Raw genomic sequence first — 351,739 nt, forward strand, 5'->3', positions numbered from 1 at the left:
GGTCGTCGAGCTGCGCTGGATGGCGAACGAGACCATGGGCGGCCGGTGGGAGACGCCGACGGCGAAGGACGAGACGATCATGACGGTCGGTTGGTCGTGAACGCGGGCCGCCAGGGCGGCGACTCCCGCCGGAAAACCGGAGAACGCGCTGGTGACCTCGTCGGGATCGGAAGTGAATCCCTCCAGCGGAGTCATCGCGTCCCCCTCGTCCGCGCGATGTCGAGCACCGTCCGGCCCCACCGCTCCAGCCAGCGGGCCAGCGAGTCGTCCGTCGTGTACGTGGAGTCGAGCTGGTAGAGGCCCTGTGCGGGGCAGATCGCACCGAGTTCGACGAGCACCGGTTTGAGGGTGAGCTCGGGGGCGAGCGCGTGCGCGGGCCCCGCACCGAGCATGAGGGGCAGCGCCACCTGTCCGGCGAGTCCCGTCGCCGTGGGGAACTGGTCGAGGAAGACCTTGAGCAGACCGGTGTAGGTGCCCTTGTACGTGGGTGAGGCCGCGATCACGACGTCCGCGGACCGCACCCGCTCGACGGCCGCGGCGACGCCCGGATCGCCCCAGCCGAGCAGGCCGGCCCCGAGCGAGCCGACTTCGAGGACCTCGCAGTCCAGTCCGAGGGCCTCGGCGAGGCGTTCGGCGGCATCGCGGGTGCGCGAGGCGGCCTTCGGATTTCCGACGACGGCGACAGCCTTCATCAGGCGACTCCTGTGGGTAGCCGGGGGCCGGCGGCGGCTGCCGCGCGGGAGGTGGCCCCGGGGTGGTCGACTCGGAGGAGCAGGGAGGCGAGGAAGCAGACCAGCCCGACGGCGGCCAGTCCGCCGAGGGCTGCGGTATAGCCGAATCCGCTCAGCAGCACGGCACAGACCGCACTGCCCAGCACCGCGCCGAGTTGCTTCACGGCATTGAAGGTTCCCGACGCCGCCCCGACCAGGTCCGGCGCGACCGAGGTCACCGCCGCGATCGACAGGGGCGACCAGACGAACGAGTTGGCCACTCCGTACACGGCGAAGGCGGCGGTCAGCGCGGCGATCGGCGCGTCCGTGGCGACGAGCACCGCCGACGCCCCGATGGACAGCACGAGTGCGGACGACCCGACGACGGCGACGGCACGCGCACCGGCTCCGTTGTTCAGCCGGGCCGAGACCGGGGCGCCGAGCACGCACACCACACCCATCGGTACGAGGGTGAGCGCCGCTGCGCCGGGAGCGAGTCCGCGTTCCCGCTGGAGGTAGAGCATCAGCGGGATCATCGCCGAGCCGGAGCAGAAGGCCGCGGCGGCTCCGCCCCAGGCCGCGGTGACGAACCCGCGGCTGCGCAGCAGGTCGATCGGCACGAGCGCCCGCGTCCCGTGGCCGCGCTGCCACCGCACGACGGCGGCGACGAGCAGCGCGCCGCCGACGGCCAGCAGCCAGCGGGGGACGCCCCACACGTCGGCGCTCGTGGCGTCCGTGCCCTGCACGCCGAGGACGAGCGCGCCGAGGCCGGTCGCGTTCGCGCAGATCGCCCAGATCGGGATGGCCGCCCGTTGGCGGGGGAGGACGGGTACGAAGACGGCCACGGCGATCATCACGGCGACACCGACCGGGACGTTGACCCAGAACACCGCGGGCCAGCCGCCGATGCCGACGAGCAGCCCGCCGAGCAGTGGTCCGGCGGCCACCGCGGCGCCGCCGGCCGCACCCCAGACGCCGAGCGCGACGGCGAGCCGCGGTGGCCGGAACAGGGCCTTGATGATGGTCAGGCACTGCGGTGTCATCAGCGCGGCACCGAGGCCCTGCGCCAGGCGCCAGCCGATGAGCGCCTCGACGGTGGTGGCCAGTGCGCACAGCAGCGACCCGAGCGTGAAGGTCGCGAGCCCGATCAGGTGGACGCGTCGGTGACCGTAGCGGTCCCCGAGCCGGCCCGCGATGATCAGGGGGACGGCGTAGGCGATGAGGTAACCGCTGTTGACCCAGAGGGCGAGGGTCTCGCTGGTGTGCAGGCCGGTGACCAGCGCGGGCAGGGCGACCGAGGTGACGGTGCTGTCCAGCAGCAGCATGAAGAACCCCGCGCACAGGCTGGTGAGGGCGAGCCAGTGGCGGCGCTCGCTTCCCGCGCTCATCTCACCTCACCAGGTTCTCGCGCAGCGTGGCACCGGGGTAGAGAGGCGCGAGCGCGCCGCGCCGGCGCAGCTCGGGCAGCAGCAGTTCGCTGATCTCGGCGAGGCCGGAGGGCATGGCCGACGGGCAGGAGAACATGTACCCGCCGAGCGATCCGGTCGCGGCGAAGTTCTCCTCCAACGCGTCGGCGACGGAGGAGGCGTCACCGACCAGACTGTGGTCGAGGCCCGTCGCACGACTGCGGCCGTGCGCGAAGAACTCGTCCCGGCTCATGGTGTGATCGTCCCCGAACTCCGCGATCAGCGAACCGACGAGACCCGCGGGGCTCGCGTTGGCCGCCACCAACTCGTCCCGCAACTCGGCCAGTCGGAACGAACTCGGCAGCGTCGACAGGTCGTATCCCATGTTGTGCGACAGATAGGTGGCGACGGCCTCCTCGTGCCAGAACTCGTGCACCGCGTCACGGCGCGCCCGCGCCTCGGCCGCCGTACGGCCGACGACGACCTGGGTAGCCCACAGGATGCCCACACGCGCCGGATCGCGTCCCTCCGCCAGCAGCGCCTCGTCGAGCAGCTTGCGGTGGCGCTGCTGGGAGGTGAGATTGCCCCCGAAGCCGAAGATGAGATCGGCGAACCGGGCCGAAGCGGCAATGCCGCGCGGCGAGTTGCCCGCCTGGACGATGAGCGGATGGTGCTGCGGACTGGGCACCGAGGCGAGCGGGCCCCGCACGGTGAAGAAGCGCCCCTCGTGATCGATCGGGTGCACCTTCGCGGGATCGGCGAAGCGGCCCGTGGCCCGATCGCGCACGATGGCGTCGGGCGCCACGGAGTCCCACAGCGCACGGCACACCGCGATGAACTCCTCCATCCGCTCGTAGCGCAGGTCATGGTCCATCAGCTCACCGAAACCGTAGTTCGCCGCGTCCGCGCCACGCGTCGAGGCGACCACGTTGAAGGCGATGCGCCCGCCCGACACATGGTCGAGCGAGTTCAACATTCGGGCGACGTAGAACGGGTGCATGAAGGTCGAGGAGTACGTCAGCCCGAAGCCGATCCGCTCGGTCACGGTGGACATCGCGGCGATGACGGGCGCCATGTCGTGCCGCGGCCACTGGATGCCCCACTCCACGGCCGGTTCGATACTGCCGCGCCAGGTACTGGGTATCCCGCTGCCGTCGCCGAAGAACAGCAGGTCGACACCGGCGCGTTCGGCCGTGCGGGCCAGCTCCATGTACATGCGTACGTCCGGGAAATCCAGTCCGACCCATGACCCCGGCCGGGCCCACGCACCCTCGGTGTGGGTGAAGGAGAGGTCGTAGCCGATGTGCATGCCGGTCATCGCGCGGCCTTCTTCCACAGTTCGACGACCTCGTCGGCGTCGCTGAGCACGGCCACGTTGAGTCCCAGCTGGAACAGCGCGGCGGCGTTGACGTGGTGGTCGTAGGCGGCCGTCGTGTCCTGCGGTACGACGACGGGCCAGTCCAGTTGGGCCGCGTCCTGCGCGGTCGCGTACACGCAGCACTCGCTCGTCAGGCCCACGACGGTGAGCCAGTCGAAGCCGGCCGCGCGCAGCTGCGCGTCGAGATCGGTGCCGAGGAAGCCGCTGTACCCGCGCTTGACGACACGCAACTCGCCCTTGATGGGCTGCATTTGGTACCACTCGGCGCCGGGCGTCCCGATGCGGCACGGCTCGTCCGGGCTCATGGGCGCGTCGAAGTCACCCTCGCGCAGCCAGTTGCTGGACCGCCACGGCCGCGCCGGATCGCTGCCCAACTCGACCCAGACGACCGGCACTTCAGCCGTCCGTGCGGCATCGACGAGGTCGCCGATACGGGTGACCGTGCGATCGAGATTCGCCAGCGTGGCATCGGTGAGACCGTACGCTCCCAACCGCTCCGGATCGGCGAAGTCCCGCTGTACGTCGACCACGACGAGCGCCGGCCTGCTCCCGGGCCGCGCGAGCCGGGCGAGTTGTCTGTCCCGCAGATCGGACATCAGGCCGCCACCTCGTCGCGGGCCCGCAGTGCGGGCAGCACGGTGTCGCCGAACAGCAGCATGTCCTCGTCGTACTCCGGGAAGATCAGCATGAGTCCGTCCAGGTCGGCCTCCCGCACGATGTACTCGATGTGCTCGGTGACCGTACGGGCCGAACCCGCCACGTACGGCGTCTGGAAGGCCGCCTCCCCGTCGGCGCCGTCGGCCCACGCGCGGGCCTGGTCCTCGGGCACGCCCCAGGTGTGCCGCATATGGGCGAGCGCCTCGCGGTCGACGCCCACGCCCCACTCCTTCACCTTCTTGACGGCCAGCTCGTCGGTGTCGTCCTGGACGACGGTGAGCATCGAATACGTCTTGCACACACGCCCGTTGGCCCTGGCGCGCGCATGGACGTCCGCGGACAGCGACCGCATGTCGTCGAGGCTGTCGGCGGCGAGGAAGGCGCCGTCGGCGTACCGGGCCTGGAACCGGCGCGCGTCCTCGGACCGCCCCGCGCTGATGACGGTCGGCCGGGTCGCCGGATGCGGACGGGACTCGCAGTCGACGAGGTCGAAGTACGGGGTGCGCAGCGTGACCGAGTCCTCGGTCCACAGCCGCGTGACCGCCTCCGTCCACAGCTCCGTCATCCGATAGCGGTCCTCGTGGCTCAACTCCGGGTCCCAGTCCCCGAATTGCTCGAATTCACCCGCGTAAGAGCCGTTCACGATGTTCATCCCGGCACGACCGCCGGAAATGTCCTGGAGGGTGGTGAGCATCTTCGCCGCGACGGCGGGATTGTGGATGTTGGCGTGCAGGGTCGCCCAGATCTTGACCCGACTGGTCGCCTCGGCGAGCGCCGACATCATCGTCATCGACTCCAGCGAGCGGCCCCAGTGGTCCGTACTCCCGCCGAAACCACGCCACTTGGCCATCGACATCACGAAGTCGAGCCCGATGCTCTCCGCGTGCAGGGCGGCACGCTTGTTGTACGCGTAGGTCGCCTCGGGATGCGGCGCGGTGGTGGACAGCATCCAGCCGCCGTTCCCGATGGGAAGGAAGATTCCGTACTCTTTCGCGGGCACGTTGGGGCCTTTCCACGGCTCTTTCAGGGTCTTTTCCACGGCTCTACGGCCATGGCTCTACGGCTCTACGGCGCGGGCCAGACGAGCTTGTCGTCGGCGTAGATGTCCTTGACGAAGGAGGTGTCGAACCACCCCTTGGCCTTGGCGCCGGTCACGCTGCTCGGCACGATCTTGAACTGATGCAGCATGTCGACGAGTTGGGCCACGTTGTCGGTGTCGATGCCGCCCAGCGGCTGTCCGGGCGTCGGGTTGTCCTTGACGACCTGCGTCTCGGTCTTCCAGATGGTCGCGTTGAGCTTCTTGTCGTAGGTCGGGCCGGACAACTTGGCCGCGTAGCCGACGCATTCACTGATGTGCGCCTCGTCGGCGGAGCAGTACTCGTACGCGTGCAGGGCGGCCCGCAACACGTCCTCGACGGCGTGCGGATGCGCCTTGGCGAACGCCGGGTTCACCGCCATCGCGCCGATCGAGCTCGGGATGTCGTAGTCCACCGGCTTCCACACGGTGACGTCCTTGCCGGCCGCCTTGAGCTGGTTGGGCTCGTTGGAGATGAACCCGGTGAGCGCTTCGAGACCGCCCTGCTTGCGGGGCAGTACGGAGGGGTCGTAGCCCTCCTTGACCAGCTTGAGCGAGTCCCACTTGACCCCGGCCTTGACCATCATCGCCTCGACGGTGGCGGGCACGTAGCCCTTGTGCCCGACGACCTTGCCGTCGAGCTGGGTCAGGTCGGTGATGTCCTTGTTGGTCATCAGGATGTCGAGCCCGGCGTTCGAGTAGGACGAGATGCCCTTGATGTCGATCCCGTTGGCCTGCGCCTGGATCAGGTCCTGCTCGGAGATGGCGGACACGGTCGCCTGCCCGCTGGCCAGCAACTTGGTGTTCTGCGCGGTGTCCCCGGTACCGGGCTTGAGGTCGACGGTGAGGCAGAGGTCCTTGAAATAGCCGAGCTTGGCAGCGGCGACATATTCGAGAATCGAGGCGGACGACTGGAACTGGTACCCGGACAGATACGTGATCTTCCCTGCGGCCTTGTTCTCGGCGCAGCGCTTGGCGGAAATGGCGGAACCGGCCGAGCCGGCGGAGGCGCTGTCGTCGGAACCGGAGGACGAGCCACATCCGGCGGCTCCGAGCGCCAATACTGCGGCGACGACGGCTGATCTGGTGAGGCGATGGTGGCGCATGGGTGACTCCAAACTGGCGTTGATGCCGGGGAGTTGTGGGATGTGAGATGTGGGACCGGTGAATGCCGGTGCGGTTCGCGCCCCGAAAGGGGCTCGGGGAACTGCGCGACCAGCCCCCACCGGGCCCGCAGATTGACAACGGCCTGCCGGCGCAGCTATTGGGTGCTGTCGTGCCAATGCAATACGCGGCGCTCGATGACGGTCACGACGAGCAGAAGCAACACGCCCATCAGCGCGAGGACGAAGATCGAGGCGTAGACAACCGGCAGTTGATTCATCGACGAGGCCACGCTGATGGCGGTACCAAGACCGCTCGTAGACCCAGAGGCGGACATCTCCGCCACCACCGCACCGATGATCGACAGTGGAAAGACGATCCGCAGCGCGGCGAAGAGAAACGGCAGCGCGTTCGGCACGCGCACGTGCCACAACAACTCGACGCGACTGGCATCCATCGTCCGATAGACCTGCAACACCTGCTGCGGCACGGACCGCAGCCCCGTCGCGGTATTGATGAGGATCGGGAAGAAACAGATCAGCCCGGTGATGATCAGTTTGGGCATGGGCCCGAAGCCGAACGCCACGACCAGAGCCGGTGCGATCGCCACCAGCGGGGTGACGTTGAGGACGACCGCGATCGGCATCACCGCGCGCCGCACGAGCGGCAGTTCACTGGTCAGCACCGCAAGGACGAACGCGGCGACGAACCCTATCCCCAGTCCTGCCGTCGCCTCACCGAGAGTGACGAGCGCGTTGTGGACGTAGTAGTCGAGGTCGTCGGAGAGCGAGCTGCCGACGTCGGACAGCGGCGGCAGCAGATACGGCAGCTTCTCGGCGCCCCACCGCCAGAGCCCGGCGAGGATCGCCAGCATCACGACGAGGGGCAGCCATACGGCCGGACGGATCCACGCGACGCGGGACCTGGGGTGCTTGAGGCTGAAGCGGGACGGTTCGGCGGGCGGCGGTGTCTCGACCGCCGGGGCGGTGGTGCGTTCGTCGGCTACGGTCATGTCCCTCACGCCCCCACTCACGCGGCTTCGCTGTGCCAGGCGCGCCGCAGCCGCTCTCTCACCAGGTCCTCGTACTCGTGGAACCGCCGTTCCCCGAAGAGCCGTTCACCGCGCGGCCGGGGCAGGTCGACGTCGATGCTCTCGACGATGCGGCCGGGGTTCGGCGCCATCACGACGACGGTGTCGGAGAGCCGTACGGCCTCGGACACGGAGTGGGTGACGAACAGGACCGTCGTCCGCAACTCCTCCCACAGGTCGAGGAGTTGGTCTTGAAGGCTCTCGCGGGTGAACTCGTCGAGCGCCGAGAAGGGTTCGTCCATGACGAGCACGTCGGGTTGCAGGCCGAACGCCCTTACGATCGCGGCGCGTTGGCGCATGCCGCCGGACAGCTGGGCCGGGAGCTTGTGCAGGGCGTCACCGAGACCGGCCTTGACGAGAAGTTCCTTCATGTCGGGAACGGCCGCCGTCCGGCGCTCGGCGAAGTCCGCGATGCGTTCACGCCGCTTCCCGGCGCCCCGGTTGATCTTCTGCGGCAGCGTGACGTTCCGCAGGACGGACAGCCACGGCAGCAACGCGGGGCTCTGCGGCACGAGTCCGATCATCTTGGCCGCGCACGCCTCCGCCGGTGACACACCGTGCACCGACACCTCACCGCGGTCCGGCTGTTCAAGCCCGGAGACGAGACGCAACAGCGTCGACTTACCGCAGCCGCTGGGGCCGATGAGGCTGACGAAACGGCCGGACGGCACCGTCAGATGAACGTTGTCGAGGGCCGTGGTCGAGGCCGACCCGAAACCGTAGACCCGTCGCACCGACCGCAGTTCGAGTGCTGGCGTACCAGTCACCTTCACGCTCCCATCCATGTCGCGGGCACAAGTGCCCGATCCTGGAAGTCGGAGAGCGTGCGTAGCGAGTGCGACTGACTGCCACGCGGAAATCCGCTTAGGTGCCCCCGACCGTAGGAAGATTGTGTTTCGGGATACCGCAGTTGACTGTTACGGGCGTTTTACGTCTGGCTTCGAAGGAGGCCGCAGCGGGGCGACCGAGGTGCCGTCGAACACGTAGATCTCGATCCCGAGGTCCGCCGCGGCCCGCGCCACCCAGCCGCCGAGCGCTTGCACGATCAAGTCGGTGACCAGGAGCACCGTGCGCTCGGCGCTCGGTACGGAGTCCCGCAGCCAGAGCAGCTTGAACATGTCCGCCATGACCTTGTTGCGATAGGCGGGTTTGTACGCGCCCTGGTTGCAGACCAGTTGGACGAGTACGCGGCCCGTCGCATCGATCCCCTCCACCTCGACGCGGCTGCCGTCGGGGAGCATGAGCGGTTTCGGACGCAGCACGAAACCGAGCCCGTCGCCGAGGGCGAGCAGCATGCGGCGCTCGATGGACCCCTCGGTGAACCGGCTCCACTCGGTGGGGGAGTCGAGTACTTTCAGGCGCACGCCCCGGAGTCTAGGAATGGGCCGTTTCCTGGGTGTTTCGTGGTGCCGGTGTGTTTGTGGGTGAGCTTTCATCGGGCGGTTCGCGGTCAGTTGGGCTGCTCGGGCCGGAGCAGGCCGTGTGCCAGCAGCCGCGTCATCGCCTCGACCGCCGCGTCGCCCTCCTCCTCGCTCTCGGCGGGCGCCGCGAGTTGGCAGAAGCGCTCGATCATGGCCACCACCGCGAGTGCGGTCAGCCGCGTGTCCCGATCCGGGGCGGCGAGATCGCGTGCCTCGGCCACGTGCGCGGTCCAGATGTCGACGTGCCGCGCCCGCATCCCCTCCCAGTGCGCGGCGAACTCCGCGCTGACCAGCGACGCCTCGTAGATGCCGGTCATCTCCGCCCGGTGGGCGCAGTAGGTGTCCCAGTAGGCGCGCACGTGCCCGCGAACGTCCTCGACCCCGTCGAGCGCGTGCGGCCCTCCGGCCTGCTCGGTCACTCGCTCGCGCAGGGCGACGGCGAAGTCGTCGACGACCGAGCGCAGCAGGTCGTCCTTGTCGGTGAAGTACCGGTAGAAGACCCCGGCCGACTTTCCCGCCTCCGCGGTGATGTCGGCGATCTTCGTCGACAGATAGCCCTGGCGCGCTATCACCCGCAGGGCGGCGGCCTTGAGCTCGGCCGCGGAGCGCTCGCCCTTGGACGTCACGGGTGCGGGCATCGGCCCTCCGACATTCTGGAGAACGGCTATAAATGTGAATTCAGGTTCATTTATAGCGCCATCGAGGCCCGTCGTCTCGGCGCCCGCCTCCCAGACAGGCGCCCTCGATGCCCGCCTCCCGGACGGGCGCCCTCAGCGCATCGACCTCACCGGCCCCCTACCGCGCCCCCGTCAGCACCTCCGCCGCCGCCACCCCGGAGGCAGCCGTGGCTCCATGGGTGAAGATCTGTACCGCTCCGCTGAGGGCCGTACCCGGCAGGCCCATCTCCACGACGATCGCGTCGGGGCGCGCCGCGATGAGGTCGGCTAGGGCGTCGGCCATCCAGGTGTGCCGGGCGACGTCCCGCACCACGACGACGAGGGGACGGCCCGTGGCGGGCTCCAGCGCGCACGTCCGAAGGGTGGCCGGCCGCAGTTCCTGACGCTGCACGCGGACGGTGGTCGTGCCGGGCAGCCGCTCGCTCAGGGGGACGGCCACGCCCCACGGGGTTTCCTTGCCGATGGCCAGGTTCGTGGTGGGGGCGAGTTCCACGACGTGCGGGGCGGCGGAGAGCGGCAGGGCTCCGTTGATCGCTCCGGTCAGCCGGATGGCGCGGCGGGCCGCTGCGAAGCCGATGTCCCCGCCGGTCGTGCTGCCGCTGTCGGCGTGGGCCAGACCGGCCGACCAGGCGGCGAACTCCCGGACCCGCGCGGCGGCTTGCTCCAGTCGCTCCCGGGTGAGCTCCCCGCCGTCCACGGCGTCGACGAGGGCGCCGGCGAGCCGGCCGACCATGGACTCCTCGGCATTCTCGCCACCGACACAGACGGCGTCGGCACCGGCGGCGACCGCGCGTACCGTCGCGCCTTCGATCCCGAACTGGTCGGCGACGGCGCCCATTTCGATGGCGTCGGTGACGATCAGGCCGTCGAAACCGAGCTCGTCGCGGAGCAGGCCGTCCAGTATGCGCGGGCTGAGCGTGGCGGGCAGGTCGGCGTCGTACGCGGGGACGAGGAGGTGACCGCTCATCACCGCGCGTACGCCCGCGTCCAGGGCGGCCCGGAACGGCGGCAGGGCCTGGGCGGCGATCTCGTCGCGGTCGGCGCCGTAGACGGGCAGGCCGTGGTGGGAGTCGATGGCCACGTCGCCGTGACCCGGGAAGTGCTTGGCGCAGGCGGCGACTCCGCCCGACTGGAGGCCCCGGATCCAGGCGGCGGTGTGCCGGGAGACGACCTTGGGGTCGGCCCCGAAGGACCTGACCCCGATGATCGGGTTGTCCGGGTTGGAGTTGACGTCCGCGCTGGGCGCGTAGTCGAGACTCACGCCGACGGCGCGCAGTTGGCGGCCCAGGTCGGCGGCGACGGACGCGGTCAGCTCGGTGTCGTCGACGGTGCCCAGTGCGAGGTTGCCGGGACGGGTGGACCCGGTGGCGGACTCGATCCGGGTGACGTCTCCGGCCTCCTCGTCGATCGCGATGATCAACTCGGGGTTCTCCGCGCGTAGTTGCCCGGTCAGCCGGGCGACCTGGTCCAGCGAGACGATGTTGCGGGAGAAGAGCACGACGGACGCCAGCCCGTCCCTGATCTCGCGCAGCACCCAGTCCGGAGCCTCGGTACCCACGAACCCCGGTTGCAGGACGGACAGCGCCAGCCGTCGCAACTCCGTACTGTGCTTGCTGGAGATCATCGAGGGTGCTCGCCTTCCGGCCGGGGTTCGCGCCGCTCCATCCCCCTGCCGACAGGTGAGGGGCGGCACGACAGAACCGACTTGGTACAGACCAATGAGTCTCCGTTCAGCCGAACCGCTCGTCAAGAGGCAAGTTGCGCCGCGCGCCAGGTGTTGCGCCGCTGCGTTCCATGCGGGCGGCGACCGCCTCATTTCACCGTCAAGTGGACGCTGATGCCGGTGGTTTGATGACGACACGCGGACAACGGCCATGTTTGACACGGCGAGTTGGTCTAGTCCAAATTAGGGGCACGCGAGTTCGAAGTGTGGCTGGTGCGGCGCGTGGTGCAGCAACCCTGTAGGCCGCCCGCCCTCCTTCGGTCCGTGCGGCAGCGCTGTTCGCCAGGCGCCGTCGCTCGGCACCGGTGCGCGTCCGGATGCGAGGTGTGCAGACCGCCATACGCCCGCATTCCTGTGCCGCGGCCGACGCCTCGCACAAGCGGTGGCCTCCGGCCGGTGGCCACCGGTAAGAGATCGAGGTCTGGAACACTGCATGCCCACGCCTGACCGTTATCTCCACCGTGCCGCTTCGCCCGTCCCCTACTTCAGTCCGGACGGCGAGATCTACCTCGCGCAGACTCCCTTGCGCGACCTGAAGAAGACCGTTCCCCTGCGCGTGCTGTCCGAGGCGGACTTCGCCTCCTGGCAGAACTACGGCTACGTCGTCGTGAAGCAGGCGATACCCGCGTCCGCCGCCCGTCAACTCGTCGACTTCGCCTGGGACTTCCAGGGGCTCGACCCCGAACGCCCGGACACCTGGTACGAGGAGCGCGAGTACCGCTCGGACCTCGACCGTGACCTGCACATCTACGGGTTCGTCGAGGCGTACCACCACCAGCTCGTCTGGGACAGCCGCATGACCCAGCGGGTCTACGACGCGTTCGTGGACGTGTGGGACTGCGAGGAGCTCTGGGTCACCCTGGACCGCCTCAACCTGAACCCGCCCAACGTCAAGAACCGCTCCCGGGCCCTGATTCCGAGCACCGACGAGGGCTTCGACATCGAGCTCCACTGGGACGTCGACACCACGCTCGGTGTCCCGCCGCAGCGGGTCCAGGGGATCATCGCCCTGAACGACACCACCGCGGAACTCGGCGGCTTCCAGTGCTGCCCCGAGCTGTTCCACCGCTTCGACCGCTGGAAGGCACTCCAGCCCGATGGCCGCGACCCGATCCGCCCGCGGATCGACCGCGCCGAGTACCCGGTGGTGCGGCCCGAGTTGGAGGCCGGCGACCTGCTGATCTTCAACGGCATGCTGGCCCACGGAGTGGCCCCCAACACCTCGAAGAACGGCGTACGGGCGGCCCAGTACCTGTCGATGATGCCGGCCCTTGAGACCCACCAGACGCTGCGGCGTTCCCGCGTCGACTCCTGGCGCACGCTCAGCACCCCGGAGTGGAACGGGACGCTGCTGGGCGACGCCAGGCAGCACGAGTCGCTGCGGTACGGCAGGGCCACCCTCGACGATCTGGGCGCCAAGCTGCTGGGCCTCGCGTCCTGGAGCGGCGTGGATCTGGACGACTCGGTCGGAGAAGCCGCATGCGCCGAATATGTCTGACCCTGCCCACCAACCGGCTCTGCTCGGCGACGATCGAGGCCATCGCTGACGAAGCCGCGTACGCCGTCGAGCACTTCGACACCGAAGTGCACCTGCTGATCCTGGACTCCTGCGACGCGCCCGCCCACGCGGAACACGCCGAGACGGTGCGCCGCCTCCCGCACGATCCGCGGATCGTCGTCCACCACCTCGACGAGACACGCCAACGCGCCTTCCTCCAGCAGACGATCGGCCGGACCGCGGCCACCAAGCCCGACCTCCTGCTGGAGCTGATGCTCCCCGAGAAACTGTCCTACGGCGCCTGCACCAACCGGGCGTTCCTGATCGCCGCCGCGCTCGGCTGCGAGTCCGTGCACCGCAGGGACTCCGACAGCCGGTACCAGACCCTGAACGGCGAGACCCTCTTCCCCGTCCATCACGAACTCACCTCGCTCGGCCGACGGGCGGCCGACACCGCCCCCGACGTCACCGAGAACATGCTGGGCGAGCGGCACGCCGACAAGACGGTGTCGATGGTGGGCAGTTCCTTCGTCGGTGAACTCTCCGTCGACATCGGCGAGATCCTCGACATCGACCCCGACGTCTATCACGACATGGTCAGCCTGTGGGCGCCCATGGACTGGTCCGGCGAACAGAAGAAGCAGCTGGTCGAGGAGTCCTTCCGGGGCGCCGGCACCGACCCGTTCGTCCGCGACCACTCGACACTCGCCCTGGTCGACCCGATGCGCGTCGACATGTGCAACATCAGCTTCCACGGAGTGCACGAAAGGGTGCCGCTGCCACCGGCGACCGACACGATCGGCAGCGACTACTTCCTCATCCACCTGGTCCACGACGCCGCCCTGCCCGGTGTGCTGCACAACCGGCACATCGTCAACTTCTACACGGGCGAACGCCGGACCGACGCTGGCTTCACTGCGTACCAGCTGCGCTTTGTCAAATTCCTGCTGTCGATGCTCTACTTCAACGTCATCTACGACCGAATGGCCCAGGCGGGCCCGGAGTTGGTCGACGAGCAGGGGCAGGTACGCGCGGCCCCGGTCGCCCGACTGGCCAGGGAGAGCGCACTGCGCGACCGCGCCGAGAACGTCCAGCGCCTGGACGCCCTCGACGTCGCCTACCGCAAACTCGGCGGCAGATACGCGGAGTTCGCCGATCTCCTCGCGGCACGCCGCGAACGCCTCCTCGACGAGGCGCGCGGTGACATCGAGGACTTCGCCCTCCTGACCGAGTCATGGGAAGCGCTCGTACAGGCTGCCCGCGACACCCCGGTACAGACGCCGACGGAGTGGCCGGCGTGAGCGCGACCCCGATACCCGAGTCCGCCGCATTGCGGGCCGCGCTGGCGGCGGCCCCCGAGGACCGGATCGTCTTCGACCTCGGCGGAATCGAGGAACGCTACGAGACACTCCGCCGCGAACTGCCCGATGTGCTCGTCCGGTTCGCCCTCAAGGCCTGCCCGGTCGACGAGGTGATCGCGTGCCTGGCCCACCTGGGCGCCGGAGCCGACGGGGCCAGCCCGCGCGAACTGGAACAGGCGCTGCGGGCGGGCGTGCCGGTCGACCGCGTGCACTACGGCAACACCGTCAAGTCCGACCGGGACATCGCCGAAGCCCACCGCCTCGGCGTCGACACCTTCGCGACCGACAGCGTCGAGGACGTGGCGGCGATCGCCGAACACGCCCCCGGGGCAAGGGTGTTCTGCCGTCTCGCGACCACCGGTGAAGGCGCGTTGTGGGGCCTGACCGGCAAGTTCGGCTGCTCGCCCGCCGACGCGGTGCGCGTGCTGGAGACGGCGCGCGAGTCGGGCCTGACGCCGGCGGGCCTGTCCGTCCACGTGGGCTCGCAGCAGATGACGGCGGACGCCTGGCACAGCGCCCTCGAAGACCTGGCCGACCTCCTCGCCGTCCTGGGCCGACGCGGGATCACCCTGGACCACGTCAACCTCGGCGGCGGCCTCCCGGCGCTCGGCTACCTCGACCGGTACGGCACACCACTGGACCCGCCGATCGACAAGATCTTCGCCGTGATCCGCGAGGGAATGCGCCACCTCAAGGAAGTCCACGGCGCGCACCTCCGCTTCGTCATGGAGCCGGGCCGCCATCTCGTCGCCGACCACGGAGCCATCCGGGCCCGGGTGACCCGGCTCGCCGAGCGGCGCGGACCGGACGGCGAACCCCAGTACTGGCTCTACCTCAGCTGCGGGAAGTTCAACGGCCTGTACGAGATGGACGCCGTGCAGTACCGGCTGCACTTCCCCACGCACCCCGACCCCACCCACGTGCCCGCCGTCGTCGCGGGCCCCACCTGCGACAGCGACGACGCCTACCCGAGCGACCAAGGACTCGTCCGCGTACCCAAGGACCTGGCGTCGGGGGACCCGGTCTGGGTGCTGTCCAGCGGTGCCTACGCCATCAGTTACATGACCCAGGGCTTCAACGGGTTCGACCCGCTGCCGTACACCGTGACGAACGAGAGGCGCCCATGAGCGACCTCGTACGCATACGCCCCATCGCAGACACCGACTGGGACGCCATCGTGGAGATGGAGGCCCGCGCCTACGACGAACTCGGCCTGACGGAAGGGCCCGAGGTGCTGCGCTCCCGAGCCGACGCCTCACCCGACCTGTGCTTCGTGCTGGACGTCGGCGCCCGTCCGGCCGGTTACCTGCTGGCGCTGCCCTACCCGGCCTTCCACTATCCCGACCTGGACCACACCGAACCGACGACGGCCCCGGCGGCCTCATCGCCGGACAACGTCCACCTGCACGACATCGTTATCACCGAGGGCCTACGGGGCAGGGGACTGGCGCAGCGCCTCCTGCATCACCTCGCCTCGACGGTCCGCTCGCGAGGCTACGAGCGGATCTCGCTGGTCGCCGTCGGCTGCAGCCGGAAGTTCTGGTCGGCGCGCGGATTCACCGCGCACCCCCGTGTCCGTCCCAGCGGTTACGGCACCGGGGCCGTCTACATGTCCAAGGCGGTGCCGGCCGACCGCGCCGCAACGCCCGAGCCGGCCGACGTCCCGCCGCGCGGTCCGTTCGCCCCGACGAAGCGAGCTGATGCGCGTGTTCCGTGTCCATGACCCCTTCGTGCGCAGCCAGTTGGCCATCGCCGCACTGTTCTGCTCCCTCGGCTTCCAGTACGCCACCTGGGCCTCGCGGATCCCCGCCATCAAGGCGGATCTCGGACTGACCCCGGCCGAGGTGGGCGTGCTGCTGATGGCGGCCGGAGTCGGCGCGGTGGCGTCCTTCCCGCTGGTCCCGGTGCTCATGAAGCGGCTGGGTTCGGCGCAGTTGGCGCTGCTGTCGACCGTCTGCCTGACCGTCGTACTCCTGGGCCTGGCCGCGGCGCCCAACTACCCGGTCGCCCTGCTGGTCATGGGCGTCGACGGCGTCTTCGTGGGATGCCTGAACGTCGCCATGAACGCGCAGGGCGCCGCCCTGGAGGCACGGCACGAACGCAACACCATGGCCCGACTGCACGCGACGTTCAGCGGCGGCTCCCTGCTCGCGGCGCTGCTCGCCTCCGTCATGAACGCCGTCACCTCGTCGGTCGGCCTGCACTTCGGCGTCGCGGCCGTGCTCCTCGTCCTGCTCGCCGCCGCCGCTCGCCCCGGCCTGCTCACCGACGACGCGCCGGCGGCCGAGGAGAAGGGGAAGAAGAGCCGCAGCAAGTGGACTCTGCCGTCCGGGATGGTGGTGTGGATGTGCGTCGCCATGGCGTTCGGCACCGTCACCGAGGGCGCCATGAACGACTGGTCCGCCCTCTACCTGAAGGAAGTGGCCAAGGCGTCCGCGGAGTTGGCGCCCCTGGGCATCGCCGTGGTCTCCGGCATGATGGTCCTCGCCCGCCTCTTCGCGGACGGCTGGCGCAGCCGCTGGGGCGACGGCCGGATCGTCCTGCTCGGCAGCGCGCTGGCCGCCGCCGGCCTCGCCTTCGCCCTGGTGAGCGGGGGAGTGGTGCCCGCCCTCATCGGCTTCGCCTGCGTCGGCCTGGGCGTCGCGGCCGTGACCCCGTGCATCTACGTGGCCGCCGCGAAACAGGGCTCGGAGGCACTGGCCCTCGTCGCCGCCATGGGCACCACGGGCCTGCTCGCCGGACCGCCGTTCATCGGCTTCGTGGCGAACGCCAGCAGCCTGGTCGGGGGCCTGGCGGTCGTCGCCGCCGCCTCCGTCGTGGTGGCCCTGTGCAGCACGCAGATCCGCTGGACACCCGTGGTGGCCGAGCGGTCCCTGGCCGGGCAGTAATGCACCACTGGACCCCCGCGCCGACACCGGCCCCGCACCGAAGCCACCGGTGCGGGGCCGGTCGCGTCGCGCCGGTGACGTAGAGAACACTGTGGCTCTGCCGTGTTTGAGTCCGGCTGAGACGTGTACGCGCAGAGTATGGCCCACTCACACACAGAGACCGAACGAAAGTACCTGGCCCCGCCGACCGGTGACACCTCGTGGCTGACGGCGCTGAGCGGTGTGGGCGGCATCGCGTCGGTGAGCGAGGAGGGCACCGACGAACTGGACGCCGTGTACTACGACACCGTGGACCTGCGCCTGGTCGACGCGTCGGCCACGCTGCGGCGCAGGACGGGCGGCTCGGACGCCGGCTGGCACCTCAAACTGCCCCTGTCCGGGGACAGCCGGGAGGAGATCGGTGCTCCACTGTCCGACACGGTTCCCGACGCCCTGCGCGACCTGTTCCTCTCCCGTACCCGAGGGGCGGAACCGACGCCGGTCGTGCGCATCCGCTCCACACGCATCAATCGGCACCTCGCCGATTCCGACGGTATGGTCCTGGCGGAGCTGAGCGTCGACAAGGTCCGCGCTGAGTCGCTGCTCGCCAAGTCCACGGCCACACAGGTCGCCTGGACCGAGATGGAGGTCGAACTCGCCGAGGACACCGACCCCTCGCTGCTGGACGTCGTCGACAAGACACTGCGCAAGGCGGGAATAGTGCCCGCCGACAACCCGTCCAAGCTGGCGAGGGCCCTGGAGGAGACGGAGATCGACGCGCCCCGCCTGGCGGACGCGCGTGCCGAGACCGTCGCTCCCGGGCGCGCCGGCGAACAGATCCTCACGTATGTCGAGGAACAGGTGCGCACCTTGGTGAGGCTCGATCCCTCGGTACGCCGTGACGTTCCCGACTCGGTGCACAAGATGCGGGTCACCTGCCGGCGTCTCCGCAGCGTCCTGCGCTCCTACCGGTCGGTGCTGGATCGCAAGGTCACCGACCCGATCCGTGAGGAACTCAAGTGGCTGGCCGGTGAATTGGGTGCCGAGCGCGACCAGGAGGTCCTCATGGAGCGGCTCGGCTCGCGCGTCGACGCCCTGCCTGCGGAGTTGGTCCTGGGTCCCGTGGAGGCCCGGCTGCGGGCATGGAACGTAGCGAACACCGCGGCGGCGCGTGAACGCACCCTCGAAGCCCTGCGCTCGCCGCGCTACTTGGCGCTGCTGGACTCGCTGGCCGCGCTCACCCGGAAGCCTCCGCTGCGCGGCAAGGCCGGCCGCAAGCCGGAGAGGGTGATGGGGAAGGGGATTCTCAAGGAGTACGAGCGGCTGTCCGACGAGGTGGCGCACGCGCTGGAGCTGTCGCCCGGCGCGGAGCGGGACACCGCCCTGCATCAGGCCCGCAAGGCGGCCAAGAAGACGCGGTACGCGACGGAACCGGCGCGGGCCTCGCTCGGCAAGCACGCCAAGCGGCTGGGTAAGCGTGTGAAGGTCGTACAGAAGGTGCTCGGTGACCATCAGGACAGTGTCGTGGCGCGGGAGGCGCTGCGGCAGTTGGCCGTGGCGGCACACGCGGCGGCTGAACCCGGGTTCACCTGGGGGCTGTTGTACGGCCAGGAGCAGGCCGTGGGTGCGGCGCGTGAACGGGAACTGCCGGAGGCTTGGGCGGTCGCGTCGAAGCCTGGGTTGCGGAAGGCGCTCACTCGCTGAGAACCCGAGGGTTTTGCTCAGCGGTGCGGGTCGCTTCGCGCAGGGCGCGTACCGCGGGCAGGTCGCGGTTGGCCGGGAGCCAGGCGAGGAACGACACCGAGTTGCCCAGTTCGGGAACGTCCACGTAGACGAGGCCCGGACGTGGGTAGAGGCGTCGTGCCGCTGCCGGCAGGAAGGTGATGGCACGGGCCTGCAGCACCGCGAGCACCATGGCCTCGGTGTCGCGGACGACCGGTCCGAAGCGCACCGGCGTACCGTCCGGGCGCGGATTGATCGTGAGGTGGTCCCACCACTGCCGTGGTACCTCGCGGGGCATGTCGACCACCGCACGGTCGGCGAGCTGGGCGAGGGTCAACTTCTCCTCGCCTGCCAGGGGATCGTCCGCCGGCAGACACACCACCCTTGGTTCGACGGCCAGTTGGTGGGACTGGAACCCCGATGGCAGCGGCCCGCGCAGGAAGGCCGCGTCGACCTCGCCGTTGGCCAACGCGTCGAACTGCTGGATGAAGTTGAGGTTGTGCACCTCGACTTCGAGATGCGGGTGCTGCTCCCGCAGGCGCGAGAGGACCGCCGCGGCGTACGGCATCGCGGCCTCGGCACCGAGTGAACCGACGCGGAGAGTCCCCCTGACCGCACGGGCGTGCGCGTCCGACACCTGCACCAGCCGTGCCACCGCCTCGACAACTGCCTTGGCCTCCACGGCGATTGCCTGCCCGGCGGGAGTCAGTCGGACGGTCCCGCTGCCGCGCTCGACCAGGGGAACCCCGAGGCGCTCCTCCAGCGCGCGAATCTGCTGACTGAGCGCGGGCTGGGAGATGAACACCCGCGCCGCCGCCCGCCCGAAGTGCAGTTCCTCCGCCACGGCAAGGAGCAGCCGCAACTGGTGAACGCTCGGTTCTCGCATCACTCGGCGCCTTCCCCCAGGGGCCATGGAGACAACGTTATCGAACCATTGATCTTCTCCTCGGTTCCACCTCTACCCCGGCACACGATCTCCAGGCCAGCATGGCAAGCGAGGGCGGCAGGGGATCAGCGGCAGTGGATCAACAGGCCGACCGGGGACCCCGCCGCGGGGGAGCGGGGACCACACCTGACGAGGACGGAGCTTCACAGATGCACACCGCTGAGGGGAACGGCTTGCCCGAGTCCGGGTCCGGGGCCGGTTCAGATGTCCGGTGGATGCTGGCCTTCGACGCGTCGTGCCCGGCGTGCCGTGCCGTGTCCTCGATCGTGTTCAACGCCTGCGACGGACGCCTTGAGGTGGTCGCGCTCGGTCGTAGCGACGTGCGCGCCTGGTGTGCGACGGCGCTGGGACCCGACGCTCCCTTGGCGCCGACCCTGCTGAAGGTCTCCGGCACGGGCGGCGACACCGCCGTCGACGGTGAGTCCGTCCGGGCCTGGACAGGCCCGTCGATGACGCTTCAGTTGATGCGCCGGCTGGGCCCCCGGGCCGCGGTCCGCGTCCTGCAGGCGCTGGGCGACGCGCGCGAGGAGAACCGCGCAGCGACCGGTACGGGCTCCAGTCGCGCGCAGTTCCTGCGGGTCACCGGCGGGCTCGCGGTGGCCACGACCATCCTGTTCAAGGGCGGTACGCCCGCCTTCGCGGCCGGCAAGGACGCCGAGGCCGCCGATGCGTGGGTGGCGGCCCACGCCGGACGCCTGCCCACCGCCTACGCCGACGTGACCGCCCTGCCGCTGGCCCACCGCCGTGCCGTACACGCGGCACTGCCGCCGGCCGCCCGCAGCCGCCTCTGGGTCGAACACATCGACCGCTTCCGGGCCGCGCAGGCCCACCTGACCTCTCGCCAGAGCACGATCCTCGAACGGGCCCGCAAAGCCGCCTCGGACACGGCCACCTTCCAACGCCCCGCGGCCGCACGCCCCCGGCAGAGCGACCTGATCGAGTCCGCGAGCGCGGCCTTCGGCCCGGAGGGCGCCGCCCAACTGCTGGCCACACTCGGACCGTCGGAGACCCTGGCCGAGGACTGCGGATGCAGCACCTTCTCGGACGCGTGCATCTTCAGTGACTGCATCGGAGGCGGCTGCACGATCACCGACGGCGGGTGCGGCGAGTTCTGGATCTGGGACTGCGACGGGATCTGCCGCTGACCGGCCGAGCCGTGAGCACTATTGGCGCCGTCAATAGTGCGATAGCGGACAACTCTTGGTGCCTGCGAACCATCGGCGTTAGAAATCATTACTGAAGCACAGTGATGATTTCTGGAGGTACGCCGCCATGAGCGACAGCACGTCGACACCGTTGCAGGCTCTGGGTATTTGCTTCGAGGAATACGAGTATCCCTACCCCGTCCGGTTCCTGCAGCTCAGCAATGATCTGCAGCAGGTCTCGATGGCGTACATGGATATCCCCCCGAGCGGGCAGCCGAACGGGAACACGGTCGTGCTGTTTCACGGCAAGGCGTTCGGCAGTTACTACTTCCGCAATGTCATCGAGGAGCTGACCGCGGCCGGGTACCGGGTGGTCGCGCCCGACCAGATCGGCTGGGGCAAGTCGCCCAAGCCCGATATCCACTACAGCTTCCAGCTGCTGGCCGCCAACACCGCCGCTCTGCTGGACCACCTGGGCATCGGGAAGGTCGCGGTCCTGGGCCATTCGACCGGCGGGATGACCGTGGTGCGGTTCACGCGGATGAACCCCGATCGGGTCACGCACCTGGTCCTGGAGGATCCGCTCGGCCTGGCCGACTACCGGACCGGCATCCCGCCGCAGTCCGAGGAGACGCTGTACCGGCACGAACTGAACTGGACCGACCTGGCCACCATCCGCGGCTATGTCGAGGGCTACTTCGTCCAACCGGACCCCAAGGTGTGGGAGCCGCTGGCGGACGTCCTGGTGCGGGTGACCCTGAGCGCGGACTACCCGCGGTGGGCCCGTGCCGCGGCACTCACCTTCCAGATGATCTACCAGCAGCCGGTCCGCCACGAATACCACCAGATCGCACCTCCGACGCTGCTGGTCGTGGGAGCCGACGACCACACCGTCCCGCTCGGCCAGTACGCGAAGCCGGCCGATGCCGCACGCCTCGGTGACTTCGTGGCGCTGTCCGCCGCGGCCGCGAAGGACATTCCCCGCGCCAAGCGGGTGGTCATCCCCGACTGCGGACATATCCCGCACAAAGAACTTCGTCATGTCGGACAAGCAGCACGACACCGTCAACCGTGACATCGAAATACGGGATCTCTACAACTCGGAAGACGTGTTCAGCCTCGCCCCGTACTACCTGGACGCGTACCGGTCCCGGCTCAACGCCAACCTGGCCTTCTGCGACGCCCTGGACGGCAAGACCGCCTGGCCCCCGAACGATCAGGGCGAACACCCGCTGACCGAACTCCTGCTGGCCGACTTCCAAGTGGTCGACATCTCGAATCCGTTCGCCGAGGACAGCTACCTCGAGATCGAGCGCGCCCTGCTCGCCGGCCGGGCCCACACGACCTGCGGCGGCCGGCCGCCGAACGACGACATCGTGGACAAGTTCTTCACGCTCATGGTCGGCGGGGCCGACGGGCCGCGTATCAGCGACGGCGTGGACCACGCGACCCGACCGGCCGGCCGCAGCTTCCCCTACCTGGCCGGCCCGAACCCGACTCCGCCGTATCTGACACCGCCGTCCGCGCAGCCGCCGGTCCCGGCGGACCGGACCGCGTCATGATCCGGCGTATGGACGAGGACCGAGAACCGTCCACCACCAGCGGGACCATCGCCGTGGTGAATCTGCACGCGCAGATCGAGGGTCTGGCGGTACGAGTCCCGGGGACGGCGCCAGGGGCGGCTACGGCGGAACGGTCCACCCTCATCGACCTGCTCACCCTGCGCGGCCATGTCCTGGGCCGCATCGCCGATTACGAACGCGCTGCGGACCTGGCCGAGCAGCTTGTGCGCGGCACGCGGGACATCGGCAGACAGGACAACGCCCCGCAGAGCAATGCCATGCGTGGCAGCGCCACACAAGACAACTCCCCGCAGGGCAACGCCCCGCACAACAACACCACGCCGGACGAAGGTACGGCCCTGCTCGCCCGGGCCAGGACGCGAGCGACCTTCCACCGCTTCGCCGAGGCGCTGGCCGACCTCGACGACGCGGAGCGGAGTGGCCTGGACCGCGCCGTGTTGGCGGCGGAGCGGGCGGTGATCCTCCAGGCGCTCGGATGCCACGCACAGGCCGAGCAACTCCATTGCGCGGCGGCGAAGGGCCGGCCCGACTTCTCAACGCTGGGCGGGCTGGCCGTCCTTCACGCCGAGCGCGGCGAAGTGGCCGAAGCGGAGCGCCTGTTCACCGAGGCGCGCCGCCGATACCGAGGCACCTCACCCTTCCCCCTCGCCTCCCTCGACTATCGGCGCGGCCTGATGTGGTTCCGCGCAGGCAACCTGACGGCGGCCCGCATCTGGTTCGACGCCGGCCGGCGCCGGGTGCCCGCCTACGCACCCGCGCTGGGCCATCTCGCCGAGATCGACGCGGCCCTGGGCGACCACCGGGCCGCCATCGACCGCCTCCGTCCGCTGGCGTCCGTCAGCGACGACCCCGCTTACGCGGCCAGTCTCGCCTGTGCCCTCAGCGCCGCTGGCCGGCACCGGGAAGCGGAGTATTGGCGCGCGAGCGCAGCAGCACGCTACGAGGACCTGACGCTGCGTCATCCGGACGCCTACGCCGACCACGCGGCCGACTTCCGACGCCGGACCACCGTCTCCCACCCGACCTCGCTGTCCGCCCAGCCTGCCGGTTCGCGTCCCACCTGATCCAGGCGGGCGACGCCAGGGTGCGCGGCCCGGTCCGCTGGACACGCGGTGGTCAGTTCCAGCCGACGACCTTGAAGTCCTTGTTCACGAAGACGTGGTGCGGCCAGTTGACACTGATGTTGTGGACCTCGTACTCGCCGTCGTTCAGCTCCACCACGCGGTCGTTGACGCCGCCGGGGACGACGGCCTGCGCGGCCTTCACCGCCTTGTCGGCCGCCGTTCCGCTGATGATCGTCCCCTCACCCTCGGTGTAGTCAGGGATGCGACCGACCGACTTGTCCGGCGACGGCGTGCCCTGCTGGAACGGAATCACCCCGGCCGCCTCGGCGGCCGCCGCTCCGCCGTCGCCGTGGGGCTGCACGGTGACCTGCGTCGCCTCGATGGTCGCGCTGTCGACCGTGCCCAGCACGAGGACGCTCTCGTCCACCTTCACGGCCTTTTCCGTGGCGTGCTTGGTCCCCTTCTCGTACTTGGTCGTGGAGGTCTCGTTGACGGTCACCTTCACACCGGTCGCGGTCGTCAGCGTGAAGCCCGACGTGGACGTGGTCGCGACGATGCCGGTCGTACCACCCGCGGCCGGCCCTGCCGCGGGACCGTCGGTGGGCGTGGCGCTCGGAGTGGCTGCGGTCGGCAGAGCCGACGCGACGGACGTACCGGCGAATCCGATCACCGCCAATGCCACCCCGGCGGCGATCGCCATGCCCTTCTTCTTCGACAGAAACCACTTGGCATGCGACCGGCGTGCTCGCAGGGGCGTGGCTGCCGGCGTCGATTCGCTCGCGGACGCGTCTGTCGGGTCGTAGTCGTTCATTGTTGAACTCCTCGCGTTATGACGACGCGAAGATCCTGTTCCCCGTGTCTACGAGGCAGCTGTGACCGGAGTGAAGACTTCCTGACAAAGCACGGCGCCCTCTGATGGTGACCCTACGATCGCAGGTCGGAGACGGACAGGAATCGTCCTGGAGCGAGCCGCAGATGCCGGTCTGCGCGCCGCGTCGGCTGGTGGACGAGTTCGCGCGGTTTCTCAACGAACCCGGCGCCGCGGACGCGCGGAGCCGGTGACGGACGAACCGGTGCCGGTGCAGCTGCCGGTGCAGCTGCTCGGCTACGTCGTCACGTAGGCGGCGCGGACACACCAGGTGTCTCGATGTCGAGGGACGCGGCGCGGAGGGCGGCGGCCACGCGGTTGACCGCCTCGGACGGTGGACGGGGGAGGCGGGCCAGGAGGAGGCGGCGTTGTTCCTGGGGGCCGCCGTGGACGGGGAGGACGCGTACCCCCGGTGGTGCGGCGGCTGCGAGGACTGCGGGGACCGTGGTCAGTCCGCAGCCGGCGGCTACGAGGTGGAGCTTGGCGAGCCAGTCGCGGGCGGTGTGGGCGATCTCGGGGCGCTCGTCCAGACCGGGCCAGACGCCCATCAGGCGGTCCTCGCCGGAGGAGGTGCTGGTGATCCAGCGCTGTCCGCGCAGGTCGGCCACGTCGATGAAGTCGCCGCGGGCGAGCGGGTGGGTGGCGGGGACTGCTAGGTGGAGCGCGCGTTCGGTGAGTGTCTGGAGGGCGAGTGGGGGCGACTCGGCGTCCGGTGGGCGGAAGGGCGGGACCGAGGCCAGGAGGGCCAGGTCCAGGCTGCCGGCCCGCAGGGCGCGTACCAGTGCAGGGGTGGTGCCCTCGCGGCTGACGACGTGCAGGCCGGGGTCCGTACGGCGCAGGGACGCCAGCGCGGCGGGCAGCAGGACGGCGCCCGCGCTGGGGAACCAGCCCAGCCGGACCGTCCCGGCCTCACCGGGCAGGCCGGACAGCTCGCGCGCCGTAGCGTCGATCTCGTCGAGCACGACCGTCGCGCGGCGCATGACCACGCGACCGGCCGCGGTCAGCCGTACTCCGTCGCGCCGCCGTTCCAGCAGCTCCGCCCCCGCCACCCGTTCGATCGCGGCGATCTGCCGGGACACGGCCGACTGCGTGTAGCCCAGCGACGCGGCGGCCGCGGTGAAGGTTCCCTGTTCGGCGACGGCGCGGAAGACGCGCAGCGCGGTCAGTGACACATCCGTGAAGTCCATGACGATTACGCATACCAGGCTTGCGCAACTCTCGTTGGACTCATGGCCGTCGCGTTTCTAGCGTGGCCGTATGACCACTTCGCGCATCGCCCTCGTCACAGGCGCCAACCAAGGACTCGGCCGTGCCCTCGTCGACGGACTGGCGGCCCGTATGGGCCCGGACGACCTCGTCCTGCTCACCGGCCGCAGCCCCGAGCGCGTCCTGGACGCCGCCCGGGAGGTGGCTCAACTGCCCGACACCCGCAGCCGCGTCGAGGGCAGGGTCCTCGACGTCGCCGACCCCGAGGCAATCGCCCACTTCGCCGACGAACTCCGCGCCCGGCACGGCGGGGTCGACATCGTGATCTCCAACGCCGTGGCCCGACTGCTGCCCGAGGACTCGCAGTCCGCGCGGGCCGACGAGGTCATCGACGTCTCCAACACCGCCACCCACGCGATCCTGCGCTCCTTCGGGCCGATCCTGCGCCCGGCCGGCCGCCTCCTCGTGGTCGCCAGCAGCCTGGGCACCCTTGGCCACCTCGACCCGCGCCTGCACCACCTCTTCGACGGAGCGAACCTCGAACAGGTCGAGTACGCCGTCGAGTCCTGGCGCAGCGCCATCCACCACAAGACCGCCGAAGAGGCGGGCTGGCCGCGCTGGTTGAACGTGCCCTCCAAGGTGGCCCAGGTCGCCGCCGTCCGCGCGGTCGCCGCCGAACGCCGCGAACACGACCTCGCCACCGGCACGTTGATCGCCTCCGTGTGCCCCGGCATGGTCGACACCGCCACCTCACGCCCCTGGTTCAGCGACTTCAGCGGCGCCCAGTCCCCGGCCAAGGCCGCCCGCGCCGTACTCGACCTGGTCTTCGCCGACGGCGTCGATCCCGCCCTCTACGGCGAGTTGGTCCGCTTCGGCAAGGCGGTGCCCTGGCACGACGGCACGCCCTTGACCGAACAGGACGCGATGATCACACCGTGAAGTGACGGCCGGCATCCGCGCTTCAGCAGTTCGTCAGCACAACGACCCCCGCCCGTCGGCGGTGGCCGGACACACGCAGCAACGGTAGACGGCTGCGAGTTCCCTTCGCGACGGTTACGCGTTCCGGTCGTAGCCGTCGCCGAGGGCCGAGTCGATGGCGTGCAGGTGGTGTTCGACCGGGCCGTAGGAGATGAGGCCGCTGCCGGCCCCGGCCGACTCCGTTGCGGCTGGGGTGAGTTCGTCTCTCGCCCTGCGCAGGATCCGCTCGTGTCCGACCGCGCAGGCGGCCCGGGCGAGGACGCACCACATCGCCTCCTGGAGCAGGTCGTGCGGTGGCCGGGGAGCCTCGTCCAGTGCCTGGCGTGCCTGTTCGGTGGCGCCGGCGCCGGCCAACAGGAGGGGGCGGAGCCAGGGTTGGTAGGGGCCGGCGTCGAGTTCGGGGAGGTCGCCGGGGCGGGGCAGGCCGTTTTCGCGCATGAACGGGACGAGGGCGACCAGGGCCGCGGCTCCGTGGACGAGACCGGGCATGCCACTGTCCGCGGTCGCTGCCAGAACGTGCGTGTACAGGGGGCGGGCCGTCGGCCAGCCGTCGGTCTCGCAGGTACGCAGGGCGCGGAACCAGGAGGTGAACACCACTGCCAGCGGCCGTTCGTGACGGTGCGCCAGTCGGTCGATCGCCTCGGCCTCCGCGTCCGCCGCGGTGAGTTCTCCCAGTGCCGCGAGCGCCTGGAGGCGTACGAGGCGCCCGAGGACCTCGTGGCTGGGCAGGCCGTGGTCGACGGCCAGGTCGGTCATCTCACGGCCGAGCGCCTCGCGGCCGGTTGCCCCGCCGCAGTGGCCGAAGGACTGCATGAAGGCGCCGTTGAGAGCGAACGCGAGCAGTGCGGGGTCGCCCAGCCGGCGGGCCAGGCGGACGGCTTCCTCGGCGGCGCGCTCGGCTCGCAGCCGCCACGGCTCGACTGAGGGAGGCTCGACGGCAGACGGCTCGGACGCTCGCGGGATCGGCCCGTCGGCGGCGGCGTCCCCGCGCGACTCGACCGCGACGACCGACAGCAGCCGGGCCCGCAGCGCGGGGGACTCGCCGGGAGCGAGCGCGGCGGCGGCGCGGGCGGCGGCCCGGGACAGCTCACCCGCGTCGTCGGAATCGTCGGCGCGCGTCCACACGGCCGGCACGTCGTAGGAGCCGATGATCCGGGCCGCCAACTCGGCATCGCCGGTCGCCTCGGCCGCCGCGACCACGTCCCGCCGGTGCTCGCGCGCCTCCTCCAGACCGTCGGCGCCGGTCACCGCGAGGTCGCGCAGCAGCGCGGCCGTGGCGTGCAACCGCGCCCGCGACCTGGCCGGTACAGCCCGCTCCCACGCGGCCGCCGCCCGCCCCCAGACCCCGTCGACGGCGCCGGAAGCCTCCGCCGACCCCGAGCTGCCCTTGAGGAGCCGGGCCTCGGCCCGCGTCAGTGCGGGACCGGGATCGATGCCGAGTCTCTCGGCAAGGGTGTGCCGGGCGCGCCGCACTGCCTCCAACGCGTCGCCGCGCCGCCCGGAGCGCTCCAGGGCGGTGGCCAGCAGCACCCAGCCGTCCTCCCGCCAGGGGTGCGCGACCACGTGGGCCTCCAGATCTACGACCGCTTCGCGGGCGGCGCCGGTCGCCAGCAAGGCGTCAGCGCGCCGCTCGACCGCGTGCAGCCGCAGTGCCTCCAGCCGGGCCTGCTCGGCGGCTGCCCACCCGACGCCGGGGAAGTCGGCCAGCACCGGGCCCCGCCACAGCGCGAGCGCCTCGTCCCACAACGCCACCGCCGCGCGCGGCGCCGCGGCGGCGGCCCGGGCCACCGTGTCCTCGAACCGCCACGCGTCCACCACGTCCCGGCCGGCGTGCAGCACATAGCCGGGACCGTCAGTCACCAGCAGACGGGACGCCTGCCGCGGAGCGCGTTCCGGCTCCAGGGCGCGGCGGAGTGCGGCGACGAAGGTACGCACCGCACCGACGGCTCCGGCCGGAGCGTCTCCGTCTTCCCACAGGTCCGCCACCAGCCGGCCGACCGGTACGACACGGTTGCGCGCGATCAGCAGCCTGCCCAGCACCTCCCGGTGCCGTGGCGCACCGAGCGCGACCGGAACGCCGTCCGCGTCCCAGGCGGCCACCGGCCCCAGCAGTCCGAACCGCACACCCACCGCACGCCCTCCTGCAGTCCGCGCCCGTTTCGGCGTGCCGCTCGTCCACTCATCGATCACTGATCCGGGGCCCGCACTCTGGACCGCGTCCCCGGTCGTGCCGGACCGCCGGCCCGCCACGACCACCCTGCCACGAGCGCCAGGAGCTGCTGTGACACCCCTGAGCATCCCCGGTTTCGACGTCCACCGCGTCCCGGTCGACGACGGCATCGCCCTGCACGCCGCGGTCGGCGGCACCGGCAGTCCGGTCGTGCTGCTGCACGGCTTTCCGCAGACCCACCTCATGTGGCGGCACGTCGCCGCCGACCTGGCCGCCGACCACACGGTCATCTGCCCGGACCTGCGCGGATACGGCGCCAGCGACAAGCCCGCCGAGACCGGACCCGACGTCTACTCCAAGCGCACGATGGCCCGGGACGTCGTACGGCTGGCGGCGCGGCTCGGGCACGACCGGTTCGTCCTGGCGGGCCATGATCGCGGCGCTCTCGTCGCGTTCCGCGCCGCCCTGGACCACCCGCAGGCCGTGTCCCGCGCGATCCTCCTGGACGTCCTGCCGACGCTGGACATGTGGGACGCCCTGCACGGCGCCTCCGCCGCCGTCGGTTTCCACCTCTATCTGATGGCCCAGGCCCCCGGCCTGCCCGAGCAGCTGATCCAGGTCTCAGCCGACGCCTTCTTCGGCCACTTCCTCGACACCTGGGCCAACGACCCGACCGCGGTGCCCGCCGACGTCCGCCGCCACTACCTCGACGCGTGCGCAGCGGCCGTACCGTCGATCGTCGCCGACTACCGTGCCTCCGCGGGCATCGACGTGGACCACGACACCGCCGATCGAGCGGCCGGCAACCAACTCACCATGCCCGTCACCGTCCTTCAGCAGGACTGGGGCGCCGCCCTGGGATACGACGCGGAGGGACTGTGGCGAGCCTGGGCACCGGACCTGCACCACCGCACCGTTTCCTGCGGGCACTTCATGGCGGAGGAGGACCCGAAGCTGATCGCCGCGGAGATCAGGGCGTTGGCTGACCGCTGATGGTCGGCGGAGATCAAGGCGCCGGCCGACCGCTGACGGTCGACGGGCCCGGTGCCTGCGATCAGTTCGTTTCCACCCCGTGCAGCACCTCCAGTGCCGTCACCGCCACATGCAACTGGGTGCGTTCGGCGCCGGCTTCAAGGTCGGCGCCCAGGAGCCGTTCGATGGTGTGCAGGCGCTGGTAGAAGGCCTGCCTGGAGAGTCCCACGCGTTTGGCCGCGATCGACTTGTTGCCGGCGGCGTCGAGGTATTCGCGCAGGGCGGTGAGGAGGTCGCTGCCGTGCCGTGCGTCGTGCTGGACGAGGCGCCCGAGCCGTTGCTCGACGTACTTCTGGACCCGGACGTCGTCGCGCAGGGAGTAGAGGAGTTCGGGCAGGCCCACGTCGGAGGCGACGTGGAAGGGGCGGCTGCGGGAGGCGGGGCCGATCGCGTCGGCGACCTCCTCGGCCTCGCGGAACGACCGCGTGACCTGGCTGAGTTCGGTGACACCGGGGCCGACGGCGATGACGGCGTCCTCCCCGAACGTGGCCCGCAGATCGCGGGCGATGCGTTCCACGACGGGCTGCCACGCACTCGCGCGGGCCAACGCCATGAGCAGTCCGGTGCGTCGCCCGGAGAGGTCTCCCACGAGGGCTTTGACGCCGGAGGTGTGCAGTTCCTTGGCGAGGTGGTCGGCCACTGTCGTGTCCTCGACCTGTGCCTCCGCGTGGTCGACGACGACCGGGAGGAGACGGTGGCCGGTCGTGGGGAGGCCGAGCGCTTCGGCCCGCAGCCGGGCCTCGGTGCGGCTGCGATAGCGCCAGTGCAACAGATCGAGCAGGACGGAGCTGTGCGCACGCCGGTCCCATTCCGGGGAGCCGGTGAGCCGGGCCAGGGTGAGGGCGGTTGCGGCCTGCTCCAGGATCATCGTGTGCTCCGGACCGAAGGGCGGCCCGGCCGCGAGGGGCAGCATGATCAGCCGTCCCCAACGGCTGCTCCGTTCCTCGACGGGGGCCACGAGCCACCCCTCGGGCCCGCTGACCGCCGCTCGGCCGGGCGTCTCGGCGGTACGGGAACGACGCGACCAGGCGTCCAGGACCTGCCCGTCCGCGCGCCCGGCCACGGCCCAGACCACGGCGTGATGGATCAGGTTCTCCAGCACGACCGGGCACCCCGTGAGGTCCGCCGCGGTCTGCACGAACTCCTCCGGTTCAGCGCCGCGCAGGGTGAGCGACGTGAACAGCTCATGCACGTGCTGGGCGCGCCGCAGCAGCTCGCCCTGCGCGTCCAGGATCAGGGCGTGCACGGTCTGGGTCACCTCGATGAACCGCACCCCGCGCGCCAACATGATCAGCGGTAGATCGCGTTCCCGACACGCGGCGACGAGGTCCGGGGGCGCCTGCTGATATCGGCGTCCCAGTTCCACGACCAGCCCCGCGACCCCGACGTCCGCCAACTGGTCGACGTAACCTCGCAGTTGTGTCGGATCCGACGGGTGCGGCATGCCCGTGGTGAGGACCAGTTCCCCGCCTTCCAGGAACGAGGCGGGATCGAGGAGTTCGGTGACGTGGACCCACCGGACCGTGCGCCCCAACTGGCCCTCGCCGGCCGCCACCCGAGGCAGACCCGCCGCGATGACGGGGAGTCGCAGTACGTCAGCGACCGTGAGGAACGGCATGGGCGCGGGTTCCTCCGGAGGCGTGGCAGTGTGGTTCCGGACCACTCTGGGGGGTGGGGCGAGGGCTGTGCAAGTTCCTCAGAGGGGTGTGCGCCTGTTCGCCGGGGGGCCTGTTGCGTTGGCGGGTGCGGGTTCGTTGTGGTTGATCGCGCCCGCGCGGCGGAGCCGCTTACTGACACAGTCCCGCACCCCTGCAGGGTCAGGGCCGACGTGCGATGCGATCCGCGACCGTGGCTATCGGGGACGTTCGCGTGCGTCCGCCCGCCTCATGGCTGTCCGCCAGCCGATAGGCAACGTAGAGGCCTCGCACGCCAAGCCAGCGCAGTGGCTCCGGCTCCCAGGTACCGGGCCGATGCCCGGTCCACGGCAGCCGGGTCAGCCGAGATTCACGCCCCAACACGAGATCCGTGAGCGTACGAGCGGCAAGGTTTGTCGAGGTCACCCCATGCCCCACATAACCCCCGGCCCAGCCAAGCCCGGTCGCACGGTCCAACCCGACCGTCGCCGACCAGTCACGCGGCACCGCAAGCACCCCACACCAGGCATGGTCGACGCGAGCCCCGCCGGTCTGCGGCAGCAGCTTGTACAGTGTTTCCGCCAGCTCACCGATCGTCCGGTCGGCCACCCGCCCGTCGGAGTCGGTCCGCGAACCGAACCGATACGGCACCCCCCGCCCCCCGATCGCGATCCGATCGTCCGGCGTGCGCTGGGCGTACAGATGGCCGTGCGCGGTGTCGCCGAGGGTCTCGCGCCCGGCCCAGCCGATCTCCTCCCAGACACCCCCGGCCAGCGGCTCGGTCACGATCATCGAGCTGTTCATCGGCAGCCAGGCCCGCCGCAGCCCCTTCAGCGACGCGGTGAACCCCTCCGTGGCCCGCAGGACGACCGGCGCGGACACAGTGCCGTGCGCGGTGACGGCCCGCCCCGGTTCGACGACGGTGACGGGGGACTTCTCGTACAGAGTCACACCGAGCCGTACGACCGTCTCGGCGAGCCCACGCACCAGGGCCGCCGGCTGCAGCCGGGCGCAGTGCGGCGTCCAGGCCGCCGCCGTCATCCCCTCGATGCGGATACGTTCCGCGGCCTCCTCCGGCGTCAGCATCACCGCGTCCGTGACGCCCCACTCGTGGTCGGCCTCGGTCTTGTGCCGCAGCCGGGTGGCCTGGGCCGGGGTCCGGGCCACGCGCAGGGTGCCGCCCTTGACGATGTCGGCGTCGATGCCCTCCCGTTCCGCGACCGTGATGATCTCGTCGACGGCCTCGTTCATCGCGCGCTGGTAGTCGAGCACCGCGTCCCGGCCGTACTGCTTGGCCAGCCGGTAACGCGCCCCGGGCACCAGTCCCGACGCCCAGCCGCCGTTGCGCCCGGACGCGCCGAAACCGGCGAACTCGGCCTCCAGGACGGTGATCCGCAGCGTCGGGTCCGCGAGTTTCAGGTAGTACGCGGTCCACAGACCGGTGAGGCCAGCTCCCACGATGCACACATCGGCATCGCGGTCGCCTGGCAACGCCGGGCGAGGGGTGGGGAGTTCGGTGAACCAGTGGGAGATCCGGCCGTTGACCGGGCCGGGCCGGCCGAGCGTGGTCGCGCTCACGGGATTGTTCCTTTCGAAGCGGCGGGCGTGTGCGGGTGCCGTGAGGGTCAGACGCCGAGCAGGCCGGGCAGCTCGGACAGGTCCTTGATCTCCTCGTACGGCTGGAACGCGGTCGAGCCGGGGAAGCCGTACCGGTTCACCCAGATCCGCCGCATGCCCGGGTACCGCTTGGTCGGCATGATGTCGTACTCCCAGCCCTGGGCGGTGTGGATGATGTCCGCCGGGCCGCGCCCGGTCGCCTTCATCAGGTACTCGAAGGCCTGCGGCAGCGGCTTGTACGCCCCGGCCTGCTCGGCGGTCAGCACGTAGTCCCACTCGACGCCCAACTCGTCGACGGCGTACGAGATGAGGTCGTCCTCGCTGTTGGAGAGGATGGCGATGTCGTACTCGCTCTTCAACCGGCGCAGCGCGTCCGGGACTTCACGGAACGGCTTGAACTTCTTGATGGCCTCGATCAGCGCCTCGCCGTCCTCGTCCCGGTACTCCAGGCCGTGCAGCAGCATGACGTTGCGCAGAGTGCTGCGGACGATCTCGCGGTAGGGGCGGTACGCGTCGACGACGCCCTGGAAGCGCATCACGTACGCGTCGTGGTGGAACTGGTCGGCGTCGACGCCGAGTTCGGCGAGCCGGTCCTTGACGATCTCGTGCGTGGCGGTGCGGGTGTCGAAGTTGATGAGGGTGCGGTAGCAGTCGAAGCTGACGACCTTGCGCATGGGGTGAACTCCTTTATGGCGGAGGGGCGTTCAACGACTTGGCGACTTCAGGAGCGGCTGCCGGCCTCGGCCACGCCCAGGTCCTTGAGGCTCAGGTCCTTTGTCTCGGGGGCGAGGAAGTACGACACGACGAGCCCCGCCAGAGTGATCACGACCGCGATGCCGAGCGTGCCGCGCACGCCCAGGTCGTCGGCGGCGATGGGGAGCAGGAACGTGGAAGTGGCCGACCCGACCCGGCTCATCGCGGTCGCGATGCCGACTCCCGTGGCCCGCAGATCGGTCGGGAACAGCTCGCTCGGGTAGACGAACTGCAGCCCGCTGCCCGCCGCTTCGAAGAACTGAAACGCGGCGAACAGGGTCACCACCAGGAACGCCCAGTGCAACGGCAGCACCGCCAGCGCGAGCAGCGAGACGGTGATGCAGGCGAAGGTGCTGATCAGCAGCGGGCGGCGGCCGATCCGGTTGACGACCAGGAGGCCGAGGGCGATACCGGCTACGGCGAGGGTGGTGATGAGCGCACTGGCGCCGTACGTGCTCTCCACGCCGAAGGCCGACAGCATCTGCGGCTGGAAGGACCGGACCGCGAACGCGGGCGCGACCTGACAGATCCAGAAGACGGAACAGAAGACGACCGGGACCGTGTAGCCGCGTTTGAAGATCTCGACGAGGTTGCCGAGACCGGATCCGCCGCGCTGTTCGCGACGGGGTTCGGTGAGGAGTTCGTCGGCGTCGATGCCGGGGCCGAGGTGTTTGCTTACGACGGCCCGCGCCTCGTCGATCCGGCCGCGCGAGGCGAGCCAGCGCGGGGACTCGGGAATGCCGGCCCGGAAGACGAGGAAGACGAGCGCCGGAACCGCGCCGGAGACCAGCATCCAGCGCCAGGCGTCGTCGCCGAGACCGGTCAGCGCCCAGCCCACCCAGTAGCTCATGCCGTATCCGATCCACCAGGCCAGCACGAGGCCGGACAGGGCCGGGCCGCGTAGTCGGCGGGGGACCAGCTCAGTGGTGAGGGCGGAGGCGATGGGGTAGTCGGCACCGATCGCGACGCCGATGAGCAGCCGCAGCACCACGAGCTGCCAGGCCTCGGTGACGAAGAACTGCAGCGCCGAGAAGACGACAAACGCGGCCAGGTTGAGGACGTACATCAGATGTCGGCCGACCCGGTCGGTGATCGGGCCGAAGACGACACCGCCGATGAACACGCCGATCAGGACGGACGCGGCGACCAGGCCGGTCCACAGGGTGTCGAGGGCGAGTGCCGGGGTGATGAGGCCGAGGGCGACGCCCATCACTCCGAGCAGATAGCCGTCGCAGAACGGGCCGCCCATGGCGACCGCCATGATCCGGCGGTGGAAGGAACTGACGGGCGCGTCGTCGAGCGACGAGCCACTTTTGGCGGTGGAGGACGAGGTCACGGACATGCTTGAGGCTCCTGGGGACGCGGGGCGGAGGAGATCGTGCGTCAAGCATTCGAATGCGTACGCCGCTGTACGCCGGAGAGACCGACAGGTCACCGAGGGGGGAGCGAGGCGGTGAGGCGGTCCGGGGTTGGCCAACACCCTGGTTCAGCGCACAACCACCGTCAATGAACACCGTGTCCGCTTCGCCACCGCTGGGTGGACAGTCTGTTCCGCGACCGGGTTCCGGTTGACAGACCGTCCACACCGGGCGCGCGGGGGGAACACGTTGGCCGTTGACCTTCCCGCCGCACCGCCCACAGAGTGACAGGTGTCCCCCGCACCTTCTCACGCCGTGGGAGAACCGCCGTATGAGCCACCTGTCAGAGCACCTGCGCCAGGCCACACCGGTCGTCGCCGAACGCGGCGAGGGAGTCCACCTCTTCGGCACCGACGGCCGCCGCTATCTGGATTTCACCGCGGGCATCGGCGTCACCAGCACCGGCCACTGCCACCCCAAGGTGGTCGCCGCCGCGCAGGAGCAGGTGGCCACACTGATCCACGGCCAGTACACGACGGTCATGCACCGGCCGTTGCAGCGTCTCGTCGAGCGACTCGGCCAGGTCCTGCCCGAGGGCCTCGACAGCCTCTTCTTCGCCAACTCCGGCAGCGAGGCCGTCGAAGCAGCGCTGCGGCTCGCCCGCCAGGCCACCGGCCGCCCCAATGTCGTCGTCTGCCAGGGCGGTTTCCACGGCCGTACGGTCGCCGCCGCGTCGATGACGACATCCGGTACGAAGGTGCGCACCGGGTTCGGCCCGCTGATGGGCGGGGTCGTCATCACGCCGTTCCCGCACGCGTTCCACTACGGGTGGGACGAGGAGACGGCGACCCGGTTCGCGCTGCGCGAGTTCGACCAACTTCTCCAGACCGTCTCCGACCCGGACGACACCGCCGCGATCTTCATCGAGCCGGTCCTCGGCGAAGGCGGCTACGTCCCCGCCAACTCCGCCTTCCTGCAAGGCCTTCGGGAACGCGCCGACCGCCACGGCATCCTGCTCGTCCTCGACGAGATCCAGACCGGCGTCGGCCGCACCGGCCGCTTCTGGGGTCACGACCACTTCGACGTCCGCCCCGACATCCTCATCACGGCCAAGGGCCTGGCCAGCGGCTTCCCGCTGTCCGGCATCGCCGCCTCCGAAGAGCTGATGCGGAAGGCACGGCCCGGCTCACAGGGTGGCACGTACGGCGGGAACGCGGTCGCCTGCGCGGCGGCCGTCGCCACGCTCGACGTCGTCGAGGAGGAGAACCTGGTCGACAACGCCGCCGCGATGGGCGCCCGACTGCGCGCGGGCCTCGACGAGGTCGCCGCGAAGAACCCCGCGATCGGCGACGTACGCGGTCTCGGTCTGATGCTGGCGAGCGAGTTCGTGACGGAGACGGGCGAGCCCGACCCCGGGGCGGCAACTCGGGTGATGGGGGCGGCCGTTGAGGAGGGGCTGCTCCTGCTGCCCTGTGGCCCGTGGGGCAACGTCGTCCGCATGATCCCGCCGCTGATCGTCGACGCGGGCGCGATCGACGAGGGCCTGCGCGCCTGGTCGGCCGCGGTCGCGGCGGGCACGGCCGGATGACCGACGCCCGTTCCCTGGTCGACCTGCTGGCCCGGACCGCTCCGGGCCTGGAGGTCGACACGGGGGAGGGGCGGCGCGCGCAGTACGCGTACGACGCGTCCAACTACCGGGTGCCGCCCCTCGCCGTCGCCTTCCCACGCTCCGTCGAGGATGTGGCAGCGCTCGTACGGGCCTGCCGTGACCTGAGCATCCCGCTCACCGCGCGCGGGGCGGGCACCAGCATGGCCGGCAACGCGATCGGCCCCGGCGTGGTCCTCGACTTCTCCCGCCACCTCAACAAAGTCATCGCTGTCGACCCCGACACCCGCACCGCCGTCGTCGAACCCGGCGTGGTCCTCGACGACCTCCAGCGCGCGGCCGCACCGCATGGCCTGTTCTTCGGCCCCGACCCGTCGTCCCACAGCCGCTGCACCCTCGGCGGCATGATCGGGAACGACGCGTGCGGCAACCATTCGGTGCGCTACGGGCGGACGGTCGAGCATGTCGAGGAGCTGGAGATCGTGACGGCCACGGGGGTGCGTGCGGTGGCCGGTGTCGGGGGACTGCGCGCCGTCGAGAGCGAGAACGCGGCCGAAATCGCCACCTTGGACGCCGAGTTGACCCGGCTCGTCGACGACAACCTCGCCGCCCTCCGTACCGAACTCGGTCGCATCCCCCGCCAGGTCTCCGGCTATCAGCTCCACCACCTCCTCCCGGAGCACGGCCGACACACCGCCCGCGCCCTGGTCGGCACCGAGGGCACCTGCGCGGTCGTCACCCGCGCGACCGTACGACTGCACCCCAAGCCGGCGGCCACCACGCTGCTCGCGCTCGGCTATCGGGACGTCGTGGACGCCGCCCTGGACGTCCCGGCGATCCTGCGCCACCGGCCCACCGCGGTCGAGGGCATGGACGAGGCCATCGTCGCGACCCTGCGCCACCGACGCGGCCCGGGGGCCGTCACCGGTCTGCCCGAGGGCGCCGCCTGGCTGTACGTCGAACTCGACGGCACCGACCAGACCAACGCTGACGCACGAGCCGCAGACGTCCTCACCGAACTCCGCGCCGGGGAGCGGATGGTGGCGGGCCGCGTCATCGACGACCCCGCCGAACGCCGTTCCCTGTGGCGCGTACGCGAGGACGGCGCCGGACTCGCCGCCCGCCTCGTCGACGGCGGCACGTCCTGGCCGGGCTGGGAGGACGCGGCCGTCGATCCGCACCAACTCGCCGACTACCTGCGGGACTTCCGTACCCTCCTCGCCAAGCACGACTTCACCGGCGTGCTGTACGGACACTTCGGCGCGGGCTGCGTCCACGTCCGCATCGACTTCGCCCCCGCGACGCCGGAGGGGGCAGCGGCCATGCGCGCCTTCTTGGAGGAAGCCGCCGCGCTGGTCGTCTCGCACGGCGGCACCCTGTCCGGCGAACACGGTGACGGCCGCGCCCGCAGCGAACTCCTCGCCACCATGTACAGCCCGCGCATGCGAGCCGCGTTCGCCTCCTACAAGCGGTTGTACGACCCCGACGGCGTCCTCAATCCGGGAGTGATCGTCGATCCGGCGGGCGTCGACGCCGGCCTCGCGCTGTATGCAATCAACTCCCGTGCGCCGGAGGGTGGTTTCACCTTCCCCGACGACCCGGGCGGCCTCGCCGAAGCGGCGAGCCGCTGCATCGGCGTGGGGCGTTGCCGCAGCGACTCGGGCGGAGCCATGTGCCCGAGCTACCGCGCCACCCACGACGAGCGCGACTCCACGCGGGGCCGCGCCCGGCTGTTGCAGGAGATGCTGCGCGACGGCCCCGGCACCGTCATCACCGGCGGCAGCCGCTCGACGGAGGTACGGGATGCCCTCGACCTGTGCCTTTCCTGCAAGGCCTGTGCCGCCGACTGCCCGGTGGGAGTCGACATGGCGACGTACAAGTCGGAGTTCCTGCACCGGCATTACCGGCGTCGGCTGCGCCCGCTCAGTCACTACAGCCTGGGCTGGCTGCCCTGGTGGGCGGTGCTGGCCCGCTGGTTCGCGCGTCCCGCGAATGCTCTGCTCGGCGGACCGCTGGGCCGGCTGGTCGCACGGCTCGGCGGAGTGACCACCGAGCGCGCCCTGCCGAGCTTCGCCCCGCGCCGAGCCCTGCGCGCGCACCTGCCCCCGCCGCCGGAAACCCCGGCCGCCGTCCTGCTCGTCGACTCCTTCACTCGAGCCTTCCGCCCCGACGTCGCCGGAGCCGCCGCCCGCGTCCTGGCCGACGCCGGTGTCCCCGTGACCGCGCGCGAGGGGCTGTGCTGCGGGCTCACCTGGGTCAGCACCGGCCAACTCGGCATCGCCCGGCGCGTGATGACCCGTACCGTCGAACGGCTCGACGCCGAGGGCGAGTTGCCCATCGTCGTGCCCGAACCGAGCTGCGCAGCCGCCCTCCGCCACGACGCACCCGCCCTCCTCGGCACGGACACCGCCCGCCGGGTCGCCGCCCGCATCCGCACCTTCTCCGGCGCGCTGACCGAACTCGCCGACCCCGACTGGAAACCCGTGGCCGTCCCCGACCGCGTGACGCTCCAGACGCACTGCCACGAGTACGCCGTCTTCGGCGAGACCACACAGAGCACGCTGCTGCGCCGCCTCGGCGTCGGACAGGTCGACGAGGCGAACGGCTGCTGCGGCCTGGCCGGCAACTTCGGCTTCGAGGCGGAGCACTACGACACCTCGATGGCTGTCGGTGCCCTCTCCCTGGCCCCGAAGCTCGCCGCACTCGACACGACCGCCACTGTCCTTGCAGACGGCTTCAGTTGCCGCACTCAGGCGGCCCATCTGACCGGCCCCGACGGCCCGCAGGTCCGGCACCTGGCCCAACTGCTCGACCCGAACCCGTCCGGAGGTACCCGCTGATGACCACCACCACGTCCACGTCTGTCGTCGAGACCGTTCCCAAGCAGCTGTTCATCGGTGGGAGTTGGCAGGACGCGGCCGACGGCGGCCACTTCGCCGTGGACGACCCGGCGAGCGGCGAGCGGCTGTGCGAGGTCGCCGATGCCTCACCGGCCGACGGGCGACGCGCCCTCGATGCGGCGGAGGCGGCGCAGGAGACGTGGGCGGCGACCGCACCCCGCGCCCGCAGTGAAATCCTGCGCCGCGCTTACGAGATCATCCTCGAACGGCGCGAGGAACTCGCCCTGTTGATGACCCTGGAGATGGGCAAGCCCCTCGCGGAGGCGCGCGGGGAGGTCGGTTACGCGGCGGAGTTCTTCCGCTGGTTCTCCGAGGAGGCGGTACGGATCGAGGGTGGGTTCACGCGGACCCCGGACGGAGCCAACCGCGTCCTGGTCATGCGTCAGCCGGTGGGCCCCTGCCTCCTGATCACCCCGTGGAACTTCCCGCTCGCGATGGGCACCCGCAAGATCGGACCCGCGATAGCGGCGGGCTGCACCATGGTCCTCAAGCCCGCCCCGCAGACCCCGCTGTCCAGCCTGGCCCTCGCCGGGATCCTCACCGAGGCGGGACTGCCGGAGGGCGTGCTCAACGTCGTGACCACGACGGACGCCGCCGGGGTGATCGAGCCCCTGCTGCGCGGCGGGGGCGTGCGCAAGCTGTCCTTCACCGGTTCAACTCAGGTCGGACGGCTGCTCCTTGCCCAGTGCGCCGACACCGTCGTACGCACCTCCATGGAGCTGGGCGGCAACGCGCCCTTCATCGTCTTCGAGGACGCCGACCTCGATCGGGCCGTCGAGGGCGCCATGGTCGCGAAGATGCGGAACATGGGCGAGGCGTGCACCGCCGCCAACCGCTTCTTCGTGCATCGCGAGGTCGCGGACGCGTTCGCCGCGCGGCTCGCCGAGCGCATGACCGCGCTCACCGTCGGTCCGGGCACCCAACCCGGCTCGCAGGTGGGCCCGTTGATCGACGCCGCCGGACGCGCCAAGGCCGACGGCCTCGTCCAGGACGCGGTGACGCGCGGCGCCAAAGTACTGACCGGCGGCGAAGTCCCGGACGGGCCGGGCCACTTCTACCCGCCGACGGTCGTCACCGAGGTCCGCCCCGGCTCGGAACTGATGCGGGCGGAGATCTTCGGCCCGGTCGCCGCGATCCTCACCTTCGACACCGAGGACGAGGTCGTACGCGCCGCCAACGACACCGAATGGGGCCTGGTCGGCTACCTGTTCACCCGAGACATCGACCGCGCCCTGCGCGTGGGGGAGGGGCTGGAGACCGGCATGGTCGGCATCAACACCGGTCTGGTCTCCAACCCCGCCGCGCCCTTCGGCGGCGTCAAGCAGTCGGGGCTTGGCCGCGAGGGCGGACGGGTCGGCATCGACGAGTTCCTGGAGTACAAGTACCTCGCCATTCCCGTGGTCCCCGTGGCGGACGGCCGTGGCTGACCGGCTTGTCGTCCTGCACCAGGGCATCCTGCCGCCGAACGCCGAGCACATCGAAGCTCTCGCGGACACGGTGTACGCCACCGAGGAGGAACTGCCGCTCCTCCTGCCGGGCGCGGACATCCTCCTGTGCTGGCACTCCATCACCCCGGCGGTCGCGGAGAGTTGGCCCGAGGACCCGACCCTGGCCCCCGCCTGGGTCCACGTGGCCGCCGCCGGAGTGGACTCGCTGCTCTTCCCGGCGCTGGTCGACAACGCCGACGTGGTGCTGACCAACTCGCGGGGCGTCTACGACCAGGCCATCGCCGAATACGTACTCGGCCTGATCCTCGCCCTGGCCAAGGACTTCCCCGGCACCTGGGAGCACCAGCGGCGCCGTGAGTGGCGGCCCCGCGACAGCGAACGCATCGGCGGCCGCACGGCACTGGTGTGGGGAACGGGGCCCATCGGCCGCGCCGTCGCACGCATGCTGCGCGCCGTCGGCATGCGGGTGTGCGGCGCCGGGCGCACCGCACGCGCCGACGACCCGGACTTCGGGACGGTGCACGAGGGCGCGAGCCTCCGGCCTGCGCTGGCCGACGCGGACTACGTGATCCTCGCGGCCCCGCTCACCCCGGCCACCCGCTGCATGGTCGACGCCTCCATCCTCGCCGCGATGAAACCCGGAGCCCGGCTGGTCAACGTCGGCCGGGGTGGCCTCGTAGACGAAGAGCCGCTCGTCAAGCACCTCGCGGACGGCCGCCTGGCCGGAGCGGCCCTGGACGTCTTCGCTCAGGAACCGCTGCCCGCCGCGTCACCGCTGTGGGACATGCCCGGCGTGATCGTCTCCCCGCACACGGCGGGCGAAGTGACCGGCTGGCGCGCCGACTTGGCGGACCTGTTCCTGGAGAACCTCGGGCGCAGGGTGGAGGGGCGGCCGTTGCGGAACGTGGTGGACAAGGAGAAGGGGTACGTCAGGGACGGGACCGCGTTGGAGTCGTGCTGAGTCAGGCTGCCGGCGATTTGCACCCGGGTTCACAACGGACGGGAGCGTCGATCACGTCCGTCGTCCGCCGTCCCTACACCTGGTCCCCTGAGGCCCCGATGCCGTGGGCGAACGCCGTCGTCCAGGCTTCCACGGCCCGGCGTCTCGCCCGCATCGTGGGGCGAGGACGTCGAACATGTGCGGTACGCCGGGCACGAGGTGGAGTTCGACGGAGTTTCCGGCCGCGCTCAGCCGGGAGGCGAACTCCAGGGCTTCGTCCCGGGCCGGATCGACGGCGCTGACCATGATGTAAGTCGGCGGCAGATCCCGCAGGTCCTTCGCGCGGGCCGGTACGGCATAACCGGCTTCCGGATCGTTCTCCTGGAGGTAGAGCTCCCAACCGGCCGCCGCGCCCTGGCGGTTGAAGAGCTTGGGGTCGGTGACGGCTCGGGCCGAATCGGTCTCCAGGCGGTCGTCGAGGACCGGGTATCCGAGGTACAGGTACCTGATCTGCGGCCCCTTTCGGGCACGGGCGGCGAGAGCCACAGCCGCCGCGAGGGCGGCACCGGGCGGAGTGCCCGCCAAGTGCCACGCGTGATGTGTCGAAACCGAGGTCCTCCGCCTCGTCGACCACCCAGCGCAGGGCGGCGTAGCAGTCGTCGAACGCGGCGGGGTACGGATTCTCCGGGGCGAGCCGGTAGTCCGGGGCGACGATGGCGATACCCAGCTCCGCGGTCAGCCGTCGGCACGTGGCGTCCTCGGCGTTGGGGCCGCCGATCACGAACCCGCCTCCGTGGATCCAGACCGCCACCGGCAGGGGAGCGGCGCTCGTGGTCGCGGGGGTGTAGAGCCGCAGCCCCAGGGTGTGCCCGTCCACCGGAATCGAGCGGTCCTCGACGTTCACCTCGTCGTCCGACTTGCCGTCGCCGCTGGCCGCGCTGAGGGCGGTGCGGGCCCCCTGTATGTCGGCGAAGACGTTCGTTTCCGGCGCCATCGACGCCGCAGGACCCGAAACCCAGCGCGCGATCGCCCAGTTGGCCGCCCGGCGCGCGTGTGAGGTCGCCGGCCTCGCCGACCTCGACTGGGTCGCGTCGGCCCTGACCGCGGTGGCCCGGCAGGACCCGCTACCGCCGCCCTTGGACGACTCGGCCCGCATGTGGCAGATATTGGCCAACGATCCGCGTGTCCCGCGCCGGACGGTCGCGACGGCCGTCCCACCTCAGCGGCCGGCTTTCCGCCCGCCGGACACCCCCGGAGTTGTGCCCGCACCACAACCACAACGGGCGCCCCGGCGTGACAGGGTGACGGGACCTCTCGCGGCCAGAGCGCACGTGGCTCAGGCCAAGCCGACGGGACCCGCAGCGTATGCCGTACAGATCACCCTCGGTCCTCCAGACCCTGCGGCGCGGATGTCGCAACCCCACATGGCGCTCCCCGCCGTGACCGGCGCCGCCGAAGCGGATCTGCTCCAGGCCGCCCTCGACGCCGTCTTCGCGGCGGTCGCCGCCTATGGAGAGGACTACCCCACGCTTCTTGAGGAGGTGTGGTCCGTGTGCGGGGGGCGTACATAGACGAGGGCTCGGCACACTGTCAGGCCCGGGGCCGGACTGGACGTCACGCGGTGTTGGGCCGATGGCATCGATAGTGTGCGGCCATGCGCGCGCCCGTCCCGGATCCCCCTCAGCCCCCACTCCCTGCCCTGCGCAGAGCCCGAGACCTAGGCCTAGTGGTTGGGGATGGACCCACTGGCGAGCACAACGCCCTCACGGACGTTCCCGGGATCCGCGTCGGGCACACCACGCTGATCCGTCCGTCCCGGGTACACAGCGGCGTGACCGCGATCGTGCCGGACGGAGTGGGGCCGGGCCGTCCGTTGCCGGCCGGGGTGTTCGCGGGCAACGGCTACGGGAAGCTGATCGGTGCCACGCAGATCGCCGAGCTAGGCGCGCTGGAGACGCCGGTGCTGCTCACCTCGACCTTGTCCGCGTTCCGGGTGGCGGACGCTCTGGTGGGCTGGATTCTGGAGCGGCCCGAGGGTGCGGGCGTACGGAGTGTGAATCCGGTGGTGGGGGAGTGCAACGACGGGTTGTTGTCCGACATCAGGTCGCGTCCGGTCCGTGAGGAGCATGTCCGTGCCGCGCTCGAGTCCGCGTCGGGCGGTCCGGTGGCCGAGGGGTGTGTCGGTGGGGGCACCGGACTGACGGCCCTCGGGTTCAAGGCCGGCATCGGTACGTCGTCGCGGCGCGCGCTGTTGGCGGGCCTGGACGTGATGCTCGGGGTTGTGGTGCAGGCCAACTTCGGCGGCACGTTGAGGGTACGGGGCCGTACGGTCACTCCCGCCGATGTCGGTGTCCCGGCGGGGGAGGCCGGTCCGGAGTTGGGGTCGTGCATGGTCGTGGTCGCGACCGACGCGCCGCTGGACGCACGGCAGTTGACCCGACTCGCGCGCCGCGCGGTTTACGGACTGGCCAGGGTCGGCGCCGGGTACGGCCACGGCAGCGGCGACTACGGACTCGCTCTGGGAACCCGGCCCCTGGGCACGCCCGCAGGGCCCGCCGTGGTGCCCGACGACAGGCTCGACCCGCTCTTCACCGCCGTACTCGACGCGGTGGAGGAGGCAGTGCTCAACTCGCTGCTGATGGCCACCACGACCACGGGCCCGGACGGCCACACGCGTCACCCGTTGCCTGCGGCACCGCTCCTGGCCCTGCTCGGCTGAATCGTTCCGCAGTCACCTCACGCCCGGGTCCTTGCCCGCGGAGTTGCCGGTATCCCTCCCGTCGGGGCAACTGCCTATGCCTGACGGGCATGATCCCTGTCCTGCGGGGCGATTCGGGCGGAAGCGGGTTGCCCGATTCCGGTACGCACGATCAAGTGTGGTCTGCGCGGTGTGACGGAGGGCGAGACAGTCGCCCCTCATGTTCGCGTGCCGTGCCCGGCGCATCAGGGCGCGAATTCCTGGCCGCACTCCACGAGCGCAGTGACAGACCGGGCCACCAGCCCTGCCGCAACTCCCCTCACCCGGGGGCCACTTGCCCACTCCCATGGCACAGAAACCGCGTACCAAATGACCAGCACTGGACAGGCAGCCGACGGCCTCGGCGCACCGGCGTCAGCCGGGGCCCGATCGACCTCGGGCGGCGGTACGAACGCGTGAAATCCAGACTTGATCCGCTGACCGTGGCGGCGATGGCGGTCACCGTCGTCTCGATCTCGGCCACCGCGCCCCTGACCGCCGCGGCCACCGCCTCACCGCTCGCCATGGCCTTCTGGCGCAACTGCCTCGGCTTCGCCGTACTGGGACCGTTCCTGCTGCTCCTGCGCCGCCGCGAGGTGGTCCGCGTCGTGCGCGGCGAACGAGGCGTTCTGCGCCGCGAGCAGTGGCGGCCGCTCGTCTTCGGCTTCCTCGCGGCCACCGCGCTGGCCCTGCACTTCGCGGCCTTCATGACGAGCACCCGACTGACCTCGGTCGCCATGTCCACCGCGCTGGTCGCCACCCAGCCCGTCTGGCAGGCGCTCATCGCCGCCGGTCAGGGCGTCCGGGCCTCCCGCAGGACGTGGACGGGGCTCACGCTCGCAGTGGTCGGAGCGGCCGCGGCGGCCGGTCTCGACATCCGATCCGGCGGTACCGCACTGGTGGGTGACCTGCTCGCCCTGGCGGGGGCCCTTGCCCAGGCCGGGTACACCGCCCTCAGTGAACGGTCGCGCGCGGATGTGAGTACACCGCTGTACTCGACGTTCACCTCGCTGGTCTGCGGTCTGGAACTCCTCCTCGTCTGCTGGTTCGCCGACATCTCGCTGACCGGCTTCGACAGGGCGACCCACCTGTCCCTGCTCGGGTTGCTGATCCTCCCGCAGATCCTGGGGCTGGGCTCGCTGAACTTCGTCCTCGGCAGGGCCTCAGCGACGACGATGAGCGTCCTCCTCCTGCTGGAGACACCCGTCGCCGCACTCGCCGCATGGTGGTTCATGGGCCAGAACATCAACCCCGCGACCGTGCCAGGACTTCTGCTGATCATCGTCGGTGTCACGGTCGTGGTGACCAGCGGCAGCGGGGAACATGCCACAGACCCGTTGGACGCATACGACGTGGGGATACCGCCGTACCCGGCCCACACCCCTTACATCGCCCAACTGCCCTCGGTGCCCCAGCAGGTGACGTCTCGTCATCGATCCTTCCGGGACCCGAGAGTGGCGTGGGCGAGTCACAGCGGAGACGAGAGTCCGACGGTCACGCTCACCTACCACGGTGCGGGGGCCTTCGACACCCTGTACATGCGCAGACCGACGCCACCGGACGAGAGACCGAGCATCGACGGTCCCACGCTGATGCTGACGAACCGCGGCCGGCGGAAGTGAGGTTGGGACGAGGCTCGGTGACGGGCGAGGCCGTACTCGACTCTACGAACTCGCACGCTCTTCCTCGTGCGGCACGGCGTATCCAGGTACAGAGGGCCAGCGCACGGTGAGTACCACTGACTCCTCCTCCGCGACCCAGGAGTGATCCACTCCCCGGCCCCAGACGACATAGTCACCCTGTTCTTCCAGCAGCACGCTACGACCGGGGAACTCCATCCGGAAGCGACCTGTGACGAGAACCAGGAGAGCGGTACGCACCTCGCCCTTCACCCACTGCGCTCGCTGGTCACCACGTGGGTGGACGCCCCATTTGACCTCCACCGCCTGGCTGTGACGAGGATCGCCGTGCTCCTTGAAATGCCCGAGCAGCCAACCCTGGTCCAGCGCGGCGTCCTTACCCGCATTGCCCACGTACACGCCGTCATCCATGCGCCGGAACGCTAGCAGTCGGCCACCGTGTCGGTCGCAGCGTGATCAGCGCTTTCGAACCAGGTCATCGAGCAGCCGGTTCGCGGCCACCGCCGCTCCGTCGGTGCGGAGCTTGGCGCCCAGAGCCTTTGCCCGTGCCCGGGTCTCAGGTGAAAGGGCGGTTTTGAACGCGACGTTCAGGGATTCGGTGGTCAGAGTCGGAGCATCGAGTGCCGCACCGATGTCCAGGTCCGCCACCCGGCCGGCCCAGTACGGGTTGTCCGCCAGCTGGAGAGGTACGACCACTTGCGGCGCTCCCGCGCGGGCGGCCGTCAGTGTGGTGCCCGCGCCGCCGTGGTGCACCACGGCGGCCACCCTGCCGAACAGCCGCTGGTGGTTGACCTCGCCGATGGCGAAGCAGTCGTCCCGGCCGTCGACCAGGTCCAGGTCCGCCCAGCCGCGGGAGACGAGTACGCGGTGACCCTGTGCGCGGATCGCCTCGACGGCCCTGCGGGCGATGTCCGGTGCCGGGCGCATGCTGCCGAAGCCCACGTAGACCGGCGGCGTGCCCGCGTCGAGGAACGTCAACAACTCGGCCGGGAGCGGGCGTTCGTCCGGCAGACCCCATGCACCCGTCTGGATCACGTCGAGGCCCGGGGTCTCCCGCCACGCTCCCAGGACCGGGTCCGCCGCCAGCCACGGCTGGTCGGTGTAGACGTGGTCGCGGACGTTGTCCACCGGCCGCAGACCGATCGCTGCCCGGTGACCGTTGAGCGGCTCGGCGAACTGCGCGTTCACGTTCTCGGCGTCCAGGTCCCACAGCGTCAGGTTGTCCGTCGCGTCCGGCTCCGGCCAACCCGGCCGCGGCGGCGGCGCGTGGTACGGCGACGGGAGGTTGACCGCCGAATAGCTCGCGTACACGTAGTGGATGCCCGCGGCCTCGGCCACCGACCGCGCGGCGATCTGCGCCAGGCCGGCCGCCACCAGCGCGTCACATCCGTCGGCCGCCCCGGGGAAGACGTCGAACTGCGTGTCGACCATCTCGGTCCGGTACCGCGACAGTTCCGCCGCCGACGGCAGAGTCGCCCCGCGCATCAGCTCCCGCACCGGAGGCCCGACCGGCACCAGTTGCATGCCGAGACCTGCCAGCCGCTGCGCGAACTCCTCGTCCGGCGGGGCGCACATCCGCACCTCGACGCCGAGCTCCTGAAGTCGCACCGCCAGTGCCACCAGCGGTTCGACATCGCCACGCGTCCCGTACGTGGATAGCAGCACCCGCATTCGGAGTCCTCTTTCGTTCTGTCTTCACAAACGTTTTGGTCCGTGCCCGCCCAGGCTTCGAGTGGTCCTCATCGACGGCGACGCGGCGGCCGTGGCGGGTGCGCGGCAGCAGCATACGTGGCGTGGTTCTGGGCGTGGATGCACAAGTCGGCTCCGTCGGACCGGAGTTGGAGGCTGCCGGCACCGATCGAGGCCCTCTCGCGTGGAGCCGTCCTCGGTGGCTACGGTGAGCGCTGGTTATCGATCGTCGACACAAGCTGAGGGCCACTCCATGCAGAGTTCGTCCGTGCCCATCCCTGATGTTTCGATCATCTTGCCCTGCGCCGGTTTCGGAACACGCTTCAGGGCGCCCTACTCGAAGGAACTGCACTGTCTGGCTCCTGGGGTCACGGTGCTGGACCGCAGTCTGGAAGCCGTAGTCGAACTGGCCAAAAGCGGACTCAACGTGCGCCTGGTCGTCGTATTCGGGACGCATAAACTGGACACGGTGAGTTATCTCGTGCGCTATGCCGAGATCTTTCAAATGGTCTTTGTCTACCAAGATCAGTCGTTTGAACCGGATCTCGACGGTGCGATCCGAATTGCCCTGCCGATGACTCAGGGGCCGGTGGCGCTTGTCCTGCCCGACATCGTTGTCTCCGGCGCGGGGAGCGCCGGCAGCCTTCTCGCCGCGGTGCGCGATGTGGGGGTGTCGGGTTGGAGCGTTGTGGCCGCCGAAGAGCGGGATCCCGACACGCTGCGGCAGATGGGCGCGCTGGCCGTGGTCGAGGAGGACGGCGTCGCGAGAGTCTCGGCGGCCGCCGACAAGCCTGCGGATCCGTCGGGCTTCAACGCGTTCTGGGGCATGGTGGCGGTCACCGAGGAGGAGGCGCACCGGTTGCCCGACGTGGTGAGCAAAGGGGCGGACAGCCCGCTGGCCGGTGCGGTCGCCCTCATGGTGGAGCGAGTCGTCAACTACAACACCGCCGCGGGCTGACAGGGCTTCTTTGCCCGTGCCGTCCTAAATGCCCGTTTCGTGGAACTCTCTTTTGGCGGAGCGCTTCCGTGGGGTGTTCCGGAATGTCAAGTGTTGACATGCCCAGAGCTCATGATCGATGATTTTGACTGTCTCGCGGGGGTTGGAACGAATTCTGAGTGAGCAAGAAAATGGTGTGACCAGATAATTGGCCGGAGGTTTCGGGAATCGAATTATCGAATCACCGGCCGCTTACCGCCGCCTTGCCCCATGGACTCGCCTCGCGGCGAAGGCGCATACCCGTCCAGGCCGCCGGCCCCGCGCTCCGCCCCTACGCGCCCACCGGTGGGCGGCCCCTTTCCAGACCGTCGCCAGACCGGTGATCCCCCTTTGTCGCGGCCGATGTCACCCAGTCCCACACCCACGGGAAGACCAGGTACTGCCGGTGCAGAACACCCCCCACCCTGTCCCCGCTGTTCCTACTCCACGCGCGTCCGCCGACACGGCCGCGGACGGTACCGAGCGGGCGACCCGTGTCCGGCCCGCCTCCTTCGCCCAGCAGCGACTGTGGTTCCTGGCTCAACTGCCCGGCGCGAACGCCGCCTACAACGAGACGGTCGACTTCTCCCTGACCGGCCCGCTCGACCATGACCTGCTGTCGCGTGCCTTCGACGCACTGACGGTCCGTCACGAAGTGCTGCGGACGCGGCTGGTGGCCGGGGAAGGGGAGGTACGTCAGCACATCGACCCACCGGGTGCGAGGTTCGCCCTGACCTTCGAGGACCTCACCGACACCACGGACCCCGACCTGCATGTGGCCGCCTTCCAACTCGAAGAGGAGCAACGGCCGTTCGACCTGGAGGCCGGTCCACTCGGGCGAGGCCGCCTTCTCACCGTGGGGCCCGAGCGCCACGTACTCCTGCTGACGTTCCATCACAGCATCTACGACGGTGTCTCGATGAACGTGATGATGGACGAACTCGGGGAGTTCTACCGGGCGTTCTCCGTCGACGCCCCGGACCCGCTGCCGGCGCCCGCGGTGCAGTTCGCCGATCACGCGGGCATCCAGCTCCGAGCCGTCCTCGACGGCGGGCTCGGCGCCCAGGAGGACTACTGGCGGCGCGCGCTGCAGGACGCACCGCCCGTCCTGGAACTGCCCACCGACCATCCACGACCGGCGGAACAGCAATACGAGGGCGGGCGGGCCGAGTTCGGCCTGGACGCCGAGGTCACCGCCGGGCTCCGGGGCCTGGCCAGACGGCACGGCGCCACCCCCTTCGTAGCCGTACTGACCGGCTGGGCCATTCTGCTGTCGCGCCTGTCCGGCCAGGACGACATCGTTGTCGGCAGCCCGTTCGCGAACCGGCGCGGGTCGGGAGCCGCCGGTGTCATCGGCTTCCTCGTCAACTCCCTCCCGTTGCGCATCGATCTGTCCGGTTCCCTCACCGTGTCCGAGGCCCTCGCCCGTACCCGCGCCGTCGTGCGCGGGGCACTCGCTCACCAGGACCTGCCCTTCGAGCGCATCGTCGAACTGGTCAACCCGCCGCGCAGCGCCTCCCGCACACCGCTGTTCCAGAACATGCTGGCCTGGGTGCCCGAACGGCGGGACATTCTGCACCTGCCCGGAGTCGAGGCCCAGCCGCTGCCGATCGCCCACGCCCCGGCCAAGTTCGACCTCGCCGTCTCGGCGACCGAGTCCGACGGCCGTATCACCGGGTACCTGGACTACGCGACGGCCCTCCTCGACCACAGCACCGCCGAGCGGTGGGCCGGCCATCTGCGGCACCTGCTCACCGACATGGCCCGCAACCCCGAACGGGACATCCGAGCCCTGGAGTTGATGGAACCTCAGGAACGCCGACGGGTACTGCTCGACGGTGACGCCACCCAGCCCGCCGACGCCGACGTCCGGTCCGACCCGGGCGGCGTCACTCTCCGGCCCGATCCGACGGAGGCCGCCCTGCGCGCGGCGTCCGGACTCGTCGAACTCTTCGAGACCCAGGCCCGCGAGCGCCCCGCGCACACCGCGGTCGTCGACCGGGACCGCTCGCTGGACTACGCCGCCCTCGACCGGCGCGCCAACCACCTCGCGCACGCCCTGGTCGCCCGGTCCGTCCGCCCCGGCGACGTCGTGGGCCTCCACGCGAAGCGCTCCTGCGACCTGGCCGTCGGCATCCTGGGCATCCTCAAGGCGGGTGCCGCCTATCTCCCGCTCGACCCGGGCCAGCCCCTGGAACGCCTCGCGGGCATGATCGAGGACGCCGCCTGCCCCCTCGTGCTCAGCGACCACGACAGCGCGGAGCGCGGCGGGGAATGGCTCGACCTGAGTGCCGTAGAAGCCGAGGGCGTAAGCCAGTTGGGCCCGCCGACGGGCGTCGGCCACGCGCCCGACCGAGTGGCCTACGTGATCTTCACCTCCGGATCCACGGGACGGCCCAAGGGCGTGGCGGTGGAGCACCGCAGTGTCCTCAACCTCTTCGCCACCTGGCACGCCCGCATGGGCACGGCCCCCGGCGAGGTCGGCTCCGCCTGGTCCAGCATCGGATTCGACGCTTCGATCCACGAGCTGCTGCTGCCCCTGACGACCGGCGGCGCGCTGCACATCGTCCCCGAGGAGCTGCGTGGCGACCCCGAAGCCCTGTTGGCGTGGATGCGCGAGCACGCGGTGACCCAGGCGTTCCTGCCGCCCGCCTACGTCAAGTGGATCGACGAGGACCCCGCCATGCGACTGCGCGGGCTGCAACTGCGCAAGCTGCTGACGGGAGTCGAGTCGCTCACCGAAGCCGCACTGCACCGCATGACACAGCAACTCCCCGGCCTGCGGGTCTGCTTCGGCTACGGACCCACCGAAGCGACCCTGTACAGCACCGCCTACTACGATCCCCGCCCGCTGGAGCGCCCCTGCCCCATCGGCCGCCCGCTGCCCGGCACCCGTATGTACGTGCTCGACAGTCGTATGGAGCCCGTCCCGCCCGGAGTGGTGGGGGAGGTCTACCTCGGCGGCGCGTCCCTGGCCCGCGGATATCTGGGCCGCCCCGACCTCACCAAGGAACGCTTCCTGCCCGATCCGTTCGTGCCCGGCGAACGGATCTACCGCACCGGAGACCTCGCCCGACGGCTGCCGGACGGCGAGGCCCACTACCTGGGGCGCGGCGACGACCAGGTCAAACTCCGAGGATTCCGGATCGAACCCGCGGAGGTTGAAGCCGCGCTCATGGCCCTGCCCGGCGTCCGCGAAGCCGCGGTCGTCGTCGACCGCGACGCTGCGGGCCAACCCCGTCTGGTCGCCGGCATCGGGCGCGGCACGGCACCGGCCCGCACCGCCCACGACTGGCGCACGGCCCTCGCCCGCCGACTGCCCGACTACATGATCCCCGCCGTCATCCTCGACCTCGAAGCTCTCCCGCTCAACCGCAGCGGCAAGCTCGACCGCCCTGAACTACTGCGCCTGGCACAGGAGTCGACCTCCAACCAGGTCAACACGGCCAGTCCGCGCGACCATGTCGAACACGGCCTGTACCGGATCTGGCAGCGGATCCTTCTCCACCCCGACATCGGCGTCAGCGACAACTTCTTCGAGATCGGCGGCACTTCGCTGTCGGCCATCAAAATGGCCCACGCCGTCACCGAGACGTTCGGCAGCCGGCTCCCCGTGGCCGAGGTGATGACGCGGCCCACCATCGAAGCGCTGGCCGAGCTGCTGCGCGAGGACGGTGCCTCCCGATCCCCGGGCAGCCTCATCGAGTTCCGTGCCGGCACGGGCCCGCGCGTGGTCTGCGTCCACCCCGCCGGAGGCACCGCCTTCTGCTACCTGCCCCTGGCCGCGCTGCTGCCCGAACAGGTCGGGCTGTACGGCATCCAGTCGCCCGGAGTGAACCCCGACGAGGACCTCCTGCCGAGCGTGGAGGCCATGGCCGAGGCCTATCTCAGGATGCTCGAACTCCCGGGCGGGGGACCGCTGGACGAGGAGCCACTGGTTCTGACCGGCCTGTCCTACGGCGGTCTCGTCGCCCACGAGATGGGACGCATCCTTGCCCGCGCCGGACACCGTGCCGTCAGCGTCGTCCTCCTCGACACCCAGGCCACCGACGACCCGTCCGCCCGCGAGGAGATCGACGCCGTCGACGAGGCCGAGTTCCGCGACAAACTCGTGCGGTTCAACGGGATGTATCCCGGCATCGACGACGCCCAGGTCGACCGCTACTTCCACCTCTACAACCACAACCGGCTCACCGCCCGCGAACACCTCCCGGCGACTTCCCCGACGCGCCTGGTCCTCGCCCAGGGCGTGCCGGACGGCGCCGACACCCCCTTCCACGCAGAGGTCCGCGAGTTCTGGCGGCGCCGCGCGGAAGGCGACTACCGAGTCGAGACGATGGAGTGCGACCACTGGGAGATCTTGGAGGGCGTCGGCGCGGCCCAGGTCGGTGCGCTGCTCAGTGCCGAACTGGCCTACCACGCCGCTCAGTTGGCGCTGCCGATACGGGAGGCGTGATGGGCCTCCGACCCGCCGGCGGCGACTCGCCGTCGGGGCGCCGAACCGGCACCCCGGCCGCCGCGAGATCCACCTCCCTCGCCGACGCGGTACTCGACCAGGCCCGCCGCACCCCCTCCTCCGTAGCCGTCGAGGACGGCAACCGGATCCTCGACTACACGGAACTCGAAGAGGCCAGCGGCCGAGTGGCAGCGCGGCTGCGCGCGGGCGGAGTGCGTCCCGGACACGCGGTCGCCGTGCGCCTGCCCCGCTCGTGGCAACTGGTCTGCGTCATGCTAGGCATCCGCCGTGCCGGAGCCTCCGTCGTACCCCTCGACCGACTCAGCCCGCCCGACCGACAGCGGCACATCCTCGACGACTCGGGAGCCGTCGCCGTCGTCCACGACGGCGGGTACGAGCCGCAACTGGGCCCGCATGTCGTCGCGTTGGACGCCCGCCTGCTCCTGAGCGTCGACGAGCCGGCCGACGCGCCCGGTCTGTCCGCAGTGCCGTCAGAGCGTCCCGGCGACCCCGCCACGGGCTTCGTCTTCTACACCTCGGGCAGCACAGGACGCCCCAAGGGCGTCGAGGTCACCGACGAAGGAGTACTGCGGCTGGCCCGACCCGGCTACATCGAGATACGGCCCGGCGCCCGCTACGCCTGCCTGTCCAACCCCGCCTTCGACGCGCTCAGTTTCGAGGTATGGGTACCGCTCCTCACCGGCGGCGTCTGCGTCGTACTCGACGACGCCCAGGTACACAGCCCGCACCAACTGGCCGGAGTGCTCAGCGAGCGGCGCGTCGACACCCTGTTCATCACGGTGGCCCTGTTCAACGCGGTCGTCGAGCAGGTGCCGGACTGCTTCGCCACCACCGAACAGGTACTCGTCGGCGGTGAACAACTCAACGCACGGATCATCCGCCGCTGGTACGCGGCCAATCCCACCTCCCGCACTGTCCTCCACAACGTGTACGGGCCGACGGAAGCGACCACCTTCGCCCTCTGCCACCCGATCCCACGGGACTTCAACGGCGACACGATCCCCATCGGCACCGCGCTGCCCGGCACCGGCCTGCTGCTGCGCACCGAGGACGGCCGCACCGCAGAGCCCGAAGAGGTCGCCGAACTGCTGCTTTCCGGACCAGCGTTGGCTCGCGGCTACCGCAACCTCCCGGAGTTGACCGCCCGCAGCTTCGTCCTACTGCCGAACGCGGGGGATGGGGAAGGGCGTTGGTATCGGACCGGCGACCTCGTACGCCAGGACGCCGAAGGCCGCGTGGCCTACGTCGGTCGGGCGGATCGCCAGGTCAAGGTGCGCGGCTTCCGTATCGAACCGGGCGAGGTGGAGCGGCAGATCCTGGGGCAGCCCGCCGTCCGCCAGGCCTACGTGTGCACCCGCCGCGACGAGGCGGGCAGGGGTGAACTGCTCGCCTTCCTGGTCCCGGGTGACGATGCCCTGGGCGTTGACCTCTCCTACGAGGCCTACGACCGCCACCTCGCCGCCACCCTGCCGGCGTACATGCGCCCTCACCACACCTACCTCGTCGCGGAACTACCGTTGAACGCCAACGGCAAGGTCGACCAAACCGCCCTCCTGCGCGGCACCGGGGCCCCGTGGCGCGGCACGCAGGAGGGTGACGCACCTGTCAGCGCCGAGCAGCGGCGGGTGTTGGAGATCGCCGAGGACATCCTCGCCGTCAACGGCCTGCGTCCCGGCGACCGTTGGGCGGCCAGTGGCGGCGACTCGCTGAAGGCGTTGCGCTTCCGCTTCGAGATCCTCACCCGTTTCGCCGTCGACCTGCCTCAAGATCTGGTCCTGACGGCCGACTTCGCCGCCCTCGCGGACGCCGTCCACGCACCGGACACAGCTGCGGGAGAACACCCACCCGTCCCCGTCCCCGCCGGCGAACCGAGCGCACCGGCCACCAGTGAACAGGAACGCCTCTGGCTCCTGCACCAGCGGGAGCCGGAAGACCGTTCCTACGACGTACCGCTCGCCTTCCGCGTCCAGGGTCGCGTCGACACCGTGGCCCTGCACCGCGCGGTGCGCACCCTGGTGGAACGGCACGTGGCCCTGCGCACCCGGCTGGTCCCCACTCCGCACGGTCTGATCCAGCAGACCGCCGATCTCTACGACCCGTGGGAACGCCTCGAAGCCCGCCCCGAGGCGGACTGGCAGGACACCGCCGACCGGTTCTTCGCCCACCGCTTCGACCTCGCGGACGCCCGGATGTTGCGGGCCGCCTGGGTGGAAGGGGCCGACGGCGGACTGCTCCTGCTGCATTTGCACCACGTCTCCGTGGACGGCTGGTCACTCAACCTCCTCCTCCGCGACCTCACGGACGCCTACATCGCCGGTGGCGCCCAACGGTCCTCCGCCCCCACGCCCTTGGACTTCGCCCGCTGGCAGCGCACCTGGCACACGAGCGCCGCCTACGAGGACCGTCGCGCGCGGCTGCGCTCGCACTACGGCCATGACGGCGAACCGTCACCCGCCCTGCCGGCCCCCGACGCGGCGGGCGTGCCGCAGGCCCGGTTGCTGCGCACCTCCCTCGACCTGGTCCGCCGCAGTGCGCTGGACCGTCGTGCCGCCCAACTGGGCCTGACGAGGTTCCAGTTACTGGTGTCCGCGTTCGCCGCGAGCGTGTACGGGGTGACCGGGCAGAGCCGTCCGCTGGTGGCCACGCCGGTGGCGAACCGGCCCCGCCCCGAATTCGCGGAAACGGTCGGCATGTTCGCCAACACCGTGCTCCTGGACCTGCCGATGGAGCCGCAGCGATCGCTGGACGCTCAGCTTTCGGCTCACTCCGATGCCGTTCGCGCCGTGCTGCAGGACCAAGAGGTCGCCCTCGCCGACGTCCTGGCGGACCGCGCCTTCCGCGAGCGAACCCCCTTGTTCGACTTCCTGTTCGTCCTGGAGAACACCGACTTCTCGGCGCTGCGCCTGGACGGCTGCGAGGTGCGGCCTCTGTGGCCTGAGCCGCTGGGTGCCAAGTGCGCCCTCACGCTGTCGGTGGTGGAGCGCGAGGGCGGGTTCGACTGTCTGTGGGAGTACCGCGACGACATCGGCCCCGAACGCGCCCGTGCCGCGGCCCGCCTCTTCCGCCAGACCCTGGACCACCTGACCGGTGACACCGACATCACCCTGCACGAACTGGTCGCCGACTACCGCCGTACTCTGCCCGACCACGGCCAAGGTCCCACGCGGGCACCGGACTTCACCACCGTCGCCGACGGCTTCGCCCGGCAGGTGGCGAGCACCCCGCACGCCCCGGCCGTCACCAACAGTGAGTCGACCCTCACCTACGCCGAACTCGACGCCCAGGCAGCCGAGTTGGCCGCCACCCTGCGTACCCGACTCCGCCTCCCGGCCGATCCCACCGCCCCGGCGGCCGTGGCGCTCTATCTCCAGCCCTCCGTCGAGCACATCGTGGCGCTCCTGGCGGCCGCCCGCCTCAACCTCACCGTCGTCCCCCTCGACCCCGCCTACCCGCCGTCCCTCCTGCGGCATGTGCTCGACCAGGCCGACCCCCTGTGTGTGCTCGTGTCACCCGAGGACGAAGAGGTCCTCGCCGCGATCGCGCCCCCGTCCCTGCCACGGCACACCGTCGTCCTCGCCGCTGCCCCCACGGCCGCACCGCCCGAACTGCCCGCCCACCAGGGCCTGCGCCCGCTCTACATCCTGTTCACGTCCGGCTCGACCGGCACCCCCAAGGGGGTCCAGGTCCCCGACCGGACCCTGTGCAACCTGCTGACCTGGCAGCACACCGACGGCGGCCTGCGCGGGCCCGCCGTCACGCAGCAGTTCTCCATGCTGTCCTTCGACGTCTCCTTCCAGGAGGTCTTCACCACCCTGTGCTCCGGTGGCCTGCTGCGCTTGGTGCGCCCCGCCTGGCGACACGATGTCCCGTCCCTGCTGCGAGAGTTGGAGACCGGGGGAGCGGAGCGGATCTTTCTGCCGTACGTCGCCCTGCAGCTGCTCGCCGAACACGGGGTGCGCACCGGGCGGTTCCCGTCCCGCCTGCGCGAAGTCATCACGGCGGGCGAGCAGTTGGTGTGCACGGACACGATCCGCCGCTGGTTCGCCGGGCTGCCAAACGCCCGCCTGTTCAACCACTACGGTCCCACCGAGACCCACGTCGCCAGCGGCCTGTGCCTCGACGGCGACCCCGCCGCCTGGCCGCTGCGCCCGGCGATCGGACGCCCGGTGGCGAACGCTGTCCTGCGCGTCGTCGACGAAGGCGGCCACCCCGTCCCGCCGGGCGTCACCGGCAAGTTGCTCATCGGCGGCGTCATGGCCAACCGCTGCTACCTCGGCGCGGACGCCCCGCACCCCGACCGCTTCAGCGACGACCCCGACCTGGGGCTCTTCTACCGCACCGGCGACCTGGCCCGCTTCGACGCACACGGCCTGCTGCACTACGCGGGCCGCGACGACGCCCAGGTCAAACTAGGCGGACACCGGCTGGAGTTGGAACAGGTCGAGGCCGCGCTGCTCCAGTACCCCGGTGTGAGCAACGCGGTCGCGGTCGTGGCGGACGGTCGGCTGGTGGCGTGCCTGCAGTGTCGCGGCGACGACCCCGACATCGCGGATCTCGCCGACCATCTGGCCGGGCTGCTGCCGACCTACGTGCGCGTCGGCCGCTTCCGTCGCCTGGCAGAACTGTCGCGCACTCCGAGCGGCAAGCTGGATCGGCAGGCGGCGCTCACCGCTCCTGGCCGCGAGCTGCGCCCGGCCGGTGCCACCGCATCGGCCCTGTCGCCGCTCGAGGGACGGCTGGCCGAGCTGTTCGAGACGGTGACCGGCAAGGCCATCACCGTGGAGCAGCGGTTCTTCGACGGCGGCGCGACGAGTCTGGATCTGATGCGCTTCCAGCTCCGGTGCGCGGGCGAGGACGATCTAGCCTTCACTGTGCCGGAGTTGTTCGAGCACGTCAGCCTCCGCGCCTTGGCGCGCCTCCTGGACCGACGGGGCGCGAGCACCTCGGTGTCGGCGGGGACCGGCCCAGTCGCCGTACCCGCAACGGACCGCGCCGCACCGAAGGAGCCGTCGCACCCGGCGGGGGATCGGGCCGAGGAACTCATCGCCGTCATCGGGATGGCCGTACGGCTCCCGGGAGCCCACGACCTGGCCGCCTTCTGGGACCTGGTGGTCTCCGGCCGCCGAGGCATCGAGCACTTCCCGACGACCGACGGCCGGGTCGGTGCCCGCAGCCAGCTCGCGGGGCTGCTCGACTTCGACCCGGGCCGCTTCACGATCAGCCCGCACGAGGCCCGGCTGATGGACCCCCAGCAGCGTCAGCTCCTCATGAACTGTGTCGAGGCACTCGCCCACGCCGGTATCGGCGCTCCGGCCGCCCACCGGGTCGGACTCGTGGCCGCGTGCGGGGAGAACACCTACTTCCAACGCATGCTGCGCGAGGCCGACCCGGCCGAACTGCCCGACACCTTCCGGCTGGCGCTGCACCACGAGAAGGACTTCCTGGCCACCAAGGCCGCCTACCACCTCGGTCTGACCGGCCCCGCCTTCACCGTGCAGTCGGCGTGCTCCAGTTCGCTCCTCGGTGTGCACATCGCCGCCGGGATGCTCCGTCAGGGCGACGCGGACGTGATACTCGTCGGCGGCGTCCTGGTCGACCCCGACCTGACCGACGGCTACACCTACCGACCGCAGCACATCTTCTCGCCGGACGGCCACTGCCGGCCCTTCAGCGCGGACGCCGCCGGCACCGTCGGAGCCAGTGGCACCGGCGTGGTCGTCCTCAAGCCCCTCGCCGCCGCCCGCCGGGACGGGGACACCGTCTATGCCGTCATCACCGGCTCCGGCATCAACAACGACGGCTCGGACAAGCTCAGTTACAGCGCGCCCGCCCTGGCCGGGCAACGCGCCGCGATCCGCACCGCCCTGCACCGCAGCGGCCGTACCGGCGCCGACCTCGGCTATGTGGAGGCGCACGGCACCGGCACCCGTCTCGGGGATCCGGTGGAGACGGCCGCTCTGCGGCAGGCGTACGGCTTGGCCGACGATGCGCGCGTGGCGCTGTCTTCCGTGAAGAGCCAGATCGGGCATCTCGGCGCCGCCGCAGGTGTCGTCGGCATGGTGCGGGCCGTGCTCGCCGTGCACCACGGGATCGTGCCACCCACGGCGGACTTCGACCGTTTGAACCCGGAGATCGAGGACGGGCCGTTCCGGGTACCGGTGGCCGCTGAACCCTGGCCGCAGGGGGTGCCGCGAGTGGCTGCCGTCAGCAGTTTTGGCATCGGTGGGACCAACGCCCATCTGCTGCTTGAGCAGCCGGACACTGGGTCGACCGGCCCCACCGCGCAGACCGCCCGCACCACGCCGACCGGACACACCAAGCCGACCGACTCGACCGCGCTCACCGCGCCCGTGCCGTGCCTGCTCCTGTCCGGCGGTTCCGAGGCCGCCGTACGCGCGGATGGCCGTCGTATCGCCGACTACCTGAGCGCACACCCCGAGGCCTATCCGCAGGTACTGCGCCACCTCCAGGCCGGACGCCCCGCACTCGCCCACCGGGCGGCGGCGGTCTGCCCCGACGCCGCGTCGGCCGTGGCCTGGCTGCGCTCGCTCACCTCGACAGCGCCGCCGTCCTCGTCAACTCGACTGACAGAAGCGGGAGATGACCCGCAGGCGCTCGCCGAGGCCTGGACGGCCGGACACACCCTCGTCTGGTCCGAGGGCCCCGCCGGCCCGCCGTGGGACTTCCCGCCACCCGCTTTCGAGACGGCTGAGTACGACTTCCCCCGCGCCGCCCGTGCGGTCACGCCCGCGTCGCCGCAACGGCTGCCCTCCACCGAGTGGTTGCACCAGCCCCAGTGGACGCGCCTGCGTCGAGCCCGCAACCGCACCCACGCCCGTTCCCAAGAACCGCGCCGCACCGCCGTGTTGGTCACCGCACCGGACACGGCCCCCGACACGTGGCGGTTCCTGGAGCGGCACTACGCCCGCGTGGTCCGAGTCCGGGTACGGGCCACCAGCGCCCCCAGCACCCTCACCCGCCTCGACGACGACCACTACGAGGCCGATCCCACCAACTCCGCACACCTCGCAGCGCTGTTGGCCCGCGTAACCGAACGAGGCGAACCCGGCGTCGACTGGCTGCACGCGCTGCCGTTGGCCCTGGACGGCAGCGTCGATGAACGCTCACTGGAGACCGCTCAGTGGGCGTGCCTCGACACGGTCGCCGCCCTCAGCAGGACCCTGCCGGACCTGCCGGACGCGCAACGGCCACGCGTATGGCTTCTGTCCCACCAGGCACAGCCGGTCACCGGCGCCGTCCGAAGGCCCGAAGCGGGACTGTTCGCCGCAGCGACCGAGACCCCGCGCCAGGAACTCGGCGTAACCATGCGCTGGTTGGACCTCCCCGGACCCGATCCGGCCGACTGGGCGGACCACCTGCCCGACCTGCTCCTCGACGACACCCTCACCGGACCGACGGTCGCCCTGCGCGCCGGCTTCTGGTGGCACCGCACCCTCCACCCGGTCCCCGCACCTGCATCAGAACCCGAGCCCACAACCTCGCCCGTCGCCCCCGGAACCCACCTCATCCTCGGCGGAACCGGCGGCATCGGCACCACCTTGGCCGTACGCCTCCTCCAACACCCCGGCACCCGAGTGGTCCTGCTCGCCCGCGGAGACAGCACACCGCCAACTCTGCGGGTACACGCGGACCGCGTCACCGTCGTCCCTGCTGACCTCACAACTGAGAACTCCCACACGCTTGCCGCGCGCCTCGCCCCGCACCTCGACGACCTCACCGGCATAGTGCACGCCGCGGGAACAGCAGCCGGCGGACTCCTGGCCCGACGCGACCCCACCACCGCCCGCCGCGCCACGGCGGCCAAACTGCGCGGCGCCCTCCTCGTCGAGCGGCTGATCGCCGAGCACCACCCCCAGTACGCGGCGTACTGCTCGTCGATGGCGTCCGTGTACGGCGGTGTCGGCCAGTTCGACTACGCGGCGGCCAACGCCTGTCTGGATGCGTTCGCCCAGTACTCACCTTCCGGCGTGGGCGACGCGGACGCGACCGTCCGGATGAGCATCGGCTGGGACGCCTGGCGGGAGGTCGGCATGGCACAACACGCGCTGGGCGCCGACGCCCGCCACCAGCAGCATCTGGCGGTCGCACTCACCCCCGAGGACGGCGCGGCGATCTTCGAACAGGCGCTGCACCTGCAACTGCCCCACCTGATGGTCAACACCACGCCCCTGCCTGAAGCCCGTTTCTTCTACGAACCGGCACAGACACCGGAACAGGTACAGGCACCCGGACCGGTGTCGGTACAGGCATCCGCCCCGCAGCACCCGAATCTGTCCCCGCCCCACAGCGACCTCGCCACCGCCACCCCACCCGGCGGCGCCGCCACCGCCCTCGCCGAGGTACTGCGCGACCTGCTCGGCGTGGACGCCATCGACCCCGCCGCACCGTTGTACGACCTCGGCGCCGACTCGCTGACCCTGCTGGAAGTCATCGAGGAGGCCAAACGCCGCTACGGCGCCGACATCGAGCTGTCCCGGCTCAGTCACCGCGTCAGCCTCGCCGAGATCCTCGACCACCTCGACGCCGCCACCCGCTCGACCTCTTCCGCAGAGACCTCGCTGGGCACAGCACTGGGCGCCGAGGTGGACGTCGAGGTCTGGCAGCGCGGCACAGGCCGGGACGTGCTCTGCCTCGTCCATCCGGTCGGCGGCGACATCCAGGCCTATCGCCCTCTGGTGTCGGCCCTCCCGCACGAACTGACCGTCTGCCTCATCGCCGACCCGGCCCTGCGCGACCCACACCTCCCCGCCCGGTCGATCACCGACCGCGCCGCGCACTACCTGGCAGCCGTACGAACCGCGTTCCCGGCCTCTGACCTCCAACTCCGTCTGGCGGGTTGGTCGTTCGGGGCGTGGACGGCCCTGTCGATGGCGGCCCTCGCGGAGACGGCCGGCCGGCCCGTCCACGCCCTGTACCTCCTCGACCCGCCGCCACCCGGTGCCGGGGAACGGCTCGCCGCCTACGACGAGCAGCAGGTGGACGCCGTCTTCGCCCGCGAACTGAGCGGCAACGGCGGCAACGGTGCCGACCGCCTGACCGAGTCGGGTCGCGCCTACGCCGAACGCCTCGCGCGCTGCTGTCGTACCAACCTCGCGGCCATGGCCGAGCACCGATTGCCGCGGCTCACCAGGACGTCCACCACCGTCTGGCTCGCCGAGCGCCCGGTCGATGACGTGACGCCCCTGGCCCCGGAGCCGACCCCGCCCGAGGCGTGGGACGCCCATCTGCCCAGCCCGGTGCGCGTTCACCGCGTCGACGCGACGCACTACGAACTCGTAGCCCCGCCGCATGTCCATGAGATCGCCGCCGCCCTCACGGACGACCTCGCCGACACCCCGCCGCACACACACGACTCCGTCCGGCGACGCGTCCCCTCGCCCCACTCCGCGTAACGCGTAAGCCGCGCACTCCCGCCCAGTCCAACCCCGCCCCGCCGATCCACGGAGGACCCTCATGGAGGACTACGCACTGCAGGCCGTCGAGCGGTTGACCACCAGGCCGGCCGAGCCGTACGACACCCTCTCCGTCGCTCCCGTCTCCCCGCTCCTGGGTGCGGAGGTCTCGGGACTCGACCTGTCGCAGGAGCTGACACCGCAACAGGAGAAGGAACTCAAGCACGCGTTCCAGACCCACCATGTCCTGGTCTTCCGCGACCAGGACATCGACCCTGAGCAGCACAAGAAGTTCGCGAGCGTCTTCGGTGAACTGCATCCCGTCGCGCTCCCGGTCGAGGGATCCGACCCGTACATCCTGGAGATCAAGGCGACCAAGGAATCGAAGGACGTCGCCGGCAACGGCTGGCACGCCGACGGCACCGCCGACGTCGAGCCGTCCCTCGGGTCGATGCTCTACCTGACCACGGTCCCCGGAGGCGGGGGCGGTGACACCTTGTTCGCCAACATGCATCTCGCCTACGAGTTGCTCTCGCCGTCGATGAGGGAGTTCCTGGACGGGCTGACCGCGCTCCACGACGGGGCCCTGCCCTGGGTCGCCGCCGGACTGACACCGCCGCCCGAGTACGACGTGCCGCGCACCGAACACCCGGTCGTGGTGCGGCATCCGGAGACCGACCGGAAGCTGCTGTTCGTCAACGCCCCCTACACCTCGCACATCACGCAACTGTCCCGCGCCGAGAGCGACGCGCTGCTCGGCATGTTGTACGCGCACATCGCCGGTACGCCGCTGCTGCACTGCCGGGTCCACTGGCAGCCGCGCACGCTGGTGTGCTGGGACAACCGCAGCGTGCAGCACCACGCGGTGTGGGACTACTTCCCGCACACCCGCCACGGCCGACGCGTCGCCGTCAACGGCACCCGCCTGTACGCCTGAGCCGACTGAGCGTCCGGGCCCGTCGCGGGTGGTGACCCGTGGTTGCCTTCGTCCCGGCCGCGCCCGGCGCCCGGGCGTACGGCACCATGGTGATCCGGCGATCACTTCGGGGCCGTACGCCCCTTCGCCGCCGCCCACTTCGTCCCGGGAGGAGCACCGTGACTCACCGGCACCGGGGTGATGCTGCTGAGCGCACTCACCCTGCTGCGCTGGAAGCTGTACGGCATGGAGGGCATCGACCCCACGCTCTCCGACCACTGGCCCACCCCGCCCCTGGTCTTCGTGCCCGGTCCGTCGGACGGGCCGGTGCTGGTCTCCGTCGTCTACCGCGTCGCGCCGGACGACCGCGGCGCGTTCCTCGACGCCATGGACGACGTCGCCCGCTCCCGGCGCCGGACCGGCGCCCTCACCTGGGGCCTGTTCCAGGACGGCAACGAACCCGGCCGCTTCATCGAGAACTACCTCGTCGGCTCCTGGGGCGAGCACCTGGCCCAGCACCACAGCCGCCTCACCGCCACCGACCGCCGCTTCGAGGACCGCGCCCGCGCCCTGCTCCTGCCCGGCACCAGTCCCGAAGTGACCCACGCCTTCGACGCGTCCGTCGGGCCGACCGTCCCCAAGCCGGAGGGCGCTGCCTCCTGACCCGCCGATGGTCGGCCTGGCGGGCGGCGGGCAGACGTCGCTCGGACCGGGGCGGTGTCAGACCGGACCCCTAGAGTTCCGTGGCATGACTTCGAACAACGATGCTGTCGCCGTCCAACTCCACGAACTGCGTGGGCTGTTGGACACCGCCTCGCCCGACCGGGCCCGCAAGGCAATCCGGGAGCTGGTGGTGATCCCCGACGACGGCGCGGCATTGGAACTGGCCGCCCGGTTCGGCCGGATCGCGGGATTCCCGTCGGAGCTGTTGCTGCGCCTGTGGCCCCAGGCCGCCGACCCCGACGGCTTCTGCGCGGCCCTGCTGGCGCCGGCCCTCACCCGCGAGGGCCGCAGCGAACTGCGGCTGCGGCGCGTGTCCTCGCTGCCGGGCTTACGCCACCTGACCATGCTCCGCAAGCTCCACATCGACAAGTGCAAGGAGATCACCGACCTCACGGAGGTGGGCGCGCTCACCGGCCTGACCGACCTCGACCTGAACGGCTGCGCCGGCGTCGAGGACCTCACCCCGCTCGGCGGTCTGGCCGAGCTGACCCGGCTCAACCTGCACCGGTGCCGGGCCGTCGCGGACACCACCGCCCTGCTGACGCTGGGGCGGCTGCGTGAGCTGGACCTGAGCATGACCAAGGTCTACTCCACCGCCGGATTCGGCGCGGCCTTTCCCCGGCTGGAGCGCCTGACGCTGCGCGGCTGCCGGGCCTTCAAGGACGCGGGCCAGTTGTCCGGACTGGCCCGGCTCACCGGCCTCGACCTCGGGTGGACCGGTATCCGTGATCTGAGGGGCCTGCGCGGTGTTCCCGCGCTCACCGAGCTGGACCTGCGCAGTTGCGGACAGCTGCGCAGCCTGACCGGCATCGACTCCGTGCAGAACCTCACCGAGCTGACCCTTGCGGACTGCCCCCGTCTGGAGACCGTCGACGGGCTCGGCGCGCACCCCCACCTGACGACGTTCAAGGTCACCGGCAGCCCCGCCCTGTGCGACCTGCGCGGGGTGTCCGCGCTGACGAACCTGAGCCGACTGATCGTGACCGACAACGGAAAGCTCACGTCACTGACGGGTGTTGGACCCCTGCGGTACCTGGAGTTCGTCTTCGTCGCCGCCTGCCCGGCCCTGGCGGACTTCTCCGAACTCACGCGCCTTCCGTCCCTGGCCCGCCTCAGCGTCCGCGGCGCCCAGCTGCTCCGTGACCTCTCGCCCTTCGCGGCGCTGTCCGGGCTGCGGGACCTAACCGTCATGGAGTGCGACGGTCTGCTCGACCTCACCGGCCTCGGCGTTCACCCCCAGTTGACCGACTGGGCGATCCGGTCCTGCCCCAACCTGCGCACCATCGGGCACCTCGACGGACTGCCGGCACTGCGCAAGCTGGAGGTCTCGGGCTGCCACTCCCTCGCCGACCTCGATCATCTCGGCGACCTGCCCTCACTCACCAGACTGTCGGTGCTGGACTGTCCCGCGCTCACGGACGTCAGCGGCCTGGCCGGTGCCGCCGGTCTCGACAAGGTCGGCTTCTACCGCGTGGCCGGCCTGACCTCGCTGCGCGCCCTGGAGGCGTGCCCCGTACTGCGGGAGCTGGACGTCGTCGGCTGTCCGCTCGTCGACGACATCCCCGTCGGTTCGCTCGGCACGCTCTCCGTGCAGGGCGTGGACTGGACGGACCTGTCCCACCTGGCCGGCCACAAGCCGCTCCGCGTCCTGGACATCCGGAGCATGCCCGAGCTGGTGGACATCAGCGCCCTGTCCGGCCTGCCCGACCTCACCGAGGTCCGCTTCGGCCCCAGCCACCACCTCAAGGACGCCCGTCCCCTGCTCGACATACCGTCCCTGGAGCGGGTCACGATGACGTCCCGCATGCGCATGGACGAGTACTACGGCAACCCCGACCCCGTCATGGTCGAACTGGAGGCACGGGGAGTGACCGTGAGCCGGAGCTAGGCGGGCACGCAGGTCGTCCGGTCCCCGTGGCCAGCTGGTCCCACAGCGCGTCCGGCGATGCCTTCCGCCCAGGCGCTCGCACGCCAGGCACCAAGTAGGTACCATCGAGTCATGCCCTCACTGAACGTGTCCTTCACCGACGAGGAACTCGAAGGCGTGCGCGCGGCCGCGGCGGCCGAAGGCAAGAGCCTCAAGCAGTACCTCCACGACCTCGGCGTCCGCGAGATGCAGCGCAGGCAGTTCGTCGCGGGCGCCGGCGTGTGGGCCGACCGGCTGCGTGAGGAGTTCGACGACGCCTTCCCGGACGAGGTGCCGCCCACCGAGCGCGCCGACGGAGCCGCTGCCGCCTGATGCTCCTGAACATCGACGTCTCCTGGCTCCTCGACGTCCAGGAGTCCGCCCTCGGTCACGAGGACATGTCCGTCACGGACTACTCCGCGCTGGTGGCGGCCATCGCCCGGCACCGGACCAAGCTCCCCACCCTCGAAGCCGCCGACCCGGACGCCGCCTGGCGCGCCGCCGCCCTCATGCACACGATCGTGCGCCTGGAGCCGCTCCCGCATCGCAACAGCCTGTACGCCGCGTTCGTCGCGGCCCAGTACATGGCTCAGTCCGGCGAAGGCATCGACCCGCCCTACGGTGCCCTGTCCGAACTGGTGCGGAAGATCCGCGACACACGGGTTCGCGTCCCCGCGGTCGCGGACCAACTGCGTTCCTGGAAGGTCTGACGGCATATTCCCCCGGCCCGTTCCGGTCACCGGAACGAGCCGTGACAGCCGCCTTCGCGCGGAGCAGCCTGATGGGCCAACAGGGCGCGCACCGGGCGAACGCAGGTCTGCACGCCGGGCGAACGCCGGTACACATCGGGGGATGCAGCCGTATGGACCGTATGGATGGTGTGGACGTCGCAGTGCACGGAGGGGCGCCCGGGGGACAGGGGATCCGGGTGGTGGTGATCTCACCGGTCCGGATCTATCTCCAGGGCCTGGCCCACCTGTTGGCCACCGAGGACGGATTACAGCTGGTGGGGACGGCGCCCGGGGTGGGGCCCGCGCAGTCGCTGCTGGCCGGGGCCGAAGTCGACGTCGTCCTGCTCGACACGACGGGGGACATGGCCGGCGAGGCGGGCCTCGACGCGCTGTACCGGCTGGGGGAGATCAGCGCGGTGCCGTGTGTGGTGCTCGGCATCTCCGACCGGGCCGCCGATGTGGTGGCGTACGCGGAGGCGGGCATCGCCGGATACGTCACCAACGAGAGCTGCTTCACGGATCTGGTCGACACGCTGCGGTCCGCGACCCGGGGCGAGTTCAGCTGTCAGGCCGGTATCGCCGCGGGACTCGTCGGGCGGTTGGCCGCGCTGGCCAGGGTCCACCGGGGGGTGCGGGCGCCCAAGCTCACCTCCCGCGAACTGCAGATCGTGGCGCTGATCGAGTCCGGGTACGCCAACAAGGAGATCGCGCGGCTGCTGCACATCCAGCTGACCACCGTGAAGAACCACGTGCACAACGTCCTGGAGAAGCTGGGCGTGGGCAGCAGGAGCGAAGTCGCCGCGGCGGTGCGCGGGTTCCGGATGTCCTTGCCCGCACCGGCCGTGGTCGCAGGGACCGGATCCCGCACCGGTCCCTATCCGGATCCCGTGGGTTCATTCGCTCGCGAAAGGGTGCCCGCACAATCGCCCTGATGCCCCCTCTGCGTGGAGGTGCCAGGTGCTCGAGCGTTCCGCGAAAGGCGCACAGGGACAGGACCGGTCCCCGCAGGGCAGGACTCCGGCTCCTGCGTCGCGGACGCCGGCGACCTCCCCGCCCGGGCACATCCTGCGCAGCCTCGGGAACAGGGCCCTCGCGGAAGGCGAGGACCCGTTCGCGTCCACCGTGGCACCGGCGCACCAAGTGGCCGCGGCTTTTCACCGGCAGGGGCCCGCGGCGGCTGCGGCCGCAGTTCGCGCGGCCCGTGCCGGTGGCAGCCCGCTGCCCGGCGAGATCGCGTCCCGGGCGAGTGCGCACTTCGGTCTGTCCCTCGGTCATGTACGGCTGCACGACGACGCCTTCGCGCATGACGCGGCGGCGGGAGTGCGGGCCAACGCGTTCACGGTGGGCGACCATGTCTTCTTCGGCGCGGGCAAGTTGGAGACCGGCACGTCCGCCGGGCGGTTCCGGATGCTGCACGAGATCGCCCACACCTTGCAGCAACGCCGGCCGGGCGGGGCAGGCGCCGAGACCGAGGCTCTGGAACGGGACGCGGACCGGGTCACGACAGCCGGAGCGTCGGCGGTGCCGGGCATGCTCGGCACCGGCCATGTGCTGTTGCGCGAACCGACGTATCCCCGTCGGGCGACCTCGACCCAGATGCTGCGGGAGGCCGACCGGGTCCTCGGGCAGGCCCGGAACGAGGAGGCCGCCGAGCCGACGCTGCGCATGTGGTCGCGGGTCTCGTCGAACTTCGAACCCGACGTGACCTGCGGTGTGCTCGCCCGCCGGGTGTGGACCTCGGTCTTCCTGCGGCACTTCACAGAGGCCGAGCAGTGGCCAGGTGTGGAGAGCGCCCACCCGCGCTACCTCTACTCCCGCGACTACGGCTGGATCGACGGGCAGCACTTCTTCGCCTTCATCGACTTCGCCGAGGGCCAGGTCAGGGCCGCGGGCAGCCGGCAGGGCGGCCTGGACCGGGCGACCGCGCAGGGCGCGCAGATCGAACGCAGCCAGCAGGGAGTGAAGGACAAGGTCCTGCTCGGTGAGCCGCCGGCCACGGGCGTGACCCGGCTGATGCAGGTCCGCGGCCCGAACACAGGGCTCTTCGTCCTGCCACGCGCCGCCGCCGGAACCGCCACCCAGCTCGGCGCCAACCTCCTGGCGTGGCAGACCCTCACCGGTGCCCAGTCCGAACTCTTCGACCAGCTCGACCCGGTGCAGCGCTCGAAGTTCTGGACCGACAGCGCCAAGTCCGCCTGGAGTTACGAGGACATCGTGTCCAACCAGCTCGGCACCCGGTTCTTCCTGGAGCAGGGCGCGGCGATCAACTCCCTGCCCGCCGCCGCCCGCCCGGCCGAGTTCACCGCGCGTCTGGCCGCCTTCTTCCAGGCCATAAAGGTCGTCGACGACCAGGCCGTCCTGGACAGTGTCGCGCGCAACCTGCCCGGCCAGGAGCGCTACAAGCCTCCCACGACGGACGAGGCGAAGGCGCGGCAACTGCACCCCGAACTGTTCGCCGTACCCCGGTGAACCGGTGAAGGACCGGAATGTCGGCGAAGGCCCGGACACCGCCGGCAAAGGACCGGACACCTCCGCAAAGGACCGGACACCTCCGCAAAGGATCCGGATCCCGTGTCAGTCCCTTTGTGGACCCGGGGGATTCATGCCACCGGCCGCGCACTTCACCAGAGTTGTCCTTACCGGAAGCGGTGCACACCGATGGACCCGATTCGAGTTCTCGTCGCGGACATGGTCGCTCTTGACCGCGACATCGTGGCGCGCATCGCCGCACAACCGCAGGACATGACGATCGTGGGCAGCGCCCGCGGTGCGGCCGAGGCCGCCACCGCACTCGACGCCCGCGGGGCCGACGTCCTGGTGACGTCCGCGTCCGGCACCGGATCGCTGGGCGCCTGCCTGGCGTTGATGTGGGCCCACCCGCGCCTCGCCGTCGTGGTCGTGGACCCGGCGGACCCACTCGGTCTGGTCCGGGTCTGCCGACTCGCCGAACAGGTGCGAGGGGCGGGGGCTCCGTGGTCGGAGTACCTGCTGGACGCGATCCGCTCGGCGGCGGACGCGGCGCGAGAGGACTGAGGGGCGCTGTTCGACGGTGGCCCCGGGAGGAGGAGCACATGACCGTACGGATCAGGAGCCTGCTCACGTCGGGCCCGATCATGGTCTCGCTGAACAGCGGACGCACCGTCCGGCTGTCGCCCGGGCGGTGGTCGGCGGAGCTGCGCGACGCCGAGCTGGCGGACAACGCCAAGGTGGACAGGCTGAGCCGGCGCGGCGACATCGAGCTGGAGCAGAGCGGCGAGGAGCCCGAGGCCTCGGCCGCCCAAGAGGCCCCCGCCGCGCAGGAGGACACCGGCGCCGCGAAGGGCCCGCGCGCCCGGAAACGTACCGACTCCGCCGGATGACCGCGCGCACCCCAGGCTTCGATTCGTAGAGGAGACGATCATGCCGACCCTGAGTTATCCGGGTGTCTATGTCCAGGAGGTGTCCGGCGGAGTGAGGCCGCTGGACACGGCCAGCACGTCGACCGCCGCGTTCGTCGGACTGAGCGAGATGGGTCCGGACACCGGCGCGGGACTGGTCACCAACTGGACCGACTTCCAGCGCGTCTACGGCTCGTTCATCACGGACAGTTACCTCGCCCACGGCGTGTTCCAGTACTTCAGCAACGGTGGCCGCCAGTGCTACGTCGTGCGGGTCACCCGCCCCGACGCCACGGTCGCCCGTGTCACCGTCCACAACCGGGCGGGTGTGCCGGCGGCGGGACTCACCTTCTCGGCGAAGAACAAGGGCGAGTGGGGCAACACGCTGCTCCTCCAGATCGAGGACGGCACCCTGGACCCCGGCAACCTGTTCAAGCTGACGGTCCGCCGGCAGACCGATCCCACCTTTGTGCCGGACAGCCCGCAGGACCTGCCCGCGCTCGAAGTCTTCGACAACCTCAGCATCGACTCCGCCTCGCCCGCCTATGTCGTCGACGTCGTCGGGCAGGCCTCCGGGCTGATCGACGTCGAGGTGCGGCAGGACAACAACGGCACCCAACAGGGCCTCCACCGGGGCGGTTTGGGCCCGACCTTGCCGCTGGACACCGACCTCGCCTTCCAGATCTCCCTGGACGGCGACGGCTTCCAGCCTGTCACGCTGGCCGCGGGAGCGAGCACGGCCACCGCGCTCAGCGACATCGCCACCGCGATAGAGAACGCGGTCCACCCTCTGAAGAAGAGGAAGGCGTCCACCGACCCCGCGGTATTCACCGGCTTCTCCTGCACCACGGAGACGGTGGGGTCGAAGTCCCGGCTAGTGCTGAAGTCCGGTACGAACGCGGCTACTTCCTCCGTGCGTATCCAGCCCGCGGCGGCGCACGACGCCACCGCGCTGCTCAAGATCGGGGCCGCCGCGGGCGGACGGTCCGAGGACGGCATCGCGCTACGACGCCCGGCCGCCGTCCAGTTGTTGCAGATCGGCGACTCGGGGATCGCCGCGCCCGTCACGGAGGTCACCCGGGGATCCGACGGCGACGCGGACATCACCGAGACGTCGTTCAGCGACGCCTTCCCCCGGCTGGACCACGTCACCGACTTCAGCCTGCTGGCCGTACCGGGGGAGAGCAGCCCCGCGATGGCGGACCTGGGGATGGCCTACTGTGCCAACCGGCCGCTTCAGGACGTCTTCTACATCGCCGAGACCGGCCGGGACGACGACACCGTCGCCGACGCGACGACGTTCCGCAACAAGCTGACCACGTCGAACTCCTACGGGGCGCTGTACTTCCCGTGGGTCAAGTCCCTCAATCCCGCGGGCGGTTCGGCGGATCCGGTCCTCCTGCCCCCCTCCGGCGCTGTCGCCGGTCTCTACGCCCGCATCGACGCCTCGCGTGGTGTGTGGAAGGCGCCGGCCGGTACCGAGGCCGGGCTGAACGGGGTCGTCGGCCTGGGCGCGGAGCTGAGCGACGTCGATCACGGCAACCTCAACCCCAGGGGCGTCGACGTCATCCGGCGCTTCCCGGGAGTCGGCGTGGTGGCCTTCGGCGCCCGCACCATCGCCGCGGACCCGCAATGGCGATACGTGCCGGTGCGCCGGACCGCGATCATGCTGCGGGTCAGCATCTACAACGGCATCCAGTGGGCCGTGTTCGAACCCAACGACGAGCCGTTGTGGTCGCAACTGAGGCTGTCCATCGGCTCCTTCATGACGACCCTGTTCCGGCAGGGGGCGTTCCAGGGCGCCACGCCCTCGCAGGCCTTCTTCGTCAAGTGCGACGCGGAGACGACCACACAGGCAGACATCGACGCCGGGGTGGTCAACGTCCTCGTGGGCTTCGCACCCCTGAAGCCGGCCGAGTTCGTCGTCGTGAAGATCAGCCAGCAGGCGGGCCTGGCGTCCGGGTAACGGCGGACGAACTACAAAAGGAGCAGGGCCGATGCCCAAGTTCACTGTCAACAGCACCCGGTTCGACCCCTACCTGGGATTCAGGTTCAAGATCAAGATCGACGGCCAGTACGTGGCCGGCCTCAACAAGTGCAGCCCCCTGAAGCGGACCACGGAGGTCACCTCCTGGTACGAGGGCGGCGACGCGAGCGGGCCCCACCGGATACCGGGGAAGACCCAGCACGCCGAGATCACGCTGGAGGCCGGTGTCACCCACGACACCACCTTCGAGGACTGGGCGAACAAGGTGAACAACTTCCAGGGCGACGCCGCGATGTCCCTGGCCACCTTCCGCAAGGACATCGCGATCGAGGTCTACAACCTCGGGGGCCAGAAGGTCCTCGCCTACAACGTCTACCGCTGCTGGGTCTCCGAGTACCAGGCGCTGCCCGAGCTGGACGCGGGTGGCAACGCGGTGATGATCAGCACGATCAAGCTCGAGAACGAAGGCTGGGCCCGCGACACCTCGGTGTCCGAGCTCAAGGAGACGTGAGAGGTTCCCGATGGGCGTGCTTCCGGGCGGCTACTGGGATTCCGCCGGACGACTGCACCGAGAGTTCGAACTGGCGACCCTGACCGGTCGCGAGGAGGAGCTGCTGGCCGGCGCCCGCTCACCGCACACGGCGGCGTTCGTCACCGAGGTGCTCAGCCGCTGTCTGGCCCGCCTCGGCGACATCAGCCCCGTACCGCCGGAGGTGACCCGCCAACTGTTGGTCGCGGACCGCCAGTTCCTCCTCCTGCAACTGCGCAGGGCCACCTTCGGCGACCGGGTCGGGGCGAGCCTGATCTGCCCCTGGCCGGAGTGCGGTCAGCGGGTCTCGATCGAGTTCTCCGTCGACAGCGTGCCGGTCGAGGAGGCCCGGGACCGGGCCCCGACGCACTCGATGACCACCTCCGACGGCACCGAGGTCACCTTCCGACTGCCCACGGGCGCCGACCAGGAGGAACTCTCGGACCACCTGGTGGTCAACGAGGCGGAGACGCTCACCGGGCTGCTGGCCCGCTGCGTCCTGCGGATCGCTCCGCACGACGACCCACCGGACCGGGAGGCGGTGGCCGTGCTCCCGGCGGCCACCAGGGCCGAGATCGAGGAAGGCATGCGGCAACGGGCCCCCTCGGTCGAACAGACCCTGGAGGCCGAGTGCGCCGAATGCGGCCGGACCTTCCTCGCCCCCTTCGACGTCCACCGCTTCTTCTTCGGCGAACTGCGCACCGACGCCACCGCGCTGTACCAGGAAGTCCACTACCTGGCCTATCACTACCACTGGAGCGAGACCGAGATCATGGCCATGACCCGCGACAGACGGCACACGTACATCGACGTGCTCGCCGACGCGATCGAGGTGCTCAACAGTGGCACGTGACGGTTACGCGTACGCGGTACTGGCCGACGGTGCCCGCCCCTACCTCCACCGCGCCGGCGTCCGCGCGCTGCTCGGCGTGGCCGAGGAGACGGGCGTACGGGTGAGCTTCGCGCGGGCTGCGACGAGGCGCTTCTTCCGCTACGTCCATGAGTATCAGGGCGATACGGCAGCCCCCTCGGGGTGGGACGAGGTGCTGGCGCAGGCGGGCAGCGGGGAGCAGGGGTGGCGGGGCCCGGCGACTGACCGGGCGGGTCAACTGGTCACTGAAGCGCGCGCATTGCATGGCGCTGAAGTGGGTGCACTGCATGGTGTTGAAGGGGACGCACCGCATACCGCGTCCCGCGGGGTGCCTCCTCACCGGCCGGTCGCCGGTGCATCGGTAACCGAGGGCTCGAATGGGGCCAAGTCCTTTTTCGTTCCGGAGAGTTCGGTCGAGGCTGAGTCCGGACCAGTACCCGACGGCTATGGCCATGCGGTGCTGGCCGATGGCGCTCAGCCCTACCTCCACCGCGCCGGTGTGCGTGCCCTGCTTGGCGTGGCCGAGGAGACGGGCGTACGGGTGCGGTTCGCGACGGCCGTGCCTGGTCGGTCCTTTGGCTACGTCCATGAGCAGCAGGGCGATTCGGCGGCCCCGACGGGCTGGGACGAGGTCCTGGCGCAGACCGGGACCACGCTCAACGCCCCCAGCCCGTGGGTGAGTTCGGTCGATGCGGTGATCGACCCAGCGCTAGGAGTCAAGGCGTCAGCGGAAGCCGATGTCGTGGAGTGGTCCACGGGCCATGGGTCCGCTCGGAAAGCATCCGCTGGAACGGCTGGGGCGGCTCAGCCCCGCGTGCCGGAACCGACCGGGACGGCCATACCCAGTCCGCCGGTCGTCACCGAGATGGTCGTCCCCGACGGCCGACGGCGGTCGGGTACTTCCGATGTGCGGTCTCGGGTGGTGGCATCCGAGACTCGGCATAACGAGTCGGCGCCAGCGCCGGTACCGGAGAGGCACGCGACGACGGCCGGGGTTCCTCCGGAAGTGGTGGCGGTAACGCCACCTGCCGCGCCGGCCAGGCCCCATCGGACGGTAGTGCGGATGCCGGACCGCGCCGCGATGACGCCGAGCTCTACAACTCAGTCGGCTACTGAAGTCCCCGTGCCAGCGCCGGACCTGGTCCGGATCGCCCCGTCGAGGGAACTGCGGAGCGAGGCGACGCGCGATCTTCGCAACGAGCCGTCGACCGCAACCCGACCCGTGCCCCAGCCCACTCCCGCAGCCCCCGTTCCGTCCCGCCAGTTGCCCACCCGCCGCCCGGTTCTCCGCTCTGAACCGACCGACGCCTCACCCGAGTTGGATCCGATCGCCTCCTCGCCCAGCTCCCCTCGCCGACACACCACCCCGCCCTACCGCAGGACCGCACCGCTACCCTCCGCTGCCCCCACACCCCCCCAGCGCCAGTCCGCCGACCTCACCCCCACACCGATCACGCCTCACGACCCGGCCCCAGCCCCCGCCAGGATCCCCGCCCAGCCGCAAGTGGTCGTCGTCCGCGCCCCCGCCGCGTCTCCGGGCGAGGCCGCCTTCTGGGAGCGTCGGCATCTCGGTCGGCTCCTGAACGGGGTCGTGCGATGAGTGCCTCCACCGCGCTCGGCATGGTCAGCGCGTCGTTGCGGAACCTCCTGGTCGGCGAGATGCGCCTCAGTCCCGCGCCCGACGTGACGATCCTCGCGCCGGACGAGCAGAGCAGCACGCGCCGGATCAACCTGTTCCTCTACAAGCTGGCCGAGAACCCGTTCCTGAAGAACCAGGACTTCACCGTCCAGCCGGGCAGCCCCAACCAGCTCGTGCCGGCGCCTCTGTCGCTCACGATGTCGTACCTGCTGACCCCTTATGCGCCTAACGACCCGCAGGAAGGCAACGCCGCAGCGCACCAGCTGCTGGGCGAGGCGATGCGGGTGTTCTACGAGAACGCCGTCGTCCCACCGGTCTATCTGGACCCGGGGCTCGCCGATGCCCGCGAGCGGCTGCAGATCGCCGGCAACACCCTCGATCCGGAGGAGCTGAGCCGGATCTGGAGCACGTTCTCGCAGCCGTTCCGCCTGTCCGTGCTCTACCAGGTGTCCACCGTGCAGCTCGACCGGTTGCCGGCCGCCCGGCAGCCGCTGGCCAAGCGGGTGCGGCAGGTGGGCGTCGACGTCGGGGCGCCGCTCGACCCGCCCGCGGTCACCGCCATGACCCCGGTCGCGGGGCCCGCCGGCACCACGCTCACCTTCACCGGCGTCCACCTCGCCCGCTGGCGGGGCCGGGTGCAGATAGGCGACCGATCGGTGCTGCCGGGACAGCAGTTGACCGGCGACACCTTCACCGCCGCAGTTCCGGACGATCTGCTGCCCGGTCTCTACGAGGTGCGGGTGGACGTCGCCAGCCTCCACCGGCGCACCTTCCTCTTCGAGGTGACCCCATGACGGCCTACCAGGACACCTTCGAGCACCTCAGGGACGAACTTCGCCGCCTCGACCTGCTGATCGCGCTGCGGCTGGAGACGGCCGCCCTGCAGAACGAGGCGTTTCCGCACTCCCAGGTGGACCGGACCGTGTACATCACCCGGCAGGAGGTCGACCGGCTGCTCGCCGACGGTTTCGACACCGGCATCAACTCCGGCACGGCGGCCAACCTGGTCGCGCTGAAGCTGCTCTCCGCCGAGATCGAGGACCGGGTCCAGGACAGCGCACGCGGCGGTGTCGAGCCACCCCTGGTCGCCCTCGGCCGGCTCTTCGGACTGTCGCCGACGGAGCTGGGTGCCGTGCTCGTCTGCCTCGCGCCCGAACTGCGCCGCAAGTACGACCGGTTGTACGCCTACCTCCAGGACGACATCACGCGCCGCAGGCCCAGCGTCGACCTGGTCCTGGAACTGCTGTGCACGAGCGAGCGGGAGCGCTGGATCGCGAGCAGCGTCTTCCTGGCCGACGCGCCCCTGATGCGCTACGGGATTCTGCGGACTGTCGACGACCCGCAGAGTCCTTCCGGCTCGTCCGGGCTGGCCCGGTTCCTGGTGCTGGATCCGCGGATCCGCCAGTACCTGCTGGGTTCCGGCGAGCCCGACACCCGGCTGGTCGGTCACCTCGGCGTGCACGAACCTTCCGATCCGATCGAGCACGAGGCCGACCCCGAACTCGCCGACCGACTGCTGCGGTTGACCGCACACCACCTGGGCCCCGGTCGGCCGCCCCTGGTCTGCCACCTGTACGGCCCGGACGACGACGGCCAACTCGACCTGCTCCGGTTCACGAGCGGCCGCCTGGGCCTCCCGTTGGTCAGCGCCGATGCCAGGACACTGGTCGGCCCCGACGGCGCGGCCCTCCTGCGACTGACCTTCCGTGAGGGCCTGTTGCGGGGTGCGGGTGTCCATCTCGGCCACGTGGACGTCCTGTTGGGCGAGGAGAACAGGACGTTGCTCGCGGCTCTCTCCGACACCGTCGCCGACTTCGGGCTGCCGGTCTTCCTCACCGGTTCCTCGCCCTGGACGGCGGGGACGACGGAACTGCCCGTGCACTCCATCGACGTACCCCTGCCGGACCTGCCCCGCAGCACCGCGCTCTGGCGCGACATCCTGGGCACCCACACCGAGCAAGGCGCTGACTGGGCGGCCGAGTTGGCCGGGCGGTACCGGCTGCCGGCCGCGCGGATCCGTGCCGCCGTCCGGCTGGCCGACAACCGGCGGCTGATGGAGCCCGTGCCCCGGCAGTTGAGCCTGGCCGACCTGACCGCGGCCTGCCGCAGCGAGTCGCAGCACACGCTCGGCTTGGCGGCCACCAAGGTACGCACCCGCTGCGGCTGGGACGACCTGGTGCTGCCGGCCGACCGTGTCACGCAGCTCCGGGAGATCTGCGACCAGGTGCGCCATCGCCAACTGGTGCTCCACACCTGGGGGTTCGGCGCCCGCCTCGGCCACGGAACGGGGCTGAGCGTGTTGTTCAGCGGGCCGCCCGGCACGGGCAAGACGATGGCCGCCGAGGTGCTCGCGCATGAACTCGACGTCGACCTGTACAAGATCGACCTGTCCGGGGTGGTCAGCAAGTACATCGGTGAGACGGAGAAGAACCTCGCGCGGATCTTCGCCGAGGCGAGCTCCGGCAACGCCATCCTCTTCTTCGACGAGGCCGACGCGCTGTTCGGCAAGCGCACCGAGGTCTCGGACGCACACGACCGGTACGCCAACATCGAGACGAGCTATCTGCTCCAGCGGATCGAGGAGTACGAGGGCGTCGTCGTCCTCGCCACGAACCTGCGGCAGAACATCGACGAGGCCTTCACCCGACGGATCCGCTTCGTCGTGGAGTTCCCCTTTCCCGAGGCGGACGACCGGCGTCGGATCTGGCAGACGCTGTTCCCGCCCGGGGCACCGCTGTCGGCGGACGTCGATCTGGCCCGGCTGGCCCGGGAGTTCGCCGTGACCGGCGCGAACATCAAGAACATCGTGCTCCAGGCGGCGTTCCTGGCCGCGGCCGACGGGACGGACATCGGGCGGCCGCACATCCTGCGGGGGACCCGCAGGGAGTTCGAGAAGATCGGCAAGCTCTGGGCGGAGACGGGCTGATGCCGGACAACACACGGTGCGGCGGACCGGCCGCACCGGTCGAGGCGGGGGAGTCATGACCGACGGTTTTCCGAACAAGCCCAGGATCCTGCGGGGCGCCTTCGTGGAGTTCGGGCTGAGCGTGCCACCACTGACGGTGGTGTTCCAGTTCAACCCCGTACAGCTGACCCGCAACCACGCGCTGACCTTCTCGTTCCCCGGAGTGCCCGGCCCGACCCCGGCCGGTGACGCGCAGGCCGCCGCACCCCAGCGCACCCTGCGGCAGTGCCGGGGCGAGTTCTCCGACCTGCTGGAACTGCAGCGGCAGCAACTGGTGAACGTGCAGGACCAGACCATCGCGTTCGATCTGCGGCTGGACGCCACCGACAGGCTCGACGACCGCGACTCCGTGACCGAGCAGTTCGGCATAGGCCCGCAGATCTCGACGCTCGAACTGATGGTGTACCCGAAGGAGGAGAGCCTGCTCGGCCGGGCCGGGGACGCCCTGTTGGGGAAGTCAGCGGGCTTCAGCTTCGCCAGGAGTCCCAACCCGCCGATGATCCTCTTCATCTTCGGCCGCAAGCGGGTGCTCCCGGTGAACATCAACGCGATGAACATCACCGAGACGGAGTTCAGCGCCGATCTCAACCCGGTGCGGGCCACGGTGTCGGTGAACCTGACCGTCATCGAGGGCAACAGCGTGCCGTATCTGTACTCCAAGGCCATGGTCGAGGCGATGTCGGCGCTCAACGTCGCCAACAGCGCCGACGCCGCCAACGTCGTGGTCCCGGGGTGAGGCGGCATGTTCGACAAGCTCTCCCGGTATCTCCAGGTGCCGGACATCGCGGTGGTCGACGCCCGCGGCAGGGTCGTGGCAGCCAAGGACGTCCGGCCGTTGCCCGAGGTGACCGGCACCTTCACCCACACCGTCGACAGCGGCGACCGGCTGGACCAACTGGCCTTCGCCTACTACCGACAGCCGCTCCAGTACTGGCACATCTGCGACGCCAACCCGGCGTTCCTGTCGCCCCTCGACCTGCTGGACGGCGGACCGTTGGCGACCCACCGCTTCCCCCTCGGCGTACGCCAGGGCACACCGCCCTGGGCCGCCCTGATCCGCGAACTGTCCACGACGGTGGGCGTGGACGAGGTGACCGTGGTCGACGACGTGACCGCCGTACCGCAGCCGGGTGGCGGAGTGGTGGAGCAGGTCGACCGGGCGGTCCTGGTGACGTACGCGCGGGCCGGTGTCGATGCCCAGACGTTGTCCGAGGTGATCAGGTCGACCGGATTCACCGTCGGGCTCCCGGTGGAGCAGGGGCGGCTCGGCCGGCCGGTCGTCGTTCCTCCGCAGGTGAGTTGAGGGGGCGGGCCATGCAGAACGACCACCTGCTGATCGAGATCGACGGCGCCGAGGCCTCCGACCTCAAGTGCGACCTGATCGGCCTCGACATCGAACTCGACGAGGAACTGGCCGGCATGTTCCGGATGACCCTGGCGCTGCGGCTGCGGGCCGACGGCTCGTGGACCCACCTGGACGACGGACGCTTCGCCCTGTGGCGGAAGGTCGCCGTGACCGCCGGGCTCAAGGACGACGCCCGGAAGCTGCTGACCGCCTACATCACGCACGTACGACCGGAGTTCGGCCCCGGCATGGAGCAGTGCCGGCTGGAGGTGTGGGGGATGGACGGCAGCGTGCTGATGGACCGGACGGACGTGCTGAAGGCCTGGCCGAACATGAAGGACAGCGACATCGCGGCCCTGGTCTTCCAGAAGGCGAAACTCACCCCCCAGGTCGCCGACACGACGGTCGTGCACAACGAGGAGATCTCCACGATCGTCCAGCGCGAGACCGACATCCGGTTCCTCAAACGGCTGGCCCTGCGCAACGGATACGAGTGCTTCGTGGACGGCGGCACCGGCTACTTCCGGCCGCCCGACCTCGGCGGGACCGTACAGGCCCCGCTCAACATCCACGCCGGCGCCCGGACGAACGTCAACAAGTTCAGCCTGGAGGTCAACGCGCTCGCCCCGGCGGACGTGACCATGAGCGCGCTCGACCACGCCACCGGCGGCCCGCTGGAAGCCGTATCGCGCCCTGGTCACGAACCGGCCCTCGGCGCCCGCCGCCCGGCGGACGCGCTGCCCGGAGGCATGAGGCCGGGTCAGGTACGGGTCGCCCGGGCCGTGGCCACCGGCGGCCACGAGATGGAGTCGATCTGCCAGGCCCTGCACGACCGGGGCGAGTGGTTCGTCAGCGGTGAGGGCGAGGTGGCGGCCAACCAGTACGGCGCCGTGCTCCTGCCGCGGCGCACGGTCGTCGTCAACGGCGTCGGAGCGACCCACAGCGGCACCTACTACGTCACCCATGTCACCCACCGCTTCCGGGAGAACAGCTACAACCAGCACTTCCGGGTGAAGCGCAACGCCCTGACGGCGGCCCGCGCCGGCGTGGGCCTGCCGGGGGGTGTGCGATGACGCTGGAACTGGAACGGGTCGTCGCCGACCTCGCGGACAAGGTCGAGTGCCGCTTCTACGGCAAGTACCGGGGCATCGTGCGCGACAACGAGGACCCGTCCCGGCTCGGCCGGCTCAAGGTCAGCGTGCCCAGTGTGCTGGGCCCGGACGTCGTCACCGGCTGGGCCACCCCGTGCGTTCCCTTCGGCGGCGCGGCCGACCAGGGATTCCTCTTCGTCCCCGAGCTCACCGCCGGGGTGTGGGTGGAGTTCGAGGAGGGCGACCTGGAGTTCCCGATCTGGGTCGGCGCCTACTGGACGGCACCGGACGCGGTCAGCCAGCTGCCCAAGCCGCAGGAGAACGACGGCACGGAGCAGTCCGAGGTCCAGAACCCGCCCACCCGGAAGATCATCAAGACGCGCAAGGGGCACACCCTCCAGTTCGAGGACCGCGACGGAGCGGAGTCCGTCCTCGTCCGGGAGGGCGTCAAGGGCCACCTGATCACCCTGACCCAGGACGGCATCAGGATCACCGACGCCACCGGCAACGCGATCGAGATGACGGACAGCGCGATGACACTCCACGCCGCTGTGCCGTTCACGATCGACGCCCCGGGCCAGCCCGTGCAGATCGTCTGCGACACCGTCGACTTCAAGAAGGGCTGAGCCATGGGACAACTCCTCGTCGTCAAGGGCGATCCGGTACAGGGCACGGACCAGCACAACGTCAAGGGCACGGGGCCCAACCCGGCCGCGCCGCCTCCCACCGCCACGTATGTAGGCATCGGCGACTACGCCTACAAGGGCTCGGTCACCGAAGCACTCAGCACGTTCGTCACGATCGCCGGTACGCCCGTGGCCCTGGTGACCAGCCACAGCGGGCTCGATCCCGGCGAGGACGCGCCGGGCGGCGGACACGTCGGCTCGGCGGGCGGCAACTTCGTGGCCGGCCCGGGCACCGTCGCCCTCATCCCGACCGTGGACGACACCCTGCAGATCACAGACAAGCCCCTGGGCACCGGCGTCCCGAACAGCGCGGCGGGCAACGCCCTGCTCACGGTCGGCGGGGTCCGGGTGCTGCTGGACGGCGACGCCATCGACACCTGCAGCGGCCTCGGCAAGGCGGCCGACTCGACGGTCACCGCGCACGGCCAGGACTTCGTGACGTGTTCCGGGTGAGGGAGGAAGCACATGGCGACGGGATTCGGATTCCCGTTCGGCGTCGACGTCTCGGGGGCGATCCGCCCCGAAGGGGACGACGCCGAACTGCGCGGCAAGGTGGTCCAGGTGCTGTTCACCGCACCGGGGGAGCGGGTGAACCAACCCGAGTTCGGCTGTGGGCTGTTCAACCTCGTCTTCGATCCCACGAACACGATCATGGCCGCCGCCGTGGAGTTCTCCGTCAGCTCGGCGCTCACCCGCTGGCTGGGGGACCTCCTGGTGGTCGGCGGAGTGGACGTCCGCTCCGACGACGAGGCACTGACCGTGGAAGTGGCCTACGTACGACGCAAGGACCTGGCTCCCCAGGCACTCCGCGTCCACTTCAGGTAAAGGCGACGTGATGGTGGAAATAGCGCAGGTGAACGGCCAGCCGGTCATCGACTACATGGCCCGCGACTACGAGAGCCTGCTTCAGGCCATGCGCGACGAGATCCCGCGCAAGCTCTCCCAGTGGACGGACTTCACCAACGAGGCCGACTTCGGGAACGTGCTGCTGCAACTGTTCGCGCACATCGGCGACATTCTCAGCTACTACCAGGACCGGGTGGCCAACGAGAGCTTCCTGGGCACCGCGCAGACCCGCCGCAGCGTCATCGACCATCTGCGGCTGATCGGCTACGAGTTGGGCGCCGCGGCACCCGCCGCCGCCTCCCTGGCGGTGTCCGTGCCGGGCTCGGTCAGTGAGGTCGTCACGATCGCCAAGGGCGACGCGTTCGCCACCAGGAGCCAGAAGGACCGGCCCAGCACGCGGTTCGAGTACGCCGGCGACTCACCCCTGACCATCGACTTCGGCGCGCTCACGGCCGACGCGACGACCGGCCGCAAAACCTTCACCGGCCTGCCCGTGCAGGAGGGCCGGCTGATCGAGGACGAGGTGATCGGCACCTCCGACGGAACCCACAACCAACGGTTCCCCCTGGCTCACCCCAACGTCCTGCTCGACCGGCTCGCCGCCTCGCAACCCACAGGCCAGGACGTCCTGTTGCTGACGACACTGTCCGGGACCGTGGACGCCTGGACCCGGCGCGAGAGCCTCGCGTTCAGCCAGTCCGGTCAGCACGACTACGTCATCGAGGTCGACGAGAACGACCGGGCCACCGTCGTCTTCGGCGACGCCACCTTCGGCTCGGTGCCCAGCCAGGGTGCGCAGATCACCGCGACCTACCGCGTCGGCGGCGGCTCGGCCGGCAACGTGCCCGCCGGAGCGGTGACCACCATCGCCGACGCCCCCCAACTCGCCCTGCTCGGCGCCCAGATCACCAACCCGCTGCCGGCCACCGGCGGCGCGGAACGCGAGGACATCACCCACGCCGTACGGCAGGCACCGGCGGTCTTCCGCTCCCTGCGACGCGCGGTGACGGCCCCCGACTTCGAGGCACTGGCCCTCAGCCACAAGGGAGTTGGGAAGGTACGTGCCGCCGCCACCGGCTGGAACGAGGTGACCCTCTACGTCGCCCCCGAGGGCGGCGGCAAGGTCAGCGACGTCCTGGCGGCAGGCCTCACCGCCTACTTCGAGGACAAACGGATGCTCAGCCAGATCGTCGAGATCGCCGACGTGGACTACGTCCCCATCTTCGTCACGGCCGAGATCGCCGTGCAGAGCTTCTACGTACCCGCCGACGTCGTCGCCGCGGTGCGCCGGGCGGCGGCCGACCTGCTCGCCTTCGACCGGGTCGACTTCAACCAGAGCGTGTACCTGAGCCGCTTCTACGAGGACAGCCAGAGCGTGCCCGGCGTGGTCTTCGTCAACATCACCGAGTTCCGGCGCGGTGACCGGCCGACCCCCGACGTAGAACCGCACGGCACGATCACCCTCGGTCCCAACGAGGTACCGGTCGTGCCCACCGACGCCGACTACGTGTCCGGCCTGAAGGTCGTCCTCATCGGCCAGGCGGGGAGCTGAGCATGCGACTGCTCGCCATCACCGCCACCGGCCACTCCGACGGCAACCGCATCGACCTGACCTGGGCCTACCCGAAGAACGTGACCCCTCCCAACATCCGCGTGGTGCGCCGCGAAGGCACCCACCCGGCGGATCCCGACGACGGCATCACCATCGCGCAGGGGGCCGGTCTGGTCACCGCGACCGACACAGGCCTGCGCGGCGAACACGTCTATTACTACGCGCTGTTCCCCTTCACCGGGGACCCACCGATCTACGACTCCGACCCGCACAACGTGGCCACCGCGACGGCCACCACGCCCTACGGTTTCGCCGACCGGCTGTACGGCATGCTGCCGGCCCTCTACCGGCGCTACGACGCCGACCGGCCCCCGGCACGCAGAGGCGATGGGCCGCCTCTCGACACCGCCCCCGGCCAACTGCGCGGGTTCCTGGACCTGCCCGGCGCCGAACTGGACCGGCTCTACAGCCTGGGCCGCGCCGCGCTGTCGCTGGCCGACCTGGAGCGGGTCGACGGCGGGCTGCTGCCGCTGCTGGCCCAGTGGATCGGCTGGCGCACCGACCACAGTCTGCCGGTCGACTCGCAGCGCAACGAGATCCGCTACGCGCCCCGGCTGTACCGGGGCACGGGCAGCGTCCCCGCGCTGGACGCGACGGTGGCCAGGGTCACCCGCTGGCCCAACCGCACCAAGGAGTTCGTCCACAACGTCGCGCGCAGCAACCGGCCGGAACGGCTCAACCTGTGGTCCACGCTGCGGGACCCGGCGGGAGACTGGAGCACACCGGCCCTCGCGTCGGTCGACTTCGCCCACGACGGCCGGCCGGCCGCGGTCGAGGAGGCCGACGGCTCGACGCTGTTCCTCTACCACACACGCCGTCAGCACGGCTGGGACATCTGGTCCAAGCGGTTCGCCGACGGGGCCTGGGAGCCGAGCCGACCGGTCACCGACGGGCCCGCCACCGACAAGAACCCGGCCGCGGCCCGCCAGGGCGACAAACTGTGGCTGTTCTGGCAGACCTACGATCCCGCGCAGGCACCGCGGGACCGGCACTGGCGGATCACCTTCACCGTCCGCACCCCCACCGCCGACGGCCCGAAGTGGACCGTGCCTGCCGTGTTCGGCGACCCGTCGATCGAGCGACGGATGCCGGCCGCGGTGGCCGACGACACCGGCGGTGTGTGGCTGTTCTGGCTGGAACGGGTGTCCGGGGTCTGGCAGTTGCGCTACAACCGGCACGACGGCACCGACTGGCAACTGACCACCCCCGCCGCCTTCCCACTGGCCGGCGGGCAGGATCCCCGGGTCGAGGACGACCTGTGCGTGGTCTTCCACCCCACCGAAACCGCCCAACGGCTCTGGCTGTTCTGGGCACGGCACGAACCGGCCGGTCCGGCGGGCCAGAGCCGCTGGAGCGTCTTCTACCGGATCAAGCAGGGGCTCAACCCGGCCGCGGCGGACTGGTCGCAGGTCCGGCCGCTGCCCAGGACGACCGAGGACTTCCACGACCGGCAGCCCGCACCCCTGGTCGCGCCGGACGGCACCGTCGAGGTGTTCTGGTCGACGACTCGGGACGGCGGGTGGTCGATCTTCCGCGCCGGCCTGACGCCCAGCAACCTCGCGTGGGAGGCACCCGAGCAGGTGGTCGGCGCCCCGTACGCGCGCCGCGGTCCGCTCGCCGTGCACACCGGCCAAGGCACCCTGCTCGCGTACCGCTCCAACGAGGGCATCGCGTACGCGAGCGAGGAGTTCGGCGCCACCAGCACCCTCGACAACCGGTACGCGGGAACCACCACGGCGGACACCCGGGACACCGCGAAACGGATGGCACGGGGAACCTTCGAGGACTTCCAGACCTATACGTACGACACCGGGTCCCGCGGCAAGCGCACCGACGCCGACCGGATCTCCCGGGACACGGTCGGCCTGTTCCTCGCCCCGGACACCACCGATCCCGCACGGATCGACGCCGTGGTCACCCGACTCGCGGGCGCGCTCGCGGACTTCATGCCGGTGACCACACGCCCGGTCTTCATCACGCCACCGCCCAGCGGCCCCAGCCGCACGTCCCGGGGAGGGGGTCACCATGGGTGACTTTTCCCGCAGCACCTTCGACCGAGTCAAGCACTACGTGGGCATACGGCTCCAACAGGGCGTACCCCTGGTGGACGCCGACTGGAACGAACTGGAGGACATCCGGCGGTTCGAGGTCGAGGCCTTCCTCAAGTGGTTTGTCGGCGACGGCGTACCGGCCGGCAACGACGGCTTCCGGATCGTGGCCGCCGCGGGCGGCGGAGTCGGCACGATCCGGCTCACCCCGGCGGCGACCGGCACGGTCGGCTCCTCGGTGAGCGTGGACGTGACCGCCTCGACGGTCGCCACGGCACTGGGCTTCACCCAGGTCAACCGACAGGCGGCCCGCGGCCTGGCCCCCGCGCGGCTGACCGGAGACGCCGTCCAACCGTTCGCACTCACCGCCGGGATGACCCTGGTGGTCTCGGCGAACGGGGCGCCGCCCCAGACCGTGACGTTCACGGCGAGCGGCTTCGCCGACCTCGGCGCCGCCACCGCCGCCGAGGTGGCCGCGGTGATCAACGCCGCCGCGAACCGTGTGGTCGCCTCGGCCGGCACGGGCAACGACTTCTTCGTCGCCGGTGGCGACGGCACCCCGGAAGGCGCGGGGCGCTGCCTCGCCGACGGCCGCGACGCCGTCCACGAGGGCCGGCTCGCCTACAGCTCCCAACCGCTGTACGCCAACACCGCGTTGGCCGCGGCCTGGGGTGTGCCCGTCGTCCAGGAACTCGCCGCCCCCACGTCGGGCACCCGCTCGGACCTGGTCTACCTCGACGTGTGGGACCGCGAGGTCACCTCGGCCGAGGACGACACCCTGCTCGACCCCCTGGTCGGCGTCGAGACCTGCGTACGGGTACGGCGGGAGTGGGCGGTACGGGTGCGGCCGGGCGCCACCCAGCCGCCGGTGCCCAACGACACCGACTACGTCAGTGGGCACTCCTACCTTCAACTGGCCCGGATCGGCAGGCAGTCAGGCGTCGCCTCCATCCGGCCGCCGGCGCTGATCGACCTGCGCCCGCGCAACCTCCAGGTGCCGCCGAGCACCCTGGTCGACGATGTGCTGGGCAGCGTCGGCGGCGACTCCTCGATCTCCGCCGCCTATCGCAAGGGACAGCGGCGCCCCCGGGCGAGCCTGCGCGACGCCATCAACGCGCTGCTGGCCGGCCAACTCCCGCCCAGTCCGGAGATATCGGTGTCCCCGTCGGACAAGTTGGATGTGCTGAACAGGGCCAGCGTGGTCGACGCGGCCGGCGGACTGGTCGCCGTATGGCAGGCCGAGCGCTCCGGCAGCAAGCAGATCCTCGCCGCCCGGCTGGACCCCGCCCGCCCCGACCTCGGTTTCGCCCTCGCGCCCGCCCTCACCACGGGTGGCCAGAACATCGAGCCCGCGGCGGTGGCGCTGCCCGGCGGTGACCTTTTGGTGGCGTATCAGAACGGGTCGCTGGACGGGCCCAACACAGACGTACTCATGAAACGCGGTCCGCTGGCCACCCTCGGCGCCGCGACCCCGCAGAACGTGGCCGCCACCGGGAACCAGGTGGCGGACCAGAGGGTGCGGGCCGTGCTCGCCGGGGACCAGGTGGTGTTCTTCACCCACCAGAGCAGCACCACTCTCAAGCAGTGGTACTACCGGCGCTACCGGCACACCGACAACGTCTTCCTGGACCCCGCACCGGTGGCGCTGTCGGAGACCGGACTGACCCAGCGGGACCTGCACGCGGCCTCGGCCGACGGCAAGGTGTGGGTGGCCTACCCCGACGGGACCAAAATCCAGATCCTGCGCTTCAATCCCGTCCCGGCTGGCACCAACCCGCAGGGCCCGCCCGTCATCGACCTCCGGATGGACTTCCCTGCCCCGGGCCAGCGGAACGTGTTCGTCCTGGCGCTCAGCGGCAACGAGGTCCTCGTCTTCTACGAGGACGACACCGGGCTGATCGTCGTCTCCGGCAACAACGGGACGTGGACCTCCACCCGGGTGCCCGACTCCGACACCGATGACGCCCAGCCCGCCGCGGTACGGGACGCGGACGGCACGGTGTACCTGGTCAGCAACCGGCCGGCGGCCGGCGGCTCGGAACTGCTGCTGCGCCGCCGGGACGTGATCGGCGGCAACTGGATCGCCGCCCAACGGCTCGTCGCCTCCACCCAGGCCCAACTCAACTTCAGTCCGCATCCCGTCCTCGTGCCCGACCTGGGCTTGTGGCTGCTCTGGGTCAAAACCCTGGGCCTGGACTCGGACGTCTACGCCAAGCAGATCATCACCGCCATCTAGGGGGAATCCCGCATGTCATCACCCACCGTCAAGCCGGTCGAGGCGCGTCGGCCGATCTACAACGTCACCGACTCCTCGGCGTTCGTCACCGTCTTCCAGGCGCGCATCAACGCACGGGAGACGGAAAGCGTCCTCACACTGAGCCACCCGGTCGGCCTGACCGGGCTGTCCGTTTCTCTGATCCACATCGACTCCGCTCCCGCGAGCGGACGCAGCGCACCCGTGCCGCTCCCGGTCGGCGGAAATGTCTCCCACTACTCCGTCACCACCTCCGAACCCGACGTCAGGGACGGTGTCGTCACCTACTCCGTGATCGTCACAGACGCGGGGCACGGATCCGGGCCCGAGGAACGCTGGGAACTGCGGGCTTCGGCGGACGGCCCGGCGAACTGGATCATCAGCATGGCCACCGACGACATGGAAGTGAACTGGCTGGCCGTCTGCCCGGTGGCCGAACTGACCGTCCCGGCCGAAGCGCTGGAGCTGAAGGAGGTCGAACTCAACGCGCACGGCGCTGTGAGCGGCAACACCTTCGCCGGAACCGTCCCGGACGCACTGGCCTTCACCCCTCAGTACGACTGGGCGTACACCGGCGCCGCCCCGATCCTGGACATCACCACCGACACCACGACCCCGGGCCCGATTCTGCGAGTCGACACCCCGGGTGTCTATGAGCCCGTCCCGCTGGCCTTCACCGTCACCACCAAGCTCAACGACGCGGCGGGCCTGTACGCGGGCTTCCTGCACAACAAGAGCGCCCCCGCGACGATGACCGTCCACCAGCGGGTGCAGGACATGGTGCTCGTCCTCGACCGCTCCGGCAGCATGGCCCTGGAGAACCGCTTCGAGAACGCCAAGACCGCGTGCCGGGTGCTGGTACACCTCTTCAACGGGCTGCGTGAAGGCCTCAGCACCCCAGAACGCGTGGACCGGGTGGCCATCATCGCCTTCGAGGACGAGATCGCCGGCTTCCGGGGCGGGGCTCCCTCCAGCCGCATCGAAACCCTGCTCCCACTGACGCCGTTGTCCGAGGCGGTCGATGCCATCGACGACCCGAAGTTCGACTTCGGCGTCCCCGGCACCAACACCCCGATCGGCGACGGTCTCATCGCCGCCATCGACCTCGTGGCGGCGGCTGGACCGATCGTCGACCAGCGTTTCAACTTCATCCTGGTCAGCGACGGCGAGGAGAACTCCGGAATCACGGCACTGGTGCCCTCCTCCGCGGTGAACGGGGCGATCTCCTTCCGGGACGCCGTCAACTCCCGGCAGGAGCGACGGGATGTGCTCGACACCGCCCGCTGCCGGCTGTCCACCATCGCGCTCGGCCCAACCGCCAACCAGAGTGTGCTGAGCCAGCTCGCGATCTTCGGCGCGGGCAACTTCGCTCTCGTCAACGACCCGAGCGATCTCGCCGACTCCTTCGGCGGGATGCTGGCCAACGCGCAGACCGTCAACCTGCCGACCAAGCAGGACGCTCCGACGACCGGCGTCCCGGATCCCGACTCGGACCCCGACCACCCGCTGCCCGCCGTCTACCTGTCCACCGAGCCGGACGCCGACCGACTGGTCCTCGCCGTGACCCCGAAGGCCGGCGACACCGTCTTCACCGGCACCATCCAACTGGCCCGCTGGGACGGCACGTCGTACCGCCCCGAGACCGCTCCCATCCGGGCCACCTCCTCGGACCGGGCGACATCGGTGGCCAAGCTCCCCCCCCTCGCCCACGGAGCGCCCATCCACTGGCGGGTCATCCACGGCACCGGACCCACGGACGCCGAACCCCTCGCCCTCGGCCAGGTCCTCGCCTACGTGGACCTGCACCTGCTGGCCGACATTCAGCTCGACCAGGACAGGTACCTCACCGGGGACAGGATGAACCTGACCGTGCGGATCCGGCAGGACGACCGGCCGATCATCGGCGCGCGGGTCAAGGCCGTACTCGACGCACCCGCCGTCGGTCTCGGCGAGCAGCTCACCGCCCTCGGCGCCGCGCCCACGGACCCCGCTCAGGACGAGCACGACGAGCCGACCTGGATGGAAGGACGCATCGGCACCCTGCTGTCCCGCAAGAAGTGGCACCACCTGCCGCGCACCAAGCCGACCGGCGGCCTGTTCGTGGACGGCACCGAAGAGCTCTTCGACCCGGACGGCAACGGCAACTACACCAACACCTTCGCCAAGGTCTTCAAGGAGGGCACCTACAGCTGGCACCTGTCCGTGGCCGGGCAGGACGTCAACGGCAACGCGTTCACCCGGGAGTTGAACACCTCCACCTTCGCCGGGATCAAGGTCGACCGGAAGGCCACCACGATCAAGGTGACCCGGCTGCACAACGACCCGAGCGGCCTGCTCGCGGCGCTGGTGGTGATCACCCCGCAGGACGCCCGCGGCGAGGATCTCGGCCCCGGCAAGGACGACTCGGTCATCTGGGCGCTGCGCGAAGGCACCTTCCAGCACGTCCTGCAGAACCAGCCGGCGCCGGTGCAGACCGACGGCACCTACCGGCGCGTGATCCTCTACACGAACCGTCAGTCACCGTCGCTCGTGGTCGAGGCCGCCAGGGTCGTGCTGCCGACGATCGACGTCCGACGGCGGTTGCAGGGCTTCAACGACTGACCACTCACAGGGCACGACCAGGGACGGAGGCCGACGGTGTTCGAGCAGCAGACAGCACACACGCCCGCGCACGACCGGGTGGGCGCCCCCACCCGTCGGCCTCCGGCCCCGGCCCATCCCTCCGGCGACATGCTGCGGCGCGCGATCGGCAACAGCGCGCTGGCGGCCGGCAGCGGCACGGGCGCGCCGCACCCGGTCGCGGAAACAGAGGCCGTACGCGCCCTGGACGGGCCTGGAACACCGCTCGGCGCCGGCCCAAAGGCCGCTGCCGAGCGGGCCGTCGGCCACGATCCCGGCGACGTCCGGGTGCACACCGGACCACGGATCCGGACGGCCGCCCGGGCCGCGGGCGCCGCCGGATTCACCTTCGGCCGCGACATCGGCGTCGCGACCGGTCCGGGCCAGGAGATCCCGCAACAACTGCTCATCCACGAGGCCGTGCACGCGGCCCAGCAGAGCGCCGGCGGCACCGCGGGCGCCGACGAGGCGGAACGGCAGGCCGTCACGGTCGGCCACGGCGGCGCCTCGACGGGAGCCTTGGCCGGCACGGCGGCCCCCTACGTCGCATGGGCCCCGGAGGACTGGCTGACCACCACACCGGACGTCCGCCGCTACGGCCTCTCCGACCTCCTTGACGAAGCACGGGCCGTCGACGAATGGCTGCGCCGGCAGATCGCGACGACCCCCGAATTCGACCGAATAAAGGAGGCCGAGGCCGCCATACAGGCCGAACTCGCCCGCCGCGCCCCGGCGTTGACCCCGACCGGCCCCCGAACCCGCCCCGCGGCCCCCCGCACCGGACGCCGCTCGACCCCCGCGCGTGCCCCGGAAGTCCTCCCGGAGACCGAGATACCGCACGTGCTGCGCGACCGCGTCAGTATGCCGCTGACCGACCCGGCCGAGGTCCGCGCCGAGGCCGACCGCATCGCGGCCTGGCTGCTGCGGCCGGACGTCAGCCGCGCCGACCGCGCCACCCTCCGCCAGGAACTGGCCCTGCTCGCCCCGGCCGTTGCCGCTGACCTCGACCGCGCGGGCGTGGAACGCCAACAGGCCCGCCTAGCCCGGGCGTTGGCGCCGACCGGCACTCAGGACCGGGCCGGCGTCCTCGCCAACCTGCGGATCGTGGAGTCGATCAGGCCCTACGCCGACGCACCGGGTTCGGCGTACGTCATCCACGACGGCGAACTGCTCGTCTTCCCTCTGGAGACCGCGCAGCGCGTGCGAGCCCAGGTGCTGGGCTCGCTGACGGATGCCGCCCGACGGGCTCAAGGGATCGTCGACTCCACCGAGTTCCGCATGAACGAGCACCTGCGCCTGAACTATCAGGAGCAGCCGGTGGTCGGCTTTCTGGTCAGTGTGGTCAGCCGGGAGGAGCCCGTCGAGGTGCAGACGCGGATGCTGGGCCCGCTGGCAGAGTCCAACATGGCGCTGGCCCGCTATCGGGCGGCGGCGCGACGGGGCTCCCTCGTCGACATGGCGGACGCCGTCCTCAGTGCAGTCGAATCCGCGGACAAGGCCCAGGAGATCGTGCTCGACGGCATCGACCGCGCCGTGGCGGCGGCCGGCTCGATCGTGCACGGTCTGGAGATCACCCGCAATCTGGCCTTCACCATCGCCCTGTCCGTGGGCGCGATCCTCGCCGCCCCGGTGGTCGCGGCCGGAGTAGCCGGACTGGGCGCGACCGGGCTCACCGCGACCGCACTCACGGCCGTCGGCACCGGAACCGTCGTCGGTGGCGAGGGACTGCTCCTTGGCTTCACCGGAGGCGCCGGCGGTGAACTGGCCGCCGGACACGGTGTACGAGCGGCCCTCGACACCGGCGTGGACGAAGGACTCCGCGTCGGCGCGCAGGGCGTGTCGATCGGCGTGGGCGGTGGCGTGAGCCCCGGCCTGGCCCGTGCGCTCGGCGTCGGCGCCCGGGGAGTGTCCCGGCTCGGATCGTTCGGGCGCGCCGCGCTCGCACAGGGCGGTGGGAACGCCCTCGGAGGGGTGACCGGCGCCCTGCTCAACCCGCCCGAAGGCACCGGCCGCGGGGACGCGGCCCTCCGGGCCGGCCTGACCGGCTTCGGCCTGGGCGCGCTCGGCGGTGTCGCGGGGACCTATGCGCAGGGCCTGCCCTCTGCCACCGTGCGGTTCGGCGTGGGTGTCGGACTGCCCAGCCTCGTCGACGGCGGGGCGACCTACCTGCAGACCGGCGACCTGGCCCAGTCACTGACGGCAGCCGGCACCGGCCTGGCGGTCAGCGCTCTGACAACCGGCCGCTCCAGCGGTATCAGCGGGAGTGCCGAGCAACGGGCCTTCCGCGCCGGGCAGTCCGTACGACGCGGCCTGGGCGCCCCCGGCCGACTGCTGCGACCGTATGTGGCAGGCGCGCTGATCGGCCTCGCCGAGCCGGTACCCGCGCTGCGCCTGGAAGAGACACCGACGTCGATCACGCAGTCCGGGAGCGAGCGACCCGACGTCGCCTCGGCGGCCCCGCCCCCGACGCGGGCGCCCGCCGAGCAGCCTCAGCGTCAGGTGACGCCGACACGGGTGATCTCGCGGGGCGCGTTCCCCGTCAATCCCGCCCGGCAGGTGGTCGATCCGTTCTCCGGTGAGGTGCTCGGCCAGCAGTCCGCGTCGGCACAGACAGCCCGCTCGGTGATCACAGGCCCGCGTGCGGACGAGGCCGAAGTGGCCACCTGGCGACAGGCGTTGGACCGCGGCGAGATCGGAATTCAGGCCCCGCTGGGCGCGAACGTCTCCGGCCCCGACTTCATCACCGCCGAAATCGACTCCTCGGGTCAGATCACCATCTACGTCAGCGACACCAAGCTCTCCACGACGGGCCGCTTCCCGACCCCCGCCACCGCCATTCCCACCACGTGGGGAGCCGAGGTCCGCGCCGCCATCGCCCCGGGCCGTTTCGACGTCGGGGATCCCGTCCTCGAAGCGGCCATCCGGCAGGCCTTCGCGGCCGGACGGGTGCAGATCCGGCAGGTCAACGCGGACTACAGCCCGAACGGAGGCGGCAGGGTCACCGGTTTCTAGATCCGGGAGGCTTCACGCCGGTGCCGGGCGCGGCTGCTGCGGGCTCCGGGCCGGTTCGGAAACGGGTGGTCGAGTGGTGACGTCGGTGGGGGCGAGGCCGGGTTGTCGCAGGAGGCGGGCACGGAGTGGATCCGTGTCCGGGAGGCCGAGTTCGGTGGTGATGGTCAGGGCCTGGGTCCATGCGGTGCGGGCGGCGTGCGGGCGGGCGATGGTGTGGAGGATGTCGCCCAGGCAGACGAGACCGGCGGCCTCGCTGTGGCGGGCGCCGGTCTGGTGGAAGAGGTCGAGGGCCTGCCGGTAGCGGTCGACGGCCTCGGTGTGCTGGCCGAGGTGGTGGTGGATGTAGCCGAGGCTGTCCTGGATGTGGGCCTGCCCGTTGAGGTCGCCGGTCTCCTCGGCCAGGGCGAGGGCCTGGCGGCAGTGGGTGAGGGCTTGGTGGTGGTCGCCGAGTTGGGCGAGGATCCAGCCGATGTGGTTCAGCGCGGCGGACTGCCCGGCCCGGTCGTCGGCGGCCCGGTGGTGCGCGAGGCTGTCGTGCGCGTGGCCCAGCGCCTGCTGGTGGCGGCTCTGGGCGTCGTACATCCGGGACAGGTGTTGGTGGATGCGGGCCTGCCCGGCGTGGCTGCCGACCTCGCCGAACAGGTCCAGCGCGCGCAGGTAGTGGGCGCGGGCTTCGGCGGGGCGTTCCAGCCGGTCCTGGGCGAGTCCCAGGCCGCGGTGGGCCTCGGCCTGTCCGGCCTGGTCGCCCTGGTGGCGGGCGGTGTCCAGGGCCTTGGTGTGGACGACGGTCAGCGCCCGCCAGTACCCGTGCCGGTCGAGATAGGTCGTGAGCGCTGAGGCGAGCCGCCAGGTGTGGACGGGGAAGCCGGCGGCGGGCGCCTGTTCCACAGCGGCGACGAGCACCGGCGCCTCGGCGCTGAACCAGGCCTGCGCCTGCCGGTGGTCGGCCAACTCCTCGGGTGCGGCGCCCGGTTCGGCCGGTGGCAGCGGGGTCGGGTTGGGCCGGGGAGTCAGCAGGGCGTCGGCCCGATGGGCCGTGTGCAGGTAGTGGTCGAACATGCGGTGCGACGCGGCACGCCGGGTGTCGTCGCTGTCGTGCGCGGCGACCAGCTCGGCCGCGTAGGCGCGCAGCAGGTCGTGGAAGCCGTACCGGCCGAGGGGGTGTTCGGTGAGGAGGTGACCGCGGACCAGTTCGGCCAGCAGGACACGGGCGCGGGGTGCCGCTACGCCGGCCAGGGCGGCGATGGCCGGGAGCGCGGCGTCGGGTCCGAGGTGCAGTCCCAGTAATCGGAAGAGCCGGCCGGCCTCGGGGCTGAGCGCGTGGTAGGACCAGGAGAACACCGCCCGCACCTGGCTGGTCGCCTCCCCGCCGTCCAGCGCGTCCAGGCGTCCGTCGGCCCGGCGCAGTTCCTCGGCGAGTGCCGCGAGCGGGAGTTCGGGCTGTGCGGCGGCGCGGGCGGCGACGATCGCGAGCGCGAGCGGCAGGCCCGCGCACCGGCCGACGATCTCCCGTACAGCGTCGGGATCGGCGGACACCCGGTCCGCGCCCAGTCTGCGGATCAGCAACTCCCGGGCCTCACCGGGAGCGAGCAGGCCGATGGTCAGCAGATGGGCGCCCTCGGCCGCGGCCAGTCCGGTCAGCGACTTCCGGCTGGTGATCAGCGCCAGACAGCCGGGCGACCCGGGCAGCAGCGGACGCACCTGTTCGGCATCGCGGGCGTTGTCCAGCACCACCAGCATCCGCCGGCCGGCCAGAAGGCTGCGGTACAGCCCGGCCTGCGCCTCCAGACCGATCGGGATCCGGGCCGGCGGCACCCCCAGGGCGTCCAAGAAGCCGCGTACCGCCTCCGCCGGGCTCATCACCGAGCCGCCGGGGGCGAATCCGTGCAGGTTCACATACAACTGGCCGTCGGGAAAGGCCTGTTGGGCCCGGCGTGCCCAGTGCACGGCGAGTGCGGTCTTGCCCACGCCTGCGGTGCCCGACACCGCCGAGATCACCACCGCCGACGGTTGCTCGGTCACCGAGGTGAGGATCTCCTCCAGTCTGGCGAGTTCCTCGTCGCGTCCGCTGAATCCCCGTACTCCCATGGGCAGTTGTACGGGCACCTCGCCCGGCCGAGGAGTTGTCGCCGGTGACGGCCGCACCGGGGCAGAGGTGGGGAGAGCAGTCCGGAGTGGGGTTCGGGGGGCCGGCCATGCGGTGGGCTCGGACAGGCCTCCCCGAAGGATCTCCTGGTGTGTCTTCTGTAGTTCCGTACCCGGGTCGGCGCCCAGTTCCTCGGCGAGCCGCTGTCGGACGACGGCGTAGCAGTCCAGTGCCTCCGCGCCGCGTCCGGCGGCGTGCAGTGCTCGCATCAGGGCTTCGGTCAGGGGCTCCACCAGCGGGTACTCGCCCAGGAGTTCGGTCAGCGGGCCGATTACGGCGACGGGGTCGCCGACGCGCGACTCCATGTGCGCCCACCCGACGACGGCGTCCACGCGCTGCCGTCGCCATGCCTCGCGGACCTGCGCCGCCCACTGTCCGCCGAGCCCGGCCAGCGGCTCCCCGTGCCACAGTCCCAGCGCCTCGCGCAGCAGCGTCGTACGCGCCTCGTCCGTCCGTCCCGTTTCCCGGGCCCGGCCGACGGACTGCCGGAAAAGGTGGATGTCCACCTGGTCAGGGCGGGCCTCCAGGAGGTAGCCGCCGGAGCGGCGCACCAGACGTAACCGCGTATGTCCCGAGTCGCCGGTCTCCTCGCACAGTCGGCGGATCCGGGCGATGTGTGCGTGCAGCGCGCGCCGAGCCCCGTCCGGTGGCTCGGCGCCCCAGACCCGTTTGATCAGGACGTCGGTCGCGACGGGCCGGCCGGCGTCCACCGCCAACGCCGCCAGTACGGCCCTGCGTTGCGGTGGCCCGACCTCCACGGTCCGGCCGTCCACCGAGAGTTCCACGGGACCGAGAAGGCGCAGCTCCACCACGATGTCCACGCTCCCCGCGCATATTTTCTTCACTCCGCGCGCACACTCTCACGCTGGGCGACAACCTATCGACAACGTTCCGAGCCACACTCGAACTTCAGTCTGATGGGGCGGAGAGTCTCCACGCACGGCGGCGCACCGGGGGCGGGAGCGGCGTCGTGGGGAGCCGGTCAGGCGGTATCTGGGGGAGAGCGATTTGAACGAACATCGGGGAGCGACGGGGACGCGGACGGCACAAGCACCGGCTCGGCTGCCGGTCCGCCCGTACGAGCCGGAGGCCGCGCGGGTCGCGCAGCATGCGCCGCCTCCGCTGTCCGTGTCGGACGGCGGTGGGCGGAGTGTACTGGAGGGCGCCTTCGGGTTGTTGGGCGCGGTGGAGCGGGCCGGAGAGGCCGGACTGACCAGGCTCGCGGCGGAGTGCGGGCTGCCCAAGACGACCGCGTACCGCCTCCTTGAACAGATGGTCGAACTGGGGGCGGTTGAGCGGAGCCGCAGGGGCTATCGCGTGGGTCCGCGGCTCTTCCGGCTCGGGCAGGGGTGGCAACCGCATCCCGGGCTGCGGACCGCCGCACGGGCGCCGGCCCGCCGGCTGGCGCGCATCACGGGCGCGACGGTGGGGATCAACGTCCTGCGGGAGGGCCAGACCCTGGTCCTGGACTGGACGGTCGGCGAAACACCGGCGGCGCTGGGTCCATTGCTCGACAGGGTGGCCTGGCCGTGGTTCACGGCTGCGGGCAAGGTGCTGGTCGCCGCCGCCCATCCTCGGCTTCCGCCGGGTCCGGTGCCCGCCTCCTGGCGACAGGAGTGCGAGGAGATCCGGACCCGCGGAGTCGCGTTCGACCGCGAGGAGTTGATGGCCGGAGTCTGCTGCCTGGCCGTGCCGCTGCACGGCCCGAGTGGTGTGCACCTGGCGTCCTTGAGCGTCGTGACCGATCCGGCACACAGCCTGGAGCGGCTTGTCGGTGTCGCCGAGCAGACGGCGAGAATGATCAGCGCGGCGCTGCGCGGTCGTTGAGCCGGTCCGTCGATCCCGGCGGACCGTATCTGTGCGGGCAGGCTCATCCGGTCCCTCGTCCGGGGGGCCCGGCGAGCAGCAGGTGCTCCATGCTCTCGTAGCGTCCGCGTTCGCGTCGGATGGCCTTGCGCCCGGAGAGCATGGTGCCCAGCCAGCCGGACAGGAAGCCGACGGGGACCGAGACAAGTGCCGTGGTGGTCAAGGGGAACCAGTTGAAGTCGGCGTTCGGGAAGGCCGCGAGCGGGGACCCCGAGACCAGGTTGGTGCCGGTCATCAGGACCAGGACGCTGAGGGTGCCGCCGATGAGCGTGCACAGCAGGCCGGCGCGGGTGAAGCGGCGCCAGAAAAGGCTGTAGGTGAGCGCGGGGGCGATCGCCGAGGCGCCCAGACAGAACGACAGGATGGCCAGCGGCTGCAGACTGCGGTGCTGGGCCAGCGCCGCCAGCAGGATCACCGGGACCCCGACGACCAGGGCGGACCACCGGGCCAGGGCCATCTCGCGCCGCGGTGTCATGGTGGGGCGCTTGGCGGCGATGACGTCGTGGGCCAGTGAGTTGGCGCAGGCGAGCGTCATGCTGGCGACGGACGCGAGCAGGGTGAGGAAGATCGCCGTGGTGACGGTGGCGAAGACCAGAGCCTCCGTTCGCGAGAGGTGTTCGCCGAAGGCGGCCCGCGCGCCGAGGAGATAGGCGGTGTTGCCCCGCGGGTCCCCCGCGACGACGCCCGCCTTGCCGATGAGGGCCATCGCTCCGACGGCGACGACGGTGAGCACCAGGACGAACAGCGCGACGGACGAGACCGCCCAGGACATCGCCCGCCGCACCTGACGGGTGCTGCCGGCGGTGTACATCCGCATGGTGACGTGCGGCAGACAGGCGCCGCCCAGCACGATGGCGACCTGCGTACTGACCATGTCCAGGGCGGGATGGGGTCCGCCCGCGAACTGCATGCCCCAGCGCAGATAGTGCGGTCCGGTACCGCTGCCCCGCGCCGCCGCCTGGAACAGCGCCTGCGGGTTCCAGCCGAACGTGTAGAGGATCAACACCGCGACCACGAGCCCGGAGCCGAGCAGCATCACCGTCTTGAGGATCTGGATGAGCGCGGTGCCTCGCATCCCGCCGAGCGCCGCGTAACTGATCATCAGCGTGCCGGCCCCGATGACACAGCCGGTCTTCATACCGCTGTCGGAGAATCCGAGGACGTACGCCAACAGCTGTCCCACACCCGCGAGTTGGACGACCATCATCGGCGCCAGCGCGACGATCGTGACCAGACACGCGGCCATGCGCACCGACCGCCCCGGCAGCCGGCGGACCAGCACGTCACCCATGGTGAACCGGCCCGTGTTGTGCAGGGGTTCGGCCAGCAGGAACATCAGCAGCACCAACGACAGCAGGGCACTGGTGGCCAGTACGACACCGTCGTATCCGCATAACGCGATGACCCCGCCGATGGTGAGGACGGTGGCGGCGGAGATGTAATCACCCGCGATGGCAAGGCCGTTGCGCAACGGCGAGAGAGACCGGTATCCGGTGTAGTACTCGGCCAGGTCGTCCTCACCGCCGGGACCGGTCAGCACGCAGCACAGGAGCGTGAGGGTCACCACGCTGCAGAACGCCACCAGGGACCAGGACTGCGCGGCGCCGCTGAAGACGGTCACGGCTGCGGCTCCTGGCGCGCGTCCGAGGAGTGTGCGTGGCGTCGCACCCGGCGGGCCAGCGGATCGACGTAGCGCCGCGCGGTGAACTCGTAGAGGACCACCGCCAGCCAGGTGACGGGGAGTTGGAGCAGCGCGAGGACGAGTCCTGTGGGCAGGCCGCCCGGTGCGGGGCGGGTCATCAGCTCGGGGACTTCGACGGTGAGGGCCAGGAAGAGGGCGAAGTAGCCGAGGGCGGCGAAGGCGGCGACGCGTCGCTGCCAGCGGCAGGCGCGGCGCAGGAGGCGCAGATTGCGGTGCGGTCCGGTGTACGAGCGAGGGCGGGCGGCGCCCGGGGGTAACTGCCTGTCGGCCGCCCAGCCGGGGATCCGCGGGGCCGAGGTGTGGGAGGGAATCCGTCCGTGCCGTTGCCGGACGCGGGGTAAGTCCGTGCTGTCGTAGGACATCTCGGAATCTCCTAGCGAGCATGGCCCGAGGAAGGCGGACCGCGAGATACGGGGGGAGCGGTTCGGTCTTCGCACGCTATGCGGGCGTACGTCAGTGCGACAGGGATTCCGCTGAACTCCCTGATGGGGACGCTTCGGCGCTCTGACCTCGGATGTTGTACATGGTGGGGCTGTTACGCAGGGGCCTGGTGGGTCGTGTGAGGTGCGGCCGGCGAGTCACTCGCGATCGGGGACGATGCCCTGAGCGTGCCCATCGCCTAGTGCGGCGAATCGTGCGCGGTGTGGGGCGAACCGGCGATCGCGGCGAGGCGCAGCTTGGTCTCGTCGGGGCTGCCGGGGGCGGCCGTCATGATCACGATCTTGAGGTCGGAGTCGTCGTCCGACAGGACGTCGCAGTCCACGGTGACAGGGCCCACCGAGGGGTGGTGGATGGTCTTGTGGTCCTCGCGGTGGGGTGCCACCGACCCGGTCGCCCACAGGTCGGCGAACCGTCGGTTGCCCGCGCTCAGGGCGCGGACCAGCTCTGCCAGCCGGGCGTCCCGCGGGAAGCGGCCGGTGGCGCGGCGCAGGTCGGACACGACGGCGGCGTCGGTGGCGGCGCTGTCGGTCTCGGTCACCGGCCAGAGCGCGAGGCGAGCGGGACCCGCGTCCACCGGGAAGCGGTCGCGGGCGAAGTTGCGCCCCTGCCGCGGCGAGGACGCCGGGTCGCCCAGCAGCGCGGCCCAGCTGCGGTTCCACCAGATCAGCTGCCAGTCGGCCGCGAACACGGCGACCGCGACGTCGCCGAGCCGGCTGAGCACACGGTGGACACCGGGAGTGATGTGGTCGCGGATCGCGCCGTCCGCCGGCGGGGCGAGACGGGCCAGCCGGTACAGATGATCCCGCTCGGCGACGGACAACTGCAGAGCGCGCGCCAAGGACTCCACCACCGACGCCGAGGGCGTGGTGGCCCGCCCCTGCTCCAGGCGTACGACGTAGTCGACCGACACCCCGGCCAGCTCGGCGAGCTCCTCGCGACGCAGCCCGGCCGCGCGGCGCGACCGTCCCACCGGCAGCGCGGCGGCCGACGGGGGCAGCCGGTCCCGCCATGTACGGATCATCGACCCTAGCCCGGCCCCGGGAGTCGTCACCATGACACCCATCCTCCCGCACCGCGCCCGTCCGGCGAGCCGGCGAGGGTGGTACTGCCGCTCCTACCGATGAGGCGTCCCTGGCCCGGCGACGTGGGCAGGCGAACAATCGAACTCATGACGATCATCTTCATCACCGGAGCGAACAAGGGGCTCGGCCGCGAGACCGCCCGCCGTCTCGTCGACCTCGGCCACACCGTGGTTCTCGGAGCCCGCGACCCCGAACAGGGCACGGAGGCCGCCGCCGCACTCGGCGCACGCCACGTCCCCATCGACGTGACCGACGACGCGTCCGTGACCGCCGCGGCCGCGAATGTCGCGGCGCACGAGGGCTCGATCGACGTCCTGATCAACAACGCCGGCATCCACGGCCCCGCCGGCGATCCCACCACCCTCACCGGCGCCGACGCGCTCGGCGTCCTCGACGTCAACGTCGCCGGTGTGGTCCGGACGACCACCGCGTTCCTGCCGCTGCTGCGCCGGTCGTCGGACCCGGCCATCATCAACGTCAGCAGCGGAATGGGCTCGCTCGCCTACACCCACGACCCCGCACGCGCCGAGTCCGCTGTCGTCGCGCCCCTCTACACCGCCTCGAAGGCGGCCCTGACGATGCTGACGACCCAGTACGCGAAAGCCCTCCCGGACATCCGCGTCAACGCCGCCGACCCCGGCTACACGGCGACCGACCTCAACGGCCACAGCGGCCCCCAGACCGTCACCGAGGGCACGGACGCGATCGTCGGCCTGGCGACGGAGAAGCCGGGCGCCGGTTCTGGGCGCTTCGTGGATCGGACCGGTGAGATCGCCTGGTCGTGAACGCGGCGGGCGCGGGTGACATGACGTGGCGTCATCGCCGTCAGGCCTGGGCCGCCGCTTCCGAGGCCGGAGCGTCGTCGTGGTGCCGGCCCAGCGGAATGACCAGGGGCGTCCCGCTGACCGGATCCGTGATGACCCGGCTGCGCAACGCGAAGACGTGCTCGACGTTCTTCTCGGTCACCACCTCCTCCGGCGTGCCCTCGGCGACGATCCGGCCCGCCTTCATGGCGATGACGTGATCGGCGTAGCGGCAGGCCTGGTTGAGGTCGTGCAGGACCATCACCACGGTGCGGCCCTCGCGCCGGTTGAGGTCCGTGATCAGGTCGAGTATGTCGATCTGGTGGGCCAGGTCCAGATAGGTGGTCGGTTCGTCGAGCAGCAGTACCGGCGTGCCCTGGGCCACGGCCATCGCGATCCACGCCCGTTGGCGCTGGCCGCCGGAGAGCTCGTCGACCGGCCGGTCCGCGAGGTTGGTCAGAGCGGTCGCCGCGAGCGCCCCGTGCACAGCCCGCTGGTCGGCTTCGGACCATTGGCGCCACCACGTCTGGTGCGGTGAACGGCCCCGGCTGACCAGGTCCATGACGGTCAACCCCTCGGGTGCCACCGGGGTTTGGGGCAGGATGCCCACCTTGCGGGCCAGCTCACGGGTCGGGATCGAGCGCAGCGCGACGCCGTCGAGTTCCACCACGTCCCTGTGGGGCGCGAGTAGACCCGCGAGGGCACGCAACAAGGTCGACTTGCCGCAGGCGTTGGCCCCGACGATGGCCGTGACCCGCCCGGTCGGCACGGTCAGGTGCAGATCCTCGACGACGATCCGGCCGTCGTACGCCAAGTGCAGCTCCCTGGCCCGCAGTTCGGGACCGGGTGCGGCGGTACCGTCGGCGGAGCCGGGGCCCTGGCCGGATACGGAGGTACCGTCGTCCTCGGAGGCGGCACCCTGGTCGGGTGCCGGGGCGCGGGAGTGGGTGGATGCCATGCGATCAGCCTCCTGAGCCCGCACGGTTGACGCGGATGAGCAACCAGAGCAGGACGGGTGCGCCGAGGGCGCCGGTGACGATTCCGACCGGCAGTTCGGTCCCGGGGATCGCCTCGCGGGCGAGGAGATCGGCGCCCAGGACGGCGAACGCGCCGGTGAGACCGGAGACCAGGAGCGGCGGCGACGCGGTCCCTGCGAGCCGCTGGGCGATCTGGGGCGCGGCCAGCGCCACGAAGGCGACCGGTCCGGCCGCTGCCGTACCGAAGGCGACGAGCCCAACTCCGGCCAGCAGCCGGGTGAGCCGCACCTTCTGGACCGGGGTGCCGAGTCCGGCCGCCACGTCGTCGCCGAGCTGCAGCGTGCGCATCCAACGCCCCATGCCCACCGTGACCGGCAGCAGCACGGCCAACGCCACGGCCAGCGTGGTGACTTGGTGCCAGGTGCGGCCGTTGAGGTCGCCCACCAGCCAGCCGACGGCCGCCTGCGCCTGGAACTGGTTGCCGCAATGGGTGTGGGGCGGGCGTGATCACACGAGATCCGCCCGTACTCTCCCGTCTCGCCGGTCAGGACGTTGCGGTACGGATGCGCGAGAGCAGAGTCCTCAGTTGATCGCGATCCTCCGGGCCAAGTGCGGACATCGCCTCCGCGAGGGCCAGTCGGTCCACCTCTTCCGCCTCCCTGTGGCACTGCTCACCCTTGTCGGTGAGGCGCAGCAGGAAGGCGCGGCGGTCGGTCGGGTGGCGTTCTCGTTCCACCAGGCCGTCGCGTTCCAGGCTGTCGACGATGGCGGTGGCGGTGCGGGCCGCGACGCCGGTCATCTCGCTCAAGTCCCGCATCCGCAGAGGATGTTCGGCCCGGGCGAGCATGCGCATGGCGCGCAGGCGGGCGACCGAGGCGCCACCGATCCGCAGTCGGGACTCCACGAACTGGCGCAGCTGGTGGGTCGTCTCGTAGAGCTCGTCCACCAGGACGTCGCTACTGCCGTGCACTGCCATGTCGCTCCCCGTTCGCCGAAAAACCAATTCTATGAGCATCCACATAGTGAGTATGCTCAGCATGTGCTGCTGTACCGACGTCCCCGACTGTCCTTCTTCTCCTTCCGCCCCGGTCAACGCCTCGTCGTGCCGATCATGTGCGTCAGCGTGACGTTCATCGCGATCGCCGACGGAGCGATCACCACGGTGGCGCTTCCCTCGATCGCCCGTCAGTTCCACTTGACGACGGCCGCGCTGGACGGGGTGGTCGTCGTCTACCCGGTCTGCCTGGCCATGGCCATTCCCGCCTCCGCCTGGCTGGTCGAGCGATGCGGCGCCAAGCGGGTCCTGCTCACCGCCCTGGTCGCCTTCCTCGGCTCGTCTTTGCTGTGCGGTGCGGCCGCCGACCTCACCCAACTCGTCGCCTTCCGCGCGGCCCAGGGACTGTCCGCCGGAGTGCTGTTCCCGGCCTCAGCCGCCCTGCTCTTCGCGACCTTCGACTCCGGCGAACAGGTGCGGATCTCCCGCTACATGATCGTCCCCCAGCAGATCGCCCCGGCCGCCGCGCCGATCCTCGGCGGCCTGCTGGTGGACAACCTCTCCTGGCGCTGGGTCTTCTACGTCAACCTGCCCGTCGGCCTGCCGGCCGTACTCTTCGGCGTGCTGTTCCTGGCCCGCCACCAGGGCCACAGGGCCGGCCGTTTCGACCTGACCGGCCTGCTGCTGAGCGCCGCCGCCCTCGGATCCCTGATGTTCGGCATCTGCGAGGGCCCCAACCGCGGCTGGTCCTCCGCCGCCGTGCTGACGACCCTCGTCCTGGGCGCCGCCCTGCTCGCCGCCGCCGTCGCGTTCGAACTGCGCACGACCGAACCGCTCCTGAAGCTGCGCCTCTTCGCGGACCGGCTCTTCCGGGACACCAACCTGATCAACCTCGTGGGCCTGGTGCCGATCCTCGGAGCGATGTACCTGGGCCCGCTCTTCCTCCAGCAGGCGCAGGGCCGCAGCGCCCTGGAGTCCGGCACGAGCACCTTCCCCGAGGCCTTCGGCGTCCTGCTGACCGTCCAGGTGGCGGGTGTCCTCTACACGCGGGTCGGCCCCCGGATCATCGTGGGCTGCGGCCTGGCCGGCGTGAGCGGGGTCCTGCTGCTCTTCGCCACCTGCGACCAGGACACCGGTCTGTGGACGTTCCGCGTCTACATGTTCCTGCTCGGCATCGCCATGGGCGGGGTCTTCATGCCGACCACGGTGGCCTCGCTCGCGACCATCGCCCGGCAGGATCTGGCCCAGGCCTCGATGCTCAACACCGTCGTACGCCAGACCGGCGGAGCCCTCGCGCCGGCGGTCGTGACCACGGCCCTGGTCCTCAGCACCCCCGCGGCGGCGGCCGCGACCCCGCCCGTCGCCGCCTACCAACACGCCTATCTGGTCCTGGCGGCGATCGCCGCGGTGACATCGGCCTTCGCGTTCACCCTCCGGGACGCCCCGGCCCGCGCCGCGGCAGGCGGCGGCACCAAGGCCTCGAACCGAACGCCCGCTCGCGCACGAAGCGGCAAGGAGAGCGTGCACTGACACTGCTGATCACCGACCCGGTCCTGTGGCCGCCGACGGGACGGCGGCCACAGGACCGGGTGTCGGGACGAATGCATTCCGCCCAATGATCAGGGCTGGGCGGTCAGTTGGAAGCTCTGTGCGGTGGAGCCGTCGCACGTCCGCTGGGTGAGCTGGACGCTGTTGGTGGCGGCAGTGGAGGCGGTCAGGCACTTTCCGCTGTGGCGCGCGGCGAAGTGGTAGTTGCCACTGGCCTCCTTCACCGGCTGCCACTGCTGGTTGGTGCCGCTGGAGTAGGACCACAGCTGCAGGGGCGCGTTGTCGGCTGTGGAGCGCTCGGCGACATCGATGACCTGCTGCGGATTGCTGCGGGAGTTGATACGCACGTATCCACCGTCGGTGGCCACGAACTGGAACTGCTGGGCCGCGGTGGCGTTGCAGGCGTACTGCTGGATGGCGGTCCCGTTGGCCGTGGCGGCGGCGCGGGCGTCGACACAGGTGCTGTTACCGCCGTTGCGCACGCTGTACCAGGAGGTCGAGGGTATGCCGTCCCCGGGCGGCTGGGTGGGCGTCGATCCGCCCAGCCACTTCAGCCCGTCCAGGAGGAACTTGTTCTGCGTCGCGCTGGCGAACGTCGACGACAGCGTGGTGTTGGTGTCGTAGTTCATCGCGTTGTGGCCGAAGTTGGCGTACAGCATCTTGTAGTTCGTGTTCGTCCACAGGATCGGGTAATACCCGCTGTACCAGGTCTGGTTGGGGTCGGTGCCAAGCGGGAAACTGCTCGGGTCGATGGAGGCCAGGATCTTGATGGCGGGGTTCTGGCGCAGGTCGTTGGACCAGCTGTACCACTCGCTGACGGACGAGGTGAAGGTCGCGGGCAGGTTCACCGTCGAGGGGTGCGTACGGTTCTCCACCTTCAGAACGGCCGTGGTCGGCCCCCAGGTGTTGGAGCGGAAGTTGCCGCTGCCAAGGAACGTGTTGTGGTACCACGGCCAACCCGCCGCGTTGGTGGTGAAGGCCGACACGTGGAAGCCCATCCACGCGCCGCCGTTGCGCATGTAGTTCTCGAAGCCGGTGCGCTGGGCGGCCGTCTGTGGCAGGTCGTCGAGGAACAGGACGACCTGGTAGCTGTTGACGCCGCCGTTGGCGAGGAGGTCCCAGTTGTTGCTGGACGTGTAGGTGAAGCCGTTCACGGCCGCCTGCTGGGGGAACCAGGTGTTGGCCTCGTGGACGAAGCTGATGTGGGCGGCGTCCCAAGTCCCGTTGTAGAGCGCGAGTACACGGAACGGCTCCGCCGCCGGTGCGGCCTGCGCGGGCGGCTGTGCCATCACGCTCGTGAACGCCGTGAGCAGGAATGCCAGCCACAGTGCGACGCGTGCGGTGCCGGATCTCACCTGTTGCATCCGATGTTCCCTTCATGAACGGCCCGGAGGCGGGGGGTGTGCCGCCGCTCGGCGGCATCAGGGCGTGAACGAAGGGGTTCACATATATGAGAGCTGGATGTGTCTGTAGAGGTCGCTGGGCCGTGAACCTAAAGGTCTGAACCAGACACGTCAAGAGGTGGCACCGGGAAACCCCCTTATACGTCAAGGGAGTTCAGCACTTGAAGCCGGATGGTCGAGAGGTCCGGATACGCCGAACGCCAAGTACCCGAGGGGCGCGGGCACTTGGCGTGGGCGATCGGCGAGGGACGGTCAGCGCTTCTGCAGGGCGGCGGTGATCTTGGCGATCATGTCGCTCTGGGCGGCGTTGGGGTGCGTGCCTTCCGGGGTGACGGGTGGGATGTGAAGGGGTGAGGGTTGTTGGGGGTCCCCGAGAGTCAGGTCGCGCCCGGATCCTCAAGGTGGGCGCCGACGGCCGTGCGGGGCAGGGCCAGGCACAGCAACGCGCAGACCAACAGGGCGCCGACGGCCCACGGACCGGCGTGGCTGATCCCGTCGGTCAGGTCGGTGGAGATGTTCGAGAAGAAGACGTTGCCGATGACCGCGACTCCCAGCGCGCCGCCGAACTGCTGGGCGGTGGAGAAGACCCCCGAGGCGCCGCCGGCGATCCGCTCGGGCACGGCGGACAGCACGACGTTCGCAAGTGGGACGACCAGGAACCCAAGGCCCGCGCCGGCGACCAACAGGCCGGGCACCAGCGGCCAGGCGCCGGTGTGAGCGGAGGCGGCCTGCTCAATGGCGTACTGGACCCAGAAGAACCCGCCCGCCAGGACCAGCCCACCCACCAGCAGCACGACTCGCCCGAACTTCACCACCAGGCCGTCCGCCATCGGTGCGGTGATGAAGGTGCCGCCGCTGAACGCGACCATCAACACCCCTGCCTGGGCGGGGGAGTAGCCCTGCCCGGACTGCAGCCAGATGGTGAAGGTCAGCATGAAGCCCGACATCGCGCCGTAGAACAGCATCTGGATCAGCAGACCCGCGCTGAACGCCCGGTTTCGGAACAGGCTCGTCGGCAGCACCGGACCGGGCGTACGCCGTACCGACTGCACGACGCTCAGCAGCACCAGTCCCGCCACTCCGCCGGCCAGGCAGAACCAGCCCCACAGCGGCCAGCCGTTGGTGCGGCCCTCGACCAGCGGGAGCACGACGGCCACGAGCGACGCGGCCAGCACCAGGTTGCCCACCACATTGATCCGTCCCGGCGCGCGCTCGCGGGAGCCGGGTATCCACAGCGCGCCGAGCACCAGCACGAGGGCCGCGAGAGGGAGGTTGACCGCGAAGATGGTGCGCCAGCCCCAGCCGAAGAGGTTCCAGTCCGTCAGTACGCCGCCCAGCAGTACGCCGGTCGCCACCGCGATCCCGGCGATCGCCCCGTAGATCGCGAACACCTTGCCGCGCTCGGCCCCGGTGAACATCGTCCGCAGTGATCCGAGAACCTGCGGCATGATGACCGCCGCCGCCACCCCCTGCACCGCGCGCGCCGCGATGAGTTGACCCGGATCGGTGGCCACCGCACTGGCCAGACTCGCCACGGCGAAGCCCGCGACGCCGGTCAGGAACAGCACCTTGCGCCCGTACCGGTCGCCCAGGTGCCCGGAGATGATCAGGGTCGCGGCGAAGCCCAGGAGATAGGCCGACACCGTCCACTCCAGCTGCGCTGGATCGGCGTGCAGGCCGCGCCCGATGGACGGCAGCGCAGTGTTGACGATCGAGCCGTCGATCATGTCCAGCAATGCCGCGAGGATCATGACGATCGCCGCCGCCCACCGCTTCGGATCAGGCCGTTCACCGGCGGCGGGGGCGGAGGCCGCCCGGACTGTACTGTGCGACATTGGTGATCCCCTGATCGCTTGACCATAATGTAACTTGAAGCTCGTGTATCTCGACTATCGAGCTATCTATAGCCTGGAGGGAGACGTCTCGATTGTCAAACGAAATGGAACGCGTACTCGCTGACCTGGGCAAAGTCATCCAGGACTACCAGTCCGCGGTCGACGACTACGACCGCGAGACCGCCCGCCTCCTCGGCGTGAACGAAACCGATCTGCGCTGCCTGGAGCTACTGCTCGCCGCCGGCGAGCTCTCTCCGCGTGAACTCAGCACCCGCCTGGGTCTGACCACCGGCAGCGTGACCGCCATGCTCGACCGCCTGGAGAACCTCGACCTGCTCAACCGCACCCCGCACCCGGTGGACCGCCGCAAGACCGTGGTGCGAGTGACCCCCGAGGGCGCCCGGCGCTGCTACGAGCTCATCGCCCCGCACATCGAGGACGGCGTGAAGGAGGTCAGCGCGAAGTACGGCGTCGAGCAGTTGCAGTTGGTCATGGACTTCCTGCGCACGACTACGACCATCCAGACCCGCCACACCGAGCGTCTGCGTGCCTTGCCCGCCCCCAAGTCGGAACGCGGGCGCCGGGGCAAGTAGCGCTCCGCGTGGAGGCGCTGTTCGTCGCTCAAACTGTGTACGGCGCCCATGTGTTGGCGTGCGGAGGCCTCCATAGCGGATCGCGCTCGACGCCGGCCTGTGACGCCGTTCCCGTCAGACGCATCTCGGCAGGCGGAACCCTGGCCGCCTGCTCCTCCAGGCCATCCATCCAACGGCCGACCTCTGTCACCGATAACCCCCACGTACCCAGGTAACAGCGGTGCGTCCGAAGGTCGAGCAGCGCCGCCGAATGTCGTGCGGGCGCGATCGGGTTACGGAGATGTTGCGCGAAGTCTTGACGCGTCCCGCCGCGTTGCGTAGATATGACTGCGCAGTCATGACAGCGCAGTCATGCATCGGACTGGGACTAGGATTCGACTGCCGGAAATCGGGAGACGCCATGGCACCAGGGGCAGGGCGCGGCGCGGGAGCCGCGCCGCGCAGTGTGGATGTGGCGCGCCTGGCGGGCGTGTCGCAGAAGACGGTGTCCCGGGTGATGAACGACGAGCCGTACGTCTCGGAGGACGTACGCCGTCGGGTCCTGGCGGCGGCCGATGAACTCGGCTACCGCTCGAACAACGCGGCCCGCGCCCTGGCCTCCGGACGCACCCGCTCAATCGGAGTCGTGACGCTCGGCACCGCCCTGTACGGTCCGGCCTCGCTGCTCATGGGAGTCGAGCGTGCGGTGCGGGACACCGGCTACGCCCTCCGCGTGGTCAACACCATGGAGGGGGAGACGGCAGGCATCGCCGGGGCCGTGGGCTCGCTCCTGGACCAGGGCGTGGACGGCATCGTCATCTCCGAGCCGATCGACGAGCCGGGCGGCGCGGTTCTCTCCGCCCGGCTCGACGTACCGATCCTCGTCCTGGGCGCACCCCCGCCCTTCGCCGCACCCCACGTCGTGACGGCCGGCATCGTCTCCGATCAGATGGCGCGAGCGGCCACCGAGCACCTGCTGGAACTGGGCCACACCACCGTCCACCACCTGGCAGGCCCCCAGCGTTGGTACTCGGCCCGGGACCGCCTCGAAGGCTGGCGCGCGGCGCTCGCCGCACACGACCGGGCAGAGCCGCCGGTCGTGCAGGGCGACTGGTCGGCCGCCTCCGGCTACGCGGCCGGCCGCGAACTGGCCGCAGACCCCGGCGTGACCGCAGTGTTCGCCGCCAACGACGACATGGCCATCGGCCTGATGCGTGCGCTGGCGGAAGCCGGCCGACGCGTGCCGGAGGACGTCAGCGTGGTCGGCTTCGACGACACCCCCGTCGCCGCGTACGTGACTCCGCCGTTGACCACGGTGCGTCAACCGTTCGACGCGATGGCGCAGGACGGCCTGAAACTCCTCGTGCACGCCATCGAGAGCCCGCAGGCGGACCCGCTGCCGATGACCGACCCACCGGTCGAACTCGTCGTCCGCGCGTCGTCGGCGCCGCCGCTCCGCTAGTTGCTCCGCTGGGTCTGCGGTTCTTCGTCCGCGGGCCGGTGGGGGCTGGTCGCGCAGTTCCCCGCGCCCCTAATGGGCGCCTAACTCACCGGAACTTTCCGGTCTCGCCCTTTCAGCACGCCGTCGCCCGGTGTGCCGGTCCCTCACACCCATCCGCGGGAGTTCACCATGTCCGGACCCTTCTCCAACTCCTCCTCGTCCCTGAGTCGTCGGGGCTTCCTCGCCGCCACCGGCGCGGTGTCGCTGGCCGCCACACTGACCGCCTGCGGCGGCGACGGCGACGGTACGAGCGGCTCGTCGAGCAAGCCGGTCAGCCAGGCCGACATCGACAAGGCCATGAAGACCCCGACCCAACTGACGTTCTGGACCTGGGTGCCGAACATCGACAAGGAGGTCGCCCTCTTCGAGAAGAAGTACCCGGCCGTCAAGGTGAAGGTCGTCAACGCCGGTCAGGGCACGCCCCAGTACACCAAGCTGCGGACCGCGCTGAAGGCGAACAGCGGTGCCCCGGACATGGTGCAGATGGAGTTCCAGGCGATTCCGACGTTCACCATCACCGACAGCCTGCTCGACCTCCGTCCCTACGGCGCCTCCGCGCTCAAGTCGACCTTCGTGGACTGGACGTGGGGCCAGGTCAGCGGCAGCGGCGGCGAGGTCTGGGCGATACCGCAGGACACCGGCCCGATGGGCATGCTGTACCGCAAGGACATCTTCGACCAGCACGGAATCCAAGTCCCCACCACCTGGGACGAGTTCGCAGCCGCCGCCCGCAAGCTGCACAAGGCCGACCCGGACGTCTACCTCACCAACCTCGCCGCCAACCAAGTCGCAGCCTGGCACGGCCTGTTGTGGCAGGCGGGCGCCAAGCCGTACGTCACCTCCGGCAAGAGCGACATCACCGTCAGCGTCGACGACGCGGTCTCCAAGAAGCTCGGCGAGTACTGGGGCACCCTCGCCAAGGACGGCGTGATCGGCGTGGAGCCGGACTTCACCGACGCCTGGTACGCGGCGCTCAACAAGGGCAAGTACGCGACCTGGCTCACCGGAGCCTGGGGCCCGGCCTTCCTCTCCGGTTCGGCGAAGGCCACCTCCGGCAAGTGGCGCGCGGCCCCGCTCCCGCAGTGGGACGCGGCCAAGCCCAGCTCGGGCAACTGGGGCGGCTCGACCACCGCGGTCATCCGCTCCACCAAGAACCCCATCCAGGCAGCGGTGTTCGCCCAGTTCCTCAACAGCGACCCCACCAGCGCCAAGATGTTCGCCACCGAGCAGTTCTTCTTCCCGGCGACCAAGACCCTGCTCGGCGAGGCGAGTTTCCTCGGTGACGCGCCCGCCTTCTACGGCGGCCAGAAGGTCAACCAGGTCTTCGCCGACATCAGCGCCCAGGTCGACCCCGCCTTCCAGTGGCCGCCGTTCCTCGACCGGGTCGCCACGGACTGGACCGAGACCGTCGGCAAGTCCCTTGCCGACAAGACGGACACAGTCCGCGCGCTGGGCTCCTGGCAGTCGCGCATCACCACATTCGCGAAGAGCCAGGGCTTCACGGTCAAGGGAGCCTGACCATGGCCGCCACCACAACGGCCGCCCGCACAGCGCCCTCCCGTACGAAGTCCCCACCCCGCCGACGCCACGGCAGGGCAGGAGTCCTGTTCATCGCCCCGTTCATGGCGCTGTTCCTGCTCCTCTTCCTAGCCCCGCTCGGCTACGCCGCCTACCTGAGCCTCTTCCAGGAACGCCTCATCGGAGGCTCGACGTTCGTGGGCCTGGACAACTACGTCACCGCCCTCAAGGACCCACTCCTCCTCAAGGGCATAGGCCGCGTAGCCCTGTTCTTCGTCATCCAGGTCCCCGTGATGCTGCTGCTGGCCCTGGCGTTCGCGCTCGCACTGGACAGCGGCCTGCTGCGGCTGGCCGGGGTGATCCGCCTAGGCATCTTCGTCCCGTACGCCGTCCCCAGCGTGATCGCCACCCTCATGTGGGGCTACCTCTACGGCCCCGACTTCGGCCCCTTCGCCCAGATCAGCCACGACCTCCACCTGCCGGCCCCGCACTTCCTCTCCGACAGCTGGATGCTCGGCAGCCTCGCGAACATCGTCACCTGGGAGTTCGTCGGCTACAACATGATCATCCTGTACGCCGCCCTGCGCACCATCCCCGCCGAGCTGTACGAGGCGGCCGCCATGGACGGCGCCGGCGCCTGGCGCATCGCCTGGTCCATCAAACTCCCCGCACTGCGCCCGGCGTTGACCCTCACCCTGCTCTTCTCGGTGATCGGCAGCTTCCAACTCTTCAACGAACCCAACCTGTTGATGAAGGTCGCCCCGGACGTCATCGACAGCTCCTACACCGCCAACCTCTACGCCTACTCCGTCGCCTTCATCAGCCAGCAGACCAACTACGCGGCCACGGTGTCCTTCATCCTCGGGCTGGTCATCGTGATCGTGTCGTACGCCTTCCTGCTCACGGCGAACCGCAGGAGGACCGCATGACCACCGTGACCCCCGCGGTCCCGACCGCCTCGAAGACGCGGGGACTCCCCGCCGAGGCCCGGACACGCCGACGCCCGTCGTCGACCCACCGCCGCAGCACCCCGCTCACGATCGCCATGCTGGCCGTCCTGGCGTACTTCCTGCTCCCGCTGTGCTGGCTGCTGATCGCCTCCACCAAGAGCACCCAGGACCTGTTCAACAGCTTCGGCCTGTGGTTCTCGCACGCGCCGCAACTGCTGTCGAACATCAAGGCCACCTTCACCCAGGACGACGGCGTGTTCGGCCGCTGGCTGCTCAACACGGTCCTGTACGCCGGGGTGAGCGCACTCGGCGCGGCGTTGCTCGCGGCGGCGGCCGGCTACGGCTTCGCCAAGTACCGCTTCCGCGGCCATGGCGCGGCCTTCAACCTGGTGCTCGGCGCCATCATGATCCCGACCACCGCCCTGGCGATCCCCACCTATCTGCTGTTCGCCAAGGCAGGCCTGGTCAACACCCCTTGGGCGGTGATCCTGCCGTCCCTCATCAGTCCGTTCGGCCTCTACCTCATGCGCATCTATGCCGAGGACGCCGTCCCCGACAGCCTCATCGAGGCCGCCCGCATGGACGGCGCCGGAGAGTTCCGGATCTTCTGCACGATCGGGCTACGGCTGCTCGCCCCCGGCCTGGTGACGGTCATCCTCTTCACGCTCGTCGCCACCTGGAACAACTACTTCCTGCCGCTGATCATGCTCAACGACCCGGATCTGTACCCGATCACGGTCGGGCTCTCCTCCTGGGCCGCCCAGGCGCAGAACGGCGGCGCCGGAGCCAGCAGCGACATGCTCGCCCTCGTCGTGACCGGCTCCCTGATCTCGATCGTCCCGCTCGTCCTGGCCTTCCTGCTGCTCCAGCGGTACTGGCAGAGCGGCCTGGCCACCGGCGGCGTCAAGCAGTAGCCGGCAGCTCCCTCCCGGTACCCCCCAACACCCCCTGCACTCCGGAGGTTTGTCCATGGCGGATCTGCCCGCCCGCGTTCTGTTCGGCGCTGCCTACTACCACGAGTACCAGCCCGCCTACGGCCCGGACGTACGGCCCGACGAGCAGCTCAAGACCGACCTCGACCTGATGGCAGAGGCGCACTTCACCGTCATCCGGGTCGGCGAGTCGGTCTGGTCGACCTGGGAACCCGAGAACGGCCGCTTCGAACTCGACTGGCTGCAACCGGTGTTGGACGGCGCCCACGAACGCGGCATCTCCGTCATCCTCGGCACCCCCACCTACGCGGTACCGCCGTGGCTGGCCCGCCACTACCCGGAGATCACCGGAGAACGGCGCACCGGCGAGCGCATCGGCTGGGGCGCCCGGCAGGAAGTCGACTTCACCCACCCCGCGTTCCGCTTCCACGCCGAGCGGATCATCCGGAAGATCGTCGCCCGGTACGCCGACCACCCGGCGGTCATCGGTTTCCAGGTCGACAACGAACCGGGCCTGGAGCTGTTCCACAACCGAGGCGTCTTCCAACGCTTCACCGACCACCTACGCGCCAAGTACGGGGACGTCGAGACCCTCAACCGCGAGTGGGGCCTGGTCTATTGGTCCCACCGCCTCTCCACATGGGCCGACCTGTGGACCCCCGACGGCAACGCACAGCCCCAATACGACGTCGCCTGGCGGGAGTTCCAGTCCCGCCAGTGCACCGAGTTCATCGGCTGGCAGGCCGACATCGTCCGCGAGTACGCCCGCCCCGAGCACTTCGTCACCACCTGCATCTCCTACAAGCGGCCGGCGGTCGAGGACGACGAGCTCACCGACCGACTCGACATCGCCACCGGCAACCCGTACTACGACATGCAGGACGGCCTGCTCCTGCCCGACCCCACCCCGGACACCCACGAACAGAAGTGGAAGACCACCGGCGTCTGGTCGCTCCACCAGACCGCCGACTGGATGTTCTCCTCCCGACAGGAGCCGTTCCTGGTCACCGAGACCAACGCCAACTCCATCGGCATGGCCTGGGACAACCGCCCCGCCTACGACGGCCAGTGGCGCCAGGCCGCCTGGGCTCTCGTCGGCCGCGGTGCCCGCATGATCGAGTACTGGCAGTGGCAGACCCTGCGCTTCGGCGCGGAGACCTACTGGGGCGGAGTCCTCCCGCACAGCGGCCGACCGGGCCGCACCTACGCCGAACTGGCCCGGCTGGGGGAGGAGTTCGAGACCGCGGGCCCACTCGTCGCGGGCCTTGAGCCGGACGCCGACATCACGATCGTCTACTCCACCCCGAGCAAGTGGCTGATGCAGAAACACCCGCCCCTCGCGACCCCGGACGGCGAACCGGACCCCGCCGCCTACCACCGCATCCTCGATCCCTTCTACCGCGGCGCCTTCGACGCCGGACGCCAGGTCCGCGTCGTCCACGCCCGCCAACTGCACGACCCGCGCGGCGAACGGGCTGGCCTGACCCCCGAGGAGGCGGCACACCGCCACCCCGTCCTCGTCGTCCCCGCCCTGTACCTCGCCGACGACACCACGCTCGACTGGTTCGCCGCCTACGCTCACGCCGGCGGCCACCTGGTCCTCGGTCCGCGCACCGGCTACGCCGACCACGAGGCACGAGCCCGGCACGAATCGGCTCCCGCCCGTCTCACCGGCGCCGCGGGAGTGTCGTACGACGAATTCAGCAACCTCACCCACGCCGTCCCCGTCCGACCCGTCCCCGACAGCCCCCTCCCCCTGCCGGAGACCGCGACGGCGACGCACTGGGCGGACGGCCTGACCGTCACCGACGCCGAGGTCCTCGCGGCGTACGAGCACCCGCACTTCGGCCGTTGGCCCGCCGTGACCACTCGCCGTCATGGGGAGGGCCGGGTCACGTACGTCGGCACCGTCCCTGGCCGCGACCTCGCTCGTGCCCTGGCCGAGTGGCTGGCGCCCGTGGCCCGCAGCGGATGGGGGAATCCGCCGACGTCGGTCACGGTGACGACCGGCACCTCGCCCGACGGCCGCCGGGTGCACATCGTCCACAACTGGAGCTGGGAGCCCGCCCGTTCGGCGGCGCCGGTCGATCTCGTCGACGCGCTGAACGGCACGTCCCTCCCCACGGGTTCGGTGCTGGAGCTCGGCCCGTGGGACGTACGCGTACTCGTTTCTCCGACGGACTCGAAGGAGTAGCGGTGCAAGGAGTGGCTGTGCAGAGATGCAGAGCGGTGAAGGTGCTGGGTACGTTCGCCGGGGCAGCCGCGATGCTGGCGATACCGATGGCCACCAGTGCGCAGGCGTACAACCCGACAGGCGGAATCCTCTACCAACTCGGCAGTGAACCGTGTCTGAAGGGCCGGGGTAACTGCGCCGTCTACCCGAAGTCCGCGCAACTGCCCGGCGGACGCCTGGTCGCGTCGTTCGAGAGGTCCACCGTCGTACCGGCGACCGGCAGCGCCGACGGACAGACGCTCCCGGTGTACAAGAGCGACGACCACGGGACGAGCTGGCAGCCGCTGTCGGAGGTCAAGGCTCCTGCCTACCTGTCCAGCGATCCCAAGTACGCGAAGTACACGAGCAATTGGACCAACCCCTACCTCTACACGCTTCCGCAGGACGTCGGAAGACTGAAGCGGGGCACCCTGCTCCTCGCCAGTGTCGTGTCGGGCGACGACCAGTACTACCAGGAGCACAAGGCGGCCGACCCCAACTGGACGCCCTCCAACGACGGCGACCGCAGCGACCTCGCCATCGCCCTGTACTCCAGCACCGACAAGGGCAGGTCGTGGAAGGTCGTCAACGTCATCGCGACCGGCGGCTGGCAGGGCGGCAGCGCGGGCGCGATCGGCCAGAACGTCGCCACGGCCAACACCGACAGACAGGTGGATCCCCTCTGGGAGCCCTACCTGATGGTCCACAAGGGCAAGTTGGTCTGCTACTACTCCGACGAGAACGACTACACAGGCTTCAACGCGACCACCGGCGTCCCGACCCTGGACCCCGCGAACGACACCGCCACCGACTCGCACGGCCAGATCCTCGCCCACAAGACCTGGGACGGCCGCAGTACGCGCTGGAGCGGACCCGTCGTCGACGTCGCGGGACTGACCCAGAACATGGGCGGCGGCAAGACCGAGATCGGCGGCGGACGCCCGGGCATGACGAACGTGGTGCGGACCACGGACGGCAAGTGGCTCCTGACGTACGAGTATTGGGGCGGCGGAACCAACACCCGGTACGTGCTCGCCGACAACCCGCTCGAGTTCTACCGGGGTTCGGCGACAGGGGGTGCCATCACGTCGCTGCCGGTCGACACCGGCTCCCATGCGCTCGCGACGGGCGGCAGTCCGGTCGTCATCAGGCTGCCCGGCGGAAGCCTGGTCTACAACGCGGCGGGCAGCGGCAACGTCTGGGTCAACAAGAGCGGCCGCAGCGACGGAGTCTGGAAGGAGAACCAGACGACCTCGCGGGCCGGCTACAGCCGCAACCTGCAGTACGTCGACGGCACCGGCCGCATCGCGATCCTCAACAACCAGGGCACCTCGACGATCGCTTACGCCGAGGTCGACCTCGGCCGATCGGAAGGCGCCTACTACCGGTTGGTGAACCGGCAGACCGGCCAGGTGATCGGCACCGGCGGCAAGACGAACGACGCGAACATCGGCAACGGGGACGTTCCTGACGTCGTCCTGGAGGACCGCGGCTCCGCTGCGAACCCGGACACCCAGTACTGGCACACGGTGAACGAACCGAACGGCGGCGTAACGCTGTTGAACAAGTCGGGCGGCCGTGCGGCGGCGATCTGGACGGGCAACGCCACGGTCGGCCAGTGGATCGGCCAGTGGGTCGACAACAGTGCCACCGGCAGCTGGAACCTGGTCAAGACCGGCCACGGGTTCTACAAGTTGCAGTCGGTCAAGAACACGAGCCTGTACCTGACGGGCGCGTCCGACGGGTCGCCACTGACCTTGCAGAACGCGGCGACGGACGGCTCACAGGAGTGGAGGCTCGTCCCGTAGCCGCCGTCCTTCGAGGCACTGTGGTGGCATGCGGGTTCGCTCGCTAGGCTGCCGCGCAGAATCGGGATCGTCAACGCGCCGGTGGCTGGGTAGCGCGTCTTTCAGACGTGCTCATTGGAGACACCAATGGCGTATCGGTCCCTTCTGCGTGTCCCTGATGCGGGATTCTTCCCGTTGGGATTCCTGGCCCGGCTTCCCTACGCGACCTCGTCCCTCGCAACACTCATCCTTGTCCGGGCCGCCTCCGGCAGTTACGCCTTCGCCGGCCTTGCCGCGGCGACCCAGGGCATCGCCATCGCGGTCGGCGGTCCGGTCGTCGGGGCGCTGTCCGACCGCCACGGTCACCGGTCCATCGGGGCGGTCATGGCAGTCGCCAACATCGTTGCCCTGACCGGCCTCGTCGTGGCAAGCCACACCGACCGCGCGAGCATGCTCGTAGCAGCGGCCCTGGCCGGTCTCACCCAACCACAGGTCGGACCCATGGTGCGAGTGCACTGGTCACGCCTGCTGCACGCGCGCGACCAGCAGGTACTCATGCCCACCGCGCTGTCGTACGAGGCGACCGCCGACGAGACAAGTTTCATCGTCGGACCTGCGATCGTCGGGTTGCTCACCCCGATCGGACCGACGGCGCCGACTGTGGCAGCGATGGTCCTGCTGGCTGTGGCCACCCTGCCTTTCGCGCTGTCCCTCAGCCAACGGGCCGGCATGCGGCAGCCGACACCGAAGACGTCGAGAACTCCCTTGCCACGACGCCCACTTGCCGCCATGTTCCTTGCCATGGCGGCGATGGGTGCCGTGTTCGGCGCAGTCCAGACCGGCGTCACTGCCTTTGCCGACGGTAGTGGGCGACCCGGCACCGCCGGGCTCCTCTACGCGACCTTCGGCATCGGCAGCGCTCTGGCAGGCGCTGCCTGCGCCTGGCTCCCTCCGCGATTCACACTGCGCCACCGGTACATGACCTTCGCGGCCACCCTGCTGCTGGGCGGGCTGACCCTTGTCGTCGGGGACAGGCTGCACGCCGTTCCGGCCGCCGTGGCCATCGCCGGCGTCACCGTGGCGCCCTACATGATCAGTCTCTATGCCCTCACCGAACGACTCGCGCCGCCTGACCGGGCGAATGTCACGATGACGATCGTGTGCGGGGGAGGACCTCTCGGTACTGCGGCAGGGCAGGCGCTGGCCGGGTTCCTCGCCGACAGCCATGGAAGCGCCGGAGCGTTCTTGGTGGCACCGATCGCGGCAACAGCGGCACTCCTGCTGGCACTGGCAGTGCTCTTCGCGGATCGACGACTGCCTAGTGCTTGGAGTCCGGTTTCCACTCCTGGATGAGGAGCCCGAGGAGTACCTCGTCCAGGAATTCGCCCATCACCCAGGCCGCGGAGCGCAGTACACCCTCGCGGACGAAGCCGTGGTGTTCGGCGGCGCGCAGCATCGCGGCGTTGTCCGAGAGCGTCTCGATCTGCAGTCGCTGCAGGCCGCGTACGACGAAGCCGTAGTGGCACAGCGCCGCGACCACGTCGGTGCCGTAGCCCTTGCCGCGGGAGGAGGGCAGCAGGCCGAGCCCGATGTGCGCGGACCGGTTGTGGTTGTCGATGCCCCACAGTGACGCGGTGCCGACCAGAGTGCCGCCGTCCAGTTCGATCACGGAGAACTGGACGTGCCGTTCCTCCGTGTCATCGACCACGAACTGCGAGTCCTTCGAGCCGGGCGTGATCGGCCGCCACGGCCGGCTCTGGGACCGCGAGGAGGTGACCACGTCGTCGTGGAGCTCGGCCTGCAGGATCGGGATGTCGTCCTCGTGCCGAGCCCTGAGCCCGACTTTTTCGCCCTTCAGCATGCACGCTTCCTATCCGACCGGATCGGCCGCAGGCAAACCAATAAGCGCCCGTCGCGGTGTCAAGTGCGAAAGCGGGGGAACTCGGCACGTATGAGCGTTTCAGGAGGCGGAGCGTGAAAATGATCCATGCGGCCGATATCCGCGAGTGGCGCAACCACAATGTCGTCGACCTCAAAGGGCACAAGATCGGTGTGCTCGAATCGATCTACGTGGACACCGCCACCGACGAGTCGGCCATGGCCACGGTCCGTATCGGGCTCCCCACTCGTCAGCGGTTGGCCTTCGTTCCGGTCGACGAGGCGATTCTCGGGCCCGACTACGTAAAGGTCCCTTATGCCAAGGCGTTGGTGAAGAAGGCGCCCTCGGTCGGCATGGACGACATCCTGCCCGCCGAAGCAGAGGAAGCGATCTTCCACCACTACGACATGACCTACCGGACCGGCGCGGACGGCGAGCGGCAACTCGCGCGCCGCTGACTCCTGCTCAGTCCGATACCCGGTCCGACCACTCAGTCCGAAGGTGGTGTTCTGCCATGGTTGTTTTCCTGCTGCTCGTCCTGATCGCCGTCGTGCTGGGAATCGTCGGGGTCGCCGCGGATGGGTTGGGCTACCTGCTGGTGATCGGCGTCGCGGTTCTTGTGGCCGCGCTCGTCCTGACCGCAGTTCGCTGGTCCCGGCGCTCCGGTCGCCGCCCCATTCGATAGCGGCGGCGGTCAGGAGGGCTTGCCCAGAGACCAGCCCGATACGTCCGTCAGCCGGCCGCGCCACAGGGGCATGACTACCGGATCGCTCCCGGTGACGCCGGTGGCATCGCGCAGATGGATCCACTGAGGCAGCCGTTGCGGGGTGTCGTGGCCCTGCTTGTCGACGACGGCCTGGTCCACCTGTTGCGGAAAGTGTTCCAGCACCTCAGCGCCCGGGCCGTCGAGGCCGCGCAGACTGCGGGCCCACTCGGCCGTCCACGCCTCGTGGGAGATCAGATCGCCGTAGAGGAAGCCGCCTCCGACGACCAGCGTCAGCGGCAGAGTCGCCTGGGCGTCCTGGCCGATCAGCCGTATCAGCATCTGCAGTTGGAGATCCGGGACGGGCTCGGTCACGACCGGCGCGGACGGCTGGTGGAGGGCGTCGTGCTCTGTGCTCATGTCCGGTCGTCCTTCTGAGGCTGTGCGGGTGGGCCCGGGTGCGGCTACGGGGAACTCACGTGTCCAGGAGGCCGGTGCGGAGTTTGGTGAGGGTGCGGGTCAGTAGGCGGGAGATGTGCATCTGGGACAGGTGCAGCTCGCGGCCGATGTCCGCCTGGGTCATCTCCTGGCCGAAGCGCATCTCGATGATGGTCCGCTCGCGGTCGTCGAGCTTCTGGAGCAGCGGGGCGAGCGTGTGCAGGTCCTCGAACAGGTCCATCGCCGGGTCGACGTCGCCGATGGTGTCCGCGTACTTCGGTCCCTCGCCGCCTTCCTCGTCGCCGCCCGGGGTGTCGATGGAGCCGGCGACGTAGCCGTTGGCGGCGAGGAGGCCCTCGATCACCTCGTCCTCGGTGAGTTCGAGGTGATCTGCGAGTTCCTTCACCGTCGGCGGGCGGTTCAGAGCGGTGGCGAGAGTCTCCTGGCTCTTGGCGAGGTTGACGCGCAATTCCTGCAGACGCCGCGGGACGTGGACGGCCCAGGTGGTGTCGCGGAAGAACCGCTTGATCTCGCCGACGATGTAAGGAATCGCGAACGACGTGAACTCGACCTCACGCGACAGGTCGAACCGGTCGATGGCCTTGATCAGACCGATCGTCCCGACCTGGATGACGTCCTCCATATCACCGCTGCCCCGGTTGCGGAAACGGCGGGCCGCGAAGGCCACCAGGGACAGGTTCATCTCGATCAGGGTGTTGCGCGCGTACTGATACTCGCGGGTGCCCTCCTCCAGGACCTGCAACCGGTCCAGGAACAGCCGGGACAGTGCGCGTGCGTCCTTGGGGGCGACCTTGCCGCCGTCCTCGATCCAGGGCAACTCGTCCGAGGCTTCGGACGTTCCCGTCGTGCAGGCGGTTGCTTCGCGGGCGTTCACGGAGGAGGTCACTGTGCCGCCTTAGCTGGAAAGCAGGGTAGGCGTCTCTTGCCCGCTGTGGCCGCAAGCATGTCCATGCGGACCCCACCACTTCTGCGACCGCGACGAGGGGGCCGTGCTCGCCGCGCCGACTCAGGGGTTCGCAGCCGCGGAACGGGGGTGGCAACCGGTCGTCCGTGGCCCGCAGCGCATTGCCGTTCGCTCATCGTGGGCGCGCTGAATTCCCCGCTATCTCACAAGTATTCACTGCCCCCTCGCTGCGGATTCCGAGGCGTGAAGGGGGGAGTGCAGGGCACATGAGTGTGCGGAGGTTGATAACTATGGTTCCCGTACTTCTCGTTCTGCTTCTCGCGCTAATTCTTTTCGGTGCTGGTTTCGCTCTCAAGGCTTTGTGGTGGATAGCCATCGTCGTCTTGGTGGTCTGGTTGTTGGGTTTCGTGGTCCGACCCGCCGGGCACGGCGGCCGCAAGGGCCGTTGGTACCGCTGGTAAACAACATTCGAGCGAAGGGCCCCGTCGAATGTTTTTCGACGGGGCCCTTCGGCATGTGCCATGGCTACTGGTGCGCTGTGTAGACGGTCGCGGTCATCGGCGCCGTCACCGGGCCGCTGCCGAGGCGGTCCGTCATCTTCTGCGTGACGGCGGCCTGGAGGGCCTGCGCATCTTCGCGGTCTTGCACGGCGGCGCTCACCGGCGTGCCGGTGAGGAACCCGGTGGCAACGGAGGCTGCCGAATCCGCGACGCCTTCCAGCGTGACCTCCTCGGCGGCGGCCAGGGTCAGTCCGGCGGCCGCGAGGTCCGCGGCGACCACGGCCGGATCGGAGTAGCCATGGGGCACATCCCTCAGGAACGGGGGCACCGCGTCGGGCATGGACTGTTCCAGGGCGGTCTGGAAGGCGGCCCCGAACCCGTGCGAGGCCAGCGGACCCCAACTGTTGAACAAGAACCGCCCCTGCGGTGCCAGGACCCGGCGCACCTCGGCGTAGGCGGCGGGCCTGTCGGGGAAGAACATCACCCCGAACTGGCACACAACGAGGTCGAAGCTGCCGTCCTCGAAGGGCAACTCCTGGGCATCCGCCTGCCGCCAGTCCGCGCGCGGTTCCCGGGCCGATCCTGCGGTGACCATCGCTTCGTTGAGGTCGGTCGCCACCACCGAGGCCGTGGGCACCGCGGTGAGCACGGCCGAGGTCAACGCCCCGGTTCCGGCGGCGAGCTCCAGGACCGTGCGGGGCCGCAGCGCTGCCGCCCTGGCGGCCAGGTCGGCGGCGAAGGGCTGGAAGAAGACCGGTACCAGGTGGCGTTCGTAGGCCTCGGGCATGGACCGTGTCCACCGCCGGTTCGCATCGTCTGTGCTCACCTGGCAGACACTAGCCCCGGGGGGAGGCCCGACGGCGGATCGCCGCAGCCACCGCGGCTGCGTGCCGGCGTTGCTGCCCAGCCACTCGGGCAGGGCAGGGAGGAGCACAGCCGGGGAGGTCCACGAATGGCTTCCCTCAGCGATCACCCCACCGGCTCGGGCTCGGGTGAGGACGACGGCACGCCGGCCCATCGATGCAGGGCGGCTTCGAGGCCGGTGACAGCGGCGGCGGTGTCGGTGGTGTCGGAGGCCCAGGCGACAACCCCGTCCGGGCGTACCAACACCCCGGTCGGCGCCGCGTGTTCGTCGATCACGCTGCGCACCCGACCGGCCCAGGCTCCGGCGAGGCGGGCGAACGCGCCGTCCTGACTGCGGTCGAGCAGCAGGAACCCGCCGCCGTGACCGTGGTCGACCAGACGGGACCCGTCCGTCAGCCACAGGTCGGGGACGAACCGCCCGACCAGTGGATGGTCGCCGGGCAGGTCGATGCGCTGGTCGACTCCGGCGATCTTCTTGACCGCGTACGTCGTGCCGTCCCGAGTGCCCAGCAGCTCGGCGACGACCTCCCGGAGAGCGGCCGACTTGGCGTCCCCGCGCAGCACGCCGATCTGGGCCCGCGTCCAGTCCAGCACCCACGCACCGAGAGGACGACGTTCGGCGTCGTAGGTGTCGAGCAGCCCTTCGGGCGCCCACCCGGCGACCACGGCACCGAGCTTCCAACCGAGGTTCATCGCGTCACCGAACCCGAGATTGAGCCCCTGGCCGCCGAACGGCGAGTGCACGTGCGCGGAGTCACCGGCCAGCAGCACCCTCCCCGACCAATAGGTGGCGGCCTGGCGGGCGTTGTCGGTCCAACGGGTCGCGGTGCCACGCAGCGCGGTCAGCGTGACGTCGGTGCCCGAGACCCGACGCAGAGTGGACTGCAGTTCCTCAAGGGTCACCGGCGCCGAGCGATCGGCGGGAGCGCCGCCGAACTCCACGGTGACCACTCGCCCGGGCTGCGGCCCGCAGCGATACGCCCCCCGGGTCGACCACGCCCATCCGCTCGCGAGTTTGTCGGGATCGGCGATGTCGACGAGCGCCAGGTGCCCGGCGAGTTCGGGGTCGGTGCCGGGAAAGTCGATGCCCGCGAGACGGCGTACGGTGCTGCGCCCACCGTCGCACCCGACCAGCCACCCGGTGCGCACCGCGCCGGCGGTGGTGCCGACGAGCACGCCGTCACCGGTGTCTTCGAGCGCGGTGACCTCCACCCCGCGACGCACGCTTACGCCGAGTCGCGCGAGGTGCTCGGTCAGCAGAGCCTCCAGCTCACGCTGCGGCACCATCCGCGCTCCGTCGGCCGCGGTGTGCGCGGCGAGATCGGGATCCGACCAGTCCACGAGGTCGGCGTCGAGGACGATCCCCGCGAAGTGCCCGGTGAACCGCGAGTCGGGTGCTCGCCGGCCCTCACCAGGCGTATGTCCCTCACCGGGTTTCCGCTTGTGGGCCATGCGGGCGAACGCCCCAACCCGCTCAAGCAGCTCCCGCTGCACCTCTTCGGCGGCGGGCAGCAGGCCGCGGCGGTCGAGTGCCTCGGCCGTCGGCACGTTGATCGATCCCGCCTTCATCGCCTCGCTCGGCTCGGCGAGTCGCTCGAGTACCTGCACCGTCGCCCCGGAGAGCGCCAGCTCGACGGCGAGCACGAGGCCCACCGGCCCGGCGCCGACCACGGTCACGTCCATGTCCTGGTTCATATCCATGTTCATGTTCACGAACACTGTTCTAGTTACGAACACTGTTCGTGTCAAGTTATAGTGGTCGGGTGAATCCGAGAGAGCGACGCGCGGCACGCCACCAGCCGCCGAACCCCGAGGCCGAGACCGCCCCCCGGCCGCGGCGCCGCAAGGCCCCGATCACCGTGGAACAGGTCGTCGACACCGCGCTGGCCGTCATCGCCGCAGAGGGCTACGAGGCGCTGACCATGCGCCGACTGGCCGGCGCCCTCGACACCGGACCCGCCTCGCTCTACGCCCACGTGGTCAACAAGGCCGACCTCGACGAGCTGCTCATCGGCCGGCTGTGTGCCGCGCTCGTACTGCCCAGGCCCGATGCCGAGAGCGCCCCCGCAGCTTGGCGGGAGCAGATCCGCAGCGTGTGCACACAGATGCGCGACCAGTACCTGAAGTACCCCGGGATCTCCCGCGCCGCGTTCGCCATGGCGCCCACCAACCTCGAGATCCTGCGCGTCAGCGAGGGAATGCTGGCGATCCTGCTCGCCGCCGGCGTCGCCCCGCAGGCCGCCGCCTGGGCCATCGACGCCCTCTTGCTGTACGTGGCCGCCTACTGCCTGGAGACATCGATCGCGCGCCAGCGATCAGCAGATGACGACGTCGCCTGGGTCGTCGACCGCGACGAACTCCTGCGCCGGCTCACCGCCCTGCCTGCCGAGACCTTCCCCCACACCACGAGCCACGCCGCCGAACTCACCGCCGGCGAAGGCCACGACCGCTTCGACTTCACCCTCGCCCTGATGATCGACGGCCTCGCACACCGCCAGTAGCTGTCGTGCTCCCCCTCAGCGCACGAACTCGATCTCGGGGTATCGCGGGGACGCCCCGGACAACAGGTGATCGTCCCGGTCGCGCAGGTGGAGGTCGAAGAAGGCCCTCAGGTAGGCGCGTTCGGCGGCGACAGCCCGGTCGGCGTTGATCGTTCCGATGGCGGTGGTCAAGGCGGCGACCACTTCCGGCGGCAACGGGAGCGCCTTTTCCAGCCGTTGGGCCAGCGGGGACAGGTCCGTGTAGGTCTGGTGTCCGGAGCGGCGTAGTCGCAGGCCGAGACGCCAGCCACGCAGGTGCGACCAGAACTCCGCCCAGGACGGGTCGTTGTGGCGTCCGTGGGTGGCATTGCTCATCAGCAGGAAGGGACGGTCCAGACCGGTGGCCGCGACGGTCCCGTTGATGCTGCCGTCCAGGTCGACACCGGCGAGGATGCGCCGATCCTGCGCCATCGTCTCCGCGGCCGTGTCACCGCCGAGCGAGTGCCCGAACATGCCGACCCTGGACAGATCGAGGGAGCCTCGTAGGCTGTGGGGCAACCGGCGGTGCTCGCTGTCGGGGTTTCGCCCGGCGTTCAACAGCGCCAGTTCGTTCAAGACGAACCTGGTGTCGTCCTGCCGGACGCGCAACGCCGTCCCGATGTCGTCATCGGTCGGCTCGGCCGGTTGGCGGCTCAACTCCAGTCGGCCGCCGGGGAACTCCACGATCGTGGCTTCGTAGGTGTGGTCGATGGTGACGACCACATATCCGTGACTGGCCAGATCCTCGACCAGCGCGGTACACGTCTCGCGCAGCGCGCCGTACCCCGGAGAGAAGAGCACCACAGGATGGCCGTGCGGGCGTGCCTCCATGGGGGCACCCTGCCGGGCATGAGTCACAGGGAAGTCGACGTCGTCCAGCGGCGTCCGAAGTTCTCGGCCGACCTGTTGCCTGTACAGTTCCGTCGCCATCGGCGGGAGCCAGGGTGCGTGCCGGTAGCCGCGGGTGTGCGACGTCGGGTACCACATGCTGATCATCAGTTCGCGTGGCACAGACGGCGAAGTCCACGGGTCCCGACGCGCATGGTCGATGAGATGCAGCGAGATGGTACCGAGCCGCCGGGGACCGGTCGGAACCGGCAAAGTGAGCCGCACCCGTCCCCTCCGAGCCCCCACAGCCGTCGCCCCGGTCCTGCTTGCTGAACCGGCTCCGGGCATACGGCCGTTCGCCTGGACCACCCCCGCGTTGGTGAGCAGAAGTCCCGCCGCCCCAGCAGCAGCGAGCACCGAGCGGCGCGACATCTCCCTCACTCGATACCCCATCTGCACTCGACGGCTGGATGATCGTCCACCGAGGCTGGCATCCCGACAGCACCAGCGACAGGCCGCGAGCACGATCTCGGGGTAAGCCCAGGGACGTCCCCGACACGGACTCAGGGGTGAACGACCGCGCCGCCACCTTCCAGTCGCGGGCCGGGATCAGCATGAGGAACATCGATATCCGGTAGGGAAGTTGTAGCGTGAGCCACGGCAATGAGCGACTGCTGCGACGCCGGTGTCAGCGCGTCGACGGGGGTACGAATGGAGCTGTCCGGTCTCACACTGGCGGGCCGTTACCAGTTGAAGGAACTGCTCGGCCGCGGCGGCATGGGCGAGGTCTGGCTGGGGTGTGACGCCTCGGTGCTGCGACGCGATGTGGCCGTCAAGGTGATGCCGTCCACCGCGGGCGCGGCGGCCGAACCTTGGCCAGCGGTGGACAGGACGGGGTGATCCGTCTGTGGAACGTGCAGGTCCCGTAGAGGTTGTCGTCTCCGGTCTGTGGCGTCAGTTGTCCCAGTTGCCGTTGCTGAACGCGACTGTCGTAGATGTAGGTGCGAGGTTCCGCCCAGAGACTCTGAGGGGGTTGCTGTGGCCGAGGTCAATCAGATGGATCTTGTCGTGCTGGCTGACGATGAGGGGAACAGCGTCATAGTCAAGGTCCTTGGCCAGCACCCGGACGTGCCGGACGGTCTGGCAGCTGCGATTGTCATCGACACACCCTTCGTCAGCGGGAGTGTCGACTTGTCCCTGTGGCGGTCGCGACTGGAGGAGTGGGGTCATGCGCTGGACCGTCTCGAAGTCGGCGAGGACATCGCATGGTTGAAAGTACAGAGAGGGCCCTCTCTGACCATCCAGCTCTCAGGGAAGCGGGACTGTCCGGACGTGATCGTGGAGGACGACATGATCTCCATGGTCACGGTGCGGGTGCCCATCGCTTTGCCGGATGGCTGGATCGCAAGTCAGCGAGAACGCCTTCGAGATCTGGTAGGTGCGTGGGAGCAGTAGGCGTGGCGGCGCGAGCCGCCCCAGGATGTCGGCGCGGATCTTCCAGCGGACGTACAGGCGGCGGAGAGGAGAGCGATGCCGGACTCGGGATTCCCGCCGGCAGAAGCGCGTGGTCGAGGTGCCAGCTGGTATCGCGGCGACTGCCACATCCACTCCGTGTACTCGGACGGTGAGCTCACTCCTGCGCAGTTGGCAGCCGACGCTCGGACAGTGGGTCTCGACTTCATCGCCACCACGGAGCACAACTCTGCGGATGGGCACAGTGCCTGGGGGCGCCATGCGGCAGGTGACTTCTTGATCCTCCTGGGTGAGGAGGTGACCACCAAGACCGGGCACTGGCTCGCTCTCGGCATCGACCCGGGTCAGGTGATCGACTGGGACTATCGAGTGGGGGACGAGCTCATAGGCCGATACCTGGACCAGGTCCGCGCATCCGGTGGACTGTGCGTGGTCGCGCACCCGCACGCGCCCTATCCCTCAGGCAGCTTCATGTACTCCTACCAGGGCCTCGATGTGGTCGAGGTATGGAACGGGCTGTGGGCGTCGGACCGGCCGTGGAACGCCGACAACGAGGCCGCCCTCGCCGAGTGGGGCCGAAGCCTGGCGGAGGGGGTGCACGCGGGGCACTGGCGGCCGGCCATGGGCAACAGCGACACCCACCTTGAGGGTCAGATAGGCAGCCCGCACACGGTGGTGTTCGCCGAAGGGCTGAGCAAGCCGGCAATCCTTGCCGCAATTCGAGCGGGCCGCAGTTGGATCGCCGAGTCGACTGCCGTCGATCTGTCATTCACGGCCATAGCCGCTGGGCACAACGCGGGGATTGGCGAACAACTGGCAACCCACGGGGAACCCGTGATGGTGCGCGCGCACATACGTGGTGTCCCATCGGCGACCGTCAGTTTCCACACCGACCGGGGCAGAGTCCACCGCGAATCGCTGCCAGACACTGGCGTGGGCACCAGTGAGTGGCATACGACCCCGGAAGACTCGGCCTTCGTTCGGATCGAGGTACGCCATCCGCATGGCCGTATGGCGGCTCTCACCAACCCGATACTTCTGACGTGATCTCCAGATTGCCTCAGGACGGTTTACGGCGGAACCGTAGGCACCCGGGGTGGCGGTGGCGCCGGTCGGGAGCACTCAGAAACGACTGCTAAAGGCCCGCCACCCCGCCGCCAACCACACCCGAGATCCTCATCCCGCCGCTATACGAAGCCTGATCGTGCGCGACTCAGGGCGCAGTGCGAACTCGGGCCACACATCCGGGCCGCAGGCTCGCGAGCCAAGCCCGTGCTGGGCCGCGTCGATGATCAGGTGACTGGTCGTCGACTCGGGCCGCTCGAAGGGGTGTTGGGCCTGCGCGATTTCCTGCGGCGTGTGACGACTGAGTGTGAAGCCGGGGCGCCGCCCATGCGTGTCGGGGATCGCAGAGAAGCGTAGCACCTCGCTCTCGCCACTCGCCAGCGTCAGCCCGCGCAACTCGGAGCGGTGCCCGGTCTCCTGTGGTCGGGCGTAGTCGACCGAGAGGTCGCGGACGCTGGAGGAGAAGCGACCCGTACGTGCCGCGCGGAGACTGTCCGGGTAGGACTCCAGCGGACCCAGGCCGAACCATGTGGCACCGTCGACCGCAGCCGTCCCATCGGGCAGCTCGAAGCGAACCCCGATCCGGGGCCACACCGTACTCCAGCCGCTCGACGGCTGGACCTCCACGCGCAGTTCCAACTCGCCTGCTTCGAGCGACCAGTTGGTCTCCACCGTCACCGACAGGGCGGAGTTCGCGGCGGAGACCTTGTCGACGGTGCGCAGCGCGTCCGCGGTGTGCTCCGCGGAAACACGCCGCGTGGTCAGCCGGTCGAGGCCGTCGGCGCGCCACAGATCGGCGTTGGACACCCCGGCGATGCTGGCGTCGCTGCCCTCGACCCCGTCGGACGGGCTCTCGTCGTTGTCGGTCGGCGCACGGAACAGCTCCAACCGCGGGCCGGTCACGGCACGACCGGCGAGGCGCGCGAGGGACCCGTCGATGAACTCGGCGATTCCGAGCGAAAGCGTTCCACTGCCCGGCTGCCAGTCCGTCCGTGGCCGGACGGCAGGGACGGGACGTCGTATCGAGCAGTCCAGTTGGGCAGTCGCGACCACATGGCCCGCCGGCGCCCAAGCAGTGTCCGCGGCCAGCACCGCGTCGATCGTGAGCCATGTTTCCGCGTCCGGGGACACAGCGATCCGTGGCATCGCAAACCGTCCCGCCTCGCCCGCCGTGACGACAGGCACCTCCAACTCGCCTGATTCCACAGGTGTTCCGTCGTGCTCGACGCGCCAACGGAAGTGCAGGTCCGACGTATCGGCCGAGTGGCGAAGGTTCGTGACCGCGACCGTGTCGCCGTCGAAGGTGAAGCGGACCGGCTGTACGACCGCCTTGTATTCGTGGAGGCTCGGCGTGGGGACGTCGTTGCTGAGCAGCATGCCGTCCATCACGAAGTTGCCGTCGTGGACGACCTCGCCGAAGTCACCGCCGTAGGCGTAGTACGGCGTTCCGTCGGGGGTCGTTGTCAGGATGCCGTGGTCGCGCCACTCCCAGACGAAGCCGCCGTGCAGCCGCGGGTATTGGTGTACGAGTGCCTCGTACTGGTCGAACGCACCGGGCCCGTTGCCCATCGCGTGCGCGTACTCGCACAGCAGGAACGGCTTGGTGCGCTGCCGGGCTCCCTGTGAGGGGGTGCAGCCGAGCAGCGGGGTGCCTGAACCGTCGGTGCCGATCTGCTCGGTCTCCGTCACGGTCGCGTACATGCGGGAGTAGATGTCGGTGTACTCGCCGGTGTAGTCGCCTTCGTAGTGCACGGGGCGTTCGGCGTCGCGGGCGTGGACCCAGGCCGACATCGCGGCGAGGTTGCCGCCGGTGCCGGCCTCGTTGCCGAGCGACCAGATCACGATGCTGGGATGGTTCTTGTCGCGCTCGACGGTGCGCTCGATGCGTTCGAGGTAGGCCCCGCGCCAGGTCGGGTCGTCGCTCGGGTTGCCGACCCAGCCGCCCTTCTCGAAGCCGTGTGTCTCCAGGTCGCATTCGAGGACGACCCAGAAGCCGAGTTCGTCGGCGAGGTCGAGCAGGCGTGGGTGCGGCGGGTAGTGGCTGGTGCGGACGGCGTTCACGTTGAACCGCTTCATCCGGGCCAGGTCCTCGCGGGCGTGCTCCTCGTCGAAGACACGGCCGCGTTCGGGATGGGCCTCGTGGCGGTTGACCCCGTGGAACACGACCCGGCGACCGTTGACCAGGAACTGGTCCCCGCGGATCTCCACCGTGCGGAAACCCACCCGCAGGGCGATGCTCTCCGCCGCCGTGGACACGGTCGCGTCGTACAGGCGGGGCTCCTCGGCCGACCACGGTTCCACGTCGGCGATGTCGACGGGGGTCACGTCGGCCGGCGTCGCCCAGACCTGCTCGACGCCGAGCTCGGGGATGCGCAGCGTGACCGGGAACGCCGACGCGTCGGCGATGACCTCCGCATCGACCCGTCCGCGCCCGTTGTCGAAGCCGGTCCGCAGCCAGACGTCCTCTATGCCCCCGGCCGGCCGGGCGAGCAGGGTGACATCGCGGAAGATGCCCGGCAGCCACCACTGGTCCTGGTCCTCGACATAACTGGCCGCCGACCACTGGTGCACGCGCACGGCGACGACGTTGTCGCCCGGGCGCACGGCGCTCGTCACGTCGAATTCGTGGGCCAGTCGGCTGCCACTGGCGCTGCCGATCTCTACGCCGTTCACCCACACCCTGAACAGCGACTCGACCCCGTCGAACCGCAGCACGACCCGCTCGGCGTCCGACCAGCCGGCGGGGACGTCGAAATGGCGGCGGTAGTCGCCGGTGGGGTTCTCGTCCGGGACGTGGGGCGGGTCGATCGGGAACGGGAACTGGATGTTCGTATAGATAGGACGGCCGTAGGCACCGTCGCTCTCAAGTACCCAGTGGGAGGGCACGGGGAGGTGGTCCCAGCCGTGGTCGGCGAAGTCGTCGGCCGCGAAGTCCTCGGCCGCCGTCGCCGTGGGGGACAGACGGAAGCGCCAGGGCCCGTTGAGTGAAAGCGAGGGGGCGTCGGAGTGCAGCCACGAGCGCGCCGGGCGCAGTGCGCCACGCGCCGGTGCGGTGTCCGAAACATGGGGGGAGAGCTCGGGGAGCAAGAGGTCACGACTCTTTCTTCGTAGCAAAAGGGGACCGGACGTTGCTGGCTGAAGCGAGGGCATCGCGTGCGGCCATGGCGGTCTACCGGAGCACGATGGTGCGGATCTCCCATGGACCGAGGGCGAGTTCGAGCTCGTCCGTGGCCCGTGTGTGGGAGATCGGTCGGCCGAGCAGATCGACGGTGCTGACCTCGGTGAAGGCGCCCGACACGCGGACGGTCGACGCGGTGTCGGTCATCGCGGTCAACCGCACCTCCGTACCGGACCCGTGCTCGTCGTCGGTGACGCGCCGGATGCTGGAGACGAGGACGTCTTTGCCGTCGACCCGTACGCCGGTCTCGTCGGGGGGCAGTTGGCCTCCGGCGGTTCCGGTTCCGCGGGTGACGAGGACGTCGTTGCGGAACTCCTCGGCGAGAGCGACCGCGTTCGCGCCCTGCCAGCCGGTCGCCGAGGGGACGACGGCGAAACGGTTCTCGGTGCGCATGCCGAGGTCCTGCGCACCGGGTGCGGGGATCTCGCTCGCCGCCGGTTCGTCGCGGAGGGGGTGGATGTTGACGCTGATCGAGCCGATCGCGCGCAGCAGGGTGACGGCGAGTTCGGCGCCGTCGTCGACGAGTTCGTACTCGCTGGAGTGGTCGAGCAGGACGTTGGCCGGCCCGGCCGACACGAACGAACTGGCCGGGAAGGTCGGGAGCGGATACTCGCCCCATCCGCCCTCGGCGGTCAGCCCGCGCTCGGTGACGGCGAACTGCCCTGCGGACGCGGACGAGTTCACCGGTTCGGGCAGCGGCACATGGAAGCGCAGCCGGTGGTCGGCGGACTGGTTGAGGAAGGACGTGGAGAGCCGCACGAACGGCTCGCCCGCGCGTACTTCCACGTCAGTCTCCACCGGTGTGGGCACGGTCCGCTCGTCGCGCAGATCGCGGTCGCAGGAGAGGGCGGCGGGCCAGTCGTAGACGCGGGTCACGCGCAGCCGCGAACGCAGGGGGCCGGTTTCGAGGAGGTCGACGGTGACCTCCTTCGGCTCGGCGACGAGGACGTCGTGCGCCGGGGGAGCGTAGCTGTAGCTGTCGCCGCGGTCCCCGCCGTCGACGAGACGGCCGACGCCGCGCAGCACGGTGCCGTCGGACCCGGCCAGGTCGAGGGTGCCGTCGGCGGCGACCGTGACCTCGACCAGTCCGTTCGCGAGCTTCAGGTCGGTCGCCGTGGCAGGCGCGTACGGCAGCAGTGCGCCGGAGGCGTCGGTGCTCGGCGCGACCCGGAAGCCGGTCAGGCCGGAGGCGGGGACGCCCACCGGGACGAGCGCGGTGGCCCGCGCCTCCTCCAGCGTCAACACCCGCCACTCACCCGGATGTTCGGCGGCCGCAGCGGCGACCTCGCGGCGCAGGATCAGCAGGTCGAACGGTCCGCTGGTCGGTACCTCGGCGAGGTGGAAGACGAGTGAGTTCGGGGTGAGTTCGTAGTGGTCGATCAGCCGGCCGAACAGCTCGCGGCGGTGGATCCGGCGCAGTACGCGTTCGAGCTGCGAGGCGTCCATGCGCTCGTCGCTGAGGACGGTCGGGGCCTCGAAGACCAACTGCACGGGATACGTCGATCCGTCGGCGCCGGTCGCGATCAGCGCGGTGCCCTCCGGCGGGGCCACGACATCCACCTCGACCAGCGCCGAACGCGCGAACGGCAGCGGATTGGCGACCAGGTAGCCGTCGTTCGGCACCAGGGCGGCGGGCTCGGCGAGGGCCGCGTCCCTAACGGCGCGGGCCGTCTGCGCGGCTTCGGCGAGCCGTGCCGCGACCTGGTCGCAGGTCTCGTCGGTGCCGGAGCCGACCACCGAGTCATGGGCGGTCGACTCGATGATCTTGTGCCAGGCGAGCGAGAGGAACGGCGAGTCGTCGCGCCCGGACCACAGGGCGTTCATGCGCTCGGCGTGGTCGATGGTGCGCTCGGCGGCGGCCATCCGCTGCTTCAGTCCGAGCCGCACGGACAGCACGCCGGGGAGGATGTTGCCCCGCACATGGCTGCGCAGTTCACCGGTGACGGGGGCGGTCACCTCGTCGCGCACGTGCTTGCGGATGTATTCGTCGAGCGTCGCGACCGTGATGGGCAGCCCCTCGTCGGACGCGATCCGCAGCCACGACGCCAACCGCGGGTCGGGCGCGTTGTGGTCGGTGCCGGCCATGGCCAACACCGGGTCGGCGCCCCAGCGGTCGGCGGTCATCTCGGCGTACTCGCCGAGCGCGCGTCCGATCTGGTCGGGCACCAGCAGGACGTCGAGGCCGTTGTCGTAGCCGTCGAAGAGGAACTCGGTGCGCACCTCGGAGCCGTCGGGGGCGCGCCAGCGGAAGGCATGACCGTCGACGGTGCCGGGCACACCGCGCCAGAGTGCGGCGTGCTCGATCCCGGCACGCGCCAGGATCTGCGGCATCTGCGCGACATGGCCGAACATGTCCGGCAGATAGCCGATGGGCATCGCACCACCGAGGCGCTCCGCCGCCGCCCAGCCCATCTGAAGATTGCGCACGATGGTCTCGCCCGAGCAGAGGAACTCGTCGAGCAGGATCAGCCACGGCCCGATGGCGAGCCGGCCCTCGCCGACCAGGGCCGCGACCCGGTCGCGGTTCTCCGGCCGCATCTCCAGGTAGTCCTCGACCGCGGCCATCTGCCCGTCGACGGTGAACCGGAAATCAGGGTTCGACTCGGCTGTCTCCAGCACGGTGTCGAGCGCGGAGACGAGCCGGTGCCGGAAGACCTGGAAGGGCTCGTACCATTCCCGGTCCCAGTGGAAGTGGGGCACGAATACGGCGGAGTTGGGCATGGCGTGACGGACCTTCCGTACTGGTGGGGGGAGTTGGGACGGGTGGGTCACCTGAGCGAGCCGGCGGCGAGACCGGTGCGCCAGAACCTCTGAAGAAGGATGAACACGATGATGACGGGCACGATCGACACCAACGAACCGGTGATCACGGACTCCTGGAGGAGCGGGGCGCGTGCGGTCTGCCCGTTCCACTCGTACAGACCGAGCGTGATCGGGAAGAGGGACTCCTTCTGGAGCATCACCATCGGCAGGAAGAAGTTGTTCCAGATGGCCACGAACTGGAACAGGAAGATCGTCACCAGCGCCGGTGTCATCATCTTGAAGGCCACCGAGAAGAACGTGCGGAACTCGCCCGCGCCGTCCAGCCGCGCCGACTCGATCAACTCCTGCGGCACGGCGGCGTTCGCGAAGATACGCGCGAGATAGACACCGAAGGGGCTGACGATGCTCGGCAGGAACACCGCGAGGTAGGTGTTGACGATGCCGGTCGCCGAGAACAGCAGGAACAGCGGCAGGGCCAGCGCGGTGGTGGGCACCAGGACGCCGCCGAGGATGACGGAGAACAGGAACTCCCGGCCGCGGAACTGGAACTTGGCCAGCGCGTACCCGCACAGTGCCGAGATCAGCGTGCCCACGGCGGCGCCCAGCACCGCGTAGATGACGGTGTTGAAGACCCACCGGCCGAAGACGCCGTCGCTGCGGGTGAACAGGACGCGCAGGTTGTCGAACAGGTTGAAGTGCGAGAACGCCAGGCCGTTGGTGGAGGCGAGTTCGCCCTGCGGCTTGGTCGCCGCGACGATGAGGAAGTAGATCGGCAGCAGGAAGTAGATGGCCAGCAGGAACATCAGGGCCATGACGGCCGTACGGCTGACACGGCTCTCGCGGATCGTCGATGGATTGCTCACAGCCCCGCCTTCTTCGAGGTCAGTCGCATGAACCCGAAGCTCAAGACGAAGGTGATGACGGCGATGACCACCGAAATGGCCGCGGCCTGCTGGTAGTTGTTCCCGGACGCCACCGCGTACGCGAGCATGTTCGGGGTGAACGTGCTGGAGATGTTCGAGGAGATCTGGCGCAGCACGGCCGGCTCGGCGTACAGCTGGAGCGTGCCGATGATGGAGAACACGGTGGTCAGGACGATCGACGGGGCGATGATCGGTACCTTGATCCGCCATGCGATCGCCCAGTTGCTGGCACCGTCGAGCTTCGCGGCCTCGTAGAGCTCCTGCGGGATCGACTGCAGTGCCGAGAACATGATCAGCATGTTGTAGCCGGTCCACAGCCACGTGGAGATGTTCGCCGTCGACCACAGAATGGCACCCGGGCCGAGGAAGTCGGGCTTCAGACCGATGTCGCCGAGCAGGTCGACGATGGGGCTGAGCTGCGGCGAGTACAGATACGACCACATGATCGCGGCGATCACACCGGGCACCGCGTACGGCATGAACGCGGTGATCCGGAAGAACGCCTTGAGCTTCAGCAGGGGAGTGTCCAGCAGCAGGGCCATCGTCAGCGCCACGAACAGCATGACGGGCACCTGCACGATGCCGAACAGCGCGATACGGCCGATGCTCGACCAGAACTCGGTGTTCTGGAACACCTGCCCGTACTGCTCGAAACCGCCGAAGGTCGTGTACGAGGTCCCGTACTGGCCACCGCTGCGGCGCACGACGCGGAAGCTCTGCCACAGCGCGTAGCCGACGGGGACCAGGTAGAAGAGCAGGAACGGGAGGAAGAAGGGGGTCACGAACGCGATGACGGTACCGGCGCGGGGGCCGCCGCCGTTGAGACGACGGCGGCGGTCCCCGGGGGGCGTCACCGCGCGAGTGGCGCGGGTTGCGGTGTCGGTCATGCTGAGGTCACTTGCCCGCCGTAGCCGGGATCGCCTGGTCCTTCATCGACTTCAGCGCGGTGGCCTGGGCCTTCGCGAGCGCGTCGGTCAGAGTGCCGTCACCGGCCGCCGCCTTGGCCATCGCGTCCTGCAGCGCCAGGTTCACCGTCTTCTGCGTGGGACCCCAGGCGAAGCTCGTGTCGATCTTGTTGGACGAGTCGGCGAAGACGTCGAAGATCTTCTCGTTGTTGTAGTACGGCACACCCTGGGACAGCGCGGGAAGCTTCAGGCCGGCGTTGGCCGCCGGGTAGAGACCGCCCAGCTTGTTCTCCAGGGCCAGGGCCTCCGGGTCGCTGTTGAGCCAGGTGTTGAACTTGACCGACTCGTACAGGTGCTTGCTGCCCTTCATGAACGCGACGGTCGAACCGCCCCAGTCACCGGACGCGCCATCGGTGCCCCACGTCGGCATCGGCACGATCGACCACTTGCCGGCCTGCTTGGGCAGGTTGTCGCGGAACATGCTGTAGCCCCAGGCGGCGCCGACGTAACTGGCGATCTGGTCCTTCTGGTACGCCGCGTACATCTGCGTCGACCCGTTGGCGAGGTCGGTGCGCACGAGCTTGTCGGAGATCAGCTTCTGCCAGTACTCCGCGACCTGCTTGCTCTGGTCCGACTCGACGTTGACCTGCCACTTGTTGTCGGCGTAGCTGTACATCTCGGCCTTGTTCTGCCAGAGCAGACCGTTGAACCACTCGGCGTTGTTCGGGTCGAAGAACGTCATCGTCAGGCTGGAGTCCGCCTTGTGCAGCTTCGCCGCGGCGGCCTCGTACTCGTCCCAGGTCTTGGGGACCGCGACGTCGTACTTCTTGAAGATGTCGCTGCGCACGAACAGGGCCATCGGTCCGGTGTCCTGCGGCATGGCGAACACACCGGTGCCGCCGAAGCTGGCCTGCGACCAGGTCCACGGCACGAACTTCGACTTGGCCGCGGTGGCCTCCTTGCAGGCCGAGGCGTCCACGAAGGCGTTCTGCGTGCGCAGGTTGGGCAACTCGTCGTAGCCGACCTGCGAGAGGTCAGGGGCCTTGCCGGCCTTGAGGGCGTTGCCGAGGGTGCCGTACTGGTCGTTGGAGATGTTCTTCGTCTCGACCTGGATGTTCGGGTTCTTCTTGTTCCACAGGTCGACGACCTTGTCCATGCCCGGAACGGTGTTCCAGTACTGGAGGGTGACCTTGCCCTTCGCGGGCTCACAGGGGGCCGCGGACGTCTTGTCGGACGAGTCGTCGGACGACGAGCAGCCGGCGAGAAGGGCGATGCTTGCGGCCGCGGCGACTACGGCGAGGCGGGTGCGCGTGATTGTGGTGCTCATATCTTCCGTTCCAGAGAACGACTAGCGACGGTGCTAGGCGGGTCGACGTTGACACCTCAGGCGGATGCCTTCTGGTTGGAATCCTGTTGGAATCAGGGACCGTGAGCGGTAACGTGAGCGCTCACGGGAGCGGTAACGGGAGCGGTAACGATGCAGTTGTTCTGAAGTGATTGGGAGTGTGCGCTTCGGTGCCACCGAGTGTCAAGACTCTCGAGTGACATGGGCGTCCGTACACACGGTCGCACCACAACTTCGGCCCGGGGCATACTCGGTGCCCTTGCCGAGGCGCGCGCATCGGCAATAAGTGGAGGTGAGTGATGGCGTCGTCGGGGAGCGGACCCCGCAGGGTCACGATCGACGATGTGGCCCGGAGCGCCGGAGTCTCCCGGCAGACCGTGTCACGGGCGCTCAACGACAAGGACGAGATCGGCGTCTCCACCAAACAGCGCGTCCTGGATGCCGCCCTCGCGCTGGGATACCGACCGAGCCGCTTCGCCCGGGGCCTCGTCCGCCAGGACACGATCAGCGTCGGACTGGTGATCCCCGACCTGCTCAACCCGTTCTTCACCGAGGTCGCCGCCGCCGCGCTGGACGCGGCGCGGGCGCGCGAGTGGCACGTCGTCGTCTACGACACCGGCGACCGCGTCGAGGAGGAGCGCGGCACCCTCGAAGTGATCGCCTCGCAGGTGGATGCCGTGGTCGGCTACCTGAGCCTGCCGGAGGACGAGATCGACAAGCTGACCCGCGGGCTCCCCGTCGTGCTCATCGACCGGGAACACCGCACCGAACGGTTCAGCTCGATCCGGATCGAAGGCGAGGAAGGCGTCCACGCCGCGATCAGGCATCTCGTCGAGGCCGGCCACCGACGCATCGGCATGCTCGATCACGCGGAGCGGTCCAAGCCGAGCATCCGCCACCACTGGTTCGACGCCGCCATGTCTGCCTGCGGACTGGACGCCGGAGCGGTGAGCCGCGCGGACCAGAGCGTCGAGGGCGGGGAAGCCGCCCTGAGGGAACTCCTCGCCGCCCATCCCGACGTGACCGCCGTGTTCACCTTCAACGACATCATCGCCATCGGCGCCCTGCGCGCCGCTCGCCGCCTAGGCCGGGAAGTCCCCCGGGACCTCGCCGTGATCGGTTTCGACGGCCTCCGCCTCGGCTCACTCGTCGAACCGCCGCTCACGACCGTCGCCCTGGACACGCGGGGGCTCGGCGCGCTGGCCGTCGAACAGGCGGCGCGGCTGCTGACCCGGAGTGAGCCGCTGAGCAGTGACGAGCTGGCGGTGGGGGCGGAGTTGCGGCTGCGCGAGTCGGCGTAGCCGGCGGGGGAGACCGCCGGCCGCCACGATCGACCGTTCGTCGAGGATGCGGGCATACGGTTCGACCCCGCGCCACACGTGGACGCCGTTCCAGTGGGAGAGGCTCTCGTTCGGGATGATCTGCGCCGTTCTCAAGCCTCGGTGTTTCTGCGACTGCGGCGGTCGGCTCCCAGACGGGCGTAGTAGTCGATGAGGCCGGGGTCGTCGATCGCGGCGGGATTGACGACGTCCTCGGCGGGGGCGCCCTGGAGGAGGCGCTTGACGGGTACTTCGAGCTTCTTGCCGGTCCGGGTGTGCGGGACGGCGGGGACTTCGAGGATCTCGTCGGGAACGTGACGGGGCGAGGCACCGGCCCGGATCGCTTCCTTGATCTTCGCGCGGAGGGCGTCGTCCAGGGACACCCCGGCCGCGGGGACGACGAACAGGGGCATCCAGTAGCCGCCGTCGGGTTCCTCGGCGCCGATGACCAGGGCCTCGGTGATCTCGGGGAGTCGCTCGACGACGTCGTGGGTGTCGGCGCTGCCGAGGCGGACGCCGTTGCGGTTGAGGGTGGAGTCGGAGCGGCCGTGCACGATCACGGAGCCGTGACCCGTGACGGTGATCCAGTCACCGTGCCGCCACACGCCGGGATACGCCGAGAAGTACGCGTCGTGATAGCGCTCGCCGTCGGGGTCGTTCCAGAAGGACAGTGGCATCGACGGCATGGGGCGGGTGACGACCAACTCGCCGACCTGGTCGACGACCGGGCTGCCCTCGGAGTCGTACGCGGCCAGTGCCACACCCAGATGCGGGGCCGAGAGCTCCCCCGCCCAGACGGGGGTCGTGGGTGCGCTGCCGGCGAAGCCGGAGACGATGTCGGTGCCGCCGCTGATGGAGGCGAGCAGGGCGTGAGTGCCGACGTGGTCGCGGACCCAGGGGTAGGCGGAGGCGGGCAGGGCGGAACCGGTACAGCCGACCACGCGGATCGCCGACAGGTCGTGCACGGACGGGTCGATGCCGAACTTGGCCATCCCCAGCAGGTATTGAGGACTCGTGCCGAAGACGGTGACGCGGTGCCGGGCCGCCAGTGCCCAGAGGGTGTCGGGGCGGGTGAGCGGGGCGGGGCTGCCGTCGTAGGTGCAGGTCGTGGCGCCGGTCAGGAGGGTGGAGGCGACGAGGTTCCACATCATCCAGTGGGTGGTGGTGTACCACAGGAGGCGGTCGCCGGGGTCGAGGTCGGAGTGCAGGCCGAGGGTCTTGAGGTGTTCGAGCAGGACTCCGCCGTGGCCGTGGACGATGCCCTTGGGCAGGCCGGTGGTGCCGGAGGAGAAGACCACCCACAGGGGGTGGTCGAACGGCACCGGCGTGCAGGCGAGTTGCTCCGTGCGAGTGGCGGCGTCCTCCCACGGGACGACCAGCGACGGGTAGTCGCGCACGGGCCACGGCAGGCCCACGTGGTCGACCAGCAGGGTGGCCTTCAACGTCGGCAGTGCGGTGGCGAGTTCGAGGACGGCGTCGCGGCGGTCATGGGCGGTTCCGTTGAAGAGGTAGCCGTCCGCGGCGATCAGGACGGTGGGTTCGAGCTGCGCGAAGCGGTCGGCGGCGGCCTGGGGTGCGTAGTCCTGCCCGCACACCGACCACACGGCCCCGAGCGAGGCGGCGGCGAGGAACGCGACGATCGCGTGCGGGGTGTTGGGCAGATAGCCGACGACCCGGTCGCCCTCTCCGACGCCCAGGTCGCGCAGGGTGGCGGCGACGGAGGCGACCTGGCCGCGCAGGTGCTTCCCGGTCACCTCGTAGCCGACGCCGGTCTCGTCGAGGGCGAGGATCGCCGTGTCGGCGTCCGTGAGGTTGCGCAGGGTGTGGTGGGCGTAGTTGAGGGTGGCGCCGGTGAACCAGCGGGCGCCCGGCATCCGTTCCTCCGCCAGCACCTGCTCGTACGGCGTGTCCGCGTCGATGTCGAAGTACTCCCACACCGCACTCCAGAAGCCTTCCAGGTCGGTGACCGACCAGTGGTGCAGGGCGGCGTAGTCGGCACCGGCCGCCACACCCCGGTGCCGGGCGGCCCAGCGGGCGAAGTCCACGATGCGGCTGCCCGCGGCGGCCTCCGGGGTGGGAGTGAAGAAGGGGTCCGGGTACGGCGTGTTCATCGAGTGGTGCTCCTCAAGAGGCGTGTCTCGGTGGACCGTTGGGAAGGCGGGGTGCTTCGGGTGGTGTGCAGCAGGGACGCCCAGCCCGCGGTGTCCGTGAAGGTGTCGCCGCCGGCCGGGACGACGTCCATCACGACGCGGTCCGGCCGCAACAGCACGGCGCTCGCCCGTCCCTCACGCAGCCAGGCGGCGAGACGGTTGTCGTCGCCGAGGCCGGCCACGGGAACGGTCCGGGCGCCGAGACCGTCTGTGACCGCCAGCAGCGAGGGCGGGAGCGGCAGGGCGGTCAGCACGGCGAAGGAGTCACCGAGGAGTTCGTCGAGGCGGGCGTGCCGTCCGTCGATGTTCACGAGCGGCTGCGGGCAGAAGCCGCCCACGAGACCGTGCCGGCCGAGGCGGACGCGGCGTCGTACGAGTGGCCCGGCGGTCAGTGCCGGGCTGAAGTCGCGGGCGGCGGCCGAGGTCAGGCCGGGGATGCGCACAGCCGCGCCCAGGACGCCGCGGCGGAGGGCGGCGGCACGGTCCTGGCCTCCGGTCATGGCCCAGCCCATCGCGACCGCGAGCCGGATCAGGTGGCGGGCGTGCGGTTTGCGTTCACTCTCGTAGGTGTCCAACAGCCGTTCATCGGCGCCCTGTTGCAGGACCCGGGCCAGCTTCCAGGTCAGGTTGTAGGCGTCGCGCAGGCCTGCGCACAGTCCCTGTCCGACGAACGGCGGGGTGAGGTGGGCCGCGTCACCGAGGAGGAAGACGCGCCCGTGGCGCCAGCGGTCGGCGATACGGGCCCGGAAGGTGTACTGGGCCTGCCGCACCACCTCGAAGTCGGCGCCGTCCGCGAGGTCCACCCATGGGGCGAGCAGCTCCCGCAGCCGCTCGTGATCCGGTTCCGAGCCGTCGCGCAGCCGGAACTCCCAGCGGTAACGGTCCTCGCCGATGCGCATGAACGTCGCCGGCTGCTGCGGGTCACAGATCTGTTCGACGCCTTCCCAGCAGCGGACCGGGAGGCTGGTGCGTACGTCGACGACCGTCCAGCGTTCCTCGAAGTGGAGGTTCTCCCAGGTGGAGCCGATGGCGTCGCGGGTGATGCTGTTGGCGCCGTCGCAGCCCAGGACGGTGTCCGCCCGTAGCAGGTGTTCGCCCTCGTCGTCGCGGTAACTCACGCGGACCGGACCGTCGCCGTCCTGGGCGATGCCGAGGACTTCCACCCCGTCGCGCAGTTCGGCCTCGGGGGTGTCGGTCAGGGCGTCGCGCAGTACGCGCTCCAGTGCGGGCTGGTCGAACATGCTGGTCTGCGGGAAGCCGTGCTCTCCCTGGGCGGCGCGCGGGAACTCGGCCATCACCCGGTGCCGGGCGTCCAGCAGCCGCAGTCCCCGTGCGGGGCGGGCGATCGCGGTGAACTCCTCCTGGACCCCGGCTGCTTGGAGGATCCTGATCACCTCGTCGTCGATGGCGACGGCGCGTGGCAGGGGATAGACCTCCCGGTGGCGTTCGAGGACGACGGTACGGATGCCGCGTCGGGCGAGCAGGAGGGCGGCGGTCACGCCCACGGGCCCCGCCCCGACGATCACCACGGGCAGGTGTCCGGGCCCGGGTGCGCTGTCCGGTGGCTCGGCGGCTTGGTCGACAGTCATGTGCGGCTCACTTCGTGTCTGGGTGGGCGTCGGTCAGTTCGCGTCGGTCACCTCGGTGCGCTGTTCTCCGAGGTCGATGCGTCCGTCCGGGGTGGCGATGGTCGCGGTGATCAGGTCTCCGTGATGCAGGTAGTGCGGGTTGCGGGCCTGGGTCTTGAAGAACGCCTTCCACTTCACGGCGGGCGGCAGCAGTGCGCCGATCTTCTCGACCGCCTTGGGCGGGGCCTTGAGGGCCGTGCCACCGGGGGTGCCGGTCAGCAGCAGGTCGCCGGGGTCGAGGGTCTGGAACCGGGCCAGCAGTGTGAGGGCCTGTGCCGGTCGCACGATCATGTCGCTGAGGGTGCGGTCCTGGCGGAGGTCGCCGTTCACGCTCAACTTCAGCCGCAGATCCAGGAGATGGGCGAAGTCCTCCGACTCCAGCAGGGAGAGGTAGGGCCCGGCGGGCGTGAACGTGGGGTACGACTTGCTCTCGTAGAACTGCGTCTTGGTCAGCTGCACGTCACGGGCGCTGACGTCGTTGGTGACGACGAGCCCAGCGACGTACGACGGCAGGTCCCGCTCCTCGACGACGGTGCCGATGGGCAGCGGTGCGCCCATGACCAGGCCGAGTTCGACCTCGTAGTCGAGGAACTTCACGTGGGAGGGCCGGACGACGGCGTCGTGCGGGCCGCTGACCGAGCTGGACGCCTTGCGGAAGAAGGCGGGCGGGATGTCGCCGGTGAAGCCCGAATCGCGGGCGTGGCTGCGGTAGTTGACCATCTGGGCGACCACGCGGCAGGGAGTGGTGATGGGGGAGAGGGCCACCATGTCGGCCACCGGGGTGCCCGCCTCGTCGCTGTCGGCGGCTTCCCGGACGGCGGCGCGGTCGGCCAGCAGCTCGGCGGTGGTGAGGGCCTTGGTGTCGATGCGGACGGCGCGCGCGTCGCGCACCACCCACCAGCCGTCGGCGGTACGCAGGACGTTGGTGCTCATGTCGGTGCCTTTGTCGAGGAGTCGGGGGTCAGGAGTTGGCGGCCTTGAGGAGGCCCAGGAGGCGTGCCGGGTCCATCTCGTTGTCGCCGCGCAGGGCCTGGATCACGTCGCGGACCCGCGCGGGGGAGGGGCTCGCGCCGAGGAAGTCGCGGGTGGCCGGCGGGCCCCACTGGGCGAGCCCGCTGGTGGACATGGACGCCCAGCCGGGTTCCAGGTCGCGGGAGAAGAGGTCGCCGTCGGCGAAGTGCTCCAGCAAGAGGCGGTCGGGATCGCGCCAGTAGTCGAAGAGCTGGCTGCCCAGGATGTGCCGGCCGATGCCCCAACTGCGCTTGTAGCCGCGTTCGTTGAGGTACTCGCCGCCGGCGGCGATCGAGTCCAGGTCGGTCACCTGGTAGGCGGAGTGGACATAGCCGTTGCCGGGGCCGAGGTGCATCGCGAGGGTGTGGTGGTCGACGGCCAGGCCGCCTCGGTCGCAGCGGAGGAACGCCATCGTCGGACCGCGGTCGCGCTGCCCGTCGAGGAACAGGAAGTCGGACACGATCATGCCGAGTGTGTCCAGGTACCAGTCCAGGGCGCGGCCGAACACCCGTGTCTCCAGCACCACATGGCCCAGGCGCTGGATACGGGACGGCTCCCGGGGCGGGCGCTGCGCGGTGTTCCTGCGGCGGTGGTCCGTGCCGAAGTTGAGCGGCAGCGGCTGCTGCTCGGGCAGTGCCGGCAGCTCCTCGCGGCAGTGCACCACGCGCACGGGGAAGCCCGAGGGGTCCAGGAGGTTCACGGCCCTGCCGCCGCCCGGGACGTCGGCGTCGCGTACGTCCGTCCCCGTGGCGCGGGCCAGCCGGTCCAGGTCGGGCCGCTCGGCCGCGCGGAACGCCGGGCCGATGAAGCTGCTGGTGCGCCCCTTGCGGATCACGATGCACGGTGAGCCGGCGAAGGTGCCGCGCAGCCACAGCTCGCCAGCCGTGCGGGCGGCGATCCCGAAGCCGAAATCGCGGGCGAAGACCTCGGCCCGGTCCAGGTCGGGCTTCTGGAACTCCAGCCAGGCGAGGTCGGCCACCTTGATCACGGGGCTCCGGGATCGCCCGGGGTGCTCGCCGCGCAGCGCCCCCTGTTCGCTGTGGAGGTCCTGGTGGGCCGTCCTGAGATCGCTGGTGCCGACCGCGTTGACGCGGGTTTCGGACATGGTGTCCTCCAAGCAACATCGCTGTAATGAGGAAATCATCAACTTTGACACTTGGTTCGTCAATAGCCGGACGGGGCAAGGTGATGAAATCATCAGAGATGCGCCGGCCAGTGAGCCGACCGGTGAACTGACCAGTTCATCAGAACTGTGACGATGCGCGGACCGTTGCTAAACTCGCGCGTATGCCGACGTCAGCCGCACCCCGCAACCGATTCGAACGGCGTCGTGCCGAGACCCGTCAGGCCCTCGTTCGCGCGGCCCGGCAGATCCTGGCCGAGACGGGGGACACCAGTGCGAGCATCCAGGTGATCGCGGAGCGCGCGGACGTCGGCTTCGGCTCCTTCTACAACCACTTCGAGTCGAAAACGGAACTGTTCGACGCGGCGGTGAGCGACGCCCTCGAAGAACTCGGCCAGACCTTCGACGAGCATCTGCAGGGCATCGACGACCCGGCGGAGCTCGTCGCGGCGGGCTTCCGTCTCAGCGCCCGCCTGGCCGACTCCCGACCCGAGATGATGCAGATCCTGCGCCACCGCGGCCTGGGCCACGTCCACGCCGGCTCGGGCCTGGCCCCACGCGCCCTGCGTGATCTGGAGGTCGGCATCGCCTCCGGCCGTTTCACCATCACCGACCCGACGGCCGCGGTGACCGTCCTCGGCGGCTCCCTGCTGGCGCTGCTGGAACTGCGGTTCGCCCGCCCGGATCTCGACGGTGACGAGGCGGCCTCGAACCTGGCCGAACTGCTGCTGCGCATGCTGGGCCTGCCGCCGGACGATGCCCGCGACGTCGCCCGCTGCCCGCTGCCGGACCTCGGCTGACGACGGCTTGACGCCCTGACCATGGCTGCCGTCCGCGAACAGCTCCGCCGCAACTCGCGCTCCGACCGGACCCGCATCCTCGCCGCCACCCGGCAGGAGCCCAGTCGGGTTGTCCCACGGTCGTAGGGCAGTCCGAGCACGCCTTCGTCCGTCCACCGCACGGCAGGCAATCGGCGAGATTGCCCGTTCGGGCGGGAGTGGGTGCACTGCCTCGATCGGCCGCGCCTGCGACGATCACGAATGCGATGATGCGCCCATGGCACAGACACCGCAGGACTCCTCAGTCACCGCGGACGGCATGACCGCCGCGCAGGCCGTCGACCGGATCGAAGCCGCGGCGCACCCGCGTCCGCATGATCGCCGTCTGCACGCCCGCGGAGCCGTCTACGACGCACGCTTCGTGCCCAGCGGACAGATCACGAAGTGGACGACAGCCGCCTGTCTGACCGCCGAGTCCGAGGCGGTCATCCGGTTCTCCAACGGCTCGGGCCGCTTCGACGCCGACGACCGCGCACGCGGCGTACGCGGCATGGCCGTGAAGTTCCTCGATGCCGACAAGAGCGTCATGGACCTGGTGGCCGCGAACTTCCGGGTCTTCCCCAGCCACAACCCCGAAGGATTCATCGACCTCGTCGAAGCGCTGGGCAAGGCGGGAGCAGAGGGCGGATTCGCCGACCGCGCCAAGGGCAAACTGGCCGCGGCCGGCAAGTTCGCCACCGTCCTGGCCCAACACCCGGAGAGCCGCGGGGCGTTGAAGTCCTTCGCCGGCCAGCAGGCACCGGCCAGCTTCGCCACCACCCGCTACGACGGCCTGCACGCCTTCGTCCTGGTGGACGAGTCGGGCGAGCGCCGGCCCTTCCGCTACCGCCTCGTGCCCCAACTGGGCGAAGTCGAAATCGATCCCGCGTACGCCGAGACACTCGCCCCGAACTTCCTCATCGGCGACCTCGACTCCCGACTCGAAACCGGACCCGTCACCTTCACCCTCGTGTACCAGTTCGCGGAACCGGGCGATCCCACCCACGATCCCTCGCAGGCATGGCCCGAGCACCGGCCGCTGATTCCGGCCGGACATCTGCACGTGACGGCCCGCTCGCCACGGGAAGACCACTGGCAGCGGCAGGTGTTCGACCCCACCCGTCTCGCCCCGGGCGTGGAACCGTCCGACGACGCCATGTTGGCCTTCCGTCGCCACGCCTACTCCGTCTCAGCAGAACGCCGACTCGCTCCCTGACCCCTCCAACAGGGCGACACCAACAGGGCGGCCGGCGTGGTGTGCGGCTGTCCCGATCAGCTCATGGGGACCGTCGTAGCACGTGCCTTGAGCGCGTCGAGCAAGGCACGCGATGCGTGGTTGGACGGTACGCCGGGCGCGGTGTAGGCGCCGATGTATCGCTTCGCCGTGGGCGTCAGGACCAGTGCGCGGGTGTCGGGGCGGTCCACGACGGCGAGGGTGGGGATGAACGCGATGCCGACGCCTGCCGCGACGAGTGCCTGCATGAAGGGGAAGTCACCGGCCCGGCACGCCACTTTGGGCCGCAGTCCGTGCGCCGAGGCGAGCGCGTCGAGTGCGTTGCCAGGAAGGTCCCACATCTGGATCCACGGCTCGTCGGCGACGTCGTCGAGCCGTGCGGTCGAGCGCCGGGCGAGGGCATGGCCGACGGGCACGACGAGGCGCAACTCGTCCCGCAGGAGCGGGTGGTACGCGTACCGGTGTGCGATGTCGGCCCAGCTCGGGGGCGGTTGTTCGGTGTGGAAGTGGTAGACGAGGGCCATGTCGGCGCTGCCGTCGTCGAGCGCGGCCAGTGCCTGCTGCGGTTCGGACTCGATCACGGTCGTGTCGACATGCCGGTCCTCGCGGTCGTTGAGCGCGGCCAGTGCGGGTGCGAGCAGGAGCATGCCCGCACTGGCGAAGGTGGCGACGGTCAGTGACGGCGGTCCCTGCTCCCGCAGCCGGGCGAGTGCGCGTTCGGCGCGGTGGAGTTCGCCGTGGATGGTGTCCGCTGTACGGAGCAGGGCTTGCCCGGCCGCGGTGAGCGTGACGCCCCGGGTGCTGCGCTCGAAGAGACCGGCCTGAGCGGCACGTTCGAGGGCCGCCATCTGCTGCGAGACCGCCGAGGGCGTCAGACGCAGGGCCTGGGCCGCCTGCGCGAAGCTTCCCCGGTGGGCGACCTCGCGGAACACGGCCAGCCGCTGCGCCTCGATCATCAGCCCACCTTACGTCGGGGTTAGCAGTACCCTACTTCTGCTTACGGCCTGAGGCTGTCAGCCTGGCTGAATGATGTTGAGTGCGCGAGAGCGCTCCGGGGCCGCTCTGGCTCTCGGTGCGGTGTGTCTGGTCGGCGGCTCGGTCGCCGCGGCCGGTCGGCTGCACGACTTCCCGCTGATCGGCGGTCAGGCCGTGCGCTACGGGTTGGCGACGGTCCTCCTGCTCGTCTGGGCGCGCATCCGCAAGCACACCTTCGCCCGCCCGAGCCCGACCCAGATGGTGTGGATCGTTCTTCTGGCTGTCATGGGAATGGCGGGGTACGGCGTCGTCCTCGTGTACGCCACGTCGTTGACGGCACCGGGCAACGTGGGCGTCGCCGTCGGCGCCGCGCCGCTGTTCATCGTCCTGGTCCGGTCGCTGCTGTCGCGGTCACGCCCGTCGCGAGGGCTGATGGGCGGGGCGCTGTGCGTGGGGGTGGGCTGTGCCGTCGCTCAGGTGTCGGCCGGTTCCGGGGTGGAGTGGGACGTGCGGGGATTCGGGTGGTCGTGCCTCGCCGTTGTCGGAGTCGCCTCGGTCACGTTGCTCGGCGCTTCGCCCGTTGGGCAGCTGGGAGCGCTGACCGTGACGACGTATGCGTGCGGACTTGCGTCGGTGATGCTGTTCGTCGTCGCCTGGATAGGGAAGACGGCCACGGGGTCCCCCGTACTTCGCGCTCCCACGGCTGTGGAGTCGTGGGCCTTGGCCTTCCTCGCCCTCGGCGTGACCGCTGTCGTCTTCCTGCTCTGGTATGGCGCTGTCGAACGGCTCGGTGCCGGCCGGGCGGGCCTGTTCAACGGCCTCATCCCCTTTGCTTCCCTGCTGGCTCTCTTCGTGACCGGAGCGGGCGGTGCCGCCATGAGCCAGATCGCCGGAGCTGCCTTGGTCCTCCTCGGTGTCGTCGTCGGGCTCCTGGCGGACAGGCGCGTCAACGAGCCGTCGGGAAACGGGAGTTGCCCCGACCGTAGAGTCACTGACGGTTGGTCAGGCGCCACCCCTGAGCGCGTTGGTAGTCGTGCCACAGGGAGGCGTAACGTCCGTCGGCGGCGAGAAGGTCGGTGTGCCGGCCCTGCTCGATGATCTGGCCGGTGTCGAGGACGGCGATGTGGTCGGCCGTGGCGATGGTGGACAGGCGGTGAGCGATCACCAACAGCGTTCTCCCGGCGCCCAGTTCACGCAGGGCTTCGTGGACCGCGTTCTCGTTCTCGGCGTCCAGAGCCGAGGTCGCCTCGTCGAGCAGCACGATCGGGGTGTCCTTCAGCAGGGTGCGGGCGATGGCGACCCGTTGACGCTCGCCACCGGAGAGCAGCGAGCCGCCCTCGCCGACGCGGCTGGCGAGGCCGTCGGGCAGCCGGTCGGCGATGATGTCGACCCGGGCCCGGCGGGCCGCGTCGCGGACCTCGGCGCCGGTGGCGTCGGGGCGTCCCAGGCGGATGTTCTCCTCGATGGTGGCGTCGAGCAGGTGCACGTCCTGGAAGACCAGGGACACCATGTTCATCAGGTCGTTCCCGGCCAGCTCGCGCACATCCACACCGCCGATCCGCGCAGCGCCCGCGTCGGTGTCGGCGAAGCGGGCGATGAGTTTGGTGACGGTGGTCTTGCCCGCGCCCGAGGGTCCGACGAGGGCGGTGGTGGATCCGGCGGGGACGGTCAGGTCGAGGCCGTCGAGGACGGGGGTGTCGGAGCCGTCGTAGCGGAAGCGCACACTGTCGAGTTCGATGGACGCTTCGAGGCCGACGGTGGGGTGCGGGTGGGTGGGTTCGGGCAGGGGCGGGGTGCTGAGCAGGATGTCGATGCGGTTGACGGCCGCGCGGGTGGCGCGCAGGGCGGACGCGGCCGAGGCGATCACGGCGAGGGGCTGCAGGAAGTGCACGCCGAGCACCAGCAGGGCGGTGATGCGTGCGGGGGTGATCTCGTTGCCGGTGGCCAGCAGCAGGCCGACCACGAGGACGGCGGTGAAGGCGAGTTGGATGGCGAGCTGCCCCAGGTGCAGGCCCGGCAGGGCGCCCATCACCTCGCGGCGGGCCGCCCGGTGCTGGCTCTGGAGGGCCTCGTCGAGCTGCCGATGGCCGCTGGTGGCACGGCCGTTGGCGCGCAGCACGGGCTGGGCGCCGGCGAACTCCACGAGCTGGGCGCTGGCTTCGGCGGCGGCCTTGTCGTGCTCGGCCTCGGTGCGGTCGGTGAGGCGCCTGGCCAGGGCGAACACCAGCAGCACGACAGGGACGGTGACCAGCACGGCGACGGCGATGCGCCAGTCGTAGCAGAGCAGGAAGACGGCGATGGTGGCGGGTGTGAGGACGGCGCCGAGCAGAGTCTGGGCGAGGTGGACGACGCCGGTGACGGTGTTGACGCCCTGGCCGAGCAGGCGTTCCAGCTGGGCGGTGCGGGTCGCGTCGAACCAGCCCAGCGGCAGCCGGACGACGTGGGCGCCGATCCGCTCGTACAGGGCGCGGCGCCAGGCGGAGGAGAGCTGCAGGGCGCGCAGTTCCTTGTCGTAGTGGGCGTACCAGCCGACGGCGACGGCGCCCGCGAGCGGCAGCAGCCACCAACCGGCGTCGCCGGTGCGGCCGGTGAGCAGAGCGGTCAGCAGCGGTACGAGCAGACCGAAGGCGGCGCCCTCGCTGATCGCGTAGAGGGCGGTGGCCAGCAGGAAGCGGATCAGCAGCGGGCGCCCGGCGCCGCCTACGATCCGCAGAAGCGCAGTGATCATGCGGTGCTGCTTCCGTGTTGGGCGCGCCACATGCGCGCGTACTGTCCGTCGGCGGCGAGCAGGTCCTCGTGCCGCCCGCGCTCGGCGATCCGGCCGTCGTCCAGGACCAGGATCTGATCGGCCGCTGCGATGGTCCGCAACCGGTGCGCGATGACCAACAGGGTGCGCCCGCCTGCGAGTTCGGCGAGGGCGTCCTGCACGGCGGCCTCGGACTCGGGGTCCGCGAACGCGGTCGCCTCGTCGAGGACCACGATCGGCGTGCCGGCGAGCAGGGTGCGCGCGATGCTGACGCGCTGGGCCTCGCCGCCGGACAGTCGCGCGTCCTCGCCGACGACCGAGTCGTAGCCGCGGGGGAGTGCGGTGATCCGGTCGTGGACGGCGGCGGCTTTCGCCGCCGCGTGTACGGTCTCGTCGCTCGCGTCGGGCTGGGAGAGCGCGATGTTGTCGCGGACGGAGCGGCGCAGCAGGACGACGTCCTGGAAGAGGAAGCCGATGTTGCGGTACAGCTCGTCCCGGTCCAACTCCCGTATGTCGGTGCCGTCGAGGCGGATCGCGCCGCCGGTGACGTCGTAGAAACGTGCGAGGAGCATGCCGAGCGTGGACTTGCCCGCGCCGGACGGCCCGACCAGGGCGGTGACCGTGCCGGGGGCGAAGGCGGCGTCCAGTCCGTGGAGCACCTCGCGGTCGCGGCCGGCGGCGGGGTAGCCGAAGCGGACGCCGTCCAACTCCAGGACCGGGGGAGTGCCCTGCGTGCGGGGTGGCAGGGCGGCGGGGTGGAGTGTGACCTCCTGGGCGGGTTCGTGCAGCAGGCCGGTGATGCGGTGTGCGGCGGCCCGTGCGGTACGGCGCAGGCCGCGCGCCGAGTAGATGGGGGTGATCTGCTCGAACAGACCCAGGCCGAGCAGTGTGAAGGCCAGGATGTCGACCGGATCCGTCCAGCCGAGCGCGACCAGCCCCACCCCGCAGCCGGTGATGAGCAGCAGGATGGTCGCCGGGGCGACGGTGGCCCGGGTGAGGCTGCGCTGGCGTATGAACAGGCGCTGTGCCTCGTCGTTGACGTCCGCGTAGGCGGCTGCGGCCTCGCTGAAGCGGCGTGGCGTCTCGCCGCCGCCGAACGCCTTGGCGACGCTGATCCCGCGCACCAACTCGATGGAGGCGGCGGTGAGTTCGAGCTGTGCGGCGGCGATGCGCTGCACCGGCTCGGCGGAGCGGGCGGCCATTCTCATCCGTACGCTCTGCGCCCCCGCGATCACCGCGAAGGTGAGCAGGGCGAGGCGCCAGTCGGCCCACAGCAGGTAGACGCCGATGACGGCGGGCCCGGCCACGGCGGCGGCGAGGTCACCTCGGGCGTGCGCGACGGCGTGGTGCAGCGAGCCGACGTCGTCCTGGACGGTCGTCTTCACCTTCGCCGAGACGCCACCGGCGAACCAGCCCAGCGGCAGTACCGCGAGGTGGGCGGCGAGTCGTTGGCGCAGGCTGAGGGCGAGGTCGGCCTCGGCGAGATGGCTGAGGGTCCCGGCGAACAGATAGAGCAGCAGCCGTACGGCGAGCAGGGCCACGGCGGTCCAGGCGATGGCCCACAGGTGGTCGTCGTGGCCGTCGAGGAGGCGCCGGCCGATATCCACGACGGCGACCATGGGCGCGACGGACAGCGCCGCGGCGAGCGCCTGCAGAGCGGCGGCGACAGTGACCCGGCCGGCGACCGGGGCCTGCAACTCGGCGAGATCGCGGGCGTCTTCGTCTTTTCCGGTACGTGGTTCAGGCATTGCGCTCCGCCGCCTCGGCAAGCTTGGGTACGACCGCGTCGAGGCCGTACGGGAGGCTCAGCACCGACGGGAAGCCGAGGGCGATCGCGGTGGGCATGTCGAGACCGATGTAGGACTTGCGCCGAACGGCCTTCAGCTCCTTGAAGAGCGGCTGTGCCTCGAACTCCTCGCGCCCCTGGGGGGTGTCGAAGGCGAGAATGACCACGTCGGCGTCGAGGAGATCGAGCCGTTCCCTCGCGATCGCGGCGCGGCCGGCGATGGCGCTGTCCGGTAGCGAGGTGACCTTCGGGGAGAGCTTCATGCCCAACTGACTGAAGAACTGTGCGCCGGCGTCGTCGGCGCTCTTGATGGTGAACACGTCGCCGCCGACCACCGGCCCGAACGTGAAGGTCTTGCCGCGGAGTTCGGGGTGCTGCTCGCGAACGTCGGCGATCTTCTTACGCACGTCCGCGACCAGGGAGTCGGCCTTCTCCCGCTTCCCGAGAACGTCGCCCGTAGGCTGCGCCATCTCGTCCCAGCCGTCCTGTCCGACGCCCTTGCGGTAGCTGAGGGTGGGCGCGAGGCGCTGGAACTTCGGGTAGTGGTCGTGGAGTTGGTAGTCGTCGCTGGCGAGGATGAGGTCGGGCCTGGCGGCGGCGATGGTCTCGAACGGCAGCGCGAGAGCGAGGTCGGTGTCTCGAAGGTAGCCGCAGGCGGCGAAACGCTTGGGCGGCGAAGTGACCTTGGCAGCGCCCTCCTTGCCGCTCACGGTGGCGGGGAAGCCGCCGGCCGCGGCCTGCGCCGTCGTGTCGGGGTCACCGCTCTTCTCGACACCACCGCCCGTGCCGTCATCACCTGACGAGCAGCCACTGAGCACCGGAGTGGCACCCACCGCGCCCAACAGAAAACCGCGCCGCCCCGGCGAGGGGCCGTCGGCGGTGGAACGTATGCGTGTGGTCACGGGGTTGGGCCTCTCCGGCGTGTGGTGGTGGGCACAGGGCGAAGCGAGGTGGGGTGACGCGTGCGTACGTGATGCCTGTACGTTCCAGCAGTGTAAGTAAGGTAAGGCTAACCAGGTAACCCGGGCTCGTCAGCCTCGTGGAGGGCCTCTTCGTCTTCGACCGGTTCCCGGGCGCGACGGCTGGGGAGCCAGATCAATCGATAGATCAACCGATAGATCCGTCAGATCGGTCAATATTCACCAATCCATCGGGGCGACCGTTCCGAATCCTCCAGCGTCAGGGAAGTTGGCATGGAGGACGGACGGTATGACACCTATCTCAAGGAGCGGTGCGGGGCGCAGGGGCCTCGCGACCCTCATGGCGGGTGCGCTGGCCGCCGGGGGACTCGCAGCCGCCGGTGTGGCCACGCTGGAACCGGGGGCGGCCTCCGCCTCCAGTCACCGGGAGGCCCCGCTGATCTCGGGACAACCCCGGTACGACAACACGGACGTGTACGCCTTCGTGAGTCCGGACAGTCCGAAGACGACGACGATCATCGCGAACTGGATCCCGTTCGAGGATCCAGCGGGCGGCCCGAACTTCTACACGTTCGCGGACGACGCCCAGTACGACATCCACATCGACAACAACGGTGACGCGCAGGGCGAACTGCTGCTGCGCTACACCTTCAAGACGCACACGAAGAACAAGAAGACGTTCCTGTACAACACGGGCCCGGTCACCAGCCTGGACGACCCGGACCTGAACGTCACGCAGACCTACGACATCGAGCTGCTCAAGCTGCACAACCAGAACGTCGTGTCGAAGACGAAGCTCGCCGACGACATACCGGTGGCTCCCTCGAACGTCGGCAAGGCCTCGATGCCGGACTACGGCACGCTGCGCTCGCAGGCCGTCCGTCAACTGTCCGACGGCGCCCGGACGTTCGCAGGCCAGGCGGACGACCCGTTCTTCCTGGACCTGCGCGTCTTCGACCTGCTGTACGGCGGCAACCTCTCCGAGGTCGGCAACAACACCCTCAAGGGCTACAACGTCAACTCGGTCGCGCTGCAACTGCCCACCGACATGATCACCGAGTCGAAGCAGCAGCCGGTCGTCGGCATCTGGTCGACCACCCAGCGAAAGAACGCCCAAGGCTCCTACGAGCAGGTCTCACGGCTGGGCAACCCGCTGGTCAACGAGGTCGTCAACCCACTGAAGGACAAGGACAAGTTCAACGCGGACTCGCCGTGGAACGACGGCCAGTTCCTGAAGAACGTGACCAATCCCGAACTCCCGAAGCTCATGGAGGCCATCTACAAGATCAAGGCGCCCGCACAACCGCGCAACGACCTCGTCGACGTCTTCCTCAAGGGCGTCAAGGGCCTCAACCAGCCGCCGAACGTGCGACCCGCGGAGATGCTGCGCCTGAACACCTCGATCAAGCCGGCCGCCGACCCGAAACGACTCGGCGTACTCGACGGCGACAACGCGGGCTTCCCGAACGGCCGCCGCCTCACCGACGACGTCGTGGACATCTCGCTCCAGGTCGTCGAGGGTGAACTGGTCGGTGCCAAGAACGACTTGGGCGACGCGGTCGACGTCGACGACCAGAAGCTCGGCGACTCCTTCCCCTACCTGGCCGAGCCCGTCGCCGGTTCACGAGGCCCGCTCGCGAAGGGCACGACCGGTGGCAATGATGTCCGCAACCAGCTGGGCGACACCCTCCAATCGGCCGGCTCCGCCGACGGCACGCGCAACACCGGCCTGATCGCCGCATCGGCGGCCTCCGGCGCGGCGGGGATCCTGCTGATCGGCCTGGGCCTGGCGTGGTGGCGCCGACGCATGCAGCGGCCGAACTGAGCGGCACGCCACGAACGACGCGACCCGCATCTGGCCAGCTGTGAATGAGCTGCGCCGGAGCGCATCGGACACGTGTCGCGAGCGGTGAGAGGCAATGACAGAGGGCGGGGGGCAGCGAGACGGTCTCCCGCCCTCTGCTGCCGGGCCCCGACGGCGGGGAAGACGGCCCAGCGTCGACAGCATCTCGGGGTCGGCCGACAGTGTCCGAGTAAAGCCGTTGAACTGCCCGTCCTGCTTTAGGCATGATCCACTCCGTGGATACCTACCTGGAGACCGAGCGCCTGACCCTGCGTCGCTTCACTGCCGACGACGCGGACTTGCTGATCGAACTGGACAGCGACGCCGCGGTGATGCGCTATCTGAGCGGGGGCCAGCCGACCGCCCCGGAGATTGTCCGCGAGCGCCACCTGCCGAACATCATCGCCGGCTACGAGAGGTGGCGCGGCGATCTTGGGCTGTTCGCCGCGCACGAGAAGGACGGCGGCGCGTTCATCGGCTGGTTCTGCCTGCGTCCCGAGCCGCAGGGCCCGCTGGACGAGGCCGAACTCGGCTACCGACTGCGGCAGGCGGCTTGGGGCAAGGGTTATGCCACCGAAGGCTCGCGAGCTTTGCTGGCCAAGGCGTTCACAGGGCTCGGTGTACGCATGGTCTGGGCCGAGACGATGACCGTGAACCACGGTTCGCGCAACATCATGGAGAAGCTCGCCATGACACTCGCGGACACCATCCCCACACCCCCCGACATGGAGATCGTCGAGGGCTCCGAGCACGGGGGTGTGCGGTACGAGATCACCAAGGAACAGTGGGAGCAGCAGTAGCAGTCGGAGTGCGCGGGCGGTTCACGACCGGCAGTCTTTCGACGAGCGGCCGGGCCCGTCGGGTGCCGGGTCTGCGCCGCGAAGAGGTCGCCCGTCTGGCCGACGTGAGCACCGACTACTACACCCGCCTGGAACAGGGGCGGCATCCCCGTGTCTCCGAGAGCGTGCTGGACGGCGTGGCCCGCGCGCTGCGCTTGGGCCCGGCCGAGCGTGACCACCACTTTGACCTCGCGCGCCCTCGTGCCACACACCCTTCGCGGGATCGCCCGCGACCCGAGCGGGTACGGCCGGAAGTGCATCAGACGCTGGAGGTACTGGGGAGCGTCTCACTGGCCTTCATCGTCAAGCACCGGCTGGACGTGCTGATCTCGAACCACCTCGCCCGGGCCCTCATCACGGATTTCGACGCGCTGGCGACCCGGGAGCGCAACTTCGCGCGCTTCGTACTCTTCTCTCCCGCCGCGAAGGAGCTGTACGGCGACCGGGAGGCGATCACGCCGATCATCGTGGCCAACCTCCGCCGGTCCTCGGGGCGCCATCCCGACGACACCCGCCTCAACGAACTCATCGGCGAAGCCTGCGTCAAGGTGACGGAGTTCAACGGCTGGTGGGCGGGTCACCACCTTGGCGACTGCAGCTACGGAGCCCAGCGGTTCCACCATGCCGTGGTCGGCGACCTGACCCTGCATCACGAGGCGCTGAATCTCGCGACCGACCCGGACCAGACCATCTGCCTCTACACCGCCGAATCCGGCTCCTCCTCCGCCCAGACCCTGGCTCTTCTCGCCAGTTGGAGTGCGCCGCACGTCTCGGCGGGCACCCGCTCGTCCGACTCCTCGGGGCGACGCGTCATGGCCGATCCAGGCGCCGGCCGAACCACGTCTCAGGAGTGACAACGACGCGGCGATGCGGGTCCGAGCGGACTCGCATCGCCTGGTTGTGTGGGGGCGGATGGGTCGGGTGGCGCTACTTCGTGGCGAGGAAGAGGTAGTCGGCGGTGTAGGGGACGCGGGCGGTGGGGTGTGTGGCCGGGTTGCAGGTGCCGGCCGGGGCGACGCCGCCGACGGTGTTGAGTCGCAGGACCGACGTGGTCTTGGACAGGAGTCCCTCACTCTTGCCGGTCTGCTGCGCGCGAAGCAGGAGTGCTGGGATGTTGCCCGCGCCGTTGTCGAACTTGTTGACGACGGTGCCGGTCACCGAGGAGCCGTCCGGTGCGATCCACTGCGGGGGGCCGGCGGGGCCGTGCTTGGCGAAGCTGTGCTGGATGTCGCCCTGGAGGGTGGCGTCGACGTTGTCCTGGGTGAAGGCGTAGGAGCCGTCGTCCTGCTTGGTGCAGGCGTAGATCTGGGCCCCCTTGACCACGCCGGCCAGGGCCGAGTGCCGGATGGCGTCGGGCAGTGAGACGGCGCCCGGCAGTGCGGTGGCCTGTCCGCGGACCGCGCCGCCGGGGAATTCGCCGGTGTGCAGGTTGAAGTAGAACTGGTCGGGGTGGGCCTTGATGCTGTGCAGCAGGTCGGCATCCGTGACCTTGACGCTGCCGAACACGAACGGCGTGCCGCCCTTGAGCTTCTCCATGAAGAACGGGATCTTCACGTCACCGTTGGTGCCCCGCGCACCCTGGTGGAGGTGGGCCATGGTCGGGGTCCCGGTACCGGTCCACGCGAACGCGAAGGACACCTCGTCGCCCTGGATACGCATGAGGGCCACCGCGCTGCCGTCCTTGTCACCCACCGCCGGCTTGCCCTTGACGGGCACCTCGTTGTCACCGGTGAGGATCGAGGTGAAGTACGTCGCCCCCGGCGCGTTCTCGGAGTACCGGCCGATGGCACCCGCCGCCTGCGTGGCGCCCCCGTGCTGCGTCGCCCCCGCCGCCTGATGCGAGACGTTGGCGTTGGCCGCACCGTCCTCGCCATTGCAGGCGGTCAGGAGCAGAGTGCCGGTGATCGCGGTCGCGGCGATGGTCCCGAATCGCTTGAACTTCATGGATCTTTCTCCCCGTGATAGCCGATCCGCGGCTGGCCCGCGGTCGTTCCTCCTCCATCACGGGCCCCCTGGGGCGATTCCTCAGCAGATGACACTCCTGAGACATCCCTGAGAAGAGACGGGATCACTGCGGACACGATCTTGACATTGCGACGCGCACTGCCCGGTGCGTCCTGTTCGTCGGTCCGAGCGGCGGGTGTCCCGAGTGTCCGCTGGTAAAATGGGTGAAAGCTTCGACGCGGCCGGGGCCCGTACCAAGGGGTACGGGCCCCGGCGCGTTGTAGGGCATCAGACCGAGGAAGGTTCTCCATGAACGCGCAGCCGCCCGTCGCTTCCTTCGCCACACTCGGGCTGCCGCTCGAACTGGTCGAGAAGATGACCGGCCTCGGAGTGACGGAGCCTTTCCCGATCCAGGCGGCGACTCTCCCCGACGCGCTCGCCGGCCGGGACGTGCTCGGCCGGGCGCGGACCGGTTCCGGCAAGACGCTGGCGTTCGGGCTCGCGCTGCTCGTGCGGACCGCGGGTCTACGGGCGGAGTCGAAGCGGCCGCTCGCCCTGGTCCTGGTGCCGACCCGGGAGCTCGCACAGCAGGTCAGCGACGCGCTGGCACCATATGCCCAGACGATGGGTGTGCGGCTGGCGACGGTGGTCGGCGGGCTGTCGATCAACCGGCAGCAGGCGTTGCTGCGCACCGGCGCCGAGGTGGTCATCGCGACGCCGGGGCGGCTGACCGATCTGGTGTCGCGCCGGGACTGCCACCTGAACCACGTGCGGATCACGGTGCTGGACGAGGCGGACCAGATGTGCGACCTGGGGTTCCTGCCGCAGGTCTCGGAACTCCTGGACCAGGTCCCCTCCGACGGGCAGCGGCTGCTGTTCTCGGCCACCCTCGACCGCGACGTCGACCGGCTGGTCCAGGACTACCTTCACGACCCTGTTGTGGCGTCGGTCGACCGGGTGGCGGGCTCGGTCACGACGATGGAACACCATGTCCTGAACATCCACGCCGCCGACAAGTACGCGACGGCGACCGAGATCGCCGCGCGGGACGGCCGGGTACTGATGTTCCTGGACACCAAGGCCGGCGTGGACCAGTTCACCCGTCACCTGCGAGCCAGCGGCGTACGGGCATCCGCCCTGCACAGCGGGAAGTCGCAGCCCCAACGCACGCACACGCTCGGCCAGTTCAAGGACGGTGAGGTCACCGTGCTGGTGGCCACCAACGTCGCCGCGCGGGGCATCCACATCGACGCCCTCGACCTCGTGGTCAATGTCGACCCGCCGGCCGACGGCAAGGAATACCTGCACCGAGCAGGGCGTACGGCGCGAGCCGGGGAGTCCGGCAAGGTGGTCACGCTGGTCGCCCCCAACCAGCGGCGCGACGTGAACCGGATGATGTCCGACGCCGGTATCCGGCCGACCGTCACACAGGTCCGCTCCGGTGAGGAGAAGCTGACCGCCATCACGGGAGCCAAACGTCCGCCGACCGGGACGAAGACCAGCGGGGGCAACGCCCCCTTCCGCGGTATGGGCACCCGTCCGGGCAGGCCCGCCAAGGAGTCCCGCAAAGCCGCCGAGGCCCGCAAGACCGCGGAAGCCCGCGCGGCGGCCCGGGTGCGCAAGAGCCGCTGACCCCCAGGCTGCCGGGGGCGCGGGAGCTGGCAAGCGTCGGACTCTGATCTGAGCCTTCAGCGACGTCGAGGCGTCGCTGAGCCTGCCGACTCTGGCGCCGCCCCGCCCGCCAACTCCCGCTCCGACGAGGCCACCTGCCCGTCAGGCGTAGTAGTGGATTGCGCCGCGCCTCACCGCCCCCTTCCACAAGGTCATGAAGGCGCGGGATCGCAGGGCGTCTGCACGGAGCACTTCTCGGCGCCGCCCACCGCGTGTCGAGGTGCGGCGATGTGCGGAAAGCCGTACGCGTGGAGAAGTTCCGCATCTGGTTCGCGTGGGTGTCTGGCGGCATGATCATGCTGATCATCGCCAACGGCACCAAGGACATAGAGGTCCTCGGCGTCATCACCGAGGTGCTGTTCTTCGTCGGCGGAATTCTCTGCAGCATCACCGCGGTGCGCATGACGAACGCCCTCAACCGCAAGGCCGAGGCAGCTCGCAAGGAAGTCCTCGGCGACCTGTAGCCAGAGTGCTGACCTGGTGCGTCGGCGGCGAACTGATTGCGCGCAACGTCCTGGTCAGTCGGATGTGCCCGCGCAATTCTCCGCAATCTCCCTGCGAGGGCTCGCCCATCGGTCCCATTCTGGGCGCTCAACCACTTGCACGAGAGGGAGACCGGCCATGGCCCTACAGCTCCGCCTGCTTGGCACGACAAGCGACAAGGGCAAGTGCCCCACCTTGTACGAGGACGTTGCCACCGGGGACATCGTCGTGCAGGGCTACACCGTCACCGACGGGGAGGACGTTGCCCAGCTGCAGAATGTCCTCGACGGCGAGTCATTCGTACGCGTCCCGCGCGAACTGCTCACCCGCTTCGCCCCCAAGGAGTAGATCGCGTGCCGGAGTTCATCGACGACAGCACCTTCGGCACGTACTTCGAGACCTTCGAGCGCACGGCATGGCGTCTGGAGACCCGCCGCGGGTATGCCTCCGACCGCCAGAGCGTGCACTGGGCACGCTGGAAGGCCGGCGAGGACGTCAGCCGAGACCCGACCAGTGCGTGGCGGGAGAACATCCAGCGCCAGACGGCAGCGGGGAAGAAGATCGAGCGCATCCGCCTCGTCGACGACCCTCCGACCGAGGGACAGCTGTTCCTCCTCGCACGGGCCCCGAGCAACGAGGCTGTGGGCGAGGACATGCGCAACATGTGGCGCGCGGATGCCGAACACCTCGGACTGCCGGCGCTCGACTTCTGGCTCTTCGACGACCATCGCGCCCTGGTGCTCCACTTCGACGAAGCTGACGAATACCTCGGCGCCGAGCTCGTCGAAGAGCCCACGCGTATCGCGGAGCTGGGCCAGCTCCGCGATGCCGCTTGGCCGCATGCGATCCGGCGCAGAGACTTCGCGGCGCAGGTAGCTTCGAGTGTGTGAGCACCGACTACCAGCAGGCCCGTGAAGCACTCGGTGCGCGGCTGCGTGAGCTGCGCACCGAGGCAGGCCTGAACGGCAAGGAGTTCGCCGAACGGATCGGCTGGCAGCGCTCTAAGGTCAGCAGGCTGGAGAACGGAAAGCAGACCGCGAGCGACACAGACGTCGAAGCGTGGGTTGACGCCGCCGAGCAGCCGGACGAGGCCGATGAGTTGAGGCGCCGCCTGCGCAGCCTTGAGACAGCGCACCGGAGTTGGCGACGGCAGCTGTCCGCCGGCCACCGCGTGGTGCAGGAGGGCCATCTCGTCCAGGAGCAGCAGGCGCAGACCGTCCACATCTTTGAGGTCGGCATCATCCCGGGCATCTTCCAGACCGCCGACTACGCGCGCGGCGTCCTCACCGACGTGTCCAACCGCCTCGGCACGTCCCGCGACATCGAGGAGGGCGTACGGGCCCGCATGAAGCGGCAGGCAGCCGTGTACGAGCCCGGGCACCACTTCAACGTGCTGATCTGGGAGGCAGCCCTGCACGTCGTACGGTGCGCCCCGGAAGCCATGGCCGCACAGCTCAGCAAGCTCGGCGGGTTCATCGGCCTCGACACCGTCACCCTCGGCATCATCCCGCTCGGGGCCCGCACGCCGTTCTCCCCGAAGCACGGGTTCTGGATCATCGACGAGCGGTTGGTCGTCGCCGACACGTGGAACGCGGAGCTGTCCCTCGACTCGCAGGACGACGTCGCGGTCTACCGCAACATCTGGGAGCTGATGCGGGAGTCCGCGGTCTATGATCACCAGGCGCACGGGCTGATCGCCCGCGCACGGGCGTCTCACACCCTCTCGTGAGCAATCCGCGGCAACCGTGGTGACTGTGTGCGCAATCCTGCGCAATCGTCACGTCCCCACGCAATCCGTCGCCCTACGGTCCTGCTCATGGCTCTACCGACGCGGCTCACCGCGACGTACGAGGCCGGGAACGCGTGGCTCGCCGACAGCTCCGCGCACCCGGAACTCACCCGCGGCCTCTGGGACGCTGACGCCCTCGCCCCCATCCCCTCCGGCGACGTATGGCTTGTCGCCGAATCCCGCCTCGTCACGGGGATGCCGGCCTTACAGCGCATCTATGCCGACCAGCGCGGGCCAGTCCTGGCCGATGGGGATCTGGACCGGGCGTGGTGGCTGGTGCCGTTGGAGGCCGCTGAGGAACTGGCCGACGTACGAGAACTCAAGGTGCATCCTGCGGGCTGGTCCCTGCTGTGCCCGGCCATGAACTCGTACGTCAACGGCCGCTTCTGGCTCAACCGCCCCGACGGTTCCGGCCTGCTTACCGATCCCGCCGGGCTCGCCGCCGCGTTCGGCCCCGGCGGGTACAGGCGCCCTGCGGAGGCCTTCGGATGAGAACGGACATGGAACCGGCCCCGGCTCTCGGGCTCCCGCTGCACGAACCTCAACCCCCTGCGGGCTGCGACGTGTGTGCGTCGCTGGTCCGGCAACGGGCCACGGCGGCTGCGGCTGGGGATCTCTCGCAGGTCTCGGACTGCAACGTCGAGATCCGCGCGCACACCGATCCGCACCAGCGGAGGCAATCGTGAGCCGCCCGGGGTGGGCGTTCGTCAACGCGGGCAGCGGTCCCGGGCATCTCCAACGCGTACCCAGCAACGCCCAGTTCACGCGAGTGCAGCGCGCGTACCGGGCGTACATCGACCACTCCAGGGACTGCCCGAACTGCGCGTTCGACACCACATCGTGCGACGTAGCTGAGGAACTGTGGAGGACCTACGTCGCCGCGAACTCCTGAACGCCCAGGTCGTTACTCGAACCCCCGCCCGGCCGCCCGGACGGCCCACTGCAACCCTGCCGTGCCGGTGTGGGACACCCCCAACTGGGCGCCCACACCTCGGTTATAACAAGGGCCACTGACATCGACGTGGCGGGTCTCAGTCGCAGGTCAGTGTCGGTGTCGCCCAGTCTCCGTGGTCGTTGCCGTTCCCGTCGCCGGCGTCACCGACCTTGAGGTCGACCACCTGGGCGCCGCTGACGTCGACGTCGATCGGCACGGCCGCCTGTTTGCCGCGGATCGTCGGAGTGGTCACCAAGGTCTTGCCGTCGGCGATCACGGAGAACGTCACCGTTCCCGCACCACTCGTCTCGTCGTCGACCCCGACGTCCGCCGTCAACCTTGAGCATTTTCCGGCGAGATAGAGCTCGACGTCGCTGAGCGAGTTGGTGCCCAGGCCCTTGGCGTGGCCGACACCGGCGATGGTGATCGGGCGGCCGTCCCCGGCCGCCTGTTCGCCGACGCTGCTGTCACGCTCCACCGGGCCCCACCCGTTGGTGGAGGAGAGGAACGTCAGGTCGCTCACGGCGTTTTCCCCTGCCGGCGGAGCCGGTGGGATTCCGCCGACGATGCGTTCGTCGCCGCCGGTGGCCTGCCGTCCGTTCTGCCGGTAGTGCACCGTGGTGGTGAGTGGCGATGCGGACGGCAGTGTCCCGGATGGTGGCTGGACCTTCCATGTGAAGGTGGCGGTTGTGCCGGGTTGCACGCGCTTGACCGACGTGGGGCTCGTGGCACTCACGCTCCAGCCGTCCGGCGCGGAGAGTGAGGCCGTCAGCCGGGTGACGGACGGCCGGTTCTTCGGAACCTCCACCGTCGTGCGGGCCGTGAACGCCTGTTCCGGCTGGGCGGTGTCCGGCACGTCCAGGGTGACATCCGCTCCTGGACGCTTCGGCATCGCGTACGTCCGAGGGTCGTAGCGGGGGCTGTCGTTCTGCGCGACGCGCAGGGAGGAGGCGTAGCTGCCGTAGTCGGTGAGCGAGACCTTGCCGAGTCCGCCCGTGCTGCCGTCGAGGTTCCAGACGGCGATGGCGATGCTGTTGTGCCCGTTCGGGTTCAGGATGCCGTTGGGGACCGGGAAGGTGTGCTGCGGGCCGAGGTAGTTGACGTAGTTGCCGACCTGCCAGCCGTTCACGAAGATCGTGGCACGGTACTTGCGTGACGGGTCGTCGGTGAACGTCAGCCCGAGCGAGGTGTCCTGGCCGTGTGGCAGGGCCAGTTCGGCGTCGGTGCGGTACCAGGAGACCCCGGGACGGGTGTCGGTCGTCGGCAGGGACACCCGGTTCCAGTTGCCGTCCGGGTAGCCGGGCAGGGACCAGCCGGCCCGCTCGCCGTACAGGCCGCCAGTCGAGAGCGGGCCGCGCACGGTGTCCTGCAGGTCCTCGCCGCCTCGCACGCCCTGCAGCCGCCAGGTGACGGAGGTCAGCGGCGCCCCGACGAGGGAGGCGCTGGTCAGGCCGCGCGCGGTCTTGTTGCCGTTGGTCGAGTTGTAGTCCTCCTCGTGCCCCATGTTCACGGTGAGCACGGAAATGACGTTGTCGCCCTTGGGCTTCACCGCACCGGCCGGGAAGGCGAAGTCGCCGCCGCCTGTGGTGGAGCTGCCCAGGAAGGTGCCGTTGAGCCAGGCGGAGAAAGCCTGCGCATTGCCGCCGGAGTCCGAGACCAGGTGGATGCCGGTCTCCTTGCCGGTGGTGCGGAAGCGGCCGCGGTACCAGGTGTTGCCGGTGTGGAAGCCGTAGTCGTCCGCGTAGAGCACCGGCAGCGAGTTGACACCGGAGACGCTGTTGGTAGTCGTCTTGTCGGCGACCTGCCAGGTGGTGTCGTCGAAACCGGGGGCTGCTTCGGGAGACTCCTCGGCGTGCTTCCAGTTCGTCAGCGTCGGCAGGTGGACCGGGGCCGCCACCGGGATCTTCGCGGTGAGGCTCCCCGGGTCGGTCGCGTGGGTGGCCAACGTCCCGCCGTTCCAGGTGACATGGGCCGCCGAGGAGAACACCTCGATGTTCTGGTCGTCCGCGTTGTCGCCGGTGAGTGCCACGGTGTGGCCGCCGTCCTTGTCGGTCGCCGTCCGCAGCAGATGGGTGCCGCGCACGAGTACCGGGCCGGACGCGGTGTCCTGACGCCAGAAGGTCTTCGCCGTGGCCTTGTCGCCCACGAGCAGCAGCAACGGGCGCTTTCCGCCGCCGCTGATGCTGATGCGGACGAGGCCCTTGTGCGTGTAGTTGAGCCGCAGGTCGCCGGTGGCCGCGTCCCAGGTGGTCGTGACCGTGCCGCCGGTGGCGGTCACGGTGGGCTTGGCGGCGTAGCGAAGGACGGTCTCGCCGTCGCTGCCCGGGTCGCCGTAGAGCACGGCGAGGTCCCGGTTGCCGATCGTCGCGCCGGTCATGATCTCCGAGGTCGAGTACTGCAACTGCGCGTCCCCGAGCCGGTAGTTCGCCACGATCACGTGCGAGTCGCGTCCGTCGAGCGTGATCGCGGTGCCAGGTTGCTGCGGCACGACCGGGTAGGTCGGCTCCGCGGCGGAGGCCGTCGGCACGTCGATGGCGTCGATGGCCACGTAGTTGTCCGTGGACCCCGAGTTGTGGTTCCCGTTGACGACGATCTTCAGCGTGTGCGCGCCGGGTGCCAGACCGGTTTTCTGGAAGATCACCGCCTGGCTCTCGCTGCCGGAGTCGTCGACCGTCGCCGTCTTGGTGCCGTCGAGGTAGACGTCGGCGTAGCCGTGGTTGTTCGTCTTCGAGCCGATCCAGCGGATCGCGGTGCCGTCGAAGGGGACGGTGAGCGAGTCGCCGGCCGTGTTGGAGAACGACTCGGTGTGCTTGTAGTCGCCGGCGGTGTAGCTCTGGTCGGCCACGTGCGACCACGAACCGGTGTACTGCAGCGCGGAGTCGGGGTCGTCCCAGGTGTAGGTGGTGTCCGCGGACGGCTGGGCGTTGAAGTCCAGCGAGATGTGGGTCTTGTCGACGGCCGTGGACGTGGAGTTCCCGTGCCGCAGAACGTGGAACTGCGTCTTGGTGTCGGGGTTCATCCGGGCGGTGTCGATGACCGCGGAGTTGTCCGGCGGGGTGGTTCTGATCGCCTCGGTCTTGGTCAGCGGGGTGAGGGACTGCGTGAAGTACCCGATGAGTTTGTCCTCGTCGTACTTCGGATCCAATTGCCGCGTCTCGCGGATCGCGGCCCCGTAGTCGTACGACGTGTAGTTCTGCGGCATGCCCAGCCAGCCCCAGTTGGTGCCGCCGTAGGTCATGTAGAAGCTCTGTGCGGTCGCGCCGACGGCGATGTTCTGCTTGTAGAACACGTTGGCGAACTGGTCGTTGATCAGCTGGGCGCACTTGTCGTAGCCCGGTCCGCCCCAGGGGTCGAAGGCGCCGCCCTGGAACTCCGGTGAGTACAGCGGCTTGCCGGCCGGGTGGTCGTAGCTGATGTCGGGGACGCCGTTCCACTTCGAGGGGTTGGAGCAGTCGAAGCCCTGTGGGTAGGAGTCCGGGCCGTCGACGTCCAGGGCGCCCGTACCGGAGTTGAAGGTGCCGTTGTTGTTGCCGGTCAGCGGCACCGTGATGCCGTCGGCGCGCGCCTTGTCCTCCAGGTGCTGCATGTAGGAGCGGCCCGCGGCCGAGCCGTTGTAGTACTCGTTCTCGACCTGGTAGGCGATGACCGAGCCGGTGCCGTTGGTCAGTTGGTGGCGGGCGATGATCCGGTCGATCTGCGTCAGCCACTCGTCGGCGTACTTCAGGAACCGCGGGTCGTCGCTGCGGTTGTCTTCCGCCTTGGTGGTCAGCCAGCCGGGCAGGCCGCCGCTGTCGACCTCCGCGTTGATGTACGGCGCCGGGCGCGCGATGACGTAGAGGCCGGCCTCCTGGGCCATGTCGAGCAGCTTGTCGACGTCACGCACCCCGCTGAAGTCGTACACCCCCGGCTTGGGCGAGTGGTATCCCCAATCGAAGTACAGCGAGGTGGAGTTGAACCCGGCGGCCTTCATCTTCTGGAAGATGTCGCGCCACAGATCCTGACTCGGGAGCCGGAAGTAGTGGAACTCGCCGGACCACAGATAGGTGCGCTTGCCGTCGACGAGGAACGAGTAGCCGTCGAGAGTCACCGTGTGCGCCCGCGCACCGGCGGCTGGTGCGGCGGTGGGTTGCTGTTCGCCGACGTCCCTGGCGGCGGCGGGCGCGGTCATGCCCGCGGTCATACCCATGGCCAGGGCGATGGCCGCGGCCGCGGCCGCGGCAAGGACTGCCCTCCACCACCGGCGACCAGGTCTCGCAGGTTCCGATCCGATCCCATGACTCCGCACTGCGGCCTCCATAGTGCCTGGGCGATCAGCATCGAACAGACTCAGGCAAAGTCGAACATTAAAGGGGCACAGGGCTCAACACAATGGGGCGGGAGAATACGGTTGGGGCCGCAGGCGCGGTGCTCACTGACCACCCGTCCCGGGATAGGACGAGGACGGACAGCCTCTCCGGGCAGGTGGTCGCGTCTTCGCCGACCTCGACCCGGGTCGTACGGCCCGCACGCAGCAGGGCGCGGGCCTGTGCTGTCACCACGCCTTTCCAGTCCTCGCGGGCCGCCGCCCCGTCGTACGCGCTGCCGTCGGTGACGCTGAGAGTGCGGCCGAGGAGTTCCTCGGGGCCGTCCATGACCTGGGCCACGGCTACGGGCCTGCCGGACGCCATCTCGTCGAAGGCCGCGCTGAGGTGGGGCTGGTCGGTGGGGTCGATCCGCTGCACCCGGACGTCGAGTTCACCGCCGCAGGTCAGGCCGACGGCGAAGGCACCGTCGTCGGAGTATCCGAAGCGCGCCCGGGTCGGGGGCTCGTCCGACTTGAGTACCTGTCGGCACAGTTCGTAGACAGCGCCCTCCACGCAGCCTCCGGACACACTGCCGACCACGTTGCCGTCGGCGTCCACGGCGAGGGCGGTGCCGATGGGCAGCGGTGCGCTGCCGCTGACCTGGACGACCGTGGCGAGGGCGAGGGGGCGGTCCGCGCGGCACCAGGTGTGCAGCGTGTCCGCGAGGTTCAGCATGGGCGGGATCTCCCGAGGGGACAGCCTGGGCAGCGATGCGGTGCAACGCTGCCCAGGGCTCGGCTTGCAGCAGGGACTCGGCGGTGATGGGCAGGTCACGCACCCGTCGTCCTGTGGCGTGAAAGACGGCGTTGGCGATGGCGGGCGCCACACCGACCAGGACGACCTCACCGAGGCCCTTCACGCCGATGGGGTCGGCCTCGATGTCCCGGCCGTCGATGTAGAGCGCCTTCAGGGGTGTGACAGGGCCCCTCACGTTCTGTCCCTACTGATCACAGACTTGTCACAGATGACCTGGCAGACTGAGGTCATGGCACGTGAGCAGCGGGGCGTCAGCGGCGGCACGGAACTGGGGCGCTTCCTGCGCGCCCACCGCACCCGGGTGACACCGGAGGAGGCTGGTCTGCCGCTCAGGCCTGGTCTGCGCCGCACCCCGGGACTGCGCCGCGAGGAGCTGGCCACCCTGGCCGGGGTCAGCATCGACTACTACACGCGTCTTGAACGTGGCAAGGAGACCAACCCCAGCGCGTCCGTCGTCGACGCCCTCGCCCGAGTCCTCAAGCTGGACACGGCGGAGCATGGTCACCTCCGTGACCTCGTCGCCTGCGGGGTGCGCAGGGCAGTGGCGGAGCCGGTGGGCGAGCTCGGCCGCTCCGTGCGCCCCGGGGTGGAGCTGCTGCTGGACAACCTGCGCCCCTGCCCCGCCTATGTGGTCAGCCGCACGATGGACATCATCGCCTGCAACCCGAGCGGGCTGAGGCTGTTCGCAGGCATGGGTGACTGGCCCGCCGACAAGCGCAACGTGGTGCGCTACGTCTTCCTCCACCCGCAGGCCCGCACTCTCTTCGACGACTGGGACGAGCAGATCCGGGCATGCGTGGGGCGCCTGCGCGCCCTGGCCGGTACCGAGCCGGACGCCCCCGATCTCGCGGAACTCGTCAGTGAACTCCACTCCAAGAGCCCGGAGTTCACCGACCTCTGGGATCGCTACGACGTGCGCTGGCACACCCATGGCAGCAAGACCTTCCGGCACCCCGAGGTCGGTGACGTCACCCCCGGCTACCAGTCGATGCAGATCGAGGGCACCGTGGGCCAGCGGTTCATCGCCTACTACGCCGAACCCGGCACCCCCGACCATGACAAGCTGGTCCTCCTCGATATGACGAGCCCCAAGGACATCTCGGTGAGGAGTCCGTTCAGCGGTTGAACGTGTCCAGCCGGATGATCTCCGGGTCGGGCCCGCTGCGCAGGCTGGTGTCGAGAGCGTCGATGGCGGCGACCTCCTCCGGCGTCAGCGAGAAGTCGAAGACGTCGAAGTTCTCCTCGATGCGGTGCGCTTTCACCGACTTGGGGATGGCGCACAGGCTGTGCTCGATGTGCCAGCGCAGGACGACCTGCGCGGCCGTCTTCCCGTACTGGTCGGCGAGCATGGTGACAACTGGTTCCTCCAGGACACTACGGCCGCCGTTCGGGGCCTGCGTCCGGTAGCGGTTGATCCCGCCGAGCGGGGACCAGGACTGGGTGATGACGCCGAGTTCGCCGTGCAGTTCCCGCAGTTCACGCTGGATGAAATACGGGTGCAGCTCCACCTGGTTGACCGCCGGGACGACGTCGGTGCGGTCCAGCAGGGTGCGCAGCAGGCCGGGAGTGTGGTTGCAGACGCCGATCGCCCCCACCCGGCCGTCGGCCAGCAGCCGCTCGGCTGCCTTGTACGCGGCCACCCACGGCTCCGGCTCCAGCGGGACAGGCTGGTGCAGCAGGTATAGGTCGAGGTGGTCCAGGCCGAGTTTGGCGAGGCTGGTGTCGAAGGCACGCAGGGCGGAGTCGTAGCCGTAGTCGGTCAGCCAGAGCTTGGTGGTGACGAAGATGTCGTCGCGGTCGACGCCGGAGCGGCGGATGCCCTCGCCGACCTCCTTCTCGTTGCCGTAGGCGGCGGCCGTGTCGATCAGGCGGTAGCCGTCCTTGAGGGCGGTCTCGACCGCCGGGACGGTCTCCTCCGGGGGGCTCTGGAAGACGCCGAGGCCGAGGGTGGGCATCTCCACGCCGTTGTTCAGCTTCAGCAGCGGTGCGGGTGAGGTCATGGGCCGAGCTTTCTGTGTCGTCGGTATCTGGGTCCGCTACGCGAGCGGTTCGAGCCGCATCGTGGTGGAGTTCGCCTCGGGGCTGGTGATGGCCTTGATGATGTGGTCGGCGTAACTGCCGTACTTGCCGCGGTAGGCGGCGTCGACCCGGTCGTTGAGGGACGGGTCGACGTCGACGAAGCTGACGTTCTTCTCCACGCCACCGGCTCGGATCCTGCCCTCCTGCCGGGCGCGTGTGCCGCGGTACCAGTCGGAGCCGGGACCGTTGACGGAACGCACGTAGATGTCGGCGCCGTCGCGGACGACCCAGATCGTGCGCCAGCCGCCGAGCGTGCCGCTCTTACGGAGAGACGCGATACGCAGCTCTTCGGCGCCCCCGACACGGTCGAGCTCGTCGTTCGTCCAGGTGGTCATGGGTGAGTTCCTCCGTGTGCCGGTGCTTTGGAGAAGGAGTCGAGCCGGACAGCTTCAGCGGTGCGGCTCCGGGCATGGGTGATGTCCTTGGGCGGGCGTGTGGGTGGGAGCGGTCAGGGCTGGATGAGGACCTTCAGTGCGGTCCGGTCTGCCATGGCGCGATAGCCGTCGGGTACACCGTCGAAGCCGACGGTCTGGTCGAAGACCCGGCCGGGCTGGACCGTGCCGTCGAGGATGTCGGGGAGAAGTTCCTCGATGTAGGCGCGGGCCGGGGCGGCGCCGCCGGTGACGGTGATGTTGCCCATCATCGACTCGAACCCGAGCGGGATCTCGGTGTACTGGGCGACACCGAGTCGGCTGATCACACCGCCGTCGCGGACGATGCTCAGTGCCGTGTCCATGGCCTGTGCGGCGCCGACGGCCTCCACCACCGCGTGCGTGCCGTCGCCACCCGTCAGTTCCCGGACCCTCTCGATGCCCGCCTCACCGCGCTCGGCGACGACGTCCGTGGCGCCGAAGTCCCGGCCCAGGTCGGTACGGTCCGTGTGTCGGCCCATGAGGATGATCTGCTCGGCGCCGAGACGCCTGGCCGCGAGCACCGCGCACAGACCCACCGCGCCGTCACCGATCACCGTCACCGACTTGCCAGGTGCGACCTTGGACGTCACCACGCCGTGGTGGCCGGTGCAGTACACGTCGGACAGGGTCAGCAGGGACGGCAGCAGAGCGGAGTCCTCCGCCACCGGCAGTTTCACCAGAGTGCCCTGCGCCTGGGGCACACGGACGGCCTCGCCCTGGCCGCCGTCCACACCGTTCGCGCCCCACTGGCCGCCGTGACGACAAGAGGTCTGCAACCCCTCTGCGCAGAAGTCGCAGGTGTTGTCCGCCCAGACGAAGGGCGCGACTACCAGGTCACCGGAGTTCAGCCCGGACACCTCCGAACCTAGGTCCTCGACCACGCCGAGGAACTCGTGGCCCATGCGCCGGCCCTGCGCGGAGACCGGCATCGAGCCGTAGGGCCAGAGGTCGCTGCCGCAGACGCAGGAGCGGACGACGCGTACGACGGCGTCGCCGGCGTTCTGGATCTTGGGGTCGGGGACGTTCTCCACACGGACGTCGCCGGCGCCGTACATGAGTGCTGCGCGCATGAGATCTTCCTCTTCCGATGGTGAGTTGACGGTGCGTCAGGAATTGGGTTCAGAAATAGCGGCCGCCGGTCGGGACGGGCAACGCGTCCAGCTCGGCGAGGTCGGCCGAGGTCAGCTCGACGTCCGCCGCCCCGGCGTTGTCGTGCAGGTACTTGGGGGTCTTGGTGCCGGGAATGGGGATGACGTGCTCACCTTGGGCCAGCACCCAGGCCAGCGCGACCTGCGCCGGGGTCGCGCCGATCCGCCCGGCAATCTGCTTGACCTTGTCGGCGAGGGCGAGGTTCTGTCGCAGCGCGTCCTGCTGGAAACGGGCCAGGCCCCGGCGGAAGTCGTCCTGGGGCAGTTCGTCGAAGGAGGTGAACCGGCCGGTGAGGAAGCCCTTGCCGAGGGGCGAGTAAGGGACGAAGGCGATGCCCTGTTCCTGGCAGTGGGGGAGCACCTCCCGCGTCCAGTCCCGTGTCCAGAGGGACAGCTCCGACTGGACCGCCGTGATCGGGTGGACGGACTGGGCCCGCTCGATCTGCTCGACGGTCACCTCGGACAGGCCGATGTGCCGCGCCTTGCCCGCCGACACCGCCTCAGCCAGCGCGCCGACGCTTTCCTCGATCGGCACCTCGGGATCGACGCGGTGCAGGTAGTAGAGGTCGACGTGGTCGGTGTCGAGGCGGCGCAGGCTTTCGTCGACCGAGCGGCGGATGTGGTCGGGACTGCCGTTCGGCATCGGGCGCGGGGAAGCGTCCGAGCCGTGGTGGACCATGCCGACCTTGGTGGCCAGCACCGCCCGGTCACGGTGACCCCGGAGCGCCCGGCCGATGAGCTGCTCGTTCGTGTACGGCCCGTACACGTCAGCGGTGTCGAGGAACGTCATCCCTAGGTCGAGTGCCTGGTGGATCACCGCGACGGACGCGTCCTCGTCCCGCTGGGTGCTCATGTCGTAGCCGTACGACATGCCCATGCAGCCCAGGCCGACGACACCGACCTCGGGGCCTTTGCTGCCGAGAGCCGTGGTGCGCATGTGTCCTCCTTCGGTTCGGTGTTCAGCGGGTGCTGCTGCGCGGCTGTGTGTACTCGGCGTCGTCGACCTTCTCCAGCCACGTCGTCTCGGGGCTGCCGTCGCCGCGGCCCTCCCACAGGGCGAGGTGCTCCATGAAGGCGTCGGGCGTGGCACCGTGCCAGTGCTCCTCGCCCGGCGGGGTGTGGACGGTGTCGCCCGGGTGGGCCTCGATGACCGTGCCGTCGCGGCCGCCGATCAGGGCGATGCCGGAGACTATGTGGAGTGTCTGGCCGAGGGCGTGGGAGTGCCAGTCGGTGCGGGCGCAGGGCGAGAAACGGACCAGGTTGAGACGGGCCCGGGACGGCTCCTGACCGGCGTACACGACGTCGAACCAGACGTCTCCGGTGAACCAGTCGCCGGGTGCCTTGGTGGTGGGCTGCTTTTTGAGGATTTCCACGTTGCCGTTCCTTGCTGGGGTCGGTCGGTCAGATCCGGGAGCCTGGGCTTCGACGATGTCCTTGAGCTGGGCGATCGCGCTCATGACGTTGGGCCATCCGGCGTAGAGCGTGAGATGGGTGATGGTTTCGACCGGCTCGTCCTTGCTCAAGCCGTCGCGCGGTGCCGCGCGCGGATGGAAGCCGAGCCGGTCGGCGCGGTACGTAGCGGTCGGTGGGGTGACCGTGATCAGGTCGTGGTCGCGCGGGGACGGGCCCGAGCGCTCCCACCCGCCCGGGGAGCAGGACGTCGTCGGTCAGTTCGCCGAATTTCGGCGCGCAGTCGCCGAGCAGCTTCCGGGCGGGAGTCGACTCCACCGCCATGGGTGGTGCTCGTGTGGAGCGCGTTGACGGGCATGGCGTCCATACCGATCTGTCTGACGTCCAGTTCGCTGCCGAGCTTGATGTGCTTCATCGGGTGCTCCGTGTGTCGGGTGCCCGCCGGGTTCGTCTCGCCGGGGCCGGAGATCGCAGGCGCGAGAAATTGATCTTCAGCTTCTTCCAGGGTGGGGGTTCCGGGCGGCCGGTGGCAGGCCGTGTTGTGCCGGGGAGCGGTGTTCCCGGGTGTGACAGGGCCCCCCACCTGCCTCCCGCGCAGGTCACGGGCCACGCAGACTGGACGGTATGACGAGTGAGCAGCACAGCGGCACCGAGTTGGGACGCTTTCTGCGTGCCCGCCGGGCCCGGGTGACGCCTGAGGACGTCGGGCTGGTGGGTGGGACCGGAGTGCGGCGTACGCCTGGGCTGCGCCGTGAGGAGCTGGCCACTCTGTCCGGTATCAGCATCGACTACTACACCCGCCTGGAGCGGGGGAGGGAGACCCGTCCGAGCCCGTCCGTCGTGGACGCGCTGGCCCGTGCCATGCAACTGGGGGAGGAGGAACACGAGCACCTGCGCAGCCTCGTCGCCCTGGCCGCGCGGTCCGCGCCGCAACCTTCCCCTGGGGGAGGCCCCCAGACCGCGCCCAGCCGCACGGTGCGGCCCGGAGCGAAGCTCCTGTTGGAGAACCTGCGTCCCTACCCGGCATATGTGGTCGGCCGCAGCAGCGACATCCTGGCCGCCAACCCCTCGGGCCTTCGGCTGCTGGCCGGGATCGAGGAATGGCCCGCCAAGCAGCGCAACATCGCACGCTACGTCTTCCTGCACCCCGCTGCCCGTGACCTGTTCGTCGACTGGAACATCGCGGTACGAGGTTGTGTCGCCCGGTTGCGTGCCCTGGCCGGCACCGATCCCGACGCCCCCGACCTTGCGCAGCTGGTGGGTGAACTCCTGCTCAAGAGCCCGGACTTCGCTCGCATGTGGGAGCGGTACGACGTGAAAAGCCGTACGCAGGGCCGCAAGACGTTCTGCCACCCTGAGGTGGGCGACCTCACCCTCGGCTACCAATCCCTCGTTCTGGAGGGCACCCCCGGCCACCGGCTCGTCGCGTACTACGCCGAACCCGCCACTCCGGAGCACGATGCCGTCGCCCTGCTGGACATGCTCGCTCACGAGCCTGTCACCGCTACGACGCCGCCCCACGCCGGGACGGACGCGGCGGCGTCCCCGTCGGCCTGAGAGCGGCCCTCTTCGCTGATCGGGCGCGGATCCCAGGTGGCCGGCGTCTGCGGGGCACTTGGTGGTCCGGGGCGGGTCATCCTGGCCGCGACGCGGCAGATGCGCAGGCAGGTCACAGCGGTGAAGCCGGGCAGCACGTAGGACGGCAGACAAAGCGGTGTGCCGCTGCGGCGCGGCAATTGTGCACCGCCTGGGGTGTCAGGGTGCGGACCAGCCGTTCGCCCGGCTCCCGGACGGTGAGCCAGGATCCGGGCGGATCTGCGGCCTCGGCTCGTTACGGCGTCGACAGCTCGCCGGCGCGCAGTGCCGCGGTCACGCCGCCGTCCATCAGGAGGTCGGCTCCGGTGATGAAGCCGGCCTCGCGGCCGAGTAGGAAGGCGGCGGCAGCGGCGACCTCCTCGGAGGCGCCGAACCGCTTGGCGGCCGAAACCTCGCGTACCTTGTCGAACCACTCGCGGCGTGGGCCGGAGAGCTCGTCGAGGGCCAACGGGGTGATGATCACGCCGGGGCTGACGGCGTTGACGCGGGCTCCGCGCTTGCCCCACGCGGCGGCGGCGGTCTGCACACGCAGTGAGTTGGCCCGCTTGGACATGGCGTAGGCGTGGACGGACGAGCCGAGCTGGTCGGGCTGCAGGAACGGCAGCGCGAGCAGCTGTGAGGTCTCGGTGGTCGCGAGCGCGTGCTCGATCTCGGGCGCGTAGGGGCTCTCCCGGTGTCCGGCCATGCTGGCGACCACGATGCCGGCCCCGCCGGGCGCGATCACACGGGCGAAGGCGTCCAGGACATACGCCGTGCCGAGCAGATCGACGTGCAGCAGCCGTTCGACGGTCGCCTGGGTGGGGGAGACGCCGGCGGCCTGGATCACCTGGGTGACCGCGCCCATCTCGGCGGCCGTGGCGGCCAGCGCCTCGACCTGGGCCGGATCGGAGATGTCGGTGGTCTGGACGGCCACCTCGTAGCCCTCGCCGCGCAGCTGGTCGGCGGCGGCCTCCGAGGCCTTTTCGTCGTGGGCGGCCAGCAGCAGGGTGCGGCCGGTGCCGACCCGGCGGGCGATGGCCAGGCCGATGCTGCCGGGGCCGATGACGACGACGATTTCCTTGGGGGCCCTGTTTTCTTTGCTCATGTCTCAGGCTCCTTCATTCCGTGTTCTCGGGTGGTCGGATGTCCTGGGCGTGGCCGACGGGCCGGTCACCTGCTCGCTGCCGACGCACCGCTCGGCGTCGCGCTCGAGCTGCGTCCGATCCAGGCCTGACGATCTTCCCGACTGCTGCAGGAGATGTGGTGGTCCGGTCAGGACGCCGCTTCGGCAAACAGGGCGGAGAAGTTGATCTTCCCCTGCTGCAGTTTCGCGTCGCGGGACTTGGCGAACCCACCATCGGTGATGTACAGCCGATGTCCTCGCACCACGGTGGCGGTCGGCGAGGCGAGCCCGTCGGCGCTGGTCAGCACGGTCTTCTTGGCGCCGTTCGGATAGACGACGGTGATCTCGTTGGGGCTGTTCAGCGCGGCGAACACCACGTCGGACCGGCCGCTCAGGAAGGTGAAGTCGTCGATGCCCACGACGTCGCTGGTCACGACATGGACGGGGCCGGCCGAACCGGCGGCGGTGACCGGCACCCGCAGCAGGGTCCCCTTGCTGAGATTGGAGACCCACACAGCGCCGTTGTGGGAACGGAGCCTGTTCGCGCCCAGCGGCAGTGGGGATTCCGCCGGCGCGAGTGAGGCGTGGGTCAGCCAGCGAGCCGCCGTTCCACCCGAGACCGGAACGGTCCAGACAGCGCCCTTGAAGCTCTCGGCGACGTACAGCGTGCGTCCGGCCTGGTCGATGGCCAGGCCGTTGGGGAGTTCACCGGCGGGCAGGGCGGCGATACGCCGGGGGCTTCCGCCCAGAGGCAGTTTCCACACGCCGGACCGGGCAGCGTCGGTGGAGGACACGTTGTGGTAGACGCTGCCGTCGAGGCCGCGCGTGTTGCCGGTGATCATGTCACCCGGCTGCCCGGCGACGAGCACCGCACGGTGCCCGGACACGTCGACCCGCACGAGCGCCGGACGCCTGCCCGCCGAACCGCCCAGCATCGAGACGGTCAGCGAGCCGTCCGGGTTGAGGGTGACGTTCTCCGGCGCGTCGCCGACGGCGAAGTCGAACGAGGCGACGGTCTTCACATGGGTGACGACCGGCTTCGGCTGTGCCTGTCCCGACGCGGCGGACGCGTACGGCGCCGAGACGAGGACGGCTGACGTCGCGACAACGGCTGCCACGAGTCGGAACTGTTTCTGCAGGGGGATTCGTCCGTGGTTCATCGCATTCTCTTCATGTTGCGGCCGTGCCCTCACCCAGCCCTGGGCAGTCCTCGGTGGGGTCGGACAGTGATGTTGACGAGACCGAGCGAGCACAGGCGAAGTGCCCGGTGCCCTCGGTCCGAGGCGTCACGCGTGGCCGCTGGGCCCAATGCCAAGCTAGGGGTTTCGCCTGGTGGGTGACAGGCCGGGCTGTGCCGGGGAGCGGTGTTCCTGGCTGCGACACGGCCCCCCACTCGCCGCGCATGCGGGCCAGGGCCCCGGGTGGCATACGCGCAGGTCAAGGAGTGCTGAACGCCGAGATGCCAGGGCTGATCTGCTGGCGATGTCCCGAGCGGACACAATCATGTCTCGTGTTCGGCGCTGGTTCGACGGCCCTCGATGTCCGGTTCAACGGCCTCGGCAAAAAGGTGTCCTGCCCATGGCTGACTCGATGCCGCCGAGGATGAGCTTCTGGTACTGCTCGGCGCCGGGGAAGGAGCCGTCGGTGGTGAAGTCCTTGGCGTCGTGGCCGAGGGTGGTGAGCCAGGCTCGGCCGCCGTCGTAGTACTGGCACCAGGCCACCGGGTGGACCTTGCCGTGTCCGGGGTGGCCCATGCTGCCGGTGACCCCTTTGGCGAGGGTGGACTCGTCGACGGTGGCGAGGAGGCGGACCTTGGACGGGGCGGGGACGAGGTTGTACCACTCGTCGGTGAAGTCCCAGCGGGCCGGGAGATCCGCGGTGGAGGAGTCGTGGCGGTCCTGGGTGACGACGGTGCCGGCTTGTTCGGGGCCGTGGTCGTAGTAGTTGGCGCCGCCCAACAGGCCTTCGTACCAGGGCCAGTTGTATTCCGTACCGAACGCGTTGTGGATGCCGACGAAGCCTCCGCCGCCTCGGATGTACTGGCGTAGTGACGTCTGTGCGGCGTCGTCGAGGGTATCGCGGCTGGTGGAGTAGAAGATGACCGCGTTGTACCTGAACAGCTGTGCTGAGCTGGCGAGTTGGGTGACGTCCTCGGTCCAGTCGACGGTGAAGCCGTTGTCCTGGCCCAGCTTGACGACCGCGTTCTGTACGACGTTGGCGGCGGTGAGCGCCGGGTCCGGACCGGTGCCGAGCGCGGGGCCGAGGTTGGCGTGCCGGGGGCCGGCGGTGCGGGTGTAGAGCAACACCTTGTAGCCGTCGGTGGCCGGGGAGAAGTTGCCCCAGTCGTGATAGCACTTGGGGCTGGTGCCGCGGCAGACGCCGTAGTCGGGGTCGCCGAGTTCCTGAGCGCTGGTGGGCCGTGACTGGGCGGAGGCCTGGTATCGGCCGCCGAAGAAGGCGGCCAGGGCGACGAGAACGATCGCCAGTGCAATGGACAGCGGGGTGCGGGTTCTTGCCGTCATGACACTCCGCCCTCTCGCTGGACGACGACCTTGCCGGTGGACTGCGGGTAGGCCGGGTCGTTGTAGAAGTACTCGCCGGCCTTGGCGAAGGTGTAGGCGTACGACTGGCCCGGCATCAGCAGGCCGGTGTCGAACTCGGCGTCGAAGAACGCCGCCGCTCCGTGTGCCTGTTTGTTGTCGGCGGGGTTGGTGAAGGTGACCTCGGCACCGACGGGGACGGTGAGGTACTGAGGCGCCATGGCGTTCTGGGCGACCGTGTTCTCGCTGGCGCCGGGGGAGTTGGTGCCGGCGTTCCAGATGCGGCCGAGCGTGACAGTGTTGTGTGCCGTCGCGCCGGTCACGGCGGCGGTGCGGATCTGGTTGCGGCGAGAGGGCGGGGTGGGGGCGGGGGCCGGCGCGACCTTGCCGCCGAGCTTGAACGCCCACAGATGGTCGCCCTTGGGGATGTCGGGGAAGGGCAGCCCGTTGCCCCCGGCGAGCACGGCAACGTACTGCTCGCCGTCGATCTCGTACGAGACGGGGATGGTGTTCACCCCGGCGCCGCACTGCCAGGTCCACAGCGTCTCGCCGCTGGTGTCGTCCATCGCTTCGAGGACGCCGTCCGGGCGGCCCTGGAAGAGGAGCCTGCCCGCGGTGGTGAGGATGCCGTTGCCGTGGGCGAGGGACCAGTCGCCTTCCTTGCGCCAGGCGACCGTGTTGGTGCGCGGATCCATGGCGACCAGGCCGCCGCCGAACAACTCACCCAGCGGGCGTGCGGTGTTGACCCGGCCGCCGTGCGTGTTGGAGTAGGAGGAATTGACCAGGCCGTAGCCGATGTAGACGTATCCGGTCCGCGGGCTGAAGGACGGGAATCCCCAGTCCCCGCCGCCGCCCGCGCCCGGGAAGATGATCGTGGCCCGGTCCCAGAAGACCGAGTAGAGGCCGCCGACCGGGTAGAACGGCACCGGGCGGGTCGTCTTGTCGAGGCGCGGGAACGGGTCCGTGAACGGCTCGCCGCCGGGGAACGGCTGCGTGGGCGAGGTCTTGTGCTCGGCCTGCTGGGGGACCGCGCGCTCCTCCATGCCATGGACGGCCTCGCCGGTGCGGCGGTCGAGGATGTAGAACCAGCAGGTCTTGGAGCCGTAGACGACGACCTTGCGCCGCTTGCCGTCGATGAGGAGGTCGGCGAGGACCGGTGCCATGACGTTGTCGGCGTCCCAGATGTCGTGGTGGACGGACTGGAAGTGCCAGCGCCGCTTGCCGGTCTTGGCGTCGATCGCGACGATCGAGTTGGCGAAGAGGTTGTCGCCGCCGCGCGAGGAGCCGTCCGTACGGGGATACGGATTGCCGAACGTCCAGTACACGAGGCCGAGTTCGGGATCCACGGCCGGGTGGATCCAGGGGACCGCGCCGCCGGTCTTCCAGGAGTCGCCCGCCCAGGTGTCGTGTCCGAACTCGCCGGGCCCGGGCGGGCCCCAGAAGGTCCATACGACGTCACCGGTCTTCGCGTCGAGCGCGTAGCCCCGGCCGCGTGCGCCGGCCGTCGAGCCCTCGGTGCCGACGTAGATCAGGCCGTCGAAGTGGACGACCGCGCCCGCGAGTCCGCCGCTGTTGCCGCCGCACTGGCCGCTGTCGTTGCTGCAGCCGTCGTCGCCGCCGTTGTCCTCCACGATGAGTGGCTTCTGCCAGACGATCGCGCCGGTCCTCCGGTCGAGGGCGTAGACGATGTTGGCGCCCGAGATGGTGAAGACCTTGCCCTCGGCCACGGCGACGCCGCGCATGTTGGTGGTCTCGGTGCCGAGGTTCGTCTTCCAAATGACCTCGCCCGTACGGCCGTTGACGGCGAAGACGTTCTGCTGGGTGGTCTCGACGTACAGCACGCCGTCCTGGACGACGATCGTGCACTGCTGGTAGGCGGAGGTCGAGCCGCCCTCCAGGTTGACGTGCCAGGCACCGCCGAGCTTCTTGACGTTCTTCGGGGTGAGGTCGCGGAGCGTGGAGTGGTTCTGGTTGCCGTAATTGCCGCCCACCTTGGGCCAGTTGATGCCCGTGGTGCCGAGCGCGGCGGACTGCGGTGGTACGGGGAGTGCCAGTCGGGGGGAGTCGGGGGAGGCCTCGGCCGTGGAGGTCAGGGCGGAGACCGTGGCCGCGCTGCCCGCCGCGGCCGTCAGGAGAAAGGAGCGTCTTTCCATCGTTGAGTTCCCTCGATTCGATCAAGGTCCACTAGATGGTTCGTTTGATCCGCAGAATGGGTTCGCGGGATGGAGCGTCACGTTAGGGACGGCGGGCGTGCGTGACAAGACATGCGGCAGGAGGTTTTCGTGGAGCGAGAGTCAACCAGTGGCTAGGCGCGTGGAGTTGGTACCACCAGGTGGACCGGGATCATGGAGGGCGGCATGGGGCTCTTGTTGCGCCGACCCTGCCCGGTCTCCTCCCAGGCGTGCGCGAGGATGCCGACGCTGCGGCTGAGCACGAAGAGGCCTCGGGCCAGGGGTGCGGCGAAGCCCAGCTCGGCGTAGATGACGGCGGTGGCACCGTCGATGTTCATGGGTACGGGCTTCTTTCCCTCGCGCCCGAGATTGAGGTGTGTCTCGACGGCGCGGGCCGCCCGTAGATGGGCGCCCGTGACGAGCCCGTCCGTCACGGCACGGTCCACGAGGGTGAGCAGGGGGTCGCGGCGCGGGTCGCGGGGGTGGAAGCGGTGGCCGAAACCGGGCAGATAGCGCGACCGAGCCTGCCACTCGCCGATGACCTTGGCCACGGCCAGCTCGAACTCGCCTCCCTGGTCGTGCTGTCGGGCGATCTCATCGAGCAGCTCCACGCACTGCTGCCCGGCACCACCGTGCACGTCGCCGAGCATGTTTACGCCGGTGGCCACCGCGCTGTTGAGGCCGACCCCGCAGGTGGCGGCCATCCGGGCGGCGGCGATCGAGGGCGCCTGTGGACCGTGGTCGACGCCTGCCACCAGGGCCGCTTCCAGCAGCTTTGCCTGTTCGGGGCGAGGGAGTTCACCGCGGAGCAGCAGCCAGATGGTCTCGACGAAGGTCGTGGTGCCGATCAGGTCCTGGACGGGATGCTCGCGCAGTTCGATGATGCCGGGTTCGATCCGGCTGACGGCGGTGGCCCACCACTGGGCGACCAGGCCGTCCTGCGGCCCGGGGGTCATGAGGCGGGGGCTTCGGCGGCCGCACGGCCGTGTGCCCGCCAGCGGGTGATGAGCGTGGTGCGTTCCTCGCCGTGCTGGTCGAGCAGCGGAGGTGGGGAGGTCGGAGGGAGGGGCTCGCCGTCCATGAGGACGCCGTTGCCGCTGACCCGCAGGGTGCGGCCCGAACCGTCCGGGTAGGGCAGGTCGGTGAAGAAGCCGCGGCGGGCGAGCTGCTTGAGCTCCACGGCCTCGGGAACCGTCAGCACCCGGGCCGCCGGGACACCGGCCGAGGACAGGATCTCCTCCCACTCCAGGGCGGTCTTTTGGCGCAGTGCCGTGTTGAGTTCGGTGTTGAGCTCGGCGCGGTGTCGCTTGCGTGCCTCTCGCTCGGCGAACCGCGGATCGTCGACCAGTGCCGGCAGTCCGGCGAGTCGGCAGAGCGTGACGAACTGCTCCTGCCGGTTGGCCGCGATGTTCAGGCCACCGTCCGCGGTCTCGAAGGTTCCCGAAGGCGCGGCGGTGGCGTTCTGGTCGCCCATCGGCTCCGGATCCACCCCGCTGACAAGGTAGTTGGAGACGGCCCAGCCCATCGCGGAGAGGGAGACCTCCAGCATGGAGACGTCCAGTCGTACCCCCCGCCCGGTCCTCTCCCGACCGAGCAGCGCCGCGCTGATCGCGAGGGCTGCGCCGAGTCCGCCGAGCGAGTCGCAGACCGGGAAGCCCACCCGGAGGGGCGCGGTGTCCGTGGTACCGGTGATGCTCATCATCCCGGACAGGCCCTGGATGATCTGGTCGTAGGCAGGGGCGGTGCTCATCGGCCCGGACTGTCCGAAGCCGGTGATCGCACAGCTCACCAGACGTGGGTTGAGGTCACCGAGCCGGGTGGCGCCGTACCCCATCCGGGCCAGCACCCCGGCCCGGAAGTTGTCCAGGAGGACATCGGCGCCACGCACCAGGTCCTCGAAGTCGGCCCGGTCGGCAGGGTCCTTGAGATCCAGGGCGAGGGATTTCTTGCCGGCGTTCTGGGCGAGGAAGGAGGCGCCGATACCGGCCCGGTTGAGTTCCGGGTCGGGGCCGAGGCTGCGGGCCAGATCGCCCTTGCCCGGCTGTTCGACCTTGACGACCTCGGCGCCGAGCAGCATGAGGTGGTAACTGCAGTACGGTCCTGCGAGCACGTTGGTGAGATCGAGTACGCGGATTCCTGAGAGCGGTCGTTCGGCCATGCACCGGCTCCTTCTGAGGTTTCTGCGATGGATTCACTTGGGGTCTATTTCGTCGGACTGAGCGGATGGTCGAACCCCTGCTCCGACATCTGCCGGGAGACGGCGGCGAGCGCGTCGGCGAACCGCTGCACGACGGCCTCGGGGAAACGGTGGCTGGGGCCGCTGAGCGACAGCGCGGCGACCACGGCCCCGGTGCGACCGACGACCGGCACGGCCACGGCCGTCAGCCCCTCGTCGCGCTCACCGCGGCTGACAGCGAAGCCGCGCTCCGCCGCCATGTCCGCCCACACCCGCAACTGCCGGGCGTGCCCCTCGCCGTGCGGTGAGTCCAGGGCGATGCGCTGCAGCAGGCTGTCCGGCGCCGTACGCAGCAGGATCTTCGACGAGGCGCCCGCCCACAGCGGGAGTTCGTCGCCGACCCGCACCACATGGCGCAGCGGCTGGGGGCTCTCCTGCTGCGCGACGCAGACACGAGCCAGACCGCGCAGCATGAAGAGGTTGACCGTCTCCTGCTGTTCCTCGGCCAGCTCCCGCATCAACTTGCGGGTCTCGCGGGGCAGTTCCCAACTGGTGTGGGCCAGGTGGGCCCAGCGCCACAGGCCGGGGCCCGCGGTGTAGCCGGCCGGGGTGTCCCAGAGCAGACCGCACTGTTCGAGGGTCTGCACCAGGCGGACCGCCGTGGTCTTCGCCAGGCCGGTGGCGTCGACGATCTCCCTCAGCGTGACCGTCGGCCGATCCTCGGTGAGCAGCCCCAGGATGTCCAGGGCCCTGCGCACACTGCGCACCCCGGTCGCCTCGGCCGCCTGCTCCTGTTCGGTCCCGTCCACGCGACTTCTCCCTCCGTGCCGGGCCGCCCCCACGGACCGCCCCCGGAAACTTCCCCGAACTGTCCTCTTGCCACCGCGAGTTGGCGCCCGTACGTTACACGCCGACCCACAGAGCAGTCCACCGGTACCACTGAGCGGTTTTCTCGGAGGTCTCATGCTGGATTCACTCCTCAAGGCCGGCGCGGACGCGACGGTGGTCGAGGCGCCCCCGTACATCGCGGGCCAGTGGGGCGGCGACGGTCCCGCCGCCACCCGAACGGGCCCGTATCTGCGCCGAGTTGTCAGTCGTACGACCCACGCGACCGGGGAGGAGGTGTCCCGCGCCCTCGCCTACGCCCGCTCCTCGGCTCGTTCCGTGGCCCGGCTCGCCCCCGCCATCCGCGCCGACATCCTCGACCGGGCCTCGCGCGCCGCCTCGGCCCACCGTGAGGAGTTGGCCCGGCTGCTCGCCCTGGAGCTGGGAAAGCCGGTCAAGGACGGGCGCGGGGAGATCGACCGAGTGGCGGACACCTTCGCGGTGTGTGCGTCCGAGGCCCGGCACATCGGCGGCGAGAACCTGCCCGTCGCGGGCTGGGCACGGGGTATTGGCAACACCGCCCTCACCTACCGTGCACCCGCCGGAGTGGCTCTGGCGATCACGCCGTTCAATGCCCCCGCCAACTTGCTCGCCCACAAGCTCGGCGCCTCATTCGCCGCGGGCAACACCACCATCGTCAAGGCGCCGCCCCAGGCCCCGGCCGCCACCGCCGCGATCGTGGCACTGCTCCTGGATTCCGGACTGCCGCCGCAGGGAGTGCAGTTGCTGCACGGCGGCGCCGAGGTCGGCGCGTTGTTGTGCGCGGCCGACGAGGTCGCCGTCATCAGCTTCACCGGCAGCCCGGAGACCGGCCGGGCCGTGGCGCGTGCCGCCGGGGCCAAGCGCCTGGTGCTCGAACTCGGTGGGAACGCCGCCACGATCGTCTGCGAGGACGCCGACATCGCGCAGGCCGCCAAGGAGTGTGCCCGCACCGGATACAGCAACTCCGGCCAGAGCTGCATCTCCGTCCAGCGCGTCTACGTCCACCGCTCTCGCTACGAGACCTTCCTCGATGCTTTCACCGCCGCCGTCGACACCCTCAAGGTCGGCGACCCGCTGGACCCGGCCACTGATGTGGGCTCGATGGTCGACGAGAATGCCGCCGAACGCGTGGTGAGCTGGTCCGCCGAGGCCGCCGCCGCCGGCGCCCGCGTGCTGCGCGGCGGCACCCGCAACGGCGCCACCGCCGCGCCCACCATCGTCGCCGGACCCCCCGAATCCGCCTCGGTCGTCGTCCACGAGGTCTTCGGAGCGCTGGTCGCGGTGCTGCCGTACGACGACTTCGACGCGGTCATCGACGCCTGCAACGCCAGCCGGTACGGCCTTCAGGCGGGCCTGTTCACCCGCGACATGGGCCGCATCATCACTGCCTGGCGCGAGTTGCAGACCGGCGCGCTGATCGCGGGCGGCAGCTCCAACTACCGCCTCGACCATGTCCCCTTCGGCGGGGTCAAGGACTCCGGCTTCGGACGGGAGACCCCCCGGTCGATGATCGACGACTACACGGTCGTCAAGACCCTCATGCTCCGCGGTCTGTCCGTCTGGGGCGACGCGACCACCGTGGACGAAGGGACCGGCGCATGACTGTCACCGCCGCCGAAGCCCTGGTCGGCCAACTGGAGTCGTACGGAGTCGAGTTCGTCTTCGGCACCTGCGGCCACACCAACATCGCCCTGCTCGACGCGCTAGGCCCCAGCTCGATCGAGTTCGTGATCGCTCGCCACGAACAGGCCGCCGCCCACGCCGCCGACGGCTACGCCCGTGCCTCCGGGAAACCCGGCGTACTGCTCACCCATGTCGGCCCCGGCATGATGAACGCGGTCACCGGCGTCGCCACCGCCGCCCTCGACTCGATCCCGCTGGTCGTCATCTCCGGCGACATCCCCTCCTACTACCACGGCCGTCACCCGCACCAGGAGGTCAACCTCCACGCGGACGCCGACCAGACCGCGATCTACCGTCCGTTCACCAAGCGCGCCTGGCACGTGCACCGGGTCCAGGACCTGGCCCGCACCACGGAACGGGCGTTGTGGACCGCGACCTCGGGGCGACCGGGTGCCGTGCTCATCAACGTACCGATGGACCTGTGGAGTCGGCAGGTCGAGCAGTACGCGGGGGAGTACCCCCTGCCCAAGAGCTCCGCGCTCCCCGCTCTCGACCGTGCCACCGCCGAGCGCATCGCAAGGACGCTGCTGAACGCCGAACGCCCCCTGATCTACTTCGGCGGCGGACTGCGCGAACCCGCCGCCCGCCAGGCCCTGTCGGACCTCGCCGAGCACCTCGACATCCCGCTCGCCCACTCCCTGATGGGCAAGGGCGTCCTGCCCGACAGTCATCCGCTGCTGCTCGGCATGCCCGGCTTCTGGGGCCTGGAGACGACGCACGCATACACCAAGGGCGCCGATGTGGTCCTCGCCCTGGCGACCCGGTTCGCGGAGACCGACGCCAGCTCCTGGGATCCGGCGTACACGTGGACCTTCGGTGACAAGCACAGTCCGCCCAGTCGCCTCCTCCAGATCGACATCGACCCCGCCGAGATCGGACGCAACTACCCCGTCGAGATCGGCGCCGTCGCCGACGTGGGTGACGCGGTACGGGCCATCGGGGACGCTGTACAGGCAGCCAGGCCCGAGCGTCTGTCGAGGCAGGGTCTGCGCGCGACCATCGCCACCGCCCGCCGGACCGTCTTCGACACCGCACGCGAGGACGGACGCAGCGACGACTTCCCGCTGCGTCCGCAACGCATCCTCGCCGACCTGCGCGACGCGCTTCCCGACGACGCGGTGCTCGTCACCGATGTCGGCTGGAACAAGAACGGCGTCGCCCAGTGCTACGAACTCCCCGAAGGAGGACGGTTCATCACCCCGGGCGGAGCCTCGACCATGGGCTTCGGACCGGCCGCCGCGGTCGGGGTGCAGATCGCCCAGCCGGACCGTGTGGTGGTCGCGCTGATCGGCGACGGCGGCATGAGCGCGCAGCTGCCCGCCGTGCCGATGGCCGTCGAACAGGGGCTGCCCGTCGTCTTCGTGGTGATGAACAACCGGGCCCACGGCACCATCGCCGACCTGCAGACCGCGTCGTTCGGACGGTCCTACGGCTGTGAGTTCACAGACGCCGAAGGTCAGCCCTACAGCCCGGACTTCGCGGCACTCGGCCGGTCCTGCGGCGCCGACGGATACCCCGTCGCCGCCCCCGCCGATCTCTCCAAGGCGCTCGCCGACGCGATCGCGCGGCGCCGGCCCGCCGTCATCGACGTGCCGATGGTCAACGAACCCGTGCCGACGCCGGGTCACTGGAACATCAAGGACATCTACCGCGGGTCCTTCACCGACTGAACTGCCCTTCTCCCAGGACGAGGTGACCTCCATGAGCCGCATCCCACGACCACCCACCACGACTCGCGCCACCGTCTGCACCGCGGTCGTACTGACCGTGGCCCTCGCCGCGTGCAGCGCGCCCGGCGACTCCAGCAGTGACAGCAAGGCATCCTCGGGCCCCATCAAGATCGCCGTCGTCGACGCGCAGAGCGGGCAGCTCAGTTCGCTCGGCGACTGGGAGTACAAGGGGGCCAAGCTCGCCGTCGACGAGTGGAACAAGAAGGGCGGCATCGACGGCCGCAAGATCCAGCTGAAGCTCTTCGACGACCAGGGCGACCCGACGGCCGGCACCAACATCGCCCGCAAGCTGGCCAGTGAGAAGTACGTCGCCATGCTCGGTACGGCGGAGAGCGCGGTGACCATCGCCATGGCGCCGGTGCTCCAGCAGGCGAAGATCCCCAACATCACCTCCGGTCAGTCCGACGGCCTGGTCGCGCTGAAGAGCCCGTACCTCTTCCTCAACGGGCCGACCAGTACCACCTACGACTCGACGCTCGCCCAGTACCTGATCAAGGACAAGGGCTACAAGAAGATCGCGATGATCACGAACAACGGATCCTTCGGGACGGGCGAGCACGACGCCTTCCTCAAGGCCGCCAAGGGGCTCGGCGTTTCGCCGTCGACCGATCAGGTGGTCACCACCGACCAGAAGGACTTCAGCGCCGCGCTCACGAAGATCCGCTCCAAGAAGCCCCAGGTCGTCTTCATCGGCTCGGAGGAGGTCGAGGCCGGTCTGATCGTCAAACAGGCCCGGGACCTTGGCATCACGGCCCCCTTCGCGGGCGCCGCGCCGCAGGGCACACCCGTCTTCATCGACACCGCGGGCAAGGCCGCCGTCGAGGGCACCATCGTCAGCTCGCCCTATCTGAGCAACGACGCGAGTGACGCTTCGAAGAAGTTCGCCGCCGCGTACAAGGCCGCGTACGGCAAGGACGCCGAACTGCACGGAGCCAAGGCCTACGACGGGGCGAACATTCTCCTGACCGCGCTCAAGACCAGCAAGGCCGCCACCGGTCAGGACCTCGCCGACGCCATCCGCGCCACCGCGTACAAGGGCCTGCTCGGCGACTTCGCCTACGACGACACAGGTGTCGGCATCACCAAGACCACCATCGGTGTCATCAGCGACGGCAAGCTCGTCGCGCAGCAGTAGTCATCGGGCATCCGGCAACTGGCAACTGGCAACGGGAGTACGCCGTGCAAGAGACACTGCAGACGCTCGTCGGGGGCTTGAGCCTGGGGGCGGTCTACGCCCTGGTCGCCATGGGGTTCTCCCTGGTCTACCGCACCATGGGCCTGGTCAACTTCGCGCACGCCGACATCGCCATGATCGGCGCCTACGCGGCCTCCACCTTCTATCTGACGTCCAAACTGCCCTTCGCCGTCGCCATGCTCGTGGCGATCGTCGTCACCGGCGCCATCGGTCTGGTCATCGAGCGGGTCCTGCGCCCGCTGGAGAACAAGGACTTCGACCTGATGCTCATCGGCACCATCGGCTTCGGCATCGTCCTCCAGGCCGTCGCCATCCTGATCTGGGGCACCACCGGACGGGCAGTCCCCTCGCCGGTCCGGGCCGCCCCACTCGACCTGTTCGGGGTGCGCGTGCGGACGTACGACCTCTTGGTCATGGGCGTCGCCGCGCTGGCCGTGATCGGTCTCGCCTGGTTCCTGGCACGCACCAAGCGCGGCGCGGCCATGCAGGCCGTCGCCATGGACCACGAGGCGGCCACCGCCGTCGGCATCGACGTCGGCCGCAGCAACGCCCTCGCCTTCTCCATCGGCGCGGGCCTCGCAGCCCTGGCCGGCGGCCTCGTCGGCCCGATGCTGTACGTCGACGCCTCACTCGGTGGCGCCCTCGGCATCAAGGGCTTCGCCGCCGCGATGCTCGGGGGCTTCGGGTCCATCCCCGGAGCCGTCGTCGGCGGCCTCGCGATCGGCGTCCTCGACTCCTACGCGGCGGGCCACTTCCAGGGCTACTCCGTGCTCGTGACCTTCCTGGTCTTCACCGTCGCCATCATGATCCGGCCGACGGGCGTCTTCGGCGAGAGGACGGTGAGCCGCGCGTGAAGTTGCGAATCGGCTCGCTCGGCGCCCTGGCCGTGGCCCTCTGGATCCTGCCGTACGGCCTGGGCAGTTACTCCATCCATGTCGTCAACATCGCCGTCATCTACGCCCTGTTGGCCATCGGCATGGGTCTCGCGATGGGCGTCTCGGGCCAGATCAACCTCGCCCAGGTCGCCTTCTTCGGCGTCGGCGCGTACACCCTCGCGATCCTCACCACCCACTCCGGATACGGATTCTGGGCGGCGGCCGTACTCGCGCTGCTCGCGACGACGGCCACGGGCCTGCTCGTCGGCATTCCCGCTCTGCGCATGCAGTCCCACTACCTGGGCATCGTCACCCTAGGCCTGGCACTCGGCTTCATCAACTGGATCACCAACGCCTCGATCTCCGGAGGCGCCGACGGCATCTCCGGCATCCCGCTGCCGACCCTCCCGGGCATCGACCTCTCCAGCGAATACCTCTACTACTACCTGGAGTTGGTGGTCTGCGCCCTCGGCCTCGGCTTCGGCCTGTTCGTCGTCCGCACGTCACTGGGCCGACGCCTGCGCGCGATGCGCGACGACTCCCTGGCGGCCGGCGCGATGGGCGCCGAGATCCCGCTCCTGCGCATGACCGCCTTCGTCCTCGCCGGCCTGTACGGAGGCCTGGCCGGCGTCCTCTACGCGGGCCTCATCCGCTACGTCGCCCCTGAGACATTCTCCATCGCCAACATGTTCATCCTGCTCGCCATGGTGATCATCGGCGGCCGGCGCTCCCTGGTGGGCTGTGTGGTCGGCGCGGTCGGGCTGACCCTCATCCGCGAGTGGCTGTCCGACTTCTCGACGTACGCACAGCTGGGATACGGCGTGGTGGTCGTCCTGATGGTCGTCTTCGCGCCCACCGGACTCGCCGGAATCCCGTCCCGGGCACTGGAGTTCGTACGCCGGAGGGGCGGTCGCGCTGTCAACCGGGCGGAATTGCGCCCCTTCCAGCCGTACGAGCCGGTCACCGCGCTCGAATCCTCGTCCTTGGACGAGCCGCTGCTCGAAATCCGATCCGTCACCAAGGACTTCCGTGGCCTGCGCGCCCTGGACGATGTCTCCCTCACGGTCGCCGCGGGCGAGATCCGCGGCATCGTCGGCCCGAACGGTTCGGGCAAGACCACCCTGTTCAACGTCATCAGCGGCTTCTACAGGGCGAGTTCGGGGAAGGTGCGGTTCGCCGGCCGTGACACGACCACCACCCGCCCGTACACCCTCTCCCTGCTGGGCCTGGCCCGTACGTTCCAGAACCTGCGCCTGTTCCGACAGCTGACGGTGCGTGAGAACATCCTGGTCGCCCTGGACCGAACCCGTACGCACACGGTCTGGCAGTACGCGCTGTGGCAGCCCGGCGTGATACGCCGTGAGCGACGGCTACGCCGGCAGGCCCAGAAACTCCTGGAACGCTTCGGGCTCACCGACTTCGCGGACGCCGCGCCCGGCTCACTCCCGTACGGCATCCAGCGCCGCATCGAGATCGCCCGAGCCATGGCCACGCAGCCGCGGCTGTTGCTGCTCGACGAACCGGCGGCCGGACTGAACGGCGAAGAGGTGCAGCAACTCGCCGACATCGTGCGCTCCATCCGCGACAGGGGCACCACCGTCGTTCTGATCGAGCACAACATGGGCCTGGTCATGTCGCTGTGCGAGCGCGTCACGGTGCTCTCCAGCGGCGGAGTCATCGCGGAGGGCACGCCGGCCGAAGTGGTCGCGGCACCCGCGGTGATCGAGGCGTATCTGGGTGATTCCGCAATGGCGGACGTCCCACTTCCGGGCCCCGGCCCGAACCCGGACCCCGGCCCGAACCCGGGCTCCGACCCTGATCCAACTTCGGCGCCCGCTTCGAAGGAGGCAACCCGGTGAGGAAGATCCCCGCTCCCCGTACCGAAACAGCCGCCACGCTCACCGTCGAGGACCTGTCCGTGCACTACGGCGGAGTGTGCGCGGTCCGCTCGATCGGTTTCAGCGTGGAGCCGGGCGCCTCGGTCGGCATCATCGGCGCCAACGGCGCGGGCAAGACCTCCACACTCAAGGTACTGATGGGCCTGGTCCCGCGCAGCGGCGGACGCGTCACGCTCGGCGAGCGAGACCTGACCCGGGTCAGGGCCCGCGACATGGTGCGGCACGGCATCGGCTACGTACCGGAGGGCCGGCACGTCTTCCCCGGCCTGTCCGTGGAGAAGAACCTGCTGCTCGGCGCCTACGCGCGCCGCTGGGACGACGAGACCCGGGCCACACTGGAAGAAGTGCACCAACTCTTCCCGATGCTGCGGGAGATGAGCGGACGACTGGCCGGAGCCCTCTCCGGAGGACAGCAGCAGATGCTCGCGATCGGCCGCGCCCTGATGGCCAGACCGCGCCTTCTCCTCCTCGACGAACCGTCGATGGGACTGTCACCCAAACTCGTCGGCTTCATCCTCGACACCCTGCAACGACTGCGGGAGGAAGGCCTGAGCCTGCTCCTGGTCGAGCAGAACGCCAAGCTCACCTTCGGCGCGACCAGTCACTGCCTCGTCATGGAGAACGGGACCGTCGCCATGACGGGAACCTCCGAGGAACTCAGCCAGGACACCCGGGTCCGCCAGATCTACCTGGGGCTGTGAGCGGCGCGCGCGGCGATGACCCAGGACTCGTACCTCATCGGCCTGATCGGCTCCGGCACAGGCACCTCGTTCAGCCCCATGCTCCACGAACGGGAGGCAGATCGGCACGGCCTGCGCTACCTCTACCGTCTGATCGATCTCGACCGCATCGGTATCGGGTGTCTTGACGAACTCACTCCACAGGCCGAGGCGGTCGGTGCCGTCAACACCGTCGTGTCGGGATGTGAGGTGTCGGTGGCGGGAGGTGTATTCCGGCCGGACCACTGTATCCGCTAACATAGAACAATTAGATAGATGAATAGCCTAGTGCTGTCGAGGAGTGGCCGTGGACTTCGGGCTGACCGACGAGCAGGACCTGTTGCGCGCGACGGCACGGCAGTTCGTCGCTGACGTGTGCCCGGCCGAGAAGGCCAAGCAGTGGGACGAGGAGGGCGTAGTGCCGCCCGAGCTGTTCCGGGGCATGGCCGATCTGGGGTGGTTCTCCCTCCCGTTCAGTGAGGAGGAGGGTGGCGACGGCGGCAGCCCGCTCGAACTCATCCTGATCGCGGAGGAGTTGGGGCGGGCCAGCTTCGACGTCGCCATGTGCTACATCGGCGTGCTCATCCCGGGGATCACTGTGTTCCGGTGGGGCAACGAGGCGCAGCGTGCCTTCATCCGTGAGCAGGTGATGACGGGGCGCCACCGCCTCGCCGTCGGCCTCAGCGAACCGGACAGCGGGTCCGACGCCGCCGCCCTGCGCACCACCGCCGAGGACCACGGCGACGGGTTCCTCGTGCGCGGCCAGAAGGCGTGGTGCACCGGCGGCGGTCTGCCCGACACGACCATCGCGACCTATGTGCGGACCGGACCCCGCGAGCCCAAGCACGGCGGCATCAGCCTGCTGCTCGTCGACCCGGCGACGGACGGCGTCGAGGTGCGGCGGACGCCGACGCTGGCCCGGCACATCCTCGGCACCAACGAGGTCTTCTTCAACGACGCCCTGGTCCCGAAGGAGAATCTCGTCGGCCCGCGCGACGAGGGCTGGAAGGTCATGCTCTCCAACATCGAACTGGAGAAGGTGATCATCACCGGCGGATATCTGGGCGCCGCGCAGGCCACGCTGGACGAGATGCTGGAGTACTCCCGCACCCGGCACGCCTTCGGCCGTCCGGTCGGGAACTTCCAGGCCCTCGCCCACGCCATGGCCGACCTGCAGACCGAGATCGACTCCGCTCGGCTGCTCGCGTACCGCGCGGCCTGGCTGCTGGCCCAGGGCAAGCCGTGCACCCGGGAGGGCTCGATGGCCAAGCTGAAGGGGTCGGAGACGTATGTGGCGGCCGCCCGGCTGGGGATGCAGGTGTGTGCCGGGCACGGTTTCTCGACCGAGAGCGTGATGAGCTTCCGCTACCGGGAGTCGATCGTGGCCACGATCTCCGGGGGAACCAGCCAGATCCAACGCAACGGGATCGCCCGCAGCATGGGGCTGCGGTCCTACTGACTCTCGCCTTCGCCCTTGGTCTCCTGGTCGGCCAGCCATGCCTCGTGCCGTGCGAAGTGGCTCTGGTCGCGGGTCACCCAGATCCCGGAGACTCGGGCCAGTACGGCACGTGTCGGCAGCAGGACCATCTCGCCCGCGATGTACCAGCGCCGGCCCTCCCGCCGCTCGACCCAGGCCCGGACCTCCAGTGGCCGTTCCACCGGTACCGGTTTCACGAAGCTGACGCTGAGTTCCGCCGTGACACTCAACACCCGGTGCAGCAGCGGGAGATGACCGAGGCAGTCGTCCAGCACGGCCGCCGTCCAGCCGCCGTGCGCGACATTGGGCCCGCCCTCCTGGTCGCGAGGGCAGGCGAGTTCGAACACCGCTACGCCGTCCTCGTCGAGCCGTTCGCCCTCGACACCCAGACGGCACGAACCTGCGACGCGGCACGCGCCGCACAGCGCCACGCCGCCGGGGGTGCGGGGCGGCTCCTGGAAGTCCGCGCCCGCCCAGTGCCCCGCCGACGTCGTGGCCCCACCAGTCGTTCTCGTCACGCTGCTTCTCCTCAGGTCAGACATCGGCAAGCAGCGGGCGCAGCTTCCCGGCGATCAGCTGTATCTGACGGGCGACCATCTCCTCGGGCATCCCGGCCAGTGAGGCCCACAGGAACACCCCTTCGACCGGCAACCCCGCCACGTACGCCTTGATGGCCTCGGCGGTGTCCTGCGGGGTGCCGTAGAGGAACTGACCGACACCTGTCGCCTGCAGCCCCGTCTTCCGCCACTTCTCGGGATCGATGGGGCGGGGGGCGGGCTGGTCGGTTCCCTCGACCATGTACCGGCGATAGCTGTCCCACTGGTATGTCAGGTGTTTGCGCACCATCGGCCAGTCGCCGTCGGGGTCCTCGGTGACGAACGTGGTGAACGAGCCCTGCATCCGGGCCGCCGACATGTCGTAGCCGCTCTCGGCCAGCCCGTCCCGGTACGGCGTCAGCAGCGCCGGGTTGAGGGACAGCAGCCCCGTGCCCAGCCGTCCGGCCCGGCGTGCACCCTGCGGGCCCTGGTAGCCGAGCCAGATCGGCAGCGGGTCCTGGACCGGGCCGGGGGTGACCAGGGATTCGGACCACAGACCGCGGATTTCCCGCACCCGCTGGTCCGTCGTGGAGTAGCGCTTGGCGAGATCGGCGCCGTACAGCCGGTACTCGGGCACGCGGTAGCCGGTGCCGAGCCCGAGATCCAGGCGGCCGTCGCTGATGATGTCGACGATCGCGGCCTGTTCGGCGATCTCGGGGGCCGCGTGCAGGGGTGCGGGGATGACCGCGGTGCCAAGGCGGACCCGGCGGGTGCGGGCCGCGGCCGCGGCGGCCATGGTGAGCGGCTGCGGGAGGTATCCGTCCTCGAAGCCGTGGTGTTCGGAGAACCAGACCGAGTCGAGGCCGAGCCGGTCCGCCTCCTCGCACATCTCCAGGGCGAATCCGTAGACGCGGGACCAACTCTTTTGCCAGGGCGGGGGATTGCGCATGTCGAAGTAGATGCCGACCTTCATGAGGGGCCACCTCTCCTTGTGTCGTTGGCCAGTTGGATCGTCGCGCGGGCGACGGCCACCCCGCTCCCCGGCGGTAGCAGCCGTACCGGACGCAGATCCATGGACTCGATCTCGGGCAGGTCCTCGACCATCGCGGAGATCCGCAGGACCGTCTCCTCAAGGGCCGTCAGATCCACACCCCGGCCGCCCACCCGACCGTCCAGCAGTGGAGCCGCCCGCAGTGAGCGGATCATCTCCCGGGCGTCGCGGTCGCTGAGCGGGGTGATCCGGTGGGCGACGTCGGCCATGAGGTCGGCGTAGTCCCCGGTGAGACCGAACGCGATCACCGGGCCGAAGACCGGGTCCGCGCGGACGGAGAGGAACGCGTCCGGGCCCTGGGAGCCCGTGTCGCGTACGGAGATGCCGTACGAGTGCAGCAACTCGGCAGCGGTCTGCGCCGGCACGGTTGCGGGAGCGCACCCGGCGACCAGCGAGCGGGCTCGGTCCGCGTCGATCCCCGGGAGGTCCGGTATGACACCCGCGGGGGTGCTGCGCCACGCCTGGTACGCGGCCGCGTGACCGAGCGAGACGGCCGCGGACTCGGGGAACGCGTAGGTCGGTACCACGAGTTCGCCCCGGTGCAGGAGATCGGCGACGCCCGCACCGCCCAGGAAACTCGCCACCACCGGCTTCTCGGGCGCGGCCTCGGCCGCGTCGAGGATCGCCGCCGCCACCTCGTCGGGCTTGTCCGCCAGCGGGGGCATGAAGAGGACCACGGCGGCGTCGATGCCGTCCTCGGCCAGTACGGCGTCCAGCGCCTGCCGGTAGTGCGCGGCGGTGGCCGTGGGCGTGAGGTCGATCGGGTTGGTGACGTCCGCGCGGGGCGAGAGGACCGTACCGAGGGTGTGCTGTATGTGCTCACCGAGTACGGGCACCCGCAGTCCGCTCGCCTCGCACGCTCCGACGGTCAGCGCGGCGGGCCCGCCCGCGTTGGTGATCACCGCGACCCGGTTGCCCGGTGGGGACGGCTGATGCGCGAGCAGGAGCGCGACGTCGAAGAGTTCCTGGAGGCTGCGGGTACGGATGACGCCGGATTGGGCGAAGAGCGAACCGACCGCCGAGTCCGCATGCCCCGGGTGCACCGCTACGATCGGCTTGCGCGGTGCGACCCGGCGCGCGATGCGGGCGAACCTGCGCGGATTGCCGAAGGTCTCGACGTGCAGCAGGACCACCGAGGTCTCGGGGTCCTCCTCCCACCACTGGAGCAGGTCGTTGGTGGAGACGTCCACGGCGTGGCCCACCGACACGAAGCCGGAGAAGCCGAGCCGCAGCCGCCGGGCGAAGTCGAGCACCGCGAGCCCGAGCGGCCCGGACTGACTGGACATCGCCACCCGGCCCGGCGTCGGCAGCGCGGGGGAGAAGGTCGCGGCCAGCCGGGCAGCAGGCGTCGTGTTGACCACGCCCATGCAGTTCGGGCCCACCAGCCGCATCCCGGAGGCCCGGGCGAAGCGGGCCAGCTCCAGCTCGGTCGCCCGACCGGCCGCCCCGGTCTCCCCGAAGCCGGTGGAGACGACGACCACCGCTTTGACCCCGGCCTCGGCACATTCCCGTACGACGTCGGGCACCGCCTCGGCCCGCACCGCGACCAGTGCCAGATCCGGCACCTCGGGAAGCTCTCGCACGCTCGGATACGCCCGGGTCCCGGCGATCCGCTCGGCCCGCGGATTGACCGGGAACACGCTGCCGCGGAAACCGCCCCGCAGCAGGTTGGCCACGATCTCGTGGCCGATCGTCAGCGGGCTCCGATTCGCGCCGATCACCGCTACCGAGCGAGGTTCGAGCAGCGGTCGCAGGGAACGTCGTACGGCCGTGTGCTCACGGCGCTCGGCCCGGGCGACGGCCTGGGCCTGCGGGTCGACGGCGATCTCGAAGTGGACGATCTGGCCGGGCGGCCCGGACTCCACCCGGTAGCCGGAGCCGAGGAACACGTTGATCATGCGGGCGTTGTCGGCGAGGACGTCGGCCTCCAGGACCCGGATGCCCCGGGCGCGGGCGGCAGCGGCGATGTGCTCCAGGAGCAGCCTGCCGAACCCCTCGCTCTGGTGGTCGTCGCGGATGGTGAAGGTGACCTCCGCGTGCTCCGGTTCCTCGGGATCGCGGACGTAGCGCACCAGGCCCGCGATCTCGTCGCCGGCCAGGGCGACGAGCGCCAGTTCGTTGAGGTAGTCCACGTGGGCGCCGCGCCGGATGACGTCGTCGCGGGCGCGGACCACCGGGCCGAGCGAGCGATAGGCCAGGGTCGCCCGGGACAGGCCGCCGACGAACGCGACCAGGCGGTCGGCGTCCTCCGGCCGGACGGGCCGGACGAAGGTCGACCGCCCGGTCCTGACGAGTCCGGGCTGTTCCAGGTCCTCGGGGTAGGGGGGAGTGGTCACAGGTGTCCCGCCCGACATCCTCGCGTCGTCGGCGCCGCTCAGACGGCCGCCTCCTGGGGAGTCTGCTCGGGCAGACGGAACAGTTCGTCGAAGGTGCCGCGGGTGACGCGCTCGCGGATGTCCGCGGGCACGCCGTCGAACAGCTCGTGCAGCGTGGACTGGGTGTGGCCGTACGTGCCCTCCAGGTGGGGGTAGTCGTCGCCCCACATGACGTTGCGGTAGCCGGTCGACTCGACGATCTCCACCGAGCTCTTGTCGTGCTGGAAGGAGGCGTACACCTGCTGCCTGATGATCTCGCTGGGCAGGCGGCTGAGCTTGGGCCGGACGAACATGCCGTGCTGTCGGTAGGCCTCGTCCATCCGGTCGCCGATGGCCGGCACCCATCCCGCGCCGCCCTCCGCGATGAGGATCTTCAGGTCGGGGTGCCGGTCCAGGGCACCGCCCGCGACCATGTGGGACACGACGCGCATGCCGGGGTAGGTCGTCTCCATGTAGTTGACGACCGCGCCGCCGGGCCCGCGGAAGACGACGTTCTCGCCGCCCGTGCCGATGTGGAAGCCCAGCGTCAGTCCGGCCCGCTCGGCCGCCGTCCAGAGCGGCTCCCAGCGGTCGAGGGCGTACTCCTCGCCCGGCCGTGTCTGGCACGGCAGGAAGACCGACTGGAATCCCATCTCCGCCACACGCTCGACCTCGGCGACCGCGTCCTCGACGTCGGCGGTCGACACGCAGGCGGGAGTGATGATGCGCTTCTGCTTCCCGAGGACCTCGGAGTGCGCCCAGTCGTTCCAGGCCCGAACGGTCTCCCGGGCGAGCTCCCGGTCGGTGATCGACACCAGCCAGAACCCCATGGAGGGGAAGGCCAGCTGGCCCCAGACGCCCTCCTGGTCCAGGTCTTTTAGCCGGACGTGGAGGTCCCGGGCCCCCGGCGGCCGCATGGCGTCCATGAAGTCGTTGAGCTGGCGGTCGATGCGCTCGCCGTCGATGTACAGCACCTCGTACTTGTCGCCGCGCTCACTGCGGGGTGCCCGGTCGGCGAGGCGTGGCGGCAGCGCCTGTGTCCACAGGTCGTCGGGTTCCATCACGTGGGAGTCCCCCGAGTTGACCCAGATCTTCGTCATGGCGCTCCTTCGGGTCAATGGATGCAATCAGTTAGCGATTTTAGTGGTATCGGTCGCCGGGTGGAAGGCCGGGAGGGGGTGGAGATCAGCTTCGACGCCGCTCGATCTCCTCCACCAGCTGCGGGAGCACCTGGAAGAGATCTCCTACGACGCCGTAATCGGCGAGTTCGAAGATGGGGGCGTCCTTGTCCTTGTTGACGGCGACGATGGTCTTGGCGGTCTGCATGCCCGCGCGGTGTTGGATCGCCCCGGAGATCCCGGCGGCGAGGTAGAGCTGCGGGGAGACCTGGGTGCCGGTCTGGCCGACCTGGTGGCTGTGCGGGTACCAGCCCGCGTCGACCGCGGCGCGGGACGCCCCGACAGCCGCGCCCAGGACGTCGGCGACGCGCTCGATCACGGCGAAGTTCTCGGCGCCGTTCACACCGCGGCCGCCGGAGACGACGATGTCGGCCTCGGTCAGCTCGGGGCGGTCGCCGCGCTCACGGGGTGTGCGGGACAGGACCTTCACGGTGGTGGCGGCCGGGCCGAAGGCGACGTCCCACTTCTCGACCTCGGGTGTGACGGGGGCCGGTTCCGGGGCGGTTGCGTTCGGCTTCACCGTGATCACCGGTATGCCCTGGGTGATGTGTGCCGTGACCTGGTACGTCGCCGCGAACACGGACTGCTCGGTGACCGGGCGGCCGTCCTCGCCCGCCGTGATGTCGACGGCGTCCGTGATCAGCCCGGACTCCAGGCGGAGCGCGACCCGTGCGGCGGTCTCCTTGCCGTCCGGGCCGGACGGCAGCAGGATCGCCGCCGGGCCGGCGCTCTCGGCGATCTGGGCGAGGGCGTCGACGGCCGGAGTGACGAGGAAGTCCTCGACCTCGGGTGCGTCCACGACGTACACCTTGTGTGCGCCGTACCGGCCGAGGGTCTCGGCCGCGGCGCCCGCGCCCGGCCCGAGGAAGACGGCCGACGGCTCGCCCAAGCGGCGGGCCAGGGTGAGCAGTTCGAGGGTCGGCTTGCGGACGGTGCCGTCCAGGTGATCGACGAGTACGAGGATCTCGGCCACGGTGCTGCGCTCCTTGGGTCGGTCAGACGAACTTCTTGGCGGTGAGGAACGCGGCCAGGCCGGCGTCGCCCGTGCCGTCGGCGGCGACGATCTCTCCCTTGGTGCGCGGCGGACGCCTGGCCGCGGTGTCGACGGCGGATCGCGCACCGGTCCGGCCGACCCGCTCGGTGTCGATGCCGAGATCGGCGAGGTCGAGGGTCTCCAGCGGCTTCTTCTTCGCGGCCATGATCCCCTTGAAGGAGGGGTAACGGGCGTCACCGGAACGGTCGGTCACCGACACCACGGCCGGCAGCGCGCCCTGGACCCGCACGGTCGCGGAATCGCTCTCTCGGCGGCCGGTCACCGTGCCGTCCTCGACCGTCAGTTCTTCGAGGTGGGTGACGGCGGGGACCCCGAGCCGTTCGGCCAGCAGCGCCGGTACGACGCTCATGGTGCCGTCCGTGGAGGCCATCCCGCACAGGACGAGGTCGAAGCCGTGCCGCTCGATCGCCCCGGCCAGGACGAGTGAGGTGCCGAACGCGTCGCTGCCCTCGATGTCCTGGTCGCTCACGTGGATCGCCGAGTCGCCGCCCATCGCGAGCGCCTTGCGCAGGGCGTCCTTCGCGTCGTCGGGGCCGACGGTGAGGTAGGTGATCTCGGCCTCGACGCCCGACTCGACGATCCGCAGGGCCTGTTCGACGGCGTACTCGTCGAGTTCGGACAGCAGCGAGTCGACCGACCCGCGGTCGTTGGTGCCGTCCTCGGTGAAGGTGCGGTCCGCCGTGGCGTCGGGCACGTGCTTCACGCAGACAACGATCTTCACATCGCCCTCCCGAGGGTCTAATGAGTGCTAATAGTTAACTATATTGATCGAGCGAGCGCGAGAGGTCATCGGGAATCCGTCGAATTGGTTGACTGATTGCGCTGATAGCTGGAAGATCTGGGCAGCTGAGCCGCGAGGAGGCGCCATGGTCGGTGACAGGGACACCGGGGACAGGTACTTCGAGCCACAGGTGGAGACCATGTCCCGCGACCTGCTGCGGGCACGGCAGGAAGAGCGGGTGGTCGAACTCGTCGAGTACGCCTACGGCAACTCCGCCTTCTACCGCGCGCTCTGGGACGAGCACGGGGTGCACCCGCGCGACATCCGCTCCCTGGACGACTTCCGGGCACGTATCCCGTTCATCACCAAGGACATGGTGCGCGCCCACCGGGCCCGCACCGGCGATCCCTTCGGCGGGCTGCTCTGCGTCCCGACCGAGGAGCTGACCTCCGTCTCCTCCAGTTCGGGCACCACCGGCGATCCGGAGTTCTTCGCCGAGATCTGGGAGGGCGCGCCGCCCCTGGTCACCGCGCAGGTGCGTGACCTGTGGGAACTCGGCCTCAGGCCCGGGGACCGGGTGCTGAGCCCGCCCGGCACCTTCCGCAACCTCATGGACCCCGGCTACCAGGCGCTCGGCGCGGTCGTCATCGAGGTGGACACCTGGCTCGGGAAGATGGACGAGGTCGTCGAGGCCCTGCGCACCTACCGCCCGGCCTACCTGCAGATGATGTATCCGCAGATGGTGGAGCTGGAGCACCTGGCCGGCAAGACGGATCTCAAGGAGGCGTTCTCCTCCCTCAAGGGCGCCTCCTGCGCCGGGCAGCCCCTCAGCCGGAAGATGCGCGAGCGGATCCGCGAGGACTGGGGCATCGACGTCTACGAGTACACCAGCGCCGCCGACACCGGCACCGCCTGGGAGTGCCGCGAACACGACGGCTTCCACCTCTGGGAGGACACCGTCTTCGCGGAGTGCGTCGAGGTCGACCAGCACGGCTGGCGCGACGCGGCAAAGGGCGACCTCGGCGAACTCGTCGCCACCGACCTCGACAACCGGGCCGCACCGCTGATCCGTTACCGCAGCGAGGATCTCGTCCGCCTGTCCCGGGACCGCTGCGGTTGCGGGCGCACCCACGCCCGGATGTGGGTGGCCGGCAGGCGCGGCGACGAAACCCTGGTCCAGGGGCGCTCCGTGGTCCTGCGGGACATCTGGCAGGCGGTCGAGGACCAGCCCGAGACCGTGGCGGGCGTCTTCCAGATCGTCCGGAACGGGCGCGAGGTCGACGAACTGCGGCTGCGCGTCGGCTACGACCCCCGTCTCACCGACGACGTCGACGCCCTGGCCGGACGCCTGGGCGAGGCCGTGCGCGAGCGGACCGGCGTCAAGCCGGTGCTCGACATGCGCACCGAGGAGGACCTGTTGAAAACCATGACCAGCGTCGCCAAGTTCCCCCGGGTGGTGAAGAGTTGATGTCCCGCGCCGACACCCTGGCCCGGGCCCGGACCCTCGACCGGCCCGAACTCGCCTACCTCGTACGCTTCCCCACCTCCGACGGCATCCGGGACATGGAACTGACCTGGGCGGAGCTCGCCCGCGACACCGACTGGGTCACCGCCCGGCTGCGGGACCACGGCCTGGCCGCCGGGCAGCGGGCCCTGCTGACCACCTCCGGCTTCGAGGGCTTCTGGGGCCACGCGGTGATCGGCGCCCTGCGCACGCTGAAGGTGACGTACGGCATCGCCGAGGCGATGGGCTGGGACCATCGCCGGACCGCGGTCTTCCACCGCGAACTCGACCCGCACGCGGTCATCGGCCTGTCGGCGGAGACCCTGGAGGGGCTGGCCGGCGCGGCCGACATCGCTGAGATGTTCCGGTCGACACCCGTCGTGCTGGCCCGGCCCGCCGCCGTACCGGTACTGCGTGGGGTGGGCGTGTCCGCCGCCCTGATCACGGCCGTCGGACCGGCCCTCGCACTTGAGTGCCCCGAGCGAGGTGGCGCGCACGTCAACGCCGCCGAGTGGCGGGTCGGCGTGCGGGAGGGGCAGCTGTCCGTGGCGGCGGGGGAGGGGCGTACCTCGCTGCTTCCCGAGACCCCGCTCGGCATCGCCGGGCGGGTGATCACCGGCCGCTGCGCCTGTGGCAGCGAGGACCCGCGGGTCCTGTTCGCCGAGGCCGACCAGTCAACGTCATCGAGGAGTTGAGGATGTCCGAAGGAGTGGCAGACGGCCGGGTCGTGGTCGTCACCGGCGCCGGCAACGGGATCGGCCGGGCGCACGCCCTGGCGTTCGCCGCGCACGGGGCGAAGGTCGTGGTCAACGACCTGGGCGGAGCGCGTGACGGAGCGGGCGCCTCGGCCGGGCCCGCCCAGACCGTGGTCGACGAGATCGTCGCGGCCGGCGGAGAGGCGGTGGCCAACACGGACGACATCTCCGCCTGGGACGGCGCCGGCCGGCTCGTCCGACAGGCCGTGGACACCTACGGCGGCCTGGACGTCCTGGTCAACAACGCAGGCATTCTGCGGGACCGGATGATCGTGTCGATGACCGAGCGGGACTGGGACGGTGTGATCGCCGTCCACCTCAAGGGCAGCTTCGCCACCCTGCACCACGCCGCCGCGTACTGGCGCGAGCGTGCCAAGTCCGGTCACGGCAACGACGCCCGGGTGATCAACACGACCTCCCCGTCCGGCATCTTCGGCAACCCCGGCCAGTCGAACTACGGCTCGGCCAAGGCCGGCATCGCGAGCCTCACCGTGATCGCCGCTGCCGAACTCGCCCGCTACGGCGTGACGGTGAACGCCATCGCCCCCACCGCGCTCACCCGGCTGACCGAGGACATCGAGATGATGAAACGGGCCGCCGAGGCCCAGGACCTCACCCCCGAAGCCATCTCGCCGCTCGTGGTGTGGCTCGGCTCGGCCGCCTCGCGCGAGGTCACCGGCCGGGTCTTCGGCGTCGTCGGCAACCGCATCACGGTCCTGGAGGGCTGGGTCAACGGCCCCGGCGCGAGCGCGGAGTCGCGTTGGACACCGGAGGAGCTGACCTCGGTCGTCCCGAACCTGGTCGCCAAGGCGGCGCCGAACGCCGACGCACTCGGCAACCGGAACGGGGCGTGAGATGACGACTACTCAAAAACCCGTCGCAGAAGGCCTGTTCACCTGGCCGCCCGACGGGAGCGCGCCTCTCCGGCTCATCGGCTCCGAATGCGTGGCCTGCGCCCTGGTGAGCTTCCCCGCCGCCCAGGACTGCGTCCGGTGCGCGAGCGCGGAATCAAAGGAACGGCTGCTGGCGGAGCGCGGGACGCTCTGGACGTACACCACCCAGAACTTCCGGCCGCCGTCCCCGCCGTACGACGGTCCCGAGGCCTTCGAGCCGTACGCCGTCGGATACATCGAACTCCCCGGCGAGCTGCTGGTGGAAGCCCGCCTCACCGAACAGGATCCGGAGAAGCTCAGGATCGGGCAGGAAATGCGGCTGACGCTCGTGCCCTACACCGTGCAGGACGACGGCACCGAGGTCGTGACGTTCGCGTTCGCCCCGGCCGAGGAGGAGACACCGTGACCGAGGCCGTCATCATCGGCGTGGGGCTTCACCCCTTCGGCCGGTTCCCCGGGAAGCCGGCACTGGACATGGGCGCGGACGCGGTACGCCTCGCGCTTGCCGACGCGGGCGTCAACTGGCCGCAGATCCAGGGCGGTTACATCGGCAGCTACGAGGTCGCCAACCCCGACGCCATCGTCGCCCGGCTCGGCCTGACCGGCGTACCCCTGCGCGGGGTGTTCAACGGCTGTGCCACGGCCGGTACGGCGGTGGCGCTGGCCGCCCGTTCCATCGAGACCGGCGAGCACGATCTGGCCATCGCGATCGGCCTGGACAAGCATCCGCGCGGAGCCTTCGCAGCCGACCCGTCCGTCGCGGGCATCCCCTCCTGGTACGGGCAGACCGGCCTCTTCCTCACCACGCACTTCTTCGGCATGAAGATCAACCGCTACATGCACGACCACGGCATCTCGCACGAGACCCTGGCGCGGGTGGCGGCCAAGAACTTCGGCAACGCGGCCCGGAACGAGAAGGCCTGGCGCCGTACTCCGCTGTCCGTGGCGGAGATCCTCGCCTCGCCGGTTCTCAACCACCCCCTCCGCCAGTACATGTACTGCGGCCCGGACGAGGGCGCCGCGGCCCTCGTGCTGTGCCGGGCCGACCAGGCCCACAAGTACACCGGGAAGCCCGTACGGATCCGGTCCACCGCCCTGCGAAGCCGCCGGCTCGGCGCCTTCGAGGTGCAGAGCCCGTCCTTCCCGGTCGGGGAGATCGTGGCGAGCCCGACCGTGGACGCCTCGCGGGAGGCGTACGAACGCGCGGGCATCGGACCCGAGGACGTCGACGTCGCCCAACTCCAGGACACCGACGCCGGGTCGGAGGTCATCCACATGGCCGAGAACGGCCTCTGCAAGGACGGCGAGCAGGAACGCCTCATCGCCGAGGGCGCCACCGAGATCGGCGGCAGGCTCCCGGTCAACACCGACGGCGGACTGCTCGGCAACGGCGAACCGATCGGCGCGTCCGGACTGCGCCAGATCCACGAGATCGTCCTCCAACTGCGCGGCACGGCGAAAGACCGGCAGATCCCCGGCACGCCACGCGTCGGCTACACCCACCTGTACGGCGCGCCCGGCGTGTCGGCGGTCACCATCCTGAGCACCTGAGGGCAGAGCGGACATGGCAGACGACATACAGGACTTCGCGGCCGAGGCACGCGCCTTCCTCGACGCCCACGCGGCCAAGGCCCCCGACCCCACCGCCGTGACCTGGGGCGAGGGCGACGACTCGATGGCGTACTTCAGCAGCCTCCCGCCCGAGGCGGAACGGGAGCATGTGCAGCGGGCGCGAGACTGGCAGCGCATCCGCCACGAGAACGGCTTCGGCTGGATCACCGGCCCGACGGAGTACGGCGGCCGGGGCCTGACCCCCGTCCACGACCTGGTCTACGACGCCGTCGAGTCCGAGTACGACGTCGCCGACACCGGCGTGCTCAGCGTGATCGGCCTCGGCATGATCGGACCGACGATCCTCGCCCACGCCCAACCGACCGTCAAGGAGCGGTGGTTGCCCGCGATGTACCGCGGGGACGCCGTCGCCTGCCAGCTGTTCAGCGAACCCGGCGCGGGATCCGACCTGGCGAGCGTGGCCACCCGGGCGGTCCGGGAGGGCGACGAGTGGGTGCTGAACGGCCAGAAGGTGTGGACCTCGGTCGCCCAGCACAGCCAGATCGGGCTCGCGCTCACCCGCACGAACCCGGACGCGCCCAAGCACCGAGGGATCACGGCCTTCCTGGTCCCGATGGACGCCCCCGGCGTCGAGGTCAGACCGCTGCGGCAGATGACCGGCGGCGCGGACTTCAACGAGGTCTTCCTCACCGACGTCCGCATCCCCGACGACCACCGGCTCGGCGACGTTGACGGCGGCTGGACCGTCGCCCTGACCACCCTGATGAACGAGCGCGCGACCGTCGGCAGCGAAGGCGCGGGACCGGTGGCCGCCGCGCTGTCCCCGGACCACCTCTCGGCCCTGATGCGCGCCACCTGGACCTGGGACGACCGCGCCCTGCGCGCCCGGCTCGCGGAACTCCTCGTGGAGGCCCTCGCCACCCGGCACCTCAACACCCGCGCCCTGCGCACGCTCCGCGCCGGGGGCACACCGGGCCCCGAGATGTCCGTCTCGAAGCTGATGTACGGCCAGAACCTCACCCACGCCGCGCACTTCGTGTCCGACGTCCTCGGACCCCGGATCATCGCCGACACCGGGCAGTGGGGCACCTACGCCTGGTCCGAACTGCTCCTCGCCACCCCGGCGTTGCGCATCCTCGGCGGCACCGAGGAGATCATGAAGAACATCCTCGCGGAACGCGTCCTCGGACTGCCCAAGGAGGTGCGGTCATGACCGCCGACGAGACCGGACTGCGGGAACTGCGGTCATCCGTACGGGAGTTCCTGGAGGTCAAGTCGCCCGAGGAAGCCGTGCGCAAGCTCATGGAGAGTGAGCCCCGCTTCGACCCGGCGGTGTGGGCACAGGCGGCCGAGCAACTGCGGCTGCCCAGCCTGGCGATCCCGGAGGAGTACGGCGGCGACGGCTTCGGTCTGGTCGAACTCGGCGTCGTGCTGGAGGAGATGGGCCGTGCCCTGCTGTGCGCACCCTTCTTCGCGACGGTCGTGCTCGCCGCCCAGGCACTGTTGGCCTCCGGCGACCGGGAGGCCTGCGCACGTCACCTCCCCGGCATCGCGGCCGGCGGGACCACGGCCGCCCTCGCCGTGGCCGAGGACAGCGGGTCCTGGGATCCCGCCCTGATCTCCGCGCGCGCCGTGCCGGACGGGGACGGCGCCTGGCGGCTGAGCGGCCGCAAGTGCTTCGTCATCGACGGCACGACCGCCGATCTGCTCCTTGTCGTCGCCCGCACCGTCGCCGGCCCCTCGCTCTTCGCAGTGAACCGGGACGCCACGGGCCTGGCGGCCGAACCCATGGAGACACTCGACGCCACCCGGGCGATGGCCCGGCTGACGTTCGACGCGGTGTCCGCGATGCTCGTCGGCGCGGACGGGGCGGGCGGGCGGACCATGGCCAAGGTTGTGGACGTCGCGTCGGTCGGGCTCGCCGCCGAACAGTCGGGCGGGGCGCGCAGATGCCTGGAGACGAGTGCCGAGTACGCCCGCACCCGGCACCAGTTCGGCCGGCCGATCGGCTCCTTCCAGGCGGTCAAGCACAAGTGTGCGGACATGCTCGTCCAGGTGGAACTGGCCGAGGCCGCGTCCCGGGAGGCGGCGCGACTGGCCGACGAGGGCTCCGCGGAGTTCCCCGTCGCCGCGGCCGTGGCGCACGCGTGCTGCTCACGGGCGTACATGTTCGCGGCCATGGAGAACATCCAGGTCCACGGCGGCATCGGCTTCACCTGGGAGCACCCGGCGCATCTGTACTTCCGGCGCGCCAAGTCCTCGCAGCTGCTGTTCGGCGGGCCTGCGGTGTACCAGGAGCGACTGCTGGACCGGCTCGGGATCTGAGGAGACCACGACGACGAAGGCCCCGGGGCGCCCCGGGGCCTTCGTCGTCGGTGCCGGTCAGCCGCGGGCCGCCTCGCCCAGCAGCGCTTTCGCGATGATGACCTGCTGGATCTGACTGGTGCCCTCGTAGATGCGGAACAGGCGGGCGTCGCGGTAGAAGCGTTCGACGGCGACTCCGCGCATATAGCCCGCCCCGCCGTGGACCTGGACCGCGCGGTCCGCGACCCGCCACACCATCTCGCTGGCGAAGTACTTCGTGCAGGACGGGCCGATCTTCGTGTCCGTACCGGCGTCGAACGCCCGGGCGGCCTCCAGGACCGTGGCGCGGCCGGCGTAGTAGTCGGTCATGGAGTCGGCGATCAGGCCCTGCACGAGCTGGAAGGAGCCGATGAGCTTGCCCGACTGGCGGCGGGTGCGGGCGTACTCGACCGACTCGTCGACCAGGCGCTCGGCCATGCCCACGCACAGGGACGAGATGTGCACCCGGCCGTGCGCGATGCAGCCCATCGCCGTGGCGAAGCCCCGGTTGAGACCGGCGTCGCCGCCGACGAGGGCGGACGCCGGTACGCGGACGTCGTCGAAGTACACGTCCGCGGTCCAGGCGCCGAACTGGCCCATCTTGTGGTCCTTGGGAGCCACGGTCAGGCCCGGGGTGCCCGCCGGGACCAGGAAGGTGGAGATACCGCGGGTGCGCGGGGCGTCGGGGTCCGTGCGGGCGAAGACCATGAAGACGTCGGCGAGCGGGGCGTTGGTGATGTACCGCTTGGCACCGTTGATCACCCAGTCGTCGCCGTCGAGGTGCGCCCTCGTGGTCAGGGTCGAGGGATCGGAACCCGCGTCCGCCTCGGTGAGCGCGAACGACGCCAGGACGTCGCCCGAGGCGATCCTCGGCAGCCAGTCCGCCTTCTGCTCCTCGGTGCCGCCGACCATCAGGACGTGCCCGGCGATGCCGTTGTTCGTCCCGAACATCGAGCGCAGGGACGGAGTGGTGTACCCCAGCTCGAACATCAACTGGGCCTCCTCGTACATCGACAGCCCCAGCCCGCCGTACTCCTCGGGCAGCGCGAAGCCGAACAGGCCCATCTTCTTGGCCGCCTCGCGGATCTCCGCGGGCATCTCGTCCTTCTCGTCGATCTCCGCCTCCAGCGGTACGACGCGCTCGCGCACGAAGCGCCGGACCTCGGACAGCACCGCGCTGAAGTCAGCCGCGTCCATGTCGACTCCCTTGTTGCCCCAATTGGCCCTAGTCAGCTGTTTCTGCCTCGTCCGGCTTCGGCTTCCGCTCGGGCCGGTAGCACACGGCCAGCAGCGCGGCGGCGCTCGCCGTTCCGACCCCCAGGGCCAGCAACGCGGGCCCCGCGCCCGTGCGTTGGCGGCGCAGCACCCCGTCCAGCGAGTACCTGCCGGGGCCCAGTGCCGCCAGGGCGACGGCCGCGCCGCCCACGACACCGACGTACTCCCAGCCACCCTTGAAGACGAAGAAGCCCTTGCCCCGATGGTCGGTCCGGGCCGCCACGGTCATCAGACCGACGGCTGCCGCCGCCGGGAGGGGGTTGGCCGCGCCCAGCGCGATGCCCACGCCTGCCGCCATCTCGGTCCCGGCCGCCATGCGCGCGTGCACCTCCGCGGGCCGCAGTCCGAGCGCCTCGAACCAGCCCGTCGTGCCCTTGAGCCCGCCCGGCCCGGCGACCTTGTTCCAGCCGTGCGCGAAGAGCATCGGGCCGAGCGTCGCCCGCAGGGCGAGCGCGGCGATGTCATGGCCCCGTGCCCTCACTGGCCGACTCCGGTGGCCCGTCCCGCGGGGGCGACACCGTACAACTGCGGTACGGCGTCCACGAGTTCGTCGTAGGTGAGGGCCTGTCCCGACTCGCTGGGGTGGACGCCGGCGACGGTCCAGCCCTGGAGCCGGTTCAGCCGGTTGCCCTCGATGCGCAGGACCTGGCCGGTCAGCCAGGCCGCGCTGTCGGAGGCCAGGTAGACGACGACGCCCGAGGCGTTGGCGGGGTCGCGCGGGTCGAAGCCGTCGATGGCGCGCAGTGATTCACCGACGGACAGGCCATCCGTCATCCGCGTGGCCGCGATCGGCGAGATGGCGTTCGCGGTGACGCCGTACTTGCGCATCTCCAGGGCGGTGAGGACGGTGAGCCCGGCGATTCCGGCCTTCGCGGCACCGTAGTTGGACTGCCCCTGGTTGCCGAACAGGCCGGTCCCGGACGTCGTGTTGATGACGCGGCCGGTGACGCGCTCGCCCCGCTTCGACGCCTCGCGCCAGTACGCGCACGCATGCCGGGTGAGTGCGAAGGTGCCCTTGAGGTGGACCGCGATCACGGCGTCGAACTCGGCCTCGGTCATCGAGAACAGCATGCGGTCGCGCACGATCCCCGCGTTGTTCACGACGATGTCGAGGCGCCCGAACTCGGCGGCCGTGTCCGCGACCATGGTCTCGGTCGCCGTCCAGTCGGTCACCGATGCATGGTTGGCGACCGCCTGCCCGCCGAGCTTGGTGATCTCGGCGACGACCTCGTCGGCGGGGGAGTCGCCGGTGTTCTCCCCGTGCACGCCGGAGCCGAGATCGTTCACCACCACGGTCGCGCCGGCCTCGGCGAGCGCCAGGCAGTGCGCCCGGCCCAGCCCCCGGCCTCCGCCGGTCACGATGGCGACCTTGTCGTCGAGGATGCCCACCTTCTACCTCCCGGATATGTCGAGTTCGCGGAGTACTTCGTCGGTGTGTTCGCCGAGCGTCGGCGCGCCGCCGCGCGGTTTGTCGTCGACACCCCAGAAGGCGACCGGCGTGGCCACCGTGCGCAGCGGCGGTGCCTCGCCCATGCCGGGCTGTTCGACGAACGCCCCGACCGCCTCGGCCTGCGGATCGGCCGACACCTCGGCCAGGGTCTGCACCGGCGCCCACCACACGCCCTCGGCGTCGAACCGCTCCGCCCACTCGTCCAGCGGCCGACTCGCGAACTCCTCGTCGAACACGGCGATCAACTCGCGTACGTGTGCACGCCGCTCCTTGCCGGTCGCGAACCGCTCGTCCGTCTCCAGGTCCTCGCGACCGAGCGCCTTGACGACCCCGGGCCAGTGCCGGTTGCCTTCCAGGCCGACCAGCCAGAACCAGCGGTCGTCGGCGGCCCGGTAGCTGTTGTAGAGCGGGGACTCGTGTTCGGTCCGGTGACGGGTACGGCCGCGCCTGCCGAAGAAGTTCTGCAGGGCGAGGTCGTTTCCGTTGGCGTAGGTGCCGGACCGCAGCAGCGAGACGTCCACCACCCCGCCCTCGCCGGTGCGTTCGCGGCGCAGCAGCGCGGCGAGTACGCCCGCCACCAGGTTCGCCGCAGCCGTACGGTCTCCGAGGCCTGGCCGGATGCCGGGCGGCGGCTCACCCGCCGGGTTGAGCATGGCGGCGATGCCGGGCCGCGCCCAGAAGGCGGAGACGTCGTAGCCGGCACGGTCGCGCTCCGCTCCCGTCCAGCCGTACCCGGTCAACGTGCCGACGACCAGGCGGGGATGGCGGGCACGCAGCTCGTCCGGGGCCAGACCCAGCCGCTCCAGCGCGCCGGGGCGGAGGTTGGTGACGAAGACGTCGGCGCGCTCCAGCAGCCGTTCCAGTACGCCCTTGCCCTCCTCCGAGCGCAGGTCGAGGACGATCCCGCGCTTGCCGCGGTTGTCGGTCTCGAACGGGGGCGCGCTGTCGATGTCCTGGCCGACGTGCCGGAGCGTGTAGCGGTTGGGGTCACCGGTCGGCGCCTCCACCTTCACCACGTCCGCGCCCCAGTCCGCGAGCATGGTGGCCGCGGCCGGTGCCGCCACCCACATGCCCAGCTCGACGACCGAAATGCCCTCCAGTGGCCGCACGGCCCACCTCCCTGTGTCGGTACGCGCGCTACTTGCCACGGAAGTCGCCGGGGCGGCGCTCCCGGAAGGCCTTGAGCCCCTCGGCCCGGTCCTCGGTGGAGAACAGCACCGAGACGGTCTCCCGCTCGTACGAGATCGCCGTTTCCAGGTCCATCCCGAGGCCGTGGTCGACCAGCCGCTTGCCCGCCGCGAGTGCCAGCGGGGCCCCGGCCGTCAGCGTGGCGGCGAGCGCCTCGGCAACGGGCAACGCCTCACCGGGCTCGGCCAGTTGATTGACCAGCCCGAGCGAGTGCGCCCGCTCGGCGTCGATCGGTTCGCCGGTGAGGATCATCTGTTTGGCGATCGCGGCGGGGACCAGGCGCGGCAGCCGCTGTGTGCCGCCCGCGCCCGGCAGCACGCCGAGCTTCATCTCGGGCAGGCCCAGCCGGGCACCGCGCTCCGCCACCCGCAGGTCACAGGCGAGCGCAAGTTCAAGACCGCCGCCGAAGGCGAACCCGTGGACGGCCGCGACCGAGGGCTTGGGGAAGTCCTCGAGCAGCGCGTAGGCGTCGGTCAGCCTCCCCACGAAGGAGCGGAACTGCCCAGGTGCCGTGAACGACTCGATCTCACCGATGTCGGCCCCGGCCGAGAAGGCCCGGCCTGCCCCGGTCACGACCAGGGCGCGTATGTCGTCGTTGTCGCGCAGGTCGTTCAGCGCCCGGGTGAGCCGGTCCACGGTCCCGGAGCCGATCGCGTTGAGCTGCCTCGGCCGGTCGAGGGTCAACACGGCGATCCGGTCCCGGAGTTCGACACGCAGCACGGTGCTCACCTCAGACCATCGTGAGTCCGCCGCTGACCGAGAGCGTCTGCCCGGTCATGTAGGCGGCGTCGTCGGACGCGAGGAAGGCCACCACACCGGCGATGTCGGCGGGCTGGGCGACGCGGCGCAGCGGTATCGCCCGCACGGTCGCGTCGTACATCTTCTGGCTGTACTCGGCGACCTGCCCGAGCAGTGCGGTGTCGGTCGGCCCCGGGCAGACGCTGTTCACGGTGATGCCGTGCCGCGCCATCTCGCGGGCCAGGGCCTTGCCGAAGGCGATGACACCGCCCTTCGTCGCGGAGTACACGACCTCGCCGGACGAGCCGACCCGGCCGGCGTCCGAGGCGATGAGGACGACCCGGCCGCCGCCGTGCTCGATCATCGAGTCGAGGACGGCCCGGGTCATGGTGATGGTGCCCCGCAGATTGACGGCGATGATGCGGTCCCAGGATTCCTCGGTGCTGTCCACGAAACGGCCGATCACATCGACGGCCGCGTTGTTGACCAGGACGTCGACCGGGCCGAGTTCGGCGGTCACGCGCTCCACGGCGGCACGTACGGCCGCGCTGTCGGAGATGTCCGCGCCGACTCCCGTGGTCCGCACGCCATACCGATCCGCGAGCAGGCCCGCGACCTTGCCGGCCGCCTCCGCGTCCAGGTCGCAGACGGCGACCGTGGCTCCGTGGGCGGCGAGGCGGTCCGCGATCGCCTCGCCGATGCCGCGGCCCGCTCCGGTGACGAGCGCCACCTTGTCCCGTACGATCACGCGCCCTCCCTCGCCCGGCTTCCGATACAGCGCTATCGTATAACTACTTCAGCTAAATAAGCGAGATGCCTGAGCGGAGTCGAGCATGCGCCGTACGATCTTCACCGAGGAGCACGACCTGTTCCGGGACACCGCCCGCTCCTACTACCTGCGGGAATGCGCCCCGTACGCCGAGCAGTGGGAGCGGGACGGGCAGGTGAGCCGGGCCGCATGGACGGCCGCGGGCAAGGCCGGTCTCATCGGCTGGCAGTTCCCGGAGGAGTACGGCGGCCAGGGGATCTGGGACTTCCGCTACAACGCCATCATGGCGGAGGAGATGGCGGCCACCAGCTCGGTCGGCATCGGGCTCGGGCTGCAGAACGACGTCATCCCGCCCTACTTGACCCACCTCACCACCCCTGAGCAGAAGGCCCGTTGGCTGCCCGGAGTCACCAGCGGCGAGACGATCTGCGCGCTCGCGCTGTCCGAGCCGGCCGCCGGGTCCGACCTCAAGGCCATCCGCACCACCGCCCGTCGGGACGGCGACGAGTGGGTCGTCGACGGGTCCAAGACGTTCATCACCAACGGCATCCTGGCCGACCTGGTCATCGTCGCCTGCAAGACCGACCCGGACGCCGGGCACAAGGGCATCAGCCTGATCGTCGTCGAGCGCGGTGCGGAGGGCTTCGAGCGCGGGCGCAAGCTCGACAAGGTCGGGATGAAGGCGCAGGACACCGCCGAGCTCTTCTTCCACGAGGTCCGCGTCCCCGCCGAGAACCTCATCGGACAGGAGAACCGCGGTTTCTACCACATGATGGGCAACCTCCCGACCGAGCGCCTCGCCATCGCCGTCTCCTCGCTGGCGGCCGCCGAGCGGGCGTACGAGCTGGCGCTGGACTACGCCAAGACCCGTACGGCGTTCGGGCAGCCGATCGGAGAGTTCCAGGCGAACCGGTTCGCCCTCGCCGACATCAAGGCAAAGCTGGGCGCTGCCCGGGTCTATGTGGACGGCTGCATCATGGCCCTGTTCCAGGGCGAGTTGACGGCCGAGGAGGCCGCGGCGGCCAAGTACTGGACCTCGGAGACCGGCTGGCAGGTCATCGACCGCTGTATGCAGCTGTTCGGCGGCTACGGCTACGTCAACGAGTACGAGATCGCCCGGATCTGGCGCGACAGCCGGGTGCAGCGGGTGTTCGGCGGAACCTCGGAGATCATGCAGGAGATCATCGGGCGGTCGCTGGGGCTCTGAGGGTGGGTTCCACTCATTGACTACCTTGGATAAATAGGTTAGCTATTTAACCTGGATGGGTGCACGGCACCGGACGGGTTCAGGGAGGCATCCGTGGTCACGGTCGATGTGAAGCTGCACCAGGACAGGGCGGAGCGCGACCTGCCGCGGCCCCGACTGGTCATCGGCGGCAAGGACGTCACCGACACGAGTGGCGGTTTCTACGAGCACCGCAACCCGGCGACCGGCCTCGTCCAGGCGCGCGTCCCGCTCGCGGGCCCGACCGAGGTGGACCGGGCTGTGGCCGCCGCCCGCCAGGCCTTCGAGGTGTGGGGCACCATGCGCCCCGCGGAGCGCCGCCGACTGCTCACCCGTTTCGCGCAACTCCTCCGCGACCACATCCCCGACTTCGCGGCGATCTGCCCACTGGAGAACGGCGTCTGCATCGGCGGCTGGGCGGAGAGTGTCGGACCGCATGTCGCCGAATGGACCGAGTACTACGCCGGCTGGGCCGACAAGATCGAGGGCATGGTCGGTGCGGCCTACAGCCCGCACGAGAACGTCGAGTACACCATCGCCGAGCCCTACGGCGTCATCGGCCACATCATCACCTGGAACTCGCCCGCCCTGTCCCTGGCGATGAAAGTCCCGCCCTCGCTGGCCGCCGGCAACACCGTGGTCATCAAACCGGCCGAGTCCACGCCGTTCTCCGCGCTGCTCTTCGCCGACCTGGCCCGCGAGGCGGGCATCCCCGAGGGGGTCGTCAACGTCGTCACCGGACTCGGCGACGCGGGATCGGCCCTCGTCACGCACCCCGGCGTCGACAAGATCTCCTTCACCGGCGGCCCCGCCACCGCGCGCCGCATCATGGCCGACGCCGCGCCGAGCCTCAAACCCGTCGTGTTCGAGCTCGGCGGCAAGTCCGCCAACCTGCTCTTCGCCGACACCGACCTCGACACCGTGGTGCCGTACTGCGCGGCCTTCGCCATGAGCAACACCGGCCAGGGCTGCGCACTGCCCACCCGGCTGCTGGTCGAGCGGCCGATCTACGACGAGGTCGTCGCGCGGGTCTGCGGTGTCGTGGCCCACCTCGCCGTCGGAGATCCGCTCGACCCCACGACGTACATCGGGCCGCTCATCAACGAAGCCGCACGCGATCGTGTCCAAGGCCTGATCGACAAGGCGGTCGAAGGTGGTGCGGGACGACTCGTGTTCGGCGGCGAACGCATCGACGCCGAAGGCTACTTCGTCTCCCCGACCGTCTTCGCCGACGTCGACAACCGCAGCGACCTCGCCCAGCAGGAGGTCTTCGGCCCGGTCCTGGCCATCACCCCCTTCGACACCGAGGACGAGGCCGTCGCTCTCGCCAACGACACCCAGTACGGCCTGTCCGCCTACATCCAGTCCCGTGACATCGGACGCGTCAACCGTCTGGTGCCACGTCTGAAAGCCGGGACGGTCTACGTCAACCCCGGTCCGAATCCGATCACTTCGCCCGCCACGCCGTTCGGCGGCGTCGGGATGAGCGGGTTCGGCCGGGAGGGCGGCAAGGCCGGTCTGGACGAGTTCGTCAGTGTCAAAGGTGTCGGCATCAGCCGCGTCTGACTCCCACCTTCCGAAAGCCTTTGGAGCCAAGAGCATGCATTCCGTCCGCCGCCTGACGTTCGGCGACATCATCCGTGAGCACCGAAGGTCCTTCCCCGACGGCGTCGCCCTCGTCGACGCCGAAGTCCGGCTGACCTGGCCGCAGTTGGACGAGCGCACCAACCGCCTGGCCCAGGCCCTCACGGTCGCCGGGGTCGGTCCCGGCGACCGGATCCTGTGGCTGGGGCAGAACTCCTTCCGTATCTGGGAACTGCTCGGCGCCGCCGCGAAGATCGGCGCCATGGTGTGTCCCGGCTACTGGCGCTGGGCCGCCCCCGAAATGGCGTTCGCGGTCGAGGACTTCGACCCCCGGGTGGTGATCTGGCAGGACGAGGAGATCGGCGACACGGTGGGCAAGGCGCGGGCCGAACTGGGCAGCGACCACCGGGCGTTGTGGCTGCGGCACGACACGGAGGGCCCCGGCTCCTATGAGTCCTTCCTGGCCTCTGGCGCGGCCGAGGACCCGGCCGTCGACGTCGACCCGGACTCCCCGCTGCTGGTCATCTACACCGCGGCGATCTCCGGACGTCAGTCCGGCTCGATGCTCTCGCACCGCAATCTCCTCGCCATGGGCGCGAGCGCCGCCTGGATGGGGGACATCGGCACCGAGACGGCCTTCCTCGGCGCCGGACCGATGTTCCATATCGGCAACTACCAGTTCTGGGGCGTCCCGGCCTTCGTGCACGGTGGCAAGAACGTCGTCGTCCGCCGGGTCGTCGCCGAGGAACTGCTCCCGCTGCTGGCGGAGGAGCGGTGCACGCACGCGTACCTGATGCCGCCGACGATCGCCCAACTCGTCGTCCTCAACAGGGAGGCGGGCCACGACCTCTCCCACCTGCGGGCCAGTGTCGCCGCCCCGCTGTGGCAGGGTACGGTCCCCACCGACCGGAGCCGCTTCACCCGCAACGGCGGCGGCGAGGGCCGCGGCTACGGCCAGACCGAGGTGACCGGCTTCGCCGTGACGGGCGCCTACGGAGGTACGGGCACCGGCAACGCGGGACGGCCCGGTCCCTTCACCGCCGTACGCATCCTCGACGGCACAGGCGAGGAGCGGGCGGTCGGCGAGGCGGGCGAGATCTGTGTCCGCGGCGACCTCGTGCACCTCGGCTACTGGAACCGGCCCGAGATCAACGAGGAACGCTTCCGTTTCGGCTGGTGGCACACCACCGACCTCGGCCGGCGCGAGCCCGACGGCACGATCAGCTTCCTCGGCACCACGACCCGCATGCTCAAGTCGGCGGCCGAGAACATCTTCCCGGCCGAGGTGGAGAACTGCATCGAGTCGCACCCGGCCGTCAAGGAGGCCGCCGTGATCGGCGTGCCCAACGAGCGCTGGGCGCAGGACGTCAAAGCGGTCGTCGTGCTGCACCAGGACGCCGAGGCGCTCACGGCGGCGGACGTCATCGAGCACTGCCGGGCGCGGATCGCCTCGTACAAGAAGCCCAAGACGGTGGAGTTCGTCGAGGCGCTGCCGCGCACCAAGGACTTCGGCAAGGACTACGAGGCGCTCGACGAGCGCTTCGGCGGTGGCGGCTACCCCGGCGGAGACACGCTCGGCGCGGGGCGGTGACCTCGTGAACGAACGTCAACCCGTCGTCGTCGGCGTGCACGCCACCGAGCAGGCCCTGTCTCTCCCGCACCGCGACGCGATGGGCCTCGCTCTCGAAGCGGTGCGCGGCGCGATCGAGGACGCCGGGCTGACCCCGGCGGACGTCGACGGCGCCCAGGTCGACTGGCCCGGCCCGGGTGGCGTTCCCGGCGAGGGCAGCTCCTGGGCCCGGATGCTAGGCCGGGACCTGCGCTGGACCAGTGACTCGATGCTCGACAACGCCGGCTCGCGGGGCCTGCTGAAGGCGGCCTCAGCCGTACGGGCGGGGTTCGCCGACACCGTGGTGGTCGGCGGCTGCAAACTGGTCTCGCGCGGTGCCGGTCCCGTCGGCGCAGGGGTCCCGCTGGAGTTCGCCGACGTCTGGGGCAGCTACGTCGTCGCCCAGTTCGCGCTGGTGGCGGCGCGGCACATGCACCAGTACGGGACGACCTCCCGTCAGCTCGCGGAGGTCGCCGCCACCATCCGCAACAACGGCACCACCAACCCGGAGGCGATGATGTACGGCCGAGGGCCGTACACCGCCGACGACGTGCTCGGCTCCCGCATGGTGGCCGCACCGTTCCACCTGCTGGACTGCTGCATCGTCGGCGAGGGCGGCGCCGCCCTCGTGGTGACCACCGCCGAACGGGCCCGGGACCTGCCCCACCCGCCCGTCGCCGTACTCGGCGGCGGCATGGAGTACCACCAGGCTGCGTACGCCAACCCCGCGCTGTACCGGGAGGTCGGGCAACTCGGCCGGGATGCGGCCGGCCGCGCCTACGCCATGGCCGGTGTGGGCCCCCACGATGTGGACGTCTTCTCCCTCTACGACCCCAACTCCTTCGAGATCATCCGGCAGTTGGAGGCGCTCGGGCTGTGCGGCGAGGGCGAGGGCGGACCTTTGGCGGCCAGCGGTGCCATCGCCGTCGGCGGCAAGCATCCCGTCAATCCCGACGGCGGCTGCCTGGCGTACGCGTGGAACGGAACCCAGCAGATGACACTCAAAGTCGTCGAGGCCGTACGGCAGTTGCGCGGCACGGCCGTCCACCAGGTCGAGGGCGCGGAGCTGGCGGTCGTCGGCAACGCCGGCTCCGGCGCGCAGCACTACGAGATGAGCGTGCTGGGGAGGAGGCGATGAGCCGCCCCGTACCCGTGCCCACCGCGCTGTCCCGGCCGTTCTGGGACGCGGCCAGGCGCGGTGACCTGGTCGTCCCGCACTGCCCGGGCTGCGGGCTGCGCTTCTTCGTGCCCGAACCCGCCTGCCCCGGCTGCATGTCGGCGGACTGGCAGTACGTGCCCAGCGCCGGCCGGGGCACCGTCTACTCGGTGACCGTGGTGCACCGCGCACCCGGCCCCGGCTTCGGCACACCCTTCGCGCTGGCTGCGATCGACCTGGACGAGGGCGGCACACTGCTGTCCCACGTCGATGCGGGCGACCCGGACAGCGTGGTCATCGGGATGCGGGTGCGCGTGGACTTCCGACCTCTCACCGACGAGATCACCCTGCCGTACTTCGTACCGGTCCCCTGTGACTGAAGGAGATGGATGCCGTGACGAACACGCCGGTACGGGTCCCCAAGATGGCCGAGCTGGTGGCGGCACAGCTGCGCCGCAAGATCGTGCGCGGGGAACTGGCCGAGGGGGACGCGCTGCCTGCCGAGACGGCCCTGATGGCGGAGTTCGCCGTCTCCCGGCCGACGCTGCGCGAGGCGTTCCGGGTACTGGAGTCGGAGTCGCTGATCAGCGTGCGCCGGGGCGCCCGGGGCGGGGCGCGGGTGCAGGTCCCGGAGGGCACGGTCGCCGCCCGCTACGCAGGGGTGGTCCTCGAGTACCGCGGTACGACCCTCAAGGACGTCTACGACGCCCGTACGGTCATCGAGGCGCCGTGCGCCGGTCTGCTGGCCCAGCGCCGCACGGACCAGGACCTGGAGCGGCTGCGGGCCTCCGTCGCCGAGGCCGAGGGACTCATGGACGACCCCTCGGCCTTCATCCGCGCCCACATGGAGTTCCACGCCCTCGTCGTCGAACTCGCCGGCAACGAGACGCTGAGCGTCCTCAACGGCATGGTCCGGCACATCATCGACCAGGCGAACTGGTCGCATGTCGACCTCGACGCCGGCAGCCCCGAGAACATCCGGGCAAACCGCCGGGGCTTCCGGGCCCACGGCGCCCTCGTCGATCTGGTGGCTGGGCGCCGCACCGAGGCCGCGGAGGAGTTGTGGCGCCTCCACCTCCAGGAGGCCGAGGACTACCTGCTGCAGAGCAGGTCCATGACGACGGTCCTGGACCTGCTCGCCTGACGCACCGTCAACTGCCGTGCAGTTCCTGCACGATCGGCTCCCACACCTCGGCGTCGATCTCGTACGCGGTGTAGAAGGACACCCGGTCGACCAGAGCTCCGTACCGGCGGCTGATCTCGCCCGCCACCCGCTGCGGCTCCGCGACGACCGCGAAGGTGTGCAGGACCTCGTCGTCGACGAGCCCGCCCATCGCCTCCCACCTGTCCTCGCGGGACGACTTCGACAGCGCGTTCAGCTCGTCGCCGAGTTCGCCCCAGCCGTGCAGTTCCAGGACACCGCGATAGGCGGGTGTGCTGCCGTAGAAGGCGATCTGGCGGCGGGTGCCGTCGATCGCGCGGGCCAGCTCCTCCTCGGTGCGGCCGGTCGCGGTGAGCAGCAGATGGGAGACGGAGAAGTCGCCGCGCGTGCGCCCGGACCGCTCCAGGCCCGCCTCGACGGTGGGCAGGGTCACCTCCCGCAGGTACCGCTCGGTGGTGAAGCCATGCGCCAGGAGTCCGTCGGCGACCTCGCCCGCCACCCGGGTCATCGCCTCCCCGACCGCGGCCACGAAGACCTTCGGGGCGCCGCCGGGAGCGGGCGGGGGAGAGAAGAAGGGGGGCATGAGCGTGTGCGTGTAGAAGTCGCCGCGGAAGTCGAGCGTCTCGCCCTCGTTCCAGGCGGCCCAGATGGCGCGCAGCGCGCTCACGTACTCCCGCATACGGGCGGCGGGGCGGCTCCACGGCATGGCGAAGCGCCGCTCGATGTGCGGTTTGATCTGGCTGCCGAGGCCGAGCGAGAAGCGTCCGCCGGCGTAGGCCTGCAAGTCGTGTGCGGTGTAGGCGAGTTGCATGGGGGAGCGGGCGAACGCGACCGCGATCGCCGTACCGACCTCCAGCCGGTCGGTGTGCTCGGCCGCGAGCAGCAGCGGCAGGAACGGGTCGTGCTTGGACTCCGAGGCCCACAGGCCGTCATAGCCCGCCTTCTCGTGGTGGCGAGCCTCCTCCACGACCTCCGTAGTGCCCCATACGCTGAGCTTGCCGTCGACCTTCATGCCGTTCCCTCCGCTGTGACCGCGTCCAGTCCGATGTGCCGCGCGAGCAGTTCGCGGTGGTACGCCGGGTCCCCGAACAGGAGTTGTGACGTCTTGGCCCGCTTCAGAAACAGGTGGGCCGGGTGCTCCCACGTGAAGCCGATGCCTCCGTGGACCTGAATGTTCTGTTCCGTCGCCTGCAGACAGGCGTCCGAGCAGAACGCCTTGGCCAGACTCGCCACCGTGGGCAGCTTCGGATCGTCGCCCTCGGCGGCGAGCAGCGCGAAGTGCGCGGCGGCGCGTGCCGACTCCACTTCGAGGAGGACATCGGCGAGAAGGTGCTTCACGGCCTGGAAGGAGCCGATGGGCCGCCCGAACTGGTGCCGGACCTTGGCGTACTCCACTGCCATGTCCAGCGCGCGGGAGGCCACTCCCACCTGCTCGGCGGCGAGCGTCACCAGGGCCCGGTCGAGCACCTGCGAGACGAGATCCCAGCCGTCTGCGTGCGTACGCAGCCTGGTTGCCGATACGTCGTCGTAGTCGAGGCGGGCCTGCCGGCGGGTCGGGTCCATCGTGGGGAGGGGAGTGCGGGTCAGTCCGGCCGCGTCGCCGTCCACCCAGAAGACGCCGATGCCGTCGTCGGTGCGGGCGACGGTGAGGACGACGTCGGCGGTGGCACCGTCCAGGACGAACATCTTGTGTCCGGTCAGCAGCCAACGCCCGTCTGATGCACGGGCGTTGAGTTGGATCCCCGTCGCGTCCCAGCGGGCGGAGTCCTCGGTCAGGGCCAGCGTCCCGACCAGTTCGCCCGAGGCGAGTCCGGGCAGCAGGGACTTGCGGGCGTCCTCGTCGTCGCAGCGCAGCAGCGTGGTCGTCGCCAGCACGGCCGAGGAGAGGAAGGGTGCGCACAGCAGCGCCCGGCCCATCTCCTCCATGACCGCACCCACTTCGACCGGCCCGCACCCGGCACCGCCGTACTCCTCGGGGACGGCCAGTCCCTGAAGGCCGAGTTCCGTCCCCATCCGGCGCCACAGCGCCCGGTCGAAGCCCTCCGGCGTCTCCATCAATCGCCGCGTCTCGGTCTCGGGCGAGGTGGCCGCGAGGAACGCCCGTACGGTGCGCCGCAGTTCCTCCTGCTCGTTACTGAACGCGAAGTCCATGCCGTTCAGCCCTCCGCGCCGGCTCGACGACGACCGCGCGAGGTGATGATCTTCTCCACCGCGGCGATGTGGTCCGGGTCGTGCATGCTGTCCCGTTCGGCGAGCAGCGCAGGCTCCAGTACGGCGGCCATGGCCTGCTCCAGATGCAGGTTCACCGCCCGCTTGGTGCCGCGCAGCGCCTGCGTGGGCAGGGCGGCCAGCCGTCCGGCCAGGTCCATGGCCTCGTCCAGGAGCTTGTCCTTCGGTACGACACGGTTGGCGACGCCGAGCCGGACCGCCTCCTCGGCGCTCATCCGGTCGCCCAGGAAGAGCAGTTCCTTCGCCCGGGTCAGGCCGACGAGGAGGGGCAGGACCAGAGCGCCGCCGTCGCCCGCGACGAGGCCGACCTGGACATGCGGGTCGGCCACGTAGGCGTCGTCCGCGATCAGTACCAGGTCGCTCAGCAGGGCCAGGCTGCAACCGAGGCCCACGGCGGGCCCGTTGACCGCAGCGATCACCGGCAGCGGGCAGCGGACCAGGCCGGTGATGATCCGCCGGGCCTCGTCGACGTTCTGTTGCCGGAAGGCGGGGTCGCGCTGGACCCGGGTCATGATGTCGAAGTTGCCGCCCGCGCTGAACGCCCTTCCCCGCCCGGTGAGCACCACCACCCGTGCCTCCGGGTCGTCGGCGACCGTGTCCCAGACCGACGCGAGGCCGGAGTGCAGTTCCTCGCTCATCGCGTTGAGCTGGTCCGGCCGGTTCAGCTCGATCAGCCGGACCGGCCCGAGCGCCGTCACCACCAGATCCGTCATCTCCACCGCCACCATCCACGAACAGGTCAGTAGAGTTGAATGCTATAACTAATTGAGCTTTATGAGAACCAGGTCGCGGAGTGACGAGCCCGACGGAGGACGCGCATGCCGGAGCAGGAGTACGAGACCGTGCGGGCCGAGGTGGTGGAGAGGATCCTCACCGTCACCCTCAACCGCCCCGAGAAGCTGAACGCCTTCAACCCCCAGATGATGGGCGACCTCCTCGACGTCCTGGACGCGGCCGACGCCGACGACGACGTACGGGTGATCGTGGTGACCGGAGCCGGGCGCGGTTTCTGCGCGGGCGCCGACGTCAGCTCCGGCGGGTCGTCCTTCGACCACCGAAGGGCAGGCGCCGGGCACCGGGACACCGGCGGCCGGGTCGCGCTGCGGATCTTCTCCAGCGCCAAGCCGGTCATCGCGGCGGTCAACGGCCCCGCGGCCGGTGTCGGGGCCGGCATGACGCTGCCCATGGACATCCGGCTGGCCTCGACCTCGGCGAAGTTCGGCTTCGTGTTCGCGCGTCGAGGCATCGTGCCGGAGTCCGCGGCGAGCTGGTTCCTGCCGCGGGCCGTGGGTATGCAACGGGCCATGGAATGGGTGGCGACCGGCCGCGTCTTCGGCCCCGACGAGGCACTGTCCGCCGGGCTGGTGCGCTCCGTCCACCCGCCGGAGGAGCTGCTGCCGGCGGCGTACGAACTCGCCCGGGAGATTGCGGAGAACACCTCGGCGATCTCGGTCGCCCTCTCCCGCCAGATGATGTGGCGGATGCTCGGCGAGCCCCACCCGATGACCGCCCACCGGCTCGACTCGCGGATCATGAGCCAGATCGGCGGCGGCCCGGACCCCGTGGAGGGTGTCGAGTCGTTCCTGGCCAAGCGGCCGCCCGAGTTCCCGGGCCGGGTCAGCAAGGACATGCCGGCCCTCTACCCCTGGTGGCAGGAGGAGGAGTTCCGGCCCTTCGGGGAGTAGAGGTCACTGGAACAGGGGGAACCGATGGCAACGTTCGACTACATCGTGGTGGGCGCCGGTTCGGCGGGATGTGTCCTCGCCGACCGCCTCTCCGCCGATGCCGGGACGTCCGTGCTGCTGATCGAGGCGGGCGGCAGGGACAGCACACCGCTGATCAGGATGCCCAAGGGCTTCGGCAAACTGCTGGGTGATCCTCGATTCGCCTGGCACTACCCGGTCGAACCGGTGGGGCCGAGCGGCCGGGTCGAACACTGGGTCCGGGGCCGGACGCTCGGCGGCTCCAGCTCGGTCAACGGAATGGTCTACAACCGCGGTGACCGCGCCGACTACGACGAGCTGGAGCGGCTCGGCAACCCCGGCTGGGGCTGGGACACCATGCTGCCGGCCTTCCGGCGGATCGAGGACAACGCGCTCGGCGCCTCCGAACTCCGGGGCAGCGGCGGGCCGTTGCACATCTCGACCGCGCCGAGGGCGGAGCCGCTCTGCGAACAGGCCATCGCCGCCGGCGCCGGACTCGGCTGGCACCGTGTGGACGACCTCAACGCGAGCGACGACGAACGCATCGGCTACGCCATGGCCACTCTCAAGAACGGCACGCGGTTCAGCGCCGCCCGCGCCTTCCTGCACCCGGCCGAGCGGCGGCCGAACCTGACCGTGTCGGTGGACACCCTCGTGACGAGAGTCCTGACGAAGAACGGCAGAGCGGTCGGCGTACACGCCCGCAGCAAGGGCCGGGAGGCCGACTTCCACGCCCGGCGCGAGGTGATCCTCTCCGCCGGCAGCGTTGCGACGCCCAAGATCCTCCAGCTCTCCGGCGTCGGCCCGGCCGAGACGCTCAGGGCGGCCGGCGTCGACGTCCTGGTCGACAGCCCGCACGTCGGCGGCAGGCTGCGCGAACACCGCTGCTTCGTCGTCCAGTACCGGCTCAGGGACAACCTCGGCTACAACAAGGCGTTGAGCACCCCGCTGCGACAGGCCTTGTCGGGGGCCAGATATCTGGCAACCCGCCGCGGACCGCTTGCCGCTCCCGCCTTCGACGTCATCGCCTTCCTCAAGACCCGCCCCGAACTCGCCCGCCGGGACGCGCAGTTGCTCATCGCTCCGGTCTCCCTCCTGCCGGATGTCCCCGGCAAGGAGACCGGTGTGGAGCGCGAGCCCGGTGTGATGGGTCTCGGCTATGTCCTGCGCCCCACTGCCGAGGGCGGTCTCCACATCACCTCTGCCGACCCGGAAGCACCCCTCGCGATCACGCCGAACTACTACGGTTCCGAGCACGACCGCCGCGTCGGCACCACCCTCTTCCGCCGCATGCGCGAGCTCTTCGGGGCCGAGCCGATCGCCGACCGGATCATGGCCGAAACGTTGCCAGGCCCAGCGGTCCGTGACGACCAGGAGATCATCGACGCGGGCCTCGACCACGGACGCTGCGGCTACCACGCCGTCGGGACCTGCGCGATGGGCCCGGCCGAGGACGACGTAGTGGACGCCCGACTGCGCGTGCGTGGCATCGCCGGCCTGCGGATAGTCGACTGCTCGGTCCTGCCGACCATGGTCTCCGGCAACCTCAACGGGCCGATCATGGCCATGGCCTGGCGGGCCGCCGACCTCGTCCTGGACAAGGCCTGACCGCAGCGCGACACTTTGACGGACCCATGAGATCTGTCCGAAACATTGTCGTCGTTTCCCTGAAGTGTTAGCGTCCGGACGGCGGGCATTCAGTTGAATGCGTTAGCTATTCCGCCCGGGACGGTGACCATGAGCGATGGTTTCCTGCATGAGTCTTTCCACGGTGTCGACTGGGGAGTCGCCACCGCGGACGCCATCGCGGCCCCACCGCCGCCGCCGCCGGAACGCGCGGGGCACTTCCGGCAGTGGACCGACGACATCCGGCAACTGGTCGGCGTCACACCCGACACGCACCGGACGGTCGCCGGATGGCCACTCCTCCAGCCCGACGGCCCCGACAGCTGGGACCGCACTGCCCTGGACCGCTGCGACCGCGAACTCGACTCCCTGCTCGAACTCGGCCTGCGCCCCTGTCTCACCCTGTTCGACCGGTCGCTGCCGCCCTGGCTGGAGGGCCGCGGGGGCTGGCTCGAGCGCGACACCGCCGAGCACTTCGCCGCCTACGCCGCCGAGCTGGGCCGCCGCTACGGCGACCGCGTGACCCGCTGGATCACCTCCACCGACCTGGCAGGGCCCACCCTCGCCGACCACGTGGCCGGGATGTACACGCCGGGCCGGGGCATCGGCCGCGCCGGCCTGCCCGCCGTCCACCACATCCTGCTCGCCAACGGACTCGCGACCCGTGCTCTGCGGGCCGCGGGCGCCGGCGGCCGGATCGGGACCACGGTCACCCTCGTCGGCGGTTACGCGGCCACCGAGGACCCCTTCGACCGGCTCGCCCTGGACCGCCTGCTGAGCTGGACCAACCGCCTCTTCCTCGACCCTCTGCTGCTCGGCGAGCACATGGTGACCGAGGACGACGTCTCACCGATCGAGGACACCGGCTGTGTGCGCCCCGGTGACCTGGACGTCATCGCCACCCCGCAGGACCTGCTCGGCCTGTCCTGGCACACCCCTTTCCGCGTCACCGCACCGGAGAACCTCGCCCGCGCACTGCCGGCCGACAAGTGCCAGAGCAGGCTCAACGAGGTCAACCGCCTCCTCGTCGGCCTGGGCTTCGCGATCGTCCCCTTCGACGAGGTGGAGACGACGGCGTACGGCTGGCCGATCCTCCCCGAGGGCCTGGCCGACGCCGTCGCCGACCTCCACGACCTCTACGGGGACCTGCTGCCGCCGCTGTCCGTCGTCGACAACGGCATGGGCGACCTGGACCTCGTCGACGAGACCGGCCACAGCGACGACGACCGACGCCGGTCCCTGCTGCGCGCCAGACTGTCCTGGCTGGGCCGGGTGATCGAGCGCGGCGTGGACGTCTGCGGCTACGAGTACTGGTCGGTGCTCGACAACCTGGAGGCGAAGTTCCGCTACACCCGCCTCTACGCGATGGCCGTCCCCGACCACGAGCCCCCACCGCGCCCACCGATGCCCTCGGACTGGCTGCAGGCAGGAGCGTTCGCAGGGACCGCGGCACCGGGTCCCGCGGCCGGGCTGACCCTGGTGCCGAACGGTCCTCCGGGTCAGCGGGTCTGAGCCCCGTAGTCCCTGCCCCGGATCAGCCGCACCGGAGTGTAGACGAGCACGTCCTCGTCCCGCTGGTTGCGGACGGTGATGCGGCTGGTCACCACGCCCCGGCCGGGCTTGCTGGACGGCCGGCAGCCGGTGGTCTCCACGACGGCGTACAGTGTGTTGCCGACGTAGACCGGTCCCTGCACGGTCAGTTCCATGTGCAGGAAGGCCAGGCCCGTGCCGTGCAGCACGTTCGTCTGCAGGACGAGTCCTTCGGCGATGCAGTACGTCAGTGCGCCCGGGACCAGCCGGCCGGTGTAGCCGCCGTCGGCCGCGTGCGAGGCGTCCCAGAAGAGCGGCTCGTTGAAGCCGCCCCAGGTGACGAAGTTGACCAGATCGGTCTCGGTGACGGTGCGGCGGGCGGTGCGGAAGACCTGCCCGACCGGCATGTCCTCGTAGGTCAACCCCCGTACCAGCGGGGGGATTTCGGCGCTGGTGTGCTCTGCCGTCATCGCGGGCTCCTCATGCGTACGCGGTTCACAGTTCGATCGGGTGCTTGCCGCCCACGCCCTCGAAGTCCGGGGCACGCTTCTCGCGGTGGGCGGCGAGTCCCTCGACGACCTCGTGGCCGCCGAAACCCAGGAACTCCAGACCGAGCGAGGCCTCGAAGATCGGCTGGGCCGTGCGGTACCAGTGGTTGAGGGACCGTTTGGTCCAGCTGAGGGCGCTGGCGGGCCCGGCGGCCAGCAGGGTCGCGACCCGCAGACCCTCGGCGTGAACCTCCTCGTCGTCCACGCACTTCGACACCAGGCCGATCCGCTCGGCCTCCTCGCCGGTGAGCGCCTCGCAGGTCAGCAGGTAGTACTTGGCCTTGGCCATACCGCACAGCAGCGGCCAGCAGATGGCCGCGTGGTCACCGGCCGCCACCCCGAGCCGGGTGTGCCCGTCGACGATCTTCGCCCTGCGTCCGGCGATCGAGATGTCCGCCAGCATGCCGATGACCAGCCCCGCACCGACCGCCGGACCGTGGATCGCGGAGACCACGGGCTTCGAGCAGTTGATCACCCCGTAGACCATGTCCCGCGCCTCCCGCATCACCCGGGCGCGCACGGCGTAGTCCTCGGTCATGGCCTCGATGGAGTCGAAGGTCCCGCCGGCCGAGAAGGCCTTGCCGGCCCCCTGGACCAGCACCGCGCGGGTCTGCTCGTCCCGGTCGACGACCGGCCAGACGTCGGCCAGCTCACCGTGCATCCGCGGATCCACGGCGTTGAGGTTCGGTGCGTCGAGCACGATGCGGAGCACGCCGGGCGCGGGCCGTTCGACGGTCAGGCTCGTGAACGGGGCGTAGGGATCGGTCACGTCGCGCTCCTGGTGTATTCAGTGCGGATACTATAATTATCTAACTGTATCGAAGGGCGGGCGGCAAGCGGCCGGTACACGCGCCGCACCGAGGACGGGAAGCTCGGCATGGATCTCACCTTCAGCGAGGAACAGGACGAACTGCGCAAGGTCGTACGGTCGTTCCTCACCCGGCACTCCACCGAGGCCGACGTGCGCCGCCTGGCCGCCGACCCCCGCGGGCACGACCCGGGGGTGTGGCGACGGATGGCCGCGGAAATCGGACTGCAAGGACTCGCCGTACCGGAGGAGTACGGCGGCTCCGGCTTCGGCTACGTCGACCTCGGTGTCGTCTTCGAGGAGGCTGGCCGCGCCCTGCTGTGCGCCCCGTATTTCGCCACCGTCGCCCTGGCCGCCGAAGCGCTGCTGCGCTGCGACGACGAGGCCGCCCGTGCCGATCTGCTCCCGGGCGTCGCATCCGGCGAGACGGTGGCCACGCTCGCGCTCACCGAGGACAGCGGCCGCTGGGACGAACCGGGCATCCGGCTCACCGCCCGCAAAAGAGCGGGCGGTTGGCGGCTCGCGGGCGTGAAGACCTATGTCCCCGACGGACACCTCGCCGACCTGCTTCTGGTCGCCGCCCGCACCCCGGCCGGCATCAGCCTCTTCGCGGTCGCGGCCGCCGACGCCCCGGGTCTCACCCGCACGCCCCTCCCGACCCTCGACCAGACCCGCAAACAGTCGCGCATCGTCTTCACGGACACGCCTGCCCGCCTGCTGGGCACCGACGGCACGGCCTGGCCCGCACTCGCACGCACCCTCGCCACGGCCTCCGTCCTCCTGGCCGCCGAACAGGTCGGGGGAGCCGCTGCCGCCCTGGACGCGTCGGTCGCGTACGCCAAGATCCGCGAGCAGTACGGCCGCCCCATCGGCTCGTTCCAGGGAATCAAGCACAAGTGCGCCGACATGCTCGTCGAGATCGAGTCCGCCCGCTCGGCCGCGTACGGCGGGCTGTGGGCCCTGGACGCCGGCGACGAGACGGCCATCGCCGTGGCGGCCGCCCTCGCCCAGGCCTTCTGCTCGGAGGCCTTCACCAAGGTCGCCGGCGACACCATCCAGGTCCACGGCGGCATCGGCTTCACCTGGGAGCACCCCGCGCACCTCTACCTCAAGCGGGCCAAGAGCTCCGAGGTGCTGCTCGGCACACCGGCGTACCACCGGGAGCTGCTCGCCGCCCGGCTCGGCATCTGACCAACGGCACATCGGCAAAGGAGCTGGCATGGAGCTCGACTTCGGGCCCGCCGTACGCGACTTCCGCGACGAACTGCGGGACTGGTTCGCGGACCACCTCGTGGGGGAGTTCGCCGAGCACCGGGGCGTGGGCGGCCCCACCGACGGCGCGGCCTGGGACGTACGCCTCGCCTGGGACCGGGAGCTGTCGGCCGGGAACTGGCTGGGTGTGGGCTGGCCGAAGGAGTACGGCGGACGCGGACTCGGACTGATCGAGGAGATCGTCTTCGAGTACGAGTACGCCCGCGCCGACGCTCCCTACCGCGCCACCGTCAACGCCCTCGACCTGCTCGGCCCGATGCTCCTCGCGATGGGCGACGAGGCCCAGAAGAAGCGCTTCCTGCCGCCGGTCCTCGCTGTCGAGGAACTGTGGGGACAGGGCTTCAGCGAGCCTGGCGCGGGCTCCGACCTGGCATCCGTCCGCACCCGGGCCGAGCGCGACGGCGACGTGTGGGTGGTCAACGGGCAGAAGGTGTGGACCTCGTTCGGCATCCACGCCGACTGGCTCTACGTCCTCACCCGCACCGACCCCGACTCCCGGCGCCACCAAGGCCTGACGCTGCTCCTCGTCCCGACCGACCAGCCGGGCGTGGAGATCCGGCCCATCCGCAACCTCGCCGGCCAGGACGAGTTCGCCGAGGTCTTCCTCTCCGACGCGCGCACCGGCGCCGACCTGGCCGTCGGCGAGGTCGGTCAGGGCTGGCGCACCGCGATGGCCACACTCGGCATCGAACGCGGGACCACCCTGCTGCCTCAGCAGCTCACCTTCGAGCGGGAGGCCGGGGCGCTGATCGACCTGGCCCGCACGCGCGGCGCCCTCGACGACCCCATGCTGCGCCGCCGGATCGTGGACGCCTGGATCTCCGTACGCATCATGCGCACCACCAACCTGCGGACCATCGCCGAACTGACCGCGGGCCGCACACCGGGCGCCCAGGCCACCACGGCGAAGCTGTACGCCTCGACACGACACCAGCAACTCGGCCACCTGGCCATGGAGTTGGCCGGACCCGCCGGACAGATCGTCGGGGAGGGCTACGACCTGGACACCCGCCAGCGCTCGTTCCTGCTCTCCCTCGCGGAGACGATCTACGGCGGTTCGAGCGAGATCCAGCGCAACATCATCGGGGAGCAGATCCTCGGTCTGCCCAAGGAGCCGCGGCCGTGACCTCGATCGAGGACCGCCTCGACCGCATCGAGTCGCATCAGGCCATCCAGCAACTGCCCATCCGCTACGCCCTGGCCGTGGATTCCCGCGATCTCGACGCCTGGGTCGGCTGCTTCCGCCCCGACGTGGACATGGGGCGGCACGGCCGGGGACGGCAGGTCCTGCGGCAGCACATCGAGCCCCTCGTGCGCGGCTTCCACCGGTCGGTGCACCAGATCTGCGGCCACCGCGTCGAGTTCACCGGCCGCGACACCGCGACCGGCGCGGTCTACTGCCGCGCCGAGCACGAGGTGGGGGACCGGTGGATCGTGATGGCGATCTGCTACTTCGACGACTACGCGCGCGTGGACGGCGGCTGGTACTTCTCCCGGCGCCGCGAACAGCACTGGTACGCGGCCGACGTGACCGACCGCCCTCAGGCGGTCGGATTCAACGGCTGGGAGGGCGCCGGTCAGCCACTGCTGCCTGACGCCTTCCCCTCCTGGTCATCCTTCTGGAAGGAGACGTGGTGACTCCGCTCCCCCACCTGAAGGAGGAGGGCTTCCAACCCGAGGGTTGTGGTCCAGCCCGAACCGATCCCTTGCGGAACGAGGGAAAAGCACCACAGGCCAGGGAAGCGATTCCCCCCATCGGCTGCAGCTGATGGTCCCCTTGTCAGGAGAGGCAATGGAACAACGCGCACGGCTGGTCGGGAAGGTCGGGCTGGTAACCGGCGGGGGCCAGGGCGTTGGACGCGGCATCGCGCTCGCGTTGGCCGCCGAAGGCGCCGCCGTGGTCGTCACCGGTCGGACCGAGGACAAACTGAAGCACACGGCAGGGGTGATCTCCGAGCGCGGCGGTCGGGTACACCTTGTGGTCGGGGACGTGGGGGAGCGGGACGACGTCGACCGGATGGTGGCCGAGACGGTGCGGCGGTTCGGCGGCCTCGACGTGCTCGTCAACAACGCCCAGTCGTCGGTGCAGCGACGGCTGGAGAAGACGTCGTACGACGATGTCGAACTCACCTACCGCAGCGGGCCGTTGGCCGTCTTCCACGCGATGCAGGCCGCCCTGCCCCACCTGAGGGAGAGCCGCGGCAGTGTCGTCAACCTCGGCTCCTCGGCCGCGGTGCAGGGTGAGGCGACCTTCGCGGCGTACGCCATGGCCAAGGAGGCGATCCGCGGCCTGAGCCGGGTCGCCGCACGGGAGTGGGGGCCGTACGGGATCCGTGTGAACGTCGTCTGTCCGGCAGCGCTCAGCCCGGCGGCGGAGGACTATCTGGCCGCGCATCCGCGCAAGGCGGAGGAACTGGCGCGGGAGATCCCGCTCGGCCGGCTCGGCGCCCCGGAGGCGGACATCGGCCGGGCGGTGGCCGCGCTGGTGAGCGACGACATGGCCTATCTGACGGGCGCGACGCTCATGTTGGAGGGCGGCCGGACCCTGATCGGGTGACGTCGCTACACGACGCCCCGCGCGCGCAGTCCGTCGAGCTGATCCTCCGTCACTCCGGCCAGCCTGCCCAGGACTTCGGCCGTGTGCTCGCCCAGCGCGGGCGGCGGGGCGTAACTCCCGACCGGGGTGGCCGAGAGCCGGATGGGGTTGGCGAGTAGCGGCAGGCGGCCCGACTCCGGGTCCTCGGTCTCGGCCAGCATCTCCCGGTGCCGGATCTGGGGGTCGGCGAAGACTTCGGGCATCTCGTTGAACGGGCCTGCCGGTACGTCGTGTTGGTCGAGCAGGGCCAGCCACTCGTCACGGGTCCGGGTCCGCATGATGTCTTCGAGCACCGGCAGGATCTCCTCTCGGTGGGTGATCCGGGCGGAGGTCGTGGCGAACCGCGGATCCTGGAGCAGGTCGGTGCGGTCGGCCGCCGCGCAGAACGCGGCGAACTGCTTGTCGTTCCCGGCGACGAGGAAGAGCGGTTTGTCCGCGCACTGGAAGGCCTGGGAGGGGATTCCGCCGTAGCCGCCGTTGCCGCGCCGCCGCGGAACCTCGCCGGAGACCAGGTAGTTCATCGCGAAGTGCGACAGCGAGGCCAGTCCGCAGTCCAGCAGGGAGAGGTCGACGAACTGGCCCTCGCCGGTGGCGTCCCGGTGCCGCAGCGCCGCCAGGACGGCCGTGGCGGCGTACAGGCCGGTGAGGATGTCGACCATGCTGACGCCGACCTTCATCGGCTCGTCGGGGTGGCCGGAGACGCTCATCATGCCGGACATGGCCTGGAAGATGCCGTCGTAACCGGGGCGCCGGGCGTACGGACCGGTCTGGCCGAAGCCGGTGACCGACAGGTAGACCAGGCGCGGGTTGAGCGCCAGCAGGCTCGTGTGGTCGAGGCCGTACTTCGCCAGCGTTCCGGCGCGGAAGTTCTCGACCAGGACGTCCGAGCGGGCCGCGAGGGCGCGGATCAGCTCCTGTCCCTCGGTGGTCGCGTGGTTGACGGTGACGGACCGCTTGTTGCGGTTGCAGGAGAGGTAGAAGGCGGCGGCGTCCGTCCCGGGGGCGAAGGGCGGGCCGTAGGTCCGTGAGTCGTCGCCGGTGCCGGGCCGCTCGACCTTGATGACCTCGGCGCCGAGGTCGCCCAGCATCTGGGTGGCCAGAGGTGCCGCGAGTATGCGGGACAGGTCGAGGACGCGGATCCCGGCCAGGGCGGTCGACGGCATCGAGGTCTCCCTCTGTTCACAGACAGCGAATGAGTTATATAAATAATACATCTGGCGCCCCGACTGTTCCCTGTGTGATTGCTCAACTATCCAATTCATGTAACTATATGGATCGGCTGACCGGCCGAGACCGGAGGGCGTGCGGATGACCGTCGCGGCGAGAACCCTCACCGACCAGGAACAGCGTGAACGCCGCGAGTGGTTCCGGGTCCGCTGGGAGCGCGGCGTCGCGTTCAACCGCCTCTGTCGTCTGCGCATGGTCCGCTGGGACCCCGACGGCGTCGAGGTCGTCCTTCCCTACGCCGAGCAGCTCACCGCCCACGAAGGCGTCTTCCACGGTGGAGTGCTCTCCGCGCTCATCGACACCGCGGGCGCGGGTGCTGTGATCGCCGGGCACGACTTCCAGAAGGGCAGCCGGCTCAGCACCGTCTCGATGTCGGTGCAGTACCTCGCACCCGCCCGGGGCCAGGAGGCCGTCGCCTACGCGCGCTGCGTCCGACGGGGCCGCAGGCTGCACTTCGCCGACGTCGACGTGATGACCGACGGGGTCGTCTGCGCCCGGGGGCAGGTCGTGGTGACCATCTCGGGGGAGCGCCCGGGCGTCGGCGAACCCATCCGATCCAGCGACCCCATCGAACCGCTGACCGAGGAGTGACGCGATGCCGGACGAACCCGACCGGGACCTGGTGCTGTACGAGGTCGACGAGGACGGCGTCGCCACCGTCAGCCTCAACCGGCCCGAGCGCAAGAACGCGTGGAGCATCCCCATGGAGCGCCGCTTCTTCGCCCTCCTGGACGAGGCCGCCGCCGACCCCGCCGTCCGCGTCGTGATCGTCACCGGCGCCGGCCGGGCGTTCTGCCCGGGCATGGACGTCCAGCGGCTGGAGCAGAACGCGCAGCCGGGCCAGTCCCTCAACCTCCAGGCCCGCGTGCCCATGTACAGCAGGCGGAACATGCCCAAGCCGCTCATCGCGGCCGTCAACGGCGCCTGCGCGGGCATCGGACTGGTCCAGGCGCTGATCTGCGACGTACGCTTCGCCGCCCGTGGCGCACGCTTCACCACCGCCTTCACCCGCCGCGGGCTCGCCGGCGAGTACAACCTCCCCTACGTGCTGCCGCGCGTCGTCGGACTGGAGAACGCCCTCGACCTCCTCCTGTCCGGCCGGGTCTTCGACGCCGACGAGGCGAAGGAACTCGGCCTCGTCAGTCGTGTCGTGGAGCCGGAAGACCTGCTCGGCGCGGCCCGCGCCTACGCCCGCGACATCGCCCGCAACTGTTCACCGCGCGCCATGGCCGTCGTACGCCACCAGGTGTACGGCGACCTCGACCGGCCCTTCACCGACGCGCTCGCCCGCTCCTACTCCGCCATGGAGTTCTTCGCGGGCTCGCCGGACTTCCGCGAAGGGGTCGCCAGCTTCGTGGAGAAACGGGAGCCCAAGTTCGAGGCACTGCCCCCGGACTTCGACCCGGACGAGGCCACCCGCGACGCGTTCCTGCCGTACTGACCGAGGAGAAGGAAGATGACAGGGCAGCCGTTCCCCGTCGAGGCCGGGCACATCCTGATGTTCGCCCGGGCCATCGGAGACGAGAACCCGGCGTATCTCGGCGAGAGCGCGCTCGCGCCGCCCACCTTCACCATGGCGAGCGCCCACCACGACCCGGACTACCGGCTGCGGCCCAAGCCGGGCGAGGACTGGTTCGGGTCCGGCGCAGGGCCCGGTGCGATGCCCGAGGGCGGTGGCGGCCTGCACGCCGAGCAGCACTTCGAGTACCACCGGCCGGTGAGCGCCGGGGAAACCCTGTACGCCACCACCGTCGCCGGACACAACTGGGAGAAGCAGGGCCGCACCGGCCGGCTGCTGTTCAGCGAGCGCATCACCGAGTACCGGGACGCCGACGGCGAACCGGTCGTCAGCGCCCGCACCGTGGCCGTCGTGCCCGAAGGCCCCGCAACCCGGAAGGACGCCCGATGACCCTGAGCGTCGACGACGTGAAGGTCGGCGAGACCCGCGAGAGCGTGCTGATCGACGACCTCAAGCGCACGCGGATCGTCCAATACGCGGGCGCGTCCGGCGACTTCAACCCGCTGCACACCGACGAGAGGTTCGCCACCGAGGTCGCGGGCTACCCCGGCGTCTTCGCCCACGGGATGCTCACGATGGGCATGACGGGACGGGTCCTGACCGACTGGGTCGGCATCGAGTCGCTGCTGACCTTCGGTGTGCGCTTCAAGGCCCAGGTGTGGCCCGGTGACACCCTGACCGCCACGGCGACCGTCGAGTCGGTCGAGGACACGCAGGCCGGTCCGGTGGCCCACCTCTCCCTGCGTACCGTCACCCAGGACGGCGCCGAGGTGGTCACCGGCACCGCGACGGCCCGCCTGGAGCCCTGAACAGGTGGGCGGCGAGCAGGAGTTCACCTGGACGGCGACGGTGGCCGCCGCCTACGACAACTCCCGTCCCGCCGTCCGGTTCGGGGACCTCACCTGGACCGGACGCGAACTCCTCGACCGGGCGGCCGGCGCCGCCGACTGGCTGGACACCCTCGGCCTCGACCCCGACGCCCCGGTACCCGCCCTGGCCGCCACCTCGGCCGACGCCCTCGCGCTGGTGATCGGCGGCGCCGGGTCCGGCCACCCGCTCGCCCCGCTCGGCGTCCGCATGACGCCGTACGAGATCGCAGCCGTGGTCGAGACGTCCGGGGCCCAACTGCTTGTCGCGCAACCCGAGTTCGCCGAGCTGGGTGAACAGGTCGCCCAACTGTCCGGCCGCCGCGCCGTCGTCGTCCCCGAACTGCGCCCGAGCGTAAGGACGTTGACCGCCGAGCCGGACGACCTCGCCGCTGTCCTGCACACCTCGGGCACAACAGGCCTCCCCAAACCCGTCCGCATGACCCAGCGCCGCCTGGCCGCCCGCGCACGCGTCAACGGCCGCCTCTGCGCACTCGATCCGGACAGTTTCTACGGTGGCAGCGCCCCCTTCCACCACATCGCAGGCCTCGGCAACATCGCCGTCGCCCTCGCCGCCGGGGCACTGATCACCGGGCTGCCCCGCTTCACCGTCGAGGGCTGGGCCCTGCTGCGCGAACTCGGCACCACCCACACCAGCATGGTCCCGGCGATGCTGGAGACCCTGCTCGCGGCCGGCCAGGCACACCACGAAACGCTGCGCACCCTCCAGTACGGCGGCGCGCCCGTCCGCCCCGGCACCCTGCGGCGGACATACGAGGCGATGCCCGGCGTCCGCATGCTCAACATGTTCGGCCAGACCGAGGGCTCACCCATCAGCGTGCTCACCCCCGACGACCACCGGGAGGCGGTCGCCGGACGCACCGAACTGCTGCGGTCCGTGGGACGGCCCGCCCCCGGGGTCGAGTTGCGGGTGGGGGAGGCCGGAGCGGACGGCATCGGCGAGATCCACGCCCGCGCCGACCACTTCTTCCGGATCGACGCCGAAGGCTGGCTGCACAGCGGTGACTTGGGCCGAGTGGCGCCGGACGGCTACCTCTATCTCTACGGCCGCGGCACCGACATGATCATCCGGGGCGGCGAGAACGTCCACCCGCTGGAGGTCGAGACCGTCCTGGCCGCGCACCCCGGCGTCGCGGACGTGGCGGTGACGGGCGCACCCGACGAACGGCTCGGCCAGACCGTCGTCGCCTTCGTCGTACCGGCCGACCCCGACGCGCCACCGGAACCGGCGTCACTCAGGTCGCACGTCCGCGCCCGGCTGTCCGGATTCAAGGTCCCCGTCCGCTGGTGGTTCGTGGCCGACCTGCCGCGCAACGCCAACGGCAAGGTCGTACGGCGTCGGCTGCGCGAGCCCGGCCAAGGAGAAGCCCATGACTGACCACTCCGTCGTCGACCCGGAGAGAGTGGGCGTGGACCCGCACCGGCTGGACGTCCTGCTGCGCCGCATCCGCCTGGAGGTCGAGCACGGACCCCTGCCGTCCGCGCAGGTCGCCGTCGCCCGCGGCGGTCGCCTGGTGGCGTTCGAGACCTGGGGGGACGCCGGCCCGCACACCCGATACGTCCTGCAGTCCGTCGGCCGGTCGATCGTCGCTGGCGTCGTGTGGAAGCTGCTCGGCGAGGGACTTCTGCACCTGGACGAGCAAGTCGCCTCGATCATCCCGGAGTTCGCGCCGAACGGGAAGGAGACGGTGACCGTCGAGCAGGTGCTCACGCACACCGCCGGCTTCCCCTTCGCGCCGCTCGGGTATCCGAAGATGCTGGACCGCGAGCAGCGGCTCGCCGCTTTCGGGCGCTGGCGGCTCGACACCCCGCCGGGCAGCCGCTTCCAGTTCCACCTCACCGCCGCGGCCTGGCTGATCGCCGAGTTCGTCGAGCGGCGTACGGGACTGCCGTTCGCCGACTACCTCCATGAGCGGATCGCCCGCCCGCTGGGTCTCTCCTCGATCGAACTCGGCGTACCGGTCGAGCGGCAACCCGGCACCCTCGCCCCGATGACCGCAACCGACCGCACCGACGACACCCAGGAACCCGACCCCTGGGGACCGTGGTACCTCTCCGACCCCCGCGTCCTGGCGGCCGGCGAGCCCAGCCACGCCCTGGTCGCCACCGCCGCCGATGTCGCCCTGTACTTCCAGGCACTGGAGCACTCGGGTCTGTGGAAGCCGGAAGCGGTGGCGGACGGCACCCGGATCCGGTTGACCCAGCTCCCGCACGGGGAGCAGATCTACGGGGGCGGCGGCAACCGGCGGACCAGCATGGGCCTGTTCGTCACCGTGGCGGGGCCGGACGCGGGCAGCGGGCTGCCCTCCACCGGCTCTTCGTCGCTCTTCGGCAGCGCGGGAGCCGCGTATCAACTCGGCTTCATGGACCCGGAGTCGGGCCTGTCCTTCGCCTGCCTGAGCAACGGCTATCCGCTCGCCGGCTACGACCACTCCCGGCGCGGCACTGCGCTGCTCACCAACATCGCGAATCTGGCGGCGGACCTGGTCCGATGACCGGGTCCGCCGCCAGGCGGAGGTGTTCGACGCTCAGCGGCTGATCAGCTGCTGAGCGTTGTTGTACATGATGTCGTCCTGCACCGACTCGTCGAGCTCCGTGAGGAGCTTGCGGTAGTCGGCCGGATTGGCGATGCCCTCCGCGTGCGGGAAGTCCGAGCCCATCACGATCGACTCGTGGTAGCCGAGGCGCTTGACCAGGCTCGGGATGTCGTCCTCCGGGTAGGGCACCACACGGATGTGCTTGCGGAACACCTGGCTGGGGCGCTCCGCCAACTGGCCGCCGATCCAGGGGCCGTTGCGGCCCATGCCGCGGCTCTTGTCCATGTGCCGGACGAAATGGGGCACCCACTCGGCGCCGAACTCGGAGACCAGGACGTTGATGTCGGGGAAGCGCTCGAAGAGGTTGTCGAAGATCAGCGCGGAGAGCGTCTCCTCGATGGGGCGCTGGCCGTAGGTGTTCATCCACTGCCACGCGGACATCCGGAAGTGGATCGGGCTCGCGTCGTGGCCCCAGGCCGGGGCGACGTTCGAGTTGTAGTAGAACTCGCTGATGTGGTAACAGACGCTGGCCTTGGCCTCGTTCACCAGTTTCCAGAACGGGTCGAAGTACGGGTCGCCCGGCGAGCGCCCGTACTGCGGCCCGGTCGGCAGCATGATGAACCGGGCGCCCCGCTCCAGGACGTACTCCAGTTCCCTGACCGCGCTGTCCAGGTCGCGCAGGGACAACAGTGCGGGGGAGTAGATGCGGTCCTGGTGGTTGAAGCCCCACACCTCGTTCATATAGCGGTTGAACGAGTGGTAGTTGGCGTAGAGCGGCTCGACGCCCTGCACGTACTCCTCGGCGACCAGTGCCCAGCCGCCCGGGTAGATAATCGTCTGGTCCAGGCCCTGCTCGTCCATGACGCGCAGCCGGGCCTCGCGGTTCTGGTACGACTCGTGCATCGGCTCGAACTGGTACGTCTCGTCGGGGTTGCCCGAGGCCATCGCCTTGAGCATCTCCTTGAGTGAGCCGGGCCGGTACACCTGCCCGAACTCCGGCTCCAGGCAGACCACGATCCGGTCCCCGGCGAGGATGACCTCGCGGCCGTCCGGGAGTGTCACCGGGGCCACTGCCTGGCCGAGGAACTCCTTCGGGAGGTAGCGGGTGAAGGAGTCCCGTTCCTCGTACATGTGCTGGTCGCAGTCGAAGATGCGCTTGCGCTGTTCGGCCATGGCCGTCGCCTCCGGACCCCAGATCTATTCAGTACGCCTCCTATAATTATCTAACTGTTTCGGAGGCGCAAGGGGTGAGGGTGAGAACGGCTCGACGATGCTCGATCCGCCCGGTCAGTCGATGAGTTCGAGCACCGTCTTGGGGCCGGCCCCGTTCACCACGTCGTCGGCGCCGCTGATGTGGCGCTGCCACAGCTTCTCCGCCTCGTCGGCCTTGCCGGACTCGATCAGCCCGACCAGGCGCACATGGGCCCGGTGCCCCTTCAGGGCCTGCGCCTTCTGGGTCGCCGCGTCGGTGGCGGCCGCAGTGTAGGAGGCGTTGGCCCGGTCGATGATGTTGCGCAGCATGCCGCACAGGAGGATCAGCGTCTGGTTGCCGGTCAGCTCGACCAGCAGGGCGTGGAAGGTGTCCTGGGCTTCGACCAGGCCCAGCGGGTCGTCCAGCACGGCCTTCTCGGCCGCCACCGCGTCCCGCAGCCGCTTGATGTCGTCCGCCGTGTGCTTGGCGGCCAGTTGGCGCACGCACGGCGGCTCGATGACGGCCGCGGCGCGGTAGACGTCGCCCAGGGTGGCACCGCGGTATTCGAGGATCAGGCCGGCGAAGCGGGCCGCGACATCGGAGTCCGGCGCGCTCACCCGGGCGCCGCCGTGCGCGCCGCGCCGCACCGTGATCAGCGACTCCGACTCCAGGACGCGGAACGCCTCGCGCAGCGTCGGCCGGGAGATGCCGAACTGCTCCATCAGCCCCGACTCCGGCGGCAGGGCGTCGCCGGGCTTCAGCTCGCCCCGCACGATCTGGCGGCGCAGCTCCGCGGCGACCAGCTCGGCGGTCTTCGGGACACGCACCTGACGTCCGACGCGGCCACGCGCGGGGACGGGCACGGTTGGCGTTTCTGCGCGGGCTGCCTCGGCCACGGCGGGCTCCTCCGTCATATAGCAAAATGAATCGTCTTAGTGCACCGAGGGTACCAGGTCAAGGGTTGGATGATCTTCCCTCGGGAGGACCTGATCTGGCGTCCGGGCTGTAGTTGGGTATATAGATGATTCATATAGCTATAAAGCCAACGGGCTCTGGGAGTGACCTCGATGACCGAGCATGCGCCTCCGGTGATCCTCACCGACCTCACCGACGACGGGGTCATGCTGCTCACCCTGAACCGGCCCGAGCGGCACAACGCCTGGACCCTGGAGATGGAACTGCTCTACAACGAGCTGTTCGACCGCGCAGAGGCGGATCCGGCGGTACGGGCCGTCATCCTCACCGGCGCGGGACGCAGCTTCTGCCCGGGCATGGACATGAGCGTGCTGGACGGGGCGTCCTCGGGTGCGCGCCCCTGGCCGACCGACCAGTTGCCGCCGCGCACCCGGCCCATGTCGTTCCCCAAGCCCCTGGTGGCGGCCGTCAACGGCGCCTGCGCCGGCATCGGCTTCAATCAGGCGCTGATGTGCGATGTACGGTTCGCCGTGCCGGGCGCCAAGTTCGCCGCCGCGTTCAGCGCGCGTGGCCTGGTGGCCGAGGACGGTGTCTCGTGGCTCCTGCCCCGGATCGTCGGCTACGGGAACGCGAGCGACCTGCTGCTGTCCTCACGCCGGATCACCGGAGCGGAGGCGCGGACGATGGGCCTGGTCAACCGGCTGGTCGAGCCGGAGGAACTGCTCCCGGCGGCGCTCGCGTACGCCACGGAACTGGCCCGCTCGGCCAGCCCGTACGCGATGTCCCTCATCAAACGGCAGCTCGCCGTCGACCAGTCGAGCAGCTTCACCGAGAGCCGCGACACCGCCGCCGCGCTGCTGGCCACGGCGAAACGCGCCCCCGACTACCGCGAGGGCGTGCGCAGCTTCATCGAACGCCGACAGCCGGAGTTCGCCGGGCTGGGAGAGAACGTGGCGGAGCCGGCGGAGGCCTCGTCGTGAGCCGCGCCGAACTCCCGCTGCACCGCCGCACCATCACCGTCACCGCCCACCAGGAGCCCGGCGGCGAGGAGATCTCGGTCGAGGCGGAGCTGCGGGACGAGCGGCCGTGGGCCGAGCCGGCGGTCGCCGACATCCACCGGATGGTGCTGGCGGTGCGGGTCCGCCTCGCGGACATGACCATCGTGGCCGCCGATGCCGACATGCTGACCTTTCCGCATGCCGAGTGCCCGTTCATCACCCCGGTCTTCGACAGCCTGATCGGTCTCGGCGTCACCGCCGGGTACAACCGGGCGATCCAGGAGCGGTTCCGCGGTGTCCTGGGCTGCTCCCACCTCTACGAACTGGCCCGGGTGCTCGGCCCGGCCGTGGTGCAGGCGGCCATGTCGGCCAACGCGCGCCGCCGTGACGCGGGTGAGCCCGCGAACGGACCACGCGCCACGGCCGGGGTGCTGAACAGCTGTCACATCTGGGCGCCGGACGGTGTGGGCCTGCGCAAGCTCGACGCGGGCTGGCGCCCCGGGACCGGCCCCCGCCCGGTTCCCGGACTCGACGCCTTCGAGCGGCCTACGGGTTCGTGAGCCTCGGCTCGCGCGGCAGCCCCAGCACCTTCTCCGCGAGGATGTTCCGCTGCACCTGCGAGGTGCCCGCGTAGATCGTCCCGGAGCGGGCGATCAGATACGTCGTCGACCAGGACGCCGAGGAGTTCGCGGCGCCGGGGTCGTCGGTGCGGTAGGTGCGCAACGGCGGCCGGCCAACCGGCACTTGGCCGTGCAGGCCCATGATGTCCATCGCCAGATCGGTGACCTTCGTGTGGTACTCGCTCCAGAACAGCTTGGCGATCGACGACTCGGGACCCGGCTCCGCACCCTTGAGCCAGCCGGTGAGGATCCGGTAGCCGAGATAGCGCATGATCTCGACCTTGGACCAGCACCAAGCGATCCGCTGGCGAATGACCGGATCCTGGTCCCTGCCGTACAGGCGGGCGAGCTCCACCAGGCGTTCCACCTCGGCCCGGAAGAGGATCGGGTTGGTGGCCGCCTCCTCCCCGCGCTCCACGCCCAGCAGGCTCTGGGCGACGGTCCAGCCGTTGTCGACGCCGCCCACGACGAGGTCGGCGCGGGTGCGGGCGCCGTTGAAGAAGACCTCGTTGAAATGGAGTTGGCCGCTCATCATGCGGAACGGGCGGACCTCGACGCCGGGTTGGTCCAGCGGGACGAGGAGGAAGGAGATGCCGCGGTGCTTGGAGGCGTCGCGGTTCGTGCGGGCCAGGACGAAGATCCAGTCGCTGTGATGGGCGCCGGACGTCCACACTTTCTGGCCGTCGATCACCCACTCCTCGCCCTCGCGGACGGCACGCGTCGTCAACGCGGCCAGGTCCGAGCCCGCGTCGGGCTCCGAGTAGCCCTGGCACCAGGTGTCCTCGCCGCTGAGGATGCGCGGCAGGAAGTGGCTGCGCTGCTCGTCCGTACCCCAGCGCAGCAGCGTGTTCGCCAGCATCTTCACGCCGAAGGTGTCCTGCGGCAGCCCGAACGGCACACCGGCCAGGGCCAGTTCCTCCATCAGGACCACCTGGTGGAGCTTGGACAGGCCCCGCCCGCCGTACTGCTCGGGCCAGGTGAGGGAGAGGTAGCGGTGCTCGGCGAGCAGGCGCCGCCAGTCCCGGGCGAAGGCCCAGGCGGCCTCCTCGTCGAGGGCGCCGATGCCCTTCCAGTCCGGCGGCAGCGCCTCGGCGAGAAACCCTTTGACCTCGGTGCGGAACGTCTCGGTCTCCGCGGGATAGCTGATGTCCACCGGTGTGCTCTCCTCGCCCGGCCTCGCTCGCCCAGCCGATCGCTGTATTGATTGTTTCAGCATAATAGGTTATCTATTTGAGAGGAATAGCGTCGAGCCAGGGCGGGCTGACATGGGACTGCTGGACGGCCGCAACGCGGTGATCACCGGCGGCGCGCAGGGTATCGGCTTCGAGATCGCCGGAGTGCTCGGCGCCGCGGGCGCGTCCGTCGTCCTCGGCGACATCAACGAGGACGCCGCGGCGGAAGCCGCCGAGCGCCTCGCCAAGAACGGCGTGGCCGCTGCCTCGCTGCGTTGCGACGTCACCGACGAGGACGAGGTCGCAACGCTGGTCGCCCACTGCGCCGACACCTTCGGCCCGGTCGGCGTCATGGTCAACAACGCCGGGATCACCCGGGACGCGACCCTGCGCAAGATGGCCGTGTCCGACTTCCGCGCGGTCATCGACGTCCACCTGACCGGCGCCTGGAACGGCACCCGGCATGCCGCCGAGGCGATGCGCGCGCACGGACACGGCGGCAGCATCGTCAACATCTCCTCCATCGCCGGCAAGGTCGGCAACTTCGGTCAGACGAACTACAGCGCCGCCAAGGCCGGACTCGTCGGCCTCACCAAGGCCTCCGCCAAGGAACTCGCCAAGGCGGGCATCCGCGTCAACGCCGTACAGCCCGGTCTGATCCGCACCGCCATGACCGAGGCGATGCCGCCGGCCGCCTGGGACGCCAAGCTCGCCGAGATCCCGCTGGGCCGCGCGGGCGAGCCCGCCGAGGTCGCCCAGGCCGTTCTCTTCCTCGCCTCCGACATGGCGAGCTACGTCACCGGAGCCGTCCTCGAGGTGACCGGCGGCCGGTACATGTGACCCCTGATGAAAGGCATGGCTGATGCCCGCCCTCCTGCGTGACGCGGTGATCTGCGAACCCGTGCGTACCCCCGTCGGCGGCTACGGAGGCGTCTTCCGCGACGTGCCCGCGACCGAACTCGCCGCAGCGGTCGTCCGCGCCGTACTGGACCGCACCGGCATCCCGCCCGGCGCTGTCGACGACGTCCTGCTGGGCCAGTGCTACCCCAACGGCGAGGCACCGGCCATCGGCCGCGTCGCCGCCCTGGACGCCGGTCTGCCGGTGGAGGTGCCCGGACTGCAGATCGACCGCCGCTGCGGCTCCGGACTGCAGGCGATCATCACGGCGGCGATGCAGGTGCAGACCGGCGCGAGCGACCTCGTGCTGGCCGGCGGCGTCGAGTCCATGAGCCAGGCCGAGTTCTACACCACCGGCGTCCGCTTCGGCGTGCGCGGCGCGGGCACCAGCCTGCACGACCGGCTGGCCCGCGGCCGGGTCACGTCCGGGGGCGTCAACCACCCGGTCCCCGGCGGCATGTTGGAGACCGCCGAGAACCTGCGGCGCGAGTACGACATCCCCCGCGAGGAACAGGACCGACTGGCCCTGCGCTCCCACGAGAAGGCGGTCGCCGCCCAGCGGGAGGGCCGGTTCACCGACGAGATCGTGCCCGTCACCGTACGGACGAGGAAGGGCGAGACGGTCGTCGATGCCGACGAACACCCGCGCCCCGACTCGACGTTGGAGAAACTCGCGAGTCTGCGACCCGTGCTCGGCCGGCAGGACCCGCAGGCGACCGTCACCGCGGGCAACGCCAGCGGACAGAACGACGGCGCCGCCCTCTGCGTCGTCACCCACCCCGAGCGCGCCGCCTCACTCGGCCTGCGCCCACTGGGCCGCCTGGTCTCCTGGGCCGTCGTGGGCGTGCCGCCGGAGACGATGGGCATCGGCCCCGTGCCCGCGACCGCCCGCGCCCTGGAACGGGCGGGACTGAAGCTCGCCGATATCGACCTGATCGAACTCAACGAGGCCTTCGCCGCCCAGGTCCTTGCCTGCACCCGCGAATGGGCCCTGACCGAGGCCGATTTCGAGCGGTTCAACGTCAACGGCTCCGGTATCTCGCTGGGTCACCCCGTCGGTGCCACCGGCGGCCGCATCCTCGCCACCCTGCTGCGCGAACTCGACCGCCGCCAGGCCCGGTTCGGCCTGGAGACCATGTGCCTCGGCGGCGGCCAGGGCCTGGCCGCCGTCTTCGAACGGACGCACGCAATCGACGCCAATGGAGGACGCTGATGGCCGGACTGATCGCATACGGCGCCTACGTGCCGTACCACCGCCTCGCCCGGGCCGCCATCGCCGCCACCCTCGGGACGGCCGCGTCCCGGGGCACGCGCGCGGTGGCGGGCTATGACGAGGACACCACTTCGATGGCCGTCGAGGCGGCCCGGGGTGCCCTGGCCCGGGACGGACTGCGCGCCCGCATCGGCCAGCTCTTCCTCGCCACCGCCGCACCCGCCTACCTCGACAAGACCAACGCGACCGCCGTCCACGCCGCGCTCGGCCTCGACCCGCACGTCCTCGCCGCCGACATGGCGGGCTCCGTCCGCTCCGGCCTCGGCGCGCTGGTCACCGCCGCCCGCTCCCCGGTGCCGACCCTCGCGGTCCTGTCCGACCTGCGCACCGGCCTGCCGGGCGGCAGCGACGAGACGGCGGGCGGCGACGGCGCGGCGGCGTTCGCGTTCGGTGGCCACCGCAACGGGGCTCCCGTGATCGCGGAGCTGCTCGCCCACGACACGGTCAGCGACGAGATCCTCGACCGCTGGCGGCTGCCCGGCGCGCCCGCTTCCCGCGTCTGGGAGGAGCGTTTCGCCGAGGAGATCTACGTGTCCCTCGCGGACAAGGCGCTGAGCGCCGCCCTCGACCAGGCGGGCCTGGACCGTGGCGCCATCGACCACTTCATCGTCTCCGGCCTGCACGCGCGCGCGTGCGCGTCGGTGCGTCGTACCGCAGGTGTACGGCCCGAGGCGGCGACCGCGGACCTCACCGCGGAGATCGGCAACGCCGGCACGGCTCAGCCAGGCTTGCTCCTCGCCGACGTCCTCGACCGCGCCGCACCCGGCCGGATCATCGCGCTCGTCGTGCTCGGCGACGGCGCCGGAGTCCTGCTGCTGCGCACCACCGACGCCCTTCCCGCGCACCGCGGCGCCCGCCCCGTCGCCGCACAGATCGCCGCGGGGAGCGCCCCCATCCCGTACGCCGCCTATCTCTCCTGGCGCGGCCTCCTCGACCGTGAACCGCCCCGCCGGCCCGACCCGGAGCCGCCCTACGCGCCGCCCGCGCACCGCCGCAACAGCTGGAAGTACGGCTTCGTCGCCTCCCGTTGCGAGAAGTGCGGGACCCGGCATCTGCCGCCGGACCGGGTCTGCGTGTCCTGCCGGAGCGTCGACGCCATGACCGACGAGCCGATGGAGCACGTACCCGGCACGGTCGCCACCTTCACCGTGGACCGGCTGGCCCACACACCGAGCCCGCCGATGCTCGTCGTGGTCGTCGACTACGACGGCGGCGGCAGGTTCCGATGCCAGCTGACCGACGCGACCGAGGCGGACGCCGCCATCGGCGCCCGGGTCGAGATGACCTTCCGGCGCACGGTCACCGCCGCCGGCGTCCACAACTACTTCTGGAAGGCCCGGCCGGTGCGCACGGGCGAGACCGAGGGGACACACGGATGAGCTCGCACGGAATCCGGGACCGGGTCGCGATCGTCGGCATGGGCTGCACGCCCTTCGGCGAGCACTGGACCCGCTCGGCGGACGACCTGCTGGTCGACGCCGTCGGCGAGGCGGTCACCTCGGCCGGCATCACGCTCGACGACATCGACGCGTTCTGGCTCGGCACCCAGGCGTCCGGAGTCTCCGGACTGACCCTCAGCCGCCCGCTGCACCTGCCGTACAAGCCGGTCACCCGCCTGGAGAACATGTGCGCGACCGGCTCCGAGGCGCTGCGCAACGCCTGTTACGCGGTCGCCTCCGGCGCTTACGACGTGGTGATGGCGGTCGGCGTGGAGAAGCTCAAGGACTCCGGCATGTCCGGGCTCTCGGGCACCACGATGCCGGGCGCGGGCGATGACAGCCGGGGCGAGATCACGGCCCCGGCGAACTTCTCCCTGCTCGCCCCGGCCTACGCCGCCAAGTACGGCCTGGCGGAAGAGGAGTTGAAGGACGTCATCACCCGCATCGCCTGGAAGAACCACATGAACGGTGCCCGCAACCCCCGCGCCCAGTTCCGTAAGGAGGTGCCGCTGGAGCGCATCCGGTCGGCGCCGATCATCGCGGGCATGCTCGGCGTGTTCGACTGCTCGGGGGTCTCCGACGGTTCGGCGGCGGCGATTGTCGTACGCGCCGAGGACGCCTACAAGTACACCGACAAGCCGATCTTCGTGAAGGCGCTGTCCTTCGTCGCCGGCCCCGCGGACGGTCTCCTCGACCCGGAGTACGACTTCACCACCTTCCCCGAGGTCGTCGTCTCGGCCCAGGAGGCCTACCGGCAGGCGGGCATCACCGACCCCCGCGCCGAACTCGCGCTCGCCGAGGTCCACGACTGCTTCACTCCAACGGAGTTGGTGCTCATGGAGGACCTGGGCTTCTCCGAGCGAGGACAGGCCTGGAAGGACGTCACCAGCGGCGCCTTCGACCTCGACGGCTCGCTGCCGGTCAACCCGGACGGAGGCCTGAAGGCCTTCGGCCACCCCATCGGCGCCTCCGGCCTGCGCATGATGTTCGAGGCCTGGCTCCAACTGCGCGGCGAGGCACCGCCCGATCGGACGGTCGGGTCCGTGGCGGAGGGCCGCTCGCTCGCCCTGACCCACAACCTCGGCGGCGGCCCCGGCGAGTGCGTCTCCTTCGTCTCCGTCGTCGGCAGCGAACTCACCGACTGAGAAAGGTGGTTGGGTCATGGGACGACTCGACGACAAGATTGCGATCGTGACCGGAGCCGCGTCCGGCATCGGCGCCGCCACCGCCCGCCGCCTGGCGGCCGAGGGCGCCCACACGGTCGTAGCCGATCTGAACCTCGACGGCGCCAAGGGGATCACGGAGGAGATCCGGGCGGCCGGAGGGTCCGCCACGGCGGTCCCGGTCGACCTGGGCGACATCGACTCCGTACGGGCCATGGTGGCCGCGGCAGTTGACACCTACGGCGGCCTCGATGTCCTGCACAACAACGCGGCGGCCACCCATCTGGCCGCCCGCCAGGACCTCGCCGTCCTGGAGGCCGACCCGGCGGTCTGGGACGACACGATGCGGATCAACCTGCGCGGGACCATGGTCGCCATCCAGGCCGCCGTCCCGCACATGATCGCCCGCGGCGCCGGCTCGATCATCAACACCTCGTCCGGAGCCGGTCTCGCGGGCGACCTGCGCAATCCCGCGTACGGCGCCTCGAAGGCCGCCCTCATCAACCTCACGCAGTACGTCGCCACCCAGTACGGCAAGCAGGGCGTGCGCTGCAACGCCATCGCCCCGGGGTTCATCGTCACACCGGCGAGCGCCGGTTCGGCGCACGGGACGATCCGGGAGGAGATGCTGCGGCATCACCTCACCCCGCGCCTCGGCCGTCCCGAGGACGTCGCCTCGGCGGTCGTCTTCCTCGCCTCCGACGAGTCCGCCTTCATCACCGGGCACACTCTGCGCGTGGACGGCGGACTGCTGGCCCACCAGCCGTACGTCGCCGATCTGCGGGACGCGTGACGCGGTCGCCGCAGACGCCCGGACTCCGGAGCACGTCTGCGGCGACGGTCCGTCGGCTTCAGGACAGCGTCTCCGGTTCCAGATCGCCCAGGTAGGCCGCCCGGACCGCCGGATCGCGGCGCACCTCGTCCGGGGTGCCGGCGCAGATCCGGCGGCCGAAGTCGAGGACGACGACCTGGTCGCAGACGCTCATCACCATGTCGACGTCGTGCTCGACGAGCAGCACACCCATGCCCCAGTCCTCGGCGAGCCGTCGCACCAGGTGGGCCAACTCTCGTGTCTCGTCGTCGGACAGCCCCGCCGCCGGTTCGTCCAGGAGCAGCACGGACGGCGAGGTCGCCACCGCGCGCGCGATCGCCAGCAGCCGTCGCTCGCCGTACGACAGGTCGCCCACCGGCCGGTCCAGACTGTCTTGCAGTCCGAACTCCCGTACGGCGACGAGTACTTGGGCGGGCAGTGGGCGACTGCCGGGACGGATCAGGTCGGTGAGCCAGGCCCACGGCCCGGGCCGATCGCAGGCGGCGTAGAGGTTGTCCAGCACCGTCATGTCCTCGAACAGCTCAAGGGACTGGAAGGACCGGCTCAGTCCCGCCCCGGCGCGCCGGGGCACCGGGACCCGGGTCACGTCCCGCTCGCCGAGGCGGACGCTGCCGGACGCGGCTCGGGTGAAGCCGGTGACGGCGTCGATGGCGGAGGTCTTGCCGGCGCCGTTGGGGCCGATGAGACCAACGACCTGGCCCGGTTCGACGTCCAGCGAGAGCCCGTCGACGGCGACGACACCGCCGTAGCGGACGGTCAGATCCCGCACGTGCAGGGGGAGCGGCGCGGCGCGTGGCACGTCCGGGAGGGGTGCCGAATTCTCCTCGGGCGCGGTCGTGTCGGGCTTCGGGGACAGCCTGCGCCGGAGGCCCGCTGCCTGCTTTCCGAGTTCCTTCCCGATGCCGTCCTGGTTGCCTACCAGGGTCAGCACCAGGATGATCCCGCCGATCAGCGGCATCCACTCGCTCAGCCCGGGCACCACCAGGTCCCCGAACCGGGCGCCGACCGTACCGGCGGCGAACGTGGCGCCGAACAGCGGGCCGACGAGGAAGCCGACACCGCCGATGACGGCGAGCCCGAGCGCGGTGACCGAGTCGAAACTCGCGAAGTCGGAGAACACCACCGACGTCGAGCGGAAGCCGGTCAGTACTCCGGCGAGCGCGGCGATGGCCGCGGACAGGCCGAAGGCGTAGAGCTTCGTCGCGCGGACGTCGATACCCAGGGCGGCGGCGGCCCGTTCATTGGCCCGTACGGCGATGAGCCGGCGGCCGGTGCGACTGCGCCTGACGTTGGCGACCACGATCGTGGCGGCGGCGAACAGGACCAGGACCACGGCGGCGTACCGCTGCGGATGGTCGACCCCGGAGATGCTGATGCCGAAGAGCGTCTGCTTGCCCACCGCGATGCCGTCGCTGCCGGGAGTCGTCGACAGGTCGGTGTTCTGGAAGACCATCGCCTCCAGGGTGGTGCCGAGCCCGAGCGTGATGATCGCGAGGTTGACCCCGCGGGTGCGCACGGCCGGCAGCGCGAACAGCAGGCCGATCGGTACGGTGCCCAACACGCCCGCCAGCAGCGCGAGTTCGAACGGCCATCCCCAGTCCGCCGCGGCGTGCCCGGCGATGAAGGCGCCGGTCCCGGCGAGGGCGTACGCCGCGAGGGACACCTGTCCCGCGTAGCCGGTGACCACGATGATCGACAGGATGATGAGAGAGAGCACGAGGGTGCTGGTGATCGCGTCGGCCCACAGCGGGGTGGACAGGCTCACCAGGACCAGCCCGATCACGACGGCCAGTGCGAGGGGGACAGGACGCACCCTGCCGGTGCCCAGCGCCGGGAGGCGGTCGAGGAACGTGCCGCGCAGCGGCAGCGCCCGGCCGCGTGCGACCAGCACCAGCGCGATGAAGAGGAACGGCACCGACGAGGCGAGGCCGGTGACGCCGGAGCCGAAACGCGTCAGTTCGGACTGCGCGACCCCGATGACCAGACCGCCCGCCAGGGTGACGGGGAACGACGAGAACCTGCCGACCAGGGCGGCGGCCAGCGCGCTCAGCAGCAGCGTGGTCAGCCCGGTCACCGACAGACCGATCACCGGCACGATCAGGATGGCCGTGAGCCCGGCGAGCGCGGAGCCCAGTGCCCAGTTGCCGGCGGCGATCAGGTCCGGGGACCAGCCGAGCGCGGCGGCGGCGCCCTCGTTCTCGGCGACCGCCGTGGTGCCCAGGCCGAACAGGGTGCGCCGGTACAGGAGATGGAGGACCGCGGTCACGGCGATCGCGATGCCTAGCAGCCAGACGCGGTCCTCGGAGACCGTCGCGCCGGCGATCGTCAGCAGCCGGGTGGGCAGCTTGCCCGGCACCAGTTGCAGGCTGTCGCCGTAGCGCTTCACGGCGATCGCGGTGAGCACGATGAACACTGCGAGGGTGCCGACCAGCCGGGCCAGGGTGGACGCCCTGCGCAGCGGACGGATCACCAACAGGTGGGTGAGCACGCCCAGTGCCGCCGAGGTGAGCACGCCGCACACGGTGGCGGGCCAGTACGGCACACCGTGGTTGACGGCGAGCTCCCACTGGACGTAGGCGCCGGCCATCCCGATCGCGCCATGCGCGAAGTTCAGGACGCCGGAGCCCCGGTAGACCAGCACGATGCCGTGCGCGGTGAGCGCGTAGAGGGCGCCGAGCCCCAGGCCGAGCAGTGCGAATCGAAGGATGTCATCCATCCGAGGAACCTCCCAGGGCCTACCTCTTCGGTCTCCAGGAGTAGCGAACGGTGGGCGGCTCGGCAAGACAGACAGCGTATTTATTTAAATAATTGTGCCGAGAGTACTTCACTAACCAATGGATGACCTCCATGCTGTCGGCATCTCGACGTCGCCCATTTCGGGCGCGAGCCCCGCGGGAGGGACCATGAACGACCCACGCCCACGCAGAACTGCCGCAGCGAGCGCCCTCGCGGTGACCGGAGCCCTGCTCGCCGCAGGATGCGGGGGAGGAGCGTCGGCCGACAGCTCGGCCGAGACCTCGTCGCTGAAGGGCACCCCGGTCAAGGTGATGGTCTGGGCGCCGGAGAACACCCAGGGCAGCGCCCAGCCCGGGATCCGGCTCACCGCCCAGGCATACCAGAAGTGGATCAACGCCAACGGCGGGATCAAGGGCGGCCCGCTGAAAGTGACCTTCTGCAACGAGAAGAGCGACCCCGACGAGGCCGAGAAGTGCGCCCAGGAGGCCGTCGCCGACAAGGTGTCCGCGGTCGTCGGCTCCTACAGCCTCGCCGGTGACCGCTACATGCCCGTCCTGCAGAAGGCCGGCATCCCCTACATCGGCGGGACCGGCGTCTCCGCGGCGGAGTTCTCCAACCCGCTGTCCTTCCCGGTCAACGGCGGCACCCCGGTGGTCTTCGCCGCCCACGGCCGCCAACTGGTGCAGCAGGGCTGCAAGAAGATCACCGGCGTACGGTACGACGTGGCCGCCGCGGCCGTCGTCTCGCAGTTCCTCACCCTGGGTGTGACCTCCGCCGGAGGAGCGGCGCCCAAGGACCTCAAGGTGCCGCTCACCGCCACCGACCTCGCTCCGCAGGTCGCCGCGACCAAGGGCAGCGACTGCGTGAGCGTCATCCTGGGCACCGCCTCGGACCTGTTCGTCAAGTCGTACGTGCAGTCCGGAGACAAGACCAAGCTCGCCAGCGTCGTCGGCAACCTCACCCCGCAACTGGCCGCGAGCACCGGCGGAAGCGGCAGCCCGCTGGAGGGTGCCGCGATCACCGGCTACTACCCGCCGACCTCCGACGCCGTGTGGAAGGACTTCGTCGCGGCGGCCAAGGGTCAGGACATCGACACCACCAACGGTGCCAACGCCACGACCTGGGTGGCCTTCAAGGTCTTCACCGAGGCCGCCAAACAGCTGCCGACGATCTCGGCCAAGGCGTTGGTGCAAGAGCTGAACACCACCTCCGGCATCGACACCGGAGGCCTGACCCCGCCGCTGAACTGGAAGGCGCCGACGGCCCTGCCGATGAAGGGGCTGGGCCGCATCCACAACACGACCGCCACCGAACTGACCATCCGCGACGGGAAGATCGAGTGGGCGAAGTCCGGGTCGAGCTTCGTCGACGTCCGGAAGGTGCTGACGGCCGCATCGGCCGGCTGAGTCCGCTGCGGCCCGGCCGACTCCGGTTGAGGAGAGACCCCGTGCACGACACCGATGTGCCCCTGATAGCGACCCGCGCCCTGTCCGCCGGATACGGCACCCGACCCGTCGTGAGCGACCTCGACCTGGAGGTCCGGCCGGGCGAGGTCGTCGCCCTGCTCGGCCCCAACGGCGCCGGCAAGACCACCACCCTCAGGGCGCTGTCCGGCGACCTGACCCCGATCAGCGGCGAAGTCCGCTGGCTGGGCACCCCCTGCCACACACCCCTGCACCGCCGCGCCCGCGAAGGCCTCGCCTACGTCGGTGAACGCGCGGTCTTCACCCGCCTCGACACCACCGACAACCTACGGGTCGGACACGTACCGCCGGAGCGCGCCGTCGAGCTCTTCCCCGAACTCGAAAAACGCCTGAAGACCGGCGCCGGCATGCTCTCCGGCGGCGAGCAGCAGATGCTGTCGCTGGCGCGGGCCCTGTGCCGGTCCCCCCGGCTGCTGCTGGCCGACGAACTGTCCCTCGGCCTCGCCCCGCTCGTCGTCGACCGCCTCCTGCGCGCCGTCCGCGAGGCAGCCGACCAGGGTCTGGCCGCACTGCTGGTCGAACAGCACGTACGCAAGGTGCTCGACATCGCCGACCGCGTCTACGTACTGCGCCGCGGCCGCGTCGTCATGACCGGCACCCCGAAGGAACTGCGCGGAGAACTCGACGCCATCGAGTCCTCCTATCTCGCGAAGAACCCGACGCCATGACTGATGGAGGTGGTTGCCGTGCCCAGCGCACGTGAGCAGATCCGGGCCCTGGTCCGGTCCGGTAGGACGTTCGACCAACCCGCCCGAGAGACAAGGGAGTTGCAGCTCGAAGCGGCGCGGGAGGCCTTCGCTGCCCACCGCGAGCGCATCCCGCTGCTGCGCACCCGGGCGGACGAGAGCGGCGTACACGGGATCGAGAGTCCCGACGACCTCGTGCCCCTGCTGTTCTCCCACACCAGCTACAAGTCGTACCCCCTCTCCTTCATCACCGGCGGCCGATGGGACCGGCTCCTGCGCTGGTACACGACGGTGTCGGTGGTCGAGCCGGGAGACGTCGACGTCGAGGGCGTGAACGACATCGACGAGTGGGCCGACCGTGTCACCGCAGCGGGCCACCGCCCGTACATCACGAGCGGGACCTCGGGGAAGGTCTCCTTCCTCAACTGCGACACGAGCGACCTGGGCTTCCTGCACGACATCCTGGAGAACCTCACCTGCTGGCCCGACCCGCTGCCGACCGAGCCGACCCGCCGCGGCTACCTCCTCGCGCCGGCGAGCGGTCCGATGCGCTCCATCGACGGCTACCGCTGGCACGCGGACGTTTTCGTACGGCCCGGAGAGACACAGTTGCTCACGGATGAGCCGATCCGGGTCTCCGAGCTGATGAGCAGCGCCCTGCTGCGCCGCCGGATGGCGGAGGGCACCGCGACCCCACAGGAGATCAGCTCCTTCGAGAGCGCGTCCGGAGCCCGCGAGGAGGAACTGGGCGCGGCCGTCGCGCAGATCGTCGACGACATCGCCGCACACCGGACCGAGCCGTTGCTGATCGCCGGGATGAACAATCAGCAGTTCACCTTGATCCAAGCCCTTCGGGCCCGGGGTGTACCTGACGGGAGCCTCCACCCGGACACGCTGGTCCTCAGTGGCGGCGGTAACAAGGGCGGGGCCCTGCCCGACGACTACCAGCAGCAGTTCGCCGCCTTCTACGACGGTGTGCGGCGGGTGCGCAGCTACGGCATGACGGAACTCCAGGGCTCCTGCCTCGCCTGCGAGCAGGGCAACTACCACGTGCCGCCGTGGGTGATCCCGCTGGTCCTGGACGAGCCGGGCGAGAAGCTGCTGAACACCGAACACGGCGTGGTGGAGGGGCGGTTCGCCTTCCTGGACGTCTCGCTGGAGGGCCGGTGGGGCGGGCTGATCAGCGGAGACCGGGTCTTCGTCGACTTCTCGCCCTGCGACTGCGGCCGGGCGGGACCGACCGTCCTGCCGGACATCAGGCGCTACGGCGACCTCGGAGGCGAGGACAAGATCACCTGCGCCGCGACACTCGACTCCTACGTGCGAGGGATGATCCACGGTTGACTTCCTCTCCCTCGTGGTCGAGGGGGAGTCCTACGGCTCGCGCCGTGGGGTTTTTCTGCTTCGTCGCCGACTGCCCGCCCGGAGAACTCCGTTGAGGTCTTACACCGGCTCCACAGACAGACGCCGCCAGCCCGGCGGCCAGCTGGGCGCCCTCGGGCAACGGTCTCGACCAGACGATGTCCAACGGCTCGGCCATCTTCGCCAACGTCAACCGGCCGTCCCGGAAACGAAAACCGCTGCGGGTGTATTCGGCGGACTTCTGGGACTCCTTCCGCGACTTGAAACGCGGGTCCTTGGCCCGCTTGGCGAAGAATTGGGTGAACGCCGTCTGCAAATGCCGCAGTGTCTGCTGAAACGGAACCGACGACACCTCGCCCAGGAAGGCGAGTTCCTCGGTCTTCTTCCATCCGGTCAGCATGGTCGAAGTCTGGTTGTAGGTGACCCGTTCCTGCCACGCCCCGCTGCGGGCGGCGAGCGCCAGGTTGTAGACCTTCCGCACACACCCGAACGTGCGCGACAACTCCGCCGCCTGCGCATGGAGTCACATCCACCACCTCTGGGTTTCCCGATCCCACGAGTGACCGAATCCAACCCACCTACAACGTAAGGACACCGATGAGCACTACGACGTTGCATGGCGCGCCTGCTGCGGAGACGGAGGTCGTGCACGTGGTGCGCGGCGAGGTCGACCACGGCTCGCCGATCGACCACGGCAGGGCCGGTTCGGCCTTCACCGCACCGGCACTCGACCTGGACCGCCTCGTATGGCCCCGCACCGAACCCGGCCCCGCCTTCCACGTGCCCGTCGCGGAGATCGTCGATCTGCTCGTGGAGACCGGCGAGGCCCTCAAGGCGGACCGCGAAGGCCTCCTCGCCGAGGCCCTCGACCGTATGGCCCGGGTCAGCCCATTGCCCGCAGAAGTCCTCGAGCGCGCCTACGCCCTGCTGTGGCGCAGCTTCCAACGGCCGGGCCTGTACGCCCAGATCGACCACGAACTCGGCGGAGCCGATGCCCTCGACGGTTGGCGCGAGGTGCGGCTGCCCGAGAACCGGACTGCGGCCACCCGCGCGTTCCCGCCGCGTCTCGTCCACATCATCGCGGGCAACGCACCCGGTGTCGCTGCGATGTCCGTCGTACGCGGCGCCCTCACCAAGGGTGTCAACCTGCTGAAGCTGCCCTCGAACGACCTGTTCACCGCGACCGCGATCCTGCGCACGATGGCGGCGGTGGCCCCCGGCCACCCAGTGGTGCGCTCGTTCTCCGCGGTGTACTGGCGCGGCGGTGACGAGGCGGTGGAGAGCGTGCTCTTCCGCCCGCAGTTCTTCGACAAGCTGGTCGCCTGGGGCGGCGAGGCCACGATCCGTGGGGCGCTGCGGTACGTCGGTCCGGGATTCGAGCTCGTCTCATTCGACCCCAAGACCTCCATCTCGCTGATCGGCCGAGAAGCCTTCGAATCCCCCGAGTCCCTTGCCCGAGCTGCCGACGCGGGCGCCGCCGACGCCACCTTCTTCAACCAACAGGCCTGTGTGGCCAGTCGCTTCCAGTTCGTCGAGGGATCCTGGGAGGACGCCGACCGCTACGCCGCCCTGCTCTGTGAACGACTGGGCGTGGCAAGGGAGTTCAGTTCGGCCGCCGGCCCGCGGGTCACCGCGGCACTGCGGGAGGAGATCGACGTCCTGCGGTCCCTGACGCCTGAATACCGGGTGTGGGGCGGTTACGACGGCCGGGGCCTGGTCATCCGCTCTCCAGAACCGGTGGACTTCCACCCCGACGGAAAGATCGTCGACGTCGTCCCCGTGGCCGAGTTGACGGAAGCGGTCGCGCACGCCGGAGTCGCCACGCAGACGGTCGGTGTATATCCGGACACCCGCAAGGCGGACCTGCGCGATGCCCTCGCCTGCGCCGGCGTGCAGCGCGTGGTGTCCCTCGGCAAGGCGGGCGGGATGCCACCGGGCCTGTCCCACGACGGCTTCTATCCGCTGCAACGGCTGATGCGCTGGGTGAACGACGAGTGACGCGGCGGATCTGCGGGCAGGTGGGCGCCGCAATCGTGGCACCGGGGACAGCCGCTGGTGGGCCCCGCAGGCGGCTGCGATATTGGCCGCCGAGGAGAGTCCAATCCCGGACAGGAAGGCCGTCCGGACGGCGTAACGGAAGCCTGTCCTAAGTGGCGGGTTTCCTCCGGTCGCGCTCCTGTTGTCGGCCGAATTGTTGGTTGACCGGCCGCCGAAGTGCGCGGGTGATGGCTGCATGGGCGATGTGGCTGCTTCGAAGAACGGTGGCCAGGATTCGATGCTGGAACGTGCTCGGCAACTGGATGCCTGGCCTCGCGCGGAACGCGGGAGGCCAGTCTCTGCGGGGACCCTCCGGTTCGAGTAGGGCACGTGTATGGCGAAATCACTCGCCGCTTCCGTGGTGGTGTCGCTGTTTCCTGACGATTCGCTTCCGGCATGAGGAAATGGCGAGAATTGCCCACTGTGAAACCGAGTTGTTTCCCGTCTGGTCCTGGTTTTGGTGTGGGTGCCGAGGGGGCGCTGCACTCCGTGGCGCAGATTGTCGTAAATGACCCTTGACGTCCACGTGGTCCAGGCCAGGGCAAACGCAGTTTGCGCAAAGGGGCGACTTGTGAACCGAGTGTGTCGACGGTCTGGTGGGACGGGTGTGACAGCAAGTGAGAGGTGAGGAACCCTCGCCCGGCTGTCCCCGGAGGGGGTTCCTGAGTGTGGGGACGGCTTGGAGCGCGGTGTTCGGCATGGTCTTGGTGCGCTCTCGTACCGGCCAAGGCCGGCGGTCGGCCTCCAGATCCGCCAGGGCGTTTGCGTGTGGCGATCTGATCGGCTGCTTGCGGCACCGCTGCACGAATGCGGTGCCTGCTGAGGTGAGTTCGGACGGCTCGCGAGGAGTACGCCCTGTCGGTCAGGGCCGAGTCCGGCGTCGTGCGGGGGTAGCCGATCGGCGTCTGCCTACGCGAACAGAGCGGTGGGGCTCCGTTCCCAGGTGCGGTCGCTCAGTGCCGGGACGCCTCGGGATCGCCGGTGTCGGCGGCCCGGAGAACTCCCGCCGTCACAGGTCACGAGGTACGTCTTCGGTCGCCGAGCGCTCGCAGCTGGTCACCGATCCGTGCATCCGGCTTCAAATCTTGCCCACAAATTCTCCACAGCCCTCTCTTCAGACGGGCCCCAATGGTCTAGATTGACCGTGCTTCGCATGCTGGGACAGCAGGCGACAAATGATGATCTATGGGTCCGGCGATACAGACGGCCAGGAGTCGCGTCTCTGCCGCCAGACGTGGGGGTGACCAATTTTCGGAGCCTGAGAGGCCTTTGGGTGCGGGGAGCATCCGAGGTTTCGATGGGTTCTCGCGCGCCTCAAGAGTTTGGCAGGGCCTGCGAGTCTGCTGCCGCCAGGGTGAGTTGTTCACGTAACTCTGAATTAGCCGGCACGTCATGCGCGGGAGGCGGGGGCCTCCTGAGGGGGAACAGTCGGGGGGCGGGGGCCTCCCGCAGTGGGCGAAACAGTGTTAGGCGAATACGTCGAACCACTGGGGACCTTGGGGGGTTCTGTGCAACAGGGGGGAATAGTCGGCCCTTTTCCGCCGGCGCGCGAGCGTCTGACGAACGGGGCGATCAGCCAGCCAGCAATCGATTGGGAGCAGCGGTACCGCCGTACTGTGATCATCAGCGACACCGTGGCCACCGCCTTGGTGGTGGCGGGGATCGGGGAATTCTTCGGGGCCCGGGACGCGGCCAACTGGCATGAGAAGTGGGGGATTCTCGCCTTCGGCACCGAACTGCTGGTGTTGGGAGCCCTTGCGGTGAGCCGGTCGTGGGCTCCGGCCGTCCTCGGCCAGGGTGCCGAGGAATTCCGCCGGCTCGGACGCTCGCTGTTCACGGCGACCGTCGTCTTGGCGCTCGGCGGGATCGCCCTGACCTCGCGCAACATCAAGCTCTGGATCTTCGTCGCGATCCCCGCGATCGCGCTTGTCACCATGACCGCGCGGTATGTGCTTCGCCTCTGGCTGCACAAGCAGCGCAAGGAAGGACAGTGCCTGAGGCCGGTGCTCGCTGCCGGCAGCCCGGCCACCGTGCGCGACCTGATCACCCGAACCCGTAAGTTCCCGCACCTCGGCTGGCGGGTGGAGGCGGTGTGCACGACGGACGGTCGCGGGCTCGACGGCGACCAAGGCGGGCTCGACGGTGACCAGTTGGACGGAGTGCCGGTCATCGGCCTACTGGAGGACGTCGCCAAGCACGTCCGCCACGACGGGTACCGCGTCGTCGCGGTCACACCGGACCCGCACTGGTCACCGGACCGGCTGCAGCGGCTGGCCTGGAACCTCGAAGGCAGCGATGCCGAGATGATCGTGGCCCCCGTGCTGATGGAGGTGGCCGGCCCGCGGTTGCACGTCGACGCGGTGCTCGGGATCCCGCTGCTGCGGGTCAGCATGCCGACCTTCACCGGGGGCCGCCGGGCGATCAAAGAGGTCGTCGACCGGGTGGGCGCGGCGGTCCTGCTGGTCCTGTTCGCTCCGCTACTGGTGCTCGTCGGGCTGGTCGTACTGGTGGACAGCCGGGGCGGGACGCTCTACCGCCAGCGCAGGGTCGGCAAGGACGGACGCGAGTTCACCATTGTCAAGTTCCGCACCATGGTCTCCGGGGCTCACAGGGCACGTGCGGAGCTCGCCGACCTGGACGAGGGCGCGGGCCTGCTGTTCAAACTCCGCCGGGATCCGCGGGTGACCCGGGTGGGAGCGGTGCTGCGCCGGTACTCGCTCGACGAGCTCCCGCAGCTCTTCAACGTGCTCACCGGATCGATGTCGCTCGTCGGTCCGCGGCCTCCGTTGCCGGAGGAGTCCGCCGCGTACGGCCCGGACATCCGGCGGCGGCTGCTGGTCAAACCCGGACTCACCGGCCTGTGGCAGATCAGCGGACGCAGCGATCTGTCGTGGGAGGAGGCGGTCCGGCTGGACCTGCGGTACGTGGAGGACTGGTCGCTCGCTCTGGACACAGTGATCTTGTGGAAGACGCTGCGGGCGGTGCTCTACGGGCAGGGGGCCTACTGATGCGCGGGAGTCGTCGTTCGGCCAGCACACGGACCGCAGGCCGCAAAGGCCTGCCTGGGGGGAGGAACGGGTCATGAGAGTCAGCGTTTTCGGGCTCGGCTACGTGGGCTGCGTATCGGCCGCGTGTCTGGCCAGCATGGGGCACGAGGTCATCGGGGTGGACGTGAACCAGGTGAAGGTCGACCTGGTCAACGACGGCAAGGCCCCGGTGGTCGAGGAGCGGATCGGCGAGCTCATCGCCGAGGTCGTGCGGACCGGAGCGCTACGCGCCACCGGCGACGTCCGCGAGGCGATCATGGACAGTGAGGTGTCGCTGGTCTGCGTGGGCACGCCGTCGGAGCCCAACGGCAGCCTGTGCACCACATACTTGGAGCGGGTCACCGAGCAGATCGGCGCCGCGCTCGCCGAGCGGGGCGGACGGCAGACCGTCGTGTTCCGCAGCACCATGCTCCCGGGCACCTGCCTGAACCTGCTGGTGCCGATCCTGGAGAAGAACGTCGGCGGCACGGCCGGAGTGGACTTCGGGGTCGCGGTCAACCCGGAGTTCCTGCGCGAGGGCACGAGCGTGCAGGACTTCTTCGACCCGCCCAAGACCGTCATCGGCGAGCTCGACCCGGCCAGCGGCGACGCGTTGGCGGCGCTGTACGACGGCCTGCCCGGCGAGGTGTTCCGGGTGCCGGTTCCGACCGCCGAGGCGATCAAGTACGCGGACAACGCGTTCCACGGCCTCAAGATCGGCTTCGCGAACGAGCTGGGTTCGGTGTGCCAGGCGCTCGGGGTGGACTCGCACCAGGTGATGGACGTGTTCCTGGCCGACCGCAAGCTGAACATCAGCCCCGCCTACCTGCGGCCCGGCTTCGCCTTCGGTGGTTCCTGCCTGCCCAAGGACCTGCGCAGTCTGGTCCACGCGGCGCAGCGGGCCGACGTCTCGGTGCCCATCCTCTCCCACGTGCTGGCCTCCAACTCCGACCATCTGCAGCGCGCGGTGGACCTGGTCGAGCGCACCGGCAAGCGCCGGGTGGGCCTGTTCGGGCTGTCCTTCAAACCCGGCACCGACGACCTCCGCGAGAGCCCGCTCGTCGAGCTGGCGGAGAGGCTCTTCGGCAAGGGGTACGACCTCAAGATCTACGACGCCAATGTGAGCCTCTCCCGGCTGCTCGGCGCGAACCGCGAGTACATCGAGAGCCGGCTGCCGCATCTCGCGCAGCTGCTCGCGGACTCCGTCGACGAGGTGCTCGAGCACGCCGAGGTGTGCCTGGTCGGGACCAGGGATCCGGCTGTGCTGTCGGCACTGCCTCACGCGGGCCGCCCGGTGATCGTCGACCTCATCCACCTTCCCGACGCCGACGCGCGCCGGGCCGAGCCGGGATATGTGGGCCTTGCCTGGTAGCGCGATCAGCGGCGACGGGCCGGGCCGGCGCGCGCTGATCCTGGTGGAGAACCTGTCGGTGCCGTTCGACCGGCGGGTGTGGCAGGAGTGCACGACACTGCGCGACGCGGGCTGGGAGGTGCACGTCATCTGTCCCCGGGGGGAGAAACGGGACACGGAGCCGGAGGCGGTGATCGACGGGGTGCGGATCCACCGCTACCCGTTGCGCGCGGCCACCGGAGGGCCGGCCGGCTACCTGCGGGAGTACGGATCGGCGTTGTGGCACACGGTCCGGCTGGCCCGCAAGGTCGGTCCGGTCGACGTGGTCCACGCGTGCAACCCGCCCGACCTGCTGTTCCTGCCGGCACTGTGGCTGAAGCGGCGCGGCGCGCGGTTCGTCTTCGACCAGCACGACCTGGTACCCGAGCTGTACCTCTCCCGGTTCGACCGCGGCGAGGACCTGCTCTACCGCGCCGTGTGCGCGCTGGAGAGGCGGACCTACCGGGCCGCGGACATCGTGCTCGCCACGAACGAGAGCTACCGGGACGTCGCGCTGCGCCGTGGCGGTCGGCGGGCGGAGGACGTCTTCGTGGTGCGCAGTGCGCCCGCGATCGACCGGTTCCAACCGGTGCCGCCGGAGCCGGAGTTGAAGCGCGGCAAGTCTCATCTGCTGTGCTACCTCGGCGTCATGGGCCCTCAGGACGGCGTCGACTACGCCTTGCGGGCCCTTGCGAAGCTGCGCGACGAACTCGGGCGGACCGACTGGCATGCGGTCTTCGTCGGCGCCGGCGACGCCTTCGAGGCGATGGTGGAGCTGTCCCGGCGGCTCGGACTCTCCGAGCAGGTGCAGTTCACCGGGCGCATCCCGGACGCCGACCTGGTGCGCTACCTGTGCACCGCGGACGTGTGCCTTTCCCCCGACCCGTGCAATCCGCTCAACGACGTGTCGACCATGAACAAGGTCCTGGAGTACATGGCGATGGGACGGCCGATCGTCTCGTTCGACCTCCGAGAAGCGCGCGTCTCCGCCGGTGACGCCGCCGTCTACGCGCCCGACGACGACGAGGCCCAGTTCGCCAAGCTCATCGCGCTGCTCCTCGACGATCCGGAGAAGCGGGCCCGGATGGGCAGGATCGGCCAGGAGCGGATCAGCGGCCCGCTCTCCTGGCGCAACTCGCAAGCGTCGCTGCTCGCCGCCTACGCCGCTGCCTGCCGGGACCATGCCCCGGTGTCGGCAGGTGGGCCGGTCCGTACGGGGAAGAGGCCGCGCCATTGAGTGATGACACGATCCGCCTGGTCACGATCGGACGGATTCTCCGTCGGCGGTGGCGGCTCCTGGCCGTACTCGCCGTAGCGGGCGCGCTTGTCGGCTACGGCACCTCGGTGCTGCTGTTGCCGCCGCGGTACACGGCGGCGGCCTCGGTGCTGCTGCCGGGCCAGTGGGACGAGCGCGAACTGCTGACCCAGGTGGACATCGCGACCAGTTCCGAGGTGGCCGACCGCGCGGCCGCCACGCTCGGATGGAAGGGCGTCAGCGGCGCCGACCTGCGGGATCAGGTGAGCGCCAAGGCCGACGACGGGAACATCATCAAGATCTCGGGTACGGCCTCCAGCCCGGCGCGCGCGCAGCGGCTCTCCGACCAGGTGGCCCAGCAGTTCGTCACCTTCGCCGCGCGCGTCGCAGGCGGCAGTACCGACCCCGGAGCGGCCACGGGGACCGAGGCGCTGCGGAAGCAGGTGGTCGAGACCAATCGCCGCATCACCGACCTGGCCGATGCGGCCGGTCCGGGGCAGACCGTGGAGAGCGTGCAGGCCCGCACCGAGCTCGAGAGTCTGCGCACCGCGCTGCAGGATGCCATGAAGAAACTGGACGAGGCAGGCCCGGCGACCAACAAGGCGAGCATGGTCGTCATGGGGCCGGCGCCGCGGCCGACCGGCGCGGCAGCGCCGACGAGGGTGCAGCTCGTCGTCGGCGGGGCGCTGCTGTTCTTCCTGCTCGCGGTCGTCGGCCATCTCGCCGCCGCACGGGTGAGTCGCCGGCTGCGCACCGAACCGGAGATCGCCGCGGCGCTGGGCTCGGCGTTCCTCGGCACCGTCGACGTGCCTGGTGAACGGCGCGCGCACCCATCGGAAAACCGTGGCCCACGGGCCCGGATCCGCCGACTTCTCGGCGTCGACACCCGGTGGGACGTACAGACCCCGCAGAGGTCGGGTGATGAGACCGCCAGGCGGATCCGCTACCGGCGAGTGTGCGCTCGCCTCCGGGACCGGTTGCCGGCCCCCCGGTGCCTGCTGGTTGTCGTACCGGAGGGCGACGAGGTCGCCCGCCGGGCCGCCGGGCAGTTCGTCGCGGAGGCCCAACGCGATCCGCTGCTGCGGATGGTGGAGGTTTCGGTGGACCGGCCGATCGTGCCGGACCGCGACACGGAGTCCGGTGCGCTGGTCGTCCTCAGCGCGGGCAGATGGACCGCGGAGGAGCTCGCCGGTATCGCCGAGGCGTGTGCGGACGGCGGGCACGAGGTCGTCGGCGTCGTCGTCGCCGGCACGGTCCGCACCCGCCCGACGCGGTCCGCCGGCCGTCCTTCGGACGAGGCCACTCCGGCACTCGCGGTGCACGGCCACGCGACGGGAGGTTCAGCATGACGACGAGCACGACTTCGGAGTCGTCGGCCGCCACCCCGCTCCTCGACATCCAGGCGCTGGTGGTCGCGGTCCGTAGACGCCGCCGTCTGTGGAGCGCCATGGCGCTGCTCGGGCTGTTGATCGGCGCGGCGATGGCGGTCCTGCTGCCGCCGTCACCGGCCGCGATGACCAAGGTGCTGGTCGCGCATGCGGAGGACCAGCCGAACGACACGGGAACGCTGATCCGCACCGACGTCCAGCTGCTGGGGACCACGCAGATCGCCGACCGGGCTCTGCGGATCCTCAAGTCCCCGGAAAAACCCGAGGACTTCATGCGGGACTACCGGGGCACCGGACTGACCAACAACGTGCTCCAGATCGATGTGACAGGTGACACCGACGCGGAAGCGGTGGCCCGGGCCAAGGCACTGGCCGACGCGTTCGTCACGGATCATGTGAAGCGGATACGGGACATCGCGGACGCCGATGCCAAGGGCCTGCTCGACCAGCGTGACCGTTTGCAGGCGGAGCTCGCCGACGTCAACAAGGCGATCGGCGGCCGAACGTCGGACATCGACCCGCAAGCGTCGGCGAACCTCGAATCGCTCTTCGCCCGCCGGGCCGCGCTCACTTCACAGATCGACGACTTCGGCCAGCGCGCCGAGGAGGCGCGCATCGGCACGCCCCAGCTCATCGTCGGCACACAGATCGTGGACGCCCCGCGCGCGGTGCGGCACTCCCTGCCCAAGGCCGTCGTCACCAACGGCGTGATCGGACTGGTCCTCGGGCTCGTCCTCGGGCTCCTGCTGGCCGCGGTCGGCGTGGTGGTGGCGGACCGCCCCGTGCTGCGCCGGGACATCTCGGCGAACCTCGGCGCCTCGGTCATCGCGGAGCTGCCCCGCCGTTCGGGCAGGCCGTGGCGGCGCCGACGGACCCGGGTGGCACGCGAACGGCTCACCACGACGCTGGCCCGCACCGTGCGAGGCTCGGCGGAACCGCTGTTGCTGCTCGAACTGGGCTGTGCGCGCAGCACGAGCGTGATCGCCCTGGGCCTGGCCCGGGCACTGGCGGAGGACGGGCCGGTGGTCGTCGTCGACGGTCTCCCTGGTCCGCAGCTCGCACGCCGCCGCTCCAAACCAGGAGACCCCACGGTGGTCAGCGGCGAACGTGCCGCGGCCGTGTCGCCTCAGGAGCACCGGATCGGCGTCGGCTCGGTGGCGCCCGGCACGGCGTGGACCGACCTCCAGTACCTCGGCACCCAGACCGTGCTCGTCGTGCGTGCCGGGCACGGCAGCGCCGCATGGCTGCACACAGTGGCGCGCCAGCTCGCGGACCAGCGCATTCCGGTGATCGGTGTGGTGCTGATCGACCCCGATCCGCGTGACCGGACCGACGGCACCCTGTGGGACGGGCTGCACACCGCGCTGCGCGGCCGGAGCGAGCGGCCGGCCCGGCCGAACGGGACGGGCCGGCGGCGCACGGAGCTGCAGCCGATGCGGGCCGCACGGGTCCCGGACGACGACCAGGAGGTGAGGTAGGACATGTGTGGCATCGCAGGCACGTACCGGTGGCCGGACGGAAAGGTCGTGACCGACCGGCTCACCGACACCCTCGCCCACCGCGGCCCGGACGGCGCGGGCCGCTACGGCCACCCCCTCGGTGACGGCGAAGTGCAGCTCGGGCACCGCCGGTTGTCCATCATCGACCTGTCCGAGACCGGCGCCCAGCCGATGGTCTCGGACGGCCTCGCCCTGACGTACAACGGCGAGCTGTACAACGCGCCCGAGCTGCGTGCCGAGCTGGCGGCCACCGGGGTGCGCTTCCGCGGTACCTCCGACACCGAGGTACTCCTGGAGGCCTGGCGTCGCTGGGGCACGGACTGCCTGCCCCGGCTGCGCGGCATGTTCGCGTTCGGCGTCTTCGACGAGCGGACCGGTGACCTGGTGCTCGCCCGCGACCAGTTGGGCATCAAGCCGCTGTTCCTGCTCCGGCGTGGTGCGGGCCTGATGTTCGCCTCCGAGCTCAAGGCGCTCGCCGCCGCGACCGGCGGTTCGCTGCAGGTGGACCACGCGGCGCTGGTGGCCTCACTGCTGTACTACTGGGTGCCGGACTCGCGCTGCGCGTTCCGCGAGGCGGAGAAGCTGCCGCCGGGGAGCTGGCTGAGGTGCCGGTCCGACGGCCGGGTGGAGCGCGGCCGGTTCTGGAACCTGAAGGACATCGCCGCCGAGGGCCGGGAGCGTGCCCTGGCCGGCGAGCAGCCGGACCTCGCCGCCATCGTCGAGGAGTCGACCCGGCACCACCTGCTCTCCGACGTACCCGTGGCGACCTTCCTCTCCGGCGGCCTCGACTCCAGCTATCTGACCGCGCTGGCGGCCCGCCACCAGCCCGGGATCTCCGCGTACACGATCGGCTTCCGCGCCGAGGACGCCAAGTTCGAGGCGATGCCGGACGACCTGCGCTACGCCCGGCAGGTGGCCGAGCAGTTCGGCGTCGACCTGCACGAGATCGAGATCGCCCCGAACGTGCTCGACCTGCTGCCGCAGATGACGTACAGCCTGGACGAGCCGATCGGCGACCCCGCCGCGATCAACACGTACCTGATCTGTTCGGCCGCCCGGGAGGCCGGGGTCAAGGTGATGCTCTCGGGGATGGGTGCCGACGAGCTGTTCGCGGGGTACCGCAAGCACCTGGCCAACCTGCTCGCGGTGCGCTACCAGCGCGTCCCGCGGCCAATGCGGCGCGGAGTGTCCGGGGTGGTGGATCGGCTGCCGGTCGCCACGGCCCGGCGGGGGTACCGGTCGGTGCGTTTCGCGAAGCGGTTCCTCTCCTTCGCCGATCTGCCGGAGGAGACCGCGTTCCGGCGCAGCTACACCATGTACGACCAGGACGAGCTGCTCGCCCTTGTCGATCCGGACCTGGCCGGGACGGTCGACGACGTGCTGACCGAACACGCGGACGTCTACCAGGACAACGACCTCGACGACTTCGTCAACCGCATGTGCCTGACCGACGCCCGGATGTTCCTGCCGGGCCTGAACCTCGCCTACACGGACCGGTCGAGCATGGCCGCGTCGACCGAGGTACGGGTGCCGTATGTGGACGTCGAGGTGGTCAAGGCGGCATTCGCCGTGCCCGGGGACCGCAAGATCGTCGGACGGCAGGGCAAGGCCGTCCTCAAGGAGGCGGCCACCTCGGTCCTGCCCCGGGAGATCGTGTACCGGCCCAAGGGTCTGTTCAGCGCCCCGCTGCGCGCATGGATGAGCCGGGACCTGGCACCGCTGGTGCGCGAGGTGGTCAACGACGGCTTGCTCGTCAACTCCGGGCTCCTGCGCCGCGACGCGCTGGCGCGCATGGTCGCCGAGGACGCCGCGGGGCAGCGGGACTTCTCCAAGCATCTGTGGCACGTACTGACCCTCGAGTACTGGTATCGCGACGCGACCTCCGGGTCCGGCCAGAGCACTCGGTTGACGGCTTAGGAATCAGGAGTTCGGGTGAAGCAGGTCGTACAGAACTACAAGAGCGGCGAGCTGGCGGTGCTCGACGTGCCGGTACCGGGGTGCAAGCCGGGCGGGGTGCTGGTGCGCAGCGCCTTCTCGCTGATCTCCACCGGGACCGAGCTCATGAAGGTCTCCGAGGCCGGCATGTCGATGCTGGGCAAGGCCCGCTCACGGCCGGACCAGGTGGCCAAGGTCATGCAGAGCGTGGCCACCAACGGGGTGCCCGCCACCTACCGCAAGGTGATGGGCAAGCTGGACTCCTACACGCCGCTGGGCTACTCGCTGTGCGGGGTGGTCGAGCAGGTCGGCGCCGGGATCGACGACGTGAAGGTCGGCGACCTCGTGGCCTGCGCCGGCAACGAGCACGCGCTGCACGCCGAGCTGAACTGGGTGCCCAAGAACCTCTACGCCCCGGTCCCCGACGGTCTCGCGCCGCGGCACGCGGCCTTCGGCACCGTCGGGTCGATCGCGATGCAGGGCGTCCGCCAGGGCGAGCCGCAGCTCGGCGAGGTGGCGTTGGTCATCGGTCTCGGGCTGATCGGGCAGCTGGTGGTGCAGCTGCTCACCGCCGCGGGCGTCCGCGTGGTCGGAGCCGACCCCGACCCGGTGCGCTGCGAACTCGCCCAGAGTCTGGGCGCCGTGGCCTGCGGCGATCCCGCGTCCGCGGCCGTGGAGGCCGCCGTCGCCGAACTCACCGGCGGTCACGGCGTGGACCAGGTGTTCCTGGCCGCCGGCGGCGGCAGCAACCAGCCCGTCGAGCTGGCCGCCCGGCTCTGCCGGGACCGCGGCCGGGTCGTCGACATCGGCAAGTGCCGCCTGGACCTGCCGTGGAACGCGTACTACGAGAAGGAACTCGACGTCCGCTTCTCGCGCTCCTACGGCCCCGGGCGCTACGACCCGTCGTACGAGCTGGAGGGACGCGACTACCCGATCGGCTACGTGCGCTGGACCGAGCGCCGCAACCTGGCGTGCTTCCTCGATCTCCTCGCCCGCGGCAGGGTCGACGTGGAGCCGCTGGTCTCCCACATCGCCGACTTCGACGACGCCGTCGAGACGTACCAGCGCCTGAAGGACGGCGAACTGAAGGCCGTGGCCGTGCTGTTCCGGTACCCCGAGCAGAAGCAGGACGCCGGAGTATCGGGGGAGGCGGAGTCCCCGGCGGTGACCGTGCCCGCCGTGCGACGCAGCGGCAAAGCGCCCACCCCGACCCGGTCCGCCACGGCGCCGGTACGCCTCGCGTTCGTCGGCGCGGGAAACTACGCGACGTCGATGCTGCTGCCGCACCTGGCCCAGCGCGACGGCGTCGAGTTGTCGACCGTCGTCACCACGACGGCGCTGTCCGCGGCCAACGCGCAGCGGAAGTTCGGCTTCGCCGAGGCGACCACCGATCTCGATGCCGTGCTCGGCGACAAGTCCATCGACGCGGTGTTCGTGGTCACCCGGCACAGCTCGCACGCCGAACTGACCCGGCAGGCACTGCTGGCCGGCAAGACGGTGTTCGTGGAGAAGCCCCTGGCCCTCACCGAGGACGAGCTGGCCGGCGTACTCGCGGCGGTGGAGGAGTCCGGCAACGACCGGCTGCAGGTGGGCTTCAACCGCCGGTTCGCGCCGCTGCTGCAGGAGGCCAGGAAGCGGTTCGGCGTCCGGACCGGTCCGGCGAGCCTGCGCTACCTGGTCAACGCCGGTCGGCTCCAGCACGGCAGCTGGTATCTCCAACAGGGCACCGAGGGCTCGCGGTTCGCCGGCGAGGGCGGACACTTCATCGACACGGCGAGCTGGCTGCTGGAGGCCGACCCGGTCTCGGTGTACTCGGTCGCCACGTCCGGCAACGAGGACCTGCAGATCGTGCTGGGCTACCCGGACGGGTCCACCGCCACCATCAGCTACGTCACCACCGGCGCGCCCGGCTTCCCCAAGGAGACGCTGGACCTGGTCGCGGACGGCAAGGTGCTGCGGCTCGACGACTTCGTCAAGGCCTCGGTCTACGGCCGTAAGAAGTGGGTCAGTTCGCGGCTGCCCAAGGCCCGGGACAAGGGCCAGAACGCCGAACTGGCCGCGTTCATCAAGGCGGTTCGGACCGGCGGACCGATGCCGGTGCCGCTGGAGTCGCTGGTCGCCACCACGGCGGCCACCCTCGCCGTGCAGGCCGGCCTGGCGGGCGGCGCGCCGGTGACGCTGGCGAGGGCGCGATGACTGTGAACTCGGGGAGTCCGGGCTGGTACCTGCGGCGGCTGTCCCGGATGGGACCGCGGGAGGTCGCGGGCCGGGCGGGCGACGCCGTGCGCAGGCGGCGGTGGCGGTCGGCGCGGCCGGACTGCCCGAGCGTGACCGGTGCCCGGTTCATCGCGGTCCTGCCCGCGGGAGCGATCGCCTCGGTGCCACCGGACGCCGCGAAACGTCTCATCGCCGAGGCGGACCGGCTGATGTACGGGCACGCCGAGTACTTCGGGGTGGTCCGCGACGACCTGGACGACCCGGACTGGTGGTGCGACCCGAAGACCGGGCGCCGGGCTCCCTGGGGCTACGCCTTCGACCTGCCGTACCGCGACGAGGACGCGGTCGGGGACATCAAGCAGATCTGGGAGCTGTCCCGGCACCAGTACCTCACCGTGCTCGCCGCCGCCTACGCGGTCACCGGGAACGAGCGGTACGCCGAGCGCGTGGCCGAGCACCTGCGGTCATGGTGGAAGGCCAACCCACCGCTGCGCGGCGTGCACTGGATCAGCGGCATCGAGCTGGGCATCCGGCTGCTGTCCTGGGTGTGGATCCGCCGGCTGCTCGACGGCTGGCCGGGCGCGGCCGACCTGTTCGAGGGCAACCCGGTGGCGCTGAACCAGATCTGGCACCACCAGCGCTGGCTGGCCGCCTTCCCCAGCCGGGGGTCTTCGGCGAACAACCACGTCATCGCCGAGACCGCCGGGCAGTTCGCCGCGGCCTGCGCGTTCGGGTGGTTCCCCTCCTCGCCGCGTTGGCGGGCCGACGCGCTGCGGTCGCTGGAGCGGCATCTGCGCGGCAACACCTTCGACTCCGGCCTCAACCGCGAGCTGGCCACCGAATATCACGGACTCGTGCTGGAACTCGGTCTGGCCGCGGTGGCCGAGGCGGATGCGGCCGACGTGCCGGTCCCCGCGTCGATCCGGCTGGTGCTGCTGCGGATGACCGACGCGCTCGCGGCCGTCGTGGACAACCGGCTGCGGCCGCCGCGCCAGGGGGACGCGGACGACGGGCACGGTCTGGTCGTGGACGGCGCGGGCACCGACCGCTGGGCCTCGCTCCTTGCCACCGGGGACGCCGTGTTCGGCCGGCTCGCCTGGTGGCCGACGGTGACCGGCGCCGATGTGCGCACCCCGCTGCTGGCCGCACTCATCCGGCCGTACGCGGAAAACGGAACCGCACCGGCCGTGACCCGACCGGCAACTCGACCGGCCCACTTCGCCGACGCGGGGCTCACCGTCCTGCGCGGTCCGGAGGAGATCTGGTGCCGCTGCGACGGCGGCCCGCACGGCTTCCTGTCCATCGCCGCGCATGCCCACGCCGACGCACTGTCCGTGGAGGTCCGGCACGACGGAGTCGACGTGCTCGCCGACCCGGGGACGTACTGCTACCACGGGCAACCCGAGTGGCGGCAGTACTTCCGCTCGACCCTCGGCCACAACACCCTGCAACTGGACGGCGGCGACCAGTCCGTCTCCGGCGGCCCGTTCCTGTGGACCCGGCACGCCCGCAGCCGCGTCCTGACGGCGGACACGTCCGGCGAGGGAGTGGCCCGCTGGTGTGCCGAGCACGACGGCTACCAGGGCTCCGTGCACCGCCGCCGGGTGGAACTGACGGCCGCGAGCCAGGAGCTGCGGGTGGTCGACGAGGTCCGCGGCCAACACGGCCCGCGCCGGGCCGTGCACCTGACGTTCCACCTCGGCCCCGCGATCGCCGCGGACCTGGTGGGGAACCGGGCAGTGCTCACCTGGATCCGGGACGGTGAAAGGCGTTCCGCGGTGCTCGAACTGCCCGGACAGTTGTCCTGGCGGGCGCATCGCGGCGAGACCGACCCACCGCTGGGCTGGTACTCCGCCGGATTCGGGCGCAAGGAACCCACCACCACGCTGGTCGGCACCGGCTTCACCGAGGGCACGAACGGGTTCACCACCGTGCTCAGGTTCCGCGGCTTGGGGGGCGAGTGAGGATCAAGAGACGGCACTGGGCGCTTGCGGCGGCACCGCTGGCGCTGGCCCTGCTGGCGGCGACCGGCTGCGAGAGCACGTCGGGTGCCCCGGCCGCGAAGCCGACCGCCGCGCCGTCCACGTCCACGTCCGCCGCCCGGTCCGTGGCCCGGGTGTGCGCCAACCCCGCTGCCGGACCGGCGAAGGCACCGGCGGGCGCGGTGACCGTGGACCCCGCGGTGGTCGGCGACCTGGCGGCGAAGACCAAGAGCAGCCCCCCGAACACCACGTTCTGGCTCCGGCCGGGCACACACAGACTTGAGCGGGACCGCTACGCCCAGGTCATCCCCAAGAAAGGGGACCGCTACCTCGGCGCACCGGGCGCGGTGCTCGACGGCCGGAAGGTCAACCAGTACGCCTTCGCAGGTACCGCAGGCGATGTCACCATCCGCTATCTGACCGTGCAGGGATTCGTCGCGCCGCAGGACGAGGGCGTGGTCAACCACGACTCGGCCGACGGATGGGTGATCGAACACGCGACGATCCAGGACAACTCCGGTGCCGGGCTGATGGCAGGTGCCCGCCAGCAGGTCCGCGCCAACTGCCTGCGCGACAACGGCCAGTACGGCATGAACGCCTACAAGGGCAACGGCCGCATCACCGGTCTGGTGGTCGAGGGCAACGAGATCGCGGGCAACAACACCGGTGACTGGGAGCGGCGGCGAGAGGGCTGCGGCTGCACCGGAGGCATCAAGTTCTGGGCCGTCAACGGCGCCGACGTACGCGGCAACTGGGTGCACGACAACCGCGGAGCCGGGTTGTGGGCGGACACCAACAACAACGACTTCCGCATCGAGAACAACGTGATCGAGGCCAACGACGGTGCCGCACTGATCTACGAGACCAGCTACAACGCGGTCATCCGGGACAACACGATCCGGCGGAACAACTGGGTCGAGGGCCGCAAGGCGGCCGGCAGCGGCGACAACTTCCCGTACGCCACCGTCTACCTGTCCGAGTCCGGCGGCGAACCACGGATCAAAGCCCGCACCGACAAGATCGACATCTACCGGAACGTGCTGGAGAACAACTGGTCCGGGATCACCCTGTGGGAGAACGCCGACCGGTTCTGCAACAGCCCGGCCAACACCTCGTCCGGTGACTGCACGCTGCTGGTGAAGAAGACCGCCAGCTGCGCGAAGCCGGCCATCGCCAAGGCACCCCTCTACTCCGACTGCCGGTGGAAGACCCAGCGGGTGGACATCCACGACAACCGCTTCGTGCTCGACGAGTCCGTCGTCAAGTGCACGGAGATGTGCGACCGCATGGGGGTGCTGTCCAACTACGGCACCTATCCGGACTGGTCGCCGTACCAGGGCGAGCGGGTGGCCGACGCCATCACCGAGAAGCAGCACAACCGCTGGCACGACAACGTCTACGTCGGGCCGTGGAAGTTCGTCGCCCAGGACCAGAGCCGGGTGCTCGACTTCGGGCAGTGGCAGGCGACGCCGTACCAACAGGACAAGGGCAGCACCCTCGACCTGCGGGCCGGTGGTTGAGATGGCTGAGAAGCCGACGCGCGGTGGACTCCCGGGCGGACCGGACACGGTCGGCACGCAGCCGGGCGCCGAACCGCGCCCGGCCGGCACACCGAAGATCGTCGGGATCGTCTGGGGGCTGCTGATCCTCAACACGCTCGGCTCCGCCGGGTCGAAGACCATCGTCCCGCTGCCCCGCTCCCTCATCCAGATGGTCACGATGGGCTCGCTGATCGCCGCGTTCGCGCTGGCACTCCTGGTCAATCAACGGCTGCGCATCCGGCCCAGCGCCTACGTGCTCCTGCTCACCCTGCTGCTGGTGTCGAGCGTGATCGCCAGCGCGAGTCTGGAGTCCGGGCTCGGCGCGCTGTTCCGCTGCGGCCGACTGGCCCTCTTCATCGGCACACTATGGCTGCTCACCCGCTGGTGGGACGGCGGCCTGACGTTCGTCCGCCACCACATCCGGATGTACTTCGCGGTGCTCGGATCGGTGGCCGCCGGCCTGGTCGTCTCGCCGGGCGCGGCCCTGCCCGGCCTCTACGGCGGACGCCTCGTCGGCGCGTTGTGGCCGCTCACCCCGCCGCAGATCGGGCAGTACGCGGCGGTGATCATCGGGCTCTGCGTGCTGCTCGTCGTGGGTCGCCGGATCGACAGGACCAGCGCGGTGGTGGTCATCGTGCCGTCCTTCGTGCTGCTCGCGCTGACCCACACCCGGACGGCCACGCTCGGCCTGTTCATCGGGCTGGCGTTGGCGATCTGCTCGCTCATCCTGACCAGCGCGGCAGCCCGCCGGTTCTTCACCTGGGCGGTGCTGTGCGCCGTGGTGGCCGCAGTGGGTTTCGCCTCCGCGCTGCAGTCGTGGTTCCTGCGCGGACAGAGCCAGGAGAACTTCTCCAGTCTCACCGGTCGGGCCAAGGTCTGGAACGCCCTGCTGGCCGCGCCCCGGTCGACCGCGGAGCAGGTGTTCGGCGTGGGCCTGGGCGACAAGTCGTTCGGCGGTCTGCCGATCGACAACAGCTGGCTGGCCGTCTACAACGAGCAGGGTCTGATCGGCATCACCCTCGTCGCGACGATCATCGTCGTGCTGGGCGGCGTCGCGCTGCTGCGGCCGCCGTCGCTGGAGAGGGCCTGCGCGATCTTCCTGATCAGCTACTGCGCGATCGCGTCGTACACCGAGGCCGGTCTCGGCGACGCTTCGCCGTATCTGCTGCATCTGGCCCTGGCCGCCTCGCTGTTGGCGGCCCCGGCCCAGGCCGCTCCCCTCTTGATGCCCGAGGTCACCCGACGGCACATCCCGCGCTGGGCCCGTAGATCGGAGGTGATCTGAGCATGCACGTTCTCGTGGTGCACAACCGCTACGCCTCGGCGCAGCCGAGCGGGGAGAACAAGGTCGTCGACCAGGAGGTGGAGCTGCTGCGCACGGCCGGCCACCGGGTCGGGGTGTTCGAGCGGCGCAGCGACGACATCGGCGCCCGCTCCCTCCTCGGCAAGGTCGCGGTGCCGCTCCTGGTGCCGTGGAACCCGGCGGTGCGCACGGAACTCGCCGCACGGCTGCGCGCCGAGCGGCCGGACGTGGTGCACGTCCACAACGTCTTCCCGCTCCTGTCGCCCGCGGTGCTCGCCGCCTGCGCCGACGCCGGTGTGCCCGCCGTCGCCACGCTGCACAACTACACCCAGGTCTGCCCGCCCGGCACGCTCCAGCGGGAGGGCCGACCGTGCACCGAGTGCGTCGGATCGACACCGCTGCCCGCCGTCCGGCACGGCTGCTACCGCAACTCCCGCCTTGCGACGGTGCCGCTCGCGGTCAGCCTGTCGGTCAACCGGCGGCGGTGGTGGTCAGGCGTGGAGCGGTTCTTCTGCATCTCCGCGGCGCAGCGCGACGTCCTGGTGCGCTCCGGCATGCCCGCCGAGCGGCTGGCGGTGAAGCACAACTTCGTGCCGGAGCCGGGCACTTGCCGAACGGGCGACGGCGAGCACGTGCTCTATCTCGGCCGGCTCGCGGAGGCCAAGGGCGTGCGGCTGCTCATGACCGCGTGGGACGAGATCGCGGCGGGCGGCGGTATGGGCGTACCGCTCGTGATCGCCGGCACCGGGCCGCTGGAGCCAGAGGTGACCGCCTGGGCCGCGGGCCGGGACGACGTGCGCTACGTCGGCCTGTACGACCCGGAGCAGTGCCGACAGGTCATCGCGCGGTCGGTCGCCGTGGTGGCTCCCTCGACATGGCTGGAGGCGTTCGGCCTGGTGGTCGTGGAGGCGATGGCGGCCGGGGTGCCGACCGTCGCCGCCGGTCACGGCGCCTTCGTCGAACTCGTCGAGGAGGGCGTCACGGGGCTGCTGCACCGGCCGGGGGAGCCCGCCTCGCTCGCGTCCTGCATACGCCGGATCGCGGCCGAACCGGCCCGCAACCGGGAGATGGGCCAGGCCGCCCGGCGCCGCTACGAGCAGGGATTCAGCCCGGCCGTCGGCCTGGAGCGCCTGGTGGAGGAGTACCGCACCGCGATCGCGGGTCGGTCAGCACTGGCTCGCGGCGGGGACACACGCGCGAGCAGGGGGGATGGGGACAGCAGATGACACGATGCCGACTCTGCGGCTCGGAAGCGATGGCGAGCGTCGTCGATCTTGGGGCGACGCCGCCGTGTGAGAGCTTTCTCGCCGCGGACCAACTGGACCAGCCGGAGCCCGCGTACCCGCTGCACCTGCGGGTCTGCACCGACTGCTGGCTCGCGCAGATCCCGCCGCTGATCACGCCGGAGGAGACGTTCAAGGAGTACGCCTACTTCTCCTCGTACTCGACCTCCTGGGTGGAGCACGCGCGCGCGTTCGTCGCGGATGCCGTGCGGCGGGTGGGTCTTGGGCCCGACGCCTTCGTGGTCGAGGTCGCGAGCAACGACGGGTACCTGCTGCGGCATGTGGTGGACCGAGGGATCCGCTGTCTCGGCGTCGAGCCGTCGGTGAACGTCGGCGCCGCGGCACGCGATGCGGGGGTGCCCACGCTCACGGAGTTCCTGGACCCGGCCACCGGCGACGCCGTCCGCGCCGAACACGGCCCGGCGGACCTGGTCGTGGCCAACAACGTGTACGCGCACATCCCCGACGTCGTCGGGTTCACCCAGGGGCTGCGCGCCCTGGTTGCCGACGACGGCTGGGTCTCCATCGAGGTGCAGCACCTGCTGACCCTGATCGAGGAGAACCAGTACGACACGATCTACCACGAGCACTTCCAGTACTACACGGTCGCCTCTGCGATCCGAGCCCTCGCGAGCGGCGGACTCGCGCTCGTGGACGTCGAGTTGCTGCCCACGCACGGCGGCTCCGTCCGGCTGTGGGCCCGGCCTGCCGAGGTGGCCGGCGAGCCGACCCGGCGAGTGGCCGACGTGCTGGCCCGGGAGAAGGCGGCCGGGTTGCAGGAGCTGGCCGGGTACGCCGAGTTCTCCGCCCGGGTGGCCAAGGTGCGCCGGGACCTCCTCAAGTTCCTCATCGAGGCGGCCGAGCGCGGCGAGACGGTCGTCGGCTACGGCGCCCCGGGCAAGGGCAACACCCTGCTCAACCACTGCGGCATCCGGCCCGACCTGCTCGCGTACACGGTCGACCGCAATCCGTACAAGCACGGCAGGTTCACCCCGGGCACCCGCATCCCGATCCTGCCGCCCGAGCAGATAGCCGCCGACAAGCCGGACTACGTCCTCGTCCTCCCGTGGAACCTGCGGGCCGAGCTGGTCGAGCAGCTGTCGTTCGTGCACGAGTGGGGCGGCCGGCTGGTCTTCCCGATCCCGGAACTGAGCATTGTCGAGGTCAAGTCGTGAAGGTCGTTCTGTTCTGCGGCGGTTACGGGATGCGCATGCGCAACGGAACCGCCGACGACGTGCCCAAGCCGATGGCGATGGTCGGCCCACGACCGCTGATCTGGCACGTCATGCGCTACTACGCCCACTTCGGGCACACGGAGTTCATCCTGTGCCTCGGGTACGGGGCCCACCACATCAAGGACTTCTTCCTCAACTACGAGGAGACGACGTCCAACGACTTCGTGCTGCGCCACGGGCGGACCGAGCTGCTGTCCACCGACATAGCCGACTGGACGATCACGTTCGCGCAGACCGGCATCGAGTCACCGATCGGGGAGCGGCTGCGCAGGGTGCGCCACCACCTGGACGGCGACGACATGTTCCTCGCCAACTACGCCGACGTGCTCACCGACGCCCCGCTGCCGGAGATGATCGACCGGTTCGCCCTGCGTGACGCCGGTGCGTCGATGATGGTGGTGCCGCCTCAATCGTCGTTCCACTGCGTGGAGTTGGGCGAGGACGGCCTGGTGGGGGGCATTACCGCGGTGAGCGAACTGCCGTTGTGGGAGAACGGCGGCTACTTCGTGCTCCGCCAGGAGGTCTTCGACCACATACCGGAGAACGGGGACCTGGTCGCCGACGGATGTGCCGAACTGGCCAAGCGCGGGCGGCTGGTGGCGCATCAGCACCGCGGCTTCTGGAAGCCGACCGACACCGTGAAGGAGCGGGCCGCGCTCGACGACGCCTACACCCGGGGCGACCGCCCGTGGGCCGTGTGGGAACGGGACGGCGCGGAGGCGAACACCGCGGTGAGGACCGCGTGATCCAGCTCGGCGCCGGCCGCCTGGACCGGATCGTCGCAGTGGGCGCGCACTGCGACGACATCGCCATCGGCGCCGGCGGCACGCTGCTGACGCTGTGCCGTGCGCGGCCGGGCATCCGCGTCGACGCGCTGGTGCTCTCCGGCGGCGGCAGCGAGCGGGAGCAGGAGGAGCAGGCCGCACTCGCCGCCTTCTGCCCGGGCGCCGACCTGCGGCTGACCGTGCACAAGCTGCCGGACGGACGGTTGCCCGCGCACTGGGAGGAGGCCAAGGCCGCGGTCGAGGAGCTGCGCCTGCAGACCGAACCGGAGCTGGTCCTCGCGCCGCGCACCGATGACGCGCACCAGGACCACCGCGGCCTGGCGAAGCTGATACCCACCGCGTTCCGCGACCACCTCGTGCTCGGCTACGAGATCGCCAAGTGGGACGGCGACCTCGGTCGGCCGGCGGCCTACCAGCCACTGTCGCCCGAGATCGCCGAACGGAAGGTGCACCTGCTGCAGGAGCACTACCCCTCGCAGCGACACCGGCCCTGGTACGACCGGGAGGCCTTCCTCGGCCTTGCCCGGATCCGCGGCATCGAATGCCACGCGCGCTACGCCGAGGCGTTCGCCGTCACCAAACTCACGCTCAACCTGGGGGACTGAACCTTGCGCGTACTGCTGACCGGACACCAGGGCTATCTGGGCACCGTGATGGCCCCGGTCCTCGCGGCCGCCGGGCACGAAGTCGTCGGCCTGGACGCCGGCCTGTTCGCCGACTGCGTCCTCGGCCCGGCGCCCGCGGACCCGCCGGGGGAGCGGATCGACCTGCGCGACGTCACGCCCGAACACGTGGCAGGGGTGGACGCCGTGATCCACCTGGCCGCCCTGTCCAACGACCCGCTGGGATCGCTGGCGCCGGAACTCACCTACGACATCAACCACCACGCGTCCGTCCGCCTCGCGCGGCTGGCCCGCGACGCCGGAGTGCGGCGCTTCCTGTACGCGTCCACCTGCTCGGTCTACGGCGCGTCCGGCGGCGACGGCCTGGTGGCCGAGGACGCTCCGCTGCGCCCGGTGACGCCGTACGCGGAGTCGAAGGTGCGGGTGGAGGACGACCTGCACGCGCTGGCCGACGGCGACTTCACCCCGGTGTTCATGCGCAACGCCACCGCCTTCGGCTACTCGCCCCGGCTGCGCGCCGACATCGTGCTGAACAACCTGGTGGGCCACGCGCTCCTGTCCGGCGAGGTGCTGGTGCTCTCCGACGGCACCCCCTGGCGCCCACTGGTGCACGCCGCCGACATCGCACGCGCCTTCACGGCCGCGCTGACCGCGCCGCGCGAAGCGGTGCACGACCGGGCGTTCAACATCGGCAGTGAGATCAACAACGTCACCGTCGCCGAGATCGCCGAGCAGGTCGCCGAGGCGGTGTCCGGCGCGAAGGTGGTGATCACCGGGGAGAACGGTGCCGATCCGCGGTCCTACCGGGTGGACTTCTCCCGGTTCCGCGCCGCGATCCCCGGCTTCGACTGCGAGTGGACGGTGAAGCAGGGCGCGCTCGAACTCGCCGACGCCTACCGGAAGTTCGACCTGACCCGGGAGGACTTCGAACGACGCTTCACCCGCCTTGCCGTACTGCGCGCGGCGTCCGAAGCCGGCGCCGTCGACGACACCCTGCGGTGGCGCCGATGACCGACACCGCCGAAGAGATGTACACGCTGGTGGAGCGGATGTACCCGCTGTGCCGGAGCATCACCGGCGACGGGGTGCGCGCCACCCTGGACATCGTCGGGGAGTACATCCCCTTGCAGGTGCACGAGGTGCCGACCGGGACGCAGGTCCTCGACTGGACGGTGCCGCAGGAGTGGAACATCCGGGACGCGTACATCGCCGACACCGCCGGCCACCGGGTCGTCAACTTCGCCGCGTCCAGCCTGCACGTGCTCGGTTACAGCGTGCCGGTGTCTGCGACCATGCCGCTGGCCGAGCTGCGCGCACACCTGCACACCCTGCCGGACCACCCGTCCTGGGTCCCGTACCGCACGAGTTACTACAAGCCGGAATGGGGGTTCTGCCTGGCTCAGGAGACTCTGGACGCGCTGCCGGACGGCGAGTACGAGGTACGCGTCGACTCCACACTCGCGGACGGCCACCTCACCTACGCCGAGCACGTGGTCCCCGGACAGGTCCCCGACGAGGTGATCGTCTCCTGCCACGTCTGCCACCCGTCGCTGGCCAACGACAACCTGGCCGGCATCGCGGTGGCGACGTTCCTCGCCCGGGCACTGGCACAGGAAACGCCGTACTACACCTACCGGTTCATCTACGCGCCCGGCACCATCGGGGCGATCACCTGGCTGGCCCGCAACGCGGAGCGGGTGGAACGGGTCAAGCACGGCCTCGTGCTGGCCTGCGCCGGGGACCCGGGCCAGGTGACGTACAAGCAGAGCAGGCGCGGCGACGCGGAGATCGACCGGGTGATGCGGCACGTGCTGACCGCGTCCGAACGCCCGCACCACGTCAACGAGTTCACCCCGTACGGCTACGACGAGCGGCAGTACTGCTCGCCCGGCTTCAACCTCGGCGTCGGCTCGCTCACCCGCACCCCGTACGCCGGCTACCCCGAGTACCACACCTCGGCGGACAACCTGGACTTCGTCTCCCCGGAGGCGATGGCGGACACCCTCGCAGTCTGCCGCGAGGCATTCGCCGTCCTCGACCGCAACCGGCGGTACCTCAACCTCAGCCCCTACGGCGAACCACAGCTGGGCCGGCGCGGGTTGTACGACGCGCTCGGCGGCCGCAGCGACACCAAGCAGGCCCAGATGGCCATGCTCTGGGTGCTCAACCTCTCCGACGGCGAGCACAGTCTGCTGGACGTCGCCGAGCGGTCCGGGCTGCCGTTCAGCGCCGTGGCCGCCGCAGCCGACGCCCTGTGCGGCGCCGAACTGATCAAGGCATGACGCCGATGACCACCGAGGGGGAGAAGACGACGGCATCGGCGGCCCCGCCCGGACCCGCCCGGCACACGACCGCCAAGCGGGCCATGGTCGGCCGGCTGTCCTGGGGACTGGCCGACCAGGCGGCCTCCAGCGTGAGCAACTTCGCGGTGGGCATCTACGTGGCCCGCTCGCTTGGCGTGACCGCGTTCGGCGTGTTCAGCCTCGCCTGGGTGACGTACGGCGTGGTGCTCAACGTCTCCCGCGGGCTGGCCACCGATCCGCTCGTGGTGCGCTTCAGCGGAGTGCCGGGCACATCCTGGCGCCGGGCGGTGGGCCGCTCGACGGGCACCGCACTCGACGTCGGCATCGCCCTCGGCGCGGTGTGTCTGCTGGCCGGGCTCGCCCTCGGCGGCCGTGTGGGGCCCGCGTTCGCCGCCCTCGGCGTCATGTTGCCGGGGCTGCTGCTCCAGGACGCCTGGCGGTTCTCGTTCTTCGCCGCCGGCGCCGGGCGGAAGGCGTTCCTCAACGACGTCGTCTGGGGTGTCGCGCTCGTCCCGGCCATGGTGCTGGCGGCCCACGGGGGCGGCGTGGCCGCTTTCGTGCTCGCCTGGGGCGCCTCCGCCACCGTGGCGGCGGGGTACGGATACCTCCAGTCCGGCATCCGCCCCCGGATGAGCCAGGCGCGCGGCTGGCTTCGCGAACAGCGCGATCTCGGCTACCGGTACCTGGTCGAAAACGTCAGCCTCAGCGGCGCCAGCCAACTGCGGGCGTACGGGCTCGGCGTGATCGTCGGGGTCGGCGCGGTGGGCGCGGTGCGGGGCGCCGAACTCCTGCTCGGCCCGTTCCTCGCCGTGCTGATGGGGCTCTCGCTGGTCACCGTCCCGGAGGCGGCACGGGTGCTGCGGCAGGCACCGCACCAGCTCGGCAGGTTCTGCCTCCTGCTGGGCGGGGGGCAGGCCGCAGGCGCGCTGCTCTGGGGCACGGCGCTGCTGCTGATGCCCGGAAGGCTCGGCGAACTGGTGCTCGGCGACGTCTGGCACTCCGCCTCGCAGCTCATCGTGCCGATCACTCTCGGCGTCGCCGGCGCGGGCCTCGGCACCGGCGCGGCGGCCGGGCTCCGTGCGCTCGGCGCGGCCCGGCGCAGCCTGCGCTCCCAGCTCTTCGCCTCCGCCTGCTATGTCAGCGGCGGGCTCGGCGGGGCGGCCGCCGCCGGCACGGTCGGCTCGGCCTGGGGCGTCGCCGCCGCGACCGTCAGCGGCTCGGCCGTGTGGTGGCTGCAACTGCGCTCCGCCCTGCGCGAGCGCCACCGTAATCGCATCTCCGAAGGGAGGACCTCATGACCGCTCGACCCAGGCTGAGCATCGGCCTGCCCGTGTACAACGGCGAGGAGTACCTCGCCGAGTCGCTCGACGCCCTGCTCGGCCAGACCTACGAGGACTTCGAACTCGTCGTCTCCGACAACGCCTCCACCGACGGGACCCAGGACATCTGCCGCAAGTACGCCGCGCAGGACTCGCGGATCCGGTACCTCCGGCTGCCCCGGAACATCGGCGCCACCCCGAACCACAACCATGTGTTCGCCGAGTCCCGCGGCGAACTGTTCAAGTGGGCCTCGCACGACGACCTCTACGGCCGCGACCTGCTGCGACGCTGCGTCGAAGCACTGGACGAGCGGCCGGAGATGATCCTCGCGCACAGCGGCCAGGCGGTCATCGACGGCGACGGCCAGGTGACGGTCCCCTACGAGTACACGCTCGCCACCGACTCCCCGCACGCACCGGAGCGCTTCCGCAGTCTGCTGTTCGAGCCGGGTGGCGACGACTTCTACGGAGTGATGCGGGCCGACATGCTGCGCCGGGTGAAACCGATGGACAGCTACCACCACGCGGACCGCACGTACGTCGCCGAGATCACCCTGCACGGGCCCTTCCACCAGGTGCCGGAGCTGCTGTACTTCCGCCGCGACCACCCCAACCGCGCCGAGCGGGCGAACCCTTCCAAGCGCTCCCGGTGCGTCAACCTGGACCCGCGCCGGGCAGGCCCGCTGCACCCGACACCCCGGCTGCTCGCCGAGTACGTCTGGGGCTTTGCGTCGGCGATCCGGCGGGCGCCGCTGTCCCCGGCCGACCGGCGCGCCTGCTACCGCCACCTGGCCGCCTGGATGACCAGTCGGGTCAGGCCGGGCGCGGGCGAGCGGGTCGAGGACCGCGCCCCGGTCGACCCGGCCCAGCTCACGGTCTCCGTCGACGCCCTCGTCGCCGGCCGGGAGGGGAGGCGGACATGACGGCCGCGGACCAGACTCCGGTGCGCGTCGGGGTGTTCGGCCTCCTCGGCTCCGGCAACCTCGGCAACGACGGGTCGCTTGAAGCCGTCCTCGGATACCTCCGCGCCGACCACCCGGAGGCGGCCGTGGACGCGCTGTGCGGCGGGCCCGAGGCCGTGACGGCCCGGTTCGGGATCCCCGCCACGCGGCTGCACTGGAACCGCGCGGAGTACCGGACCGCGTCACGCGTGGGCGCGATAGCGGCGAAGGGGCTGGGCAAACTCGTCGACGTCTTCCGCACTGCCGCCTGGGTGCGGAAGCACGACGTGGTGATCGTGCCGGGCATGGGCGTCCTGGAGGCCACACTGCCGCTGCGGCCGTGGGGCTTTCCCTACTCGCTGTTCCTGCTCTGCGCGAGCGGCCGACTGCTGCGCACCCGGGTCGCGCTGGTCAGCGTCGGCGCCGCCCAGATTCGCGACCGGCCCACCCGGGCCCTGGTGCGCTGGTCGGCGCGGCTGGCCGCGTACCGGTCCTACCGGGACGCCCAGTCCCGTGACGCGATGCGGGCGATGGGCGTGGACACCGCGCACGACGAGGTCTACCCGGACCTCGCGTTCGCCCTGCCGGCGCCGCGGGCGAGCACGCCCTCGGGCCCGCCGGGCGCGGTCTGCGTCGGCGTGATGGACTTCCACGGCGGCAACGACGACCGAGCCCGGGCCGAGGAGATATACCGGCGCTACCTCGAGGGGACGATCCGGTTCGTCCGCACGCTGGTCGAGGAGGGCAGGCCGGTCCGGCTGCTCACCGGCGACGCGTGCGACGCGACGGTGGTCGCCGCGATCCTCGACGCGGTGGACTCACCGCTGGTCACTGCTGCCGAGCCGGCCTCGCTGGCCGACCTGATGAAGGAGATGGCGGCCGCCGACACCGTGGTGGCGATCCGTTACCACAACCTGATCTGCGCGCTGAAGACAGGCACGCCGGTGCTCGCCCTCAGCTATGCGGCCAAGAGCGACGCGCTCATGGACCGGATGGGGCTCGGCGCGTACTGCCACCCGGCGCGCGAGGTCGACGCCGACCGGCTGCTGGAGCAGTTCCGGGCACTGGAGAAGCGATCGGCCGAGCTGCGGCAGACGCTCGTCGAGCGGAACCAGGACGCCGCCCGGCAACTGGAGCACCAGTTCACCGAGTTGACCGCGGTCCTGTTCCCGGCGTCCGACCACCCGCGCGCGCATGTTCCGCAGGAGACTCCATGAAAGCGATCGAAGTCCCGGAGATCACCGGCGCGTACCTCTTCGAACCGACGCCCTACGCCGACGAGCGCGGCTTCTTCTGCCGCACCTTCGACGCCGACGTGGTCCGCTCGGTGGGCCTGGACCCGGACGCGTTCGTCCAGGACAGCCTGTCCCGCTCGGTCCGGGGCGTGCTGCGCGGCCTGCACCTGCGCTCCGGCGCCGGCGAGGCCAAGCTGGTGCGGTGCTCGTACGGGAGGATCTTCGACGTCGTCGTGGACCTGCGGACGGACTCGCCGACCTACCGCAACCGGGCCTTCTTCGAGCTGTCCGGTGACACGCAGACGACCCTGTACATCCCGGCGGGGTGCGCACACGGCTTCCAGGCGCTGACCGACACCGCCGACACCTCGTACCGGATCGACCGACCGCACGATCCGGCCGAGGACGTGACGATCGCCTTCGACGACCCGGAGCTCGCCATCCCCTGGCCGCTGCCGGTCACATCGATGTCCCAACGGGACCGCGAGGCGCCGAGCCTCGCCAAGGTCCTGCAGCACAAAGAAAGTTGAGGCCGGCGTGCCCACCGAAGACTCCCAAGAACTCCACCTGCCCCGCTCGCGGAAGGCGAACGAGCGGCTGCACGCCATGATCCCCGGGGGCGCGCACACCTATGCCAAGGGCGACGACCAGTACCCCGAGAACCTGGCCCCGGTCATCAGCCACGGCCGCGGCGCCCATGTGTGGGACGTCGACGGCAACCGCTACATCGAGTACGGCTCCGGCTTGCGGTCGGTCAGCCTCGGCCACGCCCACCCACGCGTGATCGAGGCGGTGCGGCGGGAACTCGACCGCGGCAGCAACTTCGTCCGGCCGTCCATCGTGGAGGTCGAGGCCGCCGAACGCTTCCTGGCCACTGTGCCGACGGCCGAGATGGTGAAGTTCGCGAAGAACGGCTCCGACGCCACCACCGCCGCGGTACGACTGGCCCGCGCCGTCACCGGGCGTCCGCGGGTGGCCATCTGCGGGGACCACCCGTTCTTCTCCGTGGACGACTGGTTCATCGGCACCACGCCGATGTCCGCCGGTGTTCCGGCGGCGACCAACGAACTCACCGTGGCGTTCCCTTACGGGGACCTGGCCGCCACGGAGGAGTTGCTCACCCGGTACCAGGACGAGGTCGCCTGCCTGATCCTCGAACCCGCCACCCACACCGAGCCACCGCCCGGGTACCTCACCGGCCTGCGCGAGCTGGCCGACCGGTACGGCTGCGTACTGATCTTCGACGAGATGATCACCGGCTTCCGCTGGTCCGAGGCGGGCGCCCAGGGTCTGTACGGCGTCGTCCCCGACCTCTCCACGTTCGGCAAGGCGCTGGGCAACGGATTCGCCGTCTCCGCGCTGGCCGGGCGCCGTGAGCTGATGGAGTGGGGCGGGCTGCGTCACTCCGGCGAGCGGGTGTTCCTGCTGTCCACCACGCACGGCGCGGAAACGCATTCCCTGGCAGCCGCGATGGCCGTGCAGACCACCTACGTCGAAGAGGGCGTCACCACCCAACTGCACACCCTCGGCGAGCGGTTGGCCGCCGGTGTCCGCGACGCCGCGGCCGGCATGGGTGTCGGCGACCACATCGTCGTCCGAGGCCGGGCAAGCAACCTGGTCTTCGCCACCCTCGACGAGAACCTGCAGCCGTCGCAGCAGTACCGCACCCTGTTCCTGCGCCGGCTCCTCGCGGGCGGAGTACTGGCCCCGTCCTTCGTGGTGAGCAGCGCCCTTGAGGAGGCGGACATCGACCGCACCGTCGATGTGGTGGCCCAGGCATGCGCGGTGTACCGGAAGGCACTGGACGCCGCCGACCCCACCCCCTGGCTGGCCGGGCGGCCGGTGAAGCCCGTGTTCCGCCGCTTGTCGTGACGCGACGTGACGTCAGTGAGGCTCCCGACGAACGGAGTCGGCGGTCCGGTCGACCAGCCACGCCGTCACCGGGACCACCGCCAGTGCGGTACACCAACCGCCGAGGACGTCGGTCGGGTAGTGCGCGCCCAGGGCGACCTGCGCCCAGCCCATGGCGGCGCCGGCAACAAGCGCCGCGGCGAGCACGAGTGACGTGCCGGCCGTTCTTCCGAGGCCGAGCCCGCCGGTCGCGAGCAGCGCCACCATGAGGGCCAGCGCGGTGAGGAAGGCGGTGTGCCCGCTCGGGTAGGACAGGTTGTCGTCGCCGTGAATGGTGCGTCCCACCAGGTGCTTGATCAGCGTCCCCGTCCCCACGGTCATGCCGACGCCGGCAACGATGAGCACCGCCGCACGAGGACGCCGAAGCACCAGGCAGCCCGTCACGGCGGCTACGACCAGCGTCGCCGCTCCCACGGGCTCTCCCAAGAAGTCCAGGGCCAGAGCGACGTACCGCCACGGCGGCCGCAGAGTGTCCGCCGTCGGCTGGATGATCCACCTGTCAACCTCGCCGGGCTCGCTGTGGCCGGCGTACAGGACCCCGAGAGCGACGACCACCAGCGCGGCGAGGGCAGCTATCAGCCCGAGCCGCGGGTGCAGCGACGGGGGCAGCACTACGGGCGTCGGTCGGCCGGTCACACGTTCACCGCGTCCGCTCGAACCGCGGTGGTTGGACCGAGCAGGATGACGAATCCGTCAAGCGCGAACTGGACGGGGTCGACTTCCAGGCCCTCTCCTGCCAAGTGATCCAACGCGAGCCCCCCGTCGTGTCCGATTCACCCTCCAGCGACCATGAGCGCCCCGCGGACACCCGCCCCTGGCCTGTACGCCCCTGCGGGAGCCGTCAGCACCCTAGCCGCAATCGGGTCGCGGCAAACCACTGTCGGGACAGTCGCGGAATGCCACGGTATGGCGTGCTCGAAGTAAGACGGTGTCTTGATGCCAACCTGCACGACAGAGTCAGGCCCTGATCCCGCTGATGCGCGGCATCCCGCCGATCCGCTCCCGTTACGGACCAAGGGGCCGTCGCCCGGCCAAGCTGCACGCGGACCAGGGCTACGACTTCGACCACCTGCGAGGCTGGCTGCGCCGTCGGCAGATCGTGCCGCGCATTGCCCGCCGCGGCATCGAGCCGTCCGGCCGCTTGGGACGGCACCACCTGGTGGTCGAGCGGACGATGTCCTGGCTGAACGGCTGCCGCCGCCTGCACCGCCGCTACGAGCGCAAGGCTGAACACTTCCTCGCCTTCGTCGGTATCGCCAGCACCCTCATCTGCTGTCGCCGCACCATCATTGAGCCGACCCGGTAGGCGTAGCCTCGTGGTAATGAGAACGGCCGCCCAGTTGGCCGGGATGACCAGGCCGGACCACTTCTGATCAGTGGCAGGGGCTGGCCGTGTTGGATGGGCCCATGAGCCAGACAGCTGCCCTGCGCTTGCGGCAGGCCATCGCCCGGACCGAAGACGCAACGCGAGAACGTATCCCCATCGGGCGCCGCCCAGAGGAGGCCGACGATCTGCTGGGCACCTTCGCCACCGACGGGGCGCTGGGCTTCGACCCTTTCCCCTTCCTCCAAGCGATCCATGAAGCCGGCTCGCGCGCGGTAGTCATCGGTCAGGTCGCAGGCATCATGCACGGCTCCACCGAACTGACCGGGGACCTCGACCTGCTCTGGGACGGCACCCCTGACGAGGCGCACGCCCTGCGCGACGCCCTGGCCTCATGCGAGTGCACCGAACTGCCCGACCTCGACCGCTCACAGGTGGGGTACCGGGTCACCGGTGCCAGTGGAGACCTGTGCACTCCCGCCCTGCCCTGGGGCGCCATGGATGTCACCCCCTGCCTGGCCTCGGCCGAGACCACCCGTGACCCCGCGGGATTCACCATCCGCTACGCCGCACTCGACGATCTGATCCGCATGCGGCGGGCCCTCGGCCGCCCGAAGGACCACCGTCGCGCAGACGAACTCGCGCGGCTACGCACCTGACTCGGTATGTCCAGCGCTCACCGTCGTTTCCCGTGACCGGTCGTGCTCCCGGGACATCGTCGGCGTCATCCACTCTCGCCATACCTCCAACTGTGACGACGTCTAATAGGACTTGAGTCAAGAAATAAGAAGGCGCCCGCATCCACAGCGGGGGCGTTCATCCTTCTTGAAGGAAGAGCTAGGCCCTTTGCCTTTGCGTTCGCCTCCTTGATCTCCGCCGGGACACGGCCGCGGTCGTTCACCTCGTAGCCGTTCTCCTTGGCCCTGCGCGAATCAGGGAAGCCAACGCGCTACGGAGTTTTGCCGCGTTCTTCTCGTTCAAGTCGATCTCGTACGTCTTGCCGTCGAGACCGAACACGATCGTCTCGGACGCCTTGGATCCGTCGAGGTCATCCAGCAGCTGATGTAGGTCGCGGCTCGTGGGGAGCCCAGGATGCCGGATCCCATGTTGTTCGTGACGTAGTTGATCTTCATGTGCCGATCGAGGTCCATGGGCATCCGAGGTGAGCGGCCATTCTCTCCCTGTGGAATCGGAGGGCGAGGCGCCCAGAGGGCCGCACGCCGAGTGGCTCCTGGTCATCGCCGTTGTCCTCGGACGTGCGGCGTCAGCGGCCGGTCGACCCATTTGGCTCCGGGAGATGGGTCTTCGACCAGGCCGCAAGCACGGGTTCACCGGCTACATCGAGGCAGCCTGCGGGATGCAGGCCGCCGACAACGGCTTCGCCGACGTCCTGACCATGACTTTCCTCACCGCCAAGGCCATGGAGAAGCGCCGGAACGAGGCGTACGAGGGGATGGTGGAGCTCATCGGCCGCGCCAAAGCCGCGGGCCGGCTGCGCGAGGACTTCGACCCCTCCGATCTGGTGCTGCTGCACATGGCCAACCTCGGCGTCGTCCACGCCTGCGGCGACGCCGCTCCCGACGCCTGGCGACGCGTAGTCGCTCTAATGATCCAGTCCTTTGAGACCCCGGCTCGGGCCCCTCTCCCCGCGTCGCCCGCGCACGACGACCTCTACAAGGCCATGCTCCGCACCGCCCCTACGGGCGACGCCGCGCCGAAGCCGGAGCAGAACAGCTGACCCGATGGGCCGCGGCGGCCTGTCCGCGCTCTCCGTACCGTTAGAGGGGACGCGCCGCAGCGCGTCTGGGGCTTCGGCTTCAGCGACGACGCCCGCCCGTTCGGCGCCGCCGAGTGCCTCGATGTCGTCAACTGGTTCAAGCAGCAGGGCTGTTACGTCCTCGGAGGCGTCCCCACCCGCTGGCGCACCGGCACGGAGGACTCACGGTCCGGCTTCGCCGACGTCTGCCACGCCTTCCACATGCTGTCCCCCTGGATGGTCGGTCGCATCGGCACCGCCGCGGACTCCGACTCCTTCCGCCAGAACGTCAACCAGCCCGACCTCGCCGACTGCGCCGCCCACGGCATCGACTACCAGCCCTGTGTCCTCACCGGCGACCTGCAAGAACGCCAGCGCGCCCACGGCGACTTCATGTGGCGGCAGCTCTACAACATGGTCGGCCTCGGCGCCCAGGGCATCTACATCTCCATGTTCGACGAGTTCAACGAGGCCAACCAGATCGCGAATACCGCCGAAACCGCGGCCGACGTGCCCGCCGGGTCGGGCATCTACGCCCTCGACGAGGACGGCACCTCCTGCTCCGCGGACTACTACCTCCGCCTGACCGGAGACGGCTGCCGCATGCTCAAGGGCCAGATCACCCTGACTCCCCAACTCCCCACACCTGTCCGGGTCTGAGAGATCAGGCCTGACCCCGCTGAGGCCGGCGGGCCCTGTCACTGGACGATCCAGGTAACCTGCGACCGAGTCGTCACGGGGGAGTTGTCACCGCATGAGTACGCCACCTTCGGAATCGGCATCCGCAACGGATCAGACCGAGGGGCGGTCCGTCCGGATCGGCGCTCTCGTTCCGCTCACTCGGCCCGGCTGGGCCGAGGCGGGCCGGCATCTGCTCGCCGGTCTCGAACTGGCCGTCGGCGAGGTCAATGACGCCGGCGGGATCGCCGGAAGGCCGCTCGAACTGGTGGTGCGGGACACCGCGGCGGATCCGCAGCGGGCGACGGCGGCCGTGGACGAACTGGCTCGCCTGGGCGTGGCGGCCCTGGCGGGGAGTATCACAGCGTCGTCGCTCGCGCCGCCGCCGCACGGGCCGACGCCCTCCGCCTGCCGTTCCTGTGCTCGTCCGCGGTCCTCGACACCCTCACCGAACAGCCCACGGAATGGGTCGCGCGCCTGGCCCCGCCACAGTCCCGCGGCTGGCAGGTCTACGCGGACTTCCTCCTCGGCGCGGGCCACAACCGCATCGCCGTGGCAGCCCAACCGAGCGTCTACTGGGCGTCCGGCATCCGCATTCTGCGCAACCACCTCGCTCCACGCGGCGGCACCGTCGTAGAACTCGACATGAGTGTCCTCACCCCGGCGGCGGTCGGCGACCAACTCGTCGACAAGGGCGCGACCGCCCTCCTTCTTCTGACCGGCCACCCGGAGCCGGCCGTGTCGATCGTCAAGGCGGTCCGCCTCGACCAGCGCCTCGCCAAAGTCATGATCGGTGCTCCGGCCGGACAACCGGAGTTCTCCGAGTGGGCCAGGCTGTTGGGCGACGACGGCGCCGCGGTCCCGTTCTTGCGCTACCTGCCCGAGTCGCTCAGCCCTCTCGGCGCACGAGTCGAGAAGGTCCTGGGCGAGCGGCTGGGCCAAGCGCCCTCCTTCGTCGCCTTCGAGGGCTACGACACGATCGCCGTCCTCGCCGAGTCGCTGCGTTCGCACGGCGCGGACCGGACGCGCATCGCCGGATCCTGGCCGCGCGTCACAGTCGAAGGCACCCGCGGACAGATCCGGTTCTCCCGCACGGCAGGCATCAGCGTGTGGCAATGGACCTCGGCGCCGGTCCAAGTCGTTGACCGCGATCCGGCGGCACCTGATCGTTTTCGCGTCCCTCACGCCGACTGAGCGAACGCGGAAGTCTGACTTGCCGGTACCCGGGGCCGGCTGGAGAACTGACGTCGATCGAGGAAGGGCAGTTGTTCTCATCCCACTGACACGACCTCGCACACTGGCGCAACGAGTCCGGGCAGCCGCATCCCTCACCAGAGGCCCCGGAACCGCCAAGTCTGGCGCCCAGCGAAGCCACTTACCTGATCCACACGGAGTACCGCCACCCTCTTCTTGTCCTGGCGGACTCGGCAACTTTCGCCTCGCCCGAATGCCCGCTCCTCGTGCTGGACCTGCGGGGTGAGCAAGGGCGTTGTGTCCGCGTCGTGGCAGCCGAGCTGTGGAGCATCGAGAACAATCTCTCGGGCGCGAACATGGACTTCGAGGAGTTCGCCGATGCCGTCGACGACGACGGCGTGTTCCGAGGCTTTTGATTGCGTCAGCGAAGGTAGCGGTGCGCGGCGTTGCTGTGGTGGGAGGAGTTGGCCAGGGTGAACTGCTGTAGCGGGTGGAAGTGCGCCTCGGTGGGGTTGGTCCAGGAGGCTTAGGCCGGTGTGAAACACAGCTCGACCTTGTGCTTTCGTTGTGGACCTGCCCGCCGCGTTAGGCCGAGTCGCGCACGACGAGTTCCGGGTCGAAGACGACCGACGTCGCCTCGGTGCGTACGCCGTGGATGTGCTCGTCGAGCAGGCGGGCCATCTCCGTCGCCATCTCCTCGACCGGCTGGCGGATCGTGGTCAGCCGGGGCCGGCAGGTCACCGCGATGCTGGAGTCGTCGAAGCCGATGACAGCGACGTCCTCGGGCACCCGGCGTCCGCGCTCCCGCGCGGCCTGGCAGGCGCCCTGCGCCATGAGGTCGTTGGCGGCGAACACGCCGTCCGTGTCGGGGTGGCGGGCCAGCAGGTCCGACATGGCCGCGAGACCGCTGTCCAGGGTGAACCCGCCCTCGGCGACCGGGACTTGGGGGTGACCGTGGTGGGCGAGCGTGTCCCGGAACCCGGCGAGCCGCTCCTGGCTCGCTGCCACGTCCAGGGGGCCGCAGACCGTGGCGGGTCGGCGGCAGCCGCGTGCGAGGAGATGCTCCGCGGCGAGGCGCCCGCCGTCCCGGTGCGCCAGGTCCACGTAGCTGAGCGGGACCGAACGGGAGGGACGGGCGAAGAGCACCGCGGGAAGGCGGGCCTCGGCGAGGAGTGCGGGCAACGGGTCGTCCGCGTGCGTGGAGACCACGAGGGCGCCGTCGGCGCGGCCCTGGCGCAGGTAGGTCAGCACCTCCTCCCGCGCCTCGGTCGACTCGGCGAACATCAGGACGGGGTGCATCGAGCGGGGGCGCAGGAAGCCGACGATTCCGCCGACGACCCGTCCGAAGAAGGGGTCCGCGAACACCCGTGTGGCGAAGGCGTTCTGGCCGGCGTCCGTGATGTCCCCGGCGCCGGACACCACCAGGGCGACGGTCTCGGCCCGCCGGGTCACCAGTGAGCGGGCGGCCCTGTTGGGCGCGTAACCCGTCCGCTCGATGGCCCGGCGGACCACTTCCTGTATCTCCGGATCCACGTTGCGGATGCCGTTGACGACCCGGGACACGGTCGCCCGGGAGACACCGGCCTCCCGGGCGACATCCTCCAGCGTCGGGGTCCGTCTGCTCATGCAGGCACCCTAACGGACCTGCGTGATCAGGCAATAGAGCGCTCTCCCGGAGCGGGCCGTACGCTCCGGGAGAGGTCCGTGTGTCAGGCGTACACGCCGAACTCGTACAGCGAGTACCCCCAACCGGTGCCCCGCGCCGTGCCGTTGACGCGGACGTAGCGGCCGGTCCCGGTGACGTCGAAGTCGTCGATCCCGCCGTTGCCGTCGGTCACGGTGCGCACGGTCTGCCAGTTCTGGCCGTCGTCGGAGGTCTGGACGGTGTAGGCCTTGGCGTACGAGGCCTCCCAGGACAGCTGGACGTGCCGGAAGGTGGTGCGGGTACCGAGGTCGACCTGGAGCCACTGGGGGTCGCTCCAGTCACTGGCCCAGCGGGTGGCCTGGTCGCCGTCCACCGCGTTGGCGGCCGGGCACGGGCAGTCACCGTAACTCGCCTGGTAGGACGAGGCGTTGGCCGGTTTACCCCGTGCCACATTGGTGCCGGACGGCACCGGCGGGACGACCCGGATGGAGCGGGTCTCGACGCCGACGTTGCCCCGGCCGTCCGTCGCCTTGACGTAGACCTTCCAGACGCCCGGGCGGTCGGGTGCGGTGACCTTGAGGCGACCGCCGCCGAGGTCGGTGGAGGGCAGCGGAGCCAGGTTCTTGCTCTGGTCGATGTAGTTGCTGTTGTCGAGGACCTCGTAGGAGATCCCGTCACCGTCGGGGTCGGTGGCCCGCACGGACAGGACGAGGTCGCGTCCGGCCTGCACCTGGCCCGCGCCGCCCTCCACGGCCAGGTCGGAGATGACGGGCGGGGTGTTGTCATGGCTGGTGTCGCCGCCGTAGGCCCTCTTCACCGCGTAGTACGACAGGCGTTTTTGGCCGGCGGGCAGCAGGTTGAACCAGATGCCGCCGAAGTCGTACTCGGTGCCGTAGTGGAACATCGTGGCGCCGAGCGCGACCCCCGTGTGCCCGGTGACGCAGTTCCAGGCGCGGGTGTAACCGTCGGCCTTGGCCTGGTCGGAGGGCTCCAGCGGAACGCCGTTGGCGTCGTCGGGGACCTCCCACTCGCCGGCGGGACCGGTCTCGGTGACGATGTAGGGCTTGGTGTAACCCCCTTGCTGCCAGGCGGACTTGATGTCGCAGACCGCGTTGTAGGAGTTCACGGCGTACAGGTCGAGATCCGGCGCGTTCCTCTTGTAGTAAGGCCAGGCGCCGACCCAGGCGTCGGTGGACGTGACCGGGTGGTTGGGGTCGACGGCGTGGATCTTCTTGGTGATGTCGTTGACGAGGGTGGTGTAGGCGTCGCGCTGTCTTTCCAACTCATCGCCGCTGTAACAGTTCTGCAGCCCGAGGACCGACTCGTTGCCGACGTCCCACATGAGCACGCCGGGGTTGTCCTTGTAGGTCTGCACCCACTTGGGGAACTCGTCGAGCATCTGGTTCTTGTAGGCGGTGTCGGTCAGGTAGTTGACGCAGCCACCGCTGCCGGGTCCGCCGCCCGGCTGGAGCCAGAAGCCCGCGACGACCTTGATTCCATGGGCGGCCGCGGAGTCGAACAGCGGCTTGCTGCCGGCGTCGGTGCCCCAGGTGCGGATCGTGTTGACGCCCATGGACTGGAGGTCCGGCAGGTACTTCTCGGCGTCCGCGACACTCGGGCCCCAGGTCAGGCCCTTGACCTGGTACGGCTGCCCGTCCACCGTCAGCTGCCAGGCGCCCTGGCCGCCGGTGACCTTGACGACGCTGCCCGCGGCGTGGGCCTGGGCGGCGGGCAGGGCGGCGAAGAGGCCGGCCGCCAGCACGCCGGCGGTGAGGGGGGCCGCGATACGGCGGGTGCGGAGTCGTGGGGTCATGCGCGGGCTCCTCACGGCAGTCGGTAGTGCTCGTCGAGCGCGGCGCCCGCCTCCGGGTGGGTCTCGTCGTAGCCGCGCGCGTCGCACTGCAGTCCGCCGACGACGCAGTGATCGACCAGCGCCTTGAGCGTGGGGGAGTCCCAGGCGTTGAAGAAGTCGTAGTGGAAGCTGTGGCCCGTTCCGCTGGCCAGCCGCACCTGCGACATGTCGCCGTTGACGGGGAAGGCCATCTTGAACTCGATCATCGGCAGCGCCACCGGGTGGTCGGCCGGGCACATGTTGTCGTTCGTGCCGGGCTTGACCACGGGGTAGGCCATGTGGCTCTTGTGGTCGGGAGTGTCGAGGTACCTGCCGTCCCAGCAACTGGGCGCCTGGAAGCGGATGTTGAGCTGGACGTCCGGGCGGCTCGGGCAGGTCGCGGGGAACTCGGTGTTGAAGAAGCTGTCACCGCACTCCCAGCCCTCGACGAAGCCGGGATGGTGGCGGAACTCGTCGGCGCTCTGCGTGGGGCTGCCAACGACGAAGCGCAGGCCCTTGGGGAAGGGGCGGACGCTGGTGTAGTCGGTGACACCGGTCTTGTAGTAGATGACCTGCGGGCCGACGGGAAGGATCTGCCGGTCGCCGTTATAGAGCGTGGGCATCCAGTAGCCGGACAGGTCGCCGGGGGCCCTGCACGTGGTGCCGCCGGCCTCCAGCGAGGCGGTCGTGCTGTTGGCGTCGGTCGTCGTGTTGCCCATGAAGGTGTGGTCGTGGGACTTGCCCGGCTGCTGCGGGTAGACGATGGGGTCGTCCGGCCGGGTGTGCGTGACCGAGCAGTTGGCCTGGAACTCGTGGAAGTAGCGGTGCGGCGGGTCCTGGGTGGACGGCGTCACGCCGGTGACCGGCGGGTTCGCGGGGATGTAGCCGTCGCCATCCGGATCCTCCGGGGAGTTGGCCGTGGACGCGGCCATGACATGTCCGGAGTGGGTGGCCGCGAACGACTGCGCGGCGGAGCTGTGCGGTGCGGGCGGCCCGGCGCTGATGGCGACGCCGCCGAGGCCGAGCGAGGTCAGCAGGAGCGCGCCGGTGATCAGCGTGGCTGACAGGCCTTTCGATCTCCGTGACATGGAGACCTCCTCCTGAACGGTGGGGGTGTCAGAGGTCGTCGCCCGGCGTCCCCCTGACCTGACGTCAGGCGAGCCGGTGTGAGGGGACGCCGGGAGACAATGGGAGAGCGCTCTCCCGCCGAGGAGTGTTGAGGGCATGCCAGCAAGGTGTCAAGGGATCCGGCAGAACTGGACGCGGAAGGATTTCATCGTCCGAAGGCTTGCCGGGAGCCGGAACTCATGAGTTAAATCAAGACCTGAACTAAGTGGCGCCACAGGGTCCTTGGCCCGTCGCCCCGTCTGCCGTGGTGCCTGCCGGAGCAAGGCCTTCGGGTTGGTTCCCGGGCCGGTCCCACAGGGCCGGCCCGGGAGGGGCTCACTGGACGTACGTGTAGTGCGGGCTGTCGTACTGGGGGCCGTTCTTCTCGTAGGTGAACCAGTACGTCAGGGTGGCACCGGTGCTGAGGGACACGTTCTGCGTCCAGGTGCCGTTGCTGTTGGTCATCCGGAAGTTCTGCTGGTTGGAACCGTTGACGAGGTAGTGCACATCCACGTACGCCGCGGGTGTCGTCGGACGGAACGTGATCTGCGCCTGGCTGTCGCTCACCCGGGTCACGCCGGCGGTGTAGTCCGGCGTCGTGTTGCTCCCGCCGGTGGTGCCGCCGGTCGTGTTCCCGCCGGTGGTGCCTCCGGTCGTCGTACCGCCGGTCGTCGTACCGCCCGTGGTAGTGCCGCCAGTTGTGCTGCCACCAGCGCTTTGCTGGTAGACCGCGAACCAGTCGACGCTCATGGCGGCACCTGATGTGATGCTGCCCGCCTGGGCGGCCGAGCTGCAGCCGCAGACCTTGTCGGGGTATGAACCGGCGATCGCGAGGTCGAAGATGGCCATGAACCCGTGGTCGACTGCGGCTTGCCAGGTGCCGACCGAAACCTGGTTCTCGTTGACGGTGAAGGTCAGATTGCCGTCGAGGTAGAAGCGCAGCTGCTCCGCGGAGGTGTTGGTGCGGTCGATGATCGCGGAGTACGTGTGGTAGCTGGTCTGGCACCCCGCGCACGGCTGAAGATCGCTGGTGATGCCGTCGGGATCGTGGCACTCGCCCGCCCACACCCCGCAGTGGAAGGTGGTGGAGTGCTTACTCAGCGCGTTGACGTCCTCCATGATGTCGAACTCGCCGATACTCGGCCAGTTCGTCGCGCCAACTGGGCGGGCGGCGCCGCCCATCGCCCAGAACGCCGGCCAATAACCCAGTCCATTCTGCGGGTTGGGCTGGAGGATGGACGCACTCATCTGGAGCTGTCCGCCGGCAGGGGCGGCGAAGTCGGTGCGCTGGGTCTCGATGCGTCCGGAGGTCCAGTGACCCGAACCGTCCCGGATCGCGCGGATGACCAGGTGGCCCTGCCCGTCCTGGTACACGTTGTTCGTGGAGTCGGTGGCCGTTTCGATTTCACCCGTCCCCCAGTTGGGGGCCCCTCCGGCGTAGCTGGTGCCAAGGTCGTACAGCCAGTTGGCCCGGTTCAGACCGCTGCCGGACGCGCCGTTGAAGTCGTCCGAGAACAGGGTGGTCCAGCCTGCCGGAGGACTCGGTGCGGCCGCCGACGCGCTGCCACCGGTTCCGACCAGACCTGCGAGCGTGCCGATGAGCAACAGCAGAGTGCTGCCGAAGACAAGGAGGATCGTTCTCCGCCCGTCTGTCGGCGCACTTGTGTGCACTGAGCTGGTTTCCATTGCTGTGGTTCCTCCCGTTCAAGGGGCCGAGTTGGACGTTTCGTTACTCCTGGCTGATCGTGTGGCGTCCGGCATTGACGGACAGTGATGAGAGCGCTCTCAGGCGCTGTCCCAATGCAGGAGTGTCCGGCGCGGTCTTCCACGCGTCAATGACTTCAACGTGACGGGCGAAAGGTGGTGGGACCTGGCGACGCTATGTGGAGCTTCGGAAAAGGTCCGAACCAGACTTCGGAAGCATCGTGAACGTGTCCACCGTGACCTCATGTGCTCGGTCATGGGCCGCTGAGCTGCGGCTCTGTGATGGTGACGCCGGGGCGGTGCCTCCGTCGTCGCGCCGGTTGACCGTGATGCCGTCCGCGTCGCTCGTGTCGCAGGTTCAGGAGTCGAAGGCACGTACTCCGTGCTGAAGCCGTCGAGTGCCCGATCAGTCGCCCGGTGCTCTCCGTGGCGTGAAGTCACCTGTGCATTCCGCACATCGGAGTGATGACAGCGGCAACTGTGCAGGGCGGTACGCCGCGTGACAGCGTCGTACTCGTCACCGACCGGTGGAGGGAGCAGACGTGAACAAGGGCTATGCCGTGTACTGCGACGCGGACCCGTACTTCTACGACGCTCCGCACCGCACGGTTTCCCGGACCGGGGCCGGGCGCTCCCGGTACGCCGCGGCCTCCTCACCCGTACCGGAGGGATGGCAGCGCAACGAGAGCGGAGACTGGCTCGCTCTGCGCCCCGTCGACTCCGACCTGCCGGCTCAGGGCTGGAAGATCCACGTCTCCGCCTGCCTCGACAACGCGGAGTCCGTGCTCGACCGCGTGTGGCGGCACTGCGTCGCCGGCGGCACGGCCTTCAAGTTCGTGCCCAGCCGCTACCTGCTGCACCAGCGCAACGCCAAGTACGCGGACCGCGCCGGCAGCGGCAAGTTCATCACCGTGTACCCGGCGGACGAGGCGGAGTTCGAGCGGCTCGTGGGGGAGCTGTCCGACCTGCTGGCCGGTGAGCCCGGACCGCACATCCTGAGCGACCTGAGAATCGGCGACGGCCCCGTCCACGTCCGCTACGGCGGCTTCACCCGCCGCAACTGCTACGACGCGGACGGGGAGTTGCAACCGGCCGTGACCGGTCCCGACGGCGTGCTGGTGCCCGATCTGCGCGGCCCGGTCTTCCGCGTGCCGGACTGGGTGAGCCCGCCCTCCTTCCTGCGCCCGCACCTCGACGCCCGTTCCGCGGTGACCGTGGCCGGCCTGCCCTACACCATCGAGTCGGCGTTGCACTTCTCCAACGGCGGTGGCGTCTACCTCGCCCGTGACAACCGCACCGGCGAGCGGGTCGTCCTCAAGGAGGCCCGCCCGCACGCCGGACTCGCGGCCGACGGCGCCGATGCCGTGACCCGGCTGCACCGTGAACGCCGGGCGCTGGAGCGGCTGTCGGGCCTCGACTGCACGCCCGAGGTGCTCGACCACCTCACGGTCGGGGAACACCACTTCCTCGTCCTGGAGTACATCGACGGCAAGCCGCTCAACACCTTCTTCGCCCGCCGTCACCCGCTCATCGAGGCCGACCCGGGTGAGCGGAGACTGGCCGAGTACACCGCCTGGGCCCTCGACGTCCACGCGCGGGTGGAGCGCGCCGTCGAGGACGTCCACGCCCGGGGCGTGGTCTTCAACGACCTGCACCTGTTCAACATCATGATCCGGGACGACGACAGCGTCGCCCTGCTGGACTTCGAGGCGGCCCACCACGTCGACGAACCGGGCCGGCAGACCGTGGCCAACCCGGGGTTCGTGGCGCCCTCCGACCGGCGGGGCGTTGGGGTGGACCGGTACGCGCTGGCGTGTCTGCGGCTCGCGCTGTTCCTCCCGCTCACGAGTCTGCTGGCCGTCGACCGGCGCAAGGCGGCTCACCTCGCCGACGTGGTGGCGGATCAGTTTCCTGTGGACCGGGCCTTTCTGGACGCGGCGGTCGACGAGATCACACGCGTCGACGGCGCCCCCTCGGCGCGAGGGCCGGCCGGGCCGGTGGTTCCGGTCCGGCCAGGCGACTGGCCGCGCAGCAGAGACTCCATGGCCGAGGCCGTCCGTGCCTCCGCGACGCCGTCCCGTACGGACCGTCTCTTCCCCGGTGACATCGCGCAGTTCGCCACGGCCGGTGGCGGGCTGGCCTTCGCCCACGGCGCGGCGGGGGTGCTGTACGCCCTGGCCGAGAGCGGGGCGGGACGGGACGAGGACGGCGAGCAGTGGCTGCTGGAGCGGACCAAGCAACCGCCCTCGGGGATGCCGCTCGGTTTCCACGACGGACTCGCCGGAATCGCCTGGACCCTCGACCGGCTCGGCCACCGCGACCGTGCTCTCGACCTCACCGAGCTGCTTCTCGACCAGCCCTTCGACCAGCTGGCCCCGGACCTGCACAGCGGCACCGCGGGACTGGGCCTGGCCCTGGACTCGCTGGCCGTCACCACGGGAGAGGCCGCGCTGCACTCCGCGGCTCTGCGCTGCGCCGAACTCGCCGCCGCCGGCATGCCGGCCGGACGCGGTGCTCCCGGCCGCCCCCGCGCGGGGCTGCTGCACGGCGCCGCCGGACGCGCACTGCTCTTCCTGCGACTGTTCGAACGCACCGGTGACCGCGCCCTCCTCGACCTCGCCCGCGACGCGCTGCGCCAGGACCTCGCCCGCTGTGTCCGCGGTGCGGGCGGCGCGCTGCAGGTCGACGAGGGGTGGCGCACCATGCCCTACCTGGGCGCCGGCAGCGTGGGCATCGGCATGGTGCTGGACGACTACCTGGCGCACCGGGAGGACGCGGAGTTCGCCGGGGCCCGGAACGAGATCGTGGCGGCGGCCCAGGCGATGTTCTACGCCCAGCCGGGTCTCTACCGGGGCGTGGCCGGCATGGTGCTGTACCTCGGCCGCACCACGGCCACTACGCCCGGCACGGGCCCGGAGGCCGTCCGACGCCAACTCGACGCGCTGTCCTGGCACGCGATGTCCTACGGCGACCGGCTCGCCTTTCCCGGTGAGCAGATGATGCGCCTGTCCATGGACCTCTCCACCGGAACGGCCGGATGCCTGCTGGCTGTCGCCTCCGTCCTCGGCGACTCGCCCGCCGGGCTGCCGTTCCTGCCGCCGCTGCGCCGGAGCAGCGGCCCCCGACTCGGCCCCACCAGGGGTCGTGAAGAAGCACACCCGCTGCCGTACGAGAGGAAGATGTCATGAACCTGTTCGACCTGCAGTCGATGGAGACCCCCAAGGAAGAGGCCATGGGGGACGTCGAGAGCGGTAGCCGCGCGAGCCTCCTGCTCTGCGGCGACAGCAGCCTGAGCGTCACGACCTGTAACTGACGCCGGAGTTGCCGGCCACGGCGACCTGGTGAGCCAGGTCGCCGGGCACAGCGCCCCGGGTGAACTCCCGGGGCGCCGACGCCTGCCCGCCCGGTCACCACGGTCGGGCGGGCTGCCGAATCCGTCGGGTCCGCCGGGTCCGCGACCGGTGTCTCCAGAGGACGGACGGAGGTATGCGCTGATGTGGACGAGCAGGCCCTGGGGGCGGCAGACGCCCAGGACGCGGGAGGGGGCCGACGGCTCGGCACCCGGGCGCGCGCCGGAGGCACTGGTGCTGCTGTGCTCGGTCGGAGCGGCCGCGGTGGCGGTGGCCCAGCCCCTCGTCCTCGGCCGCACACTGGACCTATTGCTGCGTGACGGCGACGCGGGCCGGTGGCTCCCGCTGAGCGCCGGGCTGCTCCTGGGCGAACTGCTGCTGGACAGTCTGACCTCGCTGTTCACCGGACGCTGCAACGCCGTATGGACGGCGTCCATACGCTCCCGGGCCCTGCGCGGACTGCTGCGCGCCGTACCCGACAGCGCGCGCCCCCACCCGCCGGGGGACGTCGGGACCCGCCTGACCCTCAACGCCGCGGACGCGGGCGGCGCCCCGGCGGCCCGGGCGGCGCTCGGTGCCTCACTGATCACCCCGCTGGGCGCACTCGTGGCACTGGCCTTCGTCGACGTGTGGGTGGCCGCCTGCGTGCTGACCGGTCTGCCCGCCCTGGCGCTGGTGCTGCGGACCTTCGCCCGTGACACAGGCGCCTCGGTCGCCGCCTACCAGCGGACACAGTCCCTGATCGCATCACGGCTGTTGGAAGCCCTGGACGGCGCAGCCACGATCGGCGCCGCGGGGACCGGCGACCGCGAACGCGCCCGCATCCTGGCGCCGTTGGCCGAACTGGCGGCCCAGGGCCGGCACATGTGGGCGCTGCACGGACGGGCGCTCGGCAGGAGCAACGTCCTCGTCCCGCTGCTGACACTGGCCGCCACCGCCGTCGGCGGCCTGCGACTGGCGGCCGGCCACCTGAGCGTGGGCGACCTGCTCGCCGCCTGCCGGTACGCGCAGCTCGCGGCCGGCATCGGCGGTGCCGCGACCCTGCTCGGCGCGCTCGTACGCGCGCGCGAGGCTCGGCGCCGGACCCAGGAGCTGGAGTGGATGCCCCCGTTGAAGTACGGATCGCGGCGGCTGCCTCAGGACGGCCCCGGCGAGCTCGAACTGCGCGGAGTGCGCGTGGTGCGCGACGGCAGGCAGGTGCTGCGCGCCGACCACCTGCGGGTACCGGGCGGCAGCACCGTCGCGGTGGTCGGCCGCAGCGGGGCGGGGAAGTCCGTCCTGGCGGCCGTGGCGGGACGGCTGATCGACCCGGACGAGGGGCACGTACTGCTGGACGGTGTCCCGCTCGACCGGCTGACGCGCGAGGCACTGCGCACCGAGGTGGCCTACGCCTTCGAACGCCCGGTCCTGGGCGAGGGCACGATCGCCGAAGCGGTCGCCACCGGGTCGCGGCAGCCGGCCCCCGAGCAGGTACGGCACGCGGCCCTCGCGGCGGGCGCCGACAGCTTCGTACAGCGGTTGCCGCACGGATACGACACCCCACTGGCGGAGGCGCCGCTCTCGGGCGGGGAACACCAGCGTCTCGGACTGGCGCGGGCGTTCGCGCACGCCGGACGGTTGCTGGTCATGGACGACGCCACGTCCAGTCTGGACACCGCCACGGAGCACGAGGTGAATCTGGCACTGCGCCGCTCGGTGCGGCGCGGCACCAGGCTCGTGGTCGCCCACCGCCCGTCGGTCGCCGACCGGGCGGACCTGGTGCTCTGGCTGGAGGCGGGGGAGGTGAGAGCCGTCGGGACGCATCGCGAACTGTGGCACAGGGCCGGCTACCGGGCGGTCTTCGGCACCGATACCGGCGGGACCGGTGCCGAAGACGTGACGCCGGGCGACGAGCCCGTACGCCGTCATGAGCCCGAGGAGGTGCGGCCATGACGTCCGCCGGGTACGGGGCCGCGCGGGCCCTGGACGCCGACGGGCCCCGGGACGACGGGACCGGCGCGCTGAGCCGCCTCGCGCCGCCGGCGCGTCGCTTCCTCGCCCGCCGCAAAGGCGTACTGGCGCGACTCGCGCTCTGGTCGCTGGCCGAGTCGGGGCAGGCGTTCCTGGTGGGCTACGGGGTCGCCCGCTCCGTCGACGAGGGGTTCCTCGCCGGTGACCCGCGCCGGGGACTGCTATGGCTCGCGGTCGCCCTGGTCGCCGTGCTGTCCGGCGCCCCGGTCGTCCGGGGGGTGTTCGCACAGCTCGCCGGGCTGACGGAGCCGCTGCGCGACGGGCTGGTGCGGCGAGCGGTCGACCGTTCCCTGGACCGGGCGGCCCGGGGCGGACCCGGCGGGACGGACCGGGCGGCCGTCTCACGGCTGACGAACCAGGTCGAGATCGCCAGGGACAGTTTCGCCGGTCTCGTCCTCACCCTGCGTTCCTTCGTCTTCACCGCCGCGGGCGCCCTGCTCGGACTGCTCTCACTGAACCCCGCGCTGCTCGTGGTGGTCCTGCCGCCCCTGACGGGTGGTCTCGCGCTGTTCCTGTGCACGCTGCGGCCCATGGCGGCGGCCCAACGACGCGCCCTGGCGACCGACGAGGCACTGGGCGACCACGCGGCGCGATCCCGTGCGGCGCTGCGAGACCTCACCGCGTGCGGGACCGGGCCCCGAGCCGAGCGGCGCGGCGCGGACCTGGTCGCGGATGCCGCAGCACAGGCCCGGACCCTGGCCGGCTGGGCGACAGTGCGCACGGCGGCCCTCGGTGTCTCGGGCCAACTGCCCGTGCTCGCGCTGCTGGTGGCGGTGCCCTGGCTGCGCGCGCGAGGAGTGAGCGCGGGCGCTCTGCTGGGGGCGTTCACCTACCTTGTCCAGTCCTTGCTGCCCGCCCTGCACACGCTGATGACCGCACTGGGCGCGGCCGGGGCCCGGCTGCTGGTCGTCCTCGACCGGGTGCTCGGCCCGGTGCCGGACGCGGCGCCGAGAGCCACGGGCCCGTCGCAGGCCGTTTCGACGGCATGCCACGGCCGCGGTTGTGGCACCGGTGCACGGGCATCCGCCGACGTGGTGCGACCGGTGCCCGGACCCGCGGCTCCGGCGGTGGATCTGCGGTCCGTCACCCTGTCGTACGGCGTCCGCGCGGAGCCCGTACTCGACGCGCTCGACCTGCGCGTCGCCCCGGGGGAACACCTCGCCGTGGTCGGGCCGAGCGGCATCGGCAAGTCGACCCTCACCCGCCTCGTCGCCGGGACGCTCGCGCCGAGCCGCGGCGAAGTGCGCGTGGCCGGACACCTGGTGACGGGACGAGCCGCCGCCGAACTCTCCGCACTGCGGGTGCTCGTCCCGCAGGAGGCCTACGTGTTCTCCGGCACCGTGGGCGACAACCTCGCGTATCTGCGCACGGACGTGCGCCGGGGGGAACTCGACGCCGCTGTCCGGGTACTCGGTCTGGAGTTGCTGGTCGGGCGCCTGGGCGGGCTCGCCGGCCCGGTGCGGCCCGCCGAACTGTCGCCGGGGGAGCGGCAGTTGATCGCGTTGGCCCGCGCGTACCTGTCGCCCGCCCCCTTGCTGCTCCTCGATGAGGCCACCTGCCACCTCGACCCGGCGTCCGAGGCCCGCGCGGAGGAGGCCCTCACGGCACGGCCCGGAACGCTGCTCGTGGTGGCGCACCGGCTGTCCTCGGCGGTCCGTGCCGACCGGATCCTGGTGCTGGACGGAGTACGGGCGGTGTGCGGGACGCACGAGGAACTGCTGGGCTGTTCGCGTCTCTACCGCGACCTGACGGGCCACTGGCAGGCGGGCCCGCCGCAACGGGTGTGACCGCGGCCGCACCGTGCGGTGCCGAGGCGGCGGCTACGATCGCGTCACGTCCAGCCGGCGCTCTGGACGATGCGTATCGCGTCGACCCGGTTACGGGCGCCCACCTTCCGGATCGCCGTGGCCATGTAGTTGCGGACCGTTCCCCGGGACAGGTGCAGGCCTGCCGCGATCTCGGCGATCGGTGCCCCCTGGGACGCCAGGGCCAGCACGCCCAGTTCCCGGGTGGTCAGCGGCATCTCCGAGCCCTTCAGCAGGGCCACGGTGAGCGACTCGTCCAGGAAGCGCTCACCCCTGGCGACCGTGTGCACCGCCGTGATCAGCCGCTGCACGGGGGCGTTCTTGTCGACCAGCCCGAGGGCACCCGCGTCGAACGCCCGGCGTAGCACTCCCGGCCGCTTGGCCGTCGTCAGGACGACGAGCCTGCCCCCGTACCGGGTCCGCAGGCGCTCACCGCACCCCTTGTCCGGGCCCGTCAGGCACTCACCGTCCACGACGCACACGTTGGCCGGCGCGGCTTCGCGATCCGGACCGTCGGCGTCGGGCGACAGGGACGTGACGTCCAGTGTGTCGTCCGATCTGAGCAGCTGCACCAGCGCCGAGCACAGCAGTTTCTCGTCGTGCACCACGACAGTACGAAGCATCTCCCCGACCCCTTGTCAGCGGCTGTCCCGTTCCGGCAGCCGGCTCCACTCGTCCCCGCGCCAACGGGTCGGGTGCCCTCATCCGGTTCGGCGGAACACGACGCGTACGCACGTGCGAGCCGCACCGGAGTCAATCCGCCGTCTTCGGCGCCCCGTCGGGGGAGCGCAAGGGCGATTGGCCGAGCGAAGAAGGGCGGATAACACACCAATCCACGGACCGCCCTCGCCCGGACGGACATCGACCAGCGGCCGCCCGTTCGGCGTCCTGGGCCCTGGCATCCTGGCCAAGGCGGGCCCCGTCACCCGTGGCCGGCCGTGTCTGCGAACCCGGCCCGGCCGAAAGGGAGTTGAGTCCGTGTCAGGTCCGGCCGAAAACCGCCACTGCCCAATCTGGCGCGAAAAGCACCACCCCGGTCGCCACACGGACTCTCGGTGGGCGCGTCTGGTCGCTCGCCAACGTCGATGCGGGGGTACGCCGTTGCGGGGCGGGCCTGTGGCGTGGACGACGCGATTGACGACGGTCCGATGCGCTCGGGGGACGGCCTCTTTGAGCGGCCGTAATCGGGCTTCGCCGGTCGGTCAAGATCAGGTCGAGCTACCGGAGAGTCGGATGTTCGACTGCCGCACCCCGGAGCCTCTCCAGCGGTCCGTACCGCTCAACGGGTCATGACCGCAGGCATGATGTGGGACATGACTGACATCGCCCGTCGCATGTTCGAGCTCCTGGAGCCGATCTGCCTGGTCGCCTTCGTCGCCGACGAGTGCAACGAGGAGCTTGCCGCGCTCGGCCACCGCACCTACTGGGACGGTTACTTCGCCAGCCGCGCCGCGCCGCTGGGGCGGGTGCCGGCGCAGGTCGTGCACGCGGCCTTCTACAGCTTCGCCGACGGGGAGGTCGCGCGGCACATCCCGAGCGCGTGGGAGACGATCCCGCCCAAGGCGTCCGTCGCCGCGCGGCAGCGGGGCAGCGCGGCCTCCGTACGGCGGATCCTCGGCGACGAACTGGCCGACTCCCCGGGTCTGGTGCGCGCCGCAGACCTGACCACCAAAGCCGCGACGAGCGCGCCCACAGAAGGCCGGGTGATGTACGCCGGGATGCGTACTCTTCCGGTGCCGAGCGACCCGGTCGCCCGGCTGTGGCATTCCGCGACCATGCTGCGCGAGCACCGCTGTGACGGGCACATCGCCGCTCTCGTCGGCGCGCGCATCGGCGGCACGGAGGCCCACGTGCTCAGCGCGCTGGACATGGGCATCCACCCGCCGGAGTCGTTCGGTCGCATCCATCACCTGCCGAGGGAGCGGCTGGCCGCGGTCATGGACGGCTTGCGCGAGCGCGGGCTCGTCGACAGCGACGGCCGGTTCACCGACGCAGGCCGGGAGACCAAGCAACGCATCGAAGCCCTCACGGACGAGCTCGCCGCTCCGCCGTACGACGCCCTGTCTCCCGCCGAGTTCGACGAGCTGGTCGCCGAGCTCGAACCCATCACCGCGGCGCTGGTGGCCGCGGGGTCGCAGTGACGAGAAGCGACCGTCGGCTGACGCACACGGATTATGATGCTCGGCATATATATCAATGGCAAGTTCGCACTACAGTGGATGCATGACTAGGCGTACGGACAGCAGGCAGCGCATGGTCGCGGCTGCTCGGCAGCTCATCCGCGAGCGGGGATACCACGGCACGGCGCTGTCGGACGTGGTGAAGCGGAGTGCGGCGCCACGCGGATCGGTCTATTACCACTTCCCTGAAGGCAAGGTGCAGATGGCGGCGGAGGCTGCCGACAGTCACGCCCGCGAACAGGTGGAGGAGATCAACCGGCTGGCCGGCTCCTCGTCGTCCGCGGAGGCCCTGGTCCGCACCTATTTCGACCGGGCCCGGGAGGGCATGGTCGGCAGCGGCTATCAGCGCGGCTGCGCTGTGGCTCCGCTGGTGATCGAGGCGGGCGAGGAGTCCGAGGAGCTCGACGCGGTCAGCCGCCGGGCGTTCGCGGCGATGATCGACGGCATGGCCTTCCAGCTGATCGTGCTGGGCGTGGGCAACGCTGCCGCCCGGGAGCTCGCGCACGCAGTGATCGCGGCGGTCGAGGGGGCCTTGGTCACCTCGCGCGCGCTGCGCAGTCCGGAGCCGTTCGACGCGGTCCAGACGGTACTGGCCGACCGCGCCCGGGATCTCACTGAGGGCGTCGAGACGTCCTTGTAGGCGCAGGCCCTCCCCGCCGAGGGCCTGACCCTCTGACCGCGTTGGTACCCCCAGGGGTGTCCCTCGGCTTGCCGTTTCTCCTTGATCGTGTTTCGTTTGTAAGTATACCGAGCGACATAATTCAGCGGGCGCGCAAGGAGGCAGGCATGGCATCCGTACTGATCACCGGTGCTTCCCAGGGCATCGGCAGGGCAACCGCAATCGAGCTCGCATCCCGCGGCCACAGGGTCATCGCCACCGCCCGCCGCCCCGAGGACCTCGACGATCTCCCCGTCGACCAGCTGCTGCGCCTCGACGTCACCGACCAGAACAGCATCGACGAGGCGCTGCGTGCCGCCGGAGAGGTCGACGTGCTCGTCAGCAACGCCGGCGCGACGATCCGGGGTCCACTGGAGGCCATTCCCATATCCGAGGTCGAGGCCCTCTTCCAGCTCAACACTCTCGGTCCCCTGCGGCTGGCGCAGGGTCTGCTGCCCGCCATGCGGGAGCGAGGATCAGGCCGCCTCGTCTTCATGTCCAGTATCCAGGGCCGGCTCACCCTGCCGATCATCGGCCCCTACGGAGCAAGCAAATGGGCGCTGGAAGCGCTCGCTGAGACGCTGGCCATCGAGACCCGGCCCTTCGGCATCAAGGTGTCCCTCATCCAACCTGGTGCCGTGTCCACCAACGGCGCCGCTCGCGCCAAGTCCTTCATCACCGAGGGTGACCCCTACAGCTTGCTGTACCCGCAACTCGGCTCCCTGCGAGGTGAGTCCGTCACCCCCGAGGAGGTCGCAGCCGTCGTCGCCGACACCATCGAAGATCCCGAGCCGCCTCTGCGGGTGCCCGCAGGTGAGCCCGGCCGGCGTGTACTCGCCGCCCGCAAAGCCGCACCGGACGACACGCCCTTCCTGCCGTTCGCGCTCGACTGGTAGGAGCAGAACCCCCTCCAGGCCTTGCACGCTGCAACCCGCCCTGGACAGGCTCGGCCGCCTGGTCGCGGTGCACGAAGCTGCGCGGACCGCGGGGTGGGGGCGACCAGTACCTCGATGCCGCGAAGAAGCTGCTCGCGATCGCGCTGGAGGTCCGGGTCGGAGTCCGGACCTCCAGCACGATCGTGGGTGATCGTGCGCTGCGATACCCGTATCGGGTGGTCCGATACCGGGTGGTGCGCGATCAGGCCATCGCGATGCAACCTATGCGGTTCCACGCGCCGTAGTTGGCGTAGGCCGCGGCGAGGACGTAACCGCTGGCGACGTAGGACTGGTTCTGCCACTTGCAGGCGGAGTTGAGGTCGAGCCGGGCGTCGGCGGGACCGTCGCAGTACCAACTATCCACGTTGCCACCCGAGTTGTAGGCCCCGGTGTACCCGCCCTGCAGGGACTTGCAGTAGCCGGCGAGGTCCATGCCGCCGCGCTCCAGACGCGTGTTGATGACGCCGAAGCAACTGCGGTCCGTGACGCTGGTGTTGTTCGGGTCCTCGGTGACGAGGAAGCCGCGGGAGACCAGTTCGGCGAACTGATAGCGGCAGGCGTCGGTGATCGACAGGGGCGTGTATGTGCCGTTCGCGTAGCAGGACCAGCCGGACGCGCTGCCCGAGGACTGGACCGATGTGGCCTCGGGTCCGCCCGCGGGAGTGAACGTGTTGCGGCAGTAGCCGTTGAGGTTGACGTCGCTGAGGTACCGGTTGACGCCGGATGCCCCCGAGGTGCCGGCCTGCGCGGGAAGCGCGGCCAGACCGACGAGCGCGAACGTGCCCACCAGCAGGGCGGCCAGCCGGCCGCGTAGGAATCGGGACATGGCGTGTTCCTTTCGTGCGTGCCGTATGCGGCGGTTGCGTGGATTCGCTATCGCGGTGGGCCGGAATGGGGTTTCCGGCCCGAGGCCCGCGGCTCCTCTTGAGTCGGTGGCCTCGTCTCGGTTGCGCTGTCGTTCCCGGCTCATTGAGCCCACGTCCCTTTCGCCCCACAAGGGCTGCCGGTGGGGCAGGGCGCCCGGGGTCGGGGACTTTGCGCACCGTGACAAGAAACGCCGGGGCGCGCCGACACGCCTTCACGCACCATGACAATCCGCCGACCGCCGGTCCGAATCAGGGCTGTTGACGTCCATCGGCAAATGCCATGCTCACAACCGCCCACCCAACGCTCCACCGAACCCACCGCACCGGCCGGAGGCGTCACCATGGGACAGCTCTTCACCGAACTCGCCCGCCGGGCACCCGCCTTCGGGCACCGCGAGGTGGAGACATACGTACGGGAAATACCGGAATTCCGGTTCCTGGACTCGAAACCGACGGCCAGAGCCGAAGCGCTCGAGTACGCCGTCTGGTTCCGGCACCGCACCGTCGACCTGGCCCCCGGCGACGGCGCGCTCAGCGACTCCGATCTCCAGTACATCGCGAGCATGGGCGAGTTACGCGCGAGAGCGGGCCTGTCGTCCGAGTCCCGCCAGCGCGTCCTGCACGTGCACACCTCGCTGATGCTGCGCGAGATCAACGAGGCGACCGCGGCCGGACGCGACGGCGACGTGGAAGAACTCATGACGGCCATGGCATGGTTCGCCCTGCAGGGCGAACGCGGCATCAGCGCCTACCGCCGGGGATTCATCGGCGTGCTCCGACAACGGCTGCCCTACGAAGGCCAAGTCGCCCTGCTGGCCCAGGCGTTGCTCAACCAGGACCCCGCCGCCAAAGAACTGGCCGTCCTGCTGGGGGAGGAACTGCCCGCGTACTACGCCGTGACCGTCGTCCGCCTGGCCGACGACGACGGCGACCTCGCCCAGGGCGAGCGGATCGCTCATCACGGCCCACCGGATACCCGTCCTTTGGCAAACCGCCCCGGAGGGCGGCACGCTGAGCATCCTCCTCCCCAGCGACAGCGAGCTACCGGCGCCCCAGACCGCCGCCCGCGCCCTGGACGTCGTGCAGGACTTCGCACACGCGGCGGCACGGCCGTGCGCCGCAGGCACCGCCTTCGGTCCGGTCGCCGAACTCGCCGACGCCCACGACCGCGCCCGGCGCATCGGCCGGGCCACACCCCTGCGACAGCCCGTCCAATTGCGACCGCACACCATGGAAGACACATTCGTCGAACTCGCCGTCGCCGACGCTCCGCCCATCGACACATGGCTGCGCACCATGGCCCGGCAGCTGGAACCGGGCCCCGACCTGATCACGACACTCGACGCCTACTACCGCAGCGACATGAACCGCCGGCGGGCAGCAGCCACCCTCAACGTCCACCCGCGCACCCTCGACTACCGCCTGAACCGCGTACTGCGGCTCACCGGCATCGACCCCGCCTCCACCCGAGGCGTCCGCATCCTCAGCACACTCGTCGCGCGACGCCTGGCGGGGGCGTGGGAGTGAGGACCGTGGCCCGCTATTGGGGAATCTTTCGTGTGGTCTTCGCCTAGGGGGTGGGGGCACGTTTCCCGTATGGGTTCTGATCGATGTAAGCGTTCAGCCAGTCGCCTCCCTTGCAGCAGCCGTGAGGATCCATGAACGAGAACGAGACCAGGCTCATCGTTCCTTCCAGGCCGGGCATGGCTCCGGGACGCCTGCGCCAACGGGCCGTACGCGCCCGGGCCGTGGGAATCACGACCGTGGTGCTGGCCGCCGTCGCGCCGTTCGCGCTCTCCGGCCCGGCGTCGGCGCAGACCGATTCCCAGGGGTCGGTGAGCGCTCAGTGGACGACGCAGACCGTTGCCCCCGGTGTCCAGGTGCGCACGGGCACGATCCGCAATGCCGCTGCCGTGCCCACGTGGACCGTCACCGTGCAGGCTCCGACGACCAGCCGTCTCACCGGTGCCGCGGCCTGGGCCGCGGTGGGCCCCCGGTCCTGGGCCGACGAAACCGCCGTGCGGTTGCGGGCCGCCGGATTCCAGCCGCGTACCGAGACCGTTCGATGGCCGAGGTATGCCGACACCCCGCACGGCACGATGGGCCTGCGCGTACGCGTGGGCTCCTACACCGGCCGGGCCGCAGCGCAGGCTGCCGCAACCTCCGTCAACGCGGCCGGTGTCCACGCCGTCGCCGAGTGGACCGGATACGACGCCGGACAGCCCGCGGACCTGGAGAACATCCATGTCGCGGTCATCGATCCGCGGAAGTTCTCGGGCACCGTCGAGGGCACCCACGACGGCAACGTGGCCCAGCGCGAGACCACGTCGTCGGTGGCCGGGAAGCTCGGCTCGCTCGTCGGCGTCAACGCAGGCTTCTTCGTCACCTCCGACTCCGACGGCGTCCAGGGCACCCAGTCCGGCATCGCCGCCTACGACGGGCAGTTGGAGTCGATGGCCGTGGGGTCCCGCGCAGCCCTGATCGTCGAAGACGGAGGGCGGCACATTCGGGTGGCGGACCTGACGTCGACCGTCACCGCCCACTCGGGCGCGTCGCGTTATGCCGTGCAGGGCATCAACCGGGTCCCCGGCACCGTACGGGACTGCGGACGTCCCGGCCTGACGCCGAGTTCGCTGCCCTGGCAGGACGTCACCTGCCACACCGGCGACGACCTGGTCCGGTTCACCTCCGCCTTCGGTGCGACCCTGCCCAGTGGCGCCGGCACCCAGGTGGTGCTCGACGCGACAGGCCGGGTCGTGTCCACCGGCGCCCGGGGCGGCCGTGTCCCGGCCGGTGACACGGTCCTGCAGGGAATCGGCACCGCAGCGGACTGGCTGACCTCGCACGCCACGCTCGGACAGCGCGTCCTGGTCACCGAGGTCGTACGGGACACCAAGGGCCGTCGTGTCCGGCTCGGGCGGGGTGACAGCATCGTCAGCGCCGCACCCACCCTGGTCAAGAACGGCCGCCTCAGCATCGACGCCGCGGCCGAAGGCACGCTCGACCCGCAGGACCTCTCGTTCGGCTACGCCTGGTCCAACACCCGCCAACCGCGCACCATGGCCGGCATCGACGCGGTCGGCCGTCTCCTCCTGGTCACCGTCGACGGCCGTCTCACCGGCGGCAGCGAGGGATTCACCTTGCAGGAGGGCGCCGAGTTCATGCGCTCGCTCGGCGCCGTCCAGGCCCTCAACCTGGACGGCGGCGGCTCGACGGCGATGGCGGTGAACGGCAAGCTCGTCAACGCCCCTTCGGACGCCACCGGTGAGCGACCTGTCGGTGACACTCTCCACGTCCTGCCGCAGCCACGTATCCACTAGGGACGGCACTGTTCACGCGACCCTACGCAGACCTGTGTCCGTCTGGGTGCGAGGAAAGGTTCGGCACGGATGTCGAGAACGGCGTGACGGCTGCGTCCCAGGGGCAGAGGCGACCACCGTGGTCGCACGGCTCTCTGGAGGACCGTCATGACGAACGACCAGATCACCGAGATCCTCGCGCGCCCGCTGAGCCAGGAGCTGCTGGCCCGTGACCTGTGCCGCCTGGCCTACGTGGCCAAGGACGGGACACCGCGGAACATCCCGATCGCCTTCGCCTGGAACGGCAGGGAGGCCGTGATGTGCACATCGAAGAACGCCCCGAAGCTGGCTTCGCTCCGCAACAACCCGGCCGTCGCCATCACGATCGACACGGAAGTGCACCCGCCCAAGATCCTGCTCGTCCGCGGCACTGTCGAACTCGACGAGGTCGAGGGCATTCCCGAGGAGTACCTCGAGATGAACGGCTCCTACGGGATGACGGCCGAGCAGCGGGTCGTGTGGGAGGCCGAGGTCCGCTCGCTGTACGACGGCATGGTCCGCATCGTGATGACGCCGACGTGGGCGAAGCTGATCGACTTCGAGACGACCTTGCCCAGTGCCGTCGAGGAACTCGTCCAGCAGCGCGCGGAGCGTCAGCAGTACAGTGGCAACAACGTGCGGTCCGACGAGCAGGGAATGTCGGAGGCGTGACTGTCCGTGCGTGGAGCGACCCGCCCGGCCTCGGTCGGAGATGCGGCTGATCGGCCGCAAGGAACGCCTGCATCCCGGACAGCGGGGATTCCCGATCGGCGCCCCCTCGTGGATCACCGGCTCAGCGCTCGTACCTTACGAAACTCTGACGCGGCCTCCGAAGGCCTGCGCACCTCGCCGCTCAGCGGCAACTGTGGTCCCACGCCCCCCAGGCCGGAGGAGCCGCACACATCGCCGCCATACCGTTCGCAATGTCCCAGGGTGCCAACGGCCTCGCCGTCGCCGCCCACACGTTCGCTCACGTCCAGAACACGACCTCCCGCACCGTCGACGGTTTCCGTGCCGGGCACACCGGCGCCCTCGCCAAGATCACGACGGTCACAGGACTGCCCTCCTTCGCCGCATCCGGCATGGAGGGCATCGCCGCGGTGTAATGAAGCGGCCGCCGCGGCGGGACGTCCCGGGCACGCGGCGAGCGCGCCCGGGACGTCATGCACGGGGGAGTACGAGCTCCCCTCGGGCGACAGCGTCAGCGCGGTGAGTCGGGCAACGCCATGAGCAACTGTTTGTCCGTCACCACGGCCAGCGACAGGGTGCGGTAGCCGACCGACTCGAACAGGATGGTGAGCTTGCCGTCGCCCTCGCTCATGACCTCGCCCTGGCCCCACTGGTCATGGCGCACGCGGACGCCCGGCAGGTAGGCGTGCTCGTCCGCCCCGGGGCGTGCGACCGTCTCCGCCGCCCGGACGGCGCCCGCGGAGGCGCCTGCGCGCGCACCGGCCCGGCTCCACCGGCGCTGGCGTGCGGCCGCCTTGTGCGACCGTCCGGTGTCCCCGGACCGCCCGCGCCTCAGCCCGCTCGCAGGCTTGGCCGGCGGGCTCGCGCAGTTGTCGCACGCCCCGCACGGGACGGGGGCGGAGTCGCCGAAGTATCCAAGGAGGAACTGCCGCCGACAGTCGGTCGTCTCGGAGTACCCGCGCATCATGTCGACCCGGGACTGTTCGAGCTTGCGGTGCGTGGCGTGGACGGCGAGAGCACTCTGCACAGCCTTGTCGACGTCGTCATCCGCAGAGACGCCGTCGGCGCCGACCGCGCCGGTGAAGCGGCTGCCGTCCCGTCCGGTACTGACGGCCCCGGCCTCCTCCAGCAGGTTCAGCACGGCCGACAGTGCCGTCGCGCTGAGTTCGCAGTCGGCCCGGAGCTGGGTCGCGCCCACGGCGCGCTTCTCACCGCGCAGTCGCTCGGCGACACGGCGCAGCGCGTCGGCGTCGGGGGCGCCGGCGGCGAAGAAGCGTTGCAGGCCCAGATCCTGCGGGCGGTAGGCGAGGATCGCCCTGGCCGGTGCCCCGTCGCGGCCGGCCCGGCCGATCTCCTGGTAGTAGGCGTCGAGTGAGCCGGGGACGGACGCGTGCAGCACGAACCGCACGTTCGCCTTGTCGATGCCCATCCCGAACGCCGAGGTCGCCACGACCACGTCGAGGTCACCGGAGCTGAACCGGTCCTGGGCTCGGCCGCGTTCGGCGGCGGACCGGCCCGCGTGGTAGCTCGCGGCGGACAGTCCGAGGTCGCTCAACTGCTCGGAGTAGCTGTCCGCTGCCCGCCGCGTCCCCGCGTACAGGATTCCCGGCTTCTCCTCGGCGGCCGCCCGCTCCACGACGAACCGTTCCTTGGCGGCTCCGTCCTGAAAGGTCGACACGTCCAGGTGGATGTTGGGACGGTCGAAGCCGGCGACTATCTCCACCGGGTCGTCCATGCCTAGACGTTCGGCGATGTCCCGCCGGACCGGAGCCGCCGCGTTCGCGGTCAGGGCGAGCACCGGCGGGTTGCCGAGCCGCTCGCGCGCGTGGCGCAGCCGCAGGTAGTCCGGCCGGAAGTCGTGCCCCCAGGACGACACGCAGTGTGCCTCGTCCACCACCAGCAGCCGGGGCCGGACGGCGGCGAGCCGGTCCGTGACGTCCGGCTTGGCGAGCTGCTCAGGAGCGAGGAAGACGACGTCGACCGAGGAGGCACTGATGCGGGCCCATGCCGTCTCGTTGTCGCTTCGGCGCTGCGCGGAGTTGATGGCGGCGGTGCGCAGCGCGCCGGATCCGAGCAGGCTTTGCATCTGGTCCCGCTGAAGCGCGATCAGCGGCGAGACGACCACGACCGGACCACCGAGCAGGACGGCGGGCACTTGGTACACGGCGGACTTGCCCGCGCCCGTCGGCATGACGGCGAGTACGTCACGCCCCCTCATCACGGCCTTCATCGCACTGAGTTGGGCCGGACGCAACTGCTGCCAGCCGAAGACCCGACGGGCGATCCCGCGCAGACGACGGGATGTGAGTGCGAACATCGTTCTCCTTGAAGAGTGGGCGTCCAACCGCCGGGTGTCTGGCGGCTACCCCGCTTCGCCGGGAAATCGCCTCACGCGAGCCGGTCGCCCATATCAAGATCTGCACGGCACGTTCGCAGCGCCCAGTATCCGACCGTAGGCTGGCGCGCTTCCCAACGGACGAGCGAGGCGAGCAGTCTTGGGGCCGCCCGCCCACTGTGTCTGGGGGCATGAGCGGACGGGCGATCAGCGTGCCGACAGTTCGCCGTCCGGGAGGCGCGGCCAGTATCTCCACTCCCGCACGCCCGGTCGGCGCCATGGCATCCGGCCAGGCGGCGGCGAGCGCCTGGTCGACGAAGTCCTGTACGAGCGCCGCTGACTCGAGCACCGTGACGTCCTTCGTCCACCTCTAACCTGCAAAATCCACCTTGCCGGTAAGGGAGGCTGCCGCCCGCTTGCCTCCTGGTGACCCCGGGCCAGTGTGGCGACGCGCCACAGATGATCGAGGTCCCGAAGCGGATCCGGGTCCGGGGATAGCCGAAGGCCCGCCTTCAGCATGTGGTCACAGGCATCGCCGTGAACAGCGAGCGCTTCAGCGGTCTGTCTTCGGTCGGCGGAGTACCTCCGGCCCGGCCACCGACCGCGTTCCAGAACTTTCTGAACCGATCCCTCGCCTGAAGTCCTGGCGGGCCGTCAGCAACTGATCTTCAGGCCTCCAGGATCTCCGACAAGGTCAGGCTGAGGCGACGTCTCGTTCCGGCCACATCCGCCGTGAGACGGAAAAATAGGGACCACGGCAGCAGGCAACGGATGACGATAATTTGCACCGTCCCTCGTACGGCCCGAAGGTGTAGGAGTTTGCGGTATGCACCACTCGCCCAACCAGGGCCAGGATTTGCTGAAGTTCCGGACGACGGATGTGGACGAGGCCCGGCAGGTCATCCAAGAACGCTTCTACGCCAACTTCATCGACGTGCCCGACGGCAGCGCTGAGTTCATGGCCCGGTACGACATCGCCGCACTCGGTCCGCTCACACTCGGACGACTCTCTTTCGGCACGGAGGTGCGCATACAGTTCGGGGAACTCGGCTCTTACCACGTGGACATCCCCCTGGGCGGCCACCTGGCCTGGCGTCAAGGAACGCACACCAATGCGGTGGCGACCACCGCGAACGCCGCCGTCTTCCAGCCGCACGGCGACACGGCCCTGGATCGAGTGAGCACCGACTGCTCCATGCTGGCCGTGAAGATCGACCCCAAGGCCCTCAACGATCAACTCGAACGTCTTCTCGGCCGACCGCTGCGCACCCCCGTCGTCCTCACGCCCGAACTCGACGTCGCGCACGGCGCGGGCCTGAGCTGGGTACGGATGATCCGCGCGGTGTTCGACGAGATGCGGGCCGGCGGGCTGCTCAGCCGTCCGATGGTCGCCCGCCCGCTCCAGGAGGCCCTGCTGACCGGGCTCCTCCTCGCCGCCGGCCACCGCTACCGCGACGAGCTCGACCGACCCAAACCCGCCCTGCGCCCGGGCCCCGTCAAGCGTGCTGTCGAGGCCATGCACAGCATGCCGCAACACCCGTTCACGGTAGGAGAGTTGGCCGTGCTCGCCGGGGTGAGCGTGCGGCGACTCCAAGAAGCCTTCCAGCAGTACGTCGGCATGACTCCGCTGGCCTACCTCACCGACGTCCGCCTCACCCGCGCCCACGACGAGCTGCGCCGCGGCACACCGGGCGAAGTGAACGTGAGCGAGGTCGCCCATCGTTGGAGCTTCGACCACCTGGGCCGCTTCGCGTCCCGCTACCGAGCGCGCTTCGGCGAGTTGCCCTCGCAGACTCTTCGTTCCAGGTGACCGCGGCCCACACCATCGCCCCGCGCTGTGCGGACAACAGTCGCGCTCAGTGGATCGTGCTCGGCGGCTACCACGCCTTAGATTCGTGGTGTTCGCGCGTCCGCCTCTTCGGTCCGCCGCGCGGACATCGGCCGGCCCATCTCCGCCCCTTCGGGCCGGTCACCGCCCGTCGGCGCCCCCCAAACAGCCGCGGGCGGGTCGGCAGCGCACACGCGGCCTGGACCCCGCCGCGGTGTACTGCCCGACACCGGAGAGGTCCGGGCCGGGGTCGGCGCCGGCCCGGACCTCGACCGTACCGAAGGCACACTGATGAGGCAGAACCCCGCGTCCGGTCCTCGGACGGTCCGGGTTCGCAGTCGTCACAAAGAAGTTGAGGTCGTTTTCAGCTAGTTTACTTCGCTTCATTCGTCACAGATGGGCACTTGCGTCCCTCACGTGTCAGGTTCCCGTACAGGGTGGCGGGAGCAATCGCCGATACCAACTCCCTTGGAACGAGACAGGCTTCATGGGATGGGACGGGCCATGCCGAGGTTCAGGTGTCGCGCCAGTTGGGGGTGGATTCGCGGGTGAGTCCGCGGCTGATGGGCCACCACCGCCTGGCCCGCGACTACGAAGCACGCCCACACCGTTCCGGGGCCATGATCCACCTCGCAATGATCAACCTCATGACCCGCAGAATCACCGCCGAATCCACCCCGAGCTGGCGCGGAACACAAACCATCCACAACCGGGGACCTGCACGTCAACACCCCACGCCCCGCGGCCTAGGCTGAACACATGACTGATGCGGCGGGACGGGTCGAGCCGTCCGGGGTGTGGGCCACAGCTGTGGGCGTGGCCCGGGTGAGGGCGATGGAGACGGCACGCGAGCAGCCGCTGTTCCGGGACCCGCTGGCGCTGGCCTTCGCCACGGCCGGGGGGATCGGCCCCGGGGCGCCGCCGCCACCGCGTGCGGACGAGGCGGCGCGGCGCCGCTGGCTGGGTGTGGCCTTCTCGATCGTCATCCGGACTAAGTTCCTGGACGACCTGCTGGAGGGGGCGGTCGCGTCCGGCGTCCGGCAGGTCGTGCTGCTCGGAGCCGGGATGGACAGCAGGGCCTTCCGGATGGACTGGCCTGCGGGGACCCGGCTGTTCGAGGTCGACACGGCCGAACCGCTGGGCTTCAAGGCCTCGGTGCTGCGTCAGGAGCGGGCCGTTCCGCGCTGCGAGCGGATCACCGTCCCGGTCGACCTGCGCGAGGACTGGCCCGGCGCCCTGGCCGCGGCCGGGCACGATCCGGCGCAGCCGACGGTGTGGATCGCCGAGGGACTGCTGATCTATCTGCCCCAGGACGCGGTGCAGTCGCTGCTGGAACGGGTCGGTGCGCTGTCCGCCGCAGGCAGCAGGATGGGCCTGACACTGGGCTCGCGCGGTGTGGTCGAACGCTTCCGTGGGGACGCCGCTGCGGGATCGCCGGCGTCGATGTGGGTCTCGGAGATGCCGGAGGACCCGGTCGGCTGGCTGGACGGCCTCGGCTGGGAGGCGGAGACCTTCACCCTGCGTGAGCGCGCCGCGGCCTACGGGCGTCCGGTGCTCACTCCGCCGCAGCAGGACGAGGGCGCCGGCGGACTGGTCTCGGCGGTGCGCGCGGCACACTGAGCACGACGACGGCCGGCCCCCAGGTGCGCCCGGCCGGCGAACCAGCGGATCGACGCCCTCCCGCTCGCACAAGGCCACATACTCCACCAGACCCCGTGCGTACGCGTCCAAGGTCCGCGGCGCACGACCGAGGTCCTCCCGCGCCGGCAACCAGGTCGCTGCATGCTCATGCCGTGCCGGTACCGGCCGCCTGGCCACAAGTACCGATGTGCTGCTCAAGGTGTTCCCCGGGTTCGTGGCGGAAACCGGGCTACATGATCACCGGGTGGTCGGTGGTGATGTGGCGGATGACGCGCTCGGTCACCTCGGGGTCGACGTGCACCCAGTGACACCGGACGGCGCCCGCACGACAACGATCGCCCGACACGAAACCGCCGACGGGACTCTCCTGCCGCTCACCCTGCTCGAGCGCCTGGGTCAGGTCACGGCGGGCCGCCGCCATGTTGTAGGCCCGTCTCGGAGTTGCCCTGACGTGTCGTCAGGGCAACTCGACGTCGTGGCGGGGCGCGGACCAGTCCGTGGCCTCGCGTGCCGCGCGTTCGACGTCTTCGTCGAGCAGCAGCCGTCGCGTCGCGAGATCCTCGGCCGCGGCCCTGATCCGGGCGACGTAGCCGGCCGCGTCACCGTAGCGACTGGCCACGCTCGGGCGCGGATCGCCGGTGAACAGGCGTTCGTCCTCGGTGGCGGCGAACGGGAACGTGGAACCGCTGAACTCGTGCAGTGCGCCGTGGCCTTGACCGGGCGCGCGCGTGTTCCAGCCGGTGTAGGTGCCGAGCGGTACGGACACCATCGGGGCCCGTACGCCCGCCGTCTCGTTGCCGTCGATGTCGACGGCCGGGACCAGCACCGTGTACCGGCCCGAGGTGTCGGCGACCGGCGGCACGGCCGAACGGTCCACGGCGTACAGCTCGTTGGGCCCGTACGGCCGCAGCGCCGACGGCACCGCCGGGAACTGCCGAGACCACTCTTCCATCGTCACCAGAGTGCCGTCGGCGACGGTGGGCACCGCGCTCGGCGGTGGCTCCACGCCCTCGCTCACCCATGCGTCGAGCGCTTCCAGGACGGCGCGGAACAGCGCGGAGGTGGCGACCACGTTCCCCAGGTGGTTGCAGATCCCCTTCGTGGGCGCCCCCGCTGCCGGATCGGCCACATGCTGGCTTGACGACCACAGATAGCCGCGCACGTTGGGCGGGAATCCCAGGTCCCGGCCGTCCGTCGTGGTGTGCGTCAGGGAGCCCCGGCGCTGCCAGTACTCCGTCGAGGTCTGTGTGTGCAGCACCTTGGGATCGCTTGCGCGCTTCATGATCGCGTCACGCCTGCCGGTGAGATGGTCCACGCTCTCGGCGTAGGCGAAGGGAAAGGCGTCGGCCGCGGCGAGGTGGTCCTCGTACTGCTGTCCGCCCGGAACCGTCAGGTTGGTGAACCGCTCGGCGACCAGCCGGCCGGCGCCGGAGACGTGCGGCAGCAGTCCGTCGAACACCGGTCGTCCTTCGGTGTCCTCGTTGAAGCCGAGGTGGATGAAGTCACGGATGGCCCGGCCGGTCTGCGAACGCCCCCAGCCGTAGGCGTAGTTGATCTCGCCGACCGGCTGTGCCGGGTCGTGGCGCAGATGGCTGACCAGGTCGCGGACCGCGGCGAGGCCCAGCCCGAGGACGAGCGGTTCCTCGGCCTCGTAGGTGAGTTCGTGAATCCAGCCGGGCCGGAACCCGTCGTCGATGAGGAGGTCGTGCCGGCTCGGTACGACGGCGACGGAGCTCCCCCGCAGATCGCTCCCGCCGCCCTGGAGCCGGGCGAACTGCCAGGTTTCTTGGGGCAGTTCCTCCGGCTCGCTGTGCGGGTACCGCCGCCGGGTGAGCCGCGCGGTACGTACTCCGCGCTCGCTGACGGGGGAGGACCGGGTGCTCGTCCAGCGGGAGAGCGGGAGTGACCGGGTGAGCTCGTCCACGATGAACTCGGCCGTCGTCAGGGCGCGCACGGGCTCCGTGCCCCGTGTCGCCACGGGCAGGTCGAGCAGCAACCGTCCGTCGCCGGGCAGCAGATCACCCTGCCAGGCGCCGAAGACGACCGTGTACCCGCGCCGCAGCAGATAGCCGTTGCCGGCGTCGGCGAGCGTCTGAGGACGGTTGGTGTGCGGGGCGTCGCAGAAGTACTGCACGGCCCGCTTGTTGCCCCGGTTGCCCCAGTCGAAGAACAACCGTCGGCGTCCGCCGCCGACCGGCCGCAGAATCTCGACGTCCCCGCTGAACCGCACCGCGCCGTCGCTGTCGCGCGGTGCGAGGTCCAGGTCGGCGATCGAGCGGTGGGCGGATGCCTCGGGGTCCACGGAATAGTGTGCCGTGGCGGTGATCACCTCGTACGCCCCGCCCCCGGCGAAGCGATGCCCGTCGGCGAACGGCTCCCGGGTGCGGACGTCCAGTCGTACGGAACTCATCGCGCGGCCTCCAACTGCGTCGGGCGCCAGCCCAGTTCGGGTGCGACCAGGTGCCGCACGTCGTGCAGGATCTGCTCGTACTCCTCCCGCCGGAACTCGTACGGCAGCTCAAGACGCAGCTCCGACACCGCCGACACCACCGGGTCCGCCGCGAGTTGGTCCAGGATCTGCTCGGCGGTGCCGACCACGTCGGGTGCGAACAGGGTCCGTTTCGGGCCCTGGGGTGCCAGGGTGCGGGCGTGGCGGCTCGCGGCGTACTCCCGGTAGCGGGTTCGGGTGGCCCGGTCGGCGCTGTCGAACGGCACGATCACGCGGCCCACCGCGACGCGGGCGGCGGACTGGAGACGTCGGTAGGCGGTGAGGAGGTTCGACTGGGCCGTCGTGAAGTCATCGGTGCCCTCGCCGGTGACGATGTTGCCGGACAGCAGGTTGAGGCCGTTCTCGCCGGCCCAGCGGGCCGAGCGCAGGCTTCCGCCGCCGTACCAAATACGCTCCACCAGACCGGGGTTGTGCGGTTGCAGGCGAGGCCGCTGACTGTTCCCCGGCGACTGGATCACCGTGTCCGGGCCGCCGAGATAGTCGCCGCGCAGGTTGTCGACGACGCGGGCGACCCTGCCGTAGGACAGGTCGAAGGCGCGCCAGTCGCCGTCGTACACGAGGTCGCCGAGGATTTCGGCGTGCGGCATGCCGGTGCTGAAGCCGATCTGGAGCCGACCACGCGACAGTACGTCGGCCAGTGCCAGGTCCTCGGCCAGGCGGAACGGGCTCTCGTAGCCGATCGGGATGACCGCGGTCCCCAGCTCGACGCGCTCGGTGCGCTGTCCGGCCGCGGCGAGGAACACCGCGGCCGAACCGACGCCGTGTTCGAGGTGGCGTTGCCGGATCCAGGCGCCGTCGTAGCCCAACCGCTCGCCGTACTCGAAGAGTTGGAGGGTCTCCTCCAGGCCGGTGTAGGGGTCGTCGTCGGCGAAGTTGCCCGGGGTGAGGAAGGCGAGGGAGGTGAGGGTCATGCCGTCTGCGTCCTCAGGTCGTGGTCGTCCCGGCGGCCGGGGATCGCCGCGAGCAGTTCACGGGTGTACTCGTGCCCTGGGTGCGAGAAGAGGGTTTCGGGCGCGCCCACTTCCACGATGCGGCCCGCCCGCATGACCGCCACCTGGTGCGCGATCTGGCGTACGACGGCCAGGTCGTGCGAGATGAACAGATACGCCACTTCCGTGTCGGCCTGCAACTCGGCCAGCAGGTCCAGGACTTGGGCCTGGACGGAGACGTCGAGCGCGGACACCGGCTCGTCGCAGACGACCAGATCCGGGGAGAGCGCGAGGGCACGGGCGATCGCCACGCGCTGGCGCTGCCCGCCCGACAGTTCCGTCGGACGGCGCTCCAGCGTCGAGGCGGGCAGCGCGACCCGGTCGAGCAGGTCGCGGGCGCGGGCGAGGCGGGAGGCGCGGTCGCCGACCTTGAACGCGCGCAGTGGCTCGGTGATCACCTCGCCGATGGAGAAGCGGGGGTCGAGGGAGGCGTACGGGTTCTGGTAGACGAGCTGGGCCCGGCGACGCAGTTGGCGGGCCTGCGCGCCCCGCGCGGTCGTGACGTCTTCCCCGTCGAAGAGGATGTGTCCGTCGGTCGCGTCGGTCAGGCGCAGCACCAGCCGGGCCGTGGTGGACTTCCCCGAACCGGACTCGCCGACCAGGGCCAGGGTCCGGCCGCGGTGCAGGGTGAAACTGACGTCGTCCACCGCGCGCAGGGTCCGGGACTCGCCGCCCGCACGGGGGAGCCGGAACTCCTTGACCACGTTGCGGACTTCGACCAGCGGTGTCGTCCCGGTGGCCGAGGATGCGGCGACCGGGGTACGCGGCCGGGCGGTGGCCAGGCGCGGCGCGCTCGCCAACAGCCTTTGGGTGTACTCGTGTTGGGGGTCGGCGAGGACGTCACGGGTCGGCCCGGCCTCCACGACCCGCCCCTGCGACATGACGACCAGTCGCTGTGCCCGGTCGGCGGCGACGCCGAGGTCGTGGGTCACCAGCAGGATCGACGTTCCCAACTCCTCGGTGAGGCCCTGGAGATGGTCGAGGATGACGCGCTGCACGGTGACGTCGAGCGCACTGGTCGGCTCGTCGGCGATGATCAGTTTCGGGTTCCCGGCGATGGCGATGGCGATCAGGGCGCGCTGCCGCATGCCGCCGGAGAGTTCGTGCGGGTACTGCCGTGCGCGGGTGGCCGCGTCGGGCAGGCCCGCCCGGTCCAGGACGCCGATCGCCTCCGACGGCGCGGAGCGGCGGGTCGCGAGACCGTGGATGCGCAGGACCTCGGCGACCTGTTCGCCGATGCGCTTGACCGGGTTGAGGGACACCGACGGGTCCTGGGGGACCAGGCCGATCTGGGCGCCGCGCACGGCGCGCAGCTCCGCCTCGGACAGGGCGCTGAGGTCGTGCCGCCCGAAGCGGATCGCGCCGCCGTCGATACTGGCGTTCGGTGCCAGGAGCCGGGTGATCGCGTGCGCGGTGGTGCTCTTGCCGGACCCCGACTCGCCCACCACCGCGGTCACTTCACCCGGCCGCACCTCGAGGTCGACGTCCCGCACCGCGCGTACGGTGGCGCCGCGGGTGCGGTACGACACCGACAGGCCGCGTATCTCCAGCGCTCCCTGACCGTTCACATCGGTGCTCGGTGTTGTCGTCAAGTTCTCACCCGTTCCGGGGTCGTTCGTCACGCGGTCGGTCATCGCTGCCGCGACCATTCGCCGTCCAGCGCCCGTGCGATGCGGTTGGTGGCCAGCACGGTCGCGGCGATCGCCAGACCGGGCAGTGCGGTCAACCACCAGGCGTTGGCGAGGTAGTTGCGGCCGTCGGAGATCAGCGTGCCCCACTCCGGCGCCGGGGGCGGGGCGCCGTAGCCGAGGAAGCTCAGGGCCGACACGGCGAGGATCGAGGAGCCGAAGTCGAGAGTGGCCAGGACGATCACCGGGCCCGCCGCGTTGGGCAGGACGTGCCGGCCCAGTACCGAGTACCAGCGGGCCCCGCACGAGAGTGAGGCCTCGACGAAGACCGACTGCCGCACCCGCAGCACCTCCGACCGCGTCACCCGCGCGAAGCTCGCGACGCTGGCGATCCCGACCGCGACCGCCACCTTCACCGTGCCGTAGCCCAGCGCGGTGACCAGGGCCAGGGACAGGAACAGCGCCGGGATCGACAGCAGGACGTCGACGAAGCGCATCAGCACGTCGTCGACCCAGCGTCCGACGAACCCGGCGACCAGACCGATCAGACTGCCCACCACGAAGGCGACCGCGACCGCGATCAGCGTTGCCTTCAGGGAGAGCTGGGCGCCGTGGACCACCCGGGAGAACACATCGCGTCCCAGTTCGTCGGTGCCGAACCAGTGCGCACCGCTGGGGCCGCGGAAGTTCTCCGACGGCACCCCCTTCAGCGGATCCTTCGAGGTGAACAGCTCCGGCCAGAACGAGGCCAGCACCACCAGGACGACGATCAGGGCCGACAGCAGCAGGCCCGGGCGGCGCACCAGGAACCGGCGGACCCGCCGCAGGTCGACGTGGCGCCCCGGTTCGTGGGCGGACCCCGGTTCGACCGGCCGGGCCGGGAGACCGAGCGCGGCACCGGTGGCGTCGTCGATCAGATCCTGGCTCATGCCAATCCCGCCTTCCGGCCCGAGGCCACCACGATCCGCGGATCGAGCAGCGGATACACGAGGTCGACGACCAGGTTCGTCACCACGAAGATCAGCGCCCCGAACACCACCACCCCCTGGACCAGCGGGATGTCCTGGGCCGTGACCGCGGCAGCCGTCACCCGGCCGAGGCCGTCGCGCGAGAACACCGTCTCGACGACCACCGAACCGGCGATCAACTGCCCGACCAGCAGGCCCACCACCGTCAAAGCGGGCAGCGACGCGTTGCGCAGGGCGTGTCGCAGATGGACCCGCCATCGGCCGGCGCCCTTGGCGCGGGCGGTCTCCACATAGGCCTGATCCAGTGCCGTGAGGAGGCTCTTGGCCAGTACCTGGGCGACCTGCGCGCCGGTCGGGATCGCCAGGGTCACGGCGGGCAGGACCAGCCCCCGTATCCCGTCGTTGCCGAAGGCCGGGAACCAGTGCAACCGGAAGGAGAACGTCTCGACGAGCAGCAGGCCGGTCCAGAACGTCGGGACCGACACCCCCAACGGCGGCAACGACAGCAGCAGTTGGCGCAGCCAGCGCTGCGAGGTGTACGTCGCCAGCACCGCCAGACCGCCGCCGAGCAGCACCGCGAGCAGCAGCGCGGCACCGGTCAACTGCAGTGTCTGCGGCAGCGCATCGGCCAGCGTCGAGGTCACCGGCCGGCCGGTGGAGACCGCGTCGCCGAAGTCCCCGCGGACCGCCTTGCCGAGGTAGTCGGCGTACTGCACCAGGATGGGCTTGTCGAAGCCGTACTGGTGGCGCAGCGCGGCGAGTTGGGCCGGATCGACCTGCCCGGTGTCCGCCCCGGCCCCGGCCATCGCCGAGACCGGGTCACCCGGCAGGAAGTCCAGCACCAGGAACGACACCGTGTACGCCGCCCACAACACGCCGATCGCCTGCGCGACACGTTTGATCACATAGCCGCGCATGCGCTAGCCGACCCAGGTGTCGTGCAGCTGGATCCGGCTGGAGGCGTCAAAGTCCAGGTTGTGCACCTTCTTCGACACGCCCAGCTGGGTCTGCAGCTCCACGACGGGTATGACGTACGCGTTCCGCACGATCAAGTGCTGTGCCTGTCCTGCGAGTTCCTTCCGCTTGGCCGTGTCGGTCGTGGCCGCCTGCCGGGTCAGCGCCGTGTCCAGCGGGCTCGTCGGGAGGCGGTAGGCGTTGGCCAGCTTGGTGGAGTACAGGGTGCGCAGGATGTCAGGGTCGGCCCGGGTGAGGTTGCCCCACAGTCCGTCGAAGTCACCGCTCTGCTGCACCGACGCGATCTGGGAGATCTGCAACTCCTTGAGCACGATGTCGATGCCGACTGCCTTGAGCTGTTGCTGGATCAGTTCCAGTGCCGGCTGGTTCGTGGCCGAGTTCGCGAACCACTTGACGGTCAGGCTCAGCTTGGTGCCATCCTTCTCGCGGATGCCGTCGCTGCCCGTTTTCCAACCGGCCGCGTCCAGCAGGGACTTGGCCTTGACCGCGTCGAACGCCAGGTCGGTGCCCAGGTTCTCGTAGTCCGGTGTGGTGCGCGCCAGGATGCTGGTTGCCGGACGGGTGCCGGTCGGGAAGACGGCGTCGGCGATCTCCTGCCGGTTGACGGCGTACTGGATCGCCTGCCGCACCTTGACGTCCTTCAGGACCGGCCGGGAGTTGTTCAGCGCCAGGTTGAACACCGCTCCCGGATTGGCCCGTCGCGCCAGGGTCACCTGGCCGCCCTTCAGTGCAGCCTCGTTGGCCTTGCCGACACTGCTGATCGCGTTCACCTGGCCGGACTGGAGGCTGCCGGCCCGCACACCTGCCTCCGGCACGACCTTGAACACCAGCTTGTCCAGATAGGCCTCGCCCTTCTTGCTCCACAGCGAGGAACCCCAGTCGTAACCCGTGCGCCTGGCGAGGGTGATCGTCTGGTTCTGCACGTAGCTCTTCAGCGTGAAGGGCCCGGAGCCGACCACTCCCTGGCTGCACTTCTGCTGCGGGGTCCTCTTCGCGCTCGCGGAGGACTCGATGCCCAGCGAGTGGGTCGAAGTGGCCTGCAGGAACTGGGCGTTGGGCTGCTGGAAAGTCACCTTGACGGTGAGCGGGTCGACCACGGTGGTGCTCTTGACGCCGCTCAGATAGCCCTCGGCGAGAGTCCCCAGCGCGCCGAGCTTCGGCACCGCGTCGAAGTTGTCCTTGACCACCCGCGCGGTCAGCTCGGACCCGTCGCTGAAGGTGACACCCGATCTGAGGTGGAAGGTGAACGTGGTCGCGTCGGAGCTGACCTCCCAGCTCTTCGCCAGCCACGGCACGATCTTGCCGGTCTTGGGGTCCTGGTCGGTGAGGGAGTCCACGACCTGTCGTACCGAGTAGATGGTGTCGTTGCTGCCCACCTGCTGCGGATCCACGCAGCCGGCGTCGGAACCCACCGCGAAGGTCAGGGTGCCACCGGACGCGGCCCGGCCACTGCCGCCGTCGGAGCCGCCGGCTCCCGATCCGCATGCGGTGAGCAGGACGCTGGTGGTCAGGAGGGCGGCCAGGGCCGCCCATCGGGTGGGTCGGATGTCCGGATGTGCTGTCACGGAGGATGCTCCTACTCGTGTCACTGCGCATGTGGTGCCCCACGGATCACGGCTGCGCGCGTGGGCGCGCCGCTCCGGTCGGCGCGACGCCGATGACGGGCAGTGCAGTTGGGGGAGTCAGACGGGAGAGGGTGCGGCGGCCGCGGCACATGTCTGTGGACATGGACAGGACCGCGAGAGGCTGCGGGACATGCCTACCGGCCGCGACGGACGTCAGGCGGACGTGGTCCAGGCAGTCAGGCGCGACACAGACAGCTGGTGAAGCGCTGCAGGTCGATGTGGCGGCGGGAGAACCGGGAGAACACCGTCGCGGCCGTCAGGGAGACGACGGAGACACTCGGGTCACTGCTGTGTCGCATGACCGTCCTCCATATCTCCGGCCCCGGCCAGGGGGCCTCGCGCTTGCAGAGATCGTCGCTGACCCTGCCGGGCTTTCACCTGGAGCACCCCACCGCGTCGGAGGGTTGCCGGTCAGCAAGCCAGGGCTTGACGCTGACACTCGATGCCGATCGCGATCGTACGGAGCGACATCGTCATACGTCAATGGCAGGTGCGGGCAGGCGAGCGGCATCGACCGGACGGTCCGCCCCGGCTTGACCTTGACGTGCGCGTCAACTTTTAACGTCGGGGGAGCCGCACGGGGTGTGCGGCGGTCAACAACCCTTCAGGAGCCCGTAGATGTCTCCCTCGAACGTCCCCGCCACACATCGCGAGGTCCGTCTCGCCTCCCGCCCCGAACGCGCCCTCGACTCGGACCACTTCGTCGTGGCGGAGGTTCCCCTCCCGCAACCGGGGCCCGGGCAGGTGCTGGTACGCAACCGCCTGATGAGCGTCGCCGCCTCACTGCGCACCCTGATGAGGGGAGACGCGGGGATGCCGATGCCGTCGTTCGAGGTCGGCCGGCCGTTGTCGGCTCCGGCAGTCGGCGAGGTCGTGACGGCCCCCGAGGGCGGGACGCTGCGCCCTGGTGATCTGGTGTCGCACTGGGCGGGGTTCCGTGAGTACGCCGTAATGGAGGCCGACGCGGTGCAACCCGTCGACCTGACGGTTCTGCCGGACCCGGTGGCGTACCTTTCGCAGGGGCCGTCCGCGTGGATCGGCGTGGTCCGGGGAGCCGAAGTACGCGAGGGAGACACGGTGTTCGTATCCGGCGCGGCGGGCGGACTCGGCACCCTGGCCGGCCAGTTCGCCCGGCTGCGCGGGGCCGGCCGGGTCATCGGCAGCACGAGCTCACAGCGCAAGGCCGACTACCTGATCGAGACACTGGGGTACGACGCGGTCGTGCTGCGCGGAGCCGGCCCGATCGAGGACCAGTTGCGCAAAGCGGCGCCCGAAGGCATCGACGCGGTCGTGGACACCGTCGGCGGGGAGCAGTTGCAGGCCGCGCTGGCCCTGGCCCGTCCCGGTGCGCGGGTGGGGCTGATCGGCGCGCTCTCCGCACAGGTGTCGGGCGAGAACACGGCGCCCGTCGAGATCGACGTGTTCTCGCTCATCTTGCGGGGGATCCAGCTCCGCGGCGTCAGCGGCGCGCGCCACCGGGACGCGCTCGCGGAATACCAGGAGACGTTCGGCCGTTGGCTGCGCGAGGGCTCGGTCACCGTCCCGCACGCTCGCCTGTCCGGTATCGACCAGGCACCCCGTGCCCTCATGGAACTGCTCGAAGGACACCACATCGGCACGGTGGTCGTGGAGTTGTAGCCGCCGGCCACCCGAGCCCTGGAGGACGGAATGCGCATCGGCGATGCGGCTGCGGCCGTGGGTGTCACCACTCGCACCCTGCGCTACTACGAGCAGCGTGGCCTGGTCACCGCACGGCGTACGGCGTCGGGGCAGCGGGAGTACGGCGAGGAGGACGTCCGCCGACTCCACGCCGTCCGCGAGCTGTTGGACTCCGGCCTCACCATCGGCGATGTGCGTCGCCTCATCGACATCCTCGACGCGCTGCCCGACCGGCCGAAGGCGCCACCGGTGCGCACGGGGCCCGACTCGGACACGTGCGTCGTCCCCCAGGTGGCCATTCGTCGACTGGCCGAACTCGACGCCCGCATCCGCGGGTTGACGGAGCTGCGCGACCGCCTTGCCGACCGGCTCGACCTTCGTTTCGGTGTCCTGGTCGCCGAACTCATCGGCCTCGACGTCCCCATGAGCGGTGCCCGGACCCGTTCGTGACACCGCGGTCGCCGACGGTCCGCACACGGACGGGCTTGCAGCCCCGTGCGGCGCCGGGAGATCATGCGCATGCCCGACAGGCGCCGGACGCGATCCCGGAGCGCCTGCAGCCAGCACGCCGCGGCACCGTCCGGTGCCGACGTCAGGACCGAGGGGAGCCGCGGTGAGGACATCGCCCCTCAGGCCCGCCCGGACCGCGGCTCTGCTCCCGGCCTCCAGCGCGGTTCTGCTTCCGGTCCACACGAAGCGTCGCCACGTCGACCTGTGCCGGACCCACACCGCGCTCTGTCGCTGACCGGTCACTCCGGCTCTCTCCCGGCAGGCCCGGGTCTCACGCGTGCCTGACCGGTTCCGACCTCGCGCGTCCGGGCGTTGGCCCGCACCCGGGGAACTCCGTCACCCCACAACGCCACCGGCCGCGACGACACCGGCATCGGTGAGACGAGAATGGACGACTCATGAGCGTCAAGCAGCCCCGGACGTTGAAAACCGTCACCGGAGCCGGCGGTACGTCGGAGACCTACGACCTGGCGGTCGATCCGACCCGGTCCACGTTGGACACCGCTGTCCGGGTCGCGCAGCTCGCCGAGGCTGCCAAGATCGACGCACTGTTCACCGCCGATCTGCTCAGCTTCGACGCCCAGGGCGCGATCGGCTCGCAGGAGCCCCTGGTCTTCGTGTCCGCCCTGAGCCAGGTGACCTCGCGGATCGGCCTGATCGCCACGGTCTCCACGACCTTCCACCACCCGTTCAACCTGGCCCGGCTGTTCGGCACCCTCGACCATGTCAGCAACGGGCGGGCGGCCTGGAACCTGGTGACCTCCTCGATCGGCGAGGAGAACTTCGGCCCCGGCGACCTGCCCAGCCCCGAGGAGCGCTACGCGCGCGCCGCCGAGACGTTGGAGGTGGTCAACGCGTTGTGGGACAGCTGGGAGCCCGGTGCGTTGACCGTCGGTGCGGACGGCAGGGCGGTGCTGCACCGAGACCGGGTGCACCCGATCCACCACTCCGGGAAGTTCTTCGACGTGGCCGGCCCGCTGAACATTCCGCCGCTGCCGCAGCGGCGCCCGGTGCAGATCCAGGCCGGGCAGTCCGAAGCGGGTACGGCACTGGGTGCCCGCTATGCCGAGATCGTCTTCACCTCGCTCCCGACCCTCGACCACGCGTTGGACTTCACCCGGAGGATCCGCGGCCAGGCCGAGCAGGGGGGAAGGGCCGACGGGCTGCCGCTGATCTTCAGCTCGTTCCACGCCACCTACGGCGCCACCGAGGAGGAGGCACAGCGACTCGTCCGCGAGAGGCGGGAGTCGATCGACTTCGAAGGCGGCCGGGCCCGGGTGGCCGACATGCTCGGCGGCGGAGTCGACCTCTCCGAGGTCCCGCTCGACTCGACGCTGCCGGAGAGTCTGCTGCCCGACGTCACGTCGGTGAACCGCCGCCGCGGCCGGGTGGACATCTTCACCGGCTACGCCCGCCAGGGCTACACCCTGCGGGAACTCATCGTCGCGGCCCAGGACACCGGGCACTGGGCCGCAGCGGGCACCCCCGAGCAACTCGCCGACGCGGTCGAGGAACGGTTCAGGGCGGGCGTGCTGGACGTGATCTCCCTGAGCGGTCTCGCCGACCCGCGACAGCACGACTTCGTCGTCAACGGTCTCCTGTACGAGCTGCGCAAGCGGAAGATCGTCGCCGCCGACTACACCGGCCTCACGCTGCGCGAGAACCTCGGCCTCGAACTGCCCGCTCGCGACGTCCCGACCGTCCGGTCCTGAACCGGGAGCGGATCGGGGGTCCGGCCCGCGACGCTTTCTTGAGCGTGCGATCCAGATAGGTTAGGGTCGGCACATGGCGAGGACCCGGGAATTCGACACCGAGGCAGCGGTGAGCCGCGCGATGGAACTGTTCTGGACGCGCGGCTACGAGGCCACCTCGGTGCGCGACCTGACCGGGCACCTCGGGATCGGACAGGGGTCCCTGTACGCGGCGTTCGGCGACAAGGACGGCCTGTACCGGGCCGCGTTGGAGCACTACCGCACCACTCTCGCGGCGGACGCCCTGCGGAGCCTCGACGAGGGGGTGGACGCCCGCTCCGCGATCCGCACGATGCTCGTCGAACGGGTCCGCATCGCGGTCGAGCACGGCGGCCGGGGCTGCCTGGCGGTCAACGCCGCCTGTGAACGCCTGCCGGAGGACCCGGCGACCCGGCGCACGGTGCGCGACATGCAGGAGGCCAGCCAGGACGCGCTCGCAGAGGTGCTGCGCGAGGCGGCGGAACGGGGCGAGATCTCGACCGGTCGCGACCCGGGGACCCTGGCCGCCTTCCTTGTCACCTTCCTCAACGGGCTGCTGGTCTCCGCGAAGATCACGCAGGACGTCCGCGCCCTCGAACCCCTCGTGGACGTCGCTTTGGCGGTCCTCGACTGATCTCTCATGCCCGCAGCTGATTTTTTCCTGCCCGCAATCCGTATCGAACGATCCAGAAAAGCCGCTGTTCTCGACCACATCGGAGATTCCATGCCTCCCTCACAGACCCCGACCGCACCCGCTCTCGGCGGCACCCGATGGAACACTTTCCCGGAGTCCGGCGTCATGACCGCCCGTCAGTTCTTCACCGGCACCGAGCCGTTGCTGCAAGGGGTCGTTGACGCCCTGCAGAGCGTCGACAGCGAGGTACTGCAGGCCCAGATCCACGCGACGCTAGGCCTCGGCACCCGCGAGACCTCCTTGCCCCTGCCCCGTGGCGCGGACCCCACCCCGGCGATCCGCGAACTCGCCCCGCAGGCCGAGGCGGTGGGCCGGGAGATCGCCGCATGGGCGACCGCGGCTCTGGACCGGCTGCTCACCCACCGGATACCGCTGCCCGCCGGCCCACTGGTCGTCCGCAGCCACTGCTACGGCCACCTCCTCACCCACCCCGCGACCGACCTGCTCATGGGCCGCCGCGGCGGGCCCGTCACGATGCAGCTCTACAACGAGTGGCTGCACCAGATGGTCCTGCTGCGCGACGCCCTGCTGCCCTTCACCAACTGGCAGGACGTCCCGCTCCTGGTCACCCCGACCGGGCTACGGCACACCGAGCCGGCCCGCGACGCCTTCCTCACCGAACTCCTGGTCCGCCGGATCCGACACACCGGCATCGTGGACTTCGCCCGACACGTCGTCACCGGCACCTCGGGTCCGGGCGGCTACGGGTTCGACCACGGCGGCGGCACCGTCCTGCCCGCCGTGATCGACGGATCGCCCCTCACCGCCCCCAGGTACCTGCTGACCTGGCGCCCCGCTTCCGGTACCGAGGCGGCCGATGGGACCACCACCTATGTCGCCGAAGTGAAGGACTACTACGCCGCACCCCGCACGCTCGTCGAGGACCTGCCGCCAGCCACCGCAACACCGCGGCCGGCCACGGGCCGCATCGTCACCGGGCCGGCCGTCGACGGGACGCGCACCGCCCACATCGAAGTGACCCACGACGGCACCGCCGCTCGCGCCGACCTCGGCCAGGCCCTGCGCGGTCACCGCTTCGCCCGACAAGCCCCCACCCCAGAGGCAGAAAAGGCCTACGACGCCCGGACCGCCGACCTGTGGGACGTACTGCGCGCACCCGGACTGGTATGGACGGAGACCGGCGACGTCACCGTGGACGCCACCGCTCAGGACGACCTGGTGGCGCTGGCACTGCTCGGTCGCCTCTACCCGGAGAACGTCGCCCTGCGCCACACCGGCCGGTACGCCGGTCCGGCAACCGCCGACAGCGACCGACCGGGCCTCATCGTCATCGACCTGCCCGCCACCGACCCCGCGAGGAACTGATGCTCGACCACCACGGAAACCCTGTCCGTACAGGGCGTGCCACCGTCAACGGCACGAGCCTGCACTACCGCACCGCCGGCTCCGGCCCGGCAGTGGTCCTGCTGCACGGCGTACCCAAGACCGGCTACCACTGGCGTCACCTCGTGCCCAGGCTGACGGCGCGGTACACGGTCGTCGTGCCCGACCTCCGTGGCCTCGGCGACTCCGCCCGCCCAGCGGACGGATACGACTCCGCGACGATGAGCGACGACATCGCCGCGCTGATGAACCGCCTCGGGCATGAGTCCTACAGCGTGATGGGCGAGGACTGGGGTGCCGTGATCGGCTACCAACTCGCCGCCCGGCACCGCGATCACGTCAACGCCCTTGTGTTCGCCGAGGCGTTGTTCCCGGGATTCGGCTTCGAGGACCACACGGCTCTCACACCGGAGAACGTCTCCGGCGGAATGCACCTGTGGCATCTGGGTTTCTACTTCCAGCCGGACGTACCCGAGATGCTGATCGCCGGGCACGAACGTGAACTCATCACCTACATGCTGAAGTTCGAACGCAGCCACCCCGACACCGCCACCCCCGAGGCCGTCGACGAGTACGTTCGCTGCTACTCGATGCCCGGCGGCATCCGCGCGATGCTGTCGATCTACCGCGCGATGCTCGTCGACGCCGAACAGAACCGGCAGGCAGCGGGCAAGAAGCTGGACATCCCGGTCCTGGCGCTCGGCGGCGACGCGTTCATCGGTGACCGGAACGAAGCCCAGATGCGGCACTTCGCCCACGACGTCACCGGTCATGTCTTCAGCGCCGGCCACGACCTCGCCGAAGAGGTGCCGGACGAGGTGGCCGAGGTGGTGCTGCCGTTCCTGGCCGGGCGTCTGTAGCGTCCGCGGCCGATCACTCCTCCCCTCGTACGGCCAGCAGGGTCTTCCCCACGTTGAGCCCCGACTGCATGCGCTCGTGCGCCCGGGCGGCGGCGGCCAGTGGAAGGACATCGGTGACGTCGACGTGGACGCTTCCTGAGGCGACCAGTTCCAGGGCTGTCAGAGCGTGGGCTCGCAGGAGGTCGGGAGCACGCCGGGAGATGTCACCGATGTTGTAGCCGGTCAGCGCACGGTTGTTCTTCCAGAGAGGAAGGAGCGGCAGGTTGAGGTCGGGGTGGCGGGCGGCTTCGCCGTAGAAGGCGACACGGCCGAAGGGGGCCAGTACGTCCAGACTGGCGAGGCGGGTGGGGCCGCCCACGGGGTCGAGGACTACGTCCACGCCTCGCCCGCCGGTCGCGTCGCGCACCGCGTCGGGGAAGTCCTCCCGCGGGAAGACCGCGTCGTATCCGAAACGCTTGGCGTACTCGGCTTTGTCGGCGCTGCCGACGGTGCCGTACACGGTGTCCGCGCCGCGTGCGCGGGCGATCTGGGCGGCGACAGAGCCCACGCCGCCGGCCGCCGCATGGATCAGCACACTGTCGCCGGGGAGCAGCCGGGTCGCTCCGACGAGGACGCCGTAGGCCGTTGGCAGGACGAGTGCGGACCCGCCGGCGGTCCGTAGATCGATCTCGCCCGACAGGGTGCGCAGCGGGAAGGTGAAGCGGGCCGGCGCGACCACGTACTCGGCGTAGCCGCCGCCGTCGGGCAGGTACACGGCGACCGGGTCCCCGACGGCGAGCCCGCTCACGTCCTCGCCGAGCGCGGCGACCTGACCGGAGGCCTCCATACCGGGGATGTCGAGTGCGCTCGGCGGTCCGAAGTCGCCCAGGCGGTGCTGCACTTCGGCGTAGTTCACTCCCGCGTAGGCCACCCGGACCAGGACCTCTCCGGGCCCGGCCCGCGGGATCGGCACCTCCACGGTACGCAGGACCTCGGGCCCGCCGTTCTCGTCGAATCCGATCGCGCGCATGACGTGTCCTTCTGTGGTCGTCGACGACTGCCGGGTGCGGACATGTTCGGCGGCACGCACCGGTGGGGGTGAGGTGAGGAACTCAGCCTGAGGCGTGGGACGTTCAGCGCCAGGACCGAGGAGTGCTCAGCGGGCGGCGGCGCGACAGAGTGCGGCTGCGACTCGTACCAGATCGACGCAGCGGCGGCAGGTCAGCGACTGGCGCGGCATGCGGCGATGCAAACATGGGTGACTCACGCACGTCAACGGCAGGACAGGTGCGCCTCGGAGCCGGGAGGGAGCAACGTCCCGGCCTCCGGGGCACGTTCGCCCGCTGTGATGCCGTGCCGGGCAGAGGCGAAGGCCTCGTTGACACCCTCCGTTCCACGTGTTTGCATCCCGCCATGCCGTTGTCACAGCCGCTGACCCGCCGCCGCGCCGTGGACCTCGTCCGCGTGGCCGCCGCGCTGTGTCGACCGACCGGCTGATCACGCACCTCCTCGCCCCTCTGCCAACAGCCGTGCCACACAAGCCGGTTGTGCACGCGTCGGCGCTTCTCGCGACCGTCCGTCCCCGCGAACTCCCGTGCCGCCCCGCACTTTTCGCCCAGATATGACGAGGACACGCCATGGCTGCACCCGCCACCCCTCCCGGTCACCACCATGAAACGGACTACGACCACCGCCGGTTGCGCCAGTGGCTGGCCGGTGAGGCCAGGGCCGACGGGGTCACCCGCCGCCGGCTGCTCACCCTGCTCGCCGCCACTACCGCAGGGACCGCACTCGGCGGCACGCGGTCCGCACGCGCCGTCGACGGCATCGTCAAGCCGCTTCCGCCCGAGTGGTTCATCGAGCGCGGTACCAACGCCGAGACCCGCTGGGACGCGCTGCGCGGAACCGGCCACCACACCCCCAACGAACTGTTCTTCGTGCGCAACCACACCGCCACCCCCGTGCTGGAAGCCGACGACTGGCGGCTTCGGTTGTGGGGGAGCGGACTGCGCGGCACCCCCGGCGAGGACCGGCCGGTGGAGTTCGGTTACGACGATCTGCGCGCCCTGCCCTCTGTCACCCGTACCGCCTTCGTCGAGTGCGCCGGAAACGGCCGCTCCTACTACACGACCCAGCAGGGCGAGCCCGTCGCCGGCACCGCGTGGACCCTGGGGGCGATCGGCGTCGCACGCTGGCGCGGGGTGCGCCTGGCCGACGTACTGCGCAGAGCCGGCCTGACCAGGAACGCCGTCGACGTGCAGCCGCGCGGCCTGGACGCCGAGTACGTCAGCGGCGGCGAGAACCTGGGCCGGGTGCGCCGTCCGCTGCCGCTGGCCAAGGCGCTGGACGACGTACTGCTCGCTTACGAGATGAACGGCGAGCCGCTGCCGTACGACCACGGGTATCCGGTGCGGGTGCTGGTGCCCTCCTGGGTGGGGATCGCGTCGATCAAGTGGGTCGGCGACATCGAGGTGTCCGCGCAGCCGCTGTACTCGCCCTGGAACACCACCTTCTACCGGCTGTTCGGCTCCGCCTACCCCGAGGGCGGCAGCCCGCCGCTCACCCGGCAGACCACGAAGAGCGCCTTCGAGCTGGCGAGCGGGGCCACGTTCACGGCGGGCCGCAGGCACGTACTGCACGGACGGTCGTGGTCGGGCGCGGGCGCCGTCACCCGCATCGACGTCAGCACCGACGGCGGGGCGAACTGGCGGCCCGCCCACCTGCACGACCGGCCCCGCGTCGGTAGCTGGAGCCGCTGGTCCCTGAACTGGCGGCCCGACGCGCCCGGCGCCACCCATCTGCTGGCCCGCGCCACGGACACGGCCGGCCATACGCAGCCGGACATCGCCGTGCCCAACACGCAGGGCTACCTGTTCGGCGCGGTGGTACGGCACCCGGTGAGCGTGGTGTGACGGACAGCCCGTGCCTCGCCGGGGCGTCCGCCCGGTCGTCGTCTCGTCGGTCAGACACTCGGTGGTCCGAGACTCCTCGTTCGCAGGCCGCGCCGAACTCATCGTGCTCTGCGGAAGCACCGGCGCGACCGCCCTCAATGGCAGCATCAGGGCATGCTCATCATCATCGGCGGACTCCCCGGCACCGGTAAGACCACGCTCTCCAGACTCCTGGCCGCACGGCTCGGGGCGGTGCACCTGCGAGTCGATACCATCGAGCAGGCGCTCGTCCGCTCCGGTCTGGCACAGCACCCTGTGGGGCCGGCCGGCTATGCCGTCGGGTACGCCTTGGCCGAAGAACATCTCCGGCAGGGGCTCACCGTGATCGCGGAATCGGTCAATCCGTTGGCCGTCACTCGCGACAGCTGGCGGGACGTGGGGGTCAGGGCAGGCGTTGCCGCCATCGAAGTGGAACTGACCTGCTCGGATCCAGCGGAGCATCGACACCGCGTGACTTCCCGATCGATCGACATCCCCGATCTGCCCCTGCCGGACTGGCAACAGGTTCTCAACGGCGAATACGAGGCGTGGGACCGCGAACACGTCACCGTCGACACCGCCGGAGACGGACCGCAGGATTCGATGAACTCGCTTCTCCAGCACCTCGATCGACTCCGACTCACGCTGGGGCGGTGAGTGCCTTCTCCAGGTGAGGGCTCGTAGGCGCCCCAACGAGTGAGGCTCAAGGAGCCTGCACCCACCCCTGACCGGCTCTCACACGAGACGGATCGGTTCAATCAGGGCCGAGCCGTGGGCAGCACAGCCGTTGACGCAGTGAGCTCCGGTGATGCCCGTACGCCTCGGCGGTCGGCGCAGTCCCAAGTCTGTGAGCCGGCTTCGCACCTACCTCCTGTGCGCCACGTAGACGGTGTTGGTCGCTGTGCGGTCCTGGAGCGGATTGCCGAAGTCGACAACATGGACTTCTGGTGCGGCGAAGACGCCCTTGAGCGCGGAGACGAAGTCCTCGTCCGGCGGGTCGTTGGACCACAGGGCGAAGACACCGTCGGGATGCAGGCGATCGGCGACGGCACGAAGTCCCGGAGGCTGGTAGAGCGAGGCATGGCGGGGATGCAGCACGTGGCGCGGCGAATGGTCGATGTCCAGCAGGATGGCGTCGAAACGGCGACCCGGTGTTTGCGGATCCAGCCCGACACGATCGCCGATCGCCTCGAAGAAGTCGCCTTGCACCAGTCGGCAACGTGGGTCCGAGGCCAGCAGTGCGCCCAGCGGTACCAGGTGCCGCTGGTGCCACTCGATCACCTCACCGAGGGCCTCGACCACGATCAGGGAGCGGACTCGTGAGTCGTCCAGGGCCGCCTGGGCGGTGTACCCGAGGCCGAGTCCGCCCACCGCGACGTCGAGATCGGTATGGGCCAGGCCGGCCAGTCCGAGTCGCGTCAGGGCGATCTCACCCGCCGTGAAGAGGCTGGACATCAGGAACTCGTCACCGAGCTTCACCTCATACACATCGGCGCCCGATGCCGGATCCCGCCTGCGCCGCAGGCTGATGTCGCCCAGTGGTGTCGGGCGCCAGTCGATCTCTTCGAAGCGCGCGCTCATCCGTACACCTTTCCGGCCTCCACGTTTGGAGGTTGTCTGTGGCCACGGTTCAGACAGTGGCCGGTAGTCCGGCTTGCTTTGCGATGCCGGGTCTCGCGCGGGCCGTCGTCCCGGGATTCAGGCGTCGATGATGACGGGAATGATGAGAGGTTTGCGGCGGTGGGTGCGGAAAGCCCAGTTTCCCACAGCGCGGGCGACGAGCTTTTCGAGCTGGTGCGCGTCTCCGACTCCTTCTTCGGCCGCGGTGGCCAGAGTCTTCTCGATGACGGGGATGACGGACTCGAAGGTGGTGTCGTCATGGACGAAACCCCGTGCCAGGAAGTCGGGGGCCTCGGCCAGGGCACCGGTGTCGGCGTCGACGATGGCCACGACCGTGACGACGCCTTCCTCGGCAAGGGTGAGGCGGTCCTTGAGCGAGGCTTCGGTGACGCCGCCGACCTCCATGCCGTCCACGTAGACGTTGCCCGCGGGCACCTTGCCGGTGATGGAGGCGCGGCCGTCGACGAGGTCGACGACGACGCCGTCCTCGGCGATGACGACCCGGTCGGGGTCGACGCCGGTGCGGATGGCGAGGTCGCCGTTGGCCCGCAGATGGCGCCATTCACCGTGTACCGGCATGACATGCCGGGGTTTGACGATGTTGTAGCAGTAGACGAGTTCGCCGGCGCTGGCATGCCCGGAGACGTGCACCTTGGCGTTTCCCTTGTGGACGACGTTCGCACCCCATCGGGTCAGCCCGTTGATCACCCGGTAGATGGCGTTCTCGTTGCCGGGGATGAGCGAGCTGGCGAGCAGGACGGTGTCACCCTTGCCGACGCGGATCACGTGGTCGCGGGTGGCCATCCGCGACAGTGCGGCCATCGGCTCGCCCTGGGATCCCGTGCACACCAGCGTGATCTTGTGGTCGGGGAGCTTCTCCAGTTCCTTCATGCTGACGACCAGGCCGGACGGAACCTTCAGGTACCCCAGGTCGCGGGCGATCCCCATGTTGCGGACCATCGACCGGCCCACGAAGGCCACCTTGCGGCCGTGCTGGTGCGCGGCGTCCAGCACTTGCTGGATGCGGTGCACATGGCTGGCGAAGCTGGAGACGATGACCCGCCGCGGAGCGGTGCGAAGAACCTGCTCGATCGCGGGATTCAACTCGCGCTCGGACGTGGTGAATCCGGGCACCTCGGCGTTGGTGGAGTCGGTGAGGAACAGATCGACGCCCTCCTCACCGAGACGGGCGAAGGCACGCAGGTCGGTGATGCGGTCGTCCAGCGGAAACTGGTCCATCTTGAAGTCACCGGTGTGCAGCACCATGCCGGCCCCGGTGCGGATCGCGACCGCAAGACCGTCCGGGATCGAGTGGTTGACCGCCACGAACTCGCAGTCGAAGGGCCCGAACCCGCGGCGGTCGCCCTCCCGCACCCGCACCGTACGGGGGCGGATGCCGTGCTCCTTGAGCTTGGCCTCCAGGAACGCCAGCGTCAGTTTCGAGCCGACGACGGGAATGTCGGACCGCTCGCGCAGCAGGTACGGCACGCCCCCGATGTGATCCTCGTGCCCGTGAGTGAGCACCACGGCCACGATGTCGTCCAGCCGGTCCCGGATCGAGGTGAAGTCCGGCAGGATCACGTCGACGCCGGGCTGGTTCTCCTCGGGGAACAGCACACCGCAGTCGACGATGAGCAGCTTGCCGGCGTATTCGAAGACGGTCATGTTGCGACCGATCTCGCCCAGGCCGCCTAGGGCGATGACCCTCAGCCCTCCCTCGGGCAGCGGCGGGGCGGCAGTCAATTCTGGATGCGGATGGCTCATACCCTGACGCTACCGGAGAGTTGGACGGTGTGATCCACTAGCCTGACCGATCTCTTCTTCGCGACGTCTCGTGTCACCCGCAGCGCGTGCCCTGGACCAACCCTTGATCTTCGCCGGGAATCCGGGCTTTCAGGCCGGGCGGGAATGCGATCCTGGGCCCGGAGGCGCGCAGCGCCGGAGATCTCTGCGCCCGCGTGGTGATGGTCAGGCTGGGCGCTTCTGGTGGCCGATGCAGTCCTTGACGATGCTCAGGGATGCGCCGGCGCAGGACGCGGCGAAGTAGGACGGGGAGCAGAACACCGAGCCCGTCCCGATCCGGTTGAGCCGAGGATGTCGCCGAGCTCCGCTTGCTCGCGCTGGTCGATCGCAGGCCCCCAGCGGGTTTTGACGGCCACCCAGTCGGTGGCGTAGGCGCAGCGGTAGCGGCCGCGGGCGGCTGCCAGGTGGCCGGGTCCTGGTCGCTCTTGTTGCGGTTGGAGGCGCGCGGGTTCGTAGATTCTCGGACGGCCAACGGCCGGAGCGCGTGCGCTGGAGGGCCCTGTCGGGCGTTCAGCCGGCGGGTTCGGTGGTGCGGGGAGTGGCGTTACTCGTCGTCGGGTTCGGCGTGGACATGACTGGGGGCTCGAAGACATACAGGCCAAGGACTCCGGGCGGATCGGCCAGGGCGGGGCCGGCATCGGTGAGCCTGGCGGTGATGTCGGCGGCGTCAAGGTCGTTGACCTGGCCGAGCCGGACCGGGCGGCCGCCGGTCTTTATGTCCTTCGGCGGAGGTCTGGATGACGATGATGACGGGCATATCAACTTCCTGATTCGCTACCTGTCCAGCGTCAGGGCCAGCGGCACCGGCCAGGGCCTGCACTCCGTCCGCGACCCGGAGACCGTCGAGGACTGACGGCCGGCGCACCAGACCCGTCGTGCCGTTTGTCGAAACAGGGTCGGCGCGGTTGTTCGTGCTCGGTTTCGGGTCAGGCTGAGCGGAGACAGAAGGGATGTCCGGCCGGGGTGGCGTACGTTCGGGAGCCCTGCTGGGCGGAGGCGATGACATCGTCCGTCGACCGCCGCCGTCAAGTACCCGCTTGTCCGCGGCCGCCACGTCGTCCGTGGCGAGGTCGAAGTGCATCTGCTGGGGAGCGCCGTCGGGCCACTCCGGCGGTGCATGCCCCGGAGCGTGCTGGATCACGATCACGGGGAGGTCCTCGACCTGCAGAAAGTGGTGTGTTGCCGTCCTCGTGATGGAGCCGCCGAGCAGCCGGTGCCAGAACGAACTCTCGCTCTCCAGGTCCGCGGCGTCCACGATCAGTGACGTCAGGCTGAAGTTCATGGTGATTCTCCGTTTCGTGTTCGTGCGGGGGGCGCGGCTCAGACCGTGGGGATGATGCCGCCGTCGACCCGGAACTGGGCGCCGGTGAGCCATTTGGCGCGGCCAGAGGCGAGGAACGCGATCATCTCGGCGACGTCCTCGGGTTCGCCGGGGCGCCCCATCGGCGGCTTCAGGTGGTCCACGATCTGCTGCTTGACGTCGTCGATGCCGACGCCCTGACTGTCGGCCATCTGCTGGAGATGCTCGGCCGCTCCCTCGGTGACGACGAAGCCCGGCAGAACGCACACCACCCGTACGCCGTGCTCTCCCATCGCCGTCGCCAACTCGCGGCTGTAGGCGTTGAGCGCCGCCTTCGATGCCGCGTAGGACGCCTCGGCAGGCTGGGGGAGGTGGCTGGCGATGGAGGAGACGTGCACCACGACGCCGGACCCGCGCTCGACCATCCCCGGCACCAGAGCGCGGTCGAGGCGGACCGCGGAGAGCAGGTTCATCTCCAGGTCGGCGAGCCAGGACGCGTCGGACCGCTCCAGGGTCGGCATCGGTCCGGTTGCGGCTCCCGCGTTGTTCACCAGGACGTCGATGCCCCGGACGCCGTCCAGCACGCACCGCCCAAGTTCCTGCACCCCCTCCTCGGACCGCAGGTCGGCGGGGATGAAGGTGGCAGGCAGGTCTTCCGGGGGCGCGGTGCGCGAGGCCGTCAGCACGGTGGCGCCGGAAGCGGCGAAGCGGCGGGCAGTCGCCTCCCCAAGTCCTCGACTGCCGCCGGTCACCAGCACTCGCAGGCCGTCAAGCCCCTCGTCCTCGACCGTCACGGCCGTACTCCTTCAGTAAAGTGAACCTGACTCCGGAAACTGTACACATAAACGGAATCGGACTCACCTTATGGAGGACTGTTGTCGTCATCACGTCCGCTGCGCGCCGATGCCCGGCGCAACCGCGAAAACCTCCTGGCCGCAGCGCGTGAAGCGTTCCTCGCCGCCGACGACGCCCATGTGGAGGAGATCGCCCGTCGAGCCGGTGTGGCTGTCGGGACGCTCTACCGCCACTTCGAAACGCGCGAAGCGCTCGTCGCGGAGGTCTACCGCCAAGAGGTCGCCGAGCTCTGTGAAGCACCCACTCGGCTGCTCGCCCAACACGCTCCGGACGAAGCCCTGCGCACCTTCCTGCTGCTTCTCGTGAAGCACGCGGCAGTCGGCAGGGAGATGGGTGAAGTGCTGGAGAGCATCATGGCCACCGACTCGCCGGTCTTCGACGACGCGCGCAACGAGATGGCCCATGCCCTGGATGAGCTGCTCGCCGCAGGCGTTGCGGCCGGCGTCGTCCGCAGCGGTATCAGCGGACGCATTGTCCTGCGCGCCCTCGGTGGCATCTGCGGGATGCGTGCCAACGGCTGGGAGGACGATGCGGTACGCATCGCCATGATCCTCTATGACGGGTTGCGCTGGTCACCTACGTGCGGTGCTGGCGGTGGTCAGTGACGGCGGCGGGCTGTGACGATCCAGGCACGCGAGTCGAAGTAGACGCCGCCGTCGGTGTGGTGGGCGTCGAGGGTGGTGCGCAGCCGGGTGCGGGCATGCTCGGCCGTCGCGGCGTCGAGGTGGGCAAGGAGATCTTTGAATTCCCAGAGTCCGAGCACGGCATCGAAGGCGGTGGCGCTGTCCGGGCCGTAGTAGACGGGCTCCCGGACGTCGGTGAAGCTGACCTCCTCGAAGCCGGCCGCCGCCAGGATGCCTTCCGTGACGCTCGGGTCGGCGAGTGAGAACGGGTCGGGACCGCGGGGTGCGGCTGGTACGGCGGTGAGGGACCGGCGGATCGCGGTGGCCCACTCGTTGCGGTCGCGCTCCTGCCAGACCAGCAGCACCAGGCGCGCCGCGGGGCGCAGGGCGCGGCCGATGTTGGTGAACGCGGCGACCGGGTCGGCGAAGAACATCGTTCCGAACCTGCTGATACAGAGGTCGAAACGCGGTGGTGGGAAGCGGTGATCCTGGGCGTCCGCCTGCTGGTAGGTGACGTTGGCCAGCTTCTGGTCGGCACTGAGCCGACGAGCCCGTTCGAGCATGGGCGCGGAGAGATCGATGCCCACCACGCTTCCGTCGACGGCCGCGTGGGCGGCTTCGCGTGTGGTCTGGCCTGTGCCGCAGCCGATGTCGAGGACACGGTCGCGGGAGCCGACGCGGGCGGCGGCGCGGAAGAGTTCGTTGTGCAGGTGTAGTTCCGCGTCGTAGTCAAACAGGTCGGACATGACTGTCACCGGATCCTCTCGACATCGATTTCGACCGGGCCCTCGTGAAGGAGGTCTCGCGCCTGCTCCAGCGAGACGGGTCTCCGCGTGCACTGTGTCGGCCACCAGGTGGCGCCCGCCTTGGCGCAGGCCGCTGGATGGGTTGTCGTATCGCGTGGTCTTGCACCGGCGGAGACCGGTGATGGCGGCGAGCTGGTCGGGGTGGTGCGGGTTGATCGGGACGAAACTGTCGTGCCGGGCGGCGCGACGCAGCGGTTTGACGCTACCGGGAAGTCCTGCCGCCCACACCGGCACGTCGGGGTGCCGGGGCGGTCTCTACGGCCGGGCCGAATCCGTACTCCTGCGGAAGATGATCCTGCCGGCATGACGAGCAGCGTCAGCTCTCCAGGCCGCCATGACCGCCACGACCGCCGGTCCAGGATTTCGGAGGGAAGCTTGCGGCCGTGATCAGTTGAGCACCCCTCAGCGGCCCGGCGGGACTGGAAGAGTGACACCACGAGTGCTGGAGACGACGCACCCGGCCGGGCCTACGTCGGCATTCCGATCGCCGACTCCCGGCTGTCGCCCGTTGACTGCGGAGGGCTGCTCCAGGACTTCGACCGGCTCTTGCCGTTGCTGCGCGACGGCTTCCCGCGAAGTGCGCTTGCTGATCTGGGTCGCCCGCTGATCGTGGAGGGGTACTCGTGAGCGACAACCACGGGAAACGATCTATGGCGTCACGGCAAGTGCCGAGCCGGAGAGACGAGTCACCACAGACCAGTGGGTTTCGTCGGTCTCCCTGACCCTGCGGCACTAACTCTCCGCCACAACTCCGCGTGACCGCTGTCCCGTCCCAAGTGATCTGGTCCGAAGCCGCGGTTGTGACCTGGGGCGACCAGAACGGATGAGACGACGAGCCCCCAAATGGCGCTGCCTGTTCCGTCGCAGCGAAGGTTGAGCGTTCTCACTGAGAGTTGGTCGGCGGACTGTCTTCGAGGGGCTGCGGCACCGGGCCTCGTTCCCGTCCGGCTGACTCACCCCTTCTGCCCTCCAGGCGTGAACGGCCCGGTCGCGGGGGCTACGCATTTGTCGATGACGGTCTCCTCGCCGGCAGTTGAGCCCTGCAAGCAGAGCCGTCCGCCCTTGTGGCGCAGATCGAGGAAGAACTGTGTGGTCGCTCCGGACTGCTTGAGGTCGTGGATACGTTCGTCGACATAGCCGAGGCCGTTCAGGATCCTCCTGACCTTGGTGGGGGGTGGGGTCCCTCAGATTCCAGAGCGCAGATCGCGGCGGTCAGCGCGAGCATGCATTGCATGACGCGGGCTATGACACCTCCGGGTGCGCGCCCTCGGTGCCGTTCGAGGTCAAGCTGTCCCTTGAAGGTCTCGTTGATCGATTCGATGACCGTCGCAGCGGCTTGAACAGGGCTGTGCCAGGCCGCTCCCGTTCACCTTTACGGGCAGGCCGCAGCAACTGGACTCCATGCTCGGACAGTTCGCGTTCGAGATCACGGCCGAAGTAGTTCTTGTCGCCGATGAGAGTCTGTCGGGGGCGCTCTCGCAGAAGCTCGCATTCGGCTGCCAGGAGGTCAAGGAGGGTCTCGCGTTCGTCGGCCTTGGCCCCGGTCAGGGCGAAGCCGATGGGCAGGCCCTGAAGGGTGCAGACCAGGTGCAGGCGCAGGCCCCAGAAGAAGCGGCTGTGGCTCGCGCAGTAGCCGTATTCGGCCCGACCTGCCAGGTCGGAGCGTTTGACGGTCTCGCGGGAGCGGCCGCATTCCACCGGGGTGGAGTCCACGACCCATACGTCGTCGCTCCACACCGAGGTGATGGTGGCCAGGATCCGTTGACGCTTCGCATCAGACCGGCGGCCTTGCGCAGCCGCTTGCTGTAGCCGGGCTGCTGGGGCAGGTAGGGGAAGAGGTGGCGCAGGTGGGCACGGGCATGGCGGAGCCATTTGCCTCGGAGGTGTAGCCGAGTAGGGCTTGCATCGTGGCGAGGGTGACCCGTTCGGCATCGCTCAGGCGGGGCGTAATGCCGACCGGCGGGCGCCACGGCGCCAGGTCGGGATGCTCCTTCAGCATGTCGTCGGTCGTCGCAATAGAGTGCTGTCGCGAGGGTGTCCACATCGTTCGTCACAAAACGATCTTGGACATCCTCGGTCTCGTCTCCGCAGGCACCCCTTGGACCACACCACCAGGAGGAACCAGTGTCATACCCGCAACTGCTCACCCCCGCGGAGAAGCTCGCCGACGCGAAGAAGCTGTTGAGCCTCCCGCGTATCGTCGTGATCTGCGGCTCCACCCGCTTCATGACCGAGATGACCGAGGCCGATCTGCGGGAGACCAAAGCCGGAAAGATCGTCGTCAAACCGGGCGGTGACATGAAGTCACCGCACGAACTTTTCTCCGATCCTGAGGAGGCCGAGGCGCTGAAGGTTCGACTCGGCGATCTGCACCGGGCGAAGATCCGGCTCGCTGATGAGGTGCTCGTAGTCGGCGATTACATCGGAGACAGCACCCGAGCCGAAATCGCCTACGCCCGGTCGCTGGGCAAGCCCGTGCGGTTCACGCACCCCGAAGTCGACCCTGACGCCTGACCGCCCGCTACCACCTCGACAATCAGGGCCCGCAGGCCGCCGCCCGACCGTCTCGCGGTGGCTTCGGCCGCCGCCCACCCCACACCCTCCGCAGGCATCCCTTGGAATTGATCACCTAGAGGCCGGCCCCGGCTCGGGGACGGTTGCGGGGGCGGACGGTCATCTGCAGGGTGCGCGGCCTTACGGTGAGCCGGGCGACCTGGCGGATGACCTGGCCCTCGGAGAGTTCCAGCCGTACCGAACGCAGCATCGTCGCGAGCGCCGTGACCATCTCGGTGAGGGCGAGACGGTCCCCCATGCACTTGTGCTTGCCGTCCCCGAAGGGCAGGAACGCGCCCGGCGGAGGCTGCTGCTGCGCGGGGTCGGTCCACCGGTCCGGGTCGAAGGTGTCCGGGTCAGGAAAGCGCTCGGGGTCGCGGTGCAGGGCGTGCTGGCAGTAGGCCAGTTCGGTGCCGGCGGCCAGCGTCCACCCGCCGAGCCGCGTCTCCTCGGTGGTGCGGCGGGTGACCAGCCAGCCGGGGTGGTGGAGCCGCAGGGTCTCGGTGATCACCCGGTTCAGGTAGGGCAGCCGGGTCACGTCGTCGAAGGTGACCGGCCGTTCGCCGACGACCTCGTCCAGCTCGGCCAGGATCCGGGCCTCGATGTCGGGGTGGCGGGCGAGTTCGTACAGGGTCCAGGACAGCACCGACGCGGTGGTCTCGGTACCCGCCACGGCTAGGGTGAGGATCTCGGAGCAGATCTGATGCCCGGTCAGCGGCTCACCGGTCTCCTCGTCGATGGCGCGCAGCAGCATGGAGAGCATGTCCCCGGTGTCGTGCCCGGAAGCCTGCAGTTCGTCGACGGCGGCGGTGATGGTGGCGCGTACGCCGTCCCGGGCCCGGTCGAAGCGACGATTGAAGGGCAGCGGCAGGCGCTCGGCCCAGTCGGGCACCATGATGCGCACACCGACGTCGTTCAACACCACCGACAGGTCGCTGCGCAACCGGCGGAAGACGGCGTCGTCGAGGCTGCCGGCGAACACCGTCTTGGCCAGCATGTCGAGGCTGAGCCCGACCATCGCCTCGCGTACGTCGAGGGTTCGCCCACGTTCCCAGCCGGCGACCGTGGCTGTCACCTCGGCGCGCATCATGTCGACGTAGCGGCTGATCTCGGTGTGGGCGAACGCCGGTTGCAGCTGGCGGCGTTTGCGTACGTGGTTCCGGCCGACGGCAGTGACGACACTGTCGCCCAGCAGCTGGCCCAGCTTGTCGTAGAGCCGGCCCTTGTCGAGACTGGGCCCCAGGGCCTTGAGCATCTGGTGGATCAGGGCCGGGTCCTGGACCACGATGGTGCGCGTCCCGGGTTGCAGGATGATCTCGACGAGTGGTTCCCGTGTGTCACGCAGCGAGTCGATGAAGCCGAGGTTGTCGCGCATCTTCAGAGCGTGGCCAATAAACGGAAACGATCCTGCGGCTCGGGGTATGCGGGAAGGCGCAGTGGACATCACGGGTCATCCCTTCACGGCAATCATGGCCGCCCCTATGACTTCCCTGAACCTTCACCAACACAATCCTGTCATGAACGTGTCCTGCGCCACGTGGGACGAGCTCGTCGGGAGGGGAGGGGAGCCCCCCTCCCCATCCCGGTCAGACGAGCCTGGTCGCCTGGACCTAGTAGTGCTTCGTTGCGTTAACGCTGATCAAGAGCATGTTGAAAGTGTGGAGACGCATGAAGTGAACCGATTACGGGCCGCGTTGGGGTTGTTCGTGGAGGATGTACTCGCCTCGGTGCCGCGTAAGGATCAGCGGGCCAGGGGCGAGTGCTATCTGCGGGAGCTGATGGTGGACGGCCGGTGCAAGTCGATCCGGCCGATGGCCCAGCGGCTCCCGGACGGGAACATGCAGGCCTTGCAGCAGTTCGTCAGCCAGTTGCCCTGGCAGTGGACACCGGTGCGACGGCGAATCACCGAGCGACTGGTCCAGACGGTCAGGCCCGAGGTGTGGGTCATCGACGATGTGCCCTTTCCCAAGCGCGGGCGCGCATCGGCCGGGGTGGCCAGGCAGTGCTGCGGCACGTTGGGCAAACGGGCCAACTGCCAGGTCGCGGTCAGCGTGCATGCCGCCACCGCCACCGCTTCCTGTCCTTTGGAATGGGAGCTGTTCCTGCCGGAGGAATGGGCGTACGACGTCCAGCGACGCACGGCCGCGGGCGTGCCCGACGAGGTGGGGCATCGTCGCCTGGCTTCCCTGAGTCGGCACCGGCACACGGTTGCAGGCGATCGCCCTGATCGGGACCAGGACTGTCCAATCAGATACAAGCGGGCCCGCTCCTGCCGGCCCGGGCCCCCACCGACTCCGCGCAGCATGGTCCCCGGGATCCGCACCACCCGTCATGCACCTACCAGCGCATTTTCGCCGGCGGCGGTGTAGTCGTGGGCGTCGGTGGTGTGCGCGGGGTTGGTGGTGGATGCGGTTGGCGGTGGGCTGTTTACAGGTCGAGGACGGCGCGGAGTGCGTTGTCGACGAGTTCTTGCTGTTCGGGGCCGACGTTGCCGTGCAGTGTGCCGGTTTCGAAGCGGATGGCGGACAGCTGGAGGAGGTTGACGGCGACGAGGGAGGCGTCCAGCGGGGTGGCCAGGTGCACGCTCATCGCGGTGTCGGGGTGCTGTGCCGGGGCGTGGAGCACCAGGGTGACGACCGCGTTGTAGGCCTCGGCGAGGCCGTCGAGGCTGACGACGAGAACGGTGCGGGTGCCTTTGCCGGTGTCGACGTCCCAGACGTCGCCCTTGCGGATGGTCACAGGGCGTCGCCTTCGCCTGCGAGGTCGAGGGGGGCGAGGGCGGCGAGTTTGCGGGCGGCGTCGAGTGTCATCTGCCGGCGCACGGCGCGCAGGATGTAGTCGTTGAGTGAGGCGGCGCCGGCTGCGGCGTCGCGCAGCTGCTTGTCCATGGCGTCGGGGATCCGCAGGGTGATGGCAGTCATGACGTCAAATCTAGTGGCAACAGTGACGTCATGCCAGGCGTTGGCATGACAGGCACTGTGCCGCGCATCGTCGATTGCCCCGCCGTACCAGGCAGGCCCGCAGGAATCCGGCGGAACGCCGCCGACGCCAGTGGCTGCAAGGCCTGCGGCCGTCTCGTCGCTCGGGCCCATGACCGGCAGGTCGAGAGCGGGGAAGGAGATGCCGAGTTCAGGGTCGATGGTTGAGCCGGGTCGGCTTGTTCTTTAGCCTCAGTTCCACGGAATGATCACGCAGGGTGAGGTCGGCACCCTCTCCACCGAGCCGGGGGACGACCTCTAGGATGCCGCCCAGAACCACGCAACGACCCATGGCAGCGACGCCGGGCGGCAGGGGGCGGCGCGGCAAGCGCAACCCGCCGGACGGAACCAACGGGACTGGTCGTAGGGGGAGAGGAAGCTCGTGGTGCGGGAGTGCTGGTTTTGCGGGAAGACCACACCGGCGTCGTGGCACGACCGCGTCATGGGGCTGCACCAAGGCGCCGAAACGGCCATGACGCCATGGATCGTTGTCCTGCGCACCACGTGGCGCCGGGAAGTCGTGCAAGTACCACGCTGTGCCCGCTGCCACACCGGACATCAGATCGAACAGACCGCGGCGGTGCTCTCCATAGCTTCGCTGATCGCCTACGCCGCCAGCGGCCAGCTGGACCATCTCCTCGGCATTCTGCCGACCTCGGCCGCAGAACGGACGCTCGCAGCGATCTGGGCGGCCGTTGCCTGCCTGCCGGGACTCACCTGGCTCGCCATCAGACATGGTCGGCTGCCGTGGCGGCGCCTGGCACCCCACCGCATGGGCTACGCCCGCCACCACCCGGAGTTCCTGCGACTGCTGGAGGAGGGCTGGAAACCCAGACCGGGTCCCTTTCCCTACTGGGGAAACCCGCCGAACCCCCATCACCCTCCGCCGCCGAGCAGACTCCGGCGGTTCATCGGGCGCGTCATCGACCTGGTCGGGACAGCGTCCGCCATCGCCATCCTCGTCGCCTACTTCCAGGGCTACGAGGAATTGGCCGGAGGTTTCATCGCGGCGACGGCAGGGCTGTTCTTCCTGTCCTCGAAGATCAAACCCGAGAACTGACCGACGTCTTCAAAGCCTTTCGGTCGCCCGACCGACGAGGCCGTCGGTGGCGACTGCTGTGGCCGGTCAGTCCGCCCGGCAGTCGCAGGGGCTGTCGGGTGTTCGCGCAGTCCGGTGTCGGCGGTGCCTGTCTCGTCGGCCCGGTCATCGCCGACGGCGGCTACTGAGCTCGTTCTTTATGGCCTCGAACGATGCCCCTTGTGGTCGGGTAGCCGGAGACCATTGCTGATCCCCGGCCCCCTCAGAACCGGACGTGCGAGCTTTCCCCGCATCCGGCTCAAGCAAGCCACGAGGGC

At 70.2% G+C, this 351,739-nt stretch carries 287 protein-coding genes, 15 pseudogenes and 1 riboswitch (1 of these 303 only partly in view); of the genes and pseudogenes, 182 read left to right on the plus strand and 120 right to left on the minus strand.

The annotated features are described in order from the left end of the window. The 12 genes from M2283_RS07405 to M2283_RS07460 form a co-directional block, all read right to left on the minus strand. Nucleotides 1-195, minus strand: partial view of a flavin reductase family protein gene (locus tag M2283_RS07405; RefSeq protein ID WP_280875276.1) — the start only. 306 nt of this gene lie to the left of the window's left edge; the window shows 195 of its 501 coding nt (coding positions 1-195); the start codon lies at nt 193-195; the stop codon falls past the left edge of the window. Further along, on the minus strand, nt 192-692 hold the full coding sequence (locus M2283_RS07410) for an NADPH-dependent FMN reductase (protein ID WP_280875277.1): 501 nt from the start codon (nt 690-692) through the stop codon (nt 192-194). Before M2283_RS07410 ends, M2283_RS07405 begins: the two co-directional genes overlap by 4 nt. Next, the gene (locus tag M2283_RS07415; protein ID WP_280875278.1) at nt 692-2,098 is read right to left on the minus strand and encodes an MFS transporter; all 1,407 of its coding nucleotides are present in this window, start codon (nt 2,096-2,098) and stop codon (nt 692-694) included. The genes M2283_RS07410 and M2283_RS07415 overlap by 1 nt, the downstream gene beginning before the upstream one ends. Nucleotide 2,099: 1 nt before the next feature. Continuing rightward, nucleotides 2,100-3,434 carry an NtaA/DmoA family FMN-dependent monooxygenase gene (locus tag M2283_RS07420; protein WP_280875279.1) on the minus strand — a complete coding sequence of 445 codons (1,335 nt, stop codon included), beginning with the start codon at nt 3,432-3,434 and terminating at the stop codon, nt 2,100-2,102. Next, the gene (locus tag M2283_RS07425) at nt 3,431-4,090 is read right to left on the minus strand and encodes a cysteine hydrolase family protein (protein WP_280875280.1); all 660 of its coding nucleotides are present in this window, start codon (nt 4,088-4,090) and stop codon (nt 3,431-3,433) included. Before M2283_RS07425 ends, M2283_RS07420 begins: the two co-directional genes overlap by 4 nt. Beyond that, nucleotides 4,090-5,151 carry an LLM class flavin-dependent oxidoreductase gene (locus M2283_RS07430; RefSeq protein ID WP_280875281.1) on the minus strand — a complete coding sequence of 354 codons (1,062 nt, stop codon included), beginning with the start codon at nt 5,149-5,151 and terminating at the stop codon, nt 4,090-4,092. The genes M2283_RS07425 and M2283_RS07430 overlap by 1 nt, the downstream gene beginning before the upstream one ends. 65 nt (nt 5,152-5,216) lie before the next feature. Beyond that, nucleotides 5,217-6,332 (minus strand): ABC transporter substrate-binding protein, encoded by a 1,116-nt coding sequence (locus tag M2283_RS07435; protein WP_280875282.1) that lies wholly within the window; start codon nt 6,330-6,332, stop codon nt 5,217-5,219. Between the two features lie 155 nt (nt 6,333-6,487). Continuing rightward, complete coding sequence (locus tag M2283_RS07440) at nt 6,488-7,204, minus strand: ABC transporter permease (RefSeq protein ID WP_280875283.1); 717 nt, start codon at nt 7,202-7,204, stop codon at nt 6,488-6,490. Nucleotides 7,205-7,359: 155 nt separating this feature from the next. Next, nucleotides 7,360-8,187, minus strand: a complete 828-nt coding sequence (locus M2283_RS07445; RefSeq protein WP_280875284.1) for an ABC transporter ATP-binding protein — start codon at nt 8,185-8,187, stop codon at nt 7,360-7,362. A gap of 150 nt (nt 8,188-8,337) precedes the next feature. Continuing rightward, nucleotides 8,338-8,784, minus strand: a complete 447-nt coding sequence (locus M2283_RS07450) for a hypothetical protein (protein WP_280875285.1) — start codon at nt 8,782-8,784, stop codon at nt 8,338-8,340. An 86-nt stretch (nt 8,785-8,870) separates the two neighbouring features. Beyond that, nucleotides 8,871-9,479, minus strand: coding sequence for a TetR/AcrR family transcriptional regulator (locus M2283_RS07455; RefSeq protein ID WP_280875286.1), 609 nt, complete (start codon nt 9,477-9,479; stop codon nt 8,871-8,873). A gap of 157 nt (nt 9,480-9,636) precedes the next feature. Next, a complete protein-coding gene (locus tag M2283_RS07460) occupies nt 9,637-11,142 on the minus strand; it encodes a glycoside hydrolase family 3 protein (protein WP_280875287.1) in 1,506 nt (501 codons plus the stop codon). A gap of 532 nt (nt 11,143-11,674) precedes the next feature. On the opposite strand from M2283_RS07460, the gene M2283_RS07465 reads away from it, so the two are divergent. From M2283_RS07465 to M2283_RS07490, 6 genes are all read left to right on the plus strand, one after another. Continuing rightward, entirely contained in the window at nt 11,675-12,739 is a 1,065-nt protein-coding gene (locus tag M2283_RS07465; protein WP_280875288.1) for a phytanoyl-CoA dioxygenase family protein, read from the plus strand. Further along, nucleotides 12,721-14,040 carry a DUF6271 family protein gene (locus M2283_RS07470; protein ID WP_280875289.1) on the plus strand — a complete coding sequence of 440 codons (1,320 nt, stop codon included), beginning with the start codon at nt 12,721-12,723 and terminating at the stop codon, nt 14,038-14,040. Before M2283_RS07465 ends, M2283_RS07470 begins: the two co-directional genes overlap by 19 nt. After that, a complete protein-coding gene (locus M2283_RS07475; RefSeq protein ID WP_432423035.1) occupies nt 14,037-15,227 on the plus strand; it encodes a type III PLP-dependent enzyme in 1,191 nt (396 codons plus the stop codon). The genes M2283_RS07470 and M2283_RS07475 overlap by 4 nt, the downstream gene beginning before the upstream one ends. Then, nucleotides 15,224-15,823, plus strand: coding sequence for a GNAT family N-acetyltransferase (locus tag M2283_RS07480; RefSeq protein WP_280875291.1), 600 nt, complete (start codon nt 15,224-15,226; stop codon nt 15,821-15,823). Before M2283_RS07475 ends, M2283_RS07480 begins: the two co-directional genes overlap by 4 nt. Next, nucleotides 15,801-16,988 (plus strand): MFS transporter, encoded by a 1,188-nt coding sequence (locus tag M2283_RS07485; RefSeq protein ID WP_280875292.1) that lies wholly within the window; start codon nt 15,801-15,803, stop codon nt 16,986-16,988. Before M2283_RS07480 ends, M2283_RS07485 begins: the two co-directional genes overlap by 23 nt. 138 nt (nt 16,989-17,126) lie before the next feature. Beyond that, the gene (locus tag M2283_RS07490; protein ID WP_280875293.1) at nt 17,127-18,671 is read left to right on the plus strand and encodes a CYTH and CHAD domain-containing protein; all 1,545 of its coding nucleotides are present in this window, start codon (nt 17,127-17,129) and stop codon (nt 18,669-18,671) included. On the opposite strand, the gene M2283_RS07495 is transcribed toward M2283_RS07490, so the two are convergent. Beyond that, nucleotides 18,661-19,575, minus strand: coding sequence for a LysR family transcriptional regulator (locus tag M2283_RS07495; RefSeq protein ID WP_280875294.1), 915 nt, complete (start codon nt 19,573-19,575; stop codon nt 18,661-18,663). The two genes, M2283_RS07490 and M2283_RS07495, sit on opposite strands and share 11 nt — an antisense overlap. 314 nt (nt 19,576-19,889) lie before the next feature. Between M2283_RS07495 and M2283_RS07500 the strand changes: the two genes are divergently transcribed. From M2283_RS07500 to M2283_RS07515, 4 genes are all read left to right on the plus strand, one after another. Beyond that, on the plus strand, nt 19,890-20,780 hold the full coding sequence (locus tag M2283_RS07500; RefSeq protein ID WP_280875295.1) for a bacteriocin fulvocin C-related protein: 891 nt from the start codon (nt 19,890-19,892) through the stop codon (nt 20,778-20,780). 127 nt (nt 20,781-20,907) lie between these two features. Further along, nucleotides 20,908-21,855, plus strand: a complete 948-nt coding sequence (locus M2283_RS07505) for an alpha/beta fold hydrolase (protein ID WP_280875296.1) — start codon at nt 20,908-20,910, stop codon at nt 21,853-21,855. Next, the gene (locus M2283_RS07510; RefSeq protein WP_280875297.1) at nt 21,821-22,342 is read left to right on the plus strand and encodes a hypothetical protein; all 522 of its coding nucleotides are present in this window, start codon (nt 21,821-21,823) and stop codon (nt 22,340-22,342) included. The genes M2283_RS07505 and M2283_RS07510 overlap by 35 nt, the downstream gene beginning before the upstream one ends. A gap of 8 nt (nt 22,343-22,350) precedes the next feature. Beyond that, complete coding sequence (locus tag M2283_RS07515) at nt 22,351-23,427, plus strand: tetratricopeptide repeat protein (protein ID WP_280875298.1); 1,077 nt, start codon at nt 22,351-22,353, stop codon at nt 23,425-23,427. Between the two features lie 52 nt (nt 23,428-23,479). Here the strand turns inward: M2283_RS07515 and M2283_RS07520 are convergent, their stop codons facing one another. After that, nucleotides 23,480-24,238, minus strand: coding sequence for a hypothetical protein (locus tag M2283_RS07520; RefSeq protein ID WP_280875299.1), 759 nt, complete (start codon nt 24,236-24,238; stop codon nt 23,480-23,482). Nucleotides 24,239-24,540: 302 nt separating this feature from the next. Next, nucleotides 24,541-25,482, minus strand: a complete 942-nt coding sequence (locus M2283_RS07525; RefSeq protein ID WP_280875300.1) for a LysR family transcriptional regulator — start codon at nt 25,480-25,482, stop codon at nt 24,541-24,543. Between the two features lie 70 nt (nt 25,483-25,552). Between M2283_RS07525 and M2283_RS07530 the strand changes: the two genes are divergently transcribed. Next, a complete protein-coding gene (locus M2283_RS07530) occupies nt 25,553-26,440 on the plus strand; it encodes an SDR family NAD(P)-dependent oxidoreductase (protein WP_280875301.1) in 888 nt (295 codons plus the stop codon). A gap of 114 nt (nt 26,441-26,554) precedes the next feature. Here M2283_RS07530 and M2283_RS07535 read toward each other — a convergent pair whose 3' ends face one another. Next, complete coding sequence (locus M2283_RS07535) at nt 26,555-28,609, minus strand: BTAD domain-containing putative transcriptional regulator (RefSeq protein WP_280875302.1); 2,055 nt, start codon at nt 28,607-28,609, stop codon at nt 26,555-26,557. A 151-nt stretch (nt 28,610-28,760) separates the two neighbouring features. On the opposite strand from M2283_RS07535, the gene M2283_RS07540 reads away from it, so the two are divergent. Next, entirely contained in the window at nt 28,761-29,642 is an 882-nt protein-coding gene (locus M2283_RS07540; RefSeq protein ID WP_280875303.1) for an alpha/beta fold hydrolase, read from the plus strand. 61 nt (nt 29,643-29,703) lie between these two features. Here the strand turns inward: M2283_RS07540 and M2283_RS07545 are convergent, their stop codons facing one another. The 4 genes from M2283_RS07545 to M2283_RS07560 all read right to left on the minus strand — a co-directional run bounded on the left by M2283_RS07545 (nt 29,704) and on the right by M2283_RS07560 (nt 35,027). Next, a complete protein-coding gene (locus M2283_RS07545; protein ID WP_280875304.1) occupies nt 29,704-31,299 on the minus strand; it encodes a PucR family transcriptional regulator in 1,596 nt (531 codons plus the stop codon). Nucleotides 31,300-31,498: 199 nt separating this feature from the next. Further along, the gene (locus M2283_RS07550) at nt 31,499-32,893 is read right to left on the minus strand and encodes an NAD(P)/FAD-dependent oxidoreductase (RefSeq protein WP_280875305.1); all 1,395 of its coding nucleotides are present in this window, start codon (nt 32,891-32,893) and stop codon (nt 31,499-31,501) included. Nucleotides 32,894-32,940: 47 nt separating this feature from the next. Then, on the minus strand, nt 32,941-33,606 hold the full coding sequence (locus M2283_RS07555) for an HAD-IA family hydrolase (RefSeq protein ID WP_280875306.1): 666 nt from the start codon (nt 33,604-33,606) through the stop codon (nt 32,941-32,943). Nucleotides 33,607-33,653: 47 nt separating this feature from the next. Further along, nucleotides 33,654-35,027, minus strand: coding sequence for an MFS transporter (locus M2283_RS07560; RefSeq protein ID WP_280875307.1), 1,374 nt, complete (start codon nt 35,025-35,027; stop codon nt 33,654-33,656). Nucleotides 35,028-35,374: 347 nt separating this feature from the next. Here M2283_RS07560 and M2283_RS07565 point away from each other — a divergent pair, with 347 nt between their 5' ends. From M2283_RS07565 to M2283_RS07580, 4 genes are read left to right on the plus strand one after another with little or no spacing between them, the layout of a single operon-like run. Next, nucleotides 35,375-36,631, plus strand: a complete 1,257-nt coding sequence (locus M2283_RS07565) for an aspartate aminotransferase family protein (RefSeq protein WP_280875308.1) — start codon at nt 35,375-35,377, stop codon at nt 36,629-36,631. Further along, nucleotides 36,628-39,489, plus strand: coding sequence for an FAD-binding and (Fe-S)-binding domain-containing protein (locus M2283_RS07570; RefSeq protein WP_280875309.1), 2,862 nt, complete (start codon nt 36,628-36,630; stop codon nt 39,487-39,489). Before M2283_RS07565 ends, M2283_RS07570 begins: the two co-directional genes overlap by 4 nt. Beyond that, nucleotides 39,489-40,976: an NAD-dependent succinate-semialdehyde dehydrogenase gene (locus M2283_RS07575; protein ID WP_280875310.1), complete on the plus strand. Its 1,488-nt coding sequence runs from the start codon at nt 39,489-39,491 to the stop codon at nt 40,974-40,976. The genes M2283_RS07570 and M2283_RS07575 overlap by 1 nt, the downstream gene beginning before the upstream one ends. Next, nucleotides 40,969-41,958 carry a D-2-hydroxyacid dehydrogenase gene (locus tag M2283_RS07580; protein WP_280875311.1) on the plus strand — a complete coding sequence of 330 codons (990 nt, stop codon included), beginning with the start codon at nt 40,969-40,971 and terminating at the stop codon, nt 41,956-41,958. The genes M2283_RS07575 and M2283_RS07580 overlap by 8 nt, the downstream gene beginning before the upstream one ends. A 51-nt stretch (nt 41,959-42,009) precedes the next feature. Here M2283_RS07580 and M2283_RS07585 read toward each other — a convergent pair whose 3' ends face one another. Together M2283_RS07585 and M2283_RS07590 are read right to left on the minus strand one after the other, a co-directional pair. Continuing rightward, the gene (locus tag M2283_RS07585; RefSeq protein WP_280875312.1) at nt 42,010-42,522 is read right to left on the minus strand and encodes an alpha/beta hydrolase fold domain-containing protein; all 513 of its coding nucleotides are present in this window, start codon (nt 42,520-42,522) and stop codon (nt 42,010-42,012) included. Between the two features lie 43 nt (nt 42,523-42,565). Continuing rightward, nucleotides 42,566-42,931: pseudogene (locus tag M2283_RS07590) on the minus strand (alpha/beta hydrolase); the annotation flags it as partial. Between M2283_RS07590 and M2283_RS07595 the strand changes: the two are divergent. From M2283_RS07595 to M2283_RS07605, 3 genes are all read left to right on the plus strand, one after another. Then, nucleotides 42,900-43,508, plus strand: a complete 609-nt coding sequence (locus M2283_RS07595; RefSeq protein ID WP_280875313.1) for a hypothetical protein — start codon at nt 42,900-42,902, stop codon at nt 43,506-43,508. The pseudogene M2283_RS07590 and the gene M2283_RS07595 overlap by 32 nt on opposite strands. An 83-nt stretch (nt 43,509-43,591) precedes the next feature. Next, nucleotides 43,592-44,656 carry a P1 family peptidase gene (locus M2283_RS07600; protein WP_280875314.1) on the plus strand — a complete coding sequence of 355 codons (1,065 nt, stop codon included), beginning with the start codon at nt 43,592-43,594 and terminating at the stop codon, nt 44,654-44,656. Nucleotides 44,657-45,090: 434 nt separating this feature from the next. Then, nucleotides 45,091-46,296, plus strand: coding sequence for a DMT family transporter (locus M2283_RS07605; protein ID WP_280875315.1), 1,206 nt, complete (start codon nt 45,091-45,093; stop codon nt 46,294-46,296). Nucleotides 46,297-46,338: 42 nt separating this feature from the next. On the opposite strand, the gene M2283_RS07610 is transcribed toward M2283_RS07605, so the two are convergent. After that, entirely contained in the window at nt 46,339-46,725 is a 387-nt protein-coding gene (locus M2283_RS07610) for a signal peptidase I (RefSeq protein ID WP_280875316.1), read from the minus strand. Between the two features lie 45 nt (nt 46,726-46,770). After that, nucleotides 46,771-47,985: a glycosyltransferase gene (locus tag M2283_RS07615; RefSeq protein WP_280875317.1), complete on the minus strand. Its 1,215-nt coding sequence runs from the start codon at nt 47,983-47,985 to the stop codon at nt 46,771-46,773. A gap of 286 nt (nt 47,986-48,271) precedes the next feature. Between M2283_RS07615 and M2283_RS07620 the strand changes: the two genes are divergently transcribed. The 28 genes from M2283_RS07620 to M2283_RS07755 all read left to right on the plus strand — a co-directional run bounded on the left by M2283_RS07620 (nt 48,272) and on the right by M2283_RS07755 (nt 94,026). After that, nucleotides 48,272-48,961 (plus strand): hypothetical protein, encoded by a 690-nt coding sequence (locus M2283_RS07620; protein WP_280875318.1) that lies wholly within the window; start codon nt 48,272-48,274, stop codon nt 48,959-48,961. Between the two features lie 424 nt (nt 48,962-49,385). Continuing rightward, nucleotides 49,386-53,435, plus strand: coding sequence for a non-ribosomal peptide synthetase (locus tag M2283_RS07625; protein WP_280875319.1), 4,050 nt, complete (start codon nt 49,386-49,388; stop codon nt 53,433-53,435). After that, the gene (locus tag M2283_RS07630) at nt 53,435-62,869 is read left to right on the plus strand and encodes a non-ribosomal peptide synthetase (protein ID WP_280875320.1); all 9,435 of its coding nucleotides are present in this window, start codon (nt 53,435-53,437) and stop codon (nt 62,867-62,869) included. The genes M2283_RS07625 and M2283_RS07630 overlap by 1 nt, the downstream gene beginning before the upstream one ends. Before the next feature lie 61 nt (nt 62,870-62,930). Further along, the gene (locus M2283_RS07635; RefSeq protein ID WP_280875321.1) at nt 62,931-63,806 is read left to right on the plus strand and encodes a TauD/TfdA dioxygenase family protein; all 876 of its coding nucleotides are present in this window, start codon (nt 62,931-62,933) and stop codon (nt 63,804-63,806) included. 180 nt (nt 63,807-63,986) lie between these two features. Beyond that, nucleotides 63,987-64,448, plus strand: coding sequence for an MFS transporter (locus tag M2283_RS07640; RefSeq protein ID WP_280875322.1), 462 nt, complete (start codon nt 63,987-63,989; stop codon nt 64,446-64,448). An 85-nt stretch (nt 64,449-64,533) separates the two neighbouring features. Beyond that, nucleotides 64,534-66,396, plus strand: a complete 1,863-nt coding sequence (locus M2283_RS07645; RefSeq protein WP_280875323.1) for a leucine-rich repeat domain-containing protein — start codon at nt 64,534-64,536, stop codon at nt 66,394-66,396. A 111-nt stretch (nt 66,397-66,507) separates the two neighbouring features. Next, nucleotides 66,508-66,747 carry a hypothetical protein gene (locus M2283_RS07650; RefSeq protein ID WP_280875324.1) on the plus strand — a complete coding sequence of 80 codons (240 nt, stop codon included), beginning with the start codon at nt 66,508-66,510 and terminating at the stop codon, nt 66,745-66,747. Then, nucleotides 66,747-67,124: a toxin Doc gene (locus tag M2283_RS07655; protein WP_280875325.1), complete on the plus strand. Its 378-nt coding sequence runs from the start codon at nt 66,747-66,749 to the stop codon at nt 67,122-67,124. The genes M2283_RS07650 and M2283_RS07655 overlap by 1 nt, the downstream gene beginning before the upstream one ends. A 152-nt stretch (nt 67,125-67,276) precedes the next feature. Continuing rightward, nucleotides 67,277-68,077, plus strand: coding sequence for a response regulator transcription factor (locus tag M2283_RS07660; protein WP_280875326.1), 801 nt, complete (start codon nt 67,277-67,279; stop codon nt 68,075-68,077). Between the two features lie 25 nt (nt 68,078-68,102). After that, the gene (locus tag M2283_RS07665) at nt 68,103-69,614 is read left to right on the plus strand and encodes an eCIS core domain-containing protein (RefSeq protein ID WP_280875327.1); all 1,512 of its coding nucleotides are present in this window, start codon (nt 68,103-68,105) and stop codon (nt 69,612-69,614) included. A gap of 189 nt (nt 69,615-69,803) precedes the next feature. Further along, the gene (locus tag M2283_RS07670) at nt 69,804-70,178 is read left to right on the plus strand and encodes a hypothetical protein (RefSeq protein ID WP_280875328.1); all 375 of its coding nucleotides are present in this window, start codon (nt 69,804-69,806) and stop codon (nt 70,176-70,178) included. Nucleotides 70,179-70,216: 38 nt separating this feature from the next. After that, nucleotides 70,217-70,504, plus strand: a complete 288-nt coding sequence (locus M2283_RS07675; RefSeq protein ID WP_280875329.1) for a hypothetical protein — start codon at nt 70,217-70,219, stop codon at nt 70,502-70,504. 40 nt (nt 70,505-70,544) lie between these two features. Further along, entirely contained in the window at nt 70,545-72,488 is a 1,944-nt protein-coding gene (locus M2283_RS07680) for a phage tail sheath family protein (protein ID WP_280875330.1), read from the plus strand. A 31-nt stretch (nt 72,489-72,519) separates the two neighbouring features. Further along, a complete protein-coding gene (locus M2283_RS07685; RefSeq protein ID WP_280875331.1) occupies nt 72,520-73,020 on the plus strand; it encodes a phage tail protein in 501 nt (166 codons plus the stop codon). A gap of 10 nt (nt 73,021-73,030) precedes the next feature. Next, the gene (locus M2283_RS07690) at nt 73,031-73,891 is read left to right on the plus strand and encodes a hypothetical protein (RefSeq protein WP_280875332.1); all 861 of its coding nucleotides are present in this window, start codon (nt 73,031-73,033) and stop codon (nt 73,889-73,891) included. Nucleotides 73,892-75,505: 1,614 nt separating this feature from the next. After that, nucleotides 75,506-76,342, plus strand: a complete 837-nt coding sequence (locus M2283_RS07695) for a Pvc16 family protein (RefSeq protein WP_280875333.1) — start codon at nt 75,506-75,508, stop codon at nt 76,340-76,342. Then, a complete protein-coding gene (locus tag M2283_RS07700; protein ID WP_280875334.1) occupies nt 76,339-78,474 on the plus strand; it encodes an ATP-binding protein in 2,136 nt (711 codons plus the stop codon). Before M2283_RS07695 ends, M2283_RS07700 begins: the two co-directional genes overlap by 4 nt. Before the next feature lie 55 nt (nt 78,475-78,529). Further along, a complete protein-coding gene (locus M2283_RS07705; protein WP_280875335.1) occupies nt 78,530-79,249 on the plus strand; it encodes a hypothetical protein in 720 nt (239 codons plus the stop codon). Nucleotides 79,250-79,255: 6 nt separating this feature from the next. Beyond that, the gene (locus tag M2283_RS07710) at nt 79,256-79,816 is read left to right on the plus strand and encodes a hypothetical protein (RefSeq protein WP_280875336.1); all 561 of its coding nucleotides are present in this window, start codon (nt 79,256-79,258) and stop codon (nt 79,814-79,816) included. A gap of 11 nt (nt 79,817-79,827) precedes the next feature. Then, nucleotides 79,828-80,931: a phage late control D family protein gene (locus tag M2283_RS07715; RefSeq protein ID WP_280875337.1), complete on the plus strand. Its 1,104-nt coding sequence runs from the start codon at nt 79,828-79,830 to the stop codon at nt 80,929-80,931. Beyond that, the gene (locus tag M2283_RS07720; RefSeq protein WP_280875338.1) at nt 80,928-81,575 is read left to right on the plus strand and encodes a phage baseplate assembly protein V; all 648 of its coding nucleotides are present in this window, start codon (nt 80,928-80,930) and stop codon (nt 81,573-81,575) included. The genes M2283_RS07715 and M2283_RS07720 overlap by 4 nt, the downstream gene beginning before the upstream one ends. Nucleotides 81,576-81,578: 3 nt before the next feature. After that, a complete protein-coding gene (locus tag M2283_RS07725; RefSeq protein WP_280875339.1) occupies nt 81,579-82,088 on the plus strand; it encodes a hypothetical protein in 510 nt (169 codons plus the stop codon). Between the two features lie 12 nt (nt 82,089-82,100). Continuing rightward, nucleotides 82,101-82,460, plus strand: a complete 360-nt coding sequence (locus tag M2283_RS07730) for a GPW/gp25 family protein (protein WP_280875340.1) — start codon at nt 82,101-82,103, stop codon at nt 82,458-82,460. Nucleotides 82,461-82,470: 10 nt separating this feature from the next. Beyond that, entirely contained in the window at nt 82,471-84,033 is a 1,563-nt protein-coding gene (locus M2283_RS07735; protein WP_280875341.1) for a baseplate J/gp47 family protein, read from the plus strand. 2 nt (nt 84,034-84,035) lie between these two features. Further along, the gene (locus M2283_RS07740) at nt 84,036-86,126 is read left to right on the plus strand and encodes a hypothetical protein (protein ID WP_280875342.1); all 2,091 of its coding nucleotides are present in this window, start codon (nt 84,036-84,038) and stop codon (nt 86,124-86,126) included. Next, complete coding sequence (locus M2283_RS07745; RefSeq protein ID WP_280875343.1) at nt 86,119-88,377, plus strand: DUF6519 domain-containing protein; 2,259 nt, start codon at nt 86,119-86,121, stop codon at nt 88,375-88,377. The genes M2283_RS07740 and M2283_RS07745 overlap by 8 nt, the downstream gene beginning before the upstream one ends. 12 nt (nt 88,378-88,389) lie before the next feature. Further along, nucleotides 88,390-90,996, plus strand: a complete 2,607-nt coding sequence (locus M2283_RS07750) for a vWA domain-containing protein (RefSeq protein WP_280875344.1) — start codon at nt 88,390-88,392, stop codon at nt 90,994-90,996. A gap of 36 nt (nt 90,997-91,032) precedes the next feature. Next, nucleotides 91,033-94,026 carry an eCIS core domain-containing protein gene (locus M2283_RS07755; RefSeq protein WP_280875345.1) on the plus strand — a complete coding sequence of 998 codons (2,994 nt, stop codon included), beginning with the start codon at nt 91,033-91,035 and terminating at the stop codon, nt 94,024-94,026. A gap of 12 nt (nt 94,027-94,038) precedes the next feature. Here M2283_RS07755 and M2283_RS07760 read toward each other — a convergent pair whose 3' ends face one another. Then, a complete protein-coding gene (locus M2283_RS07760) occupies nt 94,039-96,993 on the minus strand; it encodes an AfsR/SARP family transcriptional regulator (protein WP_280875346.1) in 2,955 nt (984 codons plus the stop codon). A gap of 187 nt (nt 96,994-97,180) precedes the next feature. Between M2283_RS07760 and M2283_RS07765 the strand changes: the two genes are divergently transcribed. Then, nucleotides 97,181-97,999, plus strand: coding sequence for an IclR family transcriptional regulator (locus M2283_RS07765; RefSeq protein ID WP_280875347.1), 819 nt, complete (start codon nt 97,181-97,183; stop codon nt 97,997-97,999). Nucleotides 98,000-98,042: 43 nt separating this feature from the next. Here M2283_RS07765 and M2283_RS07770 read toward each other — a convergent pair whose 3' ends face one another. From M2283_RS07770 to M2283_RS07780, 3 genes are all read right to left on the minus strand, one after another. Further along, a complete protein-coding gene (locus tag M2283_RS07770; RefSeq protein ID WP_280875348.1) occupies nt 98,043-99,659 on the minus strand; it encodes a cation acetate symporter in 1,617 nt (538 codons plus the stop codon). Continuing rightward, nucleotides 99,656-100,102: a DUF485 domain-containing protein gene (locus tag M2283_RS07775; protein WP_280875349.1), complete on the minus strand. Its 447-nt coding sequence runs from the start codon at nt 100,100-100,102 to the stop codon at nt 99,656-99,658. The genes M2283_RS07770 and M2283_RS07775 overlap by 4 nt, the downstream gene beginning before the upstream one ends. 257 nt (nt 100,103-100,359) lie before the next feature. After that, the gene (locus tag M2283_RS07780; RefSeq protein ID WP_280875350.1) at nt 100,360-101,235 is read right to left on the minus strand and encodes a helix-turn-helix transcriptional regulator; all 876 of its coding nucleotides are present in this window, start codon (nt 101,233-101,235) and stop codon (nt 100,360-100,362) included. Nucleotides 101,236-101,349: 114 nt separating this feature from the next. On the opposite strand from M2283_RS07780, the gene M2283_RS07785 reads away from it, so the two are divergent. Then, nucleotides 101,350-102,048, plus strand: a complete 699-nt coding sequence (locus M2283_RS07785; RefSeq protein ID WP_280875351.1) for an SDR family NAD(P)-dependent oxidoreductase — start codon at nt 101,350-101,352, stop codon at nt 102,046-102,048. A gap of 40 nt (nt 102,049-102,088) precedes the next feature. Here the strand turns inward: M2283_RS07785 and M2283_RS07790 are convergent, their stop codons facing one another. From M2283_RS07790 to M2283_RS07800, 3 genes and pseudogenes are all read right to left on the minus strand, one after another. Next, entirely contained in the window at nt 102,089-103,024 is a 936-nt protein-coding gene (locus M2283_RS07790) for an ABC transporter ATP-binding protein (protein WP_280875352.1), read from the minus strand. Between the two features lie 4 nt (nt 103,025-103,028). Further along, nucleotides 103,029-103,526, minus strand: a pseudogene (locus tag M2283_RS07795) (FecCD family ABC transporter permease); the annotation flags it as partial. Between the two features lie 61 nt (nt 103,527-103,587). Continuing rightward, a complete protein-coding gene (locus M2283_RS07800) occupies nt 103,588-104,019 on the minus strand; it encodes a MarR family winged helix-turn-helix transcriptional regulator (protein WP_280875353.1) in 432 nt (143 codons plus the stop codon). A gap of 135 nt (nt 104,020-104,154) precedes the next feature. On the opposite strand from M2283_RS07800, the gene M2283_RS07805 reads away from it, so the two are divergent. Then, nucleotides 104,155-105,567 (plus strand): DHA2 family efflux MFS transporter permease subunit, encoded by a 1,413-nt coding sequence (locus tag M2283_RS07805; RefSeq protein ID WP_280875574.1) that lies wholly within the window; start codon nt 104,155-104,157, stop codon nt 105,565-105,567. An 89-nt stretch (nt 105,568-105,656) separates the two neighbouring features. Here the strand turns inward: M2283_RS07805 and M2283_RS07810 are convergent, their stop codons facing one another. Together M2283_RS07810 and M2283_RS07815 are read right to left on the minus strand one after the other, a co-directional pair. Beyond that, on the minus strand, nt 105,657-106,949 hold the full coding sequence (locus M2283_RS07810; protein ID WP_280875354.1) for a ThuA domain-containing protein: 1,293 nt from the start codon (nt 106,947-106,949) through the stop codon (nt 105,657-105,659). Nucleotides 106,950-107,365: 416 nt separating this feature from the next. After that, entirely contained in the window at nt 107,366-108,823 is a 1,458-nt protein-coding gene (locus M2283_RS07815) for an MFS transporter (protein WP_280875355.1), read from the minus strand. A gap of 104 nt (nt 108,824-108,927) precedes the next feature. Between M2283_RS07815 and M2283_RS07820 the strand changes: the two genes are divergently transcribed. The 8 genes from M2283_RS07820 (at nt 108,928) to M2283_RS07855 (ending at nt 119,648) form a co-directional block, all read left to right on the plus strand. Next, entirely contained in the window at nt 108,928-109,416 is a 489-nt protein-coding gene (locus M2283_RS07820; RefSeq protein WP_280875356.1) for a MarR family winged helix-turn-helix transcriptional regulator, read from the plus strand. A gap of 400 nt (nt 109,417-109,816) precedes the next feature. Further along, complete coding sequence (locus M2283_RS07825; protein ID WP_280875357.1) at nt 109,817-110,857, plus strand: LacI family DNA-binding transcriptional regulator; 1,041 nt, start codon at nt 109,817-109,819, stop codon at nt 110,855-110,857. Nucleotides 110,858-111,025: 168 nt separating this feature from the next. Beyond that, on the plus strand, nt 111,026-112,414 hold the full coding sequence (locus M2283_RS07830) for an ABC transporter substrate-binding protein (protein WP_280875358.1): 1,389 nt from the start codon (nt 111,026-111,028) through the stop codon (nt 112,412-112,414). A gap of 2 nt (nt 112,415-112,416) precedes the next feature. After that, nucleotides 112,417-113,343 (plus strand): carbohydrate ABC transporter permease, encoded by a 927-nt coding sequence (locus M2283_RS07835; RefSeq protein ID WP_280875359.1) that lies wholly within the window; start codon nt 112,417-112,419, stop codon nt 113,341-113,343. Next, nucleotides 113,340-114,278 carry a carbohydrate ABC transporter permease gene (locus M2283_RS07840; protein ID WP_280875360.1) on the plus strand — a complete coding sequence of 313 codons (939 nt, stop codon included), beginning with the start codon at nt 113,340-113,342 and terminating at the stop codon, nt 114,276-114,278. Before M2283_RS07835 ends, M2283_RS07840 begins: the two co-directional genes overlap by 4 nt. Nucleotides 114,279-114,333: 55 nt before the next feature. Then, entirely contained in the window at nt 114,334-116,490 is a 2,157-nt protein-coding gene (locus tag M2283_RS07845; RefSeq protein ID WP_280875361.1) for a beta-galactosidase, read from the plus strand. A 71-nt stretch (nt 116,491-116,561) separates the two neighbouring features. Next, nucleotides 116,562-118,316, plus strand: coding sequence for an RICIN domain-containing protein (locus M2283_RS07850; protein ID WP_280875575.1), 1,755 nt, complete (start codon nt 116,562-116,564; stop codon nt 118,314-118,316). Nucleotides 118,317-118,442: 126 nt separating this feature from the next. Further along, entirely contained in the window at nt 118,443-119,648 is a 1,206-nt protein-coding gene (locus M2283_RS07855) for an MFS transporter (RefSeq protein ID WP_280875362.1), read from the plus strand. On the opposite strand, the gene M2283_RS07860 is transcribed toward M2283_RS07855, so the two are convergent. Next, on the minus strand, nt 119,614-120,156 hold the full coding sequence (locus M2283_RS07860) for a GNAT family N-acetyltransferase (RefSeq protein ID WP_280875363.1): 543 nt from the start codon (nt 120,154-120,156) through the stop codon (nt 119,614-119,616). The two genes, M2283_RS07855 and M2283_RS07860, sit on opposite strands and share 35 nt — an antisense overlap. A gap of 119 nt (nt 120,157-120,275) precedes the next feature. On the opposite strand from M2283_RS07860, the gene M2283_RS07865 reads away from it, so the two are divergent. Beyond that, entirely contained in the window at nt 120,276-120,632 is a 357-nt protein-coding gene (locus M2283_RS07865; protein WP_280875576.1) for a PRC-barrel domain-containing protein, read from the plus strand. Nucleotides 120,633-120,688: 56 nt separating this feature from the next. Beyond that, a complete protein-coding gene (locus tag M2283_RS07870) occupies nt 120,689-120,859 on the plus strand; it encodes a hypothetical protein (protein ID WP_280875364.1) in 171 nt (56 codons plus the stop codon). A gap of 9 nt (nt 120,860-120,868) precedes the next feature. Here M2283_RS07870 and M2283_RS07875 read toward each other — a convergent pair whose 3' ends face one another. Beyond that, the gene (locus M2283_RS07875) at nt 120,869-121,297 is read right to left on the minus strand and encodes a hypothetical protein (protein WP_280875365.1); all 429 of its coding nucleotides are present in this window, start codon (nt 121,295-121,297) and stop codon (nt 120,869-120,871) included. Nucleotides 121,298-121,352: 55 nt separating this feature from the next. Then, nucleotides 121,353-122,210, minus strand: coding sequence for a SigB/SigF/SigG family RNA polymerase sigma factor (locus tag M2283_RS07880; protein ID WP_280875577.1), 858 nt, complete (start codon nt 122,208-122,210; stop codon nt 121,353-121,355). A 320-nt stretch (nt 122,211-122,530) separates the two neighbouring features. Between M2283_RS07880 and M2283_RS07885 the strand changes: the two genes are divergently transcribed. Next, complete coding sequence (locus M2283_RS07885) at nt 122,531-122,701, plus strand: hydrophobic protein (RefSeq protein ID WP_280875366.1); 171 nt, start codon at nt 122,531-122,533, stop codon at nt 122,699-122,701. Nucleotides 122,702-122,765: 64 nt separating this feature from the next. Here M2283_RS07885 and M2283_RS07890 read toward each other — a convergent pair whose 3' ends face one another. Continuing rightward, entirely contained in the window at nt 122,766-123,527 is a 762-nt protein-coding gene (locus M2283_RS07890) for a class I SAM-dependent methyltransferase (protein WP_280875367.1), read from the minus strand. A gap of 182 nt (nt 123,528-123,709) precedes the next feature. Further along, nucleotides 123,710-125,311, minus strand: a complete 1,602-nt coding sequence (locus M2283_RS07895) for an FAD-dependent oxidoreductase (RefSeq protein WP_280875578.1) — start codon at nt 125,309-125,311, stop codon at nt 123,710-123,712. 56 nt (nt 125,312-125,367) lie between these two features. On the opposite strand from M2283_RS07895, the gene M2283_RS07900 reads away from it, so the two are divergent. Beyond that, a complete protein-coding gene (locus M2283_RS07900) occupies nt 125,368-126,105 on the plus strand; it encodes a TetR/AcrR family transcriptional regulator (protein ID WP_280875368.1) in 738 nt (245 codons plus the stop codon). Nucleotides 126,106-126,120: 15 nt separating this feature from the next. Here M2283_RS07900 and M2283_RS07905 read toward each other — a convergent pair whose 3' ends face one another. Beyond that, nucleotides 126,121-127,404 (minus strand): alpha/beta hydrolase family protein, encoded by a 1,284-nt coding sequence (locus M2283_RS07905; protein WP_348538897.1) that lies wholly within the window; start codon nt 127,402-127,404, stop codon nt 126,121-126,123. 210 nt (nt 127,405-127,614) lie between these two features. Here M2283_RS07905 and M2283_RS07910 point away from each other — a divergent pair, with 210 nt between their 5' ends. The 3 genes from M2283_RS07910 (at nt 127,615) to M2283_RS07920 (ending at nt 129,471) form a co-directional block, all read left to right on the plus strand. Then, entirely contained in the window at nt 127,615-127,851 is a 237-nt protein-coding gene (locus M2283_RS07910; RefSeq protein WP_280875369.1) for a hypothetical protein, read from the plus strand. A gap of 138 nt (nt 127,852-127,989) precedes the next feature. Beyond that, nucleotides 127,990-128,406, plus strand: a complete 417-nt coding sequence (locus M2283_RS07915; RefSeq protein ID WP_280875370.1) for a DUF5959 family protein — start codon at nt 127,990-127,992, stop codon at nt 128,404-128,406. A 75-nt stretch (nt 128,407-128,481) separates the two neighbouring features. Further along, a complete protein-coding gene (locus M2283_RS07920; RefSeq protein ID WP_280875371.1) occupies nt 128,482-129,471 on the plus strand; it encodes a CehA/McbA family metallohydrolase in 990 nt (329 codons plus the stop codon). 129 nt (nt 129,472-129,600) lie between these two features. Here M2283_RS07920 and M2283_RS07925 read toward each other — a convergent pair whose 3' ends face one another. The 5 genes from M2283_RS07925 to M2283_RS07945 all read right to left on the minus strand — a co-directional run bounded on the left by M2283_RS07925 (nt 129,601) and on the right by M2283_RS07945 (nt 138,585). Further along, a complete protein-coding gene (locus tag M2283_RS07925) occupies nt 129,601-132,576 on the minus strand; it encodes a glycoside hydrolase family 2 TIM barrel-domain containing protein (protein WP_280875372.1) in 2,976 nt (991 codons plus the stop codon). Nucleotides 132,577-132,658: 82 nt separating this feature from the next. Next, on the minus strand, nt 132,659-135,388 hold the full coding sequence (locus M2283_RS07930; RefSeq protein WP_280875373.1) for an alpha-mannosidase: 2,730 nt from the start codon (nt 135,386-135,388) through the stop codon (nt 132,659-132,661). A gap of 47 nt (nt 135,389-135,435) precedes the next feature. Continuing rightward, nucleotides 135,436-136,242 (minus strand): carbohydrate ABC transporter permease, encoded by an 807-nt coding sequence (locus tag M2283_RS07935; RefSeq protein ID WP_280875580.1) that lies wholly within the window; start codon nt 136,240-136,242, stop codon nt 135,436-135,438. Between the two features lie 47 nt (nt 136,243-136,289). Continuing rightward, nucleotides 136,290-137,240, minus strand: coding sequence for a carbohydrate ABC transporter permease (locus tag M2283_RS07940; RefSeq protein WP_280875374.1), 951 nt, complete (start codon nt 137,238-137,240; stop codon nt 136,290-136,292). 7 nt (nt 137,241-137,247) lie between these two features. After that, nucleotides 137,248-138,585, minus strand: a complete 1,338-nt coding sequence (locus tag M2283_RS07945; RefSeq protein WP_280875375.1) for an ABC transporter substrate-binding protein — start codon at nt 138,583-138,585, stop codon at nt 137,248-137,250. Between the two features lie 317 nt (nt 138,586-138,902). On the opposite strand from M2283_RS07945, the gene M2283_RS07950 reads away from it, so the two are divergent. Then, nucleotides 138,903-139,904: a LacI family DNA-binding transcriptional regulator gene (locus tag M2283_RS07950; RefSeq protein ID WP_280875376.1), complete on the plus strand. Its 1,002-nt coding sequence runs from the start codon at nt 138,903-138,905 to the stop codon at nt 139,902-139,904. Nucleotides 139,905-140,035: 131 nt separating this feature from the next. Here the strand turns inward: M2283_RS07950 and M2283_RS07955 are convergent, their stop codons facing one another. From M2283_RS07955 to M2283_RS07970, 4 genes are read right to left on the minus strand one after another with little or no spacing between them, the layout of a single operon-like run. Next, nucleotides 140,036-142,033: an acetoacetate--CoA ligase gene (locus M2283_RS07955; protein ID WP_280875377.1), complete on the minus strand. Its 1,998-nt coding sequence runs from the start codon at nt 142,031-142,033 to the stop codon at nt 140,036-140,038. After that, nucleotides 142,030-143,661, minus strand: coding sequence for a bifunctional 3-(3-hydroxy-phenyl)propionate/3-hydroxycinnamic acid hydroxylase (locus tag M2283_RS07960; protein WP_280875378.1), 1,632 nt, complete (start codon nt 143,659-143,661; stop codon nt 142,030-142,032). Before M2283_RS07960 ends, M2283_RS07955 begins: the two co-directional genes overlap by 4 nt. 33 nt (nt 143,662-143,694) lie before the next feature. Continuing rightward, complete coding sequence (locus M2283_RS07965) at nt 143,695-144,633, minus strand: fumarylacetoacetate hydrolase family protein (RefSeq protein WP_280875379.1); 939 nt, start codon at nt 144,631-144,633, stop codon at nt 143,695-143,697. Between the two features lie 28 nt (nt 144,634-144,661). Next, nucleotides 144,662-145,816, minus strand: a complete 1,155-nt coding sequence (locus M2283_RS07970) for a VOC family protein (protein WP_280875380.1) — start codon at nt 145,814-145,816, stop codon at nt 144,662-144,664. On the opposite strand from M2283_RS07970, the gene M2283_RS07975 reads away from it, so the two are divergent. The 3 genes from M2283_RS07975 (at nt 145,815) to M2283_RS07985 (ending at nt 147,868) form a co-directional block, all read left to right on the plus strand. Continuing rightward, nucleotides 145,815-145,967, plus strand: a complete 153-nt coding sequence (locus tag M2283_RS07975; protein WP_280875381.1) for a hypothetical protein — start codon at nt 145,815-145,817, stop codon at nt 145,965-145,967. The two genes, M2283_RS07970 and M2283_RS07975, sit on opposite strands and share 2 nt — an antisense overlap. A 31-nt stretch (nt 145,968-145,998) precedes the next feature. Further along, nucleotides 145,999-146,634, plus strand: coding sequence for a TetR/AcrR family transcriptional regulator (locus M2283_RS07980; RefSeq protein WP_280875382.1), 636 nt, complete (start codon nt 145,999-146,001; stop codon nt 146,632-146,634). A 256-nt stretch (nt 146,635-146,890) separates the two neighbouring features. Next, nucleotides 146,891-147,868, plus strand: a complete 978-nt coding sequence (locus M2283_RS07985; RefSeq protein WP_280875383.1) for a catalase — start codon at nt 146,891-146,893, stop codon at nt 147,866-147,868. Between the two features lie 56 nt (nt 147,869-147,924). Here M2283_RS07985 and M2283_RS07990 read toward each other — a convergent pair whose 3' ends face one another. After that, nucleotides 147,925-148,842 carry a LysR family transcriptional regulator gene (locus M2283_RS07990; RefSeq protein ID WP_280875384.1) on the minus strand — a complete coding sequence of 306 codons (918 nt, stop codon included), beginning with the start codon at nt 148,840-148,842 and terminating at the stop codon, nt 147,925-147,927. Between the two features lie 70 nt (nt 148,843-148,912). Between M2283_RS07990 and M2283_RS07995 the strand changes: the two genes are divergently transcribed. Next, nucleotides 148,913-149,959, plus strand: a complete 1,047-nt coding sequence (locus M2283_RS07995; RefSeq protein WP_280875385.1) for a DMT family transporter — start codon at nt 148,913-148,915, stop codon at nt 149,957-149,959. Here the strand turns inward: M2283_RS07995 and M2283_RS08000 are convergent. Genes M2283_RS08000 through M2283_RS08010 form a run of 3 tightly spaced genes read right to left on the minus strand, consistent with a single transcriptional unit; the run spans nt 149,850 to nt 154,295 of the window. Continuing rightward, nucleotides 149,850-151,589 (minus strand): ABC transporter ATP-binding protein, encoded by a 1,740-nt coding sequence (locus M2283_RS08000; RefSeq protein WP_280875386.1) that lies wholly within the window; start codon nt 151,587-151,589, stop codon nt 149,850-149,852. The genes M2283_RS07995 and M2283_RS08000 overlap by 110 nt on opposite strands. After that, complete coding sequence (locus M2283_RS08005) at nt 151,586-153,355, minus strand: ABC transporter ATP-binding protein (protein WP_280875387.1); 1,770 nt, start codon at nt 153,353-153,355, stop codon at nt 151,586-151,588. Before M2283_RS08005 ends, M2283_RS08000 begins: the two co-directional genes overlap by 4 nt. Continuing rightward, the gene (locus tag M2283_RS08010; RefSeq protein WP_280875388.1) at nt 153,348-154,295 is read right to left on the minus strand and encodes an ABC transporter substrate-binding protein; all 948 of its coding nucleotides are present in this window, start codon (nt 154,293-154,295) and stop codon (nt 153,348-153,350) included. Before M2283_RS08010 ends, M2283_RS08005 begins: the two co-directional genes overlap by 8 nt. Before the next feature lie 307 nt (nt 154,296-154,602). On the opposite strand from M2283_RS08010, the gene M2283_RS08015 reads away from it, so the two are divergent. The 3 genes from M2283_RS08015 (at nt 154,603) to M2283_RS08025 (ending at nt 157,849) form a co-directional block, all read left to right on the plus strand. Continuing rightward, complete coding sequence (locus M2283_RS08015) at nt 154,603-156,138, plus strand: DUF4331 domain-containing protein (protein ID WP_280875389.1); 1,536 nt, start codon at nt 154,603-154,605, stop codon at nt 156,136-156,138. Nucleotides 156,139-156,392: 254 nt separating this feature from the next. Beyond that, nucleotides 156,393-156,956 (plus strand): GNAT family N-acetyltransferase, encoded by a 564-nt coding sequence (locus M2283_RS08020; RefSeq protein ID WP_280875390.1) that lies wholly within the window; start codon nt 156,393-156,395, stop codon nt 156,954-156,956. Continuing rightward, complete coding sequence (locus M2283_RS08025) at nt 156,941-157,849, plus strand: helix-turn-helix transcriptional regulator (protein ID WP_280875391.1); 909 nt, start codon at nt 156,941-156,943, stop codon at nt 157,847-157,849. The genes M2283_RS08020 and M2283_RS08025 overlap by 16 nt, the downstream gene beginning before the upstream one ends. Nucleotides 157,850-157,922: 73 nt before the next feature. Here the strand turns inward: M2283_RS08025 and M2283_RS08030 are convergent, their stop codons facing one another. Then, on the minus strand, nt 157,923-158,939 hold the full coding sequence (locus tag M2283_RS08030) for a CHRD domain-containing protein (protein ID WP_280875392.1): 1,017 nt from the start codon (nt 158,937-158,939) through the stop codon (nt 157,923-157,925). A 309-nt stretch (nt 158,940-159,248) separates the two neighbouring features. Between M2283_RS08030 and M2283_RS08035 the strand changes: the two genes are divergently transcribed. From M2283_RS08035 to M2283_RS08070, 7 genes are all read left to right on the plus strand, one after another. Continuing rightward, nucleotides 159,249-160,571, plus strand: a complete 1,323-nt coding sequence (locus M2283_RS08035) for a DEAD/DEAH box helicase (protein WP_280875393.1) — start codon at nt 159,249-159,251, stop codon at nt 160,569-160,571. A 269-nt stretch (nt 160,572-160,840) separates the two neighbouring features. Next, nucleotides 160,841-161,074 carry a hypothetical protein gene (locus M2283_RS08040; RefSeq protein ID WP_280875394.1) on the plus strand — a complete coding sequence of 78 codons (234 nt, stop codon included), beginning with the start codon at nt 160,841-160,843 and terminating at the stop codon, nt 161,072-161,074. A 157-nt stretch (nt 161,075-161,231) separates the two neighbouring features. Then, nucleotides 161,232-161,441: a hypothetical protein gene (locus M2283_RS08045; RefSeq protein ID WP_280875395.1), complete on the plus strand. Its 210-nt coding sequence runs from the start codon at nt 161,232-161,234 to the stop codon at nt 161,439-161,441. A 5-nt stretch (nt 161,442-161,446) separates the two neighbouring features. Then, the gene (locus M2283_RS08050; RefSeq protein WP_280875396.1) at nt 161,447-161,983 is read left to right on the plus strand and encodes a DUF6879 family protein; all 537 of its coding nucleotides are present in this window, start codon (nt 161,447-161,449) and stop codon (nt 161,981-161,983) included. After that, on the plus strand, nt 161,980-162,822 hold the full coding sequence (locus M2283_RS08055) for a helix-turn-helix domain-containing protein (protein ID WP_280875397.1): 843 nt from the start codon (nt 161,980-161,982) through the stop codon (nt 162,820-162,822). Before M2283_RS08050 ends, M2283_RS08055 begins: the two co-directional genes overlap by 4 nt. 87 nt (nt 162,823-162,909) lie before the next feature. After that, nucleotides 162,910-163,374 carry a hypothetical protein gene (locus tag M2283_RS08060; protein WP_280875398.1) on the plus strand — a complete coding sequence of 155 codons (465 nt, stop codon included), beginning with the start codon at nt 162,910-162,912 and terminating at the stop codon, nt 163,372-163,374. Nucleotides 163,375-163,564: 190 nt separating this feature from the next. Next, nucleotides 163,565-163,774, plus strand: a complete 210-nt coding sequence (locus tag M2283_RS08070) for a hypothetical protein (protein ID WP_280875400.1) — start codon at nt 163,565-163,567, stop codon at nt 163,772-163,774. 139 nt (nt 163,775-163,913) lie between these two features. Here M2283_RS08070 and M2283_RS08075 read toward each other — a convergent pair whose 3' ends face one another. The 3 genes and pseudogenes from M2283_RS08075 to M2283_RS08085 form a co-directional block, all read right to left on the minus strand. Next, nucleotides 163,914-167,984 carry a beta-galactosidase gene (locus M2283_RS08075; RefSeq protein ID WP_280875401.1) on the minus strand — a complete coding sequence of 1,357 codons (4,071 nt, stop codon included), beginning with the start codon at nt 167,982-167,984 and terminating at the stop codon, nt 163,914-163,916. 265 nt (nt 167,985-168,249) lie between these two features. After that, a pseudogene (locus M2283_RS08080) lies at nt 168,250-168,834 on the minus strand (XdhC family protein); the annotation flags it as partial. A 67-nt stretch (nt 168,835-168,901) separates the two neighbouring features. Then, nucleotides 168,902-169,069: pseudogene (locus M2283_RS08085) on the minus strand (xanthine dehydrogenase family protein molybdopterin-binding subunit); the annotation flags it as partial. Between the two features lie 75 nt (nt 169,070-169,144). Here M2283_RS08085 and M2283_RS08090 point away from each other — a divergent pair. Continuing rightward, nucleotides 169,145-170,041 carry a helix-turn-helix transcriptional regulator gene (locus M2283_RS08090; protein WP_280875581.1) on the plus strand — a complete coding sequence of 299 codons (897 nt, stop codon included), beginning with the start codon at nt 169,145-169,147 and terminating at the stop codon, nt 170,039-170,041. Here the strand turns inward: M2283_RS08090 and M2283_RS08095 are convergent. The 6 genes and pseudogenes from M2283_RS08095 to M2283_RS51610 form a co-directional block, all read right to left on the minus strand. Next, nucleotides 170,031-170,915: an aldo/keto reductase gene (locus M2283_RS08095; RefSeq protein ID WP_280875402.1), complete on the minus strand. Its 885-nt coding sequence runs from the start codon at nt 170,913-170,915 to the stop codon at nt 170,031-170,033. The genes M2283_RS08090 and M2283_RS08095 overlap by 11 nt on opposite strands. 36 nt (nt 170,916-170,951) lie before the next feature. Then, complete coding sequence (locus tag M2283_RS08100) at nt 170,952-171,329, minus strand: DUF2255 family protein (RefSeq protein ID WP_280875403.1); 378 nt, start codon at nt 171,327-171,329, stop codon at nt 170,952-170,954. Between the two features lie 113 nt (nt 171,330-171,442). Beyond that, entirely contained in the window at nt 171,443-172,477 is a 1,035-nt protein-coding gene (locus M2283_RS08105; RefSeq protein WP_280875404.1) for a zinc-binding dehydrogenase, read from the minus strand. A gap of 49 nt (nt 172,478-172,526) precedes the next feature. Next, entirely contained in the window at nt 172,527-173,492 is a 966-nt protein-coding gene (locus tag M2283_RS08110; protein ID WP_280875405.1) for an aldo/keto reductase, read from the minus strand. 22 nt (nt 173,493-173,514) lie between these two features. Continuing rightward, nucleotides 173,515-173,928, minus strand: coding sequence for a (R)-mandelonitrile lyase (locus M2283_RS08115; protein WP_280875582.1), 414 nt, complete (start codon nt 173,926-173,928; stop codon nt 173,515-173,517). Between the two features lie 120 nt (nt 173,929-174,048). Then, nucleotides 174,049-174,159: pseudogene (locus M2283_RS51610) on the minus strand (carboxymuconolactone decarboxylase family protein); the annotation flags it as partial. 430 nt (nt 174,160-174,589) lie between these two features. Here M2283_RS51610 and M2283_RS08125 point away from each other — a divergent pair. Then, nucleotides 174,590-175,522: a helix-turn-helix transcriptional regulator gene (locus tag M2283_RS08125; RefSeq protein ID WP_280875406.1), complete on the plus strand. Its 933-nt coding sequence runs from the start codon at nt 174,590-174,592 to the stop codon at nt 175,520-175,522. A 274-nt stretch (nt 175,523-175,796) separates the two neighbouring features. Here M2283_RS08125 and M2283_RS08130 read toward each other — a convergent pair whose 3' ends face one another. The 7 genes from M2283_RS08130 to M2283_RS08160 all read right to left on the minus strand — a co-directional run bounded on the left by M2283_RS08130 (nt 175,797) and on the right by M2283_RS08160 (nt 184,359). Continuing rightward, complete coding sequence (locus M2283_RS08130; RefSeq protein ID WP_280875407.1) at nt 175,797-176,645, minus strand: SDR family oxidoreductase; 849 nt, start codon at nt 176,643-176,645, stop codon at nt 175,797-175,799. Between the two features lie 167 nt (nt 176,646-176,812). Continuing rightward, nucleotides 176,813-177,781: a hypothetical protein gene (locus M2283_RS08135; protein ID WP_280875408.1), complete on the minus strand. Its 969-nt coding sequence runs from the start codon at nt 177,779-177,781 to the stop codon at nt 176,813-176,815. A gap of 429 nt (nt 177,782-178,210) precedes the next feature. Beyond that, nucleotides 178,211-179,185: a ThuA domain-containing protein gene (locus M2283_RS08140; RefSeq protein ID WP_280875409.1), complete on the minus strand. Its 975-nt coding sequence runs from the start codon at nt 179,183-179,185 to the stop codon at nt 178,211-178,213. Continuing rightward, a complete protein-coding gene (locus M2283_RS08145) occupies nt 179,182-181,356 on the minus strand; it encodes a PQQ-binding-like beta-propeller repeat protein (protein WP_280875410.1) in 2,175 nt (724 codons plus the stop codon). Before M2283_RS08145 ends, M2283_RS08140 begins: the two co-directional genes overlap by 4 nt. 152 nt (nt 181,357-181,508) lie before the next feature. Beyond that, nucleotides 181,509-182,330 (minus strand): citryl-CoA lyase, encoded by an 822-nt coding sequence (locus M2283_RS08150; protein ID WP_280875411.1) that lies wholly within the window; start codon nt 182,328-182,330, stop codon nt 181,509-181,511. Then, on the minus strand, nt 182,327-183,532 hold the full coding sequence (locus M2283_RS08155) for a CaiB/BaiF CoA transferase family protein (RefSeq protein ID WP_280875412.1): 1,206 nt from the start codon (nt 183,530-183,532) through the stop codon (nt 182,327-182,329). The genes M2283_RS08150 and M2283_RS08155 overlap by 4 nt, the downstream gene beginning before the upstream one ends. Before the next feature lie 44 nt (nt 183,533-183,576). Then, on the minus strand, nt 183,577-184,359 hold the full coding sequence (locus M2283_RS08160) for an IclR family transcriptional regulator (RefSeq protein ID WP_280875413.1): 783 nt from the start codon (nt 184,357-184,359) through the stop codon (nt 183,577-183,579). 154 nt (nt 184,360-184,513) lie between these two features. Here M2283_RS08160 and M2283_RS08165 point away from each other — a divergent pair, with 154 nt between their 5' ends. The 8 genes and pseudogenes from M2283_RS08165 to M2283_RS08200 all read left to right on the plus strand — a co-directional run bounded on the left by M2283_RS08165 (nt 184,514) and on the right by M2283_RS08200 (nt 193,976). Beyond that, nucleotides 184,514-186,019, plus strand: a complete 1,506-nt coding sequence (locus tag M2283_RS08165; protein ID WP_280875414.1) for an aldehyde dehydrogenase family protein — start codon at nt 184,514-184,516, stop codon at nt 186,017-186,019. After that, a complete protein-coding gene (locus M2283_RS08170; protein WP_280875415.1) occupies nt 186,016-187,770 on the plus strand; it encodes a thiamine pyrophosphate-binding protein in 1,755 nt (584 codons plus the stop codon). The genes M2283_RS08165 and M2283_RS08170 overlap by 4 nt, the downstream gene beginning before the upstream one ends. Nucleotides 187,771-187,801: 31 nt before the next feature. Then, nucleotides 187,802-188,965, plus strand: a complete 1,164-nt coding sequence (locus tag M2283_RS08175) for an ABC transporter substrate-binding protein (RefSeq protein ID WP_280875416.1) — start codon at nt 187,802-187,804, stop codon at nt 188,963-188,965. A 44-nt stretch (nt 188,966-189,009) separates the two neighbouring features. Beyond that, entirely contained in the window at nt 189,010-189,879 is an 870-nt protein-coding gene (locus M2283_RS08180) for a branched-chain amino acid ABC transporter permease (RefSeq protein WP_280875417.1), read from the plus strand. Beyond that, nucleotides 189,876-191,759, plus strand: a complete 1,884-nt coding sequence (locus M2283_RS08185) for a branched-chain amino acid ABC transporter ATP-binding protein/permease (RefSeq protein WP_280875418.1) — start codon at nt 189,876-189,878, stop codon at nt 191,757-191,759. Before M2283_RS08180 ends, M2283_RS08185 begins: the two co-directional genes overlap by 4 nt. After that, entirely contained in the window at nt 191,756-192,499 is a 744-nt protein-coding gene (locus tag M2283_RS08190; protein WP_280875419.1) for an ABC transporter ATP-binding protein, read from the plus strand. Before M2283_RS08185 ends, M2283_RS08190 begins: the two co-directional genes overlap by 4 nt. 15 nt (nt 192,500-192,514) lie before the next feature. Next, nucleotides 192,515-192,715: pseudogene (locus M2283_RS08195) on the plus strand (shikimate dehydrogenase); the annotation flags it as partial. A 109-nt stretch (nt 192,716-192,824) separates the two neighbouring features. Next, nucleotides 192,825-193,976 carry an acyl-CoA dehydrogenase family protein gene (locus M2283_RS08200; protein ID WP_280875420.1) on the plus strand — a complete coding sequence of 384 codons (1,152 nt, stop codon included), beginning with the start codon at nt 192,825-192,827 and terminating at the stop codon, nt 193,974-193,976. Here the strand turns inward: M2283_RS08200 and M2283_RS08205 are convergent. From M2283_RS08205 to M2283_RS08230, 6 genes are all read right to left on the minus strand, one after another. Continuing rightward, entirely contained in the window at nt 193,970-194,512 is a 543-nt protein-coding gene (locus tag M2283_RS08205) for a PaaI family thioesterase (protein WP_280875421.1), read from the minus strand. The two genes, M2283_RS08200 and M2283_RS08205, sit on opposite strands and share 7 nt — an antisense overlap. A 16-nt stretch (nt 194,513-194,528) precedes the next feature. After that, the gene (locus M2283_RS08210; protein ID WP_280875422.1) at nt 194,529-195,503 is read right to left on the minus strand and encodes an LLM class flavin-dependent oxidoreductase; all 975 of its coding nucleotides are present in this window, start codon (nt 195,501-195,503) and stop codon (nt 194,529-194,531) included. Then, a complete protein-coding gene (locus tag M2283_RS08215; RefSeq protein ID WP_280875423.1) occupies nt 195,500-197,917 on the minus strand; it encodes a GNAT family N-acetyltransferase in 2,418 nt (805 codons plus the stop codon). The genes M2283_RS08210 and M2283_RS08215 overlap by 4 nt, the downstream gene beginning before the upstream one ends. Nucleotides 197,918-197,955: 38 nt before the next feature. Then, a complete protein-coding gene (locus M2283_RS08220; RefSeq protein WP_280875424.1) occupies nt 197,956-199,035 on the minus strand; it encodes an amidohydrolase family protein in 1,080 nt (359 codons plus the stop codon). Nucleotides 199,036-199,120: 85 nt separating this feature from the next. Further along, nucleotides 199,121-200,086: an electron transfer flavoprotein subunit alpha/FixB family protein gene (locus M2283_RS08225; RefSeq protein ID WP_280875425.1), complete on the minus strand. Its 966-nt coding sequence runs from the start codon at nt 200,084-200,086 to the stop codon at nt 199,121-199,123. A gap of 22 nt (nt 200,087-200,108) precedes the next feature. Then, complete coding sequence (locus M2283_RS08230) at nt 200,109-200,870, minus strand: electron transfer flavoprotein subunit beta/FixA family protein (RefSeq protein ID WP_432423040.1); 762 nt, start codon at nt 200,868-200,870, stop codon at nt 200,109-200,111. A gap of 163 nt (nt 200,871-201,033) precedes the next feature. Between M2283_RS08230 and M2283_RS08235 the strand changes: the two genes are divergently transcribed. From M2283_RS08235 to M2283_RS08265, 7 genes are read left to right on the plus strand one after another with little or no spacing between them, the layout of a single operon-like run. Then, nucleotides 201,034-202,356, plus strand: coding sequence for a phenylacetate--CoA ligase family protein (locus M2283_RS08235; protein ID WP_280875427.1), 1,323 nt, complete (start codon nt 201,034-201,036; stop codon nt 202,354-202,356). Then, nucleotides 202,356-203,087 carry a hypothetical protein gene (locus M2283_RS08240; protein ID WP_280875428.1) on the plus strand — a complete coding sequence of 244 codons (732 nt, stop codon included), beginning with the start codon at nt 202,356-202,358 and terminating at the stop codon, nt 203,085-203,087. The genes M2283_RS08235 and M2283_RS08240 overlap by 1 nt, the downstream gene beginning before the upstream one ends. Before the next feature lie 2 nt (nt 203,088-203,089). Continuing rightward, nucleotides 203,090-204,001 (plus strand): SDR family oxidoreductase, encoded by a 912-nt coding sequence (locus tag M2283_RS08245; protein ID WP_280875429.1) that lies wholly within the window; start codon nt 203,090-203,092, stop codon nt 203,999-204,001. A 1-nt stretch (nt 204,002) separates the two neighbouring features. Next, entirely contained in the window at nt 204,003-204,446 is a 444-nt protein-coding gene (locus M2283_RS08250; protein ID WP_280875430.1) for a Zn-ribbon domain-containing OB-fold protein, read from the plus strand. Beyond that, nucleotides 204,443-205,591, plus strand: coding sequence for a thiolase family protein (locus M2283_RS08255; RefSeq protein ID WP_280875431.1), 1,149 nt, complete (start codon nt 204,443-204,445; stop codon nt 205,589-205,591). The genes M2283_RS08250 and M2283_RS08255 overlap by 4 nt, the downstream gene beginning before the upstream one ends. A gap of 13 nt (nt 205,592-205,604) precedes the next feature. Further along, nucleotides 205,605-206,825: an acyl-CoA dehydrogenase family protein gene (locus M2283_RS08260; RefSeq protein ID WP_280875432.1), complete on the plus strand. Its 1,221-nt coding sequence runs from the start codon at nt 205,605-205,607 to the stop codon at nt 206,823-206,825. After that, on the plus strand, nt 206,822-207,937 hold the full coding sequence (locus M2283_RS08265; RefSeq protein ID WP_280875433.1) for an acyl-CoA dehydrogenase family protein: 1,116 nt from the start codon (nt 206,822-206,824) through the stop codon (nt 207,935-207,937). Before M2283_RS08260 ends, M2283_RS08265 begins: the two co-directional genes overlap by 4 nt. A gap of 57 nt (nt 207,938-207,994) precedes the next feature. Here M2283_RS08265 and M2283_RS08270 read toward each other — a convergent pair whose 3' ends face one another. From M2283_RS08270 to M2283_RS08295, 6 genes are read right to left on the minus strand one after another with little or no spacing between them, the layout of a single operon-like run. After that, nucleotides 207,995-209,152 (minus strand): acyl-CoA dehydrogenase family protein, encoded by a 1,158-nt coding sequence (locus tag M2283_RS08270; RefSeq protein ID WP_280875434.1) that lies wholly within the window; start codon nt 209,150-209,152, stop codon nt 207,995-207,997. Between the two features lie 28 nt (nt 209,153-209,180). Continuing rightward, the gene (locus M2283_RS08275) at nt 209,181-209,711 is read right to left on the minus strand and encodes a DoxX family protein (protein ID WP_280875435.1); all 531 of its coding nucleotides are present in this window, start codon (nt 209,709-209,711) and stop codon (nt 209,181-209,183) included. After that, complete coding sequence (locus tag M2283_RS08280; protein WP_280875436.1) at nt 209,708-210,619, minus strand: SDR family NAD(P)-dependent oxidoreductase; 912 nt, start codon at nt 210,617-210,619, stop codon at nt 209,708-209,710. The genes M2283_RS08275 and M2283_RS08280 overlap by 4 nt, the downstream gene beginning before the upstream one ends. 3 nt (nt 210,620-210,622) lie before the next feature. Further along, nucleotides 210,623-211,789: a CaiB/BaiF CoA transferase family protein gene (locus M2283_RS08285; RefSeq protein WP_280875437.1), complete on the minus strand. Its 1,167-nt coding sequence runs from the start codon at nt 211,787-211,789 to the stop codon at nt 210,623-210,625. Between the two features lie 28 nt (nt 211,790-211,817). Further along, nucleotides 211,818-212,597: an enoyl-CoA hydratase/isomerase family protein gene (locus M2283_RS08290; protein ID WP_280875438.1), complete on the minus strand. Its 780-nt coding sequence runs from the start codon at nt 212,595-212,597 to the stop codon at nt 211,818-211,820. A 1-nt stretch (nt 212,598) separates the two neighbouring features. Next, a complete protein-coding gene (locus M2283_RS08295; protein ID WP_280875439.1) occupies nt 212,599-213,354 on the minus strand; it encodes an SDR family NAD(P)-dependent oxidoreductase in 756 nt (251 codons plus the stop codon). 85 nt (nt 213,355-213,439) lie between these two features. Here M2283_RS08295 and M2283_RS08300 point away from each other — a divergent pair, with 85 nt between their 5' ends. From M2283_RS08300 to M2283_RS08325, 6 genes are all read left to right on the plus strand, one after another. Then, nucleotides 213,440-214,582: an acyl-CoA dehydrogenase family protein gene (locus tag M2283_RS08300; protein ID WP_280875440.1), complete on the plus strand. Its 1,143-nt coding sequence runs from the start codon at nt 213,440-213,442 to the stop codon at nt 214,580-214,582. Between the two features lie 93 nt (nt 214,583-214,675). Continuing rightward, a complete protein-coding gene (locus M2283_RS08305) occupies nt 214,676-216,166 on the plus strand; it encodes an aldehyde dehydrogenase family protein (RefSeq protein WP_280875441.1) in 1,491 nt (496 codons plus the stop codon). Between the two features lie 34 nt (nt 216,167-216,200). Continuing rightward, nucleotides 216,201-217,775: an AMP-binding protein gene (locus M2283_RS08310; protein ID WP_280875442.1), complete on the plus strand. Its 1,575-nt coding sequence runs from the start codon at nt 216,201-216,203 to the stop codon at nt 217,773-217,775. Nucleotides 217,776-217,779: 4 nt separating this feature from the next. Continuing rightward, entirely contained in the window at nt 217,780-218,931 is a 1,152-nt protein-coding gene (locus tag M2283_RS08315) for a thiolase family protein (RefSeq protein ID WP_280875443.1), read from the plus strand. After that, nucleotides 218,928-219,329: a Zn-ribbon domain-containing OB-fold protein gene (locus M2283_RS08320; protein ID WP_280875444.1), complete on the plus strand. Its 402-nt coding sequence runs from the start codon at nt 218,928-218,930 to the stop codon at nt 219,327-219,329. Before M2283_RS08315 ends, M2283_RS08320 begins: the two co-directional genes overlap by 4 nt. A gap of 5 nt (nt 219,330-219,334) precedes the next feature. Continuing rightward, a complete protein-coding gene (locus tag M2283_RS08325) occupies nt 219,335-220,093 on the plus strand; it encodes a FadR/GntR family transcriptional regulator (RefSeq protein ID WP_280875445.1) in 759 nt (252 codons plus the stop codon). Between the two features lie 7 nt (nt 220,094-220,100). Here M2283_RS08325 and M2283_RS08330 read toward each other — a convergent pair whose 3' ends face one another. The 3 genes from M2283_RS08330 to M2283_RS08340 are packed head-to-tail and all read right to left on the minus strand — an operon-like array spanning nt 220,101 to nt 223,053. Next, entirely contained in the window at nt 220,101-221,123 is a 1,023-nt protein-coding gene (locus tag M2283_RS08330; RefSeq protein WP_280875446.1) for a TIGR03617 family F420-dependent LLM class oxidoreductase, read from the minus strand. Beyond that, entirely contained in the window at nt 221,120-222,262 is a 1,143-nt protein-coding gene (locus tag M2283_RS08335; RefSeq protein WP_280875447.1) for an acyl-CoA dehydrogenase family protein, read from the minus strand. The genes M2283_RS08330 and M2283_RS08335 overlap by 4 nt, the downstream gene beginning before the upstream one ends. A 5-nt stretch (nt 222,263-222,267) precedes the next feature. Continuing rightward, nucleotides 222,268-223,053, minus strand: a complete 786-nt coding sequence (locus tag M2283_RS08340; RefSeq protein ID WP_280875448.1) for an enoyl-CoA hydratase/isomerase family protein — start codon at nt 223,051-223,053, stop codon at nt 222,268-222,270. Between the two features lie 105 nt (nt 223,054-223,158). Between M2283_RS08340 and M2283_RS08345 the strand changes: the two genes are divergently transcribed. The 3 genes from M2283_RS08345 (at nt 223,159) to M2283_RS08355 (ending at nt 227,181) form a co-directional block, all read left to right on the plus strand. Continuing rightward, nucleotides 223,159-224,025, plus strand: coding sequence for a crotonase/enoyl-CoA hydratase family protein (locus M2283_RS08345; RefSeq protein WP_280875449.1), 867 nt, complete (start codon nt 223,159-223,161; stop codon nt 224,023-224,025). Between the two features lie 24 nt (nt 224,026-224,049). Then, entirely contained in the window at nt 224,050-225,651 is a 1,602-nt protein-coding gene (locus M2283_RS08350; RefSeq protein ID WP_280875450.1) for a GMC family oxidoreductase, read from the plus strand. Nucleotides 225,652-225,780: 129 nt separating this feature from the next. After that, nucleotides 225,781-227,181 (plus strand): glycoside hydrolase family 1 protein, encoded by a 1,401-nt coding sequence (locus M2283_RS08355; RefSeq protein ID WP_280875451.1) that lies wholly within the window; start codon nt 225,781-225,783, stop codon nt 227,179-227,181. On the opposite strand, the gene M2283_RS08360 is transcribed toward M2283_RS08355, so the two are convergent. Together M2283_RS08360 and M2283_RS08365 are read right to left on the minus strand one after the other, a co-directional pair. Then, nucleotides 227,169-227,669, minus strand: a complete 501-nt coding sequence (locus M2283_RS08360) for a MaoC family dehydratase (protein ID WP_280875452.1) — start codon at nt 227,667-227,669, stop codon at nt 227,169-227,171. The two genes, M2283_RS08355 and M2283_RS08360, sit on opposite strands and share 13 nt — an antisense overlap. Nucleotides 227,670-227,694: 25 nt before the next feature. Beyond that, entirely contained in the window at nt 227,695-228,516 is an 822-nt protein-coding gene (locus tag M2283_RS08365) for an enoyl-CoA hydratase/isomerase family protein (RefSeq protein WP_280875453.1), read from the minus strand. A gap of 108 nt (nt 228,517-228,624) precedes the next feature. Between M2283_RS08365 and M2283_RS08370 the strand changes: the two genes are divergently transcribed. From M2283_RS08370 to M2283_RS08385, 4 genes are all read left to right on the plus strand, one after another. Beyond that, nucleotides 228,625-229,746, plus strand: coding sequence for an acyl-CoA dehydrogenase family protein (locus M2283_RS08370; RefSeq protein ID WP_280875454.1), 1,122 nt, complete (start codon nt 228,625-228,627; stop codon nt 229,744-229,746). Between the two features lie 28 nt (nt 229,747-229,774). Further along, nucleotides 229,775-230,953 carry an acyl-CoA dehydrogenase family protein gene (locus M2283_RS08375; RefSeq protein WP_280875455.1) on the plus strand — a complete coding sequence of 393 codons (1,179 nt, stop codon included), beginning with the start codon at nt 229,775-229,777 and terminating at the stop codon, nt 230,951-230,953. Next, entirely contained in the window at nt 230,950-231,465 is a 516-nt protein-coding gene (locus M2283_RS08380; protein WP_280875456.1) for a nuclear transport factor 2 family protein, read from the plus strand. The genes M2283_RS08375 and M2283_RS08380 overlap by 4 nt, the downstream gene beginning before the upstream one ends. 154 nt (nt 231,466-231,619) lie before the next feature. Continuing rightward, nucleotides 231,620-232,384, plus strand: coding sequence for an SDR family NAD(P)-dependent oxidoreductase (locus M2283_RS08385; protein ID WP_280875457.1), 765 nt, complete (start codon nt 231,620-231,622; stop codon nt 232,382-232,384). Nucleotides 232,385-232,389: 5 nt separating this feature from the next. On the opposite strand, the gene M2283_RS08390 is transcribed toward M2283_RS08385, so the two are convergent. Then, nucleotides 232,390-233,586, minus strand: a complete 1,197-nt coding sequence (locus M2283_RS08390) for a CaiB/BaiF CoA transferase family protein (protein WP_280875458.1) — start codon at nt 233,584-233,586, stop codon at nt 232,390-232,392. A 145-nt stretch (nt 233,587-233,731) separates the two neighbouring features. Here M2283_RS08390 and M2283_RS08395 point away from each other — a divergent pair, with 145 nt between their 5' ends. Genes M2283_RS08395 through M2283_RS08420 form a run of 6 tightly spaced genes read left to right on the plus strand, consistent with a single transcriptional unit; the run spans nt 233,732 to nt 238,551 of the window. Next, a complete protein-coding gene (locus tag M2283_RS08395) occupies nt 233,732-234,241 on the plus strand; it encodes a PaaI family thioesterase (RefSeq protein ID WP_280875459.1) in 510 nt (169 codons plus the stop codon). Nucleotides 234,242-234,245: 4 nt separating this feature from the next. Continuing rightward, complete coding sequence (locus tag M2283_RS08400; protein ID WP_280875460.1) at nt 234,246-235,091, plus strand: enoyl-CoA hydratase-related protein; 846 nt, start codon at nt 234,246-234,248, stop codon at nt 235,089-235,091. 15 nt (nt 235,092-235,106) lie between these two features. Continuing rightward, a complete protein-coding gene (locus tag M2283_RS08405; protein WP_280875461.1) occupies nt 235,107-235,559 on the plus strand; it encodes an FAS1-like dehydratase domain-containing protein in 453 nt (150 codons plus the stop codon). Beyond that, entirely contained in the window at nt 235,556-235,978 is a 423-nt protein-coding gene (locus tag M2283_RS08410; protein WP_280875462.1) for a MaoC/PaaZ C-terminal domain-containing protein, read from the plus strand. The genes M2283_RS08405 and M2283_RS08410 overlap by 4 nt, the downstream gene beginning before the upstream one ends. Nucleotides 235,979-235,982: 4 nt before the next feature. Then, the gene (locus tag M2283_RS08415) at nt 235,983-237,434 is read left to right on the plus strand and encodes a class I adenylate-forming enzyme family protein (protein ID WP_280875463.1); all 1,452 of its coding nucleotides are present in this window, start codon (nt 235,983-235,985) and stop codon (nt 237,432-237,434) included. Then, nucleotides 237,427-238,551, plus strand: coding sequence for a serine hydrolase domain-containing protein (locus M2283_RS08420; RefSeq protein ID WP_280875464.1), 1,125 nt, complete (start codon nt 237,427-237,429; stop codon nt 238,549-238,551). The genes M2283_RS08415 and M2283_RS08420 overlap by 8 nt, the downstream gene beginning before the upstream one ends. A gap of 33 nt (nt 238,552-238,584) precedes the next feature. Here the strand turns inward: M2283_RS08420 and M2283_RS08425 are convergent, their stop codons facing one another. Then, nucleotides 238,585-239,766: an amidohydrolase family protein gene (locus tag M2283_RS08425; RefSeq protein WP_280875465.1), complete on the minus strand. Its 1,182-nt coding sequence runs from the start codon at nt 239,764-239,766 to the stop codon at nt 238,585-238,587. 114 nt (nt 239,767-239,880) lie between these two features. Further along, nucleotides 239,881-240,699 carry a FadR/GntR family transcriptional regulator gene (locus M2283_RS08430; RefSeq protein ID WP_280875466.1) on the minus strand — a complete coding sequence of 273 codons (819 nt, stop codon included), beginning with the start codon at nt 240,697-240,699 and terminating at the stop codon, nt 239,881-239,883. A gap of 153 nt (nt 240,700-240,852) precedes the next feature. On the opposite strand from M2283_RS08430, the gene M2283_RS08435 reads away from it, so the two are divergent. Together M2283_RS08435 and M2283_RS08440 are read left to right on the plus strand one after the other, a co-directional pair. Next, nucleotides 240,853-241,680, plus strand: a complete 828-nt coding sequence (locus tag M2283_RS08435) for an enoyl-CoA hydratase-related protein (protein WP_280875467.1) — start codon at nt 240,853-240,855, stop codon at nt 241,678-241,680. Next, on the plus strand, nt 241,677-242,258 hold the full coding sequence (locus M2283_RS08440; protein WP_280875468.1) for a DUF2889 domain-containing protein: 582 nt from the start codon (nt 241,677-241,679) through the stop codon (nt 242,256-242,258). The genes M2283_RS08435 and M2283_RS08440 overlap by 4 nt, the downstream gene beginning before the upstream one ends. Here the strand turns inward: M2283_RS08440 and M2283_RS08445 are convergent. Beyond that, on the minus strand, nt 242,245-243,471 hold the full coding sequence (locus M2283_RS08445; protein ID WP_280875469.1) for an acyl-CoA dehydrogenase family protein: 1,227 nt from the start codon (nt 243,469-243,471) through the stop codon (nt 242,245-242,247). The genes M2283_RS08440 and M2283_RS08445 overlap by 14 nt on opposite strands. Nucleotides 243,472-243,583: 112 nt before the next feature. Between M2283_RS08445 and fabG the strand changes: the two genes are divergently transcribed. The 5 genes from fabG to M2283_RS08470 are packed head-to-tail and all read left to right on the plus strand — an operon-like array spanning nt 243,584 to nt 249,055. After that, nucleotides 243,584-244,330, plus strand: a complete 747-nt coding sequence (fabG, locus tag M2283_RS08450) for a 3-oxoacyl-ACP reductase FabG (protein WP_280875470.1) — start codon at nt 243,584-243,586, stop codon at nt 244,328-244,330. 22 nt (nt 244,331-244,352) lie between these two features. Further along, complete coding sequence (locus M2283_RS08455; RefSeq protein WP_280875471.1) at nt 244,353-245,600, plus strand: acetyl-CoA C-acetyltransferase; 1,248 nt, start codon at nt 244,353-244,355, stop codon at nt 245,598-245,600. Further along, complete coding sequence (locus M2283_RS08460) at nt 245,600-247,039, plus strand: OB-fold domain-containing protein (protein WP_280875472.1); 1,440 nt, start codon at nt 245,600-245,602, stop codon at nt 247,037-247,039. The genes M2283_RS08455 and M2283_RS08460 overlap by 1 nt, the downstream gene beginning before the upstream one ends. Then, on the plus strand, nt 247,036-248,244 hold the full coding sequence (locus M2283_RS08465; protein ID WP_280875473.1) for an acetyl-CoA acetyltransferase: 1,209 nt from the start codon (nt 247,036-247,038) through the stop codon (nt 248,242-248,244). Before M2283_RS08460 ends, M2283_RS08465 begins: the two co-directional genes overlap by 4 nt. A gap of 16 nt (nt 248,245-248,260) precedes the next feature. Then, nucleotides 248,261-249,055 (plus strand): SDR family NAD(P)-dependent oxidoreductase, encoded by a 795-nt coding sequence (locus tag M2283_RS08470; protein WP_280875474.1) that lies wholly within the window; start codon nt 248,261-248,263, stop codon nt 249,053-249,055. 58 nt (nt 249,056-249,113) lie between these two features. On the opposite strand, the gene M2283_RS08475 is transcribed toward M2283_RS08470, so the two are convergent. Further along, nucleotides 249,114-251,810, minus strand: a complete 2,697-nt coding sequence (locus tag M2283_RS08475) for a branched-chain amino acid ABC transporter permease/ATP-binding protein (protein WP_280875475.1) — start codon at nt 251,808-251,810, stop codon at nt 249,114-249,116. 187 nt (nt 251,811-251,997) lie between these two features. Here M2283_RS08475 and M2283_RS08480 point away from each other — a divergent pair, with 187 nt between their 5' ends. From M2283_RS08480 to M2283_RS08490, 3 genes are read left to right on the plus strand one after another with little or no spacing between them, the layout of a single operon-like run. Then, nucleotides 251,998-253,236, plus strand: coding sequence for an ABC transporter substrate-binding protein (locus tag M2283_RS08480; RefSeq protein ID WP_280875476.1), 1,239 nt, complete (start codon nt 251,998-252,000; stop codon nt 253,234-253,236). Nucleotides 253,237-253,277: 41 nt separating this feature from the next. Then, the gene (locus M2283_RS08485; protein WP_280875477.1) at nt 253,278-253,982 is read left to right on the plus strand and encodes an ABC transporter ATP-binding protein; all 705 of its coding nucleotides are present in this window, start codon (nt 253,278-253,280) and stop codon (nt 253,980-253,982) included. An 18-nt stretch (nt 253,983-254,000) separates the two neighbouring features. Beyond that, the gene (locus M2283_RS08490; RefSeq protein ID WP_280875478.1) at nt 254,001-255,344 is read left to right on the plus strand and encodes a hypothetical protein; all 1,344 of its coding nucleotides are present in this window, start codon (nt 254,001-254,003) and stop codon (nt 255,342-255,344) included. A gap of 145 nt (nt 255,345-255,489) precedes the next feature. Here the strand turns inward: M2283_RS08490 and M2283_RS08495 are convergent. Continuing rightward, nucleotides 255,490-255,879 (minus strand): annotated as a pseudogene (locus tag M2283_RS08495) (RNA-guided endonuclease InsQ/TnpB family protein); the annotation flags it as partial. An 80-nt stretch (nt 255,880-255,959) separates the two neighbouring features. Here M2283_RS08495 and M2283_RS08500 point away from each other — a divergent pair. From M2283_RS08500 to M2283_RS08610, 22 genes are all read left to right on the plus strand, one after another. Continuing rightward, nucleotides 255,960-257,360, plus strand: a complete 1,401-nt coding sequence (locus M2283_RS08500) for an acyl-CoA reductase (protein WP_280875479.1) — start codon at nt 255,960-255,962, stop codon at nt 257,358-257,360. A gap of 1,547 nt (nt 257,361-258,907) precedes the next feature. After that, nucleotides 258,908-260,407, plus strand: a complete 1,500-nt coding sequence (locus tag M2283_RS08510; RefSeq protein WP_280875480.1) for a sugar transferase — start codon at nt 258,908-258,910, stop codon at nt 260,405-260,407. A gap of 73 nt (nt 260,408-260,480) precedes the next feature. Next, nucleotides 260,481-261,797: a nucleotide sugar dehydrogenase gene (locus M2283_RS08515; RefSeq protein WP_280875481.1), complete on the plus strand. Its 1,317-nt coding sequence runs from the start codon at nt 260,481-260,483 to the stop codon at nt 261,795-261,797. Next, complete coding sequence (locus tag M2283_RS08520; RefSeq protein ID WP_280875482.1) at nt 261,778-263,052, plus strand: glycosyltransferase family 4 protein; 1,275 nt, start codon at nt 261,778-261,780, stop codon at nt 263,050-263,052. Before M2283_RS08515 ends, M2283_RS08520 begins: the two co-directional genes overlap by 20 nt. Further along, a complete protein-coding gene (locus tag M2283_RS08525; RefSeq protein WP_280875483.1) occupies nt 263,049-264,419 on the plus strand; it encodes a Wzz/FepE/Etk N-terminal domain-containing protein in 1,371 nt (456 codons plus the stop codon). Before M2283_RS08520 ends, M2283_RS08525 begins: the two co-directional genes overlap by 4 nt. Then, nucleotides 264,416-265,936, plus strand: coding sequence for a Wzz/FepE/Etk N-terminal domain-containing protein (locus M2283_RS08530; RefSeq protein WP_280875484.1), 1,521 nt, complete (start codon nt 264,416-264,418; stop codon nt 265,934-265,936). Before M2283_RS08525 ends, M2283_RS08530 begins: the two co-directional genes overlap by 4 nt. Before the next feature lie 3 nt (nt 265,937-265,939). Then, a complete protein-coding gene (gene asnB / locus M2283_RS08535) occupies nt 265,940-267,874 on the plus strand; it encodes an asparagine synthase (glutamine-hydrolyzing) (protein WP_280875485.1) in 1,935 nt (644 codons plus the stop codon). A 15-nt stretch (nt 267,875-267,889) separates the two neighbouring features. Continuing rightward, the gene (locus M2283_RS08540) at nt 267,890-270,088 is read left to right on the plus strand and encodes a bi-domain-containing oxidoreductase (RefSeq protein ID WP_280875486.1); all 2,199 of its coding nucleotides are present in this window, start codon (nt 267,890-267,892) and stop codon (nt 270,086-270,088) included. Then, nucleotides 270,085-272,073, plus strand: coding sequence for a heparinase II/III family protein (locus M2283_RS08545; RefSeq protein WP_280875487.1), 1,989 nt, complete (start codon nt 270,085-270,087; stop codon nt 272,071-272,073). Before M2283_RS08540 ends, M2283_RS08545 begins: the two co-directional genes overlap by 4 nt. Continuing rightward, nucleotides 272,070-273,611 carry a right-handed parallel beta-helix repeat-containing protein gene (locus M2283_RS08550; RefSeq protein WP_280875488.1) on the plus strand — a complete coding sequence of 514 codons (1,542 nt, stop codon included), beginning with the start codon at nt 272,070-272,072 and terminating at the stop codon, nt 273,609-273,611. Before M2283_RS08545 ends, M2283_RS08550 begins: the two co-directional genes overlap by 4 nt. A gap of 1 nt (nt 273,612) precedes the next feature. After that, a complete protein-coding gene (locus tag M2283_RS08555) occupies nt 273,613-274,917 on the plus strand; it encodes an O-antigen ligase domain-containing protein (RefSeq protein ID WP_280875489.1) in 1,305 nt (434 codons plus the stop codon). A 2-nt stretch (nt 274,918-274,919) separates the two neighbouring features. Further along, nucleotides 274,920-276,161: a glycosyltransferase gene (locus M2283_RS08560; protein WP_280875490.1), complete on the plus strand. Its 1,242-nt coding sequence runs from the start codon at nt 274,920-274,922 to the stop codon at nt 276,159-276,161. Further along, entirely contained in the window at nt 276,158-277,393 is a 1,236-nt protein-coding gene (locus M2283_RS08565; RefSeq protein WP_280875491.1) for a class I SAM-dependent methyltransferase, read from the plus strand. The genes M2283_RS08560 and M2283_RS08565 overlap by 4 nt, the downstream gene beginning before the upstream one ends. Further along, entirely contained in the window at nt 277,390-278,199 is an 810-nt protein-coding gene (locus M2283_RS08570) for a glucose-1-phosphate cytidylyltransferase (RefSeq protein ID WP_280875492.1), read from the plus strand. Before M2283_RS08565 ends, M2283_RS08570 begins: the two co-directional genes overlap by 4 nt. Next, complete coding sequence (locus M2283_RS08575; RefSeq protein WP_280875493.1) at nt 278,196-278,843, plus strand: PIG-L deacetylase family protein; 648 nt, start codon at nt 278,196-278,198, stop codon at nt 278,841-278,843. Before M2283_RS08570 ends, M2283_RS08575 begins: the two co-directional genes overlap by 4 nt. A 3-nt stretch (nt 278,844-278,846) precedes the next feature. Further along, nucleotides 278,847-279,872, plus strand: a complete 1,026-nt coding sequence (locus tag M2283_RS08580) for an NAD-dependent epimerase/dehydratase family protein (protein WP_280875494.1) — start codon at nt 278,847-278,849, stop codon at nt 279,870-279,872. Then, nucleotides 279,860-281,143, plus strand: coding sequence for a DUF4910 domain-containing protein (locus tag M2283_RS08585; RefSeq protein ID WP_280875495.1), 1,284 nt, complete (start codon nt 279,860-279,862; stop codon nt 281,141-281,143). Before M2283_RS08580 ends, M2283_RS08585 begins: the two co-directional genes overlap by 13 nt. Before the next feature lie 5 nt (nt 281,144-281,148). Next, complete coding sequence (locus M2283_RS08590) at nt 281,149-282,462, plus strand: hypothetical protein (RefSeq protein WP_280875496.1); 1,314 nt, start codon at nt 281,149-281,151, stop codon at nt 282,460-282,462. Next, nucleotides 282,459-283,406 (plus strand): glycosyltransferase family 2 protein, encoded by a 948-nt coding sequence (locus M2283_RS08595; protein ID WP_280875497.1) that lies wholly within the window; start codon nt 282,459-282,461, stop codon nt 283,404-283,406. Before M2283_RS08590 ends, M2283_RS08595 begins: the two co-directional genes overlap by 4 nt. Then, nucleotides 283,403-284,641 (plus strand): polysaccharide pyruvyl transferase family protein, encoded by a 1,239-nt coding sequence (locus M2283_RS08600; protein WP_280875498.1) that lies wholly within the window; start codon nt 283,403-283,405, stop codon nt 284,639-284,641. The genes M2283_RS08595 and M2283_RS08600 overlap by 4 nt, the downstream gene beginning before the upstream one ends. After that, entirely contained in the window at nt 284,638-285,189 is a 552-nt protein-coding gene (gene rfbC, locus M2283_RS08605; protein WP_280875499.1) for a dTDP-4-dehydrorhamnose 3,5-epimerase, read from the plus strand. The genes M2283_RS08600 and rfbC overlap by 4 nt, the downstream gene beginning before the upstream one ends. Before the next feature lie 7 nt (nt 285,190-285,196). Continuing rightward, nucleotides 285,197-286,531 (plus strand): glutamate-1-semialdehyde 2,1-aminomutase, encoded by a 1,335-nt coding sequence (locus M2283_RS08610; protein ID WP_280875500.1) that lies wholly within the window; start codon nt 285,197-285,199, stop codon nt 286,529-286,531. Between the two features lie 12 nt (nt 286,532-286,543). Here M2283_RS08610 and M2283_RS08615 read toward each other — a convergent pair whose 3' ends face one another. Then, a complete protein-coding gene (locus M2283_RS08615) occupies nt 286,544-287,206 on the minus strand; it encodes a phosphatase PAP2 family protein (protein WP_280875501.1) in 663 nt (220 codons plus the stop codon). Between the two features lie 302 nt (nt 287,207-287,508). On the opposite strand from M2283_RS08615, the pseudogene M2283_RS08620 reads away from it, so the two are divergent. Both M2283_RS08620 and M2283_RS08625 read left to right on the plus strand, forming a co-directional pair. Then, nucleotides 287,509-287,876, plus strand: a pseudogene (locus M2283_RS08620) (transposase); the annotation flags it as partial. 101 nt (nt 287,877-287,977) lie between these two features. Next, nucleotides 287,978-288,553: a hypothetical protein gene (locus tag M2283_RS08625; protein WP_280875502.1), complete on the plus strand. Its 576-nt coding sequence runs from the start codon at nt 287,978-287,980 to the stop codon at nt 288,551-288,553. A 182-nt stretch (nt 288,554-288,735) separates the two neighbouring features. On the opposite strand, the pseudogene M2283_RS08630 reads toward M2283_RS08625, so the two are convergent. Continuing rightward, nucleotides 288,736-288,953 (minus strand): annotated as a pseudogene (locus tag M2283_RS08630) (histone-like nucleoid-structuring protein Lsr2); the annotation flags it as partial. A 238-nt stretch (nt 288,954-289,191) separates the two neighbouring features. Between M2283_RS08630 and M2283_RS08635 the strand changes: the two are divergent. The 4 genes and pseudogenes from M2283_RS08635 (at nt 289,192) to M2283_RS51900 (ending at nt 291,938) form a co-directional block, all read left to right on the plus strand. Beyond that, the gene (locus M2283_RS08635; RefSeq protein ID WP_280875503.1) at nt 289,192-289,632 is read left to right on the plus strand and encodes a hypothetical protein; all 441 of its coding nucleotides are present in this window, start codon (nt 289,192-289,194) and stop codon (nt 289,630-289,632) included. A 63-nt stretch (nt 289,633-289,695) separates the two neighbouring features. Then, nucleotides 289,696-290,310 (plus strand): annotated as a pseudogene (locus M2283_RS08640) (glycoside hydrolase family 71/99-like protein); the annotation flags it as partial. A 94-nt stretch (nt 290,311-290,404) separates the two neighbouring features. Next, nucleotides 290,405-291,522: pseudogene (locus tag M2283_RS08645) on the plus strand (ABC transporter substrate-binding protein). Between the two features lie 161 nt (nt 291,523-291,683). Then, entirely contained in the window at nt 291,684-291,938 is a 255-nt protein-coding gene (locus M2283_RS51900) for a DUF6924 domain-containing protein (protein WP_432423041.1), read from the plus strand. A 169-nt stretch (nt 291,939-292,107) separates the two neighbouring features. Here the strand turns inward: M2283_RS51900 and M2283_RS08655 are convergent, their stop codons facing one another. From M2283_RS08655 to M2283_RS08670, 4 genes are all read right to left on the minus strand, one after another. Next, on the minus strand, nt 292,108-293,148 hold the full coding sequence (locus tag M2283_RS08655) for a LacI family DNA-binding transcriptional regulator (RefSeq protein WP_280875504.1): 1,041 nt from the start codon (nt 293,146-293,148) through the stop codon (nt 292,108-292,110). A gap of 83 nt (nt 293,149-293,231) precedes the next feature. Continuing rightward, entirely contained in the window at nt 293,232-294,980 is a 1,749-nt protein-coding gene (locus tag M2283_RS08660) for a discoidin domain-containing protein (protein ID WP_280875505.1), read from the minus strand. A gap of 11 nt (nt 294,981-294,991) precedes the next feature. Continuing rightward, entirely contained in the window at nt 294,992-296,086 is a 1,095-nt protein-coding gene (locus M2283_RS08665) for a DUF1996 domain-containing protein (protein ID WP_280875506.1), read from the minus strand. Between the two features lie 355 nt (nt 296,087-296,441). Then, on the minus strand, nt 296,442-297,791 hold the full coding sequence (locus tag M2283_RS08670; RefSeq protein WP_280875507.1) for a glycoside hydrolase family 16 protein: 1,350 nt from the start codon (nt 297,789-297,791) through the stop codon (nt 296,442-296,444). Between the two features lie 560 nt (nt 297,792-298,351). Here M2283_RS08670 and lanKC point away from each other — a divergent pair. From lanKC to M2283_RS08690, 4 genes are all read left to right on the plus strand, one after another. Beyond that, complete coding sequence (lanKC, locus tag M2283_RS08675) at nt 298,352-300,997, plus strand: class III lanthionine synthetase LanKC (protein ID WP_280875508.1); 2,646 nt, start codon at nt 298,352-298,354, stop codon at nt 300,995-300,997. After that, entirely contained in the window at nt 300,994-301,122 is a 129-nt protein-coding gene (locus M2283_RS08680) for a SapB/AmfS family lanthipeptide (protein WP_149551904.1), read from the plus strand. The genes lanKC and M2283_RS08680 overlap by 4 nt, the downstream gene beginning before the upstream one ends. A gap of 181 nt (nt 301,123-301,303) precedes the next feature. Continuing rightward, the gene (locus M2283_RS08685) at nt 301,304-303,091 is read left to right on the plus strand and encodes an ABC transporter ATP-binding protein (RefSeq protein ID WP_280875509.1); all 1,788 of its coding nucleotides are present in this window, start codon (nt 301,304-301,306) and stop codon (nt 303,089-303,091) included. Continuing rightward, nucleotides 303,088-304,956, plus strand: a complete 1,869-nt coding sequence (locus M2283_RS08690) for an ABC transporter ATP-binding protein (protein ID WP_280875510.1) — start codon at nt 303,088-303,090, stop codon at nt 304,954-304,956. Before M2283_RS08685 ends, M2283_RS08690 begins: the two co-directional genes overlap by 4 nt. A gap of 44 nt (nt 304,957-305,000) precedes the next feature. Here the strand turns inward: M2283_RS08690 and M2283_RS08695 are convergent, their stop codons facing one another. After that, nucleotides 305,001-305,597 (minus strand): response regulator transcription factor, encoded by a 597-nt coding sequence (locus tag M2283_RS08695; RefSeq protein ID WP_280875511.1) that lies wholly within the window; start codon nt 305,595-305,597, stop codon nt 305,001-305,003. 690 nt (nt 305,598-306,287) lie between these two features. Here M2283_RS08695 and M2283_RS08700 point away from each other — a divergent pair. The 3 genes from M2283_RS08700 (at nt 306,288) to M2283_RS08710 (ending at nt 308,708) form a co-directional block, all read left to right on the plus strand. After that, complete coding sequence (locus tag M2283_RS08700) at nt 306,288-307,115, plus strand: SCO6745 family protein (protein ID WP_280875512.1); 828 nt, start codon at nt 306,288-306,290, stop codon at nt 307,113-307,115. Between the two features lie 82 nt (nt 307,116-307,197). Then, nucleotides 307,198-307,794 carry a TetR/AcrR family transcriptional regulator gene (locus tag M2283_RS08705; protein ID WP_280875513.1) on the plus strand — a complete coding sequence of 199 codons (597 nt, stop codon included), beginning with the start codon at nt 307,198-307,200 and terminating at the stop codon, nt 307,792-307,794. A 146-nt stretch (nt 307,795-307,940) separates the two neighbouring features. Further along, nucleotides 307,941-308,708, plus strand: a complete 768-nt coding sequence (locus M2283_RS08710) for an SDR family oxidoreductase (protein ID WP_280875514.1) — start codon at nt 307,941-307,943, stop codon at nt 308,706-308,708. A gap of 241 nt (nt 308,709-308,949) precedes the next feature. Here M2283_RS08710 and M2283_RS08715 read toward each other — a convergent pair whose 3' ends face one another. Together M2283_RS08715 and M2283_RS51615 are read right to left on the minus strand one after the other, a co-directional pair. Continuing rightward, nucleotides 308,950-309,573, minus strand: a complete 624-nt coding sequence (locus M2283_RS08715) for a hypothetical protein (protein ID WP_280875515.1) — start codon at nt 309,571-309,573, stop codon at nt 308,950-308,952. A gap of 612 nt (nt 309,574-310,185) precedes the next feature. Continuing rightward, entirely contained in the window at nt 310,186-310,572 is a 387-nt protein-coding gene (locus M2283_RS51615; protein ID WP_348538898.1) for a hypothetical protein, read from the minus strand. 121 nt (nt 310,573-310,693) lie between these two features. Between M2283_RS51615 and M2283_RS51620 the strand changes: the two genes are divergently transcribed. From M2283_RS51620 to M2283_RS08735, 4 genes are all read left to right on the plus strand, one after another. Continuing rightward, complete coding sequence (locus tag M2283_RS51620) at nt 310,694-311,140, plus strand: helix-turn-helix domain-containing protein (RefSeq protein ID WP_348538899.1); 447 nt, start codon at nt 310,694-310,696, stop codon at nt 311,138-311,140. 131 nt (nt 311,141-311,271) lie between these two features. Continuing rightward, nucleotides 311,272-312,933, plus strand: a complete 1,662-nt coding sequence (locus tag M2283_RS08725) for a phosphodiester glycosidase family protein (RefSeq protein WP_280875516.1) — start codon at nt 311,272-311,274, stop codon at nt 312,931-312,933. A gap of 147 nt (nt 312,934-313,080) precedes the next feature. Continuing rightward, nucleotides 313,081-313,623: a pyridoxamine 5'-phosphate oxidase family protein gene (locus M2283_RS08730; RefSeq protein WP_280875517.1), complete on the plus strand. Its 543-nt coding sequence runs from the start codon at nt 313,081-313,083 to the stop codon at nt 313,621-313,623. 251 nt (nt 313,624-313,874) lie between these two features. Further along, on the plus strand, nt 313,875-314,057 hold the full coding sequence (locus M2283_RS08735; protein WP_280875518.1) for a hypothetical protein: 183 nt from the start codon (nt 313,875-313,877) through the stop codon (nt 314,055-314,057). 95 nt (nt 314,058-314,152) lie between these two features. On the opposite strand, the gene M2283_RS08740 is transcribed toward M2283_RS08735, so the two are convergent. Then, a complete protein-coding gene (locus M2283_RS08740; protein ID WP_280875519.1) occupies nt 314,153-315,958 on the minus strand; it encodes a RecQ family ATP-dependent DNA helicase in 1,806 nt (601 codons plus the stop codon). 379 nt (nt 315,959-316,337) lie between these two features. Between M2283_RS08740 and M2283_RS08745 the strand changes: the two are divergent. From M2283_RS08745 to M2283_RS08760, 4 genes and pseudogenes are all read left to right on the plus strand, one after another. After that, a pseudogene (locus M2283_RS08745) lies at nt 316,338-316,465 on the plus strand (IS5/IS1182 family transposase); the annotation flags it as partial. A 337-nt stretch (nt 316,466-316,802) separates the two neighbouring features. Beyond that, a complete protein-coding gene (locus M2283_RS08750) occupies nt 316,803-317,786 on the plus strand; it encodes an AraC family transcriptional regulator (RefSeq protein ID WP_280875520.1) in 984 nt (327 codons plus the stop codon). A 578-nt stretch (nt 317,787-318,364) separates the two neighbouring features. Next, a pseudogene (locus tag M2283_RS08755) lies at nt 318,365-318,496 on the plus strand (IS5 family transposase); the annotation flags it as partial. A gap of 67 nt (nt 318,497-318,563) precedes the next feature. Then, nucleotides 318,564-319,424, plus strand: coding sequence for a class I SAM-dependent methyltransferase (locus M2283_RS08760; protein WP_280875521.1), 861 nt, complete (start codon nt 318,564-318,566; stop codon nt 319,422-319,424). Nucleotides 319,425-319,674: 250 nt separating this feature from the next. On the opposite strand, the gene M2283_RS08765 is transcribed toward M2283_RS08760, so the two are convergent. From M2283_RS08765 to M2283_RS08800, 8 genes are all read right to left on the minus strand, one after another. Then, the gene (locus M2283_RS08765; RefSeq protein ID WP_280875522.1) at nt 319,675-319,866 is read right to left on the minus strand and encodes a hypothetical protein; all 192 of its coding nucleotides are present in this window, start codon (nt 319,864-319,866) and stop codon (nt 319,675-319,677) included. Nucleotides 319,867-319,902: 36 nt separating this feature from the next. Then, nucleotides 319,903-321,855, minus strand: a complete 1,953-nt coding sequence (locus tag M2283_RS08770) for an alpha/beta hydrolase domain-containing protein (RefSeq protein WP_280875523.1) — start codon at nt 321,853-321,855, stop codon at nt 319,903-319,905. Next, on the minus strand, nt 321,852-322,865 hold the full coding sequence (locus M2283_RS08775; protein ID WP_280875524.1) for an LLM class flavin-dependent oxidoreductase: 1,014 nt from the start codon (nt 322,863-322,865) through the stop codon (nt 321,852-321,854). The genes M2283_RS08770 and M2283_RS08775 overlap by 4 nt, the downstream gene beginning before the upstream one ends. After that, a complete protein-coding gene (locus M2283_RS08780; RefSeq protein WP_280875525.1) occupies nt 322,862-324,592 on the minus strand; it encodes an ABC transporter ATP-binding protein in 1,731 nt (576 codons plus the stop codon). The genes M2283_RS08775 and M2283_RS08780 overlap by 4 nt, the downstream gene beginning before the upstream one ends. Then, complete coding sequence (locus tag M2283_RS08785) at nt 324,574-325,500, minus strand: ABC transporter permease (RefSeq protein ID WP_280875526.1); 927 nt, start codon at nt 325,498-325,500, stop codon at nt 324,574-324,576. The genes M2283_RS08780 and M2283_RS08785 overlap by 19 nt, the downstream gene beginning before the upstream one ends. Then, nucleotides 325,497-326,456, minus strand: coding sequence for an ABC transporter permease (locus M2283_RS08790; protein ID WP_280875527.1), 960 nt, complete (start codon nt 326,454-326,456; stop codon nt 325,497-325,499). The genes M2283_RS08785 and M2283_RS08790 overlap by 4 nt, the downstream gene beginning before the upstream one ends. A 3-nt stretch (nt 326,457-326,459) precedes the next feature. Further along, nucleotides 326,460-328,079: an ABC transporter substrate-binding protein gene (locus M2283_RS08795; RefSeq protein ID WP_280875528.1), complete on the minus strand. Its 1,620-nt coding sequence runs from the start codon at nt 328,077-328,079 to the stop codon at nt 326,460-326,462. A 236-nt stretch (nt 328,080-328,315) separates the two neighbouring features. Next, nucleotides 328,316-328,438 (minus strand): putative leader peptide, encoded by a 123-nt coding sequence (locus M2283_RS08800; RefSeq protein ID WP_280875529.1) that lies wholly within the window; start codon nt 328,436-328,438, stop codon nt 328,316-328,318. Nucleotides 328,439-328,472: 34 nt separating this feature from the next. Next, nucleotides 328,473-328,586: riboswitch (SAM riboswitch) on the minus strand. A 171-nt stretch (nt 328,587-328,757) separates the two neighbouring features. Here M2283_RS08800 and M2283_RS08805 point away from each other — a divergent pair. The 6 genes from M2283_RS08805 (at nt 328,758) to M2283_RS08830 (ending at nt 334,936) form a co-directional block, all read left to right on the plus strand. Beyond that, nucleotides 328,758-329,777, plus strand: coding sequence for an MDR family NADP-dependent oxidoreductase (locus M2283_RS08805; RefSeq protein ID WP_280875530.1), 1,020 nt, complete (start codon nt 328,758-328,760; stop codon nt 329,775-329,777). Nucleotides 329,778-329,807: 30 nt separating this feature from the next. Continuing rightward, nucleotides 329,808-330,248, plus strand: a complete 441-nt coding sequence (locus M2283_RS08810) for a MerR family transcriptional regulator (protein ID WP_280875531.1) — start codon at nt 329,808-329,810, stop codon at nt 330,246-330,248. 458 nt (nt 330,249-330,706) lie between these two features. Then, entirely contained in the window at nt 330,707-332,020 is a 1,314-nt protein-coding gene (locus M2283_RS08815; RefSeq protein WP_280875532.1) for an NtaA/DmoA family FMN-dependent monooxygenase, read from the plus strand. Nucleotides 332,021-332,093: 73 nt separating this feature from the next. Further along, complete coding sequence (locus M2283_RS08820) at nt 332,094-332,672, plus strand: TetR/AcrR family transcriptional regulator (protein WP_280875533.1); 579 nt, start codon at nt 332,094-332,096, stop codon at nt 332,670-332,672. Nucleotides 332,673-332,762: 90 nt separating this feature from the next. After that, the gene (locus tag M2283_RS08825; protein WP_280875534.1) at nt 332,763-334,058 is read left to right on the plus strand and encodes a hypothetical protein; all 1,296 of its coding nucleotides are present in this window, start codon (nt 332,763-332,765) and stop codon (nt 334,056-334,058) included. Then, entirely contained in the window at nt 334,055-334,936 is an 882-nt protein-coding gene (locus M2283_RS08830; RefSeq protein WP_280875583.1) for an alpha/beta fold hydrolase, read from the plus strand. The genes M2283_RS08825 and M2283_RS08830 overlap by 4 nt, the downstream gene beginning before the upstream one ends. A gap of 13 nt (nt 334,937-334,949) precedes the next feature. On the opposite strand, the gene M2283_RS08835 is transcribed toward M2283_RS08830, so the two are convergent. Next, on the minus strand, nt 334,950-335,945 hold the full coding sequence (locus M2283_RS08835; protein ID WP_280875535.1) for a quinone oxidoreductase family protein: 996 nt from the start codon (nt 335,943-335,945) through the stop codon (nt 334,950-334,952). 607 nt (nt 335,946-336,552) lie between these two features. Here M2283_RS08835 and M2283_RS08840 point away from each other — a divergent pair. After that, the gene (locus M2283_RS08840; protein WP_280875536.1) at nt 336,553-337,827 is read left to right on the plus strand and encodes a sulfite oxidase; all 1,275 of its coding nucleotides are present in this window, start codon (nt 336,553-336,555) and stop codon (nt 337,825-337,827) included. A 153-nt stretch (nt 337,828-337,980) separates the two neighbouring features. Continuing rightward, entirely contained in the window at nt 337,981-338,502 is a 522-nt protein-coding gene (locus M2283_RS08845; RefSeq protein WP_280875537.1) for an AAA family ATPase, read from the plus strand. A 207-nt stretch (nt 338,503-338,709) separates the two neighbouring features. On the opposite strand, the gene M2283_RS08850 is transcribed toward M2283_RS08845, so the two are convergent. Together M2283_RS08850 and M2283_RS08855 are read right to left on the minus strand one after the other, a co-directional pair. Continuing rightward, entirely contained in the window at nt 338,710-339,426 is a 717-nt protein-coding gene (locus M2283_RS08850; protein ID WP_280875538.1) for a spermidine synthase, read from the minus strand. A 117-nt stretch (nt 339,427-339,543) separates the two neighbouring features. Beyond that, nucleotides 339,544-341,229: a ribonuclease J gene (locus M2283_RS08855; RefSeq protein ID WP_280875539.1), complete on the minus strand. Its 1,686-nt coding sequence runs from the start codon at nt 341,227-341,229 to the stop codon at nt 339,544-339,546. Between the two features lie 679 nt (nt 341,230-341,908). Here M2283_RS08855 and M2283_RS08860 point away from each other — a divergent pair. After that, nucleotides 341,909-342,121, plus strand: a complete 213-nt coding sequence (locus M2283_RS08860; protein ID WP_280875584.1) for a hypothetical protein — start codon at nt 341,909-341,911, stop codon at nt 342,119-342,121. A gap of 198 nt (nt 342,122-342,319) precedes the next feature. Here the strand turns inward: M2283_RS08860 and M2283_RS08865 are convergent. Both M2283_RS08865 and M2283_RS08870 read right to left on the minus strand, forming a co-directional pair. Next, nucleotides 342,320-342,643: pseudogene (locus M2283_RS08865) on the minus strand (VOC family protein); the annotation flags it as partial. Next, nucleotides 342,589-343,362, minus strand: coding sequence for an oxidoreductase (locus M2283_RS08870; RefSeq protein WP_280875540.1), 774 nt, complete (start codon nt 343,360-343,362; stop codon nt 342,589-342,591). The gene M2283_RS08870 and the pseudogene M2283_RS08865, both read right to left, overlap by 55 nt. Before the next feature lie 81 nt (nt 343,363-343,443). Between M2283_RS08870 and M2283_RS08875 the strand changes: the two genes are divergently transcribed. Beyond that, nucleotides 343,444-344,028, plus strand: coding sequence for a TetR/AcrR family transcriptional regulator (locus M2283_RS08875; protein ID WP_280875541.1), 585 nt, complete (start codon nt 343,444-343,446; stop codon nt 344,026-344,028). Here M2283_RS08875 and M2283_RS08880 read toward each other — a convergent pair. Beyond that, the gene (locus tag M2283_RS08880; protein ID WP_280875542.1) at nt 344,022-344,792 is read right to left on the minus strand and encodes a class I SAM-dependent methyltransferase; all 771 of its coding nucleotides are present in this window, start codon (nt 344,790-344,792) and stop codon (nt 344,022-344,024) included. The two genes, M2283_RS08875 and M2283_RS08880, sit on opposite strands and share 7 nt — an antisense overlap. A 1,207-nt stretch (nt 344,793-345,999) precedes the next feature. Beyond that, nucleotides 346,000-346,906 (minus strand): annotated as a pseudogene (locus M2283_RS08885) (IS982 family transposase). Between the two features lie 70 nt (nt 346,907-346,976). Here M2283_RS08885 and M2283_RS08890 point away from each other — a divergent pair. Beyond that, nucleotides 346,977-347,366 carry a hypothetical protein gene (locus M2283_RS08890; protein ID WP_280875543.1) on the plus strand — a complete coding sequence of 130 codons (390 nt, stop codon included), beginning with the start codon at nt 346,977-346,979 and terminating at the stop codon, nt 347,364-347,366. A 115-nt stretch (nt 347,367-347,481) separates the two neighbouring features. On the opposite strand, the gene M2283_RS08895 is transcribed toward M2283_RS08890, so the two are convergent. Continuing rightward, nucleotides 347,482-348,849 (minus strand): cytochrome P450, encoded by a 1,368-nt coding sequence (locus M2283_RS08895; protein ID WP_280875544.1) that lies wholly within the window; start codon nt 348,847-348,849, stop codon nt 347,482-347,484. A 214-nt stretch (nt 348,850-349,063) separates the two neighbouring features. Between M2283_RS08895 and M2283_RS08900 the strand changes: the two genes are divergently transcribed. Continuing rightward, nucleotides 349,064-349,774 (plus strand): IS701 family transposase, encoded by a 711-nt coding sequence (locus tag M2283_RS08900; RefSeq protein WP_432423036.1) that lies wholly within the window; start codon nt 349,064-349,066, stop codon nt 349,772-349,774. A gap of 58 nt (nt 349,775-349,832) precedes the next feature. Here M2283_RS08900 and M2283_RS08905 read toward each other — a convergent pair whose 3' ends face one another. After that, nucleotides 349,833-350,144: a hypothetical protein gene (locus M2283_RS08905; RefSeq protein WP_280875545.1), complete on the minus strand. Its 312-nt coding sequence runs from the start codon at nt 350,142-350,144 to the stop codon at nt 349,833-349,835. Beyond that, nucleotides 350,141-350,326 (minus strand): hypothetical protein, encoded by a 186-nt coding sequence (locus M2283_RS08910; RefSeq protein ID WP_280875546.1) that lies wholly within the window; start codon nt 350,324-350,326, stop codon nt 350,141-350,143. Before M2283_RS08910 ends, M2283_RS08905 begins: the two co-directional genes overlap by 4 nt. Before the next feature lie 499 nt (nt 350,327-350,825). Here M2283_RS08910 and M2283_RS08915 point away from each other — a divergent pair, with 499 nt between their 5' ends. Continuing rightward, entirely contained in the window at nt 350,826-351,443 is a 618-nt protein-coding gene (locus M2283_RS08915) for a hypothetical protein (RefSeq protein WP_280875547.1), read from the plus strand. The last annotated feature ends 296 nt before the right edge of the window (nt 351,444-351,739 follow it).

Source organism: Streptomyces pseudovenezuelae, from assembly GCF_029892565.1.
Taxonomy (GTDB): domain Bacteria; phylum Actinomycetota; class Actinomycetes; order Streptomycetales; family Streptomycetaceae; genus Streptomyces; species Streptomyces pseudovenezuelae_A.

Bases quoted from the DNA above. Each gene is read 5' to 3' on its own strand.
- M2283_RS08500 (WP_280875479.1), top strand. From the start codon at position 255,960: ATGAGCACTACGACGTTGCATGGCGCGCCTGCTGCGGAGACGGAGGTC.
- M2283_RS08270 (WP_280875434.1), bottom strand. From the start codon at position 209,152: ATGGACGCGGCTGACTTCAGCGCGGTGCTGTCCGAGGTCCGGCGCTTC.
- M2283_RS08555 (WP_280875489.1), top strand. From the start codon at position 273,613: ATGGCTGAGAAGCCGACGCGCGGTGGACTCCCGGGCGGACCGGACACG.
- M2283_RS07955 (WP_280875377.1), bottom strand. From the start codon at position 142,033: ATGAACACGCCGTACCCGGACCCCTTCTTCACTCCCACCCCGGAGGCC.
- M2283_RS08165 (WP_280875414.1), top strand. From the start codon at position 184,514: ATGCTGGATTCACTCCTCAAGGCCGGCGCGGACGCGACGGTGGTCGAG.
- M2283_RS08235 (WP_280875427.1), top strand. From the start codon at position 201,034: ATGGTCGGTGACAGGGACACCGGGGACAGGTACTTCGAGCCACAGGTG.
- M2283_RS07600 (WP_280875314.1), top strand. From the start codon at position 43,592: ATGCGCGCGCCCGTCCCGGATCCCCCTCAGCCCCCACTCCCTGCCCTG.
- M2283_RS08320 (WP_280875444.1), top strand. From the start codon at position 218,928: ATGAGCCGCCCCGTACCCGTGCCCACCGCGCTGTCCCGGCCGTTCTGG.
- M2283_RS07705 (WP_280875335.1), top strand. From the start codon at position 78,530: ATGACCGACGGTTTTCCGAACAAGCCCAGGATCCTGCGGGGCGCCTTC.
- fabG (WP_280875470.1), top strand. From the start codon at position 243,584: ATGGGACTGCTGGACGGCCGCAACGCGGTGATCACCGGCGGCGCGCAG.
- M2283_RS07435 (WP_280875282.1), bottom strand. From the start codon at position 6,332: ATGCGCCACCATCGCCTCACCAGATCAGCCGTCGTCGCCGCAGTATTG.
- M2283_RS08765 (WP_280875522.1), bottom strand. From the start codon at position 319,866: ATGGCGGCGGCCCGCCGTGACCTGACCCAGGCGCTCGAGCAGGGTGAG.
- M2283_RS08400 (WP_280875460.1), top strand. From the start codon at position 234,246: ATGCCGGACGAACCCGACCGGGACCTGGTGCTGTACGAGGTCGACGAG.
- M2283_RS08170 (WP_280875415.1), top strand. From the start codon at position 186,016: ATGACTGTCACCGCCGCCGAAGCCCTGGTCGGCCAACTGGAGTCGTAC.
- M2283_RS07800 (WP_280875353.1), bottom strand. From the start codon at position 104,019: ATGGCAGTGCACGGCAGTAGCGACGTCCTGGTGGACGAGCTCTACGAG.
- M2283_RS07720 (WP_280875338.1), top strand. From the start codon at position 80,928: ATGACGCTGGAACTGGAACGGGTCGTCGCCGACCTCGCGGACAAGGTC.
- M2283_RS08140 (WP_280875409.1), bottom strand. From the start codon at position 179,185: ATGACGGCAAGAACCCGCACCCCGCTGTCCATTGCACTGGCGATCGTT.
- M2283_RS07510 (WP_280875297.1), top strand. From the start codon at position 21,821: ATGTCGGACAAGCAGCACGACACCGTCAACCGTGACATCGAAATACGG.
- M2283_RS08855 (WP_280875539.1), bottom strand. From the start codon at position 341,229: ATGAGCCATCCGCATCCAGAATTGACTGCCGCCCCGCCGCTGCCCGAG.
- M2283_RS08310 (WP_280875442.1), top strand. From the start codon at position 216,201: ATGCATTCCGTCCGCCGCCTGACGTTCGGCGACATCATCCGTGAGCAC.
- M2283_RS08250 (WP_280875430.1), top strand. From the start codon at position 204,003: ATGACGACTACTCAAAAACCCGTCGCAGAAGGCCTGTTCACCTGGCCG.
- M2283_RS07520 (WP_280875299.1), bottom strand. From the start codon at position 24,238: ATGAACGACTACGACCCGACAGACGCGTCCGCGAGCGAATCGACGCCG.
- M2283_RS08635 (WP_280875503.1), top strand. From the start codon at position 289,192: ATGGGTCTTCGACCAGGCCGCAAGCACGGGTTCACCGGCTACATCGAG.
- M2283_RS08435 (WP_280875467.1), top strand. From the start codon at position 240,853: ATGACCGAGCATGCGCCTCCGGTGATCCTCACCGACCTCACCGACGAC.
- M2283_RS08130 (WP_280875407.1), bottom strand. From the start codon at position 176,645: ATGAGCAAAGAAAACAGGGCCCCCAAGGAAATCGTCGTCGTCATCGGC.
- M2283_RS08700 (WP_280875512.1), top strand. From the start codon at position 306,288: ATGACTGACATCGCCCGTCGCATGTTCGAGCTCCTGGAGCCGATCTGC.
- M2283_RS07470 (WP_280875289.1), top strand. From the start codon at position 12,721: ATGCGCCGAATATGTCTGACCCTGCCCACCAACCGGCTCTGCTCGGCG.
- M2283_RS08360 (WP_280875452.1), bottom strand. From the start codon at position 227,669: ATGACGGCAGAGCACACCAGCGCCGAAATCCCCCCGCTGGTACGGGGG.
- M2283_RS08705 (WP_280875513.1), top strand. From the start codon at position 307,198: ATGACTAGGCGTACGGACAGCAGGCAGCGCATGGTCGCGGCTGCTCGG.
- M2283_RS08420 (WP_280875464.1), top strand. From the start codon at position 237,427: ATGACTGACCACTCCGTCGTCGACCCGGAGAGAGTGGGCGTGGACCCG.
- M2283_RS07700 (WP_280875334.1), top strand. From the start codon at position 76,339: ATGACGGCCTACCAGGACACCTTCGAGCACCTCAGGGACGAACTTCGC.
- M2283_RS08125 (WP_280875406.1), top strand. From the start codon at position 174,590: ATGACGAGTGAGCAGCACAGCGGCACCGAGTTGGGACGCTTTCTGCGT.
- M2283_RS07740 (WP_280875342.1), top strand. From the start codon at position 84,036: ATGCGACTGCTCGCCATCACCGCCACCGGCCACTCCGACGGCAACCGC.
- M2283_RS07835 (WP_280875359.1), top strand. From the start codon at position 112,417: ATGGCCGCCACCACAACGGCCGCCCGCACAGCGCCCTCCCGTACGAAG.
- M2283_RS07910 (WP_280875369.1), top strand. From the start codon at position 127,615: ATGAGCGACTGCTGCGACGCCGGTGTCAGCGCGTCGACGGGGGTACGA.
- M2283_RS07460 (WP_280875287.1), bottom strand. From the start codon at position 11,142: ATGATCTCCAGCAAGCACAGTACGGAGTTGCGACGGCTGGCGCTGTCC.
- M2283_RS08665 (WP_280875506.1), bottom strand. From the start codon at position 296,086: ATGTCACGGAGATCGAAAGGCCTGTCAGCCACGCTGATCACCGGCGCG.
- M2283_RS08090 (WP_280875581.1), top strand. From the start codon at position 169,145: ATGGCACGTGAGCAGCGGGGCGTCAGCGGCGGCACGGAACTGGGGCGC.
- M2283_RS08695 (WP_280875511.1), bottom strand. From the start codon at position 305,597: ATGCTTCGTACTGTCGTGGTGCACGACGAGAAACTGCTGTGCTCGGCG.
- M2283_RS08775 (WP_280875524.1), bottom strand. From the start codon at position 322,865: ATGACCCTCACCTCCCTCGCCTTCCTCACCCCGGGCAACTTCGCCGAC.
- M2283_RS51615 (WP_348538898.1), bottom strand. From the start codon at position 310,572: ATGAGCGATCCGCTCGCCCTGGGCGAGGTCGCCGTCGTCGTCGGCCAG.
- M2283_RS08780 (WP_280875525.1), bottom strand. From the start codon at position 324,592: ATGGTCGCGGCAGCGATGACCGACCGCGTGACGAACGACCCCGGAACG.
- M2283_RS07965 (WP_280875379.1), bottom strand. From the start codon at position 144,633: ATGAGCACCAACGTCCTGCGTACCGCCGACGGCTGGTGGGTGGTGCGC.
- M2283_RS08100 (WP_280875403.1), bottom strand. From the start codon at position 171,329: ATGACCACCTGGACGAACGACGAGCTCGACCGTGTCGGGGGCGCCGAA.
- M2283_RS07985 (WP_280875383.1), top strand. From the start codon at position 146,891: ATGGCACAGACACCGCAGGACTCCTCAGTCACCGCGGACGGCATGACC.
- M2283_RS07920 (WP_280875371.1), top strand. From the start codon at position 128,482: ATGCCGGACTCGGGATTCCCGCCGGCAGAAGCGCGTGGTCGAGGTGCC.
- M2283_RS08595 (WP_280875497.1), top strand. From the start codon at position 282,459: ATGACCGCTCGACCCAGGCTGAGCATCGGCCTGCCCGTGTACAACGGC.
- M2283_RS08520 (WP_280875482.1), top strand. From the start codon at position 261,778: ATGTGGGCCTTGCCTGGTAGCGCGATCAGCGGCGACGGGCCGGGCCGG.
- M2283_RS07715 (WP_280875337.1), top strand. From the start codon at position 79,828: ATGCAGAACGACCACCTGCTGATCGAGATCGACGGCGCCGAGGCCTCC.
- M2283_RS07970 (WP_280875380.1), bottom strand. From the start codon at position 145,816: ATGTCCGAAACCCGCGTCAACGCGGTCGGCACCAGCGATCTCAGGACG.
- M2283_RS07875 (WP_280875365.1), bottom strand. From the start codon at position 121,297: ATGAGCACAGAGCACGACGCCCTCCACCAGCCGTCCGCGCCGGTCGTG.
- M2283_RS08715 (WP_280875515.1), bottom strand. From the start codon at position 309,573: ATGTCCCGATTCCTACGCGGCCGGCTGGCCGCCCTGCTGGTGGGCACG.
- M2283_RS07440 (WP_280875283.1), bottom strand. From the start codon at position 7,204: ATGCTGGCGATCCTCGCCGGGCTCTGGCGGTGGGGCGCCGAGAAGCTG.
- M2283_RS07825 (WP_280875357.1), top strand. From the start codon at position 109,817: ATGGCACCAGGGGCAGGGCGCGGCGCGGGAGCCGCGCCGCGCAGTGTG.
- M2283_RS07710 (WP_280875336.1), top strand. From the start codon at position 79,256: ATGTTCGACAAGCTCTCCCGGTATCTCCAGGTGCCGGACATCGCGGTG.
- M2283_RS08680 (WP_149551904.1), top strand. From the start codon at position 300,994: ATGAACCTGTTCGACCTGCAGTCGATGGAGACCCCCAAGGAAGAGGCC.
- M2283_RS08475 (WP_280875475.1), bottom strand. From the start codon at position 251,810: ATGGATGACATCCTTCGATTCGCACTGCTCGGCCTGGGGCTCGGCGCC.
- M2283_RS08260 (WP_280875432.1), top strand. From the start codon at position 205,605: ATGGCAGACGACATACAGGACTTCGCGGCCGAGGCACGCGCCTTCCTC.
- M2283_RS07555 (WP_280875306.1), bottom strand. From the start codon at position 33,606: ATGCGCAAGGTCGTCAGCTTCGACTGCTACCGCACCCTCATCAACTTC.
- M2283_RS08480 (WP_280875476.1), top strand. From the start codon at position 251,998: ATGAACGACCCACGCCCACGCAGAACTGCCGCAGCGAGCGCCCTCGCG.
- M2283_RS08175 (WP_280875416.1), top strand. From the start codon at position 187,802: ATGAGCCGCATCCCACGACCACCCACCACGACTCGCGCCACCGTCTGC.
- M2283_RS07645 (WP_280875323.1), top strand. From the start codon at position 64,534: ATGACTTCGAACAACGATGCTGTCGCCGTCCAACTCCACGAACTGCGT.
- M2283_RS08850 (WP_280875538.1), bottom strand. From the start codon at position 339,426: ATGAGCGCGCGCTTCGAAGAGATCGACTGGCGCCCGACACCACTGGGC.
- M2283_RS08385 (WP_280875457.1), top strand. From the start codon at position 231,620: ATGGAACAACGCGCACGGCTGGTCGGGAAGGTCGGGCTGGTAACCGGC.
- M2283_RS07560 (WP_280875307.1), bottom strand. From the start codon at position 35,027: ATGTCCGTGACCTCGTCCTCCACCGCCAAAAGTGGCTCGTCGCTCGAC.
- M2283_RS07855 (WP_280875362.1), top strand. From the start codon at position 118,443: ATGGCGTATCGGTCCCTTCTGCGTGTCCCTGATGCGGGATTCTTCCCG.
- M2283_RS07775 (WP_280875349.1), bottom strand. From the start codon at position 100,102: ATGTCCTACGACAGCACGGACTTACCCCGCGTCCGGCAACGGCACGGA.
- M2283_RS08735 (WP_280875518.1), top strand. From the start codon at position 313,875: ATGTCCCAGGGTGCCAACGGCCTCGCCGTCGCCGCCCACACGTTCGCT.
- M2283_RS07865 (WP_280875576.1), top strand. From the start codon at position 120,276: ATGATCCATGCGGCCGATATCCGCGAGTGGCGCAACCACAATGTCGTC.
- M2283_RS08410 (WP_280875462.1), top strand. From the start codon at position 235,556: ATGACCCTGAGCGTCGACGACGTGAAGGTCGGCGAGACCCGCGAGAGC.
- M2283_RS07845 (WP_280875361.1), top strand. From the start codon at position 114,334: ATGGCGGATCTGCCCGCCCGCGTTCTGTTCGGCGCTGCCTACTACCAC.
- M2283_RS08600 (WP_280875498.1), top strand. From the start codon at position 283,403: ATGACGGCCGCGGACCAGACTCCGGTGCGCGTCGGGGTGTTCGGCCTC.
- M2283_RS08030 (WP_280875392.1), bottom strand. From the start codon at position 158,939: ATGAAGTTCAAGCGATTCGGGACCATCGCCGCGACCGCGATCACCGGC.
- M2283_RS08355 (WP_280875451.1), top strand. From the start codon at position 225,781: ATGAGCGATGGTTTCCTGCATGAGTCTTTCCACGGTGTCGACTGGGGA.
- M2283_RS07785 (WP_280875351.1), top strand. From the start codon at position 101,350: ATGACGATCATCTTCATCACCGGAGCGAACAAGGGGCTCGGCCGCGAG.
- M2283_RS08805 (WP_280875530.1), top strand. From the start codon at position 328,758: ATGTCTCCCTCGAACGTCCCCGCCACACATCGCGAGGTCCGTCTCGCC.
- M2283_RS08095 (WP_280875402.1), bottom strand. From the start codon at position 170,915: ATGACCTCACCCGCACCGCTGCTGAAGCTGAACAACGGCGTGGAGATG.
- M2283_RS08430 (WP_280875466.1), bottom strand. From the start codon at position 240,699: ATGACGGAGGAGCCCGCCGTGGCCGAGGCAGCCCGCGCAGAAACGCCA.
- M2283_RS08660 (WP_280875505.1), bottom strand. From the start codon at position 294,980: ATGACCCCACGACTCCGCACCCGCCGTATCGCGGCCCCCCTCACCGCC.
- M2283_RS08915 (WP_280875547.1), top strand. From the start codon at position 350,826: ATGGGGCTGCACCAAGGCGCCGAAACGGCCATGACGCCATGGATCGTT.
- M2283_RS08345 (WP_280875449.1), top strand. From the start codon at position 223,159: ATGCCGGAGCAGGAGTACGAGACCGTGCGGGCCGAGGTGGTGGAGAGG.
- M2283_RS07505 (WP_280875296.1), top strand. From the start codon at position 20,908: ATGAGCGACAGCACGTCGACACCGTTGCAGGCTCTGGGTATTTGCTTC.
- M2283_RS08105 (WP_280875404.1), bottom strand. From the start codon at position 172,477: ATGCGCGCAGCACTCATGTACGGCGCCGGCGACGTCCGTGTGGAGAAC.
- M2283_RS08790 (WP_280875527.1), bottom strand. From the start codon at position 326,456: ATGCGCGGCTATGTGATCAAACGTGTCGCGCAGGCGATCGGCGTGTTG.
- M2283_RS08710 (WP_280875514.1), top strand. From the start codon at position 307,941: ATGGCATCCGTACTGATCACCGGTGCTTCCCAGGGCATCGGCAGGGCA.
- M2283_RS08220 (WP_280875424.1), bottom strand. From the start codon at position 199,035: ATGACGAAGATCTGGGTCAACTCGGGGGACTCCCACGTGATGGAACCC.
- M2283_RS07525 (WP_280875300.1), bottom strand. From the start codon at position 25,482: ATGGACTTCACGGATGTGTCACTGACCGCGCTGCGCGTCTTCCGCGCC.
- M2283_RS08015 (WP_280875389.1), top strand. From the start codon at position 154,603: ATGACACCTATCTCAAGGAGCGGTGCGGGGCGCAGGGGCCTCGCGACC.
- M2283_RS07465 (WP_280875288.1), top strand. From the start codon at position 11,675: ATGCCCACGCCTGACCGTTATCTCCACCGTGCCGCTTCGCCCGTCCCC.
- M2283_RS08625 (WP_280875502.1), top strand. From the start codon at position 287,978: ATGAGCCAGACAGCTGCCCTGCGCTTGCGGCAGGCCATCGCCCGGACC.
- M2283_RS08690 (WP_280875510.1), top strand. From the start codon at position 303,088: ATGACGTCCGCCGGGTACGGGGCCGCGCGGGCCCTGGACGCCGACGGG.
- M2283_RS07805 (WP_280875574.1), top strand. From the start codon at position 104,155: ATGTGCGTCAGCGTGACGTTCATCGCGATCGCCGACGGAGCGATCACC.
- M2283_RS08565 (WP_280875491.1), top strand. From the start codon at position 276,158: ATGACACGATGCCGACTCTGCGGCTCGGAAGCGATGGCGAGCGTCGTC.
- M2283_RS08210 (WP_280875422.1), bottom strand. From the start codon at position 195,503: ATGAAGGTCGGCATCTACTTCGACATGCGCAATCCCCCGCCCTGGCAA.
- M2283_RS08075 (WP_280875401.1), bottom strand. From the start codon at position 167,984: ATGACCGCGCCCGCCGCCGCCAGGGACGTCGGCGAACAGCAACCCACC.
- M2283_RS08145 (WP_280875410.1), bottom strand. From the start codon at position 181,356: ATGGAAAGACGCTCCTTTCTCCTGACGGCCGCGGCGGGCAGCGCGGCC.
- M2283_RS08375 (WP_280875455.1), top strand. From the start codon at position 229,775: ATGGAGCTCGACTTCGGGCCCGCCGTACGCGACTTCCGCGACGAACTG.
- M2283_RS07595 (WP_280875313.1), top strand. From the start codon at position 42,900: ATGTCGGCGAAGACGTTCGTTTCCGGCGCCATCGACGCCGCAGGACCC.
- M2283_RS08515 (WP_280875481.1), top strand. From the start codon at position 260,481: ATGAGAGTCAGCGTTTTCGGGCTCGGCTACGTGGGCTGCGTATCGGCC.
- M2283_RS07480 (WP_280875291.1), top strand. From the start codon at position 15,224: ATGAGCGACCTCGTACGCATACGCCCCATCGCAGACACCGACTGGGAC.
- M2283_RS07530 (WP_280875301.1), top strand. From the start codon at position 25,553: ATGACCACTTCGCGCATCGCCCTCGTCACAGGCGCCAACCAAGGACTC.
- M2283_RS08800 (WP_280875529.1), bottom strand. From the start codon at position 328,438: ATGCGACACAGCAGTGACCCGAGTGTCTCCGTCGTCTCCCTGACGGCC.
- M2283_RS07640 (WP_280875322.1), top strand. From the start codon at position 63,987: ATGCTGCTGAGCGCACTCACCCTGCTGCGCTGGAAGCTGTACGGCATG.
- M2283_RS08000 (WP_280875386.1), bottom strand. From the start codon at position 151,589: ATGATCACTGCGCTTCTGCGGATCGTAGGCGGCGCCGGGCGCCCGCTG.
- M2283_RS07980 (WP_280875382.1), top strand. From the start codon at position 145,999: ATGCCGACGTCAGCCGCACCCCGCAACCGATTCGAACGGCGTCGTGCC.
- M2283_RS08470 (WP_280875474.1), top strand. From the start codon at position 248,261: ATGGGACGACTCGACGACAAGATTGCGATCGTGACCGGAGCCGCGTCC.
- M2283_RS08750 (WP_280875520.1), top strand. From the start codon at position 316,803: ATGCACCACTCGCCCAACCAGGGCCAGGATTTGCTGAAGTTCCGGACG.
- M2283_RS08335 (WP_280875447.1), bottom strand. From the start codon at position 222,262: ATGGACTTCGCGTTCAGTAACGAGCAGGAGGAACTGCGGCGCACCGTA.
- M2283_RS08460 (WP_280875472.1), top strand. From the start codon at position 245,600: ATGGCCGGACTGATCGCATACGGCGCCTACGTGCCGTACCACCGCCTC.
- M2283_RS07485 (WP_280875292.1), top strand. From the start codon at position 15,801: ATGCGCGTGTTCCGTGTCCATGACCCCTTCGTGCGCAGCCAGTTGGCC.
- M2283_RS07945 (WP_280875375.1), bottom strand. From the start codon at position 138,585: ATGAGCACCACAATCACGCGCACCCGCCTCGCCGTAGTCGCCGCGGCC.
- M2283_RS08590 (WP_280875496.1), top strand. From the start codon at position 281,149: ATGACCACCGAGGGGGAGAAGACGACGGCATCGGCGGCCCCGCCCGGA.
- M2283_RS07815 (WP_280875355.1), bottom strand. From the start codon at position 108,823: ATGTCGCACAGTACAGTCCGGGCGGCCTCCGCCCCCGCCGCCGGTGAA.
- M2283_RS07895 (WP_280875578.1), bottom strand. From the start codon at position 125,311: ATGAACATGGATATGAACCAGGACATGGACGTGACCGTGGTCGGCGCC.
- M2283_RS07940 (WP_280875374.1), bottom strand. From the start codon at position 137,240: ATGACCGACACCGCAACCCGCGCCACTCGCGCGGTGACGCCCCCCGGG.
- M2283_RS08730 (WP_280875517.1), top strand. From the start codon at position 313,081: ATGACGAACGACCAGATCACCGAGATCCTCGCGCGCCCGCTGAGCCAG.
- M2283_RS07890 (WP_280875367.1), bottom strand. From the start codon at position 123,527: ATGCCCGAGGCCTACGAACGCCACCTGGTACCGGTCTTCTTCCAGCCC.
- M2283_RS08530 (WP_280875484.1), top strand. From the start codon at position 264,416: ATGACGACGAGCACGACTTCGGAGTCGTCGGCCGCCACCCCGCTCCTC.
- M2283_RS07860 (WP_280875363.1), bottom strand. From the start codon at position 120,156: ATGCTGAAGGGCGAAAAAGTCGGGCTCAGGGCTCGGCACGAGGACGAC.
- M2283_RS08265 (WP_280875433.1), top strand. From the start codon at position 206,822: ATGACCGCCGACGAGACCGGACTGCGGGAACTGCGGTCATCCGTACGG.
- M2283_RS08455 (WP_280875471.1), top strand. From the start codon at position 244,353: ATGCCCGCCCTCCTGCGTGACGCGGTGATCTGCGAACCCGTGCGTACC.
- M2283_RS08465 (WP_280875473.1), top strand. From the start codon at position 247,036: ATGAGCTCGCACGGAATCCGGGACCGGGTCGCGATCGTCGGCATGGGC.
- M2283_RS07995 (WP_280875385.1), top strand. From the start codon at position 148,913: ATGATGTTGAGTGCGCGAGAGCGCTCCGGGGCCGCTCTGGCTCTCGGT.
- M2283_RS07570 (WP_280875309.1), top strand. From the start codon at position 36,628: ATGACCGACGCCCGTTCCCTGGTCGACCTGCTGGCCCGGACCGCTCCG.
- M2283_RS07615 (WP_280875317.1), bottom strand. From the start codon at position 47,985: ATGCGGGTGCTGCTATCCACGTACGGGACGCGTGGCGATGTCGAACCG.
- M2283_RS08740 (WP_280875519.1), bottom strand. From the start codon at position 315,958: ATGTTCGCACTCACATCCCGTCGTCTGCGCGGGATCGCCCGTCGGGTC.
- M2283_RS07905 (WP_348538897.1), bottom strand. From the start codon at position 127,404: ATGGGGTATCGAGTGAGGGAGATGTCGCGCCGCTCGGTGCTCGCTGCT.
- M2283_RS08245 (WP_280875429.1), top strand. From the start codon at position 203,090: ATGTCCGAAGGAGTGGCAGACGGCCGGGTCGTGGTCGTCACCGGCGCC.
- M2283_RS08405 (WP_280875461.1), top strand. From the start codon at position 235,107: ATGACAGGGCAGCCGTTCCCCGTCGAGGCCGGGCACATCCTGATGTTC.
- M2283_RS07690 (WP_280875332.1), top strand. From the start codon at position 73,031: ATGGGCGTGCTTCCGGGCGGCTACTGGGATTCCGCCGGACGACTGCAC.
- M2283_RS07680 (WP_280875330.1), top strand. From the start codon at position 70,545: ATGCCGACCCTGAGTTATCCGGGTGTCTATGTCCAGGAGGTGTCCGGC.
- M2283_RS08005 (WP_280875387.1), bottom strand. From the start codon at position 153,355: ATGCCTGAACCACGTACCGGAAAAGACGAAGACGCCCGCGATCTCGCC.
- M2283_RS08545 (WP_280875487.1), top strand. From the start codon at position 270,085: ATGACTGTGAACTCGGGGAGTCCGGGCTGGTACCTGCGGCGGCTGTCC.
- M2283_RS08840 (WP_280875536.1), top strand. From the start codon at position 336,553: ATGGCTGCACCCGCCACCCCTCCCGGTCACCACCATGAAACGGACTAC.
- M2283_RS08785 (WP_280875526.1), bottom strand. From the start codon at position 325,500: ATGAGCCAGGATCTGATCGACGACGCCACCGGTGCCGCGCTCGGTCTC.
- M2283_RS07630 (WP_280875320.1), top strand. From the start codon at position 53,435: ATGGGCCTCCGACCCGCCGGCGGCGACTCGCCGTCGGGGCGCCGAACC.
- M2283_RS07650 (WP_280875324.1), top strand. From the start codon at position 66,508: ATGCCCTCACTGAACGTGTCCTTCACCGACGAGGAACTCGAAGGCGTG.
- M2283_RS07675 (WP_280875329.1), top strand. From the start codon at position 70,217: ATGACCGTACGGATCAGGAGCCTGCTCACGTCGGGCCCGATCATGGTC.
- M2283_RS07870 (WP_280875364.1), top strand. From the start codon at position 120,689: ATGGTTGTTTTCCTGCTGCTCGTCCTGATCGCCGTCGTGCTGGGAATC.
- M2283_RS07495 (WP_280875294.1), bottom strand. From the start codon at position 19,575: ATGCGAGAACCGAGCGTTCACCAGTTGCGGCTGCTCCTTGCCGTGGCG.
- M2283_RS07635 (WP_280875321.1), top strand. From the start codon at position 62,931: ATGGAGGACTACGCACTGCAGGCCGTCGAGCGGTTGACCACCAGGCCG.
- M2283_RS08760 (WP_280875521.1), top strand. From the start codon at position 318,564: ATGACTGATGCGGCGGGACGGGTCGAGCCGTCCGGGGTGTGGGCCACA.
- M2283_RS08880 (WP_280875542.1), bottom strand. From the start codon at position 344,792: ATGTCCGACCTGTTTGACTACGACGCGGAACTACACCTGCACAACGAA.
- M2283_RS07850 (WP_280875575.1), top strand. From the start codon at position 116,562: ATGCTGGCGATACCGATGGCCACCAGTGCGCAGGCGTACAACCCGACA.
- M2283_RS08835 (WP_280875535.1), bottom strand. From the start codon at position 335,945: ATGCGCGCGATCGGATTCGACGAGAACGGCGGGCCCGAGGTCCTGCGT.
- M2283_RS07990 (WP_280875384.1), bottom strand. From the start codon at position 148,842: ATGATCGAGGCGCAGCGGCTGGCCGTGTTCCGCGAGGTCGCCCACCGG.
- M2283_RS08425 (WP_280875465.1), bottom strand. From the start codon at position 239,766: ATGGCCGAACAGCGCAAGCGCATCTTCGACTGCGACCAGCACATGTAC.
- M2283_RS07685 (WP_280875331.1), top strand. From the start codon at position 72,520: ATGCCCAAGTTCACTGTCAACAGCACCCGGTTCGACCCCTACCTGGGA.
- M2283_RS08910 (WP_280875546.1), bottom strand. From the start codon at position 350,326: ATGACTGCCATCACCCTGCGGATCCCCGACGCCATGGACAAGCAGCTG.
- M2283_RS08685 (WP_280875509.1), top strand. From the start codon at position 301,304: ATGTGGACGAGCAGGCCCTGGGGGCGGCAGACGCCCAGGACGCGGGAG.
- M2283_RS08240 (WP_280875428.1), top strand. From the start codon at position 202,356: ATGTCCCGCGCCGACACCCTGGCCCGGGCCCGGACCCTCGACCGGCCC.
- M2283_RS07780 (WP_280875350.1), bottom strand. From the start codon at position 101,235: ATGGTGACGACTCCCGGGGCCGGGCTAGGGTCGATGATCCGTACATGG.
- M2283_RS07885 (WP_280875366.1), top strand. From the start codon at position 122,531: ATGGTTCCCGTACTTCTCGTTCTGCTTCTCGCGCTAATTCTTTTCGGT.
- M2283_RS07725 (WP_280875339.1), top strand. From the start codon at position 81,579: ATGGGACAACTCCTCGTCGTCAAGGGCGATCCGGTACAGGGCACGGAC.
- M2283_RS08895 (WP_280875544.1), bottom strand. From the start codon at position 348,849: ATGTCCACTGCGCCTTCCCGCATACCCCGAGCCGCAGGATCGTTTCCG.
- M2283_RS07820 (WP_280875356.1), top strand. From the start codon at position 108,928: ATGGAACGCGTACTCGCTGACCTGGGCAAAGTCATCCAGGACTACCAG.
- M2283_RS08045 (WP_280875395.1), top strand. From the start codon at position 161,232: ATGGCCCTACAGCTCCGCCTGCTTGGCACGACAAGCGACAAGGGCAAG.
- M2283_RS08725 (WP_280875516.1), top strand. From the start codon at position 311,272: ATGAACGAGAACGAGACCAGGCTCATCGTTCCTTCCAGGCCGGGCATG.
- M2283_RS08845 (WP_280875537.1), top strand. From the start codon at position 337,981: ATGCTCATCATCATCGGCGGACTCCCCGGCACCGGTAAGACCACGCTC.
- M2283_RS07750 (WP_280875344.1), top strand. From the start codon at position 88,390: ATGTCATCACCCACCGTCAAGCCGGTCGAGGCGCGTCGGCCGATCTAC.
- M2283_RS08670 (WP_280875507.1), bottom strand. From the start codon at position 297,791: ATGGAAACCAGCTCAGTGCACACAAGTGCGCCGACAGACGGGCGGAGA.
- M2283_RS08110 (WP_280875405.1), bottom strand. From the start codon at position 173,492: ATGCGCACCACGGCTCTCGGCAGCAAAGGCCCCGAGGTCGGTGTCGTC.
- M2283_RS07975 (WP_280875381.1), top strand. From the start codon at position 145,815: ATGGTGTCCTCCAAGCAACATCGCTGTAATGAGGAAATCATCAACTTT.
- M2283_RS07830 (WP_280875358.1), top strand. From the start codon at position 111,026: ATGTCCGGACCCTTCTCCAACTCCTCCTCGTCCCTGAGTCGTCGGGGC.
- M2283_RS07420 (WP_280875279.1), bottom strand. From the start codon at position 3,434: ATGACCGGCATGCACATCGGCTACGACCTCTCCTTCACCCACACCGAG.
- M2283_RS08810 (WP_280875531.1), top strand. From the start codon at position 329,808: ATGCGCATCGGCGATGCGGCTGCGGCCGTGGGTGTCACCACTCGCACC.
- asnB (WP_280875485.1), top strand. From the start codon at position 265,940: ATGTGTGGCATCGCAGGCACGTACCGGTGGCCGGACGGAAAGGTCGTG.
- M2283_RS08820 (WP_280875533.1), top strand. From the start codon at position 332,094: ATGGCGAGGACCCGGGAATTCGACACCGAGGCAGCGGTGAGCCGCGCG.
- M2283_RS07935 (WP_280875580.1), bottom strand. From the start codon at position 136,242: ATGGCCCTGATGTTCCTGCTGGCCATCTACTTCCTGCTGCCGATCTAC.
- M2283_RS08560 (WP_280875490.1), top strand. From the start codon at position 274,920: ATGCACGTTCTCGTGGTGCACAACCGCTACGCCTCGGCGCAGCCGAGC.
- M2283_RS07425 (WP_280875280.1), bottom strand. From the start codon at position 4,090: ATGTCCGATCTGCGGGACAGACAACTCGCCCGGCTCGCGCGGCCCGGG.
- M2283_RS07745 (WP_280875343.1), top strand. From the start codon at position 86,119: ATGGGTGACTTTTCCCGCAGCACCTTCGACCGAGTCAAGCACTACGTG.
- M2283_RS08655 (WP_280875504.1), bottom strand. From the start codon at position 293,148: ATGAGCAGACGGACCCCGACGCTGGAGGATGTCGCCCGGGAGGCCGGT.
- M2283_RS08325 (WP_280875445.1), top strand. From the start codon at position 219,335: ATGGATGCCGTGACGAACACGCCGGTACGGGTCCCCAAGATGGCCGAG.
- M2283_RS07610 (WP_280875316.1), bottom strand. From the start codon at position 46,725: ATGGATGACGGCGTGTACGTGGGCAATGCGGGTAAGGACGCCGCGCTG.
- M2283_RS07655 (WP_280875325.1), top strand. From the start codon at position 66,747: ATGCTCCTGAACATCGACGTCTCCTGGCTCCTCGACGTCCAGGAGTCC.
- M2283_RS07730 (WP_280875340.1), top strand. From the start codon at position 82,101: ATGGCGACGGGATTCGGATTCCCGTTCGGCGTCGACGTCTCGGGGGCG.
- rfbC (WP_280875499.1), top strand. From the start codon at position 284,638: ATGAAAGCGATCGAAGTCCCGGAGATCACCGGCGCGTACCTCTTCGAA.
- M2283_RS07735 (WP_280875341.1), top strand. From the start codon at position 82,471: ATGGTGGAAATAGCGCAGGTGAACGGCCAGCCGGTCATCGACTACATG.
- M2283_RS07930 (WP_280875373.1), bottom strand. From the start codon at position 135,388: ATGCCCAACTCCGCCGTATTCGTGCCCCACTTCCACTGGGACCGGGAA.
- M2283_RS07490 (WP_280875293.1), top strand. From the start codon at position 17,127: ATGGCCCACTCACACACAGAGACCGAACGAAAGTACCTGGCCCCGCCG.
- M2283_RS08150 (WP_280875411.1), bottom strand. From the start codon at position 182,330: ATGACCCCCGGGCCGCAGGACGGCCTGGTCGCCCAGTGGTGGGCCACC.
- M2283_RS08370 (WP_280875454.1), top strand. From the start codon at position 228,625: ATGGATCTCACCTTCAGCGAGGAACAGGACGAACTGCGCAAGGTCGTA.
- M2283_RS07840 (WP_280875360.1), top strand. From the start codon at position 113,340: ATGACCACCGTGACCCCCGCGGTCCCGACCGCCTCGAAGACGCGGGGA.
- M2283_RS08815 (WP_280875532.1), top strand. From the start codon at position 330,707: ATGAGCGTCAAGCAGCCCCGGACGTTGAAAACCGTCACCGGAGCCGGC.
- M2283_RS07410 (WP_280875277.1), bottom strand. From the start codon at position 692: ATGAAGGCTGTCGCCGTCGTCGGAAATCCGAAGGCCGCCTCGCGCACC.
- M2283_RS08770 (WP_280875523.1), bottom strand. From the start codon at position 321,855: ATGAGTTCCGTACGACTGGACGTCCGCACCCGGGAGCCGTTCGCCGAC.
- M2283_RS07670 (WP_280875328.1), top strand. From the start codon at position 69,804: ATGGACCCGATTCGAGTTCTCGTCGCGGACATGGTCGCTCTTGACCGC.
- M2283_RS08300 (WP_280875440.1), top strand. From the start codon at position 213,440: ATGCGCCGTACGATCTTCACCGAGGAGCACGACCTGTTCCGGGACACC.
- M2283_RS08155 (WP_280875412.1), bottom strand. From the start codon at position 183,532: ATGGCCGAACGACCGCTCTCAGGAATCCGCGTACTCGATCTCACCAAC.
- M2283_RS07545 (WP_280875304.1), bottom strand. From the start codon at position 31,299: ATGCCGTTCCTCACGGTCGCTGACGTACTGCGACTCCCCGTCATCGCG.
- M2283_RS07415 (WP_280875278.1), bottom strand. From the start codon at position 2,098: ATGAGCGCGGGAAGCGAGCGCCGCCACTGGCTCGCCCTCACCAGCCTG.
- M2283_RS08395 (WP_280875459.1), top strand. From the start codon at position 233,732: ATGACCGTCGCGGCGAGAACCCTCACCGACCAGGAACAGCGTGAACGC.
- M2283_RS07660 (WP_280875326.1), top strand. From the start codon at position 67,277: ATGGACCGTATGGATGGTGTGGACGTCGCAGTGCACGGAGGGGCGCCC.
- M2283_RS08825 (WP_280875534.1), top strand. From the start codon at position 332,763: ATGCCTCCCTCACAGACCCCGACCGCACCCGCTCTCGGCGGCACCCGA.
- M2283_RS08060 (WP_280875398.1), top strand. From the start codon at position 162,910: ATGGCTCTACCGACGCGGCTCACCGCGACGTACGAGGCCGGGAACGCG.
- M2283_RS07575 (WP_280875310.1), top strand. From the start codon at position 39,489: ATGACCACCACCACGTCCACGTCTGTCGTCGAGACCGTTCCCAAGCAG.
- M2283_RS07455 (WP_280875286.1), bottom strand. From the start codon at position 9,479: ATGCCCGCACCCGTGACGTCCAAGGGCGAGCGCTCCGCGGCCGAGCTC.
- M2283_RS07960 (WP_280875378.1), bottom strand. From the start codon at position 143,661: ATGACTGTCGACCAAGCCGCCGAGCCACCGGACAGCGCACCCGGGCCC.
- M2283_RS08390 (WP_280875458.1), bottom strand. From the start codon at position 233,586: ATGCCGTCGACCGCCCTGGCCGGGATCCGCGTCCTCGACCTGTCCCGC.
- M2283_RS07790 (WP_280875352.1), bottom strand. From the start codon at position 103,024: ATGGCATCCACCCACTCCCGCGCCCCGGCACCCGACCAGGGTGCCGCC.
- M2283_RS08350 (WP_280875450.1), top strand. From the start codon at position 224,050: ATGGCAACGTTCGACTACATCGTGGTGGGCGCCGGTTCGGCGGGATGT.
- M2283_RS07695 (WP_280875333.1), top strand. From the start codon at position 75,506: ATGAGTGCCTCCACCGCGCTCGGCATGGTCAGCGCGTCGTTGCGGAAC.
- M2283_RS07565 (WP_280875308.1), top strand. From the start codon at position 35,375: ATGAGCCACCTGTCAGAGCACCTGCGCCAGGCCACACCGGTCGTCGCC.
- M2283_RS07950 (WP_280875376.1), top strand. From the start codon at position 138,903: ATGGCGTCGTCGGGGAGCGGACCCCGCAGGGTCACGATCGACGATGTG.
- M2283_RS07810 (WP_280875354.1), bottom strand. From the start codon at position 106,949: ATGCAACAGGTGAGATCCGGCACCGCACGCGTCGCACTGTGGCTGGCA.
- M2283_RS08340 (WP_280875448.1), bottom strand. From the start codon at position 223,053: ATGACGGATCTGGTGGTGACGGCGCTCGGGCCGGTCCGGCTGATCGAG.
- M2283_RS07515 (WP_280875298.1), top strand. From the start codon at position 22,351: ATGGACGAGGACCGAGAACCGTCCACCACCAGCGGGACCATCGCCGTG.
- M2283_RS08330 (WP_280875446.1), bottom strand. From the start codon at position 221,123: ATGAAGGTCGACGGCAAGCTCAGCGTATGGGGCACTACGGAGGTCGTG.
- M2283_RS08035 (WP_280875393.1), top strand. From the start codon at position 159,249: ATGAACGCGCAGCCGCCCGTCGCTTCCTTCGCCACACTCGGGCTGCCG.